We start from the raw sequence: 458,838 nt of genomic DNA on the forward strand, positions 1-458,838 counted from the left end.
GCTCGCCGGAGGCCTTCGTCCAGTCGATCTGGCCGCAGGCGCAGCAGGCCGCCGCCGAACTCGGCGTGCCGGCCAAGGCGCTGGTGGCGCAGGCCGCGCTGGAAACCGGCTGGGGCCGGCGCCTGGCCGGCCGCAAGGACGCCTCGTCGCTGAACCTGTTCGGGATCAAGGCCACCGGCGGCTGGAAGGGCGAGCGCATGAGCGCGCGCACCCACGAGTTCGTCGGCGGCAAGCGCGTGGACGAGCGCGCCGAGTTCCGCGCCTACGGCTCGGTGTCGGAGAGCTTCGCCGACTACACCCGCCTGATCGGCAAGGACCGCTACGCCGCCGCGCGCGGCACCGGCAACGACGTGCACCGCTTCGCCAGCGCGCTGCAGAAGGCCGGCTACGCCACCGATCCGTCCTACGCCGCCAAGATCACCGCGATCGCCAATGGCGCCACCCTCAACCGTGCGCTGGCCGCGCTGCCGGCGCGCAGCGACGCGCCCGTCCAGTACGCCGCCGCGCCGGCCGCGCAGCCCGCCGCTGCCGCCACCCACGTCGCGGCGCTCGCCGCCGCCCCCAGGGGATAAGCCATGACCGGCATGCTCAGCACCGGCACCTCCGCGCTGCTCGCCTTCCAGCGCGCGCTGGGCACGGTCGGCCACAACGTCGCCAACGCCGCGACCCCCGGCTACAGCCGCCAGCGCGTCGATCTCGCCGCCCGCCCCGCCCAGTCCGAGAACGGCCACTGGGTCGGACAGGGCGTGGAGGTGGCCGCGCTGCAGCGGCTTGCCGACGGGCTGGTGTTCGCGCGCCAGGTCGACAGCAGCGGCGAACTGGGAAGGCTGGGGCAGCTGTCGTCGCTGTCGTCGCGGGTCGACAGCCTGATGTCCGATTCGGCGACCTCGCTGTCGGCGCCATGGTCGGCATTCTTCGCGGCCGCGGATGCGGTGGTCGCCGAGCCGACCTCGACCTCGGCGCGCAGCCAGCTGCTGGCATCGGGCGAACAGCTCGCCTCGCGCTGGCGCTCGATGGACGCGCAGATGGAGACGATCGATCGCGAGGTCGGCACGCGCATCCAGGCGCAGGTGGCCGCTGCCAATACCTACGCCAGCGAGATCGCGGCGCTGAACAAGCAGATCGTCGCGGCCGGCAGCAACGCATCGCCCGACCTGATCGACCAGCGCGCGCTGCGCATCGACAAGCTCGCCGCGCTGGTGGGCGTGGGCACGGTCGAACAGGACGATGGCGCGATCAACGTGTTCACGCCCGGCGGCCAGTCGCTGGTGCTGGGGCAGCGGTCGATGGCGCTGTCGACCGTCGCCGATCCCTACCGCCCCGACCGCGTGCAGATCGCGCTGGACAGCCCGGCCGGCCCGGTGCAGCTGCCGGCCTCGGCGGTGAGCGGGGAGATCGGCGGCCTGGTCGAGTTCCGCGGGCGCGTGCTCGATCCGATGCGCGCCGAACTCGGACGGCTCGCGGCCGCCTTCGCCCACGGATTCAACCAGGCCCAGGGCGCCGGCGTCGACTACAACGGCGCACCCGGCAGCGACATGTTCGCGCTGCCGTCGCCGCGGGTCGACCGCCACGCCGGCAACACCGGCAGCGCGACCCTCGACGCCCGGATCGGCGACGTCGGCGCGCTCAAGGGCCACGACCTGGTACTGCGCTTCGAGGCCGGCGGCTGGAGCGCCACCCGCGCCGGCAGCGGCGAGCCGGTGCCGATGACCGGCAGCGGCACGGCCGCCGACCCGCTGGTGGTGGACGGGGTCGAACTGGTGGTGGGCGGGACGCCGGCCAGCGGCGACCGGTTCTCGCTGCGTCCGACCTCGGGTGCCGCCGGTGGCTTGAAGGTGGTGCTCGACGATCCGCTCGGGGTCGCCGCCGCGCGCCCGCTGCAGGCCAGCGCCGATCCGGCCAACCTCGGCAGCGCCACCGCCGGCGCGTCGCGCATCACCGACGCGGCCGCATTCGCCGGCTTCGGCGGCGCGACGGTCGAGTTCATCGACGCCATCCAGTACACGGTCGACGGCAACGGCCCGTTCGCGTGGACGCCGGGCACGCCCATCAGCGGCAACGGCTGGTCGCTCGAGCTCGCCGGCGCACCCGCCGCCGGCGACCGCTTCAGCCTCGCGCGCACGCCGCCGCGCTCGTCCGACAACGCCAATGCGCGCGCGCTGGCCGCGGTCGATACCGACGGCATCCTCGACGGCGGCAGCGTCGGCCTGACCGCGGGCCTTGCCCAGATGACCGGCCGCGCCGGCAGCGAAGCGCGCCACGCCGGGCTCAGCCTGCAGGCGCAGGACGCGATCCACGCGCAGGTGGTCGCCGAGCGCGAATCGGTGTCGGGCGTCAACCTCGACGAGGAGGCGGCCGACCTGCTGCGCTACCAGCAGGCCTACCAGGCCGCCGCGCAGATCATCAAGACCGCCGACGAGATGTTCCAGACCCTGCTCGGCGCAGTGCGCTGAAGGCCAGTGAGGACCCCCGCATGAGACTGTCCACCGCGCAGATCCACAACCAGGGGCTGCAGGGCATGCTGCAGCGCCAGCAGGCCATCGCCAAGACGCAGCAGCAGATGGTCACCGGCAGCAAGCTGGTCACCGCCGCCGACGATCCGGCGGCTTTCTCCAACGCGCAGCGCCTGGACCATGCGATGTCGCAGCTGGAGCAGTTCGGCAAGAACAGCGGCCATCTCGAGCGTCGCCTCGGCCTGCAGGAAAACGCGCTGGCCGACGCCGGCGACCAGTTGATCCGCGCGCGCGAGCTGGTGATCCGTGCCAACACCCCGACGCTGTCGAACGAGGACCGCAGGCTCATCGCGGTGGAGATGCGCCAGCTGCGCGCCGAGCTGATCTCGATCGGCAACCGCGGCGACGGCGCCGGACGCGCGCTGTTCGCCGGCACCCGCGACGGCGTGGTGCCGTTCGCCGACAACGCCGGCACGGTCGCCTACGCCGGCGACGGCGGCCGCAACGACGTCGACGTCGCCCCCGACCTGGCCGTGGCCGACACCGACCCGGGCAGCGCGCTGTTCCTGCAGGTGCCAGTCGGCGACGGCATCGTCCGCGGCAGCGCCGGCGCCGGCAACGCCGGCAGCGGCGTGCTGGCCTCGGCCAGCGTCACCGACCACGGCAGCTGGAACGGCAGCGGCATCACCGTCGAGTTCACCGACGGGGCCAACTACCGCGTGCTCGATGCCGGCGGCAACGAAGTGGGCACCGGCACCTGGCAGGACGGCCAGACCATCAGCGCCGGCGGCGTGCAGATGCAGCTCAATGGCGCGCCCGTCGCCGGCGACCGCTTCGCCATCGAGCGCGCCGGGCAGCGCGACATCTTCGCCACGCTCGGCGCACTGGCCGACGCCATGGAGGCCCCGGGCGACAGCCCCGCCGACAAGGCGCGCCTCACCAATGCACTGACCGGCGGCCTGGGCGACCTGGCCACCGCGCAGGAACACCTGCTGGCCGCGCGCGCCAGCACCGGCGCGCGCCTGTCCACGCTCGACCACGCCGCCGAGAGCCGCAGCGCCACCTCGCTGGCGCTGGAAACCACGCTGTCGGACCTGCGCGACACCGACTACGCCGAAGCGGCCGGCCGCTTCGCGATGCAGCTCACCGCACTGCAGGCCGCGCAGCAGGTGACCGCGCGCATCCAGGGCCTGTCGCTGTTCAACCTGCTGTAAGCCGGGCACGGGCGCCTAAGAAAATTTCTTCTCTCCCGATCACGCGGAAGCGCCGACCGCAACTTCAACTTGGAGAACTTCGCCCTCGACTTCGGATCGACGCCGCGCCCTGGCGGCCGGGGATCGCTCTTCGCTCGGTCAGGGCCTCCTGCCCTGACTCGCGAGCAAGACATCCATGTCTTGCTCGGCGCGATCTCCGGCCGCCAGGGCACGGCTCACCGCTAGCTGACCCGCGACACTTCGATGAGCGGCTGTTTCGAAGCCACGCCAATGACATGGCGATGTCGATCCGGGCCGGGGAGTGCGGAGAGCAGCGCATGGATGCGCTGCGGCGGCGAGTCAGCCATGGATGGTTGACCGAGCCGATAAGCAATTCCCGGGTCGGGGCGACTCCCTCACCGGAGGCGTCAGCCCAAATGCCTGTTGCGAGCAGCCGTTCGCGCGAATGGGAGAAGAACAAAAACCGGGGGCGACGTCGAAAATCCCCTAAAGGCCCGCCGTTCCGCGCCGTTATCCATCCCAGCAGCGGACAGGACCGGATCACGGCAAGCCACTGCGACGCCAACCGGCGCGAATCGCCGGACTTCCGAATCCAGGAGACCTTCAAATGTCTGTCATCAACACCAACGTGATGTCGCTCAACGCGCAGCGCAACCTGAGCACCAACAGCGCGGACCTCGGCACCACCATCCAGCGCCTGTCCTCGGGCCTGCGCATCAACAGCGCCAAGGACGACGCCGCCGGCCTCGCGATCTCCGAGCGCTTCACCACCCAGATCCGCGGCATGGACCAGGCCGCCCGCAACGCCAACGACGGCATCTCGCTGGCGCAGACCGCCGAAGGCGCGCTGGGCGAGATCGGCAACAACCTGCAGCGCATCCGCGAGCTGGCCGTGCAGTCGCGCAACGCCACCAACTCGTCCGAGGACCGCGCGGCCCTGCAGAAGGAAGTCGCTCAGCTGCAAAGCGAAATCCAGCGTGTCGCCGAAACCACCAACTTCAACGGCACCAAGCTTCTGGACGGCTCGTTCACTGGTGCGGCAGGCGTGTTCCAGGTGGGTGCCAACGCAGGCGAAACGATCTCCGTCGACCAGATCGCCAGCGCCCGTACCAGCGACCTGGGCTCGTACCAGGGCTTCGAAGTCGCCGGCCAGGGCATCGGCGCCGCCAGTGACACTGCGAGTGCGAAGACCGTGACGGTCGGTGGCAATGCGGTGAGCCTCGGCAGCGTCGCGGACGATGCTAAGGCGATCGCCGCGGCACTGAACAGCGCCGGCATCAGCGGTCTTACTGTGACCGCCAACGCCACGACCGCCGCTGGCCAGCCTACCGCGGTAACGGGCGCACTCAACGACGCGGATTCAATGGTGATCAACGGCACGACGATCAGCCTCACCAACACCGGCAACGGCGTCAGCAACCGTGCCACCGCGCTGGAGAACATCAACGCGCAGTCCGCCGTGACCGGCGTCCGTGCAACGGACAACGGATCGGGCATCGACCTGGTCGCCGTCGACGGCCGCAACATCACCACGGCGTTTACCGGTGCCAACGCGGCGACCGCAGCCGATTATGGTCTTGCCGCTGACGACACGTACGGCGGCACTCTGGACATGAGCTACGTCGCACCCTCCGGCACGGCTGGCAGCTTCGATTTCACGACTGGTTTCGATGCCGCCCTGACGTCCAAGACCATTGGCGCCGCGGGTACCGCAGTCAGTGCAATCGATATTTCGTCGACGAGCGGTGCCGACCTGGCGCTGAAGTCGGTCGATGCCGCGCTGCAGTCCATCAACTCTTCGCGCGCCGACCTGGGTGCGATCCAGAACCGCTTCTCCTCGGTCGTGACCAACCTGCAGACCGGCTCAGAGAACCTGTCGGCCGCGCGCAGCCGGATCATGGACGCCGACTACGCCAAGGAAACCGCCAACCTGTCGCGCACGCAGATCCTGCAGCAGGCCGGCACCGCCATGCTGGCGCAGGCCAACCAGTCCTCGCAGAGCGTGCTCAGCCTGCTGCGCTGATTCGCTTCAACGGAGATCCGTCTCCAGACCGGCCGGTGGCTCCGCCCCCGGCCGGTTTTCTTTCGACTGGGGAGCGGGTCGTGACAGACGCGCACGGAACTTCGGAAGGACACCGGAGCTGGTGCTGCAGTACTTCCGTGGACAGCTTGCTTCATCCTCTGTGGGAGCGACCTCGGTCGCGAACGCTTCGAGCGCAAGCGCGCTCCCACAGCGGATGGATTCGACGCCCACTGTGGGAGCGACCTTGGTCGCGAATGCTTTCGCGCGCAAGCGCGCTTCCACAACGACGCGGCCGTTCATCGACTAAAGGCCGGCGGCGCGCGGCCGTTACCGGCAACAGGGCAGGACGCGGCACTGCATGGCGTCAGTTTCCCGGCGGAACGATTCTTGCCGGGGCTTTCCGAAGCATCCGCTCCCACCCGGTCCACCCGCCCCAGGAGGCAGCCGTGGCATCCCTTTCCAGCCCAGGCGTCGGCTCCGGCCTCGACGTGCACACGATGGTGACCCAGCTGGTCGCCGCCGAACGCGCGCCGACCGAGAACCGGATCAGCCGACTCGAAAGCACCACCAGGTCGCAGATCTCCGCCTTCGGCAAGATCAGCAGCGCGCTGTCCGGGCTGCAGGATGTGCTGGCCAAGTTCGCCGGCGACGGCGCGCTGCCCGGCCGCAAGGTCGGCGTGCCCGAGGATGCCGGCTTCACCGCCACCGCGAATGCCAAGGCTGCGCTCGGCCGCTACGATGTCACCGTCGAGCGCCTCGCCAGCACCCACAAGCTGCAGTCCGCCGCGCTTGCCGCCGACGCGCAGCTCGGCCACGGCAGCCTTCGCATCAGCACCGGCGACGGCGATCCGGTCACGGTCGAGATCGCCGAAGGCAAGGGCTCGCTGGCCGACATCCGCGACGCCATCAACAAGCAGGCCGGCAGCCTGGGCGTCAGCGCCACCCTGGTGCGCGGCGACGCCGGCGAGGTGCTGGTGCTGGCCTCCACGGCTACCGGCAGCGAGGGCCGGCTGACGGTCAGCGCCAGCGGCGGCGACGGCGGCCTGGCCGCACTGGGCACCAGCGGCGGCACGATGACCGTCGTCGATCCGGGCAACGACGCGCTGGTGGTGGTCGACGGCATCACCCGCACCAGCAGCAGCAACCGCATTGGCGACCTCATCGACGGCCTCACCCTCGACCTGACCAAGGCCAGGCCGGGCGAGTCGTTCGCGCTCGAACTCAAGTCCGACCCGAGCACGCTCAAGGCCGGGCTGCTGAACTTCGTCAGCGCCTACAACACCGCCCTGTCGCAGCTGCGCACGCAGAGCGCGGCGGGCAGCGAAGGCACCCCGGGCGCGGCGCTCAGCGGTGACGCCGCGCCGCGGGGCATCACGCAAGCGCTGCGCGGCTTCGTCAGCCAGGGCTATGCCGAGCTGGCCGCGCTGGGGCTGGAGACCAAGGTCGACGGCTCGCTGAGCCTGGACGGCGCCACCTTCGACAAGGTCGTGGCCGAAGACCCGGCGGCGCTGCAGCGACTGCTCGGCGACGAGGGTTCGCTGCGCACGCCCCTGGCCGGCGCGCTGAAGTCCTGGCTCGGCGCCGACGGCATGATCAGCGACCGCACCAAGGCGCTGGAAACCCGCCAGGACCGCCTCGCGGACGACCGCCTGGCGCTCGACCGGCGCATGGACAAGGTCAAGGCCAACTACCTGCGCCAGTTCACTGCGCTCGACGCGATGGTCGCGCAGATGAGCTCGGTCAGTTCCTTCCTCACCCAGCAGCTGGCACGGCTGCCCAACTACTCGCAGAGTGGATGACATGAACGCGCGCACCCTCGCCAACCAGTACCGGCAGACCGGCGTGTCCAGCGCGGCGCTGGAAGCCAGCCCCCACCGGCTGATCGCGCTGATGCTCGCGGGCGCGCGTGAACGCGCGCGCCTGGCGGCCGCCTGCCTGCAGCGCGGCGACCTGCCACGCAAGTCGAAGGCGATCAGCGATGCAAGCGCGATCATCGGGGGCCTCAACGGCGCGCTGAACCTGGAAGCAGGCGGCGAGATCGCCGATGGTCTGCAGGCGCTGTACGACTACGCGCAGCGGCGCCTGCTCGCCGCCAACCTGGACAACGACGCCGCGCCGCTGCTCGAGGTGGACGCCCTGCTCGGCGACATCGAATCGGCCTGGCTGGCGATCGCACCCCCGGAGGCGACGTGATCCCCGCCCTGCCCGTGGCCGAGGTCCGCGCCGCGATCGCGGCCGAGGACTGGGACCTGGCATCGGCGCTGCTGCGCGACCACGGCGAGGCCGTCGTCCGGCTGGCCGCGTCGGTGGATTTCAGCAGCACGCCGCATGCGCCCTGGCTCGAGCTGCTCGATGCCCAGCAGGCGCTCACCGAGGAGATCCGCCAGGCGCGCGACGAGGTGGTGCGCGCCATGGACAAGCTCGGGCAGGACCAGCGCGGTGCGCGCGCCTGGGCGCAGGCCCTGGCATGAACACGCCGGCGGATGCGACAGAACTCCTGTTCGGCGACACCCTCGCCTGCGAAGAACTGCGCCCGGCCGCCTTCGTGGCGCGTTCTGCGCAGCCGCTGCCGGTGCTCGCCGCCAGCGGCGAAGCGCTCCTGCGTGCGCTGTCGGTGGTCGAGGACGGTCCTCGCCCCGAGGAACCGGAGTCCAGCGATCACGCCCTGCCGCGGATCGAGGCCAAGCTCGACCTGCTGACCGCCCTCGTCGCCGGCCTGTGCCGCGGCGACGAAGATCCGCTGCGTGCGCTGCGCTGGTCGGCCAGGGGCGCCTGCCTGGTGCTGGACGACGCGCCGGAGGACGGCGCCAGCGGCGTGTTCCGGGTCCGCCCCGCGGACTGGCTGCCCTCGACCCTGCTGCTGCCGGCCAGCGTGATCGCGCGCGAAGCCGACGCCGCCGGCACCCGCGTGTGGCTGGCTTTCGACGCCTTGCCGGCACAGCTGGAGGCCGCGCTGGAGCGGCACCTGTTCCGCATCCACCGCCGCGCAGTGGCGGAAAGCCGGCGCCCACGCCCCGCGAACTGAGCAACCTGTCACACTTCGCCCCGCATGCTGCACAGGGGGCGGCGGCCATCGCTATGGTGGCGCCGGTGGGACATGGGGTGTGAGATTTGCTGAAAGTCCTGATCTGCGACGACCACACGCTGGTGCGGGCGGGCCTGCGCCGGCTGCTCGACTCGTTCGGCGACATCGAGGTGGTGGCCGAGGCCAGCAGCGCCGACGAGGCGGTGATCCGCGCGCGCGACACCTTGCCCCATATCATCCTGCTGGACCTGTCGATGCCCGGCCGCAGCGGCTTCGACGCGCTGGCCGAACTGCGCCGCACCAGCCCCGAGTGCGCGGTGGTGATCATGTCCATGCACGACGACGCCCTGCACGTGCGCGAGGCGCTGGCGCGCGGGGCGATCGGCTTCGTGGTCAAGGAGGCGGCGCCCGCCGAGCTTGAGATCGCGATCCGCGCCGCCGCCGCCGGACGCACCTACCTCAGTCCGCAGGTGTCGGCACCGCAATTGCAGGGCTACCGCAACGGGGCCCGCGGCGAGGGCAACGTCGAGGCGCTGCCGCGGCGCCAGCGCGAGATCCTCGACGCGCTGGGGGCCGGCCGCACCACCAAGCAGATCGCCGGCGACCTGGGCATCAGCGTCAAGACCGTGGAAACCCACCGGGCACGGATCATGGAAGCGCTGGGCTGCCGCAACGCCGGGGAACTGCTGCGCATCGCGATGCGCCTGCACGACCGCCCCTGAGCGTTCGGCACAAAGCGCCGCATCGCGTCACTTGGATGCAGCGGCACGTCGAAAACACGACACGATGTCGGGGAATCCCCGACACCCCGACAGGAATACCCTGATCCAGACCCGGGTTCACCCCGATTCGGGTTCCGTCACGTCCCCATCACGATGGCTCCCATCGCCGGCGTCAATCCGGCGCAGGAAGGGGACGCTGATGAAAGCCAACATGCGTGTCGGGATGACCCAGGGCGTCAACCTGACCCCGCAACTGCTGCAGTCGATCCGCCTGCTGCAGCTGACCGCGCCGCAGCTCGAGCTCGAACTGCGCCAGGCGCTGGAGCGCAACCCGCTGCTCGAGCAGGAAGAGGGCGAGGACGAGGCCGACGACGGCGCCGCGCCGGAAGCGGCCGCGCTCGACGCCGCCGCCTGGGACGAGCTGCCCGAGCCGGCCTTCCTGTCCGGCGGCAGCGTCGGCGTCGGCGACGAGGACGGCATGCTGCGCATCGCCGACGGCGAATCCAGCGACCCGCGCCTGCGCCTGCTGCGCCTGCTGTCGCTGCACTGGACCCCGGCCGACCTCGAGGTCGCCGCCTGGTGGCTCGACCACTGCGACGATCGCGGCTACCTGGAACAGCCGCTCGAGGCCCTGCTCGCCGCCGCCCGCACCGCTTTTCCGGCACGCTCCGATGCCGTCGGCCTGCTGCGCCTGCGCCTGCTGCACGGCGACTGGCCGGGCATGGCCGCCGCCGATCCCGCCGAATGCCTGGGCGCGCAGCTGCGCGCACTGCCCGAGGACGCGACCCGCCGCCTGGCCCTGCGCATCCTCGCCGATCACCTCGACCTGCTGGCCATGCACGACGAACCCGCGCTGGCCGCGGCCACCGGTGCGGCGCCGGAGGCCGTGCGCGCGGCGTTGTCGATGATCCTGGGCCTGCGGCCGCATCCGGTGCAGGCGCCCGCGGTCGAGGCGCAGGAGCACATCGTTCCGGACGTGGTGGCCTGGCACGCCGGCGGCGCCTGGCGCGTCGCGCTCAACCGCCGCGGCGCGCCGCAGCTGCGCATCGCCGCGCACTGCGAACGCGCCCTGGCCGGCAGCCAGCACACCGCCCTGCGCGGCCTGCTGGAAGAAGCGCGCTGGCTGGTGCGCGGCGTGGCCATGCGCAACGACACCCTGCTGCGCACCGCGCAGGTGCTGGTCGAGCGCCAGAGCGCCTTCCTCGCCCAGGGCCCCGAGGCGATCGTGCCGCTGACCCTGCGCGAGGTGGCCGACGCCATCGGCGTGCACGAGTCCACCATCTCGCGCATCGTCAGCGGCAAGTACATCCAGACCCCGCGCGGCACCTTCGAACTCAAGCGCATGTTCGCCGTGCGCCTGGAAGGCGCCGAGATCGCCGGCAGCGCGGTCAAGGCGATGGTCAAGCGCCTGATCGACGCCGAACCGGCCCATGCCCCGCTGGCCGACGACGTGATCGCCGGCCTGCTCGCTCGCCAGGGCGTGCGCATCGCGCGCCGCACCGTGGCCAAGTACCGCGACCAGCTGGCGATCGGGCCGGCGCGGGCGCGCCAGCGCCTGGCACCGCGCCAGGCCCGACAGGAGTGTGCGTGATGCGACAGATTTCCGTGCTGCTGGTCGACGACCATGCCGGCTTCATTTCCGCGGCGATGCGCCATTTCCGGCGCCTGTCCTGGCTCACCGTGGCCGGCACCGCCGGCAACGGCGTCGAGGCCATCGCCCAATGCGAGGTGCTGCGCCCGGACGTGGTGCTGATGGACCTGGCCATGCCCGAAATGGGCGGGCTGCAGGCCACGCGCCTGATCAAGGCCCAGGACAACCCGCCCTACATCGTCATCGCCAGCCACTTCGACGACGGCGAGCACCGCGAGCACGCGCTGCGCGCCGGTGCCGACGCCTTCGTCAGCAAGCTGGCCTACATCCACGAGGTGCTGCCGCTGCTGGAGGCGGTGGCGGGCGTGGATGCCGCCGGCCACGGCGCGGAGGCCGCGTCATGAGCGAGTCCCGCATCCTGGTCCTGGACCGCGACGAGGCCCGCGCCGAGCGCGTGGCGACCCTGCTCGAGTTCATGGATTTCAATCCGCGCATCGTCGACGACGCCGCCGACATCGACCTGTCGCGCGCCCGCGCCAGCGACTGGGTGGCGGTCGTGGTCGGCGACGTCGGCGATGGCGCCTCCTGGCAGGCCTTCGCCACGTGGCTGGCCGCCCAGGCCCTGCACCCGCCGGTGCTGGAGCTGCCCGGCCATGCCGCCGACGCCGCCTGGCGCGCCAGCCTGCACCCGCAGTCGGTATGGCCGCTGGCCTATCCGATCCGCCGCACCCAGCTGCAGGAGGCGCTGCGCCGGGCCAGCCTCAAGCGCATCGACGACGACGCGCGCCGCGAAGTGCCCGACAACGGCCCCACCGGCCGCAGCGCCGCGTCGCTGCAGCTCAACCGCATGATCGACCAGGTCGCCCCGCACGACACCACGGTGCTGATCCTGGGCGAGTCCGGCACGGGCAAGGAAGTGGCCGCGCGCGCCCTGCACGCGCGCTCGGCGCGCCGCGACAAGCCGTTCGTGGCGATCAACTGCGGCGCGATCCCGCCGGATCTGCTGGAAAGCGAGCTGTTCGGACACGAGAAGGGCGCCTTCACCGGCGCGCTGACCCAGCGCAAGGGCCGCTTCGAGATGGCCGAGGGCGGCACCCTGCTGCTCGACGAGATCGGCGACATGAGCCTGCCGATGCAGGTCAAGCTGCTGCGCGTGCTGCAGGAGCGCTGCTTCGAGCGCGTCGGCGGCACCGCCACCATCAAGTGCGACGTGCGCGTGATCGCCGCCACCCACCGCAACCTCGAGGACCGCATCGCCAGCGGCGATTTCCGCGAGGACCTGTTCTACCGCCTCAACGTGTTCCCGATCGAGATGCCGGCGCTGCGCGAGCGCGGCGAGGACCTGCCCGACCTGGTCAACGCCATCACCCGCCAGCTGGGCGAGGCCGGCCGCGGCCAGGTGAGCCTGGCCTCCGACGCGATCGCCGCGCTGCGCCACTACGCCTGGCCGGGCAACGTGCGCGAGCTGAGCAACCTGCTCGAGCGCCTGGCCGTGCTGCACCCGGGCGGCAGCGTGCGCGCGGCCGACCTGCCGGCGCGCTACCGCGCCGCCGCCGCCGCAGTGGGCGAGGTCTTCGATCCGCCCGCCGCCGAAGCCGCCCCCGCCGCGCCCCAGGCCGATCCGGCCCAGCTCTCGCCCACCGCCACGCTGCCGCCGCAGGGCATCGACCTGCGCGGGCACATGGCCGGGATCGAGCTGGAGCTGCTGCGCGCGGCCCTGGAGCAGACCAATGGCGTGGTCGCGCACGCCGCGCCGCTGCTGGGCCTGCGCCGCACCACCCTGGTGGAGAAGCTGCGCAAGTACGGCATCGACCGCGACAGCCTGGCCGAGACCGGGCAGGCGGCGGGATTCTGACGCCGTCGTGGCACGGGACTTGCCTGATTGAGCCGGAAGTCGGGATTGGGGATTCGGGATTGGGTCAAGCGGTTCGCCCTGCACTGAATTCTCGCCCGGAGCCTCACGCCTGATTGTCCGAATCCCCAATCCCGAATCCCGATTCCCGGCGCTTCAATGACCGACGCCATCTCATCGATCCTTTCGCAGATCCGCGCGCACGAAATGCGCACCGGAGCGGTGCGCGTCGACGTCGCGCCGTCCAACGCGATCGAGGTGGGCGGCGCGGGCAAGACCGCCGCACCGGGCTTCGCCGAGACCCTCGGCAACACCATCGACAAGGTCAGCGCCACCCAGGCCCGCGCGGGCGCCCTGCAGCACGCGTTCGAACTGGGCGACCCGCGCGCCGACCTGGCCCGGGTGATGGTGGCGATGCAGCAGTCGCAGGTGGCGTTCCGGGCCACGGTCGAAGTTCGCAACCGCCTCGTCCAGGCCTACCAGGACGTGATGAACATGCCGATCTAGGCCGGGATTCGGGATTCGGGATTGGGGATTCGCAAGCGCGACGCCCGCTCCCGATCCGTCACCGGTGAACCACTGCTCCGAATCCCCAATCCCCAATCCCGAATCCCAGACCTCAAGCCATGTCCGCCATCGCACTTCCCAAGGCCACGGCCAACCTGCGCGACCTGGGCCGCATCCCCGCGGTGCGCCAGCTCGGCCTGCTCGCGCTGTTGGCGGTCGCCATCGCGCTGGGGCTGTGGCTGTTCTTCTGGAGCCAGAAGCCGGACTTCGTGCCGGTGCAGGCGGGGCTGGACCCCAAGTCCACCGCCGAGGCCTCCGAACTGCTGGGCAGCGCGCGCATTCCCTACAAGCTCGACCCGGCCACCGGTGCGCTGGCGGTGCCGCTCGACCGCGTCGCCGAGGCGCGCATGGCGCTGGCCGCGGCCGGGCTGCCGGCCGCGCAGGGCAACGGCTTCGAGACCATCCAGGGCGACCAGGGCTTCGGCACCAGCCAGTTCATCGAGAGCGCGCGCTACCAGCACGCGCAGGAGATCGAGCTGGCGCGCACCATCGCCAACCTGCGCCCGGTGCGCGAGGCGCGCGTGCACCTGGCCCTGCCCAAGCCCAGCGCCTTCACCCGGCAGAAGGATCCGGCCAGCGCTTCGGTGGTGCTGCAGCTGCGCGCCGGCAGCACGCTCGAGCAGGGCCAGGTCAACGCGATCGTGCACCTGGTGGCCTCGAGCATCCCCGGCCTGCCGCCCGAAGGCGTGACCGTGGTCGACCAGTTCGGCCGCATGCTCTCCAACGCCGACCCGCAGAGCGACGATGCGATCGGCGCCAAGCAGTTCGAGCAGCAGCGCCGGCAGGAGTCGGTGTACGTGCAGCGCATCGAGGAGCTGCTGGAGCCGATGACCGGCCCGGGCCGGATCAGCGCCAAGGTCAGCGTGGACATGGACTTCGCGCAGACCGAGGAGGCCAGCGAGCGCTACGGCCCGCAGCCGGCGATGGTGCGCAGCGAGCAGATTTCCGAATCCGGCACGATCGGCGGCGACGGCGCGCTCGCCCAGGGCGTGCCCGGCAGCGCCAGCAATACGCCCGACGCGACCGCGGCCGCGGCCGCGGCCGAGCCGGCGCCGCCCGGCCCCGGCAGCCGCAGCGCCGTGCGCAACTACGAGATCGACCGCACCCTCACCCATACCCGCCAGGCGCCGGGCCGGATCCGCCGCGTCACCGCCGCGGTGCTGGTCGACAACGCCGCCGCGCCGGTCGCGGCCACGGCCGGCGCCGCCACCCAGGCCCAGGGCCGGCCGCTCAGCGCCGAGGAACTGGCGCGCATCGAAACTCTGGTGCAGCAGGCGATCGGCTTCGATGCGGCGCGCGGCGACGTGGTCTCGGTGGTCAACGCGCCGTTCGCGCGCGGCACGCTCGATACCCCGGCCGAGGGCCCGCCGATCTGGCAGCACCCACGCGCGCGCGAACTCGCCCGCCTCGTGTTCGGTGGCCTGGCGGTGCTGCTGCTGATCTTCACCGTGCTGCGCCCGGCCACCCGCCAGCTGCTCGCGCCGCGCACGGCCACCGCCACGGTGCTGCCGCCGGCCGTCGACGACGAGGTGCCGGTCAGCCTGTCGGCACCGCAGCAGGCGCAGGTGGGCGGACCCACGACGCCGCCGCCCGCGGTGTCGATGAACCTCGACGACAAGCTCGAGATCGCGCGCACCGCGGTCAGCACCGACGCCAAGCGCGTCGCCCAGGTGGTCCGCGACATGGTGGCCTCCGATGGCTGACCCGGGCGCAGGTATCGCACTGACCGGCGTGCAGCGCGCGGCGATCGTGCTGCTCTCGCTCGGCGAGCAGCAGGCCGCCGAGGTGCTCAAGCACATGGGCGCGCGCGAGGTGCAGAAGCTGGGCGTGGCGATGACCTCGCTCGGCGAGGTCAGCCGCGAGTCGGTGGCGCGCGTGTTCGACGAGTTCATCGACGTGCTGGCCCGCCCCGGCGGCATCGGCAGCGGCGCCGACGACTATGTGCGCGCGGTGCTGACCCAGGCGCTGGGCGAGGATCGCGCCAGCAGCCTGATCGACCGCATCCTGCTGGGCCGCAACACCACCGGGCTGGACACGCTGAAGTGGATGGATCCGCGCGCGATCGCCGAACTGGTGCGCAACGAGCATCCGCAGATCATCGCCATCGTGATGGCGCACTTGGACGGCGACCAGGCCGCCGAGGTGCTCAAGTGCCTGCCCGAGCGCGCGCGCGTCGACGTGCTGCTGCGCCTGGCCACGCTCGACGGCATCCCGCCGCATGCGCTCAACGAACTCAATGACGTGATGGCGCGGCAGTTCGCCGGCAGCCAGAACATCAAGTCGTCCTCGGTCGGCGGGGTCAAGGTGGCGGCCAACATCCTCAACTTCATGGACTCGGGCCAGGACGAGGCGTTGCTGGGCGCGATCGGCGAGGTCGACAGCGATCTGGGCACCCGCATCCGCGACCTGATGTTCGTGTTCGACAACCTGGCCGACCTCGACGACCGTGCCGTGCAGGCGGTGCTGCGCGAGATCTCCAGCGAGCAGCTGGCCCTGGCCCTGCGCGGCGCCGACGCCAAGGTGCGCGAGAAGATCACCGGCAACATGTCGCAGCGCGCGGCCGAGATCCTGGTCGAGGACATGGAAGCGCGCGGCCCGGTGCGCCTGGCCGAGGTCGAGGCGGCGCAGAAGGACATCCTGGCGGTGGTGCGGCGGATGGCCGACAACGGTGACATCCAGATCGCGGCCAAGGCCGAGGTGCTGATTTGAACACCATGGCCGCGCTGTCGTCCGACGATCCGCGCCTGGCCGCGGGCGTGGTGCGCTGGCACGCGCCCGGCCTGCTCGCGGTGCCGGCCGAAGCGGAGCCCGAACCGCCGCCGCCGGCCCTGCCCAGCGTCGAAGACCTGCAGGCGCTGGAACGCGCCGCGCGCGAGGAAGGCTATGCGCGCGGCCACGCCGAAGGCCTGGCCGCCGGCCAGGCCGAGGTGCGGCGCATGGTGGCGCAGATCGAGGGCGTGCTCGACGGCTTCACCCGCCCGCTGGCGCGGCTGGACGGCGAAGTCGCCGACGCCCTGGCCGACCTGGCCGTGCGCATCGCCGGCAGCCTGCTCGGACGCGCCTACCAGGTCGACCCGACCCTGCTCGCCGACCTGGTGCGCGAAGCGCTGGAGGCGGTGGGCAGCGACAGCCGCGAGCTGGAACTGCGCCTGCACAGCGACGATTTCGGCGTGCTCGCCCCGCACCTGGCCGGCCTGGACGGCGTGCGCCTGACCATCGATGGCGCGCTCGGGCGCGGCGAACTGCGCCTGCACAGCGAAAGCGTGCGCATCGACGGCACCATCGCTTCGCGCCTGCAGTCGGTGCTCGAGGCCACCCTGGCGGCCAGCGAGGCCCGCGCATGAGCAGCGTCGCCGCCGCGCACTGGCAGGAAGCCCGCAACCTGCGCCTGGCCGCGCGTCTGCAGGCCGCCCATCCTCATCCCCCATCGCTGGGACTGGCGCGCGAAGGCGTGCTGCGCCGTGCGGTCGGCCTGACCCTGGAAGCCTCCGGCTGCAGCGCACCGCTTGGCTCGCGCTGCAAGGTCGAAACCGCGGGCGGGCGCTGGGTGGACGCGGAGGTGGTCGGCTTCGCCGGCGACCGCACCTTCCTCATGCCCACCGCCGACCTGGAAGGCCTGCTGCCGAACGCGCGCGTGGTGCCCTCGCGCCGGCGCGGCGAAGTGGCCGTGGGCGAAGGCCTGCTGGGACGCGTGATCGACAGTGACGGCGTGCCGCTGGACGGGCGCGGCCCGATCCGGGCCGAGCAATGGGTCGGCCTGGCCGGCGCGGCGATCAATCCGCTGATGCGCGAACCGATCACCCAGTCGCTCGATGTCGGCGTACGCGCGATCAATGCGCTGCTGCCGATCGGCCGCGGTCAGCGCATCGGCCTGTTCGCCGGCTCCGGCGTCGGCAAGTCGACCCTGCTCGGAATGATGACCCGCTTCACCGCCGCCGACATCATCGTGGTGGGGCTGATCGGCGAACGCGGCCGCGAAGTGCGCGACTTCGTCGAGAGCACGCTGGGCGAGGAAGGCCTGCGCCGCTCGGTGGTGGTGGCCACGCCCGCCGACCGGCCGCCGCTGGCGCGCCTGCATGGCGCACTGCGCGCCACCGCGATCGCCGAGTACTACCGCGACCAGGGCCTGCACGTGCTGCTGCTGATGGATTCGCTGACCCGTTTCGCCCACGCGCAGCGCGAGATCGGCCTGTCGGTGGGCGAGCCGCCCACCACCCGCGGCTATCCGCCCAGCGTGTTCGCCAAGCTGCCGCAGCTGGTCGAACGCGCCGGCAACGGCGCCGACGGGCGCGGCTCGATCACCGCCTTCTACACCGTGCTCACCGAAGGCGATGACCAGCAGGAGCCGATCGCCGACGCCGCGCGCGCGATCCTCGACGGCCACATCGTGCTCACCCGCCGCATCGCCGATGCCGGCCAGTACCCGGCGATCGACGTCGAGGTCTCGGTCAGCCGGGTGATGCAGGACATCACCGACGCGCCCTGGCGCGAGCGCATCCGCAAGCTCAAGCGGCTGATGGCCGCGCATTCGGCGCAGCGCGACCTGATCGCGATCGGCGCTTACCAGCGCGGCAGCGATCCGCTGGTGGACGAAGCGGTCGTGCGCTGGCCGGCGATCCAGGCCTTCCTCGGCCAGGACGTGGCCGAGGCCGCCAACGTCGAGGCCAGCCGCGCCGCGCTCGCCGCCCTGCTCGACAACGGCCCCGCCGCGGGCGCCGTGTCCAACGCTTCCCAGGAGTCCTGATCCAGATGCGCTCGCAACGGCTCGATCCGCTGCTCAAGATCATGCAGCAGCGCCAGGATGCGGTGGCGCGCGAGGTCGCCGACCGCGACCGCGTGCTCGGCGAACAGGAACAGCGCCTGGAGGCGCTGCGCCGCTATGCCGAGGAATACGCCGCCGCGCCGGCCGAGGCTTCGATCTCGCCGGCACTGCTGGTCAACCGCCTCGCCTTTCGCGAGCGGCTCAACGCCGCGGTGGTGCAGCAGGCCGGCATCGTCGACCAGAGCCGGCAGCTGAGCGACGTCGAACGCGCCCGGCTGATGCTGGCCAGCCGCGAAACCAAGGTGCTCGAGCAATTGGCCGACAGCTACCGCGCGCAGGAAACCAAGGTGGCCGAACAGCGCGTGCAGCGCGAGATGGACGATCTGGGCGGCCGGCGCGCGCGCGTGGCCGCACTGGCGGCCGACGAGGGCAAGTCCCCGTGATCGGCGCCACGTCCTCGGCCCAGGCCGCGTCCCATTCCGGCCCGTCCGCCGCCGCCCTCGACCCGGCCACCGCGCACCAGGCCGAGCCGGCCGCCGCGCAGGCCACGGGTCCGGCCGGTCGCGCCGCGCCAGCGCGGGCGGAGCGGGCGGCGGTCGACGCCGAAGACACCTCGGCGTCCGCAGCGGCCTTCGCCGACCTGCTGGTCCAGGCGCCGCCACCGGTCGCCGCCGCGGCGCCGCCTGCGCAGCCTGCCGCCAGCGCTGCCGATGCCGGCCCCGGCACGCCCTCGCCCGAACACCTGCTCGCGCTACTGGACGGGTCCCGCGCCAGCGCGGGTGCCGCCATGTCGCCGCCCGGCGCGGCCACAGCCGCGTCGGCTGCCATCGCCACCGACGCGGACCAGGCACTGGCGCCTTCGGCACCGGGGCTGGCCGCGACGGCGATGCCGCAGGTCGCGGCCACGGCGGCGGACGCGCAGCCCGGCGCCGACCTGCTCGTCGCGAATGCCCCGGCTGCGCCCGAGGCCGCCGGCAGCGCACGCGACCTGGCGACTTCCACCCAGGGCTTCGCCCTCGAGGCGCCGCTCGCGGCGTCCGCGGCCTCCGCGCCGCTGGCGGGCGCGCGGCCGCTGGCCGCGCCCACCGTGCCGATGCCGCCGCTGCCGATGCCGGCCGATCCGGCGGCGGGCTTCGACGACGGTTTCGGCACACGCCTGGTGTGGGTGGCGGAGCAGCGCCTGGGCCATGCCGAGATCCGACTCAATCCCGAACACCTGGGTCCGATCGAGGTGCGCGTGCGGCTCGACGGCGAGCAGGTGAGGGCGGAATTCCACAGCGCCCACGCCGAGGTCCGGCAGGCGATCGAAACCAGCCTGCCGCGCCTGCGCGACCTGCTGGGCCAGCACGGCCTGCAGCTTGGCCAGGCCGACGTGGGCCAGGGCCAGGCCGGCGGCGATGGCGCGGCGGCGCGGCCGCAGGCGTCCGCCACGCGCGGCGACGAGGCCGACCCGGGCACCGGCGAGCGGCAGGCCACTGCCGCGGCCACGACGCGCCTGCGAGGCCTGGTCGACGCCTACGCCTGAGGCCGGAGCGGTCGTCCGCATGACGAACCCCGGCAGGGGTCCGCGGTCGACAGCTCCCCGTGCGCCAGCCGTCCAGCTTTCGTCCGGACGAGCGCCAGCCGCCCGTCCTGGCGGCGGTCGGACACCTGCATCCACCGCCGGACGCGTGCCGCGGCAGCAACATCTGCACGACAGCGCCCCCGCGGGCGCGCTTGCGGCATGGACACCGGCCCGGGCCGTCGTCGCGCTGACGGGTTTCCTGCGCCGGTCGTACTGATCGAATCCGGGGGCGTCAAGGCGCTGGCGCACCCGCGCGCGTCCGGCCGTCAAAACCCCGTCATTGGCGCGGCACGGCGATTGCATCCCACCGGCATCCACTGCCGGAGTCGACGTTCGTGCCAGCCCCCGCCCCTGCAATCCAGCCCGCCGCCCCGCCCAAGCGCCTGTGGCCGTGGATCCTGATCCTGCTCCTGCTCGCCGGCGGCGGCGCGGGCGGCTGGTGGTGGTGGCAGGGCAAGCAGCAGGCGGCGGCCGAGGCCAGCAGCAAGCCCGCCAAGCCGGTCCGGCTGCCGGCGCAGTACATCGCGCTCGAACCCTCGTTCGTGGTCAACCTCGCCGATGCCGACGCCTCGCGCTACCTGCAGGCCGACGTGCAGGTGGTGACCCGCGACGCGGCCACCCTGGCCGCGCTGGAGGCGCACCTGCCCTCGATCCGCAACCGCCTGCTGCTGCTGTTCGGCCAGCAGGAGGCGCGCCAGCTCGCGCAGCGGGCGGGCAAGGAACGCCTGCAGGCCGCGGCGCGCGATGAAGTGCGCGCCCTGCTCAAGGCCGAAGGCGGCCCGGACAAGGTCGAGGCCGTCATCTTCACCAGCATGGTCACCCAGTGATGAGCGCCGACCTGCTCTCCCAGGACGAGATCGACGCCCTGCTGCACGGCGTGGACAGCGGCGCGGTCGAGACCGAGCCGCCGCCCGCCCCGGGCGAGGCCCGCAGCTACGACTTCGCCAGCCAGGACCGCATCGTCCGCGGCAAGCTGCCGACCCTGGAGATGATCAACGAACGCTTCGCGCGCACCTGGCGCGTGGGCCTGTTCAACCTGCTGCGGCGCTCGGCCGACCTGTCGGTGCGCGGCATCGACCTGGTCCGCTTCGGCGAGTACATGCACTCGCTGCAGGTGCCCACCAACCTCAACCTGGTGAAGATGAAGCCGCTGCGCGGCACCGCCATCATCACTTTCGAGCCGCGGCTGGTGTTCACCGTGGTCGACAACTTCTTCGGTGGCAACGGCAAGTACCACACCCGCATCGAGGGCCGCGAGTTCACGCCCACCGAGATGCGCGTGATCCAGCTGCTGCTCAAGCAGACCTTCGCCGACCTGGTCGACGCCTGGGCGCCGGTGATGCCGGTGGAGTTCGAATACATGAACTCCGAGGTCAACCCGCACTTCGCCAACATCATCAGCCCGCGCGAGTACATCGTGGTCAGCCGCTTCAACGTCGAGCTCGAAGGCGGCGGCGGCGAACTGCACGTGGCCCTGCCCTACGCCATGCTCGAACCGATCCGCGAACAGCTCGACGCCGGCGTGCAGAGCGACCGCATCGAGAAGGACGAGGGCTGGACCCGCGCCATGCGCAGCCAGCTGCAGGACGCCGAGGTCGAGTTGAGTTCCACCATCGCCCATCGCCAGATCAGCCTGCGCGAACTCTCCCGCCTGCGCGTGGGCGACGTGATCCCGATCGAGCTGGCACGCCACGTGCAGCTGCAGGTCGAGCAGATGCCGCTGTTCACCGGCGAGTTCGGCATCCACAACGGCAAGAACGCCATCAAGGTCACGCAGGTGCATGCCGCGCGGGCCGTTCCCACCCTCGACTCCCTGACCGACACGCCATGACCAACAACGACGCCGCGGCCCTGGCCGCCTTCGACCCGCTCACCGCCGACGCTGGCCAGCCCACGACCCTGGGCGCCGATCTCAACCTCGACGTCATCCTGGACGTGCCGGTGTCGCTGTCGCTCGAAGTCGGGCGCGCACGCATTCCGATCCGCAACCTGCTGCAGCTCAACCAGGGTTCGGTGGTCGAGCTCGAGCGCGGCGCAGGCGAGCCGCTGGACGTGTACGTCAACGGCACCCTGATCGCGCAGGGCGAGGTGGTGGTGGTCAACGACCGCTTCGGCGTGCGCCTGACCGACGTCGTCAGCCCCGCCGAGCGGATCAAGAGGCTGCGATGAGCGCCGTGTCGCTGCCGCTGTCGGTGGCCAGCGCCGCCGGCGCCGCCGCGGCTGCGCCGGCGGCGGCGGACATCGCCGCTGCGCGCGCACCCGGGAACGGTGCGACAGCGGCGCCTGCCGCCACGCCGGCCGCGGCCAGCGAGGCGGAGGCGGCGAGCGCCGCTCCTGCTGCTGCAACGAGCGACGCGCCGGCCGCCACCGCTGCCGGAGCCACGGCAGCCGAAGCCTTCGCCACGCGCACCCAGGCCACCACGGCCGCGCCCGCCAAGACCACGGCCACGATCGCACAGCCGGGCACGGCGCCGACCGCGGTCGCATCGCCCACGACCGCCGGCAGCCTCGGCGGCGCGGTGTTCGCGCTGGTGCTGGTGGTCGGCCTGATCCTGTTGCTGTCGTGGCTGGCCAAGCGCATGCCCGGCCTCGGCGGCGGCGGCGTGGCCAATCCCGCGCTGCGCATCGTCGGCTCGCTCGCGCTGGGCCCGCGCGACAGGCTGGTGGTGGTCGAGGTCGGCGAGACCCAGCTGCTGCTGGGCGTCGGCAGCGGCGGCACCCGCACCCTGCACACCCTCGAGCAGCCGCTGCCCACGGCCGCGGCGAAATCCACGCCGGCCTTCGCGCAGTTGCTCGCCCAGCATTTCGGAAAGAAGCCATGACCTTCCTGCGCGCGCTGCTTCGCGCCGCCGGCGCCTGCCGCGCCACCCTGCCCGCCTGGCTGCTGGGCGCCTGCCTGGCGTTCGCGCTGGCGCCGTCGGATGCGTTCGCGCAGGCCGCGCCCACCGCCGCGCCGGTGAGCGCGCCGGCCGCACCGGCGCAGCCGCTGCCCGACGTGGAGGTCGGCAACATCGGCGGCCAGCCGGTGAGCATGCCGCTGCAGGTGCTGGCGCTGATGACCGGCATCACCCTGCTGCCGGCAGCGCTGCTGGGCGTGACCGCGTTCACCCGCATCATCATCGTGCTGGCGCTGCTGCGGCAGGCGCTGGGCACCGGGCAGACGCCGAGCAACCAGGTGCTGCTGGCGCTGGCGCTGTTCCTCACCGCGATGGTGATGATGCCGGTGTTCGACCAGGCCTGGGCGGCCGGCATCGCGCCCTACCTGGACGGCAGCATGGAGTTCCGCGCGGCCTGGGCGGCAGCCTCCGAGCCGTTCCGCGGCTTCATGCTGGCGCAGGTGCGCGAGACCGACCTGATGACCTTCGCCGGGCTGTCGCAGACCGGCCCCTACGCCACCCCGCAGGACGTGCCCTTCGGCGTGCTTGCCGCGTCGTTCCTCACCAGCGAGCTCAAGACCGCGTTCGAGATCGCGTTCCTGGTCTACATCCCGTTCGTGATCATCGACCTGGTGGTGGCCAGCGTGCTGATGTCGATGGGCATGATGATGCTCTCGCCGATGCTGATCTCGGCGCCGTTCAAGATCCTGCTGTTCGTGCTGGTGGACGGCTGGATCCTGGTCGTCGGCTCGCTGGCCGCCAGCTTCAACCCGGTCTGAGGCCGCCATGACCCCCGAAACCGCGCTTGGCGAGATCTCACGCGGCCTGCAGATGGCGCTCACCCTCGGTGGCCCCGCGCTGATCGCGGTGCTGGTGGTCGGCGTGGCGGTCGGCGTGCTGCAGGCGGCCACCCAGATCAACGAGCCGACCATCCCGTTCGTGGTCAAGGTGGTCGGCCTGGTGGTGGTGATGGCGGCCACCGGGCATTTCCTGCTCGGCCGCATGGTCGCCTTCACCATCGACCTGTTCCACCGCATTCCGCACCTGATCGGCTGAGCGCACGGTGGAGACCGTCTCGCTCGCGTCGATGGCCGGCGTCGACCTGTTCGGCATGCTCGCCACGGTGCTGTGGTACGCGCTGCGCATCGGTGCGGCGCTGCAGGTGCTGCCGGTGATCGGCGGACGCGGCATCCCGGCGCGGGCCAGGCTGATCGTGACCCTGGCGATGTCGGCGGCGCTGTCGTCGGTGCTGCCGCCACCGCCGCCGATGGGCGTGGACGCGGCCACCGCGCTCGGCGTGCTGCGCGAGTTCACCGTGGGCGTGGCGATCGGGATGATGCTGCGGCTGGCGTTCGAGGCCGGGCGCCTGGCCGGCGAACTGGTCAGCCAAGGCATGGGCCTGTCGTTCGCGACCATGGCCGACCCCCTGAGCGGCGCCTCCTCGGCGGTGCTGTCGCAGTGGTTCTACCTGGCCTTCGCCCTGCTGTTCTTCGTCACCGACGGGCACTTGGCCCTGATCGGCCTGCTGGCCGACAGCTACGGCGGGCTGCCGATCGGCGCGGCCCTGCCCGATGCGCAGGCGCTGCTGTCCGCGGTCCCGGCCTTCTTCACCGCCTGCCTGCGCGCCGGCGCGCTGCTGGCCATGCCGGTGATGATGGCCCTGCTGGCGGTCAACATCGCCTTCGGCGTGCTGGCGCGCGCCGCCGCCCAGCTCAACCCGATTGCGATCGGCCTGCCGATGTCGTTGCTGGTCGGCCTGACCCTGCTGATGCTGCTGATGCGCGAACTGGCCTCGCCGGTCGGGCAACTGTTCGAAGACGCCTTCACCGCCGCGCGCGCGCTGACCGGATGACGCCGCCATGAGCGAAGACGCGCAGAAGGAAGACCGTACAGAACAGCCCAGCGAAAAACGGCTGCGCGAGGCCCGCGAAAAAGGCCAGGTGCCGCGCTCGCGCGAGCTGGGCAACGTCGCCGTGCTGGGCTGCGCGGTGCTGGCGCTGAAGGCCACCGGCGGCAACGTCGGCGCGGCCTCGCGCGACTGGATGCGCGAAGCGCTGAGCTTCGACCGCGCCCTGCTCGAAACCCCGGACCGGCTGCTGCCGCATGCCGGCGGCCTGCTGCTGGACCTGATCGTGCCGCTGCTGCCGCTGCTGGCGACCGCGCTGCTGGCCTGCGCCATCGCGCCGGCGGCGATGGGCGGGCTGCGCTTCGCCACCCAGGCGCTGCAGCCCGACTTCGCCCGGCTCAACCCGATGAAGGGCCTGGCCCGCGTGTACGGCAGCGAAAGCCTGGCCGAGCTGCTGCGCTCGCTGCTGCGCGTGGCCCTGATCGGCGGCATCGGCGGCTGGGTGGTGTGGCGCGCGTTCTCGACCCTGCTGAACATGCCGCAGGCCTCGCTGGAGGCCTCGGTCGCAGGTGGCGTCGACCTGGCGCTGAGCGCGCTGCTGGCGATGGTCGGCGCGCTGGCGCTGCTGGCGGCGATCGACGTGCCCTGGCAGCACCACCAGCACCGCAGCAAGCTGAAGATGACCAAGCAGGAGGTGCGCGACGAGGCCAAGGAAGCCGAGGGCAACCCCGAGGTCAAGGCGCGGGTGCGCCAGATCGCGCGGCAGATGTCGCAGCGGCGGATGATGGAGGCGGTGCCGTCGGCCGACGTGGTGGTGATGAACCCCACCCACTACGCGGTGGCGATGAAGTACAAGCCGGGCATGCGCGCGCCCACCGTGGTGGCCAAGGGCGTGGACGAGATGGCGCTGGCGATCCGCGCGCTGGCCGAGCAGCACCGGGTCGCGATCGTCGAGGCGCCGCCGCTGGCACGCGCCTTGTATAGGCAGTCGCAGGTCGATCAGGAAATCCCGGTGAAACTGTACGCCGCCGTCGCGCAGGTGCTGTCCTACGTCTACCAGCTGCGCGCCTGGATCCCGGGCCGCGGGCCGATGCCGGTGATGGCCGAGGTCGACGTCGGCGCCGATGGCGCGCCCGATCCGGTCGATGGCGGGGACGCTGCGCGATGAGCAGCCAGCCCGGCCGCGGCACCCTGATCCTGTCCAGCCTGCGCAACGGCGCCGCCGCGCCGGTGGTGGTGCTGGCGCTGCTGGCGATGGTGATCGTGCCGCTGGCGCCGATCGTGCTGGACGCGCTGTTCACCATCAACATCGCGCTGTCGCTGGTGGTGATGCTGGCGGTGGTGTACGTGCGCCGGCCGCTGGAGTTCTCGATCTTCCCCAGCGTGCTGCTGATGGTCACGCTGCTGCGGCTGGCGCTCAACGTGGCGTCCACCCGCGTGGTGCTGCTGCACGGGCACGAAGGCGAGGCCGCCGCCGGCCACGTGATCGAATCCTTCGCCCAGTTCGTGATCGGCGGCAGCTATGCGGTGGGCATCGTGGTGTTCGCGATCCTCACCATCGTCAACTTCATCGTGGTCACCAAGGGTGCGGGCCGCATCTCCGAGGTGTCGGCGCGCTTCATCCTCGATGCGCTGCCGGGCAAGCAGATGGCGATCGATGCCGACCTCAATGCCGGCCTGCTGACCCGCGAGGACGCCAAGGCGCGCCGCCAGGAAGTACGCGAGGAAGCCGATTTCTACGGCGCGATGGACGGCGCCAGCAAGTTCGTGCGCGGCGACGCCATCGCCGGCATCCTGATCCTGGTGATCAACCTGGTCGGCGGCATCCTGATCGGGCTGCTCACCCACGGCATGTCCTTCGCCGAGGCCGCGCAGACCTACACCACGCTGGCGATCGGCGACGGCCTGGTGGCGCAGCTGCCGGCGCTGCTGATCGCGGTCGCCACCGCGATGCTCGTCACCCGCTCCACCGGCGAGCAGGAGATGGGCGAGACGGTGTCCAAGCAGGTCTTCGGCCACCAGCGCGCGCTCACCGTGGCGGCGGTGCTGATGGGCCTGATCGGCATCGTGCCGGGCATGCCCAACCTGCCCTTCCTGCTGCTGGCGGCGATCCTGGGCTGGGCGGCGTGGAAGCTGCGCAGCGGTGCGGCCGGGCCGGCCGAGGCCGTGGAGGCGGGCGCAGCCGGCGCCACGCCGGCGGCCTCGCCTATGGCCGAACTGAGCTGGGACGAGATCCGCCCGGTCGAGCCGCTGGCGCTGGAGGTCGGCTACCGGCTGATCGCGCTGGTCGACCAGGCCCAGGGCGGACAGCTGCTGGCGCGGCTCAAGGGCGTGCGCCGCAAGCTCACCCAGGACCTGGGTTTCCTGATTCCCGCCGTGCACGTGCGCGACAACCTGGAGCTGGCGCCGGGCCAGTACCGGTTGCTGGTGCACGGGGTGCCGGTGGCGACCGGCGAGCTGGTGCCCGATCGCGAGCTGGCGCTGGACCCGGGCCGGGTGTTCGGGCCGCTGGACGGCATTCCGGGCAAGGATCCGGCGTTCGGCCTGGACGCGGTCTGGATCATGCCGTCGCAGCGTGCGCACGCCGAATCGCTCGGCTATACGGTGGTCGATGCGCCCACCGTGGCGGCCACCCATCTGTCGCACATCGTGCGCGAGCGCGCGTCCGACCTGCTGGGCCACGACGAGGTGCAGAACCTGTTGACGGCGCTGGGTCGCAGCGTGCCCAAGCTGGTCGAGGACCTGGTGCCGAAGCTGCTGCCGCTGTCGGTGGTGGTCAAGGTGCTGCAGTCGCTGCTGGCCGACCGGGTGCCGGTGCGGCAGATGCGGCAGATCGTCGAGACGCTCCTCGAGCACGGTGCGCATACCCAGGACCCAGCGGCGCTGACGGCGGCGGTGCGGATCGCGCTGGGCCGTTTCATCGTGCAGGAACTCAACGGCATGGCGCCGGAGTTGCCGGTCTACACGCTGGCACCGGCGCTGGAGCGGGTGCTGCAGGATTCGGTGAACGGACAGGGCGCGGCGCTGGAACCTGGCCTGGCCGAGCGCCTGCACCAGAACCTGGGCGAGTGCGTGAGCCGCCAGGAAAGCCGGGGCGAGCCGGCGGTGCTGCTGGTCCCGGGCGGTGTGCGCGCCTCGGTGGCGCGGCTGGTGCGCCACAGCGTGCCGTCGCTGGCGGTGCTGGCCTATGCCGAGGTGCCGGAGGACAAGCGCCTGCGGCTGGTGGGGTCGGTGGGCTGAGACGTTCTGGCTTCGGGGCTTTGGGGCTTGGAGTCTCCGGACTTAGCGTTTCGGAGACTCGCGGCCTGTAGCTGCAGGACGGGTCGGTGCTGCGGTGAGGTGCGGCTCCGGTCGGACCGCAACGCCGCGGGGGAGGTGGCGCACCGCTCGGGCAGACGTCCGTGTCCGCACTCACGGCCGCGGCACATCCCTGTGCCGCTTGCGCCACCTCCCCCACGTCGCTGCGGCCTCGCTGCTGGATGGGCGTTGCTTCGGATGCGGCGGCTTCGGGGATTGGTTCGCTTCGGCTGCAGTCGGTCGCTTCGGTTGCTTGGTGGTTTTGGCGCCGTTCGGTCGCTCCGGTTGTTTGGTGGTTTTGGCTCCGTTCGGTCGCTTCGGTTGTCTGGTCGCCGCGGCTCCGTTCGGGGGCTCGGTTGCCTGGTCGCTGCGGCTCGGTTCGGTGGCTCGGTTGCTTGGTCGCTGCGGCTCCGTTCGGTCGCCCGGTTGCTTGGTCGCTTCGGCTCCGTTCGGTGGCTCGGTTGCTTTGTCGCTGCGGCACCATCGGGTGGCTCGGTTGCTTGGGCGCTACGACGACTCGGATTCTTCGGCGGTGCCAGCTCATCTTGTTGCGCCGGTTCGTTGAGTGAATCCAGCTGCTTCGTCGCTCCGGTGCATCGGATGCATTGATGCTTCAGTTGCCGGATCCGTCGGTCGCGACAGCTCCCTCCGTGACGCTGGATCCATGAGTCGCCACAGCGGCTTCGCTGCCTTCGGCGCAGCAGACGCCTTGCCACTTCGGCTGCCTCGGGTCCTTCGACGCGTCCGCTCCTTTGTTGTGCCGGGTCCTTTGCGCGATGACTCCTCAGGTCGCGTCGGCGAGTTCGATAGCTCCAACCCTTTCATCGCTTCAGTCGCTTCAGTCGCTTCAGTCGCTCGGGTCGCTCCGGTTGCGGTGGGCCGATGGCGGCTGCCGCACGCGTTGCGGGCGATTCGGGGGCGGCCTGGCCGCGACGGCCCGGGCGGCTGCATGCGGATGCGGGGCTGACGCGGCGCCGGTGCGTCTCCTCGCACTACGCGCCGCTCGGCACAATTTGCGTTGCGGAACGGACGCTCGCGACGGCACGACCGTGTCACGCGCCCGGAGGCGCGCGCCGGCGATGGACACCAGGACAGTGAGACGGGGGCCGCAAGCGGACCGGCCTGCCAGGCTCCGCCGCCTCCGGCAGCGGTGGCTCCAGGGCGTCGTGCTCCCTTGCCAGCGGGCGGCGGGCCTTGGTTTGCCTCCTCTTGCCCGGCGCGCCTCGGGCGGGTGGACGGGGCCGGAACGGGAGCCGGCTTTCCGTCGCCGCCCCCGCGCCAAGCTTCCGACATCCGCCCGCGACGATTCAGGCCCGGCTCTTGCAGGGGACCTGTGGCAAGCAGTTTCCAACGCCATCGAACGGGCTTTCCCACATGCGAATCAAGCGCTTCACCGCCCCCGACATGCGCACCGCCCTGCGCATGGTCCGCGACGAGCAGGGTCCCGATGCGGTGATCCTGTCCACGCGCCCCGGCGCCGGCGGTGCCGGCATCGAGGTGGTCGCGGCCACCGACTACGACGAGGCGCTGGTGGCGCAGGCGCTGCGGGCCGCGGCGCCGGCCGCGGACGAGGGGCCGGCCCGCCCGCAGCCTGGACAGGCACCGGCCCAGGCCCGCGGCGCGACCGCTGCCGCGACGGCGGCTGCCTCCGGCAGCGTGGCCGCACCGCGCGAGACGCTGATGTCGCGGGCACGCGCCGTGTTCCGGATCGGCGAGGGTCCGACGCTGGCGGAGCTCACCGCGGCCCAGGCGACGGCCGAGTCGCCGGCGCCTGCCATGCCCGGCCCGGAGCGGATGCCGGCCCAGCCGCAGCGGGCGCCCGCACAGGCCGTCGTGTCCGCCCCGGCATCCACGGCGGCGCCGTCCGCGGCAAGCGCCTCGGCGCGTCCTGCCGTTCCAGTTTCCGTTCCTGCCCCGACCCCGCCTCCGGCGCAGGCCTGGGCGGAACCGGTCGCGGCCGCCGCGCCGCTCGCTGCGGCCGTGCCCGCGCCGGTGACGGCCACGCCTTCCGCACCCGTGTCCAGCCGCTTCGACGAGATGATGGCCGCGCTCGATGCGGCGCCGCGCCGGGCGCCGGCCGCGGGCGAAGCGCGCCCCGCCATGGTGGGCGGCGACGCCGAGGACTTCGTGCCGCTGCTGCCCGACAACATCCCGATGCCGCAGCGGCCCGGCGCCGAGGACGCGACCGCCGCGCCGGCCGCGCCGGTCGTGCCGCCTGTGGCCGCCAGCTTCGTTCCCGAGCGTCCCGAGTGGATGCCCTCGCCGGCCGATGCGGCTGCCGCCAGCGCCGCGACGGCCGAGGCCGCGGCGATCCCGTCGCCGCCGGCGCCACGCACGCTGCAAGTGGTGGCCACGCCGGAGGCCGATCCCGCCATCGTCGCGATGCGCGAGGAGATGGCGCGGATGCGCCAGCTGATGGAAACCCAGATGGAGCAGCTCTCGCTCGAGCGCCTGCGCGGCTCGCCTGCGCGCGCCGCGGTGCTCGACGCGCTCGCGGCCTACGGTTGCGACGAGTCGCTGGCCCAGGCCGTGGCCGAACGCATCGACCCGCGCCTGCCGGCCGACCGGATCCGCGCGCCGATGCTGGCCGAGCTGGCCGGCCTGCTCGGCGTGCTGCACAGCGAGCCGCTGGAAGACGGCGGCGTGATCGCGCTGGTCGGCCCCACCGGCGCCGGCAAAACCACCACGGCGGCCAAGCTGGCCGCGCGCTTCGCCGCCCGCCACCGCGCCCGCGACGTAGCCCTGGTGACCACCGACTGCCAGCGTCCCGGCGCCCGCGAGCAGTTGCAGGCCTATGGCCGCCGGCTCGGCATCACCGTCTGCGAGGCCGAAGGGCCGGAGCGGCTGCAGGACACCCTGGCGCAGCTGGTCGACTACCCGCTGGTGCTGGTCGACACCGCCGGCCACGCGGTGCGCGACCGCTCGGTGTTCAGCCAGATCCTGTGGCTGCGCGCGGCCAGGCGCGTGCGCAGCCTGCTGGTGCTGCCGGCCAACGCCCATCCGCACGACCTCGACGAGGTGGTCCGCCGCTATCGCCCGGCCAAGCCCGAGGGCGTGGTGCTGACCAAGCTCGACGAGGCCGGCCGCCCGGGTTCGGCGCTCTCGGTCCTGGCCCGCCATGGCCTGGGACTTGCCTATACGACGCAAGGCCAGGAGGTGCCGTCCGACCTCGACGCCGCCGACGCGACCCGCCTCGTCCAGTCACTGGAGAAATCCCGCCGTGCTGCCGATAACCCCCTCGCCACCGAGGACCACCATGCAGTTGCCTGACCCCATCGCGCCCGTTTCCGCCGCAGACAAGGCCCCCGGCCCGGTCCGTGTGATCGCCGTCGCCAGCGGCAAGGGCGGCGTCGGCAAGACCTCGGTCTCGGTCAACCTGGCCACCGCCCTGGTCAACGCCGGCCAGCGCACCCTGCTGCTGGACACCGACCTGGGCCTGGCCAACGTCGACGTGATGCTCGGCCTGACCCCGCGCCACACCCTGGCCGACGTGTTCGCCGACCGCTGCGAGCTGCGCGACACCGTGATCGAGGCCGCCAGCGGCCTGCTGGTGGTGCCGGCGGCCTCGGGCAAGCGCCACATGACCGAGCTCAGCCCGGCCCAGCACGTGGGCCTGGTGCACGCGTTCTCGCAGCTCGACCTGGACCTCGACGCGATGGTGGTGGACAACGCCGCCGGCATCGCCGATGGCGTGCTCACTTTCTGCCAGGCCGCGCAGGACGTGATCGTGGTGGTCTGCGACGAGCCGGCGTCGGTCACGGACGCCTATGCCCTGATCAAGGTGCTCAGCCGCGACCGCGGCGTGAGCCGGGTGCAGGTGCTGGCCAACCAGGTGCAGGATCCGGGCGAAGGCCGCCAGCTGTTCGAGAAGCTGCAGCGGGTCAGCGCCCGCTTCCTCGACGTCACCCTCAACTACCTCGGCGCGATCCCTCGCGACGAGTGGCTGCGCCGCGCGGTGCAGCGCCAGGAAGCGGTGGTCGACGCGTTCCCGTCCTCGCCCTCGGCGATCGCGTTCCGCGACATCGCCCGCCGTTCGCGCCAGTGGCAGTCGCCGCCCGGCGCGCGCGGCCATGTCGAATTCTTCCTCGAGCGCCTGGTGTCGGCCCCGGCCGCCGCCGCGCGGGGGGCGGCCGCATGAACGCGCTGGCGACCGCGCGCTACCGCGCCAACCAGCAAGGCTCCACCGCCGAGGTCGTGGAGAAGCACGGCGAGCTGGTGCGCCGCATCGCCCACCACCTGGCCGCGCGCCTGCCGGCCAGCGTCGAGATCGACGACCTGATCCAGGCCGGCATGCTCGGCCTGATCGACGCCGCGCACAATTTCCAGTCCGACCAGGGCGCGGCCTTCGAGACCTACGCCTCGATCCGCATCCGCGGCGCCATGATCGACGAGATCCGCCGCGGCGACTGGGTGCCGCGCTCGGTGCACCGGCGCTACCGCGACATCGTCGCCGCCACCCGCGAAGTCGAGCAGCGCACCGGCCAGGCCGCCACCGCGCAGCAGGTGGCCGCGGCGATGGAGGTGCCGCTGGACGAGTACTACGCGATGGTCGAGAACGCCGCGCGCGGCCAGCTGGTGAGCCTGGACGCGCACATGGACGAGCACGACGGCGAACCGCGCCTGGCCAGCGACGGCAACGCCAGCCCCGCGCGCGAGTTCGAGCAGGTCGCGTTCCGCGACGCGCTGGCGGAGGCCATCGACGCCCTGCCCGAACGCGAGCGCCTGGTGCTGTCGCTGTACTACGAGCAGGAACTGAACCTGCGCGAGATCGGCGCGGTGCTGGGCGTGAGCGAATCGCGCGCCTGCCAGATCCACGGCCAGGCCGCGGTGCGCCTGCGCGCGCGGCTGGCCGACTGGCGCCGCGACGGCGACGACGACGACTACCTGCCCTGAGCACAACCGGTGCGGCCCCCGCACGCAACCAAGAGGTCCGCATGGACAAGAACATCCGCATCCTGATCGTCGACGACTTCTCGACCATGCGTCGCATCGTCAAGAACCTGCTCAACGATCTTGGATTCTTCAACACCACCGAGGCCGACGACGGCACCACCGCCCTGGTGGAGCTGCGCAAGGGCCCCTTCGACCTGGTGATCACCGACTGGAACATGCCCGGCATGCCCGGCATCGACCTGCTCAAGGCGATCCGCGCCGATGCCGCGCTGGCCAGGACCCCGGTGCTGATGGTGACCGCCGAAGCCAAGCGCGAACAGATCATCGAAGCCGCGCAGGCGGGCGTGAACGGCTACGTGATCAAGCCTTTCACCGCGGCCACGCTGGGCGACAAGCTGGGCAAGGTGTTCGAACGCCTCGGGGCGACCGCATGACCGCGGCGCCCGCCGCCACCGCGCCGGGCGCCGGCCTGGGCGACGAACGCGCGGCCCTGATCGACTGCCTGCACGCCGCGCTGGCCGCGCTGGAGCAGCAGGACGACGCAGCCTGGCGCAGCGCCGTGGACGCGTTGATCCAGTGGCGCAGCCAGCCGCTGGTGCTGGGCCTGGTCAAGCTTGCGCGCGAGCTGGAGCAGGCGCTGGGCACCGGCAGCGGCGGCGGTTCGCTGGCCGAGGCCTGCCTGCGCCTGGAGCACGTGGTCAAGGTCAGCGAGGACGCCAGCCACCACACCCTGGACCTGATCCAGGAATGCGCCGGCCTGCTGGCGACCCTGCCGGGCGCCGACGCCGAGGCGCACGCCGCGACCCTGGCCGGCATCCGCAGCCGGCTGTCGGAGATGACTGCCGCCCAGGGCTACCAGGACCTCACCGGCCAGATCATCCGCCGCGTGGTCGAACTGGTCCGCACCGTGGACGCGGGCCTGGGCGCATATGCCCCGGGCGATGCGCGCCCGCTGCAGCTGTCCAGCCAAGGCCACGGCCCCTCGATCCAGGGCCTGGATGCGCCGGCCGCGAGCCAGGACGACGCCAACAGCCTGCTCTCGTCGCTGGGGCTGTAGCGCGATGTCGTCGGCCGTCTCCGATATCTGCGCCGACTTCCTGGTCGAGGTCGGCGAGATCCTCGACCAGCTCGGCGAGCAGATGGTCGCGCTCGAGCGCGCGCCCGCCGATCGCGAATGCCTGAACGCGGTGTTCCGCGGCTTCCACACCATCAAGGGCGGCGCCGGCTTCCTCGACTTCACCACCATGGTGGCGGTATGCCACGCGGTCGAGGACCGCCTCAACGCCGCCCGCGACGGCAGCGCGCCGCTCGACGCGGCTGCCTTCGACGGCGTGCAGCAGGGCATCGACCTGCTGGTCGACATGCTCCACTGCATCTCCGGCGGGGTCGAACCCGAACCCGCGCCCGAAGCCCTGCTCGCCGCCCTGCGCGCGGGCGCTGCGACGACGCCCGCGACGGCCGCGCCGGTGGCGGACATCGTCGCGCCCGCAGCGGGCGACAGCGACTCGCTCGACGATCTCGATTTCGAAGCCCTGCTCGACAGCCTGCACGGCGCTGGCGGCGTGCCCGGCGAACAGCCGGCGCCCGCCCCCGTGGCGCCGCCACCGGCAGCGCCTGCGCCCGCACCGCGCCCCGCGGCGCCGTCGCGCCCCGCCGCGGCCGCGCAGGCCGAGCCGACCGATGTGACCGTGCGCGTGGACGTGCGCCGCCTCGACGCCATGGTCAACCTGGTCGGCGAGCTGGTGCTGGCGCGCAACCGTCTCAAGACCCTGCGCCCGCGCCTGCGCGACGACGACCTCGACCGCGCCGTGGCCGCGCTCGACGTCGCCACCTCGCGCCTGCAGGGCGCGGTGATGACCGCGCGCATGCAGCCGGTGGGCCGCGTGTTCGCGCGCTTCCCGAAGCTGGCCCGGGATGTCGCCCGCCAGCTCGACAAGCAGGTGCAGCTGGACGTGTCCGGTGCCGACACCGAACTCGACCGCAACCTGGTGGAGGCGCTGGCCGATCCGCTGGTGCATCTGGTCCGCAACGCCATCGACCACGGCATCGAGAGCCCGGCGGCGCGGCGCCGCGCCGGCAAGCCCGAGCTGGGCGTGGTGCGGATCAGCGCGCAGCAGGAAGGCGACCATGTCGCCATCGAGGTGCGCGACGACGGTGCCGGCATCGACCCCGACCGGATCCGGCGCAAAGCGGTGGAGAAGGGCCTGATCGACGACGACGCGGCCGCGCGCCTGTCCAGCGACGAATGCCTGCAGCTGCTGTTCCTGCCCGGCTTCTCCACCCGCGATGCGGTCAGCGACCTGTCCGGCCGTGGCGTGGGCATGGACGTGGTGCAGTCGCGCATCCGCGAGCTGTCGGGCACCGTGCAGATCCATTCCGAGGTCGGCGCCGGCTCGCGCTTCGCGATCCGCGTGCCGCTGACCCTGGCGATCCTGCCGACCCTGCTGGTGGAAGTGGGCGGCGATGTCTACGCGCTGCCGCTGGTACGCGTGGTCGAAGTGCTGTCGCACGATCCGGGCAGGGCGCTGTGGATCGACGGCCAGCGCGTGCTCGACCTGCGCCAGCAGCCGCTGCCGCTGCTGGGCCTGCGCGAGTGGCTGGGCATGGCGCCGGCGCCCCTGCCCGACTCGACCTGCGTGGTGCTGCAGTCGGGCGAGGCGCGCTACTGCCTGGCCGTGGATCGCGTGCGCGGCCGCGAGGAGGTGGTGATCAAGGCGCTGCCGCCCACCCTGCGCGGCCTGCCCGGCTATGCCGGCGCCAGCCTGATCGGCGACGGCCGCATGGCCCTGATCCTGGACGTGGATGCGCTGCTCGGCAGCGGCACCCCGCGCGCATCGGGCCCCCGTTCAAGTAACCCCGGCAAGGACCGTTAAACAGCCCATGGACAGACTCAGTGTCATCGGCACCGTGCTCGCGCTGGTCGCATTGATCGGCGGCAGCATCCTCAAGGGCGCCGGGCTGGCGGGCCTGTGGTCGCCGGCCGCGTTCCTGATCGTGATCGTCGGCACCATCGCCGCGATCCTGCTGCAGACCTCGCTGCCCACCTTCCTGCGCGCGATGAAGATGATCGCCTGGGTGTTCAAGCCGCCGGCGCACGACCACGCCGCGGTGATCGCGCAGATCGTCGAATGGTCCACCACCGCGCGCAAGCAGGGCCTGCTCGGCCTGGAGGCGCAGGTGGCGCAGCAGTCCGATCCGTTCCTGGGCAAGGGCCTGCAGATGGTGGTCGACGGCGTCGAGCCCGAGTCGATCCGGCAGATGCTGGAGATCGAGCTGCACGGGCAGAGCGCGCGCGACCTGGCCGCGGCCAAGGTGTTCGAGGGCATGGGCATCTATGCGCCCACCCTGGGCATCGTCGGCGCGGTGCTGGGCCTGATGGCGGTGATGAAGAACCTCGCCGATCCGAGCAAGCTCGGCCACGGCATCGCCGCGGCGTTCACCGCGACCATCTACGGCATCGGCTCGGCCAACCTGGCCCTGCTGCCGATCGGCAACAAGCTCAAGACCCTGGTCAACGCGCAGACGCTGGAGCGCGAGATGATCGTCGAGGGCCTGATCGCGATCGCGCAGGGCGAGAACCCGCGCAACATCGAAGCCCGGCTCAGCGGCTACGTGCACTGATCCATGGCACGCCGGCACCAGCACGAAGAACACCAGAACCATGAGGCCTGGGCCGTGCCCTACGGCGACCTCATGACCCTGCTGCTCGCCTTCTTCGTGGTGATGTACGCGATTTCCTCGATCAACGAAGGCAAGTACCGCGCGGTCTCCGATGCGCTGTCCTCGGCCTTCGGCGGGCCGCCGCGTTCGATCACCCCGATCCAGCTGGGCCAGACCCAGCTGCGGGGCTCGTCGTTCGACCGGCCCTCGCTGCTCACGCCCGGCGCCAAGGCCGGGCCCACCGCGACCGCGCCGGTGAGCCAGGTACGCGTGCGGCAGATGCTGGACGCGCCGATGGGCGGACAAAGCGCGCTGGCGGCGCGACGCGCGGCCGAGGCCGCGGCGATGGACGCGGCGCTGCGCGGACAGTCGCAGCTCAGCACCCTCGGCCGGCGCATCCAGGAAGCGCTGTCGGAACTGGTGCGCCAGCAGCTGGTCACGGTGCGGCGCGGCCGCACCTTCCTCGAGGTCGAGATCCAGAGCGACATCCTGTTCGCCAGCGGCGTGGCCGTGCCCAGCCCGGTGGCGACGGCCACGGTGCGCAAGCTCGGCCAGGTGCTGCGCGGCGAACCCAACGCGGTGCGGGTCGAGGGCTATACCGACGACGTGCCGATCCGCACCGCGGCCTTCCCTTCCAACTGGGAACTGTCCTCGGCGCGTGCGGCCAGCGTGGTCCACCTGCTGGCCGCCGAGGGCATGGATCCCGGCCGCCTGGCCGTGGTCGGCTACGGCGAACACCAGCCGGTGGCCGACAACGCCACCCTGGAAGGCCGCAACGCCAACCGCCGCGTGCTGCTGGTGATCCTGGCCGCGCCGGACGGCCCCGACGCGATTCCCGAAAGCGGCCCGACCATCGCCATGCAGGCCGCGCCTGCGCCGCTGGGCGCGGCCACCGCCGGACTTTCTCCTTCCACCATCTCCCCGGGAGCCGACTGACATGCAGGTCTGGGCCATCGCCAACCAGAAAGGTGGGGTCGGCAAGACCACCACCAGCCTGTGCCTGGCGCGCGGGTTGGCCCGGGACGGTGGCCGCGTGCTGCTGATCGACCTGGATCCGCACGCCTCGCTCACGCGCGCATTTTCGGTGCCGTCCGACCCGCCGCCCGCCGGCACCCACGACCTGTTCGTCGGCAGCGGCGCCGCCCTGGCCAACCTGGCCCGGCAGACCGAGGTGCCGGGCCTGCAGCTGGTGGCGGCGCAGCCGGCGCTGGCCACGCTGGAGCGGCGCAGCTCCGGCCAGCCCGGCCTCGGCCTGGCGCTGGGCCGCGCCCTGCACGCGGTGCACGCCAGCTACGACCACGTGCTGCTCGACTGCCCGCCGACTCTGGGGCTGCTGATGGTCAATGCGCTGGCCGCGGCCGACCGCCTGGTGGTGCCCACCCAGACCGATCCGCTGGCGCTGCATGGCCTGGCCGACATGCTGCGCACCGCCAGCATGGTGGAACGCTCGCGGCGCCGGCCGCTGACGCAGCACGTGCTGCCCACCCTGTACGACAAGCGCACGCGCTCGGGCGTGCAGAGCCTGGAGCAGCTGCACGCGCAGTACGAAGGCCGGGTCTGGCCCGATGCGGTGCCGATGGACACGCGCCTGCGCGACGCCCAGGCCCTGACCACCGAGGCCGGCTGCAGCGGCCGCGGCGCCGAGGCCTACGCCCGCGCGCTCGCCTGGCTGCAGGCGCAGGCCCAGGCACCGCAGAGGCAGGCGGCATGAATCCCGAAGGCGCCAGCGACGTGATCGACTACGTCGACGCCCTGCTCGACGACTCCGCGCCCGCAGCGGCCGCGGCCGCCACCGATGACGGCGCCCGGCTGCAGCTTGCCGACGCGGCGCTGGCCGCGACCGGCGAGACCACAGCCACACCACCCGCGGCGCCTGGTCTCGCGGCGACCGCGGCGGCAGCCGCAGCCGGGGCGGAGCCGACACGCGCGCCCGTGCCGCCGCACATGGAGACCGCCGCAGCCGCGCCGGCCGCGATGCCGATGGCGCCGCCGCTGGCCGCGGTGCCGCCGCCGGCCAGTCTGATCGCCCAGTCCTCGCGCTGGCTGCGGGTCGTGGTCGGTCGCGACAGCTACGCGCTGGAACTGCTGCGCGTGCAGGAAGTGGTGCGGGTGGTGCCGATCGTGCCGATGCGCGGCGCGCGCGCGGCCGTGCTGGGCGTGATGAACCTGCGCGGACGCATCGTGCCGGTGTTCGACCTGGGCCTGTGGCTGGAGACCGGCCAGGTCGATGCCGACGAACACAGCCGGATCGTGGTGATCGAACGCGACGACGAGCTGATCGGCGTGCTGGTCAGCGCGGTCGAGGACGTGGTGACCCTGGGCCGCGACCGCATCGAGCCCCCGCTGCAGGGCAGCTCGCCGGGCGTGATCCTGGGCGTGGCCCGCGTGGGCGCGGCGCCCACCGTGCTGTTCGACGCCTACGCCCTGTACGGCTGATCGCGCGCTCAAGTCGTGGGCGCGGGGGCCGTTAATCCTCAGGACTGCATCCACGTGGCCACCCCATGACCCATCTGACGCTCCAAACCGACCTCGGGATCGAGCGCGTCGCCGAACTGCAGGCGGCGCTGCAGCCCCACCTCGAGGCCGAGGCCCCGCTCGAGATCGCCGGCGACCGCGTCGAGCGCGTGCACGCCGCCGGGCTGCAGCTGCTGCACGCCTTCGTCCGCGACCGCGCCGCGCGCGGGCAGCGCACCACCATCACCGATCCGTCACCGACCCTCGCCGCGGCCGCGCGCCAGCTGGCGCTCGCTGCCAGCCTCGGCGTCGACGGCGCGCCGGACGACAACATTCCCACCAACGGAGCAACTGCATGAGCGCCAAGCAACTGCTCGTCGTCGACGACTCGACCTCGATGCGCCAGATGGTCGCGTTCGCCCTGACCTCGGGCGGGTTCGAGGTCAGCGAAGCCGAAGACGGCCAGGCCGCGCTGGAGATCGCGCGTACGCGCTCGTTCCACGCCGTGGTCACCGACGTCAACATGCCGCGCATGGACGGCATCTCGCTGATCCGCGAACTGCGCCAGCTGCCCGACTACCGCTTCACCCCGCTGCTGATGCTGACCACCGAGTCGGGCGGCGACAAGAAGATGGAAGGCAAGGCCGCCGGCGCCACCGGCTGGCTGGTCAAGCCCTTCGATCCCGAGCAGCTGCTCGCCACCGTGCGCAAGGTCCTGAGCTGAGCCATGGACATCACCCGCTTCCATGCCGCGTTCTTCGAAGAAAGCCGCGAAGGCCTCGATGCCATGGAGAGCGGCCTGCTGTCGCTCGAGTCCGGCGCCGGCGCGGCCGATGCCGAGACCATCAACGTCATCTTCCGCGCCGCGCATTCGATCAAGGGCGGCGCGGCGACGTTCGGCTTCACCAGCGTCACCGACCTGACCCACCTGCTGGAAACCCTGCTCGACGAAGCCCGCGCCGGCAAGCGCGTGCTCGACCCGGCCGCCATCGGCGCGCTGCTGGTCTCGGTGGACGTGCTGCGCAGCCTGCTCGCCGCCTGCGAGCACGGCAGCCAGATCGACGCCGCGGCGCTGACCTCCGCGCGCGCGCGCCTGGACGCACTGCTGGCCGGCGACGCGCAGGCCGCGGGCGCGGCCGCCGATGACGCCACGGCCGCGCCCGAACAGGGCGACTGGCGCATCGCCTTCGCGCCGGCACCGTCGATGTTCCTCAGCGGCAACGACCCGCTGCGGATCCTGCGCGAGCTCGCCAGCCACGGCGAGCTGGGCGTGGAGTGCGTGGATGCGCGCCTGCCGGCGTTCGCCGAAATGGACCCCTTCGAGGCCTACCTGGCCTGGAACCTGACCCTGCCCGGCAGCGTGCCGCGCGCGGCGATCGACGAGGCCTTCGCCTGGGTCGCCGACGAGTGCGAATTGGGGATCGAAAGCTGCGCGCTGGCGCCGGCGCCGGTGGTGGAATCGGCGCCGGTCCCGCTCGCGCCCGCGCCCGCGCCGGTCGCCGCGGCGGACTCCAGCGCCGACGCCGCGGCAGCGGTCTCGCGCCGCAGCAGTGACGGCGACAACTCGATCCGCGTCGCGGTCGCCAAGGTCGACGCCCTGATCAACCTGGTCGGCGAACTGGTGATCACCCAGGCGATGCTGCGCCAGCGCTCCGAGCACCTGGACCCGGTCGCCAACGAGGCGCTGATGTCGGGCCTGGTGCAGCTGGAGCGCAACACCCGCGACCTGCAGGAATCGGTGATGGGCGTGCGCATGCTGCCCGTCGACTTCGCCTTCAGCCGCTTCCCGCGCATGGTCCGCGACATCGCCACGCGCCTGGGCAAGAAGGTGCAGCTGCGCACGCACGGCGAGGCCACCGAGCTGGACAAGGGTGTGATCGAGAAGATCGTCGATCCGCTGGTGCACCTGGTGCGCAACGCCATCGACCACGGCCTGGAGCTCCCCGAGGAGCGCCGCGCCGCGGGCAAGGACGAAACCGGAACGCTCAGCCTGAGCGCCGCCCACCAGGGCGCCAACATCGTCATCGAGATCGGCGACGACGGCCGCGGCCTGGATCGCGACCGCATCCTGCGCAAGGCCGCAGAACGCGGCATCCCCATGCCCGACAACCCCAGCGACGCCCAGGTCTGGGACCTGGTGTTCGCACCCGGCTTCTCCACCGCCGACACGCTCACCGACCTGTCCGGCCGCGGCGTGGGCATGGACGTGGTGCGCAAGAACATCGCCGCCCTCGGCGGCCAGGTCGAGATCCGCAGCCGCGCCGGCCAGGGCACCACCGTGGTGATCCGGCTGCCGCTGACCATGGCCATCGTCGACGGCATGTCGGTGGCGGTCGGCGAGGAAGTGTTCATCGTGCCGCTGAGCATGGTGATCGAATCGCTGCTGCCCACGCCAGCCGACATCCGCACCATCGCCGGCGAGGCGCGCGTGCTGCGCGTGCGCGAGGACTACCTGCCGCTGATCGACCTGGCCGGCCAGTACGGCCTGCCCGGTGCCGCGCGCGGCGAGGGCGAGGACGCGCCGCCGCGCATCGCGGTGGTCGTGGAAGCCGATGGCCGTCGCCTGGCGCTGGAGGTCGACGAACTGCTCGGCCAGCAGCAGGTCGTGGTCAAGAACCTCGAGAGCAACTACAAGCGTGTCGCCGGCGTGTCCGGCGCCACCATCCTCGGCGATGGCCGCGTCGCGCTGATCGTCGATGCCGGCGGCCTGGGCCAGGCCGCACCGCTGCCGGCGGCCGCCTGACGCCCCGCCCACCCCCGTACCGACTCACCAAGGACCGCACCATGTCCCAGCACGCCCGCCCCGATACCCACGCCGCCACCGGCGATGCCGCCACCGGCGAATTCCTCACCTTCGTGCTCGGCGAGGAGGAGTACGGCGTCGACATCCTGCGCGTGCAGGAGATCCGCAGTTACGACGCGGTCACCCGCCTGCCCGACGCGCCGGATTACATCAAGGGCGTGATCAACCTGCGCGGCATCATCGTGCCCGTGGTCGACATGCGCCTGAAGTTCCGCCTCGCCAAGGCCGAGTACAACGCGCTCACGGTGATGATCGTGCTCAGCGTGGGCGGCCGCGTGGTCGGCATGGTGGTCGACAGCGTGTCGGACGTGGTGCGCCTGTCCGGCGAGCAGGTGCGCGCGGTGCCCGAGATCGGCGCCACCATCGACCGCCAGTTCCTCACCGGCATCGGCACGCTCGACGAGCGCATGCTGATCCTGCTCGACATCGAGCGCCTGATGGGCCACGAGACCATGGGCCTGGTGGCCGCGGAAGCCGCCTGAGCCGGCACCCGCACGACCGCGGCGCTCCGGCGGCGCGGGCTCCTGTTTTCCCCCGGAAGTAGCAATGCGCAACAACCTCCCCGTCAGCCAGCGCGAGTTCGCGCTGGAGGGCGACGAACCTCTCGTCTCGCGCACAGATCGGCGCGGCACCATCGTCTACGTCAACCACGCCTTCGTGCAGGCCAGCGGCTTCTCCGAAGCCGAACTGATCGGCCAGCCGCACAATGTGATCCGCCACCCGGACATGCCGCCGGCCGCGTTTGCCGACTTCTGGCGCACGCTGCAGGCCGGGCGTCCCTGGGTGGGCATGGTCAAGAACCGGCGCAAGGACGGCGACCACTACTGGGTGTTGGCGCATGTCACGCCCTACCACGAGGGCGACGAGCACGTGGGCTACATGTCGGTGCGGCGCAGGCCCAGCCGCGCCCAGGTCGATGCGGCCGAGCGCGACTACGCCGCGATGCGAGCCGGCAGCAGCCGCCTGCAGGTGCGCCATGGCGCGCGGGTCGCGCCCGACCTGCTGCGCAGCCTCAATCCGCTGTGGCGCCTGAGCCTGCGCCAGCGCCTGCTGCTGGCCGCCATCGGCGTCGGCGGCCTGGGCACGGCGCTGGTGCTGCTGGCCTCGGCCGGGCTGCCCCTGCCGGCGCTGCTGGCGATCGTGGCGGCGGCCACGGGCGCGGCGCTGTACTCGGCCTGGTGGCTGTGCAACGACGTGGTCGGGCGCTTGGACACCGCGGTCGGACACCTGCGCGATTTCGCCACCGGGCACTACGCCCGCGACATCGCGATCGACCGCGACGACGAGGTCGGCAGCGTGCTGCTCGGGCTGAAGTCGATGCAGGTGCGACTGGGCTTCGAGATCGAGGACCGGCGCCGGCGCAGCGAACAGATGGCGCGGGTGCAATGCGCGCTGGAGTCCGCGCCCACCAGCGTGCTGGTCGCCGACCACGACCACGCGATCGTCTACGCCAACCCCGCCGCGCGCGCGATGTTCGCCGTCGCCGAGGCGGACCTGCGCAGCGCCTGCCCAGGATTTTCGGTGGACGCGCTCGACGGCAGCCCGCTGCACGCGCTGGATGCCGACCCGCAGGCGCAGCGCGCCAGGCTCTCGACGCTGTCGGCACCGCACAATTACCGGGCCGCGTTCGGCGCACGCAGCTTCGACATCACCGTGACCCCGGTGCTGGGAGACGCGGGCGAGCGTCTGGGCACCGTCGCCGAGTGGCGCGACCGCACCGTCGAATTGGCGCTGGAGCGACAGGTGGAGACGGTGGTGGCCGCCGCCGCCGACGGCGACTTCAGCCAGCGGCTCGACCTGCGCGGCGCCAGCGGCTTCGTGCACACGGTGGGCACCGGCCTGACGCGCCTGATGCAGGCCACCGAGCAGAGCCTGCGCGAGACCGCGGCCGTGCTCGGCGCGCTTGCCCAGGGCGACCTGCGCCCACGCATCGCCAGCGACATGCACGGCCTGTTCGGCGAGATGAAGGCCAGCACCAATGCCGCCGTCGACCAGCTGGCGCAGCTTGTGGCCGAGATCCAGTCGGCCACCGGCACCATCGGCCAGGCCGCGGCCGGCATCTCCGCCGGCAACATCGACCTGTCCACCCGCACCGGCCAGCAGGCGGCGAGCCTGCAGGAGACCGCCAGTTCGATGGAGCAGCTCACCGTGGCCGTGCGCCGCAACGCCGAGAGCGCACTGCAGGCCAACGACCTGGCGCGCGGCGCCGGCGACGTGGCCGAGGACGGCGGGCGGGTGGTGGCCGAGGTGGTGGCGACGATGGCCGAGATCAGCGAGTCCTCGCGCCGGATCAGCGACATCGTCGTCGTGATCGACGGCATCGCCTTCCAGACCAACATCCTGGCGCTCAACGCGGCGGTGGAAGCCGCGCGTGCCGGCGAAGAGGGCCGCGGCTTCGCGGTCGTCGCCGCCGAGGTACGCAACCTGGCGCTGCGTTCTGCCGATGCCGCGCGCGAGATCAAGGCGCTGATCGCCGATTCGTCGGAAAAGGTGGGCGCGGGCGCCGAGCGCGTGGACCGCGCCGGCAGGACCATGGCCGGCATCGTGGACGCGGTGCAGCGGGTGACGGCGATCATGGGCGGGATCACCACCGCGTCCAGCGAGCAGTCCGCAGGCATCGGCCAGGTCAACCGCGCGGTCACGCAGCTCGACGAGGCCACCCAGCAGAACGCGGCGCTGGTGGAGGAAGCATCGGCCGCAGCGCACAGCCTGGAAGAACAGGCACGGCAGCTGGCTGCCACTGCGGCGGCTTTCCGGCTCGACAGGCCGGCCGCCAAACCGGCTGCACGCCCGGCGGCATCCGCTGGCGCAGCACGATGCGGCACCGTAGGGGCAGACGCGCCCGCGCTGGCCTGACCGCTAAAGTCCGGCGCGCCGCCGCCGACAACAAGGCTGGCCGCAGCTGCGCGCCGGCCACGACGTGATCGTCACCCGCTCTCCGGCGCAGTGTCCTTCACCACCCCCCAACGACCTGCCCGGGCCCCACGCCCGCGAAGGAGCTGCCGTGCGTTTCCGGATTTCCCTCCTGCTCGCCTCGTCCTGCCTGCTCGCCAGCGCCCATGCCGCCGACTGGCGCGACATCTCGCTCAAGACGCCGGTCGGCGAGCAGCACGAACTCGCCTTCACCGCCAACTGGGCCTACGACTACAACGGCTTCGGCCACCTCGGACAGGGCATCGATGCCGCCGCGTTCGAGGACGAGGACCACTTCCGCCGCCGCGAGGTCGGGGTGTCGCTGCGCCGCAAGGGCAGCTACGAGCTGACCGTGCAGCGCGACCTCGAGGCAGAGACCTGGATGGACGTGACGCTGAAGCTCGAGTCCAAGGGCCTGCTCGGCCGCGACATCGGCAGCCTGCGCCTGGGCCAGTTCAAGACCCCGGTCGGCTTCGACGGCGTGGGTTCCTCGCGCAATACGCCGTTCCTGGAATCGGCGCTGCCGGTGCAGGTGGCCTACGCCGGTCGCCGCGTCGGCGTGGAATGGGCGCTGCAGCGCCAGGCGTGGCTGGCCAGCGCCGCCTGGTTCGATGGCAACGACCTGGAAGGCGCGAACGAAGGCAGCACCGTCGCCGCGCGCGCCGCCTGGGTGCCGCGCAAGGCCGCGGGCGATGTGCTGCACCTGGGCATCGCCGGCAGCCGCGAGCGCCCCGACGGCGAAAGCCTGCGCATGCGCGCCCGTCCCGAGGTCGGCCTGACCGACGTGCGCCTGGTGGATACCGGCAGCATCGCCGGCGTCGACACCATCGACCGCCTGGGCCTGGAAGGCCTGTGGATCAACGGGCCCTGGTCGCTGCAGGGCGAGGTGCTGGACGTGCGCGCGCGCCGCGACGACGGCCTGGCCGACGTGTCCGGCAACGGCGCCTACCTGTTCGGCAGCTGGGTGTTGACCGGCGAGTCGCGCGGCTACAACGGCTACGCCACCAACGTGGTGCCGTCCTCCACCTCCGCCGTTGAACTGCTGCTGCGCTACAGCCAGCTCGATCTCGACGATGGCGCGCTGCGCGGCGGTCGCCAGTCCGACTGGACGCTGGGCGTGAACTGGTACCTCGGCCGCAACTTCAAGCTGCAGGCCAACTACGTGTTCGCCCACGCCCGTCGCGGCGACGTGTTGCGCGACCCGGAGGCGTTCGGCCTGCGCGCGCAGTTCCACTTCTGATCCTGTCTTCCCGACGCCCCACACACCGCACTTCTTCAGGACATTCCGATGCGCTGGTTCAACGATCTTCCCATCACCCGCAAGCTGCTCGCGGGTATTTCACTGGCTGCGGTGCTGACGCTCGCGCTCGGCGCGTTCGCCTGCATGCAGCTGGTGACCGCGCAAGCGGATGCCGCGCGCATCGCCGACGACAATGTGCCGCAGGTGCAGGCGCTGGGCGACATCCGCAGCTACCTCGGCGAGCTGCGCACATACGAGATGGCGGTGATTTCCACCCAGAACTTCGCCGAGTACGAGCCGCGCTTCGCGCGCATGTTCGAGCAGATCAATGCGGCCAAGGCCGAGTACGCCGCGAACCTGGGCCCGGACACCAACCAGGACCTGTACGTCGTCAGCAACACCCGCGTGGCCGAGTACCTGGCCACGTCCGCGCGCCTGCTCGAGGCCGCGCGCGCCGGCGATTTCGAGGCCGCCGACGGCATTTCCAACAACGAGTCGCGGCCTCTGCGCCGCGAGACGTTCGCCGCGCTCGACGCCCTGGGCAAGGACGATCGCGAGCACCTGGCGGCCAACGTCGCCGCTTCCGAGGCCGCGTTCCGGCGCAACGTCGTGGTGATGGTGGGGCTCACGCTCGCGTCGATCGTGCTCTCGCTGCTTGCCGGCTTCTTCATCGCCCGCGGCGTCGGCCGCGCGCTCGGCCGCGCCACCGCGGTGTCGGCCGCGATGGCGGAAGGCCGCTTCGACACCCGCATCGAGGTCGCCTCGCGCGACGAAGCTGGCCAGCTGCTGGCCAGCATGCAGCGCATGCAGGGCCAGCTGGGCCGTTTCAATAGCGAGATGCAGGCGCTGATCGAGCTGCAGCAGTCGGGCGAGGATCTGTCGCGGCGCATGCCCGAGGATTTCCCTGGCGACTACGGCCGCATGGCGCAGGGCGTGAACGCCGCGATCTTCGGCCACCTGGACGCGATCCAGGCCGGCATCGAGATCATGTCCGAGTACGGCCGCGGCGATCTGCGCCGCGACGCCCCGCGCCTGCCCGGCCAGCGCGCCGCGCTGCACGAGGCCCTGGATGCGGTGAAGTCCAGCCTGTCGGCCGTCAACGAGGACATTCGCCGCCTGGCCGAATCCGCCGCGCGCGGCGACTTCGCCAGCCGCGGCGACGAGAGTCGCCACGAGTTCGCGTTCCGCGAAATGGTGGCCGCGCTCAACGGCCTGATGGCCGAGGCCGATGCCGGCCTGAACGACGTCGGCCGGATCATGACCGCGCTCGCCGAGGGCGACCTCACCCGTCGCGTGGATCGCAGCTACCAGGGTGCCTTCGGCCACCTGGCGGCCGACGCCAACAATACCGTCGAGCGCCTGGCCCGGATCGTCAGCCAGATCCGCAGCGGCAGCGATGCGATCAACTCGGCCGCGTCCGAGATCGCCGCCGGCAACGACGATCTCTCGCGCCGCACCGAGCAGCAGGCCGCCGCGCTCGAGGAAACCGCCTCGTCGATGGAGGAACTCACCTCCACCGTGCGCCAGAACGCCGACAACGCCCGCCAGGCCAACCAGCTGGCGATCGGCGCGGTGGAAGTCGCGTCCCAGGGCGGCGAGGTGGTCGGCAAGGTGGTCGAAACCATGTCCGCCATTTCCGAGTCCTCCGGCCGCATCGGCGACATCATCGGCGTGATCGACGGCATCGCCTTCCAGACCAACATCCTGGCGCTCAACGCCGCGGTGGAAGCTGCACGCGCCGGCGAACAGGGTCGCGGCTTCGCCGTGGTGGCGGCCGAGGTGCGCTCACTGGCGCAGCGCTCGGCCGGCGCAGCCAAGGAGATCAAGCAGCTGATCACGGACTCGACCGACAAGGTCCGCCACGGCAACGAACTGGTCGACCAGGCCGGCCGCACCATGGGCGAGATCGTGACCAGCGTGAAGCGGGTGACCGACATCATCGCCGACATCTCGGCCGCCTCGCAGGAGCAGAGCGCGGGCATCGAGCAGATCAACCAGGCGATCACCCAGATGGACGAGGGCACGCAGCAGAACGCGGCGCTGGTCGAGGAAGCCACCGCCGCTGCGCGCAGCATGGAGCAGCAGGCCGGGCAACTGGTCGGGATGGTCACCACGTTCCGGCTTGCGCCCGACCAGGATGCGATGTTCGAGACCGCGCCGCCGCTGCGCGCGGTGGCCGGCGGCATGCGCTGACGCGGCGGGCTCAAGCACCCGGGTTTCATGCCGTTACCGCGGCCGACTTCTTCACAAGGCCCGGAACGCATGTTCAGCTCACTTAGCATCGGCAGGCGCCTGGGGATCGGCTTCGCCGCCCTCGCGCTGCTGATCCTCGTCATGGGCGGCTTTGCCGCCCAGCGCATGGGCGCCGCCCAGCACGTCGTCCTCGACCTGACCGGTGAATCCGTGCCCGCGGTCCGCGAGCTCGGGGCCATGGCCACCGCACTGGCCGAGTACCGGGTCAGCGAACGCGGCCTGGTCGCCAGCATCGGCGACGCGGAGAAGATGCAGGAATACGCCGGCGAACTGGTCGTCGGCCGCAAGGCGTTCGAAGACATGACCGGCGCCTTCGCCGCCCGCATCCGCGGCGATGGCGAGGACGCCGCCTACGAGGAAGTGCTGGCCAGGTCGGCCGCCTACTTCGACAACAGCGCCCGGCTGTCGGCGGCGCTGGAGGCCGGCGACATGGGGCCGGCCTCGGCCGCGGGCGACCTGCGCCAGGCGGCCGCCGACGCGGTGGCCGGCCTGCTGCAGCGCAAGCTCGACCAGCTGGATGCGGCAGTCGCACGACAGGAGGCCGGCTACGTCGCCAATCTATGGGCGATCGGCCTGCTGTTGGCGGTGGCCCTGCTGATCGCGGCGGTCGCCTCGATCCTGATCAGTCGTTCGATCGTGCGGCCGCTGGCCGAGGTCATGGGCACCGCGGATGCGGTGGCACGCGGCGATCTCGAACGCCCGATCCGCCTCAGCGAGCGCAGCGAACTGGGCGCCCTGGCCGATTCCATGCGCGAGATGGTCGGCACGCTGAAACGCTATGTCGGCGCGCAACGCGAAATGAAGGCCGCGCACGACGCCGGCACGATCAGCCACGCCATCCCCGCCGATGCCTTCCCGGGTGCCTACGCGACGATGGCGGCGGGCCTCAACGAGCTGGTCGGCTCGCACATCGCCCTGAACCGCGAGGTGGTGGACACCGTGGCGCAGTACGCCCGCGGCGACCTTTCGCGCGAGTTCGCGCGCCTGCCGGGCGAGAAGGCCGCCATCACCGAAGCCATCGACGCGGTGAAGCAGTCGATGCTCGACAGCAATGCCGAAGTGCGGCGCCTGGTCGAGGCGGCCGTGGCCGGCGACTTCGGCCAGCGCGGCGACAGCCAGCGCTTCGAGTTCGCCTATCGCGAGCTGATCGAGGAGCTCAACCGGCTGATGGCGGCCACCGAATCCAGTCTCGGCGAAGTGGGCAGCCTGCTCGCCGCCGTGGCCGAGGGCGACCTTAGCCGCCAGGCCGATACCGGCCTACCCGGCCAGTTCGGCAGGCTGGCCGCCGACGCCAACGGCACCGTGCGCAAGCTGGCCGAGGTGGTGGCGCAGATCCGCAGCGGCAGCGACGCGATCAATTCGGCGGCCAGCGAGATTGCCGCCGGCAACGACGATCTCTCGCGCCGCACCGAGCAGCAGGCAGCGGCGCTGGAAGAAACCGCTTCGTCGATGGAAGAACTCACCTCCACCGTGCGCCAGAACGCCGACAACGCCCGCCAGGCCAACCAGCTGGCGATCGGCGCGGTCGACGTCGCGTCCCAGGGCGGCGAGGTGGTCGGCAAGGTGGTCGAGACCATGTCCGCCATTTCCGAGTCCTCCGGCCGCATCGGCGACATCATCGGAGTGATCGACGGCATCGCCTTCCAGACCAACATCCTGGCGCTCAACGCCGCGGTGGAAGCTGCGCGCGCCGGCGAACAGGGTCGCGGCTTCGCGGTGGTGGCGGCCGAGGTGCGCTCACTGGCGCAGCGTTCGGCCGGCGCGGCCAAGGAGATCAAGCAGCTGATCGGCGATTCGACCGACAAGGTGCGCCACGGCAATGCGCTGGTCGACCAGGCCGGCAAGACCATGGGCGAGATCGTGACCAGCATCAAGCGGGTGACCGACATCATCGCCGACATCTCGGCCGCCTCGCAGGAGCAGAGCGCGGGCATCGAGCAGATCAACCAGGCGATCACCCAGATGGACGAGGGCACGCAGCAGAACGCCGCGCTGGTCGAAGAAGCCACCGCCGCTGCGCGCAGCATGGAACAGCAGGCCGGACAGCTGGTGCAGACCGTGGCCGTGTTCCGCATGCAGGACGCGCAGGTGGCCCGACCCGCCACACCTGCGCCGGCAGTCAAACTGGCGCCTGCCGCGCCGGCGCCAGCCCCTGTCCGTGCCCGCCCCGCCAGGCGCTCGGCCGGCGGCGCCGCGACGGCCCTGGCCACCGACGCCTCGGGCGACTGGCAGGAATTCTGACCCGGCCGGGCCTGAGCTGAACGGGGGCGGCTGCGGCCGCCCTCTTCCGTCGCGCCCCCTGCCATTCAACTCCGCGCGGCGGCGGCCGATACCGCGGCAACGGATCCCCGCGGCCTTGGACGATGCCCGTCGCCGACGAACCCACCCACCTGCAGGACGACGAGCAACTGTCGCGGTTCGCCCTGCGCGAGCCGGGCGAGATCGCGACGGTGCTGCGTGCGCTGGTCGAGGCGCGCGCGCTGATCAGCGCCAGCCTGGTCCCGGGTGGGCATGCCTGCCCCACCGCCCTGCTGGCCGTGCACGACGACGGCCGCCTGGTGCTGGACGGCAATCGCGACGAGGCCATGAACCGGCGCATGGCAGCCGCCAGCCGCCTGGTCTGCAGCGCGCAGCTGGACCTGGTGCCGATCCGGTTCCGGGTTTCCGCGCCCACCCGGATCCTCCACGAGGATTACGTGGCCTTCTCCGCGCCCTGGCCGCAGGCCGTGCTGCGCATGCAGCGGCGCGAGACCTACCGGCTGCCGTCCCCGGCCAGCGCGCCGGTGACCGTACACCCCGGCGATGCCGAACACGCGCCCGACCCCGATGCGGCCGGCCTGCGCGTGCTCGACATCAGCGGGGGCGGCCTCGCGCTCGCGGTGCCGGACGGTGCGCAGGCGACGTTCCAGCCGGGCACGCGGCTGACCCACTGCCTGCTGCGACTGGGCGAGCTGCCGCCGCTCGCGATCGCGCTCGAGGTCATCTACACCCGCCCCCACGAGGTGCGCGGACTCGCGCAATCGCGAGCGGGCTGCAGGTTCCTCGACCTGGCGGCCCCGGCCGAGCAGCAGGTCATGCAGTACATCTTCCAGGTCGAGCGCCAGCGCAACGCCCGGCTGCGGCGCGGCGGCTGATACCCCGCCCTGCGGAACCTTTAGTGCTGATGCTCAAGTTCCCCGCGGTGCGGCCGCTATCGGATCGACGGGCGTGCGCGACGGCATGCCCACCTGCACCCCACCCGGAGTAGACCGATGATCCCCAGGACCCACCGCACCATGGCCGCCCTCCTGCTCGGCGGCTGCGCTTTCACCGCCTTCGCCCAGGACGCCATCCGCCCCGACCAGGCCTCGCGCCACGTCGGACAGAGCGGAATGGTCTGCGGCAAGGTCGAAAAGACCCGCTACGCCGAGAACTCCGAGGGGCAGCCAACCTTCCTGCACATGGGCGGCGCGTTCCCGCGCCACACCTTCTCGGCGCGCATCCCGCAGGACCAGCGCGACAAGTTCCGCCCCACGCCCGAGGAACTCGAGGGACGCGACGTGTGCGTGGTGGGCACAATCCAGCGCGACGCCAGCCGCGCCGAGATCGCGATCCGCTCTCCCGCCGACGTCAAGCTCGCCACCATCAAGTGATCCCGCGGCCCGGCGCGCAAGCGACCGGGCCGTTTCGTTTCGTCACAGGGGGAGTGACCCATGCACTGGTTCTCGAATCTCAAGCTCGCGCCGAAGCTGATGCTGGCCTTCGGCGTGATCCTGCTCATCATGCTGGTCCAGGGCATCGCCGCCTACGGCGGCATGCGCTCGATCGACCGCGTCACCACCGAACTGTCCAGCGACGTGCTGCCTGCGGTCACCCTGGTCGGCGAGACCCGCGCCCTGCTCGGCGAGTTCCGCACCGCTTCCTACCGCGGCCTGGTCCGCGCCAGCGACGCGGCCAAGCGCGAGGCGCGCGAGCGTGCGCAGCAGATCGACGCGCAGCTGGCGGAGAACCTGAAGGCCTACGAGCAGTTCGCGACGACGCCCGACGAGCAGCGCCTGCTCGCCGAACTCGTCAGCGCATGGGAAGCCGCCAGGACGTCCTACGCCTCGGTCAACGAGATGCTCGATCTCGAGCTGCCCGACGACGCCACCGACACCTTCATCGGCGAGACCAGCCGCCTGCACGATGCCACCAGCGCCGCGCTCGCCGCGCTGGCCGACGATGCCAACCGCGTCGCGGCCGCCTCCACCACCCGCGCCCACAGCACCTACACCAGCTCCAACCTGCTGCTGGTGACCCTGCTGCTGGCCGGCATCGGCGCGGGCCTGGCGGTCGCCTGGCTGATGGCGCGCAGCCTGACGCGCGCCGCGCGCGAGGCCGCGGGCGTCGCCAACGACGTCGCGGGCGGCAAGCTCGACAGCCATATCGACACCAGCCGCGCGGACGAGATCGGCGACCTGCTCAAGGCCATGCAGCGCATGCAGCGCGACCTGCGCGAGCGCATCGAACGCGACCAGGCGATCGCGAGCGAGAACCTGCGCATCCGCACCGCGCTCGACAGCTCGGGCACCAGCGTGATGATCGCCGACCCCGACCGCAAGGTCATCTACGCCAACGCCGCGGTCACCGGGTTGCTGCACCACTACGAGGAACAGATCCACTCCGCGCTGCCGGAGCTGGAGATCGACCGCATCGTCGGCAGCCAGCTCGAGGACTTCTCCCGCGACCCGGCCGGGGCCATCGCCCTGTTCGACGGCCTGCAGGACGTGCACCAGAGCGAGGCCGCGATGGGCGATGCGCACTTCGGCCAGAGCGTGGCCCGGGTGGACGACGCCGACGGCAACCTGCTCGGCTACGTGGTCGAGTGGCGCGATCGCACGCCGCAGGTTCATGTCGAGGTGGAGCTCGGCCACGTGGTGCAGGCCGCGGCGGCCGGCGACCTGTCCCAGCGCATCGGCCTGGAGGGCAAGCAGGGCTTCTACCTGCAGCTCGCCGGCCAGCTCAACGGCCTGCTCGACGCCAATGCCGCCAGCCTGGACCAGGTCTCGCAGGTGCTGACCGCACTGGCTGAGGGTGACCTCACCCGGCGCATGGACGGCGAGTTCCAGGGCGTGTTCGCGACCATGCGCGACAACGCCAACCACACCGTCCAGCGCCTGGCCGAGATCGTCGGCCAGATCCGCAGCGGCAGCGATGCGATCAATGCCTCGGCCTCGGAGATCGCCGCCGGCAACGACGACCTGTCCCGCCGTACCGAACAGCAGGCCGCCTCGCTCGAGGAAACCGCCTCCTCGATGGAGGAACTCACCTCCACCGTGCGCCAGAACGCCGACAATGCCCGCCAGGCCAACCAGCTGGCGATCGGCGCGGTCGACGTCGCCTCCCAGGGCGGCGAAGTGGTCGGCAAGGTGGTAGAGACCATGTCCGCCATTTCCGAGTCGTCCAACCGCATCGCCGACATCATCGGCGTGATCGACGGCATCGCCTTCCAGACCAACATCCTGGCGCTCAACGCGGCGGTGGAGGCCGCGCGCGCGGGCGAGCAGGGTCGCGGTTTCGCGGTAGTGGCGGCCGAGGTGCGCTCGCTGGCGCAGCGCTCGGCCGGCGCGGCCAAGGAGATCAAGCAGCTGATCGGCGATTCGACCGACAAGGTGCGCCACGGCAATGCGCTGGTCGACCAGGCCGGCAAGACCATGGGCGAGATCGTGACCAGCATCAAGCGGGTGACCGACATCATCGCCGACATCTCGGCCGCCTCGCAGGAGCAGAGCGCGGGCATCGAGCAGGTCAACCAGGCGATCACCCAGATGGACGAGAGCACGCAGCAGAACGCGGCGCTGGTCGAGGAAGCCACGGCCGCTGCGCGCAGCATGGAACAGCAGGCCGGACAGCTGGTGCAGACGGTGGCGGTGTTCCGCGTGCACGACGACAGGCCGGCCGCCGCCGCGAAGGTTCCCGCGGCCAGCGTGATCCGGCTGAACAGCCACCGGCCCGCGCCCCCGGCGCCCAGGCCCCCTTCGAAGCTGCCGGCCAGGGCGACGGCCGACACCGAGGCCGGAGGCGACTGGCAGGAGTTCTGAAGCCGGCATCGGCCGCAGTCGAAAAACGGAGCGCCCTGGCGCTCCGCTTTTTTTGCGCTCTCCGGAATCAGATTTCGGCGCAGTGTTTCCGCTGCAGACGGATGCCGCGTCCTGGCGCGTTGCGGGCGCAGGCGCGTTGCGCCGGAGCGGAGCGCCGATTCGGCAGCAGCGGATCTGCGAACTGCGACGTCGCGCGCATTTGCCGGCATGGATCATGCGCCGCAGCTGCCGTTATCGAGGGCGACCTACTTGCGCCCAGGCTTGCCGCGGTCGCCGAAGGAGATCTCACCCGCCGGGCGGACGCCAGCTTGCCCGGGCAGTTCGGCAGGCTCGCCGCCGACGCCAACGGCACCGTCCACAGGCTCGCCGAGGTCGTGACCCGGATCCGCGGCGGCAGCGACGCGATCAATGCCGCGGCCGCCGAGATCGCGGCGGGCAACGACGATCTGTCGCGCCGCACCGAACAGCAGGCCGCCGCGCTCGAGGAAACCGCCTCGTCGATGGAGGAGCTCACCTCCACCGTGCGCCAGAACGCCGACAAACGCCCGCCAGGCCAATCAGCTGGCGATCGGCGCGGTCGACGTCGCCTCCCAGGGCGGCGAAGTGGTCGGCAAGGTGGTCGAGACCATGTCCGCGATCTCCGAGTCGTCCAACCGCATCGCCGACATCATTGGCGTGATCGACGGCATCGCCTTCCAGACCAACATCCTGGCGCTCAACGCCGCGGTGGAGGCCGCGCGTGCGGGCGAACAGGGTCGCGGCTTCGCGGTGGTGGCGGCCGAGGTGCGCTCACTGGCGCAGCGTTCGGCCGGCGCGGCCAAGGAGATCAAGCAGCTGATCGGCGATTCGACCGACAAGGTGCGCCACGGCAATGCGCTGGTCGACCAGGCCGGCAAGACCATGGGCGAGATCGTGACCAGCATCAAGCGGGTGACCGACATCATCGCCGACATCTCGGCCGCCTCTCAGGAGCAGAGCGCGGGCATCGAGCAGATCAACCAGGCCGTCACCCAGATGGACGAAGGCACGCAGCAGACGCGGCCCTGGTGGAAGAAGCCACGGCCGCGGCCCGCAGCCTGGAGCAGCAGGCCGGGCATCTGGTGCAGACGGTGGCGGTGTTCCAGGCCGGGGAGCGGCAGCCGGCCCTGGAGGTCCGCATCCCGGCACACGCCGGCGCCATGGCGCCCGTCACGGCACGGAAGCCGGCCAGGCTGCAGCCGGCCCCGTCCGCGCCCGCCGCGCAGCCCGCGCTCGCGACTGCCACTGCGGCGGAGGACTGGCTGGAGTTCTGAGGCGGCACGCGCACGGCGGGGCGGCCTGGCTGCCCCGTCGCGCCCGCCGTGACCGGCGTCCCGCTTCTCGACCGGGGCAACACTTTTCCAGCGGGCGGCCGATAAACCGTGGAACACCCACCCAGGACGGCTTTCCATGTCCGATTTTCTCTCGCGCATCGGTATTTCCCGCAAGCTGGGCCTTCTGACCGCGCTGGGTGTCCTCGCACTGCTGGTGGTGATGGTGCTGGAGCTGGTGTCCGAGCGGCGCACGCTGATGGCCGAGAAGGAAACCGCGACCCGCAGCCTGGTGGAAACCGCCGCCAGCCTGGCCAGCCATTTCCATGCGCGCGCCCGCAGCGGCGAGCTGGGCGAGGACGAGGCCCAAGCCGCCGCGATCGCGGCCATCAAGGCCCTGCGCTTCGGCCAGGACGACTATTTCTGGATCAACGACATGCGGCCGTACATGGTGATGCATCCGTTCCGGCCGGACATGGACGGCACCGACCTGGCCGGCTTCGCCGATCCCGACGGCGTGCACCTGTTCGTCGAGGCGGTGAAGCGGGTCGAGGACGGCGGCAGCGGCTTCATCCACTACGCCTGGCCCAAGCCCGGTGCCGACGCGCCGGTGCCGAAGATCTCCTATGTCCAGGAATTCGCGCCCTGGGGCTGGATCATCGGTTCGGGCATCTACATCGACGACGTGCAGGCCGCGCTGTGGGCCTCGGCGCGCGCGGCGGTGGCCAAGGTGCTGCTGGTGCTGGCCGTGCTGCTGTGCGCCTCCTGGTTCCTCGCCCGTTCGATCACCCGTCCGATCGCGCGCGCCGTCGCCGCGGCCGATGCGATGGCGCAGGGGCACCTGGACTCCGAGATCCGCGCCAAGGGCAACGACGAAGCCGCGCGCCTGCTGGGTTCCCTGCAGCAGATGCAGCAGGTGCTGCGCCGCTTCACCGCCGCGCAGGGCGAGATGGCGGACGCGCACGAGGCGGGCAATATCAGCCACCGCATGCCGGCCGGCGAGTTCCCCGGTGCCTACGGCACCATGGCCGCCGGCCTCAACGGCCTGGTCGCAGCGCATATCGCGGTCAAGATGCAATTGATCGACATCGTCGGCCGCTACGCGCGCGGCGACCTCACGCGCGACATGGAACGGCTGCCGGGCGAGAAGGCGAAGATCACCGAAGCCATCGACGCGGTGAAGCGGTCCATGCGCGACAGCAACGCCGAAGTGCGCCGACTGGTGGAAGCAGCGGTCGCGGGCGACTTCTCGCAGCGTGGCGACGCCGCGCGTTTCGAATTCGCCTACCGCGAGCTGATCGAAGAACTCAACCGGCTGATGGCGGCCACCGATGCCGGCCTGGCCGAGATCGGCGGGCTGCTGTCGGCCGTGTCCGAGGGCGACCTGTCGCGGCGCATCGAGCGCAGGCTGGACGGCCGCTTCTCCGACGTCGCCCGCGACGCCAACCGCACCGTCGAGCGTTTGGCCGAGATCGTCAACCAGATCCGCAGCGGCAGCGACGCGATGAATGCCTCGGCCTCGGAGATCGCGGCGGGCAACGACGACCTGTCGCGCCGTACCGAGCAGCAGGCCGCCTCGCTCGAGGAAACGGCCTCGTCGATGGAGGAGCTCACCTCCACCGTGCGCCAGAATGCCGACAACGCCCGCCAGGCCAAACAGCTGGCGATCGGCGCGGTCGATGTCGCCTCCCAGGGCGGCGAAGTGGTCGGCAAGGTGGTCGAGACCATGTCCGCCATTTCCGACTCTTCCAACCGCATCGCCGACATCATCGGCGTGATCGACGGCATCGCCTTCCAGACCAACATCCTGGCGCTCAACGCGGCGGTCGAGGCCGCGCGCGCGGGCGAACAGGGCCGCGGTTTCGCGGTGGTGGCGGCCGAGGTGCGCTCGCTGGCGCAGCGCTCGGCCGGCTCGGCCAAGGAGATCAAGCAGCTGATCGGCGACTCGACCGACAAGGTGCGCCATGGCAATGCGCTGGTCGACCAGGCCGGCAAGACCATGGGCGAGATCGTGACCAGCATCAAGCGGGTGACCGACATCATCGCCGACATCTCGGCCGCCTCGCAGGAGCAGAGCGCGGGCATCGAGCAGGTCAACCAGGCGATCACCCAGATGGACGAGAGCACGCAGCAGAACGCCGCGCTGGTCGAGGAAGCCACCGCCGCCGCGCGCAGCATGGAACAGCAAGCCGGACAGCTGGTGCAGACGGTGGCGGTGTTTTCGACCAGCGCCGTGCGTTCGCCGGCGGCATCCGGCCCCGCGACGACGGCGACGCCCGGACGCGGCAGGCGGCACACGGTCGTGACAGCAGCGGCGGAGGCGGATGAGGTACCGGCCTGACCGCCGGCCGTTCTTCCCTCCTGCGCCCCCACTGGAACGATCGACATGCTCTCCCCGCCCGCAGACCGCGCCCCCGCCCACAGCTGGACGCCCACCCAGCCCGGCACGCCCACCAGTCCCTCGCCGGCATCGGACGAGATCGAGCGCGACGCCGGCTTCAGCGCGGTGCTGGCGGTGACATCCGGGCTGCTGGAGTGCTCCTGCGCGATGCTCTGGGCCATGGAGGACGGCGTACTGCGCCTGGCCGCCAGCCACGGGCTGCCGCCGCTCGAGACCGAAAGCCGGCTGCCCGCCACGGTGGACGCCGAACGGCCGGTCGCGGTGATCGCGGACGCGAGCGCCGACCCGCGGCTGGCCGACGATATCCTCGTGACCGGTGCGGCCGGGCTGCGCTTCATCGCCGCCACGGTGCTGTTCGGGCCCGCGGGCGACGTGCTCGGCGTGCTGGCCGCGGGCGACCGGCAGCCGCGCGAGGCCTCGCCGCAGACGCTGGACCGGATCGCATCGCTGGCCACGCTGGCCACGCGCGTGTTCGGCGGCAACACGCTGGCGCGCTGCCGGCAGATGGCCGAGGCCGGATTCAGCGCGGTGATCATGACCGACGCCCAGGGCACGACCCTGTTCGTCAATGCCGCCGCGCGCGACCTGCTTGGGCCCGTGGCCACGCCGGGCCAGGCGCTGGACCACCTGGTGCCGGCCGAACTCCAGCTCGATCCCGACGCGGTGGCGGCCTGGCTGCGCGATGCCCCGGGCACCAGCGGCCACCCGCGCAGCCTGCGCGAACTGCGCATCCGCGACGCGTTCGGCGAACTGCGCACCGTCCAGGCCGCGCGCTGCCCCTGGCACGACGGCAACGCGCGCGGCAGCGTGCTGGTGATGCGCGACGCCACCGACAGCAGCCCGCGACGCGAGCCGCGCTCGGTGCGCCGCGATGCGCTCACCGGCCTGCCCAACCGCGAGGCGCTGTTCGCCACCGTCGACTCGCTGCGCGGCCGCGGCACGCGCCTGGGCGTGGCCCTGCTCGGCTTGGACAATTTCCGCGCGGTCAACGAAGCGCTCGGCCACGTCATCGGCGACACGGTGCTGCAGGTGGTGGCTTCGCGCCTGATGGCATGGCTGCCCGCGGATGCGCACCTGGCGCGCTTCGGCAGCGACGAGTTCGCCATCCTGTTTCCGTCCACCGACGAGATCGATGGGTTCGAGCCGCGGCTGCTGGGCCTGCTGCGCGAGATCGCCCGCCCCTGCGAGATCGAACATCAGCGGGTCCATGTCGAAGCCTGCATCGGCCTGGCCTTCGACGAGGCCGGCAGCGCCGAAGCGGCCGCCTACGACGACTGCGGCAGCAGCGGCCTGCTCGCCCTGGCCGCGCTGGCGCTGCGCCACGCCAAGCGCGGCGGCAGCATGCAGCTGCGACGCTTCTCGCCCGCGATGCGGGAAGAGGCGGTCGACCGCCGCCAGCTGGACCTGGAACTGCGGCGCGCATTCCGCGACGGCGAGTTCGAACTGCACTACCAGCCGCAGATCGACCTCGGCAGCGGCCTGCCCTCCGGCGCGGAAGCGCTGCTGCGCTGGCGCCATCCCGAGCGCGGCCTGCTGATGCCCGGCGCCTTCATCGAGGCGCTGAGCCGCAGCGCGATCGCGCCCCAGGTCGGCACCTGGATCCTGCAGCAGGCCTGCCGCGACGCGGCCAGCTGGCCGACCGTGGAAGGCCGCGGCCTGAAGGTCGGGGTCAACCTGTTCCCGGCGCAGTTCAACGACGATGCGCTGGTCGACAAGATCGATGCCGCCCTCGCCGCCAGCGGCCTGCCGCCGGCGCAGCTGGAGATCGAGCTCACCGAGACGATCGCGCTGCGCGACGACGGCGTGGCCGAGCGCACCCTGCTGCAGCTGCGCACGCGCGGCATCCGCGTGTCCTACGACGATTTCGGCACCGGCCACGCCTCGCTGTCGATGCTGCACCGGCTGCCTGTGGACCGGGTCAAGATCGACCGTTCGTTCGTGCGCGACCTGGTCGGCAACCGCGGCGACAAGGCCATCGTCCGCTCGATCACCCTGATCGCGCGGAACTTCGACATGGAGGTGATCGCCGAAGGGGTGGAAACCCTGGACCAGGCGGTGCTGCTGCGCGAGTTCGGCTGCCAGGAGGTGCAGGGCTTCCTGTACTCGCAGGCCCTGGCCCAGCACGTGTTCGAGCGCTGGCTGCACAACCAGCTCGAAGCGCCCGCAGCGGTCGCGGTCCCGGCGCGCGTGCCGATCGAGCACGACCATGCCTGAGCTGCTGCACGGTGGCGCACAGGCCGCGGACGAGCGCCCGTTCGCCTTCGACGACCGCGACTTCCGCCGCGTCTGCCGAATGATCCACGCCCGCGCCGGCATCCACCTCGGCGCGCACAAGCGCGACATGGTCTACAGCCGCCTGGTGCGGCGCCTGCGCGCGCGCGGCTTTGAGCGCTTCAGCGACTACCTGGACATGGTCGAGGACGGCGGTGCCGGCGAGGACCAGCATTTCGTCAACGCGCTGACCACCAACCTCACCTCGTTCTTCCGCGAGGCGCACCACTTCCCGCTGCTGGCCTCGCAACTGCAGGCCGCGCAGCGCGGGGGCCAACCACTGCGGATCTGGTGCTGCGCCGCGTCCACCGGTGAGGAGCCCTGGTCGCTGGCGATCACCGCCTGCGAGGCGTTCGATACGCTGACGCCGCCAGTGCGGATCCTGGCCACCGACATCGACACCGCGGTGCTGCAGGCCGCCGCACGCGGGGTGTACCCGCTCGAACGCATCGAGGCGATCGACCTGCCCCGCCGGCGCCGCTTCTTCCAGCGCGGCGCCGGCGCCAATGCCGGCCTGTGCCGGGTGCGTCCGGAGCTGCGGGCGCTGGTGGAGTTCCGGCCGCTGAACCTGCTCGATGCCGACTACGGCCTCAAGCGCGGCGCCTATCTCGCCGTGTTCTGCCGCAACGTGATGATCTATTTCGACAAGCCCACCCAGTACGCGGTCCTGCAGCGCATCGCCCCGCTGCTGTCGGACGAGGGCAGGATGTACGCCGGCCATTCGGAAAGCTTCAACCACGCCGCCGACCTGGTCACGCCCTGCGGCCGCACCGTGTACCGGGCCGCCGCCCGGGCGGGTGGCGCATGAGCAGCGCCGTCGCCGCGCCGCCCGCCGGCAGCTACTACGATGCCGCGCTGCAGACGCACGCGATCCGCATCCTGCCGGCCGAGTACCTGGTCAGCGACCGGCCGGTGGCGCTGGTCACCCTGCTCGGCTCCTGCGTGGCGGCGTGCCTGTACGATCCCACGCTCGGCCTTGGCGGCATGAACCATTTCATGCTGCCCGGTGGCGACGTCAACGACGCCACCTCGGCGCGCTACGGCGTCAATGCCATGGAGCTGCTGATCAACGACATGCTCAAGCGCGGCGCCAGGCGCCAGCGCCTGCAGGCCAAGGTGTTCGGCGGCGGCAACGTGCTGAGCGGGTTCCACAGCCACCCGATCGGCACGCGCAATGCCGACTTCGTGGTCGCCTACCTCGCGGCCGAACGCATTCCGGTGATCGCCAGGGACCTCGGCGACAATCAGGCGCGCAAGGTCTGCTTCTTCGTGCAGAGCGGCCGCAGCCTGGTCAAGCGCCTGCCGGCCACGCGCGACGGCGTGGTGGACACCGAGCGCGCGCTGTACGGCCGCCTGGCCCGCGCACCGGCCAGCGGCACCGTCGAGCTGTTCTGACATGGCCAGACGTCCTGTGCGGGTCCTGGTCGTTGACGACTCGGCGCTGGTCCGCGCGCTGATGAGCGAACTGCTGGGCGCCGATCCGGGCATCGAGGTGGTCGGCGCCGCGTCCGATCCCTACATCGCCCGCGAGAAGATCAAGCAGCTCGCGCCCGACGTGCTCACCCTGGACGTCGAGATGCCGCGCATGGACGGGCTGACCTTCCTGCGCAACCTGATGCGGCTGCGGCCGATGCCGGTGCTGATGGTGTCCTCGCTGACCGAGTCCGGCGCCACGGTGACGCTCGAGGCGCTGGCCCTGGGCGCGGTCGACTTCATCGCCAAGCCGCGGATCGACGTCGCCCGCGGCCTGGCCGAATACGGTTCGGTCCTGGTGGAAAAGGTGAAGCAGGCCGCGCAGGCGCGGGTGGCGCAGATCTCGCCGGCGCCGACCGGACGCCCGGAAGGCCCGATCGGCTACCGGACCACCGAGCGGCTGCTGGCGATCGGCGCCTCGACCGGCGGCACCGAGGCCATCCGCGAGGTCCTGGAGCGGATGCCCGCCGACGCGCCGGCCACGGTCATCGTCCAGCACATCCCGGCCGCCTTCAGCGGCGCCTTCGCCGAGCGTCTCGACCGCCACAGCCGCATGACGGTGATGGAAGCGGTCGACCGGCAGCCGCTGCTGGCCGGCCATGCCTACGTCGCCCCGGGCGGACGCCACCTGCGCGTGGTGCGCAGCGGCGCGCGCTGGCTGTGTCGGCTGGGCGAGGACGATCCGGTGCGTCGCCACCGGCCCAGCGTCGACGTGCTGTTCCAGTCGGTGGCCGAACACGCCGGCGGCAATGCCAGCGCGGCACTGCTGACCGGCATGGGCGACGACGGCGCGGCCGGACTGCTGGCGCTGCGACGCGCCGGCGCGCACACCATCGCCCAGGACGAAGCCAGCAGCGTGGTGTGGGGCATGCCCGGGGCGGCGGTCGCCAACGGCGCGGCCCAGGACGTGGTGCCGCTGGGGCAGGTGGCCTCGCGGCTGCTGGCGGTTTCCCGCGACAGCTAAAGCACGCCGGCACACGGCCGTTATCGAAGGCAGACCGTTTCGGCACTCATTACGGGACCAACAATGGATTCGCGCGTACTGCTTCGCCTGGCACCCCCCCTGGTGCTCACCCTGGTCCTGGTCCTGTCCCAGGCGTTCGATCTGGCCCCGGCGGTGCGCTGGGGCGCGCTGGCGGCGATGACCCTGGCCTGGCTGGGCTTCGCCTGGACCACGCTGCGGCCCACCGCGGGCGATTCCGCCCTGCTCGGCGAGCAGAGCCGGCTGCTGGACGATCTGCGCAGCTTCATCGGCGCCGAGGTGCAGGGTTCGCGCGACGAGATCGAGCGCACCCGCGAGCTGATCCGCGAGTCGGTGGCCAAGCTCGGCACCAGCTTCGAGGCGGTCAACCGCCGCTCGCGCCAGCAGAGCGAGGTGGCCGCGCGCATCATCGACCGCCGCAACGACGGCGACGGCAGCGGTTCGGACGTGCACCGCTTCGCGCTGCATGCCAGCCAGCAGATGGAGCAGCTGGTCGAGGCGCTGGAGGCGGTGAGCGGCCAGAGCGGCGCCACCGTGACCCACATCGACGCGATGGCCGAACACCTGGACGGCATCTTCTCGCTGCTGGAAGACGTCAAGTCGATCGCCGACCAGACCAACCTGCTGGCGCTCAACGCCGCCATCGAAGCGGCCCGCGCCGGCGAGGCCGGGCGCGGCTTCGCGGTGGTCGCCGACGAGGTGCGCAACCTTTCCGAGCGCTCCACCGCCTTCAACGAGCAGATCCGCAAGCTCGCCCACAGCTCCAAGGATTCGATCGCGCGCGTGCGCGACACCGTCAGCACCATGGCCTCGCGCGACCTCGACCGCAGCCGCCTGGCGCGGATCGAGGCGGCGGCGATGCTCGAGCGCGTGGACGGCATCAACCGCAACCTCGGCAACGGCATGCGCGAGATCGCCGAATGCAGCAAGGCCATCGACGGTTCGGTGGCCGAGGCGGTGCGCTCGCTGCAGTTCGAGGACATCGCCACCCAGGCGCTGGGCGCGGCCAATGTCCATCTCGATCGCCTCGGCGCGATCAACCGCGAGGCGACGGTGCTGCAGGACCTGCTGCACCGGAGCGGCGGCCAGGCCGGCGCCGAGCTGCGCCGCGCCCTGGTGCAGATCGGCCAGCGCATCGCGCAGATGCGCGGCGAATGGGAGCGTCCGCCGCACAAGCCGGTGACCCAGCAGACGATGGACGCCGGCAGCGTCGAACTGTTCTGAGCCGGAGCGGCGTGGCCGGGAGGTTGCGGCCACGCCATCCCGGCCGGTAGCGTGGCCGCATGCCGACCCACACGACCGGATCCGCCACTCCGCGACGCCGGACCCTGCTGGGCCAGTTCACCGGACTGGTGCTGCTGGCGGTCTTCCTGCCTGTGCTGGTGCTGGCCGGGGTGCTGCTGTGGCAGTCGTCGGTGTCGGTGCGGGCGCAGGGCGCGAGCCGCCTGGCCGCCACCGCCAACGCCAGCGCGCGCGAGCTCGAGAGCTTCCTGCGCGTGCACACGGCCGCGATGCAGGTCCTGGCCGATCGCCGCAGCGACGAAGGCAACCTCGACGACCTGGCGCGCTGGGAATCGGACCTGGCGCGCGTCAACCGCCACTATCCGGCCTTCGCCCACCTGCTGGTGGCCGACGCGGACGGCAGGGTGCTGACCAGCCTGCCGCCGCTGCCCCGCACCGGGGATCCCACCCCGGTTGCCGACCGCGAGTACTTCCTGGCGCCGCGCGCCACCGGCCAGGCCCATGTGTCCAGCGTGTACCAGGGTCGCGGGCCCGACAACGGCGCGCGCATCGCGGTGTCGGTACCGCTGCTGCGCGAGGGACGGTTCGCCGGCGTGGTCGTCGGCACGATGCACGCCGCCTCGCTGGTGTCCTTGCAGAACCTGGGCGAGCACGGCTTCGAGCTGCTGCTGCTCGATCGCCAGCTGGCCGTGGTCCAGGCCAGCGCCGGGCTGCCGCAGCGGCCGCTCGACCAGCTCGGCGCCGCGCAGGATGCGGGGCTGGCGCATCTGGCCCGCACGTCCGGGGCGATGCGCCCGCTGCAGGCGGCGCTGCGCAGTGGCGAGGATGCGTTCGCGGTGGCGGCACCGCCGCTGGATAACGGCTGGCGGTTGCTGCTGCTGCAGCCCAGCGGCGTGATGGAAGCCGAACTGCGGCGCACGGCCATCGCGACGCTGGCCCTGCTGCTGCTGGTGCTCGCGGGCGTGCTCGCGGTGGTGGCGGTGAAGATGCGCCGTCTCGGCGGCAGCGTCCGCGGCCTGCTGCAGCGCATGCGCCAGTTCGCCCTCGACGGCGACCAGAACCAGCTCGCCCCGGCCAACCTGCCCGGCGAACTGCTGCCGCTGGCCGATGCCATGAACGGGCTGGCCGCGCGCGCGCGCGCGTCCTTCCACGAGGTCAACCTGAGCCTCCAGGAGCAGCGGCGACTGCGCGAGGAACTGCAGGCCATGGCGCAGCGGCTGCTCACGGTCCAGGAAGACGAACGGCGCACGCTGTCGCGCGAACTGCACGACGATATCGGCCAGTCGATCACCGCGATCAAGCTGGCCGCGACCTCGCTGGCCGACGACGCGCTGGGCGACGATCCGGCGGTGCGGCACGAGATCCTCGACGAGGTCATCGCCATCGCCGACCAGACCGTGCTCAAGCTGCGTAACCTGTCGCTGCTGCTGCGGCCGCCGCAGCTTGATTCGCTCGGGCTGGAGGCGGCGCTGCGTGGGCAGGTGGCGCTGCTGTCGCGCAACAGCGCGCTGCAGGTGCGCCTGGAGGTCGCGCCGCTGGAGGGCCGGCTGCCCGCTGCCGCCGAACTGGCCTGCTTCCGCATCGCGCAGGAGGCGCTGACCAATGTCGCGCGGCATGCGCAGGCCACGCGGGTGGACGTCGAGGTGGAAGTCGAGGAAGGCGCCGATGGCCCGCTGCTGGTGCTGCGCGTGTCCGACGACGGCCGCGGCCTCGATGCCGCGCGCCCGTCGGGGCTGGGCCTGGTGACCATGCGCGAACGCGCGACCCAGCTCGGCGGCAGCATCACGATCTCCCGTCGTCCCGGCGGCGGAACCGTGGTGCGCGCGGAACTGCCGATGCCGGACGGGGAGTGAGCGGCGGCACCGCATCGCGCGTGCACGCGCGAACTGTGCGCGAGGTGGAAGAACGTGCAGCGCAGGCTACGACCGTCCGCCGCGGCGGGGTATCTTGCGCATCCAACGGGGATCGAAGGGGGAACTGGTTGTGCAGATCGTGGTGGTAGGGGGCGACGCCCGTCATATGGCCGGCGTCGGTCGCGAGTTGCAGGAACACGACCCGGGCTGGCATCTGGCCCATGTGGCGACCGCGGCCGAAGTGCCCGCGGCCGACAGCGATCGCGCTCCGGACGTGCTGGTCTGCGCCTCGCGGGTCGCCGGCAGCGGCGGTCTGGCGGTCCTGGCCGGCCTGCGCCAGCGTCATCCCGGCTCGGTGCGCATCCTGCTGCTCGAGCCCGAGGTGGAACACGACCTGCTCGAAGCGTTCACCGCCAGCCACCGGATCCTCAGCGAGCCGCTGGATTCGCTGGCGCTGATCGATGCGATCGAGAGCGTGGTGGAACTGCGCGATCTGCTCGACGATCCCGCGCTCAAGCACGCGATCGAGCGCGTCGGCACGCTGCCGGCGGCGCCGCGCCAGTACCTGGCGCTGACTGCGCTGCTGCGCGACCCGGACAGCACCTCGGCCAAGATCGCCGAGGTGGTGGCGCAGGACCCCACCGTCGCGGCGCGCGTGCTGCGCCTGTCCAACTCGGCCTACTACTCGGGCGGGCGCGAGGTCACCGACCTGCGTTCGGCGGTCACCCGCCTGGGCCAGAACACGCTGCGCCAGCTGGTGCTGGCCAGCGAAGTGTTCTCCGCCGGCGCCGAGGCCGACGAACTGCGCGACCGCGCCCTGCGCATCTCGCAGCTGGCCGGCAAGCTGCTGGCCGGGCCCAGCGCCGACCTCGCCGCCACCGCCGGCCTGCTGGCCGAGGTCGGCCTGCTGCTGCCGAAGTCCGCGGGCATCGACCCCGCGACCACGCCCTACAGCACCACCGGCGCCTACCTGCTGGGCCTGTGGGGCCTGCCCGGCCCGATCGTCGAGGCCGTCGCGTTCCACGACCGTCCGGCGCGCGTGCGCGGCAGCTTCTGGGTCACCGGCGCGGTGCACGTGGCCGCGGCCCTGGTCAACGGCCGCGAGCCGGACCAGGCCTACCTGGCCTCGGTCGGCCAGCTCGACCGCCTGCCGCGCTGGCGGGCGATGGCCGAGTCGGCCTCCGCGGCCGACTGAGGCCCGCAACAGCGGCGGCCGCCACCGGGTAGCCGCCGCGCCTTTACTGCGGCTGCAGCGGGCCGACGGGCCGCTTGCACAGCGCCACCACATCCGCCGGGGCAGGCTGTCGGTCCGATCCCATCCGCGAGCGACGGCATGGCCCGACCGATCTGGACCGGCAACCTCAGCTTCGGCCTGCTCAACGTTCCCGTCTCGCTGATGTCGGGCACGCGCAGCAACGACCTGTCGTTCCGCATGCTCGACGCGCGCGACCGCAAGCCGATCCGCTTCGAACGGGTCAATGCCGATACCGGCGAGGAAGTGCCCTGGAAGGAGATCGTCAAGGCCTTCGAGTACGACAAGGGCAGCTACGTGGTGATCGACAAGGCCGACATCGCCGCGGCCTCGCCGGAGACGCACGAGTCGGTCGAGATCGAAGCCTTCGTCGACGCCGACGCGATCGACATCCGCTATTTCGAGAAGCCCTACGTGCTGGTGCCGGGCAAGAAGGCCGAAAAGGGCTACGTGCTGCTGCGCGAGACCCTGCGCAAGGCGGGAAAGATCGGCGTGGCGCGGGTGGTGATCCGCACCCGCGAATACCTGTCGGCGGTGATGCCGCTGGGCGATGCGCTGGTGCTGATGATGATGCGCTATCCGCAGGAGCTGGTGGATCCGGCCGAGTACAAGCTGCCCGAAGGCAACACCGGCGACTACCGCATCAGCGCCAAGGAACTCGAGATGGCCACCCAGCTGGTCGACTCGATGGCGGCGAAGTGGAACCCCGAGGATTACCACGACGAGTTCCGCGAGCGCCTGGCCGGCATCATCCGCAAGCGCATCAAGGACAAGGGCGCGACCACCCAGGTGCTCGAGGAACCGGCCCCCAGCGAGGACGCGACCACCAACGTGGTGGACTTCGTGGCCCTGCTGCAGAAGAGCCTGGGCGACAACCGGCGCACGCCCGCGAAGAAGACGGCGAAGAAGACCACCCGCAAAGCCCCGGCGAAGAAAAAGCCGGCGGCGAAGAAGGCGGCGAAATCGGGCGCGCGGACACGCAAGGCTGGCTAGGTGCGCCGCGCGGCGTGACGCACCGGGACGGCGGCAATGGCCGCAGCCTCCGGTCCCACAAGGTGGATTTCAGGCGCGTGCCGCATGCCTGCGGCCAGCTGCCATTGCCGTGGGGTGGTGGGCGCCGTACCGCCGATGCGGCGGTATCGACCGGCGCGCCCGATCACGCGATCACGGCGCTCCTGCCTCCGCCGCATCCGAAACCGGCGAAGGCCGCCAAGTGAGCGCGTGCAGGATCCGCAGATCTTCCCCGTCCAGCGCCGTGCCCTTGTCGCCCCGGAAGCGCATGCGATACGAGTGGATCGCGGCTTCCGGACGGTCGACCGCATAGCCGATCAGGCGCAGGGCCTGCATGGGATCGAAGCCGGGCGGTGGCGGCGGCGCATCCGGGTGCGGCCAGATGCCGAAGCCGGCGGCGTACAACCGCTGCCAGGGAAACAGCGGACCCGGATCGATCTTGCGCCCCGGCGCGAGGTCCGAGTGTCCGATCACCGCGGTCCTGGGAATGCGGTGGCGCGTGGTGAGATCCTCGAGCAGGCGCAGTACCGCCGCGATCTGCGCCTCGCTGAAGGGTTCGACGCCATCGTTGTCGATCTCGATGCCGATCGAGGCCGAATTGAGTTCGTGGATCGTGCCCCAGCTGCCGGCACCGGCATGCCAGGCCCGATGCTCATCGGACACCAGCTGGTAGATGCGGCCATCGTCGCCAACCAGGTAATGCGAACTCACCCGACCGCCGCTGTTGGCCGTGCGCAGGGTGCGCAGGCTCTGCTCCACCGAATCCTGCTCGGTGTAGTGCAGCACGATCACCTGCGCGCGGCGCACATCGAAATTCGGCGACTGCACCCAGGTCGCCATCGGATTGCGCGGCGCCCCGTGCTGGCAGGCAGCGAGCGCGAGCGCGCAGGCGGTGATGACACACAGTCGCAGGCAACGGTTCATGCCTGCATTGCAGCCGCACCGGTCTACGAATGCAAGCCCGTGCAGCGCGGACCCTCCGAGCCGCCCTGATCCGCGCACCGCAGCCGGAGCTCGCGCCCGCCGACACGGCTTGCCGGGCTGAAGCCTCCATGTGCGCCGCAGGCAGGCGGTGCCGCGGTAGTATCCCGGCAAGGACCGGTGGCAAACCGGGCGACGCCTGCGCCCTCGCCCCGATGTCACACGAGGTGCACGCAAAGGATTGCGGAACCATGACCACGCCCCCTGCTCACGGACTACGCGCCGCAACGCCCGGCCATGGCAACGCCTCCGGCGGGATGATGCGCAACGCCGCTCGTCCAGGTCTCGCCATGGCCCTGGTCGCCTGCCTCTGGGGGCTCGCGCTGCTCCCGTCTGCCTCGGCGGGCGACAAGGCGCTTGCGGTCGAGAGGCGTGAGACCGGGGCGCCGCTGGACGCTGTGACCTCCGTTGACGCTCTGCCGGAGCAGTTCCTGGGCGTCTGGTACCGCGACAACCCGCACGACCGCAGCCAGTGCGCCAGATACCACGCAGCGCCATCGTCCGACGTCGACCAGGACGAGGGCTCCATCGCGATGATCGGGAGCATCGTGGTGATGCCCGGGCTGGTCCACGAGTACGCGGAGTACGGCGAAGGCAGCTACAACGCTGTGCGGCGCGTGGCGAGGGTGGCCGAGTCGGTCTGGCGGGTGGACGTGGAAATCGGCCTGGACGTGATGCCGGGAGGCGGCGGATACGACATGCCCGGGACCTACCGGCTCGAGATGGCCCCGGGCGGACTGATCTGGACGCCGTGGCACGCTCCGGACCAGCCGCCGACGCTGTATTTCAGGTGCGGCGCCGTGCGGGAGGAACTGTATGGGCCGCGGGACTGACCAGCTCGTTCCAGACGCCCAGCCAGGGCTCATCGAATGCAGGGCGGACCGGGGCGCAGCGGGCCCGGATTCGGCAAGGCCGTTCACCCCGGAATGGGCGATCGGATCCGTAGTAGGCTTGAACTCTGCAAGGAGGCAGGCATGACAGAGGGAACAGCGCCGACGGATCGTCCGGAACGATCCTCGAAGAGGACGGCATCGGCAGCCGCGCACCTTCTGGCCGCGATCATCCTGTCAGGGATGACGGGCTGTCATGGCAGCGGTGCGGCCTCCACCGCCACGACGGCCCAATCGCAGCCGGCCACCCTCCCAGCGGCGGCACCCACCGGACCGCAGCCAGCCGCGATTCCCACGTCCCGGCCCATGATGCCCGGCAGGATCCATGCACCCAGCACGGGCGAGGTGAGCTGCCCCTCGATGGAGTTCGAAACGTTCCTGCGCGCCTTCGCCAATAGCGGGGATCTGCAGGTTCGCTACACCGCAAGGCCTGTGGTCTACACGGTCCCCTACTACGACGCCCATAACACCGAACCCGGCGATCCCGCGCATCCGCAATGGGAAACCTTCGAACGGAACAAGTCGGCGGACGACCGTTTCCGCTACGACCCGAAACTGGGACTGTACATCCACGACAGCGCCTGGCTGGTTCCGGGTCAGGTATGGACAGGAGTTGATGCCGACGGACGCCACATCGAACGCCCCGTGGTGGACCTTCGCATCCAGCATGTTTCTGAGGACGAGGCACAGGTTCTGTTACCAAACCAGGTCACCACCTTCGAACGTCGTGCGGATTGTTGGTATCTCACCGCCAACCGGTCGCTGGACCCATTCGAAGGCTGCGGCTGGCCAGACGAGTGCCGTCGTCAACGCGAGTATGAGGCGCCGTATTACCAAGGCGATTGACACCTTCATACGCTTCGCCAGTCATCAAGCCCGGTCTATTCATGGAGGAAGCCATGACCGTGCCAGATCCAGTATCCGCTCCGACCGCTTATCGAATACAGCAGCTCGGTCCACCCCGCGATCGCGATGGCGAGGTTGTCGTCAGGCACGGCTTCGGCACACAGTTGAATGAGGCGGTGACGGGATTCGACAGCCTTGTCCTGCATCATCCTGGTGACAACCGGGCGGCTCGCATGGAGAACGGCCTGATCGTGGACGGCCAACCAGGCCGCGCGCTCGGCTATATCGGTGGCGAGCTGCAGGACATCGAGATCCAGAGGCACAACGTCGCCGGCGACTTCAAGACCTATGGACTCAAACCAGACCAGGTTCTTCTGAAGAAGGATTTCATTCTGTCTCGGCCAGGGGTGGACCCCATGACCAACGAGGCACGTGCTGTCGATGTGCCCTCGCCGACGGCGGGTATCGTCGGCGCCCGACGCGACAGAGAAGGATTGGTGGACATCCTCGACCGCGCCGGGGGGCACGTGATTGCCCGCCTTCGTCACATGAGCCGGATTGAAGTTCAACCCGGAGACTCCGTTGTTTACGGCCAGTCGCTGGGTCGTCAGGACAGAGTTGGAACGAAGCCGATCCACGTCCACATTGAGATGGACACCCGCTACTACCAGCAGTTCCGCGGCTATGTAGACGATCTCGCCAGCGGGCGTCTGCCGCTGGAAGCCGAGTTCCGGCAGGGCGTCCAGCCACGTCCCGTCATCGACGACGGCACCTTCCGGCTTGGCGAATCGGACGCGCGCATTCGCGACCTGCAGCGGGTCATGGCTGCGGAGGGCTATCGGTCTGCCGGGGGCGGACCGCTGGACCAGGACGGCGTCTACCGCCTCCGCATGCAGGGCGCACTGCTCGACTTCCAGCGCGACCACGGGCTGCCGCAGACGGGCGATGTGGATCCTCCGACGCTGCAGTTCGCGCCTGCCGCCAGGCGGCGCGAGGCGGACCGACTCGACCATACCGGCGCCGGGACGTTTCCCGCGCCTGTGCGGCAGCCTGCAGCCGCGCCCGGCCATCCCGACCACCCGGACCATCGCCCGGGCCTGCCCGAGCAGCCCGAACCCCCGCTCAACCAGCGCCGGGCGCAGGCGGGCGGCTTTGCCGACCCGCAGTTGGCTGCGCTGCTTGCGGCACTCAGAAGCGGTGACGACGGGCTGATTTCACGCCGATGGGCGGACGTCGCGGACTCCCCCGCGATGCAGGCCTTCATCGCGCAGGGCCACGAGGCGCTGGCGGCGCGGGATCGCGAGCTGCACGGGGAACCCGCTCGCGAGGTACAGGACCCGGCGCTCCCGCGCGCCTGACCTGGGCGCTATCACGAGCGGTGGTCGCTCCAGGGACGGAGATTGCGGAACGCAGCCCATGGATGCGCCGCGGCGACAAGTCAGCCCCTGGATGACGCACCGAGCCGAAGAGCGATCCCAGGTCCGGAACAACCCAAGCCGCAGGCTCCACCGGCTCTTGCGGCCTCGGCAAGCTCCTTGGCAGGGAACAAAAAAAAGGCGGGCAGCCTGCGCTGCCCGCCCTCACCTCGTGGGGGAGGTGTATCACTGCATCATCAGCTCTCGTAGGCCGATTCGCCGTGCGAGACGATGTCCAGGCCCTGGCGCTGGTCCTCGTCGCTCACGCGCAGGCCGACCACCGCCCGGGTGATGAGCATCGCGATCGCGGTGACGACAGCGCACCAGAGGATCGTGAACAAGACGCTGAAGGTCTGCGCCCACACCTGCGCGCCGATCGAGCCGTCGATCCCGGTACCGCCGAAGGAGGCATCGCTGAACACCCCGGTGAGCACCGCGCCAACGATGCCGCCGACCGCATGCACGCCGAACACGTCGGCGGTGTCGTCCACGCGCAGCAGGCGCTTGAGGCCGTTGACGCCCCAGACGCAGATCGCACCTGCGGCCAGGCCGATCGCCAGCGCGCCCATCGGCCCGACGGTACCCGCGGCCGGGGTGATGCCGACCAGGCCCGCGACCGCACCCGACGCCGCGCCCAGTGCCGAGGGTCGGCCCTTGCTCACCGCTTCCACCAGGCTCCAGGCCACCACACCAGCGGCCGTGGCCACCATGGTGTTGATCATCGCCAGCGCGGCCGACTCGTTGGCCGCCAGCGCGGACCCCGCGTTGAAGCCGAACCAGCCCACCCACAGCAATGAGGCGCCGATAAAGGTGTAGGGCACGTTGTGCGGCTTGAGCGCCTCCTTGCCGTAGCCCAGGCGCTTGCCGAGGAAGTAGGCGCCCACCAGGCCGGCGATGCCCGCATTGATGTGCACCACGGTGCCGCCGGCGAAGTCGATCACGCCCTTGTGCGCCAGGAAGCCGCCGCTCCACACCATGTGCACCATCGGCAGGTAGGAGAAGGTGACCCAGATCAGCGAGAACAGCAGCACCGCGGTGAACTTGATGCGCTCGGCGAACGAGCCCACGATCAGCGCGGTGGTGATGCCTGCGAACGTGGACTGGAACACCACGAACAGGAACTCGGGCAGGCCGCTGGCCTCCGAATCGGCGGCGATGCCGCGCAGGAAGGCCTTCTCGGTGAACGAGCCGAAGAAATCGTTGCCGTCGGTGAAAGCGGCGCTGTAGCCGTAGGCCATCCACAGGATGATCACCGCCGAGAACACCACCAGGACCTGCATCAGCACCGACAGCACGTTCTTGGAGCGCACCATGCCGCCGTAGAACAGGGCCAGGCCCGGGACCACCATCAGCAGCACCAGCAGGGTCGAGGTGAGCATCCAGGCGACGTTGCCGCTGTCGAAGGCCGGCGCGGCTTCTTCTGCGGCCGCGGTGTCGGCGGCCACGGCCTGTTCGACCGCGGCCGCGGCATCGGCCGCCGGTGCGATGTCCTGGGCGAACGCCATCGATGCGGCGAACGCGGCCACGATGCCGAACAGCAGCGCCAGCGTCGCGGCCTGCCAACGGAACTTCACGCCGGAGAACGGATGGATCTTCATGGGGACTGTCTCCGTAGCTGGGTTAGAGCGCATCGGCGCCGATCTCGCCGGTGCGGATGCGGATGACCTGTTCGAGCGCGACGACGAATACCTTGCCGTCGCCGACCTTGCCGGTGCCCGCCGAGCGGTTGATCGCCTCGAGCGCGGCGTCGAAGGTCTCGTCGGACACGGCCGCCTCGATCTTGAGCTTGGGCAGGAAATCGACCACGTACTCCGCGCCGCGGTAGAGCTCGGTATGTCCCTTCTGCCGGCCGAAGCCCTTGACCTCGGTGACGGTCAGCCCGTTGACGCCGGCCTCGGCCAGCGCCTCGCGCACCTCGTCGAGCTTGAACGGCCGGATGATGGCAATGATCAGTTTCATGATTCGCCTCCTCTTGGATGTGCGGTCAGAACGACTTCGACAGCGACACCAGCACCGTGTCGTCTGCGCCGGCGAGATCGGTGTCGTGCCATTCCACGCCGATGGCGAAGCCGCTCTCGAAGCTCTTGCCGCCGGTGAGCTTCCAGTAGTCGTAGTCGAGTTCGCCGCCGTAGCCGCTTACCCACTGGCGACCGTAGCCGGCGCCCACGCTCCAGCCACCGTCGAACTCCCAGCCGGCGCCCAGGTCGAGCGCCGCGCTGCCGTCGGAGTCGGGAATGCCGAAGAGATCGGTCGTGGCGTAGGAGTACTTCGCCTTCAGCACGTTCCAGCTCAGGCCGAAGTACAGCTCGAGCGTATCGACGTCGGTGAAGCCGGCCGGGTAGTCGCCCGGATACCAGTAGTAGTTGGCGCCGACGTCGTAGCCGATGCCGCTGTCGCCGAAGTCGGCCGCGTAGCCGATGAAGCCGTCGAGCTCCACCTGGCTGGACACGTCCGGATCGGCATCGGACAGCCAGCTGATGCTGCTGCCCCAGGCGCCGGCATAGAAGCCGCTGTCGTGGTTCCAGGTGACGCCGCCCTGCAGGGCGGGGTTTTCGTTGGTCTGGGTGACGCCGCGGAACAGGTAGTCGCTGACCACCGTGACGGAACCCGACACCTCGGCCGAGGCATTGCCCGCGAGCATCAGCCCGGCGGACAGGAGTGTGGCAACTGCGATCTTGCGAGACGACATGACAGGCTCCTCATTGAGTGGAAAGCCCTCCCCGGTCTTGCGTACTGCGCGTATCCACCCGACCCGGCATCCCCATGCCTGGCGCGGGCGCCGACGGGCGCTCTGTGGCGCCTCGACCGGTGGTCACCTTTCCTGCTCCTGAGCTGTCGATTGCTTCCGCGTTGCGTGTTCCTCGCCCTGGAAAGTCCGCGGCCCGCGTGGGGGAGGGCCGCACGCCCGACTCGCCGCCGGGCGCAGATCAATGGATGGATGGTTGTGGGAGGCGTTCGGCGCCGCGCGCCTCGCCTCGCCCAACCCGTCCCCCGGACCCGGGGGACGGGCTCAAGCCATCAGAGGCCGTAGTACATCTGGTACTCGAGCGGATGGGTCGCAGCGCGGAAGCGCGTGACCTCCTGCATCTTCAGATCGATGTACGCATCGATGAAGTCGTCGCTCATCACGCCGCCGGCCTTGAGGAAGTCGCGATCGGCGTCGAGCGCCTCCAGCGCCTGGTCGAGGCTGGAGCACACCTGCGGGATCTGCTTCTCCTCTTCCGGCGGCAGGTCGTAGAGATCCTTGTCGCTCGGGCCGCCCGGGTCGATCTGGTTCTTGATGCCGTCCAGGCCGGCCATCATCAGCGCGGTGAAGGTCAGGTAGCCCGACTGCAGCGGATCGGGGAAGCGCACTTCGATGCGCCGCGCCTTGGGGTTGGACACCCACGGGATGCGGCAGCTCGCCGAGCGGTTGCGCGCCGAGTAGGCCAGCATCACCGGCGCCTCGAAACCCGGCACCAGGCGCTTGTAGCTGTTGGTGCCCGAGTTGGCGAACGCGTTGATCGCGCGCGCGTGCTTGAACACGCCGCCGATGTACCACAGCGCCATCTGCGACAGGCCGCCGTAACCGTCGCCGGAGAAGAGGTTCTGGCCACCCTTGGCCAGCGACATATGCACGTGCATGCCGCTGCCGTTGTCGCCGACGATCGGCTTGGGCATGAAGGTCGCGGTCTTGCCGTTGCGGAAGGCGACGTTGCGGATCACGTACTTGGTGGCCATCAGCTCGTCGGCCTTCTTGACCATCGAGTTGAACTTGGTGCCGATCTCGCACTGGCCGGCGGTCGCCACCTCGTGGTGGTGCACCTCGACCTCGATGCCGATCTGCTCGAGCGTCTTGACCATCTCCGCGCGCAGGTCGTGCAGCGAGTCGGTCGGCGGGACCGGGAAGTAGCCGCCCTTCACGCCGGGACGGTAGCCGCTGTTGCCGCCTTCGTATTCCTTGCCGGTGTTCCAGGCCGCCTCTTCCGATTCGATGTGGAAGAAGGTATTGCCCATCTCATTGGCGAAGCGCACCGAGTCGAAGATGAAGTATTCGGGCTCGGGGCCGAAGAAGGCCTGGTCGGCGATGCCGCTGGACTTGAGGTAGGCCTCGGCGCGACGCGCGATGCCGCGCGGATCGCGCGAGTAGTCCTGCATCGTCGCCGGGTCGAGGATGTCGCAGGTCAGGTTGAGCGTGGGATCGGCGTAGAACGGATCGAGGTAAGCGGTCGAGGCGTCGGGAAGCAGGATCATGTCCGACTCGTTGATGCCCTTCCAGCCGCTGATCGACGAGCCGTCGAACATCTTGCCGTCCTCGAACAGCGCCGGCTCGACGATGCTCGCCGGGAAGGTGACGTGCTGCTGCACGCCCCGCATGTCCACGAAGCGCAGGTCGACGAATTCGACCTTGTGATCCTTGATGAGCTTTTCGACGTGTTCGAGCGACATGCGGAGGCCTCGGTTGGGATGTGATAGCCATGTCAAAGCAAGCGTCGTGCCAGCCTCACGCATTCCGCAAGTCGTTGATTTGGATAGTGCTCCGCTGAGCGGTTGCGACGCGACGCACGATTCAGGGGCGTCGCTGATCGCCATTGCACCATTCCGGTGAATTGCGCTCCGCCCCGCTGCGGCGCTTGTGCGGCCCGCCGGCGGCGCACACCATGTGCGCCCGCTTCCCGGTCGCACCACGCATGGAACTTCTGCATCTCGAGCACTTCAGCGGCTGCCTTGGCGAAACGTTCGCCGCGCAGCTCAACGGCATGGAAGCGTCGTTCGTGCTGGTGGAGGCGCAGCCGCTGCCGGGCCGCGCGAAGGACGCGATGCGTGCCGCTTTCTCGCTGGTGTTCCTCAACGCCTCGCCGGTGCTGCTGCCGCAACAGATCTATCCGATGCGGCATCCGCGTCTGGGCGAGCTAGGTGTCTTCCTGGTGCCGGTCGCGCAGAACCGCGACGGATTCCTGTACCAGGCCGTCTTCAACTGAGCGGACGCCCGCTGGGCCCGCGTCCCAGTCCATTCGCAGATACGCTCCCTCGATTGCGCCGGGGCCGAAGCCGAGCCGCTCGTAGAGCCTGCGTGCGTCCGGGTTGGACGTCGTCACGTGCAGGTGCATCCCGCAACCCTGCGAAGCTGCGCTGCGCTGGGCAGCCGCGATGAGCCCCCGGCCAATGCCCTGGTTGCGCGCGTCTGGAAACAAGCTGATGTCCACCAGCAGGTGCGACGGCGCGCTGGGGCGCAGGTAGAGCCGGCCCAGCGGCCGCGCGGACTGGCATACGGCCAGAAAGTCCGCATCCGGGAAATGCGCCAGGTAATGGCGATGCTGCAGGTCGAATTGCTGGTCCAGAAACGCGCGACGCGCACCCTCGTCCCAGCCTAGCCCCACGAATTCCTGTTCGCGGGTGCTGGCGTACAGGTCACGCAGCCAGGCGTCGTCCCCATCGCCAAGCCAGCGCAGCGAGATCCCCCGTGCGGCGAGGCCAGGCGGTGGCTGCAGGGCGGTCGCCCGAGCCCGCGGGAACGAAGACCTCGGCCCCCCTTGGAGCGCGTCAGTCGAAAGGCGGAAATACACCGTACAGCGCGATGGAAAAGTTGAGGCCCAGGTACGGCTGCCGGTTATCGTGCGGCTGCCCGCCGTTGTAAGGGGCGAGCATATGTGGCGCCATCTGCGTGTCCAGCGGCGCGTTGCCATAGGTCCGCGATGTGGTGCTGCCTGCGAGGAAGGACAGTCCGGCATTGCTGGCCGGCGCATGGATGCCACTGCCCGGGGCGGTCTGCGACCATGCACTGACGCCGTGGGTGTGCGCCGGCATCTGCGCCGCGGTCAGGGTGACCTGGGACGTGCCGAACGTCTCGCCCATGTCGCGCGGGCTCAATCCCGGCCCCGGCCCCACCCCGCAGCCGGCGCGACCAGCGAAATTCGGCAGCTGGAAGTTCGTGGTCCCGTTGCCGCCGTACTGGGTGCCGAGCAGCGCGTACAGCGCCGTGTTCTGCGAGATCGGCATGGTCGCGCCATTGCAGAACGCCCACCGGTAGGGATTGAAATTGAAGGCGAACAGCTGGATCTCGCCGATGAAAGGTTCGCTCATGCCAGGTTCTCGGTGACGCTCTTTCAGGTCGGGGTCGGATAGATGCCGGCCCACGCGATGCAATAGTGCACCGTCAGCGTGGGCATGCAGTTCTCGTGCGGCTGGCCCAGGCCGGCCGCAGTGACCATCTGCGGCGACATTGCCACCGCGTTGTTGCCAGTGACTGTATTCACGTAGAAGCTGTCGCCGCTGACGGCCGCGGGCAGCAGCGTCGGGCCGGGCGTCACCGACGTGGCCGCCGCTGTGGTGGCGATCATCGAATGCGTATGCGCCGGCATCTGCTGCGGAGTCAACGCCACCGCTTCTGTCCCCGCGCGTTCGCCGAGGATGCGGTTGGACGGCAGCCCCGGGCCCTGCCCCTGGTGGACCGGCACGCGGCCACGCAGGTCCGGTACTGCGAAGGTGTTCATGCCGTCGCCGCCATAGGTAGTTCCGAGCAGGGCGAACAGGACGTCGTACTCCGCGATCGGCAGCAGGCTGCCGTCGCAGCGATGCCACCCCAGGGGCGTACGGCCGAAGCCGAACATCCGGATCTCGCCAATGTACGGTTCACTCATGGGCCTGTGCTCCGGTAGACGGGACGGGACGCGACATGGACGGCGGCGCCGCCCAGGTCAGCTGCGCGAGGGGAAGATGCCCTGCAGCGCGATGCAGAAGCTGATCGTCATATAGGGCTGCATGTTCGGATGCGGCTGGCTGTTGCCTGCGGTCGCGACTGTCTGCGGCGCCAGGGCGACCAGCGGCCCGCTTCCGTTCGCATACAGCGGAAGTGCGTCGCCCCTGCTGTTGGTGCTGGTGGCGAACGTACGCGCGCTGGGGACGCGGCTGTTGCCGGGCGCGGTGGATGCGGCGACCTGGTGGCCATGCGCCGGCAGTTGGGACGGCACCAGGGTGGTCGCCTCGACGCCGGCGGCCTGCCCGATCTGCGTTGCTGGCGGCTGCCACGACGGGTCGACCGAACTGGCATAGCCCACTGGCGTACGGCCGCGCAGGTCGGGCAGGGCGAAATTCGTGACCCCATTACCGCCGTACTGGGTACCGAGCAGGGAGAACAGAGCCTGGTTCTGGTTGATCGGAACCAGTTGGCCGTGGCACAACGCCCAGTTCCTGGGCGGAAAGCCGAACCCGGCCATCATGATCTGGCCCATGAAGAACTCGCTCACCCTGGCTCCCCTGTGCAGGCGGCCGACGCCCGCGCCGTGCCTAGCCTAGACGCAAATGCGTGTGGATGAACAGGGGGGACGACAAGAGCGGCACGCCTTCACGCCAACGGCTGTATACCAGCCCCGCTCAATGCTGTTGTAATGCGCGTGCCGGGGGATGCGGGCACGGCGGGCCGATGGGGGCATCGCTTCGCCGTGTTGAAACGGGGATTGCCGGACACCTTTGCGCCGGCGGCAACAGGGGATCGATATGCAGAATGTGTCCGGGCGCGGCGCCATCGCCGGCGTGTCCCGTCTTTGGTGGGTGCTGCTGGTTGCGTGCTTGCTGTGGCCGGCTTCGGCGATGGCTCAGGTCTCCAGCATCTGCCCGACGCCATTTACCGCAACCGTCGCGACCGGGGGGTCCTGGACGTTCGACGTGAGTCATTGCGACGGCGGCTTCGACATGGGACTGAGCGACGGCCCCCCCGCCACAGCACCTACCAGCGGAAGCATTTTCCTGACGCCCGCTGCCGGAGGCACGCAGCAGGTGACGTATACCCACGACGGCGGTATAGCCACGAGCGACACGTTCACGCTGATCGAAGAAGTCGAATACGCGTTCGTCACCTTCAACATCACTATCGTTCCAGCCTCTTCGTCGATCGTGATCGCGCCAAGCGCACTGCCCGCCATGAGCGCGGGCGCGCCCGTCAACGTCACGCTCACCGCATCGGGCGGAACGGCGCCCTACACATGGTCGGTGTCCGGCGGAACCCTGCCCCCGGGCCTCGTCCTCGGCAGCACCGGCGTGCTGTCCGGCACGCCGACCCAGCGCGGCGGCTACAGCTTCGAGGTCCGAGCCGAGGACGCCACCGGCGATGCCGTCGTGCGCGGCTACAGCGGCACGGTGGAGAACCCCAGTTTGACCCTGGGCGCCACTTCCGCCGGGACTGCGATCCAGGGCATTCCGTTCTCGCAGACGCTGGCGGCCAGCGGCGGCGTCGCGCCTTACAGCTACCAGCTGGAGGCGGGCATCCTGCCCACCGGCCTGAGCCTCGCTGGCGACACCATCAGCGGCACCACCAACGTCGCGGCCGGCAGCTATCCCATCACCATGCGCGTCACCGACAGCAGCGGCGGGCCCGGGTCCTTCTACGCACTGGAAACCTACACGCTCACCGTCGCCCCGGCGCCCACCGTCTGGATCGGCGTCTCGCCCGCCAGCGTCGGCGAGGACGACGCCACCAACCTGGTCTTCACCCTCACCCGCAGCGTCGCGCTGTCGTCGCCGACCGTCGTCAACCTCGCCTTGTCGGGGACCGCGACCTCCGGCGACTACACCGGCGGCGCTTCGACGCTCAGCATCCCGGCCGGCGCCACCTCGGCCACGCTGACCATCGATCCCACGGCCGATGCGCTGGTCGAACCCGACGAGACCGTCATCGTCACGATCGGCACAGGCGCTGGCTACACCGTCGGCACACCTGCGAGCGCAACCGGCACCATCCTCAACGACGACCTGCCGACGCTGAGCATCGCCGACGTCAGCCAGTCGGAGGGCAATGCCGGGACCACCAGCTTCACGTTCACCGTCAGCCTGAACGCGCCAGCAGGCGCGGGCGGCGTCAGCTTCGACATCGCCACCCAGGACGGCACCGCCCTCGCCGGCAGCGACTACACGGCCAACAGCCTGACCGGCCAGACGATTCCCGCCGGCAGCAGCAGTTATACGTTCACCGTTCTCGCCAGCGGCGACACGCTCCACGAGGCGGACGAGACCTTCTTCGTCAACGTGACCAACGTGACGGGCGCGACGGCGGGCGACACGCAGGCCGTGGGCACCATCGTCAACGACGAGCCGGTTCCCAGCCTGTCGATCAACGATGTCAGCCTGCCCGAGGGCGACGCCGGTACGACGAGCGCCACGTTCACCGTCACCTTGAGCGGTGCTTCCTCGCAAGCGGTTTCGGTGAACTACGCGACCGCCAATGGCACCGCGCAGGCCGGTTCGGACTACGTCGCCGCCAGCGGGACCTTGAGCTTCTCCCCTGGCGCGACCAGCCAGACGGTCACCGTCACGGTCAACGGCGACATCGTCACCGAAGCCGACGAAACCTATTTCGTGAACCTGTCGACGGCGACCAACGCGACCATCCTCGACGCGAGCGGACAGGGCACAATCACCAACGACGACATCCCGGTGACGATCGCGCCGGTCGCGTTGGCGAACGGTACGGCCTGGGCGGCCTACAGCGCGACGATCAGCGCCAGTGGCGGGACCGCTCCCTACACCTATGCGATCTCGGCCGGCGCACTGCCCCAGGGGCTGACATTGTCCACCTCGGGCGTCCTCAGCGGCACGCCAATCGCCACGGGCTCGTACACCTTCACCGTCACGGCGACGGACACGCTCGGCCGCACCGGTTCGCAGCCATACACCTTTACGATCAACGCGCCGACCATCGTCGTGGCGCCCGCCACCGTGCCCAACTCCGGCGCCGGCACCGCCTACAGCCAATCGATCACCGCCAGCGGCGGCGGCGCGCCCTACAGCTACGCGATCACTGCCGGGGCACTGCCCCCCGGCCTGACTCTCAGTGCCTCTGGCACGCTGTCCGGTACCGCCACCGCAGTCGGCACGTTCAACTTCACCGTCACCGCGACCGATGCGGGCGGCTACACCGGCTCGCGTGCCTATACCCTGTCGGTTTTCTCGCCGAACTTCACTCTCGGGCCGGCGCCAGCCCCCGCCAGCTACGCCGTGCCCTACAGCCACACGGTGACGGCGGGCGGTGGCACTGCGCCCTACACCTACTCGATCATGTCCGGCGCACTGCCGCCCGGACTGAGTCTGAACGCGGCCAGCGGCGAGATCAGCGGGACGCCCACGGCTACCGGCACCTTCAACTTCGTCTTGGTGGCGCGCGACTCGACCACGGGTCCGGGCGCACCGTTTGGGGTCGCCTCCGGGTACGCCATCACGGTGGCGGCCCCGGCCATCACCCTGTCGCCAGCCAGCCTGGCCAGCGGCGCCGTGGGCGCCGCCTACGGCGGCAATATCGTTGCGGCGGGCGGCATCGGGCCGTACAGCTACGCGGTGACCGCTGGCGCCCTGCCGGCCGGAATGACGCTGTCGAGCGGGGGCCTGCTGACCGGAACCCCGATCGTCGCCGGCAGCTACGGCTTCACGGTTTCGGCCACGGACGCCAACGGCCAGAGCGGCTCGCAGGCCTACACGCTCGCGATCGCCGCGCCATCGCTGACCCTTTCTCCGGCGGCAGGCGCATTGCCGTCGGCGCTTTACAACAATGCCTACAGCCAGGTGTTTACTGCGGCTGGCGGAATCGCGCCCTACACGTACTCGCTCGTGTCCGGCGCGCTCCCGGCGGGACTGACCCTGATGGCGGATGGCAGCCTCAGCGGCACGCCAACCGTCTCCGGTAGCTTCAGCTTCTCGGTCCGTGCCACCGACAGCAGCGGAGGCGTGGGAGCGCCGTTCTGGATCGATGGGGCGTATACGCTGTCGGTTGCCGCCCCGGCGATCGCGCTGACACCCGCCGCGCTGGCGGACGGCGTCGCCGGCACGGCCTACAGCCAGACGATTGGCGCCAGCGGCGGCGTCGCGCCCTACACGTTCGCGGCCACCGGCACGCTGCCGGCGGGCGTCACTCTCGCGGCCGACGGCACGCTGGCGGGCACGCCGAACGAAGCGGGCACGTTCAACTTCATCGTCACCGCCACCGACGCCAACGGGCAGTCGGGCGCTTTGGCCTACGTCCTGCGCATCGCGGCGCCCACGCTCAGCGTCGGTCCGGCCGCCGGCGCCCTGCCCGCTGCGCGCGCCGGCAGCGCCTATCTCCAGGCGCTGCAGGTCAGCGGCGGTCGGGCGCCCTACACGGCCGCGCTCAGCGGCGCCCTGCCGACCGGAATCGTGTTCGACGCCGCCAGCATGGAGTTCAGCGGCACACCGACCCAGGCAGGCGATTTCAACCTCACCGTTACCATCACCGACAGCACCCCGGGCATCTCGGCCAGCGTCGTGGTGGCCTATACGCTGGCGGTCGCGGCGCCGACGCTCAGCCTGGTGCCCGGCACCCTGGAAGACGCCGCGGCGGGACAGCCCTACACGCAGGCACTCGTCGCCAGCGGCGGGCTTGCGCCCTACCAGTACGCGGTATCCGCAGGCGCGCTGCCTGCGGGTCTGGCCCTCGATCCGGCCACCGGCGTGCTCGCCGGCACCCCCGGCGAGGCCGGCGACTTCGGTTTCGACGTGACCGCCACCGACAGCACCACCGGGATCGCCGGCTCGGTGACGGTGCAGTACGTTCTGGCCGTCGCGGCGCCGGCAATCGTGATCGATCCGGAGGCCCTGCCCCAAGCCCTGCAGTTGGCCGACTACTCCCAGATGCTGAGCGCCCGCGGCGGCACTGCGCCTTACGCCTTCAGCATCGATGCCGGCGCGCTGCCGGCAGGATTGACGCTGTCCACGCAGGGGCTGCTCTCGGGCGCACCGTCCGAGAGTGGCACGTTCAACCTGACCGTGCGCGCGACCGATGCAGGTGGTTTCAGCGGTACCCGCGCCTACGCGCTCGAGGTGATCGCCAGGCCGGATCCGACCCGCGATCCGGAAGTGCGCGGACTGCTGGATGCGCAGGCGGCGGCCACCCGTCGTTTCGCCAGCTCGCAGATCAACAACTTCCAGCAGCGGATGGAACAGCTGCACGGGACCTCCGAGTCGGGCCCGACGCTGCGCAACGGGCTGTCGATCTCCACCCGCGAAAGCTGCCCGGACAACCGCTTCTACGCGGTCGACCATCCCTGCCACCGCGACGCCCGTCAGCGCGACCAGGCGCGGATCGGCGGGGGTGCCGAGGCCGATCCGCCCGGCAGTGAGAACAACCCCGACGCGCGCCGGCTCGGCTACTGGACCGGCGGCACCCTGCGCTCGGGCAGCTTCGACGGTCAGGCCGGCGGCCGCGGCTTCGACTTCGAAACCGAAGGCGTGAGCGGCGGCGCCGACTATCGCGTGTTCCAGGACCTCGCCGTGGGTGCCGGCCTCGGCTACGGCCAGGACAGCAGCACGGTCGGCCAGAACGGGTCGCAGCTGCGCGGCAGGGCCAGGACACTGGCGCTGTACGGCAGCTTCCAGCCCGCGGGCACGCTGTTCGTGGACGCGCTGGTCGGCTACCAGGCGCTGTCGTTCGAGCTGGAACGCTTCGTCACCGCCAGCGGTGGACAGGTCCGCGGATCGCGCGATGGGGACCAGCTGTTCGGCTCGCTGTCGATCGGCAGCGACCTGGTGCGCGGCGAATGGATGTTCACGCCCTACGCCCGCCTCGACGCGATGCGCGCAGCGCTGGAGCCGTACACCGAATCGGGCGACGACCGCCATGCGCTGACCTATGGCGAACAGGACGTGGATACCACCACCGGCAACCTCGGCCTGCGCATGGCATTCAACCGCGCGACCGGCTGGGGTGCGCTCTCGCCGCAGCTGCGGCTGGAGTACCAGCACGACTTCAACGCCGAAGGCGGCGCGTCGATGCAGTACGCCGACCTGCTGGGCCCGGTCTATACGACCTCGGTGGATGGTTACGACCGCAGCCGCTTCACCCTGGGCCTGGGCGTCCTGTTCGAACTGCGTCGCTGGTCGATCCAGGTGGACTATCGCGGCGTGGTCGGCAGCGGCGAGCAGCGCGACAACGCGATACAGCTGATGTTCCAGACCGGGCGCTGAAGGGCGCCGGTTCGATACTCGCCGCCCTGCGACGCGTCGCAGGGCGCATCTTCGGTTCACGGGAGAGCGGAATGGTGCGTTCGGGTTGGATGACAAAAGTCCTGCGGCTGGCCAGGGCGGGCCACGCACCTGCGCAGGGAGCGGACATCGAGCAGGCGCCGGCTGCAGGGGCGCCGAGTGACGGCGCGCGTCGACGCGTCATCCAGGGGGCGGTGGCCGGCGTTGCGAGCGCGGGTGCGGGCACCCTGGCGTCGCCGCTGCTGGCAGCGGGCAAGCCCGCGACCTCGCTCGCCGGCACGCGTGGTGTGGCCGTGGTGGGAGCGGGGCTGGCCGGCCTGGCCTGCGCCACCGAACTGGCGCGCATCGGCATTCCGGCGCGGGTGTTCGAAGGGTCGGGGCGTGTCGGCGGGCGGGTATGGTCGGCGCGTGGCGCGTTCCCGGGCCAGGTGGTCGAGCGCGGCGCGGAGTTCATCGGCGGCTCGCACCACGCCATGCTGGGCTATGCGCGGGCGCTGTCGCTGCCGCTTGAACCCGTCGGTGACGTCGACGGCCACGCCTTCCACCACTTCGGCGGCCAGCGGTATCGCGAGCACGAACTGGCGGCCGAGTTCCGCGAGTTCGCCGCCTTCATTGAACAGGACCTCTCCCCGCTCGGCGCTCCGGATGCGCGGCGCTTCGACGCGCGGGCCGAGGCGCTGGACTTCATGACGCTGGCCGAATACCTCGACCTGTACGGCGGCGGGGGGCTGTTGCGCAGCGTGCTGCGCAATGCGCTGCTGGGCGAATTCGGCAGCGAGCCGGGCGAGGTGAGCGCGCTGGGCTTCCTGCGCTTCGTGCACGGCGACCGCCGCAGCAAGTTCGCGCATGGCAGCGGCGGTGGCTCGCTGCGCGTGGCCGGTGGCAACGACCTGATCGCCAGCGGCCTGGCGGAGCGCCTGCCGCAGCCGGTCGCGCTCGGCCACCGCCTGGTCGCGCTCGACCGTCGCTTCGGCGGCAGCCTGCGCCTGACCTTCGAGGTGGGCGGCCGCTTCGTGCAGCGCGACCACGATGCGGTGGTGCTGGCGCTGCCGTTCACCACGTTGCGCGATGTGGAGTTCGGCCGCGGCGTGGGGCTGTCGCCGGCCAAGCGGCGCGCCATCGCGCAGGCCCAGATGGGCGATGCGGGCCGGTTGCTGGTCGGCTTCCGGCACCCTTATTGGCGCGAACAGGGCCTCAGCGGCAGCGGAAGCGCCGATCTGCCGCGGCTCCAGCATGTGTGGGAAGCCAACCCATCGCGCGGCAGCCGCGCAGGCGCGGTACTGGCCCAGCAACCCGGTGGACAGGCCGCGCGCGGTCTGCACCCGGCCAGCCTGCAGTCCGATGCCGAGGCCTTCGTCGGCGCACTGGAGCAGGTGCTGCCCGGCGCGGCGGCCGCGGTGGCCCGCGACCCGGCCGGAAAGCTGCTCGCCAGCAGCGAGAACTGGAGCCTCAACCCCTGGAGCCGCGGGGCCATGCCGCGCCCGCAGCCGGGCTACTTCACCACGCTGGCGCACGAGGAAGCGATGGCCGAGCGCAACGTGCTGTTCGCCGGCGACCACACCAGCAGCTTCTACGAATGGCAGGGTTTCATGGAGGGGGCCGTACTGTCGGGCCTGCGCGCGGCGGGCGAGGCCTGCGAGCTGCTGCTGCCGCACTGACTTCCGGTCGCGACGGGGCTTTCAGTTATCCTGCCCGACTCCGCCAGAAGCGACCCCATGTCCGATCCGCTGTCCGCCCTGCTGCTGGGCATCCTCGAAGGGCTGACCGAATTCCTGCCGGTGTCCAGCACCGGCCACCTGCTGATCGCCCAGCACTGGCTGGGCGCGCGTTCGGACTTCTTCAACATCGTGATCCAGGCCGGCGCGATCCTCGCGATCACCCTGGTGTTCCGCCAGCGCATCTGGCAACTGGCCACCGGGCTGGGCGATGCGGACAACCGCGATTACGCGATGAAGCTGGCGGTGGCGTTCCTGGTGACCGCCGTGGTCGGCCTGCCGGTGCGGCTGGCCGGCTGGGAACTGCCCGACACGGTCACGCCGATCGCCTGGGCGCTGATCCTCGGCGGCGTGTGGATGATCTTCGCCGAGCGCGTGGCCGAACGCCGCGGCGACGCGGTGCACGTGACCTGGACGGTGGCCGTGCTGGTGGGCCTGGCGCAGGTGGTGGCTGGCGTGTTTCCCGGCACCTCGCGCTCGGCCGCAGCGATCTTCATGGCGATGCTGGCCGGCCTGGGCCGGCGCTCGGCTGCCACCGAATTCGTGTTCCTGGTCGGGATCCCGACCATGTTCGCCGCCAGCGGCTACGCCTTCCTCGAGCTGTGGAAGGACAACGGGCTCGGTGGCGAGGCCTGGGGCGACGTGGCGCTGGCGTTCGCGGCCGCCACCGCCACCGGCTTCGTCGTGGTGAAGTGGCTGCTGGGCTACATCAAGCAGCACCGGTTCACCGGCTTCGCCCTCTACCGGATCGCGCTGGGCGCGGCGCTGCTGCTGTTCCTGCCGGTGGGCGACTGAGGCCAGGCGCGGCCGCGGCCACAAAGCCATGAGCACGCCGGTTGGACGTCGCCGGTGCGGCTGACGTCTGCCGCCTCGGGCCCGATGCGTCACCAGCGGGCCACGCCGTGTCGAAATGGGACGGCATGCTTCGTCGCTGATGCAGTTGGCGCGAACGGCGCCAGCGTGCGCTTCGCCGCGCCAGCAGGCGACCGCATCCATCCAGCAACAGGCCGCCACGCCCGGCCAAGGAGCCACGATGTCCGCTGCAAACAGCGTCAACTGGTTTGAAATCTACGTTCAGGACATGGCGCGTGCGCGCGCCTTCTACGAGGCGGTCCTCGGGATCAGGCTCGAAGCGCTGAAGTTGCCGGAGGGCGGCGACGACGGTCTGGAGATGTGGTCCTTCCCCGGCGACATGGAGCGCTACGGCGCCAATGGCGCGCTGTGCGCGATGCCGGGCATCCCGTCCGGCCCGGGCGGCACCCTGGTCTACTTCGCGTGCGAGGATTGCGGAGCCACCGCGGACCGCGCTGCCGATGCCGGCGGTCGTGTGCATCGCACCAAGATGTCGATCGGCGAGTACGGATTCATCGCGCTCGCATTCGACACCGAGGGCAACATGATCGGCCTGCACTCGATGCGCTAGGCGCATTCCCCCCCGCGGCGGGGTTCGCACGCCCCGCCCTCTTCAGGCGATTCTCCGCGTGAGACCGCGCTGCCTGTGCCCGTCGGCAGCGCTGTGCGCGACCCTGTCGCATCCCGCGATCGCGCCGAAGTCACTTAGGAACGTGCTCACGCATCCCTTCCCGGGCCTCGCCGACCACTTCGACCGCACGGCACGTTCCACAGCAGCCGCGGCACGGCCGTGACGTGGATCGCGCTGCCGACAGTGGCCGCCTCGATACGCTGGTGGAGACCGCCAGCATCCGTCCCCTGCATCGCAGCGAACTACGCGGCGCCGACGCCACCGCCACGTTCCGGCGCGATGCGTTCGGCATGGATGCCGGCAAGGACTACGGCTTCGACATGGCCGTGACCCTGCAGATCGAGCCTGAAGCTGTCGCGGTGGACGGATCGGCGCCGCCCGGCAAGGCGCCAGTCGCTGCGCGCCTCACGCCTGAGCGGCGTCGGCGCGTGCCAGCAGCAGACTGCGTTCCCGCGCGTTGCGGGTCATCTCCGCAGCGCGCAGGAACTCTCTGCGCGCCTCCGCGCAACGGCCCAGCTTGTGCAGCAGGTCGCCGCGCACCGCGGGCAGCAGGTGGTAGGCGCGCAGCGCAGGTTCGTCAGCCAGGGCATCGACCAGGGCCAGGGCATCGCCCGGCCCGATGTGCATCGACACCGCGACCGCGCGATTGAGTGCGACCACCGGCGAAGGCGTCGCCCGCGCCAGCAGATCGTACAGCGCGACGATACGGCCCCAGTCGGTCGAGGCCACGTCCTCGGCCCGGGCATGGCAGGCCGCGATGGCCGCCTGCAAGGTGTAGGGCCCGGGCACGACGCCGGGCCGTTCGGCCTGCAGCAGCGCGCGCAGTCCGCGTCCGATTCCGTCCCGGTCCCAGCGCGTGCGGTCCTGGTCCTGCAGCAGCACCGGTTCGCCGGACGGTCCTGTGCGCGCGGCCGCGCGCGAAGCCTGCAGTTCCATCAGCGCCAGCAGGCCGAAGACTTCCGGCTCGTCCGGCGCCAACCCCACCAGCAGCCGCCCCAGCCGCAGCGCTTCGGCGCACAGCGCCGGCCGCATCCAGTCCTCGCCCGCGGTCGCCGCATAGCCTTCGTTGAAGACGAGATAGATCACGCCGAGCACGGCCGAAAGCCGCTCGGGCAGCTCATCGCGACGCGGCACCTCGAACGGCACCTCGGCCTCCCCCAGGGTGCGCTTGGCGCGGACGATGCGCTGGGCCACGGTGGCTTCGGGTACCAGGAACGCGCGTGCGATCTCGTCGGTCGTCAGGCCGCACAGCAGGCGCAGGGTCAGCGCCACCTGCGCGTCGCGCGACAGCAGCGGGTGGCAGGCGACGAAGATCAGGCGCAGCAGGTCGTCGCCGATGTCGTCTTCGAGGGCGGCCTCGCGCGCGGCGTGCAGTTCGTCGTGCAGGCCGTCGAGTTCCTGTGCGATCTGTGCATGCTTGCGCGCCAGCATGGTTTCGCGGCGGAGATGGTCCAGTGCGCGGTTCTTCGCGGCAGCCATGAGCCACGCGCCCGGGTTGTCAGGCACGCCGCTGGCGGGCCAGCGCTCGAGCGCGGTGACCAGCGCGTCCTGGGCCAGCTCCTCGGCGAGATCGAGGTTGCGTACCAGCCGCATCAGCGCGGCGATGATCCGCGGTGATTCGGTACGCCACACGGCGTCGATGCTGCGGTGGAGGTCGGCAGGCATGGGCCTGCATCAGACCATCGTGCAGCGGCGCCGTGCAAGCGGCCATGGTCAGCGCTGGCGTCGCCGCCCGGCCGGAGGCGGCGTATCAGCGGCACCGCGCCCCCGCGACGGCCGCAATGGCTCGACCGGCGGCGCCGGTCGCCCGTCCTGGCCCGCCGGCGCCCGGCTCGGTGCACTGGCGGCACGCCGCCGCAGCAGCAGCGCCAGCAGGCTCATCGTGCGCGTCCTGCGCGCATGCGGAGGCGCGCGCTCATTCCGGCATCGACCGCATGTGCACCAGTTCCCAGAGATGTCCGTCAGGGTCCTCGAAACCATGCGCGTACATGAAGCCATGATCCTGCGGCGTGCGATGCGCACGCCCGCCAGCGGCGACCGAGCGCGCCACGAGGTCGTCGACCTCGGCATCGCTGTCGCAGGACAGGCAGACCAGCACCTCGGTCTGGGCGTGGGCGTCGGCGATACGGCGATCGGTGAAGGTCTGGAAGAACGGTTCGACCAGCAGCATCACGCGGATGCCGTCGGCGATCACCATGCTGGTCGCGTTCTCGTCGGTGAAGCGCGGATCGAAGCGGAAACCGAGCGCGGTGAAGAACGCGACCGTGGTAGGGAGATGTTTGACCGGAAGGTTGACGAAAACCTGGCGTGACATTTGCTTTCCTGCTGCGTGGAAGTGGCGGGCCCGGGCGACAGGCGAGATGCCTGTTGTTTCGACGACGAGTGGCCGGCGCCCGGATCGACAACGGTTCACGCACAGGCCCTGAGCCGGCGCGTAGGCTTGGCATCGGCTCGGGCACCGGGCCGCATCGCAAGGAGACCGCCATGCGCCGCATCGTTCCGCTGCTGTCCCTGCTGTTCGTGCTGACCGCCTGTACTTCGCCGCCGCAGGCGGCGGCGGGTTCCGCCGGCCTCGACTCCGTCCCGGCCGACGCGCGGACGCTGGAATCCCACGGCTGGCGCCTGGCGTCCGCCACCGACGCGGGGGGCGGATCCATCGCGGCCCTGTTCCCCGATCCCGCTGCGCCGCTGCGGATCGCATTCGCCGATGGTCGCGTCGCGGTCAGCGGCGGCTGCAACCGGCTGAGCGCGGCCTATACGCTGGAGCGCGGCACGCTGGAGGTCGGACCGGTCGCGCAGACCAAGATGTTCTGCGGCGGCGGCGCGCTGATGGCTGCGGACGAGGCGATCGCGACGCGCCTGCGGGGGCGGTTGTCCGCCAGCACCCGTGACGGGCGCCTGCTGCTGGAAACGGCGACCGGCGACCGGCTGCTGCTGGACGCGGATCCGGGAGCGGCGACGCCGTGACGTGATGCGCCCGGGCGGTGATCGCGGCCCGCGACCGGCTGCCGGGCGGTGCGACGCATGCCGCCACGCGCCTCGGGCCGCTGGCTCATTTGCAACGGCGAGAAGCCCGACGCCGTCGCGGTGCCGGGAAACGTACACCTCCACGGGCGCGCCGTCGTCCCGACCGGCGCGGACGCGCCGGTTTCAGCCGGCGGCGTTGAGCGAATAGGTACCGTGGATCGCGGCCTCGGCGAGCACATGCCCCTGCATCGCCCGCAGCACGTCGCCGGCGCCGAACTTGTCCGGCAGGCCCAGGGCCTCCACGTCGAGCGCGAACACACGGAAGAAGTAGCGGTGCACGCGCAGGTCGTTGGGCGGCGGATAGGGGCCGTCGTACCCGGCGTAGTCGCCGGCCATGGCGGCATCCCCGGCGAACCAGGCCGTGTAGTCGTTCAGGCCCTGCCGCGCGCCGGGCGGACCGGGCGGCTGCGTCTTGCCGCGCTTGTGGATGCCGTCGCTGCAGCTGCCCGCGGCGATCTCGCGCACATCGGCGGGAATGTCGGCCATGGCCCAGTGCACGAAGTCGCCGCGCGGGTGTTCGACCGGAATCCGGACGCCGGGCTTGCCCGCCAGCGAAGGATCGGTGGGTGCATCCGTGTCGATGCACAGCAGGGCGAACGAGCGCGTGCCCTGCGGGACGTCGTCCCAGGCCAGGTGCGGATTGCGGTTGCCGCCGAAGCCATCGGCGGCGCCCATCGCGAACTCGGCCGGAATCGGACCGCGAAGCTCGAAGCTGTCGCTGCGGATCTGCATGGCAAGACCTCCGGAAGGATCAGTCCTCAGGATAGCCCAGCGCCTTGGCCACCGGCCCGAGCAGGGCGAAGGGTTCGGCCATGGCCCCGGTGTAGTGGCGCCAGTGGCCCGCCGCGAAGTGCATGCGCGACAGCGGCCGGCCGGTCGCCGCCAGCGGCATGCCGAGCGCCTGCGTCAGCTGCGCAGCCAGCGCCGCCTCGTCGCTTTCGCTGCCGTCTATGCGCAGCAGCGCCGCGCGATACAGCGAAGATGCTTCGATCAACTGGACCAGCCGTCGCTCAAGCCACCAGGCCGCCTCCATCAGCGAGGGCATCGCCAGCTGCATCGGCGAACCGAAGGCCGCCCACTGCAGAAGCATGTCGCGCGGATCCCGCACGACGAACAGCAGTGCGCCGTCGGGGACGTGGGGCCGGAGCACGCGCAGCAGCGCGTTGTCCCACCACAGCAGCCATTCGATCGCGTTTGTTCCGTCTACGCCGCGCGCCTGCAGCGTGTTGCGCCAGTCCCGAGCGGCCTGCGCCGGGTCGAGTTCGCCACTGCTCAGGGCCATGATGCTGTCGAAACGCTGGAACACGTCGGCAGTCGCCGCAGCGGTCAACCGGTCGCTGCGGAAACCCCTCACGCCCGACAGCATCGATGCCACGTTTTCCACGCATGAGCCCGGTGGTCCCCACAGGAACAGGGTGTCGATGCGTTCGCCAGTCTGCGCCGCCGCCTCCGGCAACGGTCCGGCGTCGGTCTGGTCGGCCGGAAGGCTGACCGGCGGCAGCGGCAGCATCGACGACACGCGTCGCGCGCACAGGGCTTCCCAGCGCGCGGCCGCCTCGGCGCGAAGGCCGGCCCCGTCTTCCAGTAGCGCCAGCCAGTTACCCAACGTGTCGCGCTGCCGCTCGTCGCTGGCCTGCGGCAGCAGTGCCGACACGTGCGCGACTGCCTGGGCGGGATCGCGACGCTGAAGTACCTGCACGATCACCGAGTGCGCCGGCGCGCTGCCCGGCACGCGGGCCGCCAGCGCGTGCGCACATGACAGGGCTTCGTCCTCGTCGCTGGAACGCAGCGCCACGGCCATGCGCGCCTCCAGGACCTCCGGCGCGTCGCCCGCGACCTCCACCCAGCGCGCAATCACCGAGCGAGCGCGCGCTGCATCATCGGATTCCAACCCCAGCCGCGCGCGCCACAGGTTCGAGGATTGCGGACTGGCGGCGAGCAGTTCGTCGAGCGCAGTACGGGCGTCGTCGCGATCCCCGACCTGCTGCCACGCGGACATGGCCGCACGCAGCGCCCGCCCATCGTGCGGCATCGCGAGCAGGGATCGGCGCAGCCACGGCAGCGCTTCGGCCGGGCGACCGGCGGCGAGTTCGAGTTCTCCGGCCAGCCGCAGCACGGCCGGCGCGACGGCCTCGACATCCACCAGCGCGGGCGCCAGGACCTCCAAGCCGTCCGCCGGGCGGGTCTGCCGAGCCAGGGTTTCGGCCAGGAGGAGGCGCCACGGCAACGCGCCGCCATGGTCGTCGACGAGCTTGCGCAGCGCCTGCTCGGCGAATGCGTGATGTCCCTTCGCGATGTAGGCCAGCGCCAGCGGCAGCAGGACCTGCGGATCGTCCGGCGCGCGTCCGGCCGCCTGCGAGAGGATCGCCAATGCCTCGTCGCTGCGGCCCCGGCCCAGCGCCACCATGCCCTCGACCGCACCCAGCCAAGGGTGGTCAGGCTCCAGCCGGGCGGCCAGCGTCGACAGGCGCGCAGCTTCGTCCAGGTCGCCACGGCCCAGCGCGATCTGCGCCTGCAGGATGTAGGCGGCGAACTGGTTGGGATCGAGGCGGATCGCCTCGCTCAATGCGTCCGAGGCCGTGGACAGGTCGCGCGCGCCGCCCAGGATCACGCCGCGCTGGAAATGCGCGTCCGCGTCCTCCGGGTCGATGCCCAGCGCGGTTTCCACCGCCGCGATCGCGCCTTCGCGGTCGCCGCGCGCCTGCAGCACCGCCGCCAGCATCCGGTGCGATCGTGCCGCCTGGGGTTCGGCATCGAGCAGCGCCTGCGCAAGCGCGAGCGCCTCGTCGGCGGCGCCACGGCGCAGCGCCTCGAGTATCTGTTCCTGCATGGGGATCGGGCCGCGCGGGCCTGGTGGGAATGGGCCGCCATTGTAGCGGCGCGGCCCGCTCAGCCTGGCGCCAGCCGCGCTGCCGCCCAGCGCTCGGCGTAGCCGCTGCCCCCCAGATCCTCGAGGAAGCCGCAATGCCCGCCCCAGGGCTGGATTTCCACGCGCGTGGCCTCGGGCAAGGTCAACGCATGGAAGTCGTCGACGGGGATCACCGGATCATCGGCGGCCATCAGCACGTGCGCGGGCACCTGCAGAGCGCGCAGGCGGTCGGCGGCGATCGAGTAGCCGTCGAAGTAGGCTTCGATCGAACCCAGCTCGGTATGCCGCCTGACCAGCCAGTCGGTGAGCTCGCGCATGCCCAGGCGCAGCGTGGCGTCGGCGATCTCGAGCCGCTCGGGGAACAGCGCGCGCTTGCGCAGCAGCGAGCCGCGCCACTTGCGCTCGAAGTAGTGCATGTACAGCCGTGGCCCCTGCTCCATCTGCTGCATGGTGCGCGCCGGATCGATCACCGGGCAGACCGCCGCCACGCGCGCCAGCGGCAGGCCCGCGGCCGGTGCGCGCAGCGCCAGCCGCAGCGCGAAGTTGCCGCCCAGCGAATAGCCGGCCGCCACCATCGGCCGCGCGGGGAACCGGCGCGCGATGTCGCAGGCGGCATGCACGACCTCTTCGATCCGGCAGGAGTGGAAGATGTCGGGGTTGAGGTGGTGGGTGTCGCCGTGGTCGCGGAAGTTGAGGCGGAACACCTCGAAACCGCGCGCGAGCAGCTGCGCCGCGGTGAGCTGCATGTAGCTCGATTCAGCGCTGCCTTCCCAGCCGTGCAGCAGCAGCGCAAGTCCGCGCGCCTGCGCACCGGGGATGGCGCTGTGCAGGCCGAGCAGGCGCACGCCGTCGCCGCCATCGACCAGATGCGGCTGCGTCACCGCCCCCGACGCCGCCAGCGCCCGCGCTCCGCGGCGTCGACGCCAGGCGCCGGTGCCCAGGATGGTCTGCAGATGCGGGCTGCGCAGCCAGGGTGGCGGGGCGAAGACGCCCGGGCCACCGTCGCCGTCGTCGCCAGCGGGGCTCATGTCTCCATCGCGGCGACGATCCGCTCGCGCGCGGTTTCGGCGATGCGGCGGCGGCCTTCGGCATCGCCGGGGGCCACCGGCTCCAGGAAGACCACCTCGGCCGGCCGCGACGGTTCGCCGAGCAGGCGCAGGAAATTGCCGAAAAAGCTCTCGCGTGGCGCGAACGCGACCACGTGCTGGGCGCTGCCGCCGGCGCCGTAGCGCAGCGCCACCGGCTGCACCGGCGCGCCGGCCTCGACGGCCGCCAGGAAAATGCGCGCATGGAAGGGCCCCACCGTGCGGCCATCGCGGGTACGCCCTTCCGGGAACACGCCGACCGCACGGCCATCGTGCAGCCGCGCCCGCATCTCGTGCAGCACGCCGCCCAGCGACTCCTGGCTGCCGCGGTGGTGGAAGATCGTCTCGCCTCGCGCCGCCAGCCAGCCCACCAGCGGCCAGCCCGCGATCTCGCGCTTGGCCACGAAACCCATCATCCGCTGGCTGTGCAGGGCGACGATGTCGATCCAGCTGACGTGGTTGGCCACGAACATCACCGCGCCCGGCATCGGCTCGCCGACGCGTCGTACGCGCAGGCCGAAGACGCGCATCAGCCCGCCCTGCCACCAGCGCACGACACGGTGGCCCAGGCGCTCGCCGCTGCGCAGGCGCAGGTCGCCGAACGGCCTCGACATCAGCACGAGGATGGCCGGCAGGTGCACCAGCACATGCCACAGCAGGAAAGGGATACGCACCGCGAATCGGAGGACACGCACGACAGGGTCAGCCAGCAGGACGGGGGGCGTCCGAAGCCGCCCACGATACCCAATGCAGGCCACGCGGAGCCAGCGCCGGCATGCCCCGGCAGTCGCGTACGGACGGCCCGACGCACCGCCCTACTGACATCGCGTCAGTCGCGCGCCACCACCGCCAGGGTCAGCCGCGAGACGCAGACCAGACGACCGGCCTCGTCCTCGATGCGGATTTCCCAGACCTGGGTGCTGCGCCCCACATGCAACGGCCGCGCCGTCCCAGTCACGATGCCGCTGCGCACGCCGCGCAGGTGGTTGGCATTGATCTCGATGCCGACCACGCCGCAGCCTTCCGGCGCGCACAGGCCCCCGGCACTGCTGCCCAGGGTCTCGGCCAGCAGCACCGAGGCGCCGCCGTGCAGCAGGCCGTAGGGCTGGTGGGTGCGCGCGTCCACCGGCATCGTGGCGCGCAGCCAGTCGGCGCCGATGCCGGTGAAGACGATGCCCAGCGACTGGATCGCAGTGTCCCGCGACAGCGCGTTGAGCTGTTCGAGATCGACGTCCGCGCGAAACATCCGCGCGGAACTCACTTGAAGCGGAACAGGCTCGGGCGCCAGGCGCGCGAATACGCCGTGCGGCCATAGCCGCTGCTGCTGCCGTATCCCATGCCGAAGCCGTCGCCAGCGTTGCGCTGACGACGCGCATGCATGCGCTCCACCAGCTCGTCGCGACGGCTGTCCAGCCAATCGGTGCGACCCACTGCAGATGGGGCGATGCCGCGCTTGCTGGCCTCGCGTTCGCGGTACTCGCAGAAATCGTCGTAGGCCTCGAGTTCGTGGCGCAGTTCGCGCACGCACAGCTCGATCATGATCGCGTCGTCCAGGTAGCCCAGCACCTGCACGTGGTCCGGAATCACGTCCTTGGGGTCGGCGAAATAGACCAGCGCCGACAGCACGTGCTGGCGGTCTTCCTCGTCCAGGTGCCAGCCTTCGTCGCGGACCATCGCGATCATGTCGTCCAGCCGCTCTAGCCGCTCGCGGATGAAGTCCGGCGTCTTGACCTGCTGCGCGCCTTCCAGCAGCGCCGCGGCCGCCTGCACGATCTGCTCGGGACTCTTGTCGCCCGCCGCCTTGTGCGCGGCCTGGAGCGCACTGGTGAAATGCTCCAGGTCCTGGTCGGTGAGATCGATGGTCAGCGAAAGCGACATGGCGGGTCCCGGAGTCGGAAAGATGCGCAGCCTAGGCTCCGCGGCGCGCGTGCGTCAATGTTCCATGAGCGCGCCGCGCGATACGGATCAGGCGAAACGAAAACGCGCGGTGCCGGAAGCCGGCGTATAGCGGCGACCGCTCGCATAGCCGCTGCTGTTGCCGTAGCCGACGCCGAAGCCGCGTTCGCGGCGCTCGAAGGCCAGGCGCGGGCGCAGGTTGCCCGGGGTCGGGGTGGTGTTGCGCAGCGGGGAAACGGCAGTGGTGGTGAGCTGGTTCATGGCGTCCTCTGGGGGAAGTGTGTTTCGGTGTGTTGGTAGAGTAGTACACCAGTCCGGCCCGCACATGGGCCGGAAGTCACGACTGGGGGCCAGGGGAGGCATGCAGGCCGCAACCTGCTGATTGGGATGGGATCCGGGGGCCTGCGGTTGCAATCCGCAGGCATGACTGACGACACCCCTTGACGGGGGGCGCCCCGGCGCGCTCAGAGAATGGGGGCCAGCCCGGCGCCGAAGGCGGTGAAGATGCGGGTCAGCAGGGTGCGGAAGCCGAGATTGACCTCCGGGAAGTCGCCGACCGGCTCGTAGCAGGCACGGAAGCCCGGATCGAAGGCGGGCAGCGGTTCCGGGCAGGCCGGTCCTGGCTGGAACTCGTAGCTGGTGGCATAGCGCACAGGCCACAGGTCGAACACCGGCAGATGCTCGGACACCTTGGTCAGCGAGTACTCCAGTCCGGAGAACACCGGCGGCCGGTCGCGCCGGGCGATCGTCCAGGCGTTCTCCGGCGCCAGGTCGCGGCGGATGCTGTCGGCCAGCGCGCGGGCGAAGCGGGGATCCTCGATGATCACCGCGCTCTCGGTGTTGTAGTCGTCGCCGCGCGGATCGAAGTTGTGGGTGCCGACCACGCCGACGCGGCCGTCGATCACCAGCGACTTGGCATGCAGCCCGAAGCGTACGCCGGCGCGCTTGAGCGGCACGCGCTGGTGGACGCCGATGCCGGCGTAGCGCAGCGCGGCGTACTCGCGCTCGAGCGGCGGCGTGCGGCGCTGGTCCTCGTCCGGCTGCGGGGGCGGCTCGCCGATATTGGCGCTGCCGTCCGGATTCCAGGAGATGTCCACTGCGCCGGTGGCGTCCAGGTCGATCGGCGCGTCCTCGGGAAAGGGCTTGAACTCGTGGATCTCGAAGCCGAAATCGCGCAGGTGCCGGCGCTTGTACTTGTACGACAGCGCATAGGTGATGAACGAATCGGTCGCGGCCAGGCTGTTGGTGGACACGAGCACGCGCGGCGGCTGCGGCCGGTCGTGCATCCGCCGGAACATGTCTTGGGCCTGCTGCGAGAGCACCAGGTACGGCGTCTGCAGCAGCACCTCGTCCTGCGCCGATTCGATCAGCTCGTTGAGCAGCGGCGAGGCATGCACCGCGCTGGCCGCGAGCTCGCGGTCGCGCCGGTGCTTCTGCGGCAGGTCGGCGATGAAGACCACGTCGCCGACCGGGATCGCGGGTTCGACCAGCCGCTCGCGCACCAGCGCCTTGTCGTCGGCGACGCGCGACACCGCCTGGACCCGCGCGGGGCGCTGGTAGGGCCAGTCGCGCAGCGCCGGTGCGCCCTCGCGCAGCAGGTGCGCGCCCACGTCGTCGAGGCGCTCGACCGGCACGCTCAGCCGCGCGTTCCAGAAGGCCTCGAAGTTGGCCGCCATGTCGGCCGTCACCGGCCCGCCGACCAGGATGTCGCGATCGCGGAAGTTGTATTCGGCGTTCCAGTCGTAGTAATCGTCCTGGTAATTGCGCCCGCCGGTGATGCCGACCAGGCCGTCGACCAGCAGCAGCTTGCTGTGCATGCGCTGGTTGAGCCGGCGCCAGCAGCAGGCGGCGGCCCAGGCGTACATGGGATAGGTGATGCGCGCGCGGTCGAGCACCGGGTTGTAGATGCGGATCTCGAAATTGACGTGGGCCGACGCCAGCGCGGCCAGGGTGTCGACCTGCTTGAGCGCCGACAGCTGGTCGACCAGCAGGCGCACGCGCACCCCGCGGCGCACCGCCGCGAGCAGCTCGTCCAGGATCAGGTGGCCGGCATCGTCCTCGTCGAAGATGTAGGTCTGCAAGTCGATGCTGCGCTGCGCGCCGCGGATCAGGTCCAGGCGCGAGACCAGCGCGTCCTGGCCGTAGTCCAGCAGCAGCGCGTAGTGGCGCGGCTGCCCCGGCGAACTCTCCGCCAGCGCCCGGGCGCCCAGTTCGCGCAGCGGCGAGGGCTGGGCGCAGGCGTCCTCGCTCGTGCAGCTGAGCTCGGTCGAGCGGGCCTGGGCCGCCACGGCCGCCGCCTGGTCGCGCTGCAGCGCCGACAGGCTGCCGCAACCGCTGCAGGCCAGGGCCAGCAGCGCGATCAACACCCGCATCGCCCTCATGGTGTGGGCGCGTGCCGGGTGCGGATGTGCAGGTTGAACACGACCCGGTCGGACAGGGCGAAGCCCCAGCGGTCCATCGCATAGTCGCTGCGATATACCACGCCGCTGGCGACCGCGTCGCAATCGATGGTGGGACGTGCGCAGGCGGCCGGCTCGAGCGTGAACACTTCGCGCCGCCGCACCCCGCGGATGGTCAGGGCGCCTCCCAGCAGGCCGCCGTCGCGCAGCAGCTCGTCGGTATACGGATCGGAGACGAACTCCACCCAGGGATGGTGGTCGGCGTCGAAGAAGCCGTTGCCGCGGGTGATCTTCGAATAGCGCGGATGGCCGAGGATCTCGACCTGGTCGGTGGGCAGGCGCAGCCGCACCTGGCGGCGTGCCTCGCCCACTTCCACGATCTCGCCCTGCCAGTCCGGAAACCGGCCTTCGAGCGATTGCCCCCAGCGCGTCTTCAGCGAGAAACCGATCCGCGACAGCGCGGTGTCGATCTCGGCCGCCGGCGCCGACAGCGCGACCGCCGCCCCCAGCAATGCCAGCCAGCGCAGCCGCCGGCAGGTCCTGCGCACGGCGTCGGTCCTCACGGCCACCAGAAGGCGGCGACGGAGGCGGTTCCCGGTTCGATCGGCGCATCCTCCGACAGGTGCAGCACCGCCACCGCGGCCGGCGGCATGCCGCGGTAATCGCCCGACTGCCCGCTGTGCAGCAGCGCCAGCAGCCGTTCCAACCCGGGGTTGTGGCCGACCAGCAGCAGCCGGTCGACATCGCGATGACTGTCGAGCAGGGCCGCCAGGGTGCCGGCCGTGGCCTCGTAGATGGCGTCTTCCAGGCGTTTGTCCAGCTCGCCCACCGCCTGCGTCACCACGTCAAGGGTTTCGCGCGTGCGCCGCGACGGCGAACACAGCACCAGGTCGGGCAGCAGCGACTTGTCGCGCATCCAGGCCGCCACCGCCTCGGCCTCGGCCAAGCCCTCGGCCGAGAGCGGGCGATCGAAATCGGCCTGCCCGGTGCGCGGCAGTTCGGCATGGGCATGCCGCAACAGGATCAGTTCACGCATGCGGGCGGACTCCGGAAAGATGCGGCTCAGGCACGCTTGAGCCATTTGAGCAGGGGCTGCCAGTCGGCCTGGTGATCGCGCACCTGGGCCGAGCTGTAGTCGAACAGGCTCTTGCCGAAGCCGACCAGCATCACGTAGGCCTGGCTGTCGCGCAGCTGGGCCACCAGCGGGTAGGGCCACTGCCCCAGCAGTTCCATCGCCTGCTGCGAGGCATTGGTCCAGGGTCGCAGCCGGTTGCCGACCAGGCCGACCGGCAGCGCGCCGCTGCGCACCCGCGGGTGCCTGGCCAGCGCATTGAGGAAGGGCACGGTGGCGTCGATGTCGAGCGCCGAGGGCAGCACGGGCACCACCAGCGCGTCGGCGTGTTCGAGATACACCTCCAGCGCATCGGCATGGGCGCCGGCGGGGGCGTCGACCACCACCCGGTCGGTGCCTTCGGGAATCGACTTCCACGCGCTCTTGTGGCGGCTGCTGCCGTCGATCGGCAGCACGGCGCTTTCCAGTACGGCGCGGCGTTCGGCCCAGCGCGTGGACGAGCCCTGTGGATCGGCGTCGATGATCACCGTGCTGCGCCCTGCGAGGGCCGATTCCGCGGCCAGGTGCGTGGCGATCGTGGTCTTGCCGACACCACCCTTGGAACTGGCCACCAGCACGGTCTTCATGCACTGCCTCCGCCTCGGGAACGAGCCGCGAGCGTACACCGGCAGCGTGGCGGTCGCGACAACCCCTCGGAACGGGCGCGGGATCGGCGCGTCTTGACGCAACTTTTACAAATGCGGTGTCACGGCGCTTCTGCGTCGATGGCGCGACGTGCCCCATCAGTGACGCGGGCGGGCGGCATGGCGCGCAACGTCGGCGCGCGAGCGCGGAAAGGTCGCCGCGGCTTGGCCCGCAGCGCCGCCCGCGTCTGCTATCGTCGCCAGGCCCCGCCATTACCCGCCGTCCATGAGCGACCTGCAGGACCTCGTGGCGCTGATCCGCGCCGATACGCCCCTGATCGTGGTCGAGACCCCCGACGAGATGCGGGTACTGCAGTTGTTCCGGCAGTCGCTCACGCGGATCTGGCGCGCGATGTATCGCTGGTCGATCACCGAAGGCCTGCGCCGCATCGACCTGGACGGCGAGGATCCGGCGCTGCTCCCCGCCGATGCCGGTACCACCCTGGGCGCGATCCGCGACGCCGACCAGCGCGGCACCTACCTGCTGCTCGATTTCCATCCCTACCTGGGCTACGCCGGCACCCAGCGCCAGCTGCGCGAGATCCTGCAGCGGCGCGGCTGCCTGGCGCATACCCTGGTGCTGGTGGGCCACAAGGTCGAATTGCCCGGCGAGCTGGAGGCCAAGGCCACGCGCTTGCGCCTGCGCCTGCCCGACGCCAATGCCCTGCTCAAGCTGGTGCGCGAGGAGATCGCCGCCTGGCAGCGCGAGAACGAGGGGCGCCGGCTCGAGGCCGACGAGGCGGTGGTGCGCAGGATCGTGCGCAACCTGCAGGGCCTGGACGCGATCGACGCGCGCCGCATCGCCCGACACCTGATCCATGACGACGGTGCGCTCGGTCCGGACGACCTGCCGGAACTGGCGCGGCTGAAGTTCGAGCTGCTCAACCGCAGCGGCCACCTGCATTACGAATACGACACCGCCCGCTTCGCCGACGTCGCCGGCGCGCGCAGGCTCAAGCGCTGGATCGAGCAGCGCCGGCGCGTGTTCGTCGACGGCGACGCCCCACCCGGCCTCGATCCGCCGCGCGGCATCCTGCTGCTGGGCGTGCAGGGCTGCGGCAAGTCGTTGCTGGCCAAGGCGGTGGCCGGCGGCTTCGGCGTGCCGCTGGTACGGCTGGATTTCGGCACGCTCTACGCCAAGTACCACGGCGAAACCGAGGCCAACCTGCGTGCCGCGCTGGCGCAGGCCGAGCAGCTGGCGCCGTGCGTGCTGTGGATCGACGAGATCGAGAAGGGCCTGGCCGCGAGCGGGGCCGATGGCGACGGCGGCGTGTCGCGACGCGTGCTGGGCTACATGCTGACCTGGATGGCCGAACGCCGCTCGCAGGTGTTCCTGGTCGCCACCGCCAACCAGGTGCAGGAGTTGCCGGCCGAACTGCTGCGCAAGGGCCGCTTCGACGAGATCTTCTTCGTCGACCTGCCCGATGCCGACACCCGCGCGCACGTGTTCGAACTGCATCTGCGCCGCCGCGAGCTGCCCGCCGACCGCTTCGACCTGCGCGCGCTGGCGCAGGCCGCCGATGGTTTTTCGGGCGCCGAGATCGAGCAGGCCATCGTCGCGGCGCTGTATGCGGCGCACGCCGATGGCCGTGCGGTCGACAACGCCCTGCTGCTGGAGGAACTCGCACAGACGCGGCCGCTGTCGGTCGTGATGCGCGAACAGGTGCAGGCGCTGCGCGACTGGGCGAGCGCCAGGACCGTGCCGGCAGATTGAAGCGACCGTATCGTCGCGACAGGCCGGCGTGAATCAGCGTCGCGGCGGGACCCAGCCCGGCGGCGGCTCCGGCGCGACGCCGCCTTCGGCCAGCACCCGCTCGACCAGCTGCTGTTCGCTGTCGATCGTCGCGTCGGCCAGCAGCCGTGCGAACTGCGCCGCGCCATCGCGCGGCTGCTGCCGCGCCAGCCGGCCCCACTGCAGCATGCGCCAGTCCATGCCCCGCTGGCGCGCGTCGACAGCGTCGCGCTCGGCCGCGGTGGAGGCCAGCGCGCGCAACATCGCCAGGCCCGCGTGCTCACCGGCGAGGCTGGTGGAGTGCTCGGCGAGCAGTACGGCCACGCGCCGGCAATCCTCGCCACGCGCCGGCAGCGCGCGCAGCGTCGCCTGCCCGCAACCCTCGACCAGCGCTGCATAGTCGGGCGTCGCGGACGCGGCCCACAGCCCCATGGCCGCCACCGCCGCGGCCTCGTCGCCGTGGAATTCCTGGCCGCCGGTCATCGCCGCCTGCTCGGCCGCGTCCGGCGGATGCCGCCGCAGCGTCGCGGCGATCCAGCGCACGTCCTCGTACATGCCACCGTCCGCGCGCGACGCGGTGCGGGCCTGCGCCAGCAGCGCATCGATGTCCAGGCCGGCATGCAGCAAGGGCATGAGGTTCCCGGGCTCGGCCGCCTGCCAGCGGCGTGCCGCGGCAGGGCGCAGCCCGTCGTCCGGGGCGGCGGCGGCCGTGAGCAGACGCAGGACGGGCAGACCGGCATCGGGCCTGGCCGCGGCCGTCTTCAGCCAGGCCTGTGCCTGCGGGTCGGGCGCTGTCGCTGCGCTGGATGCATCCGCCTGCGTGCCGGCGGCGCGCAGCAAGGCCGCCAGCGCCAGTTCCCGCGCGCCCCGCTCACGCGACAGCGCGCCTGCGACGCGCTGCAGATAGGCCTGGTGCGCCTGCGCCTGCTGTCGACCATGCTCGTCCTGGGGCTGCGCATGTCCCTGCGCCGCGGACAGGAGCAGGGTGGCGATCAGCAGCAGGCGCAGGCGCATGGCGTGGGTTCCGTCGAAGGGGGCCGCAGCATAGCGGCGCGGCGGCGAGGGCCTCGTGACTCAATACCCCGCCGCCTGCCCATCCTTGCGCGATTCGCTGGCGCCGGTCCAGCCGCCGTGCGGGTTGGCCATGATGGCCTGGTAGCCGCCATAGGGGCCATCGGCGTAGCGCACGCTGTGGCCCTTGCGCATCAGCGCGCGCACGGTTTCGTAGGGAAAGCCGGTCTCCAGCTCGACGCGGCCGCCGTCGGCCATCGGTTCGGCCTGGCCGGCAGGCTCGGTGGAGCCGTCATGCTGGATGCGCGGCGCGTCGCCGGCCTCCTGCAGGTTCATGCCGAAATCGATCAGGTTGAGCAGGATCTGCACGTGGCCCTGGGGCTGCATCGCGCCGCCCATCACGCCATAGCTCAGCCAAGGCTTGCCGTCTTTCGTCACGAAGGCCGGGATGATGGTGTGGAAGGGGCGCTTGCCGGGCGCGAACGCATTGGGGTGCCCGGGCCGGAGCACGAACTGCTCGCCGCGGTCCTGCAGGATGAAGCCCAGCCCGGGCGGCGCCATGCCGCTGCCCATGCCGCGGTAGTTGGACTGGATCAGCGAGACCATCATGCCGTCGGCATCGGCGGTGGTGAGATAGATGGTGTCGCCCTCGTTGAGCTGCGGGATCACGCCGGGCTCCGCGGCCGGCATCGCGCGGTCCATCGAGATCAGCTTGCCGCGGTCGCGCGCGTATTCCTTGGAGATCAGCCGCTCCACCGGGCTGCGGTAGAACGCCGGGTCGGCATAGCTGGCCGCGCGGTCGGCGAAGGCCAGCTTCTTGGCCTCGGTGAACAGGTGCACGTGCTCGGGGCTGCCGAAGCCGTAGGACTTCAGGTCGTAGGGTTCGAGCAGGTTGAGGATCTGCAGCGCGGCGATGCCCTGGCCGCTGGGCGGCAGCTCCCAGACATCGTAGCCGCGATAGTTGGTGGACACCGGTTCCACCCACTCGCCCTGGTGCGCGGCCAGGTCCTCGTAGGACAGGAATCCGTCATGGGCCTTGAAGTAGGCGTCGATGGTGCGCGCGATGTCGCCCTTGTAGAACGCGTCGCGGCCGCCGTCGGCGATCCGCTGCAGGGTGTTGGCGAGGTTGGGGTTCTTCCAGGTTTCGCCGCTGCGCGGCGCGCGGCCGTCGATGGTGAACTGCTCGGCGAACCCCGGCCACTTCGACAGCCGCGGCACCGAGCGGTCCCAGTAGTAGGCGATCACTTCGTGCACGGGATGGCCCGCGCGCGCGTAGGCGATCGTCGGCGCCAGGTTCTGCGCCATCGTGCGCCGGCCGAAGCGCTGATGCAGCGCGAACCAGCCATCGACCGCACCCGGCACCGTGACCGGCAGCGGCCCGTGCGCCGGGATCTCCTTCAGGCCCCGGCGCTCGAACTCGGCCAGGTTCAGCGATCGGGGCGAGCGGCCCGATCCGTTGTAGCCGTGGAGCTTCTGCGTCTTCGGATCCCAGACGATGGCGAACAGGTCGCCGCCGATACCGTTGCCGGTCGGCTCCATCAGGCCCAGCGCCGCGTTGGCGGCGATGGCTGCATCGACCGCGCTGCCGCCAGCCTTCATCACGTCCAGCGCGATCTGCGTGGCCAGCGGATGCGAGGTGGCCGCCATCGCATGCGGGGCATGCACCTCGCTGCGGGTGGCGAATGGATGGCCGGTGATGCGGTCGGCCGCCCCGGCGGCAGCGGCGGCGCCGAACGCGGCGGCCAGCGTGATGATCCGGATGGTGCGCAAGGCGGGCCCCGTGTCGTGGCAGTGCGATGCGCGCACCTTAGCCGAAGCCCGCCTGTCCGTGCCCGCTAGGGCCAGGCGGGCGGATCCTCGCGCCAGGCCGCCAGCACGTCGGCCAGGATGGCGCGGTCGGCGTCGCTCCAGTCGGGCAGCAGTGCGGCCAAAGCTCCGGGGTTGGACCAGCGGTCGGGGTAGGTACGCACTGCCGCCGCGTACCAGGTCACGGCCTCGCTGCGGCGATCGAGCTTCCACAACGCCAGGGCCAGGGTCGGCGGCACCCAGGCGTAGCGCACCACCGAGTTGCTGCCGGCCTCCGCCCACAGCCCCAGCGCCCTCTCGACCTCGCCGTGGCGATAGAGGTCCCAGGCCTGGTTCCACTGCAGCGCGCGGCGACGCTGGCTGCCGGCCGAGGCGGACTGCAGCGCGCGGGCGTACAGCGCCATGCCCGTCTCGGTACGTCCGGCGACCATGGACAGGTGCGCCAGCTGCGCCATCGCCTGGTCGGCATTGCGGCCCCCGCGCTCCATGTGGCGTACCAACTGCGCGACCGTCGCATCGTCGTCGCCCTCGATGGCGACGATCGGGCGCGCGGCGCTGTCCTCGTCGAAGTAGAACTCGGCTGGCCGCGGCAGCGATTGCGCAGTCGCAACGGGCGCGGACAGCAGAATGAACAGGCCCAGCAGGCCAGCGTGCGCAAGCGCGCGCGAGATGGTGTGCATCGTGACTCCCCCTGTCGGACTTCAACAGCTCCGTCGCCACATTCTAACCGCCTGGCTCGGGAGGGCGGCCGGAGGCGCTGGCGCGCGACGCGGCACGCCGGCTGCGGGCGGCACCGACGCCCTAGGACACGCCCTAGCTGCCGGACCGCGCCACACGCCGCTAGGGTGACCATGCCATCGGGTATGGAGACCGACATGGTCAGCGGGATTTCAATGGTTGCCGACGCCGGCACGCGCATGCCGCTGCCGCCGCCCTCGCAGGCGCCGGCCACGACGACCGCGCAGGCGCCCCTCGGCCCCTGGCGCGCCGAACCCGGTTACCACCCGCAGCTGCAGCCTCCGGGTTCCTCCCCCGCCGGCGGCCCGCAGCCCTCCCAGGCCGGTGGTGCCTATGGCATTCCGCCGGGGCAGACGCTGGGAGAGGTCGCCAGTGGCACCCGGGCGCAGCCGTTCGACGTGACGCTCTCGCAGCTGGCCACCGCCGTCTACGGCACCCGCGGCGATCCGCCCGAAGGCTGGAGCGCGGTCAGCGACCAGCAGCTGCAGGATCTGGGCGTGCGCGACCCGCAGGCCTGGCGCCTGCAGTTCCTCGGCGCCAACGACACCGTGGGCAGCAACGCCCAGGAGTTCCGCGCCGAGGTCTATACCGACGGCGAAGGCAACTACGTGCTGTCCTACCGCGGCACCGCCGAGGGCGCCGACGACTGGGACAACAACTTCCGCCAGGGCCTGGGCTACGAGACCCGCGACGGCGACAAGTTCAGCGTCACCGCGGTCAACACCGCGGTGGAGTTCGCGCGCGTGTTCGGCGACACCCCGGGCGGCGAGTCCAGCAACCTCGCCATCACCGGGCATTCGCAGGGCGGCGGCCTGGCCTCGGTGGGCGCGCTGGCCAGCGGCGTGCCGGCGGTCACCTTCGACGCCTCCGGCATCCATCCCAATACGCTCGACCGCATCGGCATCGATCCGCAGCGCGCGCGCGACGTCGCCGAGGGCGGGCAGATCCGCGCCTATTCGCTGCAGGACGATGCGCTGACCAAGGCCCAGGACAGCTGGATCACCGGCATCGTCGCGCCCGATGCGCTGGGCACCCAGATCGTGGTCAAGCCGGCCAGCGCCGACGAGCACAACATGTTCAACCACTACGGGCCGATGGAACTCGACGGCCTGTCGCCGGCACAGCTGGCGCTGATCAACGCCGGCGTGGAGGCTGGACGGCATACGCCCTTCCTGCCGCTCAACCCGGTCACCGGGCTGGCGACGGGCGTCGCCAACCTGGCCGGAAACGTGGCCTACAGCGCGATGAGCCACAGCCCCAACGCGCTAACCGCCGGCATGGTCGAGCACCAGCCCTGGCAGGCCGGCTACGAGAATCCGTCCAACCTCGGCCGCGACCTGCAGAACCTGCTGCCCGACGTGGCCAAGGACGACTACGCCCGCAACGTGCACGACTTCGCCACCGACATCGATGCGGTCAAGGCGAACGAGTTCGCCGAGGGCCGCTACGTGCAGGGCGGCGTGCGCCTGGCCGGCGACTTCGCCGAAGGCGCCTTCAACTCGGTCGGCGATACCGTGGACGGCTACGCCGACACCCTGGCCGCGAGTATCGACGAGCAGGTGGACGGCTGGATCGGCGACGTGCTGTCGGGCGCGGTGGACGGCGGCGGCGACGCGATCGAGTTCGTGGCCGACGTCGGCGGCCAGGCGGTCGAGACGCTCGCCGACGGTGCCGGCTGGGTGGCCCAGGGCGCGACCGACCTGGCCCAGGGCGCGGCCAGCTTCGTCGGTGGCCTGTTCGGCCGCTGACCGGTGCCGACGCGGGAAAGCGACCGCTTGCGCGGCGCTATGATCGCCGCTCCAATGTCGCGCATGCGCCGCCCCTCAGCGATCGCGTCTGCCCTGATCCTCTGCCTAGCCGCAGGCTGCGCCCGGCCATCCATGAGCAACGACGCTTTTTCCAGTCCTGAACTCGCGCCCCTGTCGGAAGCGGTCGCGCGTGGCGATGCGGCCGAAATCCGCCGCCAGCTCGAGGGTATCGACGCCGATGCGGCGGGCAGCGACGGCAGCACCCTGCTGATGTCCGCCATCGGCCAGGGGCGGACCGCGAGCGTGCAGGCGCTGCTCGAAGGCGGCGCCGATCCGAACCGGGTCGGCCCGCGCGGCGACACGCCGGTGCATGCCGCGGCGTTCTCGGGCAAGCCGGAACTGCTGGAGCTGGTGCTCGCGCATGGCGGCGACCCCGACGTCCGCAACACGCAGACCGGCGCCACGCCCCTGGTGCAGGCCCTGCTCTCGCCCAACGCCGCGCAGTACCAGGTGCTGCTGCGCGCGGGCGCCGACCCGGACATCGCCGACCGCAACGGCGACACGCCGCTGCACGTGGCGGCGCGCACCAACAACGGCGCGGCGATCCTGGACCTGCTCGGCAAGGGCGCTTCGCCACTGGCGCAGAACGCGGGCGGGGCGAGCTTCCAGTCGTACTACTTCGGCTACAACCGCGCCATCCTCAACGACCGCGCGCTGGGCGAGCGCAAGGCGGTGGCGGACTGGCTCAAGGCCAATGGCGTGCCGCTGGAAGCGGCGGTGGACGCGGCGGACCAGCGCTAGCCGAAGCTCCACCAGCGTCGCGGCGTCGCCCCCACCCCGGCCCTCCCCCGCAGGCGGAGAGCAGAACGCGGGCTCGGGGCAGGAGCGCGGCGCGCCAAAGTGAGCCTGCGTGGTCGGATCGATGCGCGTCCGGGATCGAACTTCCCGAAGCGGCGACGCATTGAGCCCTTTCCCTCCTGCGGGGAGCTGCTCACCAGCCCCTAGGCGCAATCTCCTCTTGGCCCCCTCCCCCGCGCGCGGGGGAGGGCTGGGGTGGGTGCCACCGAAGCGGCGGGCTCCCGGAACAACGCTCAACCCGAAGCGCGCCGACCAGACGGGACGGCCAGTCCGCGAAACCTGGCCGCCCCACCTTCCAACGTATCCCTGGCCTCAGGCGGCGACCGCGTGCGAGCGCTCGAACTGCTCTTCCTCGGTCGAGCCGGTGAGCGCGGTGACGCTCGAGACGCCACCCTGGATCACCGTGGTCACGTCGTCGAAGTAGCCCGCGCCGACCTCCTGCTGGTGCGAGACGAAGGTGTAGCCCTTCTCGCGCGCGGCGAACTCCGGCTCCTGCACCTGCTCCACGTAGTGGCGCATGCCCTCGCCGCGCGCGTAGTCGTGCGCAAACTTGAAGGTGTTGAACCAGTTGATGTGGATACCGGCCAGGGTGATGAACTGGTACTTGTAACCCAGTGCCGCCAGCTCGTCCTGGAACTTCGCGATCGTGGCGTCGTCGAGGTTCTTCTTCCAGTTGAAGCTCGGCGAGCAGTTGTAGCTCAGCAGCTTGCCCGGGTGCTTCGCGTGCACGGCCTGCGCGAACTCGCGGGCGAAGCCCAGGTCGGGCGTGCCGGTCTCGCACCACACCAGGTCGGCGTAGGGCGCATAGGCCACGCCGCGGCTGATCGCCTGCTCCAGGCCGTTCTTCACCTGGTAGAAGCCTTCGGCGGTGCGCTTGCCGGTGACGAAGGGCTGGTCATTGGCATCGAAATCCGAGGTCAGCAGGTTCGCCGCCTCGGCATCGGTGCGCGCCAGCACCACGGTCGGCACGCCCAGCACGTCCGCGGCCAGGCGCGCGGCCACCAGCTTCTGGATCGCCTCCTGGGTCGGCACCAGCACCTTGCCGCCCATGTGCCCGCACTTCTTCACCGCCGCCAGCTGGTCCTCGAAATGCACCGCGGCCGCGCCGGCGGTGATCATGTTCTTCATCAACTCGTAGGCGTTGAGCACGCCGCCGAAACCGGCCTCGCCGTCGGCGACGATGGGCAGGAAGAAATCGATCGCGTCCTCTTCCTTGATCTTGCCGTCGCAGATCGCCTTCCACTGGATCTCGTCGGCGCGCTGGAAGGTGTTGTTGATCCTGCGCACCATGGTCGGCACCGAGTCGTAGGCGTACAGCGACTGGTCCGGATACATGTTCTCGGAGGTGTTGCCGTCGGCGGCCACCTGCCAGCCCGACAGGTACACCGCCTCCAGCCCGGCCTTGGCCTGCTGCATCGCCTGGCCGGCGCTGATCGCGCCGAAGGCGTTGACGTAGCCCTTCTTCGCCTCGCCATTCACCAGCTTCCAGAGCTTTTCGGCGCCGCGGCGGGCGAGCGTGTGCTCGGGCTGCAGGCTGCCGCGCAGGCGCACCACGTCGGCGGCCGAGTAGGGGCGCTGGATGCCGGCCCAGCGCGGGTCGGCCTTCCACTGCTGCTCCAGGGCGGTGATCTGTTCGTTACGGCTCTTCATGGGGAACTCCGTCGATGGCGTGGTTCGGACGTGCGATGGGAAGCAGGCGGTGCCCGCGCAGCAGGGGGGCGGGTCACCGCGGACGCGGTCGGGCGCTCAGATGCGCTCGTAGGCCGGCAGGGTCAGGAAATCCTCGAGCGTGGCGCGATGGGTCAGCTCCTCGAGCAGGGCGATCGCCTCCGGCACGCGCGCCGCGCCGATCACCGGCTGGCTGGCCAGGCGCGAGGGCAGGCACAGCAGCACGCGGTCGAACAGCGCCTCGTCGATCACCGTGCCGTCGTCCAGGTGCAGCGGGCAGCGCCCGCCGTCGGCGGCGTGCAGCCACTGCCACAGCTGGGCGCGGGCGATCTCCGCCGTGGCCGCGTCTTCCATCAGCCAGTGGATCGGCACGCAGCCGTTGCCGTCGAGCCAGGCGGCGAGGTAGCGCACGCAGACCTCGACGTTGTTCTCGAAGCCGATGCGCGTGATCGTGCCCAGCGAGGGCGTGAGCAGGTCGGCCTCGGTGACGATCACCTCCTCGCGGCCGATGTGCTGCTGGTGCGGCGTGGGCATGCGCTCGTCGAACACCTCGCGCGCGATCGGGATCAACGCCGGATGCGCGACCCAGGTGCCGTCATGGCCGGCGGTGACCTCGCGCAGCTTGTCCGCGCGCACCCGCGCCAGCGCGCGCTCGTTGGCCTCGGCGTCGTTGTTGATCGGGATCTGCGCTGCCATGCCGCCCATCGCGTGGGCGCCGCGGCGATGACAGGTCTGGATCAGCAGCTCCGAATAGGCCTTCAGGAACGGCTGGGTCATCGTCACCTGGCCGCGCTCGGGCAGCACCCGCGAGCGGTGCCCGCGCAGGGTCTTGATGTAGGAGAAGATGTAGTCCCAGCGTCCGCAGTTCAGGCCGACGATGCGGTCGCGCAGCGCGTGCAGGATCTCGTCCATCTCGAACGCCGCCGGCAGCGTTTCGATCAGCACGGTGACCTTCATCTGCCCCTGCGGCAGTCCCAGTTCGCGCTCGATGTGCGAGAGCACCTGCTGCCACAGCGCCGCCTCCTCCATCGACTGCAGCTTGGGGATGTAGAAATAGGGGCCGCGATCCTTCGCCGCCAGCGCGCGGGCGTTGTGCCAGGCGAACAGGCCCAGGTCGAACAGCGAGGCCGATATGTGCTCGCCGTCCACCAGCACGTGCTTCTCGTCCAGGTGCCAGCCGCGCGGACGCACGATCAGCACCGACTGCTCGGCCTCCGGGCGCAGCAAGTAGCGCTTGCCGCTGCCCTCGAAGGTCAGGGTTCCGGCGATGGCCTCGCGCAGCGCCCGCTGGCCGGTGAGGACGTTGCTCCAGGTGGGCGCGGTCGAGTCCTCGAAGTCGGCCATGTAGCAGCTGGCGCCCGAGTTCAGGGCATTGATGACCATCTTCGGATCCACCGGGCCGGTGATCTCGACCCGGCGGTCCAGCAGCGCGGGCGGGATCGGCGTCACCTTCCAGTCGCCTTCGCGGATGGCCCGGGTGTCCTCGCGGAAGTCCGGCAGCGCGCCGGCGTCGAACCGGGCCTGGCGCTCGCGGCGCGCGGCGAGGCGGGCCTGCCGCTCGGCCTCGAAGCGGCGGTGGAGGCCGGCGAGGAAGGCCTGGGCAGGCGCGTCGATCAGGTCGGCGACGGCTGCGGCATCGCGGATTTCGATGGCGGGGGCGATCTGCGAAGGCTTCAGGACGGCGGACATGGCGGACTCCGGTGGATGTTGCGGTGCAACGCCACCCTCCGCCCCAGCCAATTATTTGACAACTGAGTTTTTTCAATGTAACTCATAAGTTTTCCAAATACAGAAGGCTAATCAATGCCTTCCGGCGGCAATTCGACCCCGCGATTCGCCTACAAGGCCGACCGGCTCAAGCCACTGCGGGCCTTCTGCCAGACCGCGCGGCTCGGATCCGTGTCGCGGGCGGCCGAGGCCCTGTACGTCAGCCAGCCGGCGATCACCCTCCAGCTGCAGGCGCTGGAGCGCGAGCTGGGGCAGAAGCTGTTCGAGCGCAGCGGCCGTCGGCTGGTGCCGACCCGCGCGGGCGAGGCCCTGTACGAGCTGGCACGGCCGCTGGTGGACGGGATCGACACCCTGCCCTCCGCGTTCCGCGACGCACTGCGCGGGCTCGATGCCGGCGAGCTCAACATCGCCGCCAACAGCTCCACCATCCTCTACCTGCTGCCGCGGATCGTGGAGCGCTTCCGCCAGCACCACCCGGACGTGCGCCTGAGCCTGCACAACACCGTCAGCGCCGACGGCACCGACCTGCTGCGCAGCGATTCGGTCGACCTGGTGGTCGGCTCGATGCACGATGTGCCCGGCGACCTGGTCTACGAGCCGCTGCACCGATTCGAGCAGCGCCTGGTGATGCCGCCGGGCCACCCGCTGGCCGACAAGCCCGACCTGACCCTGGCCGACATCGGCCAGTACGGCCTGATCCTGCCGCCCAAGCGCCAGATCACCTGGCGCCTGGTGGACCTGGTGTTCCAGCAGAACCGCGTGCCCTACACCGTGGCGCTGGAGGTCGGCGGCTGGGAGGTGATCAAGCAGTACGTGGCGATGGGCATGGGCATCAGCATCCTGTCCTCGATCTGCCTGACCGAAGCCGACCGCGGGCGCCTGGTCACGCGCCCGCTGGACCGCTTCTTCCCCGCCCGCAGCTACGGCGTGGTGATGCGCAAGGGCCGCCTGCCCTCGCCGCAGGCGCGCGCGTTCATGGACCTGATCCAGCCGGACCTGTTCCTGCGGCGCGACTACTACGAGAGCGGGCACTCGGAGCGGTGACTGACGCCCCGTTAACCTTCTGCATGCTAGCCAGCGTGATGTCCCGCAAGTTTCTTGATTCTCGTTCCCGCGCGGGCGGGAACCCATGGACGTTAATCATGGTAAAGCGACGTCCATGGTTCCCCGACAGCGAGGAAATGACCGATGAAGGCTTGTGCGGGACACCACACTGGTACAAGGAGTACTGGCCGTGTCCCTTCTTTCCACTTTTGACAGTTCTCGTACCCTCTCCGCGGTGCTGACAGCACTGATTGCGTTCTTGCTTCCCACAATAGCGAACGCATGCCAGGCCTGCGACCCGGGAGGCGGGGCCTATAACTATTGCGCGTCTACGACGTCAGGGTACTCACGGTGCTACTCCGGAAGCCTCAGCTGCACGCTCAGCGGGCCGCGATGTGCCATTGCGAGGCAGGAGACCAACAGGTCTCCGAGAAACTCGCTTCCTGCGGAGGACGTGCCGCATGATCCTGCAGCCGGCGTACACCTGGACATGCGGCCGGATCGATCGCGACTGCAGACTCCGTTTCATGACTCGGCAGGCATCGACGGGATCAGGACGCGTGTTGCCGAAGATGCGGTCTCCGGACGCATACCGGATCCGGCCGTTCGCGATGCCGTACTGCTCATCGAGTCCGAACCGCGCGACGAGCAATGGGCCGCACAAGCGGAGTCCTACATCCTGAAAAGACTCTCGCCGTTGAACCTGGGCTATCTCGGCCTGTCCCGGCCCGCCGTGCGATGCGCGTCTACCGTGTGCGAGATTGCCATTGTCCAAACTTATGACGCTGCGAAGAACAGTACGACTGGCTGGCAGAGGCAGTTCTTCAGGCTCGACGAATCAGGAGGCTGGGGACCTTCCTTCGCAGAGAGTGCGATGCTGATGCGGGTGGAGAGTGGCGGCCGCGTGGCGTTCCTGACCTATCTGCACTACGAACGCGAGAGAAACTGACGCCTGCCATTTCGAACGCCACGGGCAACGTTACAGGAAGGCGACGCTGTCGACCCACGCGATTGACTCCTTGGGATTCCTCGCTGTGCTCGGAATGGGCAAGCTGCGCTGTCCGGACCTTCCGCGGTGGCCAAGACGTCGTTCGGACTGAAGGTGGGCCGAGGTATCCGATGTTCCGTGGTGAGCCGGCGCACGCAACCGCCTATAGCATCGGCAGCCCCTCGTCCGGCCAGATCGCCACATGCGGCACGCCGTCGGCGCCGATCCAGCCGCGGTACATGCCCGGGGTGTTGTACGGGAACGCGACGCTGCCGTCGGCGCCCAGCACGATCGCGCCGCCGTCGCCGCCGGCGTCCGGGATCAGCCGGTTGATCACCGCCTCGCCGGCGCGGGCGATGCTGTCGCCCGACAGGCGTACGCGCGCGCAGATCTCGTGCGCGGCGGCGGTGCGGATGTAGAACTCGCCCCAGCCGGTGCCCGACACCGCGCAGCGGTCGTCGGCCCAGGTGCCGGCGCCGATGATCGGGGCGTCGCCGACGCGGCCGTAGCGCTTGTTGGTCATGCCGCCGGTGGACGTGCCCGCGGCCAGCAGGCCCTGCGCATCCAGCGCGACTGCGCCCACCGTGCCGAAGTAGGCGCTGGGCGGCGCGTCCGACAGCAGCGCATGCGGCTTGCTGTCGTCGCGCAGCGCTTTCTGCAGCTGCTGCCAGCGCTTCTCGGTGCGGAAGTACGCAGGATCGACCAGGGCGATGCCCTCGTCCTTCGCGAAGCGCTCGGCGCCCGCGCCCACCATCATCACGTGGCGCGAGCGCTCCATGATCGCGCGCGCGAGCCGGATGGGATTGCGCACGCGATGCAGGGCCGCGGCGGCACCGGCCTTGCCGGTGGCGCCATCCATGATCGAGGTGTCCAGCTCGTTGCGGCCATCGTGGGTGAACACCGCGCCACGGCCGGCGTTGAACATCGGCGCGTCCTCGAGCGCCACGACCGCAGCGGTCACCGCGTCGATCGCGGGCCTGCCGGCGGCAAGCTCCGCGTATCCCGCGCGCAGGGCCGCCTCGAGCGCGGAACGCGCCGCGGCCTCCTCCTCCGCGGTGAGGTCCTCGGGCGCCACGCCCGCGCCGCCGTGGATGAGCAGGCGCGGCGCGTCCTGCGCCAGCAGCACGCCCTCGCGTACCGCGTGGCGGCGCGTCCACATCGGGTTCCCGACCTCGCCCGAGGGCAGGTGCAGCACCGAGTCCACCCCCACGCCGACCACGTCGACGCGATCCAGCCGCATCGGCGCATCCTCTTCCTGCGCCAGCGCGAAGCCGCCGCGCACCACGGTGGCGCCGGCACCCGGCGCGGTCGCGTACACGCGCGCCCGGCCGTCTGCCTCCACCGCCAGCGCCGCGTCCTCGTCAACGCCCAGGCCCAGCACCGGGCGGCCGCCCGACAGCGTTTCGGCCTTGGCGACGAAGGCGAGCAGGCGGCCGAGCCGGTTGCGTTCGCGGAAGTGGGTGTCGGTGAGCACGCCGCGCAGTTGCGGCAGGTCGAGGAAGCCGGTCTCGATGGTGTTGTCCGGGCCCAGCGGATCGGCCAGCGCGCGCGGACTGGTCTGGCTGCCGCCGTCCATCGCGCCGTAGACGAACTCGCCCAGGATCGCGAGCCCGGCGCTGGTGCCGCCGAGCGGCTTGCCGGCGCGCACGTGCGCCTCCAGCGCGGCTTCGACCGGCGTGCCCTTCCAGTAACGGACGTAGCGCGACTGGTCGCCGCCGGCGATGAAGATGCCATCGGCCTTGCGCAACGCCGCGAGCAGCTTGCGGTCGCTGGAGGCTTCGCGGTTGGCGACCACGAAGGTCTCCACCGAGGCCACGCCACCGACCTCGTCGTGGAATTCGACCCCGATCTCGCCGCCAAGCGAGGCGCGCAGCACGACCACGTGGCCGTTGCCGGTCTTGCCGATGAACCAGCGCAGCGCCTCGACGTTGCGGTCGCCGCCGCCCATCAGCAGCAGGCCGGGCGCGGGCCTGCCCGGTGTGGGCAGGTCGCGGTCGCCGACGAAGTGCCGCTCGTAGTCCGCGGCGCTTGCCGGCATTGCCAGCAGGCCGAGTGCCGCCGCCAGCAGCAGCGCGCCGATCGCACGTAGTCCCGTCATCCGCCTGTGTCCTGTCGGCCGGAATGCCGGCCCCTGCAATGGAGACGAACCTTGGCGCGATTTCCCCCTGCGGGCAATCGCGGCCGCGCCGCGATCGGATATGGTGCGGCCATGCCGACGCCGCTGGACGACTGGTTCGCAAGCGAGATCCTCGTCCACGAGGCGGCGCTGACCTGGCTGCTCGCGCGCCGCTGGCCGCAGCGCGACGAGGTCGCCGACCTGCGCCAGGAGATCTACGCGCGCGTGTACGAGGCGGCGGCGCGCGAACGGCCGCGCCAGCCCAAGGCCTTCCTGTTCACCACCGCGCGCCACCTGCTCGCCGATCGGATCAGGCGCAGCAAGGTGGTCTCGATCGAGCCGATGGGTGATTTCGAGCCTTCGTCCGTCCTGGTGGATGAGGTGTCGCCCGAACGCTGGTGCGGCGGACGGCAGCGGCTTGCGCGGCTGGCGCGGGCGTTCGACCGGCTGCCCGACCGCTGCCGCGAGGTCGTCTGGCTGCGACGGGTAGAACACCTGTCGCAGCGCGAGGTGGCGCAGCGCCTGGGGATCAGCGAGAAGACCGTGGAAAAACACATCGCCAAGGGAATGCGCCTGATCGCCGACGACTTCTACGGAGGCGAGGACGCGCCCGCGCGCGACGAAGCCGCCACCGACGCCGACGGACGGCGGCAGGCGGACTAGGACATGGCCATGTCCGCCGACAACGTGGAGGCCCAGGCGGCCGACTGGCTGGCCCGGCGCGACGGTCCCGACTGGACTGCGGACGCACAGGCGCAGCTCGAGGCCTGGCTGGCGCAGGACACGCGCCACCGCGTGGCGCTGCTGCGGCTGCAGTCGGCCTGGACCGAAGCCGGACGCCTGGAGGCGCTGGGCGCCGGCCTGCGTCCGGGCACGGTGCCGGCACGCGGCTTCTGGCCCGGTGCCGGGCCTGGCCTCGACGCCGGCGGGCCGGGCCTGCCGGATCCGGCAGCGCAGCTGCTGGACCATGACTTCGCCTCGCGCCCACCGCGCCCCCGCGGACGGATCCGGTTAGCGCTGGCCGCGTCCCTGGCCGCCTGCGCGCTCGCGCTGGGCTGGGGCTGGCGGGCCTACGCCCCCGCCGCCGCCGAGCAGCACGCCACCGCACTGGGCGACGTGCGCCAGCTGGATCTGGCCGATGGCAGCCAGGCGACGCTGGCCAGCGACAGCGCGATCGCGGTCAGGCTGTCGCGGCGCGCGCGGCACATCGCACTGGGCCGCGGCGAGGCCTATTTCGAGGCGGCAAAGGATCCATCGCGCCCCTTCGTGGTCGAGGCCGGGATGCACCGCGTGGTCGCGGTGGGCACGCGCTTCGCGGTGCGGCGCGAGGACGCAGGCCTGCGCGTGGTGGTCACCGAGGGCCTGGTGCGGCTGGAGGACGGCGAGGACGGCGGCACGCCGGACACCCTGCTGCCCGCCGGCAGCGTCGCCCTGGTGCGCCGCGACCAGGTGCTGGTGCGCTCGCTGCCGCTGGACGAGGCCGCGCGCCTGGTCGACTGGCGCAGCGGCCTGCTCGTGTTCCGCGACACATCGCTGGCCGAGGCCGCCAGCGAGTTCAACCGCTACAACGCCCGCAAGATCCTGATCGCGGACGCCCGCGTGGGCGATCTGCGCATCGGCGGCAGCTTCCGCTGGGCCAATGCCGAGGGCTTCGTGCGCCTGCTCGAACAGGGCTTCCCGGTGCGGGCGGAGTACCGCGACGACCGCATCGTGCTGCACGCGCCCTAGCTAAGGAGGGATTCGCGCGCCTCGTTCGTCCTGAGAACGAGGGAAGGCGCCGTCCGCGCGCCGCTTGGGGAATTCGCTTGAAACCGTCACGCCCGCTCCGCGTCCTGCTCCTCTCCCTGGCCTGCTCGGCAGCGCTGGCCGCCCACGCCCAGGCCCCCGCCGGCGCGCCGGTCGACGTGCCCGCGGGCGAGCTCGCCGCCGCGCTGGAGGCCTATGCCCGGCAGTCGGGCGTCGAACTGGTCTACCGGTCCGACCAGATGCGCGGCGTGCGCACGGCCGGAGTGCGCGGCCTGCCGCCGTCCCAGGCGCTTGAGCGCCTGCTGCGCGGCAGCGGCTTCAGCGCGCGCCACGACGCGTCCGGCGCGGTGCTGATCGTGCAGCAGCCGCTGCTGGCGCAGGCCGGTGGCGCGCCGGTCGCCCCGGCCCAGGCCACACCCCCGGCGCCGCCCCCGCCTCCCGAACCCGCGGTGGCGGAGCTGGAGACAGTGCAGGTCACCGGCTCGCGCATCCCGCGCGCGCAGGTGGAAGGGCCTGCGCCTATCACGGTGGTGACCGCCCAGCAGATCCAGGCCGCCGGCCTGACCTCGGTGCCGGACGTGTTGCGCTCGCTGAGCCAGAACAGCGGCACCGTGCAGGGCCAGCAGAACACCACCAGCGCCCAGTCCACCCCCGGCGCGCAGGCGGTCGACCTGCGCGGCCTCGGCCCCAACCACACCCTGGTGCTGGTCAACGGCCGCCGCATCGCCGACTTCCCGCTGCCGCTCAACAGCCGCAGCAACTTCACCGACATCGGCAACATCCCGCTGGGCATGATCGACCGGGTCGAGGTGCTCACCGGCAGTGCCTCGGCCGTGTATGGCTCCGACGCGATGGCCGGCGTGATCAACTTCATCCTCAAGAAGTCGCTCGACGGCACGATCATCGACTACCGCTACGGCGACACCGAACGCGGCGGCGGCGAATCGCACCGCCTCACCCTGACCAGCGGCTTCGAGCGCGGCGCGTTCACCGGCATCGTCGGCCTGGAGCTGCTCGACAAGCGTCCGCTGTGGGGCTTCGAACGCGACATCCAGGACTCCACCCTCGACGCGCCCACCGAGCGCCGTCGCCTGCCGCGGCTGACCGCGCAGATCCTCAACTGGGAGGACGACACCAACCTGGCGCCGGCCGACGGTTGCGCCGCCATGGCCGGCCTCAACGAGGGCACCACCGGCCTGCACCTGGACCGGTTCGGCGAACCTTACTGTGGCTCCGAGCGCGCCATCGCCTATCGCACGATCACCAACGAGCGCCGGGGCGGCCACGCCTATGGTGCGTTCGAATACCGCCTGTCCGACACGCTGTCGTGGTTCGCGGACGTGCAGCTTGGCCACCAGACCGTGCGCCTGCTCACCGGCACCAACGGCAACGACGTGGCCAGCGACCACATGGGCTGGGAATTCCACGATCCGGCGTCGTACGACAACTACCGCAACAAGATCTTCTACAACGCGCTCACCGACCAGCGCGAGATCTGGTCGCGCCAGTTCACGCCCGAGGAAACGGGCGGGCTGCGCAACCGCATGAACACCACCACGCAGAAGACCATGGCGCTGACCACCGGCTTCAAGGGCGCCTTCGGCGAGGACTGGAACTGGGAAGCGTCCTGGAACCACTCGCAGTACAAGGCCGACGTGGAGATGCCGCGCATCCTCGCCGCAGCCGCCAACCGGCTCTTCCTGGGCGAGCGGCTGGGCTACAACGAAGACGGCTATGCGGTGTACGCACCGGATCCGGCGCGCATGTTCACCCCGCTCACCGAAGCCGAGTTCGCATCGATCTCGACCATGTCCACCTGGCATCCGGTGGCGCGCAACGACAGCCTCGCCTTCACCGTGGACACCGCATCGCTGTTCGCGCTGCCGGCGGGCGATGTCGGCTTCGCCGGCGCCGTCGAGTACGGCGAGCAGGCCTACCGCATCAATCCCGATCCGCTGGCGTTGACCGAGGACGCCTACTACGGCCCGCGCTATGGCGACGGCCGCGGCGAGCGCGAGCGCTGGAGCGCGGCCGGCGAACTGCGCCTGCCGCTGGCCTCGACCCTGCAGGCCAGCCTGGCCGGCCGCTACGACCGCTATTCCTACGGCAACCAGGATCCGGGCAAGTTCACCTGGAGCGGCGGCCTGGAATGGCGCCCCGTGGACACCCTGCTGGTGCGCGGCTCCTACGGCACCGGCTTCCGCGCCCCGGACATGCACTACCTGTTCGCAGGCGAGGACTACTACCGCACCCGCTTCGCCACCGACTACTACGACTGCCGCACCGCCGAACCCGGCGCCACCGACGCCTACTGCTACGACGACGGCAGCTACGACGTGGCCACCTTCGACGTCTACAGCGGCAACATGGCGCTCGAGGTCGAGACCAGCAAGTCGTACTCGGCCGGCTTCGTCTGGTCGCCGCTGCCGGGCTTCGACCTGGCCGTGGACTACTACCGCATCCAGGTCATGAACCAGGTGCAGACCCAGGACCGCGAGCGGCTGCGCAGCGACGAGGCCAGCTGCCGCCTGGGCGTGACCGACACCGGCATTCCGGTCGACATCGACTCGCCCACCTGCCAGGACGCCATCGCCCGCGTGATCCGCGACGCCGACGGGGTGATTACCAGCGTCCGTTTCAGCCCGATCAATATCGCCAGCGAGGAAACCTCGGGCATCGACGTCAGCGCCAACTACCGCCTGGCCACCGCGACCGCGGGCGACTTCCGCTTCAGTGGCAGCTACACGCGCGTGCATCGCCACAGCCGCCGCCAGTACCCGGGCGATCCCAGCGAGGACATGCTCGACTACGAGACCTTCAGCCCGGCCCTGCCGCGGCACAAGGGCAACCTCGGCCTGGCCTGGGACCGCGGCCGCGTGGGCGCCAGCATGTTCGGCAGCTACCTCGGCCACGTGCCGAACTACGACGACGACGCCTGGATGCCGGCCACCTGGCGCTTCAATGCCGGCGCGCGCTACGACATCAACGACCACCTGCGCGTCTCGCTGTCGGTCAACAACCTGTTCGACAAGATGCCGCCGAAGGACCCCACCTGGGCCAACTACCCCTACTACGACACCGCCTGGTTCGACAGCGTGGGCCGCAGCTACTTCCTGCAGGTGACCTGGAAGCTCGGCGGTTCGGCGCTGTAACCGTCACCGCATCGGTCCCGGCTGCCGGCGTCCTGTGCGCGAAGCTCGCGCAGGACGTCCGGGCGACTTGTGCCCCGGACCCGACGCGGCCCGGTCGGTGGCATCGACCGCCGCTCAGCATTCGCAATGGGGCCGGCAGCCGCTCAGGATGCAGCCGCCCGGCAGCGGGAGGCGGATGTCGGGCTGGCGACGCAGCTTTCCCGTGACGTCGCACGGCAGGGGCGCGCGCACCGCCGGTTCCGCCGCAAGGTCGCGCACCACCGCCCGCCACCGGCAGCGTTGGCCGCGGACGCGGTTCACTCGGTGCCGCGGTTGCGTCCCTGCCAGGGCCGGTACCAGGCGCGCAGCGCGCGCAGGTCGGCCTCCATGTCGCCCGTGGTGCGGAACGGCTCGCCCAGCCCAATCCGGCGCTCGGGGTAGTGGAAGTACACCGGCAGGATCGGCACCTGCGCCTCGTGCGCGATCTTCCAGAAGCCGGTCTTCCAGCGCTCCACCCGCTTGCGCGTGCCTTCGGGCGCGAGCGCGTACCAGATGCGCTCGCTGCGCTGGACCAGCGCCACCGCCTGCCCGACCGTACCCTGCGGCGCGCTGCGGTCGATCGGGATCACGCCCAGCCGGCGCATCAGCGGCGCCAGCGGCCAGCAGAACAGCTGCGCCTTGCCCAGCACGCGGATCTCCAGGCCCAGCGCGAGCTTGGCGGCGAAGCCCCAGATGCCGTCCCAGTTGGAGGAATGCGGCGCGGCGATCACCACCAGCTTCGGCAGGTCCGGAAAACGGCCGGTCAGGCGCCATCCGCCCAGCCGCAGCACGCTGCGGCCGATCCAGCGGGTCAGCGCGTTGGGCTTCACCCGCGGCGCGCTGGGCGGCAGCGGGGGCACGATGTCGGCGGTATGGCCCGTCCCGCCGCGCTTGCGTTCGATGTCCATCAATCCCAGTCGCGGCGGCCGCGCGCGCTCTTGATCGTGCTGCGCTGGCGCTTCTCGCCCAGGCGCCGCTCCTTCGAGGCCCGCGTGGGCCGCGTGGCCACGCGCGGCGTCGGCGCGCGCAGCCCGGCCTCGACGAAGGCGGCCAGGCGCTCGCGCGCATCCTGGCGGTTGCGTTCCTGGGTGCGGAAGCGCTGCGCCTGGATCACCAGCACGCCCTCGTCGGTGACGCGGCGGTCGCGGCGGGCCAGCAGCCGCGCACGCACCGGCTCGGGCAGCGAGGGCGAGTTGGCGACATCGAAACGCAACTCGACCGCCGTGGCCACCTTGTTGACGTTCTGCCCGCCCGCGCCGCTGGCGCGGACGAAGCGTTCGACGATTTCGTGTTCGGGAATCTGGATGCTCATGCCGGTGCGCCGTGGCGGGTCACGCGTCTACACTCCGCGATCACCACCCTGACAAGGACGCCGCAATGTCGCACAGAATCCTGCTCGCCGCTCTCCTCGCCCTGCTCGCCGCCACCGCTCCGGCGCTGGCGCAGCAACCGGCCGACGAGGCCCGCCTCGACCGCCTGCTCGAGGTGACGCGCGCCCGCCAGACGATCGACGCCATGCTGCCGCAGATCGAGGCCTCGCAACGGCAGATGGTGCTGCAGATGACCGGCGGCCGCGAGCTGGACGCCGCGCAGCAGGAGCGGCTGGACCGCATCCTGGCCAGCAGCGCGTCCGCGGTCCGCAAGACGCTGGCCTGGGAGAACCTGGAGCCGGTGTACCGCGAGATCTACGACAAGACCTTCAGCGCCGAGGACATCGACGCCATCATCGCCTTCTACGAGGGCCCGGCCGGCCAGCGCATGCTCGACAAGATGCCCGAGCTGATGCAGAACACCATGGCCGCGATGCAGCGGCTGGTGGTACCGATGCTGCAGGAGATGGAGCGCGAGATCGCGGCCGAGGTTTCCGCCGCGCAGTAACCGGCGCCGCGCCGCGCGGCCGCATCCAATCCGGGCTCAGGGCGTCGCGGCCGCGGCGATGCCTGCGGCCGCCGGCGCGCCGGCAGGCTGGTCGGGGAACAGCGCCAGCGCCTTCGCGAACTCGCCGTCGACCGGCGCCTCCACCGCCATCGGCATGCCGGTATCCGGATGCGCGAAGACCAGGCGCGAGGCATGCAGCAGCATGCGGTGGATGCCCAGCATGCGGAAATGCCGGTTGTGGCGGCCGTCGCCGTGGCTGGTATCGCCGATCAGGTGGTGCGAAGCGTGTTTGAGGTGGCGCCGGATCTGGCGGAAGCGTCCGGTCTGCGGCATCGCCCGCAACAGGGCGTAGCGCGAGGTCGGGAAGTTCGCCGACGGCAGCGCCAGCTCGCAGGTCGCCAAGCGCTCGAAGTGCGTGACCGCCGGCTTCTTCAGCGGCTTGCCGGGGCCGCCGTCGAGAGGATGGTCGATGCTGAAGCGCTCTTCCGGCCAGCCGCGACACACGGCGAGGTAGTGCTTGTCGACCTCGCCCGCCATCAGCGCCTTGCCCAGCGCCGAGGCCGCCTCGCGGTCGAAGGCCAGCAGCAGGCAGCCGCTGGTGGCGCGGTCGAGCCGGTGCACCAGGAACACGGGGCGACCGAACTGTTCACGCAGGCGGTCGGCCAGGAAATCGTCCTCGCCACGCGCCAGGGCGCTGTCGTGGACCATCAGCCCGGCCGGTTTGGCGACCACGGCCAGCCGCGCGTCGGCGTGCAGCACCGTGACCGGCGCATCGGCCACGGGCGCGACGGCTTGCGGCGCGGACGCGCCGTCGGGCTGACTCGCGTGCTCGTTCATCGCGCGATGCGTAGGCCCTTGAGGTTGGGCGTGCCGCCCGCGACCTCGGTCCAGGCGACGTATGCGGCGGCGCCTGCCAGCGCCAGCTGCGGGAAGCCGGTGGCGCGGCCTTCGCCAGACACCTGCGACAGCTCCAGGCGCTCGTATTCGGTGGCCAGGTCGTGGCTGCGCCGCGACAGCCACAGCGACTGCCGGCCGGCGCGCTCGCGCAACCACAGCACCCAGGCCTGCTGCGCATCCATCGCCACCGCCACCCGCCCCAGCACCTCGGCACCGGCATCGAGCGTCACCGGCGCGGCGAAGCGGTCGCCCGCATCGGCGCTGGCGGCCACGCGCAGTTCCGGCTGGCCGCCGGCCTCGGTGTACCAGGCCACCACCACCGCATCGCCCTGCGCGGCCACGTCGGGGCCGTTCACCGGGCAGGCCGGCATCACCCAGCCGTCTGCATGCACCGGCGCCGGCGTGCGCCACTGCGTGCCCTCGTAGCGGGTGGCCAGGACGTCGCGCACCTCGCCTTCGCTGCGGCCGCGATAGACCAGCAGCGGACCGCGGGTGGTGGTGGCCACCGCGGTCTGGCAACAGTCGCAGACGCGCGCGTCGATCTCGGCCTCGCCGCTGCGCTGCAGGTCGCCATCGAAGAACGCCGCGCGCAGGGTCATGGCTCCTGCATGCGCTCCGCCATGGCCGGCATGGCCGGCCTGCCCGCCACCGGTGTTGCGGCCGTCCAGCCAGGCCACGCCCAGCCAGCCGGCGTCCTGCGCCCACAGCGAGACGAAGCCGTGCTCGGTCTGCGTGCCGTCGTCGTGCGGCATCACCGGGGGCGCCCAGTTCGCGCCCCCGTCGCGCGAGCGGGTCAGCACCAGGTCGTAGGCATAGGGCGCCGCGCCGCTCTTCTGCAGCCAGTGCGCCCACAGCGTGCCGTCGGGCGTCGCGGCCAGGTGCGGGATGTCGGCCCAGTTGACGAACATCGAATTGCCGACCGCGACCGTGGTCATGGCGTGCATCCAGCGCCCCCAGTCGGGGGCGAAGGTGCTGAACTGGAAGATGTGGCGGCGGCCCTTCTGCGAATTGATCCAGCCCAGCAGCAGCTTGCCGTCGGGCGTGGCGGTCAGGCTTGGCGATGCGGATCCGGGCAGGGTGCTGGGCAGCGCCCATTCCTCGACCCGGCTCGGCGCGGCAGGATCGGTCGACCCGGCTGGCGCGGACGGGGCCGCGTCGTCGCCGCCGCAGCCGGCCAGCGTCAGCGCAGCGAGCAGCACGGTGGTGAGGGCGGGCCGGATCATGGCGTTCTCCTGGGTGGGTGCAGGCAAGCCGCTGCGGTCTGGCGCTGGAGGCAGCGCAGGCTCGCGCCTGCGGCATTCTCGGGAATGCCGGCGTCAATGACCAGCGCAGATCACGCCGACGAGGCGCCGCTGGCGTAGTCTGCGCACAACGCCGCCACCTTCGCCGGGCATGTTCACCACCGTCGCCAGCTATCTCGACCCGATCCAGGCCCAGATCGCGCGCGGCCTGCTGCAGTCCGAGGGGATCGAGGCGCAGCTTGGCGACGAGCATCTGGCCCTGGCGAACTGGGAATGGCGGCTGGCGATCGGCGGCACGCGCCTGCGCGTGGCCGAGGCCGACGCCGCGCGCGCCCGCGCGATCCTCCAGGCGCTCGAGGCCGGCGAGTACGCCATCGACGATGAAGGCGCGCCCGCCGACGCGGCGCTGCGCGCACCGGATCGCGAGTCGCCGTCGAGCCGTCTGGCATGGGTGGCGATGGTGCTGCTGAACATTCCGCTGCCGTGGCGGCGACAGACGCGGAGCGACGCTCAGCGGGAGGCCTGAGTGCGCAGCGGTGGCCGATGCCGGGTCGCGGCCGCTGGGATCCCCGTGCCGTCGAGCATGGATTCGAACGGGCCGGCCGATCGCGGTGGGTAAGCCATGGCAGGGACGCCAGGCAACCCGTCCTTTCCCGCAAAGCAGCGAATCCGACCTGCGGGCAGCCGGCCGAGCCGCCTGCGCCGCATGAAGCACGGCGTTTTCCCCGCCCGCTCCCGCCTGCGGAAAGCGCCTGCGGGAAACCGCCGCGCCGTCCACTGGCGGACGGGCACCACGAGGCGCCCGGCGCGGGACCGCCTGTCCCAGGCTACGCGAGGATCGGGGTCCGTTCCGGCCGTCGTGTCAACGGGTTCCTCCCCACGGCCCCGGTTGCCACAATCCGCGCTCCGCGGTCCCACGCCGCCTGCAGTACGGACGCCATGCCCGAGATTTCCCCCGCGCTCGCGCGCAAGATTTCGCAGACCATCGCCGACGAGATCGGCGCCAGGCCGGACCAGGCCAGCGCGGCGATCGCGCTGCTGGACGAAGGCGCGACCGTGCCGTTCATCGCGCGCTACCGCAAGGAGGTGACCGGCGGTCTCGACGACACCCAGCTGCGCAACCTCGAGGTGCGCCTGGTCTACCTGCGCGAGATGGAAGAGCGCCGTGCCGCGATCCTGTCCAGCATCGAGGAGCAGGGCAAGCTGACTGACGCGCTGCGCGCAGACATCGAGGCCGCCGACAGCAAGGCGCGGCTGGAAGACCTGTACCTGCCCTACAAGCAGAAGCGCCGCACCCGCGCCCAGATCGCCCGCGAAGCCGGTCTGGAGCCGCTCGCCGATGGCCTGATCGAGGACCCGACCCGCGTCCCCGAGGAGTTCGCCGCGCAGTTCGTCGATACCGAAAAGGGCGTGGCCGATGCGAAGGCCGCGCTGGAAGGCGCGCGCGCGATCCTGATCGAGCGCTGGGGCGAGGACGCCGCCCTGATCGGCGAGCTGCGCGAATGGCTGTGGGCCAATGGCGTGATCCGCGCGAAGGTGGTCGAAGGCAAGGAAGCGGCGGGCGAGAAGTTCCGTGATTACTTCGACCATGCCGAACCGCTGGCGAAGATCCCGTCGCACCGCCTGCTGGCGCTGCTGCGCGGGCGACGCGAGGAATTCCTCACGCTCGACCTCGAGGCCGGCAGCGATGCCGAGGCCGGCCATCTCTACGCCGAAGGCCGCGTCGCGCTGCGCGCCGGCATCCGCGGCCAGGGCCGCGCCGCCGACACCTGGCTGCGCAACGCCTGCCGTCTGGCGTGGAAGGCCAAGCTGCACCTGCACCTGCTGATCGACCTGTTCGCGCAGGCCCGCGAGCAGGCCGAGGCCGAGGCGATCGCCGTTTTCGGCGACAACCTCAAGGACCTGCTGCTAGCCGCGCCGGCCGGCCCCAAGGCGGTGCTGGGCCTGGATCCGGGCCTGCGCACCGGCGTGAAGGTCGCGGTGGTCGATGCCACCGGCAAGCTCGTCGCCACCGACACCGTCTACCCGCACGAGCCACGCCGGCAGTGGGACCAGTCGCTGATCGCGCTGCGCAAGCTGTGCCAGGCGCATGGCGTGCAGCTGGTCGCGATCGGCAACGGCACCGCCAGCCGCGAGACCGACAAGCTCGCCGGCGACCTGCTCAAACTCTGCCCCGAGCTGAAGATGCAGAAGATCGTGGTCAGCGAGGCGGGCGCGTCGGTGTACTCGGCCTCGCAACTTGCGGCGAAGGAGTTCCCGGGCCTCGACGTGTCGCTGCGCGGCGCGGTCTCGATCGCGCGACGCCTGCAGGATCCGCTGGCCGAGCTGGTGAAGATCGAGCCCAAGGCCATCGGCGTCGGCCAGTACCAGCACGATGTCGACCAGTACAAGCTGGCGCGCGCGCTCGATGCGCGCGTGGAGGACTGCGTGAACGCGGTCGGCGTGCATGTGAACACCGCCTCCAGCGCGCTGCTGGCGCGGGTGGCGGGGCTGTCGACCTCGGTGGCCGAGAACATCGTCATGCATCGCGATGCCAACGGGCCGTTCAAGCGCCGCAAGGACCTGCTGAAAGTGCCGCGCCTGGGCGAGAAGACCTTCGAGCAGTGCGCGGGCTTCCTGCGCATCGCTGACGGGGACGAGCCGCTGGATGCTTCGTCGGTGCATCCGGAAGCCTACCCGGTGGTCGAGCGCATCGTGCAGGCCACCGGCAAGCCGATCCAGGCCATGATCGGCGACAGCGGTTTCGTACGCACGCTCAAGCCCGCGCAGTTCACCGACGAGCGCTTCGGCGAGCCGACCGTGCGCGACATCCTGAAGGAGCTCGAGAAGCCCGGCCGCGACCCGCGCCCGGAGTTCAAGGCTGCGCAGTTCGCCGACGGCGTGGAGGACATCAAGGACCTGCGCGAAGGCATGATCCTGGAGGGCGTGGTGAGCAACGTCGCCGCGTTCGGCGCCTTCGTCGACATCGGCGTGCACCAGGACGGACTGATCCACATCTCCGCGCTGTCCGACAGGTTCGTCAAGGACCCGCGTGAAGTGGTCAAGGCCGGCGACATCGTCAAGGTCAAGGTGCTGGAGGTGGACGTGGCGCGCAAGCGCATCGCGCTGACCCGGCGCCTGGACGACACGCCCGCGCCGCGCGAAGCGCGCGACGAGGCGCGGCGCGACAGCCGCGGCGGGCGCCCCGACGGCGGTCGCGGCGGACGCCCGGCACCGCCGCGCAGCAGTGCGCCGCCGGCCGACAACGCGCTCGCCGCCGCGTTCGCGCGGGCGCGGCAGAAATAGGCCACGCCCCCGCACCCGCCGGCGCCGAGCTGCGGCGCTGGCGGGATGGTCAGGCCTTGCGGAACTCCTCGAACGCCGCCTGAGCGTGGGCGGCGTACATCAGCGAGGGGCCGCCGCCCATGTAGACCGCGACGCCCAGCATCTCGCGGAACTCCTCGGGCGTGGCACCCAGGCGCACCAGCGCCTTGGCGTGGAAGCCCAGGCAGCCGTCGCAACGGCTGGCGACGCCGATGGCCATGGCGATCAGCTCCTTGGTCTTCTCGTCGAGCGCCCCCGGTGCCATGGCCGCCTTGCTCAGCGCGCCGAAGCCCTGCATGAGATCCGGATGGTGGCTGCGCAGGTCGGTCAGGTTGCGCGAGATCGCGCGGGTGTGGTCGCTGTAGGACTCGATGGACATGATGTCGTTCCGCTGTGGATGTCGGCCCATCATATTAGGCATTGCTAAATTAGCAAATTCTTATATGATGCCCGCATGGCACCACCCGTCTCCCGCTCCGATCGCCGTTTCATGCAGCAGGGCGCCGCCGACGCGGCCGCCATGCTGCGCACCCTGGGCCACGAACAGCGGCTGCTGGTGCTGTGCCTGCTGGTCGCCCACGGCGAGCGCAGCGTGGGCCAGCTGCTGGAGGAGGTCGAGCTGGGCCAGTCGGCGCTGTCGCAGCATCTGGCACGCATGCGGGAGGACGGCCTGGTGGCCGCGCGACGCGACGGCCAGTGCGTCCACTACCGCATCGTCGACGAACGTGTGGCCACCCTGGTGGCCGCGCTCAAGTCGGTGTTCTGTCCCTGAGGAGTCCCGCCTTGCGCAACATCGATCCCCACGCGGCGCAGCGCCTGCTGGCCGAGGGTGCCGTCATGATCGACATCCGCGACCCCGGCGAGTACCGCCGCGAACACATCCCGGGTGCGCTGTGCGTTCCGCTGGACACGCTGCAGGGCGCGTTGCGCCTGCCGTCCGGCCTGCCGGTCGTGTTCCACTGCCGCTCCGGGCTGCGCACCGGCAGCAGCGCCGCACGGCTGGCGGCCGCCGCCGGCGACCGCGAGGCCTGGCTGCTCGATGGCGGGCTCGATGGCTGGACCCGTGCGGGGCTGCCGACCTCGCACGCCGCCGGCGCGCCGCTCGAGCTTGGTCGTCAGGTGCAGCTCGCGGTCGGTGCCGTGGTGCTGGCCGGCAGCGTGCTGGCCGCCACCCTCTCGCCCTGGTTCCTGCTGTTGACCGCCCTGCCGGGCCTGGGCCTGCTGGTGGCCGGCACTACCGGGTTCTGCGGCCTGGCGCACCTGCTGGCGCGCATCCCCTGGAACCGCCGCCCGCAGGCCTGAGCAACCGCCCTAGCCGGTGACGATGCGGTCGTGACCCAGACGCTTGGCCTCGGAGATCGGGGTGTCGGCTGCAGCAGCGCGTCGGCGCCTTCGCCGCGTCCCGGTTTGAACCGCTGGCGTCCGCCCCCATCCTTCTGTCGACGCCCATCGCCGCCGTGTAGCCGACGTTTGAACATTCCGCTCCACCCCGACCACGATCCCCGCCCGATCCCGCCCGAGCCGCCGCTGCCCAGCGACTGCTGCGACAGCGGTTGCGATCCCTGCGTCCACGACAGCTACGCCGAGGAGCTGCAGGACTACCGGCGACGCCTGGCGCAGTGGCTGGAACGCCATCCGGACCAGGGCTGACCACGCCCGCGTCGCTGCCCGCCGTGCGCTCCGGCGGGTGGACAATGTTCCGGGACGGTAGCCAGGTTCCTCGTCGTTGGCCCAACCCAGACAGCACCCTGCGCGCGTGACGTTGCGTGGACGCCGCGCGCAAGCCACCCTCCCCGCGACTTTCCCTAAGGAAATTCCGGATGCATACCCTCGTGCTGCGCGGCTGCCTGGCCGCCGCCGCTATCGCGCTGTCCGCCTGCAACATCGCCGCCACGCCATCCACCGGCACCACTGCGCCATCGCCGGGCGCACCGTCGGACAGTTGGCTGCAGGGCAGCGTCGACGAACGCCTGGAAACGGTGGCGGACCAGCTGCGCGGGTTCGGCGCCACCATGCTCGAGGTCGACCATCGCTACGGCGAGCTGTACTTCGCCGGCCAAGACCGCAACTGGGCGTACGCCGCCTACCAGATGGACGAGATGGACGAGGCGCTGGAATACGGCCTGCAGCGTCGCCCCGCCCGCGCCACGAACGCGGCGATGCTCGAACCCGCGCTCGCTGCGGTGCAGGCCGCGGTGGACGCGCGCGACCCGGCCGCCTTCGAGACCGCGTTCACGCAGCTGACGGCCACCTGCAACGCATGCCACCAGGCCGAGGACGTTGGCCTTCATCCAGGTCGCCACGCCCACCCAGCGACGTGGCTCGGTGCGCGCCGCGGCGGCAGCTGAGGACTGAGGATTCACTGCGGGAAGCCGTGACGCGCCGCCCGCAGGCAGACGCTGCCCGCGCTCGCGGCGCGGTGGGCAAACGCAGTGCGGGGTTATGCCTGCGCGTCCCGCCAGGCGTTCGACCGCTCCAGCCTGCGACGCGGGCCAATGCCGCGGCCCGAGCGGGTCAGTGCGTCCTGCCTCGACGCGGTCAGCCTGCCGCCGTGCGCTCCGCGCCCCCCGCGACCGCGCCTGGTCCGGGCCGGGCGAGGTGCACCAGCAGCAGCGACACCGCGGCCGGGGTCATACCTGGGATGCGCTGCGCCTGGCCCACCGTCTGCGGGCGCACGCGCTCCAGTTTCTGCCGGGCTTCGGCCGACAGGCCGCGCACCTGCGCATAGTCGAAGCCGTCGGGAATGGACCGGCTCTCGTTGCGCTGCTGGCGCGCGATCTCGTCGCGCTGGCGCTGCAGGTAGCCGGCGTACTTGGTTTCGATCTCCACCTGCTCGGCCACATCCGGCGCCACCGCGGACTCCGGGGCGAAGGACGGCACCGACACCAGCCGGGCGTAGTCGAGCTCCGGCCGCCGCAGCAGATCCAGCGCGCTGTTCTCGCGGCTCAGCTCGATGCCCAGCACCTGCGCCGCTTCGCGACCGGCTGTGTTCTGCGGGGAGGCCCGCAGGCCCTCCAGGCGCTGTGTCTCGCGCGCGATCGACTCGCGCCGCGCCTCGAAGCGGGACCAGCGCGCATCGTCGACCAGGCCCAGCGCGCGGCCCACGGGGGTCAGGCGCAGGTCGGCGTTGTCCTCGCGCAGCTGCAGCCGGTACTCGGCGCGCGAGGTGAACATCCGGTAGGGCTCGGACGTGCCATGGGTGATGAGGTCGTCGACCAGCACGCCGAGGTAGGCCTCGTCGCGGCGCGGCGACCAGGGCTCCAGGTCGCGTACCAGTCGCGCGGCATTGACGCCCGCCAGCAGGCCCTGGGCCGCGGCCTCCTCGTAGCCGGTGGTGCCGTTGATCTGGCCGGCGAAGAACAGCCCCGACACCGCCTTGGTCTCGAGCGAGGTCTTCAACCCGCGCGGGTCGAAGAAGTCGTATTCGATCGCATAGCCGGGGCGGGTGATGTGCGCATGCCCGAATCCGATCACGCTGCGCACCAGCGCGAGCTGCACGTCGAACGGCAGCGAGGTGGAGATGCCGTTGGGATAGATCTCCACCACGTCCAGCCCCTCGGGCTCGACGAAGATCTGGTGGCTGGCCTTCTCGGCGAAGCGCACCACCTTGTCCTCGATGCTCGGGCAGTAGCGTGGGCCGATGCCCTCGATCTGCCCGGAATACAGCGGCGAACGATGCAGCGCCCCACGGATGATCTCGTGCGTGCGTTCTGTGGTCTGGGTGATCCAGCACGGGACCTGGCGCGGATGGTCCGCGTGCGAGCCCATGAACGAGAACACCGGGCGCGGATCGTCGCCGGGCTGGGCCTGCATCACCGAGTAGTCGAGCGTGCGCCCATCGATGCGCGGCGGCGTGCCGGTCTTGAGCCGGTCCACCACGAACGGCCGCTCGCGCAGGCGCGCGGCCAGGGTCACGGCCGGCGGGTCGCCCATGCGCCCGGCGGCGTACTGGGTCTGGCCGATGTGGACCTTGCCGGCCAGGAAGGTGCCGGCGGTGAGCACCACGGCCCCCGCCTCGAAGCGAAGGCCGGTATTGGTGATCGCGCCGCGCACCGTGTCGCCTTCGATCACCAGGTCGTCGACCGCGGCCTGGAACACGGTCAGGCCGGGCTGGTGCTCGACCGCACGGCGCACGAAGGCGCGGTACAGCGCGCGGTCTGCCTGTGCGCGGGTGGCCCGCACCGCGGGGCCCTTGGAGGCATTGAGCCTGCGCCACTGGATGCCGGCCGCGTCGGCCGCCCTCGCCATGAGGCCGCCGAGCGCGTCGATCTCGCGCACCAGATGGCCCTTGCCGATGCCGCCGATCGCCGGATTGCAGCTCATCGCCCCGACCGTGTCGATGCTGTGGGTGAGCAGCAGGGTGCGTGCGCCGGCGCGCGCCGAGGCCAGCGCGGCCTCGGTCCCGGCATGGCCGCCGCCGATCACGATGACGTCGTAGCGATGGAAGTTCTGGCTCATGGGGATCGATGTCGCCGCAGTGCGGGAAAAGCTGCGGCATGTTCCGCGGCGGTAGCGACCGGCGCAAGTCGGCAGCCCAGGCCGGGGCATCCGTGCGGCGGCTTCTTCAGGGAGGACCTGTCCCCTGCCACCCGGTCGCCCGGAGTTGGCACGCTTCCTGCGAACTGTCCCCTGCACCCGGATTGGCAAGCGTCTTGGGGGGCGCGGCCGGAGATTGGAACAGGGCTGGCCAAGCACAACCCGGGGAAGCAAAGGGGCCGGATGTCGGGGGACATCCGGCCCCATTCTTTTGTGGGCTCGCACCTTCTGGGGCGGCGCCCGGCGCCTCGGAAGAGGCGCCGACGCCCGGCGGGAGCGGAACAGGGGGGATCCGGTATCCCCCGCCGGGAGTCGACTCGCGGAATTTTTGTCGTTCTGGACCTGATTACGTCGGAATCCGACGCAGCCGGTCACTGGCGGCTAGCTTGAACCCCACTCGCGTCGGGTGCAAGCGGTTTTCGACCTACGGTTCGACCTGGCGCTCCCGTTGCCCGGGGCCGCCACGGTCCATGCGCGACGCGGGACGCGGCGCCATGCGCGGTGCGGCGGTCTGCGGACGCGGGGCGGACATCCGCGGCGCGCTGGCCGGCGCCGGGGCGCGCATCACCGGCCGAAGCGGTTCCGAGGTCCGGCGCTGGAGCCGCGGCGGTGCGGCCACCGGCGCACCGGACATCGACGGGCGCCGCAGCGGCTGACTGTCCATCCGGCGCTGCGGCGCGATCATCGGTGCCGCCTGCTGCGGCTGGGCAGAGAGCCGGCGCCGCGGCTGCAGGTTGCCTCCGGTAACGCGCTCGGCGGCGGGCGGCGGCGGCTCATGGTCGGGCCTGGGCCGGGGCCGGGGACGCGGATGGTAGGGGTAATAGTAGGACGGCCAGGGCGCGTAGCCGGCGTAGGGCGATCCATACCAGCCGCCATAGCCGTAGTAGCGCCGGTACGGCGCATAGCGCCCATAGCCGTAGCCCACGCCGCCATACCAGCCGCCGTGGCCATAGCCCAGGGAGCTGTAGGGCGCGCCGTAGTAGCCCGAGTAGGCGGGGCTGCCGTAGTAGTAATCGCCCCCGCCGCTGCCCCGATAGTAGTAATCACTGGCACAGCCCGACAGCGCTGCTGCGGCCACCAGCGCGATCAACAGCCTGCGGATCATGGCGAACCCCCGTTCCTGCGAAACCGCAGCATCGGCCGGGCGCTTTGAATCCGTGCTTAATCCAGCCGGCATGTCGTTGGGGTTGCTGAACACGCTCGGCGGCGATGGGCTAGTCTGTTGTCGATGTCTGCCGTCCCGCCGCTTCCGCATTTCGACGACGTGCTGGACGCGGCGGCACGCATCGCGCCCCATGCGACGGTGACCCCGGTCCTGCGCGCCGCGGCGCTCGACGAGCGCGCGGGCTGCCGCATCTTTTTCAAGGCAGAGCCGTTGCAGCGCGGCGGCGCATTCAAGTTCCGGGGCGCCTGCAATGCGGTGTTCGCGCTCGACGCAGAAGTCGCCGCGCGCGGTGTGGTCACCCACTCCTCGGGCAACCATGGTGGTGCGCTGGCACTGGCCGCGCGGCTGCGCGGCATTCCCTGCCACGTGGTGGTGCCCGAGGGCGCGGTCGCCGCCAAGCTCGCGCGTATCGCCGGGCTGGGTGCGGTGCTGCATCGCTGCGCGGCGACCATTGAGGCGCGCGAAACGGTGTGCGCCCAGGTGCAGGCCGCGACCGGCGCGACCCTGGTCCATCCCTATGCCGATGCGCGGGTGATCGCCGGACAGGGCACCGCAGCACTCGAGCTGCTGGGCGAGGTGCCGGAACTGGATGTGGTGGTGGTCCCGGTGGGCGGCGGCGGGCTGGCCAGCGGCACGGGGATCGCCGTGGCCGGTATCGCGCCTGCGACCGAACTGGTGCTGGCCGAGCCTGCCGGCGCCGCCGACACCTTCGAATCGCTGCGGCGCGGCGAACGCTGGACCGAACTGGCGCCGAACACGATCTGCGACGGCCTGCGCACGGTGGTCGGCGCCCCCAACTTCCGCCTGCTGCAGGCGCACGCCCCGCAGGTGGTGGTGGTCGAGGACGCGGACACGATCATGGCAATGCGCTGGCTGCTGGCCGAACTCAAGCTGCTGGTCGAGCCCTCGTCGGCGATCGCGCTGGCGGCGGTGCTCGCGCAGCCCGCGCGGTTCGCCGGCCGGCAGGTGGGCATCGTGCTGACCGGCGGCAACGCCGATCCCGAACGCCTGCCATGGATGCCGGCATGAAGCGCCAGGCTGCACCCCGCCGCCTGCCGCATCTGCTGCTGCGCCTGCTGCTGTTGTGCCTGCTGTGGCTGGGCGGCGTGGCCGGCTGGATCCACTGGACCGGCGAGCGCGACCAGGCCGCCCCGGCCGACGCCATCATCGTGCTGGGTGCGGCGGCCTACGATGCGGTGCCCTCGCCGGTGTTCAAGGCGCGCATCGAGCACGGCCTGGACCTGTTCCGCGACGGCCTGGCCGACAAGCTCATCTTCACCGGCGGCTACGGCGGTGGCGGCGCGCGCTTCGCCGAGTCGCAGGTCGCGCGCCGCTACGCGATGCGCGCCGGCGTGCCCGAAGCGGCGATCCTGATCGAATCGACCTCCCAGACCACCTACCAGAACCTGTTCGAGGCGCGCCGGCTGATGCACGAGAACGGCCTGCAGCGCGCGATCGTGGTCAGCGATCCCCTGCACATGGCACGTGCGCTGCGCCTGTGCCGCGGGCTGGGCATCGACGCGGTCGGTTCGCCCACGCCGACCACGCGCTTCCGCTCGTTCCGCACGCGCTGGGAGTTCCTCGCGCGCGAGGTCTACTTCTTCCACCGCGACCTCGTCGTCAAGCCGCGCTAGGCGCCCGCGCTATCATCGCCCCGCGCGAACCGGCGCGCTCCAGGGGCTCGAACAATGCATATCGACGGCAACCGCCTGCACGACCGCGGGACCGAACTGGTGCTGGCCTACTACGCAGCATTCAACCGCGGCGATCGCGAGGCGATGCTGGCCCTGCTCGCAGACGACGTCGTGCACGACCTCAACCAGGGGCCGCGCGAGACCGGTCGCGCGGCCTTTGCGGCGTTCATGGCGCGCATGGACCGCTGCTACCGCGAGCAACTGCACGATATCGTGGTGATGGCGACCGCCGACGGCAGCCGACTCTCCGCCGAGTACATCGTGCACGGCGAGTATCTGGCCGACGACGAGGGTTTGCCGCCGGCCCGCGGGCAGCGTTACGTGCTGCCCGGCGGCGCGTTTTTCGAGGTCCGCGATAGCCGCATCGCGCGGGTGAGCAACTACTACAACCTCACCGACTGGCTCGCGCAGGTGCGCTGAGCGTCCGGCCGCTGGCGCGGCGCCTGACGGCTTATCGCCACCGGCACGACCCGCACAGGCGTACGCAGGCGCCGTGCGCAGCTGCGAGCGCAGACGCCAAGACCGCAACCCGCGCCGGCAGCGCCACGGCGGTCTTGCGCACCCGCCTGCAACCGGGACCGAGAGCGTGCGACCCATCCCCATGACATCGCGGATAGGCGACAGACGCCTGCCGGACGACAGGCCGACGGAAGCGGACCGGTTGTGGGCGCGATCCGGACAACGCGCAGGCGCTCACGACGGCAGGCGCGACAATGCGGTCCGGCCACATCGGGCCTGCACAGCCAGGTGCGGCTTCAGGCGCGACACGTGCTGACCATCGCGTGGCCGCTACCCCCGTTCGCGAGCCATGCCTCGCCGCGCGTTCTGCACGCGAACGCAGGAACCTGCGACACGGTCGCGGTTCTGTGACACCGATATCGGCTTTTTCCCGATCCCTGCCCTGCAATGCACGCCTGCCCGCAAGGGGCACCCGCCCACAGATGGGCGGCGCGATGCCCAGGGGCAAGTCTCCACCAGCGCAGGGAAGAGCCGCCATGTACCGATCGAGCCACATCCGTACCCGCGTCCTGTCGGCCACGGGTGCCGCCTTGTTCGCCTGTCTCGCCGCCGACGCCGGCGCCGTGGTCTTCCAGGCGGAGAATTACGGCGCGTATCACGACACCACGCCAGGCAACAGCGGCGGCGCCTATCGCGCCGACGACGTGGACATCGAAGCCACGACCGACGGCGGCGGCGGCCACAACGTCGGCTGGATCGCGACCGGCGAGTGGCTGGCGTACGCTGGCCTGTCGATCCCGGCCACCGGCAGCTACACCATCCGCATGCGCGTCGCGAGTCCGGTGGGCGCCACTGCTTCGGTCGATCTGAACGGCGGCACGGTCTTGCTCGGCAACTTCGCCATTCCCAATACCGGCGGCTGGCAGAACTGGACCACGGTCAGCAGGACGGTGACGCTCAGTGCCGGAACCCACAGTCTCGGCGTGTACGCGCAGAGCGGCGACTGGAACTTCAACTGGATCGAGGTGGTGCCTGCCGGGACGACCGAGGCCAGGGCGGTCGTCCACCAGCACTGCAACTACGGCGGCTGGGCCGCCACGCTCGACGTGGGTTCCTACCGTCTGGCCGCACTGCAGTCGCGTGGACTGGTCAACGATGCCGCTTCGTCGATCCAGGTGGCGCAGGGCTACGAAGCGGTGCTGTACGAGAACGACAACTTCGGCGGTGCATCGACCGTGGTGCGGGGCAACGACGCCTGCCTGGACAACGAGGCCTTCAACGACCGCACCAGTTCCATCATCGTCCGGCCCGCGGCGCGCAACCTGGTGTGGTCCGACGAGTTCGACAGCGCCAGCACCGCCAACTGGACCTTCGAGACCGGCGGCCACGGCTGGGGCAACAGCGAGCTGCAGTACTACACCAACGGCCAGAACGCCTTCATCCAGCACGATGCGTCGATCGGCAGCAATGTGCTGGTGATCGAGGCGAGGCGCGGCGCGCCCAGCGGCGCCTCCTGCTGGTACGGCAGCTGCCAGTACAGCTCCACGCGCATGATCTCGCGCGGCAAGCGCGAGTTCCGCCATGGTCGCATCGAGGCGCGCATCCGCCTGCCGCAGACGCAGGGCATCTGGCCGGCGTTCTGGATGCTCGGCAGCAACTTCGGCCAGGTCGGCTGGCCCAACAGCGGCGAGATCGACATCATGGAACACGTCGGCTTCGAGCCAATGCTGACCCATGGCGCGATCCACGGCCCGGGATACTCGGGCAACACCCCGTTCACGGGGACCCACGACCTCGGCCAGCAGGCGGATGCGGCCTACCGGCTGTATGCGGTGGAATGGGATACCAACGGCATCCGCTGGTTCGTCGATGGCCAGCAGTTCTACGCCGTCACCCGCGCCCAGGTCGAAGCCCGTGGCGCCTGGGTGTTCGACCAACCGTTCTTCCTGCTGCTCAACATCGCGGTGGGCGGCACATGGCCGGGCAGCCCGGACGCAAGCAGCGTGTTCCCGCAGCGCATGTACGTGGACTACGTCCGCGTCTACCAGTGATCCTCGCGCCCCGCCGCGGAAGTTGCGGCGGGGCGCTCGGGTTGCGGTGGTCGCGACCGGCGCCCGGGCTGCCGCGTCCCGCGCAAGGGTTGTTCGGCGGAGCCGGGACGGCACGCGTGAGGCGGCCGTCCATGCCTGGATGCAGGCAGGTGGCGGCCGCCTTGCGTCAGGTGGCGGTCGCCTCTGGCGGAGGCCGCGTCTGCGGCGGCGAGATGGCGCGGTGGTTAGAGATCCCCGCCGTAGCGGGACAGCCCTTCGCTGAGCAGGTAGCGGGTCGCGGCGACGCGATCGCCGAGGCTGAAGCCATCGAGCACGTCGACCAGCTGCCGGAATGCCGAGCAGCGCGCGTGGCGGCTGGCCGCATCGCCGCCGGTGTTGGACAGGCCGAGCAGGAAGCCGTCGTGCAGCATCATCCCGGTGACCGTCGCGGCCTTGAGCACCTGCTCGCCCGCGGCCGGGTCAAAGGCGCGCGGCGGCGCCTGCAGGCCGTTGATCGCCACCGCGGTCACCGCGTCGATGAAGCGCAGGCGGCTCTGCTCGCCCAGCGCGTTGGCCGCGCGCTGCAGGCCGGCCAGACTGCGGTCGGCATCCGGCTCGAACAGCGCGCACAGGCCGCGCGCCTCGCGCTCGTCGCGCGAAGCCGCATGCACGGCCTTGAACAAGCGATCGATATCGGCATCCGGCGCGCGCGCCAGCACGTCGCTGGCGCCGGCGAGCACCTGCATCGGATCGATGCCGGACAGGTCGATGCGCGAGGACTGTGCCTGCGCAGGCGACCAGGCGAGCAGCGACAGGCAGAGCGCGGCAGTCAGGATTCTCATCGGATGCTTCTCGAAGTATGGGGTTTAGGCACGGGGGACAGTCCGGCGTTCCCGCCTCGCGTCGACACCGCGCGCTGGCGGTCCTGGGTCGCTTTCCGCCCGGTCAGGAGATCGATCCGCAGGCCTGATTCGCTGCGTGCCAGCCCGGTCGGACTCCCGCAGATTGGAGAAGAACCTGTCATGGCGCATCCGCAGCATGGGAGGCCGAGTCTAGGGCCCCTGGCTGAATCCGCGCCGTCGCGCGGGTGGCCATTCCCGCCTGCGCTTGTCCTCCGCGCCGGCGGACGCGTGCGCGGGACAGGCGCGAGCGGGTCGCTTCGCAGCTGCGGACAAGCGGTCGCCGCGGCGCTGCATCGCAGGATCGGTGGCCGTGGCGCGTCCAAGGGAGCGAATCGCCCCGCCGCTCCATGAGAATTGCACGGCCAGCGCGCTGCCGAAACCGTGCACATCACGGGCGCAACGTTCCGCGGCGACAGCCGTCTGCGCCGGCCGTGAGAGCCCGCGCTCAGCCCCGGCGCCGGATCGGGATCCTGCTGGCCGGGAAGCTGGCCACCTCCTGCCCGCCCTCGCGGATCGGCGCGCCCGGCTGCGGCGCCCAGGCCAGGGCAGTGATCACTTCCCAGCTGGCCGGCAGCAGGCCATCCGGACCGCGCAGGGGTTCGTAGGCCGCCGCTGCCGCAGCGAAGCGCTTGCGGCCGGTCAGCGTGTGGCGGCGCGCGTGCAGCGCGTTGGTCGCACCGATCGCGCGCAGTTCGCGCATCAGCGCAGGCAGGTCCGGGTGGCCACGCTCGAACAGATCGCGGTCGAGCACCGGGTCGCGGAAGCCCGCGTGCATCAACGCATCGCCGAACTGGGCGATGCTGGCGAAGGGACTCACATGCGGCACCGTCTCGTCGGCGCGGGCGAAGGCCTCGCGCAGTTCCCACAGGGTGTCCGGCCCGAAGGTCGAGCACAGCAGCAGGCCACCGGGCTTCAGCACCCGCCGGAAGCCGGCGAACGCGGCCGGCAGATCGTCGATCCACTGCAGGCAGAGGTTGGAGAACAGCACGTCGACGCTGCCATCGGCCAGCGGCAGCGCGCGCAGGTCGGCGCAGACGCGATCGAGCGGCCGCCGCAGCGGGTTCCAGCCGGCGCGCGCCGGCATCCCGCGCAGCATCGGCAGCGCCAGGTCGAGCGTCACGATGCGCGCCTTGGGCCAGCGCTGGCGCATGGCTTGCGCGGCATGCCCGGGGCCGCTGCCCACATCGAGCACGCAGCCTGGCTGCCAGCCGACCTCGCGCTCCGGGTCGAGCGCCAGCAGGTCCAGCGATTCCAGCAGCCGTGCCTCGACCTCGCGCTGCAGGGCCGAGGCGGATGCATAGCTCGAGGACGCGCGGGAGAACGCGCGTCGCACCTGGCGCGCGTCGAACAGCGGATCCGGACCGCGGCTCATGTCCGGTCGCCTCCGGTGCGCGCGGCCAGGGCCGCGATCGCATCCGCCACCTCATCGGCATTGGTCAGGAACGGCGCGTGTCCGGCATGTTCGACCACCACCACCTCCGCCTGCGCCACCTGCTCGGCCGCGGCGCGCATCGCGCGCGGATCGACCAGGCGGTCGCGGCGCCCGGCCAGCCACAGGCTGGGCATCGGCAGTGCCGGGAGCGTGGCGCGCAGGTCGGCGGTTTCCAGCAAAGCGAGGCCGTCGGCCAGCACGTGCGCGGCCGGCTCGCCGCGCGCGAACACTTCGTTGCGCAGCATCCGCATCTCGTGCCGCGCATCGTCCGAGCCGAACGCCTCCAGCGCGATGAAACGCTCCAGCGTGGTCCGGTAGTCTGCACGCAGGCCCAGCGCGAAGCCGCGGAAGATTTCCGGCGACATGCCCAGCGGCCAGTCCTCGCCCCGCACGAAGCGCGGGCTGGCGCAGATCATCGCCAGGCCGCGCACCTGCGCCGGCCGCGTGGCCGCGGCATGCAGCGCGAACAAGCCACCCAGCGACCAGCCTGCCCACAGCGCGGGCGGCAGTCGCCCGGCCAGGGCTTCGACCACCGGCTCCAGCGCCAGCGGCAGGCCGCTGTCGCGGCTGCCGCCGTGGCCGGGCAGGTCGACCAGATGCAGGGTGAAGTGCGCCGCCAGGCGCTCGGCCAGCGCGGCGAACACACCGCCATGCATGGCCCAGCCGTGCAGCAGCACCAGATCCGGCCCCTGGCCGCGCGTATCGATCCGCAACATTCCGCTCATCCACCCTTGTCCGTATGCAACACACGCGTCTCGCCCCGCCCCGCCGCGGGCCGGGCCACCGCCCAGGCGAAGGCGATGATGCCCAGCACCACCACCGCCGCGCCCAGCAGCGCGATCCCCGTCGGCCAGGACTCGCCCAGCAGCAGCACGCCGAGCAGCACCGCGAACACCACCTCGGCGCCCTGCATCGCCTCCACCGCGCCGAGCGCCAGCGGCTGGTCGCGGACCATGCCGGTGGCGCGGAAGAACAGGATGGTCGCGACCACGCCGGCCGACAGCGCCACGCCCGCGGCCAGCCACACCTGGGCCAGCGTCGGCGGCCCGGCCTGCAGCGCCGCGTAGGCGGCCACCAGCAGCCACAGCGGCTGGCTGGCCAGGGTCATGCCGAACACGCGCTGGGTGGCGTCGAGCGGCTCGCCGCTGCGCTCCAGGTGCAGCAGCAGCAGCCGGTTGCCCAGGGGATAGGCGACGGCCGAGACCAGCACGCAAGCCAGGGCGATCCAGGCCGCGCGATCCAGCGCGCCGCTGGCATGGCCGAACTGCATCAGCAGCACCCCGGCCAGGATCACCCCCGCGACCGCCAGCCCGGCCGCCGGGATGCGGCGCCGCGCGTCGCGGTACAGCAGCGGCGCACACAGCATCCCCGCGATCACGGTGAACTGGAACGAGCCGGCGACCAGCCACGACGGGCCGCTCGCGGCCGCGTACGAGAGCATCACGTAGAACAGCACGAAGCCGATCCCGGCGCAGCGCAGCCAGGCCCAGGGGTGCGCGCCGATCGCGCGCAGCACCGGCGCCATCGCGCCACGGCGCGCCACCAGCGGCAGCATCAGCGGCAGGGTGATCAGGTAACGCAGGCTGGCCAACCATGCCCAGTGGCCGCCGCCGCTGGCGCTGGCCCGGTTGAGTACGTAGGTCATGGTGAAGAACAGCGCGGACAGCAGCGCGAGGCCGACCGCCGCGAGCGCGAGGCGGCCGGTTGCATCGGTACGGGTCATGCGCTGCGGTTGGCGGCGACGTCGGCGCGGTCGCGGGCCAGGGCCACGGCATCGGCCAGCGCCTCGGCCTGCGCCGGTTCGTGCGCGGCGCTGAAGGCGATGCGCAGCCGCGCCTGTCCTTCGGGCACGGTCGGCGGCCGGATCGCGGCGATCCAGTAGCCGGCGGCTTCCAGCGATTCGGCCATCACCAGCGCGCGCGCATTGTCGCCGCACAGCAGGGGCTGGATCGGGGTCTCGGAGGCCAGCAGTTGCAGCCCATGCTGGCTCGCGCGCGCGCGGAAACGCTGCACCAGCTCGTGCAGCCGTTCGCGGCGCCACTGGTCGCGGCGGGCGAGCTTCACCGCCGCGAGCGTCGCGGCGGCCTGGGCCGGCGACAGGGCGGTGGTGTAGAGATAGGGGCGCGCGGTTTCGGCCAGGTGCTCGACCAGGTCGGCATCGCCGGCCACCACCGCGCCGCAGCCGCCCACCGCCTTGCCCAGCGTGGCCAGCCGCAGCGGTACCGCGGCCACGTCCAGCCCCGCCGCCGCGATCGAGCCGCGGCCCTCCGGGCCGACCACGCCGACGCCATGCGCATCGTCCACGTACAGCAGGGCCTGCTGCACGCGCGCGGCGATGGCCAGCTCGCGCAGCGGCGCGATGTCGCCGTCCATGCTGAACACGCCGTCGGTCGCCAGCATCGCCGCGCCCTCGGGCGCGCCGCGCAGCTGGCGCAGGGCGCCTTCCACGTCGGCATGCGGATAGCGGCGCAGGTGGCAACCGGCCAGGCGCGCGCCATCGATCAGGCTGGCGTGGTTGAGCCGGTCCTGCACGCAGACATCGTCGTCCTGGAGCAGGGCCTGCATCACCGCCAGGTTGGCGGAAAAGCCGCTGCCGAACAGCAGCGCGCGCGGCACCTGCAGCCAGTCGGCCAGCTCGCGCTCGAGCGCGCCGTGGACCGCGTGGTGGCCGCAGACCAGGTGCGAGGCGACGCCGCCGGCGCCATCGCGCGCGGCCGCGTCCTGCAGCGCGTTGACCACGGCGAAGTGCTGCGACAGGCCCAGGTAGTCGTTGCTGCAGAAGTTCAGCAGGCTGCGGCTGCCGCCGTGGCCGTCGGAGACCTCGCAGCGGACACCGTCGCGGCGCAGGACCTCGCGGCGGTGGCGCCGTGCCGATCCGCTGCTGCGCTGCTGGCGCAGGGCCGCGACGCGGGCATGCAGGTCCGGGCGTTCGATCGGCATCGCGGCGCTTCCTGTCAGACGCGGCCCCCCGCCGCGCAGGATCCCGGCCCGGGGCCGGCGGCATGTGCGCCGGGTCCGGCCGAGATGTCCGCGTGTACGGTACCACCATGGTCGTGGCCCGGCGCGTCCACGGCGACCTGCATCGCGCGCAGTCCGAGACGCTGGAACAGGGCCTGGTCTTGGGCCACGTCGGGGTTGCCGGTGGTCAGCAGCTTCTCGCCGTGGAAGATCGAATTGGCGCCGGCGGCGAAGCACAGCGCCTGCAGCTCGTCGGACATCTGCTCGCGCCCGGCCGACAGCCGCACCATCGAGGCCGGCATCAGCAGGCGGGCGACGGCGATGGTGCGCACGAACTCGAAGGGATCGAGCTCGGCGGTGCCGTGCAGCGGCGTGCCGGCCACCTGCACCAGGCGGTTGATCGGCACCGAGTCCGGGTGCGCCGGCAGGTTGGCCAGGGTGCGCAGGAAGCCGGCGCGCTGGCGCCGGGTCTCGCCCATGCCGACGATGCCGCCGCAGCAGGTCTTCATGCCCGCGTCGCGGACGTGTTCGAGGGTGTCGAGCCGGTCCTGGATCTCGCGGGTCCGGATCACCGCGTCGTAGAACTCCGGGTCGGTGTCGATGTTGTGGTTGTAGTAGTCCAGGCCGGCGGCCCTGAGCGCCTGCGCCTGTCCGCCGCTGAGCATCCCCAGGGTGGCGCAGGTCTCCAGGCCCAGCGCCTTCACCTCGCGGATCATCTCGGCGACCTTGGGGATGTCGCGGTCCTTGGGCGAACGCCAGGCCGCGCCCATGCAGAAGCGCGAAGCGCCGGCGGCCTTGGCCGCGCGCGCCTTCTCCAGCACCGCGTCGGTGGACATCAGCTTGGTCGCCTCCACGCCGGTGTGGTAGCGCTGCGCCTGCGGGCAGTAGGCGCAGTCCTCCGGGCAGCCGCCGGTCTTGACCGACAGCAGGGTGCTGACCTGCACCTCGGCGGGGTCGAAATGGCGGCGGTGGACCTCGGCGGCGCGGAACAGCAGTTCGGTGAACGGGAGATCCAGCAGCGCCTCGACCTCGTCGGTCGTCCAGTCGTGGCGGATCTGGGCGGATCCCGGGCTGGCGGCGGAACGGAGCGGGCTGACGGCGGACATCGGCTTTCCCTGACAGACACGGCGGAGGCGGGCCGGCAGTCTGGAAAGCATGCCGGGGCCTGTCAACCGAACCGAGGGCATCCAGGTTGACGGCTGGTGGCGCCGGCTGGGCACGCGGCTGTGTCCACCGCGCTGCCTCGGCTGCGGCGAAACCACGGCGCCGGGGGCCGATCTCTGTCCCGCCTGCAGTGCAGCCCTGCCGTGGAACGACGCGGCCTGCGCACGCTGCGCCCTGCCGCTGGCGGCACCGGCGTCGGCCTGCGGGGCCTGCCTGCAGCAGCCACCGCCGCTGCACGCCGCCCACGCCGCCTTCCGCTACGCCGCGCCGGTCGACCGGCTGCTGCCGCGCTTCAAGTTCCATCGCGACCTCGCGGCCGGCCGCCTGCTGTCCGAGGCGATGGCCGCGCGCTTCGCCGCCCTCGATCCACCGGACGCCCTGCTGCCCGTGCCGCTGCACCGCAGCCGCCTGCGCCAGCGCGGCTACGACCAGGCGCTGGAACTGGCGCGGCCGCTGGCCGCTGCGCTGCGCCTGCCTCTGCTGACCGGGGTACTGCAGCGACAGCGGGCCACGCGGGCCCAGTCAGAACTCGATGCCGGCGCGCGACGACGCAACCTGCGCGGGGCGTTCGCGGTCGGGGCGGGAATAGCGTTGCCTGCGCACGTGGTACTGGTCGACGACGTGATGACCACCGGCGCGACCCTGCATGCGGCGGCCCGCGCCCTGCGCAAGGCAGGCGTGGCCCGTGTCGATGCGTGGGTCTGCGCGCGGGTGCCGTGAGCAGGAGGGAGAGCGGCCCCGGCCCGCACCGCGCCCGGGAACCGGGGGCATGGCGGCCGGTGCTGGACAGGGCCCGGTCACATCGCAGCGATGGCGCGTCGGACGCACGTTCTCGGCGGAGGCCGGGCGCGATTGTCCGCGGCCCAGCGTTCAGCGCAGCGCGTAATCCAGCGCGATGCCGGCGAAGACCACCAGCCCCACCCAGTGGTTGTGCAGGAAGGCGCGGAAGCAGGCAGCGCGGTCGCGGTAGCGGGCGATCGTGAACTCCCAGGCCACCAGCAGCGCCGCCACTCCCAGCCCCGCCCAGTACCACGAGCCCAGCCCGGCCTGCCGTCCGACCAGGGCCAGCGCGGCGAAGGTCATCGCGTACAGCACGGCCTGCGCCACCAGGTCGAGTTCGCCGAACAGGATCGCGGTCGACTTCGAGCCCATGCGGATGTCGTCGTCGCGATCGACCATCGCATACCAGGTGTCGTAGGCCGTGGCCCAGAAGATGTTGCCCACGTACAGCACCCAGGCCACGGGCGGCACCTCGCCCTGCACCGCGGCGAACCCCATCGGGATGCCCCAGCCGAAGGCCATGCCCAGGTACACCTGCGGCAGGTAGGTGTAGCGCTTGAGGTAGGGATAGCTGGCCGCCAGCAGCACGCCGACGATGCTCATCAGCACCGTGAGCCGGTTGAGCGTGAGCACCAGCGCGAACGCCGCCAGCATGAGCACCGCGAACACCGCCAGCGCTTCGCGCCCCGACACCGCGCCGGTGGCCAGCGGCCGGTCCTTGGTGCGCTCGACCGAACCATCCAGCCAGCGGTCGGCATAGTCGTTGATCACGCAGCCGCCCGAGCGCGTCAGCCACACCCCCGCAGTGAACACGAACAGGATCCACGGCGAAGGCACGCCGCCGGACGCGATCCACAGCCCCCACCAGGTCGGCCACAGCAGCAGCAGCCAGCCGATCGGGCGGTCGCCGCGCACCAGGGTCCAGTACAGCGGCAGGCGCTGGCGCCACTGCGGCCCAGGCGCGATCGGATCATCGAAATCTTGCCCACGCATCGCACCAGCCTACCAAGCCCGTCAAGGCTCGCACGGCGGCCCGGTCCATGGGACAATCCCCGGCCACGCGCCTGTAGCTCAGCCGGATAGAGTAGTGGCTTCCGAAGCCATTGGTCGGGGGTTCGAATCCCTCCAGGCGCGCCATTTTTTCCATGCAGCGTTGTCGCCCCTCTTGGCGAGGGATGCACCGATGCGATTCCCGGCCCCGCGCCACAGCGCGAACGCGGCTTTAGTGCCGGACGGGTCCAATGCCGCCCGCTCGCCGCCGTATCGGTGACGTGACCGCAGGAGGGGCTGTGACGCGACGGTTCTGGGCACTGGCGCTGGTGTCGACCTGCGCGGCTTGCGCCCAACCGGGCGCAGCGGTATCGGATGGCGCGCAAGCCACGACGCACGCGCCCGTGGCGCGATGGACACCCGACGCTTGGAGCACCGACCAGTACGAAACCACGCCGACCTTCAGCGAGGACGGCAGGCTGGCGGTGTTCATGCGTGCCGACCGCGCGTTCGGGCGCTACCGGCTGATGGAAAGCAGTTGCGTCGAGGGGCGCTGGACTGCGCCCCTCGAACCCGCCTTCTCGGCGGACACGGCGATGCATGACGGCGATCCCTTCCTGGCGCCGGGCGGGAATTCGCTCTACTTCATCTCGACGCGCCACCGCTTCGCCCAGGTCGGTAACGACGACTTCGACATCTACGTGGTCGCCCGCGATGCCGGCGGCAACTGGGGCACGCCGGAACGCTTGCCCGCGCCGGTCAACAGCGATAGCTCCGAACTCCTGCCCAGTGTCGATCGCGCGGGCCATCTTTACTTCGGCTCGGCCCGCCCCGGTGGACTCGGCGGCACGGACATCTACCGTGCAACGCGCGACGCCGCGGGAAATTGGCATGTGGCCAACGTGGTCGCAGTCAATACGCCGGCCAACGATTTCGAAGCCGAGGTGTCGCGCGACGGTACGCGGCTCGCCGTGGTCTCCGACCGCGATCTGCGCTCACGGATCTACCTCTACACGCGCACTGGTGACCACTGGGTGCCAGGTCCGCGGATCCACGGCGAAGACAGCGTATTCCAGGTCGGGCCGAGGTTTTCGCCCGATGGCCGCCGCCTGCTGTTCGGCCAGGATGCGGGACAGCTGTCCGGGGAGATCTACCTGGGCGACCTCGCTGCGGACGCGGATCCAGCGTGGCCTCCGCGCTGTGACGCGACGACGGCGCCCGTTACGAAAGACGTTCAGGACTGAACGGCCCGGCGGGCGCCGTCGAGGCCACGCGTCCCGTGAACCCACGGGACGCGCATTCGACGCAATCGCGAACCGCGAAGCGGATCAGAAGTCGAACCGCACCTGCACCTGCGCCGCATCGACGTCGAGGTCTTCGACTTCGCTGCGCGTGTATTCGCCGCGCAGCGCGACCAGGTCGTTGAAGCGATACTGCAGGCCGAAGCCATAGACCGGATCGGCGCCGTCGTCCTTGGCGGTGCCGGTCAGGCCCGGAATCGCGCGATCCAGCTCCCAGCGCTGGAAGCCGGCCTTGGCGTAGCCGGAGAACCTGTCGGTGAAAGGCACGATGCCGACTGCGGTCAGCGACGCCGAGGTCAGTTCGAGGTCGTTGCCGGCCACGCCGGGCTCGAGGCTGCCGAAGTCGGTATATCCGGCCTCCAGCGCGAAATTGCGGTGGAACTGGTAGCCGCCGAACGCGGAGAACGCGGTGTCCTCGTCGTCGTAGCCCCGCTCGTCCACCAGCGCCTGTCCGGCGCCGACGCCGGCATAGAACCCGGTGTCCTGGGCATGGGCGAAGGAGGCGCCGCCGAGCAGCAGGGCGGCCAGGGTGGTGGTCAAGAGCTTGGAACGCATGGGTGTCTCCTGGGTGGGGGATGAGCGGATTGCTCCGCCGCCGGCCGGTGCGCGAGGCCCGGCTGCTGCGGCGTACCAGGAAGATGGGTGTTCCAGATATGGGCTAAAGGCCTGGATTCTGGATTCTTTATCCCAGATTAGACTCCAATTTCCGTGCCACGTGCTGACTGCGGGGCAGCCCGCCGCAGCGCATGGCGGGTCACACGCGCGAACGCCCGTCGCGGGATACTGGCGCCCGGGCCTGCCGGCACGCCGCGCTGCCGATCGCCCCCGCACGCTGCTGGAGGCGGCGGCGAATGGCCCGGTGGAACCGGTCGGCCCGCGAGCTCAGCCATCGCCCCCGCTGGCGGTACGCCAAGGGTCACGACGCGGCCAACCGGCCGCGCCGTCGATCCCCGGCCACCGCAGGCCGGGGGCCTGGCTCACTGCCTGGGGTCGGAACGCGGCGATGGCGACGCCGGCGTACCGAGCAGTTCGATCTCGGCCAGCGAGAACCCCTGTGGATCGCTCGCGCCGCTGATGACCCAGCGGTAGTGGCGGTATCGGGCGGGCGTCTGGAGCTTGAACGGCCGGGTGTAGCGCATCCACTCGAAGGCTTCGCCGGTGCGGCGATCCAGCACCTGCCAGGTGCTCCCGTCGTCCGAGCCTTCGAGCGTCCAGGCCGTGGGATGGCCGCCGCTACTGCCCGACGTGAGCGTGTAGAAGCGCGCCTCTGCCGATTGCGCGCCATCGGACGACCAGGTCACCGTCACCGGCGCGCCTGCGGCGAAGCTCGCCTCGGTGTCCGAGGTGTCGTCGAACAACGCGCTCGCCTTCGCCGTTGCCGCACTGGACGACGCGACACCGCGGTCCGCGCCGGCCAGGTCCTGCAGCGGCGCGGGCGTGGCGTCGCCCGCAGTCAGCGAAGGCGGCAGCGCCGAGGCCGCGCGCCCCCAGGCGCCGGGCTTCGGACTCATCTCGAACTCGATCCGGCCACCGGCGGCCAGCAGCCGATGCGGGATGGCGGTGCGTTCCCAGGCCTTGCCGTTCACCCTGACGCCCGCGACGTAGATGTTCTCGCGGCTGTTGCCGGGTGCGCTGATCACCAGCGTCCTGCCGTTCTCCAGGTGCACGGTGGCCCGGGTGAACAGCGGCGAGCCGATCACCAGGTGCTCGCTGCCCATCTGCAGCGGGTAGAAGCCGAGCGCGGCGAACAGCCACCACGCCGAGGACTCGCCGTTGTCCTCGTCGCCGGGATAGCCCTGGCCGATCTCGGAGCCGACGTACATCCGCGCCAGCGTTTCGCGAACGATCTCCTGCGTGCGCCATGGCTGTCCGGCGTACAGGTACATCCAGGGCACATGGTGGGCCACCTGGTTGGAAAAGCCCCACTGGCCCATGCGCACGTCGCGCGCCTCGACGATCTCGTGGATCACGCGGCCGTACGAGCCGGGATGCGCAGCGGTCTCGGGCGTGGAGAAGTAGCGGTCGAGCTTGCGCGCCAGTCCATCGCGGCCGCCGTAGAGATTGGCCAGGCCTTGGCCATCGTGCGGGGCCAGGAAGGCGAAGCCCCAACCGTTGGTCTCGGTGTAGTCGTGGTCGTGGCCCCAGACCTCGGGGTTGTAGTTGGCGGCGGCGGACTTCCATCGCCCGTCGGCCGAGCGCCCCTGGAAGAAGCCGATCGCCGGATCGAACATGTGGACGTAGCCGAGCGCGCGGCTGCGGTAGTACCCGCTTTCGGCCAGCAGCCGCTCGCGCGGGATCGGCGATGCCGGATCCTTCGCCATCGCCGCCAGCATGTTGGCGATGCCGTAGTCGTTGATGTAGCCCTCCAGCGCCCAGGACACGCCCTCGCTCACCGAGCTCGGCACGTAGCCGATGAACGGCGCCACCGCCATGCCCTTGCGGCCGATGTTGTCGTTCGGCGGAACGACCGCGGCGTTGCGGATCATCGCCGCATAGATCCCGGCCACGTCGAGGCCCTGCACGCCCTTCACGTAGGCATCGGCGAACGACACGTCCGAACTGGTGCCGGTCATCAGGTTGGCGTAGCCCGGCGACGACCAGCGCGGCACCCAGCCACCGTCGTGGTAGTGCTGCACGAAGCCGTTGACCATCTCCGCCGCCTGGCGCGGAGAGAACAGCGAATAGGCCGCCCAGGTGGTGCGGTAGGTGTCCCAGAAGCCGTTGTTGACGTAGACCTTGCCCTCGGCGATCGGCGCGCCGGTCCGGGTCTCGGTGGTGCCCTCGGCGATCTCGCGGCTGGCCGAGGACTGCACCGCGTGGCGCCACCGCGGGGCCTCACGGGTTCCGGTGTTCTCGTGGCCGGCATTGGGGTAGAGGAACAGGCGGTAAAGATTGGAATACAGCGTGGTCAGCTGGTCGGGGCTGGCGCCTTCGACCTCGATCACGCCGAGCTTCTCGTCCCAGGCGCGCTGCGCGCGCTCGCGCACGTCCTCGAAGCTGTCGGTGTCGGCGATCTGCAGGGCGAGGTTGCGTCTGGCCTGCTCGACGCTGATCAGCGACGTGGCGATCCGCATCGTCACCGTACGCGCCTGCCCGACATCGAACCGCAAGTAGCCGGGCACCCGCGTGCGCGACTGCCCCTCGGGCCCATCGGTCGCGACCAGCCGGCCGCCCGCGACGACCCGCCGGTCGAACTTCGCGTAGACGAACATGCGCCCGGCGCCGTTGGACAGGCCGCTGCGGGTGTCGGTGTAGCCGGTCAGCTCGCCGCTGTCGGGCGACAGGAACAGGCCGCCGCGATCGTCCACGTTGTCGAAGATCAGGCTGGCGTCGTCGCCCGGGAAGGCGAAGCGGAACATGGCCGCATGGTCGGTCGGCGCGATCTCGGCGACGATGCCGTTGTCCAGCGCGACGCGATAGTGGTGCGGCCGCGCGATCTCGTTCTCGTGGCGGAATGGCACGGCGCGATCGGCACGGTTGGCGCTGGGTGTCCCGGTGGCGATCGACGGCATCACCTGGAACGTCTGCCGGTCGCCCATCCACGGGCTGGTCTCGTGGGTCAGCGTGAGCGCTTCCAGCCGCGGCCGGTTCCGGTCGTCGTTGCGCCTGGCGTATTCGTAGAACCAGCTCAGCGAGCCGGCATCGGTGACCGGCGCCCAGAAGTTGAATCCATGCGGCACCGCGGTGGCGGGGATGTTGTTGCCGCGCGAGAACGCGCCGCTGGAGTGGGTGCCGCGGGTGGTCGAGACGTGCTCGCTGGGACGCCTGGATGCCGCGGCCGCCGGCGCCTCGGCGATGCGGATGTCGTCGATCCAGCCGCGGAACTCCGCCGGCCCGAATGGCATCTCCACGCCCACCAGGATCCTCTCGATCGTCTTGCCGGCGGCGACATCGCCGATGCGCGACTGCTTGTGGTTCCACTGGTCGGTGTAGAGCGATTTCGACTCGCCCTGCCCGCGCGGCGACAGCACGAACCCGTGCTGGTCGAGGGCGCCCAGGGTGGACAGCGAGGTGCCGTCGCTGAATTCCAGGTCGACCGCGACCCAGGTCGCCGGATAGCGGAGGTCGTCGTCGATGAAGCGCGGGAACACGCGGTAGGACAGCTCGGTCGCCGCGGTCACGGGAATCGAAACGTCGAAGACCGCAGCGCGGGCACGGCCACCGGCCTCGCCCGCGATGGTGCCGGTGTACTCCAGCGAGCGCACGCCGGTGAAGCCCACGCCCGTGCGCGCGGTGTAGGCGCGGTCGGGGCCGCCCGTGCGTCGCAGCACCAGTTCCGCGCCCGCGCCACTCGAGGAGGCGTCCAGAGGGAGCGTCTCGCCCTCCTCGAACGACCAGTAGGAAGACGTCGCGGCCCCGGGCAGGGGGGCCGTGGCGACCGGATGCAGCGCGCCCGCAGTGAATGCGAGAGCCGCCACGAGGCCTGCGGTCCTGCGCCCGCCGCGGAACATGGCGGCCATCATCCGCGCACCACGTTCAGTACTTCGTGGCAGGCGCCCATCGTGTGGTAGTCGGTCTTGCCGGCCGGGCTCTTCTCGTCGCTGTACTTGCGATTGTCGACGTCGAGGATCCGGTACCAGGCGCCGTGGTCGTGGTCGACCATGTGCGTCCACGACCAGGCCCACAGGCGCTCGTACCAGTCCCAGTACGTCGCATCCCCGGTTCGTTGCGCGAGCAGCGCGGCCGCGGCCAGGGACTCGGCCTGCACCCAGAAGTACTTGTCGTCGTCGCAGACGTAGGCCACGCCCTCGGCCCTGGCCTGGCCGCTGGGGGCATCGCGCAGGCCTTCGTACGCGAAGCCGTAGACCATGCCGCCGCGCGCCTCGTCCCAGGAATGGGCCAGGGCGCGGTCGAACAGCCGGCGCGCAGTGGGTACCAACCAGTCGGCTGCCATGCCGAGGGCGGTCGCGTGCCGATCGAGGATCAGCAGCAGCTTGGCCCATTCGGTCTGGTGTCCGGGCTGGAAGCCCCAGGGGCGGAACAGGTGCTTGGGATCGTCGAGATGGTAGGTCCAGTCCACGTTCCAGTCGCGGTCGTAGTGCTCCCAGACCAGCCCCCCTGCCAGCGCGGCCTGGCGCCGGGTCACGTGGTCGGCGAGCAGCAGCGCGCGGTCGAAGTAGCGACGCTCGCCGCTGGCTTCGAAGGCGGCCAGCATGGCTTCGCACATGTGCATGTTGGCGTTCTGGCCGCGATAGTCGCTGAAGTTCCAGTCCGCATCGGCCTCGTCCCGGTACAGGCCCGGGCCCGGCTCCCAGAAGCGCGACTCCAGCACGTTCCATGTTTCGTCCATCCACCCGCGCGCGTCCTCGACGCCCACTTTGAGCGCACTGGCATAGGCCAGCAGCACGAAGGCGAGGCCGTAGCAATGGTTGGTGGCATCTTCCACCCGGCCATCGCGCAGGGTCCATGCGTAGCCGCCCGTGGCGGGATTGCGATGCACCTTGCGCAGGTAGTCCAGGCCGTGCCGCACCGCATCGAGATACTGCGCATGCAGTGCCGTGTCTTCGCCGAACTCGCGCGCCGCCATCGCATAGTTGAAGACGAAGCGCGTGCTGCTGACCAGGTGCCGGTGCGCGCGTTCGTACACCATGCCGTCGTCCTTGAAGTAGTGGAAGAAACCACCCTCGGGATCGATGCAGCGCGGATGGTAGAACGCCATCGTTCTGGCGATATGCGCGCGCAGGACGTCGGGGCTGCGGAAGTCGGGCAGGGCCTGGGAATGCATAGGCTTACTGACTCTCCAGAAGTTGTTGGACTTCGGCACGCGCGGGCATGGCCGCGAAGGCGCCCTTGCGGGTCACCGCCAGCGCACCGACCGCCGCGGCGAACCGCAGGGCGCGCTCCACCGCCTCGCGGTCGCGGACGAAGGCAGGCAGGCGACCGACATCGATACCGGACTCGACCAGATGGAACAGCAGGCCGGCGACGAAGGCATCGCCCGCCGCGGTCGTGTCGATCGCCTTGACCCGGAATCCCGCCAGTTGCCCGCTCTCGCCGCCACGCCCGTACCAGCGCTTCGGCGCGGGGCCATCGGTCACGACCACCCACTGCGCCCGGCCTTCGAACAGGCGCTGGAGCACGGCGCTCGCGCCGGCATCGCCGCCGCCCAGGTCTTCGGCGAGGTAGTCGAGCTCGTTGCGCGCCAGCTTGACCACGTCGGCGGCCTGCAACGCACGCCACAGGCAGGGCCGCGGGTCGACGCCGGCCGGCCACAGCATCGGCCGCAGGTTGAGATCCATGCTGACCAGCACGCCGCTGTCGCGCGCCATGCGCATGCCGTCGAGCGTGGCCTGGGCGATCGCGGCTTCGGTCAGGCTGTTGGAGCAGACGTGGAACGCGCCGGTGTCGACGAAGCAGTCCGGATCGAAGTGCCCGGCGCGGAACATCAGGTCCGCCGCCGGGGGACGGTAGAAGCTGAAGCTGCGCTCGCCCTCGTGGTCGAGCGCTACGAACGCCAGCGCGGTCGGGGCCGCATCGGTCCGCACGATGTAGTCGGTGCCGACGCCCGCCGCGCGCAGGCTCTCGAGCAGGAAGTCGCCGAACATGTCGGCGCCGAGCGCGCCGACGAACTGCGATCGCGCCCCGAGGCGGGCCGCCCCCACCGCGACGTTGGCCGGCGCCCCGCCGGCATGCTGCACGAACACGCGCGGGGTATCCGGCGTAGCCGCGGGCTGGGCGAAGAAATCGATCAGGGCCTCGCCGAAGCAGACGATCCTGCGCATGCCCACCTCAGCCCGGCGCACCGAAGGCACCGGTCACGCCCAAACCACGCAGACCGCGCCAGCCCGCATGGACCCGGCGCGGCGTGGGTGGCCGGCATGCACGCCGGCCAGCGGAGGTTCGTGTCGGGCGGATGTGCTCATGTGGGGCCAGGCTCTGTGGTTCGGGTGTCGTCGCGGCGACGACGGGATCGGAAACGGTTCATGGCGTCGATTCGCCGCAGCTGCCGCGCACCATCAGCTGCACCGGCGCGACCACGCGTCGCGGCGGCGCGTCGGGGTCGCGCACGCGGTCGAGCAGGATTTCAGCCGCCATGTGGCCGCAGACCCGCGGCTGCACGGCCAGCGTAGTCAGGGGCGGGGTGGAAAGCGCGGCCTCGGTGATGTCGTCGAAGCCGGTGATGGCGAACTCGCTGCCCGGGCGCACGCCGCGCGCACGCAGGCCGAGCATGAGGCCGAACGCGACGTTGTCGTTGTAGCAGACGGCCGCCGTCGACCCGGGTGCGCGCTCGAACAGCTCGGCGGTGCGCGCTGCCGCATCGGCGCGGGTTGGACTCGATTCCACCAGCCAGCCCGGCTCCGGCTCGATACCGGCCCCGCGCATCGCGTCGAGATAACCCTGGCGACGCTGCTGGCACGAGCTGGAATCGGCGTGGCCTCCGAAGAACGCGATGCGCCGGTGGCCCAGTGCAAGCAGGTGTCCGGTGGCCAGATGCGCGCCGCGCTGGTTGTCCAGGGCGAGAAAATCCCATTCGTGCCCGGGCAGTTCCCGGTTGAACACCAGCACGGGCATGCGCGTTCCCAGCACGCGCTGCAGCGCGGCGGCCTCGCTGTGCTCGGCCGGCGACAGGATGATGCCGGCCGGCGCATGCTCGACCAGCGAGGCCAGCACCGCGTCCTGGCGTTCGGGCGATTCGGCGGTACTGCCGAGCAGGGTCACGTAGCGGCCATCGCCCAGCGCTTCATCGACGCCTGCGGCGAACTCCGCGAAGAACGGGTTGGAGAGATCGTTGATCACCAGCGCCACCGACGATGACGTCTGTCGGCGCAGGTTCGCGGCCGCGCGGTTGTAGACGTAACGCTGGCGCTTGAGTTCTGACTCGACCCGGGCGCGGGTGTCGGCGTGCACCAGCGGGCTGCCGCGCAGGACCAGCGAGACGGTGGCGCGCGATACGCCGCAGCCTTTGGCGATATCGGTCACGGTGACGGCCTTGCGCCTGGACTTGGTTTCGGTCATTCGGATGCCTTTCGAGGCGACGCCTGGATGCGACCGATTATTGCCGAAATGAATCGATTCAAACCGGCGTTTCCGTGCGCGGCCGTCGGCTGAAGCGGTTTGCCCGCGCACCCGCTGTGCGGCGGGAGGCGGCACGGGTCCGGATACGGGGCATGGCGTTGGCATCTGTCTCACGTCCGGCTCAGCGTCCGGTCGCCGGACAGGCGGGCTGCGGGCTACTCGATGCGGCCACGCCCCAATCCGATGGCGCGTCGCCGAGTTCGAAGCGCAGTTCGCCGCCTTCGCGCAGGCGCGACCAGTCCAGCCAGACCTGGTCCACCGGCACGCCGTCGAAGAGCACCTGTCGTGGGTGCTGCACGGCGCCGCCGTGGGCGCCCGGCGCGGTCACGCTCAGGGTCCGGCCATTGCCCAGATCCATGTCGATGCGCTCGAACCGCGGCGTGTGCAGCACCAGCTCACCCGTGCCGGGCATCAGCGGGTACAGGCCGATCGCGCTGAACAGGTACCAGGCCGACATGGTGCCGAGATCGTCGTTGCCGGTCACGCCGTTGGGTGCGTTGGTGAACAGCGTCTGCGCCGCGCGCACCACGACCGCGGTCCGCTCCGGCGCACCGAGCATGGTGTACATCCACGGCACGTGCATGGTCGGTTCGTTGTTCGGATTGAAGCGGAACTGGCCGTAGTAGTCGTATGGACCGGCCACCCACTGCCCGCGCGCCTTGCGCAGGTCCTGTCGCAGCACGTCGAGCGCGAAGAAGGCGTCCAGCCGGTCGAGCGTGCGTTCGCGGCCGCCCATCATCGCGGCCAGCCCCGCCGGATCCTGTGGCACCAGCCACTGGTACTGCCAGGCCGTTCCCTCGTGGAAGCCGTAGTGCGAGCGCGGGCTGTAGACGCCGGTCGGCGGCGTGAACCAGCGCCCGTCGTCCAGGCGCGGACGCGGGAAGCCGGTGAAGTCGCTGTCCGCTTCCCGCAGCTGCGGATCCCAGAGCTTGCGCCAGTTGCCGCCACGCCGGGCAAGGTCGGCCGCATCGGCGCTGTGGCCAAGCGCCTGCGCCATCTGCGCCAGGGCGCAGTCCGCGACGGCGTACTCGAAGGTGGCCGAGCCGCCGTGATGCGGATCCACGTCCATCCCCTTGGAGGGGAACGCACGGTCGAACTGCACGAATCCCCGGTCCAGATAGCTCGCATTGCCGCTGCGACCGGCATGGCGCGAGTTCAGCGGCGGCAGTCCATAGGCGTTCTGGCGCAGTGCCGACCAGGCCTGCGCTTCGCGCCCTTCCAGCGCACCGAAGCGCCACAGGTCGACCAGGAACGGGGTCACCGGATCGCCGGTCATCACGTTGGTTTCGAAGCTTGCATAGCCCCAGCGCGGCAGCCACCCGCCCTGCGCGTGGATCGCCAGCACCGAACGCGCGATGTCGCGGGAGCGCCCGGGCCGCAGCATCGCCAGCAACTGGTTCTGCGAGCGGTAGGTATCCCAGAGCGATAAGTACTCGTAATAGGTCCAGCCGTCGGCGACGTGGATGTTGCCGTCGTAGCCTCGATAGCGGCCGTCAGCGTCGCTGCCGGTCAGCGGCTGCAGCAGTGCGTGGTAGAGCGCGGTATAGAACACCGTGCGATCCTCGCCGCGGCCGCCCTCGATCCGCACCGAGGACAGCTCCTCGCGCCAGGCGTCCTGCGCCGCCTGGCGCATCGCGTCGAACCCGACCGGCCTGCCGTCCTTCGTGCCCTCGGCGCGCAGGTTGGTGCGCGCGCCTTCGGCGTCGACGTGGGAGATCGCGCTGATCGCGGTCACCGCGCGATCCGACGAGGTGTCGAAGCTCAGCCAGGCGCCGTTGTAGGGGTCGTGCTCGCCCTCCATGCTGAAGCGCGCACCCGCCGTGCCGCCCGCCTGGCCCCAGGTTCCGAACGCCTTGAACGGTCGATCGAATTCCATGCGGAACCAGGTGCTGTACTGGTGGCCGCCGCAGAAGCTCATCGTGGTGACCTTGCCTTCCACGACGCGGTCGCCAACCACCTCGATGCTGCTGCCGATCACGCGATGCCGTGCATTGGCCTGGCTGACGTTGACCAGCACATGGCCTTCCTGCACGCCGGCCGGAAAGGTGTAGCGCTCGGCCGCGGCGCGGGTGAGCGCGGTGGCCTCGGCATCGATGCCGCCGTAGTCGGTAAGCCGCACTCTGTAGTAGCCGGCCTGGCCGACCTCGCCTTCGTGGGTGTAGGCCGAGGCGTATTTGCGGTGGTCGAAGTTCTTCGGATCCCGGGTGTCGAAGTCGCCGCCTGGGCCGATCGTGCCGGTTACCGGCAACACCGATACCTGTCCGCCCTGCTCCCAGCAACCGGCACCGGACAGGAAGGAGTGGCCGAAACCGTGGATCTTCGGATCGTCGTAGCGCCAGCCCGAATAGTGCTCGCCGATCGGCGAGACCTGGATCAGGCCGAACGGCGCCGACGCACCCGGGTAGGTGTTGCCATCGTCCTGGCTGCCGATGAAGGTATTGACGGTGGCGGCAAGATCCTCGGTATCTGCGGCCTGCAGCAGCGGCGTCGCCAGCAGCGCAAGGGCGGACAGCAGGAGCCCGGCGCCGCGGCTTCCGCGGTGACGCGCCGGGGCCGGCGATGGCGCGGATGGCGACACGGACTCTGGCATGGACGACCTCCGGATCGTTGTGTGGCCGCCTGGGCGTGGCCGACAGCGGACGTCCCCCGGGAGAAAAACGAGTCCGGCCGAAGCCGGACTCAAGCTGTCGCCCGGGAGGAGCGGTCAAAAGTGAGTTGAATCAATCGCTTGTCGTCGGATGCCGATACGTGGCGAGAGCCGCGACGACGCCCTCGACACCGGTTCGCTTGCCGTGGCCGCCGAACTGGATCGATCTAAATCAAACACCCTCTCCCGGCCGATTGCATTCTGCAGTGCAACAAGCCGACTCGGCCTGGCCAGCTCCCCAGGGCCGGGAGAGCGCACGTCCGCCGCAGTTCGTCCCGTGCGCGCTGTTGCGGAGCAGCATGCAAGGCCTCCCACCCTGTGCTAAATCTTACGCGGCCCCGAATTGGATCGATTCAATTCGACTCGCGACAGGTCCACCGACATGGCTGGCCTGGCGGGTATAGAGAGCTTGGCGACACAAGACGTGCCTACGCATCGTAGCGTCTGCGTTTTAGATCGATACAAACCAGTCGCTCGATATCTTGTCCTACCCTGGAGAGGGAAGATCCACATGTCACACACGCACATCCGGAACGCGCTGTCCGCTGCGATTGCACTGGTGTTGACCACGGCCGCGGTCCCGTCCGCCTTCGCGCAGGAAGCTGCCACGACCGCCAACGCGCCGCCGGCCCAGGAAACGGCAACGACCACCGACCAGGCCACCAGCCTGGACGCGGTCGTCGTCACCGGCTATCGCTACGCCATCGAGCAGAGCCTCGACCAGAAGCGCAATGCCAACGCCATCGTCGAGGTCGTCACTGCCGAGGACGTGGGCAAGTTCCCCGACAAGAACGTGGCCGACGCGCTGCAGCGCGTGCCGGGCGTGATCGTGACCCGCAGTGGTGGCGAGGGCAAGAACGTCAGCGTCCGCGGCCTGTCCTCGGAACTGACCCTGACCCAGTTGAACGGCAACTACGTCGCCTCGGCCGAATCCAACGGCGATCCGACCCGCTCGTTCAACTACATGCTGCTGCCGTCGAACATGCTCTCGAGCGCGGAGCTGTTCAAGACGCCGGAAGCGCGCATCGACGAAGGCGGCGTCGGCGGCACCGTGATCCTGCATACCCGCCGCCCGCTGGACCTCGAATCGAACACCGGCTTCGTCTCCATCGAAGGCACCTGGGCCGACACGAGCAGTAAGACCGATGGACAGTTCTCCGGCTCGTATTCCTGGCACGACGAGGACGAACGTTTCGGCGTTTTCATCGGTTACACCGACCAGACCCGCACCACGCGTACCATGGGCGCCACTACCGAGGGCTGGCAATGGTACGGCCGCGACGAGGGCGGCACCGCGGTCGACGTCAACGGCCAACCCTCCGATTTCAACTCGAACTGGTGGGGTGGTACTGGCTTCTGGGACCAGAACGGCAACTACTACACCGGCTTCATGATGCCGACTTCGGTCAATCTGAACGTCCGCGAAGAAGACCGTGAGCGCCGCGGCGGCCAGCTGACCCTGCAGTTCAGGCCGACCGACAACCTGACGCTGACCGCGAACTACTTCCGTTTCGACCTGTCGCAGGATTCCCGCACCAACACCATCAAGGTGCCGGAATGGAACATCGCCCGCTACCACGGCGACGGCAACTGGCGCGGCGGCCGGCTGCTCGACCGCCTGCACTTCGATCCCAGCGGCACCATCGTCACCGGCGCGGACTACAGCCTGCACGCCGGCAAGGCCTACTACTGCAGCGAGGCCGAGGCCGCCGCCGCCGGCATGGCGCCGGGCGGCTGGGGCTCGGACGACTGCACCGTGCCCACCCCGCAGATCACCGGCAGCTACAACATCGAGAAGTCGTTGTCGCAGACCGCGGATTTCGCCGCCGAGTGGCGCGGCGAGTCGCTGGATATCGCCTTCAGGGGTGGGCGCACCTGGGCCAAGGGCGGCCCGGAACTGCAGTTCGCGGTGCCGCTCAAGCCGCGCCGCCAGAACGCGGACGGCAGTTGGAGCCTGGGCAACTACGCCAGCGCCTGGGACCTGAGCGGCACGCCGACGATGACGTTCTCGCCGGAACTGATGCAGAACCTGCAGGCCGGCATCCTGCAGGTCGACCTCGGCTCGACCGGCTCGTCCTGGACCCGCAACAGCACCGAGCAGAAGTACGCCCAGATCGACACCACCTGGTACAACGACCGTGGCTTCCTGGATTCGATCCAGTTCGGCGTCAAGGCCCGCGACGGCGGCATCAGCCGCAGCACCGGCAACAGCTACTGGGCCTGCCCGGGGACCGACCCTGGCGACTACGACAACCGCTACTGGAACGGACGCTGCAACGAGGTCGCGACGCAGTTCTCGCCGAACTTCCTGTACGCGATGGCGAACCTGGCCGGCGGCATCCACGCCAGCGCGTTTCCGGCGATCGACTACCCGGCCTACATCGCGCATCTCAACAGCACTTACGGCCCGATGCAGACGCGCGAGGAGGAGAACTTCGTCTACAACGTGGACGAGCGGATCTACTCCACCTACCTGCAGGCCAATTTCCGCACCGAGCGCCTGCGCGGCAATGTCGGCGTGCGCGTGGCGAGCACCAGGCAGTACGCCGACTCGACGGACCGGGTCACGTCCTACAACGACTATTTCTTCGACGGGGCCGACGACAACCCGCTGGCCTGCCAGCAGGGCGACCCCACGCCCGGTGGCGCGCCTGCCGACACCTACTGCGGCAGCGAGGGGTACTGGCGTCTTTCGGACAGTGTCGGGCGCCCCGAGACCTTCGAGGTCAGCGCGCTCAACCGCAGCTATCGCGACGTGCTGCCGAGCTTCAACCTCGCCTACGACCTGACCGAGAGCCTGGTGCTGCGCGCTGCCGCCGCCAAGGTGATCGCACGCCCGAGCTACACCAGCATCGCGGCGCCGGGCGGCCTGCAGTACTTCAGCCCGGAGTATGTCGCCGATCGCCGTCTGACCGGTGGCGCGAGCCAGCAGGGCTGGTACGGCAGCGGCAGCAACAAGGAGCTCGAAGCATACAAGGCCACCCAGTACGATGTGGGCCTGGAGTGGTACTTCCGCCCCGGCTCGGTGGTGGGCGTGGGCCTGTTCCGCAAGAATGTCAGCAACTTCGCGGTGCCTGTGGTCACCGACGTGGAGATGGTCGTCGGCGGCGAGACGGTGACGGTGCAGAACTACGCCACCCAGGCCGGCGGTCGCGACGCGGTTTCGCAGGGCGTCGAACTGTATGCGCAGCACACGCTGGATTTCGGCCTGGGCTTCCAGGTCAACTACACCTACAACGACACCAACGAGGCGGCCATCACGCTGGCCGACGGCACCGAACTCGGCGAGTCCCCGCTTGTGGGCAGTGCCAAGAACCAGAGCAACCTGACCGTCTTCTATGAAGTCGACAAGCTGCTGCTGCGCGCCTCGTACAACCGTCGCGGCGAGGTGGTGCAGGGCCTGGTGAGCGGCCTGAACGTCTACGAGGAGCCCTACAAACAGATCGACGTGAACGCCGCCTACAACTTCACTCCAGCCTTCAGCGTCACCGCCTCCGTGCTGAACCTGACCGAGGAGGAGACGCGCTCGCACCTGGGCAACGACACCAGCGACCGCTTCTACTCCAATGGATACGCGGGCCGGGTCGCGTACCTCGGCCTGACCTACAAGTTCTAGGCGTCTCCCCTTGCCCCCTCGCGCCTCCCGCGCGAGGGGGCTTTTCTTCCGGTCGGGAAATCCGCTACTGCACGAGTGGCGCGGCGATAGAGTTCCGTTGGCAGTCGGGGATGACGGAGGAACGGCGATGGACAGCGACAACCGCGTCAGGCGCATCGTCGTCGTGGGCGGCGGCAGCGCCGGCTGGATGGCGGCAACAGCCCTGGTCACCTACCTCGGCAAGGGCACTTCGGTGTGCCTGGTCGAGTCGGAGGAGATCGGCATCGTCGGCGTGGGCGAGGCCAGCGTGCCGCACATGCAGGCCTTCAACAGCCAGACCGTCGGCATCGACGAAGTCGAGTTCATGGTCCACACCCAGGCCACGATCAAGCTGGGTATCCAGTTCCTGGACTGGGGCCGGGTCGGAGACAGCTACATCCACGGCTTCGGCACGATCGGCCGCGGCCGCGGGCCGCTGCCGTTCCACCAGTTCTGGCTCAAGGAACACCTGGCCGGGCGCGCGCCGGACATCGGCCAGTACACCGTGCAGACCATGGCCGCGCCGCTGAACAGGTTCTCGTTGCCGCGCGACGCGCCTCCCGGCTCGCCGCTGGCCAGCATGGCCTATGCCTACCATTTCGACGCCACCCTGTACGCCAGATATTTGCGCAGGCTGGCCGAAAGCCGCGGCGTGACCCGCACCGAGGGCAAGGTGGTCGATACGGTGCTGCGCGGCGGGGACGGCTTCGTCGAGGCCGTGCTGCTGGACAGCGGCGAACGCATCGAGGGCGAGCTGTTCATCGACTGCTCCGGCTTCCGCAGCCTGCTGCTGGGCCAGGCGCTCGGGACCGGCTACATCGACTGGACCCGATGGCTGCCCTGCAATCGCGCGATGGCCGTGTCCTGCGACCGCGTGGAGCCGCTGACCCCGTACACGCGCGCGACCGCACGCAGTGCCGGTTGGCAGTGGCGCATTCCCTTGCAGCACCGCATTGGCGCCGGCTACGTCTATTCCAGCGAGCATCTCGGCGACGACGAGGCTGCGACGACCCTGCTGGCAAACCTGGACGGCAAGCCGCACTCGGATCCGTTCCCGCTACGCTTCACCACCGGCATGCGTGAGCAGTTCTGGAACAGGAACGTCGTCGGCCTGGGCCTGGCCAGCGGCTTCCTGGAGCCGCTGGAATCCACCAGCATCTACCTGATGCAGTCGGGCATCCAGCGTCTGCTGAGCCTGTTCCCCGACCGTGGCTTCGACCCGTTGCTGCGCCAGCGCTACAACCGCGACAGCGCGTTCGAGTTCGAGCGCGTGCGGGACTTCCTGATCCTGCACTACCACGCGACCGAACGCGACGACACGCCGTTCTGGGACTATTGCCGCACCATGCCGGTCCCCGACAGCCTGCGCGAAGCCATCGATCTGTTCCGCGCGGACGGCCGCTACTTCCGCCACGGCGAGGATTTCTTCGCCCTGCCCAACTGGGTGCAGGTGATGCTGGGGCAGCGCATCCTGCCGCGCGGCTACCATCCGATCGTGGAGGAGATGCCGGAGGACGTGCTGACCGGCTTCGTCGAACGTACCAGGCAGGACGTGGCCCGCGCCGTGGAAACGATGCCCTCGCACCGGCAGTTCATCGACGGGTACTGCAAGGCCGTGGCGCACTGATGCGGCCGCGCCGCACCGTCCGTCTCGGGGCCGCGCAGCACATCGACAGATCCGATCCGGCCCTCGATGCGGATCTCGGATGGACGCCATCGACGACCCGCCCACGGTGGGCGGCGACCGGATCGCGTGCGCGGTGTGGATCGATTCCGGCGATGCCGACCTCGCCGTCGCCGGCAATGCGTTGACTACGCTGCCGGGCGAGCCGGTGACGACCGGACCGAGCGCCGACAGCGCACCGCAAGCGCTGCGTGGCGCGCCGCGCCTGCGAACGCGGGCCGCTGCGCTGCAGCCGCGGCGCGCTCGCAGTCCCTGCAGGCCGGGCGCGTTGCGCCCGCGCCATACACTCAGTGTCGTCGCAACTGCGCCCGCAGCGCGGCCACCACCTCGCGATCGCTCTGCCGCCAGTCGGGGTCCAAGCCGGGAAGACCGGCCTGGTGTCGCATCGACGAACGCCGCAGCGCTCCGGCCGAGGCGTGGAACTCGTCGGCCTTGCTGCGATCGCGCACGGTGGCGGCGTTGCCGGCATTGATCCCGGCGCCAGCCATGACCGTGATCCGCCCCGCCGCCTGCCGCACCAGCGCGGCGATGGTCTCCGCCCCGGCCAGCGCATCCGCCCGCGCACCCGAGGTCAGCACGCGCTCGCAGCCCAGCTCGACCGCCGCTTCCAGCGCCTGCGGCGGATCGCGGGCGACATCGAGCGCCCGGTGGAATGTGAGGCCCAAAGGCCCAGCGGCTTCCGCCAGCGCGCGGCAGACGGCCATGTCGACTTCGCCATCGGCATCCAGCGCGCCGATCGCCACGCCGTCGCAGCCCAGGCGGACACAGGCGTCGATGTCGCGCAGCATTACCTCGCGCTCGTCTGCGTCGTAGCAGAAGTCGCCGCCGCGCGGCCGGATCAGCACGTACAGGGGAATCCGCAGCCGGTCGCGCACCGCCGCGATGGTGCCGAAGGACGGCGTGCAGCCCCCTTCCCCGAGGTTCTCGCACAGCTCGATGCGGTCGGCACCGCCGGCTTGCGCGGCGAGCGCCGAGGCCAGCGAATTGGCCGCGATCTCCAGCAGCGGCCCCTCGCTCATGCCGCATCCCCGACGTAGATCGCGCCGGATTCCAGCAGGGTGTCGTGGGGGCGGTCGCTGTCGTCGTGCATCGCGTAGACGAAGCCCTCGTGCAGCGCGAACGCTCCGACCTCGCCCGCCCGGTTCATCGCCAGGAAGCATACCTGCAGGCGCCTGCTCGCCTCCGGACGCTTGCGCACCACGCGCTCGATCGCCTCGCGGCACGCGTCCACCGGCGAGCGCCCCTGCCGCATCAGTTCCACCACGAGAAAGCTCGCGGCGTTGCGGATCATCTCCTCGCCGACCCCGGACGCGGTCGCTGCGCCAACCTCGTTGTCGACGTACAGACCGGCGCCCACGATCGGGCTGTCGCCGACCCGGCCGTGCATCTTCCAGGCCATTCCGCTGGTGGTGCAGGCGCCGGCCATCCTGCCCGCGCTGTCGATGGCGAGGATGCCGAGCGTGTCATGGTTGCTTTTGTCTCCGGGGCGCTGCTGCCGCTCGACGTTGATGCGCGGGGCGTACTCCGACGACACCAGCCACTCCTGCCAGGCCTGTCGCGCCCGATCGGTCAGCAGGGGCGTCTTCTCGAAGCCCTGCGCGACGGCGAACTGCTGCGCGCCCCCCCCGACCAGCATCACGTGCGGGGTGTGCTCCATCACCGCGCGCGCCACCGACACCGGATGCGCGATGTCCTCCAGCGCGGCGACCGCACCGCAGCGGCCGTCTCCGTCCATGATGCTGGCGTCGAGGGTCAGCACGCCGTCGCGGTCGGGATTGCCGCAGCGTCCGACCGTGGGATTGCACAGCTCGGCCTCGGCCCAGCGCGCGCCGGCCTCGACCGCATCGAGTGCGCTGCCGCCGCTGCCGAGCACCCGCCATGCCGCCGCATTGGCGCCGACACCGAAGTCCCACGTCGAGACCACCCGCGCCCGTGCCGGCGGCTGCACGCGCACGCCCGCCTGCAGGCCGGGGCCCAGCGCCAGGCTGCCCAGGCCGCTGGCGGCGGCGCGAAGGAAGCGTCGACGGTTGTGCATGGCGGTCGTCCTCTCTGGATGGATGGATGGATTTGGCCGGGAGGCCTGCAAGCCGGGTCGAAACGGCCGCGCTACGGCCCGCCGCGCTTGGCTGCCCATGCCAAGGCAGCGCCCTGCACGCCGAGCAGGCCATGCCCGACCAGCCAGACCGGCGTGCGCGCCAGGTGCTCGGCCAGCACGCCCTTGTTGCGGAAGCGTGCGGCAAAGTCGCTGGCGCGCAGGATCGATTCGATCCGGGCCGGGATGCCGCCCGCCAGGTAGACCCGCCGCGCCCCGAACGCCAGCGCCAGGTCGCCCGCGACGCTGCCCAGCAGCGCGCAGAAGATCGACAGCGCCTCGACGGCACGCGGATCGCTGCCGCTCCGGGCCGCGTCGGACACGGCGGCCGGGACGCGCAGCCCCGGCAGCACCTGGTCCAGCGCGCACAGCGCCTCGTAGGTATTGACCAGTCCGGGCCCGGACAGCACCCGGTCCGTGTCGACGTGCGGCCAGCGTCCGAGCAGCTGGCGCAGGACATCCAGCTCGCGCGCGGTGCCGACGGCCAGCGCGGCGTGCCCGGCCTCGCTCGGCAGCACCCTTGGCGGGTCGCCGGGCAGGTACAGCGCCGCGCCCAGGCCGGTCCCCGGGCCCAGCACCAGCACCGGCGCATCGGGCGGCGCAACCGGCTCTCCGCATACCAGGGCAGCCTGCGACGGGTCGACATGCGGCACCGCGAACGCCAGTGCCTCGAAGTCATTGAACAGGCGCAGCGTCTGCAGGCCTGCGTCGCATTGCGTTCGGGCCAGCGACACGGGCCAGGGAAGATTGCTGTTGATCAGCATGTCGCCATCCAGGACGCCAGCGATGGCGATCGCGGCATCCACGGTCTGGCCCGCATCTCGCCGGGCCATGAACGCACGCAGGATCGCGGCCAGCGATGGATGTTCCGCGCAGGCGTACTGCTGGTGATCCAGCAGCTCGTGGCTGCCATCGGCCGCGATCCGGATGTGCCCGATCCGTGCATGCGTGCCACCGACGTCGGCAGCGATGATCTCGACCGGCCCCCGCCCGACACCCTGGGTGTTCTCGCGGGACGGCCGCTGGCCGTGAGAGGGCAGGACGCTCTGCGGTTGTGGGGCCATTGCAGGACCGATCCTCAGGCCGGGCATCGCGACGGAAGGGTGGCGGACACCGATTATCGACCAAAGAACCCGCTGGGTTGATCGATTCAGATCACTGCTGTCCTGGACTCCTCGCTGTCAGTGCGATGGCTGGCGGGTCGTATGGGACAAGGGTTTGCTGGTATTCGACGCAGCCGGAGGCGGCACCCCCTCGCAGCCACCCCGCCGTGCGGAGCAAGGAGACAAGCGCCGTCGAGGTCGCGCGGTGCTCCTCCGCACAGCGGGGACGGGTCCGCGTTGGGGCAAGGGCCGCCACGATGCGGCCCTCTCCCTGAGCGGCGTCCGACGCGGCGTGCAACGCTCGCAGCCTCCGGCTTGGGTCAGCGCAGCTGCACCACCTGCTCGCCGTCGCAGAGCACGCTGCCACCGCTGTCCGCGCGCGGCACAGGATGGCCGCCGGTGAAGGCGGAGAACGCCGGCAGCACGGTCATCTGCGGGCGCAGCCAGAACAGCGGGTGCCGGCCGACGCCGGGCAGGCGCAGGACCGGGTGCACATGGCCGCACAGCACGTGCTGCGAGGGGTACCGTGCCGGCGGCGCGTGGCGCAGTTCGAACGGCCCGTCGACCAGGCCTTCGGGCAGGCGCTCCACGCCTGCGGCGGGCGCGTCGAGGGCGCGATCGTGATTGCCCGGGATGACGGCGAACGCCACCTCACGGTGCGCTTCGCGGAAGGCGAGCCAGGCGGCATCCACCGCCGCGTTGCGCCGCGCGTGCAGGAAGTCGCCGAGAATCCACAGCGAACGCGCGCCGCTGCGCGCGAGCAGCGCGGCGAGCCGGCCGAGGTCGTGCGCGGTGCCGCCGGTGGGCACCGCGATGCCGGCGGCGCGGAAGGTGTCGCCCTTGCCCAGGTGCAGGTCGGCGACCAGCAGGCGTCGCCGTGCCGGCCAAAAGAGGGCGCGGTCGGCGAACAGCCGCACCGGTTCGCCGGCAATCTCCAGGTCCAGCGCCTCAGCCATGGCGCCGTTCCAGCCGCTCGGCGGCGCGCTGCACGCGCGTGCGCCAGTCCTCGCTGCTGAGCGTGCCGCGCATGCCTTCGGCCCACAGCGGGAACGACAGCGGCGTGAGCGTCTTCGGCTGGTGCAGGTCGATGCGCGCGGCGTGGCAGCGCGCGAGCACCGCCTGCAACGCGCGTACCTCGAGCTGGGCCTCGAACACTTCGCGCTCGGCCTGCTCCAGCAGCAGGTGGCGCGGGTCATGGCGCTGCAGCACGTCGAACAGCAGGCCGCTGGAGGCCTGCAGCTGGCGCAGGCTGCGCAGCGCGCGGCCCGGCAGCGATGGCGGCAGCAGGCCGGCCACGCGCGCGATCTCGCGGAACTGGCGCCGCGCCAGTTCGCCGAGGTTGGCGCCGTCGCGCAGGTCGTCGACCAGGCGTGCGGGATCGAGCAGCGCACGCAGCGTGTCCACGTCGATCTGCGTCTGCGCATGCGCGGTCAATGCCAGCCCGTAGTCGTTGACCGCGAAGCCGAAGGTATTGGGTGCCAGCCGGCTCCAGCGCAGCGCCAGCAAGGCGGCCAGGCCCTCGTGCACGCCGCGGCCGGCGAAGGGATACAGGAACAGGTGCCAGCCCTCGCGCGTCTTCGCGAACTCCGCCAGCAGTCCGCCCGGTGTCGGCAGGGCGGAAATCCGTTCCTGCAGGTCGAGCAGCGGCGCAAGCGCGCGCAGCTCGGGGCTGTCGCGCGGGCCGGCCAGCACCTGCGCCACGCGGGCGCCGAGTTCGCCCGACATCGGCATGCGCCCGCCCTGCCAGCGCGGCACGATGCCCTCGCCTTTCCTGGCGATGCGCACGTGCGCGGTCATGTCCTGCAGCCGGACCAGTTCCAGGGTGCGGCCGGCGAACTGGAAGCGGTCGCGCGGGCGCAGGCGCGACAGGAAGCTTTCCTCCACGCTGCCGAGGCTGCCACCGCGCAGCAGCTTGACCTGCAGCGCGCCATCGCTGGTGATGGTGCCGATCGAGAGCCGGTGGCGCTGGGCGATGCGCCGATCGGTGACGCGATAGACGCCGTCGTCGTCGACCACGACCCGCGTGTACTCCGGATAGTGCTGCAGCGCCTGCCCGCCCTGCACGATGAACGTCAGCACCGCCTGCCACTGCGCGTCGGTGAGCGCGGCGAAGGCATGCGTGCCGCGCACTTCGGGCAGTAGCGCGCCGGGCCTGAACCCGCCGCCGAGCGCGAGGGTGACGCAGTGCTGGGCCAGCACGTCGAGCGAGAGCCGTGGCGGCGGCCGCGCTTCGACCTCGCCCGCGCGCAGCGCCTCGCGCGCGGCGGCGTATTCGGCCAGCTCCAGCGCGTGGGTAGGGGCGCAGGCGATGTGGCCGGCCTCGCCGGGGCGATGGCGGGCGCGGCCCGCACGCTGCAGCAGGCGCGCCATGCCCTTGGGGCTGCCGATCTGGATCACCTGGTCGACCGCGGGGAAATCAACCCCCAGATCCAGGCTCGACGTGGCGACCACGCAGCGCACGCGCCCTTCGCGCAGGCCCTGCTCCACCGATGCGCGCAGTTTCGGGTCCAGCGATCCGTGGTGCAGGGCGAGCGTATCGGGCTCGTCGAGCCAGGTGGCCGACAGCGCGCGATGCCACAGCTCGGCCTGCGCACGCGTGTTGGCGAACAGCAGCGTGGTCCGGGCCGACTGCAGGCGGGCGGCCACGCGCTGCACCTGCGACAGCCCGATGTGGCCGGCCCAGGGGAAGCGCTCGCCGGCCTCGGGCAGCAAGGTCTCCAGCGACATGCTGCGCGGTTTTGCGGCCTGCAGCACCGCGGCACCGGACGCATGCGGCAGCAGTACGTCGCGCGCCTGTTCGAGGTTGCCGAGCGTGGCCGACAGCCCCCAGATGCGCACGTCCGGCGCCCAGGCGCGCAGCCGGGCCAGGCACAGCTGCAGCAGCACGCCACGCTTGTTGCCCAGCAGTTCGTGCCATTCGTCGACCACGATGCCGCGCAGCCCGGCGAGCTGCGCTGCGGTGTCGGGATAGCTCAGCAGCAGGGCCAGGGATTCGGGCGTGATCACCAGCGCATCGGCGCGCCCCTGGCGGGCGAGGCGGCGGTCGCGCGAGGAGGCATCGCCGGTGCGCATGGCCACCGTCCAGTCGAGGCCCAGCGCGTCGAGCGGTGCGCGCAGCGCACGCGCGGTGTCGCTGGCCAGCGCGCGCAGCGGCGTGATCCAGAGCAGACGCGTACGCGCCGCCGATGGCCCGCCCGGCCGATGGCCCCGGATGGGGCGAGGTGCCGGCGACGCAGCTGGCCCCGGCGCCACAGCCGCCCCGGTGGCGTCGGAACGCGGGTTGTGCGGGGCGGTCACGGGCTGCGCCTGCGCTGCGGGCTCGGCCTGCAGGACCGATCGGGCGGTTGGTCCTGCACGCGAACCGATTGCAGGCCCGGTCTTCGACGCGCCCGCCGAGCGTGCCCGCGCGGCCGTCGTCTTCGCCTCAGCCTTCGCCACCTGCATGCGTGCCGCGTCGGCCAGCGCATCCAGCAACGGCCCGCCCAGCGCGGCCAGGGTCTTGCCGCTGCCGGTGGGCGTGACCAGCAGGCCCGATTCGCCGCGACGCCAGCGCCGCCAGGCCTCGCGTTGGAACGGCGCAGGCGTCCAGCCCTGCGCAGCGAACCAGTCCGCCAAGGGCGCATCGAAGCGTCTGCGCGGCGCAGCGTCCTTCATCGCGCCAGCGCCCGCAGCGTGTCGAGCCGGTCGGCTTCGGCCGCGGGCTTGTCGTGACGCCAGCGCAGGATGCGCGGAAAGCGCACGGCGATGCCGGACTTGTGGCGGGTCGAGCGGTTGACGGCCTCGAAGCCGAGTTCGAACACGTGCACCCCCGGCACCGAACGCACCGGGCCGAAGCGCTCGAGCGTGTTGCCGCGGATCCAGCGATCCAGGCGCAGGATCTGGGCGTCGTCCAGGCCGCTGTAGGCCTTGGCCACGGGCACCAGGGTGTCGCCGTCCCAGAGGCCGAAGGTGTAGTCGGTGTACAGCGTGCTGCGGCGGCCATGTCCGGACTGCGCGTAGATCAGCACCGCATCGATGGACAGCGGGTCGATCTTCCACTTCCACCAGTCGCCGCGTTTGCGGCCGGACTGGTAGGGCGCATCGCGGCGCTTGAGCATCAGGCCCTCGACCCCGCGCGCGCGCGCCTGCTCGCGCAGCGCGGCGGCAGCGGGCCAGTCCACCGCCTCCACCAGTGGCGAGGCGACGATGCGGGGATCGCGGTGCGCCGCCAGCAGCGCGTCGAGCGCCGCACGCCGCGCCTGCTGCGGGCGCTGGCGCCAGTCCTCGCCGTCGAGTTCGAGCAGGTCGTAGACCTGCACGCGCACCGGCGTATCGGCCAGCGTCTTCGCGCCGGGCTTGCGCCGCTGGATCCTTGTCTGCAGCGCGGTGAAGGGCAGCGGGTCGTCTTCGTCGGGGCGCCAGGCCAGCAGCTCGCCGTCGAGCACGCAGTCGCGCGGCAGCGCCATCGCGGCGTGCTCGATCTCGGGAAAACGGCCGTCCAGCCGCTCCTCGCCGCGCGACCACAGCGCCACCTCGCCACCGCGGCGGATCAGCTGCAGGCGGATCCCGTCCCACTTCCATTCCAGCAGCCAGTCCGCGATGGGGCCGAGCGCGCGCTCGACCGCCTCGGGGTCATTGGCCAGGGTGGACGGGCCCGCGTCGTCGCCGCCTTCCACCGTGACCATGGCGGCTTCGACGCTCTCGCGCGCTGCGCGCGCATCGGCTTCGCCCTGGTCCGGGGCGCGCTGCCCGTCAGCATCCGCGCCAGCGGCCGGCGCGCGCAGCGCCGCTTCCAGCGGGGTGGCGAGGAAGAAGGGATAGGGCTGCTCGCGGTCGCTCTCCAGCTCCTCCTGTGACAGCAGCGTGGCGAGGAACTGCGGCGTGGGCTGCCAGCTTCCGAGCATGCGCTGGGCGATGCGGGCGATGTCGACGCCGCTCATCTCCGCCAGTGCCTGCTGCACCATGCGCTGCGACACGCCCACGCGCAGCGCGCCGGTGAGCAGTTTGTTGAACAGCAGCCGCTCGTCGAAACAGAGGCTGCGCCAGGCCCCGACCACGACCGCGCGGCGCAGCTCGGGATCGCGATTGGCGACCGGCAGCAGGCGGCGTTCGATCCAGTCCCAGAGCGGCACGTCCTCGCCCAGCGCATCGGGGTCGTCGAGCAGCAGGGCCAGGGTCTCGGCCAGGTCGCCGACCTGGTCGTAGCTGTCGTCGACCAGCCAGTCGGGCAGCCGGGCCTCCGCGGCGATCCACTCGCGCAGCTCGCGCGTGTTCGCGATGCGTTTCTTCGCGCCGGCGATCTTGCCACCGGACAGCAGGTGCAGCGCCCAGGCCGCATCGCGCGGCGGCGCCTCGCGGAAGTAGCGGACCAGCGCCGCGCGCTTGTCCAGCGTGGCGGTGCTGCGGTCGAGTTCGCGGTAGAGGGCTGCGAAGCGGCGCATCACGTGTTCTCCCTGCCGGCCACCGCGGGAAGCGGATCCCGCTGTGGGAGCGCGCTTGCGCGCGAACTGCCAGGCCCGATGCCATGCCAGTCCAGCCCTCCGTGCGCGCCCAAGGGCGCTCCCACAGGAACGAAGCAGGGCGGCCCGCCATGTGGGAGCGCGCTTGCGCGCGAACCGCCAGGCCCGATGCCATGCCAGTCCAGCCCCCCGATCGCGCCCAAGGGCGCTCCCACAGGAACGAAGCGGGGCGGCCCGCCATGTGGGAGCGCGCTTGCGCGCGAACTGCCAGGCCCGATGCCATGCCAGTCCAGCCCCCCGATCGCGCCCAAGGGCGCTCCCACAGGAACGAAGCGGGGCGGCCCGCCATGTGGGAGCGCGCTTGCGCGCGAACTGCCAGGCCCGATGCCATGCCAGTCCAGCCCCCCGATCGCGCCCAAGGGCGCTCCCACAGGAACGAAGCGGGGCGGCCCGCCATATGGGAGCGCGCTTGCGCGCGAACTGCCAGGCCCGATGTCATGCCAGGCCAGCCCCCCGTTCGCGCCCAAGGGCGCTCCCACAGGTAGCGCCGCGCCCCGCCCCCGCCTTCGCCCACGGAAAGAGGCGGCCACTCCTCGGGATGCCGGCGGTTGCGGTGTTGCAGGCGCCCCTCCTGGCACCATCAGTTCTCCTCCCCGTACCCGGTGCGGAACGCGCCGGCGTCGACCCCGTCCTCGCACAGCGCGCGCACGATGGCATCGGTGTTGCCGTGCGTGGCGATCACGCGGCGGGCGCCGGTCTCGCGCACGGTGCGCATCAGGTCGGGCCAGTCGGCGTGATCGGACACCACGAAGCCGCGGTCGTAGTTGCGGCGGCGCCGGTTGCCGCGGATCCGCATCCAGCCCGAGGCGAAGCCGGTCTGCGCGCGGCGGAAGCGGCGCATCCAGGCGCTGCCCGCGGCCGAGGGCGGCGCCAGCACCAGGCGGCCGGCGTAATCGGCACCGCGTGTCTGTTCGGACACGGTTTCGGTCGGCGGCAGCGCGATGCCGCAGGCGCGATATACGTCCACGCCACTGGCGATCGCGCCGTGCAGCAGCACCGGCGCGTCGAGGAATGGCGCCAGCTCCGCAAGCACCCGCTGGGCCTTGCCCAGCGCGTAGCAGAACAGCACGGCCGCCGTGCCCTCGGCCTCGCAGGCCGCGCGCCATTCGGCGATCTCGCGCGCGACCCCTGCGGTCTCCGGCCAGCGGTAGATCGGCAGGCCGAAGGTGGCCTCGGTGATGAAGGTGTCGCAGGGCACCACCTCGAACGGCGCGCAGGTCGGGTCGTGCTGGCGCTTGTAGTCGCCCGAGGCCACCCAGACCCGGTCGCCGTGTTCGATCCGCACCTGTGCCGACCCCAGTACGTGCCCGGCCGGATGCAGCGACACCCGCGCGCCGCCCAGTTCGAAGGCCTCGCCATACGCCACCACGCGATAGCGCTGCTGGCCCAGCCGCCACTGCAGGATCGGCAGGCTCTCCCGCACGCAGTGGTACTCGCCCATCCCGCCGCGGGCGTGGTCGCCGTGGCCATGGGTGATCACCGCCCGCGGCACCGGGCGCCAGGGATCGATATGGAAATCGCCGGCCGGACAGTACAGCCCTTCGGGACGCAGCTCGACCAGGTCGCGCGCGGCGCTCATCGCGTCGGTCGCCCCCGTGCATGGCGCAGGCGATGGACGGCGTCGGCCAACATGCAGCGCATCGGAACTCCGGAATCCCGAGAAAGTGGAGGGCACGGCCGTCCAGGTCGATCGAGGCTAGCCGGGGGCACATGCGTCCCGTGTCAACGCGCTGCGGCCGCGCGTCCGGCGCGTGGCACCGATGCGGCTGAACCGGCCCGCGGCGCCGTTCATGATCGCCGCGCCACCGTCTCACGGATTGAGACGCGCGGTCGCGACCCTGCCGCGATGGAAACTGCCCGCAAACTGTCCATCCTCGCCGATGCCGCCAAGTACGACGCCTCCTGCGCGTCCAGCGGCGCGGGCAAGCGCGACTCGCGCCGCAGCGGCGGCATCGGCAGCACCGAGGGCATGGGCATCTGCCACAGCTACACGCCGGACGGGCGCTGCGTATCGCTGCTCAAGATCCTGCTCACCAACTTCTGCGTGTACGACTGCGCCTATTGCGTGAACCGCGTGTCGAGCAACGTGCCGCGCGCGCGCTTCACCGTGGACGAGGTCGTCAACCTCACCCTGGATTTCTACCGGCGCAACTACATCGAGGGGCTGTTCCTCTCCAGCGGCATCATCCGTAGCGGCGACTACACCATGGAGCAGCTGGTGGAGGTGGCGCGGCGGCTGCGCGAGGAGCACCGCTTCGCCGGCTACATCCACCTCAAGACCATCCCCGAGGCCTCGCCGGAGCTGCTGGCCGCGGCCGGGCGCTACGCCGACCGGCTGTCGATCAACGTCGAGCTGCCCACCGAGCAGGGCCTGGCCGCGCTGGCGCCGGAGAAGCAGCTGCCGGCGATCCGCGGCGCCATGGGCGAGCTGCGCTGGCGGATCGAGGAATCGAAGCAGGCGCGCAAGAGCGCCAGGGCCGTGGGTTCGGTGGCGGGCGCACCGCGCAGGCGCGCGCCACGGTTCTCGCCGGCCGGGCAGAGCACTCAGATGATCGTCGGCGCCGACGGTGCCGACGACCGCACCATCCTGTCGATGGCCGACAACCTCTACGGCAACTACCGCCTGCGTCGCGTCTACTACTCGGCCTTCAGCCCGATTCCCGACGCCAGCAGCAAGCTGCCGCCGCGCGCGCCGCCGCTGCAGCGCGAACATCGCCTGTACCAGGCCGACTGGCTGCTGCGCTTCTACGACTACCGCATCGAGGAGATCGCCGACGGCCGTGGCGACGGCATGCTCGATCTCGACGTGGATCCCAAGCTGGGCTGGGCGCTGCGTCATCCCGAGCGGTTCCCGGTCGATCTCAACAGCGCCGCGAAGGAGCTGCTGCTGCGGGTGCCGGGCCTGGGCCTGCGCAATGTCGAACGCGTACTGGCCGCGCGTCGCCATGGCCGTCTGCGCGTGGCCGACCTGGCGCGGCTGCGCGCGCCCCTGGCGAAGCTGCTGCCGTTCGTGCAGCTGGCCGACCACCATCCGCGCCGTGCGCTCGACGATCCGCAGGCACTGCGCGCGAAACTCGCGCCGCCGCCGCGACAGGGGTCGCTGTTCGACGCGGCGGCCTGACATGGGGCGCTGGTCGGCCCGCGTCGATCCGCCCTGGGACGCGGACGCGTGGCGCCATGTCGCGCGCCACGCGCTGCAGGCGCAGGTGCCGCCCGAGGACATCGACTGGCTCGACGAGCAGGCGCCCGCCACCCTGCTGGCCGCGCCCGACATCGCGCTGGCGCCGTCGCAGCCCGTCGAGCCGCGCGCCTCCAGCGCCCTGCTCGGCCTGGCCGGCGATGTACTGTGCCATCGCGATCCGCAGCGGCTGGGCCTGCTCTACCGGCTGCTGTGGCGCGCCAACCACGGCGAGCCGCGGCTGCTGTCCAATCCGGCCGATGCCGACGTGCGACGTGCCCAGGCGCTGGCGCAGGCGATACGTCGCGACGCGCACAAGATGAAGGCGTTCGTGCGGTTCCGCGCCGTGCCAGGCGATGCCAATGCCTTCGTCGCCTGGTTCGAGCCCGACCACCGCATCGTCGACCGGGTCGCGCCTTTTTTTGCGCGCCGCTTCGCCGGCATGCGCTGGGCGATCCTCACCCCCTACCGCAGCGCGCACTGGGACGGCACGACACTGGGCTTCGGCGACGGCGGGCTGGCCAGCGATGCGCCGGCCGAGGATGCGCATGAGGACCTGTGGCGCACCTACTACGCGCACATCTTCAATCCGGCGCGACTCAATCCGCGGATGATGCGCCAGGAGATGCCGGTGCGTTACTGGAAGCACCTGCCCGAGGCGCAGCTGCTGCCCGGGCTGATGCGCGAGGCCGGTGCGCGCGTGCGCGACATGGCCGAGCGCGAAGCGCAGGCGCCACGGAGACGGATCCCGGCACGGGCAACGCCGGGGTCCGGCTCGGCCCGGCCTTCGGAAGCCCGGCCCTCCGCCCAGACCGGTGGAAATCCGAATCCGGCCCAGGCGCTGCCCGCGCTGCGCGATGCCGCGCGCGCCTGCCGCGCCTGCCCGCTGTGGGAGCCGGCCACGCAGACCGTGTTCGGCGAAGGCCCGGCCGATGCGCGGGTGCTGCTGCTCGGCGAGCAGCCCGGCGATACCGAGGACCTCACCGGCCGCCCGTTCACCGGTCCGGCCGGGCAACTGCTCGACCGCGCACTGGGCGAGCTCGGCCTGGACCGCGGGCGCTTCTACCTCACCAATGCGGTCAAGCATTTCCACTTCGAGCGACGCGGCAAGCAGCGCCTGCACCGCAACCCGGGGGCGATGCACGTGGACGCCTGCCGCGGCTGGCTGGCGCGCGAGATCGAGGCGGTGCGCCCGGAGGTCATCGTCTGCCTGGGCGCGACGGCGGCGCTGGCCCTGCTGGGTCGCGGCGTGCGGCTGATGCAGGAGCGCGGGCAGTGGCGCACATTGCACGACGGCAGCCGCGCCCTGCTCACCGTGCATCCGGCCTGGGTGCTGCGCCAGCGCAATGCCGCCGCGCGCGAAGCCGCGTACACCGGCCTGGTCGCCGACCTGGCCATGCTGCGCGAGTTCGACATCGCCTCGCCGACGGCGCAATAGCGCGCGCCGGCCCACGCGCTGCCGCGCGGTCGCATGCCCTGCCGCGACGCACTACCGCCGCGCCTGGATTCGCGCTAGCGTCCGGCCCTGACCACCACACTGGACAGGCATGGACGAGGACACCGGCGCCCGCGAATACCTGGTGCTGTCGCGCGGGCAATGGCATCGCGACGCCGCGCCCGAGGACATCCAGGCCGCCATCGACGGCTTCTATGACTGGCTCGACGCGCACATCGCCGCAGGGCGGATGCGGACCGGCGAGCGCCTCGCGCGCGAGGGAGCGACGATCTCGGCGCGGGGCATCGCCCTCGACGGCCCGTTCGGCGAGACCAAGGAGCTGGTGGGCGGCTACTGGTTCGTGGTGGCCGCTTCGCTGGAAGAAGCCGCGTCGCTGCTTTCGTCCAGCCCCACCCTGCCGCTGGGCCTGTTCTACGAACTGCGGCCGCTGGAGCTGGTGCGCGCGGGCGCCTGGACGCGCAGCAACGAAACCCCGGACTGAGCGCACCGGTGTGCCGCGCCCACGCGCGCCTGCAACAGCAAACTGCACCATCCTCTCTTCGGAGCCCGCATGAGTCCGCAGCCCCTCAGCCGCCACGCCAGTGCGGCAGACAGCAGTGCCGCCGTCGATGCATTGATGGCCGGTCTGGCGCGTCCGCACAAGCCGGCGATCGAGCGGCTGCGCCGGACCATCGTCGACAGCGACCCGGCGATCGCCGAAGGCGTGAAGTGGAACGCGCCCAGCTTCCGCACCCACGAGTACTTCGCCACCGTGCACCTGCGCGCGAAGACCGGCATCGCGCTGATCCTGCATCGTGGCGCGAAGGCACGCGCGACGCCCGAGGGCGGGATGGCGATCGACGATGCCGATGGCCTGCTGCAGTGGCTGGCGGCCGATCGCGCCCAGATCGTGTTCGCCGACGCGGACGACGTACAGCGACGCGGCGACGCGCTGCAGGCGCTGCTGCGGCAGTGGATCGCGATGGTCTGAGCGCCGCGGTGCCACGGCGCCATCCGCGCCGCTCGCCGGCGGCCCGTCGCCCTGCGTCCCGGCCGGACCTGCCGATGGTCATTGGCGCAGGCCGCGCCACTTCGGCCACACTCTGCGACCTGTCCCGCCACCGGTGCGCGCCGCATGTCCTTCACCTCGCCGCTGTTCATCACCTTCGCCGCCTACCTGCTGCTGATGGTCGGGCTGGGCTTCGTGGCGTGGCGCCGCACCCGCACCTTCGATGACTACATCCTCGGCGGCCGTTCGCTGGGCAGTTTCGTGACGGCGCTGGCGGCGGGCGCGTCGGACATGAGCGGCTGGCTGATGATGGGCCTGCCGGGCGCGCTGTACCTGGCCGGCGCCTCCGAGGCCTGGATCGCCGTGGGCCTGGTGCTGGGCGCCTGGGCGAACTGGAAATACGTGGCCGGGCCGCTGCGCGTCTATACCGAGCGCACCCGCAACGCGCTGACCCTGCCCGACTACTTCACCCACCGCTTCGAGGACCACAGCCGCATGCTGCGCATCCTCTCGGCGCTGGTGATCCTCGTGTTCTTCGCCATCTATTGCGCCTCGGGCATCGTCGCGGGCGCACTCATGTTCGAAAGCGTGTTCGGGCTGCCCTACGGCCAGGCGATGTTCTGGGGCGCCGCGGTGACGATCCTCTACACCTTCATCGGCGGTTTCCTCGCCGTGAGCTGGACCGACACCATCCAGGCCTCGCTGATGATCTTCGCGCTGCTGCTGGTGCCGGTGTTCGCGATCCTCGGCGCGGGCGGCCCCACGCAGGCGATGGCGCTGGTGGAGCAGGTCGATCCAGCGCGGCTGGACTGGATGGGCGCGGGCGGCGCGATCGCGGTGGTCTCGGCCCTGGCCTGGGGCCTGGGCTACTTCGGCCAGCCGCACATCCTCGCCCGCTTCATGGCCGCCGACAGCCTGGCCACCATTCCGCGCGCGCGCCGCATCGCCATGACCTGGATGGTCCTGTGCCTGGGCGGCGCGGTCGCCACCGGCTTCTTCGGCATCGCCTGGTTCGCGGCGCATCCGGCCGCGGCCGCACCGGTGGATGCCAATCCCGAGCGCGTGTTCATCGTGCTGTCGGAGGTGCTGTTCAACCCCTGGATCGCGGGCGTGCTGCTGTCGGCGATCCTGGCCGCGATCATGAGCACCCTGTCTGCGCAGCTGCTGGTGTGCTCGAGTGCGCTGACCGAGGACTTCTACCGCGGCTTCCTGCGCCCGAAGGCCGGGCATGGCGAACTGGTGTGGGTGGGCCGGGCGATGGTGCTGGGCGTGGCCCTGCTGGCGATGTGGATCGCGCGCGATCCCGACAGCCGCGTGCTGGGTCTGGTGGCCTACGCCTGGGCCGGCTTCGGCGCCGCGTTCGGACCGGTGGTGCTGCTGTCGGTGCTGTGGAAGCGGATGACCCGGGACGGCGCCATCGCCGGCATGCTGGCCGGGGCGGTCACCGTGCTGCTGTGGAAGCAGGCCGGCAGCGCGCTGTACGAGATCGTGCCCGGCTTCATCGTGGCCACCGCTGCGATCGTCGGGGTGAGCCTGCTCGGGCGCGCGCCCTCGGCGCAGGTGCAGGCGCGCCACGAGCAGGTGCGGCTGACCCTGGACGAGAACGGCTACTGAGCGCGGCAGACGCGTCGGCCTGGTCTGCGGCGCCTGCGATGCGGCCACAGCCAGGCGGTGTTGCTGCGTCGCGGGCTGCAGGGCCGCCGAGCGCCCCGGCTCAGTCGGCGAGGAAGGCCTCCACGTCCACCACCTCCACGCCCCGCATCTGCCCGAGCAGACGGTCGAACCAGGCCTTGTGCGAGGCGCCGACGAGCGACAGCACGCGCGCGCCGGGCCGTTCGCGGAACGTGGTGCCGACGTTCGCCACCATGCGCAGGTTGCGCAGTTCCCAGCCGGTGACGTACTGGCGGCCGTAGCGTTGCGGCGAGCCTTCGGCCAGCGCGCGCCCGAAATCGCAGTGCATCGGCATGCGCTGGTAGGCGGCGCTGTTGGTATGACGGTACAGCGCCAGCAGGTCCGGCGCCTGGCGCAGCGCGCGGTCGCGGTCGCGCAGCGCCGCGCATTCGGCCGGCGCGCTGTCCCAGGCGCCGCGGATCGCCGTGGCGAACCCCTCCACATCGTCGATGCGCAGGTTGTCGCCGGTGTGGTCGTCCACCGGATGCACCCGCTCCAGCCCCAGCCGCACGGCCAGCGCCGCGGCGATCACGGTGTTCTCGTTGCTGGACGCGGCACGCCTGTCCAGCGCCGCCAGCAGCGTCGCATCCAGGCCATCGCCGGCGCGGCGCTCGCCTGCATCCAGGCGCAGCCATTGCACCAGGGCCGAGGTGGGATCGCCCGCAGCCAGGAAGGTGGCGGCCAGGCGCCGGCGCTGCGCGGGCGCCGGCGTCGCGGGCCAGGCCGCGAGCTGCGCCTGCGCCGAGACGATCGCCGCGGGCACGTCCAGCCCGGTCGCCGCCTGCGCAGCGGCGGTGTCGGGGCAGTAGGCGAGGACGCCATCGGCCTCGTAGATGGCCGGATGCCGTCGCATCAGGTCGCAGGTCTCGCCTGGCATCGCCTCCACGGTGATCACCTGCGGATCGAAGGCGGCCAGGCGCCGCAGCAGCGGCTCGATCGCCGCCGCCGTCACCGGTCCGCCCTCCTCCTGCGCCAGGTGCACGCTGCCCAGCACCAGCACGCGCGTCGGCGGGCCGGCGAAGCCGTCGGGGGGCAGGGGCGCGGCGGTCTGCCGGGCGCACAGCGGGGGCGCGGCGAGCAGCATCACGGCCAGCAGGAAACCTTTCATCGCATGTCCCGGGTCGCCATGGAGGCGACATCACACGCGATCGCACGCGCGCCGGCATGGCCGTTTGGTCACCCTGACCATCGGCGCAGGCGCCACGCACGCCTGCGCCAGCCGGGGTCCGCGCGCGTGACGCGGACCCCGCTACTGCTCAGAAGTCCCAGCGCGCCGCCAGGGTGAGCGGGAACGACACGCGGCTGCCGGTGTCGTTGATGCTGGCCAGGCCCAGGCCGCCGATGGCGCTGTCGTCGTCCTTCAGGTCGGCGATGTAGCGCACGCCCCCGGTGAGCGTGACGCTGAAGGTCTCGCTGGCCGGCATGATCACGCCCACGTCGAGGCCGCCCGTGGCCGACCAGCCCGACTCGAAGAACGGCGCGTCGGCGATGGTGATGCCGCCGTCGGGAATGTCGAAGGTGGCGGTGATGGCGTCGGTGCGGGTCGCGCCGAGGCGGCCGGCCACGAACGGACGCGCCGAGCCCGCCGTGCCGAAATACCAGCGGTAGCCGACTTCGGCCGAAAGCGCCTCGTAGGCGCTGAAGGTGCCGAACGCCGGCAGCTCGGTGTCCAGCGCCGGCACGTAGGCGCCGCCGACCTGCACGCTGCCCTGGCCGGCGCGGGTCTGCCGCACCTGGCCGAACAGCTCGCTGTTCTCGTCGAAGGCGTAGCCGAACTCGAGGCCGTAGGTGGTGGCCATGTCGTAGAGGCGGTCGTGGCTGCGCGCGCCGATGCGCAGTTCGGCATCGACACCGGCCAGCGCGGGATTGAGCGGACCGAGGTCGGGCACCTGCGCCACGGCGCCATCGTGCACATCGCCGCTTAGCGGCACATCGACGCCGCCGATCACCGACAGCGACAGGCGCCCGGCTTCGGGACCGGCGGCGTGGGCCGAGGTGGCGAGCAGGGCGGAGAACTGGATGAACAGCCAGGTACGCATGGACGGCTCCAGCAGGGAAGGGATGCGACGCCGTCGGTGTCGACGTCGCCGGACGCAGACGCTAGGCAGCGCGTCGTTAGTCACTGGTCAACCATCGGCTTGTACGAAAGCTGTACATCGCGGCAGTGCGACGGACGTGGCGTTCGCCGCGGCTTTGCACGGGCAGGGCCTCCCGCTGGCGGGTCCGCAGCGGCACGATGCCGACGCAGCCGCGGCGGGTGACCACTGCCGCGCAGGGCACAGTGCCTGCGCGCCCGCTGCTCTGCGCACGGTGCTGTTGTCGACGGCAACGCGTGAGCTCCGGGGCCGCCGTGTGGCGGCGGCTCCGGATCGACCGATGCGCACCTAGCGGTGGGCGCCAGCAGTGCAGGCGGGTCGGCCCTACGTGTACATGCCTGGCGACAACGCGGCGGTCCGCCTCAGTCCGCCAGCACCCGCACCGGCAGGTCGGTGGCGCCGCGCGCGCGGTTGCCGCTGGCATCCTCGCCGTGCGCACGCACCAGGTAATCCCCCGGCGCGAGCGACGCGGGCTGCCAGGCATCGGGCACCGCCTCGTCGCCGCGCACGCGGTTGCTGGCCACGTACAGGAAGCGGGTACGCGCAGCGCCATGCACGGTGATGCCGCTGTCGGCGGCATAGGCCAGCTTCACCGCTTGCGGATCGGCCGGCATGCGCGAGAAGTCGAGGTTCATGGCCGGGCGCTCGTAGCCCGGCACCGGTCGGCCGTCGGCATGCAGCACCTGGTAGCCGACCCGGTGCAGGCCCAGCCGCCGCCGCGGCAGGTTGCCGTCCACCTGGTCCCAGGCCTCGACCACCACCTGCACCCCGCCACCGCCGCGCGGCACCAGCACGCGGCCCGCCTCGCGCGCGGCCAGCGGCCGGCCGGCGGCATCGAGCAGGCTGACGTGGTCGATGCGCGGCGGCACCCCGTCGCTGAAGTTGCGCAGGCCCAGCCGGATCGCATTGTGCTGGTGTCCGTACGGCCCGACGATGAGGTGGGTATGCGCCTGCGCATTGACCGTGCCCAGCGCATCGCCCGGCGCGAAGCGGGTGCCGCGCATGATCCGCACCTGCGCCGCGCGACCGTCTTCGTCGCGATCGATCAGGAAGCGCGCGGGGTCGAGATTGCGGCCCTGGGCGGTGCGTCCCGCGCGCAGGTGCAGGTAGGTGAGCTCGTCCACGCTGATCCCCTCGGCCTGTCCGCCGAAGCTGAAGGCGGCCAGCGGGCTGGTGACCTTGCCGCCGCCGATCGACAGCACCGGGGTGCCGACATCGGCGCGCACGTCCAGGCCGTTGTGCAGGTGGCTGCGGCTTTCGCCGCTGAAGTTGCCGCGCACCTCGCCGAGGGTGCCGACCACCTCATGCCAGCCGTCCTGCGGCGCGAACGGCCAGCGCTGCGCGGTATCGGGCAGCGCGCGCGCGGGCGAGGGGCCGACCGGACCATCGGCGGGCGCATCCGCGCCGCGCGGCACGATCCGGTGCAGCCGGTGCCCGGCCGCGTCGGCCAGCAGCAGGCTGCCGTCGGGTTCGATCCACAGTCCCGCCGGTCGCGCGAACCAGGGCGGCATGGCGCCGGCCAGCACCCGCGAGCGGCCATCGGGCGTGAGCTGCAGCACGCGCCCGGGCGACAGTTCGGCCACGTACAGCGCGCCGTCGTGCGCGGTCGCGAGCGCCAGCGGACGCGAAGGTTCGGGCATGTCCAGGCCGGCGGCGCGCCAGGTGTGGACGCTGCCGTCGGTGTCGATCCAGCGCAGCGCACGGTTGCCGGTATCGGCCACCCACAGCCGGCCGTCCGTGCCCACCGCCACCGCGGCCGGGGTGTCGAAGCGCGCGGCCAGGCCCGTTCCACCCGCGAGGCCCTGACCTCCGCCGGCCAGGGTCCGCACGCGGCCGTCGCGCTCGATCACCCGGATGCGGTCGTTCCAGGTATCGGCCACGTACACGCGGCCGATCGCGTCCACCGCCACGCCCATCGGCGCGCGGAACTGCGCCAGCGCCGCCGGTCCGTCGCGCAGGCCAGGCTGGCCGGTGCCGGCGAGCGTGCTGACCTCGCCGCCCGGCGTGATCTTGCGGATGGCGTGGTTGCCGGTGTCGGCGACGTAGAGATTGCCGTGGCGATCGATCGCCAGCGCCGACGGCGTGTGGAATTTCGCGGCCCGGCCGGGGCCGTCGGCGAAGCCCTCGTCCGATCCGGCGAAACTGGCGACGCTTCCGTCCGGCGCGATCCGGCGGATGCGGTTGGCCTCGCCGCCGTCGACCACGAACAGGCTGCCATCGGTCGCGCGGACCAGCCCCCAGGGCTCGTCGAAGCGTGCCTGCAGCAGGTGCCCGTCGCGCAGGCCGCGGTGGCCGTCGCCGGCCAGCGGGGCGATGCGCGGCGACCAGTCGAAAGCGGTGGCCGGCAGCGTCGGCGGCGGTCCGCGCCACCAGTCGCGTAGCGGCTGCCAGACGAAGGTCAGGGCCAGCGCCAGCGCGGTGAGCGCGGCGACGGCAAGCAGCGCGCGCCGCGTGCCGGGGCGCGCGCGACGCCGGTTCAATCCAGCACGCGGCAGAACACCGCCTTGAGATAGCGCGATTCGTGCACGTTGGCCAGGAAGGGATGGTCGGCGCCGGCGCCGGCGATCTTCAGCACCTGCACCGTGCGGCCGGCATAGAACGCCGCGCGCCGCAGCATGTCGAGGAACTGCTCCTCGCTCACCAGGCCGGTGCAGGAGAACGTGGCCAGCAACCCGCCGGGCTTGACCACGCCCAGCGCCAGCTTGTTCATGTCCAGGTATTTCTTGAGCGCCGGAATCACCTGCTCGCGGTCGCGGGTCATCTTGGCCGGGTCTAGGATCACCACGTCGTAGCGGTCGCCGTTGTTGCCGGCATCGCGCAGCCACGGAAAGATGTCGGCCTGCACGAAGCGCGGCATCGTGCCGCTCGACTTCAGGCCGTTGAGCTTCGCGTTGGCGCGCGCGATTTCCAGCACATCGTTGTCGATGTCGATGCCCACCACCTCGGCCGCGCCGCGCACCGCGGCGTACACGCCGAAGCCGCCGGTGTTGCAGCACAGGTCGAGCACGCGCTTGCCGGTGCAGCGGTGCGACAGCCATTCGCGGTTGTCGCGCTGGTCGGCGAAGAAGCCGGTCTTGTGCGCGCCGGCCGGATCGGCGCGGAAGCGGATGCCGTTCTCGGTGATCACCGCCGCTTCGGTGCCGCTGGTTTCGCGGAAGTCGAACGACTCCTGCTTCTGCACGTGCTCGTCGGCGAAGCCGTGGAAGCGGCAGCCGGGGAACTGTTCGCGCAGCGCGGCGTGGATCCACTCGCGGTGGCGGAACATGCCGGCGCTGAAGTACTCGACCACGATCAGGTCGTCGTAGCGGTCCACCACCAGTCCGCTGAGGCCGTCGCCCTCGCTGTGCACCACGCGCCAGGCGTTGGTGGTCTCGTCCAGGCGCAGCACCTCGCGACGCAGGCGCACGGCCTCGGCGATCCTGCGCGCGAACCAGGCGGCATCCACGGCCACGTCCGGATCGGTCTCGAGGATGCGCAGGGCGATGCGCGAATGGCCGTTGTAGAAGCCGCGCCCGATCCACACGCCATCCACGCCGACGATGTCGACGATGGTGCCCGGCTTGGGGCGCTGGGTCGGCTTGTCGACCAGCTTCTGGAAGATCCAGGGGTGGCTGGAGCGCCAAGCGTTCTTGAGGCGGATGGTCGGGAGCGGTTCGTTCATCCGCACAGTTTATCCGCCCGGTTGACCCTGCCGCGGGGCTGCCGCCACAATGCGCGCCGAAGGGGAGTAGCTCCCAGCGTGAAGGCCGTCATTTCGAGCAGCGATGCTCCGGTCCCACGGCAGCCCGACGGGCTGTGAGCAAGACCTTCGCCGCAATGGCGAAGGCGCGTCCCCGGATCTCCGAGCGAGGGTTCCGAGCCGCCCGTGCCTGCGGGCGTCCTTCCCCTTGTCCGGAATTCCCGATGGAAACGATAGGCAACGTATGGCTGTGGGCCGGCTTCGCCGGTCTGGTGGTGGTGGCCCTGCTGGTCGACCTGGTGCTGATGCGCCACGGCGGCGCGCACAAGGTCACGTTCAAGGAAGCAGCCTGGTGGAGCCTGGGCTGGGTGGCCCTGGCGATGGTGTTCAACGCCGCGCTGTGGTGGTACGTCGGCGACAGCGCGGGGCCGGACGAGGCGCGGCGCGTGGGCCTGGAGTTCCTCACCGGCTACCTGGTCGAGAAGGCGCTGGCGGTCGACAACATCTTCGTGTTCCTGATGTTGATGACCTATTTCGCCGTGCCCGAGGAGCAGCGCCAGCGCGTGCTGGTGATCGGCATCCTGCTTGCGATCGTGCTGCGCGCGATCCTGATCTTCGCCGGCGCCGCGCTGCTGGCGAGCTTCCACTGGATGCTCTACGTGTTCGGCGCCTTCCTGCTGCTGACCGGCGTGAAGATGTGGTTCGCCGCCGGCAAGGAGCCGGACCTGGAGAACAACCCGGTGCTGCGCTGGCTGACCGCGCACGTGCCCTTCGTGCGCCGCTACTACGGGGGTGCGCTGTGGCTGGGTCGCGGCAGCCGCCGCAAGTTCACCCCGCTGTTCATCGTGCTGGTGATGATCGGCATCACCGACGTGATCTTCGCGGTGGACTCGATCCCCGCGATCTTCGCCATCACCACCGACCCCTTCATCGTGCTGACCTCGAACGTGTTCGCGGTGCTGGGCCTGCGCGCGATGTTCTTCCTGCTGGCCGGCATGGCCGAGCGTTTCCACCTGCTGCCCTACGGCCTGGCGGTGGTGCTGGTGTTCATCGGCGCGAAGATGCTGCTGATCGACCTGTACAAGATCCCGGTGCTGTGGTCGCTGGCGGCGGTGGCGATGATCCTGTCGATCACCGTGGCGCTGAGTCTCGTGCGACCGCGGTCGCCCGCGACCGGCTGAGGCTTCCGGTGCCAGCCGCCCGACCGCCTGCAGGAAGGCTGCGGCCCCTGCGGACGCGACCCGGCTGCGAACGCCCTCCCCGCTGTGGGAGCGACCTTGGTCGCGAATGCCCTTCGCGCGCAAGCGAGCTCTCACAGATCCAGGCCCCGGGAAGGCGGCCCGACCGCCCTTGCATCCGGCCATTCCGCCGCCACCCTTGGCGGATGTACCTGCCCACGCCCGACGACCCGGTCGATACCGAAGCCCAGCGCGCGCTCGACAAGCGTCGCCTGGGCGGCGCGCTCCGGGGCGCCATCGCCTTCGCGCTGCTGCTGCTCATCGTGTTCGGCCTGCAGGGCCTGGGCGACTACCGTGCTTTCGCCGTCGGCGCCCGCAGCCTGGCCGGCCTGCCCGGCATCCTCACCGCGCCGCTGCTGCACGGCTCGCCCGAACACCTGATCGCCAACGCCTCGGCCCTGCTGATCCTCGGCACGCTGGCGCTGGCCGTCTACCCGCGCGCCACCGTGCGCGGCCTGCCGCTGATGTGGCTGGGCTCGGGGCTGGGCGCGTGGCTGCTGGGCGATCCCGGCTCGTTCCACCTCGGCGCCAGCGGTCTCACTCATGGCCTGATGTTCCTGGTGTTCGTGCTCGGCCTGCTGCGTCGCGACCGGCCTTCGATCGCCGCCGGCATGATCGCCTTCCTGTTCTACGGCGGCATGCTGCTGACCGTGCTGCCGCAGGAGCCAGGCGTGTCCTGGCAGTCGCACCTGGGTGGCGCGCTCGGCGGTGCACTTGCGGCCTGGCTGCTGCGCCGCGCCGACCCGCTGCCGCCGCGCCGCCGCTACAGCTGGGAAATCGAGGAAGAGGAAGCGCAGCGCGCCGCGCAGGCCGAACGCGATACCTACGAGCCGGGTTCGCCCGAGGACGTGCCGGTGCTGTGGCAGCGCGAGCCGCGCGAGGAAGAGCGCGGTGTCGTGCTGCGCTTCCCGCCCCGCGATCGATAGCCTCGCCCTGCAGCCGCGCGCCCGGCTCCGACTGCCCGCACAGGCATCGCCCGCCGCCGCGGCCAGGATGAGCCAGCCCCGGGCCAGGGCATGACGCTTCGCTGGCCTGCTGCTGCGCACCTTGTGCGCATTCGATTGCCCGCGCCTGGATCGTGTACGGTGTGCCACCCGACGCGGAGAGGGCGCATGCGGCAATCCCGGTGGATGATCCTGTGCGGCATGGTCCTGGCGCTGTCGCTGTCGATGGCATCCGCGGCGGTCGCCTCGCCGTCGCAGGACCCGCGCCTGATCGGCTACCTGCTCGACCGCGACGCGCCGCTGCCGACGGTCGATGACGACCGGCTCGATACCGTGATCTATTCCTTCGCCGTCGTGGATGCGCAGCATCGGGTCCACCTGCCGCGCGCGGGCATGGCCGAACGCCTGTCGCAACTGGCGGGCGCATCGCGTGCCGACGTGCTGCTGGCCATCGGCGGCTGGGGCGCCGACCACTTCTCCGAAGCGGCCGCCACCGCGCGGGCGCGCCGTATCTTCGCCGACACCGCGGTCGCGCTGGTGGAACGGCACGATCTGGACGGCCTGGACATCGACTGGGAGTATCCCGCCCTGCCCGGCCCCGGCATCAGCCACTCTCCCGCGGACCGCGCACACTTCCCGTTGCTGTTGCAGGCGCTGCGCGACGCGCTCGACGCATTGACCGCGCGCACCGGGCGCCACTACCGGCTCACCATCGCCGCCGCCGATGGCGAAGCCGCGCGTGGACTCGATCTGCCGCGCATCGTGCCCCTGGTCGATGCCATCCACCTGATGACCTACGACTTCTACGGCGCGGGCAGCCCGCGCAGCGGCCATCACGCCGGTCTCTACCGCTCCGCTGGCGCCCGCGGCGTGGACGACCGCGACACCACGCGCGCGATCGACGAGTTCCTGGCCGCCGGCGTGCCGCCGCACAAGCTGGTTCCCGGCGCGGCCTTCTACGGAAAGGCGTTCACCGCCACCACCGCCGACAACGCCGGCCTGCACCAGCCGTTCGCCGGCGAGGTCGCGTTCGTCACCTGGCGCGAACTGCGCCAGCACCAGCTGAGCGATCCGGCGTTCGAACGCCACTACGACCCGCAGGCGCAGGCCGCCTGGCTGTGGAACCCTGCGACACGCGTGTTCATCAGCCATGAGGATGTCGACACGGTCCGCGCCAAGGCGACCTATGCGCGCCTGCGCGGCCTGGGCGGGCTGATGTTCTGGGAACTGGGCGGCGACGACGCGGACGGCAGCCTGCTCGACGCCGCCGACCAGGGCCTCCGTGGAACGGCGCGATGAGCGACGCACGGCAGCCATCGACGCCCAGCTGGCCCGCACGCCTGCAGCGCGCGTGGCCGCGTCACGCGCTTGCCTGGCTGGTGTCCGCACTGGCCGCCTGCACCACCACCGGAGAATCGCACATGGCCCCGCAGCCGCATGCCCAGGTCGAGGCGATGATGGTCGCCTACGCAGAAGAGGGCGGCCCTGGCGCGGCGCTGCTGGTGCTGCACGACGGCGCGCCCGTGCTGCGCGCAGCCTACGGCCTGGCCGACCTCGAGCAGGACAGGCCGGTCATGCCCGCCACCGCATTCCGCCTGGCCTCGGTGAGCAAGCAGTTCACCGCAGCGGCGATCCTGCTGCTGGCGCAGGACGGCACCCTCTCGATCGACGACCCGCTGCGTCGCTGGCTGCCCTCGCTGCCGGCGGCCACCGAGGGCATCACCCTGCACCACCTGCTGACACACACCTCGGGGCTGGTCGACTACGAGGACCTGCTGCCGGAGCCGATCGACGGCCAGGTGCAGGACGCGGACGTGCTGCGCCTGCTGGAAGCCGTGGACCGCCTGGACTTCGCGCCCGGCAGCCGCTACCGCTACAGCAACAGCGGCTACGTGCTGCTGGGCCTGGTGGTGGCGCGCGCCTCCGGTCGGCCGTTTCCCGAGTTCCTGCGCGAGCGCATCTTCGATCCGCTCGGCATGCACGCCGTGGCGCGCGTCGACGGCGGCCCGCCCGTACCGCAGCGCGCCTACGGCTACAGCCAGCGCGATGGCCGCTGGGTGCGCACCGACCAGGGCCCGACCAGCGCCACCCTGGGCGACGGCGGCATCTACGCCTCGATCGACGATCTGGCGAAATGGGATGCCGCGCTGGCCGACGACCGCCTGCTCACCGCGGCCTCGCGCGCCCTCGCCTTCGCCGCCCACGCGGCCACCGGCGAGCCCGACGTGGACGCCTATGGCTACGGCTGGCGCCTACACGCCAGCGACCGTGGTCCGCTGCAGTGGCACTCCGGCGAAAGCATCGGCTTTCGCAACGTGATCCTGCGTTGGCCGGAGCAGGCCCTGACGGTGGTGCTGCTCAGCAACCGCAACGATCCGGAACCGTATGCCCTGGCGCGGCGGATTGCAGCCGCCTACATGCCGGGCCCGCCGCAGCGCTGAGGGACGATCCAGCCTCGCGGTCTCCTTCCATGCCGACCACCGCGAGCGGGACGAGTGCGCCAGCCGCGTTCCATGCTCTCCCGACAACCGATGCCGTCGAGACCCACCACCTTCACTGGCGCTCGGCGATATCCCTGATTTTCGCCGCGGCGTCCGTCACGAAATCGACCGAGGCGTCGTAGTACTCGCGGCCGTTGCCGTCGGGCGCCAATGCCCAGTCGCCGACCCGGAGCCTGAGTTCGCAGCCGCTGCGCGCGGGGCCGATCGCGTAGGCGTATTCGATCCCCTCGGCAGGCCGCGGCCAGGTCGGGCTGTGGTAGGCCATGCGCAGCCGGTGCGGAGGCGCGTACTCGATGACGGTGAGCACGGCGTAGCCCGCCCACTCCAGCACCGCCCCGGCCGAGAGTGCGTCCTCGCGGAAATGCTCGGGAACGTCGTCCCACTGCCTGATATGCGCACTGCGGGTGAGGACCTCCCAGACCGTGGCGGGGGCGGCCTGGACATGGATGCTGTGCTCGGCAATCAATGGGGATCGATCGGTCATCTTCTGCGCTCCCTTGCCCTGGGTGGACGGCGCGTGGCGCACATGCGCCGGGCAGTCTCGCTGCGTGGGTGTTCGCGCAGGCAACGGCCGCCGTCCGGCCCGGAGACTACTCCTTTGCGGGCGCGTTCAGACGTCTCCCGACAGGTCCGGCCGTGTTCCATGCGGAGGGATCGCGGTCGGGCGCGGCCAGGCGCCGATCGAGCCTCGCGGCGAATCGCGGCTGCCGAACGAGGCGACTCCTGCGCCGCTCCCGTTACCGCGCCCCGGGGCTGCGCCTACAGCCGGACCTTGTCGAGGATGATCAGCAGCGTGGCGGCGCCCGCCAGCAGCAGCACGAGGACGCCGCCCCACGCTGCGCTGATGCCACCACGGCGGCGCAGCAGCAGGTTGAGCAGGCCAACGGCGAGTACCGGGGCGAGCAGCACCACGACCAGCATCTTCCAGATCGAGGCATCGAGGCCGAGCAGCATCTTGGTCTCCGGTTGCGGGCAGGACGGCACAGGCAAAGCGGGAAGCCGCGGCCGCCTGCGCCTGCCCGCGTTCAGGCCAAGACCCGGAGCGCTGCGCGCGCGGCGACCCACTCCTCGTTGGTCGGCTCCACGGCGACACGCACGCGGCTGTGGCCTGCGGAGATGATCGCCGCATCGGCCGCGTTGGCGCCTTGATCCAGCGCAATCCCGAGAAAGGCGAGGTCGCGGCACACGCGTTCGCGCACGAAGGCGTTGTGCTCGCCGACGCCGGCGGTGAACACCAGCAGGTCCAGCCCGCCCAGCACCGCGGCCAGGGCACCGATTTCGCGCACGATGCGGCGTACGTACAACGCCAGCGCCAGGCGCGCGCGTTCGCCGGCCTCGCCCGCATCGCCCTCGTGCTGCACGATCACCCGCGGCTCGGAGGAGATGCCGGACACGCCGAGCAGGCCGGAGCGGTGGTAGAGCATCTGCCCCACCTCCTCCAGCGAGAGCTTCTCGATCTCCATCAGGTACAGCAGGGCGCCCGGGTCGAGCGCGCCGCTGCGCGTGCCCATCATCAGGCCGTCGAGGGCGGAGAAGCCCATGGTGGTGGCGACGCTCGCGAGCTCGCGCATCGCGCACAGGCTGGCGCCGCTGCCCAGGTGGGCGACCACGATCCGGCCACGCGCCAGGTCGCCGTGGCGCTCGGGCAGTGCGGTGGCCATGTATTCGTAGGACAGGCCGTGGAAGCCGTAGCGGCGCAGGCCGCGTTGCCAGGCGTCCCAGGGCAGCGGCAGGATCTGCTCCACCTCCGGCAGGCTGTGGTGGAAGCCGGTGTCGAAGCAGGCCACCTGCGGCAGCTCGGGCCACTCGCGCAGCAGGATCTCGATGGCCTCCAGCGCGAACGGCTGATGCAGCGGCGCCAGCGGGATATAGCCCTTGAGGTCGGCCAGCACGGCCGCATCGATGCGCACGGGCGCGAAGTAGCGGCTGCCGCCGTGCACGACGCGGTGCACGATGGCGGCGAGCCGGCGCCCGCCCAGGCGTGCGATCACGCCATGGCGGATGCGCTGCAGCGCGGACCGGTAGGGGTTGTCGGCATCGAGCGCGACGGGCGCGGGATCGACGCCGGTTTCGCCGTAGCTGGGCGACGGGCCTCCGATGCCCTGCACCTTGCCGTTCCACACCGGCTGGCGCGGCAGCGGATCCTGGCCGCCGTCGAACAGCGCGAACTTGATGCTCGACGAGCCGCAGTTGAGCACCAGCACCAGTTCGCCGCGGGTGGGGTATCGGTCGGCGCCTGCGGTCATGCCCGGGCTTCTCCAGCGATGGACGGGGACAGGCGGCGGTTGCGCAGGCGCAGCGCATTGCCCACCACCGAGGCGGAGCTGAAGCTCATCGCCACCGCCGCCAGCATCGGCGACAGCAGCAGCCCGGTGAAGGGATACAGCACGCCGGCGGCCACAGGCACGCCCAGGCCGTTGTAGACCAGGGCGAACAGCAGGTTCTGGCGCATGTTGGCCACCGCGGCCTGCGACAGCGCGCGCGCCGTGGCGATACCGCGCAGGTCGCCGCGCACCAGGGTCAGCTGGGCGCTGTCCATGGCCACGTCGGTGCCGGTGCCCATGGCGATGCCCACGTCGGCCTTCGCCAGCGCCGGCGCGTCGTTGATGCCGTCGCCGGCCATCGCCACCACGCGCCCTTCGGCCTGCAGCCGCTCGACCAGACGCAGCTTGTCCTCCGGCCGCACCTCGCCATGCACCTGGTCGATGCCCAGCCGCTGCGCGATCGCGTTCGCGGTGGTCATGCCGTCGCCGGTCGCCATCACGATGCGCAGGCCGGCGTCGCGCAGCGCCGCAAGCGCCTCGGGCGTGCCGGCCTTGACCGGATCGGAGACCGCCAGCAGCCCGGCCAGCCGACCATCGACCGCCAGATGCATCACGCTGGCGCCGCGCGCGCGCAGCGCTTCGGCCTGCGCGGCGAGCGGCGTGGGATCGACGCCGTCCTCGCGCATCAGTGTGGCGTTGCCCAAGGCGAGGCGACGGCCTTCGACGCGGCCGCGCACGCCGATGCCGGTGCTGGATTCGAACCCGTCCACCGCGGCCAGTGCGATGCCGCGCTCGCGCGCCGCGGCCACGATGGCCCCCGCCAGCGGATGTTCGCTGCCCTGGTCGAGGCTGGCGGCCAGGCGCAGCACTTCGGCCGCGTCGACGCCATCGTGGCCGACCGCCTCGTCGAACGCGGGGCGGCCCTCGGTGAGCGTGCCGGTCTTGTCGACCACCAGGGTATCCACCTCGCGCAGGCGCTCGATGGCGGCGGCGTCGCGGAACAGCACGCCCAGCGTGGCGCCGCGCCCGGTGGCCACCATCACCGACATTGGCGTGGCCAGCCCGAGGGCGCAGGGGCAGGCGATGATCAGCACCGCCACCGCGTTGACCAGGCCGTAGACCCAGCCCGGCTCCGGCCCGAACAGGCCCCAGGCGAAGAACGCGAGCAGGGCCACCGCCACCACGCCCAGCACGAAGCGGCCGGCGACCACGTCGGCCAGACGCTGCATCGGCGCCTTCGAGCGCTGCGCCTGCGCCACCATCTGCACGATCTGCGACAGCAGGGTGGCCGCGCCCACGCGCTCGGCCCGCACCACCAGCGCGCCGTTGGTGTTGAGGGTGGCGCCGATGACGCGGTCGCCAGGCGCCTTGCGCACCGGCAGCGGCTCGCCGGTGAGCATGGATTCGTCGACGCTGCTGCCGCCTTCCAGCACCACCGCATCCACCGGCACCTTCTCGCCCGGGCGCACGCGCAGGCGGTCGCCCACCTGCACCTGGTCGAGCGGCACATCGGCCTCGCTGCCGTCCTCGTCGATGCGCCGCGCCGTCCTGGGCGACAGGCCCAGCAGCGAACGGATCGCGGCCGAGGTCTGCGCGCGCGCCTTGAGCTCGAGCAGCTGGCCCAGCAGGGTGAGCGAGACGATCACCGCCGCGGCCTCGAAGTACACCGACACCCGGCCCATCGAGGCGAACGCAGCGGGGAAGACGCCCGGCGCCACGGTGGCGACGACGCTGTAGACGTAGGCCGCACCGGTGCCCAGCGCGATCAGCGTCCACATGTTGGGGCTGGCGTTGCGCAGCGACTGCCAGCCGCGCACGAAGAACGGCGCGCCCGCCCACAGCACCACGGGCGTGGCGAGCGCCAGCTCCAGCCAGCGCTGCGCAGCCATGTCCATCAGCTGCAGCCGGTGGCCGAACATGCCCAGCACGAACACCGCCGCCGTGAGCGGCAGGGTCCACCAGAAGCGGCGCGAGAAATCGCGCAGCTCGGGGCTCTCGCCCTCTTCCAGGCTGGGAACTTCCGGCTCCAGCGCCATCCCGCACTTGGGGCAGGTTCCGGGGTGGTCCTGGCGGACTTCCGGATCCATCGGACAGAAGTACATGGTGCCGGGCGGCGGCGGTTCGGCTGGCGCGGCGGGCGCTGCATAGTGGCTGGCGCAGCAGGACGATGCGCCGGCGCTGCCGTCGTAGCGGCCGGGATCGGCGGCGAACTTCTCCGCGCAGCGCGCGCAGCAGAAGCGCCAGCTGCGACCGGCATGTTCGACGCGGTGCGGGGAATCGGGTTTCACCGTCATGCCGCACACCGGGTCGCGCAGCGCGTCCGGCGTCGTCTCGTGGTGGTGGTTCATGCCGCGTCCTCCCCCGCCAGGGCGTTGAGGATCGGGCAGGCCTCGGCGCGGCCGTGGCCGGGACAGGCGTCCACCAGGGTGCGCAGGCCGTCGCGCACGCGCTCGAGTTCGGCGATGCGCGCTTCCACCTCCGACTGCTTGCGTGCCGCCACGGCGCGGATGCTGGCCACGTCGCTGCGCTCGCCCAGCGAGAGCAGGTCGCGGATGTCCTCCAGCGAAAAGCCCAGCGCCTTCGCGCGGCGGATGAAGCGCAGCCGCTTGAGCTCGGCGCTGCCGTAACGGCGATAGCCCGACGCCAGGCGCGCAGCCGGCGCCAGCAGGCCGCTGCGCTCGTAGTAGCGCACGGTGTCGATGGCCACACCGGCCTGTTGCGCGAGTTGTCCGATGCCGAGGCTGTGCATGGGGATCTCCGGCGGGGAACCAGCCCAGTCTGCACTCTGGAGTGTGGTCCAGAGTCAAGGCCACCGGCTCGACGTGCCATTCCGGTGCATGGAGATCCTCGCCGGCGCGACATTTCTCCGGATCTCGACCAGGGAAGAGTGACAGCGCGCGCTGTACCGCAGCACGCCCCGAATGACACCGGCCGGCAACCATTCCGTGGCCCGACTTCAAAGCACTGGACCGATGCGACGCAGGCAAGGCCACAACAAGCCGCGCCCTGGCGGCCGGGAATCGCGGAAAGCAAAACATGGATGTTTTGTGCGCGAGTCAGGACAGGGTGAGCGTGGATGGCTCGCGCAGCATGCCGCGCATCCATGCGAACGCCCGGCATGCTGGGCCGGGCCGGACCGCGCAGCGACCCTGACCGGGCGAAGAGCGATCCCGGCCGCCAGGGCGCGGCGTCCGTCCGAGAACGCCACCGCCCCACCGCGCCACCGACCAAGCCTAGGGCGGCGCGGTGCGATACCGGTGCGCCAGCATCAACGCGATCGCGCAGGAGGCCATGCGCGATTCGCGCGAGTCGGCGCGGCTGGTGAGCACCACCGGCACCTTCGCGCCGAGCACGATGCCGGCGCTGGCGGCATCGCCCATGAACATCACCTGCTTGGCCAGCATGTTGCCGCTCTCCAGGTCCGGCACCACCAGGATGTCGGCTTGCCCCGCCACGTCCGAGACGATGCCCTTGGTGCGGGCGGCGGCGATCGAGACCGCGTTGTCGAAGGCCAGCGGGCCGTCGAGCAGGCCGCCCTCGATCTGGCCGCGGTCGGCCATCTTGCACAGCGCGGCGGCGTCGAGCGTGGCCGGCATGGTCGGCGTCACCGTCTCCACCGCGGCGAGGATCGCGACCTTCGGCCGCTCCACCCCGATCACGTGCGCCAGTTCGATGGCGTTGCGGATGATGTCGGCCTTCTGCGCGAGATCCGGCGCGAGGTTGATCGCGGCGTCGGTGACGATGAACGGCCGCGGATAGTGCGGCGTCTGCAGCACGAAGCAGTGGCTGACGCGGCGCTTGGTGCGCAGGCCCGTGGCCGAAGCCACCACCGCGCCCATGAGCTCGTCGGTGTGCAGGCTGCCCTTCATCAGCGCCTCGACCTGGCCCGCCCGCGCCAGTTCCACCGCGCGCGTCGCGGCGGCGTGGCTGTGCGGGACGTCCTCGATCGCCAGGCCTTCGAGGGACGCGCCGGCCTCCGCAGCCGTGGCTTCGATGCGGGCACGCGGACCGACCAGCACCGGCTCGACCAGGCCAGCGTCACGTGCGTCGAGCGCGCCGGCCAGGCTCAGCGCGTCGCAGGGATGCACCACGGCCACGCGGATCGGGTCGAGCGGCGCGACGTGGGCCAGCAACCGGTCCAGACCATCGCTGCCGGCGGGATCGAGATGGATCTCCGGCAGCGCGGTGCGCGGGCGTTCGATGCGCTCGTCGGGCGCCACCACCCTGGCTTCGCCTTCGATCACGACCTCGCCGCGCTGGTTGGTGCAGCGGCAGTCGAGCGTGACGCGCCGGGTCCCCGGTTCGAGCTCGGCGACGGTGACCTGGATGGCCAGTCGGTCGCCGATGCGCACCGGCGCCAGGAAGCGCAGGGTCTGGCCCAGGTAGATCGTGCCCGGGCCGGGCAGGCGCGTGCCCAGCACCGCCGAGATCAGCGCCCCACCCCACATGCCGTGCGCGATCACGCCGCTGTAGCGGGTGGAAGCGGCGAAGTCGGGATCGACATGGGCGGGATTGACGTCGCCCGACAGCACCGCGAACAGCTGGATGTCCTGCTGGGTGAGGCTGCGCTCGATCGTAGCGGCGTCGCCGACCGCGAGCTCGTCGAAGGTGCGGTTGCGCAGGATGCGCAGGTCGTCGTCCGGAGTCATGGGCGGATCATGCGGGAAAGGGACCAGGGCGGAGACAAGGACCAATGCGCCGGGCATTCGCGCGACAGGCATCGGTTTCCTTCCGGCGGCGCGGGCGGCGGGATCGGCCGGCAAGCGTGGCACCGGGGCGGGGATGCGCCGCGCGATGCGCCTGCCCTGACGAGTCGCGCTGGAGCCCCGCCCTCACCCGTGCACCACCAGCATGTCCGCCTGCACCGAGGTCAACATCCGGCGCGCGACGCTGCCCACCAGCAGCTCGTGGATCGCGCCGCGGCCGTGGGTGCCCAGCACCACCAGGTCGGCGCCGACGCTGTCGACGTACTGTTGTACCAGGCGCGCCGGCTCGCCGTGCTCGACCAGCAGTTCCACGCCATCGTCCAGGCCGGCCTCGCGCAGGAAGGCGCGGCCTTCCTCGCGCAGCGTGGCGCGCGCATCGGCCAGCGCCTGGTCGCGGCTGGTGTCGAGCAGGCCCAGCATCGGCACGCTGTAGCCGTGCAGCACGGTCAGCGTGGCCTCGGGGAACAGCGTGCGCGCCTGCTGCAGGGCGGCCAGGCAGGCGGGCGAAAAGTCGCTGGCCAGCAGCAGCCGGCGGTAGGGGCGGTGTACGCGCCGGTTGACCATCAGCAGGCGCGTGCCGGGACGGCGCAGCAGGCGATCGATGGTCGAGCCGAGCACCACCGGCGCCATCGCGCCGCCGCGCACCGGGCCGGTGACGACGAGCGGCGCCTCCAGCACGTCGAGCAGGCCCGCCACCTGTTCGCCAGCGGCGCCCTCGCCCACGCTGATTTCCCAGGGATGCGAGCCGCCTTCGAACTCGCGCTCGAGCCGGCGCCGCGCGAGCTGCACGTCGCTGGGCTCGGTGTACCAGCCCGGCAGGTCGTGGCGCGGCACGTTGCGCTCCGTGCGCTCGACCCACTCCACCGCCGTGGCGGCCACGGCGCGGATGCGCCAGGCGCGGGCCAGGGCGATGGCGCGGTCGGTGGCGCGGTCGCAGCGCGGCGCCAGGTCGGTGGCGAGCAGCAGGCTGCGCGCTTGTGCGGTCTCGGTCATGCGGTCGCTCCCCCTGGCGTCGCGGTCGATCCTGCCACGGACCGCAGCTCGCTGAACACGCCCAGGCGACGCAGCAGCCATTTCTCGATCTCCAGCACCAGCAGCAGGACCACGCCGGTGGCGACGATCGCCAGGCCCTCCAGCAGCGGCACCGGGCGACTGCCGAACAGCCCATGCATCCACGGCAAGTAGGTGAAGGCCAGCTGCGCGACCACCACCGCCGCGATCGCCCACAGCACCGCCGGCGTGCCGCGCAGGCCGCGCAGCGAGAACGAACTGCCGTGCAGGTAGCGCACCGCGAACAGGTAGAAGATCTCCAGCACGCAGAAGGTGTTGACCACCATGGTGCGCGCGGTCTCGATGTCGTGCCCGCGCGACTGCGCGAGTGCGAACACGCCGAATGCGGCCAGGCTGAAGAGCACCGACACCAGCACGATCCGCCACAGCATGAAAGGCGAGACCAGCGCCGCATCGCGCCGCCGTGGCGGGCGCGCCATCACCCCGGGTTCGGGCGGCTCGAACGCCAGCGACAGGCCGAGGGTGACGGTGAGCACCATGTTGATCCACAGGATCTGCGCGGGCGTCATCGGCAGCACCCAGCCCAGCAGCAGCGCCAGCACCACCGCCAGCGCCTCGCCGCCATTGGTCGGCAGGGTCCAGGCGACGACCTTGCGGATGTTGTCGTGGATCGCGCGGCCCTCGTGCACCGCCGCGGCGATCGAGGCGAAGTTGTCGTCGGCCAGCACCATCTGGCTGGCTTCCTTGGCCGCTTCGGTGCCCTTGTGGCCCATGGCGATGCCGATGTCGGCCTGCTTGAGCGAGGGCGCGTCGTTGACCCCGTCTCCGGTCATGGCCACGGTGTGCCCGCGCGACTGCAGCGCGCGCACGATGCGCAGCTTGTGTTCGGGCGTGGTGCGGGCGAACACGCTGGCCTGCAGCGCCAGTGCGGGCAGGTCGGCATCGGAGACGCGTTCGAGCTCCTGCCCGGTGACCACGCGCACCTCGTCGGCCAGCCGCAGCTGGGCGGCAATGGCGGCAGCGGTGGCGGCGTGGTCGCCGGTGATCATCTTGACCGCGATGCCGGCGCCGCGGCAGTCGGCCACGGCGCGGATCGCTTCCTCGCGCGGTGGATCGATGAAGCCGACGATGCCGGCGAACACCAGCCCGCCCACGTCCTCGAGTGCGAAGCCCGCGGGCACCTGCGGCAGGCGGCGGAAGGCGAAGCCGAGCACGCGCTGTCCTTCCGCGCCCGCCGCGTCGATGGCCGCGCGCCAGCTGGCGGTGTCTAGGGTCGCGTCGGTGCCATCGGCCCCGGCCTGCGCCGCGCTCAGCGCCAGCACCTGTTCCGGCGCGCCCTTGACGCAGACCAGGGCACCCGGCCCGTCGGCGTCGGCGTGCAGGGTGGCCATGAAGCGGTGGGCGGCATCGAACGGCACCTCGTCCAGGCGCGGATGCGCGCTGCGCACGGCAGCGGCCTCGAGGCCCGCGCGCGCGGCCAGCGCCAGCAGCGCACCCTCCATCGGGTCGCCGTCGACGCTCCAGCCGCCGCCGCCCGCGCGCAGCTGCGCGTCGTTGCACAGCAGGCCGATGCGCGCCACGCGCTGCGCCGCGGCCAGCGCGATGTCGCCGCCTTCGCCTGCCTGCAGCCGCCCCTCCGGCGCATAGCCGGTGCCCTCGGCCAGCGCGCGGCCGGCGGCGGTGACCACGCTGCGCGCCGTCATCTCGTTGCGGGTGAGCGTGCCGGTCTTGTCCGAACAGATCACGGTGGTCGCACCCAGCGTCTCCACCGCCGGCAGCCGCCGCACGATGGCGTTGCGCGCGGCCATGCGCCGCACGCCCATGGCCAGGGTGATGGTGATCACCGCGGGCAGGCTTTCGGGAATCACGCCGACGGCCAGCGCCACCACCACCATCAGCGCGTCGAGCCAGGCGTAATCGCGTACCGCAACGGCGAACAGCAGCAGCGCCATCGCCGCGACCAGGGCGACCAGGGTGAAGCCGCGGCCGAAGCGCGCGATCTGCTGCAGCAGCGGCGTGGTCAGCGTTTCGACCTGGCCCAGCAGGGTGCCGATGCGCCCGATCCGCGTCCGCGCACCGGTCGCCACCACCAGCGCGGTCGCCTGTCCGGCCGCGACCAGGGTGCCCGAGTACAGCATCGAGCTGCGGCTGCCGAGGTCGGCCGCGACCGCCACCGGATCGACCTGCTTGTCGGCCGGCACCGATTCGCCCGTCAGCACCGATTCGTCCACGCGCAGGCCGCGTGCGCGCAGCAGGCGCGCATCGGCAGGCACGCGGTCGCCGGCCTCGAGCAGCAGCACGTCGCCCGGCACCAGCGCGCTCACGTCCACCGTCGCGCGCTGCCCGCCGCGCAGCACGCGCGCCGAGGGCGCGAGCATCGCGCGCAGCGCCGACAGCGCCTGCTCGGCCCGGCCCTCCTGCACGAATCCGACCATGGCATTGACCAGCACCACGGCGGCGATCACGCCGGCATCGACGCCGTGGCCCAGCAGCGCCGACAGTACGGCCGCCGCCAGCAGGAACAGGATCAGCGGATCGTTGAACTGGCGCAGCAGGCGCCAGCCGGGCACTCGCCGCGGCGGCGGCAGTGCATTGGGGCCATGCGCGTGCAGGCGGCGCGCCGCCTCCCCTGGCGACAGGCCCTCGCTGCCGGCGTCCAGCCGCGCCAGCGCCTCAACGCTGTCGAGGGCGTGCCAGTCGTCCGTGCGCGCGGCCGCCTCGCCCGCCGCCTGCGCGCCGGCTTCAGCCACCGCGCGTGCGCGCCCCGCTGCCGCCGGTGCCGCCCGGCATCATCGCGGCGATGCCCTGCTCCAGGTTGGACAGCATCGTGTCCCAGGATCCGGCGATGCCCGGTACGGCGCCGGCATCGATGCCGGCCACGGCCCAGGCCTTGGCCAGGTCCCGCTGCCATTCCTGCAGCGCCTCGGTCAGGCCGCGTGCGAAGCCTTCCTGCGCCTGCAGCGCCGCCTGCGCCGACGCCTGGCCATCGCCCACGCGCTGCTCGGCCTGGCGCCAGAAGGCGTCCATCGGCAGCGCCGCCAGCGCCTGCCAGTTCCCGGCCTGCAGCAGCCGGGTCGCCTCGGTCTGGAACTCGGCCGCGCTCTCGCCGGCCGCGCGCGTGCCCAGCTCCAGCCAGTGCTGGCCGCTTTCCTGCATCAGGCGCCCCAGGCGCATCTGCAGGTCCAGGTTGGCCTTCCACAGCGCCATCGGGAGATCGGAAGTCTTGTCCATGTCGTCACCTCGCAGGTCGATGTCGGAAAGGAACGTCGCGCGCGCCGCTGCGCCGATGCGTGGCCCGCTGCCGGCACCACGACGATGCTGGGCGCACCGGGGGCGTCGCGCATTGATCGCAGTCAGTCCCGGGCATGGCGCCCCTGCATCATAGGCAGGGCGCGTTGCAGCGGCGTGGTCGCGGTTGTCGCCATCGGGAACGGGGTGCTAGCGTCCGCGCACCCCCGGGAGCCACCATGACCATCCGACCCCTTGCGGCGCTGCTGCTGTCCGCCTGCCTGGCCACGGCCGCCTGCCAGCGCGCGCCCGCGCCGTCGCCGCCCGCCGATCCGGCGCCCTCGCCGCCGGCCACGCCCGCGCCACCCAACGACACGCCGGCCGGCCATCGCATCCAGGCCGACGTGGAGGCCCTGTCCGACGATGCGATGGAAGGGCGCGAAACCGGCACGCCGGGCTTCGACCGCGCCGCAGCATACGTGGCCGGACGCTATGCCGACATCGGACTGCAGCCGGCCGGCGACGGCGGCGACTGGTACCAGCGCGTGCCGCTGCTGCAGGCCAGCGTGGTGGAGGACGGCGCGCTGTTCGAGATCCGCCGCGGCGGCAAGGTCGCCGCGCTGGCGATCCGCGAGCAGTTCCTGCCCGGCGTGAACTTCAACGCGCCAGAATCGGATGTCGAGGCACCGGCGGTGTTCGTCGGCCAGGCGGTGCACGCCCCGGAACTGGGCCACGACGATTTCGCCGGGCTCGCGCTCGAGGGCCGCATCGCCGTGGTCTTCGGCGGTGCGCCCGGCAGTTTCGACAACACCCAGCGCGCCTTCCATTCCTCGCAGCGGGAGAAGCTGCGCAACCTGGTCGAACGCGGCGCGGTAGGCGTGGTGTTCGTCAACACCGCCGACGACGAGGCGCGTTCTCCGTGGACGCGCAGCGTGCAGGCGATCGCCAAGCCCTCCATGCGGCTGCGCGGTGCCGACGGCATGGCCATCGACACCTGGCCGCAGCTGCGCGCGAGCGCGGTGGTCAGCGCCGCGGCGGCCGATGCGCTGTTCGCCGGCGGCGAGCAGACCTCGGCGATGCTGTTCGATGCCGCGCGCGCTGGCACGCTCAAGGGCTTCGACCTGCCGGGCACGATCCGCATCGCCAGCCGCAGCCGGATCGAACCGCTGGAGTCGCGCAACGTGGTGGGCCGCATCGCGGGTGCGGACCCGGCGCTGGCCGCCGAGCACATCGTCTACACCGCCCACCTCGACCATGTCGGCACCGGGGTGGAGGTGGAGGGCGACGGCGTGTACAACGGCGCGCTCGACAACGCCCTGGGCGTGGCGATCATGCTCGAGGCCGCGCGCGAGCTGGCCGAGGCCGGCGCGCCCGGGCGCTCGCTGCTGTTCGTGGCGCTGACCGCCGAGGAGAAGGGCCTGCTGGGCGCGGAGTGGTTCGCCAACCAGCCATCGGTGGACGGCACGCTGGTGGCCAACATCAACATGGACATGCCGGTGATGACCGCGCCGACCACCGACGTGGTGCCGATCGGCGTGGCCCATTCATCGCTCGACGCCACGCTGCGGGCCGCGGCGGCCGAGGTCGGCGTGGCGCTGTCGCCCGATCCGTTCCCGGAAGAGACGATCTTCGTTCGCAGCGACCAGTACGCCTTCGTGCGCGCCGGCATCCCCGCGGTGTACCTGATGGGCGGCGTGGTGGGCGCCAACGAGGGCCAGGACCCGAAGTTGGCCTTCACCTGGTTCCTGCGCCACTGCTACCACCAGCCCTGCGACGAGTCCTCGCTGCCGATCCATTACGCCGACGCGGCGCGCATGGCGCGGCTGAACGCGCGCATCGGCCAGCTGGTGGGCGACGCCACGGAGCGCCCGCGCTGGAATCCAGGCGATTTCTTCGGCGAGCGCTTCGGCGGGAAAGAATGAAGCGAGGACCGCCCCGCGCCGGCTGGGAATGCGGTGCTGGCCCGCGGCGTACCGCCGGCCCTCTTCCCGATCCGCAGACGGGATCTGCCCCCCGGCCGCGATGAGCCGGAATCAGGACCCGGCGGCGAGTGGCACTCGCGCGGCGCCCGCGCCAGCCGCTCTCAGACCCCGGCGCTGTCCGCCGTCCCGCCCAGCCGTGCCACAAGCCACCGCGCCCCGTCGTCCACCGCCTCGCGGGCGATCGACGAGACGGCAACGGCCTCGATGAAACTGTGCGGCGCGCCGGGATAGACCTTCGCGCGCACGTCGACCCCGGCCGCCAGCAGATGGCCGGCCATCTGCAGGTTCTGCTCGGTGACCACGTCGCATTCGCCGCTCTGGATGAAGGCCGGCGGCAGTCCGCGCAGGTCGGCCAGCAGGGGCGAGAGGTAGGGATCGCGCTTGTCGCGCTCGTGGCCGATGTAGAGGTTCCAGAACGCGCGCACTTCCTGGCCGGTGAGCATGTCGTCGGGGCCACCGTAACGCTGCAGCGCGGCCGGCGAACAGTCCGGCGTGAATCCGCCATACAGGCAGAGCACGGCCTTGACCACGTCGGGTTCGCCGGCATCGCGCAAGCGCAGTGCGGCACCGAAGGACAGGCTGCCGCCGGCCGAATCGCCGCCCAGCGCCAGCCGCTCGCCATCCAGGCCCTGCGTGGCGCCATGTCTGCGCAGCCAGCGCGCCAGCGCCACCACCTGGTCGAGCGCGCGCGGGTACGGCGCCTCCGGGGCGAGCGCATAGTCGAGCCCGACCACGGCCAGGCCGCTGCGCGCGGCGTATTCGCGCATCACCCGGTCGTGGGTGTCGAGGCTGAACATCGCCCAGCCGCCGCCGTGCAGATAGACCAGGGTGGGCTTGGCCTGGCCGGGCGCAGGATCGTACACGCGCAGGCGCAGACGCCCGGCATCGCTGTCGACGTGCAGTTCGCGCACGTCGGCGATGTCGGGCCCGCCCTGCCGCCAGGGCGCGCGCGTCTGCTCGGCCAGTTCGCGACGCTGCGGCCAGTCGAGCACGCGGTCGCCGGCCAGCCGTGCCCACTCGGCGCGCACGCCGTCGATGAACTGCATGATCTGCGGATCCGGTGTCGCAGGCGCCGGCAGCGGTGCGGCCTGCGCGTCGCCCGCACGGCCTTCGCCGAAGCGGCGCATCCAGCCGGCCAGGTCGGCATCGCCGCGGATGTCGAGCGCGCGCAGGATGTCGTGGAAGACGTCGTCGCGCTCGTCCTGGCCGAGCTTGAAGGTCGCGCGCGCCTCGCGCACGTGGGCGTGGAAGCCGACCACGCCGGTAACCAGCTGCTCGTAGCGCGCGCCGACCTCGTCGATGCGCCAGGGCGTGGGATTGCCGGTCTCGACCTGCGCCACCAGGCGTTCGAGCAGGGCATCGGCATCGGCGCGGGTGTCGCGCAGCTCCACCTCCACCTCGAACACCGCGCTGGCGTAGTTCCAGGTTGGCGCGCGGCTGCGGTCGCGGAACCAGGACGGCGAGATCGCGCCCTGCGGGCCGATCACCAGCACGGTGGCGCGCGGGTCCGCGCGCAGCGCCTCGACCTGCGGGTTGCGGCGGGCGAAGTGGCCGACCAGGCGCACGGGCCGGCCGGCCTCGTCGCAGTCGACCTGCACCGGCAGCGGCGTGGCGCCCAGCGCGCCGGCGTGGCCGGTCACGATCCAGGCCAGGGGATGCGCGTCGACGAGGTCGGCGATGTCGCGGGGATGCCGGGGCGAGAACAGCGTGCTCATGCGGAATCGCGTTGCGGGAAGGCGAGATCGGAGGCTGCGGGATCGCTGGTGGCGACCGAATGCGGCGGCCAGCGGTCGCGCCAGGGCTGCGCCCGCTCGAGCTCGAAGGCCAGGGCCAGCAGGATGTCCTCCTGGCCGCGGTCGGCGGCGAACATGCTGCCCAGCGGCACGCCCTGGCTGTCCTGGAACAGCGGCAGCGAGATCGCGGGCGTGCCGGCGAGATTCTGCAGCGGGGTGTAGCCGATCCACTCGAACATCTCGCGCATCAACGCTTCGGCGGGCACGGTCGGCGCGTAGCTGCCGAGCGGCGGCAGCGGTCCACCGACCACCGGCGAGAGCAGCACGTCGTAATCGCCGTGGAACGCGGCCATCCGCGCGGGCAGCTGCGCGAAGTGGGCGTAGGCGCGCTCGAGCGCGGCCGTAGGCAGGCGCATCGCGCGCGCGCCCAGCGCCAGCGTCCACGGCTCCAGCGCGTCCTCGATGCGGCGGCCAGTCGCCAGCGGCGGCAGCGCATCCACGCAGTCCGCGCCCAGGTGCGTCCACAGGTCCTGGAAGGCGGCCAGCATCGCACCGCCGTCGATAGGCCAGCCGGTGGCCTCGACCGTATGCCCGAGCGCCGCGCACAGATCGGCGGTGCGGGTGGTCGCGGCCGCGACATCGGAATGCGGCGCGCTGCCGGACAGGCTGGTCGCGATCACGCCGATCCGCAGGCGCCGTTGCGATGGCCCGGTCACGACGGCACGCGCCGGATCGGCGTGCGCGATGGCGAAGCCCCAGGCCACGTCGCGCACGCTGCGCGCCATCAGGCTGTCTCCGACCAGCAGGTCCTCGATCGCGTGCCGGGCGCGCACGCGCACGGTGCTGTCGCGGCCCGGCTTGAGCCCGACCACCCCGCAACAGGCGGCGGGAATGCGGATCGAGCCACCGCCGTCGCTGCCCTGCGCCAGCGGCACCAGGCCCGCGGCCACGGCCGCGCCGGCGCCACCGCTGGAGCCGCCGGGCGAATGCGCCAGCGACCATGGGTTGCGCGTGACCGGTCCGAGCAGCGGTTCGGTCGAGCCCAGCAGGCCGAACTCGGGCATGGTCGACTTGCCGACCGCCACCAGCCCCTGGGCGCGCAGACGCGCCACGTAGTCGTAGCCGCGCGCGACGGGCACGCTGTCGCGGCTGCGCGAGCCGCTGCGGCTCGGCATCCCCGGATAGTCCAGCGAATCCTTGGCCAGCCACGGCACGCCGGCCAGCGGCGCATCGGCCAGGCCGGCGTCCAGCTGCGCGCGTGCCAGTGCGTCGGCACGGTGGCAGACCGCGCCCAGCGCAGGGTCGAGCGCCTCGATGCGCAGCAGCGCGGCCTCGACCAGTTCGCGCGCCGACACGTCACCGGCATCGCGCAATGCCGCCTGGTCGTGTGCATCGAGCCGGCCCAGGGCGAAGGCGTCGCTCAGGCGGATGTGGCCATTGTGCATCGCGGTGTCGATCCTCTCGGTGGGTGAACGGGGTTCAGTACAGCGGGCCCTGCGCACGGCCGCGGCGCCGCAGCTGTGGGCCTCGACGCCGTCATGGCGCCTGTCCCACCGCTCGTGCGCCATCGCGGGGCGATGACGCGCCAGCTAGCGTCGCGGCCTCCCGCCGCAGCGCACGCGGGCGGCCGTAGCCGCGGTACAGCAGCCAGCCGGCGCTCGCGTAGCCGCCCAGCAGCGCCGCCGGTAGCCAATCGCCGCGACGCGCCTGTCCCAGGATGTCGAGCGCGACCGGCAACACCATGGCCACGCTCGCGACGATGGCGGCCACCGGCACCACGCCGTACCAGACCCCGCCGATGACCGGGCCGCCGAGCGGAACACGGAAGCCCGCGGCCGGCGCCGCCTGCACGCTGCGCAGCCGGATCAGGCTGATGGCGACCGCGACGAACATGAAGGCGACGCCGAAGGAGATGATGTCGGCCATCACCGCGATCGGCAGCATCGCGGCATTGAACGCGGCGACCGCAGCCAGCAGCAGGTTGGCCTTCCACAGGCTGCCGCGGCGCGCGTGCACGTGGGACAGCAGGTCCGGCAGCAGGCCATCGCGCGCCATCGCGTGGCACACGCGCGAATGCCCGAAACCGTTCGCCAGCAGCACCGAGGCCAGTCCGGCCAGCGCGCCGAGCTTGATCAGCACCGCGAAACCCGGCCAGCCGATGCGATCCACCGCCAGCGCGATCGGATCGGGCACGCCCAGTTCGCGGAACGACACCAGGCCGGTGAGCACGATCGCCGCGGCCACGTACAGCGTGGTGCACACGAGCAGCGAACCGAGGATGCCGCGCGGCACGTCGCGCTGCGGATCGCGCGCCTCGGCCGCGGCGGTGGAGACCGTCTCGAAGCCGAGGAAGGCGAAGAACAGCAGCGAAGCGGCACGCACCACGCCTTCCCAGCCGTAGGTGAAGCCACCCTCGTTCGCAGGCACGAACGGCGTCCAGTTGGCCGCATCCACGGCGGTGGCGCCAACCGCGATGAAGGCCAGCAGCACCGCGACCTTGACCACCACCAGCACCGCATTGGCCAGCGACGAATGCGCGATACCCAGCGCCAGCACCGCGCCCGCGGCCAGCACGGCGAGTGCGGCGACCAGGTTCACCCCCTCGCCGCGCACCAGGGCGAGCTGGCCGCCCTCGACCGTGGCCTGCAGCAGCGGCGTGCTGATGGCCGCCGGCAGCTGCACGCCGAGGTCGCCGAGCAGGCTGCCGAGATAGCCGGCGAAACCCACCGCGAGCAGCGAGGCGCCGATGCTGAATTCGAGGAACAGCAGCCAGCCCAGGGCCCAGGCCGGGCCCAGGCCCAGCGTCTGCCGGCAGTAGGAATAGGACGAGCCGGACACCGGCATGGCGGCGGCCAGCTCCGCATAGCACAGGCCCACCAGCACGCAGGCCGCGCCGGCCAGCGCGAACGAGACCGACACCGCGGGCCCGGCGAACAGCGCCGCGGCCGCGCCGGTCATCACGTACACGCCGGCGCCGAGGATGTTGGCGATCCCCAGCACCAGCAGCGCGCGCCAGTCCAGCACCCGCCGCAGTCCGTCCGCTGTCTGCATGAGCGGGCTCAGCCTGCCGCCGCGACGCGCTGCGGCACCTCGCCCCAGAGTCGCTCGGCCGCCCAGATCGCGAAGGCGAGATACGCCGCCTGCTGCTCCGGGGCCGGATACGCACCCCAGGGGCTGAGGTGGCCGCCGCTGCGGGCGATATGGCACAGGATCGGCTTGGCCGCCGTGGTCAGCGCGCGCGCCTTCGCCACGTACTTCACCGGCTCCCAGAACGAGACCGCGGCATCGTCGACCACGGCGGTGGTGAAGATCGCCGGATAGGGCTGCGCGCGGAGATGGTCGTAGGGCGACCAGCTCTGGACGTAGGCGTGTTCGGCGGCGATGCGCGGATCGCCCCAGATCGGGATGCCCGCGCCCTGCAGGGGATGGTCCTCGAAGGCCTCCAGCGAGGTCAGCACGTCCATGAAGGCGACCGGCGCGATCATGCCGGCCCACAGCTCCGGGCGCTGATTGGCGGCCACGCCCATCAGCGTGCCGCCGGCCGACAGGCCGAAGCCGACCAGGTGTCCGGCGCGCGTGTAGCCGTCGGCGATCAGCGCATCGGCGCAGGCGAGGTAGTCGTCGAAGGTGAGCGATTTGCCGGTGCGCAACGTCGGATGCCACCAGCCGGCGCCGCGTTCGCCGCCGCCGCGGATATGCGTGATCGCATGCACCCAGCCGCGCTCGACCAGGGCCAGGGCCGGTGGGTCGAAGCCCGCCTCGATCGGTAGGCCGTAGGCGCCATAGGCCAGCAGCAGCAGCGGCGCGCTGCCGTCGAGCGGCTGGCCGCGACGCATGACGAGGGTGACCGGAATCTGCGTGCCGTCGGCGGCGTGTACCGCGATGCGTCGCACCTCGAAGCGCGCGGGGTCGAGCGTGGCGCTGGCCGCTGCCTGCGCCTCCGCGGCGGGGGCATGCCGGCCGCTGGCAAGATCCAGCAGGCGCCGCTGTGGCGGCCGGCACGGCGTTTCATGGTCGAAGGCCAGGACGGCGGCGTGGCCGTCCTGGCCGGGCGGCACGGTGAGCGCATAGGCGGGCTCGTCGAAGGCCACGTCGATCTCGCTGCCGTCGCGACGCATCAGCACCAGGCGCGGCAGCGCATCGCGCCGCTCCAGCCGCACCAGGGTGTCGGCGAAAGGATGCAGGCCGAGGATCACGCGTCCGGGCTGGTGCGGCACCAGCACGCGCCAGTGCGCGCGACCGGGCTGGGCGAACGTGGCCTGCGCCAGCATGAAGTCGTGGGCGCCATCGGCATTGCTGCGCACCACCAGACCGTCGTCCCATTCGTCGACGTCGTACTCCAGTTCGGGCGTGCGCGGTTCCACCAGCCGGGGCGGGGCCTCCGGCCTCGCCACGTCGAGCAGGCGCACCTCGCTGCTGCGCTCGCCCTGGCTGCGGATCACCACGTAGCGGCCGAAAGCGCTGCGGCGCAGCTCCAGCGCGAACGCGGGATCGGTCTCGACGTGGAGCGTGGCGTCGCTGCCGTGCACGAGGTCACGACGCAGCACCGCGGCCGGCGCATCGGCGGTCGCGGCGCGCAGCCAGACCACGTGCCTGCCGTCGGGCAGGCCCACCTGCTGCGTCGCCGGCACCCCCTCGAGGGCGCTGCTGCCCGTGTCGCCCGCGTCCGCCGGCCGCAGCGCGTTCAGCGCTTCGATGCGCGCCCGCAGCTCGTCCTGCAGCGGGCGCGAAGGCGCCAGCATCGCCTCGGTGTAGGCGTTCTCGGCATCGAGTTGCGCGCGGATCGGCGCATCCAGCGTCGCCGGATCGCGCAGCACCGCCGGCCAGTCGCGCGGCCGCAGCCACGCGTAATCGTCGGGACGCGCGTGCCCGAAGCGGCCTACCGTGCCGGGAATGCGCGGTGTCGTCGGCGGGGCCGGCCAGCCGCCGGGCGCCGCATCCTGCGTCGTGCGCGCCGCCGCGATCGCGCGCGGCAGCAGCGCGGTGGCGCAGGCGGCGAGGGAACCGGCCAGGAAGTCGCGGCGGCGGCTCATTGCGCGACCTCCGCAGTGCGGAAGAGGGACTGGTTCGAGGCTGCCTGCACGGATCGATGCTCCCGGTGTTGCGGCGCGAGGCCGCCCCTGATCGATGGATCGGTGCGTTTGTAGCGCGAAGCCGTGCCCGCATGCGCCGCCAGGGGACGCACTTACCCGTCGCGGCAGGGCACTTACCCGGCCACCATCGGCAGCCCCTGCGGTCGGACGTGGCTGCGGGCGACGCAAGCGATGCGCACGCAGCGCCGGCACGCAAGACGCGTGCGCCGCCTCGAGGCTTGCGCTCACGAAAGCGCGCGCACCCGGTCGACGACGCGGGGCGCCGCTCAGTCGCGTGCGGTCGAGAACTCCGCGATCGCCGCGCGCATGGCCTCGGCGATCTGCGCACGGCGCGACAGGCAACGCGAGACCGGGCCGGCCACGACCACGGCGAGGCGCCGCTGCGGGTGGGGGATGGGCAGCGAGACGCCGGCGAGGTCGGGCAGGTATTCGCTGTCGCTCTGGTGGTAGCCGCGCGCGTCCGCCTCCGCCAGCGCCTGCTCGACCGCCTCGACCGAGGGCGGCGTGGTGGCCGAGTACTGTTCGAACGCGAGCTTGCGGTACAGCGCGCGGCGTTCGGCCGGGCTGGACTGCGCCAGCAGCGCACGCCCCAGCGAGCTGGCGTGGATCGGAATGCGGTCGCCGACGCGGGCGAAGAAGCGCACCGCCTGGCTCGACTCGACCACCTCGAGCAGGCTGGCCGAGGTTCCGGCCGCGGTGCCGATGGCGGTGGTCTCGCCAGTGGCGCGCGCGATCGCCAGCGCCAGCGCGTGCAGGCCCTCGGGCAGCGGCTCGGCGTCGGCCACGTCCTGCGCCAGCACCAGCCAGCGTCGGGTCGGGTACCAGCCGCGCCGCGCCAGCGGCTCGTACAGGAATCCCGCATCGGCCAGGGTGCCGACCAGGTTGAAGGTGCTCGAGCGTGGCCAGCCCAGCCCGTCGGAGATTTCCGCGAGCGTCGCCGGACCGCGGCGGCGGGCGAACCAGTCGAGCAGTTCGAGGACGTTGGCGGCCTGACGGACGTGCATGCGCGCGGGATCGTGGCGGGACCGGGACTCTAGCCGGTTTCGGTGGAGGCCGGCGGCAGCTGCAGCACGCCGGCATCGACGAGGGCGTCGATCGCGGCGGCATCCAGCCCGGCCTCGCGCAGCACGGCGACCCCATGCTCGCCCTGGCGCGGCGCCGGGCGCAGCGGCCCGGGCGTGCATGCCGACCAACGCCACGGTGGAGCGATCTGGCGCAAATGCCCTTCGCTCGGATGCGCGAGCTCGCCGAAGAAGCCGACCGCGGCAAGGTGCGGATCGGCCAGCAGGCCAGCGACGTCGTGCATCGGCATCACCGGCACGTCGATGCGTTCGAGCAGGGCCAGCCATTCGGCGGTGTCTCGTTCGAGGAAACGCGCCGCCAGCCAGGCGTAGACCGCGTCGATATGCGTGCTGCGGCTGGCGAAGCCGGCGAACCGCAGGTCGCGCTGCGGCAGGTCCGCCTCGCCCAGCTCGGCCAGCAGCGCGCTCCACTGGCGGTCGGTGTAGACCATGGCGCAGACGTGGCCGTCGCGGGTGCGATAGGGGCGGCGTTCGCGCGAGAGCAGGCGTGCATAGCCTTCGCCGGGCAGCGGCGGCTCGAAGGTCGCGCCGGACAGATGGTCGGCCAGCACCATCGCGGCCATGGTTTCGAACATCGGCACCTCGACCTCCTGACCCACGCCGCTGCGTTCGCGATGGAACAGCGCAGCGCAGATCGCGCCCACCGCGGCGGTGCCGACCACGCGGTCGGCCAGGGCGGTGGGCACGTAGCGCGGCGTGCCGTCGCCCGCCTTCGCGATCCAGTACGGCAACCCGGCGGCACCCTGGATCAGGTCGTCATAGGCGGGGCGACCCGAGTAGGGGCCTCCGCTGCCGAAGCCGCACAGCGTCGCGTACACCAGACGCGGATGCGTGGGCGCGAGACGGGCGTAGTCCAGGCCGAGGCGCGCCATCGCCTGCGGTCGCAGGTTGTGGACCAGCACGTCAGCGTCGCGCAGCACCGCCAGCAGGGCCTCACGGCCACGCGCGTCCTTCAGGTCCAGGCACAGGCTGCGCTTGCCGCGGTTGGCGTTGAGGAACAGCGCGCCCATGCCCGGATGCCGGGTCGGGCCGATCTGGCGGATCACGTCGCCTTCGGGCGCCTCGACCTTGACCACTTCGGCGCCCATGTCGGCCAGCGCCTGGGTCGCATGCGGGCCCATGAGCACGGTCGACAGGTCGACCACGCGCACGCCGGCCAGGGGACCGGTCACCGGCCGGCCTCCCGATCGCCGACGCGATTGCTGCACCGCCACAGGAACGGGGACGTGCTGGTCATGTCGGGTCCTCACCAATCAGTAAGTTAGGGGGCGAAGGGGCGCCGCCGATGCCGCTGCAGGCCACGATTGCTTGACCAATAGTCACATACATGTATTTTAAATTCACCATTTGGAATATTGCCATGCCCGAAAGCAGCAGCCTGCAGCGTTACGAACATCTCTACATCGGCGGCGCCTGGGTGCCGCCGCGCGACGGCGCGATGGTCGAGAGCCTCGATCCCAGCACCGGACGCCCCTGGGCCGCCGTGGCCTTCGGCGGTCCCGGCGACATCGACCACGCCGTCGCCGCCGCCCGCGACGCCCTCGCCGGACCCTGGGGTCGCATGGCAGGGCACGAACGCGCGGCCCTGCTGCACCGGCTGGCCGGGCTGTACCGCCAGCATGCGCCGCAGCTGGCGCCGCTGGAGACGCGCGACAACGGTCGCGCCCTGCGCGAGACCCGCATGGATACCGGCGCGCATCCGCGCTGGTTCGAGTACTACGCCGCCCTGGCCGAGACCCTCGGCGGACGCACGATCCCCTTCGACGACAGCGTGCACGCCTTCACCACCCGCCTGCCGGTGGGCGTGGTCGGTGCCATCACGCCGTGGAACGTGCCGCTCATGTCGGCGGTGTGGAAGCTGGCGCCGGCGCTGGCGGCAGGCTGCACCGTCGTACTCAAGCCTGCCGAGCAGACGCCGGTCACCACGCTGGAGCTGGCCAAGCTGATCGAGGCCGCCGGCTTCCCGCCGGGCGTGGTCAACGTGGTGCCGGGCGGGCCGGAGGTCGGCGCGGCCCTGGTCGCGCATCCGGGCGTGGACAAGATCAGCTTCACCGGCGAGGGCGCCACCGCCAAGGCGATCCTGCGCAACGGCGCCGATTCGCTCAAGCGCTTCGGCTTCGAGCTGGGCGGCAAGGCGCCGCACATCATCTTCGCCGACGCCGACCTGGAGCAGGCGCTCAATGCCGCCACCGGCTCGGCATTCGCGCTGTGCGGGCAGAGCTGCGCGCTGGGCTCGCGGGTGCTGGTCGAACGGGCGGTGTACCAGCAGGTGGTGGACGAGTTCGCGCGCCGCGCCGGTCGCGTGCGTGTGGGCCTGCCGCTGGATCCGGACGTGCACATGGGCCCGCAGGCGCACGAGGCGCAGCTGCACAAGACGCTGTCCTACATCGGCATCGGCCGCGACGAGGGCGCCGAACTGGTGGCCGGCGGCGTGCGCCTGGACGACGAGGCGCTGGCCGCGGGCTACTTCGTCGCGCCGACCGTGTTCGCCAATGTCGACAACACGATGCGGATCGCGCGCGAGGAGATCTTCGGCCCGGTCGCGTCGCTGATCCCCTTCGATGGCGAGGACGAGGCCGTCGCCATGGCCAACGACAGCGAGTACGGCCTGGCCGCCGGCCTGTGGACGCGCGACAGCAGCCGCGCCCATCGCGTGTCCGCGCGCATCCAGGCCGGCATCGTCTGGGTCAACACCTATCGCTTCCTGCGCTGGTCCACGCCCTATGGCGGCATCAAGCAGAGCGGCTGGGGTCGCGAGAACGGGCTGGAGGGCCTGGATCCCTACCTCGAGACGCGCACCACGGTGGTCAGCACCACCGGGCGCTTCGCCGATCCATTCGCGCAGTAGTACCGCATCGCCACGTCGCGGCGCCGCAGGCCTGCAAGCAGGCATCGCCTGCGCGCAGCGGCAGCGAAAACCGCCATCACCGGACGCGAGCGCGTCCCCCCAGAACCGGAGACCTCCATGCGCCTGCAAGGCAAACTCGCCGTGATCACCGCCGCCGCCTCGGGCATGGGCCGCGCCGCGGTCCTGACCTTCGTGCGCGAGGGCGCACGCGTGGCCGCGATCGACATCGATGCCGATGCGCTGGCCCGGCTGGCGCAGGAGGCGCGCGACACGCACGGCGCCGACATCGCCACCGTCCAGGCCGACCTGTCGAAAGCCGAGGACGCGCGCGCCAGCATCCATCGCGCGGCGGACGCGTTCGGCGGCATCGACGTGCTGTGGGCGCATGCCGGCATTCCGGGCCCGGCGTCGGTCGAGAACATGGACCTGGCCCAGTACGAGCTGTCGATGAACCTCAACGTGACCTCGGCCGTGCTCGCCGCGGGCGAGGCCGCGCCCTATATGCGACGGCGCGGCGGCGGCTCGCTGATGTTCACCTCGTCGGTGTCGGGTCTGGTCGGATCGATGATGAGTCCGATCTATTCGGCGGCGAAGTTCGCCGTGGTCGGCCTGGCCAAGTCGCTGGCGCAGCGCTTCGCCCCCGACGGCATCCGCGTCAACGTGATCTGCCCGGGGCTGAGCGAGACGCCGATGAAGAAGGGCTTCATCGGCCGCAGCGGCGACCCGGAGGAAATGGCCGCCAACGAGAAGAAGCTGCTGGCCGCGATTCCGATGGGCCGCTTCGGCCAGGCGCAGGAGATGGCCGATGCGGCGCTGTGGCTGGCCTCGGACGAGTCGAGTTATGTCACCGGCGTGGCGCTGCCGGTGGACGGGGGCTACACCTGCCGCTGAGGCGGCTCGTCCGCCCCCATCCTTTGAGACCCTCGCCGCGCCACCCCTCCGGAGCGTCCGTGGGAGCGACCTTGGTCGCGAAGAGCTTCGCGCGCGAGCGCGCTCCCACCGCTGTCCCGTCTGTCCACGGCCAACCCCTCCGGTCGTCCGACGCGTGTGGGCAGGACCGTTGCGAATTCCTGTGGGAGCGACCTTGGTCGCGAACGCCCTGGCGCGCGAGCGCCCTCCCACTGCTGTCCTGTCTGGTCGCCCGGTGCGTGGGCAGGACCGCTGCAGACTTCCGTGGAGCGACCTCGGTCGCGAAGCGCTTCGCGCGCAAGCGCGCTCCCACGGTCCCGCGAGTCCAGGGCGGCGATGCCTACGGACTGCCCGACGCGATCTCCCATCGCCGGTGCGCGGGACGCTGCGGCTGCTGATGGGCCCTCAACAGAGTGCGACGGTCAGGGCGACGACAGGCCCAGATCGCCGAAGACGGGGCGCCCCTCGAACAGGGTCAGCAGCACGCGGGTCTTGCCGATCTCGTGTGCCGGGATCTCGAAGATGTTGCGGTCCAGGACAACGAGATCGGCCAGCTTGCCGGGCGCGATCGAGCCCAGACGGTCGTCCATGCGGTTCACCCAGGCCACGTCGATCGTATAGGCGCGCAGCGCCTGCTCCAGAGTCACGGCCTCGCCGGCCAGCAGCGGGCCCGACGCGGGATCCTCGGCGTTGGTGCGGGTCACCGCCACCTGCAGGCCCTCCAGCGGATTGGCCGAGGCCACTGGCCAGTCGGCGCCGTAGGCGAGGCGTCCGCCGGCCTTGAGGATGGAACCGGCCGGATACAGCGACTGCGAGCGCAGCGGCCCGATCGCCTGCCGGGTCAGGTCCATATAGGGATAGTGGCTGGCCCACAGCGGCTGGAACTGCGCGGCCACGCCCAGTTGACCGAAGCGCGGCTGGTCGGCCGGATCGACCACGTTGAGATGCGAGACCATGTGCCGGCCACCGCGCGCGCCGTTGGCCGCGCGTGCCGCCGCGATGGCATCCAGCGCCTGGCGCACGCCGCCATCGCCGATCGCATGCGCATGCACCTGGAAGCCCTCGGCATCCAGGCGCTGCACCGCCTCTTGCAGCGCACCGGCATCGATATGCGGCTTGCCGCGGGCGTCGCCGGCATGCGCGTAGGGTTCCAGCATGTAGGCGGTCTGCTGCGGGATCACGCCGTCGACGTAGAACTTGACCGACCGCGCCACCAGGCCCATCGCCTCGGCGCGCTCGGAAGCGCGCACCAGGTCGGGCAGCTGCTCCAGCCCGTGGTCGTTCTTCCAGGTCATGGCCACCGCGACATGGGCGCTCAGGCGGCCGTCGCCGCGCACCGCGGCATAGGCGTCGAGCGTCTCGCTGGCGCCGCCGGCATCGAAGGGAATGCCGGCATCGTGCCAGCTGGTGATGCCGAGGCTGTTGAAATGCTTGGCGGTATGGACGATGGCGGCCTCGCGCTCGGCCGCGGTGGGCGGGGGCACCAGCCGCTCGGCCAGGGCCATCGCCGTTTCCTGCAGGCCGCCGACCGGTTCGCCGGTGGCGGGGTCGCGATCGATGTGGCCATTGGGCGGATCGGGCGTGTCCCGGGTGATGCCGGCCGCCTCCAGGGCCCTGGAGTTGAGCCAAAGGCTGTGGCCGCCCACCGATTCGAAGATCAGCGGACGCTCGGCGCTGACCGCATCGAGCACTTCCTTGCGCGGTACCCCGTTGGGCGGGAACAGCGCGTCTTCCCAGCCCACGCCATAGACCACGCCATCGCCGGGGCTGGCCGCGACGCAGGCGGCGATGATCCGCTGGTAGTCCTGCAACGTGCGCCCGTCGTGCAGCGGACAGCGCGAATGACTGATGCCGCCGAACTGCGGGTGCGCGTGCGCATCGCCGAATGCCGGCAGCAGCAGGCGCCCGCCCAGGTCCACCACCCGCGTATCCTCGTCGCGCAGCGAGGCCAGCTGCGCATCGTCGCCAACCGCCAGGATGTGGCCGTCGCGGATCGCCACCGCCTGCGCCCAGGGTTGCCCGGTCTCGACCGTGTAGACGCGCGCATTGGTCAGCAGCAGGTCCGCGCGATCCGGGGCGGGCTCGGCGGCCGGCTGGGTACTGCACGCCGCCGCTGACAGCAGCGCCGCCAGCGACAGCAGCGCGCGCGCAAGCGACCGGCGCCTGGGCGCCTGGCGGGGGAAGGGATGGGACACGTCTTGCTCCTTGGTGCTGCGGCGCTCCCCGGGGAGAGCGCCGTATGTCTTTCGCGATGCCGGGGTCAGAAACGGTAGCGCACGCTCGCCAGCACCGTCCTGGGCGTACCCGGATAGCAGGCGCCGTCGCCCGGGTTGGTCGCCAGGCAGTAGACGAAGAACTCGCGGTCGAACAGGTTCGACACATTGAGCCCGAAGGTCCAATCGCCGCGCTCCAGGTCGATCATCGCGTCGGTGACGGTGACCGCCTTGGTCGTGTGACTCAGCGTGGAATCGATCTTGTCGCCGGTGTAGCGCAGGCCGCCGCCGAAGCGCAGCCTGGTGCCCTCGCCGATCCAGACCGAGCGCGTCGCCCACAGCGAAGCACTGGTCTCGGGCAGCGCGGCGATGCGGTTGCCGACCACGTCCTCCGCCTGCACGTAGCTGTAGGCGCCGCTGAACTCGAAGTCGCTGTAGCGGACGCTGGCTTCCAGCTCCAGGCCCTTGGAGCCGACCTCACCCACCTGGATGAAGTTCTGCAGGAAATCCGGATCCTGCACCAGGTAGTTCGACTCGACGATGTCGAACGCGGAGAGGGTCAGCAGCGCCGATGGATTGACCTGCCACTTCACGCCCACCTCGTACTGGCGGCCCTCCTGCGGCTTGAAGGGTTCGCCGAAGTAGTTGACGCCCGCCACCGGCTGGAACGATTCGGAGTAGCCGATGTAGGGCGACACGCCGTGGCCGAGTTCGCCGATCAGGCCGACGCGATAGGTGGTGGCGTGCTTGTCGGCTTCCTTCGTTCCATTGGCCTCGCTGGTAGCCTTGTCGCGACGGGCGCCGAGGACCATCGACAGGCGGTCCCCGTACTTGATCTGGTCCTGGACGTACACGCCCAGCTGGGTGCTGCGCGAGGTGAATGCATTGGTGTAGCCGTAGGCGAAGCTCTCGTGGTAGTTGGGGTTGGCGATGTCCAGCGGCGGCGGGCTGCCGCCGGCGAAACAGCCGAACAGTTCTTCCGACACCGGGTCGGCCAGGCCCGCGCACGAGAAGCCTTCCCGGCGCTCCTGCTCGAAGCGCATGTAGTCCAGGCCCGCCAGCACCTGGTGCTGGAACGGCCCGGTCGCGAACTTGAAGCTGAAGGTATTGTCGGAACCGTAGCCATCGTAGGCGTCGTCGAGGATGTAGAACTCGCGCGGCAGCAGGTCGCCTGTCCAGGGCACGCCCACGTTGCCCCACAGTTCGGCGTAGTCCACGTCCTGGTCGTAGCGGCGCGTGCGGCTGCTGAAGGAGATGGCGTCGCTGAAGGCGTGGTCCAGCAGCAGCGTCAGCGAGCGGTGCTCGGTCTTCATCCGGTTGAAGTCCTTGTCGCCGGTGAAGAAGTCCATCGGCAGCCGCTCGCCGTCGGCGGCATTGAGCGTGCGCTGCATCGGCAGGAAGCTCTGCGTTCCCAGGTCGTCCTTCTGGTACAGGGCAAGCAGGGTGATGTCGGTGCGCTCGCCCGGGCTCCACTTCAGCGATGGCATCAGCGTGAGCCTGTCGTCGGCCTGGTCGTCCCACTGCATCTCGCCGTCGCGGCGCATCGCCACGATGCGCCCGGCCAGGGTGTCGGTCAGGCCGCCGTTGACGTCGACCTGCAGCTCCTTGCGCGTGGGGCTGCCGAACACGAGCCCGACCTCCCCACCGAATCCTTGGTGGGTGGCGGTCTTGCTGACCGCATTCATCAGTCCGCCGACGCCGCCTGCACCGTACAGCACTGACGAGGGTCCGCGCAGCACTTCCGCGCGCTCGAGGGTGAACACCTCCATGCGCGCGCCGTAGATGGTCGAGGTCGGCATGCGGTTGATGCCGTCCAGGTACTGCGCTGCCGCGAAGCCGCGCGCCGAGATGCGATCCACGCGCGTGTCCACGCCCTCGAGCTCGGTGGCCACGCCTGCGCTGTAGCGGAAGATTTCCTGGAAGTTGGTCGCCGTGCGGTCGTTGAACTGGTCCGCGGTGACCACGCTGATCGACTGCGGAATCTCGGTCAGCTTGGTATCGGTCTTGGTGGCGGTCTCGGCGCGGTCGCCGATCACCACGATGGCGTCCAGGTCCGCCGCCTCCTGGCCGCCGGCGGCGGCATCCTGCGCCTGCGCGATCTGCGCCAGCCCCACCGCGCACGCGGCCGACAGCAGCGCCAGCCGCAGTGCGGCCCTGCTGCCCGTCGTCCGACCGCCCGTGCCATCCCCTTCGCGTCCAACCATCATCATCTTGCGCCCCCGAGATCTGGATGTTGTGCGCGTCCGGCGCGCCTTGGCCGAAGACCGGCCTCCCTCGGAAACGATTAGTACTACAGGCCCGCAGCCGGTCCGCGCGCCAATCGGGGTAAGTGAAAGGGTAATTCGGGTAAGTCGCGGCGACCCGCGCGATGGCGGCCGCCGCCGCACCCGCGCGCGTCAGTCCACACCCTGCCCGGCGCCACCGGCAAGGCCGCGTTCGCGCAGCACGCGCACCGCGTCCTTGCGCCGGTGCACGTCGATCTTGCGGAACAGCGACTTGAGCCGGTACTTGACCGTATCCGGCGACATGCCGATCGCCCGCGCGATCTCCTTGTTGGACAGGCCGCGGCACAGGGGCTCGATGACCTCGACCTCGGCGTCGGTCAGCAGGCCCTGGCTGCCGTTGTCCATCGGGCGCGCGGCGTAGGCCCTGGTCAGCGTCCTGAGGAACTGCCCGCGGAAGCGGTCGCCCTGCGCCGCGTCCGGCTGGACAGCACCCAGCAGCGGTTCGACGAAGCGCTGGGCATCGATGAAAGGCCGCACAATGCCCTGGAACATGGCCATCCCCACCGCGGCATCGAAGCTTGCGCGCGCGGCCATCGCATCCCCGGACGACGCCTGCGCCTGGGCGAGCAGCAGCGTGGTATCGAGCAGCAACCTGCCCGCTCCATGGCGGGTCGCCCACTGGCGCAGGCGTTCGAGTTCGGACAGCGCGCGCGCCGCCTCCCCTTCCACCAGCAGCAGGCGCGCGCGGCACATCGCCGCCATCGCCGCCACCTGGCGGTAGCCGCCGCGGTCGTGGTCCATTTCCGAGGCCAGCGCGTCCAGTCCGATGCCGTCGGCCAGCGCGCGCGCGGCCGCATCGTCGCAACCGGCATGCAGCAGCAGCTGCAACTCGTGCAGCTGCGCCAGCAGTTCGAGCTGGCGCAGGCGCCGGCGCGCGGCCAGGCGGCGGGCGCGCGAGAGCATCGCCAGCGCGTCCTCCATCGCCCCGCGCGCCGCCTCGATCCGCGCCGCGGTGAAGTAGGCCGCGGCGTACACGTCGACCCAGCCGTCGGACTGCTCCATGTGCGGAAGCGACCAGGCCAGGCGCTCGGCGGCCTCGTCCAGGCGGTCCTGTTCGTACAGCAGCTCGGCCTCGAATGCGTCGCAGTTGGCCGCCAGGTCCGAATGCGCGCCGAAGTTGTCGACGATCTGCCCCTTGGCCACGGCGAGGATATTGGCCGCATCGTGCGCGCGGCCCTGGGCGCGGCGGATGCGCGCTTCGAGGAATCGGGTGAACAGGTCGCTGTAGAGCGAACCCAGGGCCTGGTAATGCTCGCGCGCGGCCAGGGTCGGCTCCATCGCACGCTCCAGCCAGCCGCCCTCGTAGTACTTGGCGCCCAGCAGCTCGCAGATGTTGGCCAGCATCAGATGGTCGTTGCCGGGCAGGCTGCGCAGCAGGGCCTCGCGCTCGAGCAGGTCGTCCAGCGAGACCGGCGCGTTCTCGTAGTCGATCAGCACATCGCCCACGATCAGGATCTCGGTGCGCAGGTCGGCGTCGGAGTGCTGCCGCTCCTCTGCGCAGAGCCGGTCGTAGTCGAGTCGCGCCGCGGCCAGTTCGCCGCGCTTGATGGCCAGGTAGATGCGCATCAGCGCCAGCCGCGGACGCGCACCCACCAGGGCCTGCGGCAGGGCCTCGATGGCGCGCTCTGCCAGGACCTGCAGTCCCTTCGGAATCAGTCGCCAGGCGCCGGCCGCCTCGACGATCCCGGCCAGCAGTTCGGGCGCGTCGGCGCGGATGGCGTGATGCACCGCATCGGCGAGCTGGCCGGACGCGCCGAACCATTCGGCCAGCCGGCGCTGCAGCGCGCGGTACTGCGCGGCATCGCGCCGCTGCAGGCGCTCGCGCATGTATTCGGCGAACAGCTGGTGGTAGCGCCAGGCCGGTCCGCCAGGCAACGACGCAAGGAACATGCCCTGCTGCTCCAGCCGCTCCAGCAGCAGCCAGCCGTCGTCGCGGTCGCATAGCAGGTTGACCACCTCGCCGGTGAGGCGGTCGGCCAGCGCGGTGCGCATCACGACCTCCTGCATATCGTCCGGCAGGGCCACCAGCACCTGCTCGGACAGGTAGCGCGCCAGCTCCGATCCGGAGCCGCTGAAGCGCGAGACCAGGGCACCGGGGTCGGCGCCGCGGCGCAGCGACAGCGCCACCAGCTGCAGCGCGATCGGCCAGCCCTCGGTGCGCTCGAAGATGCGGCGCAGGTCGTCGCGGCCCAGTGGTCCGGGCCGGTTCCGCTCCAGCAGGGCCTCGGTCTCGGCGGCCGAGAAGCGCAGGTCGCTGGCACCGAACTCGAGCAACTGGTCTTCGGCTGCGAGCACCGACTGGCCCAGCGAAGGATGGTCGCGCGAGGCCACGATGAAATGGCAGTTGCCCGGGGCCAGCCGCACCAGGCTGGCGATGAACTCCGACAGCGCCGGGCTGTCGCCGCGATGGAAGTCGTCGAAGACGATCGCCACCGGCTGTGGTTGCGAGGCCAGGCGCTTGATGATCGCCGACAGCGCCGCACGCGGCGGCAGGTCGGCCGGCATCGCCGGCGCATCCCCGTCCGCCAGCGCGAGCGACAGATAGCCGGCCAGGCGCTTGAGGTCGGTGTCGTCGCTCTCCAGGGTCAGCCAGGCGATCCGTACAGCCGCTGCGGCCTGGCGCTGGCGCCACTGCGCCAGCAGGCTGGTCTTGCCGTAGCCGGCCGGCGCGTGGATCAGGGTCAGGCGCCGCTGCAGCGCACCGTCCAGGCGCGACAGCAGCGCGTCTCTGCGGATCTGCTCGCCCAGCCACACCGGCGGCGCGACCCGGGTATGGATCAGTCCATCCAGCGCTGCATGTACATCGGCGTGGGCGCTCGCGTCCACCCTGCTCCCCTCGACCTGGCCGGCAGCCGATCATAGCCAGTCGCGGGGCCCGCTACCCGCATGCCGGGCCTGCTTACCCACCCCCGTGCGGCGGCCACCCGTTTTTCGCGTTGCGCACCCGCGGCGGGCGCACCTACCGTGGTCCGGCCTTGAAGAACGTGGAGCATTCGGTGCGGCTTGGAGTGGACGTAGGGGGCACCAACACCGACGCGGTGCTGATGGACGGCGATACGGTGGCGGCGTGGACCAAGCAGGCCACCACCGGCGATGTCGCCTCGGGTGTCGCCGCGGCGGTCGAGACCGTGCTCGCGCAGGCCGGCGTGCGCCAGGATGCGATCGCGCGCATCACCATCGGCACCACCCACTTCGCCAATGCCCTGGTCGAGCGCAAGGCACTCGAGCCGGTCGGCGTCCTCCGCCTGGCCAGCCCGTCGGGCAATGCCCTCCCGCCCATGACGGGCTGGCCGGACGAACTCGTCGCCTGCCTCGGCGAGCGGGTCTACCTGTTGCGCGGCGGCTACGAAGTGGATGGTCGCGAGATCGCCCCACTCGACGAAACGCGCGTGCGCGAGGCCGCGCGCGAGCTGCGACGCGCCGGCGTGGAGGCCATCGCCATCACCAGCGCCTTCGCGCCGATGAACGCGGCGATGGAGGAACGCGCGGCCGTGCTGCTGCGCGAGGAGCATCCGGCCGCCCGCATCACCCTGTCGCATGAGATCGGTCGGCTCGGCCTGGTCGAGCGCGAGAACGCGGCGATCCTCAATGCGGCCCTGTCCAGCCTCGCGCGTCGCGTGGTGGACGCCTTCGGCCGGGCGCTCGGCGCGATCGGCCTGCAGGCGCCGCTGTACCTGAGCCAGAACGACGGCACCCTGATCTCCAGCGGCCAGGCCGCGGCGCATCCGGTGATGGGCATCGGCTCCGGGCCGACCAACAGCATGCGCGGCGCCGCCTTCCTGACCGGCATCGAGGACGCCATCGTGATGGACGTGGGCGGCACCACCACCGATATCGGCGTACTGGCGCACGGGTTTCCGCGCGAGTCCTCGATCGCGGTCGACATCGGCGGCGTGCGCACCAACGCGCGCATGCCCGACATCCTCTCGATCGGGCTGGGCGGCGGTACCCGCGTGCGGCTCGACCCTGCGGCCTGGCAGGCAGAGACGGTGGACCCGCAGGCGCTGCGCGTGGGCCCGGACTCGGTGGGGTACCGCGTCACCTGCGACGCCTTCGTGTTCGGCGGCGAGGTGCTGACCGCCAGCGACGTGGCCGTGGCCGCGGGCCTGGTGCAGCTCGGCGATGCGCAGCGGCTGCCGGCGCTGTCGGCGCAGGTGGTTGCGGCCATCGTCGCGCGCTTCTCGCGCCTGCTCGAGGAGGGCGTGGACCGGATGAAGACCGCGCGTGGCGACGCGACGGTGCTGGCGGTCGGCGGCGGCGCCTTCCTGATCCCGGATGCGCTCAAGGGTGCGGCCCGCGTGGTCAGGCCCGGGCACGCGGCGGTGGCCAATGCGGTCGGTGCGGCGATCGCGCGTGTCGGCGCCCAGGTCGAGCGGATCGTCGACTACGATGCAACGCCGCGCGCGCTGGCGCTGGAGCAGCTGCGGTCCGAAGCGCGGATGCGCGCCGCCGCTGCCGGCGGCGACGCGGACACGGTACAGGTGGTGGAAATGGAAGAGGTGTTCCTGAGCTATCTCCCGGGCCGCTCCGCGCAGGTGCGGGTCAAGACCGTGGCCGAGCTGCCGGTCGCGGCGACGGCGGCGCGCCATGCGCCGCTGGCGGGGACGCGCCATGCGCATTGAGTACGACGCCCTGGCCGACCTCGCCGCGGGCGCCGCCTTCCTCGGCTCCGGCGGCGGCGGCGATCCCTACTACGGCCTGCTGATCGCGCAGGCCGGCCTGCAGCGCGACGGCGGCGTCGACCTGCTGCCGCTGCAGTCGCTGGACGACGATGCGCTGGTGGTGCCGCTGGGCTGGATCGGCGCGCCCACGGTATCGGTGGAGAAGCTGCCCGGTGGCCACGAGACCGTCGCCGGCCTGCGCCGCATGGAGGCCCTGCTCGGGCGCAAGGTCGATGCGGTGCTGCCGATCGAGATCGGTGGCGGCAATGGCCTGTCCCCGCTGGCCGCGGCCGCGCGCCTGGGCCTGCCGGTGGTCGATGCCGACGGCATGGGCCGCGCCTTTCCCGAATCGCAGATGGCGATCTTCAATATCCGCGGCTTGCCCGCCTGCCCGGCGGTGATGACCGACGCGGGCGGCGCGGTGGTCACCATCGAGGACGGCGACAACCTGGCCCACGAGCGCATCGCACGCGCAGTATCGGTGGCGATGGGCGGGATCGCGCACATGGCCGAGTACCCGCTGTCCGGCCGCGCCGCCAAAGCCCACGCCATCGGCGGCAGCGTCTCGGCGGCGATCGCGGTCGGTGCCGCGGTGCGCCTGGCGCGCGCGCGCGGCGAGGATCCGTTCGAAGCGCTGTACGCCGCGCTGCGCGGCTCGGGGTTGTACCCGCACGCGGGCGAGCTGTTCGACGGCAAGATCGTCGATGTCGAACGCGAGACGCGCGGCGGCTTCTCGCTGGGCCGGGTGCGGCTGGAAGGCTTCGCCGGCACCGGAACCATGGAACTCGAGTTCCAGAACGAGAACCTGGTGGCGCGCCGCGACGGCGTCGTGGTGGCGATGGTGCCGGACCTGATCACGGTCATGGACCGCGAGACCGCCGAAAGCATCACCACCGAGCGCCTGCGCTACGGGCAGCGGGTGAAGGTGGTCGGCGCCGCCGCGCCGGCGATGCTGCGCGAGGCGCAGGCCCTGTCCGTCGTCGGGCCCGACGCGTTCCGGCTCGGCGAAGCCTACCGCCCGATCGAATCGCTCAACCACTGGACCACCGCTTGAAGGAGACCGCCCGCACCGAGCAGTACGCCGACCGCCCGCTGCCGGCGCACGCGTTGTCCTCCGGCTGGCGCGTGGCCCTGATCATCGCGAGCTTCTCGATCTCGCTGCCGGCCTTCCTCAACGGCGCGCAGACCGGCCTGGCGCTGGGCTTTGGCGATGCGGTGCTGGCCGCGCTGCTGGCCGGCGTGGTGCTGTGCCTGGGCGCCTGCCTGACCGCGCTGATCAGCGTGCGCACGCGACTGACGACCTACCTGCTGATCCAGCGCTCGTTCGGACGCCACGGCGCGGCCGCGGTGAACATCGTGGTGGCGCTGGTGCACTACGGCTGGTTCGGGGTGAACGTCTCCTTCTTCGGCAGCGCCATGGTGTCCGCGATCCGCCAGCTGTACGGCGTCGAGGTGCCGTTCGGCGCCTGCGTGGCGATCGGCAGCCTGCTGATGACCGTCTCCACCATCTACGGCTTCCGCACCCTCGAGCGCCTGGCCCTGGTGGCCGTACCGCTGCTGGGCGCGATCTTGCTCGCAGTCTGCGTGGCGGCGGTGCGTGCGCACGGCGTCACCATCGCCCCGGCCGCGATGCCGCCGGTGCCGATGGACTTCGGCATCGCGCTGTCGGCCCTGATCGGCGGCAACATGCTGACCGTGGCGGCGATGCCGGACCTGGCGCGCTACATCCGCAGCGCGCGCGGCGCGGTCTCGGCGATGGCGCTCTCGTTCCCGATCGCCGCGCCGGTGCTGATGGTGCTGGCCGCGCTGCCGGCGCTGGCTACCGGGCAGACCGACATCATGGCCCTGATCGTCGGCTTCGGTTTCGGCGTGCCGGCGCTGGCGATGCTGGTGCTGTCGTGCTGGACGATCAACGCGGCGAACCTGTATTCGGCCAGCCTCTCGCTCACCGCCACCGTGCCGCGCGTGCCGACCTGGGCCTTCACCCTGCTGGGCGGCGCCATCGGCGCGGGCTTCGCGCTGGCGGGCATCATCGATGCCTTCATTCCCTTCCTGCTGTTCCTGGGCCTGATCATTCCGCCGATCGCGGCGATCTACGTGATCGACGGCCTGACCCGCTTCCGCCACGCCGATGCCGCCACCACCCTGCGCGACATGCCGCAGGTGCGCTGGGCCGCCGTCGGCACCTGGGTGGTGTCGGTGGCGATCGCGCTGGGCGCTTCCCGCGCCGGCCTCACCCTCACCGGGGTGCCGGTGTTCGATGCCACGCTCATCGCCGCGGCGATCTACGGCCTTGTGCTGGTCGTGCTGCGTCGGCGCAACGTGGCGGTCTGAGCGCCGGCGGCAGCGCGATCCGCACCGGCGCGCGGCGGCCCGGACAGAGCCTTCTTCCGCCAGCGCGCGGTGCGCGAGGATCCAGGCCGGGGCACCGGGGCTGCAAGAACTCCGGTCGATTGGTCCGTGCGCTTCGCGCTCACGCCGGATCCGCCGCCTCGCCGGTGCCCTGGCGCCGCGCCTGCACCCGGCCGACCAGCACCAGCATGGTCGCCGCGACCAACGCGCCGGCCCCCATCGCGGTCGACACCAGCAGCAGGGCGCCGCCCCCCGCGAGCAGGCCGCCAGCGGCGATCGGCCCGACCACCGAGCCGCCGCGCCCCACCCCGATCACGAAGCCGGTACCGCTGGCGCGCAGCAGCGCCGGGAAGGTGCGCACCAGGACCGGATAAAGCCCCACCACGCTGGCGTTGGTGAAAAAGCCGGCCAGCACCGCCACCGCCGAGAACCACGCCAGGTCGCGCGGCAGCAACCCGTAGGAGGCGATCGTCGCGAACGACAGCACCATCGCACCGACCACCAGCGGCTGCAGGCGCAGGCGCTGCGAGGCCAACCCGACGGCCACCGCGCCAACCACGCAGCCGAGGTTGACGAAGACCAGCACGCGCGCGGCGTCGGGCGTGGCGAAGCCCATGTCGACCAGGATCTTGGGCGTCCACTTCTGGATGAAGTAGAAGGCCATGATCTGGGCGAAGTAGGCGACGGTCAGCAGCACCGTGGGCCAGGCGTAGGCCGGCGAGAACAGGGCGGAGAACGAAGGCCTGAGCGTGCCGGCCTCGGCCGGCGGCAGTGCCGCCACCGGCGCCAGGCCGAGCCGGCGCAGGGTGCGGTTCACGCCCTCGAGCGCGCCCGGCGGGCGACGCGCAATCTGCGATTCGATCGATTCGGGCATGAGCGCATACACCAGTGGCAGCAGCGCCAGCGTGGCCGCGCCGCCCAGCAGGAACACCGAACGCCACTCGCCGGTGCGCGCCAGCAGCAGCGAGGCGATCATCCCGCCGACCACCGCACCGGCGGAGTAGCCGGCGATGTTGAGCACCACGTTGAGGCTGCGGCGACGGTCGCTGGAATATTCGGCCACCATCGCACTGGTCGAGGAGAGCATGCCGCCGATGCCGAGGCCGGTGAACAGGCGCGTGGCCGACAGCATCGCCACGTTCTGCGCCCAGGCCGCGGCGAACATGCCCAGCGTCATCGCCACCAGGCAGCCCAGGATCACCGGGCGCCGGCCGATGCGGTCGGCGAGGTTGCCGATCAGCACCGAGCCCAGCGCCATGCCGATCAGTTCCATCGACAGCACCACGCCCAGCATGGCGCGGTCGATGCCCCACTCCGCGGCGATGCCCGGGGCGGCGAAGCTGATCGCCAGCACGTCGAAGCCATCGACGGCGTTGAGGGCGACGCACAGCGCCACCACGGCGATCTGCAGCCGGCTCATCGGGCCGCGCTGGAGCGCGGTACGTGGATCGCTCACGGATGTCCTCCCCCCGGCCGCGGTGGCTCCGCTGCGCGGAGGCCCGGGCCTGTCGTCGTCGAGTCCCGATTCCCACACAGGGTCCGGGGAGGGTCAACGACGGCAGCGGGTGGACGTGCTGCCAATTCGGGTAAGCGACGCGCCGGCCGTGCGGCACGCCGCCGCTCGGCTCAGGCGAGCGTGTCGACCGGCACCCGCACCGTGCCTTCCATGAGCACGCGGGCGCTGCGGCTCATCACCGCGCGGGTCACGCACCACTGGCCGTCGACCTGCTGCACCGAGGCGCCCACCTGCAGCGTGCCGGAGGGGTGGCCGAAGCGCACCACGTCGCGCTGCCCGCCGCCGGCGGCGAGGTTGACCAGGGTGCCCGGCACCGCGGCGGCGGTCGCAATCGCCACCGAGGCCGTGCCCATCATCGCGTGGTGCAGCTTGCCCATCGACAGCGCGCGCACGTTGAGGTCGATGGCCTCCGCCGCGACCGCCTTGCCGCTGGACGACACGTAGTCCTGCGGCGGCGCGACGAACGCCACCTTGGGCGTGTGCTGGCGGGTCAGCGCCTCTTCGGGCGACCGGATCAGGCCCATGCGCAGCGCGCCGGCCACCCGGATCGCCTCGAGCTTCGCCAGCGCGGCCCTGTCCTCGTTGATCGCAGGCTGCAGCTCGGTGCCATCGAAGCCGATGTCGACCGCGTTGACGAACACGGTGGGAATTCCAGCGGAAATCATCGTCGCCTGCAGCGCGCCCACGCCTGGCACCTCGAGCATGCCCACGAGTCCGCCGGTGGGGAACATCGCGCCGCCGTCCTCCCCCTCATCGGAGGGATCGAGGAACTCCAGCACCACTTCGGCTGCGGGAAAGGTCACGCCATCGAGTTCGAAGTCGCCGGTCTCCTGCACCTGGCCATCGACGATGGGCACATGCGCGAGGATGGTTTTGCCGATGTTGGCCTGCCAGATGCGCACGGTGCAGCGCCCCTCGCCCGGCACGCGCGACGGGTCGAGCATACCCTGGGCGATGGCGAACGGCCCCACCGCCGAGGACAGGTTGCCGCAGTTGCCCGACCAGTCGACGAAGTCGCTGTCGATCGACACCTGCCCGTAGAGATAGTCCACGTCATGGCCTTCGCGCGTCGAAGGCGAGACGATCACGCACTTGCTGGTGCTCGAGGTCGCCCCGCCCAAGCCGTCGGTCTGCTTGCCGTAGGGATCGGGCGAACCGATCACGCGCTGGAACAGGCGGTCGCGCGCGCGGCCAGGTTCGCGCGCGGCCTCCGGGAGGTCCGCCAGGCGGAAGAACACGCCCTTGGACGTGCCGCCGCGCATGTAGGTGGCGGGAATGCGGACCTGGCCGCCGCGCAGTTCCGGCGCGGATCCAGGCTCGCGCACGGCCTTGCGCGCGAGTTCGCCGCCGCCGGCCTTCCAGCCGTTGAAGCCGCCGGCGATGTGGGCCACGCGCTGCAGGCCCATGTCCTGCAGCGCCGCAGCGGCCAGCGCCGAACGCCAGCCGGACTGGCAGTACAGGACGAAGCGGCGGTCCTGGCCGAAAACCGGCTTGAAGTAGGGACTGTCGGGGTCGGCCCAGAACTCGAGCATTCCGCGCGGCGCGTGGAAGGCGCCCGGCACCATGCCCTCGCGCTCGAGTTCGCGCACGTCGCGGATATCGACGAACTGCACGTCGGGATCGGCGAGCAGCGCCAGCGCCTCGTCCACCGGGATCGTCTCGATGCGTGCGCTGGCCTCGTCGACCAGTTGCCTGATGCCCTTTTTCAATGCCATGGAATGTCCTGCGATCGCTGCCTGTCAGAAAGCCTGTTGCGGGCAAGCTGCATCGAACAGCTCGCTCTGGGGAGGCGGCGCCAGCGGCTGTCGCGCCAGCGTCCGGTACCGGTAGGGATGGGCGGCGGCCGCGACCAGTTCGACGGGATCGACGCGCCACGCGATCGGCGAGGCCAGCGCGCGCGTGCCGTCCTGGACGAACGGCGGGGCGTAGCACAGGGTCACGTGCGGGGTGTGGCCGGTGTCGCAGGCGATGCCTTCGGCCTGCAGGGCCGCGCGCGTCTCCGCGAGCAGCCGCGCGAATCCGTCCGGGATGCCCCGGGCGCGCAGTATCCAGCGGTCGCCCAGACTGACGCGGTTGAAGACCAGGTCGAACGCAGGCGCACGTATCCGCCCCAGCGTCCGCCGCAGCGCCGGCTCGTGCCGGGCGGGGCAGTCGGTCGAGAGCGACTGGTGGAGGTTGGCGGCAGGCCAGCGTTCGCCGCCCGTCTCCAGCCCGAGCGACGGCAGGACCGCATGCATGCGGTCCGCCGTGTCCGCGGGCGGACGCGCCATCAGCATCAGGCTTCCGGCGTCCATCGCTCAGCCCCCGTCCGGAATCTCGGGTTCGACCAGTTTCGCCAGCATCTCCAGCGACTCGCGCCAGCCGAGGTGGCACATGTCGACCGGAATCGCGGCGGGAATGCCCGCCTGCACGATCTGCAGTTCGGTGCCGGCGATGCTCTTCTTCAGCGAGATGGTCACCTGCATCTCGCCGGGCAGGCCAGGCGCATCGAAGGTATCGGTGTGGCGGATGCGCTCGTTCTCGACCAGTTCGACGAACTTCACCGTGAACGCGTGGCTCGAACCGGTGCTGAAGTTGGTGAAGGACATGCGGTAGCCGCCGCCCACGCCGGGCGTGAACGCGTGCATGGTGGCGGTGAAGCCGTAGGGCGGGAGCCAGCGCGTCAGCGCGGCCGGATCGACGAAGGCGCGATACACGCGCTCCGGCGGCGCGGCGAGGATGCGGTGCAGGCGAACGGTGCCCGGTTCGGCAGTCTGGGTCATGCTCATTCCTTGTTGGGGTGGCTGTGCCGTCACGACGAACCAGCCACTCCGCTTTCGACATCGCCTTTCATTCTCCGCCATCCGCTGCCGCCCGGACGAACGCAGCCCGCCCAGCCCTTCGCGCAGCCGCGACGCGGCCGGAGGCAGCGCGCGGCATGCCGGGGCTGCGCCTCACGCGGCCTGGTTCGCCGCCAGGAAGTCCTGGGCGAAGCGCTGCAGCACGCCGCCGGCCTCGTAGATCGACACTTCCTCGTCCGAGTCCAGGCGGCAGGTCACCGGCACCTCCACCGTCTCGCCGTTGCGACGGCGGATCAGCAGCGTCAGCGTCGCGCGCGGGGTGCGTGCGCCGACCACGTCGAAGGTCTCGGTGCCGTCGATGGCGTAGGTCAGGCGCGTGTCGCCGTTCTGGAATTCCAGCGGCAGCACGCCCATGCCGATCAGGTTGGTGCGGTGGATGCGTTCGAAGCCCTCGGCCACGATCGCCTCCACGCCCGCCAGGCGTACGCCCTTGGCGGCCCAGTCGCGCGAGCTGCCCTGGCCGTAGTCGGCACCGGCGATGATGATCAGCGGCTGCTTGCGCTGCATGTAGGTCTCTATCGCCTCCCACATGCGCGTCACCTGGCCTTCCGGCTCGATCCGCGCCAGCGAACCCTGGCGCACGCTGCCGTCCTCGGCCCGCACCATCTCGTTGAGCAGCTTGGGATTGGCGAAAGTGGCGCGCTGCGCGGTGAGGTGGTCGCCGCGGTGGGTGGCGTAGGAATTGAAGTCCTCTTCGGGCAGGCCCATCTTCGCGAGGTATTCGCCGGCGGCGCTGCTGGCGAGGATCGCGTTGGACGGCGAGAGGTGGTCGGTGGTGATGTTGTCGCCCAGCACCGCCAGCGGACGCATGCCGGTGAGCGTGCGCTCGCCGGCCAGCGCGCCTTCCCAGTAGGGCGGACGGCGGATGTAGGTGGACTGCGGACGCCAGTCGTACAGGGGGCTCACCGCCGCGCCCGATTCCACGCGCAGCTTGAACATCGGACCGTACACGGCGCGGTACTGTTCGGGCTTGACGCTGGCCTTCACCACCGCGTCGATCTCCTCGTCGCTGGGCCAGAGGTCCTTGAGCGTGACCGGATTGCCCTCGGCATCCACGCCCAGCGGGTCCTTCTCGATATCGAAGCGCACCGTACCGGCGATGGCGTAGGCGATCACCAGCGGCGGCGAGGCCAGGAAGGCCTGCTTGGCATAGGGGTGGATGCGGCCGTCGAAGTTGCGGTTGCCGCTGAGCACGGCGGTGGCGTAGAGGTCGCGGTCGATGATCTCCTGCTGGATCTTCGGATCCAGCGCGCCGCTCATGCCGTTGCAGGTGGTGCAAGCGAACGCGACGATGCCGAAGCCGAGCTGTTCCAGGTCCGGCAGCAGGCCTGATTCCTCCAGGTACAGCTGCACCGCCTTCGAACCCGGCGCCAGCGAGGTCTTGACCCAGGGCTTGCGCGCCAGCCCCTTGGCCACCGCGTTGCGCGCCAGCAGACCCCCGGCAATGACGTTGCGCGGGTTGGATGTGTTCGTGCAGCTGGTGATCGCGGCGATGATCACCGCGCCGTCGGGCATCAGGCCGGCCGCTTCCTCGGCCTTGCCGGCCGCAAGCTTGGCTTCGTCGGCGATGCCGCGCTCGGCCAGCGCACTGGTCGGCAGGCGGCGATGCGGGTTGGACGGACCGGCCATGTTGCGCACCACGCTCGACAGGTCGAAGTGCAGGGTGCGCTCGTACTGCGCGGTCGCCAGATCGTCGGCCCACAGGCCGGCGATCTTCGCATAGGTTTCCACCAGCGCCACCTGCTCGTCGGTGCGACCGGTCAGGCGCAGGTAGTCGAGGGTGTTGTCGTCGATGAAGAACATCGCCGCCGTAGCGCCGTATTCCGGCGCCATGTTGGAGATGGTCGCGCGATCGCCGACGGTGAGCGCGGCGGCGCCTTCTCCGCGGAACTCCAGGTAGGCGCCGACCACCTTCTCCGTGCGCAGGAACTCGGTGAGCGCCAGCACCACGTCGGTGGCGGTGATGCCGGGTGCAGGCCTGCCGGCCAGCTCGACCCCGACGATCTCGGGCGTGCGCATCCACGAGGCGCGGCCCAGCATCACGTTCTCGGCTTCCAGCCCGCCGACGCCGATGGCGATCACGCCCAGCGCATCGACGTGCGGCGTGTGCGAGTCGGTGCCGACGCAGGTGTCGGGGAAGGCGACGCCGTCCTGCACGTAGATCACCGGCGACATCTTCTCCAGGTTGATCTGGTGCATGATCCCGTTGCCCGGTGGGATCACGTCCACGTTCTTGAACGCCTGCTTGGTCCAGTCGATGAAGTGGAACCGGTCTTCGTTGCGACGATCCTCGATCGCGCGGTTCTTCTCGAACGCCTGCGGATCAAAGCCGCCGCATTCCACCGCCAGCGAGTGGTCGACGATGAGCTGCACCGGCACCACCGGGTTCACCGCCGCCGGGTCGCCGCCCTGGTCGGCGATGGCATCGCGCAGGCCGGCGAGGTCGACCAGCGCGGTCTGGCCGAGGATGTCGTGGCAGACCACGCGCGCCGGGAACCAGGGGAAATCCAGCGTGCGCTCGCGGCGCACCAGCTGGCCGAGGTAGTCATTGATGCGCGCCGGGTCGGCACGACGGACGATGTTCTCGGCATGCACACGCGCGGTGTAGGGCAGCGTGGCCCAGGCGCCGGGCTGCAGCGCCTCGACGGCTTCGCGCGTGTCGTACCAGTCGAGCTTCGTTCCGGGGAGGGGTTTGCGGTGCTGGCTGTTCATGGCTGGCCTGGGAAGAGCGAATGGATGGTTGGGCCGGGCTCACGCCCGCTTTCCCTTCTCCCTCCGGGAGAAGCTGGCCTGCAGGGCCGGATGAGGGTCGGTCGAAGCGACGCTGCCGGAACCTCGCGGCTTCGCCTGACCCTCACCCCACCCCTCTCCCGGTGGGAGAGGGGCTGGAACATCAGGCGCGCTGGTCGATCGGCACGAACTTCTGGTCTTCCGGCCCGATGTAGTTGGCGCTCGGGCGGATGATCTTGCCGTCGATGCGCTGCTCGATGATGTGCGCGCTCCAGCCGGAGGTGCGCGAGATCACGAACAGGGGGGTGAACATGTCGGTCGGCACGCCCATCACGTGGTAGCTGACGGCGCTGAACCAGTCCAGGTTCGGGAACATCTTCTTGATGTCCCACATCACCGATTCCAGGCGCTCGGCGATGTCGTACATCCTGGTGCTGCCGGCTTCCTCGGACAGCTCCTTCGCCACCTGCTTGATCACCTTGTTGCGCGGATCGGAGACGGTATAGACCGGATGGCCGAAGCCGATCACCACTTCCTTGCGCTCCACGCGCGCGCGGATGTCGGCTTCCGCCTCGTCCGGGTTGTCGTAGCGCTTCTGGATCTCGAACGCGACCTCGTTGGCGCCGCCGTGCTTGGGACCGCGCAACGCGCCGATGCCGCCGCAGATCGCGGAGTACATGTCCGAGCCGGTGCCGGCGATGACGCGGCTGGTGAAGGTGGAGGCGTTGAACTCGTGCTCGGCGTAGAGGATCAGCGAGGTGTGCATGGCGCGCACCCAGCTGTCCCTCGGCTTCTCGCCGTGCAGCAGGTGCAGGAAGTGGCCGCCGATCGAGTCGTCGTCGGTCTCCACCTCGATGCGCTTGCCGTTGTAGGCGTAGTGGTACCAGTACAGCAGCATCGAGCCCAGCGAGGCCATCAGCTTGTCGGCGATGTCGCGCGCGCCCGGATGGTTGTGGTCGGCCGCCTCGGGCTTGACGCAGCCGAGCACGGATACGCCGGTGCGCATCACGTCCATCGGATGACTGGACGGCGGCAGCTGCTCCAGTGCCACCTTCACCGCCGCCGGCAGGCCGCGCAGCGCCTTGAGCTTGGTCTTGTACGCCGCCAGCTCGGCGCGGTTGGGCAGCTTGCCGTGCACCAGCAGGTGGGCGATCTCCTCGAACTCGCTGGTGGTGGCCAGGTCGAGGATGTCGTAGCCGCGGTAGGCGAGATCGTTGCCGGTGCGGCCGACGGTGCACAGCGCGGTGTTGCCCGCGGCGGTGCCGCTCAGGGCGACGGATTTCTTCGGCTTGAAGCCGGGGGCGGGGGTGGCTTCGCTCATGGGCGGATCTCCTGGACTGCGTCAGCTGGATGCGGGGGGCGGCGCCTGGCGCCGGCCTGGTGTCCGCGCGGCGGCGGACCTTGCGTTGGATGGATTGAAGCGGCGGCAGCGCCGCGACCGCACGCGCCGGAGGCAGCCGGCGGGGCAGGATGCCCCGTCCGGTCCGCCGGCCGACCAGGGCCGCCGGCGACTCATTTCTTCGCGAACAGCGCGTCGAGCTTCTGCTCGAAGGAGTGGTAGCCGATGCGGTCGTACAGCTCCTCGCGGGTCTGCATGAGCTCGACCACCGACTTCTGGTGGCCGTCGCGGCGGATCGCCTCGTACACCGTCTCCGCAGCCTTGTTCATGGCGCGGAACGCAGACAGCGGATACAGCTGGATCGCCACGCCGGCCGAGGCAAGTTCGTCGCGGGTGAACAGCGGGGTCTTGCCGAACTCGGTGATGTTGGCCAGCACCGGCACCTTCACCGCATCGACGAAGCGGCGGTAGGTGTCCAGGTCGTAGGCGGCCTCGGCGAAGATGCCGTCGGCGCCGGCCTCGACGCAGGCGATGGCGCGCTCGATCGCCGCGTCCACGCCGTCGACCTGGATGGCGTCGGTGCGCGCGATCAGGAAGAACGCCTGATCGGTCTTGGCATCGGCCGCGGCCTTGACCCGGTCGACCATCTCGCCCTGCGACACGATTTCCTTGCCCGGGCGGTGGCCGCAGCGCTTGGCGCCGACCTGGTCCTCGATGTGGCAGGCCGCGGCGCCAGCCTTGATCAGCGACTTCACCGTGCGCTCGATGTTGAACGCGCTGGGGCCGAACCCGGTATCGATATCCACCATCAGCGGCAGCTCGCACACGTCGGTGATGCGACGCACATCGATCAGCACGTCCTCGAGCGTGTTGATGCCGAGGTCGGGTAGGCCCAGCGAGCCCGCGGCGACGCCGCCGCCGGACAGGTAGATCGCGCGGTAGCCCGCGCGCCTGGCGAGCAGGGCGTGGTTGGCGTTGATCGCGCCGATCACCTGCAGGGGCGATTCGGCGGCGAGTGCTGCGCGGAAGCGCGCACCGGCGGACAGGGAAGCGGAGCTGGACATGGCGGCCTGCGGGCTGGCGAGGGGATTTCCCGGTGGACGGCAATGTGTCACCCTTCCTCGGGTTGATCAATCTTGATTGAACGGATCAAGCTGAACCATGAACCGACCTGGCCCCGCCGACGCCGACCTGATTCCCGCCCAGCAGGCCTGCGCCCTGCTGGGGATTAGCCCGGCCACGCTCTACGCCTATGTCAGCCGCGGGCTCATCGAGTCGCGGCCCGGCCCCGACCACCGCAGCCGGGTGTACCTGCGCGGGGACATCGAGCGCTTGGCGCAGCGCAAGAAGGCGGGCCGGGGCGCCGCGCGCGGGGCCGCGCAAAGCCTCGACCGCGGCCTGCCGGTGATGGAAACCGCGATCTCGCTGATCCGCCCGGACAGCCCCTATTACCGGGGACGGGCAGCGGTGGAGATGGTGCGCGCGGGCGCCACGCTCGAGGACGCCGCGCGCCTGCTCTGGGACTGCGGCGACACCGACCCCTTCTCCACCCTCGACGCCACGCCCTGGCCCGCGCGCGTGGCGCCGATCGCCACCGATGCGACGCTGCCCCCGCTCAAGCGCGCGATGGCGGCGATACCGCTGCTCGCGCTCGACCAGCGCGACTCCCTCAACGCCGCGCCCGCCGCACGGCGCCGCATCGCCGCGATCCTGCTGCGCCAGAACGCGGCGCTGCTGGTCGCCGGCACGCCCGACGCGCGGCCGGTGCATCGCGTGCTGGCCGAGACCTGGCGGCCTGGCGATGCGGCCTTCGCCGAGCTCGTGCGCGCGGCCCTGGTGCTGTGCGCCGACCACGAGCTCAACGTCTCGGCCTTCGCCGCGCGCGTGGTGGCCTCCACCGGCGCGCACCTGCACGGCACGGTCTGCGCGGGGCTTGCGGCGTTGTCGGGCCCCCGACACGGCGGCGCCACGGCACGCGCCTATGCGCTGATCGCCGACGCCGCCGCGGCCGGTTCGCCCGCGGCCGTCATCGGCGAGCGCTGGCGCCGCGGCGACGAGCTGCCTGGCTTCCACCACGTGCTCTACCCCGACGGCGATCCGCGCGGCGCCGAGGTCCTGGCGATGCTGCGGCGCGCCCGCGACGGCGATCCGCGCATGGCCCATGTCGACGCCCTGGTGCAGGCCGCGGCCGAGACCAGCGGGCGACTGCCCAACATCGACGGCATGCTGGCCGCGATCTGCTACGTGCACGGCCTGCCCGAAACCCCGGCCTTGGTGATGTTCGCCGCCGCGCGCCTGGCGGGCTGGCTGGCCCACGCCCAGGAACAGCAGGCGGCCGGCCGCCTGATCCGCCCGCGGGCGCAGTACAACGGCGTGTTGCCGGAGCCGGGAGACGCGGCAGAGGATTGATCAGGGCACCTTGCCCGTCCTGCCTGCATCGCGGCGCCGCCAGGCGCGACAGGGCTCGCCGGCGGACCGCCCGCGTCGTCGCATCGCCAGGGTCATCGGATGCGCCCCCTTCAATCACCATGCGAGGACGGGACAACGGGTGCATCCCGCGAGGCCAGCGGCGGCGCGGCGCGCCGAGGTGAAAACTTCGTCAAGGTTCAGCCACGCTGCGCCATGCTGCGCGGCTGCCGGCAGCTGCCGGATGTTTCGTCGCGCCCCCATGACCGACGCCTCCAACGACTCCATCGCCGTGCGTTTCGACGCCGTCCGCCTCGACCGCGGCGGACGCACGATCCTGTCCGGCATCGACCTGTCCGTGCCGCGCGGCAGCGTCACCGCCGTGCTGGGCCCGTCGGGCAGCGGCAAGTCGACCCTGCTGGCCGCGCTCACCGGCGAGCTGGTGCCGGCGGCCGGTCGCGTCGAGGTCTTCGGCCAGGCGGTTCCGCAGCGACAGCGCGCGCTCCTGGAGCTGCGCAAGTCGATCGGCGTGCTGCTGCAGGGCAACGGCCTGCTCACCGACCTCACCGCGGCCGAGAACGTCGCCCTGCCCCTGCGCACGCATACGAAGCTGCCGCGCGAGGTGATCGATCGCCTGGTCGAGATGAAGCTGCATGCCGTGGGCCTGCGCTCGGCCGCCGGCCTGTATCCACGCGAGCTGTCCGGCGGCATGGCCCGCCGCGTCGCGCTGGCGCGCGCCATTGCGCTGGATCCGCCGCTGATGGTCTACGACGAACCCCTGACCGGGCTCGACCCCATCGCCTCGGGCGTGATCATGAACCTGGTGTCCGAACTCAACGACCGGCTCGGACTGACCAGCATCATCGTCACCCACCACGTGCACGAGACCCTGCCGATCTGCGACCACGCGGTGGTCATCGCCAACGGTGGCATCGTATTCGCTGGCACGCCCGCGCAGCTGCAGGCCAGCGACGATCCGCTGGTGGGACAGTTCCTGCGCGGCGAACCCGACGGCCCCATCGCCTTCGACAGCGCCCGGCGCATGGAGGTGGCGTGATGGCCTTCGCCGGTGCCTTGCGTTCGGTCGGTCGCGCCGGCCTGTTCTCGCTGTCGGTGCTGCGCGCCTCGAAGCCGACCGCCGACTTCTTTGCCGAGCTCACCCGCGAGATCTACAAGGTGGGCGCACGCTCGCTGCCGATCATCGCCGTCGGCGGCGCCTTCGTCGGCCTGTCGCTGACCCTGCTCGGTTTCCGCGCGCTCGAGACCTACGGAGCCTCCAACCAGGTCAGCGTGCTGATCGGCCTGGGCCTGTACCGCGAACTGGCGCCGGTGCTGACCGCTCTGCTGTTCGTCGGCCGGGCCGGCTCCTCGATCGCCGCCGAGCTGGGCCTGATGCGCGCCACCGACCAGATCACCGCGCTCGGCCTGATGGCGATCGACCCGGTGGGCAAGGCCGTCGCGCCGCGCTTCTGGGCGGCGGTGTTGACCGTGCCGCTGCTGGTCGGTTTCTTCGCCAGCTTCGCCATCGCCGCCAGCTGGTTCCAGGCGGTGCAGGTGCTCGGCATCGACAACGGCAGCTTCTGGCAGATCATGAAGGACGCGGTGGATTTCCACGGCGACTTCGTGCCCGCCTTCGCCAAGGCGGCGGTGTTCGGCGGCACCGCGGCGCTGGTGGCGTCTTACGTGGGCTACCACGCCGAACCCACCATCGAGGGCACCTCGGTGGCCACCACCCGCGCCGTGGTCAATGCCTCGCTGCTGGTGCTGATGTTCAACTTCGTGCTGTCGGCCTTCCTGTTCCGGTGACCGGCATGCATCCGTCCCCGTCCTTCGCAATGCACGCACCGCCGCTCGCGGCGACGAGGTAATCCAATGGCAACCCGTGGCCCCCGTCTCGAATTCGCCGTCGGCGCCTTCCTGGTGCTGGCGCTGGCATCGCTGCTGGTGCTGGCGATCGCCTCCACCAACGGCCGCTTCGGGCTGTCGGGCGACAGCTACGCGCTGACCGCCCGCTTCACCCAGATCGGCCAGCTGCGACCCAATGCGCCGGTGAAGATCGGCGGCGTGACCATCGGCCGGGTGGCGAAGATCGACCTCGATCCGGTGAAGTTCGATTCCATCGTCACGCTCGCCATCGACGAGCGCTTCAACGAGATCCCCATCGACACCTCGGCCGGCATCCTCACCGGCGGCCTGCTGGGCGAAAGCTATGTCGGCCTGCAGCCCGGCGGCGACATGGAAGTGTTCAAGCCGGGCGAGGAACTGGTGTTCACCACCCCGGCCGTGGACCTGATCCAGATGGTCGGCAAGTACATGTTCAGCGGCGGCGGCGACAATGCCGCGCCCGGCGACTCGCAGCCCGCGCCCGCCGCGCCCCCCGCTCCGGAAGAAGGAACGACCCCATGATCCGCATTCCCCGCAACGCCCTGGCGCTGGCCCTGGCCGCAACCTTGCTCGCCGCCGCGCCGGCCCTGTCCTTCGCCCAGACCCCGCCCGCGCCGGCTGCGGCGGCGAACATGCAGGGCTCGCCCAGCGAACTGGTGCTGGACAACACCAAGCGCGTGCTGGAAACCATCGAATCGCGCCGCGCCGAGTTCAGCCGCGACCGCGCCGCCCTGCAGCGCTTCGTCAGCGGCGAGTTCGAGACCATGTTCGACCGCGACTACGCCGCGCGGCAGGTGCTGGGCCGCCACGGCCGTGGCGCCTCCGACGCCGACGTGAAGGCCTTCGGCGACGCGCTCGCCGACAACCTGATGCGCCGCTACGGCTCGTCGCTGATCGACTTCAACACCCGCCTGCGCGTGCGCATCAAGTCCGAGACGGCGCTGCCGCGCGGCCTGGGCGTCAAGGTCTCCAGCGAACTGCTGCGCCAGGGTGGCGAGCCGATCCCGGTCGATTACCTGATGCGCCGCGCCGGCAGCGGCTGGCGCGTGTTCGACGTGATGGTCGAGGGCGTGTCGTTCGTGCAGACCTTCCGCCAGCAGTTCGACGGCGAGCTGCAGCGCAAGTCGATCGCGCAGGTGACCCAGGAACTGCGCAGCGGCCAGATTTCCGCCGACGCTGGCGCCAACTGATGGCGCAGGCGGCCTCCGTGCGCCGCGACGGGACCACGCTGGCGTTCGCCGGCGCGCTCTCGCGCGAGGCCGTGGCGGCACTGTGGCCGCAGGCGCGTGCGCTCGCTTCGGGTACGGAACGCTTCGATCTGTCGGCGGTGTCGTCGGTCGACAGCGCGGGCCTTGCCCTGCTGGTGGAACTGGCGCAACGTGGCGATGGCGTCGAGGTGAGCGGCGACCCCCCGGGCCTCGACGGCCTGCGCCGCGCCTACCGCCTGTCCCCCACCCTGACATTCGCGCGGGCATGACGTCCGCGCCGCAGTTTCGACGGACCGTTCCAATGAGCCATCCCCCGCGCCGCGCTCCGCGCCTGTTCCTGCTCCTGCCGTTGCTGTTGCTGGCCGCGTGTGCGGGCAGCGGCGGCACCCGTCCCGACAGCGCCGCAGGCGTGCAGGTGCCGCCGCCTGCGGCCGCCGCGACGGACGGCAGTGCAGCCATCGCGGCCGACGACGCGACCGCGTTCGCGAGCGACGCCGTTCCGTCGCCCGATGCATCGACCGCGACCGCTGCCGCGGCAACCGACGTCGCGCCGGCGGAGACGGCCCAGGCCGGCGACCCCACGGCCAGCCCCCAGGCCGCGCCCACCCAGGCCGAACTCGACTACGCCACGATCTACGGCCCCTCGCCCTACGACCCGGTCGCCGATCCCAGCCTACCCGCGCCTGCGCAGCTGCCGGCCAGCTACGACCCCTGGGAGAACTGGAACCGCAAGGTCCATCGCTTCAACAACGCCGTCGACCGCACCGTCGCCACGCCGCTGGCGCGCGCCTACATGAAGGTGGTGCCGCGCCCGGTGCGCCTGGGCGTGGGCAACTTCTTCAACAATCTCGGCCAGCCGGTGAGCGCGTTGAATGCGCTGCTGCAAGGCCGTCCGGGGCAGGCCGGGCAGTCGCTCGGCCGTTTCCTGCTCAACGCCACGGTCGGCATCGGCGGCATCTTCGACCCGGCCACCGCGGCCAACATCCCCAACCGCAGCGAGGATTTCGGCCAGACCCTGGGCGTGTGGGGCTGGACCAACTCGCGTTACGTGGAGCTGCCGCTGTTCGGGCCACGCACCCTGCGCGACACCTTCGGCCTGGTCGGCGACGCGCCGCTATCGCCCACGCGCCAGATCGAGGACGACGGCACCCGCTACTTCCTCCAGGGCCTGCAGCTGGTGGACCTGCGCACCCAGCTGTTCGCGGTGGACGCGATGCGCCAGGGCGCGGCCGACGAGTACGCCCTGGTGCGCGACGCCTGGATGCAGCGCCGCCACTACCAGATCCAGTCCGATCGTCGCAGTGACCAGGGCGACGAACTGCCCGACTACCTGCTCGACGACGAGGCCAACCCGACCGTGCCGGTCGACGTGATGCCGATCGTGCCGCTGTCGCCGACGCCCTGAACCGGGCCGCGCGCGGCTAGGGTTCGTCCTCGCCAGCGGCGAGGTCGGGCCCATCTTCGGGCTCTGCGTCGGCCCCCAGCAGGGCCTGCGTCTGCTCCACCGACAGCGATTCCACGCCGCGCAGGCGGCGTTCGATGGTGCGCGTCTTGCGGCTGGCCTCGCCCAGGCTGCGGCCCACCGTGCTGACCTGCTTTTCGGCCTTTTCGAGGATGCCGGCGAACTTGCCGAACTCGCTCTTCACCGCGCCGAGCAGCTTCCAGACCTCGCTCGAACGTTGCTCGATGGCCAGGGTGCGGAACCCCATCTGCAGGCTGTTGAGCAGGGCGGTCACCGTGGTCGGGCCCGCGATGACGATGCGGTATTCCCGCTGCAGCGCGTCCACCAGCCCCGGTCGGCGGATGGTCTCGGCATACAGCCCCTCGGTACACAGGAACATCACCGCGAAATCGGTGGTATGCGGCGGCACCACGTACTTGTCGCTGATCGACTTGGCCTGAAGCCGGATCACCCGCTCCAGCTGCGCGCCCTGCACGCGCACCGCATCGACATCGCCCGACTCCTGCGCGTCGATCAGCCGCTCGTAGTCCTCGCGCGGGAACTTCGCGTCGATCGGCAGCCACACTGGCGCGTCGCCCTCGCCCCGGCCCGGCAGCTTCACCGCGAAATCCACCGCCTCCGCGGAATCCGGACGCACCCGCACGCTGCGCGCGTACTGGTCCGCGACCAGGGTCTGCTCGAGGATGTTGTCCAGCTGCACCTCGCCCCAGCCGCCGCGGCTCTTGACGTTGGTGAGCACGCGCTTGAGGTCGCCCACGCCGGTGGCCAGCTGCTGCATCTCGCCCAGCCCGCGCTGCACCTGCTCCAGCCGCTCGGACACCAGCTGGAACGACTGCCCCAGCCGCGTCTCCAGCGTGGTCTGCAGCTTCTCGTCCACGGTCGCCCGCATCTGCTCGAGCTTCTGCGCGTTGTCGGCCTGCAGCCGCTGCAGCTGCTGGTCGAGCGTGGCGCGCATCTCGCCGATGCGCTGCTCGCTGCGCTGGGTGAGTTCGGACAGGCGCAGCCCCAGCGCCTCGGCGAAGCGCTGCTGCTGGCCGCCGGCCTCCTCGCGCGACCGCACCATCTCCTCGCCCAGCCCCTGGCGCAGCGCCGCCATGCCGGCGTCCACGCGTGAGATCAGGTCCGCCTGCTGCTGCGCGAAGGCCTGGATACGCGCCTCCTGCTGCCGGCCGAACGCGTCCATCTGTTCGCGCATTTCCTGCAGCCGCTCGCCCAGGGTCCCGCCGAACCGATGCTGCTGCTCGGCATGTTCGGTGCGCGCCCTGCGCGCGTCCTCGGTCAGCGCCTCCCGCAGCACATCCAGCCGCTGGTCGGTCCGCGTGGCCAGGTCGTCCAGGCGACGGCCGAACGCATCGATGCGCAGCTCCTGCGCAGCGGACAGACTGTCCAGCTGTTGGCGCAGCTCGCCCCGCCCCTCGCGCTGCTCCTCGCGCAGCGCCCGCTCCAGGTCCTGGCCAGGCCGGCGCAGCACCAGCACGGCCAGCAGTACCACGGCCAGCACCAGCAGCCCGGCGATCGCGATCAGCAAGGTCATCGAATCCATGGCGCCAGTCTAGGGCGTCGGGGTCTCACCGGGTGAGCCGGTCGCTCATGGAACGGGCGACGCGGCGGCGCGGCAGCATTGCGAGGAGGCAGGCCGGCTGCTGCTGGAAAGATCACTGTGGGCGTAGTGGCCGCTGTCGATACCGGGTCGAAGGCGCGGCAGCCGATCGAGCCGGCCCGCGCGGCGACGTCGTCTTGCGTGGATCGCCCGACCGCAGGCGCGATCTAGTCCAGGTACTTGCCGCTGGAGGCGCCGTCCAGGTGCCGAAGCCGGGCAGCCGCCAGAACTTCAGGCGGAAGCAGCCTTGCGTTGATGCCGCGCCGCTTGCGCCTGAGGTTGCGGGGAACCCAATGCGTGACGCAGCCGCAGCGGGAACAACGGTGGAAATCGACGTGGCGACCATTCCAGGCGTAGGTATCGGTCAGGGAGCCGTCCGATGGAAGAGCAAGGTCGCTCACATCGTAGTAGGCCCAGAGCACGCCATAACTTCTGCAAAGCGAGCAGTTGCAGTCGGTGACCTCGGAAGGATAGTCGGCCACTTCGATGCTGACTGCGCCGCAGTGACAGCTGGCGATCTTTCTCATGTCTGGATCTCTCGACAGCAACGCGAGGCTGGAGGCAAGGCGCGGATCGGAGCGGCATCGGTCTGGTACAAACTGTCAGATGCCGCGGGTTAACAAACAAGCGCCAGACCCCATGCTGCCCAGGAATACAGAAGTGAGTTGGCGGACCGGAGCGGGATCACTTGGTGTGTCAATTCACCCGCGCACTCTGGAATCTTTCGGCGCCGAGCGCAATCCAGACGGCTACGCACAAAGACGCGATGATCGCGCCCCCAAGAAACAGCAACGCGAACCCCGGGACGTGATACGAAGCGGAGCCTCCGACCAGGAAAGCAACCGGCAAGAGAAGAAGTCTGTCTCCTGCCCAGCGGTGCAGCGCGGCTGGATCAGAGACCCGGGCGTAATCAACGACGTTGAGCACCTTTGATTTGCCGGCGAAGCGCACCGCCAGAGCCGCCGCAAGGAGGATCGGCACCAGGGCGAGTTGGACGATTGAGAGGACAGCTTCCATGCGGCCTAACGCTCGAGTTAAGCCGTACCACGAAGTGGCATCGGCTTGAATGAACCATCAGGCCGCAGACTAAGCCGCGCCCTTGCGATCCGGCAAGTAGCGCGGAACTTTTTGCTGAAGCAGCCGAACAAGGTTCGGCGCCATGTACTCGTATTGGTCTGGAATGCCAAGAACGACCACCCGCTTGCCGCGCAGTTGCGGCTGGAACCTGGCCGAGATCTTGGCCCGGTGCACCGACTCCATGACGACCAAATCTGCGCAACCCGAACCGAACGACGCCCGACCAAGCGTGCAACCTATAAGAGAACGACGGCAACCACAGCCAAGCACGCCAAGCCGAAGAGGAACGTGGCGATCCGTTGCCAGGTCCTTGCCGTGCGATTCTTAGCGAGAACATAGGCCGAAAGAAGAACAACGACCAGTAGACCGACCAGTCCTGCCACAAGTGTCCATGTAGCAGCGTTCCAGATGAGTGAATTCGCTGGGTACGTGAAGAGGACCGCGGCTGCAGCAAGGGTAGCGCCGACAGCCGCGAAGGTGAGAAAGCTTAGGGATATGAACTTGCGCATTGCTGCCATCGGCGCCTAACGCCAGAATTAAGCCGACTTGCGTAGTGGAGGCGAAAACATGGCAAGGTTTTTCTGACATGTTTTTGCCGGAACGAAGCAAGTTCGGCTTGAATGAATTGTTAGGCCTGCGCTGCGGTGACGCCACTGGCCACGCCATCGATAATCTCATTGATTACTCGTGCCTTCCATACGACGCCAAGCTGCGCTTTGGACTCGTCTGCGCCGATGCGTCCCGAGTACACACCGATAAAGTTGCGTATTCGCCCAATGATCTCGGCGCCAGTCATCTGTCCACCTGATGCGCCGTGGAGGCCGACACGCTGCATCACGACTGGCGAACCAGAGAGGCCAGACCTAGTTGCTGTGTCAATGAGAAGCTTGGGAAGATGTTCCAAATCCACGTCGGGTTCGGATGCCACGCTTGCGCGTTTCCAGATTGGCAACTGAAGCTGCGTAATGTCAGAGAACGGGTAGCCGACCACGAAGGCATCATCCGCAACGGCGGTTCCGTAGGCGGTGTCGAAGTCGATCTTGTTAATAGGGAATATCTGGTACTCGGCGTTGATTGCGGATGGCAATGGAATAGCAACTACGTCGACGGCACTGCCATGAACGGGGTGGGAAAGCCACAAGTGATCTTGCATGGCTTCGTCGCTGTAGAGTGGAAGATGCTCACGACGGCATACCCCTGGGTTGTCCTTTGTGCGGAATAGAGTGGACACCATGTCCGGGACCGCTAGCGTGTCTGAAAGACAGGTGCCGTCAATCGGACTGCGCCCCGTTACGTTATGCCAGTTGGTGATCAGGTAGTTGGCCCCGTTCCTCTCGTAGATAAAGCCTGTTCCGGAAGACAGCACTGCGTCGGTTGGACGAAAGCACAAGTGCAGGTGATGCGTCGTAAGGGATACGGGATCTGTGACGATTGCGGGCATATGTCAAAGTAGGCCTAACGCCTTATGTCTTGAGTTTCCCCTAGCCTAAGAGCCGAGCCGCGAAGCGGCTTCGGCTTGAATGAATTGTTAGGCGCTGAGCTGGATTGGCAAACCACCAGTGCCTTTGAGTGGTGCGGATGCCAGTTGGTATCACGAACCTGCAACTTGAACTGCAAGTCATTGCCTGGATTAGGCCAACGGCTTGTACTAACAGTGAACTCAGCGCGATCCCCAGGGCCCAAGCTCACCTCATGTGTGGGAGGCATGGAATGCTCAAGGACGACCTGCCACGGCGAGAAGTCTTGGGACTCGGGCTTTGCCGAAAGAATATCGAATGCGTCCGGGAACAGCTTGTAGGGCGGCCCTGAGGCGCCGTACGTACGAAAAGCAACCTTTTGATCGGAGTTGTTGGCAATCACTATGCGCGTGTCGTAGCCGACCAGCGGAGCGAGGCAAGGAACAGGAGTGGGCTCAATCAGCACGCCGATAGGTGGCTCAGCTGATACGTGAGCGCAGCTGGCGATTGCCAATAACGATGCGAGAAGGACCGGTCTCATGCGCCTAACGCCTAGTAGTCCCCAAAAGCGGGGAGTAGCGCCGAGTATTCAGCCTCGCGTGGCGCCGGTCAATTCAGTGAAATCCTACCCCAGACCAGGGACTTGCCCGGCTCCCACTGCCTTTGCCCGGGCGGCATCCTGCAATAACGCACCCGCGGGAACGCGGGAGTATTTTTTATCGACACGGAACTGTCTGATAAGCATGGACGCGATGGAATCGCGTGCGCCGCGGTTATTCGACGAGGTTCGTCGCAGGATGCGGTTGCATCATTACAGTCTGCGCACGGAACGCGCCTATCTGGGCTGGATCCGGAGGTTCATCCTCGCCAACGGGCGCCGCCACCCGCGCGATCTGGGCGGCCGCGAGGTCGAACATTTCCTCAGCACCCTCGCGGTCCAGGGCAAGGTCGCGGCGAGCACCCAGAACCAGGCGCTGTCGGCGCTGCTGTTCCTGTACCGGGAGGTGCTGGAAGTGCGGCTGCCGTGGATGGAGGATGTGGTCCGCGCGAAGCGGCCGGCGCGGCTGCCGGTGGTGCTGTCGCAGGCACAGGTAGCGTCGCTGCTGGCCTGCATGGATGGGCGCACCGGGCTGGTCGCGCGCCTGCTGTACGGCACCGGGCTGCGCCTGATGGAGGGGTTGCGTCTCCGGGTCAAGGACCTCGACTTCGCGCGCAACGAGATCACGGTCCGCGACGGCAAGGGCGGGCGCGACCGGCGCACGCTGCTGCCGGCTTCGCTGGTGCTTCCGCTGCAGGAGGAGGTCGAACGTGCGCGGATCCTGCATCGGGGCGATCTCGACGCCGGCTTCGGCGAGGCCTGGCTGCCGCATGCGCTGGCGCGCAAGTACACGGGGGCGGGCCGCGAGTTCGCATGGCAGTACGTCTTCCCGGCGCTGCGTCGGTCGGTCGATCCGCGGGACGGGTGCGTCCGGCGGCATCACATCGACGATGCCAGCCTGTCGCGTGCGATCCGGCGGGCGCGGCTGCGCGCGGGGATCGACAAGCCGGTGTCCGCGCATACGCTGCGACACTCCTTCGCCACCCACCTGCTCGAGGCCGGCTACGACATTCGCACGATCCAGGAACTGCTGGGCCACAAGGATGTGGCCACCACGCAGATCTACACGCATGTCCTCAACCGCGGCGGCCGCGGCGTGCTCAGCCCGCTCGACCTCACGCCGGTGCCGGCAGCGGCAGCCCGCGAAACGCCTTGACCGTGCGCAGCACGAAGCTGGAGTTGACGTCGGCCACGCCGGCCTGCGCCAGCAGCTTGTCGAGCAGGAAGCGCGAGAAATGCTCCAGGCCCCCGACTGCCACGTGCAGCAGGTAATCCATGTCGCCGGTAAGGGCGTGGCAGGCCACGACCTCCGGCCAGTCGTTGACATGGGCGGCGAAGGCGGCGATCGAGGCGGCATCGTGGCGGGCCAGATGCACCCGCACGAAGGCCTGCAGGCCCAGCCCCAGGCGCTCTCCGTCGAGTTCGGCGCGGTAGCCGGCAATCACGCCCTCCCGCTCCAGCCGCTGCACCCGCCGCAGGCAGGCGGAGGCCGACAGATGCACGCGCTCGGCCAGTTCGGCATTGGTCTGGCGCCCGGCACGCTGCAGTTCGGCCAGGAGCAGCAGATCGGTGCGATCGAACTGGATGCCGTTCATTCCGTGCTCCATTCATTGAAATCACGCAATGATCCTGCGCCATCTTGGCCAAGGCACGCAACTTCGCAAGCCTGTTGCGCGGGCGGGCCGCTAACCTGCATTGGCAATCCCACCCGCGCCCGCCGCCATGGCGAAGGCGCCCGCGCCGGAGATTCCTCATGTCCCTGCAGCAGCCGCGCCGCGTCGAGAACCTGCACACCGACAAGGGCAAGGTGCCCGTCTATGCCACCGGCGTCGTCGAGCAACCCTGGGACGACTATTCTGAGACCGACCACGCCACCTGGGCGACGCTGTTCGCGCGTCAGCGGGAGATCCTGGTGGGCCGCGCGAGCAGCGCCTTCCTGCGCGCGCAGGACGCCATGGGCATGACGCCGCACGCGATTCCGAAGTACGCCGAGCTCAATCGTGCGCTGGGCGAGGCGACCGGCTGGCAGCTGATCGGGGTGGAGGGCCTGCTGCCGGAGCTGGACTTCTTCGACCACCTGGCCAACCGCCGCTTCCCGGTAACCTGGTGGATCCGCACGCCCGACCAGATCGACTACATCGAAGAGCCCGACCTGTTCCACGACCTGTTCGGCCATGTGCCGCTGCTGATGGATCCGCTGTTCGCCGACTACATGCAGGCGTATGGCCGCGGCGGGGTGAAGGCGCACGCCATCGGCCCCGATGCGCTGCAGAACCTGACGCGGCTGTACTGGTACACGGTCGAGTTCGGGCTGATCCGCGAAGCTGGCGGGCTGCGCATCTACGGCAGCGGCATCGTCTCCTCGAAGGGCGAGTCGATCCATGCGCTCGAAAGCGATGCGCCCAACCGCATCGGCTTCGACCTGGAGCGGATCATGCGCACGCGCTACCGCATCGACACCTTCCAGAAGACCTACTTCGTGATCGACAGCTTCGAGCAGCTGATCGAGGCCACGCGTCCGGACTTCACCCCGATCTATGCAGCCCTGGCCAGCCAGCCTTCGATCCCGGCGGGGGAGGTGCTCGATACCGACCAGGTCGTGCACCGCGGCAGCGGCGAGGGCTGGGCAAGCGACGGCGACGTCTGAGGTCCGGGCCGGTCGCCTTCCCTGCGCCGCCCGATCCACACGCGGCTGGGCGACCAGCCGCGCCGACGCGGCGCGCACCCTCCCGGCCACGACGGGATGGACGCACGGATCGGCAAAGCGTGCCTGCACGCGCGGACGGTTCCATTCGCAACAGGCGGGGTCGGCGAACCTGCAACTGCTAGAATCACGCGGTTTTTCGCCGCGCGCCGGCGCCCTCCCCTCCTTACTGCGACGACTGCTGCCGTGTCCTTTTTCGCGAACGTTGAACTGGTCCCCGGTGATCCGATCCTGGGCCTGACCGAGGCGTACAACGCCGACACCCGCGCCACCCGCGTCAATCTCGGCGTGGGCATCTACTACGACGAAGACGGCCGCATCCCGGTGCTGCGCGCGGTGCAGCAGGTGGAGCGCCGGCTGGCCGAGCAGAGCAAGCCGCGTGGCTACCTGCCGATCGACGGCATGCCCGACTACACCCGGGCCACCCGCGACCTGCTGTTCGGCGCCGATGCGCCGCTCGTGGCCGAAGGCCGCGCCGCCACGACCCAGACCATCGGCGGCAGCGGCGCGCTGCGCGTGGGCGCGGAGCTGCTCAGGAAGACGCTGCCCACCGGACGCATCGCGATCAGCAACCCGAGCTGGGAGAACCATCGCGCCGTGTTCGGTGCAGTCGGCTTCGAGGTGGTGGACTACACCTATTTCGACGCGGCCACGCACGGGCTGGACTTCGACGGCATGCTGGCCGACCTGCGCAGGCTGGAGGCCGGCACGGTGGTGCTGCTGCACGCCTGCTGCCACAACCCCACTGGCGCCGACCTCACGCCCGCGCAGTGGGAGCAGGTGATCGCGCTGCTGCACGAGCGCGACCTGTTTCCCTTCATCGACATGGCCTACCAGGGCTTCGACCAGGGCATCGCCGAGGACGCGCTGGCGATCCGCCTGCTGGCCGCCTCGCCGATCCGCAACTTCGTGGTCGCCAGCTCGTACTCGAAGTCGTTCTCGCTGTACGGCGAGCGTGTGGGCGCGCTGACCGTGGTCAGCGACAACGCCGACGAGAGCAAGCGCGTGCAGTCGCAGATCAAGCGCCTGATCCGCGCCAACTACTCCAGCCCGTCCACGCACGGCGCAGCGCTGGTGGCCGGTGTGCTCAACGACCCGGCGCTGCGCGCGCAGTGGGAAGAAGAGCTCGGCCAGATGCGTACGCGCATCCACGCCCTGCGCGCCGGCCTGGTCGAACGCCTGGCCGCGAACGGCGCGCCCCAGTACGGCTTCATCGAACGCCAGGCCGGAATGTTCTCCTATTCCGGCCTGTCGCGGACGCAGGTAGAGCGGCTGCGCGAGGAGTTCGGCATCTACGCCGTCGGCACCGGCCGCATCTGCGTGGCGGCGCTGAGCGCGCGCAACCTCGACTATGTGGCGCAGGCGGTGGCCGCGGTCAGCTGAGCCATGCGCGATCCAGCCGAACCGCGATGTTCGGCTGGTGGCGACGGGCGCAGGATCGGTAGCGCGCACCAGCGACGGTGCGCGCAGGGAAGACGTATGGCGATGCCGGTGGCCGTTTCGAATCCGGCGGCCGGCCCCCGGGCCACCCGCACCGGCAGGTGCGGGCAGCGCCTCCATGATGGTGCCCCCGTCGTTCGCAGCGCTTGGCGCGTGCTTCGTCGACACGTCCCGCGTCCCAAGGTCTGCTCGCGCTGTCATCGGGCAACCTCGCTCCGGGCGTTGGCAACGCCGCCGTCTTCAAGTGCACAACGCATCCATGCGGCAGAGAGATGCGTGGGGTGGGGCCGGACGCCTGACCCGGACGCCCTACACGCACGGCCGCCCGCATCGTTCGGCATGCTGCGCGTGCGTGTGCGGTCGAAGCTGCTCTACGGCTCGGTTGTCTGTTCGGTCCGGCGGGGCGTGATCCGACACATGCCCAACACCGCCGCGCGCTCGACCGATCCACTCGCCCGCCCCGCTCCGTCCCGGACGCCCACGGCCTTGGCGCTCCCCACCCAGCACGGCTCGTTCATGCCGCCCACAGGACACTGTCTCGATGACCTTGCCTTCCCCGCTGATGCCTGCGACCTGTCCCCTGCAGCGCCGCCCGTTGCGCCACCGTCCTGTTCTGGGCCTGCTCTGCGCGCTGCCGGCCGGCGCTCTCTCGGCCCAAGGGCTCGCCGACCCGGTGATGCTCGACCGCATCGAAGTCACCGCCGCACGGCTGCAGCATGTCGCCCCGTTCGATGTGCCGGCCTCGTTCGACCGGATCGTGCTCGACGGCGGCGAAGCGCGCGCCGGCGTGTCCCTGTCCGAAGCGCTGTCGGGCGTGCCCGGCCTCGCGGCGCGCGAGCGGCAGAATTTCGCCCAGGACACGCAGCTGTCGATCCGCGGCTTCGGCGCCCGTTCCACCTTCGGCGTGCGCGGGCTGCGCCTGTACGTCGACGGGATCCCGGCCACCATGCCGGACGGCCAGGGGCAGGTTTCGCACGTGGTGATGGCCGCGGCCGAACGCATCGAGGTGCTGCGGGGCCCGTTCTCGGCGCTGCACGGCAATTCCTCGGGCGGCGTGGTGCAGGTCTTCAGCGCCGACGGCGAATCGCCCACGCGCGGCCACCTGCAGGCCAGCGTCGGACGTGACGCATCGCGCGCGGTGGCGGCCAGCCTGCGCGGCGCCGGTGCCACCGTCGGCTATGCGCTGGCCGCGAGCCACTTCGACACCGACGGCTGGCGCGACCACAGCGCGGCGCGGCGCAGCTGGCTCAACCTGAAACTGCACGCCGACCTGCCAGGCGGGGGCCGCGTGCAGCTGGTGGGCAACCATTTCGACGCCCCGGACGCACGCGACCCGCTGGGCCTGGCCTGGGACCAGGTGCAGGCCGATCCGCGCCAGGCCGCTGCCGTGGCCACCCAGTACGACACCCGCAAGTCGGCGAGCCAGGACCAGGTCGGCCTGCGCTGGCAACAGCCGCTGGGTGGTGGCCATGCGCTCGAGGCGATGGGCTATGGCGGCCAGCGCACCATCGAGCAGTATCTGTCGGTGCCGGTGGGGGCGCAGGGCAATCCGCTCAGCTCAGGCGGTGTGATCGACCTGGACAACGACTACGGCGGGCTCGACTTGCGCTGGCGCTGGGCCGGATCGCTGGGCGGACGCGCGCTCGAGTTCACGGCCGGCGGCAATGCCGACCGCCAGCGCCAGCATCGCCGCGGCTACGAGAACTTCGTCGGCGACACGCTGGGGGCACGCGGCGCCTTGCGGCGCGACGAACGCAACCGCGTGGACAGCCGCGACCTCTACGCGCAGGCCTGGTGGCAATTCGCCGAAGACTGGTCGCTGCTGGCTGGCGTGCGCCGCAGCCAGCTGCGCTTCCTGTCCGACGACCGCTACGTCACCGGATCGAACCCGGACGACAGCGGCCGCGTGGACTATGCCGAGACCACGCCGGTGCTGGGCCTGAGCTTCGCGCCTGCGCAGGACTGGCGGCTCTATGCATCGGTCGGTCGCGGCTTCGAGACGCCGACCTTCAACGAGCTGGGCTATCGTGCCGATGGCGGCGCCGGACTGGCGTTCGACCTCGCGCCGGCGACCAGCCGCAACCTGGAGCTGGGCGCGAAATGGCGCGCCGATTCGGGCGCCCATGTGGCGGCCGCGCTGTTCCGCGCCGACACCGAGAACGAACTGGCCGTGGCGCGCAACGTAGGCGGTCGCAGCAGCTATCGCAATGCCGGGCGCGCACGGCGCCAGGGCGCGGAACTGTCGGCGGCGCTGCCGCTGGGCGAAGCCTGGTCGCTGCAGTTGGCCGCGACATGGCTCGATGCGAGCTTCCGCGACGGCTTTCCAATCTGTACCGGCGCGGGCTGCACCGATCCTTCGGTCCTGGTCGCAGCCGGCACGCCGGTGCCGGGCACGGCGCGCCGGCAGGGACATGCGCGCCTGCAGTGGCAGCCACGCGACTGGACGCTCGCGCTCGAGGCGACGGGCAGCGCGTCGATGGCGGTCAGCGATACCGGCGCCCGGCATGCGCCGGGCTACGTGCTCGCACACCTCGAGGCCGCGCGCAGCTGGTCCACCAGCCACGGCCGCCTGCGCGGTTTCGCGCGCGTGGACAACGTGTTCGACCGCACCCATGTCGGCTCGGTGATCGTCAACGAAGGCAATGGCCGCTATTACGAACCGGGCGCCGGTCGCGGGCTGCTGCTGGGCTTGCGCTGGGACTGGCAGGCCAGCGCCGACTGAGTCGCGTCTTCGGCCCGGACCATGTACCCGGTCGTCGGCACGGCCTGCTCCTGCGCGCTGCGCGCCAGAAGCACGCGCGCCAGCCTGGCCGCCGCGACCCGCAGTTCCGGGACGGCGGTGATTTCCCAGTAGCGGCCGCGCAGCAGCGGGCCGAGGGCGTACAGGCCCTGCACCGCTTGCCCGCGCGCATCGAGGACCTCGAGCGCATCGCCGGTATCGAGTCCCAGCCCCTGCGCGTCGGCACGCAGCATGCCCGACTCGCGCAGCTGCGCCAGCAGCGGATGCGTGGTGCGCGCCACGTCGGTGTTGAGACCGGTGGCGCGCAGCAGCACGTCGTAGCGCTCGTGGCGCACGTCGGAGGCGCCGCGCGCGCGGATCAGTACCGATACGCAGTCGTCGGCGCGCCCGGCCCGCACCAGTCGGCCGCTGAGGATGCGCAGCTGGCCGGCCGCGCGCAGCGCGTCGATGTGGGCGGCGACCGGCGGCGCCAGCCGGTGCCGTGCCACTTCCCACCATGAACGCAGGTGGCGCAGGAACTGCCGCCGCTGCGGCTCGCCCAGCCCTTGCCAGAGCGCCTGCGTATGCGGGCGCAGCGCATCCACAAGCGCGCGCCAGTCCACCAGCTTGGACAGCGCGCGGATGCGTCGCAGCAGCTCGTGCAGGTCGTGTTCGGCCAGCGCCTGCAACAGGGCCGGCGGCAGCTCGACCTGCGGGAGCGGCTGTTCGGGATGCTGCCGGGGCAGCAGGCCGTGCCGCGACAACCCGTCGATCGGCCCGCGGTGGCCGCGCTGGCGCAAGGTCGCCAGGACATCGGCCATGGTCAGGCCGGTGCCGACCACCAGCACCCGTGCATCCGGATCGATCCGCTCGATCGCATGCTCCTGCCAGGGCCAGCCGATATAGCTCGGATGCACGGCCAGGCGGGGACCGACGCCGGCCAGCGGCGGAGGCGGCAGCGCGCCCACGGCCAGCACCACCTGGTCGCTGATGATGGCCGCGCCGTCCTCCAGGCGCACCGCGAAGCCGCGTTGCAGGCGCTCGATCGCGACCACCTCGCGGCGCACCGCGTGCACCCGCGCGCCGGGCGCCTGCAGCAGGGCGTGGACGCGGTCGCGCAGGTAGTCGCCGTACAGCTGGCGCGGCAGGAAAGCGCTGCGGCCGCGGTCGCCGAGGTTGAACCAGTCGGCGAAGTCCTCCGGCTGGTCCGGCGACAGGCCCAGCTCGCGCGCACGCACGTTGAGCACGTGCTCGGGCCGCGATTCGCCATAGGCCACCCCGCCGCCATAGCCGCGCTCGACGCCGACCAGGTGGATATGGGCGTGGTCCGGCGCGATGCGCTGCAACGCGGCCGCCAGCGCGACGCCCGAAAAGCCCGCACCCACGATGGTGATCCGCATCTGCCGCTCCCGTCGTCCTGGACCCGTCCTGTTTACGCAGCGGCGACGGCGCGCGCGTAAAGCCCGCGTTATCCGCGCAGGCGGATTGGTTGGAGGCACATTGCCGATCGGCATGAGGCCGACGGCGCTAGAATCGGCCCGTGCACGCGAACGACTTCATTGAGGTGTATCCGGGCGCGCTGCCGGCGGAAGCCTGCGCGGCCATCGTCGAGCGGCTGCGCGGCAGCGATGCGCTGCAGCCGGGCCGGGTGGGCGGCGGCGTGCATCCGGAACTCAAGCACAGCCGCGACCTGTCGATCAGCGACCGTCCCGACTGGGCCGATGTCGCGCAGGCGCTCAACGTCGCGGTGTACGCGGGCCTGCTGTCCTACCTGCGCCGTTATCCCCAGGCCCTGATCGCCCCGTTGATGCTGCAGCAGCCCGATGGCGCCGGCGGCCTGCGGCGTCTGGCGGCCGAGGACATCGCCGCGCTCGACGACCGTGCGCTGGGCCAGCTGGCGCGCACCTGCCTGCGGCCGGGCCCGGTCAACCTGCAGTGGTACACCGCCGGCGAGGGCGGCTACCCCTACTGGCACTGCGAGCTGTATCCGCGCGCGCCCGATTGCGAAACGCTGCATCGCCACCTGCTGTGGACGCTCTATCTCAACGACGGCTTCGACGACGGCGAGACCGAGTTCCTGTTCCAGCAGCGCAAGGTCGTGCCGCGCACTGGCGACCTGCTGATCGCGCCGACCGCCTTCACCCACACCCACCGCGGCAATCGTCCGCGGGGCGGCGACAAGTGCATCGCTACCAGCTGGATCCTGTTCCAGCGTGCCGAGGCGCTGTACGCGCCGCCGGCGTAGCCCCGCCGCGGACCAGGCGATCCGCCGGACTCAGCCGGCCACGCGCGGCTGGTTGAGCACCAGCCAGTACAGGCCGATCTGCTTGACCACGCCGACGAACTGGTCGAAATCGACCGGCTTGCGGATGTAGCTGTTCACGCCCAGGGCATAGGTGGCCTCGACGTCGAACGGCTCGTCGCTGGTGGTCAGCACCACCACCGGCAGCGCGCGCGTGCGCGCGTCTCCGCGGATCGCCTGCAGCACCTCGCGGCCGTCGAGCTTGGGCAGGTTGAGGTCGAGCAGCACGATCGCCGGGAGCTGCGCGAGGTCGCGCCCCGCGTGCTGCCCGCGCGCGAACAGGTAGTCCAGCGCTTCGGCGCCATCGCGCACCACCACCAGCTGGCGGTCGATCCCGGCCTGGGAGAACGCGATGCGGGTCAGTTCCGCGTCGTCCGGGTTGTCTTCGATCAGCAGGATTTCACTATGCGTCATGACGCTCATCCAGGTCGCGACCGGTGGCGGCCGGCAGGTCGATGAAAAAGGTGCTGCCCTCGCCCGGCCGGGACGTACCCCAGAGCCGGCCGCCATGGCGCTCGGCGATCTGCTGGGCGATCGCCAGGCCCAGGCCGTTGCCGCCCCCCTGCTCCGTTCCGTGCAGGCGCTGGAACGGCACGAACAGCTTGTCAGCATAGCGCATGTCGAAACCGCAGCCGCCGTCGTGCACCGACAGCTGCAGGCGGTCCGCGGTGACCGTGCCCTCGATGCGGATCTCGACGCAATCGCGGGTTGCCGAGAACTTCCAGGCGTTGTGCAGCAGGTGGCCGAGCATGGTCTTGAGCCAGTGCTCGTCGCCCAGCGCGAACAGGTCCTGGGCCACCTCGATACGGGCCGCGCGCGCAGGATGGGCATCGCGCAGTTCGCCGCCGACCCAGTCGCAGAGCAGGCTCACGTCCACGGTGTCCACGCGCAGCGGCTGGCGGCCGGCGCGCAGCAGTTCCAGTACGCCATCCACCAGGCGCTCGGCGCGCTGCGCTGCGGCGCGGATACGGGCCAGGTCGGACTGGCCATCGGCCGACACGGCGCCGGATTCGTCCAGGCGCGCGGCGAATCCGGCGATGCCGCGCAGCGGCGCCCGCAGGTCGTGGGACAGGCCGTGGCCCAGGTATTCCTGCATACGTTCCGTGGCCGCGCGTGCCTGCGCGCCATCATCGGCATCGAGCTGCAGCAGCAGGGCTCCCGAGGGGCCGCCCAGCGGCACCAGCGTAATCCGCCAGCCCGGCTCGCGGCCTCGTGCCATGACGAAGCTGCCGGCGCTTGCCGCATCGTCCAGCGCCATCCCGATGCGCCCGATCGCCTCCGCATCGAACAGGGTCTCGTGCGCGCGCGTGCCCACCAGTTCGGCCGCAGGCCGCCCTACCCGCCCGCACAGCGCGGCGTTCGCCGTCAGCCATCGGCCGTCCGGCGCAAGCAGGGCCAGGCCCGCGTCCGCCTGTTCGAACGCTTCCCGGTACAAGGACTCATCAACCAGCACGGTCGGTCATGATCGAGACGGCGGTGCGCCGGCAGCCGTGAGTTTACGGAAGAACGATGTGCAAGGCCGGTGCACGACCGGCCTGCGCCTGTTCAGAACAGCTGCCCCTGGTCGCCGGCGATCGGCGGTGGACGGAAGCGTTCGCAGTCCAGCGGCGGCATGCGGCCATAGCCGAGCCGGCGCCGCGCGCGCGAGAACCGTGCCTGGATCAGGTCCGCGAACGGCCCCTGGCCGCGCATCCTGGTTCCGTAGCCGCTGTCATAGTCGCGTCCCCCGCGCATCTGCTGCACCAGGCTCATCACGTGGGCGGCGCGCTCGGGATGGTGCAGTTGCAACCATTCGCGCCAGATGTCCTTGAGCTCGTGCGGCAGCCGCAGTAGCACGTAGCCGGCCGACTGCGCGCCGGCTTCGCGCGCGGCCTCGAGGATCGCCTCGATCTCGTGGTCGTTGATCATCGGGATCACCGGCGCGGCCATCACGCCGACCGGCACCCCGGCGTCGGCCACCTCGCGCATCGCCCGCAGCCGCGCGTGCGGCGCGGACGCACGCGGCTCCATCCTGGCCGACAGCTTGTTGTCGAGCGTGGTCACCGAGAAGTGCACGGTCACCAGCCCCTCGCGGGCGAGCGGCGCAAGCAGATCGAGATCGCGCGTGACCAGGGCGTTCTTGGTCAACAGGCTGAACGGGTGGCGGAACTCGGCCATCACCTCGATCAGCGCGCGGGTGATGCGGTAGCGCCGCTCGATGGGCTGGTAGGCATCGGTGTTGATGCCCAGTGCGATCGGGGCGCAGCGATAGCCCTTGCGCGAGAATTCGGCGCGCAGGCGATCGGGGGCGTTGGTCTTGGCGAACAGGCGGGTTTCGAAATCGAGCCCGGGCGACAGGTTCAGATAGGCATGCGAGGGCCGCGCGAAGCAGTACACGCAGCCGTGCTCGCAACCGCGGTAGGGATTGACCGACTGGCCGAAGCCCACGTCCGGTGAATCGTTGCGGGTGACGATGCTGCGCGCGGTTTCCTCGCGCACCTGCGTGTCCGGGTGCGGCGCGGGATCGGTCTCGTCGCGAGCGTGCAGCGAATCCCAGCCGTCGTCCTCGACGTGCACGGTCGCGGCTTCGTAGCGGCCGGGCACGTACGAGGCGGCGCCGCGGCCCTTGACCGGCGCGTTGGCCTCGGCTTTGGCTTTCGTCGCCATCGACATCCGGCTAGCCTAGCGCCCTGGCGTCGCAGCCGACGCGACGACGGATCGATCGTGCCGATTCTCGATTTCCTGCGCGCGGGCTGGGACGCGCTCGCCTCGGTGCCCCACCTGCGCCTGTACCTGACCCTGGGCTGGGCGCTGTACCTGCTGCTGCTGGGCGGCTGGATCATCCTGCAGAAGCGCGAACCGGTGGCGACCGTGAGCTGGCTGCTGGGGCTGGCCCTGCTGCCCTATGTGGGCTTCCTGATCTACCACGTGTTCGGTCCGCAGCGGATCAGGCGCCAGCGCCTGCGCCGCGCCCGGGTTCGCGGCGAACTGCCGTCCCAGGCGCTGGCCGAGAACGAGGAGGTCGCCGAGCTGGCGCGCATGGTGCGCTCGGCGACCGGCCTGCCAATGACCACGGCCGGCGACGTGCGCCTGCTGGTGGACGGCGCCGCCAAGTACGACGCCCTGCTGGAAGACATCGCCCGCGCCCGCGACCACATCCACCTGGAGTACTACATCTGGCATCCCGACCAGAGCGGCACCGCCCTGCGCGATGCGCTGGTCGAGCGTGCGCGGGCCGGGGTGAAGGTGCGGCTGCTGGTCGACGCGCTCGGCGGTGCGCGCTGCCAGCGTTTCTTCGCGGCCCTGGTGGAGGCGGGCGGCGAGCTGGCGTGGTTCCATCCGACGCGTTTCGGGCGCATCTGGCAGCGGCCATGGACCAACCTGCGCAGCCACCGCAAGATCGTCGTGATCGATGGCCGCATCGGCTACACCGGCGGCATGAACGTCACCGACGACCAGAACGACCGGGTCAACGAGGTAGCCTACCGCGACCTCCACCTGCGCGTGGAGGGCAACCTGGTGCGGGCCTTGCAGCTGGTGTTCGTCGAGGACTGGGCCTACGCCACCGGAGAGCGCGAGTTCATCGGTGAAGTGGCGCGGCAGACGCCGCCGCTGCCGCGCGGCGGGATCTGCGCGCAGGTGATCACCTCCGGGCCGGACTCGCACTGGGAGGCGATCCATCGCGCGCATGTCGGCGCGATCCACGCCGCGCGCGAGCGGGTCTGGCTGGTCACGCCCTACTTCGTGCCGGGCGAGGCGGCGATGATGGCGCTGAGCTCGGCGGCACTGGCCGGCCTGGACGTGCGCCTGCTGGTGCCGCGCATGAGCGACTCGCGGCTGGTGACGCTGGCCGCGCGTTCCTACTTCGGGCCGCTGCTGGTGGCCGGGGTGAAGATCTACGAGTACGGGCCGCGGATGCTGCATACCAAGGCGCTGCTGGTGGACGAGCGCACGGTCCTGATCGGCAGCGCCAATTTCGACCATCGCAGCTTCCGCCTCAATTTCGAGGTCTCGGTGCTGTTCGACGATGCGCGCCTGTGCGGCGAGCTGGCACAGCTGATCGAGGGCGAGCTGGCCAGCGCCCCGCGCGTGCGCCAGGGCCGGCATCGCAGCCTGCTGGGTGCGCGCCTGCCCGAAGCGCTGGCACGGCTGTTGTCGCCGCTGCTGTAGCGCTTCGGCGCCTGGAGGCCGCGGTCCGGCGGTCCGGGCGGGAGGCCGCGACCAGCGGCCACGGTAGCCGGCCAGACGGCAGGCATGGGCCGGACTTGGGGTTAGACTTTGTCGACGCCCGCAGCGGAGCCTGCCCATGCCCTGGTTGTTCCTGTTGCTCGCGGTCGCCGCGCTGGCGATCGCCTTCATGACCTCGTCCATGGCACTGGTGGTGGTCTGCCTGGTCGCGGCGCTGGTCCTGCTCGGTCTGTGGATCCTGGGCCTGCTGTCGCAGCGCATCGATACCCAGAGCCGCGACGACAGCCAGATGCTCGATCCGCGCGAACTGCAGCGGCTGCGCGAGCTGGCCGAAGCGCGGCGCGCCGCTGCCGCGGGTCCCACGCCGGCCACGGCCGACGAGTCGCAGGCAGGGTGAGCATGCGCGTCGGGCCGGACGGAGCATGAGCTGCCGCCTCAGCGTCAACCTCAACAAGATCGCGGTGCTGCGCAACTCGCGCGGAGGCAGCGAGCCCGATCTGCTGCGCGCCGCCCGCACCTGCCTGGATGCCGGTGCGCACGGAATCACCGTGCACCCGCGGCCGGACGCACGCCACACGCGCCACGACGACGTGCTCGCACTGGCCGCGCTGGCCGAGACACGCGGCGTCGAGTTCAACCTCGAAGGCAACCCGTTCGCGCCGCCGCGCGCCGGCTATGCCGGCTTCCTGGCACTGTGCGAACAGGTGCGGCCGGCGCAGGCGACCCTGGTGCCCGACGCGGACGCCCAGCTCACGTCCGACCACGGTTTCGATTTTGCGCGTGACGAGGCCGCCCTGAGGCCCCTGGTTGCGCGACTCAAGGCCCTCGGCTGCCGGGTCAGCCTGTTTGCCGACGCGGGCTGCGACACCGCGCGCGCGGCCGCGATCGGCGCCGATCGCATCGAACTCTATACCGGCCCCTGGGCCGAGGCCTTCGCCGCCGGCCGCGGCGTCGAGGTGTTGCCCGCCTTCGCCCACACCGCGCGGGCCGCACGCGATGCCGGCCTCGGGCTCAATGCCGGCCACGACCTCAGCCAGTCCAACCTGGGCGCCTTTCTCGCAGCCGTGCCCGGCGTGGAGGAGGTCTCGATCGGCCACGCCCTGATCGGCGAGGCGCTCTACGAAGGCCTCGCCACCACGGTGTCCCGCTACCTGGCGATCATCGACGGCGCCAGCTGAGCGAGCGGCCGCCTCACTGGCGCAGGAAGCCGACTCTCGCCAGCCCCGCGTTCTCCGCCGCAGCCAGGACCTGCACCACGGCCTGGTAGTCCGCATCGCCGGCCGCATCGATCTGCAGCATCGGCTTCATCCGCGTACGGTCTGCCGCTGCATCGCGCATTCGCGCGAGCAATTCCACCCGGCCGGTCTCCTCGCCATTCCAGAACACCTGGCCGGAGGCGCTGATCCGCAGGGCCACGGGCGGCGGCGCGGGCTGGTCCGGAAGCGGGCCGGCTTGGGGAAGGTCCAGATCGACCTGCCGCGACAGCGCCGGGGCAGTCACCATGAAGATGATGAGCAGAACCAGCAGGACATCGCACAAGGGGATGATGTTGATCTCGGCCATCGCGGGAGTCCCCCGCCCGGCCTGACTGGCGAACGCCATGACGCACCTCCTGTCTGGATGGATGCGACTTCGACGCTGCGCCACTGCCGGTCCGCCCGCAAGTACGACCAAGGTCGCGGTCGGTCGTTCGCGCGCATGCGCGGCATGCCGTGCAAGCATCCCTGTCTGCCGACCGTGTTGCCGGGCCACCAGGACCCGCATCCATCCGACGCGGGAGCGCCACACGACCCCGCGCCCAGCCACTCGCTTGGAGAGACCCAAAAAAAACGCCGCCCAGGGGGCGGCGTTGAAGACTTGCGGTAAGCGGCCGGCGCGCTGCAGGCGACGCCGGACGGTCGTGCGCTACTTCTACTTCTTGACGAAACCGATCTTCTGCATGTGCGCGTTCTTGGCCGAGGCGAGCACCTTGGCCAGCACGCCGTACTCCGCATCCTCGCTCATGTCGATCTCCAGCGTGGGCTGGTTGCCGGCATCGCGCTGGACTTCCGCGTCCATCATGGCCCGCAACGCCGAAATCGGTGTCGGGCTGTCGTTCCAGTAGACAGTGCCGCCGGCGTCGATCCGCAGGCGGATCGGCTCTGGCGGTTCCTGCGGGTTCTGCGGCGGGTTGATCGAACGCTGCGGCAGATCGATGTCGATCGGATAGGACACCTGCGGCGCGGTGACCATGAAGATGATCAACAGCACCAGCATGATGTCGCACAGCGGAATGATGTTGATCTCGGCCATCGGCGCGCCATCACCACCACCGGATGAAAAAGCCATCGTGCGTTCTCCGATCAGTTCTTTTCGCGGGCCGAGACGAAGCCCACCTTGCGCATGCCCTTCTGCTGCGCAAGGGTCACCACCTCGTTGACGATCCGGTACGGCGTGGTCGCATCGCCACGCACGTTGACGGCAGGTTGCGGCGTCTTCTGCGCTTCCACCGCCAGCGTGCTGTCGAGCATGTCCATCGTGACCGGCTGGTCGTTGAGGTACAGGTTGCCATTGGACGTGATCGCGACGGTCAGCGGAGGCGCCGGAGGCGCCTCGCTGGGACGTTCGTCGAGATTGGCCTCGGGAAGGTCGACCTTGACCTTGTGGGCCATGAGCGGCGCCGTGACCATGAAGATGATCAGCAGCACCAGCATCACGTCGACCAGCGGCACGATGTTGATCGTGGCGTTGACCTTGTCGTGGCCGCCGTCACCGCCTGAGCTGAAGGCCATGTCGGATCTCCGTCAGTCTGATATCGATCAGCGGGCTTCGCCGACGCGGGCGCCCGTGGCGAAGAAGTCGTGCAGGTCGTGCGCGAAGGTGTCGAGCTTGGCATTCACGCCGCGGTTGAGGCGGACGAAGAAGTTGTAGCCCAGCACCGCCGGGATCGCGACGGCCAGACCGATCGCGGTCATGATCAGCGCCTCGCCCACGGGACCCGCGACCGCGCCGATGTCGGCCTGGCCGGTGGCACCGATGCGGATCAGCGCGTTGTAGATACCCCACACCGTGCCGAGCAGACCGACGAACGGAGCGGTGGCACCGACGGTGGCGAGCACGGTCAGACCGTCTTCGAGGCCGGCCGACTCGCGGGTCACCGCCTGGCGCAGGGCGCGGTCGACGAATTCCGAGCGGCTCAGCGACTCGGCCAGACGCGAACCGTCGTGACGCTGGTGGTGGGCGGCGGCCTGGGCGGCGTCGAGCGCGACCTTGGAGAAGGGCTCGCTACGCGGCTGCTCTTCCATGAAGCGGATCGCATCCTGCGCGTTGGGGGTTTCCCAGAACGTGGCGATGACGCGGTCGGAGTTCTTCTTCAGGCGGATGTGCTTGAAGAAGTTGTAGATGATCCAGTAGATCGAGAGCACCGACATGAGGATCAGGACGATGAACACGATCCAGTTGACCACTGTCATGTGTTCGATCAGGTTCGCGAAGCCCATCTGGGTCAGTGCTTCGGCGTTGCCTCCGGTCGATGGGGCGGCGGTGGTTTCCTGCAGCATGACGCTTACCTTTTTGAATGTTGTTGAAGTGTAGGTGTGGAACGGTGTAACGGGAATCGTGTTGCGGGTCGATCAGCCGCCGAGGTTGAAGTCCACCGGCACGCGGACGCGCCCGGCGGCCGGCTGGCCATTGACGATCGAGGGATTGAAGCGCCAGCGGCGGGCGGCCTGCATCGCGGCGCGGTCGAGGTCGCGGTTGCGACTGGACTTCTCGACCGAAACGTTGGTCACATTGCCGTTCGCGTCCACGTCAACCACCAGGATCACGGTGCCCTCGATGCCGGCGCGCAGGGCGGACGGCGGGTACTGCGGAGGATTCATGGCACGCGAAGAGATGTCGACGCTGGCACCGATGTCAGGCTGGGCCGCGGGCGGCGCAGGCGGTGCCGGCGGCGGCGCGGGCGTGTCGACCGGCGAGGGATCGTCGAACACCACCGGCGGCTCCTCCGGAGGCGGCGGCAGCGGCGTCGGCTGCGGCGGCACCAGTTCCTTGATGGGCTGGGGCTTGGGCGGCTCGGGCGGCGGCGGCGGCGGCGGGGGAGGCGGCGGCGGCGGTTCGATGATCACCACGCGGGTAGCGTCATCGTCCTGCTTCTCGGCTTGGGGGGGCGTGGCGGGTGCCAGCAGCAACAACAGTGCCGCGGCATGGATCGCCACCACCAGGGTGAATCCGGCGATTCGCGCCCAGTCCAGACCTTCGTCTTCGTCTTTCTTGTCGGTCGTCGGCAAGCGTTCGGTCATGCGTTGAACTCAAGTCTGGCCGGGCGCCGCGCGCCCGGGGTCGTGTCGTAACCGTTGCCGACTTTTCGGCGACGGGAATTTCCAAGCTTATACCAATCCGTGGGCCTGATACCAACCGGTTTCCTACGTGACGAAGATCAATTGCTCCGGGCAAGAATGCGCTTGGCTTCGTCCGGATTCCTGATGCCCTTGTCAAGTGCCGACTGGGCTGCCTGCTTGGCTTCCGGCAGCCGTCCTTCGTTGGCGAGCAGCTTGGACAGGTTGAGGTAGGTCTCGCCCGTGGGCGCGAGCGGCGCGGCCTTCTGGTAGGCGTCGATCGCCTGCTGGATCTGCTGCGGTTCGCCGAAGTAGTAGGCCTGGGCGAGCGCGACGTAGGTCTGGTGGTCGGGCTTGAGGATGTTCTTCGCCAGCCCCTCGTTGATGACCTCGATCGCCTTGGCCTGGGCGTCGTCCAGGCTCAGGTACGACGCCATCAGGTTGCGGTACTCGCGCTCTTCGGTGAGCTCGCCCTTGGCGCGCAGTGCTTCGTACACCGCGGCCGCCTTGTCGTACTGGTCGGTCTGCAGGTAGGTGGCGGCGAGATTGAGCTGCGAGCGCTTGTCGTCCGGCGTGCGTGCGGCGATCTCCTCGGCGAGCCGCGCCGCTTCCGCGCCCTGGCCCGACTCGGCATAGGCCGCCATCAGCAGCTGCTGGTACTCGGGCTTGGCGTCGGCAGAGTCGACCAGCGGACGCAGCACGGCGATGGCCTCGGGATAGCGCTCCAGGCGCAGCAGCACGTTGCCCTTGACGGCCGCCAGCGCGGGGTCGGTGGTGCTGGTCTCGGTCTGCAGGCGATCGATGGTGGCGAGCGCTTCGTCGTAGCGCTCTTCCTGCGCGTGGAGCTGGGCGACGATGTTCATCGCCTCGTAGTGTTCCTCGTTCTTGAGCCCGTCGAACTGCACGGCCTGCTGGAAGTACTCGAGCGCCTTGGCGTCGTCCTGGCCAAGCAGGGCGGCGCCGGCGATCCGTCCGGCCATCGACTTCTCATAAGCGTTGGACTTCTCGTCGGCGATGATCTCGTCGGCCAGGCCGCGGGTCTTCTCGGTTTCCTGCGCCTCATACGCATCCGAGAGCTTGCTGAGGCGGCTGCCGCCGCTGCGCGAGGCGCGGGCTTCCGGCTCCTCCCGGGTGGCGGCCGCGTAGCGCGGCGCGGCCTTGTCGGTTTCGGCGCGCGCTTCGTTCTTCTTGGCCCGTTCCGCCCGACGCTCCTCGGCGCGGGTCGCGCCCTGCGCCATCGCGGTGGTGGTGGCCAGCATCAGGCCGGTGGCCATCATCGCGGTCAGCAGGCGGGTCGGGAGGGTCTTGTAGGGCATGGGTCTCACCTGGTTCGTGCGCCACGGGGCGCAAGGGCTGGAAAGGATGGCGTGAAGTGGGGCGTGCAGAAAGGCCGCCGGGAGGGTCAGCCGCAGCTGGGACGGCGTCCCGCGGCGCGGGCCTGTTCCCAGACGGGCGTGAGCTGATCGGCGCGCGCCTGCAGTTCGGAGATCCGGCTCTGCGGATCCGGGTGCGTGGACAGCCACTGCGGCGGTCGGTTGCCGCCGGCGGCGATCATGTTCTGCCACAGCGCGACGGCGGCGCGCGGATCGAAGCCGGCCTGGGCCATCATCCGCTGGCCGACCACGTCGGCCTCGGTCTCCTGCGCGCGAGATCCGGGCAGGAGGAAGCCGGTCTGGGCGAGCATGCTGCCGCCCTGGGTGGCCAGCTGCCCATAGTCGCCGGCCAGCGCCCCGAGCAGCTGCACGGCACCGGAGGCGCCCATCTGCCGGGTGATGCGTTCGTCGTGATGGCGCTCCACCACGTGCCCGATCTCGTGCGCGACCACGGCGGCAAGCTGGTCCTGGTTCTTCGCCACCGAGAACAGGCCGGTATTGATGCCCACCTTCCCGCCGGGGAGGGCGTAGGCATTGGGCTCGTTCACGGCGAAGACAGCGCTCTCCCAGGCGAACCCCCGCTGGTTGGCCGGCAGCTGCCGCACCAGGGCGTCGACCACGCAGCGGACGTAGGCGTTCTGGCGCGCATCGGTGGCCAGCGGACCCTTCTGCTTGGCCTCGGTGAAGGCCTGCGCGCCGAGCTGGTCGAGCTGCTGCTGCGACACCGCGCCGACGTACTGGGTACGGCCGGTCGAGGAGGTGGTGGTGGCACACGCCGCAAGCGATGCGACGATGACCAGCGATGCGATGGTGTGCCTCATGTTGGGGCCCCTGCGGTTCGCCGCGAGTGTGGCGGCGGCCATCTTAATTTTTCGTCAACCCGACGACGGCAGCGATGCCGTCGGGAAGCTTGTGCAGGGTCCCTTGCATGCGGCAACGCGCGCCCGCCGCCCGGGGGGCGGCGCGGCGGCGGCGACCGCTAGATGTCCAGGTTGGACACCTTCAGCGCATTATCCTCGATGAACTCGCGGCGCGGTTCCACCACGTCGCCCATCAGGGTGCTGAAAATCTGATCGGCGGCGACCGCGTCCTCGATCCGCACCTGCAGCAGGCGGCGGGTTTCCGGGTTCACCGTCGTGTCCCACAGCTGCTCGGGATTCATCTCGCCCAAGCCCTTGAAGCGCTGGATCTGGCGGCCCTTCTTGGCCTCCTCCAGCAGCCAGGCCTGGGCCTGGGCAAAGCTGGTGATGGCCTGGGCGCGGTTGCCGCGCAGGATCTGGGCGCCCTCGCGGACCAGGCCGTGCAGCAGGGCCGCAGCCTCCTTGAGCGCACGCAGTTCGCCGCCCTGGAACGCCGACAGCGGCAGCACCTGGATCGCTTCCACGCCCATGTGGCGGCGCCGAGCGATCAGGGCGGCTGGACGGTCTTCACGTGCCGCCTGCCACTCCAGGGCGTAGCGCGGACGGCCGAGGCCCTCGCGGTTGAGGCGTTGCTCCAGCGCGTCGAGCTCGTGCCGCTCGTCGGTATTGGCGCTCAGCGCCTCCGGCTCCAGCGGGGTGAAGTCGATCAACGCCTCGAGCAGCAGCGGATCGTAGCGGTGCGCATTGCGCGCGATCGCTTCGCGCGCGCCGGCATAGGCCAGCAGCAGCCGCTCCAGCGCCGCCCCTTCGATCGGGGGTTCTCCGGCGGCGGGCACCAGGGCCGCGCCATCGACCGCGTTGCCGGCGAGGTAGGCATCCAGCGCCGCATCGTCCTTGAGGTAGAGCTCGGTCTTGCCCTGCTTGATCTTGTACAACGGCGGCAGGCCGATGTAGATGTGGCCGCGCTCGAGCAGTTCGGGCATCTGCCGGTAGAAGAAGGTCAGCAACAAGGTGCGGATGTGCGAGCCGTCCACGTCCGCGTCGGTCATGATGATGATGCGGTGGTAGCGCAGCTTGTCGGGGTTGTACTCGTCCTTGCCGATGCCGGTACCCAGCGCGGTGATCAGCGTGCCGACCTCGGCCGACGAGAGCATGCGGTCGAATCGCGCGCGCTCGACGTTGAGGATCTTGCCGCGCAGCGGCAGCACCGCCTGGTTCTTGCGGTTGCGGCCCTGCTTGGCCGAGCCGCCCGCCGAGTCGCCCTCGACGATGAACAGTTCGCTGAGCGCCGGATCCTTCTCCTGGCAGTCGGCCAGCTTGCCCGGCAGGCCGGCGATATCCAGCGCGCCCTTGCGCCGGGTCAGGTCGCGGGCCTTGCGCGCGGCCTCGCGGGCGCGCGCGGCATCGACGATCTTGCCGGCGATCGCCTTGGCCTCGTGGGGGTGTTCCTGTAGAAACTCCTCCAAACGTGCAGCGAACGTGCTGTCAACGACCGGCCTGACGTCAGAACTGACCAGCTTCTCCTTGGTCTGCGAGGAAAAGCTCGGGTCCGGCACCTTCACCGACAGCACCGCGATCAGGCCCTCGCGCATGTCGTCGCCGGAGAAGCTGACCTTGGCCTGCTTGGCGATACCGTTCTGCTCGATGTAGTTGCTGAGCGTCCGGGTGAGCGCCGAGCGGAAGCCCTGCAGATGCGTGCCGCCATCCTTCTGCGGGATGTTGTTGGTGAAGCAGAACATCGTCTCCTGGTAGGAGTCGGTCCACTGCAGCGCCACCTCGACGGTGATGCCGTTCTGCTCGCCGGTCACCGAGATCACGTTCGGGTGCAGCGGCGTTTTCAGCTGCGCCAGATGTTCGACGAAGCTGCGGATGCCGCCCTCGTACTGGAACACGTCGCGGCGGCCCTCGCCACGCTCGTCGGCCAGGACGATCTTGACCCCGGAGTTGAGGAAGGACAGTTCGCGCAGGCGCCGCGCCAGGATGTCGTAGTGGAACTCGGTGTCGCTGAAGGTCTCGCCCGAGGGCCAGAAGCGCAGCGTCGTGCCCTTGCGGGTGGAGGCCTCAAGCTGCTTGAGCGGATAGACCGGCTCGCCCAGCGCGTACTCCTGCTGGTGATGGAAGCCGTCGCGCCAGATATCGAGCATCAGCTTGGAGGACAGCGCATTGACCACCGACACGCCCACCCCGTGCAGGCCGCCAGACACCTTGTAGCTGTTGTCGTCGAACTTGCCGCCGGCGTGCAGCACGGTGAGGATCACCTCGGCGGCCGAGCGGTTCTCTTCCTTGTGGATGTCGACCGGGATGCCGCGTCCGTTGTCGGACACCGAGACCGAGCCGTCCTCGTGGATCGTCACCACCACCTCGTCGGCGTGGCCGGCCAGCGCCTCGTCGATCGAGTTGTCCACCACCTCGAACACCATGTGGTGCAGGCCGGTGCCGTCGTGCACGTCGCCGATGTACATGCCGGGCCGCTTGCGCACGGCCTCGAGGCCGCGCAGCACGGTGATCCGGCTGGAATCGTAGGCCTGGCCGGCAGCGGCCGTCGGGATCTGGGTTTCTTCGGTCATTCGCACCACCGTGCGCCGCGGCGCGGGATCTGCCCGTACGGCGACACTTTAGTTATTGGAACGGAAGCGCCAATTATAGCGCGCCGGGGCTTCGCCAGGGCCGAAGCGCCAGACGCGCGCTTACCGAGGGGGCGCTCCGCATTCAGGCCGGGCGCACACAACCGTGTTCCACGTGGAACACCGCCATCGGCCAGCCGTCCGCCTCTGTCAGGGCCGGGCCCGCCTCGGTTCCGGTCACGAACACCTGGGCGCCGCTCGCACGCAGCCGCTCGAGCAGGCGGGCCTGATGATCCCGATCCAGCTCCGACGCGAGATCGTCCAGCAGGAAGATCGGCCAGTGGCCGCGGCACTGCGCGAAATCCTCCGCCTGCGCCAGCAGGCAGGCCAGAGCCGTCAGCTTGGCCTGGCCGCGCGACAGAGTCTCGCCAGCGGGACGCCGGACATGCAGGACCCGCCAGTCCGCCCGATGCGGGCCGACAGACGTGAAACCGGCCGCCTGATCCCGCTCGCGAGCGAGCAACAGGGCGTCGCCCAGCGGCATCTGGTCGCGGCGCCAGCCCGGACGGTAATCCAGCACGCCCTCACCCAGCTGCGGCACCAGGGCGGTGGATAACAGGGCGAAGCGCGGCTGCAGCCGCCCGAGGTAGGCGCGCCGCTCCTGATCCAGCAGTTCGCCGGCACCGGCCAGTTCCACATCCCAGGCATCGAGCTGGGTGCCTGGCGCGCGTTGCTTGAGCAGGGCATTGCGCTGCTTGAGTGCCCTCGCGTAACGACGCCAGAGCGGGTGGAACCGGCCCTGGTCGTGTTCCACGTGGAACAAACCCCAATCGAGGTAGCGGCGACGCGCCTCGGCGCCGGCGGTCACCAGCGCGTGGCTCCCCGGCTCGAAGCTGATCGCGGCAAGGGCGGCGCAGAGTTCCCCAAGCTGCTGGACCGGGGCGCCGTCCAGCCGCCCAGTCCAGGCCTGCCCGCTATGCCGGAGTCCGGCGCGACGGCGCACGTCGCCGGGTTCGTGCCACTCGGCAAACACCTCCAGCGCCTCGGCGCCGGTACGCACCAGCCCGTCCCGTATCCGGCCCCGGAAGCTGCGGCCATAGGCCAGCAGGTGGATCGCCTCCAACAAGCTGGTCTTGCCGGCGCCGTTGGCTCCCAGAACCAGATTCAGCTGGGGGGCAGGGGCCAGCTCCAGGGCTTCGAGGTTGCGTACACCCGTCGCTGACAGTCGGGTCAGATGCATGAACGGTCTCGACGGGCTGCGTACGGCAGCACAGTGATTTTCGACGGCGTGAAACGACTTCGCCCGGCCGGGGCCGGGCGAAGTCCAGGTTCCACGTGGAACACCGTCAACTGCATCAGAGCCGCAGCGGCATGACCACGTGGCGGCAGCGTTCGCTGGAGGCCTCGCGCACGAGGGCCGACGAATTGGCGTCGCGCAGCTGCAGCACCACCTGCTCGTCGCGCAGGGCGGACAGCGCATCGAGCAGGTAATTGACGTTGAAGCCCACGGCCAGGCCATCGACCTTGGTCTCGGCCTCCACTTCCTCCTGCGCTTCCTCCTGTTCCGGGTTGTGCGCGTTGATCCGCACCAGCCCAGGCGACATTTCCAGCCGCACGCCGCGATACTTCTCGTTGGACAGGATTGCGGCACGCTGCAGCGAGGCGCGCAGGGCCTCGCGGTCGATCAGCACCTCGCGGTCGGCGCCGATCGGGATCACCGCCTCGTAGTCGGGGAAGCGCCCGTCGATCAGCTTGCTGGTGAAGGTCACATCGTCGCGTTTGATGCGGATGTGGTTGCGGCCCATTTCCAGCACTACCGCACGGTCGCCGCCTTCGAGCAGGCGCTGCAGCTCCTGCACGCCCTTGCGCGGCACGATGATCTGGCGCTTGGTCGGCACGGCCTCCTCTAGCGCGGTTTCGCACAGCGCCAGGCGATGGCCATCGGTCGCCACGCAGCGCAGACGCTTGTCTGCCAGGTCGAACAACAGGCCATTGAGGTAGTAGCGCACATCCTGCTGGGCCATCGCGAACGCGGTGCGCTCGATCAGTTCCTTGAGCGCGGTCTCGGGCACGCTGACGCGTTCGGTCGCCTCGACCTCGTCCACCGAGGGGAAATCGTTGGCAGGCAGGCTGGACAGGGTGAAGCGGCTGCGTCCGGCCTGCACGGTGATCTTGTCGCCCGACTGGCTGAGCGTGACCTTGCTGCCATCGGGCAGGGCGCGAACGATGTCAAACAGCTTGCGCGCCGGAATGGTGGTCTCGCCGTCCTGGGCGTCATCGACCGCGACCCGCGAGACCATCTCGACCTCGAGGTCGGTACCGGTCAGCGACAGCTGGCCACCGGAGACCTGGGTCAACAGGTTGGCCAGCACCGGCAGGGTCTGGCGCCGCTCGACGACGTTGACCACTTGCGCGAGTGGTTTCAGGAGAGCTTCGCGTTGCAGGCTGAAACGCATGCGTTGGATTCCTGTAGCAATGCTTTTAGAAACGGATAAAAACTTAAAAGCGGTGGTGCTGGGGGGCCTGCATAGCGGGCACAACTCGATTAACCGGTTGATTTCGCTCGTAATTTTGGCTTGAAACCGATGTGGACAACGATACCCACCCATGCGGGGAAAGCTGTGGATGGTTTTCGCCCCTGACGGTTGTCCACAGCTTGTGCGGGTGCTGTCCACCAACACACAACATGTAGTGTAGCGAAGGTTTCAGGTGCCGGCGCGCCGGTGAACCCGGGCGTGTTGCGGACGGCAGCAGGGCTCGCGATGGCATGTCGTGCAGTGGAATCCGCCTGGCAATGTCCGCACCGGACGTACATCCATTGCGCGGGTAGGGCGAGCGTCGCTTCGCCGCGCCCCGTTGGCGCGGCCTGGCGCAACGTCGGGCGCTGCAGGGATCCGGCTGCCATTGGCCCGAGGGTCCGCGTGGCGTGCCTATGGCCCGCGGCGGGCCCTGGGAGCCTCCGCGGGCGGGAGGCGCCCCCTGCGCGCCGCCCGGCGGCTACGGGGTCCCTAGGGGCGGACATCTTGCGGACGTCGAACAGTGCCGCGGAGCTTGGCCCACGCGCTCCTTGGCGGCGTCGACACTTGCACTGCTCACCCCGTATCGCATGCGGGTGTCAGAACGCAGTACGCCGGTCGCGTGGGCGCCGGGCGCGCTTGCGGAGAGGTGCGTCCTCCGCTCCGGCTCTGGAGCAGGACGCACGGCGTGCCGATCGCGCCGTCCTGTCTGTAACTCGAACCGCTACCACCACCATGCCGCGAGCCCGTCTGTGGGAGGTCTGGCGCGGGCCGGGCGCGGCCCGCCGTAACTGCGATCAGGGCAGGGCGCGCATCCGGATCGGTCTGGCCACGGCCCCGTCGGCGGCAGACACGCAGCCGCATCCTGCGCGGCGCGCCTGTCGGTCGTCCTGTTCCTCGTATCGTCCGCCGGCGGTGGCGAGGTATCGGTGCCAGAAGCGCCGTGAGCCACCTGCCTCGGCTCCACTGCCAGCGCAGTGGGCGCAACGCGTCCTACTCGGACAGTTTGCGGATCAGCTTGTCCCAGTCTTCGCGCAGCTTGCCGTCGGTTTCCATCAGGTTGCGGATCTGGCGACAGGCGTGGAGGACCGTGGTGTGGTCGCGGCCCGCGAAGGCGTCGCCGATCTCCGGCAGGCTGTGCTCGGTCAGCTCCTTGGCCAGGGCCATGGCCATCTGCCGCGGACGCGCCAGCGAGCGGGTGCGGCGCTTGGACAGCAGATCCTTGATCTGCAGCCCGTAGTAGTCGGCCACCACCTTCTGGATGTTGGGGATGCCGATCGACTGCTGCTGCGCGCGCAGCAGGTCGCGCAGGGTCTCCTGCGCGAACTCGACGGTGATGGTGCGGCCGGTAAAGTTGGCGCGCGCGGCCAGCGAGTTGAGCGCGCCTTCCAGGTCGCGCACGTTGCCGTGCATCTTCTTGGCCAGCAGGAAGGCGACCTCGTCGGGCACCATCGTGCCGCGCTCGCGCGACTTGGCCAGCACGATCGCCGCGCGCGTTTCGAAGTCGGGCGGATCGATCGCCACCGACAGGCCCCAGGCCAGTCGCGATTTCAGCCGCGGCTCCAGGCCCTCGACTTCGCGCGGGTAGCGGTCGCAGGTCATGATGATCTGCTGGCGGCTGTCGAACAGCGTGTTGAAGGTGTGGAAGAACTCTTCCTGGGTGCGGTCCTTGCCGGCGAAGAACTGGATGTCGTCGATCAGCAGCGCGTCGATCTGGCGGAACTGGCGCTTGAACTGGTCCGAGGTCTTTTCCTGGATCGAGCGGAAGAACGCGCTGTAGAACTCCTCCGAGCGCAGGTACAGCACGCGCGCGGCCGGATTGGCCTGGCGCATGGCGTTGCCGGCCGCGAACATGAGATGGGTCTTGCCCAGGCCGGTGCCGCCGTACAGCAGCAACGGATTGTGGGCGCGGTCGCCGGGCTTGAGCGCGGCCTGCCAGGCCGCGGCGCGGCCGAGCTGGTTACTGCGGCCCTCGACGAAGTTGTCGAAGGTGTAGTGGCTGTCGAGGTGGCCGGCGAACGCCACGGGGGCGGGCCTGGCAGGGGCGTCGGCGACGACGGCCACGCCGGCCGATGGCGCTGCGGCCCGCGGCAGCGAACCGATTTCCAGCTGCACGTCGCCGCTGCCAGCGAAGTGCACCAGCAACTCGCGGATGCGCTGCAGATAGCGGCTCTCGACCTCGTCGCGCACGAAGGCATTGGGCGCATACAGCACCGTCCGGCTGTCGTGGCGTCGCGCCTGCAGCGGCTTGAGCCAGGTGTGCACATCCTCGGCCGGGAGTTCGGCTTCCAGGCGTTCGAGGCAGCGGGGCCAGGCATCCATAGAACTTCGTGTCGCAGTCGTGGTGGAAAGCAACCGCGCCCGGCGCGCAGGTTGCGCCCGGGCGGGAGGTCGAAAGGGGAGGGCAGACTACCATCCGCCCCCGGCGGGTGCATCCGCCCGACAGGCCGCTGTCGAGGCATGGCTTGACCGTACATGGGCCGGGTGACTAGAATTGCCGGTTCTTTCCGCCCGCTGCATTGTCAGTACACGCCATGGCCACCAAGCGCACCTACCAGCCCAGCAACCTCAAGCGCAAGCGCGACCACGGCTTCCGTGCCCGCATGGCGACCGCCGACGGCCGCAAGATCCTCGCCCGCCGCCGCGCCAAGGGCCGCAAGCGCCTGTCGGCCTGAGCCGCACGAGCTGCTGCTCCCCGGCCTCACGACGGGCCGGGACCCGCTTCCGATGAACGACGCCCGCTTCCCGCGACAAGCGCGGGTGCGCGCGCGCGCGGATTTCGATCGCATCTTCAAGGACGGACGCCGCGTGGCGCTGCCGATGCTGGCCCTGCACTGGCTGGCCGGCGCAGAACCGGCGCGGCTGGGCCTGGCGGTCTCGCGCAAGGTCGACCGGCGCGCCGTAGGCCGCAACCGGATCAAGCGCGTCCTGCGCGACCAGTTCCGCCACAGCCGGGCCGTGCTCGCCGCCGGCGCCTACGTATTCGTGGCGCGTCCGTCCGCTGCGAGCGCCTCTTCCGAAGCGCTGCGCGCGGCGATGATGTCCCTGCTGCGCCGGGCTGGTGCGTTGCCGCACCCGTCCCCGGACGGCACAATGCCCGCTGCGGATTCCCGCATGGCATCCCCGCCTCCTCCCACTGCGCCGCGTCCTTCCGGCGAATGAGCCTGCCTGCCCGATGAACCAGACCCGCACCTTCCTGATCGTTGCCTGGCTGATGGTGGCGGTGCTGCTGTGGATGGAATGGAACAAGGAGCAGGCTGCGCCGCCCGTGCAGGAGACGGTGCAGACCTTGCCCCCTGGCGGTGGTGCGGTTCCGCTGTCGCCGCCCGCCGGTCAGGCTGGCGTGCCGGCTGCGCCCGCGGTGCCGCAGGCGCCCGGTGCGGTGCCGGAAAGCAGTGCGACGCCAGCGCGCGCCGGTGCGGTGCTGGTCGAGACGGACGTGCTGCGCCTGGCGATCGACGGCGGCAGCGTGCTGCGAGCCGAACTGCTGGACTACCCGCAGACGCGGGACGAAGCCAGCCCGCCGGTGGTGCTGTTCGACAGCGCCCCGCAGCATTACTACGCCGCGCAGAGCGGCTGGGTCAGCACCGGCGGCCCGGCGCCCAACCACGAACAGGGCTTCGCGCCGGCAGGCGACGAACGCAGCTTCGTGCTCGCGCCGGGTCAGGATGAGCTGGCCGTCCCCTTCGTCTGGCGCGGGCCCGACGGCGTGGAGATCCGCCGCAGCTATGTACTCAAGCGCGGCGAGTACGCGATCGGCGTGCGCGACGAGATCGTCAATACCGGCAGCCAGCCGTGGCAGGGCTACGCCTACCGCCAGCTGCTGCGCGGCACGCCCAACGTCAAGCGCGGCATGACCAACCCCGAGTCGTTCAGCCTGACCGGCGCGACCTGGTACGGCGATGAGGGCGGCTACGCGCGTCGCTGGTTCACCGATTACGAAGACGGGGCGATCAACGCCACCGACAGCAACACCTGGATCGCCTTCGTGCAGCACCACTTCTTCGGCGCCTGGCTGCCGGGCGAAGGGGTGGGCGGCGGGCGGACGGCGATCACCCTGGACACGGACACCAGCACCGGCGCGCCGCGCTACCTGATCCGCGAAATGGCCAGCACGCCGGTAGTGGTGGCCCCGGGGCAGCAGGCGATCGATTCGGCGCGGCTGTGGGTGGGTCCGAAGCTGGTCGGCCAGATCAAGGCGCAGCAGGTGCCGGGTCTGGACCGCGTGGTCGACTACAGCCGCTTCTCGATCATGGCCTGGCTGGGCGAAGGCCTGTTCTGGGTGCTGGAGAAGCTGCACGGCCTGTTCGGCAACTGGGGCTGGGCGATCGTGGGCCTGGTGGTGCTGGTCAAGATCCTGCTGTTCCCGCTGGCGACCGCGCAGTACAAGTCGATGGCCAAGATGCGCAAGTTCCAGCCGCGTATCCAGCAGCTCAAGGAGCGCTACGGCGACGACAAGCAGAAGTTCCAGGTCGCCATGATGGAGCTGTACAAGAAGGAGAAGATCAATCCGGTCGGCGGCTGCCTGCCGGTGCTGCTGCAGATGCCGATCTTCTTTGCCCTGTACTGGGTGCTGCTTGAGTCGGTGGAGCTGCGCCACGCGCCGTGGATCGGCTGGATCCAGGACCTGACCGCGCGCGATCCCTGGTTCATCCTGCCGGTGATCAACATCGCGGTGATGTGGGCCACGCAGAAGCTCTCGCCGATGACCGGCATGGATCCGATGCAGCAGCGCATCATGCAGATGATGCCGGTGGTGTTCGGCGTGATGATGGTGTTCTTCCCGGCGGGCCTGGTGCTGTACTGGGTCACCAACGGCGGCCTGGGCCTGCTGCAGCAGTGGTACATGCTGCGCAAGTACGGCGACGCCGCGCCGGCCAAGGCCTGAGCCCAGCGCATCGCCCCGCGAAGCCCGCCGACCGGCGGGCTTCGTCCATTCGCAGGTGCCATGAACGCGCGTCTCCCCGATTCCGACACCATCGCCGCGATCGCCACGCCCGCCGGCGCTGGCGGCGTCGGCATTGTGCGCGTGTCCGGGCCGGACGCGCTGCGCATCGGTCGGGCGCTGTGCGCGCACGCGCTGCGGCCGCGGCACGCGCACCACGTACGCTTCCGCGATGCCGACGGCAGCGTGCTCGACGACGGCATCGCCCTGGCCTTCGTCGGGCCGGCCAGCTACACCGGCGAGGACGTGGTCGAACTGCAGGCGCACGGCAGTGCCCCGGTGTTGCGGCAACTGCTCGCACGCTGCTGCGAACTCGGTGCGCGGATCGCGCGCGCGGGCGAGTTCAGCGAGCGCGCCTACCTCAACGGCCGGCTCGACCTGGCCCAGGCGGAGGCCGTGGCCGACCTGATCGCCGCCGGCGACGAACGTGCCGCTCGCGCCGCGCGGCGCGCGCTCGACGGCGAGTTCTCGGCCAGGGTCGACGCGCTGAGCGAGCGCCTGCTGGCGCTGCGCGTGCAGGTGGAAGCGGCGATCGACTTCGCCGACGAACCGATCGAGACCCTCGGCGCCGCCGCCATGCGCAAGGCCCTGGCCGATGCGCGTGCCGGACTCGATGCGCTGATGGCCGCGGCGGAGCGTGGGCGCAAGCTGCGCGAAGGTCTGCATGCGGTGATCGTGGGTCCGCCCAACGCGGGCAAGAGTTCGCTGCTCAACGCCCTGGCCGGCAGCGAACGCGCGATCGTCACCGAGATCGCCGGCACCACTCGCGATCTGCTGCACGAGACGCTGCGCATCGACGGGTTCGAGCTGAATCTGGTCGACACCGCAGGCCTGCGCGAGGACGGCGACGCGATCGAACGCGAGGGCATGCGCCGCGCACGCGCCGAACTGCGCCGCGCCGACCTGGCGCTGGTGGTGCTGGATGCGCGCGACCCGGACAGCGGCCTGCGCGCCGTGGCCGCCGACATCGCCGGCGTGCCGCAGCGCATCGTGGTCCACAACAAGTCCGACCTGGTGGCGTCGCCGGCGCCGCCGGACGTGGCGCTCGCCGTGTCCGCGCGCACCGGCATGGGCCTGGATGCCCTGCATGCGCGGCTGCGCCAGGCCGCGGAGGGCAATGCGCCGGGCGAAGGAGCGTTCACCGCGCGCGCGCGCCATGTGGATGCCCTGCGCCGTGCCGCACAGGCCCTGGCCGATGCGGCCACGGTGCTGGCCCACGACCAGCTCGACCTCACCGCCGAGGCGCTGCGCCTGGCCAACGAGGCACTGGGCGAGATCACCGGCCGCACCCTGCCCGACGAACTGCTGGGCCGGATCTTCTCGACCTTCTGCATCGGCAAGTAGCACCGATCCTGGCCGTCCGGGCAGGGTCCGGTCCTCGGCCCGGAGGCGTCCGGGCTGACTGCCGGCCAGCGGACCGCCCATCCGGGGCGGGAGCTGGAAACCGGTCCGATGCTTTTCGCAAACCCCATCACAGTTTCCCGGTGCGCTCCCACGCAGACTCGACGCCGCCCGCGGCGTCAGTTGACAAACGCTGCGCGCTGTCGCGTCCTAGACGCACACGGGACCAGTCTTCAGGGGAAAACCATGTCCACCAACACCACCGCGGGCGGCCGGAGGGGGTCGCGTCGCCTGCTGACCGGCGCCGCCCTCGCACTGAGCCTTGCCGCGCTGCTGGCCTCGTGCAAGCAGGAATCGGAACAGCCGCAGGGCGCCGCGCCGGCGGCGGCGCCTGCCGCGCCCGCCGCGCAGCAGGCGCCGGCCGAAGCCGTGTCGGCCGAAGTGGCCGCGCTCAGCGCCGAGCAGCTGCGCGAGGCCGCGTCCAAGGCCTATCAGGAGAGCAGGCTCTACGCCCCGGGCGGCGACAACGCGATGGAGTACTACCTGGCCCTGCGCGACAAGGATCCGGCCAACGCCGGCGTGTCGAGCGCGCTGGTCGACCTGCTGCCGATGACCGTGATCGCGACCGAGCAAAGCCGCGACCGCGGCGACTTCGACGAAGCCCGCCGCCTGCTGGCGCTGATCGAGAAGACCGATTCGTCCTACCCGGCGGTCCAGCGCCTGAAGACCACCATCGCCAGCGCCGAAACCGAAGCGGCGCGCCGCGCGCAGCAGGAGCAGCTCACCGCCGAACAGGAAGCCGAGCGCCGCGTGCAGCTCGAGCGCGAGCGCCAGGAACAACAGCGCCAGGCGCAGGAACAGGCCGCCCGCGACCTCGCCGCGCAGCAGCAGGCCAGCCAGGAAGCGGCCCGCCAGGAGGCCGCGCGCCAGGAAGCGGCCCGGGAGGAGGCTGCGCGCCAGGAAGCGGCGCGTCAGGAAGCGGCACGCCAGCAGCCCGCCACGCCGCCCCCTGCCGCGCGTCCAGCCGCCAGCGTCAGCGACCTGCGCGCGATCAGCACGCCGGCGCCGCGTTACCCGCCCGATGCCCTGCGTGCCGGGACTTCCGGCGAGGTGCAGGTCGAGTTCACGGTCGGGGTCGACGGTTCGGTGGGTGCGGTGCGCGTGGTCCGTGCCGACCCGCCGCGGACCTTCGACCGCGAGGCGATCAACGCCGTGCGTCGCTGGCGCTTCGAGCCGGTGCCGACCCCGGTCACCACGCGTCGTACGATCAACTTCAGTCCGTCGCAGTAATCGCCCGACACCTCGGAAACAAAAAGAAGCCCGGCAATGCCGGGCTTCTTTCTTGTTGCGCGGTGCGCAAGCGGGTCAGGCGGAGATCGCCAGCCGCTCCTGGTGGTACAGGCGTGCGGCCAGCAGCCACAGCACCAGGCCGAGGCCAAAGCCCGCGCCCAGGTACACCACCCATTCCTGCAGGCTGATCGCCTCGCTCCGCACCAGCTTGAGGATCATCTGGTTCTGCGCGAGGAAGGGCACCGCGAACTGCCACAGCTGGTTCTTGACCGGGTTCACCATCAACACGATGGTCGGGATGATCGGCAGGAACATCAGCACGCTCATGTAGCTCTGCGCTTCCTTCACCGACTTCACGCTGGCCGCGATCAGGGTCAGCAGGGTGGTGCCGATCAGCACCATCGGCAGCAGCACCAGCAGCAGCTTGGCCATCACCGGCGCCGACACGTCCACTAGCTGCATGGGCCCGGGCGCGAGCTGGAACGAGAACTTCAGCGACAGCACGATCAGCAGCAGCGAGAGCATGCCGAACAGGCAGGCGGCGAGGATCTTGCCGCTCATGATCGCCGCGCGCGCCGCGGGCGTGGCCAACAGCGGCTCCAGCGACTGGCGCTCGCGCTCGCCGGCGGTGACGTCGATCACCAGGGCCGCGCCGCCGAGGAAGCTCAGCAGGATCAGCAGGTAGGGCAGGAACGCCAGCAGCATGCCGCGCCGCGCCTCGGGCGTGGCCACATCGCGTTGGCCCACCTGGACCGCGAACCCGGCCTCCGGACTGACGCCGCGGTTGATCCCGCGCAGCACGCCCACCGTGCGGCTGTACTCGAGCAGCACGCCGCGCACGCGGTTGACCGGGATCTGCGAATCCTGGCGCGAACTGTCGTAGATCAGTTCCACCTGCGCCGGCCGGCTGGAACGCCAGCGCTCGCCGAACTCCGGGTCGATCTTCAACACGACGTCGAAGTCCTGGTCGCGCACGGCCCGGTCGGGATCCTCGGGCGCGGGCTGCGTCTCGATGTTGCGACCCTTGAGGAAAGCCACCAGATTGGGCGCATGCTCGGCCCCGATCACCGGCAGCTGCAGGGTCGACTCGAGTTGGGTGCGCACCCGCTTCTCGGCCAGCGCACCCATGCCCAGGATCAGCGCCGGAATCAGGATCGGCCCCATGAACAGGCCCAGCGCCATGGTCTTGCGGTCGCGGAACAGGTCCAGCAGTTCCTTCTTCGCGACGGTCCAGATCGCGCTCATGCTCATGCGGCTTCTCCCTCAAGGCCGGCCAGCCGGACGAAAACATCCTCCAGGTCGGGCAGGCCGGTCTGCGCGCGCAGTTCCTCCGGCGAGCCGATGGCGCGTACTTCGCCGTGCGCGATCACCACGATGCGATCGCACAGCGCGGCGACCTCCTGCATGATGTGGCTGGAAAAAATCACGCAGCGGCCTTCGTCGCGCAGTCCGCGCAGGAAGCTGCGCAGCCCGCGCGTGGTCATCACGTCCAGGCCGTTGGTGGGTTCGTCGAGGATCACGTTGCGTGGCTGGTGCACCAGCGCGCGCGCGATCGCGGTCTTGGTGCGCTGTCCCTGGCTGAAGCCCTCGGTGCGCCGGTCGAGGACGTCCTCCATCACCAGGGTCCGGGCCATGGCCGCGGTGCGCTCGCGGATGGTCGCCTCGTCCAGCCCGTGCAGGCGGCCGAAGTAGGCGATGTTCTCGCGCGCGGTCAGGCGCTTGTAGATGCCACGCGCATCGGGCAGCACGCCCAGGCGCTGGCGCACGGCGGTCGGGTCTTTCGCCACGTCGATGCCGTCGACCTCGATGCGGCCCTGGTCGGGCGACATCAGGGTGTAGAGCATGCGCAGGGTGGTGGTCTTGCCGGCGCCATTGGGACCGAGCAGGCCGGTGATCTCGCCGTCGCGCGCCTCGAAGCCGACGCCCTTCACCGCGTGCACGGTGCCGGTCTTGCTCTTGAACGATTTATGCAGGTTGTCGATGCGGATCATGGGAGGACCGAGATTTGGGATTGGGGATTCGGATGGAAGGCGGGAGCAGACGGGAGCGAGGACGAGGATCGGGCCGTTCCAAATCCCCAATCCCCAATCCCGATTTCCGGCCTTCAAGGCTCCCAGCCGTAGTTGCCTGCGAACGGCGGCTGCGCGCTCAGGCGGTCGAGGCACTTGGCATCGAGCGCCGCGGCGTCCGCGGTCTCGATGAACTGCGCGAACAGCTTGGGCATGCAGCCGGTGCCGAGCACGCTGTGCCCCTGGCCGGGCAGCACCAGATGGCGGCCGTTGGCCAGTCCATCCACGACCTCGTCGCCATAGCGCGGCGGGGTGACCGGATCGTGCTCGCCGCTGATCGCGAGCACGGCCATGTCGCCTGACAGTGGCTCGCGGAAGCGCTCGCTGCGCGTGCCCTTGGGCCATACCGCGCACTGCGCACGCAGCGTATCGACGAGGATCGGGCCGAGCACGGTGCCGTCGTCCTGGCCGTTGCCTTCGCCGAAATCGGCAGCGTCCTCGCTGCAGCTCACCGACAGACCCATGCCCACCGCCATCGCGTCGCCCAGCTGGCCGGTCAGCATGCGCGACTGCGCGAGCAGGCTTTCGTAACGCTGCTGCGACGCCTCGTGCAGCACCAGCGGCAAGGTCGCCGCCATCGACGGCTGGTAGGCGTACATGCGCAGCAGGCTGACCAGGTGCCCGTAGCGTGGCACCTCCTCGCGCCATTCGCCGGAGACCGGGTCGCGGTAGCGCACCGCCGGGATGTCGCCTGCCTGCAGCCGCTCGCGCACCAGGCCCAACTGCTCGCGCGGATCGCCGAGGTTGGTCAGGCAGGCCTCGCTGGCGCGGCAACGCTGGAACTGCGCGTCCAGCGCATCCTCCAGGTTGCGTGCGTGGTCGAGGCCCAGCACCAGCGAGTTGGGCACCACCGAGTCCAGCACCACCGCGCGGGTGTGCTGCGGATGGGCGGCCGCATAATGCTGCGCCACGCGCGTGCCGTACGAGATCCCGACCAGGTTGATGCGCTCCACGCCGAGCTTGCCGCGCACCAGTTCCAGATCGCGCACGTGATCGCCAGTGGTGTAGTAGCGCAGGTCGCTGTCTTGCTGCAGCGTGTCGCGGCAGGCCTCGGTCAGGCGCACCACCGCCTCGATGCTGTCGTTGCCCGGATCGGCCAGCATCTCGTCCTCGCTGAAGTCCGGGCAGTGCAGCGGGGTCGAACCGCCGGTGCCACGCGCATCCAGCAGCACCACATGGCGGTTGCGGCGCACGTCGGAGAACGCGTCGGCGACGACCGGGTAACTCTCCAGCGCCGACTGGCCCGGGCCGCCTGCGATCATGAAGATCGGGTCGGCTTCGGCCATGCCCTTGGCCGGCACCAGCGCGATCGCCAGCTCGATGTGGCGGCCGTCGGGCGCGTCGTGGTTCTCGGGCGCGTCGAGCGTGCCGCACTGGGCCTCGACCGCGTCGCCGCCGGGGCCGCGCAGCGAGCAGGGCTCGAAGACGAGTTGGCCGTAGTGCAGGCGGCCCTGCGCGTCGGCGCGGGGTCCGGCCGCGCGGCCGCTGCCGCCGTCGCAGGAGGCCAGCATCAGGCTGCCGGCGAGGGGGACCAGGTAGAGCAGGCGCTTCATGCGGAAGTCTCCGGGAAGAAGATCGTTTCAAGGGTGGTGTCGAACACGGCGGCGATCCGGAAGGCCAAGGGCAGGCTCGGGTCGTACTTGCCGGTCTCGATCGAGTTGACGGTCTGTCTCGACACTTCGAGACGCTCGCCGAGCTGCGCTTGTGACCAGCCGTGCGCCTCGCGCAGTTCGCGGACGCGGTTCTTCATCGCGCACTCATTCGTAACGCCGGGCGACGACGCCGCGACCCACGCCGTAGACGGCGCAGATCAGCGGGAAGACCCAGATCATCGCGTCGCGGGCCGCGATCTCGATCAGTCGCGCCGACTGCAGCAGGCCGCCGGCCATGTACAGCAGCGAGACGAACCCCGAGGCGACGGCGAGGGAGACGAGCTCGATGCGCTGCTGCAGTTCGTCGAGCGAGCGCAGGTAGCGCGCCATCGCCAGCAGGGCGGCCAGGATCGGCAGCAGCGGCAGCAGCGCGACCGCCGCCCGCAGCGGCATCGGATCGACCCGCTTGAGCAGCCAGAGCGAACCCGCCAGCGCCAGCACGTAGGCCAGCATCGCCATGCCGCCCTCGAGCAGGTAGCGGCGGGCGACCGGCGGCGACGCAACGTCGATGCCCATCGGATCGCGATTGGTCAGGCACATCGCGCCGGTCAGCAACGCTCCGACGCACAGGACGATGGCCGCGCCGCGGTCCACTCCCGGCAGCAGGCCGGGGGCGACCAGGCCGGCCACGCCGGGTGCGCCCAGCAGCAGCGCCAGCCCGAGGGTGAAGGCACGACCGCTCACGCGCATGCGAGCGGCCGGGCAGGAAGCAGCGGAAGGGCCGGGGGCGGGAACATCGCGGCGCCATTGTCAAGGAAGCTTGACACCAGCATGCCGCCGCTCGCCGGCTGTGTCAAGCAAGCTTGACATCACCGTGGCGTCGGCGGAACCGCCACGCCACCTGCGGCGGAAGGACGCGCTCGCGATGGAGGCATCCCCGGCGACCGCTGGTCCGCGAAGCCGGCCGACGCATCGCGGCCGGGCCTGCGCCTACTTGCTGCTGACGTACTTCTCGCGGCGGATCCGCGGCACCGGCAGGCCGGCGTCCTTCAGGCTCTCGAAACAGGTGTCGACCATGTTCGGGTTCCCGCACAGGTAGGCGATGTCGCCGTCGGGATCGGGCGCGAATTCGGCCAGGAACTGCTGCACGTAGCCGTGCCGCACATCGTCGTGCGCCTGCGGCGAGTCCGCCTCCGGCAACTCGCGCGAAAAGCAGGGCACGAAGCGGAACCCCGGGTGGCGCGCGGCGAAGGCGCGAAACTCGTCGCCGTACAGCAGCTCGGCGGGGGTGCGCGCGCCAAACAGCAGCACCACTTCCACACCACGCTCCGCCATAGCCCGCTCCAGCAGCGGCAGCATCGCGCGGTAGGGCGTTACGCCGGTGCCGGTTCCGATCAGCAGGTAACGGCGGTTGGCGTCATTGGGCATCAGGCAGAAACGGCCGAAGGGGCCGCTGGCCTGCACTTTGCCGCCCTCTGCGAGGTTCTCGAACAGCGCCGTCGCCGCGCCGCCAGGCACGTAGCTGACGGCGATCTCCACCGCATCGCCCGGCCCCAGCGCGAGGTCGTGGATCGTCGCCAGCGAGTACGAGCGCTTGGTCGGCGTGCCGTCGGCGTACTGGAAATGCACCTGGATGAACTGGCCCGGGATGTAGTCCAGCGGCTGACCGTCGTCGCGGCGGAAAGTGAGGTGCGCAACCGAGGGCGCGAGCATGCGCCTACCGGTGAGCCTGAGCGGGAACTGGACGATGGCCAAGGCGGGAATGGGACGGTGCGACCCGGGAGTGGGCCGATGGGCCGCCTATACTAGCGGCTTGCCGCGAAACACGCGGCCAAGGCCCAGGTGATGATCCCAGACTCCACTGCGGTCCCGGGCGCACCCGCGCTGCGGATCCGCGACCTCCGCAAGACCTACGACAATGGCGTGCAGGCGCTCAAGAGCGTGTCCCTGGACGTGGCCCCGGGCGATTTCTACGCCCTGCTGGGTCCCAACGGCGCCGGCAAGAGCACCCTGATCGGCATCGTCTCCTCGCTGGTGAACAAGACCGGCGGCGAAGTCTCGGTGTTCGGCATCGATCTGGCCGCGCAGCGCGGCGCGGCCATGCGCCAGATCGGCCTGGTGCCGCAGGAAATCAACTTCAACATGTTCGAGAAGCCGCTCGACATCCTGGTCAACTACGCCGGGTTCTACGGCGTGCCGCGCGCCGAGGCGATGGCGCGCGCCGAGCAGGAGCTCCGTAGAGCGTTCCTCTGGGACAAGGCGCGGATGATGAGCCGCACGCTGTCGGGCGGCATGAAGCGCCGGCTGATGATCGCACGGGCGATGATGACGCGGCCGCGCCTGCTGATCCTCGACGAGCCTACCGCGGGCGTGGACATCGAGATCCGCCGCGACATGTGGCGCGTGCTGCGCGAGATCAATACCGCCGGCACCACCATCATCCTGACCACGCATTACCTCGAGGAAGCCGAGTCGCTGTGCCGCAACCTGGCCATCATCGACCGTGGCGCCATCGTCGAGCAGGGGCCGATGCGCGCGCTGCTGGCCAAGCTCGATGTCGAGGGCTTCCTGTTCGACGTCGAGGGCACGTTGCCCGCCGCGCTGCCGGCGATCGAGGGTGCCACCCTCGTCGCGCTCGACGACCACACCCTGGACCTCGACATGCCGCGGGCGATGGATCTCAACCGCGTGTTCGCCGGCTTCGATGCGGCGGGTATCCGCGTGCGCTCGATGCGCACCAAGTCCAACCGGCTGGAGGAGCTGTTCGTGCGGATGACCGGCAGCGGCGCGCGCGCCCAGGAGCAGGCGGCATGAGCCGGATCCACGAAGGCACCGCCGCGCAGCCGCCGGTCGAGGGCACGCGCCTGCACTGGATCGCGCTCGGCACGGTCACGCGCCGCGAGATCATGCGCATCCTGCGGATCTGGAGCCAGACCCTGGTGCCGCCTGCGATCACCATGGTGCTGTACTTCCTGATCTTCGGGCAGCTGATCGGCAGCCGCATCGGCGACATGGGCGGCTACAGCTACATGGAGTTCATCGTCCCGGGCCTGGTGATGATGAGCGTGATCCAGAACAGCTACGGCAACATTTCCTCGAGCTTCTTCGGCGCCAAGTTCGGCCGCCATGTCGAGGAGCTGCTGGTCAGCCCGATGCCGAGCTGGGTGATCCTCGGCGGCTACGTCGCCGGGGCGGTGATGCGCGGCCTGATGGTGGGCGTGATCGTGCTGGCCATCGCCATGCTGTTCACCGAGGTACGCATCCCGCATCCGCTGGTGACGCTATCCACCGTGCTGCTGGGCGCGACGATCTTCTCGCTGGCCGGCTTCGTCAACGCGATCTACGCGAAGAAATTCGACGACGTGGCGATCGTGCCGACCTTCATCCTGACCCCGCTCACCTACCTGGGCGGCGTGTTCTATTCGATCACCCTGCTGCCTGCCTGGGCGCAGGCGGCCACGCACGCCAACCCGATCTTCTACATGGTCAACGCCTTCCGCTACGGCCTGCTGGGCACCAGCGACGTGCCGCTGTGGATCGCCTACGCGCTGATGCTGTTCTTCATCGCCACGCTGGGCGGGCTGTCGCTGTGGCTGCTCAAGCGCGGCGTGGGGCTGCGCAACTGATGCGCGTGCTGGTGCTCGGCGCCGGCGGGACCGGCGGCTACTTCGGCGGCCGCCTTGCGCAGTCGGGCGCCGACGTCAGCTTCCTGGTGCGCCCGGCGCGCGCGGCGCAGCTGCAGCGCGATGGGCTGCGCATCCGCAGCCCGCTGGGTGATGCGCAGGTGGCGGTGCGTACGCTCATCGCCGATACGCTGCCGGCAGAGCTCGCGCAGGCACCGTTCGATCTGGTGGTGCTCTCGTGCAAGGCCTATGGCCTGGACGAGGCCATCGACGCAGTGGCCCCGGCGATGGGCGAGCGCACCACACTGCTGCCGATCCTCAACGGCCTGCTGCACTACGCGGCACTGGACGCGCGCTTCGGTCGCGACCGGGTGCTGGGCGGCCTGTGCTTCATCAGCGCAACGCTCGCCGGCGATGGCACGATCCTGCATCTGGGGCGTCCGGCCTCGATCACCTTCGGCGAGCGCGACGGCGGCTCCAGCGTTCGCGTGGAGGCGTTCGCCGGGCTGTGCGCACGAGCGGGCATCGACCATCGGGCCAGCCCCCGGATCGCGCAGGAACAGTGGATCAAGTTCAGTTTCCTCGCCGCGCTGGCGGCGGGCACCTGCCTGATGCGCGCCAGTATCGGCGACATCGTCGCCGCCGAGGGCGGTGCGGGATTCATGGCGGCCCTGCACGACGAGTGCCTGGCCGTCGCCGCGGCGGAAGGCCAGCCGGTGCCGGAGCAGGCGCGTGCCATCGCGCGCGCCAGCCTGGTCGATAGCGGCTCCGACGTGAAGGCGTCGATGCTGCGCGACCTGGAGGCCGGTGCGCGCGTGGAGGCCGGGCATATCGTCGGCGACATGCTGCGCCGCGCACAGTCGGCCGGTATCGAAGCACCCTGCCTGCGGGCGGCCTGGGTGCATCTGCAGGCCTACGAACGGCAGCGCGGCGCCAGCTGAGCTGTTTCCCGTGACCTGTATCCGCCGCGCGCGGGAGCGTCGATGCGCGCGCCGGTGCTGCGAAGGGCCGCGGCCGTCGTGTAACCTCCGCGCTTTGCGTCGAAACGGAGTGCGGATGCGCAGGGACACACTGGTCGCGTGTGCGATGACGATGGCGTTGGCGATGGTGGCGTGCGGCGATGCGCCGCAGGACAGCGCGGTAGCGCAGCCGGATGCGGCAACGGCCGCGGCCATCGAAGGGGACGCGACGAAGGCGGCGCCCGACGCCGCGCCACCGGCCGACGCGACGCCGGCCGATCCCGCCGCGTCCAGCGGGCACGTGCTCGATCGCGACGGCAATCCGGTGCCGCTGCTCGCATTCGACATCGAGCGCGTGCCGCCCAGCAGCGCCGCGCTGGGCGAGCTTCCGTTCTTCTCGTTGCCGGCAGGCTACGGGCCGCAGAACCGGCCCTATGAGCGCCGCCATGCGCGCTTCCCGTTCCGCATCGGCGACGGCCTGCACTGGGTCGAGGGCGCGAGCTGGAACGCGAAGATCACCGTCGACCGCGACCAGGGGCCCGACAAGGAATTCTCCGCCCGCGAGCTGCGCCGCAACCTCGAAGCGGTGCTGGCCGAAGCGGGCGCGCAGACCGTGTTCGAAGGGCCGCTGCGGCGAGACATGTACTACGGCCAGCTGGAAGACGAGATCGGCGGCGGCTTCATCGATGCGGTGAACCTCGACCAGGATGCGCAGACCAGCGTGCACGTCATCCGCCAGGCGGACCGCAACGTCTGGGTGCAGCTGGCCACCACCTCCAACGAAGCCGGATTAGCCATCGTGGAGGAAAAGCCGTTCCAGCCCACCGCGCGCTGGGGCGACGAGTTTCCCTATCTCGCCGCGCCGGAAGGCTACGACCAGGGCAACCGGCCCAGGCAGCGCGATTTCGACATGTACCCGTTCTGGACCGGCACCGGCTTCGAGGAGGTCGAAGGCCGCACCTGGGCCGGCCAGGTCGCCACGCGCGAGCGCAATCGGTCGATGCACGAGGTGCGGCGCAACCTCGAGGCGATGATGGACGAGGCCGGCGGCGTGCTGGTGTTCGAAGGGCGCATACCGCGCGAGGCCTCGGAGCGCTATGGCACCGACCTCAAGGGGCCCTACAGCGACGGCACGGGCTTCGGCTGGCACGACTACGAGTCGCGGGTGTACCGCGTCGACCGGCCCGACGGTCGCCAGGTGTGGGTGCATGCGCGCCTGGAGTACATGAGCGCAGGCTGGGTGGTCGTGGAGCGCGAAGGTTTCGTGCAGACCTCGGCGCTGCTGCCGGCCGATGCGCTGAAACAGAAGCTCGATGCCGACGGACGCGTCGCGATCTCGGTGAACTTCGCCGTGGACAGCGCCGAGATCCTGCCCGATTCACGGCCGCAGATCGAGCAGGTGCATGCGTTGCTGCAGCAGGATCCGGCGCTGCGGCTGGCGGTGGAAGGCCATACCGACAACACCGGCATCGCGGCGCGCAACCGCGAGCTGTCGCAGGAACGCGCGCAGGCGGTGGTGGCGGCGCTGGCGGAGCAGGGCATAGACGCCACGCGGCTGTCCGCGGCCGGCTTCGGCGACACCCGGCCGGTGGGCGACAACGCCACCGATGAGGGGCGCGCGCGCAACCGCCGGGTCGAACTGGTCCGGCGCTGAGGCCCCGGCGGGCGGGGTTGGCCCGCCCCGGTTCGGGCAGGCTCAGCCGGGCAGGCGGAAGAACAGCTGCGTCGTGGCCGTCGCATGGGCGGCGGTCACCTCGGCATCCTCGCCGCGGTCGCGCGCCAGCTCCTCGACGATGTGCGGCAGGAAGGCCGGTTCGTTGCGGCGGTCCTTGGGCATGGGCCTGAGGGTGCGCGGCAGCAGGTAGGGCGCGTCGGTCTCCACCATCAGTCGCTGGGCCGGGATGTTCTTCACGATCTCGCGCAGGTGCTGCCCGCGGCGCTCGTCGCAGAGCCAGCCGGTGATGCCGATGTGCCAGTCCTGGTCGAGGTAATCGAACAGCTCGTCGCGCGTGCCGGTGAAGCAGTGCACCACGGCGGGCGCGAGCCTGCCCTCGAACTGACGCATGATCGCCATGAAGTCCGCATGCGCGTCGCGCTGGTGCAGGAACAGCGGCTTGCCGGTGTCCACCGCGATCTGCAGCTGCTGCTCGAAGGCCTTGCGCTGCGCCGGTCGCGGGGAAAAATCGCGGAAGTAGTCCAGCCCGCATTCGCCTACCGCCACCACCTCCGCATGCGCGTGCAGCGCGCGCAGCTCCGCATCGCATTCGGCGGTGTACTCGATGGCGTGGTGCGGATGCACGCCGGCGGTGGCGAACCAATCGCCCGGGCGCGTACGCGCCAGCTCGAGCGCCTTCGGCGAGTGTTCGCGGCTGGCGCCGGTCAGGACGGCGCGGCGTACGCCGGCGTCGCGCGCACGCTGCCAGACCGCATCGCGATCGCGGTCGAAGCTGTCGTGGCTGAGGTTGAGTCCGATGTCGATCAGGTCCATGCGCCTATTGTAGGAGGCCGGGCGCGGCGGCTGCGGCTGCACCGAGCACGCGACGTCGCGACGGCGGCGGCTCCTACAATGGCGCGATGACGTTCCCGATCACGCCGTTGCTGCCGGAGATCCAGCGCAGCCTCGCCGCGCATCCGCGCCTGGTGCTGGAAGCGCCCCCCGGCGCGGGCAAGACCACCCAGGTGCCGCTGGCGCTGCTGGATGCGCCCTGGCTGGCGGGCCGGAAGATCGTGATGCTCGAGCCTCGCCGCGTGGCCGCGCGCAGCGCCGCGATGTTCATGGCGCGGCAGCTGGGCGAAGAGGTCGGCGGTACGGTCGGCTATCGCATCCGGTTCGAGAGCCGGGTCTCCGCGCGCACCCGGATCGAGGTGGTGACCGAAGGCATCCTGACCCGGATGCTGCAGGACGACCCGATGTTCGAGGGCGTCGCGGCGCTGCTCTTCGACGAATTCCACGAACGCCACCTGGCCGGCGACCTCGGCCTGGCGCTGGCGCTGGACGTGCAGGCCGGCCTGCGCGAGGACCTGCGCCTGCTGGTGATGTCGGCGACGCTCGACGGTGCGCGCCTGGCCGCCTTCCTCGACGCGCCGCGGCTGTCGAGCGCAGGGCGCAGTTTCCCGGTGCGGGTGGATCATTTTCCCGGCCGCCGCGACGAGGCGCTGGAAGCGCAGGCCCGGCGTGCGGTGGAACATGCGCTGGCCCAGCATCCGGGCGACGTGCTGGTGTTCCTGCCGGGCCGGCGCGAGATCGCGCGGGTGGCGGCGGCCCTGTCGGCGCTGGACCAAGTCTGCGATGCCTCCATTGCGCCGCCGGAGGTGCTGGAACTGCACGGCGATCTTCCCGTCGAGCAGCAGGCGCGCGTGCTGCAGCCGGCAGCCGGTGGGCGCCGCCGCGTGGTGCTGGCGACCAATGTCGCCGAATCCAGCGTCACCCTGCCCGGCGTGCGCGCGGTGATCGACAGCGGCCTGGCGCGCGAGCCGCGCTACGACCCCAACAGCGGCTTCTCGCGGCTGGAGGTGGTCGCGGTCTCGCAGGCCTCGGCCGAGCAGCGCGCCGGTCGCGCCGGTCGCGTGGCCGAAGGCTGGGCGTATCGGCTGTGGCCGCAGTCGCAGCGGCTGGAGCCGCAGCGCCGCGCCGAGATCATGCACAGCGAGCTGGCACCGCTGGCGCTGGAGCTCGCCGCCTGGGGCAGCGAGGCGCTACGTTTCGTCGACCCGCCGCCGCCCGGCCCGATGGCCGCGGCGCGCGAGTTGCTGCAGCGGCTTGGCGCGCTCGATGGCAGCGGCGCCATCACCCCCCACGGCCGGCGCATGCTGGCGCTGGGCACCCATCCGCGCCTGGCGTCGATGCTGCTGGCCGCGGCCGACGGCCCGGAACGCGCGCTGGCCTGCGACCTGGCGGCGCTGCTGGAGGCCCGCGACCCGCTGCGCACGCGCAGCGATGGCTGGCGCGAACGCTGGCTGGCGCTCGCGGCCTATCGCAACGGCCGGACGCTGGCCGATGCGCACCGCGCCACGCTGGCCGCGATCGATCAGGCCGCGCGCCAGTGGCGCCGTCGGCTCGGGCGGGAGACCGCGCCGCCCTCCGGGGCCCCGCCGCACCTGCTGGGCGCCCTGCTCGCACGCGCCTTCCCCGACCGGATCGGGCGCGCGCATCCGCGCGACCGCCTGCGCTACCCGCTCAGCAACGGACGCATGGCCCGTCTGGCCGACGACAGCAGCCTGTGCGGCGAGCCTTGGCTGGTGGCCACCGAGCTGCGGTTCGAGCACCGCGACTCGCTGCTGCTGCGCGGCGCGCCCGTGGACGAAGCCGCGCTGCGCGCCGCCTTTGCCGAGCGCTTCGTCGAACGCGACGAAGTGCGCTGGGATGCGACGCGCCGCGCGCTGGTGGCCGAGCGCGTGCGCCGGTTCGACGGCATCGTGCTCGACGTGCGACCCGCCGGTCGCGTCGATCCCGTCCAGGCCGCGCAGGCCCTGACCGATGCGGTCGCCGAACTCGGTCTGGACGTGCTGCCCTGGAGCGAGGGACTGCGCCAATGGCGCGCGCGTGTGCAGTGCCTGCGCGCGTGGATGCCCGCGCTGGCCCTGCCCGACCTGTCCGACGAGGCCCTGATGGCGAGCCGCGATGCCTGGCTGCGGCCGCTGTTCGCCGGGGCCAGCCGGCTCGACGCGCTCGGTGCCGAGACCCTGGCCGAGGGCCTGCGCGCGCGGCTCGACTGGAACCAGCGCCAGCAGCTCGATCGGCTGGCGCCGGCGCGCATCCGAGTGCCCTCCGGCATGGAGCGCGGCATCGACTACGCATTGGCGCACGACGGCGAGCCGCAGCCGCCGGTGCTCGCGGTGAAACTGCAGGAACTGTTCGGCCTGGGCGAAACCCCGGCCATCGTCGACGGCCGCGTGCCGCTGACCCTGCACCTGCTCTCGCCGGCCGGCCGGCCGCTGCAGGTCACCAGCGACCTGCGCGGATTCTGGGAACGGACCTGGCCGGAGGTGCGCAAGGAGATGAAGGGGCGCTATCCCAAGCATCTCTGGCCGGAAGACCCGTGGAACGCCACCGCCACCCATCGCGCCAAGCCGCGCGGCACCTGAGGCGCGCTCACCCGCCGCTTCCCCCTGGCGCCGGTGCAATATCTCGCGTGCGGCGGCGCCGTGGAGGCCTTCGCGCAGATCACACCGCAGCCACGCCTGCTGCTGCAGACTTTCCCTGTATCGACCCCAGGACCCGATCCATGAGCAGACTCGACTCGATTTCCGACAAGGTGATGGACCTCGTTGGCCACGTGGGCGACAGCATCCGCGACGGCATGCCCACCCGTGCCGGCACCCTGCTGCAGACCGGCGCGGCGCTCGGCATGGCCAAGACCGGCACGCGCGTGGCCGGACATTTCGTCCGCCGTCATCCGGCGTGGCTGGTGGCCACGGTGGTCGGCGCCGGCGCGGCCTGGTACGCGGTGCACCGCTACCGCAAGAAGCAGGCGGCCGGCCAGAGCATCGACGGGCAGGCGCGGCGGATCGATCCGCAGCGGGGTACCGCGTCGCGGACGGTCCGCAACACCAGCAACACGTCTTCGGACGAATGATTCCAGCGGGCGGCGCGGCGGCTGCGACCGCCGCGCTGCGCCAGGCCCGCGCGGACGCTGCGCCGGCGGTGGAGAACCACCGCCGCAGTGATCAGGCCGCGCGCAGCTCCAGCACGAAGCTCGCGCCACCGCCCTCGCGGTCTTCGTAGCGCAGCTCGCCGCCGGAGGCGGCCACGATCTGCCGGGCCAGCGACAGCCCCAGCCCGGTCGACACCCCGTCGGTCGCGGCATCGCCGGTGCTGATCCGGAAGAACGGGGTGAACAGTTCCGACTGCTTGCCCGGCGGAATGCCTGGGCCGCGATCTTCCACCCGCAGCTGCCAGTAGCCCGGTGCGCTGGGCCGCACCACCAGGTCGATGTCGCTGCCCGGGGCGTACTTGATGGCGTTGCTGATCAGGTTTTCGCAGACCTGGCGCACGACCAGGGCGTCGATGGCCACCGTGGTCTGCTCGGGCAGCTCGCCGATGCGCAGGCGTGAGCCGCGCTCTTCCAGCTGCATCGCGTAGCGCCGCTCGATCCAGCCCGCCAGCTCCGACAGGCAGGCGCGCGCCGACTCGCCATTGGCGCGCGAGCGCGCCGAGGCCTGGGTCTCCAGGTAGCGGCGGATATAGCCGAGCGCGTCCTCCGCGCTGTCCCGGATCATCTGCAGGTAGCGCGGGATGCGGTCTTCGCGGGTCTGGCCGGTGATCAGCAGATCGCTGGCGAAGAAGATGCTGCTCAAAGGGTTCTTCAGGTCGTGCGCGACCAGGTTGACCAGTTCCTGGCGCTCGCGCGCCACCCGCTCGAGGCGGTCGCGGGTGAGCTTGAGCCCGATGTGGGCCTGCACCCGCGCCAGCAGCTCCTCGGGCATGAAGGGCTTGGTGACGTAGTCCACGGCGCCCGAATCGAAGGCGCGCAGCAACAGGTCGCGGTCGTGGGCGGCCGTAAGGAAGACCACCGGCAGCGACGACCATTCCGGCCGCCGGCGCACCTCCTCGAGCAGCTCGAAGCCGTCCATGCCCGGCATCATCATGTCCAGCAGCAGCAGGTCGGCGCTTTGCCGCTGCAGCGTTTCCAGGGCTTCCTCGCCGCTTTCGGCGGTATGCACCGTATAGCCCTGGCGCGACAGGAGTGCGCTGATGATGCGCAGGTTCGACGGCTGATCGTCGACGACCAGCACCCGTCCAGCGATGATCTTGCCTGTCGGCATCTGCGCGCAGAGGTCCCTGTCGAGGCCGGAAAAGCCGTCGTGGCGATCCGGGCCGGACACGTTACCAGACCGGCAGCGCGGCCGGAATTGGACCCGCGTTCAGCTTGTTCCACGCGATGCCGGCCGGGCGTCGAGTTCGCGCCACTGTCCGGGCGCGAGGTCGCCGAGCGACCAGGCGCCGATCGCCACGCGCACCAGGCGCAGCGTCGGCAGGCTGACCGCGGCGGTCATGCGCCGCACCTGACGGTTGCGGCCTTCGCGGATCGTCAATCGCAGCCAGGCATCGGGCACGCTGCGGCGGTAGCGCACCGGCGGGTCGCGCGGCCACAGCGCCGGCGGCTCGACCAGCGCCGCGTCCGCCGGCAGCGTGGGACCGTCATTGAGCGCGACGCCGGCGCGCAGCCGCGCCAGCTGCGCGTCCGACGGCGCGCCTTCCACCTGCACCAGGTAGGTCTTGGCCTGCTTGTGGCGCGGATCGGTGATGCGATGGGCGAGCGCGCCGTCGTCGGTGAGCAGCAGCAGGCCTTCGCTGTCGTGGTCGAGGCGGCCGGCGGGATAGACCTCCGCCGGCAGTCCGAACTCCGCCAGCGTGCGCCGCGGCGGCTGGCTGCGGTCGGTGAACTGGCACAGCACGCCGAAGGGCTTGTTGAGCGCGATCAGCGCCATGCGCGGCCGTCAGTCGTCGCTGATGACGCTGGCGCGCAGGCTGTAGGCGCCGACATGGCCTTCGCCCATCGGCAGGGAGTTGACCCGCACCGTGTAGACACCGGTCTCGGGCGCGGTGACCACGAGCAGCGAATTGGTGCTGCCGTCGTCGCGGTCGTCGTTCTCGCCCAGCAGGTCGCCATCGGGCTTGAACACGATGACCACGGGGTCGAAGTCGGACGACTTCAGCGTGACCGCCACCAGCTGGCCTTCGCTCAGCCGCAGGCTGTAGTCGTGGCTGCGGCCACCGCGGTCGCTGGGCCGGTCGCTGGCCAGCAACTGGCCCTGCACCGTGGTGCCGACCGTCAGCGGTTCGGCGGAAAGGGCAGGCAGCGCGGCGGCGGCGAGGGTCAGGGCGAGGAAGGTCTTGCGCATGGGGATCCTGTGGAAGAGGCGGGTAGCCGGCGTCGAGGCACGCAGCATCGCGGCCGGGCGGCGCGATAGCCTACCGGAGCGACGGGAACCGGCGCGCGCGGGGCTGCGAAGCGCGTCGCATGCGGCCGTCCGCATGCGTGCGACAGGCCGCGGCCGCATGACGAGCGTCGGCCGCGGCGGTGGTTCCGGCGCGTCGTCGCCGGCGCAGGGCCCGGTGGCCGACGCGGCAGGGGCGGACCGGGCCGTGCGATGTGCGTGCGTCGACGTCCGGACGCCGACGCAGGTGACGGACGGCGGGCACGGAAACGGGCTGCGGAGCCTTGCCGCCCGCGCGCGCGGTGCCGGTGTCGCCGAGGCGGACGGTTATTCGCCGGCGGGCTTCACGAAGCGCAGGGTCATGCGGTCGCTCTCGCCGATCGCGCGGTATTTGTCCGCATCGGCGTCGTCGTGGTTGTTGCCGGGGGGCAGGGTCCACACGCCGTTGGGATGGTCCTTGGTGTCCTTGGGATTGGCGTTGACCTCGCTCTTGCCGTCGAGTACGAAGCCGGCGGCCTCGGCCATTGCGATCACCTGCGCCTCGCCGACATAGCCGCTGCGGTCGTCGGCCGGCACCTCGCCCTTGGCGCGATGCTCGACCACGCCCAGCACGCCGCCGGGCTTGAGCACGTCGAAGAAGCCCTTGAACATGCCTTCGGCCTGGCCGTTCCCGCGCCAGTTGTGCACGTTGCGGAAGGTCAGCACGAGATCGGCGGAACCCGCGTCGCCGAACTTCGGCGCGGCCGGATCGTAGCCGACGATCTTCGCTTCCCCGAACTGGGCCGGCGCATCGGCGAACCGCTTCTCCAGCGCGTCCTTGCTGCGCTGCTGGTAGTCGCGGCCGCGGCCTTCGGCGACCGCGGCCGGGTCGACGATCGCGGCGATGTACTGGCCCTGGCCGCGCAGATAGGGCGACAGGATCTCGGCATACCAGCCGCCGCCGGGAGTGATTTCGACCACGGTCTGGCCGGGCTTCAGGCCGAAGAAGGCCAGGGTTTCGGCGGGGTGGCGGTAGGGGTCGCGCGCGCGGTTGGCCTCGCTGCGCCAGTCGCCCGCCAGCACCGCCTGCAGCGCGGCATCGGCCGCGGGTGCGATGGCGGCGGGCGGCGTGTCCGCCGCCACGGCGGGCGCGGCAACAGCCGCGCTGGCCAGCGCAAGGACCAGCAGGGAAGCACGGAACGGGGAAGCGGAAGGACGGCGCATCGGGATCTCCGGTGACGACAGGTGGGCGAAGCCTGCCACATCCACCGCCCGGATCATCCCGCCGCCGATCCGGCCGCCCGTGCATAGCCGGTCGCCTGTTCCAGCAGCCAGTCGCGGAACAGCGCGAACCCGGGGTGCTGGCGGGAACGCTCCGGGTACACCAGCCAGTGGCCGTTGGCGGTGCGCAGCCTGCGGGGCGACAGCAGCACCAGCTGGCCTGCTTCCAGCAGCAGGCGCGCCCGCGTCATCCGCCCGAGCGCGACGCCCACTCCGGCCGCGGCGGCGCGGTGGTGCGCCTCGGTATCGTCGAGCATGGCCACGTAGCGCGCCGGGGCCGGTTCGCCGGTCTGCGCGAACCAGCGGTTCCATTGCCCGTCGCTGTCGCCCAGCAGCGGCCACTCCGACAGCGGGCGCGCGTCGACGCCGCCCATGCGCGCGACCAGATCCGGGCTGGCCATCGGCGCCAGTTCATCGTCGAACAGGTGCTCGGCCACCGTTCCGGGCCACTGTCCGCGCCCGACCCGCAGCGCCGCGTCGACCTCGGGCGAGCGTTCGAAATCCACCACCGCGGTCTGCGACTGCAGGTTGATCTCGATCGCCGGATGGGCGGCCAGGAAGCTGCCCAGCCGCGGCAGCAGCCAGGCCGAGGCCATCGACGGCAGCAGGCTGATGGTCAGCACCTGCCCGCGCCGCGCGGCATAGGGATGCAGGGCCTCTGCGATCGCGTCCAGGTGCGGGGCGATGCGCTCGAGCAGGCGCTGGCCGTCGGCGGTCGGGGTCACTCCGCGCGCGCCGCGGACCAGCAGGGCGTAGCCCAGCCGCTCCTCCAGCGCGCGCATCTGGTGGCTCAAGGCGCTGACGGTGAGGTGCAGCGACTCGGCGGCGCGGGTCAGGTTGCCGTGGCGGGCGGCCGCCACGAAGCCCTGCAGCGCATGCAGCGGAGGTCGGGACATCTTGAATCCTGTTCAAGGCTGGCTTGCGGAAGGATCGCTTTTTCGGCGCTGATCATGCGCCTACCGTTCGCTTCACTCAACGAGGAGCGATGGCATGAACATCTACGGCGGACTGTTGTTCAACCAGGGCCACGTCCAGGACCCGGCGACCGCGCGCATGCTGGCCGACGCCTCCGGCGCGGCGGCGCCGCCCGTCCAGGCGCAGCGCCCCCCGCCTGCGGCAGGCACGCGCCAGGACGCCGCGCGGCTGGCCCAGGCGCGCGGCGTCCGTGGTGGGGTGGAGCTGTGGGCGGCGCTGCTCGCCGCGTTCCGCTGAGAGGCGGAATGGCCCGGACGGACCCGTGCTGCCGCGGCCCCGTCCCGTCTGCGGGGCCGGGGCGTGGCGGGCGATCAGCCGGCGAGCGCGGCCAGCGCGGCGTTGAAAGTCTCGCTGGGCCGCATCGCCGCCGAGACCTTGTCCATGTCCGGACGGTAATAGCCGCCGATGTCGACGGCGCGGCCCTGCACGCCGTTGAGCTCGGCGACGATCGCCTCTTCCTGCGCGGCCAGCGCCTGGGCCAGCGGCGCGAACTTCGCCTTCAGCGCGGCGTCCTCGTCCTGCGCGGCCAGGGCCTGCGCCCAGTACATCGCCAGGTAGAAGTGGCTGCCGCGGTTGTCGATCGTGCCCAGCTTGCGGCCCGGCGACTTGTTGGTGTCCAGGAAGCGTCCGTTGGCCTCGTCCAGCGCCCGCGCCAGTGCCGGCGCGGCCGAGTTCAGCCAGCGATGGCTGATGTGCTCGAGCGATGCGGCCAGCGCCAGGAACTCGCCCAGCGAATCCCAGCGCAGGTAGTTCTCTTCCAGGAACTGCTGCACGTGCTTGGGCGCGCTGCCGCCGGCGCCGGTCTCGAACAGGCCGCCGCCGGCCATCAGCGGCACGATCGACAGCATCTTGGCGCTGGTGCCCAGCTCCATGATCGGGAACAGGTCGGTGAGGTAGTCGCGCAGCACGTTGCCGGTGACCGAGATGGTGTCCTCGCCCCGGCGGATCCGTTCGAGCGAGAACTTCATCGCCTCGACCGGCGCCAGGATGCGGATGTCGAGTGCGCCGGTGCTGTGCTCCTTCAGATACGCCTCGACCTTGGCGATCACCTGGGCGTCGTGCGCACGTGCGCGGTCGAGCCAGAACACCGCCGGCGTACGGCTGATCGCGGCGCGGTCCACCGCCAGCTTCACCCAGTCGCGGATCGGCGCGTCCTTGGTCTGGCAGGCGCGCCAGATGTCGCCGGCCTCGACCGCGTGCTCGAACAGCGTCTCGCCCGCGCCATTGGTCACGCGGATCACGCCGTCGCCGGGCGCGCGGAAGGTCTTGTCGTGACTGCCGTACTCCTCGGCCTTCTGCGCCATCAGGCCGACGTTGGGCACGCTGCCCATGGTGGCCGGGTCGAAGGCGCCGTTGGCCTTGCAGTCGGCGATCACCGCCTGGTAGATGCCGGCGTAGCAGCGGTCGGGGATCACCGCCTTGGCGTCCTGCAGCTTGCCTTCGGCGTTCCACATGCCGCCGGAGTCGCGGATCATCGCCGGCATCGAGGCGTCGACGATCACGTCGCTGGGCACGTGCAGGTTGGTGATGCCCTTGTCGGAGTTCACCATCGCCAGCGCCGGGCGCTGCGCGTACAGCGCTTCGAGCTCGGCGATGATGGCGTCGCCGCCTTCGAACTCGCCGGCGCGCGCGTACAGGTCGCCGATGCCGTTGTCGGGATTGAAGCCGGCGGCGGCCAGCGCCGCGGCGTGCTTCTCGAGCACGGGGCGGTAGAACTCCTCGACCACCACGCCGAACATCACCGGGTCGGAGACCTTCATCATGGTCGCCTTCAGGTGCAGCGAGAACAGCACGCCCTGCGCCTTCGCGTCCTCGATCTGGCGCGCGATGAACGCCGACAGCGCCTTGCGCGACATGCGCGCGGCATCGACGATCTCGCCGGCCTTCACCTTCAGGCCGTCCTTGAGCACCTGGTTGCGTCCGTCGCTGCCGTGGAAGGCGATCGTCAGGGTGTCGTCCGCGGCCATCGTCGCCGACTGTTCGCTGCCGTAGAAATCGCCCTCGTCCATGTGCGCCACGTGCGACTTCGAATCGGCCGACCACTTGCCCATCCGGTGCGGGTGCTTGCGCGCGTAGTTCTTGACCGACAGCGGCGCGCGGCGGTCCGAGTTGCCTTCGCGCAGCACCGGGTTGACCGCGCTGCCCATGGCCTTGCCGTAGCGCGCGCGGATGTCCTGCTGCGCGGCGTCCTGCGGTTCGTCGGGATACTCGGGCAGCGGATAGCCCTGCGCCTGCAGTTCCTTGATGGCGGCCTTGAGCTGCGGCACCGAGGCGCTGATGTTGGGCAGCTTGATGATGTTGGCGTCCGGCGTCTTGGCCAGCTCGCCGAGTTCGGCCAGATCATCGCTCACGCGCTGCGCCGGCGACAGCAGCTCGGGGAACTGCGCCAGGATCCGCCCCGACAGCGAGATGTCGCGCGTCTCCACCGCGATGCCCGCGGCGCCGGCGAAGGCCTGCACGATCGGCAGCAGCGAGGCGGTGGCCAGGAACGGCGCTTCGTCGGTGAGGGTGTAGAGGATCTTCGGCGTATCGGACATGCGCGGTTCTCGGCTCGAATGGCGGGATCGGTCAACGCGCCATTGTCGCGCTTTCGGCCGGCGCAGGGCAAAACGGGGCCGTATGCATGTCGCTGTCAGCGTCGTCGCGAAAAACGCGTGTGCGGCGATGGGTGAGGGAGCCTGTAGGAGCCGGCTCATCGCGACGGCTGGGTCCCGCCGCTGCCGGCGGGCCTGCTCCGCGAATGTCCCCCGGCATGCGCGTCGCGCATGCCTCCTCCTTGATTTCGCTGCGCAGGCCCACCGGCAGCGGCGAGACCCAGCCTGCGGGAGACGCCTCGGCGGGCCACGGCCTAAACGCAAATACGGCGCACGCTGTCGGCCAGCAACGCGAAGTGGTTCGGATGTTCCCCAGGCAAAGCGGTGCAACCTGCGGAAAAGGCTGCCCGCCCACACAGCACCGCGACCCCCGGAACGGAAAGAAGCGCGGCTCGCGCCGCGCTTCCCGGTCCAAACGCCTCGAATGGACAGTTACTTGACGTCGAACTCGCTGCTGTTGATCACGTTGCCGTCCTGCGAGATCTCGACGCGATAGCGGCCCGTCGGCCAGCCGTCCGGCTTGCTGATGTGGAAATCGGTGGTCTGGGCGCCCGCGGCGATGTCCTTGGTTTCTTCGGCGACCGTCTGGTTGCTGTCCAGGTGCGTCCACCTGGCGGTGAGGCGGCTGGCGCTGGCACCGTCGGTGGCGACCGAGGCATGGATGGTGTCGCCCGCCGAGAACGAGGTCAGCGGCGTGGCGATCGTGTTGTTGGCGTCGATGGCGTTGCCGAGGGTGACCGTTGCGGTGCTGGCCGGTGCGGGCGCAGGCGCGGGCATTGCCGGCGGCGGGGTGGCGGCGGGGGTGGTGTCGGCCGGCGTGGTGGGCGTGGCGGCGGGGGCGGGCTCGTCGCGGCGGCAGCCGGCGAGGGCGGTGGCGCCGACGAGGGCGACGAGCAGGGCCTGGGTGAGACGCGTGCGGTTCATGTCGGTGTCCTCTTGATCAGGGGCTTCGGGAGGGCGCTCAGGCGGCGGAGGGTGGCGGACCCTTGCCTTCGCCGTCCTGCTCGATCTCAGGCAGGGTGATCACCTGTCCAGGGAAGATGCGGTCGGGGTTGTCGAGGGTGTCGCGGTTGGCCTCGAAGATGCGCTGCCAGTGGCTGGCCTTGCCGTAGACCCGCTGCGCGATCGCCGACAGCGTGTCGCCCTTCTCGACGGTGTAGCTGCGCGCGCCGATGCTGCCCGGCCCGCCCTGGGCGGTGGGCACGGTGTCGGCACCGCTGGAGACGTTGGAAAAGTCGGGCTTCGCGCCCGCCAGCGTGGGGCTGCCGCCTTCGGCGGGGCGGGTGTTGGCCCCGCTCTGGACGTTGGAAAAATCGGGCTTCCTGTCGTTGCTCATGACAAAAGCTCCTGGCCGGTGGTGTGCGGCAGGACGGTGGCACGCAGGACGTTAAGACCGCATCGCGGCCGACGGCCGCGGACGGGCCTATTGGCGCAGGTCGCGGCGTGCGGGCGGCGGGGCGCTGCCGGGGGTGCCGCGCCAGGGATTGATGTCCAGGCCGCCGCGGCGGGTATAGCGCGCCTCCACCGACAGCGCCTGCGGACGGCAGCGTGCCAGCAGGTCGACGAAGATCTGCTCCACGCACTGCTCGTGGAAGCCGGCGTGCTCGCGGAACGAGACGAGATATCGCAGCAGGCTGGCGCGGTCGATGCGCGGGCCCCGGTAGGCGATGTCCAGCGTGGCCCAGTCGGGCTGGCCGGTGACCGGGCAGTTGGACTTGAGCAGGGCGCTGCGCAGGGTCTCCTCGGCGATGTCGTCCCCGGCGGTGTCCAGCAGGGTGGGATCGGGCGGGCCATAGCGGTCGATGGCCACGTCCAGGTCGTCGATGGCGACCGCATCAGCGGCGTCCGAGAGCGGCGGCAGGCCCACGGCCACCTCGACCGGGCCGCCCGCGGCGCGCGAAACATCCGTCGCGATGGTGGCGCGCGCGGCCTCCGCCGCATCGAAGCGCGCGCCATTGAGCGAATTGAGATAGAGCTTGAGCGACTTGGACTCGACCAGGTTGGGCGTCGAGGCCGGCACCGTCAGGGTGGCGGTGGCGACGACCGGCTTGCCGCGCGCATCCAGCCACGACAGCTCGTAGGCGTGCCAGCGGTCGTGGCCGACAAACGGCAGCGCGCCCGCCAGCGGCAGGCCCTGGCGGCCCGCTGCGCGTGGGATCGGGAACAGCAGCGCCGGGTCGTACTGGCGCGGATACGCGACCTCGCGGCCGAGCAGCGAATCTTCGGGTCGGGACATGCGTGCATTCTATCGCCGCGCATGCCGCCGGGCCCGGCCGCTCAGCCGGCCGGATCCAGGTAGTCGAGGCTGACCTGCAGCAGCGCGCGCAAGCCCACGTCCAGCGCCGATTCGTCGAGGAAGAACTCGGGCGAATGGTTGCTGGGCGCCTTGAACGGGTCCTGGCCCTGCGGCGTGGCGCCGACGAAGAAGAACATGGCCGGCACCTCGCGCGCGTAGAACGAGAAGTCCTCCGCGCCCATGGTCAGGCCCGGGTCGATCACGTTGCCCGCGCCCACCACCTTCTCCAGGCTCGGCCGCATGCGCGTGGTGAGTCCGGCGTCGTTGACCGTCACCGGGTTGCCCTTGCTGTCGGGCACCTGGGCCACCGCGGTGGCGCCGTGGGCCTGGGCCACCTTCTCGGCCACGTTGGCCAGGTCGGCGAAGACCTGCTGGCGCATGTCCTCGTCGAAGGTGCGGATCGTGCCCACCAGCTCCACGCTGTCGGGAATGATGTTGTAGCGGATGCCGCCGCGCACCGAGCCGAAACTCACCACCACCGGCTGCTTCGAGATGTTCTGGCGGCGGCTGACGATGCTCTGCGCGCTGCCGACCACGTCGGCCGCGGCCACGATCGGGTCGATCCCGCCCCAGGGCCGCGAGCCGTGGGTCTGGCGGCCCTGGACCACGATGTTGAAGCGGTCGGAGGCGGCCATCAGCGGGCCGCCGCGCACGCCGATCTGGCCGGCGTTGATGGTCGAGAACACGTGCAGGCCGAACACCGCCTCGGGCTTGAACCTGTCGAACAGGCCCTGCGCCAGCATTTCCTCGGCGCCGCCCTCCTCGCCATCGGGCGGGCCTTCCTCGGCCGGCTGGAAGATGAAGAGCACCTCGCCGGCGAGCTGCTCGCGCATCGACACCAGCGCCTGCGCCACGCCCATCAGGATCGCGGTGTGCGCGTCGTGGCCGCAGGCGTGCATCACGCCGGTGGTCTCGCCGCGGTAGGTGGCGGTGGCGGTGGAGGCGAAAGGCAGGCCGGTGCGCTCGGTGACCGGCAGCGCGTCCATGTCGGCGCGCAACGCGATGCGCGGGCCGGGCCTGCCGCCCTTGAGCACCGCGGTCACGCCGGTGGTGGCGATGCCGGTCTGCGGCTCCAGGCCCAGCGCGCGCAGGTGGTCGGCGACCAGCGCGGCGGTGCGGGTTTCGCGGTTGCCGAGCTCCGGATGCTGGTGGATGTCGCGGCGCCACTCCACGACCTGCGCCTGCAGCGCGCGCGCGGCCTCGGCCACCTCCGCGCGCTGCCCCTCCTGCGCGGAGGCCGGCAGCGACAGGCAGGCGGCGAGCATGAGCGCAAGCAGGCTCGGCACGGGGCGGGACTGTCGCATCGCGTCTTCTCCGGGCGGGAATGCGGAGGATGCTACCGGATCGGACCGGCCTGGCCGCGTAGAATCGCCGGCTCTCCTCGACTTGCGCTGCGCCCGGGCCACTTTCGATGTACGAGATCGCAGCGCACGCGCTGGCCTGGCTGTTCGTCGCCGCCCTGCTGGCCGGTTTCATCGACGCGATCGCGGGCGGCGGCGGCATGGTCACCATTCCGGCGATGCTGCTGGCCGGGCTCCCGCCGCTGCAGGTGCTGGGCACCAACAAGCTGCAGGCGGTGTTCGGCTCGGGCGCGGCCAGCTGGAGCTATGCGCGCGGCGGCCACGTCGACCTGCGAGGGCAATGGCCGATGGTGCTGACCGCCGCGATCGGTGCAGCCGGCGGCGCCGTGCTGGCGACGGTGCTGCCCACCGACTGGCTGCGCATGGTGCTGCCGCTGCTGCTGATCGCGATCGCGCTGTACTTCGGGCTCAAGCGCGGTGTCGGCGAACTGGAGCGCCATCGTCGCGTCAGCCCGCTGCTGTTCGGCCTGCTGTTCGTGCCGGCGATCGGCTTCTACGACGGCGTGTTCGGGCCCGGCACCGGCTCGTTCTTGATGCTGGGGTTCGTGACCCTGGCCGGCTTCGGCATCCTCAAGGCCACCGCCCACACCAAGTTCCTCAACTTCGGCTCCAACGTCGGTGCGCTGGCGGTGTTCCTGGCGGCCGGGGCGGTGATCTGGAAGGTGGGGCTGGTGATGGGCGTGGGGCAATGGATCGGCGCGCGCCTGGGTTCGCATTTCGCCATGCGCCAGGGGGCGCGCGTGATCCGGCCGCTGCTGGTGGTGGTGTCGATCGCCCTGGCGCTGCGGCTGCTCGCCGATCCGGCGCACCCGCTGCGGCAGTGGCTGGGGGCCTAGCCGCCGCCGAGGAAGTCCACGGTGGCCTGCAGCATCGCGCGCACGCCGAGGTCGAGCGCGGATTCGTCCGGTGCGTACTGCGGCGAGTGGTTCATCGGCGCCGATTCCAGCGGCTGGCCCTGCGGCGTGGTGCCGACGAAGAAGTACAGCCCGGGCACCACGTTGGCGAACTGCGAGAAATCCTCGGCGATGGTGTAGCGCGGGACCTCGACCACGTTGCCGGCGCCGGCGGCCTTGACCAGCGACGGGCGCAGGCGTTCGAGCAGGGCCGGGTCGTTGCTGGTCGAGGGCGCATTGCCCGCGATCTCGAGCGTGGCGCTGGCGCCGCTTGCGGCGGCGAAGTGCTCGGCTGTGCTGCGAAAACGCGCGATCACGTCTTCGCGTACGCCGGGGTCGAAGGTCCGCAGCGTGCCCACCATCGTCGCCTCGTCGGGAATGATGTTGAAGCGCGTGCCGGCCTGGATCTGGCCGGCGGTCAGCACCACCGGATGCGCGGTGATGTCGACCTGGCGGGCGATGACCGACTGCGCGCCCAGCAGCACCTGCGCCGCCACCGTGATCGGGTCCACGCCGGCCCAGGGCTGCGAGCCGTGGGTCTGGCGGCCCTGGATCTTCAGCGTCCATTCGTCGGCGCTGGCCATGAACGGGCCGGCGCGCACGCCGATCTGGCCGGCGTGCAGCCGCGACCACACGTGCAGGCCCATCACCGCATCGGGCGCGAAGTCCTCGAAGATGCCCTCGTCGAGCATGCGCTTCGCGCCCGCGACCTCGCCGGCCACCGGCGGACCCTCCTCGGCCGGCTGGAACACGAACATCACCTCGCCGGCCAGCTGCTCGCGCATGCCGGCCAGGGCCTCGGCCACGCCCATCAGGATCGCCACGTGCAGGTCGTGGCCGCAGGCATGCATCACCCCGACGGGCTGGCCGCGGTACGTGCTTGTCACGGTCGAGGCGAACGGCAGGCCCGTCGCCTCGGTGACCGGCAGCGCGTCCATGTCCGCGCGCAGCGCAAGGCGCGGTCCCGGCCTGCCGCCCTTGAGCACGGCGACGACGCCGGTCGGGCCGATGCCGGTCCGTGGTTCCAGGCCGAGCGCACGCAGATGTTCGGCCACCACGCGCGCGGTGCGCGTTTCCTGGTTGCCGAGTTCCGGATGCCGATGCAGGTCGCGCCGCCATTCGACCACCTTCGGCTGTACGCCGCGGGCGGCGGCATCGATGTCCGCGGCGACCTGCGCCAGGGACAGCGAGGGGGCGAGCGCAAGCGCGAGCAGGGCGAAGGCGGGACGAAGCATGCGGAGTCCTCGGCAGCGGAAGCCTGCATCGTATGCGAGTGCGGCGCCCGCGGCGGGCCGCCGCCTGTGCCTGACCCGCCGCGGTGCGGGATGACCCGTTACTGCCGGCGTCACCACGGCATTGCCTGGAGCATGCCCGGCCCGCTGCGGTGGAAACTTCCCGCCTTCCGCCTTCCGCCTTCCGCCTTCCGCCTTCCGCCTTCCGCCTCTCGCCAATCGCCAATCGCCAATCGCCAATCGCCAATCGCCAATCGCGTCGAAGCAACGCCATCCGGTCGCGATGCCGCGGTGGCCCGGGCCGGGGTGGCGCAAGCGGCACATGGATGTGTCGCGGCCGCGAGTGCGGACACGGACGTCTGCCCGAGTGGTGCGCCACCCCGGCCCGGGGCACTGCGGCCCCACCGAAGAAACGTGCCCCCGGCCGCCGCCTGCCCGGACGCAATACGCTGCCCCTGCCACTGCACCGGGGCCGCTCCGGAACCCCGCCACGCAGATCGACGCCACGATCAGGCAGCAGTCGCCTCCCGCCTGCGGCACCCTCGACTTACGGGAAGTTGCCCGCCACCGCACTGCCCCCACCGCCGACGCCGGGCGGCCGCGAGCCGCCGTCGTCGCCTGCCGCGTCGCCGGCCAGCGCCTCGAGCCGCGGCGGCGGCTCGCCGCGCCAGCGCCGCGTCGCGCGCTGGAAGAACAGGCTGTTGGGCACGCGCAACACGCTTTCGCCGCCGCCGGGATGGCTTTCCTCCAGCGTCACGTACACCAGGTTCATATCGATCACCCGCCCGCGCAGGCCGGGCTTGTCGCCGCTTTCCACCAGCTCGATGTGGTCGAGCAGGCGGAACGGCCGCGTGATCAGGATCAGCAGCGCGCAGAACACATTGGTCAGCACGCTCCACAGCGCGAAGAACGCCACCGCCGCCACGGTCGCGAAGCCGGTGAACGCACCCCACAGCACCGCGCCCGACACGCCCAGCACGCGCAGCACCAGCAGCAGCGCCGCGAATCCGATCAGGAAGCCGATGGTGCGCCGCGCGATGATCACGATCTCGGCCGGCAGCTCGTAGCGCCGCGCCACGCGCCGCACCAGCCGCAGCAGCAGCCAGCGCAGCAGCAGCGCGCACACCACCACCAGCACCACCTGCAGCAGCGCCATGATCTCCTCCGGCCAGGTCTGCAGCCAGGCGGGCATGAACCGGCTCATCGCGGCTGGCCGCGGCCGCGCGTGTACGCAGCGGCGCGCATGCAACCGGGGATGGAAACAGCGAACGGGACCATGCGCATGCGGGTTCCAGCCGGCACGCAGCGCCGGTTCGACGGGCGGCAAGCTTGCAGCAGCGGGGGACGCGCGGCAAGCCGGACGAAAGCAAACTTATCTTCTGAACATCGCAGCGTCGCCTATTGATGGCGGCCCGGATTGCGCACACTGCCCGCGATAGCGGGAGAGGTGATGCGCAGCAAGCTGTTCGTACCGGGCGGGCGCCCGGACCTGTTCGCCAAGGCCTGGGCCGGCGCGGCCGACGCCGTGTCCTTCGACCTCGAGGACGCGGTCGCCGAGGAGCGCAAGGCCGGCGCGCGCGCCGATATCGCCGCGTTCCTCGCCACCCATGCGCGCGACCGCGGCGCCAGGCTGGCGATCGTGCGGGTCAACGCGCCCGGCACGCACCATTTCGAAGCCGATCTGGAGGCGATCGTGCCCGCCGGCCCCGACCTGATCAACGTGCCCAAGCTCGAGTCCGCGGCGCAGGTGCTCGAGGTGGTGGCCGCGCTCGAGCGCCTCGACCGGCAAGGCGCGGGCGGCACGCCGCCGCGCCTGCTGCTCAACATCGAAACCCCGCGCGGCCTGAGGTGCGCGGCCGAGATCGCGGCCGCGCATCCGCGCGTGGCCGGCCTGCAGCTCGGGCTGGGCGACCTGTTCGAAACGCAAGGCATCCGCCGCGACGATCCGGCCAACGTGCATGCGGCCATGTTCCGCGTAGCCATGGCCGCGGCCGAGGCCGGCGTCTTCGCCTGCGACGGCGCGCACCCGGATTTCCGGGACCGGGCCGCGTTCGAGCACGAGGCACGGATCGCGCAGGGCCTGGGTTTCATCGGCAAGAGTTGCATCCATCCCCAGCAGATCGCCTGGGCGCACGTCGTGTTCACCCCCGACGCGGCCGCCCTGGCGTGGGCGCGCAAGGTCGTCTCCGCGGCTGCCGAGGCCCGCTCCCAGTCGCGCGCCGCGTTCGCGGTGGATGGCCGGATGGTCGATCTGCCCTACCTGCGCCGCGCCGAACGCCTGCTGGCGCAGGCCGGCGCCCAGCTGCCTGCCGCGCCGTGAGGCCCGACCGCCTGCCGGGACGCGCCCGGCCGGACACGTTGCCCGGCTGGCTGCTGGCGCAGCTGATGCTCCTGGCCGTGCTGGTGGCCACCGTGTTCCCGGTCAGGGCCGAGAGCGTGGTGCTGACCCGCGAGCACGCGCTGCCGCGACTGCCCGCCGGCGCCGACCCGGGCTCGCTCACCGCACTGGGCGGACAGCTGGTGGTGCGGGCCGAGGGCGCCGCCTGGGCGCTGGCGCCCGGCGCCGCGGACTGGCGCACGGTGCAGTTGCCCGACGACGGCGACATGGCGCTGCTGGCGACCGCGACCGCCGGCCCGCGCAGCTACCGCCTGCTCGGCGAGGCCGCACTGCAGCGCATCGATGCCGTGGCCTGGTTGGGCGATCGCCTGGTGGCCACGCCGGTGCCGGCTCCGCCCGAACCGCTGCGCGCCCCGCAGGCGGCCGTGCTTGGCGACGACCTGTATCTGGTCGGCCTGGCCGCCGATGGTCGCACCCGGCTCTGGGTCCTGCCCCGGACCGGGACGGGACAGGGCGCCTGGCGCTCGCACGACGGTTGGCCGGGCGATGCGGTTCCGCAGTCGCTGGCGGCGCAGAAGTCGGCGCTCTACCTCGCCGACGACGACGGCGCGCTCTGGCGCTGGACCTCTGACGCCGGCTGGTCGCGACGGGCCGCGCTGCCCGCCGCGGCGATCCAGGGCCAGGTCCGCGCGATCGGCCAGGCGCACCTGCTCTACCTCCTGCAGTCGCCGGGCGGCGCGCAGCCGCGGCTGTTCCACGTGATCACCGAGGCCTGGGCCGACTGGCCCGGCGCAACCCCAGCGGCCGCCTCGGGCCGCGTGCATGGCGATGGCGTGCTCTGGCGCGGCGCCGCGGGCGCGCTGACCTCCAGCCAGCTGCAGGCCGGCAGGCACCTGCTGCGCGCGCTGGACTGGGTGGTGATCTCCCTGTACCTGGCGGCGATGCTGGGCATGGGCTTCTGGTTCTATTTCCGCGACCAGGCCGACAGCACGTCCGACTTCTTCGTCGGCGGCCGCAGCATCCCGTTCTGGGCCGCGGGCATCAGCCTGTACGCCACCAACACCAGTTCGATCAGCTTCATCGCGATCCCGGCCAAGGCCTTCGACACCAACTGGCAGTACATGACCAACAACCTGATGGCCGTGGTCGGGTTGATGTTCGTGGCGGTGTGGATCGTGCCGCTGCTGCGCAGGCTGGACCTGATGAGCGTGTTCTCCTACCTGGAAACGCGCTTCCACCCGGCGATCCGCATGCTCTCCAGCGCACTGTGCATCGTGATGCAGATCGGCGCGCGCATGAGCGTGATCCTGTTCCTGCCGGCGCTGGCGATCTCCACCATCACCGGCGTGGACGTGGTCTGGTCGATCCTGCTGATGGGCGTGTTCACCATCATCTACTCCACCGTCGGCGGCTCCAAGGCGGTGATCTGGACCGACGTGGTGCAGGTGATCGTGATGTTCGGCGGCGCGCTGTTCGCGGTCGGCTTCATCTTCTGGCAGTCCGGCGCGGACCTGCCGCAGCTGATGGAGGCGGCCGCGGCGCAGGACAAGACCCGGCTGCTGGACTTCAGCTTCGACCTCACCAAGGCCACGGTCTGGGGCTTCATCTTCCTGGTCGTGTTCGACGTGGTGCTGACCTTCCCCAAGGACCAGGTGCTGATGCAGCGCACCCTGTCGACGAAGGACGACAAGGCCGCCGGGCGCTCGATCTGGGCGTTCGCGGCGATGATGATTCCCGGCGGCATCGTGTTCTACGGCATCGGCACCGCGCTGTGGATGTACTACCGCAACAACCCGGAGCGGCTCAATCCGCTGCTGCCGATCGACGCCACCTTCCCGCTGTTCATCGCCGCCGAGCTGCCGGCCGGCGTGACGGGGCTGATCATCGCCGGCATCTTCGCCGCGGCGATGTCGACCCTGTCGAGCATCATCAACTCGGTCTCGACCCTGGTGTCGGTGGACTTCTACCAGAAGATCGCGCGCAACCCGGACGAGAAGACCGCGCTGCGCATCGCCGAATGGTCGGGCGTGGGGGTGGGCCTGGTCGGCATCGCGATCGCGCTGGTGATGAGCCGCTACGACATCCATTCGCTGTTCGACGTGTCGATCGAGCTGGCCGGCCTGCTCGGCGGCGGTTTTGCCGGTGCCTACACCCTCGGCATGTTCACCCGCCGCGCCAACTCCGCGGGCGTGGCGATCGGCGTGGCCGGCTCGATCGTGATCACCCTGGTGTGCTGGTCGATGGACCTGGTCCACCCCTACTTCTACCTGGCGATCTCGATCGCGCTGTGCATCGTGATCGGCTATGTCGCCAGCCTGTTCTTCCCGCCCCCGACGCGTTCGCTGGAGGGGCTGACCATCCACACGCCGGCCGCGGGCTGAACCCGCGGGCGCCCGCGCGCCCCGTGCGGCGGCGCGGGTGTCATCATGGCGACCGCATTGCGCGCGCCTGCCCGGCGCGCGACCGGGGCAGGGCAGTTGGATACGCAGTTTCTCTACACCTTCGTCAACGTGGTCGACCGCGGCTCGATGGCCGCCGCGGCCCGCTTCCTCAACATCACCCCCGCCGCGGTGGCGCAGCAGATCCGCACCCTGGAGCGCGAGCTGGGCGTACCGCTGATCGCGCGCGCCGGGCGCACGGTCAATGTCACCGAGGAGGGTGCGCGCATCCTGGAGCGCGTGCGCGCGGTGCTGCGCGACGTGTCCGACCTGCGCAGCGTCGCCAATGACCGCGCCGTCGCCGGTGAGCTGCGCCTGGGCGCCTGCCCGACGGTGCTGGTGGGCATGCTGCCGGACGTGCTGGCGCGCATGGTCAGCCGGCTGCCGCAGATCAACGTGTTCATCAAGCCCGGGCATTCGGCCGAGCTGTACGGCGATGTCGAGCGCGGCGAACTGGACGCGGCGCTGGTGCTGCAGGCGCCGTTCGAACTGCCCAAGACCTGCCGCTGGGAGCTGCTGCGCGAGGAGCCGCTGGTGGTGCTGGTGCCGGAGAAGTTCGCGCACCGCGATCCGCACGAGGTGCTGGCGAACGAACCGCTGATCCGCTACGACCGCCACCAGTGGGGCGGGCGGCTGGCCGAGGAATACCTGCGGCGCGTGGGCATCGTCCCGCGCGAGCGCTTCGAACTGAACGCGCTCAACTCCATCGCGGTGATGGTCGACCGCGGCCTGGGCGTGTCGCTGGTCCCGGACTGGCTGCCGCCCTGGCCCGAGGGCCTGCGCCTGGCGCGGCTGCGCCTGCCCGAGCAGAGCGAGGCGCGGCGCATCGGCATCGTCTGGTCGGCCAGCAGCGTGCGCGCGCGCGCTGTGGCGGCGCTGCGCGAGGAGTGCCTGAAGGTCTGCGCCACGCTGTAGCGCGTGGCGCCGCGTCAGTCGCGGAAGTCGGCAGGATCGGGCAGTCGCACCGGCACGCCCTCGCCGTCGCAGGTGCCGGCGGCGCACAGGCGCTGGCGCAGCCGCGGCACCGCCTGCACGATCAGGTGGTAGAGCACGTTCTGCTCGATGGTGCCGCGGAACGCCTCGCTGCCGGGGCCCAGCGCCCAGACGCCCACGTCCTCGCCGCCGTGGGTTTCGTCGTGCATCGGCACCAGCGCTTCCTGCAGGTAGTCCGGATCGGTGGTGTCCACCGCCGCAAGGTCGGGACGCCCCCGCGCGGGCGAAAAGCCACCGGGCTTGTGTGGAAAACGCTTGGGCCCGGCGGGCTGGCTTGCGCTGCTGCCGGCGTAGCCGGAGCCGTTGGCATAGGACAGCGTGGTGTAGGGCAGGCGGAGGCTGTCGAGCATCTCGCCGTCGGGGCGGCCATCGGGCGACAGGCGGCCGCGCACCGTGCCCAGGATCGGGTTGCCACGCGCGGGATAGCCGGCGAAGCTGAGGGTGTGCGCGTGGTCGGCGGTGACCACGACCAGCGTGTCCCGGGCCGAGGTCGCCGCCAGGGCGGCCTCCACCGCGCGCGACATGGCGATGGTCTCGTCCAGGGCGCGGTAGGCGTTGCCGGCGTGATGGGCGTGGTCGATGCGCGCGCTTTCCACCAGCAGCACGAATCCCTCCGGCTCGCGCGACAGCCGCTCGATGGCGATGCGCGTCATCTCGGCCAGGTCGGGCGTGCCGCCCTCGCCCGGGTCGCGGTCGTGGTGGTAGGGCATGTGGTCGGTCGCGAACAGCCCCAGCACCGCCGGCGCGGCGGCGGCCTGGCGCAGCTGCGCGGTGGTGCGCACGACCACGCCGCCGGAACTGCGCTCGGTCCATTCGCGGGTCAGGTCGCGGCCGTCGCGCCTGCGCCCGCCCGCCGGCGCTCCGTCCACGGATTCGGGCAGGAAACGTCCGAGCCCGCCACCGAGCAGCACGCGCGGGCCGCGGCCGGGGTCGAAGTCGAGCAGCTGCTGCGCGATGTCGCGACAGCCTGCCGCCAGCGCCTCGGCCGGCGTCTCGCGATCGCTTTCCCACTCGCGGCTGGGCGCATGCGCGTACGCGGCCGCCGGGGTGGCGTGGCTCAGCCGTGCAGTGGTGACGATGCCGGTGGCCATGCCGGCGCTCGATGCCAGCCGCAGCCAGGACAGCAGCTGCCGCTGCTGGCTGCTGCGGCAGTCGTCGACCGGCCCGGCCGCCACGCCGATCGCGCCCATGTGGGTTTTCACCCCGGTGGCGATGGCGGTCATGGTGCCGGCCGAGTCCGGCGTCTGGTGGTCGGTGTTGTAGGTCTTGCTGAGCGCGGTGTAGGGAAAATGCTCCCACGCCAGCTGGTGCTCCTCCCCGCTGCGCCCCTCGCGCTGGCCCGCCAGGATGCGCGCGGCGGCGACCGTGGTCAGGCTCATGCCGTCGCCGAGGAACACGATCACGTTGCGCGCGGCGGTCGTGCCCGCGCCGAGCCGGTGTGCGTGCAGCGCGCCATTGCGGTACCACCACGCAGCGGTCTCGGGCGCGGGCGCCACTTCCGGCACGACCGTGGTGGTGGTCGGCGGATGCGATGCGGGCGCGGACGCCGGCGGATGCATGCAGCCCGATGTCGCCAGCGCGAGCGCGGTGGCGATGCACGGAAGACGGAACGAACTCATGCGCGGCGTTTCCCCTGTTGCGACAACCTGGACCGGGCGCCGCTCCTGCAGGCGCCCCGCCCAGTGTTGCTGCGCCGCAACATAGATTGCCTGACATCAAAGGCAATAAAAACTGTCGAGTGAACGTAGCGTTATGCGCTCCGTGCCGCGTGCACCCGCACCTACCATGCGCTCCGTCGCCGGACCGTCCGGCCTTTCCCGAACCACATCGGAGCCACCGACCCATGCTCAAGCCGCTCAGTCTCGCTGTCGCGACGGCGCTCGTCCTCAGCACGCTCCAGCCCGCGCACGCGCAGGACGAGTCCGCCGATGCCGCGGCCACCGAGCCGGCCGCCGCCACGCCGGCGACGCTGGACAACGTGATCGTCACCGGCACGCGCATGCCGCGCGCCGCCGACCGCATCCCCGGCGCGGTGAGCGTGATCACCCGCGAGGAGATCAGCAATTCGCTGAGCCTGACCGAAGACGCCACCGCGGTGCTCTCGCGCATGATCCCGGGTTATTCGGAATCCTCGCAGGCGCTGACCAACTCGGGCGAGACCCTGCGCGGGCGCATCGCGCTGCGCCTGTTCGACGGCGTGCCGCAGACCTCGCCGCTGCGCGAGACCAATCGCGCCGGCAGCTTCACCGACCTCGGCATTGTCGAGCGCATCGAGGTGATCAACGGCCCCTCCGCGGCCGAGGGCATCGGCGCGGCCGGCGGCATCATCAACTACATCTCCAAGCGCCCGGTCGACGGCACCGAGGCCACGCTCAGCACCCGCTGGAGCACGCAAGGCAAGGGCGACAGCCACGGCTGGAAGGTGGGCATGACCGTGGGCCATGGTCAGGACGAGTACGACGTGCTGATGTCGGCCTCGTTCGTCGAGCGCGGCATGGCCTACGACGGCAGCGGCCGCGCGATCGGCATGCGCGGTTCGGGCACGATCAACGACTCCGAATCGCGCAACCTGTTCCTGAAGTTCGGCACGAACTTCGGCGAGGACGGCATGCAGCGCCTGCAGGCGACCATCAGCAAGTTCCACCTGGTGGGCAAGGGCAACTACACCGGCGTCGACGGCGACCGCGCCAACGGCCTGACCAACACCGCCGTGCGCGGCACGCCGCTGGGCGCGAAGACCGAGTTCAACGACTTCGACCAGGTGCAGCTGCAGTACCGCCACGACGACCTGTTCGGCGGCAGCCTGCTGGTGGACGCCTACCGCGCCGACCAGGCCATGCGTTACCCGGCCGAGGACGGCAGCGACCGCCAGGATCCGGACATCGCGCCGATCGGCACGCTGATCGACCAGTCCGAGGTCAACTCGGCCAAGCGCGGCGCGCGCGCCTCGTACGCACGCGGCGACGCCTTCGGCATCGCTGGCCTGGAGCTGCGCGGCGGCGTGGACCACGTCACCGACACCACCGACCAGCGCCTGGCGCTGACCCAGCGCGTGTGGGTGCCGCCGATGGAGTACACCAGCACCGCGCCCTACCTGCAGGTCTCCTACGATCTGGACCAGCTGACCCTGAGCGCCGGCGTGCGCCGCGAGCGTGGCGAGCTGTCGGTCGATAGCTACACCACCACCTGGTACAACAACCGCGTGTTCGTCGAGGGCGGATCGCTGGACTACCGCGCCACGCTGCCGAACTTGGGCATGGTCTGGCGCTTCAACAACGAGTGGTCGGCCTATGCCTCGTACTCGGAAGGCTTCAGCCTGCCCAACGTCGGCATCCCGCTGCGCAACATCAACACCGCGGGCAATACGGTCGACGGCATCCTCGACCTGCAGGCGATCGTGGTGGAGAACAAGGAAATCGGCTTCAACTACCGTGGTCCGCGGGCCACGGCCAGCGCCTCGCTGTACCGCAGCTACTCCGAGTTCGGCGTCTCGCTCAGCACCAACCCGGAAACCGGCGACTTCGTGATGAACCGCGGCCCGGTCGAGATCGACGGCCTGGAACTGCTCGGCAGCTTCGCCTTCACCGACGCGCTGCGCGCCACCGCGATGTACTCGCGCGCGCTGGGCCGGACCTGGTGGACCGCCGGCGGCCCGCTGGACAGGCACATGGGCGCCAGCGACATCAGCCCCGACAAGTTCGGCCTGAACCTGCAGTGGGGCTTCGCGCCCAATGCCGAGCTGGTGCTGGCCTCGACCACCTACCGCGGGCGCAGCCTCAACACCGGCGAGGAGACCTCGGGCCGCACCCTGCTCGATCTGACCCTGGGCTACGACACCGGCGACTACGGCCGCCTGACCGTCGGCATCGAGAACCTGCTGGACAAGCAGTACATCCTGTTCGGTTCCGAATCCAGCCGCAGCAACGACGACTGGATGGCAGGCCGCGGCCGCATGTTCTCGCTGAGCCACACCATCACGTTCTGACGTGCAGGCGCGGCGGGCACCGTCCCGCCGCCGCCGGGCCGCCATGAGGCGGCCCGGTCCGTTTCCTCGGCGGTGCCGCGCCGCTTCGACCTCCCCTTCAGGAGCGGCGCGGCACCTGCCCTTTGACGACATGTCCCCCAAACCCCTCCGCATCCTGTTCCTCTTCGCCGCCTGGTCGGCCTGCCTGCTGGCCGCCGCCGCGGATCGCCCGGCCGATGCCGGGTCCGATGCCTGGCTGCGCGAGGCCGTGCTCGATCCCGGCTATCCCGGCGCGCGCCTGCTGATCGCCACGGACGAGGCGGTGCTCGTCGATCTCGCCGCCGGCCATGCCGACATCGCGCGCACGCGGCCGCTGCCTCCCGATGCGATCTACCGCATCCACTCCATGACCAAGCCGATCGTCTCGGCCGCGGCGCTGCGCCTGATCGGCGAAGGGCATGCGCGCCTGGACGATCCGGTCGCCACCCACCTGCCGGCGCTGGGCGGGCTGCGGGTGCTCGATGACGGGCAGCTGCGCGAACCGGCCCGCCCGGTGACGGTGCGCCACCTGCTCACCCATACCGCGGGCTTCGCGATTGGCGCCGGCGAGGCGCTGCAGCGCCGCGAGGCCGCGCAGCTGGAGCGCAGCCGCGATCTGGCCGACCTGGTCGAACGCCTGCGCGGGGTGCCGCTGGAGCGCGATCCGGGCACCGCCTTCGTCTACGACGGGCTGGCCACCGACGTGCTCGGCCGCCTGGTCGAGGTCTGGAGCGGACAGCTGCTCGATGCCTACCTGCAGGCGACGTTCTTCGACCCGTTGGGCATGCGCGATACCGGCTTCAGCGTGCCCGAGGCCCGGCGCCACCGGCTGGTGGAGCTCTCGCGCATGGGCGCGGATGGCCGCCTGGCGGCCGCGAACGAACCGCCGGGCCACGTGCCGGGCACCGCGCTGCGTCCCTATCCCAGCGCGGCCGGCGGGCTGTACTCCACCGCCGCCGACTACCTCGCCTTCGCGCGCATGCTGCTCGCGCGCGGCCGCCATGGCGAAGACGAACTGGTGCCGGCCAGGCTGGTGGCGGAGATGCTGCGCGACCAGCTGGCGCCGTTGGGCCTGTCCCATCCCTGGATCGAGGAAGGGCGCGGCCGCGGCTTCGGCCTGGGGCTGTCGGTGCTGCTCGATCCGCGCGCGATCGGCCGCAGCGGCGCGCCGGGGCAGGCGGGCTGGACCGGCTCGGCGTCGACCTATTTCGTGCTCGATCAGGCGAGAGGCGGCATCGGCATCCTCATGCTGCAGCATCTGCCCGGCGAGGGCGCGCACGAGCTGCCGCGCGTGGCGCTGCCCTTCTACAATTACGTGCAGCAGGTGCTGGCGCAATGAACACGATGCCGCGCAAGCGGGTGCTGGTGGCCGGTTCGGCCAATCTCGATTTCGTGGTGCGCGCGCCGCGCGCGCCGGCGCCCGGCGAAACCGTGCTCGGCGGCGGACTGCAGACCTTTCCCGGCGGCAAGGGCGCCAACCAGGCGGTGGCCTGCGCGCGCGCCGGCGATGCGCCGACCACGATGCTGGTCGCGCTGGGCGACGATCCGCAGGGCGCGCGCCTGCGCGATTCGCTGCGCGATGCCGGCGTGGCCCTGGCCGAGAAGCGCGCGGCCGGTGCCGCCAGCGGCGTGGCCTTCATCTGCATCGCCGACTCGGGCGAGAACTCGATCGTGGTCGCGCCCGGCGCCAACGAGCTGCTGTCCGGCGAGGACCTGCCGCCGCTCGACGGCATCAGCCACCTGCTGCTGCAGCTGGAAACGCCGCTGGCCAGCGTCACCGCCTATGCCGAACGCGCGCGCGCGGCCGGCGTCACCGTGGTGCTCAACGCCGCGCCGGCGCGGGTGCTGCCGCCGCGGCTGCTGGCCGCCGTCGACATCCTCGTGGTCAACGAGGGCGAACTGGCGGCCCTGGCCGGCGACACGAGCGACCTGGAAGCGGCGCTGCAGCGCCTGCCCGTGCCCTGCGCGATCGTGACCCTGGGCGGCGATGGCTGCGTCGCGCGCGAAGGGCGGTCGATCCTGCGCCAGGGCGCGTTCACCGTCGACGTGGTCGACACCACCGCCGCCGGCGACACCTTCTGTGGCGCCCTGGTGGCTACCCTGGCGCGCGGCGACACGCTCGCCCACGCCCTGCGCGAGGCCAGCGCAGCCTCGGCCCTGGCCTGCACCGCGGCGGGCGCGCAGTCGAGCATTCCCGACCGCACGGCGGTGCTGGCGATGCTCGATACGCAGGACGCGACCGCCGGCGCCCGGCGGCCGCGCGCCGCGCCGGGCCACCGCGGCGACGCATGAGGTTGAGCGCAGCCGGGGCCGGCGCGACGCGCGCCGTCCCCAAGCCAACAGTGCGCCGCCAGGGCGCGATGCCTGCGGCGCGGCCCGCATTCCCCTACGATCGACCGGTGCCATGACCTCTCCCTACGACATCCCCGAACACGATTCCGGCAGCGCCGACCACGGCCCGGTGCCGCCGCGCACCGAGTACAAGTTCTCGCACGTCACCACCGGCCGCTACCTGCCCACGCCGGGCAAGGCGCCGGCCTGGCCGTTCGCCGACATCGGGCACTGGATGATCGACGCCAACGAGAGCTCGGCCGACTGGCTGGCCGAGCTGCGCGACTGGCGCCGCGAGCACCTGGTGCGCATCGGCTACGACGATGCCAACTACCGGCGCCCGGAGCTGCAGTGGGCGCAGCGCAACTTCGTGCACGCGCAGATGATGGTGGAGGACCGCTACTTCTACGACGCGAACACCGGCCAGTACACGGTCGACCGCTACCTGGACGACCTGGAAGCGCGCTTCGGCGGCCTGGATTCGGTGCTGATCTGGTACATCTACCCCAACATCGGCATCGACGACCGCAACCAGTTCGACCTGGCGCACGACCTGCCCGGCGGCCTGGAAGGGCTCAAGCGCGCGGTGGACGCCTTCCATCGCCGCGGCGTGAAGGTGTTCCTGCCGGCCAAGCCCTGGGACCACGGCACCCGCGACCCGGGCTGCACGCACTGGGAAGGCCTGGCGCAGATCGTCAAGGCGGTGGGCGCCGACGGCATCAACGGCGATACCTTCAACGGCGTGCCGCGCGCGTTCTTCGATGCCTGCGAACGCATCGGCCATCCGGTGGTGGTGCAGCCGGAGTCCACGATCAGCGCCGAGGAGCAGCTGATCTGGAACGTGCAGAGCTGGGGCAAGAAGGCCCCCGACGGTCCGGTGCCGCCGGTGTCGAAGTGGAAGTGGCTCGAGCCGCGCCACATGGTCAACTACGAGAACCGCTGGGGCCGCGACCGCACCCACGACCTGCAGTACTGCTTCCTCAACGGCATCGGCTACAACGCCTGGGAAAACATCTGGGGCATCTGGAACCAGTTCACCCCGCGCAATGCCGAAGCGCTGCGCCGCATCGCCACCATCTACCGCCAGTTCCCGGCGCTGGTGGTGAGCATGGAGTGGGCGCCCTACCAGCTCACCGCCCAGCGCAACGTGTTCGTCAGCCGCTTCCCCGGCGAGGGCCGCGTGCTGTGGACGATGGCCAACCGCAACGAATACGACGTCGATGGCGAGCAGTTCGCCGTCGAGCATGTCGAGGGCACGCGCTACTACGACGTCTGGCACGGTCGCGCGCTGTCGCCGCGGGTGATCGACGGCCAGGCGCGGATCGAGCTGGCGCTGGAGGCGCGCGGGTTCGGCGCGGTGCTGGCGCTGGCGCCGGGTGTGGACGAACCGGGACTCGATGGCTTCCTCACCACGATCGCCGCGCAGGCCCGGCAGCCGCTCAATGCCCATTCGGGCGCCTGGCGCGCGCTGCCGCAGACCATGGTCGAGGTGGCGCCGACCGCGCCGCAGGCCGACGCACCCGAGGGCATGGTCGCCATCCCGGCCGGCGAGTTCCTGTTCAAGGTCGACGGCATCGAGATCGAGGGCTTCAACTGGGCCGGCGTGGACGTGCAGTACCCCTGGGAGCCCGGCCCGCGCCGCCACCACCACCGGCGCATGCAGCTGCCGGCGTTCCACATCGACCGCCACCCGGTGACCAACGCCCAGTTCCAGCGTTTCCTGCAGGACAGCGGCTACGCGCCACGCGATGCGGCGAACTTCCTGCGCCACTGGGTCGACGGTGCGCCGCGTCCGGGCTGGGAGCACCGCCCGGTGACCTGGGTGTCGCTGGAGGACGCGCGCGCCTACGCCGCCTGGGCCGGCAAGCGCCTGCCGCGCGAATGGGAGTGGCAGTACGCCGCGCAGGGCGGCGACGGCCGGCTCTACCCCTGGGGCAACGACTGGAACGAGGCCTATGTGCCGCGGGCCAACCGTGGCCGCCGGCTGCTGCCGCCCGACGAGATCGGGCAGCACCCGCAGGGCGCCTCCCCGTTCGGCGTCGAGGACCTGGTCGGCCACGTCTGGCAATGGACCGACGAGTTCGTCGATGCGCACACCCGCGCGGCGATCCTGCGCGGCGGCAGCAGCTACCAGCCGCAGACCTCGCACTGGTACTTCCCGCAGGCCTACCGGCTCGACCAGCACGGCAAGTACCTGCTGATGGCGCCGTGCAAGGACCGCTCGGGCACGATCGGCTTCCGCTGCGTGGTCGATGCGGAGCCGGCACGTGGCTGAGCGCGGCGCGCAGGCGCAGCGGCTGTCGCGTCCGGGGCAGGTGCGGCTGGAGGGCGTGCTGGGCGAGGCGCTGGACGCCAACCGTCGCGGGCGGCTGTCGCACTTCATCACCGGGCCGGACAGCCCGGCGATCGCGATCTTCGACCCGGCCCACCGCGAGCACAACGAGGAAGGCGACTGGTACGGCGAGCACGCCGGCAAGTGGCTGGCGGCCGCGGCCAAGGCCGCCGCGCGCGCCGACGATGCGCAGCTGCGCGCGCGCGTGCTGGCGGTGGCCGATCATCTGGCCGGGGTCCAGGCCGAGGACGGCTACCTCGGCAACTACGCGCCGCACCGCCGCTTCATGGTGCCGCAGCCGCCGAAGCCGGAAAGCTGGAATGGCGAGCCGGCGCTGCGCACCTGGGACATCTGGACCCACAGCTACCTGCTGCTGGGCCTGGTGGAGGTGCACCGCTGCTTCGGCCAGCCACAGCATCTGGCCGCCGCGTGCCGCATCGCCGACCTGTGCTGGCGCAGCTTCTGCCGGGACGGCCTGGACATCACCAGCGTCGGCAACCACCACGGCATGTCGGCCACGGTGCTGCTCGACCCGGCGGCCGAGCTCTACCTGCTCACCGGCGAGCCGCGCTACCTGGCGCTGGCCGAGCGGATCCTGGCGCAGGCCAACGCCAACCCGCGGCTGGCCCTGCTCGAGCGCGCGCTGGGCGGCGCCGACCCGTCCGAGATCGCCACCGGCAAGGCCTACCAGCTGTGCTGGAACCTGGTGGGGCTGGCGCGCCTGCACCGCGCCACCGGCCGCGACGACTATCGCGAGGCGGTCGACCGCCAGTGGCAGGCGATCCGCGACCATCAGCTGAGCCTGGGCGGCGGCCCGTTCGGTGGCATCGGCCACCGCTCGCGCGAGGTGTTCAACCCCGCCGGCGTGTTCGATCCCGAAGCCTACATCGAGACCTGCTCGGTGCTCGCCTGGATCCAGCTCAACCGCGAGCTGCTGGCGATCACCGGCCAGGCGCGCTACGCCGAGGAGATCGAGCGCAGCGCCTACAACGACCTGCTCGGCGCGCAAGCGCCCGACGGGGAAAACTGGGTCTACTACTCCTACGCCAACGGCCGCCGCATCCACACCAACTACTGGCGCTGCTGCAAGTCCAGCGGGGCGATGGCGCTGGAGGAACTGCCCGCGGTGGCCTGGGCGCACGACGATGACGGCGTGGTGGTCAACCTGCTCGGGCCGGGCGAAGCGCAGCTGCCGCTGCACGGCGGCGGCAGCGTGCGGCTGCGCCAGCGCACCGGCTATCCCTTCGACGGCGCGGTGCGCATCGAGGTCGAGCCCGACGCGCCCGCGCGCTTCCGCCTGCGCCTGCGCGTGCCCGCCTGGGCCGATGGCGCGACCCTCGCCGTCGGCGCGGACGCGGCGGCGCCCGTTGCGGCTGGCGAATACGCCGATGTCGAGCGCACATGGTCGCCCGGCGACGTGCTGCTGCTGGACCTGCCGATGCGCCCGCGCGTGCACCGCCGCGTGCACCGCAACGTGCAGGAATCGCGCGCGCCCGACGGCTCGCCGGTGCGCCAGCAGGTGCTGCACAACGCCTGGCTGGCGCTGTCGCGCGGTCCGCTGGCCTATGCCACCGGCCTGGTCGACGGCTACAAGCCGCGCGAGACCGTGCGCCTGCCCGAGGACGATGCCGCGCTGCGGATCGAGCAGCTGCCGCCGGCCGAAGGCGCGCACGCCATCCGCCTGCGCCTGCATTTCGACGACCGCGCGCCGCTGGAGTTCGAACCCTGGTACGCCGCCGGCGACCGCCGCGACCGCAGCTGGCGCCTGACCTGGCTGCACCTGGCGCCCTCGCCCGACGGTCGCGCCGAGGACGATTGCGGCGCGCTGTGAACGTGCCTGCGCTCAAACAAGATTCCCTGTGCGCTGAAGATAGGCGCCTGCGCTGTCCCGTCGCCGGTGCATCGGCAAGACTTGCGCATCCACGAACATGGACGACCCGTTGGAGGCCCCGTTGAGTCCTGTCTTCCACCACAGCCGCAGCGGCGATGCCGGTCCGCTGTCGGGCGTGCGGGTCCTCGACCTGAGCGCCTACATCGCCGGGCCATACGCCTGCTCGCTGCTGGCCGACCAGGGCGCGGGCGTGATCAAGGTCGAGCCGCCCGGCGGCGACAACCTGCGCAACTATCCCTCCACCCTGGAGGCCGAGAGCCGCGCCTTCATCGGCGTGAACCGCAGCAAGCGCGGCGTGGTGCTGGACCTCAAGCGCGAGGACGAGCGCGCCGTGCTCTACCGCCTGCTGCGCGAGGCCGACGTGCTGGTGCACAACTTCCGCCCCGGCGTGCCCGAGCGGCTGGGCATCGGCTACCAGGCGCTGTCGGCGCTGCATCCGCGCCTGATCTACTGCGCGGTCACCGGCTACGGCGAGAGCGGGCCGATGAAGGACAAGGCCGGCTACGACCAGGTGCTGCAGACCATGACCGGCATGTGCGCGATGCAGGGCAAGCGCGGCGGCCCGCCGGAGCTGATCTACGGCTCGGTGGTGGACTACTACGCCGCCGCGCTGCTGGCGGCGGGCGTGTCCTCGGCGCTGTACGAACGCGAGCGCAGCGGCCAGGGCCAGTACGTGGGCGTGTCGCTGCTGCGCAGCGCGCTGACCATGCAGTCCGCGCGCATGGTCTGGGCGCAGGGCGAGGGCCACGACATCAGCCGCGACATGCGCTCGGGCGGCGTGACCGGCATCCATCCCACGCGCGATGGTTTCCTCTACATCTCGGCCAACACGCCGCGCTTCTGGCGCGCGCTGTGCGAAAAGACCGGACTGGAGGCGCTGGCGGCCGATCCGCGCCTGGACAGCGTGCGCAAGCGCGCCGCGCATGCCGACGAGATCCTGCCGCAGCTGCACCGCGCGCTGCAGGCGCATGGCGCGCTGGAGTGGGAGCGGATCTTCGGCGAGGAGGTGCCCTGCGCGGCCGCGCGCCAGGTCGAGGACATGTTCGACCATCCGCAGGTGCTGGCCGAGGGCATGATCGCCGAGATCCCGCATCCGCTGCTGGGCAGCTACCGCGGCGTGGCGCGGCCGATCCGCTTTGGCCGCACCCCCGGGCCCGAACCCTTTGCCGCGCCCACCCTGGGCCAGCACGGCGGCGAGATCCTGGCGGCGATCGACGAAGAGGACGGCTGCGCCAGGTGAATGGCCGCCGGCGGGGGCCGTTGCGCGTCTGTCGCCTCGTTCCACGCGACCGCCATCCATCCGCCGCTGTGGGCGCGGCTTCAGCCGCGATCCCCGGGCGAGGTATCTCCGGACCCCACTGTTCACGGCTGAAGCCGCTCCCACGACGGATGTGTCCCACGCGGCCTGCGGGAGGCGCAGGACGAGGCAGGCACGGTTTCCCCGCCGGCAGCCGCCGGCAGGCGGCGCTATCATGCCCGGCTCCGGCGCATGTCCCGCCATCGCACAGGAACACCGCACCCGTGGCCATCAATCCCCAGCAACGCGACCGCATCGCCTCCGGCAGGGGCTTCATTGCCGCGCTCGACCAGAGCGGCGGCAGCACGCCCAAGGCGCTCAAGCTCTACGGCGTCGACGAATCGGCGTACTCCAACGAGCAGGAAATGTTCGACCAGGTCCACGCGATGCGGACCCGCATCGTCACCAGCCCGGCCTTCAGCGGCGAGCGCGTGCTCGGCGCGATCCTGTTCGAGCGCACCATGGACGAGGATTTCGCCGGCAAGAACGCGGTCGCCTACCTGTGGGAAGACAAGGGCGTGGTGCCATTCCTGAAGATCGACAAGGGCCTGGCCGACGAGGCCGACGGCGTGCAGCTGATGAAGCCGGTCCCGGGCCTGGCCGACCTGCTGGCGCGGGCCAAGACCAGGGGCGTGTTCGGCACCAAGGAGCGTTCGGTCATCAAGGCCAACAACGCCCAGGGCATCGCCGCGGTGCTGGACCAGCAGTTCGAACTCGGCCAGCAGGTGCTCGACGCCGGCCTGGTGCCGATCATCGAACCGGAAGTCGACATCAAGTCGGTCGACAAGCAGGCGATCGAGGTCGCGCTCAAGCAGGGCCTGCTCGCGCGCCTGGACAAGATCGATCCGGCCACCCCGGTGATGCTCAAGCTGACCCTGCCCGAGGTGGACGGCTACTTCCAGGAACTGGTCGACCATCCGGCCGTGCTCAAGGTGGTGGCGCTGTCGGGCGGCTACAGCCGCGACGAGGCCAACGCCCGCCTGGCCCGCAACCCGGGTGTGATTGCCAGCTTCAGCCGCGCGTTGACCGAAGGCCTGAGTGCGCAGCAGGACGATGCGGCCTACAACCAGGCGCTGGACGCGTCGATCGAGTCGATCTACCAGGCTTCGATCGCCTGACGCACGCGGAGCCCGGCATCGCGCCGGGCTCCGAGGGCTGACCGATGTCGCAACATCCCGACACCACCGCCCTGCTCGTCATCGACCTGCAGCCGGACTTCATGCCCGGCGGCGCCCTGCCCTGCCACGAGGGCGATGCGGTGGTGCCGGGCATCGCCGGACTGCTGGCCTCGCGCCGCTACCGCACCGTGGTCGCCACCCAGGACTGGCATCCGCCGGGACACGCCTCGTTCGCTTCCAGCCATGCCGGCCGCCGGCCGTTCGACACCGTCGAACTGCACGGCCATCCCCAGGTGCTGTGGCCCGACCACTGCGTGCAGGGCACGCCGGGCGCGGCGCTGGATCCGCGCGTGGACTGGAGCCCGCTCGACCTGGTCCTGCGCAAGGGCAGCAACCCCCAGGTCGATTCCTACAGCGCCCTGCGCGAGAACATCGGCCCGGACGGCAGTCGCCCGCCGACCGGCCTGGCCGGCTGGCTGCGCGAGCGCGGCATCGAGGAGCTGCACATGTGCGGCCTGGCGCGCGACTACTGCGTGCTGTGGTCGGCGCAGGATGCGGTCGAGGCCGGGTTCCGCGTGCGCTTCCTGTGGCAGCTCACCCGACCGGTGACGCCGGAGGGCGACGCACCCACGCGCGCCGCATTGAACGCGGTGGGTGCATCGCTGGCCTAGGAGTGATCCGGCCGGGAGGCCGTGGCGCCTACGCTGCGGCCTGGCCCGAGCGCAGCGCCCGGGCCGCCGCGACCATCGCCTCAAGCGCGGCCATCGTTTCGGTCCAGCCGCGGGTCTTGAGCCCGCAGTCCGGATTGACCCAGAGCTGGTCGGCAGGGATGACCGACATGGCCTTGCGCAGCAGTTCGCTCATTTCCCGGCGGTCGGGCACGCGCGGCGAATGGATGTCGTAGATGCCCGGTCCGATCGCATTGGGATAGCGGAACCGCACGAACGCATCCAGCAGTTCCATGCGCGAGCGGGAGGTTTCGATCGAGATCACGTCCGCATCCATCGCCGCGACCGCGTCGATGATGTCGTTGAACTCGGAATAGCACATGTGGGTGTGGATCTGCGTGCAATCGCCCACCGACGCGGTGGTGATGCGGAAACATTCCACCGCCCAGCCGAGGTACTCGCCCCAGTCCTGGCGCAGCAGGGGCAGGCCTTCGCGCAGAGCGGGTTCGTCGACCTGGATGATGCCGATGCCCGCCGCCTCCAGGTCCTCCACTTCGTCCCGCAGGGCGATCGCGATCTGCCGGCAGGTCTCGGCGCGCGGCTGGTCGTCGCGCACGAACGACCACTGCAGCATCGTCACCGGGCCGGTGAGCATGCCCTTCATCGGCCGGCGCGTGAGCGACTGCGCGTGCGTCGACCAGCGCACCGTCATCGGCGCGGGACGCGACACGTCGCCGTAGATGATCGGCGGTTTCACGCAGCGCGAGCCGTAGCTCTGCACCCAGCCATTGCGGGTAAAGGCGAATCCTTCCAGTTGTTCGCCGAAGTATTCGACCATGTCGTTGCGTTCGAACTCGCCGTGCACCAGCACGTCGATGCCGAGACGCTCCTGGGCCTCGACGCAGCGCGCGGTCTGCGCTTCGAGGAAGGCCTCGTACGCCGCCCCGTCCAGCCGACCAGCCCTGAACGCGGCGCGCGCCTTGCGAATCTCAGGGGTTTGGGGAAACGACCCGATCGTTGTGGTCGGGAATGGCGGCAGCTGCAGGCGGTCTTGCTGCAGCCTGCTCCGCTGGGCGTAGGGCGTCGCGCGGCGGGTCTCGTCCGGCGACACGCCGGCGACCCGCGCGGCCACCTCGGGACGGTGGACACGGCGCGAGCCGCGGCGGGCCTGGAGACGCTCGCGCGCGAGCTCCAGCGTGGCGCCGGCCGATGCGAGGCCGTTCACGGCGTCGGCCATCACGCGCAGCTCGCCGATCTTCTCCCTGGCGAAGGCGAGCCAGCCGCGCAGTTCGCCCGCCAGCCCGGTTTCGAGGCTCGCGTCGATGGGGACGTGCAGCAGCGAACACGAGGGCGCCACCTGCAGACGGTCGTTGCCGATTCTGTCCGCGGCCGAGCGGACAAGCGTCACCGCCCGATCGAGATCGGTCCGCCAGATGTTACGCCCGTCGACAACCCCCAGCGACAGCACACACTCCACGCGCAGTGCGTCCAGCACCGCGTCCAGCTGCTCGGGCGCACGCACCAGATCCACGTGCAGGCCATCGACCGGCAGCGATGCGGCAAGCGGCAGGCGCGGTCCGAGCGGCCCGAAATACGTCGCCAGCAGCAGCTTCGGCCCGCCGGCTTTTGTGAGCACAGCGTAGGCATGCTGGAAGGCCTGGGCCGCATCTTCGTCGAGGTCGAGCACCAGGCAGGGCTCATCCAGTTGCACCCACTCGGCGCCCGCGCGTCGCAGCGCAACCAGCAGTTGCGCGTAGACAGGCAGCAACGCCGGCAGCAGCTCCAGCGGCCGACTGCCATCGACGCACTTGGACAGCAGCAGGAAGCTCACTGGACCCAGCAGCACCGGGCGTGCCTTCGCGCCTGCGTCGCGCGCCTCGATGAACTCGGCGACCGGCTTGTCGCCGCGCAGCCGGAACGACTGTCCAGCCTCGAGTTCCGGGACCAGGTAGTGGTAGTTCGTGTCGAACCACTTGGTCATTTCCAGCGCAGGCAGGTCGAGCCCATCGCGCTGGTCGCCGCGCGCCATCGCGAAGTAGCCGCGCAGGGGGTCCGATTCGAGCAGCGACCTGTAACGCTGCGGGACGGCGTCGAACAGCACGGCCGTGTCGAGCACGTGGTCGTACAGCGAGAAATCGTTGCAGGGCACGACGTCCGCGCCAGCGGCGTGCTGGAGCTGCCAGTGCCTCAGCCGGAGCGTCCTGGCCTGGTCGTGCAGCTGTGCGGCGGTGGCGTCGCCGCGCCAGTAGGCTTCGACAGCCTTCTTCAGCTCCCGTCGCAGGCCGATGCGCGGGAAGCCCAGGTTGCATACGGTGGTCATGTGCGTGTCATCCTCGATTCGTGGTCGCCCCCTCGGGCGATTCGGAGCCGTGAGACACGCGCGAAGACACGCGCCCGGTCGACGGGCACGGCTCCCCGCACCTCCCACGGGCGCCAGGTCGACGGAGATCGTTCTCCGGCCAGGCAGGTCTTCGGACTCGTGGACACAGGACGGTTCTCGCCCTTCCTACTGTTCGCCGCTTCCCGGGCATGGCCCAGTGCTTCATGGCGAAGGTCGTTTCCACATACCGCTGCGGGGCAGTGCCGGCTTCGACCCGGGGGTCCTACCGGCTTCCCTTTTAAACATATCGCTTTATCGAGATTAAGCGATACATACCTTGGCGGCGTGGACGGTACGCCTGGTTGGGGCGTCGGTCAAGGCCGGACCCTCCGGACGGGCGGGACCGCGCGATCTTCGTCTGGACCCGGAGGCGCCGTGCAGCACGCGGCGGACCGTGCTGCGGCCCCCGGGTGCCTCGGAATATGCGTCGCTGCGAACGCGATGCTGTGGATCTGCTGACGCGCCGCGCAGCGTGGGGACCTCAGCGGAACACCACCGTGCGATGGCCGTTGAGCAGGATCCGGTGCTCCACGTGCAGGCGCACCGCGCGCGCCAGCACGCGCGATTCGATGTCGCTGCCGATGCGGATCAGCGCCGCCGGCGTCATCGCATGGTCCACGTGGGCCACGTCCTGGTCGATGATCGGGCCCTCGTCGAGGTCGGGCGTCACGTAGTGCGCGGTGGCGCCGATGATCTTGACCCCGCGCGCGTGCGCCTGGTGGTAGGGCTGGGCGCCCTTGAAGCTCGGCAGGAAGCTGTGGTGGATGTTGATCGCGCGTCCGGCCAGCGCCGCGCACAGGTGCGGCGAGAGGATCTGCATGTAGCGCGCCAGCACCACCAGGTCGATGCGCTCGCGCTCCACCAGGTCCAGGATCCGCTGTTCCTGCGCCTCGCGTGTGGCGCCATCGACCGGGAAGTGGTGGAACGGCACGCCGTAGCTGCCGGCCAGCTGGGCATAGTCGCCGTGGTTGGACGCCACCGCCGCGATGTCGGCGCGCAGCTGGCGGCTGTGGGTGCGGAACAGCAGGTCGTTGAGGCAGTGCCCCTGGCGGCTCACCAGCACCAGCAGGCGCGCGCGTCGGCGCGCGTCGTGCACGCCCCAGTCCATCGCGTGGGCCGAGGCCAGCGGCACGAAGGCCGCGCGCACCGCGTCGATGTCGCCGGCCTGCGGCACGTCGAAGTGCACGCGCAGGAAGAAGCGCCCGAACTCGGCATCGCCGAACTGCTGCGCATCCAGGATGTTGCAGCCGTGCTCGAACAGCAGGCCGGACACCCGGTGCACGATGCCGGTGCGGTCCGGGCAGGAGAGGGTGAGGATGTGGTCGCGGGGCATTGCATCGCGCTGCGGCGGGCGGGCGCGGGACTATGTCACAGGGACAAGGGCGCCCGCAGCTTCGGTTGCGCCAGCAACGAAAGGCGGCGGTCAGGACCCGGCCTGGGGCTGGACCACGTCCTCGTGCAGCGCCTCGTTGAGCTGGTCGACCACGATGGCCCACTTCGCGTCGGCGCCGATGCTCTCGGCCAGGAACTGGCGCTGGCCGGCGTTCCAGAACGGCGCCTCATACACGTGCACATCGCCGGCCAGCCGATGCGCCGCGATGAAGCCGGCGATCGCCGCCGGCGAGGCGTCCAGGCCAAGCTGCTCGAAGAGGTGGGTCATGCTGGGGGCGGTCTCGTCCACGCGCGCGTTCCGGATCGGCGGCCGGGCGATCCGGCGGGCCGGCAGGATCGCCGCGGCTGCGGCAAGGCGGCGTGAGCGCCCGGCTCAGCACGCCGGCAGCGGCGGTACCTGCGAGGGCCTGCCGTCGCGGTCGAGCGCGATCATCACGAATCGTCCGCGCGTGCACAGCGTGCGCGTACCGCTGAGCAGGTCCTCGGATATCACCTCGACCTCGACCTGCATCGAGGTGCGGCCCACCTGCGCGACGCGGGCGATGGTCTCCACCAGCTCGCCCTGGCGGATCGGCAGGCGGAAATCGACCTGCTCCGAGCGCGCCGTCACCACGTTGCGGCGCGAGTAGCGCGTGGCGGCGATGAAGGCGGCCTTGTCCATCCAGGCCAGCGCCTGGCCACCGAACAGCGTACCGAGGTGGTTGGCATGGTCCGGGAACACGATCTCGAGCATGCGCGCCTCGGTGGCCGGCACGCCTGGCGCCGCGTCGCTCATGCGCCAGCCGCCTCGGCCAGCGGCAGCCACATGCGCACGGCGCGCTCGATCTGGCCCGGCGCCTGGAAGCCCGGCAGGCGCGCGACCTCGGCGCCGTCCCGGAACAGCGACAGAGTGGGCGTCTGGCGCAGGCCCAGGCTGCGGAAAAACGCCTCGCCCACGGTTTCCAGCTTGACCTTCAGCAGGACCAGGCCCGCGGCGGCCTCGTCGCCGGCGAACTTCTGCAGCGACAGGTCCAGCATCCTGCAGCCGGGGCAGTCGTCCTTGTGGTAGTCGACCAGCAGGCGGGGATGGGCGGCGAGAGTGGCGCGGTAGTCGTCAGGCGACGACGCGTGCAGGGTCAGCATGGCGGGCGTTCTCGATGGAAGTGAGGAGGCGGTCGGTCCATTGCCGGATGCGCAGCGCGTCGCGCTCGCCGTGCGGCATCTGCTCGACCTCCAATGTCGGGTAGGGCGAGTCGAAGTAGCGGGCGATACGGCGCACCGCGCCGCAGTAGTAGGCCTCGCCCCACTGCGTCTCGCCGGTGCCGAACACCGCGAGCCGCGCGCCCGGCTTGCCGACGGCCGTAACCAGTTCGGCGATGAAATGTTTCATCTCCGCCGGCGTTCGTCCGGCGTTGTCGGTCCAGCTGCCGAGCAGGTAGAGGTCGTGGCGCGGACCCTCGCCCGCGGCCTCCAGTCCGGCGATGTCGGCCTCGATCCAGGTCACCGTGTGGCCCCGGACCTCGCAGCACGCACGCACCATGCGCGCGACATCGCGCGTATTGCCGCTCAGGGACGCGAAGGCGATGAGCACCTTCATGGCGTCAGCGCCCCGATACACATCGTGCTCGCCTCCCAGGTACGGCTTCCGCCTCCCGCATGCGGCTTTGTGGGAGCGCGCTTGCGCGCGAAAGGCTTAGGCGCTCTGGAGGGAATTCGCGCGCAAGCGCGCTCCCACACGAGGCCGGCTCCCACATGAGGCACGCTTCCACATGAGGCTGGCTCCACATGAGACGGCTCCCGCTCACAGATCGTCGAAGCCGTTGTCGAGGTTGGTCTTCTTGTAGGACGCGTTGCGCATCTCGAAGAAGTCGGTCTTGGTTTCGGTGAAGTTGTCGGCGTAGGCGCGGATCCAGGGCATCACGTTCTCGCTGGTCTCCGGATAGATCGACGCGATGCCGAGCATGCCGGCCATCTTGTTGGCGCGGTACTTCACGTAGCGGATCATCTCGTCCACGTCGATGCCGTCGATGCCGTCGAGCACTTCGCCGGTCCACTGCGTCTCCAGCTCGATGGCATGCGCGAAGGCCGAGTGCACGTAATCGGTGAGCTCGTCGGTCTGCAGCTCCGGGTTCTCGCCGACGATGGCGCGGATCACCTCGCTGATGAACTTGGTGTGGGCCAGCTCGTCGCGGTTGATGAAGCTGATGATCTTGCCGGTGCCGGCCATGCGGTTCTGCCGCACCAGGTTGTAGAAGTAGGCGAAGCCGGAATAGAAGTTGATGCCCTCCAGGATCGAGGACTGGATCAGCGAGCGCAGCAGGGTCTCGGCCGTCTTCTCGCGCATGAACTCGTCGTACGACGCCATGATCGGCGCGTTGCGCCTGAGGATGGTCGGATGGGTGCGCGCGATCTCGAAGATCCGGTTCTGGTTGGCCAGGTCGGTGATCGAGGCCAGCACATAGCTGTAGCTCTCGTTGTGGATCACTTCCTGCTGGCCGATGATCGCGGCATTGGCGTGCGCGGCCGGGTCGGTGATGTACTCGGCCACGTTGTAGATGAAACGCGTCTGCGGCGAATCGAGCGTGGCCAGCAGGCCAATGATCGAGTCGAAGGCGTTCTTCTCGCGCCCCGACAGCTCGCCGTACTGGCGCGCGTCGCTCTTCATGTCGACCTCGTCCGGGATCCAGAAGTTGGTCGAGAGCTCCTTGTAGGCGCGGTAGAACGATGGATAGGGGATGTCGTTCCAGTTGAGGATGCCCGAGGTGAGGCCATTGATGATGCCGGTCGAACGGTTGGGATGGCGCGGCTCGAGGATACGGATGCGTTCGAGCGGCGTGGCGGCGCCAGGCGCTGCCGGTGCGATGGCGTTCATTGCATTTTCCTTCCGGTCGCGCGAAGCGGCCGATTTCTTTCTGGGGTAGAGCCCCCCTGAGTCAGGGGGGCGCGCCGAAGGCGCGGGGGTGTGTAGGCAGATGAGCGAGGCCCGCGGTTCGCAACGCGAATCGTGGGGAGCTGACAGCGCGAACGCGCGCTGTCAGCTCGCGCACCACTCGCACTCGGCGATATCGATATCGTTCGAACGCACGTAGTACGTGGTCTTGATGCCTTCCCGCCACGCGCTCATGTGCAGCTCCAGCAGCGTCGAAGCCCGGATCGTCGAGGGAACGTACAGGTTGAAACTGATCGCCTGGTCGACATGGCGCTGGCGGCGCGCGTTCTGGCGCACCGAGGCGAACTGGTCGAGCTTGTACGCGCCCTTCTCGTAGTACGGCCAGGTCTCCAGCGACAGGCCCGGCGCGGCGACCGGGCGCCGATAGTCCTTCTTCTCCTCGTAGTAGAACGCCGAGTAGATCGGGTCGATCGACGCGGTGCTGCCGGCGATCTGCGCGGTCGACATGTTCGGCGCCACCGCCAGCAGCCAGCCGTTGCGCAACCCGTTCACCGACACCTGCGCCGACAGCTCCAGCCACTGGCTGCTGTTGTAGCCGCGGTCGCGGAAGTAGGCGCCGCTGTGCCAGTCGCTGCCGGCGAACGTCGGGTAGGTGCCCTTCTCCCGGGCCAGCTCCATGCTCGCCTGGATGCTGAGGTAGTTGATCCGTTCGTACAGTGCGTCGCTGAAGTCTTCCGCGGCGGGCTCGTCCCAGTGGATGCCCTTCTGCGCGAGCAGGTGGTGCCAGCCGAACGTGCCCAGGCCGATCGCTCGATACTTCCGGTTGGTGATCGTGGCCTGCGGCACGGGCAGGTCGTTGAGGTCGATCACGTTGTCGAGCATCCGCACCTGGATCGGGATCAGGCGTTCGAGCACGTCGGTGATCAGGTCGCCCTGGCCCTCGGGCGGCAGCACCGCGCGGCCGAGGTTGATCGAGGACAGGTTGCAGACCACGAAATCGCCAGCCTGCTTCGTGGTCACGATCTGGTTGCCGGAGATGATCTCCTGCATGAGCGTGGTCGGGCTCATGTTCTGCAGGATCTCGGTGCACAGGTTGGACGAGTACACCATGCCGGCGTGCTTGTTCGGGTTCCTCCGGTTGACCTCGTCGCGGTAGAACATGAAGGGATTGCCGGTCTCCAGCTGGCTGACCATGATCCGCTTGAACATGTCGATCGCCTTGACCGTCTTGCGCGGGATGCGCTCGTCGGCCACGACCTCCTCGTACCTGCTGCGGAAGCTGCCTTCGCCTTTCCGCTCGTCGTAGAAGTCCTGCAGGTACCAGCCCTTGTGCCGCTTCACCTCGTGCGGATCGAACAGGTACCAGTCGCCGCGGCGCTCCACCGCCTCCATGAACAGGTCGGGGATGCAGACCGCGGTGAACACGTCGTGCGCGCGCAGGCGCTGGTCGCCGTTGTTGAGGCGCAGGTCGAGGAAGGCCTCGATGTCGCGGTGCCAGATGTCCAGGTACACCGCCACCGCGCCCTTGCGCTGGCCGAGCTGGTCCACCGACACCGCGGTGTTGTTGAGCTGCTTGATCCAGGGCACCACGCCTCCGGAGGAGTTGGGCACGCCGCGGATCGCCGACCCGGCGCTGCGGACGTAGCCCAGGTAGGCGCCTACGCCGCCGCCACCCTTGGACACGCGCGCGATGTCGGTGTTGGAATCGAAGATGCCCTGCAGCGAGTCCTCGACGGTGTCGATGAAGCAGCTGGAGAGCTGGCCGCCGACCTTGCCGGCGTTCTGCAGGGTCGGGGTGGCCACGGTCATGTACAGGTTCGACAGCGCCCAGTAGGCCTCGCCCACCAGCTGCATCCGGCGCTCGCGCGGCCGCTCGTCCTGCATCAGGTACAGCGCGATGGTGAGCCAGCGCTCCTGCGGCAGTTCGTAGACGTTTCGTGCGTGGTCGGTGGCCAGATAGCGCGTGGCCAGCAGGTACAGGCCGTTGTAGGCGAACAGGCGGTCGCGCTCCGGGTCGATCATGCGCGCGGCCTCCTGCAGCTCTTCCTTGGAATAGGCGCGCAGGATGTCGTTGGAGTAAAGGTTGCGATCGGCCAGCGACTCCTGCAGGCCGACGTAGGAGCCGTACTTCTGCGCGACATCGTAGAACCGGTTGCGGCTGGCGCGCTTGTACAGGCGCTGCAGGTACAGGCGTGCGGCGAAGTACTCCCACTCCGGCGCGGCCACGTCGACGCGGGCCTCGGCCTCGCGGATCAGATGGTCGGTGAGGTCGTCGGCGTTGACCGCGTCCTTGCGCGCGACGAAGCCGAGCACGCTGCGCTTGTAGTCGGCGATGTCGAGCTGGGGGAACTCGGCGTGCACGCGGTCGATGGCGCGCTCCAGGCGGGCGCGGTCGAAGGGCATGCGACGGTTGCCGGCTTCCTTGGTGATCCAGGGGCCGGCGTGGTCCAGGGTCCCGGCAGCCGGGCCGGAGGCGCCGCTGGGCGGGGTCGGGATCGTGTCCTCGTCGCCGGCGGAGGCGGCAACGCGGGCGGCCGGCGTGGGGGTGCGGTCCGCGGTGGGCGGGGCGGCGGGGCTCGCGACCGGGTCGAGCGTGTCGGGCGAATGGGGCATGCGTCCTCCAGGTGGCGCACGGCCGGCCTGTCCCTCGCAGGCGGGCGTGGCGTTGGAGGCAGGGTGGACAGGCGGCGTCGCAGATCCGGGGACGCGACCGCGCCCGGACATCCGCTCCACCAGCCATCTCCCCCCGGAGATTCCGCGGCCGGCACCGCGCGGCGTGCATGCGCGCGGCTGTCGGCAGGTCTTCGGACTCACGGGCCCGGACGCATGGCGTCCACCTCCCCCGCCGCTTCCCGGAGCGCAGGCTCCAGTGCTGGTGGCGGGTTCGTTCCCGATTACCGCTGCGGGGCAGTGCCGGAATGGCGCGTCACGATGGACGGGCGTCACCGGCTTCCCTTTTCATCCCGCGTCAGCCGCGGGAACCGACGGCCACAAGATAGTGTGGTCGCACGAGCAGGTCAACCGAAAATATAGTGATCCGACGCATCGCCCAGCCTGCGCCTGCGCGCGCCCCAACACGCGTTGCCGGGCGGCCTTTCACGCGGCCCCGGTGGCTTGGACAGCTGCCGGCCTTGGCCTGAATGCGATGGCATCCGGCCCCCGTGACGCAACTGGTTCTCATGCGCGCGCGCATATTCGAAACCTCGGCGCGACGAGGCCCTGCGGCCCGGCTGCCCCGACCAGGGCAGGGGCGCCATGCAGCACCATCCCGCGGGTTCCCGGTCGCGTCGGCGCGGTCGCTGTCGACGGCCCGTCGGGGTCCGGTGTCTGGAAAAGCCGCGGCCTCCGCCAGGCCAGGCCGGCCGGGCATCCGTCGGCGGCCCGCCGCCGAGGCTGCCGTGCATTGCATCGAGGAAGATCACGTCCATGAGTACCCGCCGAAATTTCCTGGCCGCCGCGGCCACCGGTCTCGCCGCGCTGGGCCTGGCCCCGGTGCGCGCGTCGGCCGCCACCGGCGGCTGGCCGCTGCCGCCGCAGCATCCGCGCGTCCCCACCGAAGTGGGCCGCTTCGGCCATCGCCGCATCGACGAGTTCGCCTGGTTCCGCCCCAAGGACTGGCTTGCGGTGCTGCGCGATCCGGCCTCGCTGGACGCGCCGATCAAGGCGGCGGTCGAGGCCGAGAACGCCTATGCCGACGCCATGCTGGCGCCCTCGGCCGCGCTGCAGGACGCGCTGGCAGCGCGCATCGCCGCGCTCGAGCCGCTGGGCGCCGCGCAACTCGAGGTCGAGGCCGGCGGCTGGCTGTACTTCAAGCGCCAGGCCGCGGGTGCGGAGTACGCCGCCTGGCTGCGGCGGCCGGTCGCGGGCGGTGCCGAGCAGGTGCTGCTCGATCCCAACGTCGAGGCCGCGGGCAGCGCCTACTACGCCCTGCACTGGAGCGAGCCGGTGCGCAGTGGCGATGGCCGCCTGTTCGCCTGGGCGGAGGACCGTGTCGGCTCCGGCCAGTACACGATCCGCGTGCGCGAGATCGACAGCGGCCGCCTGGTGACCGAAGTGGCCGGCGCCTACGGCACCTTCGCCCTCTCGCCCGATGGCCGCTGGCTGTACTGGGTGGGGCGCGACGAGGTCGGTCGCGCCGACAGCCTGCACCGCCGCGACCTGGCCAATGGGCAGGATCGCCTGATCCATCGCGTCGAGGCGCCCGGCCCGTTCCTGCTGATGCGCACCACCGCCTCCGGACGCTACGTGGTGCTGCGCAGCTACGACGGCGCGCAGTCGGAGGTGCGACTGGTGCCGATGGCCGCACCCGAGTCGGTCCCGATCCTGGTCGAGCCGCGCGCTCCCGGCCTCAACTACGACGTCGACGACTGGAACGGCCAGCTGCTGATCCTCACCGATGCCGGCGGCGCCACCGACTTCAAGCTGATGCAGGCCGACCCGGCCACGCCCGGCATGGCGCACTGGCGGCCGCTGGTGGCGCACGAGGCGGGGCGGCTGATCACCGCGGTGCATCCCTTCCGCGGCGCGCTGCTGCGCGAGGAATGGCGCGACGCCCGCCCGCGGCTGGTGCTGACGCGCGCGGACGGCAGCGAACAGACGCTTGCCTTCGACGAACCGGCCTACGCATTGCGCGTACCGCCGCAGCAGGACTGGAATGCGCGGGCGCTGGTGTTCGGCCTGCAGTCGCCGCGCCTGCCGGAGGTGGCCTGCAGGGCCGCGCTCGACGACGGCGCGGTGACGCGCCAGGCGCCGCCTTCGGTGGCCGGCTACGACCCGCAGCGCTACGAGGTCAGGCGCCTGTCCGCGCGCGCGCCCGACGGCGTCGAGGTGCCGGTGACCGTGCTGATGCGGCGCGGCGCCGCGCTCGACGGGGGCAGCCCGCTGCTGCTGTACGCGTACGGATCCTACGGTGCGTCGGTGGAAGCCCTGTTCCAGCCTTCGAGCATCGCCCTGGTCGACCAGGGCTGGGTGTACGCGATCGCGCACGTGCGCGGCGGCGCGGAGAAGGGCACGCAGTGGTGGCGGTCGGTGCTGACGCGGCACAAGAAGACCTCGTTCACCGATTTCATCGCCTGCGCCGAGCACTTGGTCGCCGACGGCTATACCGCGCCGCGCCGCATCGTGGTGCGCGGCATGTCCGCCGGCGGCCTGCTGGCGGGAGCGGTGTTCGCCATGCGCCCGGAACTGTGGGGCGGGGTGATTGCCGAGGTCGCTTTCGTCGATCCGCTCAACACCATGGAGCATTTCGACACGCATCCGCTGGGCGCGGGCGCGATCCCGATCTGGGGCGATCCGCGGATCCCAGAGGACCATGCGGCCATGCAGGCCTGGTCGCCTTATGAGCAATTGCGGCCCGCCGACTACCCGGCGCTGCTGGCCACCGCTGCGGTCGCCGACGAGCGCGTGGCTTTCTACGAGCCGCTCAAGTTCGCGGCCAAGGCCCGCGCGCTGGGCACCGGCCACCGTCCGATCATGGTGCGTATCGCCATGGCCGCCGGCCATGCCGGCGACAGCGGCGCCAGCGCCACGCGTGCGCAGGAGGCCCGGCTGCTGGCCTTCGCCCAGTGGGCCGCCGATGGCCGCTGGGGGCGCGTGCCGCAGCGCCCCGACGCGCGCTGAGCGCGCAATGGCCTGACCGCGACGTGATCCGACCCTCGCGGCGCAACCGCATGGCCGTCACACACACATAGTCGGGCTGCACCCGTCTGTCCACGATCCGCCGGAGACCCGCCATGCGCCACCGTCCCCATCGTGCTTCAAGCTGCCGCCGCTCGCGCCGCGGCCTTGCCGTCGCCATCCTCGCCGCGCTCGCCTCCGGCGCGCACGCGCAGGACGCGGGCGGCGTCGCCGAAGAAGCCACCGAGCTCGACCGCATCGTCGTCACCGCACCCAACTATGTTCCCGCGGGCAGCATGACCGCGACCAAGTCCGGCGCGCCGCTGATCGAGACGCCGCAGTCGATCTCGGTGGTCACCCGCGACCAGATCGACCTGCTCGGCTTCACCGACGTACAGCAGGCGATCCGCTACACCTCGGGCATCGTCGGCGAAAACTACGGGCCCGACCTGCGCTTCGATTTCCTGACCCTGCGCGGCTTCACTCCCAAGCAGTACCTCGACGGCCTGCAGGCGCCGATCACCACCACGGTGTTCAACGTCGGCGCCGAGCTGTACGGCTTCCAGGAAGTCGACGTGCTCAAGGGCCCGGCGGCGGTGCTGTACGGCAGCTCGCCGCCTGGCGGCATCTACAACCTCACCAGCCGCCGCGCCGACGATGTGTTCGGCGGCGAACTGGGCGTGCGCGTGGGCAGCGACGATTACAAGCAGCTGCACGGAACGGTGACCGGCCCGATCGGCGAGTCCCTGAGCGCGCGCGCCACCCTGCTGGTGCGTGACCGCGGCTCGCAGACCGAGCACGTGACCGGCGAGCGCACCTTCTTCGCGCCGACCTTCACCTGGACCATCGGCGAGCGCACCAGCCTCACCGGCCTGGCCTATTACCAGAAGGACGCCAACACCGGCGACACCAACGGCTACCTGCCCGCGCACGGCACCCTGCTGGGCAATCCCAACGGCGTGATCCCGCGCGGCCGCAATCTCGGCGAGCCGGACCACAACCGCTACGACCGCAGCCAGACCGGGGTCGGCTGGGACTTCCGCCACGCCTTCAGCGATACGGTCGAGTTCCAGCAGAACGCGAAGTGGTACGAGTACGAGGAGGCGCAGAAGATGGTGTACTCGGCCGGCTTCCAGGCCGATCAGCGCACCGTCAACCGCAACATCTACCCTTGGGGCGAGGAGGTCGACGGCTTCGCCATCGACAGCCGCCTGAGCTTCGGCTTCGGCGGCGCCGGCAGCAGCTCGCGGCACAGCCTGCTGGCCGGCTACGACTATCGCGAGCTGGCCAACCTGGCCCGCTACGGATTCGCCGCAGGTCCCAGCCTCGATGCGTTCAACCCGGTTTACGGCGCGCCGATCGTGGCGCCGCCGCTGTCGATCGTGTTCAACAACCAGCGCGTGCGGCAGGGCGGTCTGTACCTGCAGGACCAGATCCGCTTCGGCGCCACGGTGCTGACGCTGAGCGGCCGCTACGACGACGTGAACCTGCTCAACCGCCAGACCGGCGTGACCACGAAGCAGGACGAGTTCACCTACCGCGTGGGCCTGAACCACGTGTTCGACAACGGCTGGGCCCCGTACGTCAGCTACGGCACCTCGTTCGAGCCGGTGCTCGGCACCGACAGCGTCACCGGCGAAAGTTTCAAGCCCAGCACCAGCGCCCAGATCGAGGCCGGTCTGAAGTTCGACGCGCGCGGCCTGCGCGACCAGGGCGTACGCCTGTTCGCCACGGCGGCGCTGTTCCGCATCCAGCAGGACAACCTGGTCAACGTGCAATCGGGGCAGACGCCGATGTTCGGCCGCCAGATCGGCGAGGTCGAATCGCAGGGCGGCGAGCTCGAGGTGGTGGCGCGCATCCAGGACCAGTGGAGCGTCAACGCTTCCTACAGCTACACGCGGACGGAGGTGGTGCGCGATGCAGGCGGCTTCGCCACCGGCGACCCGCTGCCGACCACGCCCGAGCACAAGCTCACCGCCTTCGTCGACTACACCATCGCGCAGGGTGCGCTCGCCGGGCTGGGCTTCGGCCTGGGCGGCCGCTATCTCAGCGAGTCGGCCGGCAGCCTGGTGACGCAGTGGAACGCGAACGTGCTCTACACCAAGCCGACCACCATCTGGGACGCGATCGTCCACTACGACCGCGACCAGTGGCGCTTCGCGCTCAACGCCAGCAACCTGTTCGACAAGGAGTACGTCGGCCGCTGCTCGGCCATCGCCAACTGCATCTACGGTCAGGGCCGTCAGCTGATGGCGACGGTGACCTGGCGGTTGTAACTCCCGACGCCGCTGGATAGTCGCCGTTGGCTGGCGCGGCTACCGCCTCACCAGTAGTCGATGCGTTCGGGGCGGCCTGCTATCGCCACCTTCGGGTGGACGCCGCGCCCCGTCGGCCGGGGGTCGCTCTCCGCTCGATCACGTCATCCATGGCGTGACTCGCGCGCAGAACATTCATGTTTTGCTTGTCGCGAGCCCCTGCCGTCAAGGCGGCTCGGGGTTGCTTCAGCAGTAACGCCTCGGTGTGCCGCATCCTGAGAGAACGGAAGCGAAGCCGCTACGGAGGGTGCGGACAACTGTCGGCCTCCCCGCGAGCGCGGGGAGCCAGCCGTTCTGCAGAATCAGGCCTTCGGACCGACGCCGCCCCCTGTCGGCCGGGGGTCGCTCTCCGCTCGATCACGCCATCCATGGCGTGACTCGCGCGCAGAACATCCATGTTCTGCTTGTCGCGACCCCCGGCCGCCAGGACGCGGCTCGGGGCTGCTTCAGCTGTGACGCCTCGGTGTGCCGCATCCTGAGAGAGCGGAAGCGAAGCCGCTACGGGGGTGCGAACAACTGTCGTCATCCCCGGGAGCGCGGGAAGCCGGCTGTCCTGCAGAACCAGGGCTTCGGACCGACGCCGCGCCCTGTCGGCCGGGGGTCGCTCTCCACTCGATCACGCCATCCATGGCGTGACTCGCGCGCAAAACATCCATGTTTTGCTTGTCGCGACCCCCGACCGCCAGGGCGCGGCTTATCGCTGCCAGGTCGTGAGGCTTCGGACCCGGACACGCGTCCCCATCCTTGGCCTGGGCTTCGAGTGCAGGCAGAGATCTCTCGCCGAGGCTTTGATCCGATCGGCGGCGCGCGATCGGCCTCGACACCCGAAGCTACGAACATGAAACCGCGACGCCGCAGGGACACGGGCCGGGGTGGCGCAAGCGGCACATGGATGTGCCTCGGCCGCGACTGCGCACAGGGACGTGTGCCCGAGCGGTGCGCTACCCCGGCCCGGGGCCCTGTGGCCGCTCCGAAGCCCGTGTCCCGCCACCACCAACCTCGCGCGCAAACAAATGCACTCCTCCGGAGTGCCTTCAACCCGTCGGGTTATGACATCAATACGGATCCGCGGAGGAGCACGTTCCCGCGGCAGCTCCAGGGGCCGCCATCAATCCTGCCGAAGCCGCAGCATCCACTCCACCAGTGCCGCGTCCCCGTGCCCGGCGACGATCTCGTCGAAGCTTGTTCGCGATTCGTCCTGGCCCAGCTTGAACGTGGCGTGCGCGCCTTGCACGTGCGCACGGAACGCGATCACCTGCTGGCTCAGCTGCGCAAAGCGTGGGCCCATGCGTTCCACCGTCCACGGCTCCGCGCGGTCCCGCTCCAGGTGCGCGGCCAGCTGCCGCAGCGAGGCCTCGGTCTCGTCGGGAACGAACTCCACCAGCGTCTCGAAGCGCGCCACCGCATAGTTCCAGGTCGGGCCCCAGTCCGGCTTCGAGACCAGCCGCGGCGGCACGTAGGCCTGCGGACCCTGGAACAGCACCAGTGCCCGCGGATGCGCCTGCAGCGCCGCATGCAGCGGATTGCGACGCGCCATGTGGCCGAACAGCGACACCACCCTGCCATCGCCATCGCACTCGGCCAGCAGCGGCAGCGGCGTCGCCGCCGCATCGCCCTCGCGCGGTACCAGCCAGGCCAGCGGGTGCGCGCGCACCAGCGCCAGGATGTCCTCCGGCCCGCGCGGATCGAAAGGTCCGTTCATGCCGACAGCGCCCGCCGCAGCCAGGCCGAGGACTCGTCGATCGCGCGGTTGGCCAGGTCGGAGACCGACATCGCCTCGAGGAAGCTGTGGGTCGCGCCCGCGTATTCGCGGGCCTCTACCGGCACGCCCGCATCGCGCAGCGCCGCCGCCATCGCATGGTTGCCGTCGGCGAGGATGTCGCAGGCGGCGATCGCCATGAACGCCGGCGGCAGCCCGCGCAGGTCGGCCAGCAGCGGCATCACCAGCGGATCGCTGCGCTGGCTCTGGTCGGCCAGGTAGTTGTGCCAGAAGCCCTGCATCTCGACGCACTCGAGCATGTAGCGCCCACCATCGTAGCGCGACCACGACGCCGTGGCCCGGTCGCTGAACACGCCGTAGTTGAGCAGCATCGCCGCCACCATGGGCAGGCCCTCGTCGCGCAGGCGCAGCTGGCTGGTGAGCGCGAGATTGGCCCCCGCCGAATCGCCACCTACCGCCATGCGCGAGGGATCGATGCCGTGCGCCGCGCCATGCGCGCGCAGCCAGCCGATCGCCGCCACCGTCTCGTCCTGCGCGCGCGGGTAGCGCGCTTCCGGCGACAGGCTGTAGTCGACGGCCGCGACCGCGACGCCGGCGCGCGCGGCGTACTCGCGCATCAGCCGGTCGTGGGTATCGATGCTGAACAGGGTCCAGCCGCCGCCGTGCAGGTACACCAGCGTGGGCAGCGCCGCGTCGGCGCTCGGGCGCAGGATCCGCACGCGCACGCCGTCGGCATCGACATCCTCGCGCGTGGCCATTTCCGGGCCACCCGTGCCCCACTGTTCGCGCACGCGCGCGGTGATGCGGCGAACATCGTCCAGCGGCAGCCCGTCCAGCGGCGGATGTCCGGCGTAGCCCTCGGCCATGCGCCGCATGAACATACGGAGCTGCGGATCGACGTCGTCCTCTTGCGCCACGTCGTGGCGGGGTCCCTGTGGCTGCATGCGATCTCCTCGTGCGGCGCTACGTTAGCGCCGCAGGCCGGAAGACGGGGTCGGGGACAGGCCGCAGACTCCCGCGGTCGGGCCACTCCCGCGCGTGCTTGCGCCATCGCTGTTGCGCCGGCCGCGCGATTGCGGTGTGATCGGGCGTTCGCCGCCACGCTCCCGCCCATGAAGCACAGCCAGGACTACCCGCTCAAGGCGCGGCCGATGATCGGCCTCGAGGACGAGTACCCGCCTGGCTTCGTCGATCCGCGGCACAGCCATGCGCACGCGCAGTTCCTGTATGCGTCTTCGGGCGTGATGTCGGTGGTCACGCCGGACACCAGCTTCGTGATCCCCCCGCAGCGCGCGCTGTGGCTGCCGGCCGGGATGATGCACGAGGTGTCCTGCCGCGGCGCGGTGTCGCTGCGCACCCTGTACATCGACCCGGTGCACGACATGGCGCCGCACGCCTGCCGCGTGCTGGAGGTCTCCGATTTCCTCAAGGCGCTGGTGCTTGAGGCGGTGAAGTTTCCCGCCGAGTACGACCTCGACGGGCGCGAAGGCCGCATCGTCTGGCTGCTGCTCGACGAGATCCGGCGCATGCCGGGCGCCCCCTACCACGTGCCGATGCCGGCCGAGCCGCGTCTTGCGCGCGTGTGCCAGGCGATCATCGCCAACCCCGCCGACCAGCGCGACATCGATGCCTGGTCGTCGCAGATCGGCATGAGCCGGCGCACCTTCACCCGCGCCTTCAAGCAGGAGCTGGGCATGGGCTTCGCCCTGTGGCGCCAGCAGGTGCGGCTGATGCAGGCGGTATCGCTGCTCGCGGCGGGGCGCTCGATCACCTCGGTCGCCTTCGACGTGGGCTACGAAAGCCCGAGCGCGTTCACCGCGATGTTCCATCGCGCCTTCGGCGAACCGCCAAGCGCGTATCTCGCGCGCTGAGCGCCGGCGCGCCCCCCGTCCAATCGATCGTCGTCGGCGGGACCGCGGGCCGGGCGCCACGTGGCCAGTCCACCCACTGCCCGGCGCCGGCCGGGCAGCGCGGCCCGCTCAGCCGCGGTGCTCGGTCGCCAGGTAGTCCGCGCCCTGCATCTCGATCAGGCGCGAGGCGGTGCGTTCGAACGCGCCGGTCAGCCGATCGCCCGTGTACAGCGCATGCGGCGCCGCGTCCGCGGTGCACACCAGGTTGACCTGGCTGTCGTACAGCTCGTCGACCAGGTGCACGAAGCGGCGCGCGGCGTCGTTGCGCAGGTCGTCCAGCACCGGGATCCCGCCCAGCAGCACGGTGTGGAACTCGCGCGCGATCTCGATGTAGTCGGCATTGCCGCGCGGGCCTTCGCACAGCGCCGCGAAGTCGAACCAGGCCATGTCCTTGCAGCGCGCGCGCACCGGGATGCGGCGGCCGTCGATCTCGATGCCGGCGTCGCGGTGCGCGTCGTCGCCGCCCAGCTCGCGCCAGCGCGTGTCGAGCCAGGCCTCCGAACCCGCGTCCAGCGGCGCGCGGTACACCGGCGAGCGGGTCAGCGCGCGCAGCCGGTAGTCGGTGTCGCTCACCAGGTGCACCACTTCGCAGTGCCGCTGCAGCAGGTCGATCGCGGGCAGGAAGCGCGCGCGCTGCAGGCCGTCCTGGTACAGCTCCGGTGGGTCGACGTTGGACGTGGTCACCAGCACGATGCCCTCGGCGAACATGCGCTCGAGCAGCCGCGCCAGGATCATCGCGTCGCCGATGTCGTTGACGAAGAACTCGTCCAGCACCAGCACGCGCATCCGCCTGCGCCACTCGCGCACGATCGTCGCCAGCGGATCGCGTTCGCCGGCGTGGGCGCGCAGCTGCGCGTGCACGCTGCGCATGAAGCGGTGGAAGTGGGTGCGGCGCTTGCCGGCAGGCCCGCGCACCGGCGCCGGCTGCGGCAGCGCGCCGCTGGCCAGGGCCGCGCCACGCACCTCGGGCAGGGGCAGGCCGGCGTAGAACAGGTCGACCAGGAAGGTCTTGCCGCGACCCACGCCGCCCCACAGGTACAGGCCCTGCGGCGCGTCGGCGCGGCCCGTGCCCAGCAGGCGCGCCATCAGGCCGAAGCGTGGCTCGGGTTGCGACAGGGCGGCGTGGATGCGGTCGAGCGCCTGCAACGCCCCGCGCTGCGCCGGATCGTCGCTCCATTCGCCGCGTTCCACGCCGGCGCGGTAGTGCGCCGACGGCGTCGCCGCCGCATCCGGCTCACGCATCGGCAGTCGGCAGGTAGGCGCGCACGCCGTGCTTGATCGCGCCGCGCAGGTCGATCAGCTTGCGGTGGAAGAAGTGGCTGGTATCGGGCATGCGCACCAGTTCGGCCTGGGCGCCGGTCTGTTCCAGCCAGTCGTACACCGCCTGGGGATCGACGATTTCGTCGGCCTCGCCCTGGATCACCAGCCAGGGCATGGTCGGCAGGGTGAGGGCTTCGAAATCCCAGCGCCCTGCCGGCGGCGCGATCGAGATCAGCAGCGCCGGCGCCAGTTCGGCCGCCGCGCGCAGCGAGACATAGGCGCCGAAGCTGAAGCCGGCCAGCCACAGCACGTGCCCGGGGCGCTGCGCGCGGACCCAGGCCGCCACCGCGCGCAGGTCGTCGAGCTCGCCCTCGCCATTGTCGAAGCTTCCCTCCGACTGCCCGGTGCCGCGGAAGTTGAAGCGCACCGTGGTCGCGCCCGACTCGCGCAGCGCGCGCGCGGCCATGGTCACGACCTTGTTGTGCATGCTGCCGCCCTCGGTGGGCAGCGGATGGCAGACGATCGCCACCAGCGGCAGCGCCGCGGCCTCGCCTTCGGGCGGATCGACCGCCACCTCGAGCGCGCCGGCGGGGCCGGGGAGCCGCAGGGTGCCGCCTTCGGCGGGCATGTCGGGAAGCGGGGACATGGGCAGCATGATACCCGCGTGGTCAGTTGGGGCCGGTGAGTGTGTGCGCGAGCCGGCCGGGCGGGGCCGGTCGGTGCGCGGCTCCCCACCGCGGCGTCGTGCCGGGCCACCAGCACTCATCCGCGCACCTTGTGGAGGTGCGCTTGCGCGCGAAAGGCATTTGCGACCAAGGTCGCTCCCACAAGATGGCTGGACGTCTCGCCCCTACGGGCCATCGCTGCCTGTGGGAGCGCGCTTGCGCGCGAAAGGCTCGCGACCGATGTCGCTCCCACAATGCTCCCAGACAGGGTCGCTGCTACAGACCAGTCGCACGTGGCGCGGACTTTCGAAGGGGAGACGGTGCGCCGGCCGCTACAGCTCCAGCCCCACCAGCAGCGGGTCGTGGTCGGAGCTGCGCCACGGCAGGCCCGCCACATTCCCGTCTTTGCGGTCGCCGGCGGCGGACGGCTCGTCGGCATTGCTGTGCCAGATCGCCGCGCCCTGTCGCCGCGCCGCCAGCGCCGGGCTCAGCAGCACGTGGTCCAGGCGCCCGGCCAGGCCATCGAAGACGAAGCTGTGCGGTGCCGTCTCCGGGCCGGACAGGGCATCGACCCAGCCCCGCTCGCGCAGGAACTGCAGCGGCTCTTCCTGCGCGTAGGCGTTCAGGTCGCCGACGATCGCCGCCAGATCGCTGCCGCTTCCCGTCGGGTCGCTGGCCAGCCACTGGTCCAGCCGACGCGCCGACTCCACCCGCACGGGGTTCCAGCAGGCCTGGCCGTCGCCCTGGTCGGCGTTCGCGCCGCTGGCTTCGCCGCAGCCCTTGGACTTGAAGTGGTTGGCCACCACCACGAAGGCCGGTCCGGCGTCGCGCCCCTGCGCCAGCGGCACGAAGGCCTGCGCCAGCGGCACCCGGCTGTTGCGGCCGAAAGGCCCGGAGTGCAGGGTCGCCGCCTGGCCTAGCGGGCGCAGGCGCGTACTGCGGTAGAGGATGCCCACCCGGATCGCGTCGTTGCCCGGACCCTGGCCGGTACTCACCGCGCGCCAGTCGCCGCCGCCGGCATTGAGCGCCGCCACCAGCTGGGCAAGCGCCGAGTCCGCGCCGTCGCCGTCGTTCTCGAGCTCCATCAGCGCGGCCACGTGCGGGTCGAGCGCGCGCAGCGTGGCCACGGCGCGCTCCAGCTGCGCCTGCCACTGCGCCGGCGTGCGCGCCCCGCGCGGGGTCGGGAAGCCGCCACCGCGGCCGTCGCCATTGAACAGGTTGCCGAGGTTGAACGCGGCCAGGCGCACCCGCCCCGGCACGGACGGGGCCGCCGGACGCGGCGCGGCTTCGATCCGCGGGGTGGCGGTCAGCTGCAGGCGCCATTCGCCCCAGCGCTGGTCGACGATGCCCTCGGCGCCGTGCACCAGGCTGCCCGAGCGCGGCGCCGGCTGGCCGTCGAGATACCAGATCCGGCGCGGGCGCTCGCGCGCCATCGCGTCGTCCAGCAGCAGCCGGCGACGCGCGTTGTCTGCGGCGATGCGCTCGGCTTCCGGCCCTGGCGGCGCCACTTCGGTGGGCGTGCGCAGCCGCTCGCCGAATCCGGCGTGCAGCACGCCGCGGCGCGAGAGCTCGTGCTGTCCGCCGATGGTGAGCGGCGCATCGATGCGCACTCGCATGCCTTCCAGCCGCTCCCAGTCCGCCGGAGGGGCGTGCAGCACCAGCGGCGCCACCTCGCCCCGGCCCAGCACCTCGATCGCACTGGCCTGCAGCGAGGTCAAGGTGCCGCGGCCGCGTTCGCCATGCTCCACCACCTGCCCCTGGACGCGCACGCGGTCGCCGCTGCGCAGTTCCGGCGCGGCCTCGGACACCACGAACAGGGCATCGGAGGTGGCCTCGTCGCCGTCGCCGGTGTCCTGCACGAACCAGCCGCCCAGGTGCTCACCGAAGTTGCCGGTCACCACGCCCTCGATGGCGACGCTGCGGTCGAGCAGGGGGCTGGTCTCGCCGTCGCCCTGCACCTGGCCGATGGCCAGCACGCCCTCCGCCCGCGGCGGCGCCGCCGGGGTTTCGACGGCCGGGGTACCGCAGCCGGCCAGCAGGGCGGCCAAGACGATCGAAGGGGCGGGGCGGGGCAGGGTCATGGGGCGGTCCTCGGGGCGCGGACACGAAAACGCCGCCCTGGGGCGGCGTTTTCGGCAACCGCGCTGGGCGGGCAGGTTACTGCAGGTTGGCGACCATCCAGTCGACCGTGGCTTGCATCTGCTCGACCGTCAGCGCGGGGTTGCCGCCCTTGGCCGGCATCACGCCGGTTTCGCCGGTGAAGCCTTCGATCGAATGGCGGTACAGGGTCTCGGTGCCCTGGGCCAGGCGCGCGGTCCACTGGGCGCGCGCCAGGGTCGGTGCGCCACCGGCGCCGGAGGCGTGGCAGCCCGCGCACAGGTTCTGGTAGATCACCGAACCGTCCAGGGTGCCGCCATAGGCGACCTGCGAGGCGGCCTGCGCGGCAGCGGCGGCGGCCGCGGCGGCCTGTGCGGCGGCACCGGTGCTGCCGGCATAGACCGCGCCCGACGGCGCGATGCGGTTTTCCGTGCGCTTGGCCGCGGCCGGATCCACTTCCGGCGGCAGCGCCCGGTGCAGGAACACGGCCGCGATGATCAGGCCCAGCGTCAACAGCGCCAGGAAGCCGATCACCATCGAGAAGCGCTTGAGGAATTCGAGGTCGTAATTGCGCACGAAAGCACCCTTGGCCCGCGGCAGACGGAGCCGCAGCTAGCCCCGCAGTATAAACACCAAAGCCCGCCGGACCCACCCCGGGCTATCGCAAGCCGCGTCTCCGGGGGCGAGACCGGTTCCTGCACAATGCCCGGGCCCATGCACAACGACGCCCGGACCGACTTCCGCCTCTACCACTCCAATGCCCTGGACGTGCTGGCGGGGCTGCTCGCCAACGAGCTGCGCACGCCGGTGCCGGGCCAAGGCCTGCTGGAGCCGGAGGTGGTGCTGATCCCGCAGGTCGCGCTGCGCCGCTGGCTGCAGGCCACGCTGGCACAGGCGCACGGGGTGGCCGCCAACCTCGAATTCCTCACCCCCGGCGAGTTCGTGCAGCGCGCGCTGGATGCCAACGTGCCGGGCAGGGGCGAGGACCTCGACGCCGCCGCGCTGCGCTGGCGCATCCACGCCGCGCTGGCCGACCCGGCCGTGCTGCGCGAGCGCGCGCTGCAGCCGCTGCGCACCTACCTGCAGGACGCGCCCGATCCGCTCAAGGCCTGGTCGCTGTCGGGCGAACTCGCCCAGGCCTTCGAGAAGTACAAGGCCTGGCGCCGCGAGTGGCTGCTGGGCTGGGAGGCGGGCGAGGCGCCGCTGGATCCGCAGGCCGCGCTGTGGCGGCGCGTGGCCGGCGGCACGCGGCATCGCGCGCGGCGCATCCACGAGTACCTGCAGGGCTTCGCCGATCCGGAGTCGCCGCTGCCGGCCGGCCTGCCCCGGCGGCTGTTCGCCTTCGCCATCCTCAACGTCTCGCCCGACGTGTTGCGCGTGATCGCCACCCAGGCGCGCGTGGGCACCCTGCACCTGTACGTGCCCTCGCCCAGCCGCGACTACTGGGGCGACCTGCAGCGCGTGCGCGGCGGCGATCCCGACGCGGCCTCCGGCGAGAACCCGCTGCTGCGCGCCTGGGGTGCGGCCGGGCGCGACTTCATGGCGGTGCTGGGCAGCTACGAGGTGGTGCATCCGGACCTGGAGATCCGGGGCGATGCCGATCCGGGCGAACGGCCGGGCCCGGAGCCGGGTTCCACAGGCGCCGCCCGACGCGACGACGGCGGCCATGTCGACGCCGCGGCCGGGAGCGATGCCGGCCCCGCCTTCGACCCCGGCCTGCTGCGACGCCTGCAGTCGGACCTGTTCCACCGCCGCGCGACGCCGGGCTTCGCACTGCGGACGGCCGTAGACAAGGCCGACCCCAGCCTGCAGCTGCACGCCTGCCATACCCGCCTGCGCGAACTGCAGGTGCTGCACGACCAGCTGCGCGCGCTGTTCGAGGATCCGCGCTTCGACCCGCCGCTGCAGCCGCGCGAGGTCGCGGTGCTGGCGCCGGACATCGATCCCTACCTGCCCTACCTCGACGCGGTGTTCGGCGGTCGCGGCCGCGGCGACGCCATCCCCTATGCCGTGGCCGACGCCAGCCCGCTGGCCGGCGAGCCGCTGGCCGAGGTGTTCCTGCGCCTGCTGGCGCTGCCGGTGGCGCGCTTCGGCCTGGTGGAGACGCTGGACCTGCTCGCCAGCCCGCCGCTGGCCGAGGCCGCCGGGCTCGACGCCGCCGCGTTCGAGCGCCTGCACGCCTGGCTGCACGCCGCCGGCGCGCGCTGGGGCATCGACGCCGCCCACCGCGCGCGGCTGGATGCGCCCGGCGACGACGCCTACACCTGGGCTTTCGCGCTCGACCGCCTGCTGCTCGGCCACGCCACCGGCAGCGATGCGCCGATCGCGGCCACCGGCGACCGGCTGGTCGCGCCGATGCCGGAACTCGAAGGCAGCGCGCTCGACGCGCTCGACACCCTAGTGCGTTTGCTGCGCGTACTGGCGCGCCATGCCCGCGCGCTGGACGACACGCTGCCGCCGGATGCCTGGCGTGAGCGCCTGCTGGGCCTGCTCGACGCGCTGCTGCCGCGTCCGCCGTCGGCGCCGTCCACGCGTCGCGCGCTCGAGCGCCTGCGCAGCCTGGTCGATGCCTTCGCAAGCGACGCGCGCCGCGCCGGTGTCGACACGCCGGTGGCGGCCGAGATCGTGCGCGCGCATTTCGCCGCCGCGCTGTCGGAGGCCGACACCCGCGCGCCGCTGCTCACCGGCGGCGTGAGCGTGGCGCGCATGGTGCCGATGCGGTTGCTGCCGTTCCGCGCGATCTGCCTGCTGGGCATGGACGACGGCGCCTTCCCGCGCCGCGACCCCGCCGGCGGCATCGACCGGCTGGCGTCCGACGTGGCCAAGGGCCTGCGCCTGCGCGGCGACCGCTCCACCCGCGACGACGACCGCTTCTTGTTCCTGCAGCTGTTCGCCGCCGCGCAGGACGTGTTCTACGTGAGCTGGCAGGGCGCCGATCCGCGCGACGGCAGCCTGCGCGAACCCTCGGTGCTGGTCGCCGACCTGCTGGCGGCGGCCGATGCGCAGCACGTGCCGGAGGCGAAGGCCGAACAGGCGCTGGTGGTGCGGCATCCGCTGCAGCCGTTCGCGCCGGCCGCGTTCGGCGGCGAGGCCGAGCCGCGGCGCTTTTCCTACAGCGCGCAGTGGTGGCCGGCCGCGGCGCAGCCGACTGCCCGGCGCGCGCCGCTGCCGCCGTGGTTCGACGGTGATGCGCTGGCGCCGCTGGACGATGGCGAGGCGGTGGATACCGTCGTCGCTGGAACCGGGCGCGTCGGCACGACCGTCCATCCCGCGACGCTGTCGCTCGACGAGCTGCGCCGCTTCCTGCAGGCGCCCGCCGAGGCGTTCCTGCGCCAGCGCCTCGGATTGCGCCTGGCCGAGGTCGAAGACCTCGACGAGGACATCGAGCCGCTCCTCGCACCCGGCCGCGGCTTCGAGCGCCAGCGGCTGCAGAAGGCGGTGTTCGATGCCGTGCTGCGCGGCGACGACGATGCCAGCACCCATGCGCTGCTGCGCGCGCGCGGACTGCTGCCGTCCGGGCCGCTGGGCAGGCGCGCGCTCGAGCAGATGCGTGCCCAGGTCGATCCCTATGCGCTGGCCTTCGGCGGCTGGCGCGGCGATGCCACGGCCGAGGCGCAGCGGCTCGAGATCGCGCTCGACGGCGCCACCCTGCACGGCCGCGTCGGCGACATATACGACCACGGCATCGTGCGCGTGCGCTTCGACCCGCCCGCCGGCCAGTCCGCGATCCGCAACGGCCTGGACTGGCTGCTGGCCAGCGCCGCGGGCCTGGACAAGCCCTTGGTCGAATTCCACGAGGACCGCGACCTCGGCGCCGGCCCGCACCTGCGTCCGCCGCTCGATCCCGCGCAGGCGCGCGCGGTGCTGCGCAGGCTCGTCGCCCTGCGCGAGGCCGGCCTGCGCAGCCCGCTGCCGTTCGCCCCCTACAGCGGCTGGGAGCTCTTCCGCGCCGGCGACCTGCGCAAGGGGCTGGAGGCGGCGGCGAAGAAGTGGCACGGCAGCGACTTCGGCTGGGCCGAAAGCAGCGGCGAGGCGTTGCGCCTGGCGCTGCGCGGCCGCGACCCCTTCCGCGACGAGGCCCTGCAGGTCGCCTTCATCGACCTGGCGATGGGCATCTACCTGGCCGTGGTGAAGGGCGAGCTCTACACCGGCACCGACCCGGCCGCGCTGCACGCGCTTGCCGATGCGCTCGACGTGGAGGAGGCCGAATGAGCGCCGACCTCGACGCCAGGACGGTCGCCTCGCGCGATCCCTACCTCGGCCTCGCGCTCGACGGCATCCACGCCATCGAGGCCTCGGCCGGCACCGGCAAGACCTTCACCCTCGCCACGCTGGTGGTGCGCCTGGTGGTCGAACGCGGCCTGCGCGTGGGCCAGGTGCTGGCGGTGACCTTCACCGAAGCCGCCACCCAGGAGCTGCGCAGCCGCATCCGCGCGCGCCTGCTGCTGGCCTGCGAACTGGTGGGCGCGTCGCCCGCCGCCGACGCCGCGCCGGACACCGAACTCACCCAGGCCGTGCTCGAGGCGCACCTCGCGCAGGGCGGCGAGACCGCGGACGCGCTGCGCCGCCGTCTGCACGCCGCCGCCAACGACATCGACCTCGCGGCCATCTTCACCATCCATGGCTTTTGCGCCCGCGTGCTGCGCGAACACGCGCTGGAAGCCGGCCAGGCCTTCGACGCGCCCGAGCTGCTCACCAGCGACGCGCCGCTGTTCGAGGCCATCGCCGCCGACCTCTGGCGCGCGCACGGCCGCGATCCCGAATCGGCCGACGACCTGCTCGCGCTGTGGCCGGGCGGCCCGGGCGCGCTGGCCTGCGACCTGCCGCTGCTGGTGCGCGAACGCACGCTGCGCCCCACGCTGGCCGAACTGCCCGAGGACCCCGCGCCGCGCCTCCATGCAAGCGGCGAAACGCTGGCCGAATCCTTCCGCGCGCACGGCGAGGAGTTCCGTGCGGCCATGGTGTCCGCGGTCGAGAACAAGGTGCTCAGTGGCACGAGCTACAAGGCCGCCTGGATTTCCGAACTGTTCGACGCGCTGCACGCGTGGTGCCACGCAGGTGCGCGCGGCGCGCCGTTCCAGCATGCAAAGCTTGCCAACCTGAAGCGCGATGCCCTGGCCGAGAAGACGAACAAGCCCAAGAAGGGCATTGTCTGGCAAACGCCCGATTCGCCGATCTGCGACGCCATCCCTGCCTACCTCGACGCACTGACCGCCATGGCCGAATGGCAGGACGCGCGTCGCGTCGAACTGCTGCACCGCCTGCGCGATGATGCCCGCCAGCGCGTCGCCCGCGCCAAGCGCCAGCAGCGCGTGCAGACCTACGACGACCTGATCGACCGCGTCGCCGACGCCATCGACGGCCCGCACGCCGCCGACCTGGTCCAGCGCCTGCGCGCCCAGTACGCGGTGGCCCTGGTCGACGAGTTCCAGGACACCGACGCGCGCCAGTGGCGCATCTTCGACCACTTGTTCGGCGCCGCCGGCGCCACGCTGCACGGCCAGGCGCCGGCGCTGTTCGTGATCGGCGATCCCAAGCAGGCGATCTACGGTTTCCGCGGCGGCGATGTCGAAACCTATCTCGCCGCGCGCGAGACCGCGCGCGAGGCGCCCCCGCTGTCGAGCAACTTCCGCTCGCGCCCGTCCGTGCTGCGCGCGGTCTCGGCGCTGTACGCGCAGGCGCAGATCGCGTCGGAAGAGGAGCCCGGCGTGCCGCCGCCCTTCATCGATCCCCGCATCGGGTTCCGCGAAGTGCAGCCCGGCGGCCTGCGCCGCGACGACGACTTCCTGCGCGACGGCACGCCGGCGCCCGCGCTCACCATCTGGCGCGCGCCGCCGCCCGAGGAAGTCGACAGCAAGGGCAAGCCCAGGCCCCACAAGGCCGGCCGCTCGCGCGAACTCGCCACCAGCGCCTGCGTCGCCGCCATCCACCGCGTGCTCTGCGATGCGCGCGCGGGCAGGGCCAGCATCGAAGGCCGCCCGGTGCAGCCGGGCGACATCGCCGTGCTGGTGCGCAGCCACAACGAGGCCACGCGCATCCGCCATGCGCTGGCGATGGCCGGCATCCCCGCCGTCGCCGCCGGCAGGCAGAGCCTGTTCGCCACGCCCGAGGCGCGCGACCTGCACGCCCTGCTGCTGGCCCTGCTGCACGGCGCCGACGACGGGCGCCTGCGCATGGCGCTGTCCACCGTGCTGGTGGGCCTGGATGCCGCCGCCATCGCCGCGCTCGATACCGACGGCGAAGCGTTGCGCCAGTGGCAGCTGCAGGCGCTGGAGTGGCGTGAGCAGGTGGAGCGCCGGCGCGTGTTCGCCCTGGTCAACGCGCTGTGCGCGCAGCACGCCGGCCGCCTGCTGGGCCTGCTCGATGGCGAGCGGCGCCTCACCAATTACCTGCAGCTGGCCGAGCTGCTGCAGGACGCGCAGGCGCGCACGCTGGGCCTGCATGGCCTGGTGGACTGGCTGGCCACCGCCATCGCCGAGGCCAATGCCGCCGACGAGAGCCAGCTGCTGCGCCTGGAGTCCGATGCGCACCGCGTGCAGGTGGTGACCCTGCACAAGAGCAAGGGCCTGGAATACCCGCTGGTGTTCCTGCCCTTCGCCGCCATCGGCGCGCATGCGCGCAGTCCCGGTCAGCGCGCCGTGGTCAACGGCGATGACGGCCGCGTGCTGCACTGGAAGTTGCTGGCCTCGCGCTCGGGCTGGGACGCCGCGAGGGACGCCTGGACGCTGGCCCAGCGCGCCGAGGACGCGCGCCTGCTCTACGTCGGCCTGACCCGCGCGCGCCACGCGCTGTGGCTGGCCAGCGGCGTGTTCTGCAACTTCGACCGCTCGCCGCTGCAGCACATGGTGGCCAGGCCCGATGCGCTGCAGCTGGCGCTGGGCGAAGCCGTCGCCATCGACGAAGCGCTTCCGCCCGACGCGCTGCCCTGGCTGCCGCCGGCCGCCGCCGAGCCCGTGCCGCCCGCGCGCACCGCCGAGCGCCCGCTGGCCAGCGACTGGTGGGTCTACAGCTTCACCCAGCTGGCCAACGCCGACGGGCAGGACGACACGGCCGCCAGCGCCACCCAGCCGGTGGAAGGCGGACAGGACGAACCTGTCGATGAGGCGGACGTCCGCATGGGCCTGGTCGCGGTCATCGACGAGGGCGGGCGCACCGCGACGGAATTCGGCCCGGTCGCGGGCGCGGGATTCCGCGGCGCCCTGGAGCCAGCGCCAGGCGCCAGCGCGGGCCGGGACACCGGAGCCGATGCGGCCACCGCCGACCTTCACGGCGACGGTGATCCAGCGTCCCGCGGCGACGCGAGCGACGGGGATGACTTCGAAACCGGTCCAGCCGCCGGTGCAGGCCGAAGCAGCACCCCGCACGAGGCGCACGCCGGCACCACCGCCGACGCCTTCGACCCACGCTTCGCCGGCACCCGCTTCGGCGTGGTGCTGCACGACGTACTGGAGCGCGCCGACTTCGCGGGCTGGTCCGCGTGGACGCCCGGCGCGCCCGCGCCCACGCGCGAGGACGCCGAACTGATCGCCGAGCGCCTGCGCGCCGGCGGCTATTCCGCCGAAGACATCGACGACGGCGTCGCCACGCTCACGCCGCTGATCGGCCACACGCTGACCGTGGCCCTGCCCGAAGGCGTGCGCCTGGCCGACCTGCCCGCGCAGCAGCGCCGCCCCGAGATCGAATTCCAGTTCGCGCTCGCGCCCACCCGCGTCGACGCACTGCTCGACCTGCTGCACCGCCACGGCCTGCTCACCGCGCGCCAGGGCTTCGGTACGCGCCGCCGGCTCGAAGGCCTGATGACCGGCCTGATCGACCTGACCTACCTGCACGACGGCCGCTGGTACGTGCTCGATTACAAGTCCAACCGCCTGCCGGGCTACGGCCCCGCGCATCTGATGGAGGCCATAGCCCACAGCGAGTACGACCTGCAGGCGCTGCTCTACACCCTGGCCCTGCATCGCTGGCTGCGCTTCCGCCTCGGCGCGGACTACGACTACGACCGCGACTTCGGCGGCGTGCGCTACGTGTTCTGCCGCGGCCTCGACGCCACGCGCAACGATGCGCAGGGCGTGCAGATGGGCCGAGGCGCGCACGCGATTGAAGCGACGCAGACGCAGGGAGGCACGCAAACGGAAGCGGTGCGAGCGGGCGCAGCAGCGCAAGCGAGCGATGCGTCGCAAACAGGCGACGCGATGCGAACAGGCGGCGCGGCGCAGTCGACCGGAGCGGTGCACGCAAGCACAGCGGTGCAAGGCGTACAGGCCTGGCGCTTCGATCCCGAACTGGTCGACGCACTTGACGCCCTGTTCGCCGGCCTTGAGCCCCTCTCCCACCGGGAGAGGGGTTGGGGTGAGGGTAAGTCGGAGCCGCGCCAGGATCGGACGCCCACATGAACACCACGCTCCCGCTCTTCCCCGAAGGCCGGCCCATCGAGCCGACGGCCGCCGCTCCCGATGCGCGCGGCCCCGACCAGGCGAGCGACCAACGCGATCAGCGCGACGCCGCAGCACCGCCCGACCACACCCGCGGCCTCCTGCAGCAACTCGCCAAAGCCGGCGCCCTGCGCACCCTCGACCACGCCCTGGCGCAAAGCCTGCGCCGCCTCGATCCCGACACCCCCGACACCGTCCTCGCCGCCGCCGCCCTGGCCTCGCTCGCCGTCGCATCGGGCCACGCCGGCTTCGACCTGGCCGAACCACAGCGCCTGGTCGAGGCATCCATCGACTGGCCCACGCCGCACGCCTGGCAGGCCGCGCTGTCGTCCTCGCGCTGGGTACACCAGCCCACCGCCGACGATACCGAATCCGTTCCCGACGCCCCGCTGGTCTACGAACACGGCCTGGTCTATCTGCGCCGCTATCGCGAATACGAGCGCCGCCTCGCCGCCGGCCTGCGCCGCATCGGCAACGCCGCGCCAGCGCCCTCCGCCGCTGCGCCTGCGTCGGCCACCTCCGGTGAAGCCGTACCGCCCTCTCGCATCGCGGGATTGGATCGGGAAGAGGCCACGACGCCTGCTCTCCCTCTCGCGGGAGAAGATGCCCGAAGTGCAGACGGCGGCAACCCCGCGCCACCCACCGACGACCTCCAGACCCAGGCCGTCGCCGCCGCCCTCCACCACAGCCTGCTGCTGGTCACCGGCGGCCCCGGCACCGGCAAGACCACCACCATCGCCCGCATCCTGGTGGCGCTGATCGCCCAGGCGCGCGCCGCCGGCGCCCCGCCGCCGCGCATCGCCCTGGCCGCACCCACCGGCCGCGCCGCCGAGCGCATGGCCGAAAGCGTGCGCAACGCCGTGCAGTCCCTGCCCGCGCTCGCCGCCGACCCCGCGCTCGCCGCCCACCTGCCCACCAGCGGCACCACCCTGCACCGCCTGCTCGGCACCATTCCCGACTCGCCCAGCTTCCGCCACCACGCCGACAACCCGCTGCCCTTCGACGTGGTGGTGGTGGACGAAGCCTCGATGATCGACCTGCCGCTGATGGCCAAGCTGGTCGAAGCCGTCCCCGACGGCGCCCGCCTGGTCCTGCTCGGCGACCCCGACCAGCTGCCCTCGGTTGAAGCCGGCGACGTGCTCGCCGGCATCCTCGCCGCCGCCGATCGCATCTCCACCGCCCCCGCAAGCCCCACCTCGCCCGCAGACCCCACCTCGCCGGCAGCTCCCACCTCCCCCGCGAGCGGGGGAGGTCGCGCCAAAGGCGCGGGTGGGGGCGCTCTCCCTCCAGCCGCTACGACATCCACCTTCCCCGCCCACCACATCCACCTCACCCGCGGCTACCGCCAGAGCGCCGCCCTCGACCTCGCCCCCCTCGCCGCCGCCGTGCGCGAAGGCGACAGCAACACGGCGCTGGACCTGCTGCGCAGCGGCCAGCTCCCCGGCGTGCACTTCCACGAAGGCAACGCCGATCCCCTGCAGACGCACCGCGACCACCTGCTCACCCACTGGACCGCCCTGGCAGAGGCCACCGATCCGACCGAAGCCCTCGCCCGCGCCGGCGCCCTGCGCATCCTCACCGCCGTGCGCGAAGGCCCCCAGGGCGCACGCAACCTCAACGCCCGCATCGAAGACCTCCTCGCCGGCACGCGCCGCGGCGCCGGCCCTGCCTCCACCGCCCGCCGCTACTTCCACGGCCGCCTGCTGCTCATCACCGAGAACAGCTACCGCCACCGCCTGTTCAACGGCGACATCGGCATCTGTCTCGACGACGCCAGCGGCACCCTGATGGCCTGGTTCCCCGGCGACGACCCGCACAATCCGCGCCCCTTCCACCCCGCCGCGCTGCCCGCCCACGACAGCGCCTTCGCCATGACCGTGCACAAGGCGCAGGGCAGCGAATTCGACAAGGTGTGGCTGGTACTGCCGCAGCGCGACAACCGCGTGCTGTCGCGAGAGCTTGTGTATACGGGGATGACGCGGGCGCGGCGCGAACTGCATGTAGCGACACGGGAAAGCGTGATCCGCGAGGCGCTCGCACGGCACGCAGGTCGATGGTCGGGGTTGGGGCGGCGGTTGGGTGGCAACGCGGCAGGCTGAAGACCCGCGCAGGCACGCGGGAGCAGGAAAGGAGCGAAGGAGTGGACAAGGGTCCGTGCACAACCTCACCTTGCCTTCGACGCGCATGCCATCGAGCCTCCGTCCAGGCTGATGCCGATATCGCCGTTGAACAGGCGCGGGCGGTTGCTGTTCCCGTGAGCAACAACAGGCGGGCGTGGAAGTGGCGATGGATGGCGGCATGCCAACCCCGGGCGTCGGCCCCACCGACATTCACCCGCGCCCGCAGCAGCGGCATCTGGCCGTCAACGAAGCCGTGTTTCGCTCGTGTATCCCGACCGCAGGCCGCTGTTGGCGACCACGCGTTGAGCGTGGCGGATCAACGCAGTCGGGGCCATTCGTCCCTCATGATCGGAACTGGCCCGGAACCTGCGTTGCTCCGACCGCGTCGTCGCGATGGCGCCTGCGGCCAATGCCCGGTATTGGGCGAGGTGCGTGCCTGGCGATGTGGCCGCGTCGCCTGGTGAACCAAACGCCTGGACCATGCCGCGGACGCGCGGCCAGGGCTCGATCAGCGGCGGCCCTGCACCGAGTCGACGAAAGGATGGTCGGCCTGTCCATCATCGAGGCAGAACGCAGTAACCGGTGCGCTGCGCCTCGCAGCGTTCGATTCGGCGCACCTGGGAGAAGGGTGGGCCATACAGGCAGCGCCGGCATTGGTGCCGCGGGACCGGCGCTCACGCGGGCGCGCATGTCCAGGCCGGCGAAAGGGCGGCGCGCTCACGCCAACGCAGCGGGCAGGGCGTACCCTTCGGGCACACGGCGATCGCCGGCCAAGGATCCGTCATGAAGAACCGCAAGCTCCATCGCTGCGTCATAGGTCCGCCCCGGAAGACACCCATGCCGGATCAGGCCTTGTCCTACGCACTGGCCGTGGCGGAAAACGAGGGCTGGCCCAGGCCTGTCCCTGTCGATGACGGTTGGAAGATCGCGTTCAGTCAGCCGGGCGCGCGCTCCGCGCCCTTGCCGGGTTGACGCCCTGACGTGATCCAGGCCAGGACCGCCGTACCGCAGGCCGCCGAGAGCAGGGACGCGCAGACGACGCCCGTCTTGGCCGAATCGACCTGCGCCGGCGCCAGCGCCAGCTCCGCGATCAGCAGCGACATCGTGAATCCGATGCCGGTCAACAGCGCGCCGCCGCCCAACAGCGGCCACGACAGCCCGGCCGGACGCGTACCGATCCCGAGCCAGACCGCGGCACCGCTGAAGGCCATCACGCCCAGGGGCTTGCCGCAGGCCAGGCCAAGCATGACTGCGACCGCCAATCCCCAGTCGACCTGGGTCCCTGACAAGGGCAGCCCGGCGTTGGCCAGCGCGAAGGCGGGCAGGACGAGGAATGCCACCCAAGGGTGCAAGGCGAGTTCCAACCGCTCGAGTGGCGACAGGGCCTCGCGTGCCGCAACGCCCGCCCGCTGCAGGTCGCGTCGGCCCGTGGTGTCGCCACTCCAGCTCGCGCCCTGCGGATAGGCGGTGACCTTGGCGAGGATGGCGTGCAGTCTCCGGCCGCTGACCCAGCTTCGGGCCGGCGTCATCAGTCCGAGCAGCACGCCTGCGAGCGTCGGGTGGATGCCCGACTGGTCCAGCAGCCACCACAACAGCATCCCGAAGGCAATGTAGAGCGGCACCGGGCGCAGCCCGATGCGCCCCATGAGCGCGATGGCGGCGAGCACCAGCGCGGCGCCTGCGAGCGCTGCCCAGTCGATCGCGTCGCCGTAACCGATGGCGATGACCATGATGGCGCCGACGTCATCGAAGATCGCCACCGACAGCAGGAACAGGCGCAATGCCGCGGGAATCCTCCGCCCCAGTACGGCGAGGCAACCGATCACGAATGCGGTATCGGTGGCCATGACAATGCCCCAGCCATGGCGGGCCTGCTGATCCCATTCGATCGCCACGAAGATCAGCGCAGGCACGAGCATGCCGCCCAGGGCCGCCGATAGCGCGAACGCCGTCCTCCTGGGGCTCCGAAGTTCGCCGAGCACCAGCTCGCGCTTGAGCTCCAGCGCCACCACGAAGAAGAACAACGTCATGGCTGCGTCGTCGATCCAGTGCTTGAGCGATCGCGTGTACTCTGCGTGTCCCCATCCCAGGCTCAGCGGCGTCTCCCAGAACGCCATGTACGCGGTCCCCCATCGCGAATTCGACAGTGCGATCGCGATTGCAGCGCACAGCAACAGCAAGGCGGCCGCAAGCGCCTCGATGCGAAGGAAGCGACCCAACACCCGCGACAGTCGATCCACAGGCATGTGAGGCAGGCGTTCAAGTCCGTCGCTCACGAGCCTGGCCTGGCGTGGGAAGTCGCCAGCGTACGGCATCGCCCAGGGTATTGCTTTCACCGTCCTGCTGCGCAGCGGGGAAGCGCCCCTGTCTCCCGTCTACCGCGTCACGGCGTGTCAATCCATAACACTGCGATAACAAGCACAGGGACATGCTGCTCCTGCACTACGACGCAATGTCGTAACGGCCACTCAGCGGCTCGCACGTCCCCTCTTTCTCCTACTGAGCATCGCGTTCCTGCCACGCAGGGACTTCGGCTTCGGCCGCTTGCGATCGGCGCAATGCCGCTCGCCTCCTCGAAAGGCAACACCCCATGAGCACCATGAGCAACACGCCCAGCACCCGCAATCTCGTCGACACCGCTGCGGCCAACGACTCGTTCAAGACCTTCAGCAAGGCCGTCGAATCGTCCGGCCTCGCTGACACCCTGCGCGGTACCGGTCCCTTCACTGTCTTCGCCCCCACCGACGCGGCCTTTGCCAAGCTGCCCTCGGGACGCCTGGACAACCTGCTCAAGCCCGAGAACAAGGGCGAACTGACCTCGCTGCTCAACTACCACGTCGTCACCGGCCGCAAGACCGCCGCCGACGTCGGCAAGTGGGAATCGGCCAGGACCGTCAACGGCCAGCAGGCGCCGATCAAGATGGTGGACGGCAAGCTCACCATCGACGGTGCGCAGCTCACCACGGCCGACATCGGGACGAGCAACGGCCTGATCCACGGCATCGACAAGGTCAACATCCCCACCAAGCAGTAACGCCACCAGGTGACAGGGAGAACGGCGGGCCAGTCCCGCCGTTTTCTTGCCTGGCGCAAGCGCGGGAACAGCCGGCCCGTGGCGGGAGCTCAACCGCCGCGGCAGGCTTGCACTAGCGCTCGTCGTGTATCGACAGTCGCCGCCATGCAGGTCCGGGCAGCGTAGGTCGGCAGCATGTGGCTGGGGCTGTGCCTCGCCAGTGGCCGGGGACCCGAGCCGCCCCGTTGGACCATGGGCTCACCCGGTTCTGGGTGGGTCTGCACGTTGGACCTGTCCACTGCATGCCGGGTGACCGCGGGGACAGCGGTTCTGTCGCGGCGGCTGCACATGCAGCGATCCGCATCGAGCGCGCACGCCCGGGCATCGCCCGCAATCGCCCGCCCCGGCGACCTTTTGGCGACATTTGCGTCGCTAGCCTCGCATCGCTTCGTGCAACGAGACGGACCTTCCCTGGAGGCAGAGCGATATGAGCAGGCACGCGCGGCGGGCATTGTGTTGGGCGCTTTCGGCATCCCTGATCGGCGTACCACTGGCCACGCACGCAGCCGAGGCACCCGGCGCCCTGACCATCATCGTCACCGACCAGACGACCGACCGGCCGGTGGCCAATGCGACGGTCACGCTCACCGAACGCGACACGAACGCCGCGCGCAGCCTGCAAACCGACGCGCAGGGCCGGCTCGTGGTCGACCGGCTCGACCCGGGCCTGTACGCGGTCAACATCGCCAAGCCCGGCTTCGCGCCGATCTACGAACCGAGCGTCCGCGTGATCACGCGCAAGAACTCGCAGCTCGAGTTCGAACTCGGCATTCCGCTGCTCGATGAAGTGGTGGTCCAGGCGCGGCCGCTCGATGCGCTGTCGTCGCCGTCCAGCACCTGGCTCGACCGGGACGCCTTGCGCGACGCCGTCGGCGGTGGCGCCGATCCGCTGCTTTCGCTCGACGGCCTGCCCGGGCTGGCGTCCGCCAGCGAATTCGCCGCCTTCAGCGTGCGCGGCCGCGGCCCGCGCGACAACCTGGTCTTCGTCGACGAGTTCCCCTTCGACAAGGCGGTGCACTTCGACGCGACCCTGGGCGAGGACGAGGACGTCGGCGGCGGCGGCCGCTTCTCGATCTTCGCGCCCGACGTCATCGGCGGCGCCGAGTTCTCGCCGGGTGGCTGGGGCCCGGCCTATGGCGGACGCGCCGCCTCGCTGCTCAAGCTCGAGGTGGCCGGCGGCAACCCGAGCCCGTCGGCCAGCCTGCGCTACGACCTGGCCGGCTTCGAAGTCGGCTACGACGGCCCCGCCGGCATCACCAGGGATGCCACCCTGCTGGTGTCCGCGCGCCGGCTGGATTTCGGGTCCCTGTTCGAAACGATCGAGGAACTGGACATCGGCGACCCGGTGCTGCGCGACATCATCGTCAAGTCGGTCGTGCCGATCAACCCGTCGAACACCCTCGAAGTGCTGCTGATTGACACCAACGAGACCTACACGCGCGACGTGACCCACGTCTTCGAGTCGCCCAACTTCGAGGATGCGGCGCTGCTCGACTTCCGCCAGGACAGCGACCTGTACGGCCTCACCCTGCGCTCGCTGGTCGGCGAGAACGCCACCTGGACCAACAAGGTCTACCGCCGCGCCAGCCACAAGGTCAGCTCGGAGGGCGAGGCGTTTCCCGACCTCGCGCCGCCCGGCTCGCCCGCCTCCGAGTTCCCGGTGCGCGAAGACATCATCACCGTGACCGAGGACGAGACCGAGCTCGGATGGCGCAGCGACTTCGGCACGGTCAACCGCTGGGGCACGTTCAGCGCGGGCGTCCATGCCACCCGAATCGAGCTGGACTACCGCACGGTGCTCGACGGCGACTGGATCCGCTACGTCTACGACAGCGACGACTTCAGGCCCGACCCCGCGCAGCGCTATATCGTGCTGACGCCGGAGGCCATCGACTCCGCCCTGGACAGGACCGCCACGAACTACGCGGCGTACGTGGACCAGGCCTTCAAGCGCGACGCCTGGGACCTGCGCACCGGCCTGCGCGTGGAGCGCGACGGCCTGACGGACGAGGCCCTGGTCTCGCCCAGGCTGCGGGTGAACTGGCAGCCGGGCGCGAGCGCGCGGTACTTCGCGACCGCCGGCCTGTTCCACCAGTCGCCGCGCTACCTCGACCTCGCCGCCAACGCCGCGAACACGCTGGAGAACGAGGAGGTCAGGCACGCCAGCGTCGGCTTCGAGTACTTCTTCAACACCCGCTGGTCGGTGCTCACCGAGGCCTACCACCAGGACCTCGACAACCTGGTGGTCGACCAGGACCGCGCCAGCGGCACCTTCGCCAACATCGGCGACGGCACGTCCTTAGGGCTAGACGTCGTGCTCAAGGGCACACTCCGCGAAGGCCTGTATGCCAGCGCGACCTACTCCTGGAACGATGCCGAGATCGACCGCAAGGATGGCCGCGGCGCCGTGGCCGACGAGTTCAGCCGCGAGCACGTGGCCACCCTCGGCGTGACCTGGGAGATCACCGACCGCTGGAAGGTGGGCGCACGCTACAAGTACCTGTCCGGCCGGCCGGAGGACGCCTACGTCATCCACGCCGACGTGCTCGGCCCCGGCCAGCCCCTGCGCTACTCGCGCGAGACCATCGAACGCGGCGTCGGCCGCAAGGACGGCTACGGCGTGCTCAACGCCCGCGTCGACTACCGGCGCGCCTTCGGCCCGATCGACGTCACCGCCTTCCTCGACGTCATCAACCTCACCTCGGCCTCGTCGACCGACGACACCGAGTTCGACTACCGCCGGGGCGTCAACGTGGAGGACGACAGCGAGGCCGAGCCGCTGATCGGACTTCGGCTAGACTACGCCTGGTAGACGGGAGGCGGCGGATGGCACGCGTTCCTGATGCGACGCCCATCAGGGCGCTGATCGTCGAGGACAACCGCGACATCTGCGGAAACATCGCCACGTACCTCGACAAGCTCGGCTACGTGCTCGATTTCGCGCACGACGGCGTCACCGCCATGAACCTGGCGCTGACCCATCCGTTCGACGTCATCGTGCTGGACCTGATGATCCCGCGGATGGACGGCCTGACCTTCTGCCACCGGCTGCGGGCCGAGGCCGGGATCGAGACGCCGGGGAAGCCACGAACTCGGCGTGGAGGGGCCGCTGGGCCGTGCGCCTGGGGGCGAAGCCAGGCTCGCCGCTGGCGTGGGCTATCGCCACAACGGCTTCGAGACCCGCTATCCGGACAGCGGCTACACCCAGGCAGACGGCGATGTCCGCAGCCGCTTCGCCTACGCCGAGGTCGAGATTCCCCTGGTCGGGCCGGGCCAGGGCGTCGCGGGTGCGTATCGGATGGCCCTGACCGCAGCGGTGCGCGGCGAGGATTACGACCATTTCGGCAGCGTGACCACGCCCAAGCTCGGGGTGGTCTACGGTCCCGGTCGCGACGTCACGTTCAAGGCGTCCTGGGGCAGGTCGTTCAAGGTGCCCACGCTCTCGCAGCAGTTCCTGCAGCGCGACGCGATCCTGTTCCCCGCGATCGCATTGGGTGGAGCGGCGTATCCGCCCGACGCGACGGTGCTGTACCTGGTGGGCGGCAATCCCGAGCTGGCCCCTGAGCGCGCGCGCACATGGAGCGCGTCGCTGGCCCTCCACCCGTCGGCGCTGCCCGGTCTCGAGGCCGAGATCACCTGGTTCGACATCGACTACACCGACCGGGTGGTGCAGCCGCTCGTCCCCGCGCAGGCACTGTCGAACCCGGCGTTCGCCGAGTTCCTCCAGCCCGCCCCCGGCGCGGAAGCGCTGGACGAACTACTGCGGGCCTTCCGTTTCACCAACGCGACCGGTACCCCGATCGATGCGGCACGGATCGCGGCGGTGGTGCCCAACCTCTACGTCAACAGCGCGCGGCAGCGCGTGCGCGGTGCCGACGTTTCGGGCGGCTATCGCTTCGAACTCGCCGGGGGACGGCTGGCACTCCGGGGCGGGCTCGCGTGGCTGGACGGTACCCGCCGGATCTCGGCTGGACAGCCGGCACTGGACGTGGCGGGCACCCTGTTCCACCCGGCGGAGATCAACGGTCGCGCCGGCGCGGTGTGGAGCCGGGGCGGGTTCACCAGTTCGCTGTTCGGCAACTACCGCAGCGGCGTGCGCGATCCGACGGACGGCGCGAAGGGCGCCTCGTTCACCACCTTCGACGCCACGCTGCGCTACGACACCGGCGTCCACGCCGGGGTGCTGTCCGATCTCGCGCTGGAGCTGACGGTCCAGAACGCGCTCGACCGCGCGCCGCCGCTCTACGCCGTCACCTCGCCTACCTTCGCGCCATACGACTCCACCAATTACTCCGCCATCGGGCGCTTTGCCGCCCTCTCGGTTTCCAAGCGCTGGTGATGGCGTCCCACGCAATCACCCGGTTCGTATCAAGCAGGAGTCGAGGCATGGGAGCGGTCGGTCATCGCATGGCGTGGAAATGGATCCTGATGCTGGGCATGTGGCCCGGCCTTCTCATGCCCGGGCAGGCGCGGGCGGTCTCGTCCCGCCAGCTGGTGGAGATCGCCGACTTCAGCAGCCCGGTCGTTTCGCCGGACGGAACCCGGGTGGCGTTCCGCGTCATCCGCGCATCGATCGAGCGGAACACGTACGACTCGGTCTGGTACGTCCAGCCGCTGGACGGGACGGCCCCGCCGCGCCGGGTGGCCGATGGCGGCGTGCCGCTGCGCGACTCGGCAGGCATCGTCGTGCCGGCATCGGTGTCATGGTCTCCCGACGGTCGCTGGATCCATTACCGGGCACGGCACGACGGCAAGGTCGACGTGTGGCGCGCGTCCGCCGACGGCGCCGGCGCGGAAGCGATCACCACCGATGTGGCGGACGTCGAGGCGTTCGCGCTGGAGGAGGACGGCGCGCGGCTGGCGTATCGCGTCGGCCTGCCGCGGGAGGCGGTGCTGCTCGCCGAGGAGGCCGAATACGACCGGGGCATCCGGATCGAGCGGACCACGCCGCTGGGACAGAGCCTGTTCCGGTCCGGCCTCACCGAAGGACGCCTGGCCACCCAGCGGCTAGGCCAGGTCTTCAATCGTGTGTCCCTCGCTGCCACGGGGCCGATGCGCTGGAAGGCCGTCGACCTCGGCGCTGCGCCCGGGCGCGATCCGGTGCATCTCGCCAATCCACCTGCTGGGCCATCCCTACCGCCCGCGCTGCAGGGGCTGCCCAACCTATGGCAGACCGCACACGATCCTCACGGGGACCGGGTAGCCGCTCTCGCGCGCACCGGCGAGCGCACCGCGCAACGGCGGATCGAGCTGGGAGTCGCGCGCGGCGCGCGGGCGCGGGAGCTGGTCATGTGCCGGGCGGACGCATGCACCGATGCGGAGATCAGCGGCATCCAATGGCGGCCCGGGAGCGACGAAGTGCTGTTTACCGTCACGCGGTACGACACCGGCTTCTCCCAGTCGATCCACCGCTGGGATGTCGAAAGCGGCGCCGTGCATCCGGTGGCCGCCACGAGCGGAATGTTCGGAGGCGAAGGGCGTTGGAGCCCCGGCACATGCGGCGTGTCGGCCGATGCTCTGGCCTGCGTGACCGCGGACGCCAACCGGCCGCCGCGACTGGAACGTGTCGATCTGGCCACCGGCGCCCGGACGGTGCTGTTCGACCCGAACCAGGCGCTGTCGTGGGACCTCGCCGGACTCGACGCGCAACCGCTCCGGTGGACGGACGCAGAGGGACGAGTCTTTTCCGGCCAGCTGTACCTCGCGCGTCGCGAAGGAGATGCGCCCCCGCCGCTGTTCGTCACCTATTACCGGTGCATGGGCTTCGTGCGGGGCGGCGCCGGCGACGAATGGCCGCTGGCCGTACTGGCGGAACGGGGAGTGTCGACGCTCTGCATCAACGCGCCTTCGTTCTCGAGCGATGCGGCCGAGCGCTACGATGTCGGCCTGTCCGCCGTAGGGAGCGCCATCGACCTGCTGGCGGCCGAAGGACGGGTCGACAGGACGCGCGTCGGCATGGGGGGGCTCAGCTTCGGCAGCGAGGTGACCATGTGGACGCTGATCCACTCGGAGTTGCTCGCGGCGGCTTCGCTGGCCTCGCCGACCACGTCCCAGATGTACTACCTGCTGGGGAGCAACATCGGCGAGGAGTTCCTCTCGCTGCTGCGGAGCAACTGGCAGCTGGGCGCACCGCACGAGACGCCCGAGAACTGGCAACGGATCTCGCCGGCTTCCAATCTCGCCAGCATCGGCGCCCCGGTCCTGATGCAGCTGGCTGAGCAGGAGTACATGTACGGGCTGGACTATGCGATCCCGCTGATGCGGGACCATCGCGCCGACGTCATTGTGTTTCCGCACGCGCCCCACAACAAGTTCCAGCCACGGCACAAGCTCGCCGCCTACGAACGCAACCTGGACTGGTTCCGGTTCTGGCTCCAGGGATTCGAGGACGCGGACGATCTGAAGTCGGAACAATACGCACACTGGACGCGAATGCGCGAGCGGATATGCGGGCGTGGTGACCAGCCGCAGCCGGTCCCGTCGGTGCACTGCTCGCCTCACGGACACGCGCCCTGATCGCGTACGTGGCGACCGACGATGCTGGTCATCGCGCCGTGCCCGGATGCGGGGCTGGCATGTTCCGGTGCAGGTAACGATGATGCCTTCGGCCGATTGCATAAGACGCGACAGGACGTGATGTCCCCTACCCCTCACGCCGACGGCTCGGCGGGAGGGGTGTTCACCGTCAGAAGAGCTTGATCTGGCAGCAAGGTCGCCCGATGATCGGCGACAGGCTCAACGCGTGCATTGCAACGATCTGCGTCGCTTGCCGTGGGACCGGCGGATCGACACAGATGAGCAACGGCAACCAACCCGCGTGGATCAACCCCTCGACCACCGTCGCGTCGATGTGGAACGGACGCTTCGAGGAGTTCCTGCGCGAGGAGCGCGAGGCGCTTCTGAAGTTCCTGCGGACCCGACTGCCCACGGACGAGGACGCACAGGATGCGGCCCAGGAAAGTTTGATCCGGATGATCCGCTATCGCGACAGCGAACCGCCGGAATCCTGGAAGCGGCTCCTGTATCGCATTGCGGTGAATGTCTGCAACGACCAGTACCGCCACGCGCGCAGCCGGTATGCCATCGAACATGTCACCGGGGATTCGCTCGATGCCGTGGCGGAAGACGCGCCAGGGCACGAGGAACGGCTCGTGCAACGGCAGGCGCTGGACGCCGTGGTCGAGGTCGTGCTGACGCTGTCACCCCGCTGCCAGGAGATCTTCCTGCTCAATCGGGTGCATGGCATGACCTACGTGCAGGTGGCGGAAGCTTGCGGCATCTCTACCAAGGCAGTGGAGAAGCACATGATGAAAGCACTGGCGGTGCTGCGCAGGCAGCTGGGCAAGCAGGGTGACTTTCCGTCATGAGGACATGGAGATGATGCCGGAGCCACGACACGGGGCCGGGGAAGCGGACGCGGAACGCTGGTTCATGCGCCTTCAGATGGGCGACTGTACCTCCGCCGACCGCGCCGCTTTCGCACGCTGGCGGCTGGCGGACCCCTTGCACGCGGCCGCCTATGCCGAGGTCGAACGGGTGTTTGCGCTGGCTGCACAGGCTGCCGGCGATCCGCGCCTGCAGGCGGCTGCGCTGGCGGCGCACGAGCGCGTCGCGCGTCGGCGCGCACGGCACGGCGTACTGCGGCGTTGCGTGGCGTGGGCAGCCGTCGCGGGTGTGGTGCTGGGATTGGGCATTGGCTGGCACAGCTGGAATCCCTCGCAACCCGAAGTGCATTACGCCACCGCCGTAGGCGAAACGCGCACGTTGACCCTGGACGACGGCACAACCGTGGTGCTCGACACCGATTCGGCGCTGCGCGTGCGCTACAGGCGCCTGCAGCGCGCGGTGGAGCTCGAGAAGGGCCAGGCGCAGTTCTCGGTGGCGCGGCAACCGCGACGCCCGTTCGTGGTCCACACCGGGCTGGGCGAGATCCGCGCGCTGGGGACCCGATTCCAGGTCCGCAGCGAAGCCGAGCATGTCCAGGTGGCGCTGCTGGAGGGAACGGTGGAGGTCGCGGCCACGGCCACGGCCACGGGCGGCAGGCGGACTGCGCGGCTGTCACCGGGCGAGCAACTGGTGTTCGATGCGCACCAGCGCTGGGTCCGGAGCGCCTTCGACCCGGAGGTGATGCAGGGCTGGACCGATGGTCAACTGCTGTTCCGCAGCCGACCGCTGGCGGAGGTGGTGCAGGAAATGAACAGGTACAACACCACCCGCATCAGGCTCGGCGACCCGTCATTGGAGACGTTGCGCATCAGTGGCCAGTTCTACAGCAACGATCCGCAGTCGCTGATCCTCGCACTGGAGCACGGCTGGTCGCTGCGGGCGGAACGGACTGCCCGTGACGTCGTGTTGCACCGGGACGACTGACGCGGCACGGCGGAACGGGGGGGGTAGGGCAGCGTGCCCGGGGTTCCGTCTTATGGGCGTCGACGTCGCTTCCGCATGTGCGGCTGCCCACGTCGCAACATCGACATGACCGGGGAATGCCATGGGGAAGAACACGCTGCGGATCGCCATTTTGCATGGGATCCTGTTGGCAGGCGGCGCGATGGCCGCTCCGTCGGAGGTACAGGCCCAGGGCCATGTGCAGGTCTTCAGGATCGGGGCGGGTGATCTGGAGAGCGTCTTGTCCCGGTTCGGCTCGCAGAGTCGCCTCCAGCTGATCTATGCGCCCGGCCTCCTCGAGGGAAAGCACAGCAAGGGATTGACCGGAACCCACACGCCGGCGGAGGCTCTGCAGCAGCTGCTCGAAGACACCGGCCTGCAGTTCGAACGCGTGAACGACGCCACCGTGGTGATCAAGCGGACCCCTGCACCGGTGCCGCCACCCGCGTCGGGCTCTGCGGCGCGGGAACCGGATGCAGCTTTGCAGCCAGCATCTGGTGAGGTGCAGTCGCTGGACAGCATTACCGTCACGGGCAGCCGAATCCGCGGCGGCACGACGCCATCGCCGGTGGTCACGATCGGGGGCGAGCGCTTCCGCGAGGAAGGGTTCTCCGACCTCGGCGAGGTCATCCGGAGAGTGCCGCAGAATTTCGGAGGTGGGCAGAATCCCGGCGTCGCCGCGGGCGCCACGGCGGGAGCCGGCGGCGTGGCCAACCAGAACATCACCGGCGGATCGTCGCTGAACCTGCGGGGCCTGGGCGCCGATGCGACGCTGACGCTGCTCAATGGGCGCCGCATGGCGTATGGTGGCTTCGCCCAGGCGGTCGACATCGATGCGATCCCGATCGATGCGGTCGACCGCGTTGAGATCGTGGCCGATGGCGCATCGGCCATCTACGGCTCCGATGCGGTAGGTGGCGTGGGAAATGTCATCCTCAAGCGGGATTACGACGGCGTCGCGCTGGGTGCGCAACACGGACGCACTGCCGACGGTGGATTGCAGAGCCGCGCCTACACCGCGACGGCGGGCACGGCCTGGTCGAGTGGCGGACTGATCGCGACGTACAAGCACGCCACCGTCGACCCCATCGACGCCCGGGAGCGGGACTACACCGCGCACATGCCCGTGCCCACGACGATCTATCCGGGGAGCCGCCTGCGCAGTGGACTGTTCAGCGGATACCAGGCGCTCGGCGACCGTGTTGAATTGAAACTCGATGCGCTGCGTACCGAGCGGGAGCAGCGGTCATACGCCTACTTCAGCGGGATCTCCAGCTACTACAGCCGGTTCTCGCCCGTGACCACGACCACGCTCGTGGCACCGAGTATCGAGATCGCGATGGACGGCGACTGGCAACTGGCGATCGCGGGCGCCAGTGGCCGCGACAGGCGCGTGCAGCGGGAACAGATGATCATGGTCGGGACTGGGCAGGTATCGCCGTCGCCCTATGACGATTGCTACTGCAACGAAAGCCGCGCGCACGAGATCGGAGCGGAAGGCCCGCTCTTCGCCCTGGCGGGCGGCGACGCACGCATCGCGCTCGGCCTTGGCCGACGCGAGAACGAATTCCTCCAGCGCAACCTCGTGTCCGGCGAAGTCCTGATCCAGGGCGTCGAAGGCAGCCGCTTCGCCTATGCGGAGCTGAGCCTGCCCCTCATGTCCGCCGGAACGGCGCAGGCGTCGTCCCCACGGATGACGATGACCGCCGCCGTGCGGCGGGAAACGTACGACAGCTTCGGCGGTGTGGCCACGCCGAAACTGGGGCTGGTCTACACCCCTACCGGCGACTACACCCTGAAGGCGTCCTGGGGACGATCATTCAAGGCGCCGACGCTGCTGCAGCAGCACCAGGCGCGCAATGCCCTGCTCTACCCGGTGGCGGTGTTCGGCGGCAGCGCCGCCAGCGATGCCACGGTGCTCGCCGTCTTCGGCGGCAACCCGCAGCTGGATGCCGAACGTGCCCGAACGTGGACCGCGTCCGTCGCACTCCACCCGCGGGCGCTGGCCGGTCTCGATGCGGAGCTGACCGTCTTCGACATCGACTACACCGATCGTGTGGTCCAGCCGATCGGGAACTATGCCGAGGCTCTGACGAATCCCGTCTACGCCCCCTTCGTCGACCAGGCGCCGACATCCGACGAACAGGCGCGGATCATCGATGCGTCGGCCGGCTTCTACAATTACACGGGCGTCGACTACGATCCGGCACGGGTCAGCGCGTTGCTGTACGCGAACTTCGTCAACGTGGCGCGCGAGCGCATCCGGGGCGTGGATCTTTCGGCGTCCTACGGAATCTACGTCGGGACGGGCAGGCTGACCCTGCGGGGATCCGGAAGCTGGCTCGACAGCAGTCGCGAGAACAGCCCGGCCGACCGCGCGTTCGACCTCTCGGGCACGCTGTACAGTCCGGCGAAGGTCAACGGCCGGATCGGCATCGCCTGGCAGCAGGGCGCCTTGGGCGCATCGTTGTTCGCCAACTACACCAGCGGCGTGACCAGCCTGGCCGATGACCTGAGGACGGCGTCGTTCACCACCGCGGACCTGGCCATCCGGTACGCGTTCGACGGCCCGGCCGATCCGCGTTCCGGATGGGATGTCGCGGTCTCCGCCCACAACCTGTTCAACCGGGCACCGCCGCTGCATCGCACAGTCGATCCGACCTGGGTGCCGTACGACTCGACCAACTACTCCGGGGTCGGGCGGCTGGTCAATCTTTCGGTCACCCGGCGCTTCTGAGGTGCCGGATGGCCAGTGAAGTGCGCCTCGAATGCGCCGGCGTCCGCGGCGATAGCCGTACCGACGCTGACTTTGCATTGGGGCATCCGTCGATCGAATCGGTATGCAGCGGGGAGCGAGTGCAGGTGAAGACGCTTTGGCCGCGACGGGGAATCGTTGGCGTATTGCTCGCCGGTGTGCTGGTGCTCTTCAGCTCCGGGTCGGCAGCAACCTCGCCACGCCGCCTGCTGGAGGTGGCGGATCTGTCCGGGCTGGTCGTGTCACCGGACGGGCAGCAGATGGCCTTCCGGATGGACCAACCCTCGATCGAGCGGAACACCTACGACTCGGTCTGGTACGTCCAGCACGTGGACGGGGTCACGCCGCCGCGGCGGATCGCGGAGGGAGGGGTGCCGCTGCGGAACAGTTCCGGAGGCGCCATGCCCGCCGCCGCCCAGTGGTCCGTGGACAGCCGGTGGATCTACTACCTCGCCCTGCTGGACGGGCACATCGATGTCTGGCGGGCGGCGGCGGACGGATCGGGTGCCGAACCGGTCACCCGTGACCCGGCGAACGTTCGCGCCTTTCTGCTGGGGGACGGTGGCGACACCCTGCGTTACAGCGTGGGAGCCACCCGCGCGGAGATCATCGAGGCTGAGCGGGCCGAGTATGAGCGTGGCATCCATGTCGACGGCTCGATCCCGGTAGGGCAGAGCCTGTTTCGATCGGGCTACGCGGAAGGACGCCTGGCTACCCAGCGATTCACCGGCATCGGTTTCGACCGCGAGGGGCTGCTTGCCGACGTGGTGGATCGCTGGACGGAGGTCGACCTGCAGACTGGGACCCGTCGCCAGGTGGGTCCGCCCGCAAGGGCGGAGCCAGCCAACCCCGGGGCCGGGGCATCGGCGGAGAACCGGAGTGAGATCCGAGACCTCCGCAGCGACAGGACGGCCGCAGTGACGCGCCGCCTGGCCGATGGCGGGCCGTACTTCGAACCTACTGCGGTGCTGTCGGTGGATGGCGGCCGTGGCGGTGTTGCCGCCGTGTGCACCGCCGCCGCTTGCGTGGATGCCGAGATCACCAGTGTGCAATGGCGGCCGGGACGCAACGAGGTGCTCTTCACGACGAGTGCGCTGGAAGCGGGTCGCGCCCAGACGATCTTCCGATGGAACGTCGACTCCGGTGCCGTGTCGGAGGTGGTGAGGTCGCGTGGGTTGGTCAACGGGGGGCGCGAGGTGTCGAGCACCTGTGGCGTGTCGGCCGAGGCGATGATCTGCGTGGCGGCCGAAGCCGATGGCCCTCCCCGTCTGGAGAGGATCGACATCGATACTGGACATCGCCGGGTGCTGTTCGACCCCAATGCGGTGCTGGCGTTCGACCTCGAACGTGCGATCTCGTCCCGGTTCCTGCGCTGGCAGGATACCCATGGCCAAGAGTTCACTGGCCAACTGTTCCTCCCGCGGCGGCCGGCGGCGTCCCCGCGTTCGCTCTTCGTGACGTACTACACCTGCAGCGGGTTTCTGCGTGGCGGCACCGGGGACGAGTGGCCGTTGGCATCTCTCGCTGAAGCCGGGATCGCGGCCCTGTGCATCACGGCCCTGCCCCACAAACCCGATCCGATCGTCCGTTACGAAGAAGGCCTGTCCGCGATCCGCAGCGTAGTGGAATTGCTGGCGGGCGATGGCGTGGTCGATCCCCGTCGTGTGGGAATGGGAGGCTTCAGTTTCGGCAGCGAGGTCACATTGTGGGTGGCCGCTGAATCGCAGCTGCTGGCCGCCGCCTCGGTAACCTCGCCGGCCGTCACCCCGCTGTACCACCTGATGGGCAGCCTCCAGGGAGAACGGTTTTCAACCGGACTGCGCGCGGCTTGGGGGTTGGGTGCGCCGGAGGAGATGCCGAGCGAATGGAAACGGCTGTCGCTGGCCCATAACAAGGACAAAGTCGAAGCGCCGGTTCTGCTGCAGATGCCGGAGCAGGAATACATCTACGCCCTGGATTACATCATCCCGATGCTGCGTGACCAACAAGCCGATCTGTACGTGTTCCCCGCCGCCCCCCACATGAAGTTCGAGCCGCGGCACAAACTTGCCGCCTATGAGCGGAACCTCGACTGGTTCCGCTACTGGCTCCAGCAACATGAAGACCCGGATCCCGGGAAGGCCGGCCAGTACGCTCACTGGAATTCCATGCGTGCGCAAACCTGCGCGAGGCCCCGGGACTCGCGGCGAGACCCAGCTTGGTACTGTGGACGCTAGCGAGCTTCCGATAGTCGAGCCCGAAATTCGCCGTTGGCGTGGTGTCAGAGACAATTTTTGGAAGGTCCTCTTGGGAGTGGGCGCGGGTCCACCCTGTCTCGTCCAGGCCATGGCATACGACATGGGCCGGGTGGACGAGTTGCGTGTCGAATCCGGGCACGCATGCAGTGATATCAACGAAGGTCCGGAGGCTTCCGTGAAGCTCACAAGCTTGCTGATGCTGATTGGCGTGGGTGTCGTCGCCCTCGTGGGCTTCGATCAGAACAAGAGCCGTATGGCCGGCCGCGCCGAGGTGTCCGCGGTCCAGCCGACGCCAGCGAGGGCGCCGGCGGGTGATCCCCCGTGGGGCCCTTCCAGGACGGCTCCGCAGATCGTCGCGCCTGCCGTTGCCGCCTCCCGCCCGCATTCCGCTGCGATGGCCGCACCCATTGCTCGCAGATGACCTCGTGCGCGGAGGCGGAATTCTTTCTCCGCAACTGTCCGAACACGCAGATGGACGGCAACAACGATGGGGAGCCCTGCGAACAGCAGTGGTGCAACTGATCCGCAGGACGCGGTAGCGGCGCCTCGGGCCTCAGCCGAACAGCCGCGGATCCGGCGCCAGCGGCGTATTGCCAGCCTCCGTCACCTGCGCGATGTCCGCATGCCTCGGATTGATGAGCAGGTTGGATTCGCCGGGCACGATCGCGCTCGGCACGCGTAGCGCCAGGTGCGCACCCGCGCGGATGAAGTCCTCGCCCACGCAACGCACCGCTTGGCTGTAGGGCAGCCGGTCCCAGCCTGTGGGCCACAGCGCCGGCTCCAAGTCGTGGATGCACGCGTCCGGGAGTTCGTAGGACAGCAGGCGAAGCCTGTCCGGCACGTCGCGCAGGGTGTTTACATGCACCAGCATCTCCAGCAGCGCCAGCGAATGCGAGCCAGCCGTGTACACCAGGTGCACGCCCTTGGAATTCCACCGGCCCGGGTAGCTTGCGGCGCCGATCCCCGTCAGTGCGGTGGCTACATGCTCCGCCCGGCAGATCCGGTAGGCGCGCATGCTCAGGCGAAGATGCCGTGTTCGATCCGCCCCAGCTCTTCCTCCACGTCCTGCGTGCCGGCATCGGTGGCCAGCAGGTCGAGGGGCGTGGCGCCCAGGACGGGATGCGCCGTGGACAGCCAGCGCGAGGACTTGTCGGGGCTGCCGAACACGCGCTCGGCCTCGCTGGCGATGCGGGCGATGCGCAGCACGCGATCGGACTCGCTGGGACTCAGCGCCTGGTCGAGCTGCTGGCGACGGTGGAAGGTGCGCGGCGGAATGGCCGAGACATGCAGCACCCACTCGGCCGGCACCGCCAGCCGCTTGGCGAGCACGTCCACCGCCCGGTTCCGGATCTGGTAGCGGACGACCAGGCCGTCCGTGTCCGGCGCGCTGGCGGCGCCTCGCGCGGCGCGCCGGCTGGCGAGGTCCGCGACGCTGCCCTTCGTAGCCTTGCGGCGAGCGGCTGCGGCCGATCCGGCCGCCTTCTTCCCGGTCGCGACGGGCTTCGCGTCCCGCTCGCCCAGGTACTCGAGCACTTTTTCCATGGACTCGGACATGGGTATCTCCTGCCATCTGGCAGACAGGTTACGCCAGATGGCAGGAAGATGTGTGAACCCCCGCGATGCGGTGGATCCACGCCGGCCCTGCGGGGACGGCCTCGGCCCTGGCCCTTTTCAGGTATTCCTGGGCGACGGCCGACCCACAGCTCGCGGATGACGTCTCGCACGGAGGCGGGGGTTCCTCCGCAAATCCGGGCACGGACATGGACGGCATTACGGGCGAGCCATGCGAGCCGGGGTGGGGCAACTGATCGCATGCGCCAGGTAGGCGCGAGTCGGCGGGCTACCACTGCCGGGGTGTCCCCACACGGCGGCGCATTCGTAAGGCGCGCGTGATGGGGGACGGGCGGCATCACCACGTCCTGCAAAGCCCCCCCGTGGTGTGCTGCACCAGCGCCGGGCGAGCCTGCCGGGCGCCTGTTTTCCACCCGCTGTACCGCCCCGGGAGGAGCCCCCATGAAAACCACACGCACGCTTGCCCTGACCACGTTGGCCACGGCGATGGCGTTCGGCACCGCGTTCGCGCAGGACACCACGCCGCCCACCAGCCAGACCCCCGTCACCCAGCCGCCGCCCACCCAGACGCCCATGCCGCCAACCCGGCACGACGCCACGGGCGCGACGCACGGGTCCGAGCACGGGATGAAGGCAAAGCCGAGCTACGCCGAGCTCGACAGCCGGGGCGACGGGCGAGTGGCCCGCGCTGACCTGGCGGCCCATCCGAAGTTGCAGGAGAAGTTCGCGGACATCGACGCCGGAGGCGACGGCACGATCTCCCGCAGCGAGTACGACGCCTGGAAGGCGCGGAAGAAGGACAAGGCCCGCGACGGCAATCCGTCGCAGCCCTGACCGCGTCCCACAGGCCCGTCCAGCCGCACTCATGGAGCGCCTCGAAAGGGGCGCTCCCTTCTTCCGGGGGGTCTTTCACGGAGTGCCCGACAGACACTCCTGCACCCAAGGTGCCGCCTGCAGTCTGTCCAATTCGCCCTGCGATGCGTGCGCGGTCTGATAGTCGGCGAAGCACTTGTCTCTTGCGCCCACGAGGTCCGCGAGCTTGCCGTCGCACAGCAGCAGCGGCCTGTCGATGCGCTGCCATCCCTCGCTGCATTCGGTATCGGTTTCCGCACCGGGACGACCACAGACATGCGTGCGCCGCGCCTGCGTCGAGGATGTCGCCCGCGCCACGAGCCGGCCGTCGTAGGGCTGCGCAGACGCGAGGTAGGACCAGGTTCCGCAGATCCGCTCGCCACGCTGCACCACCCTCGCACGACTGCCACACGCCCGCGAACGGTTCATCAGGCGACGATCGTGGCATCTTTTGCTGCCCCGACGGTGTCGCCGGAATCAGGTCCGTGCCTGCGGGTGCCACACCACTGCCGTCGTCCGCCGTGCGCGGTCCGACACATGCCACGAGACCGAGCAACGCCACCATCCCTAGTGCACGCATCCAGGATCCCTTCTGACGAGTGGCCCCACCCTACAACAAGCGTGGCTTGAGGCAGTGCGGGGTGGTGCGCCGTGGAACCGGGCGGGCCGGCTCGCCATTGCAGATGGGCTGTGGCTCAGCATCGGACACAAGCGACCTTCGCCCGACCAGGTCGAACGGCGCAGCTCCTTGGCAATGGACGACCGCCCTCGCGTCGCCGGCCGACGAACGGCCGCCCCGCATACTTGACACAATTCGATAGTTAGCTAACTATCGCATCATGAGTCAGGTGTTCAAAGCCCTCTCCGACCCCACCCGCCGCCGCGTGCTGCAGTTGCTGCGCGGCGGTCCGATGAGTGCCGGCGAGCTGAGCGCCGAGTTCGACGTGTCCAAGCCGACGATGTCCGCGCACTTCGCGGTGTTGCGGGATGCCGATCTGGTGCATGCCGAGAAGTCTGGAAAGTCCGTGATCTACCATTTGAAGCTCTCGGTGCTCGAGGAAGCACTGATGGGCTTCGTCCACTCCTTCGGCGTCGGCGAAAAGGTGCCGGCACCGGGCAGAAAGAGGGCGTCGCGATGAACAGGGAACTCGCCGGATATATCGCCTGGGCTGTCGGCATCATTGTCGTCGCGCTCGCCGCCAGCTACGCGCGCAAGCACGGCTACTTCGAGCAGGACACCGCCACCCGCGTGGTGATCGGGCTCAATGGCCTGATGATCGCCTGGATCGGCAACCGCCTGCCCAAGGCCGCTGCGCCCAGCGTGGCGGTCGCGAAGGTCAAGCGCGTAGGCGGCTGGTCGATGGTGTTGAGCGGCCTGGCCTATGCCGGGCTCTGGGCGTTCGCGCCGGTCCCGGTGGCGGTCGCGGCTGGATCGGCCGCGGTCATCGCGGGCATCGCGGTGACCGCGGGTTACTGCATGGTGCTGCGGGCACGCGCCAGGAGGGCGGCGGCGTCCTGAAAGAGGAGGCAGTTGGCATGAACCTCGTGGCCCGACGTCCACCACCGCCGCTTCTGATCGCTGCCGCCGCGTGCTGCCTGCTGCCCGTGCCCGGGCGTGGCGTCGAGCTTCCCGAGGTCGCCTATCCCGCCATCGTCGAACGCGCCGGGAGCCCCGAGGGTTTCGTGCCCTCAGGCTGGAAACTCGAACATCTCGCGCGCGGGCGACTGGATGCCGACGATCGGGAGGACGCCCTGCTGGTGCTGCGCATGGACGATCCGGCCAATGTGGTCGACAACGACGGCCTCGGCCCGGCGCGCTTCGATACCAATCCGCGCATGCTGGTCGCGGCGCTGGCGCAATCCGACGGCAGCTGGCGGCAAGTGATGCAGAACCATCGCCTGGTGCCGCGTCCTGAGTCGCCGGTGATGGACGATGTCCTCGACAACGATCCCGCCGCTGCCGTGGCCATTCGTCCGAACCGGACCTGGTCTGTGGCGCTGCGCAGCTGGGCGAGTGCCGGCACCTGGAGCACGCGCCAGGTGGCGTACACGTTCCGCTTCGAGGGCGGCTGCATGCGTCTGGCCGGCTATGACGAGATGCATCTGCATCGTGCCTCGGGCGAAATGACGACCACAAGCGTGAACTACCTCACCGGCCGCGGCTGGATCCGGTCCGGCAGCGTCGAGGACGACGCGGATCGTGCAGCGCAGCCGACGCGCCTTGCCGCGAACCCGCGCCTGTGCATCGACGACGTCGGGGATGGTCTGTCGTTCGCGCCTGAGCTTCCGGATCGCCCGATGTGACACAGGCGCGCGTGGGCCTGCTCCGTCCAGAAGGACCACGCGACCGTTCGTCGCGCGATGGAAATTTCGCTTGCACACATGTGATGTTGCGAGTAGGGTGCGCACCCTTCGGATCCACGCGATCCGTTTCACGCCTTGATCGACCTTCGACCATGACTCTCCGCAACCACATCGCCAACCGCCCCATAGCGTCGCTGCGCAAGCGCGATGCGGGGATGCGCGCGTGGTTCGCGTACGAAGGCGTCACCCTGACCTGACCGGCTCCTCCACGGGAGATCGGTCGCCCCGATCTTCCGAGGCACGGCGAATGCCCTCGGATCCATGCCGGGGGCATTTTTCGTTCTGGCGTTCGCAAAGGACATCTGCAACACGCGTGCATCGCGCGATCCCGAGGTATCCGGGCATGCTGGCCCGTGGCAAGGGACGCGGAGACGCGACGGTGCGGGCTCACACCCGCACACGGCGCGGCGCCTGGGTGCCTCGGTGCAGGCCGCGGCGCGATGCGACGCCATGAATTGCCGCCGGAATAGCGGCAATACGCAGTCGAATCCACCGGCAACAGCGGTGCGGGCTCGTGTCCCGCCCGGTGCGCGCGGCGCTGCCGTGGCGTATGCCGATGCCGGCGCGGACCGGCTGCGACAACGTTGGCTCAAAGGGAGAGCAACAGCCATGGGCTGTCGGTTGCGGGTTCGAGTCCCGCACGTTGACCTCTGGATAGCTCAGACGGGTAGAGCAATGGACTTCTAATCCATGTGTCGCGGGTTCGAATCCCGCTCCAACGATCGCTGATTGTCATCAGCACAACAGGGCGCAAGCCCGATCCGGGAACGTCCCGTGCGCAGGTCCGCAGACATCGCAGTTCATCGCGATGACGGCGGGCTCCGCAGCGGGGAGCGCTCCGGCACCGCGTCCTGGCGGTGGCAGGCAACGGGAGGAACGGTCGCAAGCCGGTACGGAGGCGACCGTCGGTCCGCGGAAGACGCCCACGCCAGCACCGGCCGCCCGCGCGCGCTTCGCCAGGGGCGTTCCCACCTTTTCCGCCGGTCGCATTCCGCGGCCGGCAGCACGCGGCAACCGGCTCCCCGCACCCCAGCGAGCCGGATCACCAGAGCCATTCACAAGGAGAAAAACCCATGATGTTCTGGATCCGTCGGGTCGTGATCGGTGACGCTGAGCGCGGCCTGGTGTATCGCAACCGTCGCATCGAGCGCGTCCTCGCGCCGGGCGTGTACCGCCTGTTCGCGTGGCGCGACAAGCTCGAAGTGGTCGTGCACGACATCCGCGACCCGGCGTACGCCGGCAACGATGTCGATGCGCTCATCGCCGCGCTGGGCGACCGCCTGGCCGACACCTTCGTGCTGGCCGACGTCGGCATGGACGAGGTCGGCCTGGTGTCGAAGAACGGCCGCCTCGAGGACGTGCTGGCGCCGGCCGTCCGCGCGCTGTACTGGCGTGGCCTGGTGCGGGTGGATGTGGACAAGGCGTCGCTGTCCGAAGGCCTGCGCGTGGTGCCGGACGTGAGCCGCCACCTGCGCCAGCTCGGCATGCTGGCGCGCGTGGCCGTGGTGCTGGAGGTGCCGGCGGAGTCGGCGGGCCTGGTGTTCGTCGACAACACGCTGGTCGAGGTGCTCGGCGCCGGCAGCTACGCCTTCTGGAACTTCCGGAAGAACGTGGCGGTGGAGACCATCGAGCTGCGCGTGCAGTCGATGGAGGTCTCCGGCCAGGAGCTGCTGACCCGCGACAAGGTGAGCCTGCGCGTCAACCTGGCTGCGTCCGTGCGCGTGACCGATCCGGTGGCCGCGCGTACGCAGGTGGCGAAGTACGGCGACTACGTGTACCGCGAGCTGCAGTACGGCCTGCGCAAGGCCGTGGCCGCCCGGACGCTCGACGAGCTGTTGGGCGACAAGGCCACGCTGGACGCGGAGATCTTCGGCTACGTGCGCGGTCGCGTGGAGGCGCTCGGCATCGAGGTACTGGGTGTCGGCGTCAAGGACGTGATCCTGCCGGGCGAGATGCGCGAGATCCTCAACGGGGTGGTGCAGGCGGAGAAGCTGGCGCAGGCCAACGTGATCCGCCGCCGCGAGGAGGCCAACGCCACCCGCTCGCTGCTCAACACCGCGAAGCTGATCGAGCAGAGCCCGGTCCTGATGCGCCTCAAGGAGCTGGAAGCCCTTGAGAAGGTGACCGAGAAGATCGACCGGCTGACCGTGTTCGGCGGCCTGGACGGCGTCGTCCGCCAGCTGGTGGAACTCAAGTGACAATCCCGTTCGTCGCATGGACGCGACGCGCGGGGCCTTACAAGGAATGGAAGAGATGGATACTTCGAACTACGAATGGCTGCATCGCGAAGGCGAGACCCCGATCAAGGGCTGGGTCCGCGGCGTGCCGCTGGAAGACCAGGCGCATGCGCAGCTGCGCAACATCGCCAGCCTGCCCTTCGTCGGGCCCTGGGTGGCGGTGATGCCGGACGTGCATCTCGGCATCGGCGCGACGGTGGGGTCGGTGGTGCCGACGCAGGGGGCGATCATCCCCGCCGCCGTCGGCGTGGACATCGGTTGCGGCATGGCCGCGGTGCGCACCACGCTGGGGGCGGGCGACCTGCCCGACTCGCTGGCGCGCCTGCGCTCGGCGATCGAGCGCGCGATCCCGGTCGGCAACGGCCCGGGCGGCGAACATCGCAGGACGCCCGACAGCGTCGAGACCGCACTCGCGCACTCGGGGCTGTGGCAGCGGCTGCAACGCATCAAGGAAAAGCACCCGAAGATCCGCCTCGACAAGGTGGAGAAGCAGCTGGGCACGCTCGGCGGCGGCAACCACTTCATCGAGGTCTGCCTGGACGAGAGCGACGCGGTGTGGGTGATGCTGCACTCGGGCTCGCGCGGCACCGGCAACCTGATCGGCAGCTACTTCATCCAGCGCGCCCGCGAGGAGCTGGGCAAGCGCGTGCTCGGCTACCACGTGCCCGACAGGGACCTGGCCTTCTTCATGGAAGGCGAGCCGCTGTTCGACGACTACGTCGAAGCCGTGGGCTGGGCGCAGGATTACGCGCGCGCCAACCGCGAGGCGATGATGCAGCGTGTGCTGCACGCGATGCGCGCGGAGCTGCCCAGGTTCAAGCTGCAGGCGATGGCGGTCAACTGCCACCACAACTACGTGCAGAAGGAGACGCACGCGGGGCGGGAAGTATTCGTCACCCGCAAGGGCGCGGTGCGCGCGGGCAGGGACGAGCTCGGCATCATCCCGGGCAGCATGGGCGCGAAGAGCTTCATCGTGCGCGGGCTGGGCAATGCCGAGAGCTTCGAAAGCTGCAGCCATGGTGCCGGCCGGGTGATGAGCCGCACCGCCGCGCGCAACAGTATCACGCTCAAGCAGCATCGCGAGGCCACCGCGCACGTCGAATGCCGCAAGGACCAGGCCGTCATCGACGAATCGCCGGCCGCCTACAAGGACATCGACGCGGTCATGGCGGCCCAGGCCGACCTGGTGGAAGTGGTGCACACCCTGCGACAGGTGGTGTGCGTGAAGGGTTGAGGACAGGCCCCGCCAAGGCGGGGCCTTTCTTTTGGCGATGTTGCGGGCCCGATACCGCCGCGCCGCAGCCGATGGCGGCCGGACCCACGGCCCTATCATGTGCGTCCCCCACCGGAAGCCGCCGCTGCATGGCCTTCGATGCCTTCGCCCTGATGCTGGCCATGCTGGCGCTGGGGATGCTGTTCGCGCGCCTGCGGGTGTTCCCCGAGGGCGCCGCAGAGACGCTCAACCTGGTGGTGCTGTACGTCTGCCTCCCGGCGGCGATCATGGTGTACGTGCCGCGGCTGCGCCTGGAGCCGGAGTTGCTGGGCCTGGTACTGGTGCCGTGGCTGCTGGCCGCGGCCAGCTGGGCACTGCTGCGCATGCTGGCGCGGCGCATGCGGCTGCGACGCGACGAGCTGGGCGTGCTGCTGCTGTGCACGATGCTGGGCAATACCAGTTTCATCGGCTATCCGATGATCCAGGCGCTGCTCGGCGCGCAGGCGCTGCCGTATGCGGTCGTCTACGACCAGTTCGGTACCTTCGTGATGCTGTCCACGCTGGGACTGCTGGTGCTGGCGCGCTACGGCGGTGATGCGCCGCCCACGGCGCGCGGAATCGCCTTGCGCATCCTGCGCTTTCCACCGGTGTGGGCGCTGGTGTTCGGCCTGACGCTGATGCCCGAGCAGCCGCCGGCATGGATCGCGGCCGCGCTTGCCCAGCTGGCCGGGGTGATGCTGATGCTGGTGATGCTGGCGGTGGGGCTGACCATCCAGCTGCGCCTGCCGCGCGACGAGATCGGGCCGTTGGCGCTCGGGCTGGTGCTCAAGCTGGCGGTGCTGCCGGCGCTGGCCCTGGGACTGGCGCTGGCCCTCGGCCTGGAGGGCGGCATGCGGCAGGTGGCGGTGCTGGAATCGGCGATGCCGACCATGGTCACCGCCGCGGCGCTGGCGATCTCGCATCGCATGGCGCCGCGGCTGGCCGCCGCGCTGGTCGGCTACGGCATCATGCTGGCCATGGCGACGCTGCCGGCATGGCACTTCGTGCTGCAGCGGCTGGAGGGTTGAGGCCTTTCGCGCGCAAGCGCGCTCCCACCTTCACTCGACGAAGAGGTTGGCCGAAATCGCGGCCAGCCGGCCCGCGCCTGTGGGAGCGACCTGGTCGCGAACGTCTTTCGCGCGCAAGCGCGCTCCCACGGTCACCCCGACGAAGAGGCTGACGGAGCCGCGGCCAGCCGGCCCTGCGCCTGTGGGAGCGAACTTGGTCGCGAACGCTTTTCGCGCGCAAGCGCGCTCCCGCCACCCGATGCCGTAGCCGGCGTCGCCTGGGGTTCAGGCGCTGCGGCGCTGGGGCTGAGGCTGGGCCGCTGCGTTGTCAGGACGCGCCACCGCCGGGGCTGCCGGGCGCCGCACCTCCAACTGGTCTTCCAGTTCGCTGGAGTTCTCGAGGAAGGCCTGCAGCGAATCGTCCATCGCCTGCATCCAGCGCGTGTGGTGCGGCGGCGCCAGCGTGCCGGTGATCGTGGAGCGGTAGCTCTTGTCGCGGTAGTCGAGGATGCCGGCCTGCTTGTCGCGCAGCCACTGCTTGAACATGCCGGCCACCGTCTCGATCGCGAAGTCCGGGTAGTCGGTGCGGTCGACCAGGTCGCGCACGTAGGCGGCCTGGAAATCGATGTCGTCGTCGTGGTCGGCGCAGGCGTTCTCGCGCGCGAACCAGGCCTCACTGTCGGCGCGCATGGCCTCCGCATCGGGCAGCGCGGCGTGGCCCAGGATCACGTCGCGCGCGAACCAGGCTTGCGCGTCGAACATGTTGAAGGTGTAGTACTGGTCCTGCATGCCCAGGTAGACGAGCTTCGGGTTGTCGATCCAGAACACGCCCTTGTACAGGCCCTGCGGATACAGCCGGTTCTTCGTGCGCAGGCTCAGCTCGTCGGGCAGGAACGGGAAGTGGTGCTGGTAGCCGGTGCACAGCACGATCGCGTCCACGTCCTTGCTGCTGCCGTCGGCGAAGTGCGCGGCGCTGCCATCCACGCGGACCAGCAGCGGACGCTCGTCGAAGGCTTCCGGCCAGTCGTAGCCCATCGGCGAACTGCGGTAGCTGAAGGTCACCGACTTCGCGCCGTACTTGTAGCACTGGGTGCCGATGTCCTCGGCCGAATAGCTGCTGCCGACCAGCAGCAGGTCCTTGCCGGCGAACTCGCAGGCATCGCGGAAGTCGTGCGCGTGCAGTACGCGGCCGGGGAACTGCGACAGGCCCTCGAACGCCGGCGCATTGGGCGTGGAGAAGTGGCCGGTGGCGACCACCACCCAGTCGAACTCCTCGCTCACCATGCGGTCGTCCTCGAGCTCGCGCACGGTGACGGTGAACTTGCCCGTCTGTTCGCTGTACTCGACCGAATGCACGGCCGTGTTGAAGCGGATCTGGTGGCGCAGGTTGCTGCGCTCGATGCGGCCCATGATGTAGTCGCGCAGCACCGGGCGCGGCGGGTACGAGGCGATCGGGCGGCCGAAGTGCTCCTCGAAGCTGTAGTCGGCGAACTCCAGGCATTCCTTGGGGCCGTTCGACCAGAGGTAGCGGTACATGCTCGCGTGCACCGGTTCGCCGTGCTGGTCCAGGCCGGTGCGCCAGGTGTAGTTCCACATCCCGCCCAGGTCGGACTGTTTTTCGAAGCAGACGATCTCGGGGACATCGGCGCCCGCGCGGCGGGCGGCGTCGAAGGCTCGCAGCTGGGCCAGGCCACTGGGGCCGGCGCCGAGGACGGCGATGCGTTGGGTCATGACGGGTGGGTCTCCTCTGGTGTCGTGGCGCGCCCGCGGGCAGGCGCGCGAAGGCCCGCTGCTGCGGGCTGCACCCGGTCGACTGCTGGAAAACACGTCGGACGCGCCGACCGGAGCGGCGCTCCGTTCCTGCCGATGCCGGGCATGGTGTTCGCGAGGGCGGCGCCAACCCGCGGCCACGGCGGGCCAAAACTTCGTCAAAAACGAAGTGATTGGCGGCAAAAGTACGCGGAACTGCAGTAATTGTAGCACATCCCGCTACGGCAGGCCGGACCCGGTAGCGCCCTTGAGGGGCGCAGTTCGGGCTTTGCCCGGAGCGCCTCAAGAACGCCCTTCAGCGTGTGGTGTGAAGTCCTGGCACCGGCCGCGGACGCTGCTGCAAGCCATCCCGTCCCAGGCCCCGCCGGCTGCGGTGCCTGGGCAATGGCAAGCACCGGCCTGGACGGCTCGACCTGTGCCGCCACCGGCTCACCTGGCGTCCCCGATACGGGGTTCGCAGCCGATCCCGTCTTTGTCGCAGTCCAGCTGCGGGTTGCCGCCCCGGATCGGCGCGCCCTGCGGCACCCGCGAACGGGCGTGCCCGTCACCGCGCGTCCGGCGGGCGCGCCATCCCCGCAAACCGCCCCGGCGCCAGCCCGACCTGTCGCCGGAATGCGACGCTGAAGGCGCTGGCCGAGCCATAGCCCACGCGCTCGGCGATCTGCGCCGCGGTCAGCTCGCCGCGCCGCAGCAGGTTCCTGGCGATTTCCATGCGCCAGCGCAGCAGGTACTCCATCGGTGCCACGCCGACCGTGCGGGTGAAGCGTTCGAAGAAACTCGAGCGCGACAGCGACGCGGCCCGGGCCAGTTCGTCCACGGTCCAGCGATGCTCGATGCGCGCGTGCATGCGCTGCAGCGCCACCGCCAGGCGTGGGTCGCCCAGGCCCTTGAGCAGGCCCGGCGGAGCGTCGCCACCGCTGGTGGCGCGCATGGCTTCGATCAGCATCAGCTCCGCCAGCCGGGCCAGGACCGCGGCGCCGCCCGGGCGCGGCGCGACCGTCTCGGCGGCCACCATTTCCACCAGCTGCGACAGCCGTGCCACGCCGCGCACGTGCACCACGGTCGGAAGCAGCGAGACCAGCAGGGCCGGGTCGGCGTCGGCGAACTCGAAGCTGCCGCCGAGCGAGCGCATGTCGGGTGCGTCGCCGGCCGCGCCGTAGCGTACCTCGCTGCCGTCGCTGGGCAGGTCGGCAGGGTCCAGCAGCACCGGGCGCATCGCGTCTGCGCTGGACAGGGTGAACGCCGGTGTCGTCGGCAGCAGGACGAAGTCGCCGGCCGCAAGGGTCAGCGGCACCTGTCCGTCCACCGCCAGCCGGCAATGGCCGGCCAGCACGATGCAGAAGCCGGGGCGGCCATGGGCAGCGAAACGCACCGCCCAGTCGCCCTTGCCGCTGATCACGTTGGCGAAGGCCGCGCGCGGATGCAGCAGATTGATGAGCTGCGACAGCGGATCGGCCATCTCCGGACTCCTGCGAAAGAAAAGCGGATCGCCAGCTATCGAACGTCCGCCCAGCCTCGCCGATGCTGGCCTCCCCGTCAAACCACGAAGGAAGTCCCATGCATACCGTCCTGATCACCGGCTGCTCGTCCGGCTACGGCCTGGCCACCGCCCGCCATTTCCACGCCGAGGGCTGGCGCGTGGTCGCCACCATGCGCCGGCCGCGCGCCGACCTGCTGCCTGCCGGCGTGCGCGTGCTGGCGCTGGACGTCACCGACGTCGGCAGCCTCGACAGTGCGCTCGATGCCGCCGGGCCCATCGACGTGCTGGTCAACAACGCCGGCCTCGGGCTGTTCGGAGCGTTCGAAGCCACGCCGATGGCCACCGTGCGCGAGATCTTCGAAACCAACACCTTCGGCACGATGGCGCTGTGCCAGGCGGCGATCCCGCGCATGCGCGAACGCGGCGCGGGCGCGATCGTCAACGTCACCTCCAGCGCGACGCTGGCGCCCTTCCCGCTGGTGGCGGCTTATACCGCCAGCAAGGCCGCGATCGCAGGCTTCAGCGCATCGCTGGCGCTGGAACTGGCCGGGCTCGGGCTCCGGGTGAAGCTGGTTGCGCCCGGCTATTGCCCGGACACGCGCTTCGCGGAGAACGGCGTCGGGCGCATGGCCGGGCTGGTGCCCGAAGCCTATGCGCCGTTTGCCGCCGAAGCGTTCGCAGGCTTCGGCCAGATGGCCGCCCATACCCGGCCCGAGGATGTCGCCGAAGCGGTGTGGCGCGCCGCCCGCGATACGTCGCCGCGCCTGCACTTTCCGGCTGGCGCAGACGCCATCGCGCTGGCGTCGGGCGATGCTCGCGCGGACGCCGCGGTCGACATCGCGTCGTGAGTCATGACGCCGCGCAGCGCCGGGCGATGCCGATCCGGCAGGTCGACATGCGCTGCGCAGGCAGGGTCGCCCGGGCCGCTGCGGGCTGGGCGCTCCCGGCGCCGACCGTCAGCGCTGCGGCGACGGACCCATGCGCGCCTGGAACATCTGCAGCGGGTCGATGCCGTGCAGGGCCCGCAGCACAGGGGTACGCCCAAAGGTGTTGCCGAAGCTTGCGCATCTGACAGCCACGGTGACCGTCCGCTGCATCGCTGCCAGGCGTTGGACGCTGCAGCCACATGCCTGCCTTGAGCAGCTGCACACGCCCGCCGTGCTAACAATCGAAGACCGCACTCGAGGAAAGCAGGCGTGACACCTTACCGGGGAGGTGCCGGCGAGTCCGGCGTGGTCGCCTACGAGGTGGGCCCGGACTGGATCCTGGTCCGCTTCCGCCGCGGCGGCACCTACCGCTACACCGCCAGGCATCCGGGCGCCTTGCATGTGATCGAGATGCAGCGCCTGGCCGAGGCCGGTGACGGCCTCAATACCTACATCAACCAGCACGTCCGAGACGACTACGAGGCGCAGGTGGAGTGATATCCGCCGCGTTGCGCGGGGCGTCCGGTGCGCTTGCCGGACCAGGCAGGGCGTGGACCACTCGCTGTCGCTGTCGCAATCGAGCCGCAGTCGGACTTCAAGGCGAGCGTCGCGACGCTGGCGCCAGCAAGGCGCCATCTGTCCGCAAGCGCGCCCTCTCCCACGCGCCGGAGAGGGCGCAATGCTGCGAGTCCGTTCGCGCCGCGCGGGACGTGCACGCGGCCTGCCTCACTCCTGCATCAGTGTCTGCAGGGCCCAGGTGTCGAGGAAGGCCATCACCCGGACGATCCGTCCCTCGGCCAGCACCATGTGCCAGGCGTAGCTGTTGCGGTAGGGATGTCCGGCATGCGTGGTGGCCACGCCGTCCCAGACCGCCACCACCGTGTCGCCCTGCGCGACCAGCGAGCGCAGCCTGGGCTGGATCGGCGTGGCGAGCTTTGCGGTGATCGGGGTCACCGCGCGGGCCATGAACGCTTCGCGCGAGCTGTAGGTGGCGGAGACCGGACTGTGCCCGGCCACCGTCCACACCACGTCCTCATGCAGCAGGTCGAAGACATTGCCCGTGCCCGCTGCCCAGGCGTCGAACGCCGCGCGCACCGCGGCGGCGTTCGCCATCGCGACATCGCCGACCGCCACTGGCGGCGACGCCATGGCGGCGCGTGCCGCCGCCCACGGCAGCGCGACCAGCAGGCCGGCGGCGAGGGCGATGGCCGCCCGGCGCAGGCGCGGTGGATGCCGGCCGTTCCGCGCCGGCAGGCGTGCGGGTCCAGGGCCTTGGCGATGCAGCGCGAGCGGACTCACGCCGGGCTCCGCAGGTGGCGCACCACGATGTCGGTGGTGTCCACTTCGGGCGGCTGGCCGACCGCATGCGCGATGGCCTCTGCGATCGCGTCCGACTTGAGTGCGATCTGGCGGAAGCCGTCGATCGCCTTCGCCGTGTCGGCATGGGTGATCGTGTTGGCCAGCTCGGACTCCACCGCGCCCGGGTAGACGCAGGTCACGCGCACCACCTGACTCTCCATGCGCAGACCTTCGGAGATCGCGCGCACGGCGTACTTGGTCGCGCTGTAGACCGCCGCGGTCGGCATCACGAACAGCCCGGCGATCGAGGACACGTTCACTACGTGGCCGTGGCCCTGCCGTTCCATGGTCGGCAGCACCGCCGCGATACCGTGCAGCACGCCGCGGATGTTCACGTCGATCATCCGGTCCCATTCGTCGAGCTTGAGCGCCGACAACGGCGAGAGCGGCATCAGGCCGGCGTTGTTGACCAGCACGTCGATACGGCCGAACCGCGCGATCGCGTGGTCGGCGAAGGCCTGCACATCCTCGCGCGAGGTGACATCCAGCGCGCGCGAAATGGCCTGGCCGCCCGCGGCGGCGATGTCGGCCACCAGCGCATCGAGCCGGTCGGTGCGGCGCGCGCCGAGCACCACGGTGGCGCCGCGCTCGGCCAGCAGGCGGGCGGTGGTTTCGCCGATGCCGCTGCTGGCACCGGTGATCAGCACGATCTTGTCCTGGAGATGGTTCATGTCGATGTCCTCTGGTTGGGGGAAGGCGGCTCGTCGAACCCGCCCAGACACGGTAGTCCTCAGCGACTGTCGCCAGAACCCGCCTGGCGCTGGACTCATTGGTTAGACTTGCTAACCAATGGCAACCGATCTCAACCTGTTGCGCATGTTCCTGGCCGTGGCCGAGACGGCCAGCTTCCGCGCCGCGGCCGACGTGCTGGGCGTCACCCGTTCCGCGGTCAGCCAGGGCATCCGCCGGCTCGAGGACATGCTGGGCGTGGCCCTGGTGCAGCGGTCCACCCGCAGCGTGCGGCTCACCGAGGCCGGCGAACGGCTGCACCGGCAGGTGGCCGGCCCGCTGCGCACGGTGGCTGCGGCCATGGAGGACGCGCTGGACGACGGCCCGCCGCGCGGCCTGCTGCGGGTCAACGTGTCCTCGATCGCCGAGCGCTTTTTGTCCGGCCCGTTCGTGGCCGGCTTCGCCCAGGCGCATCCGGGCATCACCCTGGACGTCACCGTCAGCGACGATCCCATCGATCTCGTCGCCGGCGGCTTCGATGCCGGCGTGCGCCTGGGCGAGGTGATCGAGCAGGACATGGTGGCCGTGCCGCTCACCGGTCCGCAGCGCCAGGTGGCCGTGGCCGCGCCGGCCTATGTCGAACAGCATGGCGCGCCGGCCCATCCGCGCGACCTGGTCCGGCATCGCTGCATCGGTTGGCGTCCCGCGCCGCAGGTCGCGCCGTATCGCTGGGAGTTCAGCGAGGACGGACGCGAGTTCGAGGTCGATGTCGCCGCCCAGGTCACCACCAACGACCTGCGCCTGATGCTGCGCGCCGCGCTGGCCGGCGGCGGCATCACCTTCGGCCTGGAGGAGAACTACCGCCGCTGGTTGCGCAGCGGTGAGCTGGTGGCCCTGCTCGAGGATTACCTGCCGCCGTTTGACGGCTTCTACCTCTACTACCCGAGCCGTCGCAACCTGCCGCCGAAACTGCGCGCCCTGGTCGAGCATGTGCGGAGGTTTCGCGCCGAGGGCTAGGGCGTTGCGCGGTTCGCCCGTGTCGGATTCGCCAGGATGCAGGCGCGCGCTGCGCCGTCGCGTCGCTCAGGGCCGGTCTGGCGCGGTCGCCGCGTCCTCCAGGTGCCCGTGCAGGATGCGGCGGATCTCGAGGATGGCGGGGGCCGTCTCCTGCACGCTGTGGCCGGAGGCGATGACCTTCTCGGACACCGCGCCCTCGAGGTGCGCGCTGCGATAGGGCACCAGGCCGTCGTCGGATTCGGCCAGCGGAATCTCCGGCTTGCGCCTGGCGATGATCGAGTGATGCCGCACCTGCGGGGAAATGGGCAGCTCGGCCGCCGCGCGGATGAAGGGATCGTTCCTGTCGAGGTTGTCGATGCTGTTGGGCACCCGGGGCGGGCGCTCGCCGGTGGCAGGGCCGGGCTGGGCCCGGTCTTCCAGCACCTCGCCGAACCCCTGCAGCACGGTCAGCGGCAGCCGCACCAGCCGCGAGATCCAGCGCCCGAGGCGGTTGCCGGCCACGTCGGTACCGCGGTGCGGCGCGGCGATGAAGATCGCGCGCCGGATCGCGGGCTGCGGCTCGAAGCGCAGCACCGGCCCCAGCCGGCGCGTCACCCGCGCGGCGCGTGCGTCGTCGAGCTGGCGGCTTTCGATCAGCTCCCGCCAGAGCGTCTCGCCCGAGGAGGACACCATCAGCCGTGCGATCACCCCGCCCATGCTGTGGCCGATCAGCACGATGTCGCGCGAGGCCGCAGCCGTGGCCTCGGGATCGAAGTGCCGCAGCGCGTCCTCCACGATCCTGCGGATCGCGAAATGGTTCAGTGCGATCGGGGCGTTGGTCGGGTAGTAGACCTGCCAGACCTGGAAGTTCCGGCGCAGGGTCGCATCGCCCATGATCTCGTTGGCCACGTTCACCCAGGCCTCGGGGCTGCTGGCCAGGCCGTGGATCATCAGGATGATGCGCCGGTCCGGGTCGTAGGGCTGCATCAGGTACAGGTGCGGCCGGTCGATGCCCTGCTCCCTGCCCAGCAGGGTGCGCAGCGACTGCCTCGCGAAATCCGACCGGGCCAGCCACAGGCCATAGCCGGCGGTGAAGTTGGCCGCCAGCGGCACGCGTTGGCCGTGCAGTTCGATGTCAGCGTCCCGGTACGGGTCGTGTGCGCTCACCAGCACCTTGCGGGTAGACAGGATCGCGGCCAGGTCCTCGCCCGGAAACCGGAACAGCAGCGTGACGCTTGGCGAGGGCATCTCGCTCCAGCCCGGCGGTCGCGGTCGCGACGGGCGCCGCGCTCCCGTGTCGTCCGGCCCGGGCACGGGGGCGGCCGACGGGACCGCCGCCACCGCATCGTCGGCCATGATCGCGACCAGCTCGGCGCCGAAGCCGTCGCGCCGGTAGGTGCTGCGCAGGCCATCGAAGCTGAGGGTCGTCGCCGGCACCAGCGCCTTGGGCAGCGCCACGCCCTCGGGCAGCCGCACGCTGCCCAGCGCCACCTCGATGTCCCAGCCCGCGTACTGCATGAGGCCGGGGAGGGATGTGCCCGCCTGGGCGGGCTGCGAGGACGCGAGCTCGAACAGTTCGATGGCGGCCTGCTGGGCGGCGTAGTTGTAGTAGTCGCGCACCTGGGTCTGGCGATCTTCGAAGGCGCGCTCGCCGGGGCTGCGTTCGCTGAAGAACAGGTAGGCGTAGGCGCGGCGCGCCGCTTCCAGCCACAGCCCGATCTGCGGCTCGTCGGGCGTTGCGCGCGACGCGACGATGGCCTGCTGCAGCCACAGTTCGGACAGCGCCGCGAACCTGCGCTCGTCGGCGATGCCGCGGATCGCGGCCAGCGCGTGGATGCAGTCCAGCGCCGGCGTACCGCAGGCGGACTCCTCGAGGCCTGCCACCCGGATGGTCTCGGAGGTGAGCGCACTCGGCCGTCCGGTGGTGAGCATGTCGCCGCGCTTGGCGGCGATGTAGGCGCTGGCATCCTGCGACCGGACCTCGACCATCGTGCAGCCGCCGAGGGCGAACGCGGACAGCGCCAGCAGCAGGATGGCGACATGGCGCAGCGAAGCGCCGCGGAAGGCCGCGCGCGCACGTGTCGCCGCGGGATCGCGCCGGCGCGTGGCGGGCGCCGGCATCATCGGGAAAGACGCATGCATGGTGTGGTAGGGCGCAGCGGGCTGCGCCCGGGTCGTGTTCCGGCTCGAGCTGCAGGGATCATAGACAGGTCGTGCGAGGAGCCGCGAACCCGGCCCGCGCATGTCGCCACGAATCGCGCGCGCTGGCCCGGGCGCCACGCGGTCGCGGACGTAACCCGCGACGGGCGGGTCCATCCGCCCAGGCGGCGTCCGCCGCCATGGCGCGGGAACGGGCGGCCCTCCGCCATCGGCGAAGGCAGCCGCGGGATGCGGCACCAGCGAGCGGCGCCGCGGGTCATCCGGGAGCGACCTTGCGCGAACGGCATCGCGCGAGCGCGCTTTCACGCCCGAGGCGGCACCGCCACGGCACACGGACCGGGCTTGCGCACCGCTCAGCGCGCGCGACGCACGTGCGCCTGCCGGCGACGCTCGGCGACGCCGGCCCAGAACACCAGGCCATGCATGGACGCCCCGCACAGCGCCAGCAGGCTCCAGGCGATGTCGAGGTTGAGATAGGCGTTCGCAGCCCGATCGAGCGGCGCCCAGCCGGTGCGTCGCATCGCCAGCGTGCCCTCGCCCAACAGGCGATGCAGGGCCTGGCCATTGGATGGCGACTGCCAGCTGTCCAGCGGCAGCAGCATGCCGGCGATGCCAAGAACGACGCAGGCCGCGACCGACAACGCCAGCGCGCCACCCAGCCAAGGCAGCACGTCGCCCGCCCGGCGCGTGCGCGGCCACAGCTGCAGCGCGCCGGACGCCCAGGCGAACAGGACCGCCAGCAGTGCGAACAGCAGGGCCATCGACAAGGATCTCCAGCCAGGGCCGACAGCATCGCCGGATGCGATGCGCGCTGCGCTGAACGCGACAACGCCACGCCGGTCACGGCGCGCCGCACCCGCGCTTACGCTCCCGTCGGCCTCGCGTCGAATCCCAGCGCCGGCGCGATCGTCCGCACGCCGTCGTCGTCGCTGCTCAGCGACATCCAGCCCGCGACCGCGTCGGTGCCGGTGTCCCAGGTCCACAGGGTGTAGCCATCGAGGCGCAGCTGATCGTAGGCGGTTTCCAGCAGCGCGCTGGCGCTGGCGGTCGCCAGGAATTCGTCGTCGGCCGGGTCGTCCACGCCCCAGTCGAGGTCGAGGTTGAAGCGCGAGGCCAGCTCGACCAGGCATTCGATGAGCGCGCCGGGGTCGGATTCTTCGATGTGGAAGCCCGACTTCCAGTCGGTTACGTGGCGCAACACGTCGGGCAGGTCGAGATCGTCGGCGTCGCCGTTGCCCAGCGCTTCCTGGAAGGCGGCGAACTGCTGCAGGGCCGCGTCCTCGTCGCCAGGATTGATGATCAGCAACAGCTGCCACACCAGAGCCTCGGTGCCGGCGTCGTCGTCGATCTCGGCACGCTCGGCGTCGGCCCGGAAGTTGTCGTCGGGGTCGAACTCGTGGTCTGGATGGATCATCGCGGACGCTCTCGAGGTTGGGATCAGCCGGAAGCGGTGGCCGCGCTCCGGGCGCAGATCCTAGGGCGCGGCGGGCCGTCACGCCACCCGCAGCAGCCGCAGTCCGAACCAGTCCCGGGCATCGTTCCACCCGTCCACCACGCGCAGCCCGGCCTCCGCGGCCAGGTCGGCGATGCGCGCGTCGGTGTATTTCTGGCTCTGCTCCACGTGCATCCGCTCGCCCGTGGCGAAGCGGAAGCGGCGACCCTCGACCGTCACGTCCTGCTCGCGCAGGCTCTCGAGCGTGGTGACGATGCGGCCTTCGTCCGCGACATAGCGCGCGCGATGGGCGAAGGCGTCCAGATCGAAGTCGCTGCCGACGTCGCGATTGAGGCGACGCAGCAGGTTGAGGGTGAACTCGGCGGTGATGCCGGCGGCATCGTTGTACGCGGCCTCGACGATCGCAGGATCCTTCTCCAGGTCCAGGCCGAGCAGTGCGGCGCCGTTCTCGCCCATGGTGGCGCGCATCGCGCCGAGCAGGCGCACCGATTCGTCGCGGGTGAAGTTGCCGAGGGTGGAGCCGGGGAAGAACACCAGCGCGGAGGCGGCCGGACGCGAGGGCGTGGGCAGCGGCACCGGCCGGGTGAAGTCGGCCAGCACCGGCAGCACCTCGACATCGTCGAACTCGCGGTCCAGGCGCCCGGCGCTGGCGGTCAGCGCACTGCGCGAGATATCGATGGGCGTATAGGCCACCGGATCCTCCAGCGCATCCAGCAGCAGCCGGGTCTTGCGGCCGCTGCCGCTGCCGGGCTCCACCACGTGCACGCGCGGACCAACGGCGGCGGCGATTTCGGCGCCGCGGTCGGCCAGCAGGGCGAGCTCCACCCGGGTGAGGTAGTACTCGGGCTGGCGGGTGATGGCTTCGAACAGTTCCGATCCGCGCTGGTCGTAGAAGTACTTCGAGGGCAGGCGCTTGGGGCTGGCCGCGAGGCCGCGCAGCACGTCGCCCGCGATGTCGTCGGTGCTGGGGTGCAGGTCGGTCAGTTCGGGGGCGTGGCTCAATCGAGATCCTTTGCCAGGCGCAGGCCGGAAAACTGCCAGCGCGCGTGCGGCGGGAAGAAGTTGCGGTAGCTGGCGCGCACGTGGCCGCGCGGGGTGGCGCAGCTGCCGCCGCGCAGCACCTGCTGGCCGCTCATGAACTTGCCGTTGTATTCGCCCAGGGTGCCGGGCAGCGGCCGGAATCCGGGATAGGCGGCGTAGGCGCTGGCGGTCCACTCCCAGACGTTGCCGAACAGGTCCTGCGGCGTTGCGGCCGAGGCCCTGGCGGGGCGAGGCGCCTGCGGATGCAGCGGCGCCGCATCGTCGGCGAAGTTGCCGTCCACCACGCATGTGGCGGCAGCGGCTTCCCATTCGGCTTCCGTCGGCAGCCGCGCGCCGGCCCAGCGGGCGTAGGCATCGGCTTCGTAGTAGCTCAGATGGCATGCCGGCGCGTGCGGCTCGCGTTCGCGCCAGCCGCCCAGGGTGAACTCGCGCAGGCCATCGGCGTGCCAGTACAGCGGACGGCACCAGCCCTCGCGCTGCGCCAGGTCCCAGCCGTCGCTGAGCCAGAGCGTGGGCGTGCGATAGCCGCCGTCGGCGACGAAAGCGGCGTACTCGAGGTTGGACACCGCCCGACGCGCGATGGCGTGCGGCCGCAGCAGCACGCGATGGCGTGGCGTTTCGTTGTCGTAGGCAAAGCCGGCGCCGTCGCCGGGCCAGCGCGGAGCGCCGATCTCGATGATGGCTTCCTCGCGGCGCAGCCACCCCGGTGTCCCATCGGCCACAGCCGGCGCGGATTCGCCGCGTGGCAGATCCTCGCGATAGGCCGGCGCAAGCGGGTTGCACCACAGCGCGTGCTTGATGTCGGTCAGCAGCAGCTCCTGGTGCTGCTGCTCATGGTGGACGCCCAGCAGCAGCACGTCCTGCGCGGACGGCTCGAGCCGTCCGGTCTCCAGCGCACGCAGCACGCGTGCGTCGACGTCCTCGCGCCAGGCCAGCACGTCCTCGAGCCGGGGGCGTGCAAGCAGGCCGCGCTGCGCGCGCGGATGGCGTTCGCCTGCGCCGACGTAATAGCTGTTGAACAGCACGTCCCAGCCCGGCGGGATCGCATCCGCTTCGTCGAGCACGAAGCGCGCAAAGAACCAGGTGGTGTGCGCCAGGTGCCATTTGGCCGGACTGGCGTCGGGCATGGACTGCAGCTGTGCATCTTCCGCACTCAGCGGTGCGGCCAGTGCGCGGCTGCGGTTGCGCACCTGCGCATACAGGTCGCGCAGGCCGCGGATGGCATCGGCCTCGGAAGGTGCAGGCGCGTTGTTGACCTGTGGGGCGGGCATGTTTCGAGCCTAGCACCGCCGCATTAACGCGGCGGTGAGGTCGGGCTCCGTTTGGGACGGCCGGACGCCGGCTGGCAGCGCTGCGCAGCGACGCTTAAGCAGACGACAACGGCTGTCGCGACGGCCGGCCAATGCAGAAGCTGCCCGGTATCGCACCGTGGCTGGACAAGGACAGGCCACGGCAACCGGGGCCTGTCGATGTCTTCGCGATCCGGGCCGACGATCAGCCAGCGTGCTTCAGCGCCAGCTTGCGGCTGCGCATGATGTCGTGGCACTCGATCACGCGCGGCATGTACTTCTGCGCGGCGGCCTTGGCCGCGGCCGGCGTGCCGCTGTCCTCGACGGTGTCCCTGAACGCGTCGAGCAGACGGTCCTCGAGTTCCTCCAGCTCGGCGACATAGGCGTAATCGGTATCGCCCATGGCGGCGCGCGCCTTGGCGTACACCTGTCGCATGGTGCCGACCATGGTGCCGTGATCGGCGGGATCGCCGCCCACCGCGGCCACGTCGGCGGTCAGGCCGCTCACGATCTCGCGCTTGTGACCGGCCATCGTCCGGAACAGGCTGGCCAGTTCCGGCTTGTCCACCTTGCCGGCTGCTTCGGTGTAGAACTCGCTGCCGTCGCGTGCGATCTCGATCAGGTCGTTGAGCGTGTGCTGGATCTTCTTGTCGGTACTCATCGCATAACTCCTTGGAAAAGTGCCGCCCACTTTCAGCGCAGGTCGATGAAGCCGACGTGGAACCTGAACCCGCGAGGGCCAGGCATTCACCCGGACGCCGCAGCCGGGGATGTGGCGCATGCCTGCGGCGAGCCTGCGACGCAGATACCCGGCCTGCATCGCGACCGTCCTGCCAGGTCGGGTGTCGTGCCGGCCCGCAGTCGGCGCTCCGTCGCGCAAAAAGAAGCCGCCGCCCGTCCAGGGGATCGGGCGGCGGCACGGGAGGACAGCTCAGCGATGCGCCTGTGCGCGGACTTCGTCGCTACCAGCGGCCTTCAGCAGGGGCATGATCTGCCACAGCGCCGACAGGCCGACCAGCGCGTAGACCACGCGCGCCATCGGCGCGGCCTGGCCACCGAAGATCGCGGCCACGAGGTCGAACTGCAGGGCGCCGACCAGGCCCCAGTTGATGCCGCCGACGATGACCAGCAGCAGGGTGATGAGGTTGAGTGCTTTCACGGGACTCTCCAGCGGTAGGGAATGGGCTCAGCCGCCCGGGATCAGGACCTTGTCGATGACGTGGATGACGCCGTTGGTGGCATTGACGTCGGCGGTCACCACGCGCGCGTCCTCGACCGTCACCCCGGTGCCGGCGGCGCTGATGTCGACGGTGGCGCCGTTGACGGTGGCAGCCTCGCTGAGCGTGGCGACGCGCGCGGCGGGATAGCGCCCAGGCACCACGTGATAGGTCAGCACGGCGACCAGCTGATCCTTGTTCTCGGGCTTGAGCAGGTTCTCGACCGTGCCGGTCGGCAGTGCGGCGAACGCGGCGTCGGTCGGCGCGAACACGGTGAACGGGCCGCTGCCCTTGAGGGTCTCCACCAGCCCAGCGGCCTGCAGGGCGGCGGCCAGGGTCTTGAACTGGCCGGCCGCGACGGCGGTATCGACGATGTCGGCCTGCGCCTTGGCCGCGGCGGCGGGCTTGGCGGTGCCGTCCCCGCCGGCGAACGCCAGCGGCGCGGCCAGGCCCAGCGACAGGGCCAGCAGCAGGGGACGGACGCGGGGGGAGCGGATGGCGGTGGACAGCTTCATGACGAACTCCGGATCGGGTGAGGGCGCCAGTCTCGATCCGCGTGCGTTAGCCGTCTGTACAAGCTGTACATGTACGAAGGTTGTACAATCCCCGGCATGTTCCCGGTCAAGGCAGCCGCCGAGCTGAGCGGCCTCACCCCAGAGACCCTGCGTGCCTGGGAGCGCCGGCATGTGGCGGTGGTGCCGCATCGCGACGCCAAGGGCCGGCGCCTGTACGACAGCGCGATGGTCGAACGTCTGGCCCGCCTGCACCGCCTGACCGGGCGTGGCCATCCGATCCGCGACCTGGCCGGGCTCGACGACGGGGCCCTGGACCGCCTGCTCGACGAGGGCCGCAGCGCCGGCTACGGCGCCGTGGAGGCGTTGCCCGGGCGCATGCTGGATGCGGTGGCCGAATACCGGGTGGACGAGTTCGACCGCGACCTGTCGGTGGCGATCGCCACGCTGCCGGTCTCGATCCTGGTCACGCGCGTGGTGATGCCGCTGCTGCGCGAGGTGGGCGTGCGCTGGGCGGACGGCCGCCTGGCCATTGCCCAGGAGCGGCTGGTGAGCAGCCTGCTGCGCGCGCGCCTGCTGTCGATCCTCAACCAGCACCCGCGCGAGGCGAGGCCGCGCATGCTGTTCGCCACCCTGCCCGGCGAGCCGCACGAGCTCGGCCTGCTGGGTGCCGCGCTGCTCGCGCACGAGGCCGGCGCGCCGGTGCTCTACCTGGGCACCGAATTGCCCGCGGCCGAACTCCTGCGCGTGGCCGAGCGGCTGGACGCTTCGGCCGTGGCGCTGAGTTCGATCGACCCCGGGCAGGCGCGCGCTGCCCTGGCCGAGCTGCGCCTGCTGCACGAGGGCCTGCCCGGCGACGTGCCGATCTGGCTGGGCGGCGCCAATGCGCGCTACCTCGCCGAAGCGCTGGATGCCGCGCGCGTGCAGGCAGTCAACGAGCCCGGCCTGCTGGCCGAGCGTGCGCAACGGCGTTCCCGGCGCGCGCGCTAGCCCGATCGCGCGCGCGGACCGCACGCGTTCCGCCCGGGCTGGCACGCAGGACCGAACCGGCCCGGCTGCGACGCGCTGGCGGAGCACGGGATGGCCCTGCGACGGCGTCGGCGGCTACTGCCCCAGCGACTCGCGCAGCGCCAGGTCCTCGGCCTGCAGTGCCGCGATCGCGTCGGCGCGTTCGTCGACGAAGCGCGCGGCCACGCCGGCCTGCACGTCGGCACGGCTGCCGCTGAAGTGCACGAGCGTGCCGTTGCCATCGACCCGGCCGCGTTCGGCATAGACCGCATCGATCACCGCGCGGTCGAAGCCGGGGTCCCAGTCCTGGATGCCGGCGGCGCGCACCTCGGCGATGGCGCCCGCGACGATGCCGCTGCGCGGCCCGTGCTGGACCGCGGTGGACCAGGCCACGTTCTGCAGCGCGCGCGAATGCTGCGACAGGTCCACGCCCGGCGTGGCGATGCCGCCGTCGACGCCGGCGATCGTGGTCCGCTCCTGCACGCGGGCGGCCTGCACCTCGTAATGGGTGCGCTCGATGTAGTCGTGCTGCGCCTGCTGGAAGGCCGCCGGTTCGCGCGCGGCGATCTCGCGCCAGGTCTGGCTGAAGGCTTCGGTGCCCGGGCGCTGGCCGGCGAACTCCGCCGCCCAGCGCGCGCCCTCCTCGGCCAGGAACTCCTGCGGCCGGCCGGCGTTGGTGGCGAGCTGGTAGCTGCCGTAGGACACGCCGCCGCGATCGCCGCGCCCCGTGGACACGGTGCCGGGGCCACGACCACTGGTTTCGTACTGTTCCGACAGCGACCCGGTCGCCGGCTTGTCTTGCGGCGGGGGCACGCTGAGGGTCTGGCCCGGCTGCACGGTTTCGGGATTGGCGATGTCGTTGGCCAGCGCCAGTTCGCGCACCGTGGTGCCGAAGGCGGTGGCCACGTCCTGGAGCGTCTGTCCGGGCTGCATCGTGTAGCAGACCGGGCCGGACAGCGCGATCGGCGTCTGCGTCGCGATCGCATCGGCGACCGCGCGCTGCGCGGCGGGATTGTCGAAAGCCAGGGCGTCGAATGCGTCCAGCGCGTCGGAGCGCGCCGTCGCGGTGTCGGTGCCGGACGCCTGCGCGTTGGCCTCCACCTCGCAGGTAAGGTCGTGCGTGTCGCTGCCGTCGACGCCGTTGCTGTCCATGCCGGTGTTCCGCCTGCGGGATCGCGCAGCAATAGCGCGGGCGGCGGCCTGGCGCATCTCGGGCGGACCCGAGGCCGGGTGGCTCAGTCGCGGTTCCAGCAGGCGGCAGGCAACGGCGGACAGCCGGTCAGCAGCCTGGCCGCCGCGGTCCTGCGGTAGCTGCCCGCCATGGCGGTGGCCATCGGGCAGTGCGCGAATGCGCCTTCCAGCGTGGCGACATCGCCGTCCAGGGTCAGCAGGAGTCGTGGCGCCTCCTGGAGGTCGGCCTCGTCGAGCCCGCCCGCCTCGCTATCGAACGGCAGCAGCCGCGCATCGATGCGGCCGCCGACCAGCGGCCCTTCGGCCACCGCGCGGCAGTCCGCGCCGGCGCCGGCGCCAGCGTCGGGATCGCCGACGCCATGGACCTCGATCCGGTACTCGCCCGACCGACCCGGCAGGACCACCACGCGCAGTTCCGAGCCTGGCGGCTGGGACATCGCATAGACGCCGTCGGGAACAGCGGCCCCGGGCGAGGTGCCGGCAGGCGGGTCCTGCGTGTGCGCCTGGCAGCCGGCAAGCGCGAGGACGCAGGCCAGTGCCAGTGCAGCGGATCGATGCGTGTGGAGGAACGGCATGTCGGCCTCGCGGGGCGGGAGCGCCGACGATAGCGCAGGCCCCCGCCCGGCGTGGCCCAGGGCGGGCGCATCGACGCTTCAGCCAGCCGGGTCGACTCTTCGTCGCCGGCGGGCGGGTCGCAGCGTCGTGCCCTGCAATCGACGCAGCGAGCGGCTGCTCAACCCGCCAGCAGCCGGTTCATCCTCTGCACGAACGCCGCGGGATCCGCCAGCGGCGCGCCCGAGGCCAGCTGCGCCTGCTCCAGCAGCAGATGGGCCAGGTCGGCGGCCCGGGCATCGTCGTGTTCGCCCAGCAGCCTGTGCGCCAGCGCGTGCTGCGGGTTGATCTCGAGGGTCGGCTTCTGCTCGGGCACGTCCTGGCCGGCTTCGCGCAGCAGGTGCGCCAGGTGCGGCGCCATCTCCCATTCCGACAGCGCCAGGCACGAGGGCGAATCGGTCAGCCGTGCCGATACGCGCACGTCCTCCACCTGCCCGTCCAGCAGCGACTTGACCCGCGCCAGCAGCGGCGCCGCCGCCTCGGCAGCCTCGGCCTGCCTGGCCTTCTCCGCGTCGTCCAGCGGCAGCTCGCCCTTGGCGATGTGCCTGAGCGGCTTGCCGTCGTATTCGCGCAGGTGGCCGAGCATCCACTCGTCGATGCGGTCGGACATCAGCAGCACCTCGATGTCCTTGGCGCGGAAACGCTCCAGCTGCGGGCTCCCGGCGGCGGCGCGGTAGCCGTCGGCGGTGACGTACCAGATCGCGTCCTGGCCCTCGACCATGCGTGCGACGTAGTCGTCCAGCGACACCGTGCGCGCTTCGCCCTCGCCATTGGTGGATGCGAACCGCAGCAGCTTCGCGATCCGCTCGCGGTTGCCGTGGTCCTCGACGATGCCCTCCTTGAGCGTGTTGCCGAAGGCCTTGAGGAAGGCGGCGAACTTCTCCGGCTCGTCGCGCGCCAGCTTCTCGATCAGGTCCAGCACGCGCTTCACGCAGGCGCCCCTGATGCGCTCGAGCTGGCGGTTGTGCTGCAGGATCTCGCGGCTGACGTTGAGCGGCAGGTCGTCGGCATCGACCACGCCGCGCACGAAGCGCAGGTAGTTGGGCAGCAGCTCCTCGGCGGCATCCATGATGAAGACGCGCTTGATGTACAGCTTCAGCCCCTTGCGCTCGTCGCGCCCGCCCATCATCAGGTCGATCGGCGGCTGCGAGGGGATGTAGAGCAGGGTGGTGAAGCTCTGGCTGCCCTCGACCCGGTTGTGCGACCAGGCCGCGGCATCGTTGAAGTCGTGGCCCAGCGATTTGTAGAAGTGCTGGTATTCCTCGTCGCTGATCTCCGACTTCGGGCGGGTCCACAGCGCGGAGGCGTCGTTGGCCGTTTCCCATTCCGGCGCGGCCTCGGCCTTGGCCTCTTCCTCGTCGCCTGCGGAAACAGCGTCCTTCGGCATGCGGATCGGGAAGGCGACGTGGTCGGAGTACTTGCGCACCAGCGCGCGCAGCTTCCAGCCGTCGAGGAACTCGTCCTCGCCGTCCTTCAGGTGCAGGACGACGGTGGTGCCGCGCTCCTCGAGCGGGACCGGTTCGAGCGTGTACTCGCCGCGGCCGTCGCTTTCCCAGCGCACGCCCGCCTCGGCCGGCTCGCCGGCGCGGCGGGTCAGCACGGTGACGCGGTCGGCCACCACGAAGGCCGAATAGAAGCCCACGCCGAACTGTCCGATCAGGCGCGCGTCCGCCTTCTGCTCGCTGCCCAGCGCCTCCAGGAAGCGGCGCGTACCGGAGCTGGCGATGCTGCCGATGTTCGCCACCACTTCGTCGCGGCTCATGCCGATGCCGGTGTCGCGGATGGTGATCGTGCGCGCGTCCTTGTCCCAGCTCACGTCGATGCGCAGCTCGGACTCGCCGGCCAGCAGTCCGGGCGTGGCGATGGACTCGAAGCGCAGCTTGTCGCAGGCGTCGGAGGCGTTGGAGATCAGCTCGCGCAGGAAGATCTCCTTGTGCGAGTACAGCGAATGCGTGACCAGGTGCAGCACCTGGGCGACTTCGGCTTCGAACTTGCGGGTCTCGGTGTTCGCGGTCATGGGCGGATTCCGTGCGGGGACTGTCCAGCGGCCGGATATGCGTTCGCCCGCGGCCATTTCAAGCGCGGCGCAAGCGGCTCAAGGCGCAGCGGCCGCGGCCTGGTCCACCCCGGGCGTGAACCAGAACGGGATCAGGTACTCGCGCCGGCGCAGCGTGCCGCGTTCGCCGCCCTCCGCGTTCCACTCCAGGCGCAGCCGATGCAGGCCGGGGCGCAGGCCGGAGACTTCGATGTAGCCGAGCAGGCCGCGCATGCCGAGGTCGCGGCGTTCGGCGACGACGAACGCGTCCAACGGCACCGGCGCGCCGTCCAGCGTCACCGTCCACATGGCCGCGAGGCAGGCGTGGCCGGCGCTGGCCGCCTCGCTGCCGCGCGCCTCGTTGTGGCCGCCGCGCAGCCCGCCGCAGCGTTCGCGGGCCAGCGGGATGTCGCGCTGCGGGCGGTGCGGGATGAACAGCCGCAGGTGGGTGTCGGACACGCGGTCGGACGGGATCATCGGATAGAACGCCATCCGGTCGCCCTCGCCGCGCAGCGACTCGTAATGCGCGCCGAGCATGCCGTGGTCCACCGCCTCGGTGGTCAGCACCTCGTAGCTGTCGAACAGCGCCAGCCGCGCGGAGTCCAGGATCAGCACCAGGCTCGAGGTCATGGCCAGGACGAACACGGCGATGTGGACCGCCATGAACCCGCGGCCGGGCAGGTTGCTCTGCAGGGTGAACTGCACGGCCGAGATCAGGCGCTGCGGGAAGATCCAGCCCAGCAGGCGCAGCAGGCGCTCGGTCAGGCGGCGCAGCCGGTCGGCTGGCCTGCCCGCGGCTTCGCGTCGGGCGATGATGCGGTCGAGCAGCACCGGCATCATGCCAACCGCGAGGAAGAGCGCGTATCCCACGCCGATGGCGATGAAGGTCGCACGCTCGCGATCCTCGAACAGGCTGCCGACCAGGCCGCACAGCAGCAGCCCCAGGCCGGCCTGCAGGCCCACCTAGAGCAGCAGCAGCGCGACCAGCGTGGTCATCGCGAACAGGATCGAGGCCGCGCGGTCGACGCGGTCGATGGTTGCGCCGAGGTCGCCGACCTGGCGCTGGTACCAGGGCCGGCTCACGCTGCCGATCAGCGGGACCTTTTCCCAGCGGATCCCCTCGGGAAAGGTCGACTTCAGGCCGATCAGGCCGATCCAGTAGGCGCGGATGGCGAGGTGCGCCAGGAAGGCCACGCCCAGCGCGTAACCCAGCCCCACGCCGATCTGGAAACCGAAGCGGAGCGCAAGGTCGAGCGCGCCGTCGACATGGATGCTGGCGCGCACCCAGGCGTCGAACACGCGCCCGGGCAGGGTGAGCAGGGCGAAGGCGAACAGGCCCGAGACCAGCAGTTCCAGCTCGTCGGTCCGCTCGCGCAGGCGCTCGAAGGCGACGCGGCTGGGCTGTGCCGCTGCGCCCTCCTGCGCCGCGGGCGTGGATGCGTCCGGTTGGTCCATCGCTCTCCCCCCTGGGTCGGCGCAGTCTAGCGGCGGTCCGCCAGGCATGCAGTCGCAGCTGCTAGGCTGCGGCCATGGCCAGCCCCTCCCTCCTCCGCTGCAAGGCGCGCCTGCGCCGGCCCGCCGCGCCGGCTGGCGCGGACTGGAGTTTCCTCGTGCTGCCCGCCGCGACCAGCGCGCGCCTGCCGTCGCGCGGCATGGTGAGCGTGGAAGGACGCTTCGCCGGCCAGCCCTTTCAGGCCACGCTGTCGCCGGACGGACAGGGCGGCCACTGGCTGCGGGTCGAGGCCGCCCTGCGCGAAGCGGCGGGCGTGGCGGTGGGCGACACGGTGGCGCTCGCGTTCGCACCGATGGCGGAGGAACCCGAGCCGGCGGTGCCGCCGGATCTGGCGGCGGCGCTGAAGGCGCATCCCGCCGCGCGCGTCACCTGGGACGACATCACCGCGGTCGCGCGCCGCGACTGGATCCACTGGATCGGCTCGGGCAAGCGCGCCGACACCCGGGTCAAGCGCATCGCCACCGCCTGCGACATGCTCGCCTCCGGGAAGCGGCGCGCCTGCTGCTTCGACCGCTCCGGCATGTACAGCAAGGCGATGTCGGCGCCCGAGGCGGCCGAGTAGGCAGGCCGGGCCTGGTGTTCGCGCAGGGCGCCGACGGCCCGCAGCGCGACGGGACCGCCCACCTGCCTTGACGTCCCGGCGGCGCCGCAGGATCGTGGACCGGCGCGGGATGCGCAGGGGAGCACGGAGATGGGAACGTACCGGAGGATCCGCCAGGCGGCCGTCCTGCTGGCGCTGTGCCTTGCCGGCCTGGCCCAGGCCCAACCCGCCGTCGGCGAGCGGCCGCCGGTCGACCTGATCGGCACCACGCCCGAGGGCGAACGGATCCACGTGTCCGAACATCGCGGCAAGGTGCTGGTGGTGAGCTTCTGGGCGTCGTGGTGCGGCTACTGCCGCAAGCAGTTCGCCCTGCTCGACCATGTCCAGCAAGCCGTGGGCGCGGAGCGCCTGCGCGTGGTGGTGGTCAACTTCAAGGAGTCCGCGGCCGATTACCGGCGCGTCCGTCGCACGCTGCGCACCTCGCCGGTCACCTGGACGCACGACCGGGACGGTGCGCTGTCGGAGGCGTTCGGCGTCGACAGCGTTCCGCACATGTTCGTGTTCGACAAGGCCGGCGAACTGGCCGCGGTACGGCGCGGATACTCCGAAGAAGGGTCCGCCGAAACGATCGCGCTGCTCAACGAACTGCTGGCGGAGCCGGCGCCGACGCACCAGGACACTGCCGGAGGGGGAGCAGGCGCGGTGGCCGACGACAGCTGACGCGGCGCCTGCGCGGGTTCACACGCCCTTGCGCAACTGGCCCAGGTAGTACGCCGCCGGCCACTGCCGCAGCTTGCGCGGCAGCGACCAGTACAGTCGTGGCGCCCAGCGGCGGAAGCGGCGCCAGCGCCGTTCGTCGCGCGCGCTCCAGTCGAACCCGAACAGCGCACGCAGCCGCGCCGGCAGCAGCCCGCGGGTGACGAAACGTTGCAGCGGCATCGCGGGCCGCAGGTACCACGGTGCGCTGCGCGCATCCAGCACGGCATGCATGTAGGCGCGCACCGGCGCGTCTACCGCCAGGCGCTGCCGCAGCTGCGCGTCCCACCAGCGGTCGAACGCCGCCGCGTCGGGTGGCCATTGCTCGTCGCGCACCTGCAGCGTGCGTCCGAAGGCCCAGGCTTCGCGGTAGAGGGCCTCGCGATCCTCCGGCGCGACCGGCCCGGCGAACAGCGCGTGCACGTCCAGCGCGCCGCGGTACAGCGTTGCGGCCACCCACAGCTGCAGGTCGTGGTCGAACGCGCTGTACCCCTCGCCATGCACGGGCCGATGCGCACGGTTGACGTGGTCGGCGATGCGCGCGCGATCGGCGTCCGTGCCCAGCGTCACCGCATACACATAGCCCATCGTGGCGCGCAGGCGATCGAGCGGACGCTGCAGGGTCTGGCTGTGCTCGGCCACGCCCCAGCCCACGCCGGGCATGGCCATCTGCCAGGCTACCGTGGCGCCGGCGCCGAAGTAGATGTAGGCCTCGCGATTGATGTCGGCCAGCGAACGCGCCCGCCGACGGTGGGATGTCTGCATGCGGGGAGACTGGCGGGATGCGGGTGAGTGCTGCTTGAATCCGGTGCCGGGGGGCGCGCATCCCGCGCGTCTTGAGCGCGGGATCTTCCGCGAACCAGCACGGCGACCGCACTGCCGCCGGGCGATCAGGCCGTCGGCTGCCCCGTGTGCGGCGTCCGGATCAGCGGTTCGAGATCGAATCCCTGCTGGCGTGCCACGGCGCAGTAGTGGTTGCGCGTCACCTCGTCCAGGGCGGGTTCGCGCGACAGCAACCACAGGTACTTGCGGTCGGGGCTGCCGACCAGCGCGACCGTATAGGCGGGATCGAGCGCGATGATCCAGTAGTCGCCCTTGGTGAAGGGAATCCAGCGCAGGCCTTCGGGCAGGAAGCTCACCTCGAGCTTGCTTCCGGTGTCGTCGACGGCCGTGGCGCGGCCAACCGATTCCTCCATCTCGCCGTTGCGGCGCATGCGGTTGCGCACCTCCACCGAACCGTCGGCTTCCAGCGTATAGGTCGCCGAGATGTCGGTGCCGTCCTCCGGCTCGTGGCGCATGGGCAGGCGCGCGATCTCGTACCAGGTACCCATGTAGCGGGAGATGTCGACCTGGGGCACGGTGCGCAGTTCTGGATGATTGGACATGGCAGTCGATCGGGAAAGGAAGATGCAGATATAGGGCGCGCGCGGTGAAGCATGCGTCGCGCGGCGTGGGGTGGTCGTGGCCGATTCAGCTGGCCGCTGGTGGCGCCTGAGGCTCGGCTGCGGCGAGGTCGCCCAGGCCATCCTCCGCGCCGGGCGAGGTGGTGTCGGCCGTCTCCGGCCCGGCCGACGCCGCGACCTGGGGCGCGGCGTGATCCTCGCGCGACAGATCCGCACGCAGCCGCGGCAGGGCCTGCGGATGGCAGCGGTTGAGATAGTCGATCATGCGCTCGCGCACCACGCAGCGCAGGTCGAACAGGTCGCCCGAGTTGCGCGCGCTCACCAGCAGGCGCACCTGGATCGTGTGCTCGGCGGTCTCGGTGACCTGGGCGATGCATACGCGCCCGTCCCATCGCGGATCCTCTTCGCAGATCCGCTGCAGCTGGGCGCGCACGTCCGCCATCGGCGTGCGGTAGTCCAGCCACAGGAAAGCGGTGCCGAGCAGCTGCGCGCTGGTGCGCGTCCAGTTCTGGAACGGGTTCTCGATGAACCACTGCAGCGGCACCACCAGCCTTCGCTCGTCCCAGACGCGCACCACCACATAGGTGCTGGTGATCTCCTCGATGCGGCCCCACTCGCCTTCCACGATCACCACGTCGTCGAGCCGGATCGGCTGCGCCAGCGCGATCTGCAGGCCGGCGATGAGGTTGCCGAACACCGGCTTGGCGGCGATACCGGCGACCAGGCCGATGATGCCGGCCGACGCCAGCAGGGTGGCGCCGATCTGGCGGATCGCGGGGAAGGTCATCAGCGCCAGCGCCACGCCGACCAGGATGATCGCGCCCTGGGCCACGCGCGCGATCACCCGCGTCTGGGTCTGGATGCGGCGTGCGGCGAGGTTGTCCTCGATGTCGACCGGGTGCTCGCGCAGGATGCGCGCCTGCAGCGCTTCGACCACGCGCACCGCCAGCCACACCATGCACAGCAGAACGCCGATGCCGAGCCAGTGCTGCAACCGGGCGACGGTGTCCGCCGGCAGCGGGGTGGCGCGGGCCGCGATCGCCAGGAACAGCAGGGGCAGGGCGAGGGCGGCGGGGATGGCGATCACCCGCACTACGCGCGCGAAGGTGTGTGTTTCCGCGTGCGCGCCGGCGCGGCGCGCGATCGCGAGCAGTGCGGTGCGCAGCAGCAGGCCCAGCAGCAGTGCCACCAGCAGCGGCCACGCGACGGCGATGGCCTGCTGCCAGTCGGGCATTGCCAAGGATTCCTGTCACGGGAAGGGAGAGGCTCGCACGCGGCATGTGCACGGGCCGTCGATCCCTGCGCATTCGCGCGTGACGCAGATTGCGCTAGCGTGGCGTCGACTTCCAACGAGGGTTTCGGTCATGCGCAGCGCGATCCATCATCGTTTCGGCGAGCCGGCCGAGGTTCTGGCCGCAGGCGACAGCGCGGTGCCGCAACCGGGCCCAGGCGAAGTGCGCGTGCGCATGCGGCTGGCGCCGATCCACAACCACGACCTGTTCACCGTGCGCGGCCAGTACGGCTGGAAGCCGGAGCTGCCGGCGATCGGTGGCAGCGAGGGCTTCGGCGTGGTCGATGCGCTGGGCGACGGCGTCGCGGGCATCGCGATCGGGCAGCGCGTGACCGCTGCGTCCGGTCGCGGCACCTGGGCCGAGTACTTCGTCGCCGATGCGCGCATGCTGGTGCCGGTGCCCGACGCCGTGCCGGACGAACTCGCCGCGCAGCTGGTGGCGATGCCGCTGAGCGCGCTGATGCTGCTCGAATCGCTGGACGTCCAGCCCGGGCAATGGATCGTGCAGAACGCGGCCAATGGGGCGGTCGGCAAGACCCTGGCGATGCTGGCGGCCGCGCGCGGCGTGCGCGTGCTCAGCCTGGTCCGTCGCGAGGCCGGCGTGGCGGAAATGGCGGAGCTGGGCGTGGACGACGTGCTGTGCACGCAGGCCGATGGCTGGCGCGAGGCGGCGCGCGCGCTGCTGGGAGCCGACCGCGCGCGCGCGGCCGTGGATTCGGTCGGCGGTCAGGCCAGCGCCGAGCTGTGCGCGCTGCTCGGCGACGGCGGCGTACTGGTTTCGTTCGGTGCGATGGGGGGCGAGGCCATGCAGGTGCCGCCGGGCGACGTGATCTTCCGGCAGGTGACGGTGCGGGGCTTCTGGGGCAGCAAGGCCAGCCGCGAGATGCCGGCCGATCGCAAGCGCGCGCTGTTCGCCGAACTTATCCAGCGCGCGATCGAGGGTCAGCTGCGCCTGCCGGTGGATGCGATCTACGATCTCGACCGCATCGCCGAGGCCGCGACCGCCAGCCTGCGGCCCGGGCGCGGCGGCAAGGTACTGCTGCGCGGCTGACCGCGGCGCCGGCGCCCTGCGGGACGCCGGCACGCCCGGGTGCGCTACGCCGCCACCGTCTCCAGGATGCGCTTGCCGGCGGCGATGTCTTCGGCCTCCTGCGCGGCCGCCTGGCTGCGGCCGCCGTCGCAGCGTTCCGCCATCAGCGGGCAATGCTGCGACATGTAGTCGATCTCCAGGTTCAGGCGCTCGAGCAGGAAGTCGATGAAGGCCCGTACCTTCGGCGACTGCCCGTGGCCGCGCGGGAATACCGCGTTGAACTCGTACTCCGGACCGGTCCAGCCGGCGAGCACGCGCTTGACCACGCCCTTCTCCACCGCCGCCTTCACCATCACGTCGGCGCCGATCACCAGGCCTTCACCGCACAGCAGGGCGCCCTTGAGCGCGGCGGGGTCGTTGACCACCAGGATCGGATTGATCGGGAACTGCTGCGCGCCGCTGCCATCGTCCAGCGACCAGGCGTAGCCGCCGCCGTGGCGATGCTTGTGCATGGCCAGGGTGCGGTGGTACTGCAGTTCGTTGGGGTGCAGCGGTTCGCCATGGCGTTCGAGGTAGGCGCTGCCGGCGAAGATCTGCGTGCGCAGCGTGCCGAGCCTGCGTGCGACCAGGCTCGAATCGGGCAGCGGGCCAAGCCGCAGCGCCACGTCGATCTCGCCGGCGATCAGGTCGACCGGATCGTTGGACAGCATCATCTCCACGCGCACCTCGGGATGACGCATGTGGAACTCGCCCAGCAGCGGCGCGATCTTGTCGATGCCGATCGAGTAGGGCGCGGTGAACCGCAGCCACCCGCGCGGACCGGCCTGCAACTGGCCAACTGCGCTCTCGGCCTCGCTCAGGTCGCGCGCGATGCGCTGCGAGTGTTCGAAGTACACGTTGCCGGCCTCGGTGAGGCCGAGCTTGCGCGTGGTGCGATGGAGCAACTGCGCACCCAGGCGCGATTCGAGTTCCTGCACCTTGCGGCTGACCGTTGTCTTGGGGAGACGCAGCGACTTCGCCGCGCCAACGAAACTTCCGTGCTCGACCACCTTGACGAAGATCAGGGTGTCGTTGAGATCGTGCGTCATGCCCGACTCCTTGGGTATGGGTGAGTGATTGGCCCGCCTGCTGGACAATTATTCCCTCAATTGGGGACTAATCAAGTGCGGATTGCGGGCGCAGGATGTGCGCCATCCCCACTGATGGATCGCCGTCATGCGCGCCTCGCCGCGTCGCCACCTGTCCCACGCCAGCCTCGTGATGCTGCTGGCCGTAGACCTGCTCGCCCTGAGTTCTCTTCTTATAGATCAATGGCTTGAGTTGGGTCGCGGCTGGAGCTGGACGCTGGGCGTGGCGCTGACCCTGGCCCTGCTGCCGGCCCTGCTGAAGCTGGTCGACCGGGTGTTCCAGGCGGCCCGCGAAGCCCGGAATATCCCGGTCGCGGGAGGAACTTTCCCGTGAATGGGATAATCGATTCCGGGACAATCCGGCGTGGCCTGGTCGTGCTGGGCGCCGGCGGCCCGGTCGGACTGGGCGTGGTCGAGGCCGCGGTCGAGGCCGGGCACGGCGTGGTCGCCGTCGGCATGGACGAGGACGCGCGCCGCGCGCTGATCGACCGTCTGCCGCAGGCGCGGATCCGGGCCGTGCCGGGTTCGATCGCCAGCGATGCCGACGCGGCGGCGCTGGCCGCGCTGCTGCGCGACAGCGGCATGACCATCGACGGCGTGGTGGCCAGCCTCACCGGCGCGCATCCCTGCGGGCGCCTGATCGACGAGCCAGCCGAGGTGCTGCAGCGCACGCTCGATCAGGACCTGCTGCCGCACCTGTTCGCGGCGCGGCACCTGCTGCCGCTGCTGGCGGATGACGGTGCCGGCTACGTGCTGGTCGGCGGACCCGGCGGGCGTTATCCCTGGGCCGGCTACGGACACTGTTCGATCGCCGCGGCGGCACTGCGGATGATGGCGCGGGTCCTGCACGACGAGGCGGGCCGCCAAGGCCAGCGCGTGCAGCTGCTGTCGATGGACGCACCGCTCGGCGACGCGGTCGCCGCGCTGGCGCTGGGCCGGCGCGCGCTGGCCATGCTTGCCGCTGCCCGGCACGCCTGTCCGGCGCCCATCCTCGACTACGCCGGTGCCATGACCTCCGGGGTCATCGCCATCGATCCCCCTGCCGGCGCATCGTCGGCCATCCGACGCGGCCGCCGCGCCGCTCCCGCCAGCGAGGTGCTGCCCGCGCGCGACCTGCGCGCGGCGCGCGCCCTGCTCGATGCCATCGCCTTTCCCACTTCTCCAGGACACCCCCACGATGAACGCTGCTGATCGCCAGATTCCCTTCCGCCGCGGCCTGCGCCTGGTGCCGCTACTGCTCGCGGCCGCGCTCGCGGTCGCCTGCAGCAGCAACGCCTCGCCCGGCGATGCCGCGCCGCCCGCGCCCGAGGTCAGCGTGGCCGAGGTCGTGACCCGTCCCGTGCAGCAGTGGGACGCCTTCAGCGGGCGCGTGAGCGCGGTCGAGACCGTCGAGCTGCGTCCGCGCGTGAGCGGCTACGTGCAGCGCGTGGCCTATGAGGAAGGCCAGCTGCTGAAGAAGGGCGACCTGCTGTTCGAGATCGACCCGCGCCCCTACCGCGCCGCGCTCGACCGCGCCCAGGCCGAGCTGGAACGCGCGCGCAGCGAGGCCAAGCTGGCCGGCGCGCAGAACGTGCGCGCGCAGGCGCTGGTCGAGGCCCGCGCGATCTCGCGCGAGGAGTTCGAGACCCGCAATGCCGCCACCGCGCAGGGCAACGCCGCGGTACGCGCGGCCGAGGCCGCCGTGGCCGCGGCGCGGCTGGACCTGCAGTTCACCCAGGTGCGCTCGCCGATCGACGGCCGCGCCGGACGCGCGATGGTGACCGTGGGCAACCTCGCCCAGGCCGATGCCACCGTGCTCACCACCGTGGTCTCGCAGGATCCGGTGCACGTGTACTTCGAGGCCGACGAGCAGACCTGGTTGCGCTACAGCCGCGCCGCCGGCGAGGGCGAGCGCGCCGGCGACGACCGCGCGGTGCGCGTGGGCCTGGCCGGCGAGGAGGGCTGGCCGCACGCCGGGACCGTCGACTTCGTCGACAACCGGGTCGATCCAGCCACCGGCACGATCCGCGCGCGCGCGGTGCTGCGCAATCCGGACGGTCTGTTCACCCCGGGCCTGTTCGCACGCGTGCAGCTCGAGGGCGGGGCTGCGTTCGATGCCCTGCTGGTCGACGACAAGGCGGTGCTGACCGACCAGGACCGCAAGTACGTCTACGTGCTGGGCGAAGGCGATACCGCACAGCGTCGCGACGTGGTGCTGGGCCGGGTGGTCGACGGGCTGCGCGTGGTGCAGTCCGGGCTGGAGCCCGGCGACAAGGTGATCGTCAACGGCGTGCAGAAGGTCTTCATGCCCGGCCTGCCGGTCGCGCCGACGCAGGTGGGGATGGAGCCGCCTGCTGCCGCCGAGCGGGTGGCGCGCGTGCCCTAGTGCGCGCGCCGCTGCCGGCTCTCACACGCAAGGCCGGAGCTGGAGCGCGCTCGCGCCGGCGAGTCGCCCCTCCCTTCCAGGTCTGTCTTCTCCGCCCGCGCCACGCAAGGAGACAGCCCAAGCACTAACCGCCGCGAGCGTTGCGCACGCGGCGATCCGTTCCCCCGGGCCGCTCCCCTCGGCCCTTCCGGCTGGCGGTCTTCCCGTTCCCTCCCCTCGCGGGAAGGCCGCCGGACCGGACTCTATCTCCAGGCCGCGCTTGCGCGGCAGCCGCGGCCGTTGCCGCAAGGACCCACCGCCATGGACTTCTCCCGCTTCTTCATCGACCGCCCGATCTTCGCCGCCGTGCTGTCGATCGTGATCTTCGCAGCCGGCCTGATCTCGATTCCCCTGCTGCCGATTGGCGAATACCCCGAGGTGGTGCCGCCCTCGGTGGTGGTGCGCACCGTCTATCCCGGCGCCAATCCCAAGGTGATCGCCGAAACCGTCGCCACGCCACTGGAGGAGGCGATCACCGGCGTCGAGGACATGATGTACTTCAAGTCCGTCGCCGGCTCCGATGGCGTGCTGCAGCTCACGGTGACCTTCAAGCCGGGCACCGATCCCGACGAGGCCACGGTCAAGGTGCAGAACCGCGTCTCCCAGGCGCTGGCGCGCCTGCCCGAGGACGTGCGCCGCCAGGGCGTGACCACGCAGAAGCAGTCGCCGGTGTTCCTGATGGTGGTGCACCTGACCTCCGAGGACGGACGCTACGACTCGCTGTACCTGCGCAATTACATGCGCCTGCACGTGCGCGACGAGCTCTCGCGCATCGACGGGGTGGGCGACGCCCAGCTGTTCGGCGGCGGCGACTATGCGATGCGGCTGTGGCTGGATCCGGACAAGATCGCCGCGCGCGGCCTCACCGCCGGCGACGTGCTGCGCGCGGTGCGCGAGCAGAACGTGCAGGTCTCGGCCGGCCAGCTCGGCGCCGAGCCGATCGCCAACGGCAGCGATTTCCTGCTGCCGATCAATGCGCGCGGGCGCCTGGAGAGCGTGGAGGAGTTCGGCGACATCGTGCTCGAGGCCGGCGCCGGCGGCGAGATCGTGCGCCTGCGCGACGTGGCCCGGATCGAGCTGGCCGCCGGCGACTACACCCTGCGCGCGCGCCTGGACGGCAAGAACGCGGCCGCCATCGGCATCTTCCAGGCGCCCGGCGCCAATGCACTGCAGATCCGCGACGCGGTGGTGGCCAGGATGGACGAACTGCGCCCGGCGCTGCCGCCGGGCGTGGAGATCCAGTCGGTCTACGACACGACGGTGTTCGTGCGCGACTCGATCAAGTCGGTGATCACCACCCTGCTCGAAGCCACGCTGCTGGTGGTGCTGGTGGTGATCCTGTTCCTGCAGACCTGGCGCGCCTCGATCATCCCGCTGCTGGCGGTGCCGGTGTCGGTGGTCGGTACCTTCGCGGTGCTGTACCTGCTGGGCTATTCGATCAACACCCTGACCCTGTTCGGCCTGGTGCTGGCGATCGGCATCGTGGTGGACGACGCGATCGTGGTGGTGGAAAACGTCGAGCGCCACATCGAGGCCGGTGCAACCCCGCTCGAAGCCGCGCACCTGGCGATGAAGGAAGTGTCCGGGCCGATCATCGCCATCGCGCTGGTGCTGTGCGCGGTGTTCGTGCCGATGGCCTTCCTGGACGGCGTGACCGGCCAGTTCTACAAGCAGTTCGCGGTGACCATCGCGATCTCCACCGTGATCTCGGCGATCAACTCCCTGACCCTGTCGCCGGCGCTCGCGGCCAAGCTGCTCAGGCCGCACGACGCGCAGAAGGATGCGCCCACGCGGATCATCGACCGGCTGTTCGGCTGGATCTTCCGGCCCTTCAACCGCTTCTTCAGCCGCAGTTCGCAGCGTTACGAAGGCTCGGTGTCGCGTGCGCTCGGCCGACGCGGCGCGGTGTTCGTGGTCTACCTGGTGCTGCTGGCCGGCGCGGCGCTGATGTTCAAGGTGGTGCCGGCGGGCTTCATCCCGGTCCAGGACAAGCTGTACCTGATCGCGGGCGTGAAGATGCCGGAGGGCGCCTCGATCGAGCGCACCGATGCGGTGATGAAGAAGATGGCGGCGCTGGCCATGGAGGTCGAGGGCGTCGAGAGCGAGGTCGCGTTCCCGGGCCTGAACCCGCTGCAGTTCACCAATACGCCCAACAACGGCGTGGTGTTCTTCACCCTGGCGCCGTTCTCCGAGCGCTCGCGCAGTGCCGAAGAGATCAATGCCGAACTCAATGCGAAGTTCGCCACGATCCAGGAAGGCTTCACCTTCTCCATCATGCCGCCGCCGATCCAGGGCCTGGGCAACGGGTCGGGCTGGTCGCTGTTCGTCGAGGACCGTGCCCGGCTGGGCTACGGCGCGCTGCAGGGTGCGGTGCAGGCCTTCCAGGGCGCGGCGGCGCAGACGCCGGGGCTGGGCTTCCCGATCACCAGCTACCAGGCCAACGTGCCGCAGCTCGATGCGGTGGTCGACCGGGTCAAGGCCAAGGCCCAGGGCGTGCCGCTGACCGAACTGTTCGAGACCCTGCAGACCTACCTGGGATCGGCCTACGTCAACGACTTCAACATGTTCGGCCGCACCTGGCAGGTCATCGCCCAGGCCGACGGCGGGTTCCGCGACCAGGTCGAGGACATCGCCAACCTGCGCACCCGCAATGCGGCCGGCGACATGGTGCCGATCGGCGCGATGGTCGACATCCGCCAGACCTACGGGCCCGACCCGGTGATCCGCTTCAACGGCTACCCGGCCGCCGACCTGCTGGGCGAGGCCGACCCGCGCGTGCTGTCCTCGGGCGAGGCCATGGCCACCGTCACCGATCTGGCGCGGCAGGCGCTGCCCGCCGGCATGGACATCGACTGGAGCGACCTGAGCTACCAGCAGGCCAGCCAGGGCAGCGCGGCGCTGGTGATCTTCCCGCTGGCGGTGCTGCTGGCCTTCCTGGTGCTGGCCGCGCTGTACGAGAGCTGGACCCTGCCGCTGGCGGTGATCCTGATCGTGCCGATGACGATGCTGTCCGCACTGGCGGGCGCGTGGCTGGCCGGTGGCGACAACAACGTGTTCGTGCAGGTCGGCCTGGTGGTGCTGATGGGGCTGGCGTGCAAGAACGCGATCCTGATCGTCGAGTTCGCGCGCGAGCTGGAAATGCAGGGCAAGAGCATCGTCGAATCGGCGCTCGAAGCCTGCCGGCTGCGGCTGCGTCCGATCGTCATGACCTCGGTGGCCTTCATCGCCGGCACCGTGCCGCTGGTGCTGTCGAGCGGCGCGGGCGCGGAGGTGCGGTCGATCACCGGCATCACCGTGTTCGCCGGCATGCTGGGCGTGACCCTCTTCGGCCTGTTCCTCACCCCGGTGTTCTACGTGGCGCTGCGCAAGCTCGCCAACCGGCCGCTGGTCTCGCATGCGCCGACGCATGCGGCGGTGCCGGCCCGCGCCCGGATCGATGCATGAGCCCGTGACCTGGCGTGCCGGCGCCGTCCGTCGCGTCGCGGTTCCCATCCCGACAACGGCGCGGCGTCCAGGCCGCCCCACCCAATCCCCAGACAACCCCAGGACATGATCCAGATGAACACTGCTTCCAAGATCGCGCTGGTCACCGGCGCCACCCGCGGCATCGGCCTCGAGACCGTGCGCCAGCTCGCCGAGGCCGGCGTCCACACCCTGCTGGCCGGCCGCGACCGCGAACGTGCGGTCGAGGCCGCGCTCAGGCTCCAGGCCCAGGGCCTGCCGGCCGAGGCGATCGGCCTCGACGTCACCGATGCGGCCAGCATCGCCGCCGCCGTGCAGCAGGTCGACGACCGCCACGGCCGCCTCGACATCCTGGTCAACAACGCCGGCATCCTGGTCGACGACCCCGGCAAGGGCGCTTCGGGCCAGTCGCTGGACACCTGGCGCACGACCTTCGAGACCAACGTGTTCGGCCTGATCCAGACCACGCAGGCCTTCCTGCCGCTGCTGCGCAGGTCCAGCGCCGGGCGCATCGTGAACGTCTCCAGCCTGCTGGGCTCGCTGGCCGAGCACCAGAATCCGGCGTCCTTCATCTACGACTTCAAGGGCGTGCCCGCCTACAACGTCTCCAAGAGCGCGGTGAATGCCTGGACGATCCACCTGGCGCACGAACTTGCCGACAGCGGCATCAAGGTCAACACGATCCATCCGGGCTACGTGAAGACCGACATGAACAAGGCCGGCGACCAGCAGAACGGCGAGCTCGACGTGCCCGACGGCGCGCGTACCAGCGTGCGCCTGGCGCTGATCGACGACGCCGGCCCCACCGGCGGTTTCTTCTACCTCGAGGATGCGCTGCCATGGTGAGCCGGCTCGCGATCTCCGCACTCGCCGCCGCGCTGCTCGCCGCCTGCGCGGTCGGCCCGGACCACGTACGCCCGCACATGGCCGTGCCCGAGCGCTTCGGCGCATCCGGCGCCGACGTGCAGGCCGAGGCGCCGGCCACGCCTGCGGCGGCGGCGTTCGACGACGCCTTCCTGCAGGGCCTGGGCGATGCCCAGCTGGCGGAACTGGTGGACGAGGCGCTGCATGCCAACCACGATCTGCGCATCGCGCTGGCGCGACTGGACCGCGCCAAAGCTCTGCTGCGCGGCTCGCGCTTCGATGCCCTGCCCACGCTGACCGCGCAGGGCGAGGCGGCCGACGTGCGCAGCAGCACCGACCAGGCGCCGGGCCTGCCGCGCGGAGCGCGCGACGGCGAGCAGTGGAGCGCGGGCATTTCCGCAGGCTGGGAGCTCGACCTGTTCGGCCGCGTGCGCCGCGGCATCGAAGCGGGCCGGGCCGAGACCGGCGCCAGTGCCGAGGATCTGCGCGCGCTGCAGGTGGCGGTGGCTGGCGAGGTCGCGGGCACCTGGGTCGAGCTGCGCGGCACCCAGGAACAGCTGCGCGTGGCCCGCGCCAATCGCGACAACCAGCAGCGCACGCTGGACCTGGTGCAGGCGCGACTGGACGCCGGCGCCGGCACCGAATTCGACACCGCGCGCGCCCGCGCGCAACTCGAGTCCACCGCGGCGCGGATTCCCGCGCTCGAGGCCCGCGAACAGGTGGCGATGCACCGCCTCGCGGTGCTCACCGGACGCGATCCCGGCGCACTGCTCGCCAGCCTCGCGCCGCAGCGGCCGCTGCCCGCACTGCCGCCGCGCATCGACCCCGGTGCGCCCGGGGAACTGCTGCGCGTGCGCCCCGACATCGCCGCCGCCGAAGCGCGGCTGCACGCCGCCACGGCCCGCATCGGCGTGGCGACGGCCGACCTGTTCCCGCGTTTCACCCTGGGCGGGCTGATCGGCAGCCAGGCGATCGACAGCGGCGCGCTGTTCGAGCGCGACAGCGAGACGCGGATCGTGGCGCTGGGCATCGACTGGTCGTTCCTCGACGTCGGCCGGGTGCGCGCCCGCATCGCCGCGGCGAACGCGGAAGCCGAAGGCGAACTCGCGCGCTACCAGCAGACGGTGCTGCTGGCCCTGGAGGACACGGAGAACGCGCTGGTGCGCCACGCCCGCGCGCGCAGCGAGGACGCGCACCTGGAGCGCGCGGCCATCGACGCCGCGCAGGCCGCGCAGCTGGCGCGCGCGCGCTTCGAGGCCGGTGCCTCGGGCCTGCTGGAAGTGCTCGACGCCGAGCGCGTGCAGCTGCAGGCGCAGGATGCCTTCGCCGATGGCCGCACCCGCAGCGTGGCGAGCGCGGTGGCGCTGTACAAGTCGCTGGCAGGCGGCTGGCCGCAGCAGCTGCCCGAACGCGAGCGCATCGCCGGGCGGCGCTGAGCCGGCGCGGCGTGACGCGCATCGCACTGGGGTCGACCCCAGCTGGGGCGCCTCCGGGCTGACGCACCGGCGCCGACGCGCCTAGGGTCGTGGGGGCGGCGCCGTCTTGCGCGCCGCCTCCGATGCGATCCAGGGAACCATCATGTCCGTCAGCGCCGTCGACCACAGCTCTTCCGCCCGTGCAGACCATCCCAGCGACCGCCTGAGTCCGGATGGTTTCGACTACAACCGCATCGACGGCGTGCGCGGCAACCCGAACGTCACCGAGGCGTTCCTGCGCGGGATCGAGGAGATGGCCGGGCGCATCGGCACGCGGCCGGAGTACGTCCTGGCGGTGATGAGCTTCGAAACCGGCGGCAGCTTCAGCCCCGGCGTGCGCAACGGCGCGGGCAGCGGCGCCACCGGCCTGATCCAGTTCATGCCCACCACCGCGCGCGAGCTCGGCACCAGCACCGAGGCGCTGGCGCGGATGAACGCGGTCGATCAGCTCGAGTACGTCGAACGCTATTTCGCCCAGCGTTCCGACCCGGGCGATCTCAACACACTCGAAGGCGTCTACACCACCGTGCTCTACGGCAGCCCGCGCCCGGATCCGGGTTCGACGCTGTTCTCGCAGGGCAGTGCCGCCTACCGCATGAACGCGCCGCTCGATCTGAACCGCGACGGCCGCATCACCGCGGGCGAGGCCACCAGCTTCGTGCGCGACAAGATCGACGGACAGGCGCCCGCACCCATCGAGGGCACGCCGCCGCGGCCCGATCCCGACGACGGTGCACCGCCGCCGAGCGACGGCCGCTACACGGTACGCGCCGGCGACACGCTGTCCGGGATCGCCGCGCGCTTCGGCACCACGGCACAGGCGCTGGCCGAGGCCAACGGCATCGGCAATCCCGACCTCATCCATGCCGGCACCACGCTGCGGGTGCCCGGTGGCGATGCGGGTTCCGCGCCCAGCGGCAGCTATACGATCCGGCCCGGCGATACGCTCTCCGACATCGCGGCGCGGATGGGCACCAGCGTGCGTGCGCTGGCGCAGGCCAACGGCATACGTAATCCCGACCTGATCCATGCCGGGGCCACGCTTTCGGTCCCCGGCGGCCAGGCGGCGGAGAGCGCGAGCTACACGATCCAGTCCGGCGACACGCTGTCGGGCCTGGCGGCGCGCTTCTCGACCAGCGTTGGTGCACTGATGGCCGCCAATCCCTCGATCCGCGACTCCAGCATGATCTACGCCGGCGACAGCCTGCGCGTGCCGGGCGCGGCCGGCCGCGGCGACGCGCCGCCGGCCGCGCCGCCGCGCGAGGACGCGCCGCCGGTGCCCGGCAGCGTTCCGAGCTACGCCCCCTACACGGTGTACAGCACCGGCCACCAGGCCGCGTTCGCGGTCAGCGACGCCAGCCAGCTGCAGCCCCACCACGACTACCAGACGGTCACGCGCAACGGCCAGCAGCTGGAGACGCGAGACGTGGTGCTGCATCGCGATGGCCAGTCGCAGACCGCGCAGGCGATACCCGCGCCGCTGCAGGGCGAGGTCATCCACGCCGGCGCGATGGGCGGCGCCGGCAACGCGGTCGGCATCCGCGATGCCGACGGCAAGGTGGCCTGGATCTTCCACATGTCCAGCATCGACGTGCGCGTGGGCCAGCAGGTGGGCTACGGGCAGGACCTGGGCAACCAGGGCTCGACCGGCAACTCCACCGGCCCGCACGTGCATATCGAAGCGGCGCCCGCGGTGATCGACCGCTGGGTCAACGACCTGCTCGATGGGCGCTTCGACGGCCGCAAGGGCTGACCGGCGCGCGCCGTCGGCGCGGGTCGTCCCGCTGCTGGCCGCGCTGCTGCTGGCGGCTTGCCAGCCGGCGCCCTCCGCCCGCGCCACAGGGCCGGTGGCGACGCCCACCCCGCAGCTGCCGAACGACATCGTGCGCGGACTGCAGACCGACGCGCGCGTGCTCGAGTGCCCGCAGGGACTTCGGCAGGGACGCAGCGCGTTCGCCGCCGACTGGGTACGGTCGCGTCGCGTCGACCTGGACGCCGACGGTCGCGAGGACTGGCTGGTGGAAGGCGTGCACCCCTGCCTGCGCCGCGACGGGCTGGCCGACTGGTGGATCTATGCCGAGGGCGACGGCGGGCGCCGCCTGATCGGCCATGTGCGCGGTGCGCGTTCGCTCGAGGTCCTGCCCGCATCGGGGCCGGGCCATGCCGGGCTGCGCGTGCGGACAGCGGAGGGCGAGCGCATCCTGCGCTATCGGGGCGACTCGTACTGAGCCGGCCGGCCGCCGCGCTACCATGTACGGCCCCGCGATCCTGGAGCAGCCCGTGAACGAATCCGACGACGCCCGCCACGGCGTATCGCGCGCGCAGGCCGAGGACGCGGTTCGCACCCTGCTGCGCTGGGCCGGCGAGGATCCGCGACGCGAGGGCCTGCTCGACACCCCCAAGCGCGTGGTCAAGGCCTACGGCGAGTGGTTCAGCGGCTACGCGCTCGACCCCGACGAATACCTGGCGCGCACCTTCGAGGAGGTGGCCGGCTACGACGAGATGATCGTGTTGCGCGACATCGAGTTCGAAAGCCACTGCGAGCACCACATGGCGCCGATCATCGGCAAGGTGCACGTGGGCTACCTGCCCGACGGCAAGGTGGTGGGCATCAGCAAGCTGGCGCGCGTGGTCGAAGCCTATGCCAAGCGCCTGCAGGTGCAGGAGAAGATGACCGCGCAGATCGCCGGCTGCATCCAGCGCGCGCTCGCGCCGCTGGGCGTGGGCGTGGTGGTCGACGCCAGCCACGAATGCATGACCACGCGCGGCGTGCACAAGCGCGGCGTGAGCATGGTGACCTCGACCATGCTGGGCAGCTTCCGCGAGGACGCGCGCACCCGGGCGGAGTTCCTGCGCTTCATCGAGACCGGCGGCAGCCGCCGCTGATGGCCGCCTGCCCCTGCGGCACCGGCCGCGGATACGCCGACTGCTGCGGGCCGCTGCACGCCGGCGCACCCGCGCCCGACGCGCAGGCGCTGATGCGCTCGCGCTACAGCGCCTATGCGCGCGAGGATGCCGACTACCTGCTGCGCAGCTGGCACCGCTCGACCCGGCCCGACGCGCTGGCCTTCGACGACCCGCGCCCGGTCTGGCTGCGGCTCGAGGTGCTGCGCCACCTGGTGACCGGCCCGGACAGCGCCGAGGTCGAGTTCGTGGCCCGCTACCGCATCGGCGGCGGCAGCGTGGTGCGCATGCGCGAGCACAGCCGCTTCCTGCGCGAGGACGGGCACTGGTTCTACCTGGACGCGGTCGGCGGCTGAGGCGGGCCGGTCGTTCCGCGCGTGCGCCAGCGTGCGCCCGCGGCGTCCTTCACTCGCTGCAGCCGTCGCTTGCCGGATGCGGTGGGAAACGGCGGTGTGCGGACGCGGCCGTCTCGCCCCTGGCAGCCAAGGCCGCGCGCCGCCAGCGCAGGCCGGCGGCACGAGGGCCACGCAGGTGCGCCACGGCCGCGGATCCGGCGGCTGGCCCCGGGGCCGCTGCAACTGCATGAATCCGCCGGAACCCGGCTCCGCCCGTGCGCGGGACAGCAACGCCGGCGCGGCTATGCTCCGGCTTCCCCAAGCAACAGATCGTCGCGATGCGCCGTCTCCCGCTCTTCGTCCTGCTGACCACCCTGCCGGCGCTGCACGCGCTGGCGCAATCGCCCGCCGCCGATCCAGCCCCGGCGCCGGCCGCCGCGCGGGCACCGGCCGCGGCCGATCCCGAATACGCCGCCTGCGTGACCGGTCGCCTGCGTCCGCAGGCGCTGGCCCGCGGCATCCCCGGCGACACCTTCGACCGCGCCATGGCGGGCATCGTCGCCGACCGCAGCGTGCTCGACCTGCTCGACGCGCAGCCCGAGTTCACCACGCCGATCTGGGACTACCTGGCCGGCCTGGTGGACGACGAGCGCGTGGCCGACGGCCGCGCGATGCTCGAGACCCACCGCGAACTGCTGGCGAAAGTCTCGGCGCAGTACGGCGTGGATCCGGAAACCGTGGTGGCGGTGTGGGGCGTGGAAAGCGACTACGGGCGCGTGTCGGGCAAACGGCCGCTGCTGCAGTCGCTGTCGGTGCTGTCGTGCTTCGGCCGGCGCCAGGAGTTCTTCCGTGGCGAGTTCCTGGCCACGCTGAAGCTGCTGCACGACGGCGACCTGCGCGATCCGGGCATCACCGGCTCCTGGGCCGGGGCGTTCGGGCATACCCAGTTCATGCCCACCACCTACGCGCGCATCGCGGTGGATGGCGATGGCGACGGCCGGCGCGACCTGGTCGGCAGCATTCCAGACGCGCTGGCCTCCACGGCCAACTACCTCAAGCGCAGCGGCTGGCAGACCGGCCAGCCCTGGGGCTACGAGGTGAAACTTCCGGCGGGCTTCGATCCCGCGCTGGCCGGGCGCACCAGCCGGCGCCCGCTGTCGGACTGGGTGGCGCGCGGCGTGGTGCGCGTGGATGGCAGCGCCATCGCGCCGTCCAATGCGCGCAGCGCGATCCTGCTGCCGGCCGGACGTGAGGGTCCGGCCTTCCTGGTGTTCCGCAATTACGACGCGATCTACTCCTACAACGCCGCCGAGAGCTATGCGCTGGCGATCGCCACCCTGGCAGACCGCCTGCGCGGCGGCAGCGGCCTGGCCACGCCCTGGCCCACCGACGATCCGGGCCTGTCGCGCGCGCAGCGCCGCGAACTGCAGACCCTGCTGCTGGCGCGTGGACATGCGATCGGCGAAGTCGACGGCATGATCGGCACCGCCACCCGCCGCGCGATCCGCGACGAGCAGCAGCGCCTGGGCCTGCAGCCCGCCGACGGCCGCGCCGGCCTGCGCATCCTCGAGGCGCTGCGCCCGGAGCGCTGACGTCCACGACCAGCCGCGTCGTTCGTCTTTCCCGCGGCCACTGCAGCGCGCGCTTGCGAAGGCTGGAGGCTGGGCGACGCAGACGTCGCCGCGTTTCGCCTCGTCCTACTGTCCAGCCGACAGCGGGCGCGGCCCCGCGCGGGTCGCAGCAGCCGGCGCAGGCCGGCAGCGTGCGCGAGCGACAGCCCGGCCGATTCGCCGATAATGCGCGCCCACAATCCCCGGCCGCCCCGCGTGAGCGAACCGACAACCGCACGGCGCAAGGCCGCGCTGGTCTTCATCTTCCTGGTCGTGCTGATCGACGTGCTGGCGTTCGGGCTGATCATCCCGGTGCTGCCGCATCTGGTGGAGGAATTCACCGGCAGCACCGTCAGCGCGGCGCTGTGGATCGGCGTGTTCGGCACCGTGTTCGCGGCCATCCAGTTCCTGAGTTCGCCCATCCAGGGCGCACTGTCCGACCGCTACGGGCGCAGGCCGGTGATCCTGCTGTCCTGCCTGGGGCTGGCCGTCGACTTCGTGCTCATGGCGCTGGCGCCGTCGCTGTGGTGGCTGCTGCTGGCGCGCGTGTTCTCGGGCGTGTTCTCGGCCAGCTTCAGCACCGCCAACGCCTACGTCGCCGACATCGTTCCCGCCGATGCACGCGCGAAGAGCTACGGCATGATCGGCGCCGCCTTCGGCGTGGGCTTCACCATCGGCCCGGTGCTGGGCGGCTGGCTGGGCGAGGTCGACCTGCGCCTGCCGTTCTGGTTCGCCGCCGGCCTCGCGCTGCTGAACTTCTGCTACGGGCTGTTCGTGCTGCCCGAATCGCTGCCGGCGGCGTCGCGGGCGCAGCGCTTCGACTGGCGCGCGATCCGTCCGCACGCCGCGATCCTGCTGATCGGGCGCTATCCGGCCATCATCGGCCTGGCCGCGGTGGTGTTCATCGCCAACCTCGCGCACTACGTCTACCCCAGCGTGTTCGTGCTGTTCGCCGACGTGCGCTACGGCTGGGGGCCGTGGGAGGTGGGCTGGGTGCTGTTCCTGGTCGGGGTGTGCAGCGTGATCGTCAACGTGGCGGTGGTCGGGCGGGTGGTGCGCGCCCTCGGCGAGCGCCGCGCGCTGATCCTCGGCCTGTGCTGCGGCACGCTGGGATTCGTGGTGTATGCCTTCGCCGGGCAGGGCTGGATCTTCCTGCTCGGGCTGCCGGTGAGCGCGCTGTGGGCGATGGCCGCGCCTGCCAGCCAGGCACTGATCACGCGCCAGGTCGACGTGGACATGCAGGGCCGCATCCAGGGTGCGCTGATGAGCCTGGTGTCGGTGGCGGGCATCATCGCGCCGGTCGCGTTCGCCAGCGTGTTCGGACTGTTCATCGGCGAGCACGCGCCGGTCGCATTCGCCGGTGCGCCGTGGATGCTGGCGGCGTTGCTGCTGGCGGGCGCGGCGCTGATCGCGTGGCTTCACGCGCCGCGCGCGACGCCGGACGGTGTCGATCGGGACACGCGCGCATGACTTCCGGCGCGTTGTCACTCGCGGTGCGCGGTGCGAGGATCGTGCGTCCCCTACGCCGCAAGGAGCCGCGATGACGATCAGGAACACGCTGTCGATACTGCTCGCCACGGGCCTGCTGACGGCCTGCGCCGGTTACGAGGTGCGCGGCAACGCCGCGAGCGTCGATCGCAATCCACTGTGCGCCAGTCGGCCCGACCGCCCGGGCGAGCCGGTGCCGCGCGAATGCGAGCGCTCCACGGAAGCCACCTGGAGCACCGAGCGACGCGACAGCGCGCCGATCGATTTCAGCCGCAAGCGCGGCGACGACTGAAGCGGCGGGCCCGCGTGCGGGCCCTGCCGCAGGCCCGTCAGCCGCAGCTGAGGGTCTGGATCATGCGACGCGCATCGGTGGTGATGGTGAGCCGGTCGCCGCGGAAGTCCATGGTGGCCACATCGTCCGGGCCCAGCACGCGTACGCTGGTCGCGCCGCTGTCGGCGGTGGCCTGGGCGACGAGGGTCTCGTTGGCCTCCTGGCCTACCAGCGCCTGCAGGCTGTCGGCCTTGCACGGGCCCATCGGGTCGGCGCTGCCGCCATCGGCGGGGGAAAGCGGATCGCTGCCGGTGGCCGGCTGAGGGGCGGCATCGGGCTGCTGCGCGACGGGAGCCGGATCGGCCACCGGCGCAGGCGCCGCATCGCGTTCGCCGGCGCAGGCGCCGAGCAACGCGGCCATCGCGGCCGACAGCAGCGCGGCACGCAGGGGGAGTCGGGATGTCGTACCTGCCATGGCGGATCTCCTTGTGAACGTGGGGACGGCGACGATAGCGCCCGTTTCCTGAAGCGAACCCGCAGCCGGCCAGCCCGCATTCAGCCGATCGCCGCGCGCTTGGCCGCGGGCAGGCCGGCGCGCAGCATGGCGTTGTAGCCCGCAGCGAGCAGGGCGAAGCCCTCCTCCGTGGGGTGGATCTCGTCGTACCAGAACGCCCGGTCGTCGATCGAACCGATCGCGGAGAAGTCCGCATAGGAAAACAGCCCCGGCCAGGCCGCGCGGCTGGGCGCCAGCACCAGGTCGCGGAAGCCGTCCACCAGCAGCCGCCGGGCGAAGCGCTCGGCTTCGGCCTTGTTGCCCAGCACCGGCTGCACCACCGGCCACAGCCAGGGCCCGACCGTGCCCATCACCAGCGCCGCCAGGCCGAGGTTGCTCACGGTCAGCGCCCCCTGCTTGCCGATGGCGTGGCGCGAGAGCGGCGCATAGCCATGGCCGACCACGCGCAGACCGGGGACGCCCGCCATCGCCGACAGCAACAGGTCGTAGCGGGCGCGCAGCCGGTCGAACACGCCGTGCGCGACCACGCGGTCGAAGGCGGCGTCGGCGTCCATGCGCGGAGCGCCGGCGAACACCGCGGCCAGGCGCTCGCCGAGACAGTCGTTGCCGCCGATGCTCAGGCACAGCAGGTCGAAGCCGCGCGAGGCGAAGCGTTCGGCATGGTCGCGGCAGGCAGCGGGTGTGAGCATCTGCGCCGCGGTCAAGCCCGGGCCGCCGAGCCGGATCGACATGCCGTCGATGCGCGAGAAGCTGTTCCAGCACAGGTTCTTGTAGAGCGGCGTGCTGAACCACGAGTCGCCCCAGTAGGCGATCAGCGGGCGCCTTTCCAGATAGGCGCGCCACTCGCGCCGCTGGCGCGACCCCGGCGTGCCGCTGGCCGCGCGCAGCTGCTGCCAGTTGTCGTAGATGCGCTTGAGTGCCATGCCGCCGCCTCCTGCCGCGAGTCTGCCCGATGCGCCGCTGGCGGTCCGCCTCGCCGACGCCGCCTGCCAGCTACCGCCAACGTGGCCGGGCGCGCGGCGCGGTCATGGCCAGCCGTCGCGGCGCGCCGCGTTTGCACTACAGTGCCCCACGGGGATCCGCCACACGCACATGGAGGCTGCGGTGCGCCTGCCCAACCTGTTGCCGCCCGCGCTGAAGGCGCGCTGGAGCGCGGCCCCTTCCGTTCCCGACCTGGCCGCGGTGCGTGCCGCCGAGCTGGCCACCATCCTCGGCACGCCCGCCGGCGAAGCGCCTGCGCAGGTCGAGCCCTGGGGCCTGGCGCTGTCGGGCGGCGGCATCCGCAGCGCCACCTTCGGCCTGGGCGTGCTGCAGGCGCTGGCGCGGCTGGGCCTGCTGCGTTGCTTCCACTACCAGTCCACGGTCTCGGGCGGCGGCTACATCGGCGGCTTCCTGCAGGCGCTGATCCGGCGCCATGGTTTCGCCAGCGCCTTTGCGACCCTGGCCGGCGGCGGTGCAGGCACCGAGGGTCCCGGCGCGCGGCCGATCCGCCACCTGCGCGAGTACAGCAACTACCTGGCGCCGCGGAAGTCGCCCTTCTCCGGCGACGCGCTCGGCATGGCCGGCACCTACGTGCGCAACGTGCTGCTGGTACAGGCGCAGCTGTGCGCGCTGATCCTGGCGCTGTGCCTGCTGCCGCTGCTGTTGTATGCCGGCGCCGACGCGCTCGCCACGCGCAATCCCACCCTGCCGCTGTCGCTGGCCGGAATGACCGGAATGCTGGCCGTGGTGCTGCTGGCCTGGGTCAGCACCTGGGCCAACCGCCGCCCGGCGCCGGTCGACGGCGAGCCGCCGCAGCCGCCACGACGGGTGGTGCTGGCCGCGCTCGGCACCATCCTGGCGCTGGCGCTGGCCTCGATCCTGGGCGCGCTGGGGCTGTCGCGCTTCAAGCGCCTGCCGGGCGTGTTCGACAGCGCGATCGCCTGGCTGCCCGCGCAATGGACCATGGAGGGCGCTGGCCTTGGCATCGTCACCGCCGCGCTCTACCTGACGGTCTGGCATGCCTGGCTGCTGTTCGATCCCTGGTATTCGCGGCTGGTGGCGCGGGGCGACGCCCCGCCGCCGCCGCTGCAGCGGCATCCGTGGCGGTTCGTGCTGGGTACGGTGGGGGCGGCCGCGTTCGCGGGCGTGGCGATCATGTTGCTGCGCGGCTGGCTGGCGGCGTGGGCGCTGGCGCCGGGCGGGCTGTGGCACGTGCTGGTGGCCGGGCCGCTGCTGGTGGTACTGGCCGTGGCGCTGACCGCGGTGGTGCACCTGGGCCTGGCCGGCCCGGCGATGAGCGACCTGCAGCGCGAGATCTGGGCGCGGGTAGGCGGCAAGACCTGCGCCCTGGTGGCGCTGGGCGTGACCCTGGCGCTGTCGCTGGTGATGTACGGCCCCTGGCTGATGCGGATGGGCGCGGGCCGCGGCGCGCAGCTGCTGTCGGGCATCGGCTGGGCCGGCGCGCTGGCCTGGCTGTCCACTACCGGCATCGGCCTGCTGGCCGCGCACGGCGTGCGCGCCGGCCGCGAGGGCTCCAAGCGCTGGCGCATGCTGGACCTGGTCGCGCGGCTCGCGCCGTGGGTGTTCGTGCTGGGCCTGCTGGTCGTGCTGAGCCTGGCCGGCCAGCTGCTGTTGCAGGCGGCGGGGCCCGTGCTCGAGCGCCTCGTCGGCGGCGCGCCGTCGGCGTTGGACGCGCTGGACGGGCGCGCGCTGGGCACGCACCTGACCGGGCTGTCCGCGACCGTGGGAGCCTACCCGCGCGCGCTGGCGCTCCTCGTGGCGGCGGCGGCGGGCGTGTGGCTGCTGCTGGGCTGGGCCGTGGACGTCAACGAGTTCAGCCTCAATGCCTTCTATCGCAACCGGCTGGTGCGCTGCTACCTCGGCGCCAGCAACGCGCAGCGCAATCCGGAACCGACCACCAACTTCGACCTGCAGGACGACCTGGTGCTGGCCGACCTGGTCGAGGTGCAGCGCCTGGATGGCGCGCGCCCGCTGTATCCGCTGATCGGCACCGCGCTCAACCTGGTGGCCGCCAAGCAGCTGGACTGGCAGGACCGCAAGGCCGCCTCGTTCTGCCTCAGCCCGGGCTGGTGCGGGCATCTGCCGCCGGATTCGCGCGCGGACGAGCCGCCGATCGGCGACCGCGTGGCCGCGACCGCCGGCACCGCCACGGCCGCCACCGCGGGCCGCAACGATCCCCTCGCCGGCTCGCTCACCCTGGGCGCTGCGGTCGCCATCTCCGGCGCGGCGGTCAATCCCAACATGGGCTACCACAGCTCGCCGGCGGTGACCTTCCTGCTCACCCTGTTCGATGCGCGCCTGGGCTGGTGGCTGCCCAACCCGCGCCATCCCGAGCATCCGCGCGCCGACAGCGCGCCCTTCTTCGGCCGCTGGCTGCTGGCGGAACTCCTGGGCCGCACCCACGCCGGCGGCAAGTTCGTGCACCTGTCCGACGGCGGCCATTTCGAGAACCTCGGGCTGTACGAGCTGGTGCGGCGTCGCTGCCGCTTCATCCTGTGCGTGGATGCGGCCGCCGATGCCGGTCGCGCGTTCGGCGACCTGGGCAATGCGGTGCACAAGTGCCGGGTCGATTTCGGCGCGGAGATCGATATCGACGTCTCCGCGCTGGCGCCGCGCGCGGACGGCCTGACCGAGCGCAGCTGCGCGGTCGGCCGCATCGCCTACGCCGACGGCAGCAGCGGCACCCTGCTCTACCTCAAGCCCGGTCTCACCGGCGAGGAGCCGGCCGACATCGCCCACTACGCGCGCAGCCACGCCTGCTTTCCGCACGAGCCCACCTCCGACCAGTTCTTCGACGAGGCGCAGTTCGAGAGCTACCGCCGGCTCGGCGAGGACATCGCCACTCGCGCGCTGGCGCCGGTGCTCGAGCGCGTCGGCGCCGAACCCGGCGCGCCGCGGCACGCCGAACTGGGCGTGCACGATTCGGCGCTCAAGGAGAAGCTCCTGATCGCGCTACGCCAGCGCTGGGTGGCGCCGGTGCCGGGCGTGGCCGACCGCTTCGCCCTGCACGGACGCGCCCTGGGCGAACTGCTGCGGCAGCTGCGCAACACCCCGGCGCTGGCGGTGCTCGACGCGCAGTTCCACCCGGCCTGGACCGACCTGGTGGACGCCGTGCCCGGGCTCGAGGGCGAGCTGCCGCCATCGCCGGTAGAGCGGCGCACCGGCCTGCCGTCGGAGGGCGACTTCCGCGCCTGCTTCTATTTCTGCCAGGAACTGATCCGGCTGATGGAGGCCGTCTACCACGACCTCGACCTCGAGCACGCCTGGGACCATCCGGACAATCGCGGCTGGATCAACGCCTTCCGCCACTGGAGCTGGGCGCCGATGTTCCGCATCGCCTGGATCGTGGGCTCGCCGATGATCGGCGCGCGCTTCGTCGCGTTCTGCCAGCAGCGCCTCGACCTGCCGCGCCTGGACAACGAGGCGGACGACCAGCCGCGCGTGCTGCGCCTGGAAAAGCACGCGCCGGCCGCCGGCGAGGACTGGCGCGGGATGTGCGACCGCCTCGCCGCGCAGGGCACGATCAACCACGTGGAGCATTCGATCCTGCTGTGCGATCCGCTGTGCGCGCACGCGGTGCGGCCCAGCCACCTGTACCTGCTGCGGCTGCACTGGCCGGCGGTGATCGCGGGCGATGCGGGCGCGCTGACCGATACCACCCTCGGCATCGCCACGATGGCGGAGGGCACGCTGCGCCTGCTGCGCATCCAGGACCACGTGCGTCGTCTCGGCCTGGCCACCGAGTTCATGCGCCTGCTGATCAACCGCCAGGTGGTGGAGGCCGTGGACATCCGCGGCGGCTGGTACGGCCTGGCCGGGGTCTGCCGCAACCGCAGCGCCGCACGCGTGCAGCGCTGGCTGGAAGACGCGCTCGCGCTGGCGCGCCGGCGCAAGCGTGCGCGCGGCGACGCGATCAACGCCGCGCGCCAGGCCCGGCGCGCGCGGTTGCCGCCGCCGGATGCCTGAGCCGGCCGTACGCGGGACCTCCGGCACGGTCGCCGGGAACCCGCGCCCGGCTAGAGTCGTCCCGAACCCGACCCGGATCCCGCCCATGCGCCTGCTTGCATCGCTGAGCCTGCTGTTGCTGCCACTGGTGTGCGACGCCACCGCGGCGCTGCCGTCGAAGGCGGAGGTCGACCGCTTCGCCGCGGCGGCGCTGGCGCGCAACTGCGATCCGGCGGCACCGGGGATGGCGGTGCTGGTGGCGCGCGGCGACGAAGTCCTGCATCGCAGCGCCTGCGGACGCGCGAGCCTGGAGCTCGACGTGCCGCTGTCGGCCGACCACATGTTCCGCATCGGTTCGGTGACCAAGCAGTTCGCCGCCGCGGCCGTGCTGAAGCTGGCCGAGGAGGGCAGGCTGTCGCTCGACGATCCGCTCACCCGCTTCGTGCCCGGTTATCCGGGCGGCGATGCGATCACCGTGCGCATGCTGCTGGACCACACTTCGGGTATCCGCAGCTATACCGGCATCACGGCGATCATGTCGGGCGGCGGCATCATGCGCGACCTGTCCACCGCCGCGCTGATCGACAGCTTCAAGGACGAGGCGGCGGAGTTCGCCCCGGGCGAGGGCTGGGCGTACAACAACTCCGGCTACGTGCTGGTGGGCGCGGTGATCGAGGCCGCCGCCGGCAAGCCCTGGCACGCCTACCTCGAGGAAGCGTTCTTCGAGCCCTTGGGCATGGAGCGCACCGGCTACGGCAACGAGGCCGAGGCGGTGATCCCCGGCCATGTGGGCGGCTACACGCTCGCTGGCGAGCGCTGGGCGCGCGCCCGCTACCTGAGCATGACCCAGCCGCACGCCGCCGGCGCATTGGTTTCGACCCTGGACGACCTGCTGAGGTGGAACCGCGCGCTGCACGAAGGCCGCGTTCTGCGCCAGGCCAGCTATGCGGCGATGACCACGCCGGCCGGCAAGGCCGCCGAGAACAACTATGGTTTCGGCATCAGCGCGGGCACGCTGCGCGGCAAGCCCAAGCTGGAGCACGGCGGCGGCATTTTCGGCTTCAGCGCCTACCTGCTCTACCTGCCGGAGGACGACGTCAGCGTGGCGGTGCTGTACAACGCCGACGCCGGGCGACCGGGCATGCTGGGCACCGGCCGTGTCGCGCAGCTGCTGGCGGCCCACGCGATCGGCAAGCCCTACCCGGAGAAGAAGGCGATCGAGGTCGACGAGGCCACGCTGCGCGGTTATGAGGGCGTGTATCGCATCGACGAGGACAGCGTGCGCACCGTGCGGGTCGCGGACGGCCGGCTGACCTCGCAGCGCAGCGGCGGACAGGCGTATCCGCTCATCCCGGTGGAGAAGGACACCTTCCTGTTCGAGGAAGGGTTCTCGCGGATCGTGTTCGAGCGCGGCGCCGACGCCGAGGTGGTGGCGATGCGCTTCTTCCCGGAGGACGAGGGCGATGGCGAGCGCATCGCGCGCAGCGGCGAGCCCCTGCCGGCGGCTCGCAGCGAGATCGACCTGCCGCGCGCGGCACTCGAGCGCATCGCCGGCGAATACGTGTTCCAGGGTGCCGTGCTGAAAGTGTTCCTGGAGGGCGACACGCCCAGGGCCCAGCTCAGCGGCCAGCCGGCGTTCGAGGTCTTCGCCGAGTCGGCGTCGGACTTCTTCCTCAAGGTGGTCGATGCCCGCCTGCGCTTCGCGCCGGACACCGGCATGCCGGCGACCGTGACCCTGTTGCAGGGCGGGCACGAAACGGTGTTCACGAGAAAGGAGGATTGAGCATCCCCGGAAACCCGGCGTGGCAGGAGCGCCCGGAGTGACGCGGTCGCGCGTGGCGTAGCTGGAACCCGTTGCTGATGGGCCCCTTCATCGCGCGCTCCCTTGGGCCCTGAACCCGCGTGGGTAGGCGCGGCTCGTCGAGACACGTGATCGCGCAGGCCCATGGCCCGCGCCATCGTCCACCCATCCGGTGTGACGGAGCCTCCCGGAGCCACCGGGAGTCGGGAGCTATCCGGCCTTCTTCAGGCGCCGGCCCCAGAGCACCTCCGGCTCCTGCGGACACTGCCGGACCAGCTCGGGGTCATCGCGACTGCTGTCCAGGAGCCAGCACTCGTCGAGCACGGAGCAGTAACAGGCGCGGAAGCGGATCTTCGGCAGCGCATTTTCCAGCGCGGTGTAGAGAGGGGCGGGCGGATCGGTCCGCGGCATGCGCAGCAGCACGACCCATTCGTCGGCACCCACGACCCGGTGCTGGATGCCGCTGGTGAACACGACTGGTTCGTCTTCCCGCGTCGGCTCATGCCCGCAACACAGCGCGAGCAGGGCGCCCGCGCTGTTGACAGGCTTGCCGTCGTAGAGCACCTCGGCCCAGCGAAAACGCGCTGGGCCCACGCCCCGATTCAGCAGGTCGAAGGTGATCTGGGGCGTGCCGTCGAGAGCTGCGTTGCTTGTCCCGAAGAGCGGCGATGGCCAGACGCTCGCGGCAAGCATGCGTTCCTGGGTGCGATTGGCGCTGACCGCGATGAAGATCGACACGATCGAGATCAGCAGGACCCCGGCGCCGATGACGATCTCGAAGGTACGGCTGTCGCGCAGTCGTGGCGAGGGAGAGCCATGGTCTTCGTCGTGCGTCGTCATGCCGTCCCTGCCCGCCTGGTCATCAGGCCGCCTGCACGATCCTGAGCGGATTGTTCCATTCCCGCAGCAGTTCGGCCTCACGCGCCTTGGCCTGGTGCAGGTGCGCTTCCTTGACGTGGCCGTAGCCGCGGATCTGCTCGGGGATGCCGGCGATCTCGGCCGCCAGGTCCACGTTGCCACCGTCGAGCGTGTCGAGCAGCCCGCCCACGGTGCGTTCGTAGTCGGCGATCAGCTGGCGCTCCATGCGGCGCTCCTCGGTGCGGCCGAACACGTCCAGCGGGCCACCACGCAGGAAGCGCAGTTTCGCCAGCAGGCCGAAGGCCTTGAGCACCCAGGGGCCGTACTCGCGCTTGACAAGCTCGCCCTTGTCGTTCCGCTTCGCCAGCAGCGGCGGCGCCAGGTGGAAGTGCACGCGGTAGTCGCCGTCGAACTGCTGCTCCAGGCGACGCATGAACTCGCCGCTGGTGTACAGGCGCGCGACCTCGTACTCGTCCTTGTAGGCCATCAGCTTGAAGAAGTAGCGCGCCACCGCCTCGGACAGGTCGGTCGAACCGGGCGCCTTCGCGCGCTCGGCCTCGCGCACGCGTGCGACGAAGTCCGAATAGCGCCTGGCGTAGGCCGCGTCCTGGTACTCGGTGAGGAACTCGACCCGGCGCGCGATCAGCTCGTCCAGCGAGCGCGACAGGCGCAGGTCGTCCAGCGGCAGGAACGCCATCGCGTCGGTCCCGGCGTGTGCCGGCACGTGGCGCAGCTCGTCCTCCGCGCGCAGCGGACGCGGCGCCGAAGTCGCGCCCCATTCGGTGCTCTCCCACTCGCCCGGCGGCAGCGCGTCCAGGGCGCGCGGGGTGGCTTCGGCGGCGGTGCGCGCGTTGCGCACCACGCCCGCGGCCTCGTAGACCGATTCTGGATCGATCGCGGCCAGGCGGCCCCAGGCGAAGGCGGTCTTGTTCATCTCCACAGCGGCGCCGTTGAGCTCGACCGCGCGCATCAACGATTCGAACGACAGCGGCACCAGACCGCGCTGCCAGGCATAGCCGAGCATGAACAGGTTCGACGCGATCGCGTCGCCCATCAGCGCGGTGGCCAGCTCGGTGGCGTCGATCTGCAGCGGTGCTTGCCCGCCCATGGCCTGGGTCACGGCCTGCACGATGTCGGCGGCCGGGAACTGCATGTCCGGGCGGGTGGTGAACGTGCCGGGCATCGCCTCGTAGGTGTTGAGCACCACCTGCGAGCGGCCGGCGCGCACCTTCGACAGCGCCCAGTAGTCGTTCACCACCACCATGTCGCAGCCCAGCACCAGGTCGGCCTCGCCGGCGGCGATGCGCACGGCGTGGATGTCGGCCGGATCCCTCGCGATACGGATGTGGGTAGTGACCGCGCCGCCCTTCTGCGCCAGGCCGGTCTGGTCGAGCACGGTCGAGCCGCGGCCCTCCAGGTGGCCGGCCATGCCCAGCAGCGCGCCGATGGTGACGACGCCGGTGCCGCCGACGCCGGTGATCAGGATGTTCCAGGGCTGCGACAGGTCGCTGGCGAAGGCCGGCGGCGGCAGGCTGGCCAGGCGCGCCGCGGTGGCCACCTTGTCGCCCTTGCGCGGCTTGCCGCCATGCACGGTGACGAAGCTCGGGCAGAAGCCCTCGACGCAGGAATAGTCCTTGTTGCAGTTGCTCTGGTCGATCTCGCGCTTGCGACCGAACTCGGTGTCCTTGGGCAGCACCGAGACGCAGAAGCTCTTCTTGCCGCAGTCGCCGCAGCCTTCGCAGACCAGGGTGTTGACGAACACGCGCTTGGCCGGATCGACCATCTTGCCGCGCTTGCGGCGGCGGCGCTTCTCGGTGGCGCAGGTCTGATCGTAGATCAGCACGCTCACGCCCTTGACCTCGCGCAGGCGCTTCTGCACCGCGTCCAGGTCGCGCCGGTCCTCGAACTCGGTGCCGGCCGGGAACAGCGAGCGGTCGCGCCACTTCGACAGGTCGTCGCTGACCAGCACGATGGTGTACACGCCCTCGCTGCGCACCTGGTGGGCGATCTGCGGCACGCTCAGCACGCCGTCCACCGGCTGCCCACCGGTCATGGCGACGGCGTCGTTGTAGAGGATCTTGTAGGTGATGTTGACCTTGGCCGCGACCGACTGGCGGATCGCCAGCGATCCGGAGTGGAAATAGGTGCCGTCGCCGAGGTTCTGGAACACGTGCGGGGTATCGGTGAACGCGGCCTGGCCGCACCAGGTGACGCCTTCGCCGCCCATCTGCGAGAAGGTGTCGGTGCTGCGGTCCATCCACGTGACCATGTAATGGCAGCCGATGCCGCCCAGCGCGCGCGAGCCCTCGGGCACCACGGTCGAGGTGTTGTGCGGGCAGCCCGAGCAGTAGTGCGGCACGCGCGGGAACTGCGCGCGCGGCAGGGCCAGCTCGCCTTCCTTCTGCTCCATCCAGCGCAGCACGTCGCGGATGTGCTCGGTGTCGCGGCTGCCTTCGGGCACGAACTTCTGCAGGCGGCGCGCGATCACGCCGGCGATGGTGGCCGGGGTCAGTTCGCCGGTGGAGGGCAGGATCCACTGCCCCTCCTCGTCGTACTTGCCGACGATGCTCGGACGGTCGCCGTCGAAGTTGTAGAACAGCTCCTTCATCTGGCTCTCGATGAAGGCGTGCTTCTCCTCGACCACCAGGATGTCGCGCAGGCCGCGCGCGAAGGCGCGGATGCCCAGCGGCTCCAGCGGCCAGGTCATGCCGATCTTGTAGACGCGGATGCCGAGTTCGCGGCAGCGGTCGGCGTCCAGGCCCAGGTATTCCAGCGCCTGCAGCACGTCCAGGTAGCTCTTGCCGGTGGTGACGATGCCGAAGCGCGCATCGGCGCTGTCGAGCACCATGCGGTCGATGCGGTTGGCGCGGGCGAAGGCCTGCGCGGCCTTGACCGCGTAGCGGTGCAGGCGCATCTCCTGGTCCAGCGGCGGATCCGGCCAGCGGATGTTGAGCCCGCCCGGCGGCAGTTCGAAGTCCTCCGGCGTGACGATCTGCAGCGCCAGCGGGTTCACATCGACCGAGGCCGAGGATTCGACCGTCTCGGCGATGGTCTTGAAGCCGACCCAGCGCCCGGTGAAGCGGCTCATCGCCCAGCCGACCAGGCCCATGTCGAGGATGTCCTGCACCCCGGCCGGGTTGAGGATCGGCATCATCGCGCTGGTGAACTCGCCCTCGCTGCCGTGCGGCAGGGTCGAGGAGCGGCAGGCGTGGTCGTCGGCGGCCAGCGCCAGCACGCCGCCGTGGCGCGAGGTGCCGGCGGCATTGCCGTGCTTGAACACGTCGCCGCAGCGGTCCACGCCCGGACCTTTGCCGTACCACATCGAATACACCCCATCGACGGTGGCGCCGGGGAACAGGTTGGTCTGCTGCGTCCCCCAGACCATGGTCGCGCCCAGATCCTCGTTGAGGCCGGGCTGGAACTTGACGTTGGCCTCGGCGAGGTACTTCTTCGCCCGCCACAGCTCCAGGTCGAAGCCGCCCAGGGGCGAGCCGCGGTAGCCGGAGATGAAGCCGCCCGTGTTCAGCCCCGCGGCCTGGTCGCGCAGGCGCTGCATCAGCGGCAGGCGCACCAGGGCCTGCACGCCCGACAGGTAGATCCGCCCCTCGGTGCGGCTGTACTTGTGCTCGAGCGTGTAGTCGGGATCGGTCACGCCCCGGGTCAGGCCGGTATGCGCGGAAGCGGGCGAGGAGAGTTCGGCGGTGCTGGTCATGGCGTCTTGGTCTGGCGGGCGGCGCACGGCCGCAGGCGGGACGCAGCACGGACGCCGCGGGTCCGGGTAAACGTGTCAAGTGTAACAGTGACCGCCGCCGCGCTGGCCGTTTGCGCGGTCCTGCGGCCGGGTATACAAAGGCGGGCAGCGGTCCCGGCGCAGGCCGGGCGCCGGGGGAGGGGGCACGATGTCACCCGACAGTCAGGCAGTCACGCCGCAGGACCGCGGTGCCTGGGCCAGGCGGCACAACCATGCCCTGGTCTCGCTGGCGCGCCGTGTCTGGCAGGACGACTGTACCCTCGAGCGCGCCTTCGCCCTGATCTGCGAAACCGCCGCCGGCACCCTCGAGGTGGAACGGGTCAATATCTGGCGCTGGGATGCCGCCAGCGGCAGCCTGCATTGCCTGCACCATTTCGAGCGCAGTCGCGGCCATCGCCGCAGCGCCAGGGCCGACGCCGTGCTCGGCGTCGGCCGCGACTACGCGGCCGCGCTGGACGAGGTGCGGGTGATCAACCAGAGCACGGCGGCCGCCGACGACGGACTGGGCGAGTACCTGCAGCGCCACGGCATCGGTTCGCTGCTGGATGCGCCGGTGCGTTCGGCCGGCGAACTGCTGGGCGTGATCTGCCACGAACATGTCGGCGCTTCGCGCATGTGGTCGCCCGAGGACCAGGCCTTTGCGGGCAGCATCGGCGATTACGTGGCGATGGCGCTGGAGATCGACCGCCGCCGTCGCCTCGAGGGACGCGTGCGCTATCTCGAGCTGCACGATCCGCACACCGACCTGCCCAACCGCGACCACCTGCTGGAAGTGGTGCATGCGGCGCTGCGGCCGATGCATGGCGCGGACAATGGCCTGGTCGCGATCCACCTCAATTTCGATGCCTCGCCGCACGAAGGCGACGCCGGCCACGAGCTGCTGGTCGAGGCCGCCGCGCGGCTGCGCCGCGAACTGGACGGCGAGGCCACCCTGGCGCGGGTGCGCGGCAATGCCATCGCCGTGCTGCCGCATCTCCACCTGCACGAGACCCAAGCGCTGGTGCTGGCCGAGCGCTGCGTGGACACGGTGCAGGCCTGCCTCGACGAACAGGGCATCGCGGTGATCGTCACTGCCGGCATCGCGTTCTCGCGCGACCTGGCCGCGCCTTCGGCCGACAACCTGCTGCGCAACGCCGAGACCGCCAGCCACGAGGCGCGCCACCACCGCCACGGCCGCTGCGAGATCTTCGATGCCGAACACCATCGTGGCCTGGTCCAGCGGCTGCGCATGGAGCGCAAGGTGCGCGAGGCGTTCGACGCCGGGCGCATGTGCGTGCAGTTCCAGCCCGAGGTGGAGCTGGCCAGCGGCCGCTGGGTGGCGGCCGAGGCGCTGCTGCGCTGGCGCGACGACGAGGGTCGCTGCCGCCAGGCGGTCGAGTTCATCGAGGTCATCGAGAACAGCGGGCTGATCGTGCCGATCGGACGCTGGATGCTGCACGAGGCCTGCGCCCTGGCGCGTCGATGGCCGGCGGGCGCGGAGGGCATCGGGCCGAAGCTGCGCGTGAACCTGTCGGCGCGGCAGTTCGAGCAGGCCAGCCTGGTCGACGACGTGACCGCCGCGCTGGCGGCCAGCGGGCTGCAGCCCGGACGCCTGTGCCTGGAACTGACCGAGAGCGTCCTGCTGCCGGACTTCGCCGTCGCCGCGCAGACGCTCACCCGCCTGCGCGAGCTGGGCATCTCGATCGCGCTCGACGATTTCGGCACCGGCTATTCGTCGCTGGCCTATCTCAAGCGACTGCCGATCGACGTGATCAAGCTCGACCGCTGCTTCATCGGCGGCCTGCCCGACGATCCCTACGACCTGGCCATCGTCCAGGCCATGGCCACGCTGGCGCGGCGCACCGGGATCGGTGTCGTCGCCGAGGGCGTGGAGACCGAGGCCCAGGCCGGCGCGCTGCGCGACTGCGGCGTGGAGCGGGCGCAGGGCTACCTGTTCTCGGCGGCGGTCGACGACGATGAGCTGGTGCGCGGATTCGCGCAGCCTCCCGCACCGAAGGCGGGATTGCCGGCGTAGCCGCTGTCCGTGGTGCGCCCCGACGCTGCTGGGCCTGCAGCGATGGCGCAGCCGCGGTGCGATCGGTGGACGGCCCAGGCGGCCGCGGCGGGCACGACGGGGATCGATCGAAGCGGTTGGAGACCGCGCGTCAGGCCGCGGACAGCAGCGGCCCAAAGCCGCCGCCTGCGCACCCGGACGCGCCTGCGCGCGCCGGGTACGCCAGGCCCCGCATTACCTGCGCACTTCCTGGGTATGCGACTGCAGCGCCTCGGCCAGCCCCGGCACGCCCTCGGCGCCGGTAGGCACGGTGATGCTCGAGCCCTTGAACTCCTCGCCGATCGGCTGCGCGCGACCGCCCAGGCACTGCGCCAGGAAGCCTTCGGCCACGGCGTTGAAGGCCTTGTTGTTCTCCGGGCGGGCGAAGCCGTGGCCCTCGTCCGGGAACAGCACGTAGGTGACCGGGATGTTCTTGGCAGTCATCGCGTTGACGATCTGGTCGCTTTCGTCCTGCTTCACCCGCGGGTCGTTGGCGCCTTGGCCGATCAGCAGCGGCTTCTTGATCGCGTCCACGCGCGTGAGCGGCGAACGCTCGCTCAGCCAGGCCTTGCCTTCCTCGGTTTCAGGATCGCCCATGCGGCGCACCAGCTGCTTGTAGAAGCTGGCCCAGTAGGGCGGCACGGTGGACAGCAGGGTGTTGAGGTTGGCCGGGCCGACGATGTCGACGCCGCAGGCGAAGGTGTCGGGGGTGAAGGTCAGGCCCACCAGCGTGGCGTAGCCGCCGTAGCTGCCGCCCATGATCGCCACCTTGTCCTCGGTGGTGACGCCCTCGGCCACAGCCCACTGCACCGCGTCGATCAGGTCGTCGTGCATCTTGCCGGCCCATTCGCCGTCGCCGGCGTTGGTGAAGTCCTTGCCGAAGCCGGTGGAGCCGCGGAAGTTCACGCTCAGCACCGCGTAGCCGCGGTTGGCCAGCCATTGGTCGTAGCTGCTGTAGCCATAGGCATCGCGCGCCCAGGGCCCGCCGTGCACCAGCAGCACCATCGGCACCGGCTGGTCGGCCTTGCCGTCGCCATTGCCGTCGGCGTGCGCGGGCAAGGTGAGGTAGCTGACCAGGGTCTTGCCGTCGCGCGAACGCAGCTCCTGCGGCCACATCGGCACCAGCGGCTTGCCCTCCAGCGCCGGCCGCCCGGAGAACATGCGGCTAAGCTCGCCGCCGCCGTTGCCGTCGCGGTCGTAGCGGTAGTACTGGACCGGGGATTCGGCGGCGGAATAGGCCACGATCCAGGTCTTGTCGTCGAGCGTGCGGGTATTGATCGATGCCTCGCCCGGGCCGATCGCCTCGAGCCTCGCCAGGTCGGCCGCGATCGCATCGTCCACCACCGCCCACTGTTCGCGCAGGTAGTTGGCCGCCACCGCCTGCACCTTGCCGGTGACCGGATCCGCCAGCGCGCCACCCACGTCCACGCGCGGATCCTCGTGCACCAGGGTCTTCTCGCCCGTGGCGGTATCGATCGCGAACAGGGCGTTGGTATTGCGGCCGCGCGAATCGCGCATGTACAGCGTGCCGCCGTCCTTGGTCAGGCCGGCGAAGCCCGTGGTCATGCCGTCCTCGAACGGGATCTCGTCGTACTGCTCCCAGCCCTCGCCGACCCGGCGCAACAGGTCGAGGCCGCCGTCGGGGCGCGAGCGCGTGGCGTAGCGCAGGACGTAATCGGCATCGGCCACGTACTCGCCGATCTGGTGGGTATTGCGCTCCACCAGGCTGCGCTCGCCGCTGGCGAGGTCGACGCGGTACAGGTCGTGCCACTGCGGGTCGCGGTCGTTCATCCCGACCAGGACGGTGCCGGGATGACGGTCGCTTACGCCCACCACCTGGGCGGTGGTCTTCTCGAACGGCGTGAGGTCGCGGCTCTGGTCGGAAGTCAGGTCCACCGCGTAGAGGTGGAAGTCTTCGTCGCCGCCGCTGTCGCGCAGGTACAGCAGGGTGTCGGGGCGGTAGGACCAGAAATAGCTGCGGATGCCGCGCGCGGTGTCGCGGGTGACGGCCCGGGCCGCCGACAGGTCGCCGGCCGGCGCCACCCAGACGTTGAGCGTCCCGTCCAGCGGCGCCACCCAGCTGAGGTACTTGCCGTCGGGGCTGAGCTGCACGTTGGCGCGCTCGGGATTGCCGAACAGGGCCTCGCGCGGAATCAGTTCGACCCCGTCCAGGGTGGCGGGGGCAGCCGTCTGGGACCCGGCGGGGACTTCATCGGCCTTGCTGCTGCAGGCCGACAGGGCAAGGGTGATCGCGGACGCGAGCAGAAGGCGGTGCATGGAGGGCTCCGGACAGGTTGAACCCCCGAGGATACGGCCAAAGCGCGGGCGGTTGCGGCGGCCGCCCGCCGCTCAGGCCGCCTGTCGCCGCGGCGCACGGTCGGCCTGCCGGTAGCCGAGCGCCTCGGTGAGATGGGCGGTGGCGATGGCCGGGCTGCCGGCCAGGTCGGCGATGGTGCGGGCCACGCGCAGGATCCGGTGCATCGAGCGCGCCGACAGGTGCAGCGCTTCGATCGCGCGCTCCAGCAGCGCCTGGTCGTGCGCCTGCAGCCGGCACCAGGCCATGGTCGCGGCCTGCGACAGCTGGGCGTTGAGGCAGTTCGCGCGCTGCTGCTGGATCGCCCGCGCGGCCTCCACCCGTGCCCGTATCGTCGCGCTGCACTCGCCCTCGGGTGCATCCGGGCGCAGTTCCGCCGGCGGCAGCCGCGGTACCTCCACATGCAGATCGATGCGGTCGAGCAGCGGTCCGGAAATCCGTCCGCGGTATCGCTCGATGGCCTCGCCCGTGCAGCGGCAGCGGCCCGAGGCATCGCCGGCCCATCCGCAGGGGCAGGGATTCATCGCCGCGACCAGCTGGAAGCGCGCCGGGAACTCGCTCTGCCGCGCCGCGCGCGAGATGGTGACCACGCCCGACTCCAGCGGCTCGCGCAGCACCTCCAGCGCATGCCGCTGCCACTCGGGCAATTCGTCCAAGAACAGCACGCCGTTGTGCGCGAGCGACACTTCGCCTGGGCGCGGCTCGCTGCCGCCGCCGACCAGGGCGATCGCGCTGGCGGTGTGGTGCGGCGCGCGAAACGGGCGTTCGCGCCAGCAGGCCGGATCCAGCCCGCGTCCGCTGACCGAGGCGATGGCCGCGGTCTGCAGCGCCTCGTCCTCGCCGGCCTCGGGCAGCAGGCCGGGCAGTCGCGAGGCCAGCAGGGTCTTGCCGCAGCCCGGCGGACCGACCAGCAGCAGGTGGTGGCCGCCGGCGGCCGCGATCTCGAGCGCGCGCCGCGCCTGGGCCTGGCCACGCACATCGCGCATGTCGGGCCGCTCCACGGGGCGGGGCGGAGGCGCGACGGCCACGGGCAGGGGCTTGCTGCCGCCGAGCAGGGCGCAGACCTCGAGCAGGGTGCGCGCGGTCAGTGCCTCCAGGCCTGCGGCCAGCGCGGCTTCGGGCCCGTTGCCCTCGGCCACCACCAGCTTGCGACCGGCCTCGGCGGCCGCCAGCGCCGCCGGCAGGATGCCGTCCACCGGCCGCAGTTCGCCGGTCAGCCCCAGCTCGCCGATGAACTCGTAGCCGGCGAGCGCCTCGCGCGGGATCTGGCCGCTGGCGGCGAGGATGCCGAGCGCGATCGGCAGGTCGAAGCGCCCGCCGCACTTGGGCAGGTCCGCTGGCGCCAGGTTGACCGTGATCCGGCGCGCCGGAAACTCGAACTGGGCGCACTGGATCGCCGCGCGCACCCGGTCCTTGGCCTCGCGCACCGCCGCCTCGGGCAGTCCGACGATGGACATCGACGGCAGGCCGCCGCCCAGGTGCACCTCCACCTTGACCGCAGGTGCGCGCACACCGGCGCGCGCGCGTCCATGCACGAGCGCAAGCCCCATGGCGGCGGGACTCAGTGGGCCGGGGCGCCGGGCGCCGGGCCGGACCCGGCCTGGCGTGCCTCCAGTTCGGCCACCACGGCCTGCAGCTGCTCGAGCTTCTCGCGCGTGCGCAGCAGCACCGCGCGCTGCACCTCGAACTCCTCGCGGGTCACCAGGTCGAGCTTGGACAGGCCCGACTGCAGCACCGCCTTGAAGTTCTCCTGCAGTTCCTCGCGGCTCTCGCGCAGGCCCGGTGGCACCAGGCCGCTGAGGCGGCGGGCGAGGTCGTCGATGTGGTTGAGGTCGATCATGGTGCTGCTCCGGTGTGGATGACCAGCTTCTTCCGCGCCGCGTGAGGATGCAGTCGGGGGCTGGCGCGGGCGGCTGTAGGAAAATTCCGAGCGCCGGCGGCGGTATGCTAACGCCGCGCCGCGACCGCCGCGGCAACCAACCGGACCGTGGAGCCCGCAGATGAAGATGGTGATGGCGATCATCAAGCCGTTCAAACTCGACGACGTGCGCGAAGCGCTGGCCGAGGTCGGCGTGACCGGCATTACCGTCACCGAGGTCAAGGGCTTCGGCCGCCAGAAGGGCCATACCGAGCTCTACCGGGGCGCCGAGTACGTGGTCGATTTCCTGCCCAAGGTCAAGCTCGAAATCGCGGTCACCGACGACCAGGTGGAGCCGGTGACCGAAGCCATCGTCAAGGCGGCCGGCACCGGCAAGATCGGCGACGGCAAGGTGTTCGTCTACGACCTGGGCCGCGCGGTGCGCATCCGCACCGGCGAACTGGACGGCGACGCGCTCTGAGCGAACCCGGCAGGTCGGGGAAGCGCATGCATGGATGGGCCGGGTCGACGCCGGCCGGGCGCATGGGCCTGTCGATCGCGATCGCGACCGGGCTGTATGGCATCTCGTTCGGTGCGCTGTCGGTCGCGGCCGGGCTCGGCTTCTGGCAGACCATGGCGCTGAGTGCGCTGATGTTCACCGGCGGCTCCCAGTTCGCCTACATCGGCGTGGTCGCGGGCGGCGGCGGCGGAGTCTCGGCGCTGGCCGCGGCGAGCCTGCTCGGCCTGCGCAACGCCGTGTACGGCATGCAGGTCAACCGCATGCTGGGCCCGCGTGGCTGGGTTCGCCTGCTGGCCGCCCACGTCACCATCGACGAATCCACCGCGACCGCAGCCGCCCAGACGTCTGTCGACGAGCAGCGACGCGGCTTCTGGGCCGCAGGCCTGGGCGTGTTCGCCTTCTGGAACCTGTTCACCGCGGTCGGCGCCCTGCTGGGCGACGTGGTGGGCGACCCGCGGCGCTGGGGACTCGATGGTGCCGCGGTGGCCGCGTTCGCGGGGCTGCTGTGGCCACGGCTGCGCGGGCGCGAGCCGGCGGCCGTGGCCGTGGTCTGCGGGCTGGCGACGGCGCTGGCGCTGCCGTGGCTGCCGCCCGGCATCCCGATCCTGGTCGCGGCGGCGGTCGCGGCCGGCTGGGCACTGTGGCCCCGGCGCGGTGGCGCGGCATGAGTGCCGGATGGGGCTGGTTGCTGCTGGCCTGCGCGGTCGCTTTCGCGACCAAGCTGGTGGGCTATCTGGTGCCCGCGCGCTGGCTGTCGGGGCCGCGCATGGCACGCGTCAGCGCGCTGCTCACCGTCGGGTTGCTGGCAGCCCTGGTGGTGGTGAACACCTTCGCCGACGGTGCACGGCTGTCGCTCGATGCGCGGGCCGGCGCCCTGCTGGCGGCGGTGATCGCGCTGTGGTGCCGCGTGCCGTTCCTGGGCGTGGTGGTGATCGGGGCCGTGGTCGCGGCGCTGCTCCGGGTGCCGGGGATCGGCTAGCGCGGCGCCCGCTGCGCGCGCCGCCGGTCTCCCGGCGCCACGTTCATGGCGCCGCAGATGCGGGCGGTGTCACCACGTCCACGCAGCGGCCCGCCGTCCGCATCGCGCTATTCGAAACCCTGCCATCAGACGCGCGGGCTGTGCCCGACGCGCCGGCCGTGGCGTTTCCCGGTGCGCTCGCTCGGGCGGCAGGCCTCAGTCAGCCAGCGCCTGCGCCACGAAGGGCGGCAGCGCCTGCGCGCCTCTGTGGATTTCGGCGCTGTAGTACTTCGTTTTGAACGGCTTGTCGCGGGCATCGTCCTCGCGGAAGTCGAAACCACCGGATTTGCGCGCCAGCGTGCAGGACCACCAGCCGGTGGGGTAGCAGGGCTGCGGGAAGGGCAGGGTCTGGAAGCGCGTGAAGCCGGCCTTGCCCATCTCCGCGCGCATCTCGCGGATGAGGTCGAGCAGCGCCAGCGGCGATTCGGACTGCTGGACGAGGATGCCGTCGTCCTTGAGCGCGCGGAAGCAGCTTTCGTAGAAGGCGCGGTTGAACAGGCCTTCGGCCGGGCCGACCGGGTCGGTGGAATCGACGATCACCACGTCCAGGCTGGCCGGCGCGGCGTCGCGCATATAGGCCACGCCGTCGTCGAACAGCAGCTGCGCGCGCGGATCGCCGTTGGATTCGCACAGTTCCGGGAAGTACTTCTCGGCCATGCGCGTGACCTGCTCGTCGATGTCGCACTGCACCGCGCGCTCCACGCCCGGGTGGCGCAGCACCTCCCGCAACGTGCCGCAGTCGCCGCCGCCGATGATCACCACGTTCTTCGGATCCGGGTGCGTGAACAGCGCCGGATGCGAGACCATCTCGTGGTACAGGAAATTGTCGCGCGTGGTGACCATCATCGCGCCGTCGATCAGCATCACGTTGCCCCAGTCGGTCGACTCGAAGATCTCGATCTTCTGGAACGGCGACTGCACCTCGTCGAGCTTGCGCGTGATGCGGAAACCGATCGACGAACCGGTGGGCTCGAACTGTTCGTGCAGCCAGCTGCTGGCGGTCATGGGCGCGTCCTGTAGTGCGGATGGAGTCGGCAACGTGCCGGCGCGGCGCCTGCAGGGCCGCGGTGGGCGCGCATTGTAGCGGACCCCAGGCGACGGCCCGGCGACAGCGCCGCAGCGCTTCCTCCCACGCCCGCGCGCCCGCCCGGGGCGCCGGGGAGCCGGCGCGCGCGCGATGGCACGGACCGCTCGCCCCGCAGGGCCTAGAATGTCCGGCCCGATCCACCGGATGCCTGCGATGACCGCCTGGTCGCCCGAGCACGCGCGCAAGACCTATTCGATCCCGCACTGGGCAGAAGGCTATGTCGACGTCGACACGGCCGGCCGTGTCGTGGTGCGTCCGCTGGGCGAGGCCGGTGCCGCCGTCCCGCTGCCGGAAATCGTCGACAAGGCCATGGAGCGAGGCGCCAAGCTGCCGCTGCTGGTGCGCTTTCCCGACATCCTCGGCGATCGCCTGCGCCGCCTGCAGGCCGCGTTCGAGCAGGCGCAGGCCGACAGCGGCTATGCCGGCGGCTACACCGCGGTCTACCCGATCAAGGTCAACCAGCATGCCGCCGTGGCCGGCACGCTCGCCTCGCACCATGGCGAGGGCTTCGGCCTGGAGGCGGGCAGCAAGCCCGAGTTGATGGCGGTGCTGGCGCTCTCGCGCCCCGGCGGGCTGATCGTCTGCAACGGCTACAAGGATCGCGAGTACATCCGCCTGGCGCTGATTGGGCGCAAGCTGGGCCTGGATGTATTCATCGTGGTGGAAAAACCTTCCGAGCTGCGCCTGATCATGGAGGAGGCGCAGGCGCTGGGCGTGGAGCCGGGCATTGGCGTGCGCATGCGCCTGGCCTCGCTGGGCGCGGGCAAGTGGCAGAACAGCGGCGGCGACAAGGCCAAGTTCGGGCTGTCGCCGCGCCAGGTGCTGGACCTGTGGAAGTCGCTGCGCGATGCCGGCAAGGGCGACTGGCTGGGCCTGCTGCACTTCCACATGGGTTCGCAGATCTCCAACGTGCGCGACATCGCCAACGGCATGCGCGAGGCCACGCGCTACTTCGTCGAGCTGTCGAAGCTGGGCGCCAGGATCAGCCATGTCGACGTGGGCGGCGGCCTCGGCATCGATTACGAGGGCACCCGTTCGCGCAGCTTCTGCTCGATCAACTACGGCCTGGAGACCTATGCCGGCAACATCGTGCAGCCGCTGGCCGACGCCTGCGCCGAACACGACCTGCCGCAGCCGCGCATCGTCACCGAATGCGGCCGCGCGATGACCGCGCACCACGCCATGCTGGTGGCCAACGTGGTCGAGGTGGAGCAGGCGCCGGAGGGCCGCGTGCCCGACGTGCACGACGACGAACCCGGCGTGATCCGGCACCTGCGCGACATCCACGCCGAACTCGACCAGCGCCCGCCGGTGGAGCTCTACCACGAGGCGCAGCACTTCCACGCCGAAGGCCTGGCGGCCTACGCGCTGGGCCAGATCGACCTGGTGCACCGCGCGCGCATCGACGACCTGTTCTACGCCATCGCCCACGGCGTGCGCGCGCGCCTGAGCTACGACGAGAAGAACCACCGCGCCGTGCTCGACGAACTGGCCGAGCGGCTGGTCGACAAGTACTTCGTCAACTTCAGCGTGTTCGAATCGATGCCTGACGTGTGGGCGATCGACCAGGTGTTCCCGATCGTACCCATCGAACGCCTGGACGAGCTGCCGAAACGGCGCGGCGTGATCGCGGACATGACCTGCGATTCGGACGGCAAGATCGACACCTACGTCGAGAACGAGGGCCTGGACAGCTCGCTGCCGCTGCACCCGCTGGTGCCGGGTCAGAGCTACCGGCTCGGTTTCTTCCTGGTCGGCGCCTACCAGGAGATCCTGGGCGACATTCACAACCTGTTCGGCGATACCGATGCGGTGGAGGTGCGGCTGAGCGGCGAGAGCTATGCCATCACCCAGCAGCGCAAGGGCGATACCACCGACGTGATGCTCGACTATGTCGGCTACCGGCTGGACGACCTGCGCCGCATCTACCGCGCGCGCGTGGGCGCGGTCGACCTGGCCAAGGGCGAAGCGGCGCGCCTGAACGAGGCGCTGGAGGCGGGGCTCACCGGCTACACCTACCTGGACGCCTCGCCGCTGGAGTGAGGGCGCCCGCACGCCGGGCAGGCCTGGGGCTGGCTGCGGCCGCCTGAGGAAGGGCGGTTCCGGGCAGGCGCGGCTGTTGCCGGCTCGCCCGCCTGTTTTCGCCCTCGGGTGAGCGCGTGGGCGCTGGCGCCCGTCAGCCGCGGTGTACCTGGAAGCCGGCGAAGGACTGCGTCACCGGCATGATCTCGAGCCGGTTGATGTTGAGGTGCGGCGGCAGCGTCGCGACGTAGTGGATCTGGGCGGCGATGTCCTCGGCCGTCATCGGCCGGGCGCCCGCGTAGAGTCGGTCGGAGGCGGCCTGGTCGCCCCCGGTGCGGACCAGGGTGAACTCGGTTTCGGCCATGCCCGGCTCGATCGAGGTCACGCGCACGCCGGTGCCGTGCAGGTCCGAGCGCAGGCCCAGCGAGAACTGGGTGACGAAGGCCTTGGTGCCGCCGTAGACGTTGCCGCCCGGGTAGGGATAGCTGCCCGCGATCGAGCTGATGTTGATGATCGCGCCGCGGCGCTCGATCAGCGTCGGCAGCAGGCGATGGGTGAGCGTGGCCAGGGCGGTGATGTTGGTGTCGATCATCTGCCGCCACTGGAGGAGATCGGCCGCCTGCGCCGGCGCCGTGCCGAGCGCGAGGCCGGCGTTGTTCACCAGCACGTCGATGCCGCGGAACGCCTCCGGCAGCGCGTCCAGCGCCGCATCCATCGCCATCGCATCGCGGATGTCGAAGGCCGCCACGTGCAGGCGCTCGCCGCCATGCGCATCGCGCAGCGCCTGCAGCCGCTCCGCGCGCCGCCCGGTGGCGACCACGCGCCAGCCGTCGTCGAGGAAGCGCCGCACCGCGGCGGCGCCGAAGCCGGCGGTGGCGCCGGTGATGAGGATGGTCCTGGGCATGCGTCCTATTCTAGGTCGCGGCGGGCGCCTCACCACAGCCAGGGCAGCAGGCGCCAGGTCTCGCGCGCATAGCGCGGATATGCGTCCGGAAAGGCCTCGCGCAGCGCACGCTCCTCCACCCGGATGCGGCGCGCGAAGGCGAAGGCGGCCGGCAGCGCCACGGCCGGCAGCGCGGCGAGGTCGCCCAGCGCCAGGGCGTAGCCGAGCAGACTCAGCAGCAGGCCGCTGTAGGCGGGATGGCGCAGCAGGCGGTAGGGGCCATGGCGGACCAGCTGGTGCCCCGGCCGGATCGAAACATCGACGGTGAAGTGCTCGGCCAGCACCCGCACCGCCCACACGCGCAGCGCGATGCCGGCGGCCATCAACCCCAGTCCCGTCCAGATCGCCGACGCCGCCAGCGCCGGCGGCCACGGCCAGACGCCCGCCAGGGACAGCAGTCCGGCCACGCCCATGCCCGCCGGCAGCGCCAGATGCAGCAGGCGCAGGGTGCCGCTGTCGCTGCGACGCGCGCCAGGAACGGAGCGGCGGCGGTCGATCCACAGCTCGCAGGCCAGCCAGGCCGCGCAGACCACCAGGAACAGGGGATGCTAGGGCATGCCGGCAGTCTGTCCGGCCCCGTGTCGCGGCCGGGTCTAGGGCTTCTTCTTCGCCGCCCGCGCCGGCTTCCTGTCCGGGGTGGCCGCGTCCTGGGCCGGTGCGGCGGCCTCGGCGGCGCCGGTCGCCTTGCGCTTGCGCGCGGTGCCGGACTTGCCCTGGGTCCGGGTCCTGGTTGCACGGTGCTTCTTCAGCATGTCCTCCGCCAGCACGATGTCCTCGGACAGGATCCCGGCCGCGCGGGCGATGGCGATGCGCGCCTCGGCGCGGTTCTCGTCCGGATTGGCCTGCAGCAGTTCACGGATCGCCTCCCGCAGCGCCTTTTCGGCGTCGCGCTTGAGCTTGAGGTCGTTGCTCTCGTGGAACAGCGCCAGCAGCGCATCGACCACGGGTTTGATCAGGGCGGCTTCGATGGCCATGGCGGGGGTCTCCTGGAACCCCGCCAGTGTCCGCCCGCGGCATCGCGCGGCCTGCGACCGCGCTGCGACGGGCGGCTCAGTTCGCCTTGATCGCCAGCGCCGGCAGGCCGCCGTTGCCCAGCTTCTGCTTGGCCTCGGCCAGTTCGGTGGCGGTGCCGTAGGGGCCCATGCGCACGCGATAGACGGTCTTGCCGCCGGCGCTGCCCGATTCGACGCGGGCGCTCAGGCCGAGCAGGGCGATGCGGGCCTTGAGCGCCTCGGCGTCGCCCGACGCGCTGAACGATCCGGCCTGGAGGATGTAGCGCGCGCCATCGGTCGCGGCCGCCGCCGGCGCCGCCGCAGCAGCGGTCGGCGCGGTGGACGCCGACTGCGCAGGCGCCGGTTGCGCGGCGGCCAGCGCGGCAGCCGCGGCCTCCTGTTCGCGCTGGCGCTGGGCGGCCAGCGTGCGGCGCTGGCGCTCGGCCTCCTCGCGCGCGCTGGCGGCGAGTTCGGCGTCGGTCAGGGCCACCTCCTGCTCGGGCAGGACGGTGTAGAAATCGTATTCCGGCGCTTCCTGTGCCGGCGGGGCGGTCGTGGCCGGGCGCGGCCGCACGGGCGTCTCGTCCACGGGCGGGCCGGCTTCGTCGATCGCGCTCACCGCAGGCTGCGCGGCCGGGTTCGGCTGCGGCCGGAAAAAGCCGTCGCGGTCGTCGGGCTTCAGGTAGCGCGGCACCACCAGTACCGCGACCAGCGCGATCACGATGCCCAGGATCATCCACGCCCAGCCCGGAAGACCGTTGCCGTCGTTGCGTCGCGCCTGCGATTTGCCGCGTCTTGCCGCCATCGATCTACTGCCTCACATCCGTTCGGGCGCTTGCACACCCAGCAATTCCAGGCCGTTGGCCAGCACCTGCCGCACCGCCAGGGCCAGGGCCAGGCGCGCATCGCGCACCTCGGCCGCATCCACCAGGAACTGGTGGTCGTTGTAATACGTCTGGAAACCCTGCGCCAGTTCGAGCAGGTAGGCCGCGATCAGGTGGGGTTCAAGCTGCTCGCCGGCGGCGGCCACGATCTCCGGCCAGCGCGACAGGTCGATCAGCAGCGCCCGCAGCGGCGCGTCGGCCAGGTCCAGCGGCTGCGCCAGGCCGTGGTCGAGGTCGAATCCCAGCCCGCGCTCCTCCAGCTGGCGCAGCAGGCCGCAGATGCGCGCATGCGAAAGCTGGACGTAGTACACCGGGTTGTCGAGCGACTGGCTGCGCGCCAGGTCGATGTCGAACACCAGTTGCGAATCGGGCCGGCGCGCCACCAGGAACCAGCGCACGGCGTCGCTGCCGGCCTCGTCGATGAGGTCGCGCAGGGTGAGGTAGGTGCCGGCGCGCTTGGAGAGTTTCACTTCCTCGCCGCCGCGCATCACCGTGACCATCTGGTGCAGCACGTATTCCGGGTAGCCCTGCGGGATGCCCTTGTCCAGCGCCTGCAGGCCGGCCTTCACCCGCGCCAGCGAGCCGTGGTGGTCCGCGCCCAGTTCGGTGATCGCGCGCTCGTAGCCGCGCTGCCACTTCGACAGGTGGTAGGCCACGTCCGGCACGAAGTACGTGTAGGTGCCGTCGGACTTGCGCATCACGCGGTCCTTGTCGTCGCCGAAGTCCGTGGTCTTCAGCCACAGCGCGCCGCCGTCCTCGTAGGTGTGGCCATTGGCCACGAGTTCGCGCACGGTCTCCTCGACCTTGCCGTCGGCGTACAGCGAGGACTCGAGGAAATAGACGTCGAAAGACACCCCGAAGGCGGCCAGGTCGGCGTTCTGTTCGCGGCGCAGGTAGGCCACGGAGAAGGCGCGGATGGCGTCGAGGTCGTCGGCGTCGTCCTTGCCGGTGACCGTATGGCCTTCGATCTCGATGCTGTCGCCGCGCAGATAGGCCTGGGCCACGTCGGCGATGTAGTCGCCGTTGTAGGCATCGGCCGGCCAGGCCTCATCGCCGGGCTTCAGGCCCTTCGCGCGCGCCTGCGTCGACAGCGCCAGGTTGTTGATCTGCACGCCGGCGTCGTTGTAGTAGAACTCGCGGCGCACGGCCCAGCCGTTGGCGTCGAGCACGCGCGCGATGCAGTCGCCGATCACGCCGGCGCGACCATGGCCCACGTGCAGCGGGCCGGTGGGATTGGCCGAGACGTATTCCACGCCCGCGGTACGCCCCGCGCCGCTGCTGTTGCGGCCGTAGTCCGCGCCCTGCGCGTGCACCTGCGCCAGCGCCCGGCCCCAGGCCTCGGGCGAGAGGCGGAAGTTCAAGAAACCGGGGCCGGCGATCTCCACCGAGGCGATGTCGCCGCCCGCGGGAATCGCGTCGACCAGCGCCTGCGCCAGGGCGCGCGGGTTGGACTTCGCCGGCTTGGCCAGCAGCATCGCGGCGTTGGTCGAGAAGTCGCCGTGCGAGCGGTCCTTGGGACGCTCGATCACGAAATCGGGCGTGACGAGGTCGGCGGGCAGGGTGCCGGCCTCGCGCAGGGCGGCGGTGGCCCGGTCGATCAGGTCGCGGAGCTGGGCTTTCACGGAATGGGCGGGTCTGGCGCGGGGAACCGGGCATTATAGCGACCGCACGGCGGCGGGCGGCCGCGAGTTCGGGCCGCGAGGCGGCTGCTTTTCGTTTGCCCGGCGCGGCCGCCACCGCGCCCTAGACCCAGCCGCGTGCGGCCAGCGACACCGGCGCGCCATCGCCGATCACGAAGTGGTCGAGCAGGCGTACGTCCACCAGCGCCAGCGATTGCTTGAGCTGCGCGGTCACCGCGCGGTCGGCGGCGCTGGGCTCGGGATTGCCGCTGGGATGGTTGTGGCCCACGATCACCGCCGCCGCGTTATGCGCCAGCGCCCGGCGCACGACCTCGCGCGGATGCACTTCGGCCCCGTCGATCGTGCCGCGGAACAGTTCCTCGAAACCCAGCGCGCGGTGGCGGGTGTCCAGGAACAGGGCGGCGAAGACTTCGATCGGCTGCCCGCGCAGGCGCTGGGCGAAATAGCGCCCGGCCGAGGCCGGGTCGGTCAGCGCCTCGCCGCGCTCCAGGCCCGCCGCCAGCCAGCGGTTGCACAACTCCAGGGCCGCCGAGAGCATGCACGCGCGCGCCGGCCCCAGGCCCGGCAGGCGCGCCATATGCGAAGCCGGCAGCTCCAGCAGCGCGCGCAGCGGACCGTGCTGGTCGAGCAACTGGCGCGCGGTGGCCACGGCGTCGAGTCCACGCAAGCCCGAGCCCAGGAAGATCGCCAGCAGCTCGGCGTCCGACAGTGCGCCGGCGCTGCGCGCCAGCAGTTTCTCGCGGGGACGTTCCAGGCTGGGCCAGTCGCGGATGCGCATGCGCGTGCTCGAGGACAGGGGCGCTGGCGACCGGCGCGAGGCCAGGCGGGACAGGGGAAATCGCGTCGGGCACCGCATCGGCCCGGTCGCCAGCATGGACACGATTGCAGCGCGGCGGGCGCGGCGGCGCAGCCGGGCCTCGCCTCGCCATCGGGTAAGCTGTCGGTCGGTTCCGGCGTAGGACTTTCCTGACGATGCCAGCGCAGCGCGGCCTGCATGGACAACGCCTGCTGCTGTGCGTCTGCGGCGGGATCGCGGCCTACAAGGCGGCCGAGCTGGTGCGCCGGCTCGGCGAGGCCGGTGCCACCGTGCAGGTGGCGATGACCGACAGCGCCCAGCGCTTCGTCGGTGCGCAGACCTTCCAGGCGCTCAGTGGCCGGCCGGTGCGCACCAGCCTGTGGGATGCGGCGGCCGAAGCGGCGATGGGGCATATCGAACTGGCGCGCTGGGCCGACCGGATCGTGGTGGCGCCCGCCACCGCGAACACCCTGGCCAAGCTCGCGCACGGCCTGGCGGATGATCTGGTCAGCACCCTGTGCCTGGCCACGACCGCGCCGTTGAGCCTGTGCCCGGCGATGAACCACCGCATGTGGCTGCATCCGGCGACGCAGGCCAACATGGCCCTGCTGCGCGAACGCGGCGCGCAGGTGATCGGACCCGAGGAAGGGCCCCTGGCCGAAGGCGAATCGGGCCCGGGGCGGCTCAGCGAACCGGCGGCGATCGTGGCCGCGCTGGAGGCCGCATGAGCGGGTCGCTTGCGGGCAAGCGCGTGCTGGTCAGCGCCGGGCCGACTTTCGAGGACATCGATCCGGTGCGTTTCCTCGGCAACCGCAGCAGCGGCAAGATGGGCTTCGCCGTCGCCAGCGCGGCCCGCGAGATCGGCGCCGAGGTGGTGCTGGTGTCCGGTCCCGTGCACCTGGCCACGCCCGCGGGCGTGCAGCGGATCGACGTGCGTTCGGCGGCGCAGATGCACGCCGCGGTGCTGGGCGCCCTGCCCGCCGACGTCTACATCGGCGCGGCGGCCGTGGCCGACTTCAGCCCGCGCAGCGTCTCCGAGCACAAGATCAAGAAGACCGCCGGCAGCGACACCCTGGTGCTGGAACTGGTGCGCACGCCCGACATCCTGGCCGAGGTGGCCGCCCATGCGCAGCGTCCGGCGCTGGTGGTGGGCTTCGCCGCGGAAACCCACGAGGTGGAGCGCTACGCGCGCGGCAAGCTGCAGGGCAAGCGGCTGGACCTGATCGCCGCCAACCTCGTGGGCGCGGCCGAGGGCGGCTTCGAGCGCGACGACAACGCGCTGGCCGTGTACTGGGACGGTGGCGAGCGCAGGCTGGGGCCAGCCGCCAAGACCGAGGTGGCCGCGCAGCTGGTGCGGTTGATCGCCGAACGGATCGCGGCATGAGCCAGGCCGGGTTCGTCCTGCAGGTGAAGCTGCTCGATGCCCGCCTGGGCGGCGAATGGCCGCTTCCCGCGCATGCCACCGAGGGCAGCGCCGGCATGGACCTGCGCGCGGCGCTCGATGCGCCGCTGGCGCTGGCGCCCGGCGACGCGGCCCTGGTGCCCTCGGGCCTGGCCATCCACATCGGCGATCCGGCGCTGTGCGCCGTGATCCTGCCGCGCTCGGGGCTGGGCCACAAGCACGGCATCGTGCTGGGCAACGGCACCGGCCTGATCGACGCGGACTACCAGGGGCCGCTGATGATCAGCGTATGGAACCGGGGCCGCGAGACCTTCACCATCGAGCCGGGCGACCGCATCGCGCAACTGGTGATCCTGCCGGTGGTCCGGGCGCAGTTGCAGCTCGTGGATACTTTCAGCGACAGCGCACGCGGTGCGGGCGGCTTCGGCCACACCGGCGTGCGCTGACAGGGACCGACGGGTAACGACATGACCGATACGAGCGGATCGTCCAGGGCACGCGTCTTCGCGCACGCCCGCCCCTGGCTGCCGTGGCTGGGCGCCGCGCTGGCGCTGCTGGCGGTATGGCTGGCCTGGAGCGGCTGGCGCGGCCTGCAGGACGATGCACGCCGGGTCAATGCGACCCTGGCGCGCGACACCGCGGCCAGCGTGGCCTCCTCCAACCTGCGCGGCGAACTCAAGCGCATGGAAACGCACCTGGCGCGGCCGGCGGTCCAGGCCGCGCTGCAGGCCGGCGATCTGGATGGCGCCGCCCGCGCATTGGCGGCGGACTGGCCGCAGCTGGAGCGGGCGCAGGTGCTTCCCGCCAACCTGGCCGGGCCCTATGCAGCCCTGCCCGAGGGCGGCTTCGGCCCGGTCTCGGCCATGGAGGCGGCGCTGGCCGAGGACGCCGCGGTGGTGTCGGTGATCCGCGCCGGCGACGCGCCGCGCGTAGCCGTTGCGGCGCCTGCGCGCGTCGGGGATGTGTTGGCAGGCGTGGCGCTGGTGCAGTTGCCACTCGCGCGCGCCATCCAGGGGCTGGAGGCGGTGAACGTGGATCCGTCCACCTACGTGGCCCTGCGCCAGGGCGGATTCACCCTGCTCGAGCGAGGCGATCCAGCGCAGGCCGACGCGGCCGAGCGCATGGCGGTTCCGGTCGCGGGCACCCCGTTGCGCGCGGCCGCGGCACTGCCCAGCAGCGTGGCGCCACCGTTCGGGCTGAAGGGGATTCCGCTGTTCGTCGCGGTGGGCGCCCTGCTGCTGCTGGCCTACCTGCTATGGCGCCTGCCGGCGCCGGTGCGGCGAGCCCTGGAGGCCGGCGAGCCCACCGAAGAGCAGCCCGCGCCGACCCTGGCCGAGGCGCTCAGCGCGCCCGCGGACCCGGCCGGTTCACTCGTCGCCGACGCCGCGCCCACCATCGTAGTCCGTGACACCCCAAGAGCAGAGCCTGTGAATATCGACCGCAGCATCTTCCGCGCCTACGACATCCGCGGCATCGTCGGCCAGACCCTCGACGCCGGCGTGGCCGAACTGATCGGCCATTCGGTGGGCTCGCTGATGCAGGAGCAGGGCCTGGACGAGATCGTGGTGGGCCGCGACGGCCGTCTGTCCGGCCCCGACATGGTCGCCGGCCTGGTCCGCGGGCTGCGCAAGGCCGGACGCAACGTCATCGACATCGGCCTGGCGCCGACCCCGGTCACCTACTTCGGCGCCTTCCACCTGCGCACCGGCTGCTGCATCTCGGTGACCGGCAGCCACAATCCGCCCGACTACAACGGGTTCAAGATCGTGGTCGGCGGCGAGACGCTTTCCGGCACCGCGATCACCGACCTGTACGCGCGCATCGCCGACGGCAGGCTGCACGACGCGCCCGAACCCGGGGATGCGATTGAGCGCGACATCGGCGACGCCTACGTGGAGCGGATCGCGTCCGACGTGCAGCTGGCGCGCCCGATCAAGGTCGTCGTCGATGCCGGCAACGGCGTGGCCGGCGAGATCGGCCCGCGCGTGCTGGAGGCGATCGGCGCCGAGGTCATCCCGTTGTACTGCGAGATCGACGGCACCTTCCCCAACCACCATCCGGACCCGAGCGAGCCGCACAATCTCGAGGACCTGATCGGCACGGTGAAGCGTTTCGATGCCGACTTGGGCATCGCCTTCGACGGCGACGGCGATCGCCTGGGCGTGGTCACGAAGGACGGCGAGAACATCTACCCCGACCGCCTGCTGATGCTGTTCGCCGCCGACGTGCTCGACCGCAACCCGGGCGCGGTGATCGTCTACGACGTGAAGTGCACCGGACGCCTGCCCGGCCACATCCTGCGCCACGGCGGCAGCCCGCTGATGTGGAAGACCGGGCACTCGCTGATCAAGGCCAAGATGCGCGAGACCGAAGCCGAACTGGCCGGCGAGATGAGCGGCCACTTCTTCTTCCAGGAGCGCTGGTACGGGTTCGACGACGGCATCTACGCTGCCGCGCGCCTGCTGGAGATCCTGGCGCTGGATGCGGACGAACCCAGCGCCGCACTGCGCGCATTGCCGGGCGGCGTGTCGACGCCGGAGATCAAGGTCGAGGTCGCCGACGCCAATCCGCACGGCTTCGTCGCGCGTTTCCAGAAGCAGGCGAAGTTCGAGGGCGCGCGGCTGTCGACCATCGACGGCCTGCGCGTGGACTGGAACGATGGCTGGGGCCTGGTACGCGCCTCCAACACCACTCCGGTACTGGTGCTGCGCTTCGATGCCGATACCCGGGAAGCGCTGGACCGCATCCTCGGCGATTTCCGCGCGCAGATCGCGCTGGTGGACCCGGAGCTGCAACTGCCGTTCTGATCTCCGGGCTGCGGCGCGTCGAAGTCGACATCGGGGAATCCCGTCCCGGGACGGTTGCCAGCGCGGGTAGGGCCGGCTACGGGGACCCCTGGGGACGAATGTCCCCCGG

General features: G+C 71.0%; 375 protein-coding genes, 3 tRNA genes, 5 pseudogenes and 2 riboswitches (1 of these 385 only partly in view). Of the genes and pseudogenes, 202 read left to right on the forward strand and 181 right to left on the reverse strand.

Translation table 11 applies throughout. The features are described 5' to 3' along the window. The 59 genes and pseudogenes from flgJ to ku all read left to right on the forward strand — a co-directional run. On the forward strand, positions 1–572 hold the 3' portion of the coding sequence (gene flgJ / locus ACQYVW_RS07525; RefSeq protein WP_434946545.1) for a flagellar assembly peptidoglycan hydrolase FlgJ. It extends 502 nt beyond the left edge of the window; only the last 572 of its 1,074 coding nucleotides appear in the window; its start codon lies off the left edge, out of view; it ends in the stop codon at positions 570–572. A 3-nt stretch (positions 573–575) separates the two neighbouring features. Continuing rightward, the gene (gene flgK, locus ACQYVW_RS07530; protein ID WP_434946546.1) at positions 576–2,453 is read left to right on the forward strand and encodes a flagellar hook-associated protein FlgK; all 1,878 of its coding nucleotides are present in this window, start codon (positions 576–578) and stop codon (positions 2,451–2,453) included. Positions 2,454–2,473: 20 nt separating this feature from the next. Then, positions 2,474–3,667 (forward strand): flagellar hook-associated protein FlgL, encoded by a 1,194-nt coding sequence (flgL, locus tag ACQYVW_RS07535; protein ID WP_434946547.1) that lies wholly within the window; start codon positions 2,474–2,476, stop codon positions 3,665–3,667. 631 nt (positions 3,668–4,298) lie between these two features. After that, positions 4,299–5,690: a flagellin gene (locus tag ACQYVW_RS07540; RefSeq protein ID WP_434946548.1), complete on the forward strand. Its 1,392-nt coding sequence runs from the start codon at positions 4,299–4,301 to the stop codon at positions 5,688–5,690. Between the two features lie 446 nt (positions 5,691–6,136). Then, a complete protein-coding gene (gene fliD, locus ACQYVW_RS07545) occupies positions 6,137–7,489 on the forward strand; it encodes a flagellar filament capping protein FliD (RefSeq protein WP_434946549.1) in 1,353 nt (450 codons plus the stop codon). A gap of 1 nt (position 7,490) precedes the next feature. Then, positions 7,491–7,883, forward strand: a complete 393-nt coding sequence (gene fliS, locus ACQYVW_RS07550; protein ID WP_434946550.1) for a flagellar export chaperone FliS — start codon at positions 7,491–7,493, stop codon at positions 7,881–7,883. Continuing rightward, the gene (locus ACQYVW_RS07555) at positions 7,880–8,161 is read left to right on the forward strand and encodes a hypothetical protein (RefSeq protein ID WP_434946551.1); all 282 of its coding nucleotides are present in this window, start codon (positions 7,880–7,882) and stop codon (positions 8,159–8,161) included. Before fliS ends, ACQYVW_RS07555 begins: the two co-directional genes overlap by 4 nt. Beyond that, entirely contained in the window at positions 8,158–8,715 is a 558-nt protein-coding gene (locus tag ACQYVW_RS07560) for a PilZ domain-containing protein (protein ID WP_434946552.1), read from the forward strand. The genes ACQYVW_RS07555 and ACQYVW_RS07560 overlap by 4 nt, the downstream gene beginning before the upstream one ends. Positions 8,716–8,804: 89 nt before the next feature. After that, positions 8,805–9,437 carry a response regulator transcription factor gene (locus tag ACQYVW_RS07565; RefSeq protein ID WP_434936127.1) on the forward strand — a complete coding sequence of 211 codons (633 nt, stop codon included), beginning with the start codon at positions 8,805–8,807 and terminating at the stop codon, positions 9,435–9,437. A gap of 199 nt (positions 9,438–9,636) precedes the next feature. Then, positions 9,637–11,028: an RNA polymerase factor sigma-54 gene (gene rpoN, locus ACQYVW_RS07570; protein ID WP_434946553.1), complete on the forward strand. Its 1,392-nt coding sequence runs from the start codon at positions 9,637–9,639 to the stop codon at positions 11,026–11,028. Continuing rightward, the gene (locus tag ACQYVW_RS07575; protein WP_434936956.1) at positions 11,028–11,432 is read left to right on the forward strand and encodes a response regulator; all 405 of its coding nucleotides are present in this window, start codon (positions 11,028–11,030) and stop codon (positions 11,430–11,432) included. The genes rpoN and ACQYVW_RS07575 overlap by 1 nt, the downstream gene beginning before the upstream one ends. Beyond that, positions 11,429–12,883 carry a sigma-54 dependent transcriptional regulator gene (locus ACQYVW_RS07580; RefSeq protein ID WP_434946554.1) on the forward strand — a complete coding sequence of 485 codons (1,455 nt, stop codon included), beginning with the start codon at positions 11,429–11,431 and terminating at the stop codon, positions 12,881–12,883. Before ACQYVW_RS07575 ends, ACQYVW_RS07580 begins: the two co-directional genes overlap by 4 nt. A gap of 156 nt (positions 12,884–13,039) precedes the next feature. Next, positions 13,040–13,387 carry a flagellar hook-basal body complex protein FliE gene (gene fliE, locus ACQYVW_RS07585; RefSeq protein ID WP_434946555.1) on the forward strand — a complete coding sequence of 116 codons (348 nt, stop codon included), beginning with the start codon at positions 13,040–13,042 and terminating at the stop codon, positions 13,385–13,387. Positions 13,388–13,506: 119 nt separating this feature from the next. Beyond that, entirely contained in the window at positions 13,507–15,150 is a 1,644-nt protein-coding gene (gene fliF, locus ACQYVW_RS07590) for a flagellar basal-body MS-ring/collar protein FliF (RefSeq protein WP_434946556.1), read from the forward strand. A 19-nt stretch (positions 15,151–15,169) separates the two neighbouring features. Continuing rightward, positions 15,170–16,156, forward strand: coding sequence for a flagellar motor switch protein FliG (fliG, locus tag ACQYVW_RS07595; RefSeq protein WP_434946865.1), 987 nt, complete (start codon positions 15,170–15,172; stop codon positions 16,154–16,156). Positions 16,157–16,191: 35 nt separating this feature from the next. Next, positions 16,192–16,791 carry a FliH/SctL family protein gene (locus ACQYVW_RS07600; protein ID WP_434946866.1) on the forward strand — a complete coding sequence of 200 codons (600 nt, stop codon included), beginning with the start codon at positions 16,192–16,194 and terminating at the stop codon, positions 16,789–16,791. Next, a complete protein-coding gene (gene fliI / locus ACQYVW_RS07605) occupies positions 16,788–18,191 on the forward strand; it encodes a flagellar protein export ATPase FliI (protein WP_434946557.1) in 1,404 nt (467 codons plus the stop codon). The genes ACQYVW_RS07600 and fliI overlap by 4 nt, the downstream gene beginning before the upstream one ends. A gap of 5 nt (positions 18,192–18,196) precedes the next feature. After that, on the forward strand, positions 18,197–18,652 hold the full coding sequence (gene fliJ / locus ACQYVW_RS07610) for a flagellar export protein FliJ (RefSeq protein WP_434936672.1): 456 nt from the start codon (positions 18,197–18,199) through the stop codon (positions 18,650–18,652). Then, positions 18,649–19,734: a flagellar hook-length control protein FliK gene (locus tag ACQYVW_RS07615; protein ID WP_434946558.1), complete on the forward strand. Its 1,086-nt coding sequence runs from the start codon at positions 18,649–18,651 to the stop codon at positions 19,732–19,734. Before fliJ ends, ACQYVW_RS07615 begins: the two co-directional genes overlap by 4 nt. Before the next feature lie 374 nt (positions 19,735–20,108). Next, positions 20,109–20,600 carry a flagellar basal body-associated FliL family protein gene (locus ACQYVW_RS07620; protein ID WP_434936908.1) on the forward strand — a complete coding sequence of 164 codons (492 nt, stop codon included), beginning with the start codon at positions 20,109–20,111 and terminating at the stop codon, positions 20,598–20,600. Further along, positions 20,597–21,604 (forward strand): flagellar motor switch protein FliM, encoded by a 1,008-nt coding sequence (fliM, locus tag ACQYVW_RS07625; RefSeq protein ID WP_434936906.1) that lies wholly within the window; start codon positions 20,597–20,599, stop codon positions 21,602–21,604. The genes ACQYVW_RS07620 and fliM overlap by 4 nt, the downstream gene beginning before the upstream one ends. After that, entirely contained in the window at positions 21,601–21,942 is a 342-nt protein-coding gene (fliN, locus tag ACQYVW_RS07630) for a flagellar motor switch protein FliN (protein ID WP_434936904.1), read from the forward strand. The genes fliM and fliN overlap by 4 nt, the downstream gene beginning before the upstream one ends. Before the next feature lie 281 nt (positions 21,943–22,223). Continuing rightward, on the forward strand, positions 22,224–22,595 hold the full coding sequence (gene fliO, locus ACQYVW_RS07635) for a flagellar biosynthetic protein FliO (RefSeq protein WP_434946867.1): 372 nt from the start codon (positions 22,224–22,226) through the stop codon (positions 22,593–22,595). Then, on the forward strand, positions 22,592–23,428 hold the full coding sequence (gene fliP / locus ACQYVW_RS07640; RefSeq protein ID WP_434936345.1) for a flagellar type III secretion system pore protein FliP: 837 nt from the start codon (positions 22,592–22,594) through the stop codon (positions 23,426–23,428). Before fliO ends, fliP begins: the two co-directional genes overlap by 4 nt. 7 nt (positions 23,429–23,435) lie before the next feature. Continuing rightward, on the forward strand, positions 23,436–23,705 hold the full coding sequence (locus ACQYVW_RS07645) for a flagellar biosynthetic protein FliQ (RefSeq protein ID WP_298576844.1): 270 nt from the start codon (positions 23,436–23,438) through the stop codon (positions 23,703–23,705). A gap of 7 nt (positions 23,706–23,712) precedes the next feature. After that, on the forward strand, positions 23,713–24,501 hold the full coding sequence (gene fliR / locus ACQYVW_RS07650; RefSeq protein ID WP_434936347.1) for a flagellar biosynthetic protein FliR: 789 nt from the start codon (positions 23,713–23,715) through the stop codon (positions 24,499–24,501). 7 nt (positions 24,502–24,508) lie between these two features. Continuing rightward, positions 24,509–25,663, forward strand: coding sequence for a flagellar biosynthesis protein FlhB (gene flhB, locus ACQYVW_RS07655; protein ID WP_434946559.1), 1,155 nt, complete (start codon positions 24,509–24,511; stop codon positions 25,661–25,663). Continuing rightward, positions 25,660–27,735: a flagellar biosynthesis protein FlhA gene (flhA, locus tag ACQYVW_RS07660; RefSeq protein ID WP_434936350.1), complete on the forward strand. Its 2,076-nt coding sequence runs from the start codon at positions 25,660–25,662 to the stop codon at positions 27,733–27,735. The genes flhB and flhA overlap by 4 nt, the downstream gene beginning before the upstream one ends. Positions 27,736–29,166: 1,431 nt before the next feature. Continuing rightward, positions 29,167–31,062 (forward strand): flagellar biosynthesis GTPase FlhF, encoded by a 1,896-nt coding sequence (gene flhF, locus ACQYVW_RS07665; RefSeq protein WP_434946560.1) that lies wholly within the window; start codon positions 29,167–29,169, stop codon positions 31,060–31,062. Continuing rightward, the gene (locus ACQYVW_RS07670) at positions 31,049–31,930 is read left to right on the forward strand and encodes a MinD/ParA family protein (protein ID WP_434946561.1); all 882 of its coding nucleotides are present in this window, start codon (positions 31,049–31,051) and stop codon (positions 31,928–31,930) included. The genes flhF and ACQYVW_RS07670 overlap by 14 nt, the downstream gene beginning before the upstream one ends. Continuing rightward, a complete protein-coding gene (locus ACQYVW_RS07675) occupies positions 31,927–32,685 on the forward strand; it encodes an RNA polymerase sigma factor FliA (RefSeq protein WP_434946562.1) in 759 nt (252 codons plus the stop codon). The genes ACQYVW_RS07670 and ACQYVW_RS07675 overlap by 4 nt, the downstream gene beginning before the upstream one ends. A gap of 41 nt (positions 32,686–32,726) precedes the next feature. After that, the gene (gene cheY, locus ACQYVW_RS07680) at positions 32,727–33,119 is read left to right on the forward strand and encodes a chemotaxis response regulator CheY (protein WP_434936692.1); all 393 of its coding nucleotides are present in this window, start codon (positions 32,727–32,729) and stop codon (positions 33,117–33,119) included. Beyond that, positions 33,116–33,742, forward strand: coding sequence for a protein phosphatase CheZ (locus ACQYVW_RS07685; RefSeq protein WP_434946563.1), 627 nt, complete (start codon positions 33,116–33,118; stop codon positions 33,740–33,742). Before cheY ends, ACQYVW_RS07685 begins: the two co-directional genes overlap by 4 nt. A 4-nt stretch (positions 33,743–33,746) precedes the next feature. Beyond that, entirely contained in the window at positions 33,747–35,558 is a 1,812-nt protein-coding gene (locus ACQYVW_RS07690; RefSeq protein WP_434946564.1) for a chemotaxis protein CheA, read from the forward strand. A 7-nt stretch (positions 35,559–35,565) separates the two neighbouring features. Next, complete coding sequence (locus ACQYVW_RS07695; protein ID WP_434946565.1) at positions 35,566–36,306, forward strand: flagellar motor protein; 741 nt, start codon at positions 35,566–35,568, stop codon at positions 36,304–36,306. A 3-nt stretch (positions 36,307–36,309) separates the two neighbouring features. After that, complete coding sequence (gene motD, locus ACQYVW_RS07700; RefSeq protein ID WP_434946566.1) at positions 36,310–37,281, forward strand: flagellar motor protein MotD; 972 nt, start codon at positions 36,310–36,312, stop codon at positions 37,279–37,281. 1 nt (position 37,282) lies between these two features. Then, positions 37,283–38,056 (forward strand): ParA family protein, encoded by a 774-nt coding sequence (locus ACQYVW_RS07705; protein WP_434946567.1) that lies wholly within the window; start codon positions 37,283–37,285, stop codon positions 38,054–38,056. Further along, the gene (locus ACQYVW_RS07710) at positions 38,053–38,781 is read left to right on the forward strand and encodes a chemotaxis protein CheW (protein WP_434946568.1); all 729 of its coding nucleotides are present in this window, start codon (positions 38,053–38,055) and stop codon (positions 38,779–38,781) included. Before ACQYVW_RS07705 ends, ACQYVW_RS07710 begins: the two co-directional genes overlap by 4 nt. Before the next feature lie 65 nt (positions 38,782–38,846). Beyond that, entirely contained in the window at positions 38,847–39,158 is a 312-nt protein-coding gene (locus tag ACQYVW_RS07715; RefSeq protein ID WP_434937029.1) for an STAS domain-containing protein, read from the forward strand. After that, positions 39,155–39,523, forward strand: coding sequence for a response regulator (locus ACQYVW_RS07720; RefSeq protein ID WP_298576865.1), 369 nt, complete (start codon positions 39,155–39,157; stop codon positions 39,521–39,523). The genes ACQYVW_RS07715 and ACQYVW_RS07720 overlap by 4 nt, the downstream gene beginning before the upstream one ends. A gap of 3 nt (positions 39,524–39,526) precedes the next feature. Then, positions 39,527–41,542 carry a chemotaxis protein CheA gene (locus tag ACQYVW_RS07725; RefSeq protein ID WP_434946569.1) on the forward strand — a complete coding sequence of 672 codons (2,016 nt, stop codon included), beginning with the start codon at positions 39,527–39,529 and terminating at the stop codon, positions 41,540–41,542. 41 nt (positions 41,543–41,583) lie between these two features. Next, the gene (locus ACQYVW_RS07730; RefSeq protein ID WP_434946570.1) at positions 41,584–42,084 is read left to right on the forward strand and encodes a chemotaxis protein CheW; all 501 of its coding nucleotides are present in this window, start codon (positions 41,584–41,586) and stop codon (positions 42,082–42,084) included. A gap of 64 nt (positions 42,085–42,148) precedes the next feature. Continuing rightward, complete coding sequence (locus tag ACQYVW_RS07735) at positions 42,149–44,458, forward strand: methyl-accepting chemotaxis protein (protein WP_434946571.1); 2,310 nt, start codon at positions 42,149–42,151, stop codon at positions 44,456–44,458. Between the two features lie 148 nt (positions 44,459–44,606). Further along, positions 44,607–45,755, forward strand: coding sequence for an OprO/OprP family phosphate-selective porin (locus ACQYVW_RS07740; RefSeq protein WP_434946572.1), 1,149 nt, complete (start codon positions 44,607–44,609; stop codon positions 45,753–45,755). A 48-nt stretch (positions 45,756–45,803) separates the two neighbouring features. After that, entirely contained in the window at positions 45,804–47,948 is a 2,145-nt protein-coding gene (locus tag ACQYVW_RS07745) for a methyl-accepting chemotaxis protein (RefSeq protein ID WP_434946573.1), read from the forward strand. A 69-nt stretch (positions 47,949–48,017) separates the two neighbouring features. Continuing rightward, positions 48,018–50,249: a methyl-accepting chemotaxis protein gene (locus ACQYVW_RS07750; protein ID WP_434946574.1), complete on the forward strand. Its 2,232-nt coding sequence runs from the start codon at positions 48,018–48,020 to the stop codon at positions 50,247–50,249. Between the two features lie 122 nt (positions 50,250–50,371). Then, positions 50,372–51,142 (forward strand): flagellar brake protein, encoded by a 771-nt coding sequence (locus tag ACQYVW_RS07755; protein ID WP_434936560.1) that lies wholly within the window; start codon positions 50,372–50,374, stop codon positions 51,140–51,142. A gap of 117 nt (positions 51,143–51,259) precedes the next feature. Further along, the gene (locus ACQYVW_RS07760; RefSeq protein WP_434936562.1) at positions 51,260–51,640 is read left to right on the forward strand and encodes a hypothetical protein; all 381 of its coding nucleotides are present in this window, start codon (positions 51,260–51,262) and stop codon (positions 51,638–51,640) included. Positions 51,641–51,700: 60 nt separating this feature from the next. Then, entirely contained in the window at positions 51,701–54,067 is a 2,367-nt protein-coding gene (locus tag ACQYVW_RS07765) for a methyl-accepting chemotaxis protein (protein WP_434936564.1), read from the forward strand. 248 nt (positions 54,068–54,315) lie between these two features. Then, positions 54,316–55,359: pseudogene (locus ACQYVW_RS07770) on the forward strand (methyl-accepting chemotaxis protein); the annotation flags it as partial. Positions 55,360–55,495: 136 nt separating this feature from the next. Then, entirely contained in the window at positions 55,496–57,697 is a 2,202-nt protein-coding gene (locus ACQYVW_RS07775) for a methyl-accepting chemotaxis protein (RefSeq protein WP_434946575.1), read from the forward strand. A gap of 45 nt (positions 57,698–57,742) precedes the next feature. Continuing rightward, positions 57,743–59,971, forward strand: a complete 2,229-nt coding sequence (locus ACQYVW_RS07780) for a putative bifunctional diguanylate cyclase/phosphodiesterase (protein WP_434946576.1) — start codon at positions 57,743–57,745, stop codon at positions 59,969–59,971. Next, positions 59,964–60,836, forward strand: a complete 873-nt coding sequence (locus ACQYVW_RS07785) for a CheR family methyltransferase (protein WP_434946577.1) — start codon at positions 59,964–59,966, stop codon at positions 60,834–60,836. The genes ACQYVW_RS07780 and ACQYVW_RS07785 overlap by 8 nt, the downstream gene beginning before the upstream one ends. Beyond that, entirely contained in the window at positions 60,833–61,423 is a 591-nt protein-coding gene (cheD, locus tag ACQYVW_RS07790) for a chemoreceptor glutamine deamidase CheD (RefSeq protein WP_434946578.1), read from the forward strand. Before ACQYVW_RS07785 ends, cheD begins: the two co-directional genes overlap by 4 nt. A 1-nt stretch (position 61,424) precedes the next feature. Further along, positions 61,425–62,465, forward strand: coding sequence for a protein-glutamate methylesterase/protein-glutamine glutaminase (locus ACQYVW_RS07795; RefSeq protein ID WP_434946579.1), 1,041 nt, complete (start codon positions 61,425–61,427; stop codon positions 62,463–62,465). A 63-nt stretch (positions 62,466–62,528) separates the two neighbouring features. Next, positions 62,529–63,707, forward strand: coding sequence for a methyl-accepting chemotaxis protein (locus ACQYVW_RS07800; RefSeq protein ID WP_434946580.1), 1,179 nt, complete (start codon positions 62,529–62,531; stop codon positions 63,705–63,707). Between the two features lie 59 nt (positions 63,708–63,766). After that, a complete protein-coding gene (locus tag ACQYVW_RS07805; RefSeq protein WP_434946581.1) occupies positions 63,767–65,578 on the forward strand; it encodes an ATP-binding protein in 1,812 nt (603 codons plus the stop codon). 130 nt (positions 65,579–65,708) lie between these two features. Then, positions 65,709–66,773, forward strand: coding sequence for an HDOD domain-containing protein (locus ACQYVW_RS07810; protein ID WP_434946582.1), 1,065 nt, complete (start codon positions 65,709–65,711; stop codon positions 66,771–66,773). A 138-nt stretch (positions 66,774–66,911) separates the two neighbouring features. After that, positions 66,912–67,823 (forward strand): non-homologous end joining protein Ku, encoded by a 912-nt coding sequence (gene ku / locus ACQYVW_RS07815; protein WP_434946583.1) that lies wholly within the window; start codon positions 66,912–66,914, stop codon positions 67,821–67,823. Positions 67,824–67,994: 171 nt separating this feature from the next. Here the strand turns inward: ku and ACQYVW_RS07820 are convergent, their stop codons facing one another. After that, the gene (locus ACQYVW_RS07820; protein ID WP_434946584.1) at positions 67,995–68,765 is read right to left on the reverse strand and encodes an N-acetylmuramoyl-L-alanine amidase; all 771 of its coding nucleotides are present in this window, start codon (positions 68,763–68,765) and stop codon (positions 67,995–67,997) included. 248 nt (positions 68,766–69,013) lie between these two features. Here ACQYVW_RS07820 and ACQYVW_RS07825 point away from each other — a divergent pair, with 248 nt between their 5' ends. From ACQYVW_RS07825 to ACQYVW_RS07835, 3 genes are all read left to right on the forward strand, one after another. Further along, positions 69,014–69,655: a hypothetical protein gene (locus ACQYVW_RS07825; RefSeq protein WP_434946585.1), complete on the forward strand. Its 642-nt coding sequence runs from the start codon at positions 69,014–69,016 to the stop codon at positions 69,653–69,655. A 141-nt stretch (positions 69,656–69,796) separates the two neighbouring features. Continuing rightward, positions 69,797–70,558 carry a hypothetical protein gene (locus tag ACQYVW_RS07830; protein WP_434946586.1) on the forward strand — a complete coding sequence of 254 codons (762 nt, stop codon included), beginning with the start codon at positions 69,797–69,799 and terminating at the stop codon, positions 70,556–70,558. Positions 70,559–70,611: 53 nt separating this feature from the next. Beyond that, positions 70,612–71,916 (forward strand): peptidoglycan-binding protein, encoded by a 1,305-nt coding sequence (locus tag ACQYVW_RS07835; RefSeq protein WP_434946587.1) that lies wholly within the window; start codon positions 70,612–70,614, stop codon positions 71,914–71,916. A gap of 254 nt (positions 71,917–72,170) precedes the next feature. On the opposite strand, the gene ACQYVW_RS07840 is transcribed toward ACQYVW_RS07835, so the two are convergent. The 4 genes from ACQYVW_RS07840 to glnA form a co-directional block, all read right to left on the reverse strand. Then, complete coding sequence (locus ACQYVW_RS07840; RefSeq protein ID WP_434933449.1) at positions 72,171–73,571, reverse strand: ammonium transporter; 1,401 nt, start codon at positions 73,569–73,571, stop codon at positions 72,171–72,173. Positions 73,572–73,593: 22 nt separating this feature from the next. Beyond that, on the reverse strand, positions 73,594–73,932 hold the full coding sequence (locus tag ACQYVW_RS07845) for a P-II family nitrogen regulator (RefSeq protein WP_434933450.1): 339 nt from the start codon (positions 73,930–73,932) through the stop codon (positions 73,594–73,596). A 25-nt stretch (positions 73,933–73,957) separates the two neighbouring features. After that, complete coding sequence (locus ACQYVW_RS07850; protein ID WP_434933451.1) at positions 73,958–74,662, reverse strand: TorF family putative porin; 705 nt, start codon at positions 74,660–74,662, stop codon at positions 73,958–73,960. Positions 74,663–74,991: 329 nt separating this feature from the next. After that, a complete protein-coding gene (gene glnA, locus ACQYVW_RS07855; RefSeq protein ID WP_434933452.1) occupies positions 74,992–76,401 on the reverse strand; it encodes a type I glutamate--ammonia ligase in 1,410 nt (469 codons plus the stop codon). A 242-nt stretch (positions 76,402–76,643) separates the two neighbouring features. Between glnA and ACQYVW_RS07860 the strand changes: the two genes are divergently transcribed. After that, the gene (locus tag ACQYVW_RS07860; RefSeq protein WP_434933453.1) at positions 76,644–76,934 is read left to right on the forward strand and encodes a DUF6916 family protein; all 291 of its coding nucleotides are present in this window, start codon (positions 76,644–76,646) and stop codon (positions 76,932–76,934) included. Here the strand turns inward: ACQYVW_RS07860 and ACQYVW_RS07865 are convergent. Genes ACQYVW_RS07865 through ACQYVW_RS07880 form a run of 4 tightly spaced genes read right to left on the reverse strand, consistent with a single transcriptional unit; the run spans position 76,866 to position 79,199 of the window. Next, positions 76,866–77,519 (reverse strand): GNAT family N-acetyltransferase, encoded by a 654-nt coding sequence (locus tag ACQYVW_RS07865; RefSeq protein ID WP_434946588.1) that lies wholly within the window; start codon positions 77,517–77,519, stop codon positions 76,866–76,868. The two genes, ACQYVW_RS07860 and ACQYVW_RS07865, sit on opposite strands and share 69 nt — an antisense overlap. Next, positions 77,497–78,036, reverse strand: a complete 540-nt coding sequence (locus ACQYVW_RS07870; protein ID WP_434933455.1) for a phage tail protein — start codon at positions 78,034–78,036, stop codon at positions 77,497–77,499. Before ACQYVW_RS07870 ends, ACQYVW_RS07865 begins: the two co-directional genes overlap by 23 nt. 23 nt (positions 78,037–78,059) lie before the next feature. After that, on the reverse strand, positions 78,060–78,593 hold the full coding sequence (locus tag ACQYVW_RS07875; protein ID WP_434933456.1) for a phage tail protein: 534 nt from the start codon (positions 78,591–78,593) through the stop codon (positions 78,060–78,062). A gap of 57 nt (positions 78,594–78,650) precedes the next feature. Continuing rightward, entirely contained in the window at positions 78,651–79,199 is a 549-nt protein-coding gene (locus ACQYVW_RS07880) for a phage tail protein (RefSeq protein ID WP_434946589.1), read from the reverse strand. 529 nt (positions 79,200–79,728) lie between these two features. On the opposite strand from ACQYVW_RS07880, the gene ACQYVW_RS07885 reads away from it, so the two are divergent. The 4 genes from ACQYVW_RS07885 to ACQYVW_RS07900 all read left to right on the forward strand — a co-directional run bounded on the left by ACQYVW_RS07885 (position 79,729) and on the right by ACQYVW_RS07900 (position 88,074). After that, the gene (locus ACQYVW_RS07885; RefSeq protein ID WP_434946590.1) at positions 79,729–84,918 is read left to right on the forward strand and encodes a putative Ig domain-containing protein; all 5,190 of its coding nucleotides are present in this window, start codon (positions 79,729–79,731) and stop codon (positions 84,916–84,918) included. Positions 84,919–85,007: 89 nt separating this feature from the next. Then, entirely contained in the window at positions 85,008–86,594 is a 1,587-nt protein-coding gene (locus tag ACQYVW_RS07890) for a flavin monoamine oxidase family protein (RefSeq protein ID WP_434946591.1), read from the forward strand. A 57-nt stretch (positions 86,595–86,651) separates the two neighbouring features. Beyond that, a complete protein-coding gene (locus ACQYVW_RS07895) occupies positions 86,652–87,446 on the forward strand; it encodes an undecaprenyl-diphosphate phosphatase (protein ID WP_434933460.1) in 795 nt (264 codons plus the stop codon). A gap of 238 nt (positions 87,447–87,684) precedes the next feature. Next, positions 87,685–88,074, forward strand: coding sequence for a VOC family protein (locus ACQYVW_RS07900; protein ID WP_434946592.1), 390 nt, complete (start codon positions 87,685–87,687; stop codon positions 88,072–88,074). A 465-nt stretch (positions 88,075–88,539) separates the two neighbouring features. Here ACQYVW_RS07900 and ACQYVW_RS07905 read toward each other — a convergent pair whose 3' ends face one another. Together ACQYVW_RS07905 and ACQYVW_RS07910 are read right to left on the reverse strand one after the other, a co-directional pair. Further along, positions 88,540–89,799 (reverse strand): RNA polymerase sigma factor, encoded by a 1,260-nt coding sequence (locus ACQYVW_RS07905; RefSeq protein WP_434946593.1) that lies wholly within the window; start codon positions 89,797–89,799, stop codon positions 88,540–88,542. 250 nt (positions 89,800–90,049) lie between these two features. Then, a complete protein-coding gene (locus tag ACQYVW_RS07910) occupies positions 90,050–90,448 on the reverse strand; it encodes a VOC family protein (protein ID WP_434933464.1) in 399 nt (132 codons plus the stop codon). 170 nt (positions 90,449–90,618) lie between these two features. On the opposite strand from ACQYVW_RS07910, the gene ACQYVW_RS07915 reads away from it, so the two are divergent. Then, positions 90,619–91,101, forward strand: coding sequence for an META domain-containing protein (locus ACQYVW_RS07915; RefSeq protein WP_434933465.1), 483 nt, complete (start codon positions 90,619–90,621; stop codon positions 91,099–91,101). Positions 91,102–91,284: 183 nt separating this feature from the next. Here ACQYVW_RS07915 and ACQYVW_RS07920 read toward each other — a convergent pair whose 3' ends face one another. The 11 genes from ACQYVW_RS07920 to ACQYVW_RS07970 all read right to left on the reverse strand — a co-directional run bounded on the left by ACQYVW_RS07920 (position 91,285) and on the right by ACQYVW_RS07970 (position 101,108). Further along, complete coding sequence (locus ACQYVW_RS07920) at positions 91,285–91,893, reverse strand: YbhB/YbcL family Raf kinase inhibitor-like protein (protein ID WP_434933466.1); 609 nt, start codon at positions 91,891–91,893, stop codon at positions 91,285–91,287. A gap of 19 nt (positions 91,894–91,912) precedes the next feature. Continuing rightward, entirely contained in the window at positions 91,913–93,991 is a 2,079-nt protein-coding gene (locus tag ACQYVW_RS07925) for a tetratricopeptide repeat protein (protein ID WP_434946594.1), read from the reverse strand. 59 nt (positions 93,992–94,050) lie between these two features. After that, positions 94,051–95,058, reverse strand: coding sequence for a YheT family hydrolase (locus ACQYVW_RS07930; RefSeq protein ID WP_434946595.1), 1,008 nt, complete (start codon positions 95,056–95,058; stop codon positions 94,051–94,053). Continuing rightward, complete coding sequence (locus ACQYVW_RS07935) at positions 95,055–95,828, reverse strand: lysophospholipid acyltransferase family protein (protein WP_434935987.1); 774 nt, start codon at positions 95,826–95,828, stop codon at positions 95,055–95,057. Before ACQYVW_RS07935 ends, ACQYVW_RS07930 begins: the two co-directional genes overlap by 4 nt. Positions 95,829–95,944: 116 nt before the next feature. Beyond that, a complete protein-coding gene (locus ACQYVW_RS07940; protein WP_434935984.1) occupies positions 95,945–96,361 on the reverse strand; it encodes a hotdog fold thioesterase in 417 nt (138 codons plus the stop codon). Positions 96,362–96,372: 11 nt separating this feature from the next. Beyond that, positions 96,373–96,993, reverse strand: a complete 621-nt coding sequence (locus ACQYVW_RS07945; protein ID WP_434935982.1) for a YkvA family protein — start codon at positions 96,991–96,993, stop codon at positions 96,373–96,375. Between the two features lie 87 nt (positions 96,994–97,080). Continuing rightward, positions 97,081–97,272, reverse strand: a complete 192-nt coding sequence (locus ACQYVW_RS07950) for a hypothetical protein (RefSeq protein ID WP_434935980.1) — start codon at positions 97,270–97,272, stop codon at positions 97,081–97,083. A gap of 203 nt (positions 97,273–97,475) precedes the next feature. Then, positions 97,476–99,383: a phospholipase D family protein gene (locus ACQYVW_RS07955; RefSeq protein ID WP_434946596.1), complete on the reverse strand. Its 1,908-nt coding sequence runs from the start codon at positions 99,381–99,383 to the stop codon at positions 97,476–97,478. Positions 99,384–99,388: 5 nt separating this feature from the next. Further along, a complete protein-coding gene (locus tag ACQYVW_RS07960) occupies positions 99,389–99,958 on the reverse strand; it encodes a YceI family protein (RefSeq protein WP_434935977.1) in 570 nt (189 codons plus the stop codon). A gap of 11 nt (positions 99,959–99,969) precedes the next feature. Further along, positions 99,970–100,446: a SixA phosphatase family protein gene (locus ACQYVW_RS07965; protein ID WP_434935976.1), complete on the reverse strand. Its 477-nt coding sequence runs from the start codon at positions 100,444–100,446 to the stop codon at positions 99,970–99,972. Between the two features lie 26 nt (positions 100,447–100,472). Then, a complete protein-coding gene (locus tag ACQYVW_RS07970) occupies positions 100,473–101,108 on the reverse strand; it encodes a nucleotide-binding protein (RefSeq protein ID WP_434935974.1) in 636 nt (211 codons plus the stop codon). Between the two features lie 283 nt (positions 101,109–101,391). On the opposite strand from ACQYVW_RS07970, the gene ACQYVW_RS07975 reads away from it, so the two are divergent. Next, a complete protein-coding gene (locus ACQYVW_RS07975; RefSeq protein WP_434946597.1) occupies positions 101,392–102,879 on the forward strand; it encodes an AAA family ATPase in 1,488 nt (495 codons plus the stop codon). A gap of 33 nt (positions 102,880–102,912) precedes the next feature. On the opposite strand, the gene ACQYVW_RS07980 is transcribed toward ACQYVW_RS07975, so the two are convergent. The 3 genes from ACQYVW_RS07980 to ACQYVW_RS07990 all read right to left on the reverse strand — a co-directional run bounded on the left by ACQYVW_RS07980 (position 102,913) and on the right by ACQYVW_RS07990 (position 106,394). Continuing rightward, positions 102,913–103,911, reverse strand: coding sequence for a hypothetical protein (locus tag ACQYVW_RS07980; protein ID WP_434946598.1), 999 nt, complete (start codon positions 103,909–103,911; stop codon positions 102,913–102,915). Between the two features lie 60 nt (positions 103,912–103,971). After that, on the reverse strand, positions 103,972–105,678 hold the full coding sequence (ggt, locus tag ACQYVW_RS07985; RefSeq protein ID WP_434946599.1) for a gamma-glutamyltransferase: 1,707 nt from the start codon (positions 105,676–105,678) through the stop codon (positions 103,972–103,974). Between the two features lie 65 nt (positions 105,679–105,743). Then, positions 105,744–106,394 (reverse strand): tetratricopeptide repeat protein, encoded by a 651-nt coding sequence (locus ACQYVW_RS07990; protein WP_434946600.1) that lies wholly within the window; start codon positions 106,392–106,394, stop codon positions 105,744–105,746. Between the two features lie 213 nt (positions 106,395–106,607). Between ACQYVW_RS07990 and ACQYVW_RS07995 the strand changes: the two genes are divergently transcribed. Further along, the gene (locus tag ACQYVW_RS07995; protein ID WP_434946601.1) at positions 106,608–108,200 is read left to right on the forward strand and encodes a Tle-like phospholipase domain-containing protein; all 1,593 of its coding nucleotides are present in this window, start codon (positions 106,608–106,610) and stop codon (positions 108,198–108,200) included. A gap of 132 nt (positions 108,201–108,332) precedes the next feature. After that, positions 108,333–109,001 carry an ankyrin repeat domain-containing protein gene (locus ACQYVW_RS08000; protein WP_434946602.1) on the forward strand — a complete coding sequence of 223 codons (669 nt, stop codon included), beginning with the start codon at positions 108,333–108,335 and terminating at the stop codon, positions 108,999–109,001. Between the two features lie 369 nt (positions 109,002–109,370). Here the strand turns inward: ACQYVW_RS08000 and aceA are convergent, their stop codons facing one another. Beyond that, positions 109,371–110,708 carry an isocitrate lyase gene (gene aceA, locus ACQYVW_RS08005; protein WP_434946603.1) on the reverse strand — a complete coding sequence of 446 codons (1,338 nt, stop codon included), beginning with the start codon at positions 110,706–110,708 and terminating at the stop codon, positions 109,371–109,373. Between the two features lie 96 nt (positions 110,709–110,804). Next, on the reverse strand, positions 110,805–112,415 hold the full coding sequence (aceB, locus tag ACQYVW_RS08010; protein WP_434946604.1) for a malate synthase A: 1,611 nt from the start codon (positions 112,413–112,415) through the stop codon (positions 110,805–110,807). Positions 112,416–112,529: 114 nt separating this feature from the next. Between aceB and ACQYVW_RS08015 the strand changes: the two genes are divergently transcribed. Then, entirely contained in the window at positions 112,530–113,498 is a 969-nt protein-coding gene (locus ACQYVW_RS08015; protein ID WP_434946605.1) for a LysR family transcriptional regulator, read from the forward strand. Between the two features lie 454 nt (positions 113,499–113,952). Next, positions 113,953–114,447: a hypothetical protein gene (locus ACQYVW_RS08020; RefSeq protein ID WP_434935340.1), complete on the forward strand. Its 495-nt coding sequence runs from the start codon at positions 113,953–113,955 to the stop codon at positions 114,445–114,447. 202 nt (positions 114,448–114,649) lie between these two features. On the opposite strand, the gene ACQYVW_RS08025 is transcribed toward ACQYVW_RS08020, so the two are convergent. Both ACQYVW_RS08025 and ACQYVW_RS08030 read right to left on the reverse strand, forming a co-directional pair. After that, positions 114,650–115,645, reverse strand: coding sequence for an isoaspartyl peptidase/L-asparaginase family protein (locus ACQYVW_RS08025; protein ID WP_434935355.1), 996 nt, complete (start codon positions 115,643–115,645; stop codon positions 114,650–114,652). 438 nt (positions 115,646–116,083) lie between these two features. After that, positions 116,084–116,584: pseudogene (locus tag ACQYVW_RS08030) on the reverse strand (cyanophycinase); the annotation flags it as partial. Positions 116,585–116,695: 111 nt separating this feature from the next. Between ACQYVW_RS08030 and ACQYVW_RS08035 the strand changes: the two are divergent. The 3 genes from ACQYVW_RS08035 (at position 116,696) to ACQYVW_RS08045 (ending at position 121,500) form a co-directional block, all read left to right on the forward strand. Further along, a complete protein-coding gene (locus ACQYVW_RS08035) occupies positions 116,696–117,265 on the forward strand; it encodes an RNA polymerase sigma factor (RefSeq protein WP_434935338.1) in 570 nt (189 codons plus the stop codon). A 9-nt stretch (positions 117,266–117,274) separates the two neighbouring features. Continuing rightward, entirely contained in the window at positions 117,275–118,330 is a 1,056-nt protein-coding gene (locus ACQYVW_RS08040; RefSeq protein WP_434946606.1) for a FecR family protein, read from the forward strand. 77 nt (positions 118,331–118,407) lie between these two features. Then, entirely contained in the window at positions 118,408–121,500 is a 3,093-nt protein-coding gene (locus ACQYVW_RS08045; protein ID WP_434946607.1) for a TonB-dependent receptor, read from the forward strand. A 296-nt stretch (positions 121,501–121,796) separates the two neighbouring features. Here ACQYVW_RS08045 and ACQYVW_RS08050 read toward each other — a convergent pair whose 3' ends face one another. Both ACQYVW_RS08050 and arfB read right to left on the reverse strand, forming a co-directional pair. Continuing rightward, complete coding sequence (locus ACQYVW_RS08050) at positions 121,797–122,426, reverse strand: lysophospholipid acyltransferase family protein (RefSeq protein ID WP_434946608.1); 630 nt, start codon at positions 122,424–122,426, stop codon at positions 121,797–121,799. Continuing rightward, entirely contained in the window at positions 122,426–122,830 is a 405-nt protein-coding gene (arfB, locus tag ACQYVW_RS08055) for an alternative ribosome rescue aminoacyl-tRNA hydrolase ArfB (protein ID WP_434946609.1), read from the reverse strand. The genes ACQYVW_RS08050 and arfB overlap by 1 nt, the downstream gene beginning before the upstream one ends. Before the next feature lie 65 nt (positions 122,831–122,895). On the opposite strand from arfB, the gene ACQYVW_RS08060 reads away from it, so the two are divergent. Next, entirely contained in the window at positions 122,896–123,396 is a 501-nt protein-coding gene (locus tag ACQYVW_RS08060; RefSeq protein ID WP_434946610.1) for a DUF2059 domain-containing protein, read from the forward strand. Positions 123,397–123,432: 36 nt separating this feature from the next. Here the strand turns inward: ACQYVW_RS08060 and ACQYVW_RS08065 are convergent, their stop codons facing one another. Next, entirely contained in the window at positions 123,433–124,233 is an 801-nt protein-coding gene (locus ACQYVW_RS08065; protein WP_434946611.1) for a pseudouridine synthase, read from the reverse strand. Then, positions 124,230–125,516 (reverse strand): sialidase family protein, encoded by a 1,287-nt coding sequence (locus ACQYVW_RS08070; protein WP_434946612.1) that lies wholly within the window; start codon positions 125,514–125,516, stop codon positions 124,230–124,232. The genes ACQYVW_RS08065 and ACQYVW_RS08070 overlap by 4 nt, the downstream gene beginning before the upstream one ends. Positions 125,517–125,685: 169 nt before the next feature. Here ACQYVW_RS08070 and ACQYVW_RS08075 point away from each other — a divergent pair, with 169 nt between their 5' ends. Together ACQYVW_RS08075 and ACQYVW_RS08080 are read left to right on the forward strand one after the other, a co-directional pair. Continuing rightward, complete coding sequence (locus ACQYVW_RS08075; protein ID WP_434946613.1) at positions 125,686–126,060, forward strand: putative signal transducing protein; 375 nt, start codon at positions 125,686–125,688, stop codon at positions 126,058–126,060. Positions 126,061–126,473: 413 nt separating this feature from the next. Continuing rightward, a complete protein-coding gene (locus tag ACQYVW_RS08080; RefSeq protein ID WP_434946614.1) occupies positions 126,474–128,819 on the forward strand; it encodes a Tex family protein in 2,346 nt (781 codons plus the stop codon). Positions 128,820–128,868: 49 nt separating this feature from the next. Here ACQYVW_RS08080 and ACQYVW_RS08085 read toward each other — a convergent pair whose 3' ends face one another. Beyond that, positions 128,869–129,216, reverse strand: a complete 348-nt coding sequence (locus tag ACQYVW_RS08085; protein WP_434946615.1) for a carboxymuconolactone decarboxylase family protein — start codon at positions 129,214–129,216, stop codon at positions 128,869–128,871. 75 nt (positions 129,217–129,291) lie between these two features. Between ACQYVW_RS08085 and ACQYVW_RS08090 the strand changes: the two genes are divergently transcribed. From ACQYVW_RS08090 to ACQYVW_RS08105, 4 genes are all read left to right on the forward strand, one after another. Continuing rightward, a complete protein-coding gene (locus tag ACQYVW_RS08090; protein WP_434946616.1) occupies positions 129,292–129,609 on the forward strand; it encodes an ArsR/SmtB family transcription factor in 318 nt (105 codons plus the stop codon). Between the two features lie 11 nt (positions 129,610–129,620). Beyond that, positions 129,621–130,139, forward strand: coding sequence for a rhodanese family protein (locus tag ACQYVW_RS08095; RefSeq protein ID WP_434946617.1), 519 nt, complete (start codon positions 129,621–129,623; stop codon positions 130,137–130,139). Positions 130,140–130,307: 168 nt separating this feature from the next. After that, positions 130,308–130,487 (forward strand): oxidoreductase-like domain-containing protein, encoded by a 180-nt coding sequence (locus ACQYVW_RS08100; RefSeq protein ID WP_434946618.1) that lies wholly within the window; start codon positions 130,308–130,310, stop codon positions 130,485–130,487. Positions 130,488–130,657: 170 nt separating this feature from the next. After that, on the forward strand, positions 130,658–131,185 hold the full coding sequence (locus ACQYVW_RS08105; RefSeq protein WP_434946619.1) for a hypothetical protein: 528 nt from the start codon (positions 130,658–130,660) through the stop codon (positions 131,183–131,185). 190 nt (positions 131,186–131,375) lie between these two features. Here ACQYVW_RS08105 and mnmG read toward each other — a convergent pair whose 3' ends face one another. Beyond that, positions 131,376–133,295, reverse strand: coding sequence for a tRNA uridine-5-carboxymethylaminomethyl(34) synthesis enzyme MnmG (mnmG, locus tag ACQYVW_RS08110; RefSeq protein ID WP_434946620.1), 1,920 nt, complete (start codon positions 133,293–133,295; stop codon positions 131,376–131,378). A gap of 502 nt (positions 133,296–133,797) precedes the next feature. Beyond that, positions 133,798–134,478, reverse strand: coding sequence for a hypothetical protein (locus tag ACQYVW_RS08115; RefSeq protein ID WP_434946621.1), 681 nt, complete (start codon positions 134,476–134,478; stop codon positions 133,798–133,800). Between the two features lie 123 nt (positions 134,479–134,601). Here ACQYVW_RS08115 and ACQYVW_RS08120 point away from each other — a divergent pair, with 123 nt between their 5' ends. The 4 genes from ACQYVW_RS08120 (at position 134,602) to ACQYVW_RS08135 (ending at position 138,742) form a co-directional block, all read left to right on the forward strand. Continuing rightward, positions 134,602–135,567 carry a pyridoxal-phosphate dependent enzyme gene (locus ACQYVW_RS08120; RefSeq protein WP_434946622.1) on the forward strand — a complete coding sequence of 322 codons (966 nt, stop codon included), beginning with the start codon at positions 134,602–134,604 and terminating at the stop codon, positions 135,565–135,567. After that, positions 135,564–136,172 (forward strand): YdcF family protein, encoded by a 609-nt coding sequence (locus ACQYVW_RS08125; protein ID WP_434946623.1) that lies wholly within the window; start codon positions 135,564–135,566, stop codon positions 136,170–136,172. The genes ACQYVW_RS08120 and ACQYVW_RS08125 overlap by 4 nt, the downstream gene beginning before the upstream one ends. Positions 136,173–136,226: 54 nt before the next feature. Continuing rightward, complete coding sequence (locus tag ACQYVW_RS08130; RefSeq protein ID WP_434946624.1) at positions 136,227–136,652, forward strand: ketosteroid isomerase-related protein; 426 nt, start codon at positions 136,227–136,229, stop codon at positions 136,650–136,652. Between the two features lie 575 nt (positions 136,653–137,227). Beyond that, complete coding sequence (locus ACQYVW_RS08135) at positions 137,228–138,742, forward strand: carbohydrate-binding protein (protein ID WP_434946625.1); 1,515 nt, start codon at positions 137,228–137,230, stop codon at positions 138,740–138,742. 224 nt (positions 138,743–138,966) lie between these two features. On the opposite strand, the gene ACQYVW_RS08140 is transcribed toward ACQYVW_RS08135, so the two are convergent. The 6 genes from ACQYVW_RS08140 to bioB form a co-directional block, all read right to left on the reverse strand. Beyond that, a complete protein-coding gene (locus ACQYVW_RS08140) occupies positions 138,967–139,563 on the reverse strand; it encodes a hypothetical protein (protein ID WP_434946626.1) in 597 nt (198 codons plus the stop codon). A 505-nt stretch (positions 139,564–140,068) separates the two neighbouring features. Further along, on the reverse strand, positions 140,069–140,995 hold the full coding sequence (bioC, locus tag ACQYVW_RS08145; protein ID WP_434935674.1) for a malonyl-ACP O-methyltransferase BioC: 927 nt from the start codon (positions 140,993–140,995) through the stop codon (positions 140,069–140,071). Further along, positions 140,992–141,768, reverse strand: coding sequence for a pimeloyl-ACP methyl ester esterase BioH (gene bioH, locus ACQYVW_RS08150; RefSeq protein WP_434946868.1), 777 nt, complete (start codon positions 141,766–141,768; stop codon positions 140,992–140,994). Before bioH ends, bioC begins: the two co-directional genes overlap by 4 nt. 8 nt (positions 141,769–141,776) lie before the next feature. Continuing rightward, a complete protein-coding gene (locus tag ACQYVW_RS08155; protein ID WP_434946627.1) occupies positions 141,777–142,778 on the reverse strand; it encodes a multidrug resistance efflux transporter family protein in 1,002 nt (333 codons plus the stop codon). After that, complete coding sequence (bioF, locus tag ACQYVW_RS08160; RefSeq protein WP_434946869.1) at positions 142,775–143,989, reverse strand: 8-amino-7-oxononanoate synthase; 1,215 nt, start codon at positions 143,987–143,989, stop codon at positions 142,775–142,777. The genes ACQYVW_RS08155 and bioF overlap by 4 nt, the downstream gene beginning before the upstream one ends. 20 nt (positions 143,990–144,009) lie before the next feature. Then, entirely contained in the window at positions 144,010–145,119 is a 1,110-nt protein-coding gene (gene bioB, locus ACQYVW_RS08165; RefSeq protein ID WP_434946628.1) for a biotin synthase BioB, read from the reverse strand. A gap of 49 nt (positions 145,120–145,168) precedes the next feature. Between bioB and ACQYVW_RS08170 the strand changes: the two genes are divergently transcribed. Beyond that, a complete protein-coding gene (locus ACQYVW_RS08170; protein ID WP_434946629.1) occupies positions 145,169–145,897 on the forward strand; it encodes a ComF family protein in 729 nt (242 codons plus the stop codon). 150 nt (positions 145,898–146,047) lie between these two features. Here ACQYVW_RS08170 and ubiA read toward each other — a convergent pair whose 3' ends face one another. Next, a complete protein-coding gene (gene ubiA, locus ACQYVW_RS08175; RefSeq protein WP_434933501.1) occupies positions 146,048–146,950 on the reverse strand; it encodes a 4-hydroxybenzoate octaprenyltransferase in 903 nt (300 codons plus the stop codon). Between the two features lie 67 nt (positions 146,951–147,017). On the opposite strand from ubiA, the gene ACQYVW_RS08180 reads away from it, so the two are divergent. After that, positions 147,018–147,094, forward strand: a tRNA-Arg gene (locus ACQYVW_RS08180). A gap of 152 nt (positions 147,095–147,246) precedes the next feature. Further along, a complete protein-coding gene (locus ACQYVW_RS08185; RefSeq protein ID WP_434946630.1) occupies positions 147,247–148,191 on the forward strand; it encodes a TolB family protein in 945 nt (314 codons plus the stop codon). Between the two features lie 84 nt (positions 148,192–148,275). Here the strand turns inward: ACQYVW_RS08185 and ACQYVW_RS08190 are convergent, their stop codons facing one another. The 6 genes from ACQYVW_RS08190 to ACQYVW_RS08215 all read right to left on the reverse strand — a co-directional run bounded on the left by ACQYVW_RS08190 (position 148,276) and on the right by ACQYVW_RS08215 (position 158,854). After that, on the reverse strand, positions 148,276–148,803 hold the full coding sequence (locus ACQYVW_RS08190; protein WP_434946631.1) for an outer membrane beta-barrel protein: 528 nt from the start codon (positions 148,801–148,803) through the stop codon (positions 148,276–148,278). A 422-nt stretch (positions 148,804–149,225) separates the two neighbouring features. Next, a complete protein-coding gene (locus tag ACQYVW_RS08195; protein ID WP_434946870.1) occupies positions 149,226–152,699 on the reverse strand; it encodes a GH92 family glycosyl hydrolase in 3,474 nt (1,157 codons plus the stop codon). An 8-nt stretch (positions 152,700–152,707) separates the two neighbouring features. Further along, a complete protein-coding gene (locus ACQYVW_RS08200; RefSeq protein WP_434933505.1) occupies positions 152,708–153,973 on the reverse strand; it encodes an AGE family epimerase/isomerase in 1,266 nt (421 codons plus the stop codon). A gap of 4 nt (positions 153,974–153,977) precedes the next feature. Continuing rightward, on the reverse strand, positions 153,978–154,970 hold the full coding sequence (locus tag ACQYVW_RS08205; RefSeq protein ID WP_434933506.1) for a carbohydrate kinase family protein: 993 nt from the start codon (positions 154,968–154,970) through the stop codon (positions 153,978–153,980). Between the two features lie 199 nt (positions 154,971–155,169). Next, entirely contained in the window at positions 155,170–156,204 is a 1,035-nt protein-coding gene (locus ACQYVW_RS08210; protein WP_434933507.1) for a LacI family DNA-binding transcriptional regulator, read from the reverse strand. A gap of 181 nt (positions 156,205–156,385) precedes the next feature. Continuing rightward, the gene (locus ACQYVW_RS08215) at positions 156,386–158,854 is read right to left on the reverse strand and encodes a GH92 family glycosyl hydrolase (RefSeq protein WP_434946632.1); all 2,469 of its coding nucleotides are present in this window, start codon (positions 158,852–158,854) and stop codon (positions 156,386–156,388) included. A 568-nt stretch (positions 158,855–159,422) separates the two neighbouring features. Between ACQYVW_RS08215 and ACQYVW_RS08220 the strand changes: the two genes are divergently transcribed. Then, positions 159,423–162,527, forward strand: a complete 3,105-nt coding sequence (locus ACQYVW_RS08220) for a TonB-dependent receptor (RefSeq protein ID WP_434933509.1) — start codon at positions 159,423–159,425, stop codon at positions 162,525–162,527. 127 nt (positions 162,528–162,654) lie between these two features. Next, positions 162,655–164,172, forward strand: coding sequence for a tryptophan halogenase family protein (locus tag ACQYVW_RS08225; RefSeq protein WP_434946633.1), 1,518 nt, complete (start codon positions 162,655–162,657; stop codon positions 164,170–164,172). A gap of 344 nt (positions 164,173–164,516) precedes the next feature. Here ACQYVW_RS08225 and ACQYVW_RS08230 read toward each other — a convergent pair whose 3' ends face one another. From ACQYVW_RS08230 to ACQYVW_RS08260, 7 genes are all read right to left on the reverse strand, one after another. Then, the gene (locus ACQYVW_RS08230; protein ID WP_434946634.1) at positions 164,517–165,248 is read right to left on the reverse strand and encodes a copper homeostasis protein CutC; all 732 of its coding nucleotides are present in this window, start codon (positions 165,246–165,248) and stop codon (positions 164,517–164,519) included. Beyond that, a complete protein-coding gene (locus tag ACQYVW_RS08235) occupies positions 165,245–166,264 on the reverse strand; it encodes a glycosylasparaginase (protein WP_434946635.1) in 1,020 nt (339 codons plus the stop codon). Before ACQYVW_RS08235 ends, ACQYVW_RS08230 begins: the two co-directional genes overlap by 4 nt. A gap of 71 nt (positions 166,265–166,335) precedes the next feature. Continuing rightward, positions 166,336–167,385, reverse strand: coding sequence for a glucokinase (locus ACQYVW_RS08240; protein ID WP_434946636.1), 1,050 nt, complete (start codon positions 167,383–167,385; stop codon positions 166,336–166,338). A 359-nt stretch (positions 167,386–167,744) separates the two neighbouring features. Then, positions 167,745–168,380 carry a ligase-associated DNA damage response endonuclease PdeM gene (gene pdeM, locus ACQYVW_RS08245; RefSeq protein ID WP_434946637.1) on the reverse strand — a complete coding sequence of 212 codons (636 nt, stop codon included), beginning with the start codon at positions 168,378–168,380 and terminating at the stop codon, positions 167,745–167,747. After that, entirely contained in the window at positions 168,373–171,078 is a 2,706-nt protein-coding gene (locus ACQYVW_RS08250) for a ligase-associated DNA damage response DEXH box helicase (protein WP_434946638.1), read from the reverse strand. Before ACQYVW_RS08250 ends, pdeM begins: the two co-directional genes overlap by 8 nt. Further along, positions 171,075–172,844 (reverse strand): cisplatin damage response ATP-dependent DNA ligase, encoded by a 1,770-nt coding sequence (locus ACQYVW_RS08255; RefSeq protein WP_434946639.1) that lies wholly within the window; start codon positions 172,842–172,844, stop codon positions 171,075–171,077. Before ACQYVW_RS08255 ends, ACQYVW_RS08250 begins: the two co-directional genes overlap by 4 nt. A gap of 658 nt (positions 172,845–173,502) precedes the next feature. Beyond that, entirely contained in the window at positions 173,503–174,501 is a 999-nt protein-coding gene (locus ACQYVW_RS08260; RefSeq protein ID WP_434946640.1) for a ligase-associated DNA damage response exonuclease, read from the reverse strand. 267 nt (positions 174,502–174,768) lie between these two features. Here ACQYVW_RS08260 and ACQYVW_RS08265 point away from each other — a divergent pair, with 267 nt between their 5' ends. The 5 genes from ACQYVW_RS08265 to putP all read left to right on the forward strand — a co-directional run bounded on the left by ACQYVW_RS08265 (position 174,769) and on the right by putP (position 180,158). After that, entirely contained in the window at positions 174,769–176,043 is a 1,275-nt protein-coding gene (locus tag ACQYVW_RS08265) for a putative DNA modification/repair radical SAM protein (RefSeq protein WP_434946641.1), read from the forward strand. A gap of 1 nt (position 176,044) precedes the next feature. Next, positions 176,045–177,538: a UdgX family uracil-DNA binding protein gene (locus ACQYVW_RS08270; protein ID WP_434946642.1), complete on the forward strand. Its 1,494-nt coding sequence runs from the start codon at positions 176,045–176,047 to the stop codon at positions 177,536–177,538. 109 nt (positions 177,539–177,647) lie between these two features. Further along, positions 177,648–178,037, forward strand: coding sequence for a YciI family protein (locus ACQYVW_RS08275; RefSeq protein ID WP_434946643.1), 390 nt, complete (start codon positions 177,648–177,650; stop codon positions 178,035–178,037). Between the two features lie 69 nt (positions 178,038–178,106). Continuing rightward, positions 178,107–178,526 (forward strand): DUF1801 domain-containing protein, encoded by a 420-nt coding sequence (locus ACQYVW_RS08280; RefSeq protein ID WP_434946644.1) that lies wholly within the window; start codon positions 178,107–178,109, stop codon positions 178,524–178,526. Between the two features lie 144 nt (positions 178,527–178,670). Beyond that, entirely contained in the window at positions 178,671–180,158 is a 1,488-nt protein-coding gene (gene putP / locus ACQYVW_RS08285; protein ID WP_434946645.1) for a sodium/proline symporter PutP, read from the forward strand. 100 nt (positions 180,159–180,258) lie between these two features. Here putP and ACQYVW_RS08290 read toward each other — a convergent pair whose 3' ends face one another. The 4 genes from ACQYVW_RS08290 to ACQYVW_RS08305 form a co-directional block, all read right to left on the reverse strand. After that, positions 180,259–181,323, reverse strand: coding sequence for a DUF5694 domain-containing protein (locus ACQYVW_RS08290; RefSeq protein ID WP_434946646.1), 1,065 nt, complete (start codon positions 181,321–181,323; stop codon positions 180,259–180,261). Positions 181,324–181,471: 148 nt separating this feature from the next. Beyond that, positions 181,472–182,254 carry a hypothetical protein gene (locus tag ACQYVW_RS08295; RefSeq protein WP_434946647.1) on the reverse strand — a complete coding sequence of 261 codons (783 nt, stop codon included), beginning with the start codon at positions 182,252–182,254 and terminating at the stop codon, positions 181,472–181,474. 419 nt (positions 182,255–182,673) lie between these two features. Further along, positions 182,674–184,791, reverse strand: coding sequence for a gluconolaconase (locus ACQYVW_RS08300; RefSeq protein WP_434946648.1), 2,118 nt, complete (start codon positions 184,789–184,791; stop codon positions 182,674–182,676). Next, positions 184,788–185,972 carry a class I SAM-dependent rRNA methyltransferase gene (locus tag ACQYVW_RS08305; RefSeq protein ID WP_434946649.1) on the reverse strand — a complete coding sequence of 395 codons (1,185 nt, stop codon included), beginning with the start codon at positions 185,970–185,972 and terminating at the stop codon, positions 184,788–184,790. The genes ACQYVW_RS08300 and ACQYVW_RS08305 overlap by 4 nt, the downstream gene beginning before the upstream one ends. A 242-nt stretch (positions 185,973–186,214) precedes the next feature. On the opposite strand from ACQYVW_RS08305, the gene ACQYVW_RS08310 reads away from it, so the two are divergent. The 4 genes from ACQYVW_RS08310 (at position 186,215) to ACQYVW_RS08325 (ending at position 190,613) form a co-directional block, all read left to right on the forward strand. Next, complete coding sequence (locus tag ACQYVW_RS08310; protein WP_434946650.1) at positions 186,215–187,171, forward strand: TerC family protein; 957 nt, start codon at positions 186,215–186,217, stop codon at positions 187,169–187,171. Between the two features lie 203 nt (positions 187,172–187,374). Beyond that, positions 187,375–188,154, forward strand: a complete 780-nt coding sequence (locus ACQYVW_RS08315; RefSeq protein WP_434946651.1) for a rhomboid family intramembrane serine protease — start codon at positions 187,375–187,377, stop codon at positions 188,152–188,154. Between the two features lie 186 nt (positions 188,155–188,340). Further along, positions 188,341–189,471, forward strand: a complete 1,131-nt coding sequence (locus ACQYVW_RS08320; RefSeq protein ID WP_434946652.1) for a glycoside hydrolase family 18 protein — start codon at positions 188,341–188,343, stop codon at positions 189,469–189,471. Next, entirely contained in the window at positions 189,468–190,613 is a 1,146-nt protein-coding gene (locus ACQYVW_RS08325; protein ID WP_434946653.1) for a serine hydrolase domain-containing protein, read from the forward strand. Before ACQYVW_RS08320 ends, ACQYVW_RS08325 begins: the two co-directional genes overlap by 4 nt. A gap of 112 nt (positions 190,614–190,725) precedes the next feature. Here ACQYVW_RS08325 and ACQYVW_RS08330 read toward each other — a convergent pair whose 3' ends face one another. The 9 genes from ACQYVW_RS08330 to ACQYVW_RS08370 all read right to left on the reverse strand — a co-directional run bounded on the left by ACQYVW_RS08330 (position 190,726) and on the right by ACQYVW_RS08370 (position 201,885). Further along, positions 190,726–191,157 carry an SRPBCC domain-containing protein gene (locus tag ACQYVW_RS08330; RefSeq protein WP_434946654.1) on the reverse strand — a complete coding sequence of 144 codons (432 nt, stop codon included), beginning with the start codon at positions 191,155–191,157 and terminating at the stop codon, positions 190,726–190,728. A 275-nt stretch (positions 191,158–191,432) separates the two neighbouring features. Beyond that, positions 191,433–191,627, reverse strand: coding sequence for a hypothetical protein (locus tag ACQYVW_RS08335; protein WP_434946655.1), 195 nt, complete (start codon positions 191,625–191,627; stop codon positions 191,433–191,435). Positions 191,628–191,698: 71 nt separating this feature from the next. Continuing rightward, positions 191,699–192,919, reverse strand: coding sequence for an acetate/propionate family kinase (locus ACQYVW_RS08340; RefSeq protein ID WP_434946656.1), 1,221 nt, complete (start codon positions 192,917–192,919; stop codon positions 191,699–191,701). Continuing rightward, positions 192,916–195,285, reverse strand: coding sequence for a heavy metal translocating P-type ATPase (locus ACQYVW_RS08345; RefSeq protein WP_434946657.1), 2,370 nt, complete (start codon positions 195,283–195,285; stop codon positions 192,916–192,918). Before ACQYVW_RS08345 ends, ACQYVW_RS08340 begins: the two co-directional genes overlap by 4 nt. Next, positions 195,282–195,686: a heavy metal-responsive transcriptional regulator gene (locus tag ACQYVW_RS08350; RefSeq protein ID WP_434946658.1), complete on the reverse strand. Its 405-nt coding sequence runs from the start codon at positions 195,684–195,686 to the stop codon at positions 195,282–195,284. The genes ACQYVW_RS08345 and ACQYVW_RS08350 overlap by 4 nt, the downstream gene beginning before the upstream one ends. Positions 195,687–196,170: 484 nt before the next feature. After that, positions 196,171–197,586, reverse strand: coding sequence for a bifunctional enoyl-CoA hydratase/phosphate acetyltransferase (locus tag ACQYVW_RS08355; RefSeq protein WP_434946659.1), 1,416 nt, complete (start codon positions 197,584–197,586; stop codon positions 196,171–196,173). 183 nt (positions 197,587–197,769) lie between these two features. Then, positions 197,770–198,636, reverse strand: a complete 867-nt coding sequence (locus tag ACQYVW_RS08360; protein WP_434946660.1) for a universal stress protein — start codon at positions 198,634–198,636, stop codon at positions 197,770–197,772. Beyond that, on the reverse strand, positions 198,633–201,404 hold the full coding sequence (locus tag ACQYVW_RS08365) for an HAD-IC family P-type ATPase (RefSeq protein WP_434946661.1): 2,772 nt from the start codon (positions 201,402–201,404) through the stop codon (positions 198,633–198,635). Before ACQYVW_RS08365 ends, ACQYVW_RS08360 begins: the two co-directional genes overlap by 4 nt. After that, positions 201,397–201,885 carry a phasin family protein gene (locus ACQYVW_RS08370; protein ID WP_434946662.1) on the reverse strand — a complete coding sequence of 163 codons (489 nt, stop codon included), beginning with the start codon at positions 201,883–201,885 and terminating at the stop codon, positions 201,397–201,399. The genes ACQYVW_RS08365 and ACQYVW_RS08370 overlap by 8 nt, the downstream gene beginning before the upstream one ends. A 236-nt stretch (positions 201,886–202,121) precedes the next feature. Between ACQYVW_RS08370 and ACQYVW_RS08375 the strand changes: the two genes are divergently transcribed. After that, positions 202,122–203,804, forward strand: a complete 1,683-nt coding sequence (locus tag ACQYVW_RS08375) for a M28 family metallopeptidase (protein WP_434946663.1) — start codon at positions 202,122–202,124, stop codon at positions 203,802–203,804. A gap of 161 nt (positions 203,805–203,965) precedes the next feature. On the opposite strand, the gene ACQYVW_RS08380 is transcribed toward ACQYVW_RS08375, so the two are convergent. From ACQYVW_RS08380 to ACQYVW_RS08405, 6 genes are all read right to left on the reverse strand, one after another. Then, positions 203,966–205,579, reverse strand: coding sequence for an alpha/beta hydrolase fold domain-containing protein (locus tag ACQYVW_RS08380; RefSeq protein WP_434946664.1), 1,614 nt, complete (start codon positions 205,577–205,579; stop codon positions 203,966–203,968). Then, entirely contained in the window at positions 205,576–207,042 is a 1,467-nt protein-coding gene (locus ACQYVW_RS08385; protein ID WP_434946665.1) for an amidase family protein, read from the reverse strand. Before ACQYVW_RS08385 ends, ACQYVW_RS08380 begins: the two co-directional genes overlap by 4 nt. A 91-nt stretch (positions 207,043–207,133) precedes the next feature. Beyond that, positions 207,134–208,648: an APC family permease gene (locus tag ACQYVW_RS08390; RefSeq protein WP_434946666.1), complete on the reverse strand. Its 1,515-nt coding sequence runs from the start codon at positions 208,646–208,648 to the stop codon at positions 207,134–207,136. An 8-nt stretch (positions 208,649–208,656) separates the two neighbouring features. Then, positions 208,657–210,630 (reverse strand): prolyl oligopeptidase family serine peptidase, encoded by a 1,974-nt coding sequence (locus ACQYVW_RS08395; RefSeq protein WP_434946667.1) that lies wholly within the window; start codon positions 210,628–210,630, stop codon positions 208,657–208,659. A gap of 326 nt (positions 210,631–210,956) precedes the next feature. Continuing rightward, positions 210,957–211,694: an IclR family transcriptional regulator gene (locus tag ACQYVW_RS08400; protein ID WP_434946668.1), complete on the reverse strand. Its 738-nt coding sequence runs from the start codon at positions 211,692–211,694 to the stop codon at positions 210,957–210,959. Positions 211,695–211,723: 29 nt separating this feature from the next. Then, the gene (locus ACQYVW_RS08405; protein WP_434946669.1) at positions 211,724–212,944 is read right to left on the reverse strand and encodes a CaiB/BaiF CoA transferase family protein; all 1,221 of its coding nucleotides are present in this window, start codon (positions 212,942–212,944) and stop codon (positions 211,724–211,726) included. A 188-nt stretch (positions 212,945–213,132) separates the two neighbouring features. Here ACQYVW_RS08405 and ACQYVW_RS08410 point away from each other — a divergent pair, with 188 nt between their 5' ends. Further along, positions 213,133–214,620, forward strand: coding sequence for an aldehyde dehydrogenase (locus ACQYVW_RS08410; RefSeq protein WP_434946670.1), 1,488 nt, complete (start codon positions 213,133–213,135; stop codon positions 214,618–214,620). A 117-nt stretch (positions 214,621–214,737) separates the two neighbouring features. Then, on the forward strand, positions 214,738–215,511 hold the full coding sequence (locus ACQYVW_RS08415) for an SDR family NAD(P)-dependent oxidoreductase (protein ID WP_434946671.1): 774 nt from the start codon (positions 214,738–214,740) through the stop codon (positions 215,509–215,511). Positions 215,512–215,951: 440 nt separating this feature from the next. Here the strand turns inward: ACQYVW_RS08415 and ACQYVW_RS08420 are convergent, their stop codons facing one another. From ACQYVW_RS08420 to ACQYVW_RS08430, 3 genes are all read right to left on the reverse strand, one after another. After that, a complete protein-coding gene (locus ACQYVW_RS08420; RefSeq protein WP_434946672.1) occupies positions 215,952–217,724 on the reverse strand; it encodes an amidohydrolase in 1,773 nt (590 codons plus the stop codon). Between the two features lie 65 nt (positions 217,725–217,789). After that, positions 217,790–219,946 carry a TonB-dependent siderophore receptor gene (locus ACQYVW_RS08425; protein ID WP_434946673.1) on the reverse strand — a complete coding sequence of 719 codons (2,157 nt, stop codon included), beginning with the start codon at positions 219,944–219,946 and terminating at the stop codon, positions 217,790–217,792. A gap of 192 nt (positions 219,947–220,138) precedes the next feature. Next, positions 220,139–222,853 (reverse strand): helix-turn-helix transcriptional regulator, encoded by a 2,715-nt coding sequence (locus ACQYVW_RS08430; protein WP_434946674.1) that lies wholly within the window; start codon positions 222,851–222,853, stop codon positions 220,139–220,141. A 110-nt stretch (positions 222,854–222,963) separates the two neighbouring features. Here ACQYVW_RS08430 and ACQYVW_RS08435 point away from each other — a divergent pair, with 110 nt between their 5' ends. Genes ACQYVW_RS08435 through ACQYVW_RS08445 form a run of 3 tightly spaced genes read left to right on the forward strand, consistent with a single transcriptional unit; the run spans position 222,964 to position 227,022 of the window. After that, on the forward strand, positions 222,964–224,649 hold the full coding sequence (locus ACQYVW_RS08435; RefSeq protein WP_434946675.1) for a hydantoinase/oxoprolinase N-terminal domain-containing protein: 1,686 nt from the start codon (positions 222,964–222,966) through the stop codon (positions 224,647–224,649). Continuing rightward, entirely contained in the window at positions 224,639–225,742 is a 1,104-nt protein-coding gene (locus ACQYVW_RS08440) for an S-methyl thiohydantoin desulfurase family protein (protein ID WP_434946676.1), read from the forward strand. The genes ACQYVW_RS08435 and ACQYVW_RS08440 overlap by 11 nt, the downstream gene beginning before the upstream one ends. Continuing rightward, on the forward strand, positions 225,739–227,022 hold the full coding sequence (locus ACQYVW_RS08445; RefSeq protein ID WP_434946677.1) for a purine-cytosine permease family protein: 1,284 nt from the start codon (positions 225,739–225,741) through the stop codon (positions 227,020–227,022). Before ACQYVW_RS08440 ends, ACQYVW_RS08445 begins: the two co-directional genes overlap by 4 nt. A 139-nt stretch (positions 227,023–227,161) precedes the next feature. On the opposite strand, the gene ACQYVW_RS08450 is transcribed toward ACQYVW_RS08445, so the two are convergent. The 8 genes and pseudogenes from ACQYVW_RS08450 to prpB all read right to left on the reverse strand — a co-directional run bounded on the left by ACQYVW_RS08450 (position 227,162) and on the right by prpB (position 236,529). Next, complete coding sequence (locus tag ACQYVW_RS08450; RefSeq protein ID WP_434946678.1) at positions 227,162–228,496, reverse strand: MFS transporter; 1,335 nt, start codon at positions 228,494–228,496, stop codon at positions 227,162–227,164. Positions 228,497–228,666: 170 nt separating this feature from the next. After that, positions 228,667–229,854 carry a 2-methylaconitate cis-trans isomerase PrpF gene (prpF, locus tag ACQYVW_RS08455; protein WP_434946871.1) on the reverse strand — a complete coding sequence of 396 codons (1,188 nt, stop codon included), beginning with the start codon at positions 229,852–229,854 and terminating at the stop codon, positions 228,667–228,669. 66 nt (positions 229,855–229,920) lie between these two features. Continuing rightward, positions 229,921–230,271 (reverse strand): annotated as a pseudogene (locus ACQYVW_RS08460) (rhodanese-like domain-containing protein); the annotation flags it as partial. 24 nt (positions 230,272–230,295) lie between these two features. Further along, positions 230,296–230,850, reverse strand: coding sequence for a 2'-5' RNA ligase family protein (locus tag ACQYVW_RS08465; RefSeq protein ID WP_434946679.1), 555 nt, complete (start codon positions 230,848–230,850; stop codon positions 230,296–230,298). Positions 230,851–230,853: 3 nt separating this feature from the next. Further along, a complete protein-coding gene (locus ACQYVW_RS08470; protein WP_434946680.1) occupies positions 230,854–231,318 on the reverse strand; it encodes an SRPBCC family protein in 465 nt (154 codons plus the stop codon). Positions 231,319–231,489: 171 nt separating this feature from the next. After that, on the reverse strand, positions 231,490–234,108 hold the full coding sequence (acnD, locus tag ACQYVW_RS08475) for a Fe/S-dependent 2-methylisocitrate dehydratase AcnD (protein ID WP_434946681.1): 2,619 nt from the start codon (positions 234,106–234,108) through the stop codon (positions 231,490–231,492). 181 nt (positions 234,109–234,289) lie between these two features. Then, the gene (gene prpC / locus ACQYVW_RS08480) at positions 234,290–235,447 is read right to left on the reverse strand and encodes a bifunctional 2-methylcitrate synthase/citrate synthase (protein WP_434946682.1); all 1,158 of its coding nucleotides are present in this window, start codon (positions 235,445–235,447) and stop codon (positions 234,290–234,292) included. A gap of 191 nt (positions 235,448–235,638) precedes the next feature. Further along, entirely contained in the window at positions 235,639–236,529 is an 891-nt protein-coding gene (gene prpB / locus ACQYVW_RS08485; RefSeq protein WP_434946683.1) for a methylisocitrate lyase, read from the reverse strand. Positions 236,530–236,626: 97 nt separating this feature from the next. Between prpB and ACQYVW_RS08490 the strand changes: the two genes are divergently transcribed. From ACQYVW_RS08490 to ACQYVW_RS08520, 7 genes are all read left to right on the forward strand, one after another. Further along, on the forward strand, positions 236,627–237,874 hold the full coding sequence (locus ACQYVW_RS08490) for a citrate/2-methylcitrate synthase (protein ID WP_434946684.1): 1,248 nt from the start codon (positions 236,627–236,629) through the stop codon (positions 237,872–237,874). Positions 237,875–238,133: 259 nt separating this feature from the next. Beyond that, complete coding sequence (locus ACQYVW_RS08495) at positions 238,134–238,928, forward strand: ABC transporter ATP-binding protein (protein ID WP_434946685.1); 795 nt, start codon at positions 238,134–238,136, stop codon at positions 238,926–238,928. Further along, entirely contained in the window at positions 238,928–239,677 is a 750-nt protein-coding gene (locus tag ACQYVW_RS08500) for an MlaE family lipid ABC transporter permease subunit (protein ID WP_434946686.1), read from the forward strand. The genes ACQYVW_RS08495 and ACQYVW_RS08500 overlap by 1 nt, the downstream gene beginning before the upstream one ends. Before the next feature lie 66 nt (positions 239,678–239,743). Beyond that, a complete protein-coding gene (mlaD, locus tag ACQYVW_RS08505; RefSeq protein ID WP_434933195.1) occupies positions 239,744–240,277 on the forward strand; it encodes an outer membrane lipid asymmetry maintenance protein MlaD in 534 nt (177 codons plus the stop codon). After that, the gene (locus ACQYVW_RS08510; protein WP_434933194.1) at positions 240,274–240,945 is read left to right on the forward strand and encodes an MlaC/ttg2D family ABC transporter substrate-binding protein; all 672 of its coding nucleotides are present in this window, start codon (positions 240,274–240,276) and stop codon (positions 240,943–240,945) included. The genes mlaD and ACQYVW_RS08510 overlap by 4 nt, the downstream gene beginning before the upstream one ends. Positions 240,946–240,962: 17 nt before the next feature. Further along, positions 240,963–241,232: an STAS domain-containing protein gene (locus ACQYVW_RS08515; RefSeq protein WP_434933193.1), complete on the forward strand. Its 270-nt coding sequence runs from the start codon at positions 240,963–240,965 to the stop codon at positions 241,230–241,232. A gap of 32 nt (positions 241,233–241,264) precedes the next feature. Then, positions 241,265–242,368 carry an MlaA family lipoprotein gene (locus ACQYVW_RS08520; RefSeq protein WP_434946687.1) on the forward strand — a complete coding sequence of 368 codons (1,104 nt, stop codon included), beginning with the start codon at positions 241,265–241,267 and terminating at the stop codon, positions 242,366–242,368. A gap of 16 nt (positions 242,369–242,384) precedes the next feature. Here the strand turns inward: ACQYVW_RS08520 and ACQYVW_RS08525 are convergent, their stop codons facing one another. From ACQYVW_RS08525 to ACQYVW_RS08545, 5 genes are all read right to left on the reverse strand, one after another. Continuing rightward, entirely contained in the window at positions 242,385–243,968 is a 1,584-nt protein-coding gene (locus ACQYVW_RS08525; RefSeq protein WP_434946688.1) for a DNA recombination protein RmuC, read from the reverse strand. Between the two features lie 224 nt (positions 243,969–244,192). Continuing rightward, positions 244,193–244,552, reverse strand: a complete 360-nt coding sequence (locus tag ACQYVW_RS08530) for a GFA family protein (RefSeq protein ID WP_434946689.1) — start codon at positions 244,550–244,552, stop codon at positions 244,193–244,195. Positions 244,553–244,721: 169 nt separating this feature from the next. Further along, positions 244,722–245,042, reverse strand: a complete 321-nt coding sequence (locus ACQYVW_RS08535) for a hypothetical protein (protein ID WP_434946690.1) — start codon at positions 245,040–245,042, stop codon at positions 244,722–244,724. 69 nt (positions 245,043–245,111) lie between these two features. Next, a complete protein-coding gene (locus ACQYVW_RS08540; protein WP_434933187.1) occupies positions 245,112–245,285 on the reverse strand; it encodes a hypothetical protein in 174 nt (57 codons plus the stop codon). A 445-nt stretch (positions 245,286–245,730) separates the two neighbouring features. After that, positions 245,731–246,543, reverse strand: a complete 813-nt coding sequence (locus tag ACQYVW_RS08545) for a trypsin-like peptidase domain-containing protein (protein ID WP_434933186.1) — start codon at positions 246,541–246,543, stop codon at positions 245,731–245,733. A 768-nt stretch (positions 246,544–247,311) separates the two neighbouring features. Between ACQYVW_RS08545 and ACQYVW_RS08550 the strand changes: the two genes are divergently transcribed. Further along, on the forward strand, positions 247,312–248,313 hold the full coding sequence (locus ACQYVW_RS08550) for an integron integrase (protein ID WP_434946872.1): 1,002 nt from the start codon (positions 247,312–247,314) through the stop codon (positions 248,311–248,313). Here the strand turns inward: ACQYVW_RS08550 and ACQYVW_RS08555 are convergent. After that, entirely contained in the window at positions 248,273–248,752 is a 480-nt protein-coding gene (locus ACQYVW_RS08555; RefSeq protein WP_434946691.1) for an Lrp/AsnC family transcriptional regulator, read from the reverse strand. The genes ACQYVW_RS08550 and ACQYVW_RS08555 overlap by 41 nt on opposite strands. Positions 248,753–248,910: 158 nt before the next feature. On the opposite strand from ACQYVW_RS08555, the gene phhA reads away from it, so the two are divergent. The 3 genes from phhA to ACQYVW_RS08570 all read left to right on the forward strand — a co-directional run bounded on the left by phhA (position 248,911) and on the right by ACQYVW_RS08570 (position 254,023). After that, positions 248,911–249,804, forward strand: a complete 894-nt coding sequence (gene phhA / locus ACQYVW_RS08560; protein WP_434946692.1) for a phenylalanine 4-monooxygenase — start codon at positions 248,911–248,913, stop codon at positions 249,802–249,804. Positions 249,805–250,047: 243 nt separating this feature from the next. Continuing rightward, the gene (locus tag ACQYVW_RS08565) at positions 250,048–251,244 is read left to right on the forward strand and encodes an amino acid aminotransferase (RefSeq protein WP_434946693.1); all 1,197 of its coding nucleotides are present in this window, start codon (positions 250,048–250,050) and stop codon (positions 251,242–251,244) included. Between the two features lie 652 nt (positions 251,245–251,896). Beyond that, a complete protein-coding gene (locus ACQYVW_RS08570) occupies positions 251,897–254,023 on the forward strand; it encodes a TonB-dependent receptor family protein (RefSeq protein WP_434946873.1) in 2,127 nt (708 codons plus the stop codon). On the opposite strand, the gene ACQYVW_RS08575 is transcribed toward ACQYVW_RS08570, so the two are convergent. Next, complete coding sequence (locus ACQYVW_RS08575; protein ID WP_434946694.1) at positions 253,954–255,420, reverse strand: FAD/NAD(P)-binding protein; 1,467 nt, start codon at positions 255,418–255,420, stop codon at positions 253,954–253,956. The genes ACQYVW_RS08570 and ACQYVW_RS08575 overlap by 70 nt on opposite strands. A 140-nt stretch (positions 255,421–255,560) precedes the next feature. Between ACQYVW_RS08575 and ACQYVW_RS08580 the strand changes: the two genes are divergently transcribed. Further along, positions 255,561–256,265 carry a 2OG-Fe(II) oxygenase gene (locus ACQYVW_RS08580; RefSeq protein WP_434933175.1) on the forward strand — a complete coding sequence of 235 codons (705 nt, stop codon included), beginning with the start codon at positions 255,561–255,563 and terminating at the stop codon, positions 256,263–256,265. A 30-nt stretch (positions 256,266–256,295) separates the two neighbouring features. Here the strand turns inward: ACQYVW_RS08580 and ACQYVW_RS08585 are convergent, their stop codons facing one another. The 3 genes from ACQYVW_RS08585 to ACQYVW_RS08595 all read right to left on the reverse strand — a co-directional run bounded on the left by ACQYVW_RS08585 (position 256,296) and on the right by ACQYVW_RS08595 (position 258,968). Next, the gene (locus ACQYVW_RS08585) at positions 256,296–256,736 is read right to left on the reverse strand and encodes a response regulator (RefSeq protein ID WP_434933174.1); all 441 of its coding nucleotides are present in this window, start codon (positions 256,734–256,736) and stop codon (positions 256,296–256,298) included. Continuing rightward, entirely contained in the window at positions 256,726–257,775 is a 1,050-nt protein-coding gene (locus ACQYVW_RS08590; protein ID WP_434933173.1) for a PAS domain-containing sensor histidine kinase, read from the reverse strand. Before ACQYVW_RS08590 ends, ACQYVW_RS08585 begins: the two co-directional genes overlap by 11 nt. 92 nt (positions 257,776–257,867) lie before the next feature. After that, the gene (locus ACQYVW_RS08595) at positions 257,868–258,968 is read right to left on the reverse strand and encodes a PA0069 family radical SAM protein (protein WP_434946695.1); all 1,101 of its coding nucleotides are present in this window, start codon (positions 258,966–258,968) and stop codon (positions 257,868–257,870) included. 57 nt (positions 258,969–259,025) lie between these two features. On the opposite strand from ACQYVW_RS08595, the gene cls reads away from it, so the two are divergent. The 3 genes from cls to ACQYVW_RS08610 all read left to right on the forward strand — a co-directional run bounded on the left by cls (position 259,026) and on the right by ACQYVW_RS08610 (position 261,667). Further along, positions 259,026–260,471: a cardiolipin synthase gene (cls, locus tag ACQYVW_RS08600; RefSeq protein WP_434946696.1), complete on the forward strand. Its 1,446-nt coding sequence runs from the start codon at positions 259,026–259,028 to the stop codon at positions 260,469–260,471. Between the two features lie 136 nt (positions 260,472–260,607). Further along, complete coding sequence (locus ACQYVW_RS08605) at positions 260,608–260,886, forward strand: hypothetical protein (RefSeq protein WP_434933170.1); 279 nt, start codon at positions 260,608–260,610, stop codon at positions 260,884–260,886. A gap of 25 nt (positions 260,887–260,911) precedes the next feature. Continuing rightward, the gene (locus ACQYVW_RS08610; RefSeq protein ID WP_434946697.1) at positions 260,912–261,667 is read left to right on the forward strand and encodes a pyridoxine 5'-phosphate synthase; all 756 of its coding nucleotides are present in this window, start codon (positions 260,912–260,914) and stop codon (positions 261,665–261,667) included. A gap of 13 nt (positions 261,668–261,680) precedes the next feature. Here ACQYVW_RS08610 and ACQYVW_RS08615 read toward each other — a convergent pair whose 3' ends face one another. From ACQYVW_RS08615 to dnaA, 11 genes are all read right to left on the reverse strand, one after another. Beyond that, the gene (locus ACQYVW_RS08615) at positions 261,681–262,052 is read right to left on the reverse strand and encodes an ExbD/TolR family protein (RefSeq protein WP_434946698.1); all 372 of its coding nucleotides are present in this window, start codon (positions 262,050–262,052) and stop codon (positions 261,681–261,683) included. A 348-nt stretch (positions 262,053–262,400) separates the two neighbouring features. Beyond that, positions 262,401–262,817, reverse strand: coding sequence for an ExbD/TolR family protein (locus ACQYVW_RS08620; protein WP_434933167.1), 417 nt, complete (start codon positions 262,815–262,817; stop codon positions 262,401–262,403). 14 nt (positions 262,818–262,831) lie between these two features. Next, positions 262,832–263,260, reverse strand: a complete 429-nt coding sequence (locus ACQYVW_RS08625; RefSeq protein WP_434933165.1) for an ExbD/TolR family protein — start codon at positions 263,258–263,260, stop codon at positions 262,832–262,834. 27 nt (positions 263,261–263,287) lie between these two features. Continuing rightward, the gene (locus ACQYVW_RS08630) at positions 263,288–264,028 is read right to left on the reverse strand and encodes a MotA/TolQ/ExbB proton channel family protein (RefSeq protein WP_434933164.1); all 741 of its coding nucleotides are present in this window, start codon (positions 264,026–264,028) and stop codon (positions 263,288–263,290) included. A gap of 72 nt (positions 264,029–264,100) precedes the next feature. Further along, a complete protein-coding gene (locus ACQYVW_RS08635; protein ID WP_434946699.1) occupies positions 264,101–264,769 on the reverse strand; it encodes an energy transducer TonB in 669 nt (222 codons plus the stop codon). 137 nt (positions 264,770–264,906) lie between these two features. Beyond that, a complete protein-coding gene (locus ACQYVW_RS08640) occupies positions 264,907–266,121 on the reverse strand; it encodes a tetratricopeptide repeat protein (RefSeq protein WP_434946700.1) in 1,215 nt (404 codons plus the stop codon). 86 nt (positions 266,122–266,207) lie between these two features. Next, positions 266,208–266,999 carry a M48 family metallopeptidase gene (locus ACQYVW_RS08645; RefSeq protein ID WP_434946701.1) on the reverse strand — a complete coding sequence of 264 codons (792 nt, stop codon included), beginning with the start codon at positions 266,997–266,999 and terminating at the stop codon, positions 266,208–266,210. 158 nt (positions 267,000–267,157) lie between these two features. Then, on the reverse strand, positions 267,158–269,605 hold the full coding sequence (gene gyrB / locus ACQYVW_RS08650; RefSeq protein ID WP_434933160.1) for a DNA topoisomerase (ATP-hydrolyzing) subunit B: 2,448 nt from the start codon (positions 269,603–269,605) through the stop codon (positions 267,158–267,160). A gap of 142 nt (positions 269,606–269,747) precedes the next feature. Next, the gene (gene recF, locus ACQYVW_RS08655) at positions 269,748–270,842 is read right to left on the reverse strand and encodes a DNA replication/repair protein RecF (protein ID WP_434946702.1); all 1,095 of its coding nucleotides are present in this window, start codon (positions 270,840–270,842) and stop codon (positions 269,748–269,750) included. A gap of 115 nt (positions 270,843–270,957) precedes the next feature. Further along, positions 270,958–272,058, reverse strand: coding sequence for a DNA polymerase III subunit beta (dnaN, locus tag ACQYVW_RS08660; RefSeq protein ID WP_434933158.1), 1,101 nt, complete (start codon positions 272,056–272,058; stop codon positions 270,958–270,960). A 1,053-nt stretch (positions 272,059–273,111) separates the two neighbouring features. After that, positions 273,112–274,440 (reverse strand): chromosomal replication initiator protein DnaA, encoded by a 1,329-nt coding sequence (gene dnaA / locus ACQYVW_RS08665; RefSeq protein ID WP_434946703.1) that lies wholly within the window; start codon positions 274,438–274,440, stop codon positions 273,112–273,114. Positions 274,441–274,652: 212 nt separating this feature from the next. Here dnaA and rpmH point away from each other — a divergent pair, with 212 nt between their 5' ends. The 5 genes from rpmH to ACQYVW_RS08690 all read left to right on the forward strand — a co-directional run bounded on the left by rpmH (position 274,653) and on the right by ACQYVW_RS08690 (position 279,694). Next, complete coding sequence (gene rpmH / locus ACQYVW_RS08670) at positions 274,653–274,793, forward strand: 50S ribosomal protein L34 (protein ID WP_027070414.1); 141 nt, start codon at positions 274,653–274,655, stop codon at positions 274,791–274,793. Positions 274,794–274,845: 52 nt separating this feature from the next. Beyond that, positions 274,846–275,280, forward strand: coding sequence for a ribonuclease P protein component (gene rnpA / locus ACQYVW_RS08675; RefSeq protein WP_434946704.1), 435 nt, complete (start codon positions 274,846–274,848; stop codon positions 275,278–275,280). A 13-nt stretch (positions 275,281–275,293) separates the two neighbouring features. After that, the gene (gene yidC / locus ACQYVW_RS08680) at positions 275,294–277,006 is read left to right on the forward strand and encodes a membrane protein insertase YidC (protein ID WP_434946705.1); all 1,713 of its coding nucleotides are present in this window, start codon (positions 275,294–275,296) and stop codon (positions 277,004–277,006) included. Positions 277,007–277,066: 60 nt separating this feature from the next. Further along, the gene (gene mnmE, locus ACQYVW_RS08685; RefSeq protein ID WP_434946706.1) at positions 277,067–278,407 is read left to right on the forward strand and encodes a tRNA uridine-5-carboxymethylaminomethyl(34) synthesis GTPase MnmE; all 1,341 of its coding nucleotides are present in this window, start codon (positions 277,067–277,069) and stop codon (positions 278,405–278,407) included. Between the two features lie 243 nt (positions 278,408–278,650). After that, the gene (locus tag ACQYVW_RS08690) at positions 278,651–279,694 is read left to right on the forward strand and encodes an energy transducer TonB (RefSeq protein WP_434946707.1); all 1,044 of its coding nucleotides are present in this window, start codon (positions 278,651–278,653) and stop codon (positions 279,692–279,694) included. A gap of 75 nt (positions 279,695–279,769) precedes the next feature. On the opposite strand, the gene ACQYVW_RS08695 is transcribed toward ACQYVW_RS08690, so the two are convergent. The 6 genes from ACQYVW_RS08695 to ACQYVW_RS08720 all read right to left on the reverse strand — a co-directional run bounded on the left by ACQYVW_RS08695 (position 279,770) and on the right by ACQYVW_RS08720 (position 285,110). After that, positions 279,770–280,945 (reverse strand): ABC transporter permease, encoded by a 1,176-nt coding sequence (locus ACQYVW_RS08695; protein WP_434946708.1) that lies wholly within the window; start codon positions 280,943–280,945, stop codon positions 279,770–279,772. Next, positions 280,942–281,685 (reverse strand): ABC transporter ATP-binding protein, encoded by a 744-nt coding sequence (locus ACQYVW_RS08700; protein WP_434935750.1) that lies wholly within the window; start codon positions 281,683–281,685, stop codon positions 280,942–280,944. Before ACQYVW_RS08700 ends, ACQYVW_RS08695 begins: the two co-directional genes overlap by 4 nt. Positions 281,686–281,798: 113 nt before the next feature. Continuing rightward, entirely contained in the window at positions 281,799–283,316 is a 1,518-nt protein-coding gene (locus ACQYVW_RS08705) for an alpha/beta fold hydrolase (RefSeq protein WP_434946709.1), read from the reverse strand. Continuing rightward, a complete protein-coding gene (locus tag ACQYVW_RS08710) occupies positions 283,313–283,513 on the reverse strand; it encodes a helix-turn-helix transcriptional regulator (RefSeq protein ID WP_434935753.1) in 201 nt (66 codons plus the stop codon). Before ACQYVW_RS08710 ends, ACQYVW_RS08705 begins: the two co-directional genes overlap by 4 nt. A 7-nt stretch (positions 283,514–283,520) precedes the next feature. After that, positions 283,521–284,099 (reverse strand): hypothetical protein, encoded by a 579-nt coding sequence (locus ACQYVW_RS08715; protein WP_434935755.1) that lies wholly within the window; start codon positions 284,097–284,099, stop codon positions 283,521–283,523. A 246-nt stretch (positions 284,100–284,345) separates the two neighbouring features. After that, positions 284,346–285,110 (reverse strand): ferredoxin--NADP reductase, encoded by a 765-nt coding sequence (locus ACQYVW_RS08720; RefSeq protein ID WP_434946710.1) that lies wholly within the window; start codon positions 285,108–285,110, stop codon positions 284,346–284,348. A gap of 90 nt (positions 285,111–285,200) precedes the next feature. Here ACQYVW_RS08720 and ACQYVW_RS08725 point away from each other — a divergent pair, with 90 nt between their 5' ends. The 4 genes from ACQYVW_RS08725 to ACQYVW_RS08740 all read left to right on the forward strand — a co-directional run bounded on the left by ACQYVW_RS08725 (position 285,201) and on the right by ACQYVW_RS08740 (position 289,591). Next, positions 285,201–286,169: an ABC transporter ATP-binding protein gene (locus ACQYVW_RS08725; RefSeq protein WP_434935758.1), complete on the forward strand. Its 969-nt coding sequence runs from the start codon at positions 285,201–285,203 to the stop codon at positions 286,167–286,169. Continuing rightward, positions 286,166–286,981 carry an ABC transporter permease gene (locus ACQYVW_RS08730; protein WP_434946711.1) on the forward strand — a complete coding sequence of 272 codons (816 nt, stop codon included), beginning with the start codon at positions 286,166–286,168 and terminating at the stop codon, positions 286,979–286,981. The genes ACQYVW_RS08725 and ACQYVW_RS08730 overlap by 4 nt, the downstream gene beginning before the upstream one ends. Then, complete coding sequence (panE, locus tag ACQYVW_RS08735; RefSeq protein WP_434946712.1) at positions 286,981–287,919, forward strand: 2-dehydropantoate 2-reductase; 939 nt, start codon at positions 286,981–286,983, stop codon at positions 287,917–287,919. The genes ACQYVW_RS08730 and panE overlap by 1 nt, the downstream gene beginning before the upstream one ends. A gap of 115 nt (positions 287,920–288,034) precedes the next feature. Beyond that, entirely contained in the window at positions 288,035–289,591 is a 1,557-nt protein-coding gene (locus ACQYVW_RS08740) for an OmpA family protein (protein WP_434946713.1), read from the forward strand. A gap of 42 nt (positions 289,592–289,633) precedes the next feature. Here the strand turns inward: ACQYVW_RS08740 and ACQYVW_RS08745 are convergent, their stop codons facing one another. Beyond that, a complete protein-coding gene (locus tag ACQYVW_RS08745; protein ID WP_434946714.1) occupies positions 289,634–290,425 on the reverse strand; it encodes a TatD family hydrolase in 792 nt (263 codons plus the stop codon). An 86-nt stretch (positions 290,426–290,511) separates the two neighbouring features. Between ACQYVW_RS08745 and hrpB the strand changes: the two genes are divergently transcribed. After that, a complete protein-coding gene (gene hrpB / locus ACQYVW_RS08750; protein ID WP_434946715.1) occupies positions 290,512–293,022 on the forward strand; it encodes an ATP-dependent helicase HrpB in 2,511 nt (836 codons plus the stop codon). A gap of 140 nt (positions 293,023–293,162) precedes the next feature. Continuing rightward, entirely contained in the window at positions 293,163–293,513 is a 351-nt protein-coding gene (locus ACQYVW_RS08755) for a hypothetical protein (protein WP_434946716.1), read from the forward strand. Positions 293,514–293,604: 91 nt separating this feature from the next. Here the strand turns inward: ACQYVW_RS08755 and ACQYVW_RS08760 are convergent, their stop codons facing one another. The 5 genes from ACQYVW_RS08760 to ACQYVW_RS08780 all read right to left on the reverse strand — a co-directional run bounded on the left by ACQYVW_RS08760 (position 293,605) and on the right by ACQYVW_RS08780 (position 297,974). Then, the gene (locus tag ACQYVW_RS08760; protein ID WP_434936795.1) at positions 293,605–294,702 is read right to left on the reverse strand and encodes a hybrid sensor histidine kinase/response regulator; all 1,098 of its coding nucleotides are present in this window, start codon (positions 294,700–294,702) and stop codon (positions 293,605–293,607) included. 99 nt (positions 294,703–294,801) lie between these two features. After that, the gene (locus ACQYVW_RS08765; RefSeq protein ID WP_434946717.1) at positions 294,802–295,368 is read right to left on the reverse strand and encodes a pseudouridine synthase; all 567 of its coding nucleotides are present in this window, start codon (positions 295,366–295,368) and stop codon (positions 294,802–294,804) included. Positions 295,369–295,377: 9 nt separating this feature from the next. Beyond that, the gene (locus ACQYVW_RS08770; protein ID WP_434936985.1) at positions 295,378–295,782 is read right to left on the reverse strand and encodes a PPC domain-containing protein; all 405 of its coding nucleotides are present in this window, start codon (positions 295,780–295,782) and stop codon (positions 295,378–295,380) included. Positions 295,783–296,145: 363 nt separating this feature from the next. Next, positions 296,146–297,021, reverse strand: coding sequence for a class I SAM-dependent methyltransferase (locus ACQYVW_RS08775; protein WP_434946718.1), 876 nt, complete (start codon positions 297,019–297,021; stop codon positions 296,146–296,148). Between the two features lie 53 nt (positions 297,022–297,074). After that, positions 297,075–297,974: a LysR substrate-binding domain-containing protein gene (locus ACQYVW_RS08780; RefSeq protein WP_434946719.1), complete on the reverse strand. Its 900-nt coding sequence runs from the start codon at positions 297,972–297,974 to the stop codon at positions 297,075–297,077. Between the two features lie 94 nt (positions 297,975–298,068). Between ACQYVW_RS08780 and ACQYVW_RS08785 the strand changes: the two genes are divergently transcribed. Next, positions 298,069–298,290 (forward strand): hypothetical protein, encoded by a 222-nt coding sequence (locus tag ACQYVW_RS08785; protein WP_434946720.1) that lies wholly within the window; start codon positions 298,069–298,071, stop codon positions 298,288–298,290. Between the two features lie 74 nt (positions 298,291–298,364). Here ACQYVW_RS08785 and ACQYVW_RS08790 read toward each other — a convergent pair whose 3' ends face one another. The 5 genes from ACQYVW_RS08790 to ACQYVW_RS08810 form a co-directional block, all read right to left on the reverse strand. Further along, a complete protein-coding gene (locus ACQYVW_RS08790; RefSeq protein ID WP_434946721.1) occupies positions 298,365–300,590 on the reverse strand; it encodes an NADP-dependent isocitrate dehydrogenase in 2,226 nt (741 codons plus the stop codon). A gap of 489 nt (positions 300,591–301,079) precedes the next feature. Then, entirely contained in the window at positions 301,080–301,571 is a 492-nt protein-coding gene (locus ACQYVW_RS08795; protein WP_434946722.1) for a hypothetical protein, read from the reverse strand. 37 nt (positions 301,572–301,608) lie between these two features. Further along, positions 301,609–301,983: a LysM peptidoglycan-binding domain-containing protein gene (locus tag ACQYVW_RS08800; protein WP_434946723.1), complete on the reverse strand. Its 375-nt coding sequence runs from the start codon at positions 301,981–301,983 to the stop codon at positions 301,609–301,611. An 87-nt stretch (positions 301,984–302,070) separates the two neighbouring features. Further along, entirely contained in the window at positions 302,071–302,883 is an 813-nt protein-coding gene (gene queF / locus ACQYVW_RS08805) for an NADPH-dependent 7-cyano-7-deazaguanine reductase QueF (protein WP_434946724.1), read from the reverse strand. A gap of 41 nt (positions 302,884–302,924) precedes the next feature. After that, a complete protein-coding gene (locus ACQYVW_RS08810) occupies positions 302,925–304,247 on the reverse strand; it encodes an amidohydrolase (RefSeq protein WP_434946725.1) in 1,323 nt (440 codons plus the stop codon). Between the two features lie 107 nt (positions 304,248–304,354). Between ACQYVW_RS08810 and ACQYVW_RS08815 the strand changes: the two genes are divergently transcribed. Next, positions 304,355–305,140, forward strand: coding sequence for a TSUP family transporter (locus ACQYVW_RS08815; protein WP_434946726.1), 786 nt, complete (start codon positions 304,355–304,357; stop codon positions 305,138–305,140). Here the strand turns inward: ACQYVW_RS08815 and ACQYVW_RS08820 are convergent. Together ACQYVW_RS08820 and ACQYVW_RS08825 are read right to left on the reverse strand one after the other, a co-directional pair. Continuing rightward, positions 305,137–306,432 carry an amidohydrolase gene (locus tag ACQYVW_RS08820; protein ID WP_434936487.1) on the reverse strand — a complete coding sequence of 432 codons (1,296 nt, stop codon included), beginning with the start codon at positions 306,430–306,432 and terminating at the stop codon, positions 305,137–305,139. The two genes, ACQYVW_RS08815 and ACQYVW_RS08820, sit on opposite strands and share 4 nt — an antisense overlap. Positions 306,433–306,976: 544 nt before the next feature. Continuing rightward, positions 306,977–307,621 carry a mechanosensitive ion channel domain-containing protein gene (locus ACQYVW_RS08825; protein ID WP_434946727.1) on the reverse strand — a complete coding sequence of 215 codons (645 nt, stop codon included), beginning with the start codon at positions 307,619–307,621 and terminating at the stop codon, positions 306,977–306,979. A 258-nt stretch (positions 307,622–307,879) separates the two neighbouring features. Here ACQYVW_RS08825 and ACQYVW_RS08830 point away from each other — a divergent pair, with 258 nt between their 5' ends. From ACQYVW_RS08830 to ACQYVW_RS08840, 3 genes are all read left to right on the forward strand, one after another. Further along, positions 307,880–308,749 (forward strand): HpcH/HpaI aldolase/citrate lyase family protein, encoded by an 870-nt coding sequence (locus ACQYVW_RS08830; RefSeq protein WP_434936990.1) that lies wholly within the window; start codon positions 307,880–307,882, stop codon positions 308,747–308,749. After that, positions 308,746–311,148 carry a sodium:solute symporter gene (locus ACQYVW_RS08835; RefSeq protein WP_434946728.1) on the forward strand — a complete coding sequence of 801 codons (2,403 nt, stop codon included), beginning with the start codon at positions 308,746–308,748 and terminating at the stop codon, positions 311,146–311,148. The genes ACQYVW_RS08830 and ACQYVW_RS08835 overlap by 4 nt, the downstream gene beginning before the upstream one ends. A 96-nt stretch (positions 311,149–311,244) precedes the next feature. Continuing rightward, a complete protein-coding gene (locus ACQYVW_RS08840; protein WP_434935956.1) occupies positions 311,245–312,120 on the forward strand; it encodes a LysR family transcriptional regulator in 876 nt (291 codons plus the stop codon). A 14-nt stretch (positions 312,121–312,134) separates the two neighbouring features. On the opposite strand, the gene ACQYVW_RS08845 is transcribed toward ACQYVW_RS08840, so the two are convergent. After that, positions 312,135–313,817, reverse strand: coding sequence for an alkaline phosphatase (locus tag ACQYVW_RS08845; protein ID WP_434935954.1), 1,683 nt, complete (start codon positions 313,815–313,817; stop codon positions 312,135–312,137). Positions 313,818–314,041: 224 nt separating this feature from the next. Here ACQYVW_RS08845 and ACQYVW_RS08850 point away from each other — a divergent pair, with 224 nt between their 5' ends. The 8 genes from ACQYVW_RS08850 to pncA all read left to right on the forward strand — a co-directional run bounded on the left by ACQYVW_RS08850 (position 314,042) and on the right by pncA (position 325,841). Then, complete coding sequence (locus ACQYVW_RS08850) at positions 314,042–316,183, forward strand: TonB-dependent receptor (protein ID WP_434935952.1); 2,142 nt, start codon at positions 314,042–314,044, stop codon at positions 316,181–316,183. A 130-nt stretch (positions 316,184–316,313) separates the two neighbouring features. Next, the gene (locus tag ACQYVW_RS08855; protein WP_434946729.1) at positions 316,314–317,540 is read left to right on the forward strand and encodes a serine hydrolase domain-containing protein; all 1,227 of its coding nucleotides are present in this window, start codon (positions 316,314–316,316) and stop codon (positions 317,538–317,540) included. Beyond that, entirely contained in the window at positions 317,537–318,493 is a 957-nt protein-coding gene (locus ACQYVW_RS08860) for a ribokinase (protein ID WP_434946730.1), read from the forward strand. The genes ACQYVW_RS08855 and ACQYVW_RS08860 overlap by 4 nt, the downstream gene beginning before the upstream one ends. A gap of 112 nt (positions 318,494–318,605) precedes the next feature. Beyond that, a complete protein-coding gene (locus ACQYVW_RS08865) occupies positions 318,606–320,807 on the forward strand; it encodes a formylglycine-generating enzyme family protein (RefSeq protein WP_434936732.1) in 2,202 nt (733 codons plus the stop codon). Further along, positions 320,800–322,695, forward strand: coding sequence for a glycoside hydrolase family 127 protein (locus ACQYVW_RS08870; protein WP_434946731.1), 1,896 nt, complete (start codon positions 320,800–320,802; stop codon positions 322,693–322,695). Before ACQYVW_RS08865 ends, ACQYVW_RS08870 begins: the two co-directional genes overlap by 8 nt. Before the next feature lie 121 nt (positions 322,696–322,816). Further along, positions 322,817–323,995 (forward strand): CaiB/BaiF CoA transferase family protein, encoded by a 1,179-nt coding sequence (locus tag ACQYVW_RS08875; protein WP_434946732.1) that lies wholly within the window; start codon positions 322,817–322,819, stop codon positions 323,993–323,995. Positions 323,996–324,276: 281 nt separating this feature from the next. After that, the gene (locus tag ACQYVW_RS08880; RefSeq protein WP_434935369.1) at positions 324,277–325,170 is read left to right on the forward strand and encodes a fructose bisphosphate aldolase; all 894 of its coding nucleotides are present in this window, start codon (positions 324,277–324,279) and stop codon (positions 325,168–325,170) included. A gap of 44 nt (positions 325,171–325,214) precedes the next feature. Continuing rightward, complete coding sequence (pncA, locus tag ACQYVW_RS08885; protein WP_280943622.1) at positions 325,215–325,841, forward strand: bifunctional nicotinamidase/pyrazinamidase; 627 nt, start codon at positions 325,215–325,217, stop codon at positions 325,839–325,841. Between the two features lie 28 nt (positions 325,842–325,869). On the opposite strand, the gene metE is transcribed toward pncA, so the two are convergent. The 8 genes from metE to ACQYVW_RS08925 all read right to left on the reverse strand — a co-directional run bounded on the left by metE (position 325,870) and on the right by ACQYVW_RS08925 (position 335,092). Then, entirely contained in the window at positions 325,870–328,158 is a 2,289-nt protein-coding gene (gene metE / locus ACQYVW_RS08890) for a 5-methyltetrahydropteroyltriglutamate--homocysteine S-methyltransferase (protein ID WP_434946733.1), read from the reverse strand. A gap of 125 nt (positions 328,159–328,283) precedes the next feature. Continuing rightward, positions 328,284–328,513: riboswitch (cobalamin riboswitch) on the reverse strand. Between the two features lie 186 nt (positions 328,514–328,699). Then, complete coding sequence (gene purU, locus ACQYVW_RS08895) at positions 328,700–329,551, reverse strand: formyltetrahydrofolate deformylase (protein ID WP_434935365.1); 852 nt, start codon at positions 329,549–329,551, stop codon at positions 328,700–328,702. A gap of 90 nt (positions 329,552–329,641) precedes the next feature. Continuing rightward, a complete protein-coding gene (locus ACQYVW_RS08900) occupies positions 329,642–329,899 on the reverse strand; it encodes a DUF2789 domain-containing protein (protein ID WP_434935364.1) in 258 nt (85 codons plus the stop codon). Between the two features lie 84 nt (positions 329,900–329,983). Beyond that, positions 329,984–330,385 (reverse strand): acyl-CoA thioesterase, encoded by a 402-nt coding sequence (locus ACQYVW_RS08905; RefSeq protein WP_434935362.1) that lies wholly within the window; start codon positions 330,383–330,385, stop codon positions 329,984–329,986. Further along, complete coding sequence (locus tag ACQYVW_RS08910) at positions 330,382–330,732, reverse strand: thioredoxin family protein (RefSeq protein ID WP_434935361.1); 351 nt, start codon at positions 330,730–330,732, stop codon at positions 330,382–330,384. Before ACQYVW_RS08910 ends, ACQYVW_RS08905 begins: the two co-directional genes overlap by 4 nt. After that, complete coding sequence (locus ACQYVW_RS08915; protein WP_434946734.1) at positions 330,704–331,186, reverse strand: flavodoxin; 483 nt, start codon at positions 331,184–331,186, stop codon at positions 330,704–330,706. The genes ACQYVW_RS08910 and ACQYVW_RS08915 overlap by 29 nt, the downstream gene beginning before the upstream one ends. 204 nt (positions 331,187–331,390) lie before the next feature. Beyond that, on the reverse strand, positions 331,391–332,461 hold the full coding sequence (locus ACQYVW_RS08920) for a ribonucleotide-diphosphate reductase subunit beta (protein ID WP_434946735.1): 1,071 nt from the start codon (positions 332,459–332,461) through the stop codon (positions 331,391–331,393). A gap of 162 nt (positions 332,462–332,623) precedes the next feature. Beyond that, positions 332,624–335,092, reverse strand: a complete 2,469-nt coding sequence (locus ACQYVW_RS08925; protein ID WP_434946736.1) for a ribonucleoside-diphosphate reductase subunit alpha — start codon at positions 335,090–335,092, stop codon at positions 332,624–332,626. 165 nt (positions 335,093–335,257) lie between these two features. Further along, positions 335,258–335,480, reverse strand: a riboswitch (cobalamin riboswitch). 425 nt (positions 335,481–335,905) lie between these two features. Here ACQYVW_RS08925 and ACQYVW_RS08930 point away from each other — a divergent pair. Together ACQYVW_RS08930 and ACQYVW_RS08935 are read left to right on the forward strand one after the other, a co-directional pair. Further along, complete coding sequence (locus ACQYVW_RS08930; protein WP_434946737.1) at positions 335,906–338,098, forward strand: prolyl oligopeptidase family serine peptidase; 2,193 nt, start codon at positions 335,906–335,908, stop codon at positions 338,096–338,098. 113 nt (positions 338,099–338,211) lie between these two features. Next, the gene (locus ACQYVW_RS08935) at positions 338,212–340,371 is read left to right on the forward strand and encodes a TonB-dependent siderophore receptor (protein ID WP_434946738.1); all 2,160 of its coding nucleotides are present in this window, start codon (positions 338,212–338,214) and stop codon (positions 340,369–340,371) included. A gap of 1,147 nt (positions 340,372–341,518) precedes the next feature. Here ACQYVW_RS08935 and ACQYVW_RS08940 read toward each other — a convergent pair. Both ACQYVW_RS08940 and ACQYVW_RS08945 read right to left on the reverse strand, forming a co-directional pair. Further along, positions 341,519–342,112 (reverse strand): FMN-binding negative transcriptional regulator, encoded by a 594-nt coding sequence (locus ACQYVW_RS08940; RefSeq protein ID WP_434935964.1) that lies wholly within the window; start codon positions 342,110–342,112, stop codon positions 341,519–341,521. Further along, a complete protein-coding gene (locus ACQYVW_RS08945; protein ID WP_434935966.1) occupies positions 342,109–343,074 on the reverse strand; it encodes an alpha/beta hydrolase fold domain-containing protein in 966 nt (321 codons plus the stop codon). The genes ACQYVW_RS08940 and ACQYVW_RS08945 overlap by 4 nt, the downstream gene beginning before the upstream one ends. A 168-nt stretch (positions 343,075–343,242) precedes the next feature. Here ACQYVW_RS08945 and ACQYVW_RS08950 point away from each other — a divergent pair, with 168 nt between their 5' ends. Then, entirely contained in the window at positions 343,243–344,001 is a 759-nt protein-coding gene (locus tag ACQYVW_RS08950; protein ID WP_434935967.1) for an AraC family transcriptional regulator, read from the forward strand. Positions 344,002–344,109: 108 nt separating this feature from the next. Here ACQYVW_RS08950 and zapE read toward each other — a convergent pair whose 3' ends face one another. The 4 genes from zapE to ACQYVW_RS08970 form a co-directional block, all read right to left on the reverse strand. Then, a complete protein-coding gene (gene zapE / locus ACQYVW_RS08955) occupies positions 344,110–345,282 on the reverse strand; it encodes a cell division protein ZapE (RefSeq protein WP_434946739.1) in 1,173 nt (390 codons plus the stop codon). Next, entirely contained in the window at positions 345,275–345,946 is a 672-nt protein-coding gene (locus ACQYVW_RS08960; RefSeq protein ID WP_434946740.1) for an alpha/beta hydrolase, read from the reverse strand. Before ACQYVW_RS08960 ends, zapE begins: the two co-directional genes overlap by 8 nt. Positions 345,947–346,297: 351 nt before the next feature. After that, positions 346,298–348,046 (reverse strand): ExeM/NucH family extracellular endonuclease, encoded by a 1,749-nt coding sequence (locus ACQYVW_RS08965; RefSeq protein ID WP_434946741.1) that lies wholly within the window; start codon positions 348,044–348,046, stop codon positions 346,298–346,300. Positions 348,047–348,122: 76 nt separating this feature from the next. Further along, entirely contained in the window at positions 348,123–348,638 is a 516-nt protein-coding gene (locus ACQYVW_RS08970) for a c-type cytochrome (protein WP_434936799.1), read from the reverse strand. Between the two features lie 138 nt (positions 348,639–348,776). Here ACQYVW_RS08970 and recC point away from each other — a divergent pair, with 138 nt between their 5' ends. Genes recC through recD form a run of 3 tightly spaced genes read left to right on the forward strand, consistent with a single transcriptional unit; the run spans position 348,777 to position 358,593 of the window. Next, complete coding sequence (gene recC / locus ACQYVW_RS08975; protein WP_434946742.1) at positions 348,777–352,274, forward strand: exodeoxyribonuclease V subunit gamma; 3,498 nt, start codon at positions 348,777–348,779, stop codon at positions 352,272–352,274. Beyond that, positions 352,271–356,455, forward strand: a complete 4,185-nt coding sequence (locus ACQYVW_RS08980) for a UvrD-helicase domain-containing protein (protein WP_434946743.1) — start codon at positions 352,271–352,273, stop codon at positions 356,453–356,455. Before recC ends, ACQYVW_RS08980 begins: the two co-directional genes overlap by 4 nt. Beyond that, positions 356,452–358,593: an exodeoxyribonuclease V subunit alpha gene (gene recD, locus ACQYVW_RS08985; protein ID WP_434946744.1), complete on the forward strand. Its 2,142-nt coding sequence runs from the start codon at positions 356,452–356,454 to the stop codon at positions 358,591–358,593. The genes ACQYVW_RS08980 and recD overlap by 4 nt, the downstream gene beginning before the upstream one ends. Before the next feature lie 956 nt (positions 358,594–359,549). Here the strand turns inward: recD and nhaA are convergent. Then, positions 359,550–360,890, reverse strand: a complete 1,341-nt coding sequence (nhaA, locus tag ACQYVW_RS08990; protein WP_434946745.1) for a Na+/H+ antiporter NhaA — start codon at positions 360,888–360,890, stop codon at positions 359,550–359,552. 314 nt (positions 360,891–361,204) lie between these two features. Here nhaA and ACQYVW_RS08995 point away from each other — a divergent pair, with 314 nt between their 5' ends. The 11 genes and pseudogenes from ACQYVW_RS08995 to ACQYVW_RS09045 all read left to right on the forward strand — a co-directional run bounded on the left by ACQYVW_RS08995 (position 361,205) and on the right by ACQYVW_RS09045 (position 375,589). Next, positions 361,205–361,648 carry a fasciclin domain-containing protein gene (locus ACQYVW_RS08995; RefSeq protein WP_434946746.1) on the forward strand — a complete coding sequence of 148 codons (444 nt, stop codon included), beginning with the start codon at positions 361,205–361,207 and terminating at the stop codon, positions 361,646–361,648. Positions 361,649–362,114: 466 nt separating this feature from the next. Then, a complete protein-coding gene (locus ACQYVW_RS09000) occupies positions 362,115–364,499 on the forward strand; it encodes a TonB-dependent receptor (RefSeq protein WP_434946747.1) in 2,385 nt (794 codons plus the stop codon). A gap of 14 nt (positions 364,500–364,513) precedes the next feature. Then, positions 364,514–364,738, forward strand: a pseudogene (locus ACQYVW_RS09005) (response regulator); the annotation flags it as partial. A gap of 46 nt (positions 364,739–364,784) precedes the next feature. Continuing rightward, positions 364,785–366,026 (forward strand): TonB-dependent receptor domain-containing protein, encoded by a 1,242-nt coding sequence (locus ACQYVW_RS09010; protein ID WP_434946748.1) that lies wholly within the window; start codon positions 364,785–364,787, stop codon positions 366,024–366,026. 47 nt (positions 366,027–366,073) lie between these two features. Beyond that, positions 366,074–368,203, forward strand: coding sequence for an Atxe2 family lasso peptide isopeptidase (locus tag ACQYVW_RS09015; protein ID WP_434932621.1), 2,130 nt, complete (start codon positions 366,074–366,076; stop codon positions 368,201–368,203). Between the two features lie 278 nt (positions 368,204–368,481). Next, entirely contained in the window at positions 368,482–369,054 is a 573-nt protein-coding gene (locus ACQYVW_RS09020; protein WP_434946749.1) for an RNA polymerase sigma factor, read from the forward strand. Positions 369,055–369,067: 13 nt separating this feature from the next. Continuing rightward, positions 369,068–370,057 carry a FecR family protein gene (locus tag ACQYVW_RS09025; protein ID WP_434946750.1) on the forward strand — a complete coding sequence of 330 codons (990 nt, stop codon included), beginning with the start codon at positions 369,068–369,070 and terminating at the stop codon, positions 370,055–370,057. 121 nt (positions 370,058–370,178) lie between these two features. Next, positions 370,179–372,812, forward strand: coding sequence for a TonB-dependent receptor domain-containing protein (locus ACQYVW_RS09030; RefSeq protein WP_434932618.1), 2,634 nt, complete (start codon positions 370,179–370,181; stop codon positions 372,810–372,812). An 8-nt stretch (positions 372,813–372,820) separates the two neighbouring features. Beyond that, entirely contained in the window at positions 372,821–375,046 is a 2,226-nt protein-coding gene (locus ACQYVW_RS09035) for an Atxe2 family lasso peptide isopeptidase (RefSeq protein WP_434932617.1), read from the forward strand. A 109-nt stretch (positions 375,047–375,155) separates the two neighbouring features. After that, positions 375,156–375,488: a hypothetical protein gene (locus tag ACQYVW_RS09040; protein ID WP_434932615.1), complete on the forward strand. Its 333-nt coding sequence runs from the start codon at positions 375,156–375,158 to the stop codon at positions 375,486–375,488. Continuing rightward, positions 375,485–375,589: an excalibur calcium-binding domain-containing protein gene (locus ACQYVW_RS09045; RefSeq protein WP_434932614.1), complete on the forward strand. Its 105-nt coding sequence runs from the start codon at positions 375,485–375,487 to the stop codon at positions 375,587–375,589. Before ACQYVW_RS09040 ends, ACQYVW_RS09045 begins: the two co-directional genes overlap by 4 nt. Before the next feature lie 31 nt (positions 375,590–375,620). On the opposite strand, the gene ACQYVW_RS09050 is transcribed toward ACQYVW_RS09045, so the two are convergent. Both ACQYVW_RS09050 and ACQYVW_RS09055 read right to left on the reverse strand, forming a co-directional pair. Next, the gene (locus tag ACQYVW_RS09050) at positions 375,621–376,082 is read right to left on the reverse strand and encodes an RES family NAD+ phosphorylase (protein ID WP_434932613.1); all 462 of its coding nucleotides are present in this window, start codon (positions 376,080–376,082) and stop codon (positions 375,621–375,623) included. A gap of 2 nt (positions 376,083–376,084) precedes the next feature. Beyond that, positions 376,085–376,621: an Xre family toxin-antitoxin system antitoxin gene (locus tag ACQYVW_RS09055; protein ID WP_434932612.1), complete on the reverse strand. Its 537-nt coding sequence runs from the start codon at positions 376,619–376,621 to the stop codon at positions 376,085–376,087. A 459-nt stretch (positions 376,622–377,080) separates the two neighbouring features. Between ACQYVW_RS09055 and ACQYVW_RS09060 the strand changes: the two genes are divergently transcribed. Next, on the forward strand, positions 377,081–377,473 hold the full coding sequence (locus tag ACQYVW_RS09060; RefSeq protein ID WP_434932611.1) for an EF-hand domain-containing protein: 393 nt from the start codon (positions 377,081–377,083) through the stop codon (positions 377,471–377,473). A 75-nt stretch (positions 377,474–377,548) separates the two neighbouring features. On the opposite strand, the gene ACQYVW_RS09065 is transcribed toward ACQYVW_RS09060, so the two are convergent. Further along, a complete protein-coding gene (locus ACQYVW_RS09065; protein ID WP_434932610.1) occupies positions 377,549–377,920 on the reverse strand; it encodes a hypothetical protein in 372 nt (123 codons plus the stop codon). A gap of 410 nt (positions 377,921–378,330) precedes the next feature. On the opposite strand from ACQYVW_RS09065, the gene ACQYVW_RS09070 reads away from it, so the two are divergent. The 8 genes from ACQYVW_RS09070 to ACQYVW_RS09105 all read left to right on the forward strand — a co-directional run bounded on the left by ACQYVW_RS09070 (position 378,331) and on the right by ACQYVW_RS09105 (position 384,372). After that, on the forward strand, positions 378,331–378,630 hold the full coding sequence (locus tag ACQYVW_RS09070) for an autorepressor SdpR family transcription factor (RefSeq protein ID WP_434932609.1): 300 nt from the start codon (positions 378,331–378,333) through the stop codon (positions 378,628–378,630). After that, the gene (locus ACQYVW_RS09075; RefSeq protein ID WP_434932608.1) at positions 378,627–379,010 is read left to right on the forward strand and encodes a hypothetical protein; all 384 of its coding nucleotides are present in this window, start codon (positions 378,627–378,629) and stop codon (positions 379,008–379,010) included. Before ACQYVW_RS09070 ends, ACQYVW_RS09075 begins: the two co-directional genes overlap by 4 nt. A 17-nt stretch (positions 379,011–379,027) precedes the next feature. Then, positions 379,028–379,795, forward strand: a complete 768-nt coding sequence (locus ACQYVW_RS09080; RefSeq protein ID WP_434932607.1) for a hypothetical protein — start codon at positions 379,028–379,030, stop codon at positions 379,793–379,795. Between the two features lie 638 nt (positions 379,796–380,433). After that, positions 380,434–380,503: transfer RNA gene (locus tag ACQYVW_RS09085), tRNA-His, on the forward strand. A 3-nt stretch (positions 380,504–380,506) separates the two neighbouring features. Further along, a tRNA-Arg gene (locus ACQYVW_RS09090) sits at positions 380,507–380,574 on the forward strand. Positions 380,575–380,931: 357 nt separating this feature from the next. Beyond that, positions 380,932–382,053, forward strand: a complete 1,122-nt coding sequence (locus tag ACQYVW_RS09095; RefSeq protein WP_434946874.1) for a slipin family protein — start codon at positions 380,932–380,934, stop codon at positions 382,051–382,053. A gap of 55 nt (positions 382,054–382,108) precedes the next feature. Beyond that, the gene (locus tag ACQYVW_RS09100) at positions 382,109–383,326 is read left to right on the forward strand and encodes an RtcB family protein (protein ID WP_434946751.1); all 1,218 of its coding nucleotides are present in this window, start codon (positions 382,109–382,111) and stop codon (positions 383,324–383,326) included. 128 nt (positions 383,327–383,454) lie between these two features. After that, positions 383,455–384,372, forward strand: coding sequence for an AEC family transporter (locus ACQYVW_RS09105; RefSeq protein WP_434946752.1), 918 nt, complete (start codon positions 383,455–383,457; stop codon positions 384,370–384,372). Between the two features lie 264 nt (positions 384,373–384,636). Here ACQYVW_RS09105 and ACQYVW_RS09110 read toward each other — a convergent pair whose 3' ends face one another. Together ACQYVW_RS09110 and ACQYVW_RS09115 are read right to left on the reverse strand one after the other, a co-directional pair. After that, on the reverse strand, positions 384,637–386,082 hold the full coding sequence (locus ACQYVW_RS09110; protein WP_434946753.1) for a trimethylamine monooxygenase: 1,446 nt from the start codon (positions 386,080–386,082) through the stop codon (positions 384,637–384,639). 583 nt (positions 386,083–386,665) lie between these two features. Next, positions 386,666–387,580: an AraC family transcriptional regulator gene (locus tag ACQYVW_RS09115; protein WP_434946754.1), complete on the reverse strand. Its 915-nt coding sequence runs from the start codon at positions 387,578–387,580 to the stop codon at positions 386,666–386,668. A 98-nt stretch (positions 387,581–387,678) separates the two neighbouring features. On the opposite strand from ACQYVW_RS09115, the gene ACQYVW_RS09120 reads away from it, so the two are divergent. After that, positions 387,679–388,449 (forward strand): SDR family oxidoreductase, encoded by a 771-nt coding sequence (locus ACQYVW_RS09120; RefSeq protein ID WP_434946755.1) that lies wholly within the window; start codon positions 387,679–387,681, stop codon positions 388,447–388,449. Positions 388,450–388,557: 108 nt separating this feature from the next. Here the strand turns inward: ACQYVW_RS09120 and ACQYVW_RS09125 are convergent, their stop codons facing one another. Continuing rightward, the gene (locus ACQYVW_RS09125) at positions 388,558–388,680 is read right to left on the reverse strand and encodes a hypothetical protein (protein ID WP_434932601.1); all 123 of its coding nucleotides are present in this window, start codon (positions 388,678–388,680) and stop codon (positions 388,558–388,560) included. Between the two features lie 117 nt (positions 388,681–388,797). Between ACQYVW_RS09125 and ACQYVW_RS09130 the strand changes: the two genes are divergently transcribed. After that, the gene (locus ACQYVW_RS09130) at positions 388,798–389,025 is read left to right on the forward strand and encodes a hypothetical protein (RefSeq protein ID WP_434932600.1); all 228 of its coding nucleotides are present in this window, start codon (positions 388,798–388,800) and stop codon (positions 389,023–389,025) included. Positions 389,026–389,253: 228 nt separating this feature from the next. On the opposite strand, the gene ACQYVW_RS09135 is transcribed toward ACQYVW_RS09130, so the two are convergent. Then, positions 389,254–389,826: a nuclear transport factor 2 family protein gene (locus tag ACQYVW_RS09135; protein ID WP_434946756.1), complete on the reverse strand. Its 573-nt coding sequence runs from the start codon at positions 389,824–389,826 to the stop codon at positions 389,254–389,256. Beyond that, on the reverse strand, positions 389,823–390,557 hold the full coding sequence (locus ACQYVW_RS09140) for an SDR family oxidoreductase (RefSeq protein WP_434936633.1): 735 nt from the start codon (positions 390,555–390,557) through the stop codon (positions 389,823–389,825). Before ACQYVW_RS09140 ends, ACQYVW_RS09135 begins: the two co-directional genes overlap by 4 nt. A 118-nt stretch (positions 390,558–390,675) precedes the next feature. Here ACQYVW_RS09140 and ACQYVW_RS09145 point away from each other — a divergent pair, with 118 nt between their 5' ends. Further along, the gene (locus ACQYVW_RS09145; RefSeq protein ID WP_434946757.1) at positions 390,676–391,572 is read left to right on the forward strand and encodes a LysR family transcriptional regulator; all 897 of its coding nucleotides are present in this window, start codon (positions 390,676–390,678) and stop codon (positions 391,570–391,572) included. A 66-nt stretch (positions 391,573–391,638) separates the two neighbouring features. Here the strand turns inward: ACQYVW_RS09145 and ACQYVW_RS09150 are convergent, their stop codons facing one another. The 8 genes from ACQYVW_RS09150 to ACQYVW_RS09185 all read right to left on the reverse strand — a co-directional run bounded on the left by ACQYVW_RS09150 (position 391,639) and on the right by ACQYVW_RS09185 (position 399,226). Next, the gene (locus ACQYVW_RS09150) at positions 391,639–393,693 is read right to left on the reverse strand and encodes an esterase/lipase family protein (RefSeq protein ID WP_434946758.1); all 2,055 of its coding nucleotides are present in this window, start codon (positions 393,691–393,693) and stop codon (positions 391,639–391,641) included. Between the two features lie 371 nt (positions 393,694–394,064). Continuing rightward, positions 394,065–394,472 (reverse strand): hypothetical protein, encoded by a 408-nt coding sequence (locus ACQYVW_RS09155; protein ID WP_434946759.1) that lies wholly within the window; start codon positions 394,470–394,472, stop codon positions 394,065–394,067. A gap of 101 nt (positions 394,473–394,573) precedes the next feature. Beyond that, positions 394,574–395,125, reverse strand: a complete 552-nt coding sequence (locus ACQYVW_RS09160) for a DUF6630 family protein (RefSeq protein ID WP_434946760.1) — start codon at positions 395,123–395,125, stop codon at positions 394,574–394,576. 78 nt (positions 395,126–395,203) lie between these two features. Continuing rightward, positions 395,204–396,166: an L-histidine N(alpha)-methyltransferase gene (gene egtD, locus ACQYVW_RS09165; protein WP_434935800.1), complete on the reverse strand. Its 963-nt coding sequence runs from the start codon at positions 396,164–396,166 to the stop codon at positions 395,204–395,206. Beyond that, complete coding sequence (gene egtB / locus ACQYVW_RS09170) at positions 396,163–397,476, reverse strand: ergothioneine biosynthesis protein EgtB (RefSeq protein ID WP_434935799.1); 1,314 nt, start codon at positions 397,474–397,476, stop codon at positions 396,163–396,165. The genes egtD and egtB overlap by 4 nt, the downstream gene beginning before the upstream one ends. A 223-nt stretch (positions 397,477–397,699) precedes the next feature. Continuing rightward, positions 397,700–398,155 (reverse strand): PA2169 family four-helix-bundle protein, encoded by a 456-nt coding sequence (locus tag ACQYVW_RS09175; RefSeq protein WP_434935797.1) that lies wholly within the window; start codon positions 398,153–398,155, stop codon positions 397,700–397,702. A gap of 270 nt (positions 398,156–398,425) precedes the next feature. After that, the gene (locus ACQYVW_RS09180) at positions 398,426–398,653 is read right to left on the reverse strand and encodes a DUF378 domain-containing protein (protein ID WP_434946761.1); all 228 of its coding nucleotides are present in this window, start codon (positions 398,651–398,653) and stop codon (positions 398,426–398,428) included. A 27-nt stretch (positions 398,654–398,680) separates the two neighbouring features. Then, positions 398,681–399,226, reverse strand: coding sequence for a fasciclin domain-containing protein (locus ACQYVW_RS09185; RefSeq protein WP_434946762.1), 546 nt, complete (start codon positions 399,224–399,226; stop codon positions 398,681–398,683). A 96-nt stretch (positions 399,227–399,322) separates the two neighbouring features. On the opposite strand from ACQYVW_RS09185, the gene ACQYVW_RS09190 reads away from it, so the two are divergent. Beyond that, positions 399,323–400,213 (forward strand): MerR family transcriptional regulator, encoded by an 891-nt coding sequence (locus ACQYVW_RS09190; RefSeq protein ID WP_434946764.1) that lies wholly within the window; start codon positions 399,323–399,325, stop codon positions 400,211–400,213. A gap of 114 nt (positions 400,214–400,327) precedes the next feature. Here the strand turns inward: ACQYVW_RS09190 and ACQYVW_RS09195 are convergent, their stop codons facing one another. The 5 genes from ACQYVW_RS09195 to ACQYVW_RS09215 all read right to left on the reverse strand — a co-directional run bounded on the left by ACQYVW_RS09195 (position 400,328) and on the right by ACQYVW_RS09215 (position 405,524). After that, positions 400,328–401,383, reverse strand: a complete 1,056-nt coding sequence (locus tag ACQYVW_RS09195) for a LysM peptidoglycan-binding domain-containing protein (protein ID WP_434946765.1) — start codon at positions 401,381–401,383, stop codon at positions 400,328–400,330. Positions 401,384–401,466: 83 nt separating this feature from the next. Further along, positions 401,467–401,859, reverse strand: coding sequence for a hypothetical protein (locus ACQYVW_RS09200; protein ID WP_434935789.1), 393 nt, complete (start codon positions 401,857–401,859; stop codon positions 401,467–401,469). 296 nt (positions 401,860–402,155) lie between these two features. Further along, positions 402,156–404,051, reverse strand: coding sequence for a molecular chaperone HtpG (htpG, locus tag ACQYVW_RS09205; RefSeq protein WP_434946766.1), 1,896 nt, complete (start codon positions 404,049–404,051; stop codon positions 402,156–402,158). A 78-nt stretch (positions 404,052–404,129) separates the two neighbouring features. Further along, entirely contained in the window at positions 404,130–405,032 is a 903-nt protein-coding gene (locus ACQYVW_RS09210; protein WP_434946767.1) for a hypothetical protein, read from the reverse strand. Further along, complete coding sequence (locus ACQYVW_RS09215; RefSeq protein ID WP_434935153.1) at positions 405,033–405,524, reverse strand: hypothetical protein; 492 nt, start codon at positions 405,522–405,524, stop codon at positions 405,033–405,035. Between the two features lie 74 nt (positions 405,525–405,598). Between ACQYVW_RS09215 and ACQYVW_RS09220 the strand changes: the two genes are divergently transcribed. Next, a complete protein-coding gene (locus ACQYVW_RS09220; protein ID WP_434946768.1) occupies positions 405,599–406,144 on the forward strand; it encodes a YdeI/OmpD-associated family protein in 546 nt (181 codons plus the stop codon). A gap of 129 nt (positions 406,145–406,273) precedes the next feature. Next, positions 406,274–406,843, forward strand: a complete 570-nt coding sequence (locus tag ACQYVW_RS09225; RefSeq protein WP_434946769.1) for a TlpA family protein disulfide reductase — start codon at positions 406,274–406,276, stop codon at positions 406,841–406,843. Positions 406,844–406,861: 18 nt separating this feature from the next. Here ACQYVW_RS09225 and ACQYVW_RS09230 read toward each other — a convergent pair whose 3' ends face one another. From ACQYVW_RS09230 to ACQYVW_RS09240, 3 genes are all read right to left on the reverse strand, one after another. Next, positions 406,862–407,644, reverse strand: coding sequence for an oxygenase MpaB family protein (locus tag ACQYVW_RS09230; protein ID WP_434935158.1), 783 nt, complete (start codon positions 407,642–407,644; stop codon positions 406,862–406,864). A 125-nt stretch (positions 407,645–407,769) separates the two neighbouring features. After that, positions 407,770–408,264 (reverse strand): lipocalin family protein, encoded by a 495-nt coding sequence (locus ACQYVW_RS09235; protein WP_434935159.1) that lies wholly within the window; start codon positions 408,262–408,264, stop codon positions 407,770–407,772. A gap of 85 nt (positions 408,265–408,349) precedes the next feature. Further along, a complete protein-coding gene (locus tag ACQYVW_RS09240) occupies positions 408,350–409,516 on the reverse strand; it encodes a mechanosensitive ion channel family protein (RefSeq protein ID WP_434935161.1) in 1,167 nt (388 codons plus the stop codon). A gap of 130 nt (positions 409,517–409,646) precedes the next feature. Here ACQYVW_RS09240 and ACQYVW_RS09245 point away from each other — a divergent pair, with 130 nt between their 5' ends. After that, positions 409,647–410,624 (forward strand): zinc-binding dehydrogenase, encoded by a 978-nt coding sequence (locus ACQYVW_RS09245; protein ID WP_434935163.1) that lies wholly within the window; start codon positions 409,647–409,649, stop codon positions 410,622–410,624. A 44-nt stretch (positions 410,625–410,668) separates the two neighbouring features. Here the strand turns inward: ACQYVW_RS09245 and ACQYVW_RS09250 are convergent, their stop codons facing one another. Continuing rightward, the gene (locus ACQYVW_RS09250) at positions 410,669–411,691 is read right to left on the reverse strand and encodes a LysR family transcriptional regulator (RefSeq protein ID WP_434935165.1); all 1,023 of its coding nucleotides are present in this window, start codon (positions 411,689–411,691) and stop codon (positions 410,669–410,671) included. 127 nt (positions 411,692–411,818) lie between these two features. Here ACQYVW_RS09250 and ACQYVW_RS09255 point away from each other — a divergent pair, with 127 nt between their 5' ends. From ACQYVW_RS09255 to ACQYVW_RS09315, 13 genes are all read left to right on the forward strand, one after another. Continuing rightward, positions 411,819–412,064: a hypothetical protein gene (locus tag ACQYVW_RS09255; protein WP_434935167.1), complete on the forward strand. Its 246-nt coding sequence runs from the start codon at positions 411,819–411,821 to the stop codon at positions 412,062–412,064. After that, complete coding sequence (locus ACQYVW_RS09260; protein ID WP_434935169.1) at positions 412,061–412,921, forward strand: SDR family oxidoreductase; 861 nt, start codon at positions 412,061–412,063, stop codon at positions 412,919–412,921. Before ACQYVW_RS09255 ends, ACQYVW_RS09260 begins: the two co-directional genes overlap by 4 nt. Next, positions 412,908–414,095, forward strand: a complete 1,188-nt coding sequence (locus ACQYVW_RS09265) for an efflux RND transporter periplasmic adaptor subunit (protein ID WP_434946770.1) — start codon at positions 412,908–412,910, stop codon at positions 414,093–414,095. Before ACQYVW_RS09260 ends, ACQYVW_RS09265 begins: the two co-directional genes overlap by 14 nt. Before the next feature lie 300 nt (positions 414,096–414,395). Further along, positions 414,396–417,578 (forward strand): efflux RND transporter permease subunit, encoded by a 3,183-nt coding sequence (locus ACQYVW_RS09270; protein WP_434946771.1) that lies wholly within the window; start codon positions 414,396–414,398, stop codon positions 417,576–417,578. A 114-nt stretch (positions 417,579–417,692) separates the two neighbouring features. Further along, positions 417,693–418,442 (forward strand): SDR family oxidoreductase, encoded by a 750-nt coding sequence (locus tag ACQYVW_RS09275; protein WP_434946772.1) that lies wholly within the window; start codon positions 417,693–417,695, stop codon positions 418,440–418,442. Next, the gene (locus tag ACQYVW_RS09280) at positions 418,436–419,896 is read left to right on the forward strand and encodes an efflux transporter outer membrane subunit (RefSeq protein WP_434946773.1); all 1,461 of its coding nucleotides are present in this window, start codon (positions 418,436–418,438) and stop codon (positions 419,894–419,896) included. Before ACQYVW_RS09275 ends, ACQYVW_RS09280 begins: the two co-directional genes overlap by 7 nt. Before the next feature lie 142 nt (positions 419,897–420,038). Then, complete coding sequence (locus ACQYVW_RS09285) at positions 420,039–421,688, forward strand: LysM peptidoglycan-binding domain-containing protein (protein ID WP_434946774.1); 1,650 nt, start codon at positions 420,039–420,041, stop codon at positions 421,686–421,688. A gap of 94 nt (positions 421,689–421,782) precedes the next feature. Then, positions 421,783–422,163, forward strand: a complete 381-nt coding sequence (locus ACQYVW_RS09290) for a hypothetical protein (protein WP_434946775.1) — start codon at positions 421,783–421,785, stop codon at positions 422,161–422,163. Between the two features lie 52 nt (positions 422,164–422,215). Next, positions 422,216–422,821, forward strand: a complete 606-nt coding sequence (gene folE, locus ACQYVW_RS09295; RefSeq protein WP_434936980.1) for a GTP cyclohydrolase I FolE — start codon at positions 422,216–422,218, stop codon at positions 422,819–422,821. Then, complete coding sequence (locus tag ACQYVW_RS09300) at positions 422,821–423,195, forward strand: YchJ family protein (RefSeq protein WP_434946776.1); 375 nt, start codon at positions 422,821–422,823, stop codon at positions 423,193–423,195. Before folE ends, ACQYVW_RS09300 begins: the two co-directional genes overlap by 1 nt. Before the next feature lie 317 nt (positions 423,196–423,512). Further along, the gene (locus ACQYVW_RS09305; RefSeq protein WP_434946777.1) at positions 423,513–424,766 is read left to right on the forward strand and encodes a lytic murein transglycosylase; all 1,254 of its coding nucleotides are present in this window, start codon (positions 423,513–423,515) and stop codon (positions 424,764–424,766) included. 204 nt (positions 424,767–424,970) lie between these two features. Continuing rightward, positions 424,971–426,254: a TCR/Tet family MFS transporter gene (locus ACQYVW_RS09310; RefSeq protein ID WP_434936434.1), complete on the forward strand. Its 1,284-nt coding sequence runs from the start codon at positions 424,971–424,973 to the stop codon at positions 426,252–426,254. Positions 426,255–426,324: 70 nt separating this feature from the next. After that, positions 426,325–426,564, forward strand: coding sequence for a hypothetical protein (locus ACQYVW_RS09315; protein ID WP_434936432.1), 240 nt, complete (start codon positions 426,325–426,327; stop codon positions 426,562–426,564). A gap of 37 nt (positions 426,565–426,601) precedes the next feature. Here the strand turns inward: ACQYVW_RS09315 and ACQYVW_RS09320 are convergent, their stop codons facing one another. After that, positions 426,602–427,018 carry an I78 family peptidase inhibitor gene (locus ACQYVW_RS09320; protein WP_434936430.1) on the reverse strand — a complete coding sequence of 139 codons (417 nt, stop codon included), beginning with the start codon at positions 427,016–427,018 and terminating at the stop codon, positions 426,602–426,604. A gap of 80 nt (positions 427,019–427,098) precedes the next feature. After that, positions 427,099–427,980, reverse strand: a complete 882-nt coding sequence (locus ACQYVW_RS09325) for a hypothetical protein (protein WP_434936429.1) — start codon at positions 427,978–427,980, stop codon at positions 427,099–427,101. 169 nt (positions 427,981–428,149) lie between these two features. Here ACQYVW_RS09325 and ACQYVW_RS09330 point away from each other — a divergent pair, with 169 nt between their 5' ends. Both ACQYVW_RS09330 and ACQYVW_RS09335 read left to right on the forward strand, forming a co-directional pair. Next, complete coding sequence (locus tag ACQYVW_RS09330; protein WP_434946778.1) at positions 428,150–432,025, forward strand: hypothetical protein; 3,876 nt, start codon at positions 428,150–428,152, stop codon at positions 432,023–432,025. 85 nt (positions 432,026–432,110) lie between these two features. After that, on the forward strand, positions 432,111–433,787 hold the full coding sequence (locus ACQYVW_RS09335; RefSeq protein WP_434935575.1) for a serine hydrolase: 1,677 nt from the start codon (positions 432,111–432,113) through the stop codon (positions 433,785–433,787). A gap of 228 nt (positions 433,788–434,015) precedes the next feature. On the opposite strand, the gene ACQYVW_RS09340 is transcribed toward ACQYVW_RS09335, so the two are convergent. Beyond that, complete coding sequence (locus tag ACQYVW_RS09340; protein ID WP_434935576.1) at positions 434,016–434,645, reverse strand: hypothetical protein; 630 nt, start codon at positions 434,643–434,645, stop codon at positions 434,016–434,018. Positions 434,646–434,667: 22 nt separating this feature from the next. Further along, positions 434,668–438,375 carry an indolepyruvate ferredoxin oxidoreductase family protein gene (locus ACQYVW_RS09345; RefSeq protein ID WP_434935578.1) on the reverse strand — a complete coding sequence of 1,236 codons (3,708 nt, stop codon included), beginning with the start codon at positions 438,373–438,375 and terminating at the stop codon, positions 434,668–434,670. Between the two features lie 187 nt (positions 438,376–438,562). On the opposite strand from ACQYVW_RS09345, the gene ACQYVW_RS09350 reads away from it, so the two are divergent. Next, complete coding sequence (locus ACQYVW_RS09350; protein WP_434946779.1) at positions 438,563–440,428, forward strand: putative bifunctional diguanylate cyclase/phosphodiesterase; 1,866 nt, start codon at positions 438,563–438,565, stop codon at positions 440,426–440,428. A 213-nt stretch (positions 440,429–440,641) separates the two neighbouring features. Here ACQYVW_RS09350 and ACQYVW_RS09355 read toward each other — a convergent pair whose 3' ends face one another. From ACQYVW_RS09355 to ubiK, 3 genes are all read right to left on the reverse strand, one after another. Beyond that, positions 440,642–442,723: a S9 family peptidase gene (locus ACQYVW_RS09355; protein WP_434946780.1), complete on the reverse strand. Its 2,082-nt coding sequence runs from the start codon at positions 442,721–442,723 to the stop codon at positions 440,642–440,644. A gap of 72 nt (positions 442,724–442,795) precedes the next feature. Next, positions 442,796–444,310, reverse strand: coding sequence for a YifB family Mg chelatase-like AAA ATPase (locus ACQYVW_RS09360; RefSeq protein ID WP_434946781.1), 1,515 nt, complete (start codon positions 444,308–444,310; stop codon positions 442,796–442,798). Positions 444,311–444,321: 11 nt separating this feature from the next. Further along, positions 444,322–444,600, reverse strand: a complete 279-nt coding sequence (gene ubiK / locus ACQYVW_RS09365) for a ubiquinone biosynthesis accessory factor UbiK (RefSeq protein WP_434936972.1) — start codon at positions 444,598–444,600, stop codon at positions 444,322–444,324. A 160-nt stretch (positions 444,601–444,760) separates the two neighbouring features. On the opposite strand from ubiK, the gene ACQYVW_RS09370 reads away from it, so the two are divergent. Genes ACQYVW_RS09370 through ACQYVW_RS09380 form a run of 3 tightly spaced genes read left to right on the forward strand, consistent with a single transcriptional unit; the run spans position 444,761 to position 446,117 of the window. Next, positions 444,761–445,099, forward strand: coding sequence for a P-II family nitrogen regulator (locus tag ACQYVW_RS09370; protein ID WP_434936974.1), 339 nt, complete (start codon positions 444,761–444,763; stop codon positions 445,097–445,099). A gap of 26 nt (positions 445,100–445,125) precedes the next feature. Next, positions 445,126–445,806, forward strand: a complete 681-nt coding sequence (locus tag ACQYVW_RS09375; RefSeq protein ID WP_434946782.1) for an AzlC family ABC transporter permease — start codon at positions 445,126–445,128, stop codon at positions 445,804–445,806. Beyond that, on the forward strand, positions 445,803–446,117 hold the full coding sequence (locus tag ACQYVW_RS09380) for an AzlD domain-containing protein (protein WP_434946783.1): 315 nt from the start codon (positions 445,803–445,805) through the stop codon (positions 446,115–446,117). The genes ACQYVW_RS09375 and ACQYVW_RS09380 overlap by 4 nt, the downstream gene beginning before the upstream one ends. Positions 446,118–446,312: 195 nt before the next feature. Here the strand turns inward: ACQYVW_RS09380 and speE are convergent, their stop codons facing one another. Further along, positions 446,313–447,161: a polyamine aminopropyltransferase gene (speE, locus tag ACQYVW_RS09385; RefSeq protein ID WP_434946784.1), complete on the reverse strand. Its 849-nt coding sequence runs from the start codon at positions 447,159–447,161 to the stop codon at positions 446,313–446,315. Positions 447,162–447,396: 235 nt separating this feature from the next. Between speE and speA the strand changes: the two genes are divergently transcribed. Beyond that, positions 447,397–449,286, forward strand: a complete 1,890-nt coding sequence (speA, locus tag ACQYVW_RS09390) for an arginine decarboxylase (protein ID WP_434946875.1) — start codon at positions 447,397–447,399, stop codon at positions 449,284–449,286. Between the two features lie 133 nt (positions 449,287–449,419). Here speA and ACQYVW_RS09395 read toward each other — a convergent pair whose 3' ends face one another. The 6 genes from ACQYVW_RS09395 to radC all read right to left on the reverse strand — a co-directional run bounded on the left by ACQYVW_RS09395 (position 449,420) and on the right by radC (position 454,502). Continuing rightward, entirely contained in the window at positions 449,420–450,169 is a 750-nt protein-coding gene (locus ACQYVW_RS09395; protein WP_434946785.1) for an SDR family NAD(P)-dependent oxidoreductase, read from the reverse strand. Positions 450,170–450,198: 29 nt separating this feature from the next. Further along, a complete protein-coding gene (locus ACQYVW_RS09400) occupies positions 450,199–450,741 on the reverse strand; it encodes a methyltransferase family protein (RefSeq protein ID WP_434946786.1) in 543 nt (180 codons plus the stop codon). 60 nt (positions 450,742–450,801) lie between these two features. Next, positions 450,802–451,182: a hypothetical protein gene (locus tag ACQYVW_RS09405; protein ID WP_434946787.1), complete on the reverse strand. Its 381-nt coding sequence runs from the start codon at positions 451,180–451,182 to the stop codon at positions 450,802–450,804. A 76-nt stretch (positions 451,183–451,258) separates the two neighbouring features. Continuing rightward, complete coding sequence (locus tag ACQYVW_RS09410; RefSeq protein WP_434946788.1) at positions 451,259–452,005, reverse strand: SPOR domain-containing protein; 747 nt, start codon at positions 452,003–452,005, stop codon at positions 451,259–451,261. Between the two features lie 12 nt (positions 452,006–452,017). Beyond that, positions 452,018–453,706 carry an arginine--tRNA ligase gene (gene argS, locus ACQYVW_RS09415; protein ID WP_434946789.1) on the reverse strand — a complete coding sequence of 563 codons (1,689 nt, stop codon included), beginning with the start codon at positions 453,704–453,706 and terminating at the stop codon, positions 452,018–452,020. A 121-nt stretch (positions 453,707–453,827) separates the two neighbouring features. Then, entirely contained in the window at positions 453,828–454,502 is a 675-nt protein-coding gene (gene radC / locus ACQYVW_RS09420) for a RadC family protein (protein ID WP_434946790.1), read from the reverse strand. Between the two features lie 194 nt (positions 454,503–454,696). Between radC and coaBC the strand changes: the two are divergent. The 3 genes and pseudogenes from coaBC (at position 454,697) to ACQYVW_RS09435 (ending at position 458,729) form a co-directional block, all read left to right on the forward strand. Next, positions 454,697–455,904, forward strand: a pseudogene (gene coaBC, locus ACQYVW_RS09425) (bifunctional phosphopantothenoylcysteine decarboxylase/phosphopantothenate--cysteine ligase CoaBC). After that, positions 455,901–456,368, forward strand: coding sequence for a dUTP diphosphatase (dut, locus tag ACQYVW_RS09430; RefSeq protein ID WP_434946791.1), 468 nt, complete (start codon positions 455,901–455,903; stop codon positions 456,366–456,368). The pseudogene coaBC and the gene dut overlap by 4 nt, the downstream one beginning before the upstream one ends. A 21-nt stretch (positions 456,369–456,389) precedes the next feature. Further along, positions 456,390–458,729, forward strand: coding sequence for a phosphomannomutase/phosphoglucomutase (locus ACQYVW_RS09435; RefSeq protein ID WP_434946792.1), 2,340 nt, complete (start codon positions 456,390–456,392; stop codon positions 458,727–458,729). The last annotated feature ends 109 nt before the right edge of the window (positions 458,730–458,838 follow it).

The sequence above is a fragment of the Luteimonas campi genome (assembly GCF_051162505.1).
In the GTDB taxonomy this organism is placed as follows: domain Bacteria; phylum Pseudomonadota; class Gammaproteobacteria; order Xanthomonadales; family Xanthomonadaceae; genus Luteimonas.

Excerpts from the sequence above, each read along its gene's own strand:
- ACQYVW_RS07775 (WP_434946575.1), top strand. The coding sequence starts at position 55,496 with ATGTCCGATTTTCTCTCGCGCATCGGTATTTCCCGCAAGCTGGGCCTT.
- queF (WP_434946724.1), bottom strand. The coding sequence starts at position 302,883 with ATGTCCCGACCCGAAGATTCGCTGCTCGGCCGCGAGGTCGCGTATCCG.
- ACQYVW_RS08015 (WP_434946605.1), top strand. The coding sequence starts at position 112,530 with ATGCCTTCCGGCGGCAATTCGACCCCGCGATTCGCCTACAAGGCCGAC.
- ACQYVW_RS09255 (WP_434935167.1), top strand. The coding sequence starts at position 411,819 with ATGCGCGCCTCGCCGCGTCGCCACCTGTCCCACGCCAGCCTCGTGATG.
- ACQYVW_RS07695 (WP_434946565.1), top strand. The coding sequence starts at position 35,566 with ATGGACAGACTCAGTGTCATCGGCACCGTGCTCGCGCTGGTCGCATTG.
- ACQYVW_RS07820 (WP_434946584.1), bottom strand. The coding sequence starts at position 68,765 with ATGAACCGTTGCCTGCGACTGTGTGTCATCACCGCCTGCGCGCTCGCG.
- ACQYVW_RS07715 (WP_434937029.1), top strand. The coding sequence starts at position 38,847 with ATGACCCATCTGACGCTCCAAACCGACCTCGGGATCGAGCGCGTCGCC.
- ACQYVW_RS08595 (WP_434946695.1), bottom strand. The coding sequence starts at position 258,968 with ATGGCGACGAAAGCCAAAGCCGAGGCCAACGCGCCGGTCAAGGGCCGC.
- ACQYVW_RS09375 (WP_434946782.1), top strand. The coding sequence starts at position 445,126 with ATGCATGGATGGGCCGGGTCGACGCCGGCCGGGCGCATGGGCCTGTCG.
- ACQYVW_RS09245 (WP_434935163.1), top strand. The coding sequence starts at position 409,647 with ATGCGCAGCGCGATCCATCATCGTTTCGGCGAGCCGGCCGAGGTTCTG.
- ACQYVW_RS08765 (WP_434946717.1), bottom strand. The coding sequence starts at position 295,368 with ATGGCGCTGATCGCGCTCAACAAGCCCTTCGGCGTGCTGTGCCAGTTC.
- zapE (WP_434946739.1), bottom strand. The coding sequence starts at position 345,282 with ATGCGTGAGCCGGATGCGGCGGCGACGCCGTCGGCGCACTACCGCGCC.
- ACQYVW_RS07915 (WP_434933465.1), top strand. The coding sequence starts at position 90,619 with ATGCGCCGCATCGTTCCGCTGCTGTCCCTGCTGTTCGTGCTGACCGCC.
- flhA (WP_434936350.1), top strand. The coding sequence starts at position 25,660 with ATGAGCAGCCAGCCCGGCCGCGGCACCCTGATCCTGTCCAGCCTGCGC.
- bioB (WP_434946628.1), bottom strand. The coding sequence starts at position 145,119 with ATGTCCGCCGTCAGCCCGCTCCGTTCCGCCGCCAGCCCGGGATCCGCC.
- ACQYVW_RS09310 (WP_434936434.1), top strand. The coding sequence starts at position 424,971 with ATGCGCGCCCACAATCCCCGGCCGCCCCGCGTGAGCGAACCGACAACC.
- ACQYVW_RS08865 (WP_434936732.1), top strand. The coding sequence starts at position 318,606 with ATGACCTCTCCCTACGACATCCCCGAACACGATTCCGGCAGCGCCGAC.
- ACQYVW_RS08330 (WP_434946654.1), bottom strand. The coding sequence starts at position 191,157 with ATGACCGATCGATCCCCATTGATTGCCGAGCACAGCATCCATGTCCAG.
- ACQYVW_RS08620 (WP_434933167.1), bottom strand. The coding sequence starts at position 262,817 with ATGGCTTTTTCATCCGGTGGTGGTGATGGCGCGCCGATGGCCGAGATC.
- ACQYVW_RS09080 (WP_434932607.1), top strand. The coding sequence starts at position 379,028 with ATGAACCTCGTGGCCCGACGTCCACCACCGCCGCTTCTGATCGCTGCC.
- ACQYVW_RS08400 (WP_434946668.1), bottom strand. The coding sequence starts at position 211,694 with ATGCACGTCCGTCAGGCCGCCAACGTCCTCGAACTGCTCGACTGGTTC.
- ACQYVW_RS08025 (WP_434935355.1), bottom strand. The coding sequence starts at position 115,645 with ATGTGGACGCGCCGCCACGCGGTACGCGAGGGCGTGCTGCTGGCGCAG.
- ACQYVW_RS09020 (WP_434946749.1), top strand. The coding sequence starts at position 368,482 with ATGAGCAACGGCAACCAACCCGCGTGGATCAACCCCTCGACCACCGTC.
- ACQYVW_RS07560 (WP_434946552.1), top strand. The coding sequence starts at position 8,158 with ATGAACACGCCGGCGGATGCGACAGAACTCCTGTTCGGCGACACCCTC.
- ACQYVW_RS07580 (WP_434946554.1), top strand. The coding sequence starts at position 11,429 with ATGAGCGAGTCCCGCATCCTGGTCCTGGACCGCGACGAGGCCCGCGCC.
- ACQYVW_RS09100 (WP_434946751.1), top strand. The coding sequence starts at position 382,109 with ATGGATACTTCGAACTACGAATGGCTGCATCGCGAAGGCGAGACCCCG.
- ACQYVW_RS07785 (WP_434946577.1), top strand. The coding sequence starts at position 59,964 with ATGCCTGAGCTGCTGCACGGTGGCGCACAGGCCGCGGACGAGCGCCCG.
- rnpA (WP_434946704.1), top strand. The coding sequence starts at position 274,846 with ATGAACGACGCCCGCTTCCCGCGACAAGCGCGGGTGCGCGCGCGCGCG.
- ACQYVW_RS08490 (WP_434946684.1), top strand. The coding sequence starts at position 236,627 with ATGAACCGACCTGGCCCCGCCGACGCCGACCTGATTCCCGCCCAGCAG.
- ACQYVW_RS08625 (WP_434933165.1), bottom strand. The coding sequence starts at position 263,260 with ATGGCCTTCAGCTCAGGCGGTGACGGCGGCCACGACAAGGTCAACGCC.
- ACQYVW_RS09230 (WP_434935158.1), bottom strand. The coding sequence starts at position 407,644 with ATGCAGACATCCCACCGTCGGCGGGCGCGTTCGCTGGCCGACATCAAT.
- ACQYVW_RS07800 (WP_434946580.1), top strand. The coding sequence starts at position 62,529 with ATGGATTCGCGCGTACTGCTTCGCCTGGCACCCCCCCTGGTGCTCACC.
- ACQYVW_RS07940 (WP_434935984.1), bottom strand. The coding sequence starts at position 96,361 with ATGTTTCGCGCGGACGTCGATCTCGAACAGCTCAACGCGCTGTCGCGG.
- ACQYVW_RS08910 (WP_434935361.1), bottom strand. The coding sequence starts at position 330,732 with ATGCTGACCCTGCACGCGTCGTCGCCTGACGACTACCGCGCCACTCTC.
- recF (WP_434946702.1), bottom strand. The coding sequence starts at position 270,842 with ATGCATCTGACCCGACTGTCAGCGACGGGTGTACGCAACCTCGAAGCC.
- ACQYVW_RS08135 (WP_434946625.1), top strand. The coding sequence starts at position 137,228 with ATGTACCGATCGAGCCACATCCGTACCCGCGTCCTGTCGGCCACGGGT.
- ACQYVW_RS07645 (WP_298576844.1), top strand. The coding sequence starts at position 23,436 with ATGACCCCCGAAACCGCGCTTGGCGAGATCTCACGCGGCCTGCAGATG.
- ACQYVW_RS09055 (WP_434932612.1), bottom strand. The coding sequence starts at position 376,621 with ATGTCCGAGTCCATGGAAAAAGTGCTCGAGTACCTGGGCGAGCGGGAC.
- ACQYVW_RS09235 (WP_434935159.1), bottom strand. The coding sequence starts at position 408,264 with ATGTCCAATCATCCAGAACTGCGCACCGTGCCCCAGGTCGACATCTCC.
- ACQYVW_RS07925 (WP_434946594.1), bottom strand. The coding sequence starts at position 93,991 with ATGCAGGAACAGATACTCGAGGCGCTGCGCCGTGGCGCCGCCGACGAG.
- ACQYVW_RS08800 (WP_434946723.1), bottom strand. The coding sequence starts at position 301,983 with ATGAGCAACGACAGGAAGCCCGATTTTTCCAACGTCCAGAGCGGGGCC.
- ACQYVW_RS08390 (WP_434946666.1), bottom strand. The coding sequence starts at position 208,648 with ATGCAGACAGCGGACGGACTGCGGCGGGTGCTGGACTGGCGCGCGCTG.
- ACQYVW_RS07990 (WP_434946600.1), bottom strand. The coding sequence starts at position 106,394 with ATGCACACCATCTCGCGCGCGCTTGCGCACGCTGGCCTGCTGGGCCTG.
- flgK (WP_434946546.1), top strand. The coding sequence starts at position 576 with ATGACCGGCATGCTCAGCACCGGCACCTCCGCGCTGCTCGCCTTCCAG.
- ACQYVW_RS08860 (WP_434946730.1), top strand. The coding sequence starts at position 317,537 with ATGAACACGATGCCGCGCAAGCGGGTGCTGGTGGCCGGTTCGGCCAAT.
- ACQYVW_RS08510 (WP_434933194.1), top strand. The coding sequence starts at position 240,274 with ATGATCCGCATTCCCCGCAACGCCCTGGCGCTGGCCCTGGCCGCAACC.
- ACQYVW_RS07910 (WP_434933464.1), bottom strand. The coding sequence starts at position 90,448 with ATGTCACGCCAGGTTTTCGTCAACCTTCCGGTCAAACATCTCCCTACC.
- ACQYVW_RS08905 (WP_434935362.1), bottom strand. The coding sequence starts at position 330,385 with ATGAGCGACGCGGCGCCAGGCGTGCCGGCCACCGAGGCGCGCATGCTC.
- ACQYVW_RS07805 (WP_434946581.1), top strand. The coding sequence starts at position 63,767 with ATGCCGACCCACACGACCGGATCCGCCACTCCGCGACGCCGGACCCTG.
- ACQYVW_RS08550 (WP_434946872.1), top strand. The coding sequence starts at position 247,312 with ATGGAATCGCGTGCGCCGCGGTTATTCGACGAGGTTCGTCGCAGGATG.
- ACQYVW_RS09280 (WP_434946773.1), top strand. The coding sequence starts at position 418,436 with ATGGTGAGCCGGCTCGCGATCTCCGCACTCGCCGCCGCGCTGCTCGCC.
- ACQYVW_RS08785 (WP_434946720.1), top strand. The coding sequence starts at position 298,069 with ATGAACATCTACGGCGGACTGTTGTTCAACCAGGGCCACGTCCAGGAC.
- ACQYVW_RS09105 (WP_434946752.1), top strand. The coding sequence starts at position 383,455 with ATGGCCTTCGATGCCTTCGCCCTGATGCTGGCCATGCTGGCGCTGGGG.
- ACQYVW_RS09045 (WP_434932614.1), top strand. The coding sequence starts at position 375,485 with ATGACCTCGTGCGCGGAGGCGGAATTCTTTCTCCGCAACTGTCCGAAC.
- ACQYVW_RS08940 (WP_434935964.1), bottom strand. The coding sequence starts at position 342,112 with ATGAACGGACCTTTCGATCCGCGCGGGCCGGAGGACATCCTGGCGCTG.
- ACQYVW_RS07735 (WP_434946571.1), top strand. The coding sequence starts at position 42,149 with ATGCGCAACAACCTCCCCGTCAGCCAGCGCGAGTTCGCGCTGGAGGGC.
- ACQYVW_RS09300 (WP_434946776.1), top strand. The coding sequence starts at position 422,821 with ATGGCCGCCTGCCCCTGCGGCACCGGCCGCGGATACGCCGACTGCTGC.
- ACQYVW_RS08760 (WP_434936795.1), bottom strand. The coding sequence starts at position 294,702 with ATGCCGACAGGCAAGATCATCGCTGGACGGGTGCTGGTCGTCGACGAT.
- ACQYVW_RS09155 (WP_434946759.1), bottom strand. The coding sequence starts at position 394,472 with ATGGCCCTGCTGTTCGCACTGCTGGCGGTCCTGTTCGCCTGGGCGTCC.
- ACQYVW_RS08080 (WP_434946614.1), top strand. The coding sequence starts at position 126,474 with ATGCCCGAGATTTCCCCCGCGCTCGCGCGCAAGATTTCGCAGACCATC.
- htpG (WP_434946766.1), bottom strand. The coding sequence starts at position 404,051 with ATGACCGCGAACACCGAGACCCGCAAGTTCGAAGCCGAAGTCGCCCAG.
- ACQYVW_RS09360 (WP_434946781.1), bottom strand. The coding sequence starts at position 444,310 with ATGGGGCTTGCGCTCGTGCATGGACGCGCGCGCGCCGGTGTGCGCGCA.
- ACQYVW_RS09315 (WP_434936432.1), top strand. The coding sequence starts at position 426,325 with ATGACGATCAGGAACACGCTGTCGATACTGCTCGCCACGGGCCTGCTG.
- ACQYVW_RS08775 (WP_434946718.1), bottom strand. The coding sequence starts at position 297,021 with ATGCGCCGTCCTTCCGCTTCCCCGTTCCGTGCTTCCCTGCTGGTCCTT.
- ACQYVW_RS08250 (WP_434946638.1), bottom strand. The coding sequence starts at position 171,078 with ATGAAGGACGCTGCGCCGCGCAGACGCTTCGATGCGCCCTTGGCGGAC.
- ACQYVW_RS08740 (WP_434946713.1), top strand. The coding sequence starts at position 288,035 with ATGCGCAGGGACACACTGGTCGCGTGTGCGATGACGATGGCGTTGGCG.
- ACQYVW_RS08205 (WP_434933506.1), bottom strand. The coding sequence starts at position 154,970 with ATGCGCAGGATCGTCTGCTTCGGCGAGGCCCTGATCGATTTCTTCGCC.
- ACQYVW_RS07895 (WP_434933460.1), top strand. The coding sequence starts at position 86,652 with ATGTCCGATCCGCTGTCCGCCCTGCTGCTGGGCATCCTCGAAGGGCTG.
- ACQYVW_RS07875 (WP_434933456.1), bottom strand. The coding sequence starts at position 78,593 with ATGAGTGAACCGTACATTGGCGAGATCCGGATGTTCGGCTTCGGCCGT.
- ACQYVW_RS09190 (WP_434946764.1), top strand. The coding sequence starts at position 399,323 with ATGTTCCCGGTCAAGGCAGCCGCCGAGCTGAGCGGCCTCACCCCAGAG.
- hrpB (WP_434946715.1), top strand. The coding sequence starts at position 290,512 with ATGACGTTCCCGATCACGCCGTTGCTGCCGGAGATCCAGCGCAGCCTC.
- ACQYVW_RS08340 (WP_434946656.1), bottom strand. The coding sequence starts at position 192,919 with ATGACCGCAGGCGCCGACCGATACCCCACCCGCGGCGAACTGGTGCTG.
- ACQYVW_RS08375 (WP_434946663.1), top strand. The coding sequence starts at position 202,122 with ATGACCATCCGACCCCTTGCGGCGCTGCTGCTGTCCGCCTGCCTGGCC.
- ACQYVW_RS09335 (WP_434935575.1), top strand. The coding sequence starts at position 432,111 with ATGCGCCTGCTTGCATCGCTGAGCCTGCTGTTGCTGCCACTGGTGTGC.
- ACQYVW_RS08780 (WP_434946719.1), bottom strand. The coding sequence starts at position 297,974 with ATGTCCCGACCTCCGCTGCATGCGCTGCAGGGCTTCGTGGCGGCCGCC.
- ACQYVW_RS07840 (WP_434933449.1), bottom strand. The coding sequence starts at position 73,571 with ATGAAGATCCATCCGTTCTCCGGCGTGAAGTTCCGTTGGCAGGCCGCG.
- ACQYVW_RS08795 (WP_434946722.1), bottom strand. The coding sequence starts at position 301,571 with ATGAACCGCACGCGTCTCACCCAGGCCCTGCTCGTCGCCCTCGTCGGC.
- ACQYVW_RS07765 (WP_434936564.1), top strand. The coding sequence starts at position 51,701 with ATGCACTGGTTCTCGAATCTCAAGCTCGCGCCGAAGCTGATGCTGGCC.
- ACQYVW_RS07835 (WP_434946587.1), top strand. The coding sequence starts at position 70,612 with ATGACCGTGCCAGATCCAGTATCCGCTCCGACCGCTTATCGAATACAG.
- ACQYVW_RS08695 (WP_434946708.1), bottom strand. The coding sequence starts at position 280,945 with ATGAGCATGAGCGCGATCTGGACCGTCGCGAAGAAGGAACTGCTGGAC.
- ACQYVW_RS07685 (WP_434946563.1), top strand. The coding sequence starts at position 33,116 with ATGACCGCGGCGCCCGCCGCCACCGCGCCGGGCGCCGGCCTGGGCGAC.
- ACQYVW_RS08335 (WP_434946655.1), bottom strand. The coding sequence starts at position 191,627 with ATGCTGCTCGGCCTCGATGCCTCGATCTGGAAGATGCTGGTCGTGGTG.
- ACQYVW_RS08060 (WP_434946610.1), top strand. The coding sequence starts at position 122,896 with ATGTCGCACAGAATCCTGCTCGCCGCTCTCCTCGCCCTGCTCGCCGCC.
- ACQYVW_RS09035 (WP_434932617.1), top strand. The coding sequence starts at position 372,821 with ATGGCCAGTGAAGTGCGCCTCGAATGCGCCGGCGTCCGCGGCGATAGC.
- ACQYVW_RS09350 (WP_434946779.1), top strand. The coding sequence starts at position 438,563 with ATGTCACCCGACAGTCAGGCAGTCACGCCGCAGGACCGCGGTGCCTGG.
- ACQYVW_RS09120 (WP_434946755.1), top strand. The coding sequence starts at position 387,679 with ATGCATACCGTCCTGATCACCGGCTGCTCGTCCGGCTACGGCCTGGCC.
- ACQYVW_RS08915 (WP_434946734.1), bottom strand. The coding sequence starts at position 331,186 with ATGAAGGTGCTCATCGCCTTCGCGTCCCTGAGCGGCAATACGCGCGAT.
- ACQYVW_RS08195 (WP_434946870.1), bottom strand. The coding sequence starts at position 152,699 with ATGTTCCGCGGCGGGCGCAGGACCGCAGGCCTCGTGGCGGCTCTCGCA.
- ACQYVW_RS08370 (WP_434946662.1), bottom strand. The coding sequence starts at position 201,885 with ATGGACAAGACTTCCGATCTCCCGATGGCGCTGTGGAAGGCCAACCTG.
- fliS (WP_434946550.1), top strand. The coding sequence starts at position 7,491 with ATGAACGCGCGCACCCTCGCCAACCAGTACCGGCAGACCGGCGTGTCC.
- ACQYVW_RS09285 (WP_434946774.1), top strand. The coding sequence starts at position 420,039 with ATGTCCGTCAGCGCCGTCGACCACAGCTCTTCCGCCCGTGCAGACCAT.
- ACQYVW_RS09330 (WP_434946778.1), top strand. The coding sequence starts at position 428,150 with ATGGAGGCTGCGGTGCGCCTGCCCAACCTGTTGCCGCCCGCGCTGAAG.
- ACQYVW_RS07955 (WP_434946596.1), bottom strand. The coding sequence starts at position 99,383 with ATGCGGGTGTTGATCGCGCTGCTGGCCCTGGCCTGCAGCGGTTGCGGC.
- ACQYVW_RS07950 (WP_434935980.1), bottom strand. The coding sequence starts at position 97,272 with ATGAACCAGCTCACCACCACTGCCGTTTCCCCGCTGCGCAACACCACC.
- ACQYVW_RS08465 (WP_434946679.1), bottom strand. The coding sequence starts at position 230,850 with ATGGACGCCGGAAGCCTGATGCTGATGGCGCGTCCGCCCGCGGACACG.
- ACQYVW_RS09015 (WP_434932621.1), top strand. The coding sequence starts at position 366,074 with ATGGGAGCGGTCGGTCATCGCATGGCGTGGAAATGGATCCTGATGCTG.
- ACQYVW_RS09325 (WP_434936429.1), bottom strand. The coding sequence starts at position 427,980 with ATGGCACTCAAGCGCATCTACGACAACTGGCAGCAGCTGCGCGCGGCC.
- cheY (WP_434936692.1), top strand. The coding sequence starts at position 32,727 with ATGGACAAGAACATCCGCATCCTGATCGTCGACGACTTCTCGACCATG.
- ACQYVW_RS09240 (WP_434935161.1), bottom strand. The coding sequence starts at position 409,516 with ATGCCCGACTGGCAGCAGGCCATCGCCGTCGCGTGGCCGCTGCTGGTG.
- panE (WP_434946712.1), top strand. The coding sequence starts at position 286,981 with ATGCGCGTGCTGGTGCTCGGCGCCGGCGGGACCGGCGGCTACTTCGGC.
- ACQYVW_RS08555 (WP_434946691.1), bottom strand. The coding sequence starts at position 248,752 with ATGAACGGCATCCAGTTCGATCGCACCGATCTGCTGCTCCTGGCCGAA.
- ACQYVW_RS08470 (WP_434946680.1), bottom strand. The coding sequence starts at position 231,318 with ATGACCCAGACTGCCGAACCGGGCACCGTTCGCCTGCACCGCATCCTC.
- gyrB (WP_434933160.1), bottom strand. The coding sequence starts at position 269,605 with ATGACCGAAGAAACCCAGATCCCGACGGCCGCTGCCGGCCAGGCCTAC.
- ACQYVW_RS07970 (WP_434935974.1), bottom strand. The coding sequence starts at position 101,108 with ATGAAGACCGTGCTGGTGGCCAGTTCCAAGGGTGGTGTCGGCAAGACC.
- fliJ (WP_434936672.1), top strand. The coding sequence starts at position 18,197 with ATGCGCTCGCAACGGCTCGATCCGCTGCTCAAGATCATGCAGCAGCGC.
- ACQYVW_RS07975 (WP_434946597.1), top strand. The coding sequence starts at position 101,392 with ATGAGCGACCTGCAGGACCTCGTGGCGCTGATCCGCGCCGATACGCCC.
- ACQYVW_RS09065 (WP_434932610.1), bottom strand. The coding sequence starts at position 377,920 with ATGAACCGTTCGCGGGCGTGTGGCAGTCGTGCGAGGGTGGTGCAGCGT.
- ACQYVW_RS09265 (WP_434946770.1), top strand. The coding sequence starts at position 412,908 with ATGAACGCTGCTGATCGCCAGATTCCCTTCCGCCGCGGCCTGCGCCTG.
- ACQYVW_RS08240 (WP_434946636.1), bottom strand. The coding sequence starts at position 167,385 with ATGGCCCCACAACCGCAGAGCGTCCTGCCCTCTCACGGCCAGCGGCCG.
- ACQYVW_RS09215 (WP_434935153.1), bottom strand. The coding sequence starts at position 405,524 with ATGGACCAACCGGACGCATCCACGCCCGCGGCGCAGGAGGGCGCAGCG.
- ACQYVW_RS08115 (WP_434946621.1), bottom strand. The coding sequence starts at position 134,478 with ATGATCCGCAGGCTGTTGATCGCGCTGGTGGCCGCAGCAGCGCTGTCG.
- ACQYVW_RS07755 (WP_434936560.1), top strand. The coding sequence starts at position 50,372 with ATGCCCGTCGCCGACGAACCCACCCACCTGCAGGACGACGAGCAACTG.
- ACQYVW_RS07730 (WP_434946570.1), top strand. The coding sequence starts at position 41,584 with ATGTCCCAGCACGCCCGCCCCGATACCCACGCCGCCACCGGCGATGCC.
- ACQYVW_RS08220 (WP_434933509.1), top strand. The coding sequence starts at position 159,423 with ATGTCACACACGCACATCCGGAACGCGCTGTCCGCTGCGATTGCACTG.
- ACQYVW_RS08255 (WP_434946639.1), bottom strand. The coding sequence starts at position 172,844 with ATGCGCCGCTTCGCAGCCCTCTACCGCGAACTCGACCGCAGCACCGCC.
- ACQYVW_RS08790 (WP_434946721.1), bottom strand. The coding sequence starts at position 300,590 with ATGTCCGATACGCCGAAGATCCTCTACACCCTCACCGACGAAGCGCCG.
- ACQYVW_RS08540 (WP_434933187.1), bottom strand. The coding sequence starts at position 245,285 with ATGGAGTCGGTGCACCGGGCCAAGATCTCGGCCAGGTTCCAGCCGCAA.
- ACQYVW_RS08350 (WP_434946658.1), bottom strand. The coding sequence starts at position 195,686 with ATGCACAGCCTCGGCATCGGACAACTCGCGCAACAGGCCGGTGTGGCC.
- ACQYVW_RS08820 (WP_434936487.1), bottom strand. The coding sequence starts at position 306,432 with ATGCTTCGTCCCGCCTTCGCCCTGCTCGCGCTTGCGCTCGCCCCCTCG.
- ACQYVW_RS08230 (WP_434946634.1), bottom strand. The coding sequence starts at position 165,248 with ATGAGCGAGGGGCCGCTGCTGGAGATCGCGGCCAATTCGCTGGCCTCG.
- ACQYVW_RS07905 (WP_434946593.1), bottom strand. The coding sequence starts at position 89,799 with ATGCCTGCCGACCTCCACCGCAGCATCGACGCCGTGTGGCGTACCGAA.
- ACQYVW_RS07690 (WP_434946564.1), top strand. The coding sequence starts at position 33,747 with ATGTCGTCGGCCGTCTCCGATATCTGCGCCGACTTCCTGGTCGAGGTC.
- ACQYVW_RS09150 (WP_434946758.1), bottom strand. The coding sequence starts at position 393,693 with ATGCATGCGTCTTTCCCGATGATGCCGGCGCCCGCCACGCGCCGGCGC.
- ACQYVW_RS09050 (WP_434932613.1), bottom strand. The coding sequence starts at position 376,082 with ATGCGCGCCTACCGGATCTGCCGGGCGGAGCATGTAGCCACCGCACTG.
- glnA (WP_434933452.1), bottom strand. The coding sequence starts at position 76,401 with ATGTCGCTCGAACACGTCGAAAAGCTCATCAAGGATCACAAGGTCGAA.
- ubiA (WP_434933501.1), bottom strand. The coding sequence starts at position 146,950 with ATGCGTGGGCAAGATTTCGATGATCCGATCGCGCCTGGGCCGCAGTGG.
- ACQYVW_RS09140 (WP_434936633.1), bottom strand. The coding sequence starts at position 390,557 with ATGAACCATCTCCAGGACAAGATCGTGCTGATCACCGGTGCCAGCAGC.
- ku (WP_434946583.1), top strand. The coding sequence starts at position 66,912 with ATGGCCCGACCGATCTGGACCGGCAACCTCAGCTTCGGCCTGCTCAAC.
- ACQYVW_RS07705 (WP_434946567.1), top strand. The coding sequence starts at position 37,283 with ATGCAGGTCTGGGCCATCGCCAACCAGAAAGGTGGGGTCGGCAAGACC.
- ACQYVW_RS07760 (WP_434936562.1), top strand. The coding sequence starts at position 51,260 with ATGATCCCCAGGACCCACCGCACCATGGCCGCCCTCCTGCTCGGCGGC.
- cheD (WP_434946578.1), top strand. The coding sequence starts at position 60,833 with ATGAGCAGCGCCGTCGCCGCGCCGCCCGCCGGCAGCTACTACGATGCC.
- ACQYVW_RS07900 (WP_434946592.1), top strand. The coding sequence starts at position 87,685 with ATGTCCGCTGCAAACAGCGTCAACTGGTTTGAAATCTACGTTCAGGAC.
- ACQYVW_RS08605 (WP_434933170.1), top strand. The coding sequence starts at position 260,608 with ATGCCCTGGTTGTTCCTGTTGCTCGCGGTCGCCGCGCTGGCGATCGCC.
- aceA (WP_434946603.1), bottom strand. The coding sequence starts at position 110,708 with ATGAAGAGCCGTAACGAACAGATCACCGCCCTGGAGCAGCAGTGGAAG.
- fliN (WP_434936904.1), top strand. The coding sequence starts at position 21,601 with ATGACCAACAACGACGCCGCGGCCCTGGCCGCCTTCGACCCGCTCACC.
- ACQYVW_RS08035 (WP_434935338.1), top strand. The coding sequence starts at position 116,696 with ATGCCGACGCCGCTGGACGACTGGTTCGCAAGCGAGATCCTCGTCCAC.
- ACQYVW_RS07945 (WP_434935982.1), bottom strand. The coding sequence starts at position 96,993 with ATGTCGCTTTCGCTGACCATCGATCTCACCGACCAGGACCTGGAGCAT.
- mnmG (WP_434946620.1), bottom strand. The coding sequence starts at position 133,295 with ATGAGCCAGAACTTCCATCGCTACGACGTCATCGTGATCGGCGGCGGC.
- ACQYVW_RS07710 (WP_434946568.1), top strand. The coding sequence starts at position 38,053 with ATGAATCCCGAAGGCGCCAGCGACGTGATCGACTACGTCGACGCCCTG.
- metE (WP_434946733.1), bottom strand. The coding sequence starts at position 328,158 with ATGACCACCGTATGCAACCTGGGCTTCCCGCGCATCGGCCTGCGACGG.
- ACQYVW_RS08210 (WP_434933507.1), bottom strand. The coding sequence starts at position 156,204 with ATGACCGAAACCAAGTCCAGGCGCAAGGCCGTCACCGTGACCGATATC.
- ACQYVW_RS08640 (WP_434946700.1), bottom strand. The coding sequence starts at position 266,121 with ATGCCCTACAAGACCCTCCCGACCCGCCTGCTGACCGCGATGATGGCC.
- phhA (WP_434946692.1), top strand. The coding sequence starts at position 248,911 with ATGTCCCTGCAGCAGCCGCGCCGCGTCGAGAACCTGCACACCGACAAG.
- ACQYVW_RS08635 (WP_434946699.1), bottom strand. The coding sequence starts at position 264,769 with ATGACCGAACGCTTGCCGACGACCGACAAGAAAGACGAAGACGAAGGT.
- ACQYVW_RS08120 (WP_434946622.1), top strand. The coding sequence starts at position 134,602 with ATGTCTGCCGTCCCGCCGCTTCCGCATTTCGACGACGTGCTGGACGCG.
- dnaN (WP_434933158.1), bottom strand. The coding sequence starts at position 272,058 with ATGCGTTTCAGCCTGCAACGCGAAGCTCTCCTGAAACCACTCGCGCAA.
- ACQYVW_RS08295 (WP_434946647.1), bottom strand. The coding sequence starts at position 182,254 with ATGCGTACCTGGCTGTTCATCCAGTTCTCCGCCCTGCTCGCCACCTCG.
- pncA (WP_280943622.1), top strand. The coding sequence starts at position 325,215 with ATGTCGCAACATCCCGACACCACCGCCCTGCTCGTCATCGACCTGCAG.
- ACQYVW_RS07845 (WP_434933450.1), bottom strand. The coding sequence starts at position 73,932 with ATGAAACTGATCATTGCCATCATCCGGCCGTTCAAGCTCGACGAGGTG.
- ACQYVW_RS08630 (WP_434933164.1), bottom strand. The coding sequence starts at position 264,028 with ATGCTGCAGGAAACCACCGCCGCCCCATCGACCGGAGGCAACGCCGAA.
- ACQYVW_RS08070 (WP_434946612.1), bottom strand. The coding sequence starts at position 125,516 with ATGATCCGGCCCGCCCTCACCACCGTGCTGCTCGCTGCGCTGACGCTG.
- ACQYVW_RS08275 (WP_434946643.1), top strand. The coding sequence starts at position 177,648 with ATGGACGAGGACACCGGCGCCCGCGAATACCTGGTGCTGTCGCGCGGG.
- ACQYVW_RS08320 (WP_434946652.1), top strand. The coding sequence starts at position 188,341 with ATGCGGCAATCCCGGTGGATGATCCTGTGCGGCATGGTCCTGGCGCTG.
- recC (WP_434946742.1), top strand. The coding sequence starts at position 348,777 with ATGCACAACGACGCCCGGACCGACTTCCGCCTCTACCACTCCAATGCC.
- ACQYVW_RS08935 (WP_434946738.1), top strand. The coding sequence starts at position 338,212 with ATGCGCCACCGTCCCCATCGTGCTTCAAGCTGCCGCCGCTCGCGCCGC.
- ACQYVW_RS08525 (WP_434946688.1), bottom strand. The coding sequence starts at position 243,968 with ATGGATTCGATGACCTTGCTGATCGCGATCGCCGGGCTGCTGGTGCTG.
- ACQYVW_RS08040 (WP_434946606.1), top strand. The coding sequence starts at position 117,275 with ATGTCCGCCGACAACGTGGAGGCCCAGGCGGCCGACTGGCTGGCCCGG.
- ACQYVW_RS08090 (WP_434946616.1), top strand. The coding sequence starts at position 129,292 with ATGGCACCACCCGTCTCCCGCTCCGATCGCCGTTTCATGCAGCAGGGC.
- ACQYVW_RS07675 (WP_434946562.1), top strand. The coding sequence starts at position 31,927 with ATGAACGCGCTGGCGACCGCGCGCTACCGCGCCAACCAGCAAGGCTCC.
- ACQYVW_RS07920 (WP_434933466.1), bottom strand. The coding sequence starts at position 91,893 with ATGCAGATCCGCAGCGACAGCTTCGAGCTTCGCGGTCCGATTCCGGCC.
- ACQYVW_RS08930 (WP_434946737.1), top strand. The coding sequence starts at position 335,906 with ATGAGTACCCGCCGAAATTTCCTGGCCGCCGCGGCCACCGGTCTCGCC.
- ACQYVW_RS07720 (WP_298576865.1), top strand. The coding sequence starts at position 39,155 with ATGAGCGCCAAGCAACTGCTCGTCGTCGACGACTCGACCTCGATGCGC.
- ACQYVW_RS07780 (WP_434946576.1), top strand. The coding sequence starts at position 57,743 with ATGCTCTCCCCGCCCGCAGACCGCGCCCCCGCCCACAGCTGGACGCCC.
- ACQYVW_RS07575 (WP_434936956.1), top strand. The coding sequence starts at position 11,028 with ATGCGACAGATTTCCGTGCTGCTGGTCGACGACCATGCCGGCTTCATT.
- ACQYVW_RS09070 (WP_434932609.1), top strand. The coding sequence starts at position 378,331 with ATGAGTCAGGTGTTCAAAGCCCTCTCCGACCCCACCCGCCGCCGCGTG.
- ACQYVW_RS08155 (WP_434946627.1), bottom strand. The coding sequence starts at position 142,778 with ATGACCCGTACCGATGCAACCGGCCGCCTCGCGCTCGCGGCGGTCGGC.
- fliF (WP_434946556.1), top strand. The coding sequence starts at position 13,507 with ATGTCCGCCATCGCACTTCCCAAGGCCACGGCCAACCTGCGCGACCTG.
- ACQYVW_RS08050 (WP_434946608.1), bottom strand. The coding sequence starts at position 122,426 with ATGGACATCGAACGCAAGCGCGGCGGGACGGGCCATACCGCCGACATC.
- ACQYVW_RS08730 (WP_434946711.1), top strand. The coding sequence starts at position 286,166 with ATGAGCCGGATCCACGAAGGCACCGCCGCGCAGCCGCCGGTCGAGGGC.
- speA (WP_434946875.1), top strand. The coding sequence starts at position 447,397 with ATGACCGCCTGGTCGCCCGAGCACGCGCGCAAGACCTATTCGATCCCG.
- ACQYVW_RS08140 (WP_434946626.1), bottom strand. The coding sequence starts at position 139,563 with ATGAGAATCCTGACTGCCGCGCTCTGCCTGTCGCTGCTCGCCTGGTCG.
- motD (WP_434946566.1), top strand. The coding sequence starts at position 36,310 with ATGGCACGCCGGCACCAGCACGAAGAACACCAGAACCATGAGGCCTGG.
- ACQYVW_RS08995 (WP_434946746.1), top strand. The coding sequence starts at position 361,205 with ATGAGCACCATGAGCAACACGCCCAGCACCCGCAATCTCGTCGACACC.
- ACQYVW_RS09340 (WP_434935576.1), bottom strand. The coding sequence starts at position 434,645 with ATGACGACGCACGACGAAGACCATGGCTCTCCCTCGCCACGACTGCGC.
- ACQYVW_RS09030 (WP_434932618.1), top strand. The coding sequence starts at position 370,179 with ATGGGGAAGAACACGCTGCGGATCGCCATTTTGCATGGGATCCTGTTG.
- ACQYVW_RS09410 (WP_434946788.1), bottom strand. The coding sequence starts at position 452,005 with ATGGCGGCAAGACGCGGCAAATCGCAGGCGCGACGCAACGACGGCAAC.
- ACQYVW_RS08280 (WP_434946644.1), top strand. The coding sequence starts at position 178,107 with ATGAGTCCGCAGCCCCTCAGCCGCCACGCCAGTGCGGCAGACAGCAGT.
- purU (WP_434935365.1), bottom strand. The coding sequence starts at position 329,551 with ATGCCCCGCGACCACATCCTCACCCTCTCCTGCCCGGACCGCACCGGC.
- ACQYVW_RS08440 (WP_434946676.1), top strand. The coding sequence starts at position 224,639 with ATGCGCATTGAGTACGACGCCCTGGCCGACCTCGCCGCGGGCGCCGCC.
- dnaA (WP_434946703.1), bottom strand. The coding sequence starts at position 274,440 with ATGGATGCCTGGCCCCGCTGCCTCGAACGCCTGGAAGCCGAACTCCCG.
- ACQYVW_RS09160 (WP_434946760.1), bottom strand. The coding sequence starts at position 395,125 with ATGATCCATCCAGACCACGAGTTCGACCCCGACGACAACTTCCGGGCC.
- ACQYVW_RS08395 (WP_434946667.1), bottom strand. The coding sequence starts at position 210,630 with ATGAGCCGCCGCCGCGACTTCCTGGCCGGTTCCCTCGCCGCCTGCGCC.
- ACQYVW_RS08325 (WP_434946653.1), top strand. The coding sequence starts at position 189,468 with ATGAGCGACGCACGGCAGCCATCGACGCCCAGCTGGCCCGCACGCCTG.
- ACQYVW_RS08520 (WP_434946687.1), top strand. The coding sequence starts at position 241,265 with ATGAGCCATCCCCCGCGCCGCGCTCCGCGCCTGTTCCTGCTCCTGCCG.
- flhF (WP_434946560.1), top strand. The coding sequence starts at position 29,167 with ATGCGAATCAAGCGCTTCACCGCCCCCGACATGCGCACCGCCCTGCGC.
- yidC (WP_434946705.1), top strand. The coding sequence starts at position 275,294 with ATGAACCAGACCCGCACCTTCCTGATCGTTGCCTGGCTGATGGTGGCG.
- recD (WP_434946744.1), top strand. The coding sequence starts at position 356,452 with ATGAACACCACGCTCCCGCTCTTCCCCGAAGGCCGGCCCATCGAGCCG.
- prpC (WP_434946682.1), bottom strand. The coding sequence starts at position 235,447 with ATGAGCGAAGCCACCCCCGCCCCCGGCTTCAAGCCGAAGAAATCCGTC.
- ACQYVW_RS08980 (WP_434946743.1), top strand. The coding sequence starts at position 352,271 with ATGAGCGCCGACCTCGACGCCAGGACGGTCGCCTCGCGCGATCCCTAC.
- ACQYVW_RS08495 (WP_434946685.1), top strand. The coding sequence starts at position 238,134 with ATGACCGACGCCTCCAACGACTCCATCGCCGTGCGTTTCGACGCCGTC.
- ACQYVW_RS08855 (WP_434946729.1), top strand. The coding sequence starts at position 316,314 with ATGTCCCCCAAACCCCTCCGCATCCTGTTCCTCTTCGCCGCCTGGTCG.
- ACQYVW_RS09075 (WP_434932608.1), top strand. The coding sequence starts at position 378,627 with ATGAACAGGGAACTCGCCGGATATATCGCCTGGGCTGTCGGCATCATT.
- prpB (WP_434946683.1), bottom strand. The coding sequence starts at position 236,529 with ATGTCCAGCTCCGCTTCCCTGTCCGCCGGTGCGCGCTTCCGCGCAGCA.
- ACQYVW_RS09195 (WP_434946765.1), bottom strand. The coding sequence starts at position 401,383 with ATGGACAGCAACGGCGTCGACGGCAGCGACACGCACGACCTTACCTGC.
- ACQYVW_RS09225 (WP_434946769.1), top strand. The coding sequence starts at position 406,274 with ATGGGAACGTACCGGAGGATCCGCCAGGCGGCCGTCCTGCTGGCGCTG.
- rpmH (WP_027070414.1), top strand. The coding sequence starts at position 274,653 with ATGGCCACCAAGCGCACCTACCAGCCCAGCAACCTCAAGCGCAAGCGC.
- ACQYVW_RS08615 (WP_434946698.1), bottom strand. The coding sequence starts at position 262,052 with ATGGCCGAGATCAACATCATCCCCTTGTGCGATGTCCTGCTGGTTCTG.
- ACQYVW_RS08130 (WP_434946624.1), top strand. The coding sequence starts at position 136,227 with ATGCATATCGACGGCAACCGCCTGCACGACCGCGGGACCGAACTGGTG.
- ACQYVW_RS08235 (WP_434946635.1), bottom strand. The coding sequence starts at position 166,264 with ATGCACAACCGTCGACGCTTCCTTCGCGCCGCCGCCAGCGGCCTGGGC.
- flgL (WP_434946547.1), top strand. The coding sequence starts at position 2,474 with ATGAGACTGTCCACCGCGCAGATCCACAACCAGGGGCTGCAGGGCATG.
- ACQYVW_RS08965 (WP_434946741.1), bottom strand. The coding sequence starts at position 348,046 with ATGACCCTGCCCCGCCCCGCCCCTTCGATCGTCTTGGCCGCCCTGCTG.
- ACQYVW_RS08825 (WP_434946727.1), bottom strand. The coding sequence starts at position 307,621 with ATGCCCGCCTGGCTGCAGACCTGGCCGGAGGAGATCATGGCGCTGCTG.
- ACQYVW_RS08290 (WP_434946646.1), bottom strand. The coding sequence starts at position 181,323 with ATGAAAGGTTTCCTGCTGGCCGTGATGCTGCTCGCCGCGCCCCCGCTG.
- ACQYVW_RS09250 (WP_434935165.1), bottom strand. The coding sequence starts at position 411,691 with ATGACGCACGATCTCAACGACACCCTGATCTTCGTCAAGGTGGTCGAG.
- ACQYVW_RS09220 (WP_434946768.1), top strand. The coding sequence starts at position 405,599 with ATGGCCAGCCCCTCCCTCCTCCGCTGCAAGGCGCGCCTGCGCCGGCCC.
- ACQYVW_RS09345 (WP_434935578.1), bottom strand. The coding sequence starts at position 438,375 with ATGACCAGCACCGCCGAACTCTCCTCGCCCGCTTCCGCGCATACCGGC.
- ACQYVW_RS09435 (WP_434946792.1), top strand. The coding sequence starts at position 456,390 with ATGACCGATACGAGCGGATCGTCCAGGGCACGCGTCTTCGCGCACGCC.
- egtB (WP_434935799.1), bottom strand. The coding sequence starts at position 397,476 with ATGCCCGCCCCACAGGTCAACAACGCGCCTGCACCTTCCGAGGCCGAT.
- ACQYVW_RS08105 (WP_434946619.1), top strand. The coding sequence starts at position 130,658 with ATGCATACCCTCGTGCTGCGCGGCTGCCTGGCCGCCGCCGCTATCGCG.
- ACQYVW_RS09355 (WP_434946780.1), bottom strand. The coding sequence starts at position 442,723 with ATGCACCGCCTTCTGCTCGCGTCCGCGATCACCCTTGCCCTGTCGGCC.
- ACQYVW_RS08380 (WP_434946664.1), bottom strand. The coding sequence starts at position 205,579 with ATGAGCACGCTGTTCTCGCCCCGGCATCCCCGCGACATCGCCGACCTC.
- ACQYVW_RS07980 (WP_434946598.1), bottom strand. The coding sequence starts at position 103,911 with ATGCGCCTGCGCCTGCTGCTGATCGCCACCCTGCTCCTGTCCGCGGCG.
- pdeM (WP_434946637.1), bottom strand. The coding sequence starts at position 168,380 with ATGGCTGAGGCGCTGGACCTGGAGATTGCCGGCGAACCGGTGCGGCTG.
- ACQYVW_RS08415 (WP_434946671.1), top strand. The coding sequence starts at position 214,738 with ATGCGCCTGCAAGGCAAACTCGCCGTGATCACCGCCGCCGCCTCGGGC.
- ACQYVW_RS08770 (WP_434936985.1), bottom strand. The coding sequence starts at position 295,782 with ATGCGCAAGACCTTCCTCGCCCTGACCCTCGCCGCCGCCGCGCTGCCT.
- ACQYVW_RS08215 (WP_434946632.1), bottom strand. The coding sequence starts at position 158,854 with ATGCCAGAGTCCGTGTCGCCATCCGCGCCATCGCCGGCCCCGGCGCGT.
- ACQYVW_RS08000 (WP_434946602.1), top strand. The coding sequence starts at position 108,333 with ATGAGCAACGACGCTTTTTCCAGTCCTGAACTCGCGCCCCTGTCGGAA.
- ubiK (WP_434936972.1), bottom strand. The coding sequence starts at position 444,600 with ATGATCGACCTCAACCACATCGACGACCTCGCCCGCCGCCTCAGCGGC.
- ACQYVW_RS08545 (WP_434933186.1), bottom strand. The coding sequence starts at position 246,543 with ATGCCCGCAATCGTCACAGATCCCGTATCCCTTACGACGCATCACCTG.
- ACQYVW_RS09115 (WP_434946754.1), bottom strand. The coding sequence starts at position 387,580 with ATGGCCGATCCGCTGTCGCAGCTCATCAATCTGCTGCATCCGCGCGCG.
- ACQYVW_RS08355 (WP_434946659.1), bottom strand. The coding sequence starts at position 197,586 with ATGACTCCGGACGACGACCTGCGCATCCTGCGCAACCGCACCTTCGAC.
- ACQYVW_RS08745 (WP_434946714.1), bottom strand. The coding sequence starts at position 290,425 with ATGGACCTGATCGACATCGGACTCAACCTCAGCCACGACAGCTTCGAC.
- ACQYVW_RS09110 (WP_434946753.1), bottom strand. The coding sequence starts at position 386,082 with ATGACCCAACGCATCGCCGTCCTCGGCGCCGGCCCCAGTGGCCTGGCC.
- ACQYVW_RS08700 (WP_434935750.1), bottom strand. The coding sequence starts at position 281,685 with ATGATCCGCATCGACAACCTGCATAAATCGTTCAAGAGCAAGACCGGC.
- ACQYVW_RS07745 (WP_434946573.1), top strand. The coding sequence starts at position 45,804 with ATGCGCTGGTTCAACGATCTTCCCATCACCCGCAAGCTGCTCGCGGGT.
- ACQYVW_RS07795 (WP_434946579.1), top strand. The coding sequence starts at position 61,425 with ATGGCCAGACGTCCTGTGCGGGTCCTGGTCGTTGACGACTCGGCGCTG.
- ACQYVW_RS08830 (WP_434936990.1), top strand. The coding sequence starts at position 307,880 with ATGCGCAGCAAGCTGTTCGTACCGGGCGGGCGCCCGGACCTGTTCGCC.
- ACQYVW_RS09305 (WP_434946777.1), top strand. The coding sequence starts at position 423,513 with ATGCGCCGTCTCCCGCTCTTCGTCCTGCTGACCACCCTGCCGGCGCTG.
- ACQYVW_RS08815 (WP_434946726.1), top strand. The coding sequence starts at position 304,355 with ATGTACGAGATCGCAGCGCACGCGCTGGCCTGGCTGTTCGTCGCCGCC.
- ACQYVW_RS09060 (WP_434932611.1), top strand. The coding sequence starts at position 377,081 with ATGAAAACCACACGCACGCTTGCCCTGACCACGTTGGCCACGGCGATG.
- ACQYVW_RS09185 (WP_434946762.1), bottom strand. The coding sequence starts at position 399,226 with ATGAAGCTGTCCACCGCCATCCGCTCCCCCCGCGTCCGTCCCCTGCTG.
- ACQYVW_RS07725 (WP_434946569.1), top strand. The coding sequence starts at position 39,527 with ATGGACATCACCCGCTTCCATGCCGCGTTCTTCGAAGAAAGCCGCGAA.
- ACQYVW_RS07750 (WP_434946574.1), top strand. The coding sequence starts at position 48,018 with ATGTTCAGCTCACTTAGCATCGGCAGGCGCCTGGGGATCGGCTTCGCC.
- ACQYVW_RS08690 (WP_434946707.1), top strand. The coding sequence starts at position 278,651 with ATGTCCACCAACACCACCGCGGGCGGCCGGAGGGGGTCGCGTCGCCTG.
- ACQYVW_RS09025 (WP_434946750.1), top strand. The coding sequence starts at position 369,068 with ATGCCGGAGCCACGACACGGGGCCGGGGAAGCGGACGCGGAACGCTGG.
- ACQYVW_RS07670 (WP_434946561.1), top strand. The coding sequence starts at position 31,049 with ATGCAGTTGCCTGACCCCATCGCGCCCGTTTCCGCCGCAGACAAGGCC.
- ACQYVW_RS08385 (WP_434946665.1), bottom strand. The coding sequence starts at position 207,042 with ATGCACAATGGCCACATCCGCCTGAGCGACGCCTTCGCCCTGGGCCGG.
- ACQYVW_RS09145 (WP_434946757.1), top strand. The coding sequence starts at position 390,676 with ATGGCAACCGATCTCAACCTGTTGCGCATGTTCCTGGCCGTGGCCGAG.
- ACQYVW_RS08725 (WP_434935758.1), top strand. The coding sequence starts at position 285,201 with ATGATCCCAGACTCCACTGCGGTCCCGGGCGCACCCGCGCTGCGGATC.
- ACQYVW_RS07890 (WP_434946591.1), top strand. The coding sequence starts at position 85,008 with ATGACAAAAGTCCTGCGGCTGGCCAGGGCGGGCCACGCACCTGCGCAG.
- ACQYVW_RS07850 (WP_434933451.1), bottom strand. The coding sequence starts at position 74,662 with ATGTCGTCTCGCAAGATCGCAGTTGCCACACTCCTGTCCGCCGGGCTG.
- ACQYVW_RS08125 (WP_434946623.1), top strand. The coding sequence starts at position 135,564 with ATGAAGCGCCAGGCTGCACCCCGCCGCCTGCCGCATCTGCTGCTGCGC.
- ACQYVW_RS09395 (WP_434946785.1), bottom strand. The coding sequence starts at position 450,169 with ATGCCCAGGACCATCCTCATCACCGGCGCCACCGCCGGCTTCGGCGCC.
- ACQYVW_RS09000 (WP_434946747.1), top strand. The coding sequence starts at position 362,115 with ATGAGCAGGCACGCGCGGCGGGCATTGTGTTGGGCGCTTTCGGCATCC.
- bioC (WP_434935674.1), bottom strand. The coding sequence starts at position 140,995 with ATGAGCCGCGGTCCGGATCCGCTGTTCGACGCGCGCCAGGTGCGACGC.
- ACQYVW_RS07965 (WP_434935976.1), bottom strand. The coding sequence starts at position 100,446 with ATGCGTGAACTGATCCTGTTGCGGCATGCCCATGCCGAACTGCCGCGC.
- ACQYVW_RS08425 (WP_434946673.1), bottom strand. The coding sequence starts at position 219,946 with ATGGTTGGACGCGAAGGGGATGGCACGGGCGGTCGGACGACGGGCAGC.
- ACQYVW_RS08270 (WP_434946642.1), top strand. The coding sequence starts at position 176,045 with ATGGGGCGCTGGTCGGCCCGCGTCGATCCGCCCTGGGACGCGGACGCG.
- fliI (WP_434946557.1), top strand. The coding sequence starts at position 16,788 with ATGAGCAGCGTCGCCGCCGCGCACTGGCAGGAAGCCCGCAACCTGCGC.
- fliE (WP_434946555.1), top strand. The coding sequence starts at position 13,040 with ATGACCGACGCCATCTCATCGATCCTTTCGCAGATCCGCGCGCACGAA.
- ACQYVW_RS08845 (WP_434935954.1), bottom strand. The coding sequence starts at position 313,817 with ATGAGTTCGTTCCGTCTTCCGTGCATCGCCACCGCGCTCGCGCTGGCG.
- ACQYVW_RS09320 (WP_434936430.1), bottom strand. The coding sequence starts at position 427,018 with ATGGCAGGTACGACATCCCGACTCCCCCTGCGTGCCGCGCTGCTGTCG.
- ACQYVW_RS09095 (WP_434946874.1), top strand. The coding sequence starts at position 380,932 with ATGTTCTGGATCCGTCGGGTCGTGATCGGTGACGCTGAGCGCGGCCTG.
- ACQYVW_RS08065 (WP_434946611.1), bottom strand. The coding sequence starts at position 124,233 with ATGAACGAGCACGCGAGTCAGCCCGACGGCGCGTCCGCGCCGCAAGCC.
- ACQYVW_RS07870 (WP_434933455.1), bottom strand. The coding sequence starts at position 78,036 with ATGAGCGAACCTTTCATCGGCGAGATCCAGCTGTTCGCCTTCAATTTC.
- ACQYVW_RS08535 (WP_434946690.1), bottom strand. The coding sequence starts at position 245,042 with ATGGAAGCTGTCCTCTCAATCGTCCAACTCGCCCTGGTGCCGATCCTC.
- ACQYVW_RS08305 (WP_434946649.1), bottom strand. The coding sequence starts at position 185,972 with ATGAACGAACCGCTCCCGACCATCCGCCTCAAGAACGCTTGGCGCTCC.
- ACQYVW_RS09175 (WP_434935797.1), bottom strand. The coding sequence starts at position 398,155 with ATGAGTACCGACAAGAAGATCCAGCACACGCTCAACGACCTGATCGAG.
- ACQYVW_RS08585 (WP_434933174.1), bottom strand. The coding sequence starts at position 256,736 with ATGACGCATAGTGAAATCCTGCTGATCGAAGACAACCCGGACGACGCG.
- ACQYVW_RS08705 (WP_434946709.1), bottom strand. The coding sequence starts at position 283,316 with ATGAAGCGCCTGCTCTACCTGGTCCCCCTCGCCGGCAGCCTGATGCTG.
- ACQYVW_RS07825 (WP_434946585.1), top strand. The coding sequence starts at position 69,014 with ATGACCACGCCCCCTGCTCACGGACTACGCGCCGCAACGCCCGGCCAT.
- ACQYVW_RS08945 (WP_434935966.1), bottom strand. The coding sequence starts at position 343,074 with ATGCAGCCACAGGGACCCCGCCACGACGTGGCGCAAGAGGACGACGTC.
- flhB (WP_434946559.1), top strand. The coding sequence starts at position 24,509 with ATGAGCGAAGACGCGCAGAAGGAAGACCGTACAGAACAGCCCAGCGAA.
- arfB (WP_434946609.1), bottom strand. The coding sequence starts at position 122,830 with ATGAGCATCCAGATTCCCGAACACGAAATCGTCGAACGCTTCGTCCGC.
- ACQYVW_RS08360 (WP_434946660.1), bottom strand. The coding sequence starts at position 198,636 with ATGACCGAGACCGCACAAGCGCGCAGCCTGCTGCTCGCCACCGACCTG.
- ACQYVW_RS08920 (WP_434946735.1), bottom strand. The coding sequence starts at position 332,461 with ATGAACGCCATCGCACCGGCAGCGCCTGGCGCCGCCACGCCGCTCGAA.
- ACQYVW_RS08530 (WP_434946689.1), bottom strand. The coding sequence starts at position 244,552 with ATGAGAAAGATCGCCAGCTGTCACTGCGGCGCAGTCAGCATCGAAGTG.
- fliP (WP_434936345.1), top strand. The coding sequence starts at position 22,592 with ATGACCTTCCTGCGCGCGCTGCTTCGCGCCGCCGGCGCCTGCCGCGCC.
- ACQYVW_RS08410 (WP_434946670.1), top strand. The coding sequence starts at position 213,133 with ATGCCCGAAAGCAGCAGCCTGCAGCGTTACGAACATCTCTACATCGGC.
- ACQYVW_RS09270 (WP_434946771.1), top strand. The coding sequence starts at position 414,396 with ATGGACTTCTCCCGCTTCTTCATCGACCGCCCGATCTTCGCCGCCGTG.
- ACQYVW_RS08265 (WP_434946641.1), top strand. The coding sequence starts at position 174,769 with ATGGAAACTGCCCGCAAACTGTCCATCCTCGCCGATGCCGCCAAGTAC.
- ACQYVW_RS08950 (WP_434935967.1), top strand. The coding sequence starts at position 343,243 with ATGAAGCACAGCCAGGACTACCCGCTCAAGGCGCGGCCGATGATCGGC.
- ACQYVW_RS08610 (WP_434946697.1), top strand. The coding sequence starts at position 260,912 with ATGAGCTGCCGCCTCAGCGTCAACCTCAACAAGATCGCGGTGCTGCGC.
- ACQYVW_RS07860 (WP_434933453.1), top strand. The coding sequence starts at position 76,644 with ATGGAACTTCTGCATCTCGAGCACTTCAGCGGCTGCCTTGGCGAAACG.
- acnD (WP_434946681.1), bottom strand. The coding sequence starts at position 234,108 with ATGAACAGCCAGCACCGCAAACCCCTCCCCGGAACGAAGCTCGACTGG.
- mlaD (WP_434933195.1), top strand. The coding sequence starts at position 239,744 with ATGGCAACCCGTGGCCCCCGTCTCGAATTCGCCGTCGGCGCCTTCCTG.
- ACQYVW_RS09370 (WP_434936974.1), top strand. The coding sequence starts at position 444,761 with ATGAAGATGGTGATGGCGATCATCAAGCCGTTCAAACTCGACGACGTG.
- ACQYVW_RS08925 (WP_434946736.1), bottom strand. The coding sequence starts at position 335,092 with ATGCCCCATTCGCCCGACACGCTCGACCCGGTCGCGAGCCCCGCCGCC.
- ACQYVW_RS08710 (WP_434935753.1), bottom strand. The coding sequence starts at position 283,513 with ATGAAGAACCGCGTCCGCGAACTGCGCGAGGCGCACGGCTGGTCACAA.
- putP (WP_434946645.1), top strand. The coding sequence starts at position 178,671 with ATGTCCTTCACCTCGCCGCTGTTCATCACCTTCGCCGCCTACCTGCTG.
- ACQYVW_RS09380 (WP_434946783.1), top strand. The coding sequence starts at position 445,803 with ATGAGTGCCGGATGGGGCTGGTTGCTGCTGGCCTGCGCGGTCGCTTTC.
- ACQYVW_RS09405 (WP_434946787.1), bottom strand. The coding sequence starts at position 451,182 with ATGGCCATCGAAGCCGCCCTGATCAAACCCGTGGTCGATGCGCTGCTG.
- ACQYVW_RS07830 (WP_434946586.1), top strand. The coding sequence starts at position 69,797 with ATGACAGAGGGAACAGCGCCGACGGATCGTCCGGAACGATCCTCGAAG.
- aceB (WP_434946604.1), bottom strand. The coding sequence starts at position 112,415 with ATGTCCGCCGTCCTGAAGCCTTCGCAGATCGCCCCCGCCATCGAAATC.
- ACQYVW_RS08170 (WP_434946629.1), top strand. The coding sequence starts at position 145,169 with ATGCCGGGGCCTGTCAACCGAACCGAGGGCATCCAGGTTGACGGCTGG.
- ACQYVW_RS08085 (WP_434946615.1), bottom strand. The coding sequence starts at position 129,216 with ATGTCCATCGAGTCCTACAGCGACCACACCCGCGCGATCTCGCGCAAC.
- dut (WP_434946791.1), top strand. The coding sequence starts at position 455,901 with ATGAGCCAGGCCGGGTTCGTCCTGCAGGTGAAGCTGCTCGATGCCCGC.
- ACQYVW_RS08315 (WP_434946651.1), top strand. The coding sequence starts at position 187,375 with ATGTACCTGCCCACGCCCGACGACCCGGTCGATACCGAAGCCCAGCGC.
- speE (WP_434946784.1), bottom strand. The coding sequence starts at position 447,161 with ATGACCGCCAGCAGCTGGCTGCACGAACAGTTCGAGCCCACCGGTTCG.
- ACQYVW_RS08850 (WP_434935952.1), top strand. The coding sequence starts at position 314,042 with ATGCTCAAGCCGCTCAGTCTCGCTGTCGCGACGGCGCTCGTCCTCAGC.
- ACQYVW_RS07930 (WP_434946595.1), bottom strand. The coding sequence starts at position 95,058 with ATGAGCCCCGCTGGCGACGACGGCGACGGTGGCCCGGGCGTCTTCGCC.
- ACQYVW_RS09040 (WP_434932615.1), top strand. The coding sequence starts at position 375,156 with ATGGCATACGACATGGGCCGGGTGGACGAGTTGCGTGTCGAATCCGGG.
- ACQYVW_RS09200 (WP_434935789.1), bottom strand. The coding sequence starts at position 401,859 with ATGTCCCAGCCGCCAGGCTCGGAACTGCGCGTGGTGGTCCTGCCGGGT.
- ACQYVW_RS07995 (WP_434946601.1), top strand. The coding sequence starts at position 106,608 with ATGGTTGCCGACGCCGGCACGCGCATGCCGCTGCCGCCGCCCTCGCAG.
- ACQYVW_RS08960 (WP_434946740.1), bottom strand. The coding sequence starts at position 345,946 with ATGTCCCCGCTTCCCGACATGCCCGCCGAAGGCGGCACCCTGCGGCTC.
- ACQYVW_RS08260 (WP_434946640.1), bottom strand. The coding sequence starts at position 174,501 with ATGAGCGCCGCGCGCGACCTGGTCGAGCTGCGTCCCGAAGGGCTGTAC.
- ACQYVW_RS08500 (WP_434946686.1), top strand. The coding sequence starts at position 238,928 with ATGGCCTTCGCCGGTGCCTTGCGTTCGGTCGGTCGCGCCGGCCTGTTC.
- radC (WP_434946790.1), bottom strand. The coding sequence starts at position 454,502 with ATGCGCATCCGCGACTGGCCCAGCCTGGAACGTCCCCGCGAGAAACTG.
- ACQYVW_RS08345 (WP_434946657.1), bottom strand. The coding sequence starts at position 195,285 with ATGAACCACCACCACGAGACGACGCCGGACGCGCTGCGCGACCCGGTG.
- ACQYVW_RS08810 (WP_434946725.1), bottom strand. The coding sequence starts at position 304,247 with ATGCGACAGTCCCGCCCCGTGCCGAGCCTGCTTGCGCTCATGCTCGCC.
- ACQYVW_RS08190 (WP_434946631.1), bottom strand. The coding sequence starts at position 148,803 with ATGCGTTCCAAGCTCTTGACCACCACCCTGGCCGCCCTGCTGCTCGGC.
- ACQYVW_RS08575 (WP_434946694.1), bottom strand. The coding sequence starts at position 255,420 with ATGCGGATCACCATCGTGGGTGCGGGCTTTTCGGGCGTCGCGCTGGCG.
- ACQYVW_RS09275 (WP_434946772.1), top strand. The coding sequence starts at position 417,693 with ATGAACACTGCTTCCAAGATCGCGCTGGTCACCGGCGCCACCCGCGGC.
- ACQYVW_RS08200 (WP_434933505.1), bottom strand. The coding sequence starts at position 153,973 with ATGCATTCCCAGGCCCTGCCCGACTTCCGCAGCCCCGACGTCCTGCGC.
- ACQYVW_RS08225 (WP_434946633.1), top strand. The coding sequence starts at position 162,655 with ATGGACAGCGACAACCGCGTCAGGCGCATCGTCGTCGTGGGCGGCGGC.
- ACQYVW_RS08755 (WP_434946716.1), top strand. The coding sequence starts at position 293,163 with ATGAGCAGACTCGACTCGATTTCCGACAAGGTGATGGACCTCGTTGGC.
- ACQYVW_RS08645 (WP_434946701.1), bottom strand. The coding sequence starts at position 266,999 with ATGAGGCACACCATCGCATCGCTGGTCATCGTCGCATCGCTTGCGGCG.
- ACQYVW_RS08310 (WP_434946650.1), top strand. The coding sequence starts at position 186,215 with ATGGAAACGATAGGCAACGTATGGCTGTGGGCCGGCTTCGCCGGTCTG.
- mnmE (WP_434946706.1), top strand. The coding sequence starts at position 277,067 with ATGAACGCGCGTCTCCCCGATTCCGACACCATCGCCGCGATCGCCACG.
- rpoN (WP_434946553.1), top strand. The coding sequence starts at position 9,637 with ATGAAAGCCAACATGCGTGTCGGGATGACCCAGGGCGTCAACCTGACC.
- ACQYVW_RS08075 (WP_434946613.1), top strand. The coding sequence starts at position 125,686 with ATGTTCACCACCGTCGCCAGCTATCTCGACCCGATCCAGGCCCAGATC.
- ACQYVW_RS07540 (WP_434946548.1), top strand. The coding sequence starts at position 4,299 with ATGTCGCTCAACGCGCAGCGCAACCTGAGCACCAACAGCGCGGACCTC.